General features: G+C 58.6%; 426 protein-coding genes, 8 tRNA genes, 6 pseudogenes and 2 riboswitches (2 of these 442 cut by a window edge). Of the genes and pseudogenes, 192 read left to right on the top strand and 248 right to left on the bottom strand.

All coding sequences use genetic code 11. From position 1 onward, the window contains the following. On the bottom strand, positions 1–2,122 hold the 5' portion of the coding sequence (gene recQ, locus ACZ89R_RS26045) for a DNA helicase RecQ (protein ID WP_218394144.1). 5 nt of this gene lie to the left of the window's left edge; 2,122 of the gene's 2,127 nt are visible here — the first part of the coding sequence; it begins with the start codon at positions 2,120–2,122; its stop codon lies off the left edge, out of view. A gap of 413 nt (positions 2,123–2,535) precedes the next feature. Here recQ and ACZ89R_RS26040 point away from each other — a divergent pair, with 413 nt between their 5' ends. From ACZ89R_RS26040 to ptuB, 6 genes are all read left to right on the top strand, one after another. After that, the gene (locus ACZ89R_RS26040) at positions 2,536–3,123 is read left to right on the top strand and encodes a UPF0149 family protein (RefSeq protein WP_205887150.1); all 588 of its coding nucleotides are present in this window, start codon (positions 2,536–2,538) and stop codon (positions 3,121–3,123) included. Between the two features lie 10 nt (positions 3,124–3,133). Then, positions 3,134–3,529, top strand: a complete 396-nt coding sequence (locus ACZ89R_RS26035) for a YbaN family protein (protein ID WP_429547655.1) — start codon at positions 3,134–3,136, stop codon at positions 3,527–3,529. A 251-nt stretch (positions 3,530–3,780) separates the two neighbouring features. Beyond that, positions 3,781–4,488, top strand: a complete 708-nt coding sequence (lapG, locus tag ACZ89R_RS26030) for a cysteine protease LapG (RefSeq protein WP_429547656.1) — start codon at positions 3,781–3,783, stop codon at positions 4,486–4,488. A 22-nt stretch (positions 4,489–4,510) separates the two neighbouring features. Beyond that, positions 4,511–6,451, top strand: coding sequence for a cyclic di-GMP receptor LapD (gene lapD, locus ACZ89R_RS26025; RefSeq protein WP_429547657.1), 1,941 nt, complete (start codon positions 4,511–4,513; stop codon positions 6,449–6,451). A gap of 125 nt (positions 6,452–6,576) precedes the next feature. After that, on the top strand, positions 6,577–7,980 hold the full coding sequence (locus tag ACZ89R_RS26020; RefSeq protein ID WP_429547658.1) for an AAA family ATPase: 1,404 nt from the start codon (positions 6,577–6,579) through the stop codon (positions 7,978–7,980). Between the two features lie 18 nt (positions 7,981–7,998). Beyond that, positions 7,999–8,649 (top strand): retron Ec78 anti-phage system effector HNH endonuclease PtuB, encoded by a 651-nt coding sequence (gene ptuB, locus ACZ89R_RS26015; protein WP_429547659.1) that lies wholly within the window; start codon positions 7,999–8,001, stop codon positions 8,647–8,649. 111 nt (positions 8,650–8,760) lie between these two features. Here ptuB and ACZ89R_RS26010 read toward each other — a convergent pair whose 3' ends face one another. From ACZ89R_RS26010 to ACZ89R_RS25965, 10 genes are all read right to left on the bottom strand, one after another. Next, positions 8,761–9,816 carry an AI-2E family transporter gene (locus ACZ89R_RS26010; protein ID WP_429547660.1) on the bottom strand — a complete coding sequence of 352 codons (1,056 nt, stop codon included), beginning with the start codon at positions 9,814–9,816 and terminating at the stop codon, positions 8,761–8,763. An 81-nt stretch (positions 9,817–9,897) separates the two neighbouring features. Continuing rightward, complete coding sequence (locus ACZ89R_RS26005) at positions 9,898–10,704, bottom strand: DUF4892 domain-containing protein (protein WP_429547661.1); 807 nt, start codon at positions 10,702–10,704, stop codon at positions 9,898–9,900. An 8-nt stretch (positions 10,705–10,712) separates the two neighbouring features. Continuing rightward, positions 10,713–11,372, bottom strand: coding sequence for a glutathione S-transferase family protein (locus ACZ89R_RS26000; protein WP_192345660.1), 660 nt, complete (start codon positions 11,370–11,372; stop codon positions 10,713–10,715). A gap of 50 nt (positions 11,373–11,422) precedes the next feature. Beyond that, on the bottom strand, positions 11,423–12,277 hold the full coding sequence (locus ACZ89R_RS25995) for an alpha/beta hydrolase (RefSeq protein ID WP_123495929.1): 855 nt from the start codon (positions 12,275–12,277) through the stop codon (positions 11,423–11,425). Beyond that, positions 12,274–13,080 carry an alpha/beta fold hydrolase gene (locus ACZ89R_RS25990; RefSeq protein WP_429547662.1) on the bottom strand — a complete coding sequence of 269 codons (807 nt, stop codon included), beginning with the start codon at positions 13,078–13,080 and terminating at the stop codon, positions 12,274–12,276. The genes ACZ89R_RS25995 and ACZ89R_RS25990 overlap by 4 nt, the downstream gene beginning before the upstream one ends. Before the next feature lie 206 nt (positions 13,081–13,286). Beyond that, positions 13,287–13,730 (bottom strand): hotdog fold thioesterase, encoded by a 444-nt coding sequence (locus tag ACZ89R_RS25985; protein ID WP_192345657.1) that lies wholly within the window; start codon positions 13,728–13,730, stop codon positions 13,287–13,289. A 32-nt stretch (positions 13,731–13,762) separates the two neighbouring features. After that, positions 13,763–15,430 carry an AMP-binding protein gene (locus tag ACZ89R_RS25980; RefSeq protein WP_429547663.1) on the bottom strand — a complete coding sequence of 556 codons (1,668 nt, stop codon included), beginning with the start codon at positions 15,428–15,430 and terminating at the stop codon, positions 13,763–13,765. Between the two features lie 154 nt (positions 15,431–15,584). Further along, complete coding sequence (gene sixA, locus ACZ89R_RS25975; RefSeq protein ID WP_429547664.1) at positions 15,585–16,037, bottom strand: phosphohistidine phosphatase SixA; 453 nt, start codon at positions 16,035–16,037, stop codon at positions 15,585–15,587. After that, complete coding sequence (locus ACZ89R_RS25970) at positions 16,034–16,381, bottom strand: DUF4389 domain-containing protein (protein WP_008011673.1); 348 nt, start codon at positions 16,379–16,381, stop codon at positions 16,034–16,036. Before ACZ89R_RS25970 ends, sixA begins: the two co-directional genes overlap by 4 nt. A gap of 30 nt (positions 16,382–16,411) precedes the next feature. Further along, positions 16,412–17,437, bottom strand: coding sequence for an NAD(P)H-dependent glycerol-3-phosphate dehydrogenase (locus ACZ89R_RS25965; protein ID WP_123495919.1), 1,026 nt, complete (start codon positions 17,435–17,437; stop codon positions 16,412–16,414). A gap of 196 nt (positions 17,438–17,633) precedes the next feature. Between ACZ89R_RS25965 and ACZ89R_RS25960 the strand changes: the two genes are divergently transcribed. The 6 genes from ACZ89R_RS25960 to ACZ89R_RS25935 all read left to right on the top strand — a co-directional run bounded on the left by ACZ89R_RS25960 (position 17,634) and on the right by ACZ89R_RS25935 (position 25,269). Further along, positions 17,634–19,757, top strand: coding sequence for a TonB-dependent receptor plug domain-containing protein (locus ACZ89R_RS25960; RefSeq protein WP_429547665.1), 2,124 nt, complete (start codon positions 17,634–17,636; stop codon positions 19,755–19,757). A gap of 1 nt (position 19,758) precedes the next feature. Beyond that, on the top strand, positions 19,759–20,691 hold the full coding sequence (locus tag ACZ89R_RS25955; RefSeq protein ID WP_429547666.1) for an ABC transporter substrate-binding protein: 933 nt from the start codon (positions 19,759–19,761) through the stop codon (positions 20,689–20,691). Then, complete coding sequence (locus ACZ89R_RS25950; RefSeq protein WP_429547667.1) at positions 20,688–22,589, top strand: ATP-binding protein; 1,902 nt, start codon at positions 20,688–20,690, stop codon at positions 22,587–22,589. The genes ACZ89R_RS25955 and ACZ89R_RS25950 overlap by 4 nt, the downstream gene beginning before the upstream one ends. Before the next feature lie 247 nt (positions 22,590–22,836). Next, a complete protein-coding gene (gene fabA, locus ACZ89R_RS25945; protein WP_007899046.1) occupies positions 22,837–23,352 on the top strand; it encodes a 3-hydroxyacyl-[acyl-carrier-protein] dehydratase FabA in 516 nt (171 codons plus the stop codon). 11 nt (positions 23,353–23,363) lie between these two features. Beyond that, positions 23,364–24,581, top strand: a complete 1,218-nt coding sequence (gene fabB / locus ACZ89R_RS25940; protein WP_008074958.1) for a beta-ketoacyl-ACP synthase I — start codon at positions 23,364–23,366, stop codon at positions 24,579–24,581. Positions 24,582–25,080: 499 nt separating this feature from the next. Next, positions 25,081–25,269, top strand: coding sequence for a hypothetical protein (locus ACZ89R_RS25935; RefSeq protein WP_008011665.1), 189 nt, complete (start codon positions 25,081–25,083; stop codon positions 25,267–25,269). 66 nt (positions 25,270–25,335) lie between these two features. On the opposite strand, the gene ACZ89R_RS25930 is transcribed toward ACZ89R_RS25935, so the two are convergent. The 8 genes and pseudogenes from ACZ89R_RS25930 to ACZ89R_RS25895 all read right to left on the bottom strand — a co-directional run bounded on the left by ACZ89R_RS25930 (position 25,336) and on the right by ACZ89R_RS25895 (position 34,295). Next, positions 25,336–25,878, bottom strand: coding sequence for a DUF2058 domain-containing protein (locus tag ACZ89R_RS25930; RefSeq protein WP_429547668.1), 543 nt, complete (start codon positions 25,876–25,878; stop codon positions 25,336–25,338). Positions 25,879–25,906: 28 nt separating this feature from the next. Next, positions 25,907–26,740, bottom strand: a complete 834-nt coding sequence (gene mazG / locus ACZ89R_RS25925) for a nucleoside triphosphate pyrophosphohydrolase (protein WP_429547669.1) — start codon at positions 26,738–26,740, stop codon at positions 25,907–25,909. A 138-nt stretch (positions 26,741–26,878) separates the two neighbouring features. Further along, positions 26,879–29,122, bottom strand: coding sequence for a GTP diphosphokinase (gene relA / locus ACZ89R_RS25920; protein WP_429547670.1), 2,244 nt, complete (start codon positions 29,120–29,122; stop codon positions 26,879–26,881). A gap of 128 nt (positions 29,123–29,250) precedes the next feature. Then, complete coding sequence (gene rlmD, locus ACZ89R_RS25915; RefSeq protein ID WP_429547671.1) at positions 29,251–30,603, bottom strand: 23S rRNA (uracil(1939)-C(5))-methyltransferase RlmD; 1,353 nt, start codon at positions 30,601–30,603, stop codon at positions 29,251–29,253. After that, positions 30,603–31,505, bottom strand: coding sequence for a cysteine synthase CysM (gene cysM / locus ACZ89R_RS25910; protein WP_007899067.1), 903 nt, complete (start codon positions 31,503–31,505; stop codon positions 30,603–30,605). The genes rlmD and cysM overlap by 1 nt, the downstream gene beginning before the upstream one ends. Before the next feature lie 151 nt (positions 31,506–31,656). Then, positions 31,657–31,973: pseudogene (locus tag ACZ89R_RS25905) on the bottom strand (DUF1016 N-terminal domain-containing protein); the annotation flags it as partial. A gap of 182 nt (positions 31,974–32,155) precedes the next feature. Beyond that, positions 32,156–33,586, bottom strand: coding sequence for a histidine kinase sensor domain-containing protein (locus tag ACZ89R_RS25900; RefSeq protein WP_429547672.1), 1,431 nt, complete (start codon positions 33,584–33,586; stop codon positions 32,156–32,158). Beyond that, the gene (locus ACZ89R_RS25895; RefSeq protein WP_192345645.1) at positions 33,573–34,295 is read right to left on the bottom strand and encodes a response regulator transcription factor; all 723 of its coding nucleotides are present in this window, start codon (positions 34,293–34,295) and stop codon (positions 33,573–33,575) included. The genes ACZ89R_RS25900 and ACZ89R_RS25895 overlap by 14 nt, the downstream gene beginning before the upstream one ends. A 215-nt stretch (positions 34,296–34,510) precedes the next feature. Between ACZ89R_RS25895 and ACZ89R_RS25890 the strand changes: the two genes are divergently transcribed. Continuing rightward, a complete protein-coding gene (locus tag ACZ89R_RS25890) occupies positions 34,511–37,261 on the top strand; it encodes a response regulator (RefSeq protein ID WP_192345644.1) in 2,751 nt (916 codons plus the stop codon). Positions 37,262–37,366: 105 nt separating this feature from the next. Next, positions 37,367–38,356, top strand: a complete 990-nt coding sequence (locus tag ACZ89R_RS25885; protein WP_429547673.1) for a 2-hydroxyacid dehydrogenase — start codon at positions 37,367–37,369, stop codon at positions 38,354–38,356. Positions 38,357–38,361: 5 nt separating this feature from the next. Here the strand turns inward: ACZ89R_RS25885 and ACZ89R_RS25880 are convergent, their stop codons facing one another. Beyond that, positions 38,362–38,748, bottom strand: a complete 387-nt coding sequence (locus ACZ89R_RS25880; RefSeq protein WP_429547674.1) for a hypothetical protein — start codon at positions 38,746–38,748, stop codon at positions 38,362–38,364. A 134-nt stretch (positions 38,749–38,882) separates the two neighbouring features. Here ACZ89R_RS25880 and ACZ89R_RS25875 point away from each other — a divergent pair, with 134 nt between their 5' ends. Together ACZ89R_RS25875 and ACZ89R_RS25870 are read left to right on the top strand one after the other, a co-directional pair. Beyond that, positions 38,883–39,317, top strand: a complete 435-nt coding sequence (locus ACZ89R_RS25875; RefSeq protein WP_007899088.1) for a hypothetical protein — start codon at positions 38,883–38,885, stop codon at positions 39,315–39,317. Then, on the top strand, positions 39,317–39,721 hold the full coding sequence (locus ACZ89R_RS25870) for an META domain-containing protein (RefSeq protein WP_008074973.1): 405 nt from the start codon (positions 39,317–39,319) through the stop codon (positions 39,719–39,721). The genes ACZ89R_RS25875 and ACZ89R_RS25870 overlap by 1 nt, the downstream gene beginning before the upstream one ends. A 120-nt stretch (positions 39,722–39,841) precedes the next feature. Here the strand turns inward: ACZ89R_RS25870 and ACZ89R_RS25865 are convergent, their stop codons facing one another. Continuing rightward, positions 39,842–40,309 (bottom strand): TlpA family protein disulfide reductase, encoded by a 468-nt coding sequence (locus tag ACZ89R_RS25865; protein WP_218394127.1) that lies wholly within the window; start codon positions 40,307–40,309, stop codon positions 39,842–39,844. 114 nt (positions 40,310–40,423) lie between these two features. Here ACZ89R_RS25865 and arsC point away from each other — a divergent pair, with 114 nt between their 5' ends. From arsC to ACZ89R_RS25850, 3 genes are read left to right on the top strand one after another with little or no spacing between them, the layout of a single operon-like run. Further along, entirely contained in the window at positions 40,424–40,777 is a 354-nt protein-coding gene (arsC, locus tag ACZ89R_RS25860) for an arsenate reductase (glutaredoxin) (RefSeq protein WP_429547675.1), read from the top strand. Then, positions 40,774–41,370 carry an NAD(P)H:quinone oxidoreductase gene (wrbA, locus tag ACZ89R_RS25855; protein ID WP_008011647.1) on the top strand — a complete coding sequence of 199 codons (597 nt, stop codon included), beginning with the start codon at positions 40,774–40,776 and terminating at the stop codon, positions 41,368–41,370. Before arsC ends, wrbA begins: the two co-directional genes overlap by 4 nt. Position 41,371: 1 nt before the next feature. Beyond that, positions 41,372–41,797, top strand: a complete 426-nt coding sequence (locus tag ACZ89R_RS25850) for a DUF2069 domain-containing protein (protein ID WP_429547676.1) — start codon at positions 41,372–41,374, stop codon at positions 41,795–41,797. A 91-nt stretch (positions 41,798–41,888) separates the two neighbouring features. Here the strand turns inward: ACZ89R_RS25850 and ACZ89R_RS25845 are convergent, their stop codons facing one another. Continuing rightward, on the bottom strand, positions 41,889–42,563 hold the full coding sequence (locus ACZ89R_RS25845; protein ID WP_063342855.1) for a DNA-3-methyladenine glycosylase I: 675 nt from the start codon (positions 42,561–42,563) through the stop codon (positions 41,889–41,891). A 131-nt stretch (positions 42,564–42,694) separates the two neighbouring features. Next, positions 42,695–43,519, bottom strand: a complete 825-nt coding sequence (gene ttcA, locus ACZ89R_RS25840) for a tRNA 2-thiocytidine(32) synthetase TtcA (RefSeq protein ID WP_123720620.1) — start codon at positions 43,517–43,519, stop codon at positions 42,695–42,697. Positions 43,520–43,949: 430 nt separating this feature from the next. Here ttcA and ACZ89R_RS25835 point away from each other — a divergent pair, with 430 nt between their 5' ends. Then, positions 43,950–44,552, top strand: coding sequence for a Yip1 family protein (locus ACZ89R_RS25835; protein WP_030131100.1), 603 nt, complete (start codon positions 43,950–43,952; stop codon positions 44,550–44,552). Positions 44,553–44,745: 193 nt separating this feature from the next. Then, on the top strand, positions 44,746–45,240 hold the full coding sequence (locus tag ACZ89R_RS25830) for a SprT family zinc-dependent metalloprotease (protein WP_008074985.1): 495 nt from the start codon (positions 44,746–44,748) through the stop codon (positions 45,238–45,240). Positions 45,241–45,377: 137 nt separating this feature from the next. Here ACZ89R_RS25830 and ACZ89R_RS25825 read toward each other — a convergent pair whose 3' ends face one another. After that, entirely contained in the window at positions 45,378–46,559 is a 1,182-nt protein-coding gene (locus ACZ89R_RS25825) for a CaiB/BaiF CoA transferase family protein (protein ID WP_429547677.1), read from the bottom strand. 145 nt (positions 46,560–46,704) lie between these two features. Then, complete coding sequence (locus ACZ89R_RS25820; RefSeq protein ID WP_429547678.1) at positions 46,705–48,039, bottom strand: dicarboxylate/amino acid:cation symporter; 1,335 nt, start codon at positions 48,037–48,039, stop codon at positions 46,705–46,707. 338 nt (positions 48,040–48,377) lie between these two features. On the opposite strand from ACZ89R_RS25820, the gene ACZ89R_RS25815 reads away from it, so the two are divergent. Continuing rightward, positions 48,378–49,391 (top strand): AraC family transcriptional regulator, encoded by a 1,014-nt coding sequence (locus ACZ89R_RS25815; RefSeq protein ID WP_429547679.1) that lies wholly within the window; start codon positions 48,378–48,380, stop codon positions 49,389–49,391. Positions 49,392–49,612: 221 nt separating this feature from the next. On the opposite strand, the gene ACZ89R_RS25810 is transcribed toward ACZ89R_RS25815, so the two are convergent. From ACZ89R_RS25810 to ACZ89R_RS25795, 4 genes are all read right to left on the bottom strand, one after another. Next, a complete protein-coding gene (locus tag ACZ89R_RS25810; protein ID WP_429547680.1) occupies positions 49,613–49,972 on the bottom strand; it encodes a DUF6124 family protein in 360 nt (119 codons plus the stop codon). A gap of 502 nt (positions 49,973–50,474) precedes the next feature. Then, on the bottom strand, positions 50,475–51,821 hold the full coding sequence (locus tag ACZ89R_RS25805) for an ATP-binding protein (RefSeq protein WP_429547681.1): 1,347 nt from the start codon (positions 51,819–51,821) through the stop codon (positions 50,475–50,477). Further along, a complete protein-coding gene (locus tag ACZ89R_RS25800) occupies positions 51,818–52,495 on the bottom strand; it encodes a response regulator (RefSeq protein WP_429547682.1) in 678 nt (225 codons plus the stop codon). The genes ACZ89R_RS25805 and ACZ89R_RS25800 overlap by 4 nt, the downstream gene beginning before the upstream one ends. A gap of 188 nt (positions 52,496–52,683) precedes the next feature. After that, a complete protein-coding gene (locus tag ACZ89R_RS25795; RefSeq protein ID WP_123495872.1) occupies positions 52,684–53,286 on the bottom strand; it encodes a hypothetical protein in 603 nt (200 codons plus the stop codon). 147 nt (positions 53,287–53,433) lie between these two features. Between ACZ89R_RS25795 and ACZ89R_RS25790 the strand changes: the two genes are divergently transcribed. Together ACZ89R_RS25790 and ACZ89R_RS25785 are read left to right on the top strand one after the other, a co-directional pair. Further along, entirely contained in the window at positions 53,434–54,225 is a 792-nt protein-coding gene (locus ACZ89R_RS25790) for a dienelactone hydrolase family protein (protein WP_429547683.1), read from the top strand. Between the two features lie 217 nt (positions 54,226–54,442). Further along, entirely contained in the window at positions 54,443–55,168 is a 726-nt protein-coding gene (locus ACZ89R_RS25785) for a 4'-phosphopantetheinyl transferase family protein (protein WP_429547684.1), read from the top strand. A gap of 144 nt (positions 55,169–55,312) precedes the next feature. On the opposite strand, the gene ACZ89R_RS25780 is transcribed toward ACZ89R_RS25785, so the two are convergent. Both ACZ89R_RS25780 and ACZ89R_RS25775 read right to left on the bottom strand, forming a co-directional pair. Further along, a complete protein-coding gene (locus ACZ89R_RS25780; protein WP_429547685.1) occupies positions 55,313–56,923 on the bottom strand; it encodes an ATP-binding protein in 1,611 nt (536 codons plus the stop codon). After that, positions 56,920–57,642, bottom strand: coding sequence for a response regulator (locus ACZ89R_RS25775; RefSeq protein ID WP_427625958.1), 723 nt, complete (start codon positions 57,640–57,642; stop codon positions 56,920–56,922). Before ACZ89R_RS25775 ends, ACZ89R_RS25780 begins: the two co-directional genes overlap by 4 nt. Positions 57,643–58,376: 734 nt before the next feature. On the opposite strand from ACZ89R_RS25775, the gene ACZ89R_RS25770 reads away from it, so the two are divergent. After that, positions 58,377–61,271: a ribonucleoside-diphosphate reductase subunit alpha gene (locus ACZ89R_RS25770; protein ID WP_429547686.1), complete on the top strand. Its 2,895-nt coding sequence runs from the start codon at positions 58,377–58,379 to the stop codon at positions 61,269–61,271. Between the two features lie 302 nt (positions 61,272–61,573). On the opposite strand, the gene ACZ89R_RS25765 is transcribed toward ACZ89R_RS25770, so the two are convergent. The 9 genes from ACZ89R_RS25765 to ACZ89R_RS25725 all read right to left on the bottom strand — a co-directional run bounded on the left by ACZ89R_RS25765 (position 61,574) and on the right by ACZ89R_RS25725 (position 75,089). Beyond that, positions 61,574–66,694, bottom strand: a complete 5,121-nt coding sequence (locus ACZ89R_RS25765) for a beta strand repeat-containing protein (protein WP_429547687.1) — start codon at positions 66,692–66,694, stop codon at positions 61,574–61,576. A 60-nt stretch (positions 66,695–66,754) separates the two neighbouring features. Further along, positions 66,755–68,065: an HlyD family type I secretion periplasmic adaptor subunit gene (locus ACZ89R_RS25760; RefSeq protein ID WP_429547688.1), complete on the bottom strand. Its 1,311-nt coding sequence runs from the start codon at positions 68,063–68,065 to the stop codon at positions 66,755–66,757. After that, on the bottom strand, positions 68,065–69,804 hold the full coding sequence (locus ACZ89R_RS25755) for a type I secretion system permease/ATPase (RefSeq protein ID WP_429547689.1): 1,740 nt from the start codon (positions 69,802–69,804) through the stop codon (positions 68,065–68,067). Before ACZ89R_RS25755 ends, ACZ89R_RS25760 begins: the two co-directional genes overlap by 1 nt. A 232-nt stretch (positions 69,805–70,036) precedes the next feature. Beyond that, the gene (gene flgE / locus ACZ89R_RS25750) at positions 70,037–71,353 is read right to left on the bottom strand and encodes a flagellar hook protein FlgE (RefSeq protein ID WP_429547690.1); all 1,317 of its coding nucleotides are present in this window, start codon (positions 71,351–71,353) and stop codon (positions 70,037–70,039) included. A 30-nt stretch (positions 71,354–71,383) separates the two neighbouring features. Continuing rightward, positions 71,384–72,073 (bottom strand): flagellar hook assembly protein FlgD, encoded by a 690-nt coding sequence (flgD, locus tag ACZ89R_RS25745; protein ID WP_429547691.1) that lies wholly within the window; start codon positions 72,071–72,073, stop codon positions 71,384–71,386. 15 nt (positions 72,074–72,088) lie between these two features. After that, positions 72,089–72,532: a flagellar basal body rod protein FlgC gene (gene flgC, locus ACZ89R_RS25740; RefSeq protein ID WP_008071781.1), complete on the bottom strand. Its 444-nt coding sequence runs from the start codon at positions 72,530–72,532 to the stop codon at positions 72,089–72,091. Positions 72,533–72,535: 3 nt separating this feature from the next. Next, positions 72,536–72,943, bottom strand: a complete 408-nt coding sequence (gene flgB / locus ACZ89R_RS25735) for a flagellar basal body rod protein FlgB (protein ID WP_095634357.1) — start codon at positions 72,941–72,943, stop codon at positions 72,536–72,538. Between the two features lie 339 nt (positions 72,944–73,282). Next, complete coding sequence (gene cheR / locus ACZ89R_RS25730; RefSeq protein WP_008071786.1) at positions 73,283–74,110, bottom strand: protein-glutamate O-methyltransferase CheR; 828 nt, start codon at positions 74,108–74,110, stop codon at positions 73,283–73,285. A 46-nt stretch (positions 74,111–74,156) separates the two neighbouring features. Further along, positions 74,157–75,089 (bottom strand): chemotaxis protein CheV, encoded by a 933-nt coding sequence (locus tag ACZ89R_RS25725; protein WP_123495854.1) that lies wholly within the window; start codon positions 75,087–75,089, stop codon positions 74,157–74,159. An 81-nt stretch (positions 75,090–75,170) separates the two neighbouring features. Here ACZ89R_RS25725 and flgA point away from each other — a divergent pair, with 81 nt between their 5' ends. The 4 genes from flgA to ACZ89R_RS25705 all read left to right on the top strand — a co-directional run bounded on the left by flgA (position 75,171) and on the right by ACZ89R_RS25705 (position 77,778). Next, positions 75,171–75,932, top strand: a complete 762-nt coding sequence (gene flgA / locus ACZ89R_RS25720; protein WP_032830386.1) for a flagellar basal body P-ring formation chaperone FlgA — start codon at positions 75,171–75,173, stop codon at positions 75,930–75,932. A gap of 169 nt (positions 75,933–76,101) precedes the next feature. Next, positions 76,102–76,428 carry a flagellar biosynthesis anti-sigma factor FlgM gene (flgM, locus tag ACZ89R_RS25715; RefSeq protein ID WP_429547692.1) on the top strand — a complete coding sequence of 109 codons (327 nt, stop codon included), beginning with the start codon at positions 76,102–76,104 and terminating at the stop codon, positions 76,426–76,428. Positions 76,429–76,475: 47 nt separating this feature from the next. Continuing rightward, positions 76,476–76,943 (top strand): flagella synthesis protein FlgN, encoded by a 468-nt coding sequence (locus tag ACZ89R_RS25710; protein ID WP_429547693.1) that lies wholly within the window; start codon positions 76,476–76,478, stop codon positions 76,941–76,943. An 88-nt stretch (positions 76,944–77,031) separates the two neighbouring features. Next, on the top strand, positions 77,032–77,778 hold the full coding sequence (locus ACZ89R_RS25705; RefSeq protein ID WP_008071799.1) for a flagellar brake protein: 747 nt from the start codon (positions 77,032–77,034) through the stop codon (positions 77,776–77,778). A 208-nt stretch (positions 77,779–77,986) separates the two neighbouring features. Here the strand turns inward: ACZ89R_RS25705 and ACZ89R_RS25700 are convergent, their stop codons facing one another. The 4 genes from ACZ89R_RS25700 to ACZ89R_RS25685 all read right to left on the bottom strand — a co-directional run bounded on the left by ACZ89R_RS25700 (position 77,987) and on the right by ACZ89R_RS25685 (position 83,370). Further along, entirely contained in the window at positions 77,987–79,369 is a 1,383-nt protein-coding gene (locus ACZ89R_RS25700; protein WP_123495848.1) for an MFS transporter, read from the bottom strand. 71 nt (positions 79,370–79,440) lie between these two features. Then, a complete protein-coding gene (locus ACZ89R_RS25695; RefSeq protein WP_429547945.1) occupies positions 79,441–80,682 on the bottom strand; it encodes a glutamine synthetase family protein in 1,242 nt (413 codons plus the stop codon). A gap of 394 nt (positions 80,683–81,076) precedes the next feature. Continuing rightward, positions 81,077–81,769, bottom strand: a complete 693-nt coding sequence (locus ACZ89R_RS25690; protein WP_429547694.1) for a sensor histidine kinase — start codon at positions 81,767–81,769, stop codon at positions 81,077–81,079. Continuing rightward, complete coding sequence (locus tag ACZ89R_RS25685; protein ID WP_429547695.1) at positions 81,766–83,370, bottom strand: response regulator; 1,605 nt, start codon at positions 83,368–83,370, stop codon at positions 81,766–81,768. Before ACZ89R_RS25685 ends, ACZ89R_RS25690 begins: the two co-directional genes overlap by 4 nt. 379 nt (positions 83,371–83,749) lie before the next feature. On the opposite strand from ACZ89R_RS25685, the gene ACZ89R_RS25680 reads away from it, so the two are divergent. Together ACZ89R_RS25680 and ACZ89R_RS25675 are read left to right on the top strand one after the other, a co-directional pair. Beyond that, the gene (locus ACZ89R_RS25680; RefSeq protein ID WP_429547696.1) at positions 83,750–87,886 is read left to right on the top strand and encodes a CheR family methyltransferase; all 4,137 of its coding nucleotides are present in this window, start codon (positions 83,750–83,752) and stop codon (positions 87,884–87,886) included. A gap of 739 nt (positions 87,887–88,625) precedes the next feature. Next, positions 88,626–96,869, top strand: a complete 8,244-nt coding sequence (locus ACZ89R_RS25675) for a VCBS domain-containing protein (protein WP_429547697.1) — start codon at positions 88,626–88,628, stop codon at positions 96,867–96,869. An 83-nt stretch (positions 96,870–96,952) separates the two neighbouring features. Here the strand turns inward: ACZ89R_RS25675 and ACZ89R_RS25670 are convergent. After that, positions 96,953–97,029, bottom strand: a tRNA-Arg gene (locus ACZ89R_RS25670). Positions 97,030–97,320: 291 nt separating this feature from the next. Here ACZ89R_RS25670 and ACZ89R_RS25665 point away from each other — a divergent pair. Both ACZ89R_RS25665 and ACZ89R_RS25660 read left to right on the top strand, forming a co-directional pair. Continuing rightward, entirely contained in the window at positions 97,321–97,554 is a 234-nt protein-coding gene (locus tag ACZ89R_RS25665; RefSeq protein ID WP_192344439.1) for a hypothetical protein, read from the top strand. A 23-nt stretch (positions 97,555–97,577) separates the two neighbouring features. Further along, positions 97,578–97,757 carry a PA3371 family protein gene (locus ACZ89R_RS25660; protein ID WP_063342836.1) on the top strand — a complete coding sequence of 60 codons (180 nt, stop codon included), beginning with the start codon at positions 97,578–97,580 and terminating at the stop codon, positions 97,755–97,757. On the opposite strand, the gene phnN is transcribed toward ACZ89R_RS25660, so the two are convergent. Next, positions 97,732–98,304, bottom strand: a complete 573-nt coding sequence (gene phnN, locus ACZ89R_RS25655; protein WP_429547946.1) for a phosphonate metabolism protein/1,5-bisphosphokinase (PRPP-forming) PhnN — start codon at positions 98,302–98,304, stop codon at positions 97,732–97,734. The genes ACZ89R_RS25660 and phnN overlap by 26 nt on opposite strands. Positions 98,305–98,690: 386 nt before the next feature. Between phnN and ACZ89R_RS25650 the strand changes: the two genes are divergently transcribed. Next, positions 98,691–99,017, top strand: a complete 327-nt coding sequence (locus ACZ89R_RS25650) for an Arc family DNA-binding protein (protein WP_003178899.1) — start codon at positions 98,691–98,693, stop codon at positions 99,015–99,017. A 101-nt stretch (positions 99,018–99,118) separates the two neighbouring features. Here ACZ89R_RS25650 and mgtE read toward each other — a convergent pair whose 3' ends face one another. Continuing rightward, on the bottom strand, positions 99,119–100,561 hold the full coding sequence (gene mgtE / locus ACZ89R_RS25645; RefSeq protein WP_192344437.1) for a magnesium transporter: 1,443 nt from the start codon (positions 100,559–100,561) through the stop codon (positions 99,119–99,121). A 321-nt stretch (positions 100,562–100,882) separates the two neighbouring features. Between mgtE and ACZ89R_RS25640 the strand changes: the two genes are divergently transcribed. Continuing rightward, the gene (locus ACZ89R_RS25640) at positions 100,883–101,398 is read left to right on the top strand and encodes a cell envelope protein SmpA (RefSeq protein ID WP_429547698.1); all 516 of its coding nucleotides are present in this window, start codon (positions 100,883–100,885) and stop codon (positions 101,396–101,398) included. A gap of 19 nt (positions 101,399–101,417) precedes the next feature. On the opposite strand, the gene ACZ89R_RS25635 is transcribed toward ACZ89R_RS25640, so the two are convergent. The 7 genes from ACZ89R_RS25635 to ltaE all read right to left on the bottom strand — a co-directional run bounded on the left by ACZ89R_RS25635 (position 101,418) and on the right by ltaE (position 107,383). After that, positions 101,418–101,494, bottom strand: a tRNA-Arg gene (locus ACZ89R_RS25635). A 71-nt stretch (positions 101,495–101,565) separates the two neighbouring features. After that, positions 101,566–101,642, bottom strand: a tRNA-Arg gene (locus ACZ89R_RS25630). A gap of 107 nt (positions 101,643–101,749) precedes the next feature. Continuing rightward, positions 101,750–101,840 (bottom strand) — tRNA-Ser (locus ACZ89R_RS25625). Positions 101,841–101,902: 62 nt separating this feature from the next. After that, on the bottom strand, positions 101,903–102,091 hold the full coding sequence (gene csrA, locus ACZ89R_RS25620; RefSeq protein ID WP_002554426.1) for a carbon storage regulator CsrA: 189 nt from the start codon (positions 102,089–102,091) through the stop codon (positions 101,903–101,905). 184 nt (positions 102,092–102,275) lie between these two features. Beyond that, complete coding sequence (locus ACZ89R_RS25615; RefSeq protein ID WP_038979429.1) at positions 102,276–103,517, bottom strand: aspartate kinase; 1,242 nt, start codon at positions 103,515–103,517, stop codon at positions 102,276–102,278. A 93-nt stretch (positions 103,518–103,610) separates the two neighbouring features. Then, positions 103,611–106,232: an alanine--tRNA ligase gene (gene alaS / locus ACZ89R_RS25610; RefSeq protein ID WP_429547699.1), complete on the bottom strand. Its 2,622-nt coding sequence runs from the start codon at positions 106,230–106,232 to the stop codon at positions 103,611–103,613. Between the two features lie 146 nt (positions 106,233–106,378). After that, positions 106,379–107,383: a low-specificity L-threonine aldolase gene (gene ltaE, locus ACZ89R_RS25605; protein ID WP_429547700.1), complete on the bottom strand. Its 1,005-nt coding sequence runs from the start codon at positions 107,381–107,383 to the stop codon at positions 106,379–106,381. A gap of 197 nt (positions 107,384–107,580) precedes the next feature. Beyond that, a riboswitch (FMN riboswitch) is annotated at positions 107,581–107,750 on the top strand. Between the two features lie 115 nt (positions 107,751–107,865). On the opposite strand from ltaE, the gene ACZ89R_RS25600 reads away from it, so the two are divergent. Continuing rightward, positions 107,866–108,375, top strand: a complete 510-nt coding sequence (locus ACZ89R_RS25600) for a 6,7-dimethyl-8-ribityllumazine synthase (protein WP_429547701.1) — start codon at positions 107,866–107,868, stop codon at positions 108,373–108,375. Between the two features lie 139 nt (positions 108,376–108,514). Here ACZ89R_RS25600 and astE read toward each other — a convergent pair whose 3' ends face one another. The 7 genes from astE to ACZ89R_RS25565 all read right to left on the bottom strand — a co-directional run bounded on the left by astE (position 108,515) and on the right by ACZ89R_RS25565 (position 116,405). Continuing rightward, positions 108,515–109,525 carry a succinylglutamate desuccinylase gene (gene astE, locus ACZ89R_RS25595; RefSeq protein ID WP_429547702.1) on the bottom strand — a complete coding sequence of 337 codons (1,011 nt, stop codon included), beginning with the start codon at positions 109,523–109,525 and terminating at the stop codon, positions 108,515–108,517. 12 nt (positions 109,526–109,537) lie between these two features. Further along, complete coding sequence (locus ACZ89R_RS25590) at positions 109,538–109,828, bottom strand: hypothetical protein (protein ID WP_007904718.1); 291 nt, start codon at positions 109,826–109,828, stop codon at positions 109,538–109,540. A 20-nt stretch (positions 109,829–109,848) separates the two neighbouring features. Next, the gene (gene astB, locus ACZ89R_RS25585) at positions 109,849–111,195 is read right to left on the bottom strand and encodes an N-succinylarginine dihydrolase (protein WP_429547703.1); all 1,347 of its coding nucleotides are present in this window, start codon (positions 111,193–111,195) and stop codon (positions 109,849–109,851) included. 161 nt (positions 111,196–111,356) lie between these two features. Then, positions 111,357–112,826 (bottom strand): succinylglutamate-semialdehyde dehydrogenase, encoded by a 1,470-nt coding sequence (gene astD / locus ACZ89R_RS25580; RefSeq protein WP_429547947.1) that lies wholly within the window; start codon positions 112,824–112,826, stop codon positions 111,357–111,359. Beyond that, positions 112,823–113,848 carry an arginine N-succinyltransferase gene (astA, locus tag ACZ89R_RS25575; protein WP_429547704.1) on the bottom strand — a complete coding sequence of 342 codons (1,026 nt, stop codon included), beginning with the start codon at positions 113,846–113,848 and terminating at the stop codon, positions 112,823–112,825. The genes astD and astA overlap by 4 nt, the downstream gene beginning before the upstream one ends. An 87-nt stretch (positions 113,849–113,935) precedes the next feature. Continuing rightward, positions 113,936–114,955 carry an arginine/ornithine succinyltransferase subunit alpha gene (gene aruF, locus ACZ89R_RS25570; protein WP_095634598.1) on the bottom strand — a complete coding sequence of 340 codons (1,020 nt, stop codon included), beginning with the start codon at positions 114,953–114,955 and terminating at the stop codon, positions 113,936–113,938. A 229-nt stretch (positions 114,956–115,184) separates the two neighbouring features. Continuing rightward, complete coding sequence (locus ACZ89R_RS25565) at positions 115,185–116,405, bottom strand: aspartate aminotransferase family protein (RefSeq protein WP_007904683.1); 1,221 nt, start codon at positions 116,403–116,405, stop codon at positions 115,185–115,187. A 306-nt stretch (positions 116,406–116,711) separates the two neighbouring features. Between ACZ89R_RS25565 and ACZ89R_RS25560 the strand changes: the two genes are divergently transcribed. Then, entirely contained in the window at positions 116,712–121,745 is a 5,034-nt protein-coding gene (locus tag ACZ89R_RS25560; RefSeq protein ID WP_429547705.1) for a dermonecrotic toxin domain-containing protein, read from the top strand. A gap of 34 nt (positions 121,746–121,779) precedes the next feature. Here ACZ89R_RS25560 and argR read toward each other — a convergent pair whose 3' ends face one another. The 7 genes from argR to acs form a co-directional block, all read right to left on the bottom strand. Beyond that, entirely contained in the window at positions 121,780–122,760 is a 981-nt protein-coding gene (argR, locus tag ACZ89R_RS25555; RefSeq protein WP_192344429.1) for a transcriptional regulator ArgR, read from the bottom strand. Between the two features lie 267 nt (positions 122,761–123,027). Further along, positions 123,028–123,792, bottom strand: coding sequence for an ABC transporter ATP-binding protein (locus tag ACZ89R_RS25550; RefSeq protein ID WP_007904680.1), 765 nt, complete (start codon positions 123,790–123,792; stop codon positions 123,028–123,030). 27 nt (positions 123,793–123,819) lie between these two features. After that, on the bottom strand, positions 123,820–124,932 hold the full coding sequence (locus ACZ89R_RS25545; RefSeq protein WP_429547706.1) for a M14 family metallopeptidase: 1,113 nt from the start codon (positions 124,930–124,932) through the stop codon (positions 123,820–123,822). A gap of 1 nt (position 124,933) precedes the next feature. Next, positions 124,934–125,632 carry an ABC transporter permease gene (locus tag ACZ89R_RS25540; protein WP_258699492.1) on the bottom strand — a complete coding sequence of 233 codons (699 nt, stop codon included), beginning with the start codon at positions 125,630–125,632 and terminating at the stop codon, positions 124,934–124,936. Further along, entirely contained in the window at positions 125,629–126,318 is a 690-nt protein-coding gene (locus ACZ89R_RS25535; RefSeq protein ID WP_007904805.1) for an ABC transporter permease, read from the bottom strand. Before ACZ89R_RS25535 ends, ACZ89R_RS25540 begins: the two co-directional genes overlap by 4 nt. 90 nt (positions 126,319–126,408) lie before the next feature. After that, positions 126,409–127,182, bottom strand: a complete 774-nt coding sequence (locus ACZ89R_RS25530) for an ABC transporter substrate-binding protein (RefSeq protein WP_008009943.1) — start codon at positions 127,180–127,182, stop codon at positions 126,409–126,411. Between the two features lie 640 nt (positions 127,183–127,822). Further along, entirely contained in the window at positions 127,823–129,778 is a 1,956-nt protein-coding gene (acs, locus tag ACZ89R_RS25525) for an acetate--CoA ligase (protein ID WP_123495815.1), read from the bottom strand. Positions 129,779–130,863: 1,085 nt separating this feature from the next. On the opposite strand from acs, the gene ACZ89R_RS25520 reads away from it, so the two are divergent. From ACZ89R_RS25520 to ACZ89R_RS25445, 16 genes and pseudogenes are all read left to right on the top strand, one after another. Continuing rightward, the gene (locus tag ACZ89R_RS25520) at positions 130,864–131,127 is read left to right on the top strand and encodes a DUF2790 domain-containing protein (protein WP_123495813.1); all 264 of its coding nucleotides are present in this window, start codon (positions 130,864–130,866) and stop codon (positions 131,125–131,127) included. A gap of 188 nt (positions 131,128–131,315) precedes the next feature. Continuing rightward, positions 131,316–131,588 (top strand): hypothetical protein, encoded by a 273-nt coding sequence (locus ACZ89R_RS25515; RefSeq protein WP_123495811.1) that lies wholly within the window; start codon positions 131,316–131,318, stop codon positions 131,586–131,588. A 646-nt stretch (positions 131,589–132,234) separates the two neighbouring features. Next, positions 132,235–133,485 (top strand): ribonucleotide-diphosphate reductase subunit beta, encoded by a 1,251-nt coding sequence (locus ACZ89R_RS25510; protein ID WP_007934889.1) that lies wholly within the window; start codon positions 132,235–132,237, stop codon positions 133,483–133,485. Between the two features lie 140 nt (positions 133,486–133,625). Continuing rightward, complete coding sequence (locus ACZ89R_RS25505; RefSeq protein WP_429547954.1) at positions 133,626–133,811, top strand: hypothetical protein; 186 nt, start codon at positions 133,626–133,628, stop codon at positions 133,809–133,811. 118 nt (positions 133,812–133,929) lie between these two features. After that, the gene (gene istA / locus ACZ89R_RS25500; RefSeq protein ID WP_429545484.1) at positions 133,930–135,444 is read left to right on the top strand and encodes an IS21 family transposase; all 1,515 of its coding nucleotides are present in this window, start codon (positions 133,930–133,932) and stop codon (positions 135,442–135,444) included. 20 nt (positions 135,445–135,464) lie between these two features. Continuing rightward, a complete protein-coding gene (gene istB, locus ACZ89R_RS25495) occupies positions 135,465–136,214 on the top strand; it encodes an IS21-like element ISPsy14 family helper ATPase IstB (RefSeq protein WP_429545483.1) in 750 nt (249 codons plus the stop codon). A gap of 107 nt (positions 136,215–136,321) precedes the next feature. After that, positions 136,322–137,542 (top strand): annotated as a pseudogene (locus ACZ89R_RS25490) (IS4 family transposase); the annotation flags it as partial. Positions 137,543–138,134: 592 nt separating this feature from the next. Then, entirely contained in the window at positions 138,135–138,767 is a 633-nt protein-coding gene (locus ACZ89R_RS25485; protein ID WP_429547707.1) for a hypothetical protein, read from the top strand. 232 nt (positions 138,768–138,999) lie between these two features. Beyond that, on the top strand, positions 139,000–140,601 hold the full coding sequence (locus tag ACZ89R_RS25480; RefSeq protein ID WP_429547708.1) for a DNA cytosine methyltransferase: 1,602 nt from the start codon (positions 139,000–139,002) through the stop codon (positions 140,599–140,601). An 89-nt stretch (positions 140,602–140,690) separates the two neighbouring features. Beyond that, positions 140,691–142,136, top strand: coding sequence for an ATP-binding protein (locus ACZ89R_RS25475; protein ID WP_429547709.1), 1,446 nt, complete (start codon positions 140,691–140,693; stop codon positions 142,134–142,136). A gap of 13 nt (positions 142,137–142,149) precedes the next feature. Next, complete coding sequence (locus ACZ89R_RS25470) at positions 142,150–144,993, top strand: Z1 domain-containing protein (RefSeq protein ID WP_429547710.1); 2,844 nt, start codon at positions 142,150–142,152, stop codon at positions 144,991–144,993. Then, positions 144,977–145,990: a PD-(D/E)XK motif protein gene (locus ACZ89R_RS25465; protein WP_429547711.1), complete on the top strand. Its 1,014-nt coding sequence runs from the start codon at positions 144,977–144,979 to the stop codon at positions 145,988–145,990. Before ACZ89R_RS25470 ends, ACZ89R_RS25465 begins: the two co-directional genes overlap by 17 nt. After that, complete coding sequence (locus tag ACZ89R_RS25460) at positions 145,990–147,798, top strand: AIPR family protein (RefSeq protein WP_429547712.1); 1,809 nt, start codon at positions 145,990–145,992, stop codon at positions 147,796–147,798. Before ACZ89R_RS25465 ends, ACZ89R_RS25460 begins: the two co-directional genes overlap by 1 nt. A 187-nt stretch (positions 147,799–147,985) precedes the next feature. Further along, positions 147,986–148,405, top strand: a complete 420-nt coding sequence (locus tag ACZ89R_RS25455; RefSeq protein WP_429547713.1) for a very short patch repair endonuclease — start codon at positions 147,986–147,988, stop codon at positions 148,403–148,405. A 390-nt stretch (positions 148,406–148,795) separates the two neighbouring features. Further along, on the top strand, positions 148,796–149,305 hold the full coding sequence (locus ACZ89R_RS25450) for a BRO-N domain-containing protein (RefSeq protein WP_429547714.1): 510 nt from the start codon (positions 148,796–148,798) through the stop codon (positions 149,303–149,305). 320 nt (positions 149,306–149,625) lie between these two features. Further along, positions 149,626–150,615, top strand: a complete 990-nt coding sequence (locus ACZ89R_RS25445; protein WP_429547715.1) for a hypothetical protein — start codon at positions 149,626–149,628, stop codon at positions 150,613–150,615. Between the two features lie 61 nt (positions 150,616–150,676). Here the strand turns inward: ACZ89R_RS25445 and ACZ89R_RS25440 are convergent, their stop codons facing one another. The 3 genes from ACZ89R_RS25440 to ACZ89R_RS25430 form a co-directional block, all read right to left on the bottom strand. Next, positions 150,677–150,910 carry a hypothetical protein gene (locus ACZ89R_RS25440; RefSeq protein ID WP_429377676.1) on the bottom strand — a complete coding sequence of 78 codons (234 nt, stop codon included), beginning with the start codon at positions 150,908–150,910 and terminating at the stop codon, positions 150,677–150,679. Between the two features lie 162 nt (positions 150,911–151,072). Then, on the bottom strand, positions 151,073–152,239 hold the full coding sequence (locus tag ACZ89R_RS25435) for a hypothetical protein (protein ID WP_218398072.1): 1,167 nt from the start codon (positions 152,237–152,239) through the stop codon (positions 151,073–151,075). A gap of 114 nt (positions 152,240–152,353) precedes the next feature. After that, a complete protein-coding gene (locus tag ACZ89R_RS25430; RefSeq protein WP_429547716.1) occupies positions 152,354–153,172 on the bottom strand; it encodes a sulfite exporter TauE/SafE family protein in 819 nt (272 codons plus the stop codon). Between the two features lie 112 nt (positions 153,173–153,284). Between ACZ89R_RS25430 and ACZ89R_RS25425 the strand changes: the two genes are divergently transcribed. Further along, positions 153,285–154,052 carry an AraC family transcriptional regulator gene (locus ACZ89R_RS25425; protein WP_429547717.1) on the top strand — a complete coding sequence of 256 codons (768 nt, stop codon included), beginning with the start codon at positions 153,285–153,287 and terminating at the stop codon, positions 154,050–154,052. A gap of 156 nt (positions 154,053–154,208) precedes the next feature. Here the strand turns inward: ACZ89R_RS25425 and bglX (ACZ89R_RS25420) are convergent, their stop codons facing one another. After that, positions 154,209–156,437, bottom strand: a complete 2,229-nt coding sequence (gene bglX / locus ACZ89R_RS25420; RefSeq protein ID WP_429547948.1) for a beta-glucosidase BglX — start codon at positions 156,435–156,437, stop codon at positions 154,209–154,211. A gap of 338 nt (positions 156,438–156,775) precedes the next feature. On the opposite strand from bglX (ACZ89R_RS25420), the gene ACZ89R_RS25415 reads away from it, so the two are divergent. Both ACZ89R_RS25415 and ACZ89R_RS25410 read left to right on the top strand, forming a co-directional pair. Further along, positions 156,776–157,093, top strand: coding sequence for a helix-turn-helix domain-containing protein (locus tag ACZ89R_RS25415; protein WP_123495775.1), 318 nt, complete (start codon positions 156,776–156,778; stop codon positions 157,091–157,093). A gap of 11 nt (positions 157,094–157,104) precedes the next feature. Then, entirely contained in the window at positions 157,105–157,365 is a 261-nt protein-coding gene (locus ACZ89R_RS25410) for an XRE family transcriptional regulator (protein WP_123495773.1), read from the top strand. Positions 157,366–157,417: 52 nt separating this feature from the next. Here ACZ89R_RS25410 and ACZ89R_RS25405 read toward each other — a convergent pair whose 3' ends face one another. Then, entirely contained in the window at positions 157,418–158,476 is a 1,059-nt protein-coding gene (locus tag ACZ89R_RS25405) for an MBL fold metallo-hydrolase (RefSeq protein WP_429547718.1), read from the bottom strand. A gap of 215 nt (positions 158,477–158,691) precedes the next feature. Between ACZ89R_RS25405 and ACZ89R_RS25400 the strand changes: the two genes are divergently transcribed. Next, positions 158,692–159,300: a TetR/AcrR family transcriptional regulator gene (locus tag ACZ89R_RS25400; RefSeq protein WP_429542675.1), complete on the top strand. Its 609-nt coding sequence runs from the start codon at positions 158,692–158,694 to the stop codon at positions 159,298–159,300. Between the two features lie 141 nt (positions 159,301–159,441). After that, positions 159,442–159,981, top strand: coding sequence for a DUF1003 domain-containing protein (locus ACZ89R_RS25395; protein WP_429547719.1), 540 nt, complete (start codon positions 159,442–159,444; stop codon positions 159,979–159,981). Positions 159,982–159,987: 6 nt separating this feature from the next. On the opposite strand, the gene ACZ89R_RS25390 is transcribed toward ACZ89R_RS25395, so the two are convergent. Then, positions 159,988–160,929 (bottom strand): LysR family transcriptional regulator, encoded by a 942-nt coding sequence (locus tag ACZ89R_RS25390; protein ID WP_429547720.1) that lies wholly within the window; start codon positions 160,927–160,929, stop codon positions 159,988–159,990. Positions 160,930–160,944: 15 nt separating this feature from the next. Here ACZ89R_RS25390 and ACZ89R_RS25385 point away from each other — a divergent pair, with 15 nt between their 5' ends. Both ACZ89R_RS25385 and ACZ89R_RS25380 read left to right on the top strand, forming a co-directional pair. Continuing rightward, the gene (locus ACZ89R_RS25385; RefSeq protein WP_429547949.1) at positions 160,945–161,652 is read left to right on the top strand and encodes a CTP synthase C-terminal region-related (seleno)protein; all 708 of its coding nucleotides are present in this window, start codon (positions 160,945–160,947) and stop codon (positions 161,650–161,652) included. Next, complete coding sequence (locus ACZ89R_RS25380) at positions 161,649–161,972, top strand: antibiotic biosynthesis monooxygenase family protein (RefSeq protein ID WP_429547721.1); 324 nt, start codon at positions 161,649–161,651, stop codon at positions 161,970–161,972. Before ACZ89R_RS25385 ends, ACZ89R_RS25380 begins: the two co-directional genes overlap by 4 nt. A gap of 125 nt (positions 161,973–162,097) precedes the next feature. Here the strand turns inward: ACZ89R_RS25380 and ACZ89R_RS25375 are convergent, their stop codons facing one another. Continuing rightward, positions 162,098–162,424, bottom strand: coding sequence for a DUF2025 family protein (locus ACZ89R_RS25375; RefSeq protein WP_030132586.1), 327 nt, complete (start codon positions 162,422–162,424; stop codon positions 162,098–162,100). Between the two features lie 233 nt (positions 162,425–162,657). Here ACZ89R_RS25375 and ACZ89R_RS25370 point away from each other — a divergent pair, with 233 nt between their 5' ends. Beyond that, positions 162,658–163,785, top strand: coding sequence for a glycerophosphodiester phosphodiesterase (locus ACZ89R_RS25370; protein ID WP_429547722.1), 1,128 nt, complete (start codon positions 162,658–162,660; stop codon positions 163,783–163,785). After that, a complete protein-coding gene (locus tag ACZ89R_RS25365; RefSeq protein WP_429547723.1) occupies positions 163,786–164,469 on the top strand; it encodes a helix-turn-helix transcriptional regulator in 684 nt (227 codons plus the stop codon). A 1-nt stretch (position 164,470) separates the two neighbouring features. Here the strand turns inward: ACZ89R_RS25365 and ACZ89R_RS25360 are convergent, their stop codons facing one another. Next, positions 164,471–165,358 (bottom strand): sterol desaturase family protein, encoded by an 888-nt coding sequence (locus ACZ89R_RS25360; protein ID WP_429547724.1) that lies wholly within the window; start codon positions 165,356–165,358, stop codon positions 164,471–164,473. A gap of 158 nt (positions 165,359–165,516) precedes the next feature. On the opposite strand from ACZ89R_RS25360, the gene ACZ89R_RS25355 reads away from it, so the two are divergent. Both ACZ89R_RS25355 and ACZ89R_RS25350 read left to right on the top strand, forming a co-directional pair. After that, positions 165,517–165,822 (top strand): PepSY domain-containing protein, encoded by a 306-nt coding sequence (locus ACZ89R_RS25355; protein ID WP_123495750.1) that lies wholly within the window; start codon positions 165,517–165,519, stop codon positions 165,820–165,822. A 158-nt stretch (positions 165,823–165,980) separates the two neighbouring features. Further along, a complete protein-coding gene (locus ACZ89R_RS25350) occupies positions 165,981–167,156 on the top strand; it encodes a GAF domain-containing sensor histidine kinase (RefSeq protein ID WP_429547725.1) in 1,176 nt (391 codons plus the stop codon). An 86-nt stretch (positions 167,157–167,242) separates the two neighbouring features. Here ACZ89R_RS25350 and ACZ89R_RS25345 read toward each other — a convergent pair whose 3' ends face one another. After that, positions 167,243–168,868: a methyl-accepting chemotaxis protein gene (locus ACZ89R_RS25345; RefSeq protein ID WP_429387162.1), complete on the bottom strand. Its 1,626-nt coding sequence runs from the start codon at positions 168,866–168,868 to the stop codon at positions 167,243–167,245. A 66-nt stretch (positions 168,869–168,934) separates the two neighbouring features. Further along, the gene (locus ACZ89R_RS25340; protein WP_157214947.1) at positions 168,935–169,096 is read right to left on the bottom strand and encodes a hypothetical protein; all 162 of its coding nucleotides are present in this window, start codon (positions 169,094–169,096) and stop codon (positions 168,935–168,937) included. A 47-nt stretch (positions 169,097–169,143) separates the two neighbouring features. Here ACZ89R_RS25340 and ACZ89R_RS25335 point away from each other — a divergent pair, with 47 nt between their 5' ends. After that, the gene (locus ACZ89R_RS25335; RefSeq protein ID WP_429547726.1) at positions 169,144–170,166 is read left to right on the top strand and encodes a transporter; all 1,023 of its coding nucleotides are present in this window, start codon (positions 169,144–169,146) and stop codon (positions 170,164–170,166) included. Between the two features lie 107 nt (positions 170,167–170,273). Here the strand turns inward: ACZ89R_RS25335 and ACZ89R_RS25330 are convergent, their stop codons facing one another. Beyond that, the gene (locus ACZ89R_RS25330) at positions 170,274–170,711 is read right to left on the bottom strand and encodes a multidrug/biocide efflux PACE transporter (protein WP_429547727.1); all 438 of its coding nucleotides are present in this window, start codon (positions 170,709–170,711) and stop codon (positions 170,274–170,276) included. 89 nt (positions 170,712–170,800) lie between these two features. On the opposite strand from ACZ89R_RS25330, the gene ACZ89R_RS25325 reads away from it, so the two are divergent. Continuing rightward, positions 170,801–171,655 (top strand): LysR family transcriptional regulator, encoded by an 855-nt coding sequence (locus ACZ89R_RS25325; protein WP_429547728.1) that lies wholly within the window; start codon positions 170,801–170,803, stop codon positions 171,653–171,655. A 121-nt stretch (positions 171,656–171,776) separates the two neighbouring features. On the opposite strand, the gene ACZ89R_RS25320 is transcribed toward ACZ89R_RS25325, so the two are convergent. The 3 genes from ACZ89R_RS25320 to ACZ89R_RS25310 all read right to left on the bottom strand — a co-directional run bounded on the left by ACZ89R_RS25320 (position 171,777) and on the right by ACZ89R_RS25310 (position 173,972). Beyond that, positions 171,777–173,012 carry an RNA polymerase sigma factor gene (locus ACZ89R_RS25320; protein WP_429547729.1) on the bottom strand — a complete coding sequence of 412 codons (1,236 nt, stop codon included), beginning with the start codon at positions 173,010–173,012 and terminating at the stop codon, positions 171,777–171,779. 76 nt (positions 173,013–173,088) lie between these two features. Further along, positions 173,089–173,433, bottom strand: a complete 345-nt coding sequence (locus ACZ89R_RS25315; protein WP_429547730.1) for a YciI family protein — start codon at positions 173,431–173,433, stop codon at positions 173,089–173,091. A 113-nt stretch (positions 173,434–173,546) separates the two neighbouring features. After that, positions 173,547–173,972 (bottom strand): YybH family protein, encoded by a 426-nt coding sequence (locus ACZ89R_RS25310; protein ID WP_123495731.1) that lies wholly within the window; start codon positions 173,970–173,972, stop codon positions 173,547–173,549. A 141-nt stretch (positions 173,973–174,113) separates the two neighbouring features. Here ACZ89R_RS25310 and ACZ89R_RS25305 point away from each other — a divergent pair, with 141 nt between their 5' ends. From ACZ89R_RS25305 to ACZ89R_RS25290, 4 genes are all read left to right on the top strand, one after another. Continuing rightward, a complete protein-coding gene (locus ACZ89R_RS25305) occupies positions 174,114–174,599 on the top strand; it encodes a GNAT family N-acetyltransferase (protein WP_429547731.1) in 486 nt (161 codons plus the stop codon). Between the two features lie 17 nt (positions 174,600–174,616). Then, positions 174,617–175,222: a pyridoxamine 5'-phosphate oxidase family protein gene (locus ACZ89R_RS25300; RefSeq protein ID WP_429547732.1), complete on the top strand. Its 606-nt coding sequence runs from the start codon at positions 174,617–174,619 to the stop codon at positions 175,220–175,222. 294 nt (positions 175,223–175,516) lie between these two features. Next, the gene (locus ACZ89R_RS25295) at positions 175,517–176,575 is read left to right on the top strand and encodes a hypothetical protein (RefSeq protein WP_123501132.1); all 1,059 of its coding nucleotides are present in this window, start codon (positions 175,517–175,519) and stop codon (positions 176,573–176,575) included. An 83-nt stretch (positions 176,576–176,658) separates the two neighbouring features. Then, on the top strand, positions 176,659–177,348 hold the full coding sequence (locus ACZ89R_RS25290) for a dTMP kinase (protein WP_429547733.1): 690 nt from the start codon (positions 176,659–176,661) through the stop codon (positions 177,346–177,348). Positions 177,349–177,391: 43 nt separating this feature from the next. Here the strand turns inward: ACZ89R_RS25290 and ACZ89R_RS25285 are convergent, their stop codons facing one another. From ACZ89R_RS25285 to aceK, 7 genes are all read right to left on the bottom strand, one after another. Further along, positions 177,392–178,516 carry a GNAT family N-acetyltransferase gene (locus ACZ89R_RS25285; protein WP_401174269.1) on the bottom strand — a complete coding sequence of 375 codons (1,125 nt, stop codon included), beginning with the start codon at positions 178,514–178,516 and terminating at the stop codon, positions 177,392–177,394. Positions 178,517–178,667: 151 nt separating this feature from the next. Then, positions 178,668–180,011 carry an OprO/OprP family phosphate-selective porin gene (locus ACZ89R_RS25280; RefSeq protein ID WP_123501126.1) on the bottom strand — a complete coding sequence of 448 codons (1,344 nt, stop codon included), beginning with the start codon at positions 180,009–180,011 and terminating at the stop codon, positions 178,668–178,670. A gap of 232 nt (positions 180,012–180,243) precedes the next feature. Beyond that, positions 180,244–180,480: an anti-sigma factor family protein gene (locus ACZ89R_RS25275; protein WP_123501124.1), complete on the bottom strand. Its 237-nt coding sequence runs from the start codon at positions 180,478–180,480 to the stop codon at positions 180,244–180,246. After that, positions 180,474–181,085, bottom strand: a complete 612-nt coding sequence (locus tag ACZ89R_RS25270) for an RNA polymerase sigma factor (protein WP_429547734.1) — start codon at positions 181,083–181,085, stop codon at positions 180,474–180,476. Before ACZ89R_RS25270 ends, ACZ89R_RS25275 begins: the two co-directional genes overlap by 7 nt. A 158-nt stretch (positions 181,086–181,243) precedes the next feature. After that, the gene (locus ACZ89R_RS25265) at positions 181,244–182,365 is read right to left on the bottom strand and encodes a beta-ketoacyl-ACP synthase III (RefSeq protein WP_123501120.1); all 1,122 of its coding nucleotides are present in this window, start codon (positions 182,363–182,365) and stop codon (positions 181,244–181,246) included. Between the two features lie 342 nt (positions 182,366–182,707). Then, the gene (gene hrpA, locus ACZ89R_RS25260; RefSeq protein ID WP_429547735.1) at positions 182,708–186,619 is read right to left on the bottom strand and encodes an ATP-dependent RNA helicase HrpA; all 3,912 of its coding nucleotides are present in this window, start codon (positions 186,617–186,619) and stop codon (positions 182,708–182,710) included. A 215-nt stretch (positions 186,620–186,834) separates the two neighbouring features. Beyond that, the gene (gene aceK, locus ACZ89R_RS25255; RefSeq protein WP_429547736.1) at positions 186,835–188,556 is read right to left on the bottom strand and encodes a bifunctional isocitrate dehydrogenase kinase/phosphatase; all 1,722 of its coding nucleotides are present in this window, start codon (positions 188,554–188,556) and stop codon (positions 186,835–186,837) included. Positions 188,557–188,685: 129 nt separating this feature from the next. Between aceK and ACZ89R_RS25250 the strand changes: the two genes are divergently transcribed. Next, the gene (locus ACZ89R_RS25250) at positions 188,686–189,597 is read left to right on the top strand and encodes a DMT family transporter (protein ID WP_429547737.1); all 912 of its coding nucleotides are present in this window, start codon (positions 188,686–188,688) and stop codon (positions 189,595–189,597) included. Between the two features lie 208 nt (positions 189,598–189,805). On the opposite strand, the gene ACZ89R_RS25245 is transcribed toward ACZ89R_RS25250, so the two are convergent. From ACZ89R_RS25245 to cysK, 4 genes are all read right to left on the bottom strand, one after another. Continuing rightward, complete coding sequence (locus tag ACZ89R_RS25245) at positions 189,806–190,669, bottom strand: DMT family transporter (RefSeq protein WP_123501112.1); 864 nt, start codon at positions 190,667–190,669, stop codon at positions 189,806–189,808. Between the two features lie 107 nt (positions 190,670–190,776). Next, the gene (locus ACZ89R_RS25240) at positions 190,777–190,941 is read right to left on the bottom strand and encodes a hypothetical protein (RefSeq protein WP_218398126.1); all 165 of its coding nucleotides are present in this window, start codon (positions 190,939–190,941) and stop codon (positions 190,777–190,779) included. A gap of 280 nt (positions 190,942–191,221) precedes the next feature. After that, positions 191,222–192,160, bottom strand: a complete 939-nt coding sequence (locus tag ACZ89R_RS25235; RefSeq protein ID WP_429547738.1) for an aspartyl/asparaginyl beta-hydroxylase domain-containing protein — start codon at positions 192,158–192,160, stop codon at positions 191,222–191,224. A gap of 234 nt (positions 192,161–192,394) precedes the next feature. Next, complete coding sequence (cysK, locus tag ACZ89R_RS25230) at positions 192,395–193,369, bottom strand: cysteine synthase A (protein WP_429547739.1); 975 nt, start codon at positions 193,367–193,369, stop codon at positions 192,395–192,397. A gap of 126 nt (positions 193,370–193,495) precedes the next feature. On the opposite strand from cysK, the gene ACZ89R_RS25225 reads away from it, so the two are divergent. Continuing rightward, entirely contained in the window at positions 193,496–194,572 is a 1,077-nt protein-coding gene (locus ACZ89R_RS25225; RefSeq protein WP_429547740.1) for a DUF748 domain-containing protein, read from the top strand. On the opposite strand, the gene ACZ89R_RS25220 is transcribed toward ACZ89R_RS25225, so the two are convergent. After that, positions 194,569–195,072 (bottom strand): DUF2442 domain-containing protein, encoded by a 504-nt coding sequence (locus tag ACZ89R_RS25220; RefSeq protein WP_429547741.1) that lies wholly within the window; start codon positions 195,070–195,072, stop codon positions 194,569–194,571. The genes ACZ89R_RS25225 and ACZ89R_RS25220 overlap by 4 nt on opposite strands. Beyond that, the gene (locus ACZ89R_RS25215) at positions 195,060–195,290 is read right to left on the bottom strand and encodes a DUF4160 domain-containing protein (protein WP_063342788.1); all 231 of its coding nucleotides are present in this window, start codon (positions 195,288–195,290) and stop codon (positions 195,060–195,062) included. The genes ACZ89R_RS25220 and ACZ89R_RS25215 overlap by 13 nt, the downstream gene beginning before the upstream one ends. Before the next feature lie 202 nt (positions 195,291–195,492). Between ACZ89R_RS25215 and ACZ89R_RS25210 the strand changes: the two genes are divergently transcribed. Then, on the top strand, positions 195,493–196,338 hold the full coding sequence (locus ACZ89R_RS25210; protein ID WP_038979370.1) for an AAA family ATPase: 846 nt from the start codon (positions 195,493–195,495) through the stop codon (positions 196,336–196,338). Between the two features lie 25 nt (positions 196,339–196,363). Beyond that, positions 196,364–197,542: a vWA domain-containing protein gene (locus tag ACZ89R_RS25205; protein ID WP_038979369.1), complete on the top strand. Its 1,179-nt coding sequence runs from the start codon at positions 196,364–196,366 to the stop codon at positions 197,540–197,542. 120 nt (positions 197,543–197,662) lie between these two features. Here ACZ89R_RS25205 and ACZ89R_RS25200 read toward each other — a convergent pair whose 3' ends face one another. From ACZ89R_RS25200 to ACZ89R_RS25185, 4 genes are all read right to left on the bottom strand, one after another. After that, complete coding sequence (locus ACZ89R_RS25200) at positions 197,663–198,589, bottom strand: 5-oxoprolinase subunit C family protein (protein ID WP_429547742.1); 927 nt, start codon at positions 198,587–198,589, stop codon at positions 197,663–197,665. Beyond that, positions 198,586–199,290, bottom strand: a complete 705-nt coding sequence (pxpB, locus tag ACZ89R_RS25195) for a 5-oxoprolinase subunit PxpB (RefSeq protein WP_429542650.1) — start codon at positions 199,288–199,290, stop codon at positions 198,586–198,588. Before pxpB ends, ACZ89R_RS25200 begins: the two co-directional genes overlap by 4 nt. Then, on the bottom strand, positions 199,287–200,039 hold the full coding sequence (locus ACZ89R_RS25190) for a 5-oxoprolinase subunit PxpA (protein ID WP_429547743.1): 753 nt from the start codon (positions 200,037–200,039) through the stop codon (positions 199,287–199,289). Before ACZ89R_RS25190 ends, pxpB begins: the two co-directional genes overlap by 4 nt. 78 nt (positions 200,040–200,117) lie before the next feature. Continuing rightward, positions 200,118–201,401, bottom strand: a complete 1,284-nt coding sequence (locus ACZ89R_RS25185; RefSeq protein ID WP_123501098.1) for an MFS transporter — start codon at positions 201,399–201,401, stop codon at positions 200,118–200,120. A gap of 147 nt (positions 201,402–201,548) precedes the next feature. On the opposite strand from ACZ89R_RS25185, the gene ACZ89R_RS25180 reads away from it, so the two are divergent. The 4 genes from ACZ89R_RS25180 to ACZ89R_RS25165 all read left to right on the top strand — a co-directional run bounded on the left by ACZ89R_RS25180 (position 201,549) and on the right by ACZ89R_RS25165 (position 207,838). After that, positions 201,549–202,478: a LysR family transcriptional regulator gene (locus ACZ89R_RS25180; protein WP_429547744.1), complete on the top strand. Its 930-nt coding sequence runs from the start codon at positions 201,549–201,551 to the stop codon at positions 202,476–202,478. A gap of 111 nt (positions 202,479–202,589) precedes the next feature. Then, positions 202,590–204,512 carry an IucA/IucC family protein gene (locus tag ACZ89R_RS25175; RefSeq protein ID WP_429547745.1) on the top strand — a complete coding sequence of 641 codons (1,923 nt, stop codon included), beginning with the start codon at positions 202,590–202,592 and terminating at the stop codon, positions 204,510–204,512. Next, the gene (locus ACZ89R_RS25170; protein ID WP_429547746.1) at positions 204,502–205,713 is read left to right on the top strand and encodes an MFS transporter; all 1,212 of its coding nucleotides are present in this window, start codon (positions 204,502–204,504) and stop codon (positions 205,711–205,713) included. Before ACZ89R_RS25175 ends, ACZ89R_RS25170 begins: the two co-directional genes overlap by 11 nt. 13 nt (positions 205,714–205,726) lie before the next feature. After that, positions 205,727–207,838 (top strand): TonB-dependent receptor, encoded by a 2,112-nt coding sequence (locus ACZ89R_RS25165; protein ID WP_429547747.1) that lies wholly within the window; start codon positions 205,727–205,729, stop codon positions 207,836–207,838. A gap of 111 nt (positions 207,839–207,949) precedes the next feature. Here the strand turns inward: ACZ89R_RS25165 and ACZ89R_RS25160 are convergent, their stop codons facing one another. From ACZ89R_RS25160 to ACZ89R_RS25150, 3 genes are read right to left on the bottom strand one after another with little or no spacing between them, the layout of a single operon-like run. Then, positions 207,950–208,492: a DUF2937 family protein gene (locus ACZ89R_RS25160; RefSeq protein WP_008067554.1), complete on the bottom strand. Its 543-nt coding sequence runs from the start codon at positions 208,490–208,492 to the stop codon at positions 207,950–207,952. Positions 208,493–208,505: 13 nt separating this feature from the next. Next, complete coding sequence (locus ACZ89R_RS25155) at positions 208,506–209,282, bottom strand: class II glutamine amidotransferase (RefSeq protein ID WP_123501094.1); 777 nt, start codon at positions 209,280–209,282, stop codon at positions 208,506–208,508. Between the two features lie 32 nt (positions 209,283–209,314). Further along, positions 209,315–209,812, bottom strand: a complete 498-nt coding sequence (locus ACZ89R_RS25150) for an MFS transporter (RefSeq protein ID WP_123501092.1) — start codon at positions 209,810–209,812, stop codon at positions 209,315–209,317. 302 nt (positions 209,813–210,114) lie between these two features. Between ACZ89R_RS25150 and ACZ89R_RS25145 the strand changes: the two genes are divergently transcribed. Both ACZ89R_RS25145 and ACZ89R_RS25140 read left to right on the top strand, forming a co-directional pair. Next, positions 210,115–212,169: a S9 family peptidase gene (locus ACZ89R_RS25145; RefSeq protein ID WP_429547748.1), complete on the top strand. Its 2,055-nt coding sequence runs from the start codon at positions 210,115–210,117 to the stop codon at positions 212,167–212,169. A 216-nt stretch (positions 212,170–212,385) separates the two neighbouring features. Continuing rightward, a complete protein-coding gene (locus ACZ89R_RS25140; protein WP_008067546.1) occupies positions 212,386–212,859 on the top strand; it encodes a cyclic nucleotide-binding domain-containing protein in 474 nt (157 codons plus the stop codon). Here ACZ89R_RS25140 and ACZ89R_RS25135 read toward each other — a convergent pair. Next, the gene (locus tag ACZ89R_RS25135) at positions 212,856–213,146 is read right to left on the bottom strand and encodes a hypothetical protein (protein WP_123501088.1); all 291 of its coding nucleotides are present in this window, start codon (positions 213,144–213,146) and stop codon (positions 212,856–212,858) included. The two genes, ACZ89R_RS25140 and ACZ89R_RS25135, sit on opposite strands and share 4 nt — an antisense overlap. 96 nt (positions 213,147–213,242) lie before the next feature. Here ACZ89R_RS25135 and ACZ89R_RS25130 point away from each other — a divergent pair, with 96 nt between their 5' ends. The 4 genes from ACZ89R_RS25130 (at position 213,243) to ACZ89R_RS25115 (ending at position 215,764) form a co-directional block, all read left to right on the top strand. Beyond that, the gene (locus tag ACZ89R_RS25130) at positions 213,243–213,929 is read left to right on the top strand and encodes a spermidine synthase (protein WP_007898703.1); all 687 of its coding nucleotides are present in this window, start codon (positions 213,243–213,245) and stop codon (positions 213,927–213,929) included. A gap of 315 nt (positions 213,930–214,244) precedes the next feature. Next, positions 214,245–214,616 (top strand): YajD family HNH nuclease, encoded by a 372-nt coding sequence (locus tag ACZ89R_RS25125; protein ID WP_007898702.1) that lies wholly within the window; start codon positions 214,245–214,247, stop codon positions 214,614–214,616. Between the two features lie 207 nt (positions 214,617–214,823). Next, on the top strand, positions 214,824–215,294 hold the full coding sequence (locus ACZ89R_RS25120) for an RNA methyltransferase (protein ID WP_007942196.1): 471 nt from the start codon (positions 214,824–214,826) through the stop codon (positions 215,292–215,294). A 92-nt stretch (positions 215,295–215,386) separates the two neighbouring features. Further along, complete coding sequence (locus tag ACZ89R_RS25115) at positions 215,387–215,764, top strand: YgaP family membrane protein (RefSeq protein WP_429377747.1); 378 nt, start codon at positions 215,387–215,389, stop codon at positions 215,762–215,764. 250 nt (positions 215,765–216,014) lie between these two features. On the opposite strand, the gene ACZ89R_RS25110 is transcribed toward ACZ89R_RS25115, so the two are convergent. Continuing rightward, positions 216,015–216,464, bottom strand: coding sequence for a YcgN family cysteine cluster protein (locus ACZ89R_RS25110; RefSeq protein ID WP_429438425.1), 450 nt, complete (start codon positions 216,462–216,464; stop codon positions 216,015–216,017). A gap of 277 nt (positions 216,465–216,741) precedes the next feature. Between ACZ89R_RS25110 and ACZ89R_RS25105 the strand changes: the two genes are divergently transcribed. After that, a complete protein-coding gene (locus tag ACZ89R_RS25105; protein WP_429547749.1) occupies positions 216,742–217,335 on the top strand; it encodes a nitroreductase family protein in 594 nt (197 codons plus the stop codon). Positions 217,336–217,425: 90 nt separating this feature from the next. On the opposite strand, the gene ACZ89R_RS25100 is transcribed toward ACZ89R_RS25105, so the two are convergent. The 6 genes from ACZ89R_RS25100 to ACZ89R_RS25075 form a co-directional block, all read right to left on the bottom strand. Further along, entirely contained in the window at positions 217,426–218,358 is a 933-nt protein-coding gene (locus ACZ89R_RS25100; protein WP_427627682.1) for a D-2-hydroxyacid dehydrogenase, read from the bottom strand. A gap of 118 nt (positions 218,359–218,476) precedes the next feature. Then, positions 218,477–218,770: a YcgL domain-containing protein gene (locus tag ACZ89R_RS25095; RefSeq protein WP_007898694.1), complete on the bottom strand. Its 294-nt coding sequence runs from the start codon at positions 218,768–218,770 to the stop codon at positions 218,477–218,479. Beyond that, positions 218,767–219,900, bottom strand: a complete 1,134-nt coding sequence (gene rnd / locus ACZ89R_RS25090) for a ribonuclease D (RefSeq protein ID WP_123499040.1) — start codon at positions 219,898–219,900, stop codon at positions 218,767–218,769. The genes ACZ89R_RS25095 and rnd overlap by 4 nt, the downstream gene beginning before the upstream one ends. 123 nt (positions 219,901–220,023) lie before the next feature. Beyond that, positions 220,024–220,686 (bottom strand): class I SAM-dependent methyltransferase, encoded by a 663-nt coding sequence (locus ACZ89R_RS25085; protein ID WP_429547750.1) that lies wholly within the window; start codon positions 220,684–220,686, stop codon positions 220,024–220,026. A gap of 73 nt (positions 220,687–220,759) precedes the next feature. Next, positions 220,760–222,409: a phosphoethanolamine transferase gene (locus ACZ89R_RS25080; RefSeq protein WP_192344371.1), complete on the bottom strand. Its 1,650-nt coding sequence runs from the start codon at positions 222,407–222,409 to the stop codon at positions 220,760–220,762. Between the two features lie 326 nt (positions 222,410–222,735). Beyond that, positions 222,736–224,118, bottom strand: coding sequence for a glutamine synthetase family protein (locus ACZ89R_RS25075; RefSeq protein WP_429547751.1), 1,383 nt, complete (start codon positions 224,116–224,118; stop codon positions 222,736–222,738). Between the two features lie 477 nt (positions 224,119–224,595). Here ACZ89R_RS25075 and ACZ89R_RS25070 point away from each other — a divergent pair, with 477 nt between their 5' ends. Both ACZ89R_RS25070 and ACZ89R_RS25065 read left to right on the top strand, forming a co-directional pair. Beyond that, positions 224,596–225,783: a cyanate transporter gene (locus ACZ89R_RS25070; RefSeq protein WP_429547752.1), complete on the top strand. Its 1,188-nt coding sequence runs from the start codon at positions 224,596–224,598 to the stop codon at positions 225,781–225,783. A gap of 86 nt (positions 225,784–225,869) precedes the next feature. Next, positions 225,870–226,781 (top strand): DMT family transporter, encoded by a 912-nt coding sequence (locus ACZ89R_RS25065; RefSeq protein WP_429547753.1) that lies wholly within the window; start codon positions 225,870–225,872, stop codon positions 226,779–226,781. Here the strand turns inward: ACZ89R_RS25065 and ACZ89R_RS25060 are convergent. From ACZ89R_RS25060 to ACZ89R_RS25030, 7 genes are read right to left on the bottom strand one after another with little or no spacing between them, the layout of a single operon-like run. Then, positions 226,771–228,204 carry an amidase gene (locus ACZ89R_RS25060; RefSeq protein ID WP_429547754.1) on the bottom strand — a complete coding sequence of 478 codons (1,434 nt, stop codon included), beginning with the start codon at positions 228,202–228,204 and terminating at the stop codon, positions 226,771–226,773. The two genes, ACZ89R_RS25065 and ACZ89R_RS25060, sit on opposite strands and share 11 nt — an antisense overlap. Then, positions 228,204–229,208, bottom strand: coding sequence for an aspartate aminotransferase family protein (locus ACZ89R_RS25055; protein ID WP_476241500.1), 1,005 nt, complete (start codon positions 229,206–229,208; stop codon positions 228,204–228,206). Before ACZ89R_RS25055 ends, ACZ89R_RS25060 begins: the two co-directional genes overlap by 1 nt. 19 nt (positions 229,209–229,227) lie before the next feature. Continuing rightward, positions 229,228–229,545: an aminotransferase class III-fold pyridoxal phosphate-dependent enzyme gene (locus tag ACZ89R_RS25050; protein ID WP_476241479.1), complete on the bottom strand. Its 318-nt coding sequence runs from the start codon at positions 229,543–229,545 to the stop codon at positions 229,228–229,230. Continuing rightward, positions 229,523–230,650, bottom strand: a complete 1,128-nt coding sequence (locus ACZ89R_RS25045) for an aminotransferase class III-fold pyridoxal phosphate-dependent enzyme (RefSeq protein WP_429547756.1) — start codon at positions 230,648–230,650, stop codon at positions 229,523–229,525. The genes ACZ89R_RS25050 and ACZ89R_RS25045 overlap by 23 nt, the downstream gene beginning before the upstream one ends. Positions 230,651–230,659: 9 nt before the next feature. Beyond that, positions 230,660–231,541 (bottom strand): TauD/TfdA family dioxygenase, encoded by an 882-nt coding sequence (locus ACZ89R_RS25040; RefSeq protein ID WP_401174337.1) that lies wholly within the window; start codon positions 231,539–231,541, stop codon positions 230,660–230,662. Further along, complete coding sequence (locus tag ACZ89R_RS25035) at positions 231,516–233,084, bottom strand: AMP-binding protein (protein WP_218398173.1); 1,569 nt, start codon at positions 233,082–233,084, stop codon at positions 231,516–231,518. The genes ACZ89R_RS25040 and ACZ89R_RS25035 overlap by 26 nt, the downstream gene beginning before the upstream one ends. Then, positions 233,081–233,698: a thermostable hemolysin gene (locus ACZ89R_RS25030; protein WP_429547757.1), complete on the bottom strand. Its 618-nt coding sequence runs from the start codon at positions 233,696–233,698 to the stop codon at positions 233,081–233,083. The genes ACZ89R_RS25035 and ACZ89R_RS25030 overlap by 4 nt, the downstream gene beginning before the upstream one ends. A gap of 174 nt (positions 233,699–233,872) precedes the next feature. On the opposite strand from ACZ89R_RS25030, the gene ACZ89R_RS25025 reads away from it, so the two are divergent. Both ACZ89R_RS25025 and ACZ89R_RS25020 read left to right on the top strand, forming a co-directional pair. Next, a complete protein-coding gene (locus tag ACZ89R_RS25025; protein ID WP_123499067.1) occupies positions 233,873–234,808 on the top strand; it encodes a LysR family transcriptional regulator in 936 nt (311 codons plus the stop codon). A 290-nt stretch (positions 234,809–235,098) separates the two neighbouring features. Beyond that, positions 235,099–236,055, top strand: a complete 957-nt coding sequence (locus ACZ89R_RS25020; RefSeq protein ID WP_429547950.1) for a LysR family transcriptional regulator — start codon at positions 235,099–235,101, stop codon at positions 236,053–236,055. On the opposite strand, the gene ACZ89R_RS25015 is transcribed toward ACZ89R_RS25020, so the two are convergent. The 8 genes and pseudogenes from ACZ89R_RS25015 to dapA form a co-directional block, all read right to left on the bottom strand. Continuing rightward, positions 236,028–236,393 carry a 5-carboxymethyl-2-hydroxymuconate Delta-isomerase gene (locus ACZ89R_RS25015; RefSeq protein WP_429547758.1) on the bottom strand — a complete coding sequence of 122 codons (366 nt, stop codon included), beginning with the start codon at positions 236,391–236,393 and terminating at the stop codon, positions 236,028–236,030. The genes ACZ89R_RS25020 and ACZ89R_RS25015 overlap by 28 nt on opposite strands. A gap of 86 nt (positions 236,394–236,479) precedes the next feature. Then, a pseudogene (locus ACZ89R_RS25010) lies at positions 236,480–236,620 on the bottom strand (LysR family transcriptional regulator); the annotation flags it as partial. Between the two features lie 86 nt (positions 236,621–236,706). Continuing rightward, the gene (locus ACZ89R_RS25005; protein WP_008074435.1) at positions 236,707–236,898 is read right to left on the bottom strand and encodes a YegP family protein; all 192 of its coding nucleotides are present in this window, start codon (positions 236,896–236,898) and stop codon (positions 236,707–236,709) included. A 330-nt stretch (positions 236,899–237,228) separates the two neighbouring features. Then, a tRNA-Ser gene (locus ACZ89R_RS25000) sits at positions 237,229–237,318 on the bottom strand. 83 nt (positions 237,319–237,401) lie between these two features. After that, entirely contained in the window at positions 237,402–238,115 is a 714-nt protein-coding gene (gene purC / locus ACZ89R_RS24995; protein WP_007898671.1) for a phosphoribosylaminoimidazolesuccinocarboxamide synthase, read from the bottom strand. Between the two features lie 28 nt (positions 238,116–238,143). Continuing rightward, the gene (locus tag ACZ89R_RS24990; protein WP_007898669.1) at positions 238,144–238,902 is read right to left on the bottom strand and encodes an MBL fold metallo-hydrolase; all 759 of its coding nucleotides are present in this window, start codon (positions 238,900–238,902) and stop codon (positions 238,144–238,146) included. Between the two features lie 4 nt (positions 238,903–238,906). Further along, positions 238,907–240,022: an outer membrane protein assembly factor BamC gene (gene bamC, locus ACZ89R_RS24985; RefSeq protein WP_429547759.1), complete on the bottom strand. Its 1,116-nt coding sequence runs from the start codon at positions 240,020–240,022 to the stop codon at positions 238,907–238,909. Between the two features lie 17 nt (positions 240,023–240,039). Beyond that, complete coding sequence (gene dapA / locus ACZ89R_RS24980) at positions 240,040–240,918, bottom strand: 4-hydroxy-tetrahydrodipicolinate synthase (protein WP_030132650.1); 879 nt, start codon at positions 240,916–240,918, stop codon at positions 240,040–240,042. A gap of 326 nt (positions 240,919–241,244) precedes the next feature. Between dapA and ACZ89R_RS24975 the strand changes: the two genes are divergently transcribed. Together ACZ89R_RS24975 and ACZ89R_RS24970 are read left to right on the top strand one after the other, a co-directional pair. Beyond that, the gene (locus ACZ89R_RS24975; protein ID WP_007898662.1) at positions 241,245–241,805 is read left to right on the top strand and encodes a glycine cleavage system transcriptional repressor; all 561 of its coding nucleotides are present in this window, start codon (positions 241,245–241,247) and stop codon (positions 241,803–241,805) included. A gap of 10 nt (positions 241,806–241,815) precedes the next feature. Continuing rightward, positions 241,816–242,289, top strand: a complete 474-nt coding sequence (locus ACZ89R_RS24970; RefSeq protein ID WP_429547760.1) for a peroxiredoxin — start codon at positions 241,816–241,818, stop codon at positions 242,287–242,289. Positions 242,290–242,415: 126 nt separating this feature from the next. Here ACZ89R_RS24970 and ACZ89R_RS24965 read toward each other — a convergent pair whose 3' ends face one another. Beyond that, a complete protein-coding gene (locus ACZ89R_RS24965) occupies positions 242,416–243,486 on the bottom strand; it encodes an AI-2E family transporter (protein ID WP_429547761.1) in 1,071 nt (356 codons plus the stop codon). A gap of 31 nt (positions 243,487–243,517) precedes the next feature. Beyond that, positions 243,518–243,757 carry a sulfurtransferase TusA family protein gene (locus ACZ89R_RS24960; RefSeq protein WP_007898654.1) on the bottom strand — a complete coding sequence of 80 codons (240 nt, stop codon included), beginning with the start codon at positions 243,755–243,757 and terminating at the stop codon, positions 243,518–243,520. Positions 243,758–243,854: 97 nt separating this feature from the next. Here ACZ89R_RS24960 and ACZ89R_RS24955 point away from each other — a divergent pair, with 97 nt between their 5' ends. Continuing rightward, a complete protein-coding gene (locus tag ACZ89R_RS24955) occupies positions 243,855–245,288 on the top strand; it encodes a M48 family metalloprotease (RefSeq protein WP_429547762.1) in 1,434 nt (477 codons plus the stop codon). A 77-nt stretch (positions 245,289–245,365) separates the two neighbouring features. Here the strand turns inward: ACZ89R_RS24955 and ACZ89R_RS24950 are convergent, their stop codons facing one another. After that, the gene (locus tag ACZ89R_RS24950) at positions 245,366–246,796 is read right to left on the bottom strand and encodes a DegQ family serine endoprotease (protein WP_429547763.1); all 1,431 of its coding nucleotides are present in this window, start codon (positions 246,794–246,796) and stop codon (positions 245,366–245,368) included. Between the two features lie 34 nt (positions 246,797–246,830). Here ACZ89R_RS24950 and ACZ89R_RS24945 point away from each other — a divergent pair, with 34 nt between their 5' ends. Further along, complete coding sequence (locus ACZ89R_RS24945) at positions 246,831–247,037, top strand: hypothetical protein (RefSeq protein ID WP_429547764.1); 207 nt, start codon at positions 246,831–246,833, stop codon at positions 247,035–247,037. Between the two features lie 6 nt (positions 247,038–247,043). Here the strand turns inward: ACZ89R_RS24945 and ACZ89R_RS24940 are convergent, their stop codons facing one another. Genes ACZ89R_RS24940 through rpoE form a run of 3 tightly spaced genes read right to left on the bottom strand, consistent with a single transcriptional unit; the run spans position 247,044 to position 249,214 of the window. Beyond that, positions 247,044–248,006 carry a MucB/RseB C-terminal domain-containing protein gene (locus tag ACZ89R_RS24940; protein WP_429547765.1) on the bottom strand — a complete coding sequence of 321 codons (963 nt, stop codon included), beginning with the start codon at positions 248,004–248,006 and terminating at the stop codon, positions 247,044–247,046. 8 nt (positions 248,007–248,014) lie between these two features. Then, positions 248,015–248,602: a sigma-E factor negative regulatory protein gene (locus ACZ89R_RS24935; protein WP_192344360.1), complete on the bottom strand. Its 588-nt coding sequence runs from the start codon at positions 248,600–248,602 to the stop codon at positions 248,015–248,017. 30 nt (positions 248,603–248,632) lie between these two features. Beyond that, positions 248,633–249,214, bottom strand: a complete 582-nt coding sequence (gene rpoE / locus ACZ89R_RS24930) for an RNA polymerase sigma factor RpoE/AlgU (protein WP_003172477.1) — start codon at positions 249,212–249,214, stop codon at positions 248,633–248,635. Between the two features lie 557 nt (positions 249,215–249,771). On the opposite strand from rpoE, the gene nadB reads away from it, so the two are divergent. Further along, positions 249,772–251,388, top strand: coding sequence for an L-aspartate oxidase (gene nadB / locus ACZ89R_RS24925; RefSeq protein ID WP_008074472.1), 1,617 nt, complete (start codon positions 249,772–249,774; stop codon positions 251,386–251,388). Here nadB and ACZ89R_RS24920 read toward each other — a convergent pair. Together ACZ89R_RS24920 and ACZ89R_RS24915 are read right to left on the bottom strand one after the other, a co-directional pair. After that, positions 251,357–251,809, bottom strand: coding sequence for a protein YgfX (locus ACZ89R_RS24920; RefSeq protein ID WP_429547766.1), 453 nt, complete (start codon positions 251,807–251,809; stop codon positions 251,357–251,359). The two genes, nadB and ACZ89R_RS24920, sit on opposite strands and share 32 nt — an antisense overlap. After that, on the bottom strand, positions 251,793–252,047 hold the full coding sequence (locus ACZ89R_RS24915) for an FAD assembly factor SdhE (RefSeq protein WP_007898624.1): 255 nt from the start codon (positions 252,045–252,047) through the stop codon (positions 251,793–251,795). The genes ACZ89R_RS24920 and ACZ89R_RS24915 overlap by 17 nt, the downstream gene beginning before the upstream one ends. A gap of 148 nt (positions 252,048–252,195) precedes the next feature. On the opposite strand from ACZ89R_RS24915, the gene ygfZ reads away from it, so the two are divergent. Continuing rightward, the gene (gene ygfZ, locus ACZ89R_RS24910) at positions 252,196–253,137 is read left to right on the top strand and encodes a CAF17-like 4Fe-4S cluster assembly/insertion protein YgfZ (RefSeq protein WP_429547767.1); all 942 of its coding nucleotides are present in this window, start codon (positions 252,196–252,198) and stop codon (positions 253,135–253,137) included. A gap of 35 nt (positions 253,138–253,172) precedes the next feature. Beyond that, positions 253,173–253,994, top strand: coding sequence for an HDOD domain-containing protein (locus ACZ89R_RS24905; protein WP_192344357.1), 822 nt, complete (start codon positions 253,173–253,175; stop codon positions 253,992–253,994). A 157-nt stretch (positions 253,995–254,151) separates the two neighbouring features. Here ACZ89R_RS24905 and ACZ89R_RS24900 read toward each other — a convergent pair whose 3' ends face one another. Both ACZ89R_RS24900 and ACZ89R_RS24895 read right to left on the bottom strand, forming a co-directional pair. Then, entirely contained in the window at positions 254,152–255,540 is a 1,389-nt protein-coding gene (locus ACZ89R_RS24900; RefSeq protein WP_429547768.1) for a sensor histidine kinase, read from the bottom strand. Next, the gene (locus tag ACZ89R_RS24895) at positions 255,533–256,204 is read right to left on the bottom strand and encodes a response regulator (RefSeq protein WP_007898613.1); all 672 of its coding nucleotides are present in this window, start codon (positions 256,202–256,204) and stop codon (positions 255,533–255,535) included. The genes ACZ89R_RS24900 and ACZ89R_RS24895 overlap by 8 nt, the downstream gene beginning before the upstream one ends. A gap of 234 nt (positions 256,205–256,438) precedes the next feature. Between ACZ89R_RS24895 and ACZ89R_RS24890 the strand changes: the two genes are divergently transcribed. From ACZ89R_RS24890 to ACZ89R_RS24870, 5 genes are all read left to right on the top strand, one after another. Continuing rightward, positions 256,439–257,731, top strand: a complete 1,293-nt coding sequence (locus ACZ89R_RS24890; protein ID WP_429547769.1) for an OprD family porin — start codon at positions 256,439–256,441, stop codon at positions 257,729–257,731. Positions 257,732–257,816: 85 nt separating this feature from the next. Then, positions 257,817–258,794, top strand: a complete 978-nt coding sequence (locus tag ACZ89R_RS24885) for a Bug family tripartite tricarboxylate transporter substrate binding protein (protein ID WP_429547770.1) — start codon at positions 257,817–257,819, stop codon at positions 258,792–258,794. A gap of 58 nt (positions 258,795–258,852) precedes the next feature. Continuing rightward, positions 258,853–259,311 (top strand): tripartite tricarboxylate transporter TctB family protein, encoded by a 459-nt coding sequence (locus tag ACZ89R_RS24880; RefSeq protein ID WP_429547771.1) that lies wholly within the window; start codon positions 258,853–258,855, stop codon positions 259,309–259,311. Between the two features lies 1 nt (position 259,312). Continuing rightward, positions 259,313–260,827, top strand: a complete 1,515-nt coding sequence (locus ACZ89R_RS24875) for a tripartite tricarboxylate transporter permease (protein ID WP_192344354.1) — start codon at positions 259,313–259,315, stop codon at positions 260,825–260,827. Continuing rightward, a complete protein-coding gene (locus ACZ89R_RS24870; protein WP_429547772.1) occupies positions 260,820–261,860 on the top strand; it encodes an AbrB family transcriptional regulator in 1,041 nt (346 codons plus the stop codon). The genes ACZ89R_RS24875 and ACZ89R_RS24870 overlap by 8 nt, the downstream gene beginning before the upstream one ends. 23 nt (positions 261,861–261,883) lie before the next feature. Here ACZ89R_RS24870 and ung read toward each other — a convergent pair whose 3' ends face one another. Beyond that, positions 261,884–262,576, bottom strand: coding sequence for a uracil-DNA glycosylase (gene ung, locus ACZ89R_RS24865; protein ID WP_008074486.1), 693 nt, complete (start codon positions 262,574–262,576; stop codon positions 261,884–261,886). A gap of 132 nt (positions 262,577–262,708) precedes the next feature. On the opposite strand from ung, the gene ACZ89R_RS24860 reads away from it, so the two are divergent. Continuing rightward, positions 262,709–263,821, top strand: a complete 1,113-nt coding sequence (locus tag ACZ89R_RS24860; protein WP_429547773.1) for an enoyl-CoA hydratase/isomerase family protein — start codon at positions 262,709–262,711, stop codon at positions 263,819–263,821. A 53-nt stretch (positions 263,822–263,874) separates the two neighbouring features. Here the strand turns inward: ACZ89R_RS24860 and ACZ89R_RS24855 are convergent, their stop codons facing one another. Both ACZ89R_RS24855 and ACZ89R_RS24850 read right to left on the bottom strand, forming a co-directional pair. Further along, complete coding sequence (locus ACZ89R_RS24855) at positions 263,875–264,354, bottom strand: hypothetical protein (RefSeq protein WP_429547774.1); 480 nt, start codon at positions 264,352–264,354, stop codon at positions 263,875–263,877. Positions 264,355–264,568: 214 nt separating this feature from the next. Next, on the bottom strand, positions 264,569–264,808 hold the full coding sequence (locus ACZ89R_RS24850) for a hypothetical protein (protein ID WP_429547775.1): 240 nt from the start codon (positions 264,806–264,808) through the stop codon (positions 264,569–264,571). 283 nt (positions 264,809–265,091) lie between these two features. Further along, a riboswitch (guanidine-I (ykkC/yxkD leader) is annotated at positions 265,092–265,192 on the top strand. A gap of 62 nt (positions 265,193–265,254) precedes the next feature. Here ACZ89R_RS24850 and ACZ89R_RS24845 point away from each other — a divergent pair. The 12 genes from ACZ89R_RS24845 (at position 265,255) to ACZ89R_RS24790 (ending at position 278,657) form a co-directional block, all read left to right on the top strand. Next, positions 265,255–266,322: a putative urea ABC transporter substrate-binding protein gene (locus tag ACZ89R_RS24845; RefSeq protein ID WP_429547776.1), complete on the top strand. Its 1,068-nt coding sequence runs from the start codon at positions 265,255–265,257 to the stop codon at positions 266,320–266,322. 17 nt (positions 266,323–266,339) lie between these two features. Then, entirely contained in the window at positions 266,340–267,155 is an 816-nt protein-coding gene (locus tag ACZ89R_RS24840) for an ABC transporter permease (protein WP_401173138.1), read from the top strand. Further along, positions 267,152–267,940 carry an ABC transporter ATP-binding protein gene (locus tag ACZ89R_RS24835; protein ID WP_123499112.1) on the top strand — a complete coding sequence of 263 codons (789 nt, stop codon included), beginning with the start codon at positions 267,152–267,154 and terminating at the stop codon, positions 267,938–267,940. The genes ACZ89R_RS24840 and ACZ89R_RS24835 overlap by 4 nt, the downstream gene beginning before the upstream one ends. A gap of 12 nt (positions 267,941–267,952) precedes the next feature. Further along, positions 267,953–268,678 carry an urea amidolyase associated protein UAAP1 gene (locus ACZ89R_RS24830; protein ID WP_429547777.1) on the top strand — a complete coding sequence of 242 codons (726 nt, stop codon included), beginning with the start codon at positions 267,953–267,955 and terminating at the stop codon, positions 268,676–268,678. Positions 268,679–268,689: 11 nt separating this feature from the next. Beyond that, entirely contained in the window at positions 268,690–269,343 is a 654-nt protein-coding gene (locus tag ACZ89R_RS24825) for an urea amidolyase associated protein UAAP2 (RefSeq protein WP_429547778.1), read from the top strand. 291 nt (positions 269,344–269,634) lie between these two features. Next, positions 269,635–273,291 carry an urea carboxylase gene (gene uca / locus ACZ89R_RS24820; RefSeq protein WP_429547779.1) on the top strand — a complete coding sequence of 1,219 codons (3,657 nt, stop codon included), beginning with the start codon at positions 269,635–269,637 and terminating at the stop codon, positions 273,289–273,291. 15 nt (positions 273,292–273,306) lie between these two features. Then, positions 273,307–275,085 (top strand): allophanate hydrolase, encoded by a 1,779-nt coding sequence (atzF, locus tag ACZ89R_RS24815; protein WP_429547780.1) that lies wholly within the window; start codon positions 273,307–273,309, stop codon positions 275,083–275,085. 92 nt (positions 275,086–275,177) lie between these two features. Continuing rightward, positions 275,178–275,396 carry a cysteine-rich CWC family protein gene (locus ACZ89R_RS24810; protein ID WP_429547781.1) on the top strand — a complete coding sequence of 73 codons (219 nt, stop codon included), beginning with the start codon at positions 275,178–275,180 and terminating at the stop codon, positions 275,394–275,396. Between the two features lie 44 nt (positions 275,397–275,440). Then, positions 275,441–276,133, top strand: a complete 693-nt coding sequence (locus ACZ89R_RS24805; RefSeq protein WP_429547782.1) for a pseudouridine synthase — start codon at positions 275,441–275,443, stop codon at positions 276,131–276,133. 314 nt (positions 276,134–276,447) lie between these two features. Continuing rightward, on the top strand, positions 276,448–277,332 hold the full coding sequence (locus ACZ89R_RS24800) for an alpha/beta fold hydrolase (RefSeq protein ID WP_123499126.1): 885 nt from the start codon (positions 276,448–276,450) through the stop codon (positions 277,330–277,332). A gap of 181 nt (positions 277,333–277,513) precedes the next feature. Further along, positions 277,514–277,587: transfer RNA gene (locus tag ACZ89R_RS24795), tRNA-Gly, on the top strand. A 509-nt stretch (positions 277,588–278,096) separates the two neighbouring features. Continuing rightward, positions 278,097–278,657: a magnesium transporter gene (locus ACZ89R_RS24790; RefSeq protein WP_429547783.1), complete on the top strand. Its 561-nt coding sequence runs from the start codon at positions 278,097–278,099 to the stop codon at positions 278,655–278,657. Between the two features lie 31 nt (positions 278,658–278,688). On the opposite strand, the gene ACZ89R_RS24785 is transcribed toward ACZ89R_RS24790, so the two are convergent. Genes ACZ89R_RS24785 through ACZ89R_RS24765 form a run of 5 tightly spaced genes read right to left on the bottom strand, consistent with a single transcriptional unit; the run spans position 278,689 to position 283,721 of the window. Further along, on the bottom strand, positions 278,689–279,006 hold the full coding sequence (locus tag ACZ89R_RS24785) for a cytochrome C oxidase subunit IV family protein (RefSeq protein WP_123499130.1): 318 nt from the start codon (positions 279,004–279,006) through the stop codon (positions 278,689–278,691). Positions 279,007–279,019: 13 nt separating this feature from the next. After that, positions 279,020–279,733, bottom strand: coding sequence for a heme-copper oxidase subunit III family protein (locus tag ACZ89R_RS24780; RefSeq protein WP_429547784.1), 714 nt, complete (start codon positions 279,731–279,733; stop codon positions 279,020–279,022). A gap of 6 nt (positions 279,734–279,739) precedes the next feature. After that, positions 279,740–280,432, bottom strand: a complete 693-nt coding sequence (locus ACZ89R_RS24775) for a cytochrome c oxidase subunit 3 (RefSeq protein WP_429547785.1) — start codon at positions 280,430–280,432, stop codon at positions 279,740–279,742. Continuing rightward, positions 280,429–282,204: a cytochrome c oxidase subunit I gene (gene ctaD, locus ACZ89R_RS24770; protein WP_429547786.1), complete on the bottom strand. Its 1,776-nt coding sequence runs from the start codon at positions 282,202–282,204 to the stop codon at positions 280,429–280,431. The genes ACZ89R_RS24775 and ctaD overlap by 4 nt, the downstream gene beginning before the upstream one ends. 50 nt (positions 282,205–282,254) lie before the next feature. Beyond that, positions 282,255–283,721 carry a c-type cytochrome gene (locus tag ACZ89R_RS24765; RefSeq protein ID WP_429547787.1) on the bottom strand — a complete coding sequence of 489 codons (1,467 nt, stop codon included), beginning with the start codon at positions 283,719–283,721 and terminating at the stop codon, positions 282,255–282,257. Positions 283,722–284,107: 386 nt separating this feature from the next. On the opposite strand from ACZ89R_RS24765, the gene ACZ89R_RS24760 reads away from it, so the two are divergent. The 3 genes from ACZ89R_RS24760 (at position 284,108) to ACZ89R_RS24750 (ending at position 285,439) form a co-directional block, all read left to right on the top strand. Further along, entirely contained in the window at positions 284,108–284,443 is a 336-nt protein-coding gene (locus ACZ89R_RS24760) for a hypothetical protein (RefSeq protein ID WP_192344334.1), read from the top strand. A 372-nt stretch (positions 284,444–284,815) separates the two neighbouring features. Beyond that, positions 284,816–284,995 (top strand): type II toxin-antitoxin system HicA family toxin, encoded by a 180-nt coding sequence (locus tag ACZ89R_RS24755; RefSeq protein ID WP_048394018.1) that lies wholly within the window; start codon positions 284,816–284,818, stop codon positions 284,993–284,995. A 36-nt stretch (positions 284,996–285,031) separates the two neighbouring features. Beyond that, entirely contained in the window at positions 285,032–285,439 is a 408-nt protein-coding gene (locus ACZ89R_RS24750) for a type II toxin-antitoxin system HicB family antitoxin (RefSeq protein ID WP_429547788.1), read from the top strand. A gap of 56 nt (positions 285,440–285,495) precedes the next feature. On the opposite strand, the gene tam is transcribed toward ACZ89R_RS24750, so the two are convergent. Continuing rightward, positions 285,496–286,266: a trans-aconitate 2-methyltransferase gene (gene tam / locus ACZ89R_RS24745; RefSeq protein ID WP_429547789.1), complete on the bottom strand. Its 771-nt coding sequence runs from the start codon at positions 286,264–286,266 to the stop codon at positions 285,496–285,498. 386 nt (positions 286,267–286,652) lie between these two features. Here tam and ACZ89R_RS24740 point away from each other — a divergent pair, with 386 nt between their 5' ends. Together ACZ89R_RS24740 and ACZ89R_RS24735 are read left to right on the top strand one after the other, a co-directional pair. After that, positions 286,653–287,156, top strand: coding sequence for an inclusion body family protein (locus ACZ89R_RS24740; protein WP_095630996.1), 504 nt, complete (start codon positions 286,653–286,655; stop codon positions 287,154–287,156). 125 nt (positions 287,157–287,281) lie between these two features. After that, complete coding sequence (locus ACZ89R_RS24735) at positions 287,282–287,821, top strand: AidA/PixA family protein (RefSeq protein ID WP_429547951.1); 540 nt, start codon at positions 287,282–287,284, stop codon at positions 287,819–287,821. Positions 287,822–287,886: 65 nt separating this feature from the next. On the opposite strand, the pseudogene ACZ89R_RS24730 reads toward ACZ89R_RS24735, so the two are convergent. After that, a pseudogene (locus ACZ89R_RS24730) lies at positions 287,887–288,973 on the bottom strand (type I restriction endonuclease). A 160-nt stretch (positions 288,974–289,133) separates the two neighbouring features. After that, positions 289,134–289,280, bottom strand: coding sequence for a hypothetical protein (locus tag ACZ89R_RS24725; RefSeq protein ID WP_217856632.1), 147 nt, complete (start codon positions 289,278–289,280; stop codon positions 289,134–289,136). A gap of 188 nt (positions 289,281–289,468) precedes the next feature. Here ACZ89R_RS24725 and ACZ89R_RS24720 point away from each other — a divergent pair, with 188 nt between their 5' ends. Then, on the top strand, positions 289,469–289,867 hold the full coding sequence (locus tag ACZ89R_RS24720; protein WP_218398241.1) for a low affinity iron permease family protein: 399 nt from the start codon (positions 289,469–289,471) through the stop codon (positions 289,865–289,867). Between the two features lie 56 nt (positions 289,868–289,923). On the opposite strand, the gene ACZ89R_RS24715 is transcribed toward ACZ89R_RS24720, so the two are convergent. From ACZ89R_RS24715 to yiaY, 7 genes and pseudogenes are all read right to left on the bottom strand, one after another. Then, entirely contained in the window at positions 289,924–290,427 is a 504-nt protein-coding gene (locus ACZ89R_RS24715; protein ID WP_123499151.1) for a DUF4142 domain-containing protein, read from the bottom strand. 73 nt (positions 290,428–290,500) lie between these two features. Beyond that, entirely contained in the window at positions 290,501–290,656 is a 156-nt protein-coding gene (locus ACZ89R_RS24710; RefSeq protein ID WP_008014777.1) for a KGG domain-containing protein, read from the bottom strand. A gap of 116 nt (positions 290,657–290,772) precedes the next feature. Beyond that, positions 290,773–292,122: a sensor domain-containing protein gene (locus ACZ89R_RS24705; RefSeq protein WP_429547790.1), complete on the bottom strand. Its 1,350-nt coding sequence runs from the start codon at positions 292,120–292,122 to the stop codon at positions 290,773–290,775. 102 nt (positions 292,123–292,224) lie between these two features. Next, positions 292,225–292,863 (bottom strand): LysE family translocator, encoded by a 639-nt coding sequence (locus ACZ89R_RS24700; RefSeq protein WP_007903290.1) that lies wholly within the window; start codon positions 292,861–292,863, stop codon positions 292,225–292,227. Between the two features lie 64 nt (positions 292,864–292,927). Then, positions 292,928–293,344: a fosfomycin resistance glutathione transferase gene (gene fos / locus ACZ89R_RS24695; protein WP_429438570.1), complete on the bottom strand. Its 417-nt coding sequence runs from the start codon at positions 293,342–293,344 to the stop codon at positions 292,928–292,930. Between the two features lie 211 nt (positions 293,345–293,555). Continuing rightward, positions 293,556–293,684: pseudogene (locus tag ACZ89R_RS24690) on the bottom strand (LysR family transcriptional regulator); the annotation flags it as partial. 11 nt (positions 293,685–293,695) lie between these two features. Continuing rightward, a complete protein-coding gene (gene yiaY / locus ACZ89R_RS24685) occupies positions 293,696–294,844 on the bottom strand; it encodes an L-threonine dehydrogenase (protein ID WP_429547791.1) in 1,149 nt (382 codons plus the stop codon). Positions 294,845–295,000: 156 nt separating this feature from the next. Between yiaY and ACZ89R_RS24680 the strand changes: the two genes are divergently transcribed. Beyond that, positions 295,001–296,020, top strand: a complete 1,020-nt coding sequence (locus ACZ89R_RS24680) for a DUF4917 family protein (protein ID WP_123499164.1) — start codon at positions 295,001–295,003, stop codon at positions 296,018–296,020. Between the two features lie 136 nt (positions 296,021–296,156). Here ACZ89R_RS24680 and ACZ89R_RS24675 read toward each other — a convergent pair whose 3' ends face one another. From ACZ89R_RS24675 to ACZ89R_RS24665, 3 genes are all read right to left on the bottom strand, one after another. Continuing rightward, entirely contained in the window at positions 296,157–296,501 is a 345-nt protein-coding gene (locus ACZ89R_RS24675) for a YegP family protein (RefSeq protein ID WP_095632345.1), read from the bottom strand. 200 nt (positions 296,502–296,701) lie between these two features. After that, complete coding sequence (locus ACZ89R_RS24670; protein WP_007903755.1) at positions 296,702–297,007, bottom strand: ribbon-helix-helix domain-containing protein; 306 nt, start codon at positions 297,005–297,007, stop codon at positions 296,702–296,704. A gap of 14 nt (positions 297,008–297,021) precedes the next feature. Then, positions 297,022–297,603, bottom strand: coding sequence for a DJ-1/PfpI family protein (locus tag ACZ89R_RS24665; protein ID WP_095051422.1), 582 nt, complete (start codon positions 297,601–297,603; stop codon positions 297,022–297,024). A gap of 369 nt (positions 297,604–297,972) precedes the next feature. On the opposite strand from ACZ89R_RS24665, the gene ACZ89R_RS24660 reads away from it, so the two are divergent. Beyond that, entirely contained in the window at positions 297,973–298,863 is an 891-nt protein-coding gene (locus ACZ89R_RS24660; protein WP_429547792.1) for a DMT family transporter, read from the top strand. A gap of 133 nt (positions 298,864–298,996) precedes the next feature. On the opposite strand, the gene ACZ89R_RS24655 is transcribed toward ACZ89R_RS24660, so the two are convergent. The 4 genes from ACZ89R_RS24655 to ACZ89R_RS24640 all read right to left on the bottom strand — a co-directional run bounded on the left by ACZ89R_RS24655 (position 298,997) and on the right by ACZ89R_RS24640 (position 302,541). Then, complete coding sequence (locus ACZ89R_RS24655) at positions 298,997–300,214, bottom strand: class I SAM-dependent methyltransferase (protein ID WP_429547793.1); 1,218 nt, start codon at positions 300,212–300,214, stop codon at positions 298,997–298,999. 276 nt (positions 300,215–300,490) lie between these two features. Continuing rightward, complete coding sequence (locus ACZ89R_RS24650) at positions 300,491–301,108, bottom strand: TPM domain-containing protein (RefSeq protein WP_429547794.1); 618 nt, start codon at positions 301,106–301,108, stop codon at positions 300,491–300,493. Positions 301,109–301,154: 46 nt separating this feature from the next. Then, on the bottom strand, positions 301,155–301,886 hold the full coding sequence (locus ACZ89R_RS24645) for a TPM domain-containing protein (RefSeq protein ID WP_429547795.1): 732 nt from the start codon (positions 301,884–301,886) through the stop codon (positions 301,155–301,157). A 43-nt stretch (positions 301,887–301,929) separates the two neighbouring features. After that, on the bottom strand, positions 301,930–302,541 hold the full coding sequence (locus ACZ89R_RS24640; RefSeq protein ID WP_429547796.1) for a LemA family protein: 612 nt from the start codon (positions 302,539–302,541) through the stop codon (positions 301,930–301,932). Between the two features lie 232 nt (positions 302,542–302,773). On the opposite strand from ACZ89R_RS24640, the gene bglX (ACZ89R_RS24635) reads away from it, so the two are divergent. Beyond that, complete coding sequence (gene bglX / locus ACZ89R_RS24635) at positions 302,774–305,065, top strand: beta-glucosidase BglX (RefSeq protein WP_429547797.1); 2,292 nt, start codon at positions 302,774–302,776, stop codon at positions 305,063–305,065. 106 nt (positions 305,066–305,171) lie between these two features. On the opposite strand, the gene ACZ89R_RS24630 is transcribed toward bglX (ACZ89R_RS24635), so the two are convergent. From ACZ89R_RS24630 to ACZ89R_RS24610, 5 genes are all read right to left on the bottom strand, one after another. Further along, positions 305,172–306,329: a phospholipase D-like domain-containing protein gene (locus tag ACZ89R_RS24630; RefSeq protein WP_429438603.1), complete on the bottom strand. Its 1,158-nt coding sequence runs from the start codon at positions 306,327–306,329 to the stop codon at positions 305,172–305,174. 1 nt (position 306,330) lies between these two features. Then, the gene (locus ACZ89R_RS24625) at positions 306,331–306,921 is read right to left on the bottom strand and encodes a YceI family protein (RefSeq protein WP_123499177.1); all 591 of its coding nucleotides are present in this window, start codon (positions 306,919–306,921) and stop codon (positions 306,331–306,333) included. Between the two features lie 171 nt (positions 306,922–307,092). Beyond that, positions 307,093–307,422, bottom strand: a complete 330-nt coding sequence (locus ACZ89R_RS24620; RefSeq protein WP_429547798.1) for an amidase — start codon at positions 307,420–307,422, stop codon at positions 307,093–307,095. Continuing rightward, positions 307,419–308,510, bottom strand: a complete 1,092-nt coding sequence (locus ACZ89R_RS24615) for a serine hydrolase domain-containing protein (protein ID WP_429547799.1) — start codon at positions 308,508–308,510, stop codon at positions 307,419–307,421. Before ACZ89R_RS24615 ends, ACZ89R_RS24620 begins: the two co-directional genes overlap by 4 nt. A gap of 163 nt (positions 308,511–308,673) precedes the next feature. Further along, positions 308,674–309,552, bottom strand: a complete 879-nt coding sequence (locus tag ACZ89R_RS24610; RefSeq protein ID WP_429547800.1) for an acyl-CoA dehydrogenase middle domain-containing protein — start codon at positions 309,550–309,552, stop codon at positions 308,674–308,676. 154 nt (positions 309,553–309,706) lie between these two features. Between ACZ89R_RS24610 and olsB the strand changes: the two genes are divergently transcribed. Beyond that, entirely contained in the window at positions 309,707–310,462 is a 756-nt protein-coding gene (gene olsB, locus ACZ89R_RS24605; RefSeq protein ID WP_218398268.1) for an L-ornithine N(alpha)-acyltransferase, read from the top strand. Further along, entirely contained in the window at positions 310,462–311,256 is a 795-nt protein-coding gene (locus tag ACZ89R_RS24600; protein ID WP_429547801.1) for a lysophospholipid acyltransferase family protein, read from the top strand. Before olsB ends, ACZ89R_RS24600 begins: the two co-directional genes overlap by 1 nt. Positions 311,257–311,344: 88 nt before the next feature. On the opposite strand, the gene ACZ89R_RS24595 is transcribed toward ACZ89R_RS24600, so the two are convergent. After that, positions 311,345–311,917 carry an acyl carrier protein phosphodiesterase gene (locus ACZ89R_RS24595; RefSeq protein WP_429547802.1) on the bottom strand — a complete coding sequence of 191 codons (573 nt, stop codon included), beginning with the start codon at positions 311,915–311,917 and terminating at the stop codon, positions 311,345–311,347. Between the two features lie 154 nt (positions 311,918–312,071). On the opposite strand from ACZ89R_RS24595, the gene ACZ89R_RS24590 reads away from it, so the two are divergent. From ACZ89R_RS24590 to ACZ89R_RS24580, 3 genes are read left to right on the top strand one after another with little or no spacing between them, the layout of a single operon-like run. Next, positions 312,072–312,392, top strand: coding sequence for an ArsR/SmtB family transcription factor (locus ACZ89R_RS24590; RefSeq protein WP_007903797.1), 321 nt, complete (start codon positions 312,072–312,074; stop codon positions 312,390–312,392). A gap of 2 nt (positions 312,393–312,394) precedes the next feature. Further along, positions 312,395–313,561, top strand: a complete 1,167-nt coding sequence (locus ACZ89R_RS24585; RefSeq protein ID WP_429547803.1) for an MFS transporter — start codon at positions 312,395–312,397, stop codon at positions 313,559–313,561. 22 nt (positions 313,562–313,583) lie between these two features. After that, positions 313,584–314,633: an alkene reductase gene (locus ACZ89R_RS24580; RefSeq protein ID WP_429547804.1), complete on the top strand. Its 1,050-nt coding sequence runs from the start codon at positions 313,584–313,586 to the stop codon at positions 314,631–314,633. Between the two features lie 140 nt (positions 314,634–314,773). Here ACZ89R_RS24580 and ACZ89R_RS24575 read toward each other — a convergent pair whose 3' ends face one another. Together ACZ89R_RS24575 and emhR are read right to left on the bottom strand one after the other, a co-directional pair. Further along, positions 314,774–315,658 carry a DMT family transporter gene (locus ACZ89R_RS24575; protein ID WP_429547805.1) on the bottom strand — a complete coding sequence of 295 codons (885 nt, stop codon included), beginning with the start codon at positions 315,656–315,658 and terminating at the stop codon, positions 314,774–314,776. Positions 315,659–315,820: 162 nt separating this feature from the next. After that, positions 315,821–316,453, bottom strand: a complete 633-nt coding sequence (gene emhR, locus ACZ89R_RS24570; protein ID WP_123499196.1) for an efflux system transcriptional repressor EmhR — start codon at positions 316,451–316,453, stop codon at positions 315,821–315,823. 265 nt (positions 316,454–316,718) lie between these two features. On the opposite strand from emhR, the gene emhA reads away from it, so the two are divergent. From emhA to ACZ89R_RS24550, 4 genes are all read left to right on the top strand, one after another. Further along, complete coding sequence (gene emhA, locus ACZ89R_RS24565; protein ID WP_429547806.1) at positions 316,719–317,876, top strand: efflux RND transporter periplasmic adaptor subunit EmhA; 1,158 nt, start codon at positions 316,719–316,721, stop codon at positions 317,874–317,876. Positions 317,877–317,879: 3 nt separating this feature from the next. Continuing rightward, positions 317,880–321,041, top strand: coding sequence for an efflux RND transporter permease subunit EmhB (gene emhB, locus ACZ89R_RS24560; protein WP_192344309.1), 3,162 nt, complete (start codon positions 317,880–317,882; stop codon positions 321,039–321,041). Then, entirely contained in the window at positions 321,041–322,501 is a 1,461-nt protein-coding gene (gene emhC, locus ACZ89R_RS24555; protein ID WP_123499202.1) for an efflux RND transporter outer membrane subunit EmhC, read from the top strand. Before emhB ends, emhC begins: the two co-directional genes overlap by 1 nt. Before the next feature lie 378 nt (positions 322,502–322,879). Then, positions 322,880–324,136 carry an OprD family porin gene (locus ACZ89R_RS24550; RefSeq protein ID WP_429547807.1) on the top strand — a complete coding sequence of 419 codons (1,257 nt, stop codon included), beginning with the start codon at positions 322,880–322,882 and terminating at the stop codon, positions 324,134–324,136. A 138-nt stretch (positions 324,137–324,274) separates the two neighbouring features. Here the strand turns inward: ACZ89R_RS24550 and pcaC are convergent, their stop codons facing one another. From pcaC to pcaR, 11 genes and pseudogenes are all read right to left on the bottom strand, one after another. Continuing rightward, positions 324,275–324,667, bottom strand: coding sequence for a 4-carboxymuconolactone decarboxylase (pcaC, locus tag ACZ89R_RS24545; RefSeq protein ID WP_008005892.1), 393 nt, complete (start codon positions 324,665–324,667; stop codon positions 324,275–324,277). Positions 324,668–324,677: 10 nt separating this feature from the next. After that, entirely contained in the window at positions 324,678–325,469 is a 792-nt protein-coding gene (gene pcaD, locus ACZ89R_RS24540; RefSeq protein WP_429547808.1) for a 3-oxoadipate enol-lactonase, read from the bottom strand. Between the two features lie 11 nt (positions 325,470–325,480). Further along, positions 325,481–326,845, bottom strand: coding sequence for a 3-carboxy-cis,cis-muconate cycloisomerase (locus ACZ89R_RS24535; protein WP_429547809.1), 1,365 nt, complete (start codon positions 326,843–326,845; stop codon positions 325,481–325,483). A 78-nt stretch (positions 326,846–326,923) separates the two neighbouring features. Continuing rightward, positions 326,924–327,019, bottom strand: a pseudogene (locus tag ACZ89R_RS24530) (hypothetical protein); the annotation flags it as partial. A gap of 127 nt (positions 327,020–327,146) precedes the next feature. Continuing rightward, entirely contained in the window at positions 327,147–327,713 is a 567-nt protein-coding gene (pcaG, locus tag ACZ89R_RS24525; protein WP_429547810.1) for a protocatechuate 3,4-dioxygenase subunit alpha, read from the bottom strand. A gap of 1 nt (position 327,714) precedes the next feature. After that, positions 327,715–328,419 (bottom strand): protocatechuate 3,4-dioxygenase subunit beta, encoded by a 705-nt coding sequence (gene pcaH, locus ACZ89R_RS24520; protein ID WP_063342711.1) that lies wholly within the window; start codon positions 328,417–328,419, stop codon positions 327,715–327,717. Between the two features lie 51 nt (positions 328,420–328,470). Continuing rightward, positions 328,471–329,676: a 3-oxoadipyl-CoA thiolase gene (gene pcaF / locus ACZ89R_RS24515; RefSeq protein ID WP_429547952.1), complete on the bottom strand. Its 1,206-nt coding sequence runs from the start codon at positions 329,674–329,676 to the stop codon at positions 328,471–328,473. Continuing rightward, complete coding sequence (locus ACZ89R_RS24510) at positions 329,673–330,452, bottom strand: CoA-transferase subunit beta (protein ID WP_008005876.1); 780 nt, start codon at positions 330,450–330,452, stop codon at positions 329,673–329,675. The genes pcaF and ACZ89R_RS24510 overlap by 4 nt, the downstream gene beginning before the upstream one ends. Continuing rightward, positions 330,452–331,309, bottom strand: a complete 858-nt coding sequence (locus ACZ89R_RS24505; protein WP_429547811.1) for a CoA transferase subunit A — start codon at positions 331,307–331,309, stop codon at positions 330,452–330,454. Before ACZ89R_RS24505 ends, ACZ89R_RS24510 begins: the two co-directional genes overlap by 1 nt. Before the next feature lie 287 nt (positions 331,310–331,596). Beyond that, on the bottom strand, positions 331,597–332,943 hold the full coding sequence (gene pcaK / locus ACZ89R_RS24500) for a 4-hydroxybenzoate transporter PcaK (protein ID WP_429547812.1): 1,347 nt from the start codon (positions 332,941–332,943) through the stop codon (positions 331,597–331,599). Positions 332,944–333,230: 287 nt separating this feature from the next. After that, positions 333,231–334,073 (bottom strand): pca regulon transcriptional regulator PcaR, encoded by an 843-nt coding sequence (pcaR, locus tag ACZ89R_RS24495; protein WP_008074568.1) that lies wholly within the window; start codon positions 334,071–334,073, stop codon positions 333,231–333,233. Positions 334,074–334,738: 665 nt separating this feature from the next. On the opposite strand from pcaR, the gene ACZ89R_RS24490 reads away from it, so the two are divergent. Next, on the top strand, positions 334,739–334,939 hold the full coding sequence (locus tag ACZ89R_RS24490) for a hypothetical protein (protein ID WP_007903846.1): 201 nt from the start codon (positions 334,739–334,741) through the stop codon (positions 334,937–334,939). Positions 334,940–335,316: 377 nt separating this feature from the next. Then, a complete protein-coding gene (locus ACZ89R_RS24485) occupies positions 335,317–336,792 on the top strand; it encodes an inorganic phosphate transporter (RefSeq protein WP_063342708.1) in 1,476 nt (491 codons plus the stop codon). A 266-nt stretch (positions 336,793–337,058) separates the two neighbouring features. Here the strand turns inward: ACZ89R_RS24485 and ccoM are convergent, their stop codons facing one another. From ccoM to ACZ89R_RS24465, 4 genes are all read right to left on the bottom strand, one after another. After that, a complete protein-coding gene (gene ccoM / locus ACZ89R_RS24480; RefSeq protein WP_007906619.1) occupies positions 337,059–337,175 on the bottom strand; it encodes a cytochrome c oxidase subunit CcoM in 117 nt (38 codons plus the stop codon). Between the two features lie 144 nt (positions 337,176–337,319). Further along, a complete protein-coding gene (locus ACZ89R_RS24475; protein WP_007906621.1) occupies positions 337,320–337,481 on the bottom strand; it encodes a hypothetical protein in 162 nt (53 codons plus the stop codon). Positions 337,482–337,585: 104 nt separating this feature from the next. Then, on the bottom strand, positions 337,586–337,927 hold the full coding sequence (locus ACZ89R_RS24470) for a hypothetical protein (protein ID WP_052966937.1): 342 nt from the start codon (positions 337,925–337,927) through the stop codon (positions 337,586–337,588). A 4-nt stretch (positions 337,928–337,931) separates the two neighbouring features. Then, entirely contained in the window at positions 337,932–338,087 is a 156-nt protein-coding gene (locus ACZ89R_RS24465) for a hypothetical protein (protein ID WP_429387270.1), read from the bottom strand. 69 nt (positions 338,088–338,156) lie between these two features. Here ACZ89R_RS24465 and rapA point away from each other — a divergent pair, with 69 nt between their 5' ends. Beyond that, positions 338,157–341,003, top strand: coding sequence for an RNA polymerase-associated protein RapA (rapA, locus tag ACZ89R_RS24460; protein WP_429544333.1), 2,847 nt, complete (start codon positions 338,157–338,159; stop codon positions 341,001–341,003). Between the two features lie 174 nt (positions 341,004–341,177). Here rapA and ACZ89R_RS24455 read toward each other — a convergent pair whose 3' ends face one another. Next, positions 341,178–342,530 (bottom strand): spinster family MFS transporter, encoded by a 1,353-nt coding sequence (locus ACZ89R_RS24455; RefSeq protein ID WP_429544334.1) that lies wholly within the window; start codon positions 342,528–342,530, stop codon positions 341,178–341,180. Between the two features lie 288 nt (positions 342,531–342,818). Here ACZ89R_RS24455 and ACZ89R_RS24450 point away from each other — a divergent pair, with 288 nt between their 5' ends. Beyond that, entirely contained in the window at positions 342,819–345,101 is a 2,283-nt protein-coding gene (locus ACZ89R_RS24450) for a putative bifunctional diguanylate cyclase/phosphodiesterase (protein WP_123499221.1), read from the top strand. Here the strand turns inward: ACZ89R_RS24450 and ACZ89R_RS24445 are convergent. Further along, positions 344,992–345,888: an NAD(P)-dependent oxidoreductase gene (locus ACZ89R_RS24445; RefSeq protein ID WP_123499223.1), complete on the bottom strand. Its 897-nt coding sequence runs from the start codon at positions 345,886–345,888 to the stop codon at positions 344,992–344,994. The two genes, ACZ89R_RS24450 and ACZ89R_RS24445, sit on opposite strands and share 110 nt — an antisense overlap. A gap of 197 nt (positions 345,889–346,085) precedes the next feature. Here ACZ89R_RS24445 and ACZ89R_RS24440 point away from each other — a divergent pair, with 197 nt between their 5' ends. Beyond that, positions 346,086–348,281 carry a hypothetical protein gene (locus ACZ89R_RS24440; protein ID WP_253553597.1) on the top strand — a complete coding sequence of 732 codons (2,196 nt, stop codon included), beginning with the start codon at positions 346,086–346,088 and terminating at the stop codon, positions 348,279–348,281. A gap of 299 nt (positions 348,282–348,580) precedes the next feature. On the opposite strand, the gene ACZ89R_RS24435 is transcribed toward ACZ89R_RS24440, so the two are convergent. Further along, positions 348,581–348,886, bottom strand: coding sequence for a DUF2288 domain-containing protein (locus ACZ89R_RS24435; protein ID WP_007906642.1), 306 nt, complete (start codon positions 348,884–348,886; stop codon positions 348,581–348,583). Positions 348,887–349,236: 350 nt separating this feature from the next. Here ACZ89R_RS24435 and ACZ89R_RS24430 point away from each other — a divergent pair, with 350 nt between their 5' ends. The 11 genes from ACZ89R_RS24430 (at position 349,237) to ACZ89R_RS24380 (ending at position 358,179) form a co-directional block, all read left to right on the top strand. Next, positions 349,237–350,364 carry a branched-chain amino acid ABC transporter substrate-binding protein gene (locus ACZ89R_RS24430; RefSeq protein WP_123499227.1) on the top strand — a complete coding sequence of 376 codons (1,128 nt, stop codon included), beginning with the start codon at positions 349,237–349,239 and terminating at the stop codon, positions 350,362–350,364. A gap of 233 nt (positions 350,365–350,597) precedes the next feature. Beyond that, positions 350,598–351,521: a high-affinity branched-chain amino acid ABC transporter permease LivH gene (gene livH / locus ACZ89R_RS24425; RefSeq protein ID WP_008074580.1), complete on the top strand. Its 924-nt coding sequence runs from the start codon at positions 350,598–350,600 to the stop codon at positions 351,519–351,521. Then, positions 351,518–352,774, top strand: coding sequence for a high-affinity branched-chain amino acid ABC transporter permease LivM (locus ACZ89R_RS24420; RefSeq protein ID WP_427625743.1), 1,257 nt, complete (start codon positions 351,518–351,520; stop codon positions 352,772–352,774). The genes livH and ACZ89R_RS24420 overlap by 4 nt, the downstream gene beginning before the upstream one ends. After that, on the top strand, positions 352,771–353,538 hold the full coding sequence (gene livG, locus ACZ89R_RS24415; protein WP_007906647.1) for a high-affinity branched-chain amino acid ABC transporter ATP-binding protein LivG: 768 nt from the start codon (positions 352,771–352,773) through the stop codon (positions 353,536–353,538). The genes ACZ89R_RS24420 and livG overlap by 4 nt, the downstream gene beginning before the upstream one ends. Continuing rightward, positions 353,539–354,240 (top strand): ABC transporter ATP-binding protein, encoded by a 702-nt coding sequence (locus tag ACZ89R_RS24410; protein ID WP_007906649.1) that lies wholly within the window; start codon positions 353,539–353,541, stop codon positions 354,238–354,240. A 265-nt stretch (positions 354,241–354,505) separates the two neighbouring features. Beyond that, complete coding sequence (locus ACZ89R_RS24405; RefSeq protein ID WP_429544335.1) at positions 354,506–354,910, top strand: antitoxin Xre-like helix-turn-helix domain-containing protein; 405 nt, start codon at positions 354,506–354,508, stop codon at positions 354,908–354,910. Further along, complete coding sequence (locus ACZ89R_RS24400) at positions 354,904–355,596, top strand: RES family NAD+ phosphorylase (RefSeq protein ID WP_429544336.1); 693 nt, start codon at positions 354,904–354,906, stop codon at positions 355,594–355,596. Before ACZ89R_RS24405 ends, ACZ89R_RS24400 begins: the two co-directional genes overlap by 7 nt. A 160-nt stretch (positions 355,597–355,756) precedes the next feature. After that, entirely contained in the window at positions 355,757–356,062 is a 306-nt protein-coding gene (locus ACZ89R_RS24395; RefSeq protein ID WP_429544337.1) for a BufA1 family periplasmic bufferin-type metallophore, read from the top strand. Positions 356,063–356,087: 25 nt separating this feature from the next. Then, on the top strand, positions 356,088–356,942 hold the full coding sequence (gene bufB / locus ACZ89R_RS24390; RefSeq protein ID WP_429544338.1) for an MNIO family bufferin maturase: 855 nt from the start codon (positions 356,088–356,090) through the stop codon (positions 356,940–356,942). After that, complete coding sequence (locus tag ACZ89R_RS24385) at positions 356,939–357,697, top strand: HvfC/BufC N-terminal domain-containing protein (RefSeq protein ID WP_429544339.1); 759 nt, start codon at positions 356,939–356,941, stop codon at positions 357,695–357,697. Before bufB ends, ACZ89R_RS24385 begins: the two co-directional genes overlap by 4 nt. After that, positions 357,694–358,179, top strand: a complete 486-nt coding sequence (locus ACZ89R_RS24380) for a DoxX family protein (RefSeq protein ID WP_429544340.1) — start codon at positions 357,694–357,696, stop codon at positions 358,177–358,179. Before ACZ89R_RS24385 ends, ACZ89R_RS24380 begins: the two co-directional genes overlap by 4 nt. A 200-nt stretch (positions 358,180–358,379) precedes the next feature. Here ACZ89R_RS24380 and ACZ89R_RS24375 read toward each other — a convergent pair whose 3' ends face one another. Further along, positions 358,380–359,294 (bottom strand): LysR family transcriptional regulator, encoded by a 915-nt coding sequence (locus tag ACZ89R_RS24375; RefSeq protein ID WP_429544341.1) that lies wholly within the window; start codon positions 359,292–359,294, stop codon positions 358,380–358,382. A gap of 105 nt (positions 359,295–359,399) precedes the next feature. On the opposite strand from ACZ89R_RS24375, the gene ACZ89R_RS24370 reads away from it, so the two are divergent. The 3 genes from ACZ89R_RS24370 (at position 359,400) to ACZ89R_RS24360 (ending at position 362,548) form a co-directional block, all read left to right on the top strand. Then, positions 359,400–359,999, top strand: a complete 600-nt coding sequence (locus ACZ89R_RS24370) for a short chain dehydrogenase (RefSeq protein WP_218398320.1) — start codon at positions 359,400–359,402, stop codon at positions 359,997–359,999. Positions 360,000–360,182: 183 nt separating this feature from the next. Continuing rightward, positions 360,183–360,839: a COG3650 family protein gene (locus tag ACZ89R_RS24365; RefSeq protein ID WP_429544342.1), complete on the top strand. Its 657-nt coding sequence runs from the start codon at positions 360,183–360,185 to the stop codon at positions 360,837–360,839. A 95-nt stretch (positions 360,840–360,934) separates the two neighbouring features. Then, complete coding sequence (locus tag ACZ89R_RS24360; RefSeq protein WP_429544343.1) at positions 360,935–362,548, top strand: NAD(P)/FAD-dependent oxidoreductase; 1,614 nt, start codon at positions 360,935–360,937, stop codon at positions 362,546–362,548. A 142-nt stretch (positions 362,549–362,690) separates the two neighbouring features. Here the strand turns inward: ACZ89R_RS24360 and ACZ89R_RS24355 are convergent, their stop codons facing one another. Further along, entirely contained in the window at positions 362,691–363,788 is a 1,098-nt protein-coding gene (locus tag ACZ89R_RS24355; protein ID WP_429547814.1) for a PLP-dependent cysteine synthase family protein, read from the bottom strand. Between the two features lie 246 nt (positions 363,789–364,034). Here ACZ89R_RS24355 and nhaA point away from each other — a divergent pair, with 246 nt between their 5' ends. From nhaA to ACZ89R_RS24335, 4 genes are all read left to right on the top strand, one after another. After that, complete coding sequence (nhaA, locus tag ACZ89R_RS24350) at positions 364,035–365,222, top strand: Na+/H+ antiporter NhaA (RefSeq protein ID WP_429544344.1); 1,188 nt, start codon at positions 364,035–364,037, stop codon at positions 365,220–365,222. A 121-nt stretch (positions 365,223–365,343) separates the two neighbouring features. Beyond that, positions 365,344–366,531: an S-type pyocin domain-containing protein gene (locus ACZ89R_RS24345; RefSeq protein ID WP_429544345.1), complete on the top strand. Its 1,188-nt coding sequence runs from the start codon at positions 365,344–365,346 to the stop codon at positions 366,529–366,531. An 11-nt stretch (positions 366,532–366,542) separates the two neighbouring features. Next, complete coding sequence (locus ACZ89R_RS24340) at positions 366,543–366,791, top strand: pyocin S6 family toxin immunity protein (RefSeq protein WP_429544346.1); 249 nt, start codon at positions 366,543–366,545, stop codon at positions 366,789–366,791. Beyond that, a complete protein-coding gene (locus tag ACZ89R_RS24335) occupies positions 366,788–367,111 on the top strand; it encodes a colicin E3-like toxin immunity protein (RefSeq protein WP_429544347.1) in 324 nt (107 codons plus the stop codon). The genes ACZ89R_RS24340 and ACZ89R_RS24335 overlap by 4 nt, the downstream gene beginning before the upstream one ends. 115 nt (positions 367,112–367,226) lie before the next feature. Here the strand turns inward: ACZ89R_RS24335 and ACZ89R_RS24330 are convergent, their stop codons facing one another. Next, positions 367,227–367,691 carry an outer membrane lipoprotein gene (locus ACZ89R_RS24330; protein WP_218398330.1) on the bottom strand — a complete coding sequence of 155 codons (465 nt, stop codon included), beginning with the start codon at positions 367,689–367,691 and terminating at the stop codon, positions 367,227–367,229. 169 nt (positions 367,692–367,860) lie between these two features. Here ACZ89R_RS24330 and ACZ89R_RS24325 point away from each other — a divergent pair, with 169 nt between their 5' ends. Then, positions 367,861–368,097 (top strand): hypothetical protein, encoded by a 237-nt coding sequence (locus ACZ89R_RS24325; RefSeq protein ID WP_429544348.1) that lies wholly within the window; start codon positions 367,861–367,863, stop codon positions 368,095–368,097. Positions 368,098–368,107: 10 nt separating this feature from the next. Here ACZ89R_RS24325 and pdxH read toward each other — a convergent pair whose 3' ends face one another. The 5 genes from pdxH to dinG form a co-directional block, all read right to left on the bottom strand. Beyond that, entirely contained in the window at positions 368,108–368,755 is a 648-nt protein-coding gene (gene pdxH / locus ACZ89R_RS24320; protein WP_123499266.1) for a pyridoxamine 5'-phosphate oxidase, read from the bottom strand. Between the two features lie 24 nt (positions 368,756–368,779). Beyond that, the gene (locus ACZ89R_RS24315; RefSeq protein ID WP_429544349.1) at positions 368,780–369,877 is read right to left on the bottom strand and encodes an OmpA family protein; all 1,098 of its coding nucleotides are present in this window, start codon (positions 369,875–369,877) and stop codon (positions 368,780–368,782) included. 112 nt (positions 369,878–369,989) lie between these two features. Further along, the gene (locus tag ACZ89R_RS24310; RefSeq protein ID WP_429544350.1) at positions 369,990–371,135 is read right to left on the bottom strand and encodes a serine hydrolase domain-containing protein; all 1,146 of its coding nucleotides are present in this window, start codon (positions 371,133–371,135) and stop codon (positions 369,990–369,992) included. A gap of 232 nt (positions 371,136–371,367) precedes the next feature. Further along, the gene (locus ACZ89R_RS24305) at positions 371,368–373,890 is read right to left on the bottom strand and encodes a beta-agarase (RefSeq protein WP_429544351.1); all 2,523 of its coding nucleotides are present in this window, start codon (positions 373,888–373,890) and stop codon (positions 371,368–371,370) included. A 96-nt stretch (positions 373,891–373,986) separates the two neighbouring features. Next, entirely contained in the window at positions 373,987–376,131 is a 2,145-nt protein-coding gene (gene dinG / locus ACZ89R_RS24300) for an ATP-dependent DNA helicase DinG (protein WP_218398340.1), read from the bottom strand. Between the two features lie 98 nt (positions 376,132–376,229). Between dinG and ACZ89R_RS24295 the strand changes: the two genes are divergently transcribed. Continuing rightward, positions 376,230–376,694 (top strand): CopD family protein, encoded by a 465-nt coding sequence (locus ACZ89R_RS24295; RefSeq protein WP_429544352.1) that lies wholly within the window; start codon positions 376,230–376,232, stop codon positions 376,692–376,694. 165 nt (positions 376,695–376,859) lie between these two features. Here the strand turns inward: ACZ89R_RS24295 and ACZ89R_RS24290 are convergent, their stop codons facing one another. From ACZ89R_RS24290 to ACZ89R_RS24275, 4 genes are all read right to left on the bottom strand, one after another. Continuing rightward, the gene (locus ACZ89R_RS24290) at positions 376,860–377,618 is read right to left on the bottom strand and encodes a collagen-like triple helix repeat-containing protein (RefSeq protein ID WP_123499282.1); all 759 of its coding nucleotides are present in this window, start codon (positions 377,616–377,618) and stop codon (positions 376,860–376,862) included. Next, positions 377,611–377,889: a DUF1145 domain-containing protein gene (locus ACZ89R_RS24285; protein ID WP_429424643.1), complete on the bottom strand. Its 279-nt coding sequence runs from the start codon at positions 377,887–377,889 to the stop codon at positions 377,611–377,613. The genes ACZ89R_RS24290 and ACZ89R_RS24285 overlap by 8 nt, the downstream gene beginning before the upstream one ends. A 164-nt stretch (positions 377,890–378,053) precedes the next feature. Continuing rightward, positions 378,054–378,767 (bottom strand): PA1041 family peptidoglycan-binding anchor lipoprotein, encoded by a 714-nt coding sequence (locus tag ACZ89R_RS24280; protein WP_429544353.1) that lies wholly within the window; start codon positions 378,765–378,767, stop codon positions 378,054–378,056. Positions 378,768–378,857: 90 nt separating this feature from the next. After that, positions 378,858–379,553, bottom strand: a complete 696-nt coding sequence (locus ACZ89R_RS24275; RefSeq protein WP_429544354.1) for a PA1041 family peptidoglycan-binding anchor lipoprotein — start codon at positions 379,551–379,553, stop codon at positions 378,858–378,860. Positions 379,554–379,755: 202 nt separating this feature from the next. On the opposite strand from ACZ89R_RS24275, the gene ACZ89R_RS24270 reads away from it, so the two are divergent. The 4 genes from ACZ89R_RS24270 to ACZ89R_RS24255 all read left to right on the top strand — a co-directional run bounded on the left by ACZ89R_RS24270 (position 379,756) and on the right by ACZ89R_RS24255 (position 381,549). After that, the gene (locus ACZ89R_RS24270) at positions 379,756–380,253 is read left to right on the top strand and encodes a DUF6231 family protein (RefSeq protein WP_429544355.1); all 498 of its coding nucleotides are present in this window, start codon (positions 379,756–379,758) and stop codon (positions 380,251–380,253) included. A gap of 4 nt (positions 380,254–380,257) precedes the next feature. Beyond that, entirely contained in the window at positions 380,258–380,734 is a 477-nt protein-coding gene (locus tag ACZ89R_RS24265; protein ID WP_063342680.1) for a YchJ family protein, read from the top strand. A gap of 114 nt (positions 380,735–380,848) precedes the next feature. Next, complete coding sequence (locus ACZ89R_RS24260; protein WP_429544356.1) at positions 380,849–381,334, top strand: LEA/WHy family protein; 486 nt, start codon at positions 380,849–380,851, stop codon at positions 381,332–381,334. Between the two features lie 5 nt (positions 381,335–381,339). Continuing rightward, positions 381,340–381,549, top strand: a complete 210-nt coding sequence (locus ACZ89R_RS24255) for an SEC-C metal-binding domain-containing protein (protein ID WP_007906737.1) — start codon at positions 381,340–381,342, stop codon at positions 381,547–381,549. A 202-nt stretch (positions 381,550–381,751) separates the two neighbouring features. On the opposite strand, the gene ACZ89R_RS24250 is transcribed toward ACZ89R_RS24255, so the two are convergent. Beyond that, positions 381,752–382,309: a cysteine hydrolase family protein gene (locus ACZ89R_RS24250; RefSeq protein ID WP_429544357.1), complete on the bottom strand. Its 558-nt coding sequence runs from the start codon at positions 382,307–382,309 to the stop codon at positions 381,752–381,754. A 146-nt stretch (positions 382,310–382,455) separates the two neighbouring features. Between ACZ89R_RS24250 and ACZ89R_RS24245 the strand changes: the two genes are divergently transcribed. The 9 genes from ACZ89R_RS24245 to ACZ89R_RS24205 all read left to right on the top strand — a co-directional run bounded on the left by ACZ89R_RS24245 (position 382,456) and on the right by ACZ89R_RS24205 (position 393,234). Continuing rightward, positions 382,456–383,100, top strand: a complete 645-nt coding sequence (locus ACZ89R_RS24245) for a glutathione binding-like protein (RefSeq protein WP_429544358.1) — start codon at positions 382,456–382,458, stop codon at positions 383,098–383,100. Between the two features lie 203 nt (positions 383,101–383,303). After that, a complete protein-coding gene (locus tag ACZ89R_RS24240; RefSeq protein ID WP_429544359.1) occupies positions 383,304–385,754 on the top strand; it encodes a penicillin acylase family protein in 2,451 nt (816 codons plus the stop codon). 343 nt (positions 385,755–386,097) lie between these two features. After that, positions 386,098–387,129, top strand: coding sequence for a ligase-associated DNA damage response exonuclease (locus tag ACZ89R_RS24235; protein WP_429544360.1), 1,032 nt, complete (start codon positions 386,098–386,100; stop codon positions 387,127–387,129). Continuing rightward, complete coding sequence (locus ACZ89R_RS24230; RefSeq protein ID WP_429544361.1) at positions 387,126–388,814, top strand: ATP-dependent DNA ligase; 1,689 nt, start codon at positions 387,126–387,128, stop codon at positions 388,812–388,814. Before ACZ89R_RS24235 ends, ACZ89R_RS24230 begins: the two co-directional genes overlap by 4 nt. 235 nt (positions 388,815–389,049) lie before the next feature. Further along, the gene (locus ACZ89R_RS24225) at positions 389,050–389,832 is read left to right on the top strand and encodes a transporter substrate-binding domain-containing protein (RefSeq protein WP_429544362.1); all 783 of its coding nucleotides are present in this window, start codon (positions 389,050–389,052) and stop codon (positions 389,830–389,832) included. A gap of 57 nt (positions 389,833–389,889) precedes the next feature. Then, entirely contained in the window at positions 389,890–390,618 is a 729-nt protein-coding gene (locus ACZ89R_RS24220; protein ID WP_218398364.1) for an ABC transporter permease, read from the top strand. Beyond that, positions 390,615–391,325: an ABC transporter permease gene (locus tag ACZ89R_RS24215; RefSeq protein ID WP_007904660.1), complete on the top strand. Its 711-nt coding sequence runs from the start codon at positions 390,615–390,617 to the stop codon at positions 391,323–391,325. Before ACZ89R_RS24220 ends, ACZ89R_RS24215 begins: the two co-directional genes overlap by 4 nt. 12 nt (positions 391,326–391,337) lie before the next feature. Further along, positions 391,338–392,456, top strand: a complete 1,119-nt coding sequence (locus ACZ89R_RS24210) for a succinylglutamate desuccinylase/aspartoacylase family protein (protein WP_429544363.1) — start codon at positions 391,338–391,340, stop codon at positions 392,454–392,456. 13 nt (positions 392,457–392,469) lie between these two features. Beyond that, on the top strand, positions 392,470–393,234 hold the full coding sequence (locus ACZ89R_RS24205; RefSeq protein WP_429544364.1) for an ABC transporter ATP-binding protein: 765 nt from the start codon (positions 392,470–392,472) through the stop codon (positions 393,232–393,234). Between the two features lie 126 nt (positions 393,235–393,360). Here ACZ89R_RS24205 and ACZ89R_RS24200 read toward each other — a convergent pair whose 3' ends face one another. Together ACZ89R_RS24200 and dcd are read right to left on the bottom strand one after the other, a co-directional pair. After that, positions 393,361–393,567 (bottom strand): hypothetical protein, encoded by a 207-nt coding sequence (locus ACZ89R_RS24200; protein WP_218398371.1) that lies wholly within the window; start codon positions 393,565–393,567, stop codon positions 393,361–393,363. 107 nt (positions 393,568–393,674) lie between these two features. Continuing rightward, positions 393,675–394,241: a dCTP deaminase gene (gene dcd, locus ACZ89R_RS24195; RefSeq protein WP_007904652.1), complete on the bottom strand. Its 567-nt coding sequence runs from the start codon at positions 394,239–394,241 to the stop codon at positions 393,675–393,677. Between the two features lie 354 nt (positions 394,242–394,595). Here dcd and ACZ89R_RS24190 point away from each other — a divergent pair, with 354 nt between their 5' ends. Then, positions 394,596–394,805: a cold-shock protein gene (locus ACZ89R_RS24190; RefSeq protein ID WP_002554837.1), complete on the top strand. Its 210-nt coding sequence runs from the start codon at positions 394,596–394,598 to the stop codon at positions 394,803–394,805. A 179-nt stretch (positions 394,806–394,984) separates the two neighbouring features. On the opposite strand, the gene ACZ89R_RS24185 is transcribed toward ACZ89R_RS24190, so the two are convergent. Further along, the gene (locus tag ACZ89R_RS24185; RefSeq protein WP_123499324.1) at positions 394,985–395,992 is read right to left on the bottom strand and encodes a DUF481 domain-containing protein; all 1,008 of its coding nucleotides are present in this window, start codon (positions 395,990–395,992) and stop codon (positions 394,985–394,987) included. 167 nt (positions 395,993–396,159) lie between these two features. Here ACZ89R_RS24185 and ACZ89R_RS24180 point away from each other — a divergent pair, with 167 nt between their 5' ends. The 4 genes from ACZ89R_RS24180 to ACZ89R_RS24165 all read left to right on the top strand — a co-directional run bounded on the left by ACZ89R_RS24180 (position 396,160) and on the right by ACZ89R_RS24165 (position 400,962). Then, positions 396,160–396,513 carry an MGMT family protein gene (locus ACZ89R_RS24180; RefSeq protein ID WP_007940587.1) on the top strand — a complete coding sequence of 118 codons (354 nt, stop codon included), beginning with the start codon at positions 396,160–396,162 and terminating at the stop codon, positions 396,511–396,513. 44 nt (positions 396,514–396,557) lie between these two features. Next, positions 396,558–398,117: an AmpG family muropeptide MFS transporter gene (locus tag ACZ89R_RS24175; RefSeq protein ID WP_123499326.1), complete on the top strand. Its 1,560-nt coding sequence runs from the start codon at positions 396,558–396,560 to the stop codon at positions 398,115–398,117. A 158-nt stretch (positions 398,118–398,275) separates the two neighbouring features. Further along, positions 398,276–399,991, top strand: a complete 1,716-nt coding sequence (locus tag ACZ89R_RS24170; protein WP_401175830.1) for a proline--tRNA ligase — start codon at positions 398,276–398,278, stop codon at positions 399,989–399,991. 17 nt (positions 399,992–400,008) lie between these two features. Beyond that, positions 400,009–400,962, top strand: coding sequence for a hypothetical protein (locus ACZ89R_RS24165; protein WP_123499330.1), 954 nt, complete (start codon positions 400,009–400,011; stop codon positions 400,960–400,962). An 83-nt stretch (positions 400,963–401,045) separates the two neighbouring features. Here the strand turns inward: ACZ89R_RS24165 and dinB are convergent, their stop codons facing one another. Then, the gene (gene dinB, locus ACZ89R_RS24160; protein ID WP_429544365.1) at positions 401,046–402,107 is read right to left on the bottom strand and encodes a DNA polymerase IV; all 1,062 of its coding nucleotides are present in this window, start codon (positions 402,105–402,107) and stop codon (positions 401,046–401,048) included. A gap of 299 nt (positions 402,108–402,406) precedes the next feature. Here dinB and ACZ89R_RS24155 point away from each other — a divergent pair. From ACZ89R_RS24155 to ACZ89R_RS24140, 4 genes are all read left to right on the top strand, one after another. After that, positions 402,407–402,483: transfer RNA gene (locus tag ACZ89R_RS24155), tRNA-Met, on the top strand. Positions 402,484–402,704: 221 nt separating this feature from the next. Continuing rightward, positions 402,705–402,781 (top strand) — tRNA-Met (locus ACZ89R_RS24150). Between the two features lie 278 nt (positions 402,782–403,059). Then, the gene (mprF, locus tag ACZ89R_RS24145) at positions 403,060–405,702 is read left to right on the top strand and encodes a bifunctional lysylphosphatidylglycerol flippase/synthetase MprF (RefSeq protein ID WP_429544366.1); all 2,643 of its coding nucleotides are present in this window, start codon (positions 403,060–403,062) and stop codon (positions 405,700–405,702) included. Beyond that, positions 405,702–406,997, top strand: a complete 1,296-nt coding sequence (locus ACZ89R_RS24140) for a virulence factor family protein (protein WP_429544367.1) — start codon at positions 405,702–405,704, stop codon at positions 406,995–406,997. Before mprF ends, ACZ89R_RS24140 begins: the two co-directional genes overlap by 1 nt. A 204-nt stretch (positions 406,998–407,201) precedes the next feature. Here the strand turns inward: ACZ89R_RS24140 and ACZ89R_RS24135 are convergent, their stop codons facing one another. After that, a complete protein-coding gene (locus tag ACZ89R_RS24135) occupies positions 407,202–407,489 on the bottom strand; it encodes a type II toxin-antitoxin system RelE family toxin (protein WP_123360592.1) in 288 nt (95 codons plus the stop codon). Between the two features lie 11 nt (positions 407,490–407,500). After that, complete coding sequence (locus ACZ89R_RS24130) at positions 407,501–407,791, bottom strand: Phd-YefM (protein WP_007904631.1); 291 nt, start codon at positions 407,789–407,791, stop codon at positions 407,501–407,503. A 527-nt stretch (positions 407,792–408,318) separates the two neighbouring features. Here ACZ89R_RS24130 and ACZ89R_RS24125 point away from each other — a divergent pair. Next, complete coding sequence (locus ACZ89R_RS24125) at positions 408,319–408,645, top strand: DUF3077 domain-containing protein (protein WP_429544368.1); 327 nt, start codon at positions 408,319–408,321, stop codon at positions 408,643–408,645. A gap of 194 nt (positions 408,646–408,839) precedes the next feature. On the opposite strand, the gene ACZ89R_RS24120 is transcribed toward ACZ89R_RS24125, so the two are convergent. Beyond that, positions 408,840–410,741 carry a potassium transporter Kup gene (locus ACZ89R_RS24120; RefSeq protein WP_429544369.1) on the bottom strand — a complete coding sequence of 634 codons (1,902 nt, stop codon included), beginning with the start codon at positions 410,739–410,741 and terminating at the stop codon, positions 408,840–408,842. Positions 410,742–411,031: 290 nt separating this feature from the next. Here ACZ89R_RS24120 and rimO point away from each other — a divergent pair, with 290 nt between their 5' ends. The 6 genes from rimO to tsaA all read left to right on the top strand — a co-directional run bounded on the left by rimO (position 411,032) and on the right by tsaA (position 416,315). Beyond that, on the top strand, positions 411,032–412,369 hold the full coding sequence (rimO, locus tag ACZ89R_RS24115; protein ID WP_048393845.1) for a 30S ribosomal protein S12 methylthiotransferase RimO: 1,338 nt from the start codon (positions 411,032–411,034) through the stop codon (positions 412,367–412,369). 111 nt (positions 412,370–412,480) lie between these two features. Next, complete coding sequence (locus tag ACZ89R_RS24110; RefSeq protein ID WP_429544370.1) at positions 412,481–412,954, top strand: GNAT family N-acetyltransferase; 474 nt, start codon at positions 412,481–412,483, stop codon at positions 412,952–412,954. A 191-nt stretch (positions 412,955–413,145) separates the two neighbouring features. Beyond that, on the top strand, positions 413,146–413,856 hold the full coding sequence (locus tag ACZ89R_RS24105; protein WP_008072721.1) for an rRNA pseudouridine synthase: 711 nt from the start codon (positions 413,146–413,148) through the stop codon (positions 413,854–413,856). Between the two features lie 75 nt (positions 413,857–413,931). Continuing rightward, on the top strand, positions 413,932–414,402 hold the full coding sequence (locus ACZ89R_RS24100; protein WP_008010137.1) for a YehS family protein: 471 nt from the start codon (positions 413,932–413,934) through the stop codon (positions 414,400–414,402). Between the two features lie 256 nt (positions 414,403–414,658). Next, positions 414,659–415,429, top strand: a complete 771-nt coding sequence (locus ACZ89R_RS24095) for an SDR family oxidoreductase (RefSeq protein ID WP_429544371.1) — start codon at positions 414,659–414,661, stop codon at positions 415,427–415,429. Positions 415,430–415,613: 184 nt separating this feature from the next. Next, positions 415,614–416,315 (top strand): tRNA (N6-threonylcarbamoyladenosine(37)-N6)-methyltransferase TrmO, encoded by a 702-nt coding sequence (tsaA, locus tag ACZ89R_RS24090; protein ID WP_429544372.1) that lies wholly within the window; start codon positions 415,614–415,616, stop codon positions 416,313–416,315. A gap of 213 nt (positions 416,316–416,528) precedes the next feature. On the opposite strand, the gene fpr is transcribed toward tsaA, so the two are convergent. After that, positions 416,529–417,308, bottom strand: a complete 780-nt coding sequence (gene fpr / locus ACZ89R_RS24085) for a ferredoxin-NADP reductase (protein ID WP_003443014.1) — start codon at positions 417,306–417,308, stop codon at positions 416,529–416,531. A gap of 121 nt (positions 417,309–417,429) precedes the next feature. Between fpr and ACZ89R_RS24080 the strand changes: the two genes are divergently transcribed. Beyond that, the gene (locus ACZ89R_RS24080) at positions 417,430–418,356 is read left to right on the top strand and encodes a LysR family transcriptional regulator (protein ID WP_007907288.1); all 927 of its coding nucleotides are present in this window, start codon (positions 417,430–417,432) and stop codon (positions 418,354–418,356) included. Here ACZ89R_RS24080 and ACZ89R_RS24075 read toward each other — a convergent pair. From ACZ89R_RS24075 to ACZ89R_RS24065, 3 genes are all read right to left on the bottom strand, one after another. After that, positions 418,353–418,715, bottom strand: coding sequence for a diacylglycerol kinase (locus ACZ89R_RS24075; RefSeq protein WP_007907286.1), 363 nt, complete (start codon positions 418,713–418,715; stop codon positions 418,353–418,355). The genes ACZ89R_RS24080 and ACZ89R_RS24075 overlap by 4 nt on opposite strands. A gap of 75 nt (positions 418,716–418,790) precedes the next feature. Next, entirely contained in the window at positions 418,791–419,441 is a 651-nt protein-coding gene (erdR, locus tag ACZ89R_RS24070; protein WP_007907284.1) for a response regulator transcription factor ErdR, read from the bottom strand. Positions 419,442–419,680: 239 nt separating this feature from the next. Further along, a complete protein-coding gene (locus ACZ89R_RS24065) occupies positions 419,681–420,424 on the bottom strand; it encodes a tRNA-uridine aminocarboxypropyltransferase (protein ID WP_008072711.1) in 744 nt (247 codons plus the stop codon). 189 nt (positions 420,425–420,613) lie between these two features. Between ACZ89R_RS24065 and ACZ89R_RS24060 the strand changes: the two genes are divergently transcribed. Beyond that, entirely contained in the window at positions 420,614–421,039 is a 426-nt protein-coding gene (locus ACZ89R_RS24060; RefSeq protein ID WP_123499350.1) for a PA3611 family quorum-sensing-regulated virulence factor, read from the top strand. Here the strand turns inward: ACZ89R_RS24060 and ACZ89R_RS24055 are convergent, their stop codons facing one another. After that, positions 421,040–421,234: a hypothetical protein gene (locus ACZ89R_RS24055; RefSeq protein ID WP_007907277.1), complete on the bottom strand. Its 195-nt coding sequence runs from the start codon at positions 421,232–421,234 to the stop codon at positions 421,040–421,042. It abuts the gene before it with no gap. Between the two features lie 488 nt (positions 421,235–421,722). On the opposite strand from ACZ89R_RS24055, the gene ACZ89R_RS24050 reads away from it, so the two are divergent. Further along, positions 421,723–422,841: an LOG family protein gene (locus tag ACZ89R_RS24050; RefSeq protein WP_429544373.1), complete on the top strand. Its 1,119-nt coding sequence runs from the start codon at positions 421,723–421,725 to the stop codon at positions 422,839–422,841. A gap of 43 nt (positions 422,842–422,884) precedes the next feature. On the opposite strand, the gene recX is transcribed toward ACZ89R_RS24050, so the two are convergent. The 22 genes from recX to ACZ89R_RS23940 all read right to left on the bottom strand — a co-directional run bounded on the left by recX (position 422,885) and on the right by ACZ89R_RS23940 (position 440,156). Then, positions 422,885–423,352 (bottom strand): recombination regulator RecX, encoded by a 468-nt coding sequence (gene recX, locus ACZ89R_RS24045; RefSeq protein ID WP_008010154.1) that lies wholly within the window; start codon positions 423,350–423,352, stop codon positions 422,885–422,887. Between the two features lie 8 nt (positions 423,353–423,360). After that, positions 423,361–424,413 (bottom strand): recombinase RecA, encoded by a 1,053-nt coding sequence (recA, locus tag ACZ89R_RS24040; protein ID WP_007907270.1) that lies wholly within the window; start codon positions 424,411–424,413, stop codon positions 423,361–423,363. An 83-nt stretch (positions 424,414–424,496) separates the two neighbouring features. Further along, a complete protein-coding gene (locus ACZ89R_RS24035; RefSeq protein WP_008072702.1) occupies positions 424,497–424,997 on the bottom strand; it encodes a CinA family protein in 501 nt (166 codons plus the stop codon). Positions 424,998–425,077: 80 nt separating this feature from the next. After that, positions 425,078–425,596 carry a lysis system i-spanin subunit Rz gene (locus ACZ89R_RS24030; RefSeq protein WP_429544374.1) on the bottom strand — a complete coding sequence of 173 codons (519 nt, stop codon included), beginning with the start codon at positions 425,594–425,596 and terminating at the stop codon, positions 425,078–425,080. Then, the gene (locus tag ACZ89R_RS24025; protein ID WP_429544375.1) at positions 425,578–426,141 is read right to left on the bottom strand and encodes a glycoside hydrolase family 19 protein; all 564 of its coding nucleotides are present in this window, start codon (positions 426,139–426,141) and stop codon (positions 425,578–425,580) included. The genes ACZ89R_RS24030 and ACZ89R_RS24025 overlap by 19 nt, the downstream gene beginning before the upstream one ends. A 143-nt stretch (positions 426,142–426,284) precedes the next feature. Beyond that, the gene (locus tag ACZ89R_RS24020) at positions 426,285–427,313 is read right to left on the bottom strand and encodes a phage late control D family protein (protein WP_429544376.1); all 1,029 of its coding nucleotides are present in this window, start codon (positions 427,311–427,313) and stop codon (positions 426,285–426,287) included. 9 nt (positions 427,314–427,322) lie between these two features. Continuing rightward, entirely contained in the window at positions 427,323–427,535 is a 213-nt protein-coding gene (locus tag ACZ89R_RS24015; protein ID WP_429544377.1) for a tail protein X, read from the bottom strand. Beyond that, a complete protein-coding gene (locus ACZ89R_RS24010) occupies positions 427,528–427,911 on the bottom strand; it encodes a phage tail protein (RefSeq protein WP_429544378.1) in 384 nt (127 codons plus the stop codon). The genes ACZ89R_RS24015 and ACZ89R_RS24010 overlap by 8 nt, the downstream gene beginning before the upstream one ends. Next, complete coding sequence (locus tag ACZ89R_RS24005; RefSeq protein WP_429544379.1) at positions 427,911–430,097, bottom strand: phage tail tape measure protein; 2,187 nt, start codon at positions 430,095–430,097, stop codon at positions 427,911–427,913. The genes ACZ89R_RS24010 and ACZ89R_RS24005 overlap by 1 nt, the downstream gene beginning before the upstream one ends. A gap of 128 nt (positions 430,098–430,225) precedes the next feature. Next, complete coding sequence (locus ACZ89R_RS24000) at positions 430,226–430,807, bottom strand: phage tail assembly protein (protein WP_429544380.1); 582 nt, start codon at positions 430,805–430,807, stop codon at positions 430,226–430,228. Positions 430,808–430,985: 178 nt separating this feature from the next. Then, positions 430,986–431,492 carry a phage major tail tube protein gene (locus tag ACZ89R_RS23995; protein WP_347929098.1) on the bottom strand — a complete coding sequence of 169 codons (507 nt, stop codon included), beginning with the start codon at positions 431,490–431,492 and terminating at the stop codon, positions 430,986–430,988. Then, positions 431,492–432,658 (bottom strand): phage tail sheath protein, encoded by a 1,167-nt coding sequence (locus tag ACZ89R_RS23990; protein ID WP_429544381.1) that lies wholly within the window; start codon positions 432,656–432,658, stop codon positions 431,492–431,494. Before ACZ89R_RS23990 ends, ACZ89R_RS23995 begins: the two co-directional genes overlap by 1 nt. A gap of 2 nt (positions 432,659–432,660) precedes the next feature. After that, positions 432,661–432,870, bottom strand: a complete 210-nt coding sequence (locus tag ACZ89R_RS23985; protein WP_429544382.1) for a hypothetical protein — start codon at positions 432,868–432,870, stop codon at positions 432,661–432,663. Between the two features lie 102 nt (positions 432,871–432,972). Next, the gene (locus tag ACZ89R_RS23980; RefSeq protein WP_429544383.1) at positions 432,973–433,524 is read right to left on the bottom strand and encodes a DUF4376 domain-containing protein; all 552 of its coding nucleotides are present in this window, start codon (positions 433,522–433,524) and stop codon (positions 432,973–432,975) included. A gap of 9 nt (positions 433,525–433,533) precedes the next feature. Beyond that, on the bottom strand, positions 433,534–435,399 hold the full coding sequence (locus tag ACZ89R_RS23975) for a phage tail-collar fiber domain-containing protein (protein WP_429544384.1): 1,866 nt from the start codon (positions 435,397–435,399) through the stop codon (positions 433,534–433,536). Beyond that, positions 435,400–436,035, bottom strand: coding sequence for a phage tail protein I (locus ACZ89R_RS23970; protein WP_429544385.1), 636 nt, complete (start codon positions 436,033–436,035; stop codon positions 435,400–435,402). Beyond that, positions 436,032–437,027, bottom strand: coding sequence for a baseplate J/gp47 family protein (locus ACZ89R_RS23965; RefSeq protein ID WP_429544386.1), 996 nt, complete (start codon positions 437,025–437,027; stop codon positions 436,032–436,034). Before ACZ89R_RS23965 ends, ACZ89R_RS23970 begins: the two co-directional genes overlap by 4 nt. Next, positions 437,024–437,356 (bottom strand): hypothetical protein, encoded by a 333-nt coding sequence (locus ACZ89R_RS23960; protein WP_008010194.1) that lies wholly within the window; start codon positions 437,354–437,356, stop codon positions 437,024–437,026. The genes ACZ89R_RS23965 and ACZ89R_RS23960 overlap by 4 nt, the downstream gene beginning before the upstream one ends. A gap of 10 nt (positions 437,357–437,366) precedes the next feature. Further along, on the bottom strand, positions 437,367–437,978 hold the full coding sequence (locus tag ACZ89R_RS23955; RefSeq protein ID WP_429544387.1) for a phage baseplate assembly protein V: 612 nt from the start codon (positions 437,976–437,978) through the stop codon (positions 437,367–437,369). Positions 437,979–437,981: 3 nt separating this feature from the next. Then, on the bottom strand, positions 437,982–438,500 hold the full coding sequence (locus ACZ89R_RS23950; RefSeq protein WP_429544388.1) for a hypothetical protein: 519 nt from the start codon (positions 438,498–438,500) through the stop codon (positions 437,982–437,984). Between the two features lie 47 nt (positions 438,501–438,547). Beyond that, positions 438,548–438,898, bottom strand: a complete 351-nt coding sequence (locus ACZ89R_RS23945) for a phage holin family protein (protein WP_008010200.1) — start codon at positions 438,896–438,898, stop codon at positions 438,548–438,550. A gap of 523 nt (positions 438,899–439,421) precedes the next feature. Beyond that, a complete protein-coding gene (locus tag ACZ89R_RS23940) occupies positions 439,422–440,156 on the bottom strand; it encodes an XRE family transcriptional regulator (RefSeq protein ID WP_429547815.1) in 735 nt (244 codons plus the stop codon). Positions 440,157–440,354: 198 nt separating this feature from the next. Between ACZ89R_RS23940 and mutS the strand changes: the two genes are divergently transcribed. Continuing rightward, positions 440,355–442,934 (top strand): DNA mismatch repair protein MutS, encoded by a 2,580-nt coding sequence (gene mutS / locus ACZ89R_RS23935; protein ID WP_429544389.1) that lies wholly within the window; start codon positions 440,355–440,357, stop codon positions 442,932–442,934. Positions 442,935–443,076: 142 nt separating this feature from the next. Beyond that, positions 443,077–443,400: a ferredoxin FdxA gene (gene fdxA / locus ACZ89R_RS23930; protein ID WP_003222178.1), complete on the top strand. Its 324-nt coding sequence runs from the start codon at positions 443,077–443,079 to the stop codon at positions 443,398–443,400. 617 nt (positions 443,401–444,017) lie between these two features. Here fdxA and rpoS read toward each other — a convergent pair. The 8 genes from rpoS to ACZ89R_RS23890 form a co-directional block, all read right to left on the bottom strand. Then, the gene (gene rpoS, locus ACZ89R_RS23925; protein WP_008072688.1) at positions 444,018–445,025 is read right to left on the bottom strand and encodes an RNA polymerase sigma factor RpoS; all 1,008 of its coding nucleotides are present in this window, start codon (positions 445,023–445,025) and stop codon (positions 444,018–444,020) included. Between the two features lie 106 nt (positions 445,026–445,131). After that, positions 445,132–445,989, bottom strand: a complete 858-nt coding sequence (locus ACZ89R_RS23920; RefSeq protein WP_429544390.1) for a peptidoglycan DD-metalloendopeptidase family protein — start codon at positions 445,987–445,989, stop codon at positions 445,132–445,134. A gap of 211 nt (positions 445,990–446,200) precedes the next feature. Further along, positions 446,201–446,836 carry a protein-L-isoaspartate(D-aspartate) O-methyltransferase gene (locus tag ACZ89R_RS23915; protein WP_177318845.1) on the bottom strand — a complete coding sequence of 212 codons (636 nt, stop codon included), beginning with the start codon at positions 446,834–446,836 and terminating at the stop codon, positions 446,201–446,203. Between the two features lie 41 nt (positions 446,837–446,877). Beyond that, complete coding sequence (gene surE, locus ACZ89R_RS23910) at positions 446,878–447,627, bottom strand: 5'/3'-nucleotidase SurE (protein ID WP_123501180.1); 750 nt, start codon at positions 447,625–447,627, stop codon at positions 446,878–446,880. Next, the gene (gene truD / locus ACZ89R_RS23905; protein WP_218398417.1) at positions 447,615–448,673 is read right to left on the bottom strand and encodes a tRNA pseudouridine(13) synthase TruD; all 1,059 of its coding nucleotides are present in this window, start codon (positions 448,671–448,673) and stop codon (positions 447,615–447,617) included. Before truD ends, surE begins: the two co-directional genes overlap by 13 nt. After that, entirely contained in the window at positions 448,670–449,143 is a 474-nt protein-coding gene (gene ispF / locus ACZ89R_RS23900; protein WP_007907189.1) for a 2-C-methyl-D-erythritol 2,4-cyclodiphosphate synthase, read from the bottom strand. Before ispF ends, truD begins: the two co-directional genes overlap by 4 nt. Positions 449,144–449,186: 43 nt before the next feature. Beyond that, on the bottom strand, positions 449,187–450,032 hold the full coding sequence (gene fghA / locus ACZ89R_RS23895) for an S-formylglutathione hydrolase (protein WP_192344223.1): 846 nt from the start codon (positions 450,030–450,032) through the stop codon (positions 449,187–449,189). Positions 450,033–450,040: 8 nt separating this feature from the next. Further along, complete coding sequence (locus ACZ89R_RS23890; protein WP_018927002.1) at positions 450,041–451,153, bottom strand: S-(hydroxymethyl)glutathione dehydrogenase/class III alcohol dehydrogenase; 1,113 nt, start codon at positions 451,151–451,153, stop codon at positions 450,041–450,043. Between the two features lie 106 nt (positions 451,154–451,259). Here ACZ89R_RS23890 and ACZ89R_RS23885 point away from each other — a divergent pair, with 106 nt between their 5' ends. Further along, entirely contained in the window at positions 451,260–452,156 is an 897-nt protein-coding gene (locus ACZ89R_RS23885; protein ID WP_030127975.1) for a LysR substrate-binding domain-containing protein, read from the top strand. Positions 452,157–452,234: 78 nt separating this feature from the next. Here the strand turns inward: ACZ89R_RS23885 and ispD are convergent, their stop codons facing one another. The 7 genes from ispD to ACZ89R_RS23850 form a co-directional block, all read right to left on the bottom strand. Then, positions 452,235–452,942: a 2-C-methyl-D-erythritol 4-phosphate cytidylyltransferase gene (gene ispD, locus ACZ89R_RS23880; RefSeq protein ID WP_429544391.1), complete on the bottom strand. Its 708-nt coding sequence runs from the start codon at positions 452,940–452,942 to the stop codon at positions 452,235–452,237. Then, positions 452,939–453,217: a cell division protein FtsB gene (gene ftsB / locus ACZ89R_RS23875; protein ID WP_007907178.1), complete on the bottom strand. Its 279-nt coding sequence runs from the start codon at positions 453,215–453,217 to the stop codon at positions 452,939–452,941. Before ftsB ends, ispD begins: the two co-directional genes overlap by 4 nt. Positions 453,218–453,388: 171 nt before the next feature. Then, positions 453,389–454,678 (bottom strand): phosphopyruvate hydratase, encoded by a 1,290-nt coding sequence (gene eno / locus ACZ89R_RS23870; RefSeq protein ID WP_007907175.1) that lies wholly within the window; start codon positions 454,676–454,678, stop codon positions 453,389–453,391. 155 nt (positions 454,679–454,833) lie between these two features. Continuing rightward, complete coding sequence (kdsA, locus tag ACZ89R_RS23865) at positions 454,834–455,679, bottom strand: 3-deoxy-8-phosphooctulonate synthase (RefSeq protein ID WP_008072675.1); 846 nt, start codon at positions 455,677–455,679, stop codon at positions 454,834–454,836. 5 nt (positions 455,680–455,684) lie between these two features. Next, entirely contained in the window at positions 455,685–457,316 is a 1,632-nt protein-coding gene (locus ACZ89R_RS23860) for a CTP synthase (protein ID WP_008072674.1), read from the bottom strand. Between the two features lie 274 nt (positions 457,317–457,590). Then, entirely contained in the window at positions 457,591–458,919 is a 1,329-nt protein-coding gene (tilS, locus tag ACZ89R_RS23855) for a tRNA lysidine(34) synthetase TilS (RefSeq protein WP_429544392.1), read from the bottom strand. Between the two features lie 152 nt (positions 458,920–459,071). Beyond that, a protein-coding gene (locus tag ACZ89R_RS23850) for an acetyl-CoA carboxylase carboxyltransferase subunit alpha (RefSeq protein WP_007907168.1) crosses the window boundary here: on the bottom strand, positions 459,072–459,188 show its 3' portion. The gene runs 831 nt beyond the window's last position; 117 of the gene's 948 nt are visible here — the last part of the coding sequence; its start codon lies off the right edge, out of view — the gene reads right to left on this strand; the stop codon is at positions 459,072–459,074.

Below are 459,188 nucleotides of genomic sequence, written 5' to 3'. Positions count from 1 at the left end.
CTTCGAATTCCGACTGCAGGGCGGCACGAACGCAATACAAAACGCCTTCTGGAACTCTTCCCGCGAACAGCGCGGCAATCTCTGATACCGATGGCAACTCGCCCTCGCCGTCGAGGAAAGCGTCCTGAACTTCGCCCATCAACTCTTCAGGCAGGTCCAGCGCCTGTTCCAGTGACAGCTGCTGCTTGCCGATGGCCTCGGCAAGCATTGTGTAAACGTTCTTTTCCGAGCATTGCAGCTGACCGGCGATCTGCAGCGGAGTCATGCCGGCCCGGGCCAGCGTGATCAACTCGTGACGCACATCTGCCACCACTTTCGGCGCCTCGACCTGGCCGCCGAGCACTTCGAGGAAGGCCTCGCCGTAACGTTCCAGTTTGCGCGCGCCGACACCGCTGACCGTGGCCATTTGCGCCAGCGAAGTTGGCTGGCTGCGGAGCATTTCCAGCAGCGTCGAGTCGGGGAAGATGACGTACGGCGGCACGCCATGCTCTTCGGCCAGTTTGCGACGCAGGGCACGCAAGGCTTCCCACTGTTCGCGTTCTTCACCGCGAACCAGTTGGCTGGCCTGGCTCTTGCTGCTTTTGGCGGTGGTTTGCGGCTTGAGGTCGCGGCGCAGTTCCAGGGTCACTTCGCCCTTGAGCAATGGCCGGCAGGTATCGCTCAGGCGCAGGCCGCCGTAGCCTTCGAGGTCGATGTCCGCCAGACCACGGGCAACAAGTTGTCGGAACAAGGAGCGCCATTCGCTCTCCCCCATCGCTTTGCCTACGCCGTATACCGACAAATGCTGATGACCGAAGCTGCGGACCTTTTCGTTGTCCTTGCCCAGTAGCACGTCGACCAGATGACCGACGCCATAACGCTGACCGGTGCGGTAGATCGCCGACAGCGCCTGACGGGCCGGCTCGGTGGCGTCCCAGGTCTGCACGCCGTCGACGCAGTTGTCGCAGTGGCCGCAGGGCTCGGGCATGTCTTCGTCGAAGTACGCGAGCAGGGTCTGGCGGCGGCAGCGGGTTTCTTCGCAGAGCGAAAGCATGGCGTCGAGCTTATGCTGCTCCAGACGCTTGTGGCGCTCGTCGCCTTCGGAGTTTTGCAGCATCTGCTTGAGCATCACCACGTCTTGCAGGCCGTACGCCATCCAGGCATCCGCCGGCAGGCCGTCACGACCGCCGCGACCGGTTTCCTGGTAATAGGCCTCAAGGGACTTCGGCAAATCGAGGTGCGCGACAAAACGTACGTTAGGCTTGTCGATGCCCATGCCGAACGCCACGGTGGCGACCATGATCAGCCCTTCCTCGTTGAGGAAGCGCTTCTGGTGATGGGCCCGCGTGTCGTTGGGCAGTCCGGCATGGTATGGCAGTGCCGGGAAACCTTGCTCGCTGAGGAACACCGCCACTTCATCAACCTTCTTGCGCGACAGGCAGTAAACAATGCCGGCGTCGCTGCGCCGCTCGGCGAGGAACGCCAGCAACTGCTTGCGCGGCTGTTCCTTGGGCACGATGCGATAGAAAATATTGGGGCGGTCGAAACTCGAGAGGAAACGCTCGGCATCCTGCAAATGCAGGCGATCGACGATTTCTTCGCGGGTGCGCTTGTCGGCCGTGGCGGTCAGGGCAATGCGCGGGACGCTGGGGAACAATTCCGCCAATTGGCCCAGTTGCAGGTATTCCCGACGGAAATCGTGACCCCATTGGGACACGCAGTGCGCTTCGTCGATGGCGAACAAGGCGATTTCAAGGCTTTGCAGGAAGGCCAGCATGCGTGGCTGAACCAGGCGCTCGGGCGCCAGGTAGAGCATTTTCACCTCACCGCGCTTGATCCGCGCCGCCAGATCACGCTGTTGCTCAGCGCTCAGCGTGGAGTTCAATGCCGCCGCGGCGACACCCAGCTCTTCGAGGGTCGCGACCTGATCGTCCATCAGCGCGATCAGCGGCGATACCACCACCGCCAGGCCTTCGCGCAGCAGTGCCGGCACCTGGAAGCACAAGGACTTGCCGCCCCCGGTAGGCATCAGCACCAGGGCATCGCCGCCACTGGCCACGCGCTCAATGATTGCACCCTGACGGCCACGGAAACTGTCGTAGCCGAAGATGTCCTTGAGGACGCGTTGAGCCTGTTCGAGCATAAAAACTCCAAAAATCACCGAAACATCCCTGCAAGGCTGGTTCAGAATCATGAAAGCTGCACCGACAAATCGTAAGTGCGCATTGCATGACGCTGCATATCTCAGCCGTGACGCCAGCAGGGCATCACAAAACGCGCGAGTATACCCGAGCCCTCCCCTGCAAAGGGCGCCACTGATAAGACGCGCATTGCGCAAACTGACACGCCCCCTCTGTAGGAGCTGCCGAAGGCTGCGATCTTTTGATCTTGATTTTCGGCGAGACTGAAATGGTTGAAGATCAAAAGATCGCAGCCTTCGGCAGCTCCTACACGGGCGCGCGGTGTGCCCGGGCTGCAAATACACCGCGCGGCTGGCCCAAGCGCTCAAGAAGGCCTAGAATTCCCGCATCGTATATTCCCCAAGGTAGCCCTTTAATGTCCTTCGCTGAGCAACTAACCCGCCTGCAAGTCTTCCTCGACGCCGACGAGCTGCATGACGAGGCGCTGGACTACGTGGCCGCCCACGGCTACCTCACCGCGCTGTCGATCTGTTCCGAGAGCGTTCCCGACCGTGAATGGATCGACGCGCTCTTCGCCGAAGAGCCGCATTACGCCGACGACACCGAGCGTGAAGCGATCGAATCCACCCTGCTGCTGCTCAAGGCGCACATCGCCCGCCAACTGGCGTCCGACGAAGAGTTCGAGCTGCCATGCGAGCTCGATCTGGGCGACGACCCGGACGATTCCGACCTGCGCGGCTGGTGCATCGGTTTCATGGAAGGCGTGTTCCTGCGCGAAGCGGCCTGGTTCGAAACCGCCGAAGACGAAGTCAGCGAAATGCTGCTGCCGATCATGGTCGGTTCGGGTCTGTTCGACGAACAGCCTGAATTCTCCGACATCGCGGCCGACGCCAACCTGATGGACGACATGATCGTGCAGATCCCGGAAGCCCTGACCGCGCTGTACCTGCTGTGCAACGCGCCAGACGAGAAACCGGCGATTCTCAAGCCACGTCACCACTAAGGTTTTGCCTATGGACAACCCCATAGGCAACCGCCCCCTGATGTTGCGCTACGTGCTGCTGGCCATCGGCTGGCTGAGCGTAGCGTTGGGGGTGATCGGGATTTTCCTGCCGGTGCTGCCCACCACACCGTTCCTGTTGCTGGCGGCCGCCTGTTTCGCCCGCAGCTCGCCGCGTTTCTATCAGTGGCTGGTGGAACATCCACGGCTTGGGCCGTGGGTCCGCGACTACCTGAGCGGCAATGGCATTCCCCTCAAGGGCAAGGTCTACGCCATCGGCTTGATGTGGGCGAGCATCCTGCTTTCCTGCTACCTGGTGCCCCTGCCTTGGGCGCGCGGGTTCATGCTGACCAGTGCAGTGCTGGTGACGGTTTATATCCTCAAGCAGAAAACCCTGCATAGACCCTGATCCTTCTGCAATGAAGGACTTCTGTGGCGAGGGGGCTTGCTCCCGCTGGGTTGCGAAGCGACCCCAAACCCTGCGACCCAATTTTTTCTGACACACCGCATGAGCTAGTTTTACGACTGCTGCGCAGCCGAGCGGGAGCAAGCTCCCTCGCCACAATAAGCAAACTGCTGACGTCCTTTCGTCCGACGACCTGCCCTACCCCGCCCAAATCAACGCCTAGACTTCAGACATCTGCACTCGAGCAGCCAGACATGTCCCGCAGTCCGCGTAGCCCAGGATGGTCAACGCTCCGACTTCGGTTCGGCGGATGGCTGCTGCTGATGAGTTTTCTGCTGGTCGGGTTGGGCAGTGTCCGGGCCGACCGGGATTTTGCGCAGATTCTGCAAACGGCTGAAAAACGCTACGGCCCCCTTGGCCCGGCTCGGGGGCGGATCGAGGCCTGGAGTCAATTGCTGCAAAGCGAACTGAACCAGCCTGAGCGCGAACAACTGAACGCGGTTAATCGCTTCTTCAATCAACAACTGAATTTTCAGGATGACATGCGCATTTGGCGTCAGACTGATTACTGGGCCACGCCGGTGGAATCCTTGATCAAAGCCGCTGGTGACTGTGAAGACTACGCCCTGGCGAAATATTTCAGCCTGCGTCACCTCGGAATTCCCAGCGAGAAACTGCGCATCACCTACGTCAAGGCCCTGAACCAGAATCAGGCGCACATGGTGTTGACCTTCTACGGCAGCCCCACAGCCGATCCGCTGGTGCTGGATAACCTGATCGGCGAGATCCGCCCCGCGTCCCAACGCAAAGACCTGCTGCCGGTGTATGCCTTCAACGCCGAAGGTCTGTACTTGCCGGGAGCCCATGGCGGCAAACGCAGCAGCGACTCGAAAAAACTGTCGCGCTGGCAAGACGTGCTGCAAAAGATGCAAATCGAAGGGTTCACCGTGGGCGAAGGCTAGCCGCTACAGCAAGGAGCGTTTTATGTCACTGCGCAAACAGTTGTTCCTGGCCATTTGCCTGTTCTTGCTGGTGGCTTTCAGCGGCAGTTTTTTTGTCAGCCTGGAGAGCTCTCGTGAGCAGGTGCTTAGCCAGTTACGCTCCCATGCCCAGGATGCCGCCACGGCGCTGGGCCTGTCATTGACGGCACAGATCGACGACCCGGCGATGATCGAATTGATGGTCAGCTCGATTTTCGACAGTGGTTATTTCAGCAGCATCCGGGTCATCGACATCGAAAATGAACAGGTGCTGGTGGAACGCAGCGCACCCGCGCAAATAGAAGGCGTTCCGCAGTGGTTTGTGAGCGTGGTCAATCTGCGCCCGCAAGGTGGTGACGCACTGATCACCCGTGGCTGGCAGCAGGCGGCGCGAGTCGAAGTGTTGAGCAATCCGCAATTCGCCTTGGCCAAACTCTGGGACAGCACCCTCGGCAGCCTGATCTGGCTACTGATTTGCGGACTGCTCAGCGCCGTGTTCGGTGGCTGGTTGTTGCGCCGGCAACTGCGCCCGCTCGACAACATGGTCAAACAGGCAGAAGCCATCAGCAAACGCGAATTCCGCAGTTTGCCGAAACTGCCACGCACGCCGGAACTCAAACGCGTAATGCTGGCCATGAATCAGATGGTCGAAAAGCTCAAGGCGCTGTTCGCCGAGGAGGCCGCGCGCAGTGAAAATCTGCGAGCCGAATCTTATCAGGACACCCTGACAGGCCTGGCGAACCGGCGCTTGCTGGATGAACAATTGGCCGACCAATTACTGGTTTCCGAGCAAAGCCGCGACGGTCATTTGCTGATGCTGCGGATCAATGACCTGATCGGCCTCAACCAACGCTTGGGCGGCCAGCGCACCGATGCCCTGATCAGTGCCGTCGGCGAATTGCTCAAGCGCCTGACGCAACCGCCGGAGCGTCGAACCTGGCTCGCGGCACGCAATCGCGGCGGCGAATTCAGCTTGTTGACCCCTGGCCTGGACAGCAAGGATGCTGCACGCGTGGCCAGCGAAATCAGCGCCACCCTGGAAAACCTGCGTCTTACCGGCGCCAGCGACTGTATGCCGGTGGCGCACCTGGGCGTGGTCGCCTATCACCCCGGCGAACCGGCGAGTGAGGTGCTGCTACGCCTCGATCAGGCGCTGACCCAGGCCCGGCAACATCCCGAGCGCCCCTGGGTATACCAGGCCCACGCCGATACCGCGCCGAACCATTCCCAACACGATTGGCGCAGCTGGATCGACGAGGCACTGACCGAGGGCAAGATGCAGTTGTATTTCCAACCGGTGGTGCAGTGCGCCGACACCAGCCAGGTGCTGCACCACAAAGTCCTCGCTCGCCTGCTCGATCCGCAGGGCGAGGCGATTGCCGCCGGGCATTTCCTGCCGTGGATCGAACGCCTTGGCTGGTCGGCGCGATTCGATCTGGCGATGCTCGAAACAACCCTCGAATACCTGGCCGCCAACCGTTGGCCCCTTGCGCTGAGTCTGTCCGGCAGTACCCTGCGCGATCAGGCGCAGCTGCAACATATCCTCGACCTGCTCGAATCACTGCCAGAACTCGCGCCGCTGCTGATCCTGGAAATCGACGAACGCCAACTGCCGCCCCCCGAAGAACTGCAACGCCTGAGCCACAGCCTGCTCAACACCGGTTACCGCATCGGGTTGCAGCATTTCGGCGGCAGCTTCAGCCAGATCGGCAACCTGACGCAACTGGGGCTGGCTTACCTGAAAATCGACGGAGCCTACATACGGGGTATCGATGAACAGACTGACAAGCGCCTGTTCATCGAGGCGATTTTCCGGGCGACCAACAGCATTGATTTGCCGTTGATTGCCGAGATGGTGGAAACGCAGGGCGAACTGGAGGTGATTCGGGAGCTGGGGTTGTTTGGGGTGATGGGTAGATTGATCGGGCCGCCGGAACCGATGTAGTTTTGCAACGCCCTATGTACAAGGTGTTCACCTGTTTTCATTCACAGTAGAATCCGCGCCATATATGTTCCCCGGAAACATCACCTCTGCCGCAGCCTGGCATCGGTCTACATGGAGGAAAGTCTGTGAAACTGATCAGGCTGGAGCTGGAAAACTATCGCTGCTTCCCCACACTCACTCTCGAGATCGATGAGCAACTGACTTTGTTGGTTGCCCGAAACGGCCAAGGCAAGACCAGCTTGCTGGATGCCATCAAAGTTGCATTGTGGCCCTACCTCCGTGGGTTTGACCTCGGTAGTACCACTAATGACATCACTGGCATACACCCAGACGATGTTTTTTTGCGCCCCGTCAAAGCGCATCAGATGGAACCTTCTCTCCCCTCTCGCCTGACCGCCCATGCTTTATTTCTGGAAAAGAAGTGGCAGTGGTCACGTCGCCGGGAAAGCATCCGAAAAGGTACACAAACCCGGGGGGATGCCGACGCCACCAGGCTAGAAGCCACAGCCGAAGTACTTGAAGTACAGATCTTTGACAGAGCGGTTTCCGGGCAACTGAAACCGTTCGACTTACCTGTTCTTGCTTACTACGGCACCGGACGGCTCTGGAGTCAGAAAAAACTGACGGCCGCTTTTGAAAAGGCCGAAAACGCTGAGTTTTCGAGGACCTATGGCTATCGCGATTGCCTTGACCCGGCCTCCAGCTATAAACACTTTGCCAAATGGTACACACGAATTTTCCGCAGCTATCGTGAAGAACAAATTCGTAATATTGAGCGTGGAAAGCTCAGCATTGACGTGAAGGATGAGTTCGCCCATCCGGTTCTAGCGGTGCAGAACGCAGTGAATGCTGTCCTGGCAACTCAAACAGGATGGCGAGATCTGGCCTACAGCAGTGAGTTCGCCGATCTGGTGCTAGAGCATCCAGTTCATGGAGTCCTGAAAGTCAGCCAACTCAGCGACGGGATTCGCAATATTGTCGCCCTGGCTGCCGACATTGCCTACCGCTGCGTCAAACTCAATCCTCACTTGGGTATCCTCGCCCCTCGTAAAAGTACTGGGGTCGTGTTGATTGACGAGGTCGACATGCACCTTCATCCGTCGTGGCAGCAAACCGTCATACCTGATCTGCTCGGGGCTTTCCCGTGTATCCAATTCATTGTGACGACACACAGTCCGCAGGTAATTACTTCAGTACCAGCACGCTGTATCCGAGTTCTACAAACCGTGACTGACGATGAAGGGCGTAGGGTCACCGTAAGTAATGTGGATCAACAGACTCAGGGCGTAGCCAGTTCGCAGGTGCTCGCGTACGTCATGGATATCGATCCAACGCCGGACAATGAACCGGCTCAAAAACTGAGTGAATATATGGCGCTTATCCAGCAGGAACTTCACGAGTCAGCAGAGGGTCTGGCTCTCCGAGAGTACCTGGATGAACATTTTGGCACTCAACATCCCAACATGCTTGACTGCCAACGGCTGATCAGACTGGAAATATTCAAACGTAAACAGCTGACAAAGCAGTAAGAAAAGGGAGTCAAGTACATGCGTAAGCTTGTTCGGGGTGAAGGACCACGCTGTCTTACCCGCTACAGCCATGGATTGCATAAGTGGTCGCTGGAGTCGCCGACGCCGCCGGAGCGTGAGCAGATCTGGGAGCATCTGCGAGCCATGCAAGATACTCGTTGCGCCTACTGCGAAGCCGATATCAGCAAACACACCAATGCGCACATCGAGCACTTTCGACAGCGACAAAGATATCGCCAAGGTACTTTCGATTGGAGCAATCTGTTTGGTTCATGTAAACGGGAGGAATCGTGTGGGAATTTCAAGGACCGGTGTCATCTCTACGATCACTCCGTCCTGATAAAGCCCGATGAAGACAACCCTGACGACTATTTCATTTTCGTCAGCGACGGAACAATTACACCACGTGCAGATCTAGATGCCCGGTTGCGCCATAGAGCAATCGAAACTTTACGCATCTTCAATCTGGATGCTGAAAACGGTGCGCTTCGTGAAATGAGGCGAGAAGCTGCGCGCCGCTACCGTGATACAGCCGAAGTACTTCAACAACTGTTTCTGGAGAACCCGGACAGCGAGGGCTTTCAGCAATTTCTTGAAGAGGAAATTCTGGAAACCGCCCAACTGCCCTTTGCAACGACGATTCGACATACGTTATCGATGAGCCTTTGACCGACAAACTTGCCGAATCCGTAATCAGGGCAAAAATACACCGACCTTTACAGACTCAGCGGGCTTGCAAAACGGTTCTGCTGTCAAGCTGACATCCTGAAACACAGCCGCTCAGGGCCGACGATCCTCGACCCGAACCTGACTCTTGCTCCAATCGGTCAGCAGGCTGTAAGCCACGGCCAGCAATGTCGGGCCGATGAACAAGCCGATAAATCCAAACGCGATCAACCCGCCAAACACCCCGAGCAGCACAATCACCAATGGCAAATTCCCGCCCCGGCTGATCAGGTACGGCTTAAGTACGTTGTCGACCCCGCTGATAATGAACGTCCCCCAACAGCCAAGGAACACCGCCATCCCGTACTCCCCTTTCCAGGCCAACCACGCCGTGGCTGGAATCCATACCAACGGCGGCCCCATCGGAATCAGGCTGAGCAGGAAGGTCACGATCCCCAGCACCAACGCCCCGGGTACACCGGCAATCAGGAAGCCGATCAACGCCAGAATAGCCTGAGCCGCCGCGGTGCCGATCACCCCATTGACCACTCGCTGCACGGTACCCGCCACCAGTTCGATGTAATAGCTGGCACGGTCACCGATCAGCCGCTCCAGCAGCCCATGAACAAACACCGCCAACCGTGGCCCGTCGCGGTAGAAAAAGAACACGAACACAATACTCAGCGTCAGCTCGAGAATCCCGCCGCCAATCTGCGCACTGCGCGCCAGCAACCAGTTACCGACCTGCCCCAGATAAGGCTTGATCGCCAGCATCATCGCCGCGCCTTGCTGATCGATGCTGTTCCAGATACCCACCAACCGCTCGCCGACCAAGGGAATACCGCCCAGCCAGGTCGGCGCCTCAGGCAGGCCATCGACCTGTATATCCTTGATGAGCGCCGTGGCATCGCGCACATGATCCGCCAGATTGAATCCCAGCCACACCAACGGCACCGCCACCAGCACCATCCAGCCGAGTGTCAGTAGCAGCGCCGCCAGGGATTCACGGCCATTGAGCCAACGGGTCAACAAACGCATCAGCGGCCAACTGGCAAACGCCAGCACCGCGCCCCAGAACAGCGCCGACCAGAACGGCGCCATCACCCAAAAGCTCGCGCCAAACAGCACCAGGAGCAGAATTTGCACCAACAGCCGATCGTTATTGAGCATGTAAGATCCTGAAAAAGTCAGCCGAAAAAATCAGTCAACAAAGAGTAGGCGAACGCTCGGCACGCGCTCGCTGAATGAAGCTTATCGCAACAGCTCGAAGTGCAGACCAGAGCCTTCGACGTTGCCGGTTTCCATCCGTGCCGCCCGTACGCCCTGGCCGATCAGCGCCTGACGCCAGGTTTCGGCATTGGGCCCCGAAACATTAACGCGCAGTGTGGTGTCCAGGTTCAGGCCTCGGGAAATCAGACGCAGCCAGGTTTCGTCCGGGTCGCCGCCGAGTTTGGGGAAATCGAGTTTTCCAGTGCTTTTTAGCTGTCGCAGCAAGGTCGCGGAAGTGGGCACCAAATCGCCCAATGGCGCAGCAGCGTCGAACTGCTCGACGTGCAGATAGGCTTTGCGATTGCCGCGAGTGATGCTGTAAAGCGCAACCAGTGTGTTGTCTTGAGGGGCCGCCAGACGCAGCAGTAGATAAGCCTGCTGATTATCGGCTCCATACAGCTTGGCGTTGCCGAAGACTTCATTGGCCCACAGGCTGCTTTCGCCACAATCCCGGGCCTGGCACCAGAACAGCAACTCGGCGCCCTGTTTCTGCAAGGCTTCGCGAGCGGTGGTGAAGGCATCGGTCGAGGAATGCTCCGGTGGCAACTCGTAAGTCACCGAGGTAGTTTGACCCCGGGCGGTGACTTGGCCGTCAAAGCGCAGCTGGCCACTGATCTTGCGGATAGAACCCAGCGGGTAGATCCGCTCAAGCTCGACAGCCGGGCGATAGTCGACGATCTGCGCATCGGCTATACGCGGCACGATCGGTAAGTCCTGACTGCCAGGGATATCAGCGGCAAACAACAGAGGACTGAAACAACACAGCGCCAGAAGACTGAGAGAACGCATGGATAGACTCATCGAATCAGCATGGCCTGGGCACCCTTGATGACACTGTCGTCATCGATGCGCTCGGGCACCAGTAGACCGCGTTGTACCGCAGGGCGTGCGTCCATGGTCGCCATCCAGCGCTGCAAGGCTGACAAGCCATCCACCGCGACACCGGACCATTCATGGCCACGTACCCACGGAAAAGTCGCGATGTCGGCAATGCTGTACTCACCCGCCAGAAACTCTACGGCTTGCAAACGCGTGTCGAGCACCTCATACAAGCGCCGGGTTTCATGTTGATAGCGGTCGATGGCGCCCTGGAGCTTTTCCGGAAAATAGCGGAAAAACACATTGGCCTGACCCTGCATCGGACCGATTCCGCCCATCTGGAACATCAGCCACTGCAGCACCACCGAGCGCCCTTTCGGGTCCTGGGGCAGCAGTTTGCCGGTCATCTCAGCGAGGTAAATCAGGATCGCACCGGACTCGAACACGGCGAAATCGCCATTGGCTCGGTCGACAATCGCCGGAATCCGCCCATTGGGATTGATCTTGAGAAAGTCCGGGGACTTCTGTTCCTTTTTGTCGAAACTCAAGGCATGCACCGTGTAGGGCAGGCCGAGTTCCTCGAGCACGATAGAGACCTTGTGGCCATTCGGGGTCGCAGCGGTGTACAGATCTATCATGGTTGTCTCCCATTTCAACCCGCCCAGCCTCGACAGTTGCCCGACGCAAGTCAAGGAATGGCGAAGAACCGATTGAAACAGTCTGCGACAAGGTCTGCACCGGATTCGTCATTCAGGTGCAAATGATGGCCGCCAGGCAACTGTTCCCGGCTAAAGGGTAGACGCTCCAGCAACTCTGGATGTTTGGCGAGCATTCCGTCAGCTGCAACCACCAGGTGTGCGGGACAACCGACACGCTGGACGAAGGCCATCGCCTGTTCCGTGGTCAGACGTAGCGGCGATGGCAGGGTCAGGCGGTTATCGGTGCGCCAGGTATAACCGCCCGGCACCGGCATCAAGCCGCGCTGGGCCAGCAGTTCGGCGGCTTCGCGACTGACCGCCACCAAGCCTTTCATTCGTGCTTCGATGGCGCGGTCGAGGGTGTTGTAGACCGGCTTGCGTTTTTCCCGCAGATCCAGCTGGGCTTGCAGGGCCATGCCCATGCGCTCGGCGGCGTTTTCGCCTTTGTCTGTAGGAGGAATGACGCCATCGATCAAGGCCAGATGCGTGACCCGCTCCGGCAACGACCCGGCCAGCACCAGCGAGACGATCGCCCCCAGGGAATGCCCCAGCAGCGCAAAACGCTTCCATCCCAATTGCTCGGCCACTTGCAGCACATCGTGAGCGTAGTCCCACAACGCATAACCGGCGCCGTTCGGCCGATGCCCCGAGTGACCATGCCCGGCCATGTCCAGCGCGATGATGCGCAAGCCTTTGAGCTTGGGCGCCAGCCGGGCAAAGCTGTTGGCGTTGTCCAGCCAGCCGTGCAAGGCGATCACCGGCAAGCCGTCCTCGGGACCGAACAGGTGCGCCGCCAATTCGATATGCGGCAGGCTCAGGCGAACTTCTTCGACGACGCTGTTCATGCGCAATCCTGTTGGCGGCGACCTTCCCAGCGACTGAACAGATTCTTCAGCAGCGTGGCCGTGTCTTGTGGACGTTCGAGGGGAAACATATGGCCACCGGGCATGGTCAAGGACTCACCCAGGGGCATGCGCCCGACGGAACGGGCGTGATGACGCATCACCACGCGGCTCTTGTGCCCGCGAACCACCGCCAGTGGCACCTTCAACTGCCGTGCACGGCCGGGGCTGGTGTGGGGCACACCGCGGTAGATGCTGATTTCCGTGGCCGGGTCAAAACGCAGCCGCAGCTTGCCGCCGACAGTGTGCAAACCATGTTGAAGATAGGCCTCGAAGCATTCCGGATCGAAGCCACGAAACAGGGTTTTACCGGCGAAATACAATCGGGCTGCGTCCAGATCGGCAAACTCTTCCCGTCGTCCCAACGTACGGCCGGCGGGGGTCAGGCGATCGATGAAACCGAAGCGCTTGGCGGCACGGATCACCCATTGATCGGTGCGGGTCAGCACCGGCGAATCGAGCATCACCACGCCGCGATACAGCTCGGGGCAACGCAAGGCTGCGTGCAGGTGCAGGACGCCGCCAAAGGAGTGACCGACGCCCCAGACCGGTTCCGGTTGCTGCTTGAGGTGATGAATCAGTTCGTCCACCAGATTGTTCCAGTTGTCGTCCGCCGGAAAACGCGGGTCATGGGCGTGCTGCTCCAGATGCGTCACCTGATACTCGGGCGCCAGCGCCGCGAACAACTTGCCGTAGGTCCCCGAAGGAAAGCCATTGGCGTGGGCGAAAAATATCTGTTGCGACATACCTGCAAATCCATGAGCGAGAACGGGGGTTGATTGTCCGTAAGACGGAGTCCTGCAGCAATGACCATAACTGCCAGGAATGGTGGTAGGAGATGTCGCCGCCAAAATTAAAAGATCAATAGATCGCAGGCTTCGCCAGCTCCTACAGGGTGTACGCCATCCAGTGTAGGAGTTGCCGAAGGCTGCGATCTTTTGATCTTGCTGCTTCAACGCGCCGGCGGGTTCTCACCCAATGGCACCACCGCCATGGTCAGCCGCGATACGCAACTGGCCTTGCCCTCATCGCTGGTCAGGCGAATATCCCAGACATGCGTCGTGCGCCCGATGTGAATCGCCTTGGCCACCGCCGTCACTCGCCCACTGCGCAGGCCGCGCAAATGGTTGGCGTTGATTTCCAGGCCCACGCAATAAAACTTGCTGGCGTCGATGCACAGGTAACTGGCCATCGAGCCGACGGTTTCGGCCAACACCACCGAGGCGCCGCCGTGCAGCAAACCAAAGGGCTGATGCGTGCGATGGTCGATGACCATACTGGCAGTCAGGGACTCGTCATCGAAGGCTTCAAAGCGAATATCCAGCACTTCGCTGATGGTATTTTTCCCGATTGCGTTCAACTGCTCGACGTTGGGAATGGTGCGCCACAGACTCATCGTTACGTTCCTTTGCTGGAGTTGTTCGTGGCTCAATCCTGCCATAGCACCGCCTCACTACGCTCGCTCCATTCTTCAAAGCGCGCACCGTAAGCCGCTTCGATCATGTTGCGCTTGATCTTCAGGGTCGGTGTCAGGAAGCCGTTTTCCACCGCCCAACTGTCCTTGACCACCACCAATCGACGCAAGCGCTCATGCTTGTCGAGGACGCCGTTGACTTCCTCCAGCAATTTTTCCAGGCTTGAATGCAAGCCCGCCCGGGTCGATCCCTTCGCGTCCTGCTGACCGACCGCCGACAACACGCACAACCCCAGCGGTGCGCTCAGCCCATCGCCAACCACACACACCTGTTCGATCCGCGCATGCACCGCCAGGCGATTTTCAATCGGTGCGGGGGCGACGTATTTGCCTTTGCTGGTTTTGAAAATTTCCTTCAGGCGCCCGGTCAGGCGCAGGTTGCCTTCGGCGTCTTCCTCGCCCTTGTCGCCGGTGCGCAGGTAACCGTCCTCAGTGATGGCTTCGGCGGTTTTCCCAGGTTCCTTGAAATAGCCGAGCATGGTCGCGCCGCTGCGCACCAGAACTTCGCCAGACGGTTCGATGCGCACTTCGACTTCCGGGCATGGCTTGCCGATCCAGCCAGATTTGTTCTGACCCGGCTGGCCGATGTGGGAATAACCGCAGCTTTCGGTCATGCCGTACACCTCCAGCACATCCAGCCCCAGTTTTCGATACCAGAGCAGCAAGGTCTGCGGCACGGGCGCCGCACCGGACAAGGCGATGCGCAAGGCGTCCAGCCCCAGCCCGGCAAGGACTTTGTGCCCTACCCGTTTGCCAATGAAGGGCAAATCGAGCAGGAAGTCGAGGCGTTTAGCCGGGATCTTGCTGTAGACGCCCATCTGGAATTTGGTCCAGATTCGCGGCACGCCGAACAGCGCGGTCGGCCGGGCACGTTTTAGATCAGTGAGAAAGGTATCGAGGCTCTCGGCAAAAAATACCGTTTGCCCGGTATAAATCGACGCCAACTCGACAAACATCCGTTCGGCGACATGGCACAGCGGCAGGTAGGACAGCAGACGATCCGACTCATTCAAGCCGAACAACTGAGTGCCACGAGTGGTGGCAAAGCCCAAGTTGCCGAAATTGTGCATCACGCCTTTGGGTTGGCCCGTGGTGCCAGAGGTGTAAATGATGGTCGCCAGCTGATCGGCGGCGGGTTTTGGGTCGTCCTGAATCGGCGAACTGCGCTGCAGATCGGTCCAGCTGAAATCGAAGGTGCCGGCCGGGCACAGCGGCAGGCTGATGGTTGGCAGATCGGACCTGACCCCGGCGGACATGCCCGGCCAGTCATCCAGCTTGCCAATGAACACCAGTGCTGCTTCGGAATGATCGAGCACTTGGGCCACGGAATCGGCGGTCAGATTGGGATACAGCGGCACCGAGACATGCCCGGCCATCCAGATCGCCAAGTCGGCGATGATCCAGTGGGCGCAGTTTTTCGAGATCAGTGCGATGTGGCTGCCTTGCGGCAATTCGCGAGCCCGCAGCCAGTGGGCGGCACAGCGCGCCTGATGGCCGACGTCGGCCCAGGTCAGCGTCTCGACCTGACCGCCCCCCGTCGGCTGCACCAGAAAGCGTTGGCGGGGATGACGGGCTTCACGCTCGTAGAAGGCGTCCAATGGCAAACGGGAAGCAGCAGACATGCGACTTGCTCCTTTATTTTTTGTCTGGAGCAAGCGTAGTCAACCAAGCAAGTGCTTGGTTAAATTATTTGAGGTAAAGCAAGATCAAAAGATCGCAGCCTTCGGCAGCTCCTACGCGCCTGTGGGCGCTGCCGCAGGCTGCGATCTTTTGACGTTAAGGGTGCTTGATGCCGTTGAGCTTCATCGACCCGATCAGCAGTTCATTGTTCTCAAGCTCGGCCAGGCCGGCGGTGCTGACTTTTTCCGATGGATGGCCGGCACCGTGCTGCAGATAGCTCAGCAAGTTGCCCACCAGCGGATTGTGACTGACCAACAGGACTTCACTCACCGATACGAGCTGCTCCGCCACCTTGTCCGGATCGGTATCCGGGGTCAGCCAGTCGACGGTGCGGATCTCCGGTGCGAAATTGAGCGCCGCACGCACAATTTCTGCCGTCTCCTGCGCTCGCTGATAAGGACTGGCATAAATGGCGGTGAGTGGCTTGCCCATCAAATAGGCGGCAGCACGCAACACCTCTTCACGGCCATGGGCGGTCAATTTCCGCTCGGAGTCGGGGCGAGTACCGTGAGGTTCGGCTTCACCATGACGCAATACCCAGAGTTTCATAGCTTCGGTTCCTCATCTCGGGCCGGGTGCGGTGCTGGCGCCACAACGTGCGGAGCTTCACCTTCCGGTGTACGCGGCGTCGGCCAATCGGCGAACGGCCAGGGCTTCTGGTCGCTGTGAAAGCTGCCGAAACGACCGATCTGCGCCAGAAACTGGCTCAGACTGTCGCCGAAATTCATCAAGCTGGCGCTCGGGGCGCCATAAATCAAACGATAGATCAGCTGCACAAACACCACCGCACCGAGGATCAATTGCGCCACTTGCCAGACCAGCACATAGACAATCATCCACAGCACCCGCAACAGGATGGATTCGTACTTGGCTTCTACCTTCGGATCATTCATGTTTCGCTCCCTGCCCTGTAGATGGGGTATTTAGTTGAAACCGCTGGTGGAGATAAAATCGACGTCGGTTTTAGGCTCGGCACGCATCAGTAGACCGATGACCTGCTCCAGCGTGCGCCCTTCGAAGAGGATGGCATGCAATCCGGCGACCAGCGGCATATACACGCCGGCTTCCTGCGCCTTGGCCTTGAGTACCTTCAGGGTGTTCACGCCTTCGGCGACTTCGCCAAGACGCGTCACCGCATCCTCAAGGCTCAAACCCTGGCCGAGGGCAAACCCGACCTGATAATTCCGGCTTTTGGGCGACGAGCACGTCACGATCAAGTCGCCCACGCCCGCCAGCCCAAGGAACGTCATCGGGTTGGCACCCTGATTCACCGCGAAGCGGGTCATTTCCGCCAATGCCCGGGTGATCAGCATGCTCTTGGTGTTTTCACCCATGCCCAACGCCACCGCCATGCCGGCGATGATCGCGTAAACGTTTTTCAACGCCCCGCCCAACTCCACGCCATAGCGGTCGGCGCTGGCGTACACACGAAAGGTCTTGCCGTGCAGCGCTTCCTGGACCCGTTGGCAAAGCGCTTCGTCTTCGCTGGCGACCACAGTGGCGGTCAGCGCGTGTTCGGCGATTTCACGGGCCAGATTCGGGCCCGACAGCACGCCGATGCGCGCTTGCGGGGCGATTTCTTCAAGGATCTCGCTCATCAGCTTGAACGTATGGGCTTCGATGCCTTTGGTCAGGCTCACCAGCAGTTTGCCGCTCAAACGTTCGGCGTGAGGGACCAGCACCGAGCGCAGCGCGCTGGACGGCAGCGCGACGAAGCACAGGTCGCAGGCCTCCAGGGTGGCTTGCAGGTCTGTGACCGCTTCCACTGCCGGAAGAATCTTGATGCCTTTGAGGTAACGCGGGTTCTCACGATTGACCCGAATGGCCTCGGCCTGTTCCGGGTCGCGCATCCAAAGCCGGACCTGATGCCCATTCTCGGCCAACAGATTAGCCACGGCGGTACCAAAACTTCCGCCTCCCAGGACCGCAATTGGGCGCTGTTCAGTCATATGCAATCCGTTAATCCATACCAGTGGCGATGCCGGCATTATACGGAGCGGCCCGGTTGCGGCCAGCCCCAGCATCAATTACCGACACTTGTAGGAAGAAGACCAAGAAAACCGAGGAAAATGCCCATAACGTGACTGGAAAAGTCTTTGCGCTCGGTTAACATGCGCGCCAACTAACCGCTATCAAGGCCGTGCCGTGTCTTTTGGCTTTCCCCGTGCTCGCTCGCCGCTGGTATTGGCGCTGATCTTCAGCTCGCCATTGCTGGCCGACGATCTGTTCCTCGACAATGATCCGCTGCCGCAAGTGCTGACCGCGACGCGCCTGAAGCAATCGCCTGCGGCCGTGCCAGGAAGCATGACGGTGATCGACAGTGAACTGATCAATGCCAGCGGCGCGCGGGACATCAGCGAGCTGCTGCGGCTGGTGCCGGGGATGATGGTCGGTAATATCAACGGCAATCAGGCGGCGGTGAACTATCACGGCACCAATGCCAGCGAAGCGCGGCGCATGCAGGTGTTGATCGACGGCCGCTCGGTGTACCGCGCCGGCCTGGCCACGGTGGACTGGAGTGATATTCCGGTGGCCATGGAAGACATCGAGCGCATCGAGGTTTTCCGTGGCCCGAACACCGTCAGCTACGGCGCCAACGCGCTGATGGCGGTGGTCAATATCATCACCCGTAAACCGGCCGACAGCCACGGCACGCGGCTGAAAGTCACCCGTGGCCAGCGCGGTATCAATGATTTCTACGCCAGCCAGGGCATGGGTTGGGACAGCGGCGACTTGCGTCTGTCGTTGTCCGGCCAACAAGATGACGGCTTCGACTCGGATCGCACCGGCGCCAATTACCGCGACAGCCGTCGCTTGAACCGCTTCAGCCTCGCCGTCAGCCAGACGCTCAATGACAACCAGAGCATCGACTGGCAACTGAATGCCAAGGACGGGACCAACCAGCGGCCCTATACCTACCGTCCGGTGTTCTCAGGGATTACCGCCGCGGGGAACAATTCCGACGTCATCGCCAAGGATTATGCTGGCTCGCTGCGCTGGAATCTGGACATCAATCCCGATCACAGCCTTTATATTCAAGGCTCCGCGCAACACTGGGACCGCCAGCAAACCTGGCGTGCCTGTGATGCCGAGGTCTCGTTCAGCCCGGAACTGACCCAACTTTGGCAGCTCAATCCCAATTACACCGAACGTCTGGCGCGCAACATGGACCGCTACACCGCTTCGGGCGCACCGGCAGGAACTGCGGCTGAACGTGCGCTGGGCAATCAGGTACTGAGGCAATGGCAAAACGGCGCCCGGCAAACTCTCTGCGGCGACATTGACCAGAGCGCCAGGGAATCGCGCTACGACCTCGAGCTGCAAGACACGCTCAGCCTGTCCGACAGTCTGCGGCTGGTCAGCGGCATGAACTATCGTTACGACCGGGCCAACTCCGAGACCTACTTCAATGGCACGCTCGACGACACCACCTGGCGGGCGTTCGGCCAACTCGAGTGGCGCGCCACCGAACACTGGTTGTTGCAGGGCGGTGCGATGTACGAAGACACGCACTTGACCGGCAACTCGCTGACCCCGCGGGTGGCGGTCAATTACCTGATCAACCCGCGCCACGGCTTGCGCGCGGTGTATTCGGAAGCCATCCGTTCGCCGGACATGTTCGAGAACAACGTCAACTGGAGCTACCAGGTCACCAACCTGAAACCCAGTGCCTACGGCCAGTCCAGCGCCCGTTATTTCGTCAAGACCCGTGGCCCGGGCGACCTCGAACAGGAACGCATGCGCTCCCGGGAATTGGGTTACAACGGCTACTTCGCAGAGTGGGGGCTGGCGGTCGATGTGAAGCTGTTCTACGACGAAATCACCGGCATGATCAGCGAACCGCTGCGCAACAACCAATACATCGCCAGCAACTCGAACAGCTCGCGCTTCAGCGGGACTGAAACCCAACTGGATTGGCGCGTCAGCAGCACCGATCGTCTGCGCCTGACCTATGCCTACGTCGATGCCGAGGCCAGCAACCCGCTGGATGCACAACAGACTGCGCGCAACAGCGGCTCCGCCGGTTGGCTTCGCAACTGGGGCCTGGGCTGGAACAGCGCGCTCTTCTACTATGGTGCCGACGCCCTCAATGGCTATCGCTTCGAACGGGTCGACACCCGCATCGCCAAACGCATCGGTTTGGGCAAAGCCAATCTGGAGCTGGCCGGGGTCCTCCAGCAACGCCTCGACAATCAGCCCACCACCTTCGTCGACAACAACTACGACGATCGCCGGGTGCTCTACTTCAGCGCGGAGCTGGAGTTCTAAGATGCAACATCGCCCGCCACCGAAGACGCCAACCCTTGGCCGCCTGCTGGCGGGGTTGTGCCTGGTGTTTATCGGGCTGCTGTGCAATCTGCCGGCACGGGCCGCCGACATTCTGCTGACTGGCGCCGAGGACAATCCCGGCGTGCAGTCTTTCGTTCAAGCCCTCAGCGAGTTGCGCCCCACCGACAATGTGCGCTTCCAGCCTGTCGCCAGCCTGCCGGCGCCAAGCCAACTGCCCGTCGGCATCCGCCTGGTTCTACTCGACTTGCCCAGCCTCGACTGGCGCTTGCAAGACGCCCAAGGCCCGGCGACGCTGGTGTTGCGCATCAGTCGTTTGCAAGCCCATCAACGCTTGGGCAATGTCCTGCCATCGCACCTGAGCCTGCTCTGGAGCGATCCGCCGCTGGAGCGACAGTTGCGCCTGACCCGACTGCTCCTGCCTGAGGCCCGCCGGGTCGGTGTGCTTTTCGACAGCCACAGCGAATTCCTTTTGAAAGAACTGCGTCAGGCTGCCCTGCCCCTGGGCCTTGAAGTGGTCACCGAGCGTTGGGATAACACCCATGACAGCCGCCCCTTACAGGCCCTGCTGAAAAACAGTGACGTGCTGTTGGGCCTGGACGACCCTGATCTGTACAACCCGAAAACCGTGAAAAACTTGCTGCTCAGCAGCTATGCCCGGCAACTGGCGTTGATCGGTCCCAACGCAGCCTTTGTCAGGGCCGGTAGCCTGGCCAGTACTTACAGCGACCAGAACGATTGGCTGAAGATTCTCGACGAACTGCTCGACCGCCCCTCGAGCACCTGGCCACGCGCACTTTATCCGCAACACTTCAAGGTCTTAAGCAACCCGCAAGTGGCTCGTTCACTGAGTATTGAACCGATGAATGAAGCCTCTGTCGCAACACAGCTGGCCGAAGGAGAACGCCGCCCATGACCTTCCGTCGCGGTTGGGACATCAATACCCGCACCCAGATCATCAGCCTCGGCCCGGCCCTGTTGCTGACCTTGCTGCTGATCAGTTTTTTTACCTTCGTGCGAATCCAGGACCTGCGTCAGGAACTCAATCACACCGGTCAGCTGATCGCCAATCAACTGGCGCCGGCCACCGAATACGGGGTGATTTCAGGCAACAACGAGGTGCTCGAAAGTTTGCTCAAGGCAACCCTGGCCACGCCCAACGTACGCTTTCTGGAAGTACAGGACAGCGCCAACCGGATTCTGGTGTATGTCGAGCAACCGTCGGAAGCGCACAACCGCTCGCATCAAGTCGAAGTGTTCCAGGCGCCGGTGCGCCTGCAACGCATCGCGCTCAACAATGACTTTTTCCAAAACAGTCGTACCGTTGCCAGTGCACCGGGCGAGGATTATCTGGGCCGGGTGATCGTCGGCCTGTCCAATGACGCGTTCAACCAGCGCCAGCAGGAAATCCTCTTCAAGGCCGGGATCCTGGCCTTGTTCGCTCTGCTGTTTACATTTCTGCTGGCTCGGCGCCTGGCCAGCAGCCTGTCTCAACCGATCCACGACATCGGCAATGCGGTCAAGGCGATCCAGGAAGGCGACTACAAAACGCCCCTGCCGATTGTCGACGACACCGAACTGGGCGCCCTGTCGCAACACATCAACAACCTTGCCCAGGGCCTTGAGCAAGCCAGTCGCGAACAGCATCAGGCCATGGCGCAATTGATCCAGACCCGCGAAGAAGCGGAAAAGGCCAACAACGCCAAATCCGATTTCCTGGCGATGATGAGTCACGAGTTGCGCACGCCGATGAATGGCGTGCTGGGCATGCTGCAACTGCTGGAAACCACCGAGATGACCGAGGAGCAGATCGAGTACGCGGCGCTGGCCTCGGAATCCACCGAACACCTGCTCAAAGTGATCAACGACATTCTCGATTTCTCGCGCATCGAGCGCTCGGAACTGGAGCTGGAACATATTCCGTTTAACCTCGCAGACCTGATCAGCAGCTGCGCCCAGTCGTTCCAGCACAGCGCGGTGCAACGCGGGCTAGACATGCAACTGCGGATCCCCGAAGACATGCGCGCCCTTCAGGTTCAGGGCGATCCAACGCGAATCCGGCAGATTCTGGTCAATCTGGTCGGCAACGCGCTGAAGTTCACCGAACGGGGCCGCGTCACGATCGAACCGCAGTGGCAGTCCCTGGATCATGAACTGCTGTGGTTCACCTGCACCGTACGCGACAGCGGAATCGGCATTCCGCCCGCTAGCCTGGAGTTGATGTTCAACGCGTTCCAGCAGGCCGACAGTTCTATTTCAAGACGTTACGGCGGAACCGGGCTGGGGCTGCCGATTGCCCGCACCCTGGCTGAGCGGATGGGTGGCACCTTGCGCGCGCAGAGCGAAGAAGGCGTTGGCTCGGTGTTCACCCTGGAAATCCCTTTGGCGCTGTATAAGCAGCCACTACCGGTGCTAACCCCGCGAGGGCATACCGGCGATGACCACGGCGAAGGTCGCAATGTGCTGCTGGTGGAGGACAACCCGGTCAACCGCACCGTTGTCGAAGCAATGTTGCGCAGTCTGGGCTTTACTGTCAGCGTCGTCACCGATGGTGCACAGGCAGTGCGCAGTGCCAAGAGTCTGACTTTCGAAGCAATTCTGATGGACTGCCGATTGCCGGTCATCGACGGCTACGAGGCCACCCGACAGATTCGTCGATTGCCCGGCTGTGCTGACGTGCCGATCATCGCCCTGACGGCCAATGCCTTGCAGGGCGACCGCGAAGCCTGTTTATCAGCGGGAATGAACGATTACCTGGCCAAGCCCTTCAAACGCACTGATCTGCAGCAAATTCTGCAGCGATGGGTGCAGTAGAACAGGCCATTCGGCTATCTGCGACTGGCGTGAACGACGAAAGTGCGGCAGTCTTAGGCACCCGAACAGGCCCGAAAAGGGGCTTGAATAATAATTTCAGTGCACAAGTGTACATTCATGTCCTTGGTGCTGTGACTTTCACCACAACGCAATAGTCTATGAGTAGGCTGCTGACTCGAGGCATGAACGCTTCGATCGGCCGGGAAGATTCGCCCCACCCTGCCGCATGGACTATTGAGGAGCTTGCATGACCAAACAAAACGCCTTTACTCGGGAAGACCTGCTGCGCTGCAGTCGTGGTGAGCTGTTCGGCCCAGGTAACGCGCAATTGCCCGCCCCGAACATGCTGATGGTCGATCGCATCACCCATATCAGCGAAGAGGGTGGCAAGTACGGCAAAGGTGAATTGGTCGCCGAGCTGGATATCACTCCGGACCTGTGGTTTTTCGCCTGCCACTTCGAAGGTGATCCGGTGATGCCGGGCTGCCTGGGTCTCGACGCCATGTGGCAACTGGTTGGCTTCTTCCTCGGCTGGCAAGGTCTGCCGGGCCGCGGTCGCGCCCTGGGTTCCGGCGAAGTGAAATTCTTTGGCCAAGTACTGCCGACCGCCAAGAAAGTCACCTATAACATCCATATCAAACGTGTCCTGAAGGGCAAGCTGAACATGGCTATCGCCGATGGTTCGGTGACCGTTGACGGCCGCGAAATCTACACCGCCGAAGGCCTTCGGGTCGGCGTTTTCACCTCCACTGACAACTTCTAAGGGTTATTCGCATGCGCCGCGTCGTTATCACTGGTCTGGGCATCGTTTCGTGCCTGGGCAATGACAAAGAGACCGTCTCCGCTAACCTGCGTGCAAGCCGCCCTGGCATCCGGTTCAACCCGGAATATGCTGAAATGGGTCTGCGTAGCCAGGTTTCCGGCTCCATTGACCTTCCCCTCGAAGAGCTGATCGATCGCAAGATCTATCGCTTCGTCGGCCATGCGGCGGCTTACGCCTACCTGGCCATGAAAGATGCCATCGCAGACTCCGGCCTGACCGAAGAGCAGGTTTCCAACGTGCGTACCGGCCTGATCGCCGGTTCCGGTGGCGCGTCGACCTTGAACCAGATGGAAGCGCTGGACATCCTGCGCGAAAAAGGCGTCAAACGCGTAGGCCCGTACCGAGTCACGCGGACCATGGGCAGCACCGTTTCGGCTTGCCTGGCGACGCCGTTCAAGATCAAGGGTGTGAATTACTCGATCTCCTCCGCGTGCGCCACCAGTGCTCACTGCATCGGTAACGCTGTGGAGCAGATCCAGTTGGGCAAGCAGGACATCGTGTTCGCCGGCGGCGGTGAAGAAGAACACTGGAGCCAATCGTTCCTGTTCGACGCCATGGGCGCCCTGTCCAGCCAGTACAACGAGACCCCGGAAAAAGCTTCCCGTGCCTACGACGCCAAGCGTGACGGTTTCGTCATCGCCGGCGGTGGCGGCATGGTCGTGGTCGAAGAGCTGGAACACGCTCTGGCCCGCGGCGCGAAGATCTACGCGGAAATCGTTGGCTACGGCGCGACCTCCGACGGCTACGACATGGTCGCCCCAAGCGGCGAAGGCGCCATCCGCTGCATGCAGATGGCCATGGCCACCGTCGACACTCCGATCGACTACCTGAACACCCACGGCACCTCGACTCCGGTCGGCGACGTCATGGAAATGAAAGGTGTGCGTGAAGTGTTCGGCGACAAGGCTCCAGCCATCAGCTCCACCAAGAGCTTGTCGGGTCACTCCCTGGGCGCCGCCGGCGTTCACGAAGCGATCTACTGCCTGCTGATGATGGAAGGCAACTTCATGGCGGGTTCCGCCAACATCGACGAACTGGACCCGGAAGTGGCAGACATGCCAATCCTGACCAAGACTCGCGAAGACGCCACCATCAACACCGTAATGAGCAACAGCTTCGGCTTCGGTGGCACCAATGCCACGCTGGTACTGAAGCGCTGGCAGGCGTAGGAGCTGCCGCAGGCTGCGATCTTTTGATCTTTAGCGCCCGTTAAGACGCTGAAAAGATCGCAGGCTTCGCCAGCTCCTACAGGTTTCGCATAAACCTGATAGAGCCCCACACAAAAACGCCCCGACTGGTTCGGGGCGTTTTTTTTGCGCCTGAAACATGGGGGAAACATCACGATCCTTGTGGGAGCGGGCTTGCTCGCGAAGAGGCAGTGTCATCCGACACATCTTGCCTGACACACCGCTTTCGCGAGCAAGCCCGCTCCCACAAAGATTACAGCGATCAACAAAAAACGCGGTTTTCTGCCTTGTGAACATGAAACATTTGTCATGAAACTCAATGGCCTGCGACTGAATGTCGCGTATTTCGCGGGCTGCAGGACTTTTGCCGATTCTGCAAGAATGGGTTGCCGAACTCTGCCGTTTACTTAGCCAGCTAACAAAACATATAACGGAGGCCTGCACACACCTTGCTGCAGATAACAGAGATTGGAGCTAGCAGATGACTGTAAAAGTAACTGAACGCGACGATTCACATATGTCCCATGAAGGCATCGCCGCCGGTATCCGCATCTGGGATGTACATCAACAAGACCTGTTGGTCGGGATGTTTCATTCCGAGACCGAAGCCCACAAATACAAGGCCGAACTTGAAACACTGGAACAGCAGCGCGAAGCGCGTTCTGCATAATGACCGCATTGAAAACGACAAACCCCGCCATGAGCGGGGTTTGTCGTTGTTGCAGTCTCTAACGGCTTACCACATCAGATCGTCAGGAATCTGATAGGCCGCGTATGGATCGTCTTCGGCGCTGACTTCTTCTGTCTTCACATTCAGCTGCACGATGCGCTGTGGATCGCGCTCCTGAATCTTCAGGGCCGCTTCACGAGGGATCACTTCGTAACCGCCAGCATGATGCACGATCGCCAGCGAACCGCTGCTGAGCTTATTGCGCATCAGCGTGTTGACGGAGATGCGCTTGACCTTCTTGTCGTCGACGAAGTTGTAGTAGTCCTCGGTGGTCAACCTGGGCAGGCGCGAGACTTCGATCAATTGCTTGACCTGGGCGGCGCGGGCCTTCGTTTCGGCTTTCTCCTGCTGCTGACGGTTCAGCTCCTGGTCGCGCTTGACCTTCTCGGCCATGGCTTCCTGAGCGGCACGCTGCTGGGAGTCATCGAGTTCAATCTGACCTTTGTGGGCCAGACGTTGCTGCTTCTGCTTCTCTTTGCCGACCTGTTTGGCCTGCTTTTGGTTGACCAGCCCTGCTTTGAGCAACTGGTCGCGAAGGGATAGGCTCATGGTGCTTATTTCTCACTTAGGCAACTGCTCAACCGCAGCTGGGCAAATTCTTTTCCTGACGTTTGGCTTCGCCCCACAAGGCGTCCAACTCTTCGAGGGTGCAATCTTCTATGGGACGGTGGGTGTCGCGCAATGCCTGTTCGATAAATCGGAAGCGTCTTTCAAACTTTGAGTTCGCGCTGCGCAGTGCGGTTTCCGGATCGACCTTGAGGTGTCGCGCCAGATTGACCACGGAAAACAGCAGGTCGCCGACTTCATCGGCAATCGCTGCCGAGTCATTGTCGGCCATGGCTTCGAGCACTTCATCGAGCTCTTCGCGCACCTTGTCGAGTACCGGCAAGGCGTCCGGCCAGTCGAAACCGACCTGCCCTGCGCGCTTCTGCAGTTTTGCCGAACGGGACAGCGCCGGCAACGCAGCAGGCACATCGTCGAGCAAGGACAACTGCTGCGGCGCCGAAGACTTCTCGGCGCGCTCTTCAGCCTTGATCTCTTCCCAGCGTTGCTTGACCTGCTCTTCATTCAGGCGCGGGATGTCCAGCGGTGCATACAAATCACCGGTAGGAAACACGTGAGGATGACGGCGGATCAGTTTGCGCGTGATGCTGTCGACTACGCCATCGAACTCGAAACGCCCTTCTTCCCGGGCCAGCTGGCTGTAATAAACCACCTGGAACAACAAGTCGCCCAACTCACCCTGTAAATGATCGAAGTCCCCGCGCTCGATCGCATCGGCGACTTCGTAGGCTTCTTCCAGGGTATGCGGGACGATGGTCGCGTAGGTTTGCTTGATGTCCCACGGGCAGCCGTATTGCGGGTCGCGCAGACGGTTCATCAGGTGCAGCAAGTCTTCAAGTGAATACATCTGTCATCTCGTTCAACGGTGTATCTGACAAATCAAATCCCTGTAGGAGCTGCCGAAGGCAGCGATCTTTTGATGTTCAAGATCAAGATCAAAAGATCGCAGCCTTCGGCAGCTCCTACACGGGAGACCGATCACCGCTTAGGGCGTGCGGTTACGGCGGGTTTCGATGATGTTCGGCAACTGGGAAATCCGCCCCAGCAACCGCCCCAGCGCATCCAGCCCCGGAATCTCGATGGTCAGGGACATCAACGCCGTGTTGTCCTCTTTGTTCGAACGGGTGTTGACCGCCAGCACATTGATCCGCTCATTGAGCAGCACCTGCGACACATCACGCAGCAGACCGGAACGGTCGTAGGCGCGAATGATGATGTCCACCGGATAGGTGAGCACCGGCACCGGGCCCCAGCTGACCTGGATGATCCGCTCCGGCTCACGCCCGGCCAGTTGCAGCACCGAGGCGCAGTCCTGACGGTGAATGCTCACGCCACGGCCTTGGGTGATGTAACCGACGATCGCATCCCCCGGCAGCGGCTGGCAGCAGCCGGCCATCTGGGTCATCAGGTTGCCGACGCCCTGGATCTGAATGTCGCCACGCTTGCCCGGTTTGTAGCCGGTGGCTTTGCGCGGGATCAGTTCCAGCTGTTCGTTGCCGCGTTCCGGCTCGACCAGTTGCTGCGCCAGATTCACCAATTGCGCCAGGCGCAAATCGCCTGCGCCCAATGCAGCGAACATGTCCTCGGCGGTCTTCATGTTGGCCTTCTCGGCCAGCTTGTCGAAGTCCACTTGCGGCAGGCCGAGGCGATTGAGTTCGCGCTCGAGCAAGGTTTTACCGGCCGCGACGTTCTGATCGCGGGCCTGCAATTTGAACCAGTGAACGATCTTCGCCCGCGCCCGCGAGGTGGTGATGTAACCCAGGTTCGGGTTCAGCCAGTCGCGGCTCGGCGTGCCGTGCTTGCTGGTGATGATCTCGACCTGTTCACCGGTTTGCAGGCTGTAGTTGAGCGGTACGATCCGCCCGTTGATCTTGGCGCCGCGGCAGTTGTGACCGATTTCGGTGTGTACGCGGTAGGCGAAGTCCAGCGGTGTCGCGCCCTTCGGCAAGTCGATGGCGTGACCGTCCGGGGTGAAGATATAGACCCGGTCCGGCTCGATATCGACCCGCAGTTGTTCGGCAAGGCCACCAATATCACCCAGCTCTTCGTGCCACTCGAGCACCTGACGCAGCCAGGAGATTTTCTCTTCATAGTGGTTCGAGCCGGACTTGACGTCGGTGCCCTTGTACTTCCAGTGCGCGCAAACCCCCAACTCGGCTTCTTCGTGCATGGCATGGGTGCGGATCTGCACTTCCAGCACTTTGCCTTCAGGGCCGATCACCGCAGTGTGCAGCGAGCGGTAGCCATTCTCCTTCGGGTTGGCGATGTAGTCGTCGAACTCTTTCGGGATATGCCGCCACAGGGTGTGGACGATGCCGAGCGCTGTGTAGCAGTCGCGCATTTCCGGCACCAGCACGCGAACCGCGCGCACGTCGTAGATCTGGCTGAACTCCAGCCCCTTGCGCTGCATTTTGCGCCAGATTGAATAGATATGTTTGGCCCGACCGCTGATGTCCGCATCGACGCCGGTGGCCTGCAACTCGTCTTTGAGTTGGGTCATCACGTCAGCGATAAAGCGCTCGCGATCCAGCCGTCGCTCGTGGAGCAACTTGGCGATCTGCTTGTACTGGTCAGGCTCAAGATAGCGGAAGGACAAGTCCTCCAGCTCCCACTTGATGTGACCGATACCGAGGCGGTGGGCGAGCGGCGCGTAAATGTCGAACACTTCACGGGCTACGCGGTTGCGCTTCTCGTTGTCGGCGGTTTTCACCGCGCGGATCGCGCAGGTGCGTTCAGCCAGTTTGATCAGCGCGACGCGCACGTCGTCGACCATGGCCACGAGCATTTTGCGCAGGTTCTCGACCTGGCCCTGAGTACCCAGCACCAGGGATTGACGGGGGCTCAGGCTGGCGCTGATCGCCGCCATGCGCAACACGCCGTCGATGAGTTTGGCGACCACCGGACCGAAGCGCTGGCTGACCGCCGGCAACTGGATCTGGCCTTCGCGCACGCCGCGGTACAAGACTGCCGCGACCAACGAATCCTGATCGAGTTTGAGGTCGGCGAGAATCTCGGCGATCTCAAGGCCCGTACGGAAACTCGAGGTCCCTTCGGACCACAGATTCTTCGCCGCATTGGCTTGTTGTTCGGCCTCGCGAGCGAACTCGCAGGCTTCCTTCAAGGCTTCGCGATCCAGTGCCAGATCGACACTGACCGCATGATCGAGCCAAGCCTCGAGGTTGATACTGCCGTCAGTATTGATCGGCTGGTGTGCTCTCACCTGTACCATCTTGCTTTACCTTCCCTACGACGCAGATTCAATGCGTCAAATCGCTGACCTTCGCTGCCCGTGTGCACTCGCGGGGCTAAGACGAATGCGCTTTGCACGAGCGGGTCAGTCGGACCAGACGAGCCGTCCTAGCTCGCTTCAAATAACGCCATGGCCTCGACATGTGCCGTCTGAGGAAACATATCGAGAATCCCGGCACGTTTTAACCGGTAGCCCTGCTTGATCAATTCGACTGTGTCGCGCGCCAGCGTTGCAGGGTTGCACGACACATACACCAATCGTTTGGCGCCCAAAGACGCCAGCTTGCGCACCACCTCAAAAGCACCGTCGCGAGGTGGGTCCAAGAGTACCGCACAAAAGCCTTCATCGGCCCATTCGGCATCGGCCAAAGGCTGGGATAAATCGGTCTGAAAAAACTTCGCGTTATGCAGATTATTGCTGACAGCATTCGCGGCGGCACGCTCGACCATCGCCTGCACCCCCTCCACCGCCACCACTTCACGAACCGCTTTGGCCAGCGGCAAGGCAAAGTTGCCCAACCCACAAAACAGATCCAGAACCCGCTCATCAGATTTCGGTGCCAACCACGCCAACGCCTGGGCCACCATCGCTTCGTTGACCCCGGCGTTGACCTGAATGAAATCTCCCGGCCGATACGCCAGGTTCAAGTCCCACTGCTCAAGGCGATAGCCCAGCGACTGATCGGCCTCGACCGGTTGCGGCTCGCCGTCACCATGCAGCCACAACTGGGCTTCATGGAACGCGCAGAAGTCCTTGAGGATGGTCATGTCGGCTTCGGACAACGGCGCCATGTGCCGCAGCAATACCGCCAATGACGAACCGCTGAACAACTCCACATGCCCCAGCGCCTGAGGTTTGCTCAAGCGCCGCAGCATCTCCGGCAAGCGGGTCATGATCGGTTGCAAGGGCTGTACCAGCACCGGACATTCGTTGATGGCGACGATGTCCTGACTGCCGGCAGCACGGAAGCCGACTTCGAGTTTTTTCGCTTTCATGTCCCAACGCACCGCCACTCGGGCGCGACGACGGTAGCCGAATTCCGGACCGCTCAACGGCGCTGCCCACTCTTCAGGTTCGACACCGGCAACCCGCGACAATTGCTCGGCGAGCATGCGCTGTTTCAGGGCGAGCTGTTCGTTGTGGGGCAAATGCTGCACGCTGCAACCGCCGCAGCGAGCGGCATGAGCGCACGGTGCCGGGCGGCGCAATTCACTGGCCTGGAACACGCGCTCGGTGCGCGCCTCGACCACTTTGCCGTGGGCACCCAAGACCCGCGCCTCGACGTCTTCACCGGCCAATGCGCCGATGACGAACCAGGTGCGACCTTCGAAAAACGCGATACCGCGACCGTCATTGGCCAGGCGCTCAATCGTCAAGCGCTGCTTTTTGCCGGTCGGGATTTGCGGGGCCTTGCTGCCGCCCGTGGGCTGGAAGCGCAGGCCTCTCTCTTGCCTGGCCATCAGTTGGGCGCGTCGAAAATGCCGGTCGACAAGTAACGGTCGCCACGGTCGCAGATGATCGCGACGATCACCGCGTTTTCAACTTCTTTGGACAGGCGCAGCATCGCCGCCACGGCACCGCCCGAAGACACACCGCAAAAGATGCCTTCTTCGCGTGCCAGACGACGGGTCACGTCTTCGGCTTCGCTTTGTGCCATGTCGACGATCCGGTCCACGCGCTCGGCCTGGTAGATCTTCGGCAGGTATTCCTGCGGCCAGCGACGGATGCCCGGAATCGCCGAGCCTTCCATCGGTTGCAGCCCGATGATCTGCACGTTGTCGTTCTGTTCTTTCAAGTAGCGTGAAACGCCCATGATGGTGCCGGTGGTGCCCATCGAGCTGACGAAATGAGTAATGGTGCCTTCGGTCTGACGCCAGATTTCCGGACCGGTGGTGGTGTAGTGCGCTTCAGGATTGTCACCGTTGGCGAACTGATCCAGCACCTTGCCACGGCCTTCGGCTTCCATTCGCTGGGCGAGGTCGCGAGCGCCTTCCATGCCTTCTTCCTGGCTGACCAGAATCAGCTCGGCGCCATAAGCCGTCATGGCGGCTTTACGCTCGGCGCTGGAGTTGTCCGGCATGATCAGGATCATCTTGTAACCCTTGATCGCCGCAGCCATGGCCAAGGCAATCCCGGTATTGCCCGAGGTTGCTTCGATCAGCGTATCGCCGGCGTGGATCTGCCCGCGCAACTCGGCGCGGGTGATCATCGACAGCGCCGGACGGTCCTTGACCGAACCCGCCGGGTTATTCCCTTCGAGCTTGAGCAAAAGGGTATTGCTGGTGGCGCCAGGCAGGCGCTGCAAACGGACCAGCGGAGTGTTGCCGACGCAATCGGCGATGGTTGGGTACTGCAAGGTCATGGCGTATTCGCAATCCAGACTGCGGGGGCGCCTATCATACCGGCAAACGGGCGCAGGCCATATCACGCAAAGTGAGGGGCTTATGGCTAATGGGAATAAGGGGCTGGATCAGTACTCTTCGCCTTGCGCGACATTCAATGCATAGAACTCACAATTGTCGCACCAGTGGTGAGACTTTCTCGTCACCCCGGTAAGTCTCGTAGAACTGACGCATGCGGAACAGATTGGGGCGAGTAAAACCACGTAACCCGAGTCTGGGCCAGATGCTCGGCCAGTTGGCTGACCACCGAATCGCCCCATTCGGCCTTTTCCAGCTTGCGACTGATATAGGCCACCCACCTGCCAATACAGCTCAATCAGCTGGGTATTCACCGCCTGCATGGCTTGCTGTTTGGCACTTTGAATCAACGCAAGCACTTCATTGAAACGGTCGTCGGTTGCGTTGTCGGGGACGCTGGATGCATTCATGCCGAACTCCTTGAGGACGAGGAAAAACGCGAGTCTATTCCGTCGAATCAGGCATAAGGTGTCGGCAATCCCCTTTAGGAAAGGTCGTACAAATAAACGGGAACGCTCCGGCAAAAGCTGAACGGCGGTGGCTGGAAGAGCCGCATCGCGAGCAGGCTCGCTCCCACAGGAGTCGAGGTTGATCACACAATGTGTGGCAGACACACATCAACGGAGGGAGCGGGCTTGCCCGCGATGGCGTCATCACTAACACCGTCATCATCCGCCAATAACCGCATATTCAACCGCAACCCTGCCCCGCTGTTTTCCGCCCATAGATGCCCACCCTGCCGCAGCACCGCATTCCTCGCAATGCTCAACCCCAACCCGAATCCACCATCCCCCGGTCGCGATCCATCAAGCCGGATGAACGGCGAGAAGATCCGTTCAAGATCCTCGTCCGCCACTCCACCACCCTCGTCCTCTAGCCACAGGTGCCAGAAGTCGCCATCGCGCCGACCAGCGAGCGTCACGACACCTCCCGCAGGTGAATGACGAATGGCGTTGCGCAGTATGTTTTCCAGCGCTTGGGCCAGCGTATTGAGATGGCCGCGCACCCAGCAGGATGCATCCACGGCACAGTGCAACTGACCCGCCGGCCAGCCACTTTCATAGCAGGCGTTTTCCGTGAGCATTTCCCACAAGGCCTGGACCTGGATCGCTTCATCGGGTAACGGCGCGCGCTCGGTGTCGAGCCAGGCGAGTTGCAGGGCGTCCTCGACCAGACGTTGCATGCCGTCGACTTCCCGGCCAATGCGTTCGCGCAATTGCCCCAGGTCTTGCTCGCTTTCGCTGGCGACCCGCAGTCGGCTCAGTGGCGTACGCAATTCGTGAGACAGGTCACGCAGCAATTGTTGTTGCAGAGCCACCGTGCTTTGCAGGCGCTCGGCCATATGATCGAAGGCCCTGCCCAGTTCACCCAATTCATCCATGCGGTTGGTGGTGCGACTCGATAAACGCACAGTCAGTTGGTCGGCGCGCCAGGCGTTGGCCTGCTCGCGCAGGCTGTTCAGTGGGACGACCAGCAATCGATACAGCCCCACGCACAGCAGCAGCGTGAACAGCCCGGGAATCACCCCATTGGTGATCACCCGCCAAAACATCCGGTAGCGTCCGGGCATAAAACGCTGAGGCAACTCGATCACCAGGCCGCCGGCAGACGGGTCATTGGGAAACGGGATCTTCAGCCACGGCCGGCCCTGGTGGCGCCGACTCACCGGCCAATCCAGACCGCGCAAAAAGGTCAGGCGCTGGATTTCCTGATGGGTCAGCGGGTAGTTGCTCAGGGATTGCAAGTCGCCACCGATGACACCGACCCAAGTCGACTCGCGCTCGCCGACACGCTGCAACCAGGCATCAATGCCTGCACTCTGCTGTTCGTTCCACGCCCGCTCCGCCTCGGCGGCGTAGCGCGTCAGGGTGCCCCGGGCCTCGTCGGACAGGAACAGGTTTTTCTTTTCCATGTAGCGGCCCCAGGACCAGCTCAACCAGATCATCAGCAGACAGAACGCTACTAACAGGCAAGCCAGTTTCCAGAACAGTGAATGCTTGCCCGGCACGTCAGACCATTTCATCGGCCGCACTCAATACATACCCCTTGCCCCAGACAGTACGCACTTCACGCTCGGTGTAACCGATGGCCTTGAGCTTGCGGCGAATCTGGCTGATGTGCATGTCGAGGCTGCGGTCATGGGGCGCATAACCGCGCTGCAGTACCTGCTGATAAAGGAACGCCTTGCTCAGTACTTCATCACCGTTGCGATTCAATGTATCCAGCAACCGATATTCGCTGCGAGTCAGGCCGGCCGCGTGTTCGCCCAAAAAGACCTCGCAGCGTTCATCGTCGAAATGCAGGTTGTCCATCGCAGGGGCAATCGATGCCGGCGCTGGCCGCCGATCGAGCGCCACCCGCCGCAGGATCGCCTCGATGCGTACCCGCAGCTCGGCCATGCTGAAAGGTTTGGGCAGGTAATCGTCGGCGCCGAGGCGAAAGCCACTGATGCGATCCGCCTCCGCCCCCAGCGCCGACATCAGCACCACTGGCGTGGAGTGGCTCTGGCGCAGTTGGGTCAGCACCGCCAGGCCATCCAGCCCCGGCAACAGAATATCCATCAACACCACATCGAAGGCTTGCCGGCGCGCAATGGCCAACCCTTCCTGGCCGTTCTGACACCAGGTCACCTGAAATCCACAGCGCCCCAGATGCTCATGGACATAAGCACCGAGCACCAGATCGTCTTCGATGGAGAGGACGCGGGGGGGAACGACGGAGATGGGAGTCATGAGTATCTGCAAATAATTCTCAGTTGCCGATTATTCAAGATCGCCTCGCCAGGGGCAACCCATGGTTTGCTCCCCAAGACCAAAGCGCGGAACTGGCCGACGAATGACGACATCAATTTTACGAGGATTGCCTGCATGCAAATCGCTACACTGCGCAAGTGGCGCGTGCCGGACGCATGTGCAGGTCAATAAACAGCTGGATGCGGGAGAGATGCGTGCTCAAGAAACTGGGAATTAAAGGCCGCGTGCTGTTGCTGACCCTGTTACCGACCACCCTGATGGCGCTGGTTCTGGGCGGCTATTTCACCTGGATGCAGCAATCGGACCTGCAATCGCAACTCATGCAGCGCGGCGAAATGATTGCCGAACAGCTGGCACCGCTGGTGGCCCCGGCCATGGGTCGCAAAGACAACGACCTGCTGGAACGCATCGCCACCCAGTTCCTGGAACAAACCGACGTGCGCGCGGTGACTTTCCTCGCCCCCGACCGCACTCAGCTGGCCCATGCCGGCCCGACCATGCTCAATTCGGCGCCTTTGGGCAACGGTTCACAGCTGCTGCGCCGCAGTGGCAATGACGCCACGCGTTACCTGCTGCCAGTGTTCGGCAAGCACCGCAACCTGGCCGGCGACCTGATCCCCGATGAAGCCGACCGTCTGCTGGGCTGGGTCGAACTCGAGCTGTCGCACAGTGGCATGTTGCTGCGCGGTTACCGCAGTCTGTTCGCCAGCCTGCTGCTGATCGGCGGTGGCCTGGTCGGTGCGGCGCTGTTGGCGTTGCGCATGGGGCGGACCATCAACCGGCCATTGAGCCAGATCAAACAAGCCGTGGCACAGCTCAAGGACGGTCACCTGGAAACCCGCCTGCCGCCCCTCGGCAGCCAGGAGCTGGATGAACTGGCGTCCGGCATCAACCGAATGGCCGGAACCCTGCAGAACGCTCAGGAAGAATTGCAAAACAGCGTCGACCAAGCTACCGAAGACGTGCGTCAGAACCTGGAAACCATCGAGATCCAGAACATCGAGCTGGACCTTGCGCGCAAGGAAGCCCTGGAGGCGAGCCGGATCAAGTCCGAGTTCCTGGCCAACATGAGCCATGAAATCCGCACGCCGCTCAACGGCATTCTCGGCTTCACCCATTTGCTGCAAAAAAGTGAATTGACCCCGCGCCAGCTCGATTACCTGGGCACCATCGAAAAATCCGCGGACAGCCTGCTGGGGATCATCAACGAGATTCTCGACTTCTCGAAAATCGAGGCCGGCAAACTGGTGCTCGACCATATTCCGTTCAACCTGCGCGACCTGCTGCAAGACACCTTGAACATCCTTGCCCCGGCTGCCCACGCCAAAGAGCTTGAGCTGGTGAGCCTGGTTTATCGCGATACGCCATTGTCGCTGGTGGGCGATCCGCTGCGACTCAAGCAGATCCTCACCAACCTTGTGAGCAACGCGATCAAGTTCACCCGCGAAGGCACCATCGTCGCCCGGGCCATGCTCGAAGAAGAGTATGAAGACAGCGTGCAACTGCGCATCAGCATTCAGGACACCGGCATTGGTCTGTCGAACCAGGACGTGCGCGCCTTGTTCCAGGCCTTCAGCCAGGCCGATAACTCGCTGTCCCGACAACCTGGCGGCACCGGCCTGGGACTGGTGATTTCCAAACGCCTGATTGAACAAATGGGCGGCGAGATCGGCGTCGACAGCACACCGGGCGAAGGCTCGGAATTCTGGATCAGCCTGAGCTTGCCCAAAGCCCGCGACGACGCCGAGGACCTGCCCGGCCCACCCTTGCTCGGACAGCGGGTGGCGGTTCTGGAAAACCATGAGCTGGCCCGTCAGGCCTTGCAGCATCAACTGGAAGACTGCGGCCTGGCAGTCACGCCGTTCAACACCCTCGAAAGCCTGGCCAATGGCGTGACCGGTGCCCATCAGACCGATCAGGCCATCGGCCTGGCAGTGCTCGGTATCACCAGCAACGACATGCCGCCGGAGCGCCTCAACCAGCATATCTGGGACCTCGAACACCTGGGCTGCCGAGTGTTGGTGTTGTGCCCGACCACCGAACTGACGCTGTTCCACCTCTCGGTGCCCAACCCCCACAGTCAGTTGCAGTCCAAACCGGCCTGCACGCGCAAACTGCGTCGGGCCCTGTCCGATATGGTCAACCCTCGCCAGCAGCGCAGCGACCCCGGCGAGCCGCTTTCGAGTCGCGCACCGAAGGTCCTTTGCGTCGATGACAACCCGGCCAATCTGCTGCTGGTGCAAACCCTGCTCGAAGACATGGGCGCCAAGGTGCTCGCGGTGGAAAGCGGTTACGCCGCGGTCAAGGCCGTACAGAACGAGACCTTTGACCTGGTGCTGATGGACGTGCAGATGCCCGGCATGGATGGCCGCCAAAGCACCGAAGCCATTCGTCAGTGGGAAAGCGAACGGCATTGCACACCACTGCCGATCGTCGCCCTCACGGCCCACGCGATGGCCAACGAAAAACGCGCATTGCTGCAAAGCGGCATGGATGACTACCTGACCAAACCCATCAGCGAACGGCAACTGGCGCAGGTGGTGTTGAAATGGACCGGCCTGGCGTTGCGCAATCTGGGGCCGGAGCGCTCCAGCGAAAGCAACAACGATAATGACTTGCAGGTGCTTGATCACGACGAAGGCCTACGCTTGGCGGCGGGCAAGGCCGATCTGGCGGCGGACATGCTGGCAATGCTGCTGGCCTCCCTGGAGGCCGACCGCGAGGCCATCCGCGTCGCTCGTGAAGCCAATGACCAGAACGCGCTGATTGAGCGAGTCCATCGCCTGCATGGGGCGACACGTTATTGCGGCGTCCCGCAATTGCGCGCCGCCTGCCAGCGCAGTGAAACCCTGCTCAAGCAACAGGACCCGAAAGCCCCCGGCGCGCTGGAAGAACTCGAACGAGCCATCAATCGCCTGGCGGCCCATGCGCGTATCAATGCCTGATGCAGCGCAATAACGCTGGGCGCCTTGAAAGCTAAGCTCAAGGCCTGTAGCAACTGCCGAACGCAGGCTTCGCCAGCTGCTACAGGCAAACTCCAGGAGGACAGCATGCGCACGATTCTTTTCAGCAGCCAGACCTACGACCGCGACAGTTTTCTGAGCGCAGACCTGCCCGCCGGCATCGAGCTGTATTTCCAGCCAGCACGACTGAGCCTCGACACGGCGGCGCTGGCGGAGCATCACGAAGTGGTTTGTGCCTTCATCAATGATGACCTCAGTGCTCCGGTACTCGAACGCCTGGCCGCGGGTGGCACACACCTGATCGCCCTGCGCTCGGCCGGTTACAACCATGTCGATCTGGCGGTAGCGAAGCGTCTGGGGTTGGCGATTGTGCGGGTTCCGGCCTACTCGCCTCACGCAGTGGCCGAACACGCGGTGGCGCTGGTTCTGGCGCTCAACCGCCGACTGAACCGTGCCTACAACCGTACCCGCGAGGGCGATTTCAGCTTGCACGGGCTGACCGGTTTCGACCTCGTGGGCAAAACCGTCGGCGTGGTCGGCACCGGTCAGATCGGCGCGACCTTCGCGAAAATCATGAACGGCTTCGGCTGCCGGTTGCTGGCCTGTGATCCTTACCCGAACCCACAGGTCGAAGCGCTCGGCGCGCGCTACCTCAGCTTGCCGCAATTGCTGGCCGAGTCGCAGATCATCAGCCTGCATTGCCCGCTCAACGAACAGAGCAAACACTTGATCAACAGTGAATCACTGGCGCACATGCAGCCCGGCACGATGTTGATCAATACCGGGCGTGGCGGTCTGGTGGACACCCCGGCGCTGATCGACGCGTTGAAGGACGGCCAATTGGGCTATCTGGGGCTGGATGTTTATGAAGAGGAGGCGCAGCTGTTCTTCGAGGATCGCTCCGACTTGCCGCTGCAGGACGATGTGCTGGCGCGCCTGCTGACCTTTCCAAATGTAATCATCACCGCGCACCAAGCCTTCCTCACGCGCGAAGCCCTGGGCGCGATTGCCGCAACCACCCTGCAGAACATCGCGGCCTGGGCGGCCGGTTCGCCACAGAATCAGGTCGAGAGCTGATCGGCTCAGGCCTTGGACAAAAGGATCATCAGGGCCAGCCAGCCGAAGCCCAGCAAGCGCTGCCCCAGCGAATGCCCGCGACGCAGCAGGAACCAGACAAAAAACGGCGGCAGTAAGAAAATCATCAGTTTCAGCCAGAGTTCCACCGGACGCGGCCCGCCGGGTGCCGGCGCCGGGATCTCGGCCTCGACTTCAGCTTTACGTTTGCGCCCGAAAGCGGCCGGGGTCACCCTGGGTACGTTCTCATTGGCCGGTAAACGCCCGAAAGAAAGAGGCGCCTGCGTTGCCGTCGATGTAGCCGCTTCTGCTACAGCAGGTGCACCGCAATGGATACAAGCAGGCGCCGTGGAGCTGATGCGTTGCTTGCACTCAAAACATTCGATCAACGCCATTTCCATTCCTTAGAGATGCAAAAGCGGCATTGTGCCATGACTCGGCAGGTCATTTGAACCAGATCGAAGGTTACATGCCCGCGCCATGCTGAGTTCATGCCCGTGCTAGCATATCGCGCATATTTGGAGGACCCATGGTCGAACACGATTTCCGCTACAGCCTGATGAACCCGCAACACACCCTCACCGAATGCCGCGCCCTTGTGCCGGGGCGTTATCAAGTCACCGGCAACGGCGGCTCGATTCGTAATAACGACGTGTTGGTAGTGACCCTTAAAGGCAGCAAGGACTTGTCCATGCGCCTGACCGTCGAAACGGTTCGCCATCTGATCAACCCGCCGGGCCAATGGGTCGCGGTGGCCAGTGGTCCGGTGTTCGGCGAATTGGCGATCCACACCTGGAAAGTCAACTGCGACAGCTGCGCCAAAGAGCTGAGCTTTGAGTTCGCGGTCGACGCCAAACTGGGCAACAAGGCGGAAAAACCGGCGGCCACTGCACGGATTGCCGAGCTGGGCTGGGCCACCGTTGCCGATAAGCACCTGTGCAAGAAGTGCCAGGAGCCTGCGTGATGAAACGCCTTGCTCTGACCGCCATGGCCGGCGCCAGCCTGTTGGGCTGTGCCGCCGAACCGGTGCAACTGCAACACAACCGCAGCTACATTCTGGAATGGATCGGCGAGCGTCCGCTGATGGACTACAGCCATCTGACCATCACCCTCGATGAAGATGGTCGGGCCTACGGTAATGGCGGCTGCAATCACTGGTTCGCGCCGTATACCCTGCAAGGCGACAAGCTGAGCTTCGGCAAGATCGGCAGCACCCGCAAAATGTGTGCGCCAGCGTTGATGGAGCAGGAAAAACGCTTCCTGCAGGCACTGGAAAACGTCCAGCGCTGGGACGTTTCACCGATCGACCAGATGCGCTTCTGGCCGGCGCAAGGCAAACCGTTGCGTTGGTGGCTTGAAGAGGGTTGATCATCAGCCCCGAAAAGATCGCAGCCTCGCCAAGGCTCGACAGCTCCTACATGGATTGCCGAACATCTTGTAGGAGCTGTCGAGCCTTGGCGAGGCTGCGATCTTTTTCTCAACAACAACTCAATTTTTAGCCTGCAACGCCTCAAGCCTCGCCATCACCCCCGCCGCCGTCTGCTCGCCCATCAACTGTTCCCGCACCTTGCCCTTGTCATCGATGATGTAAGTCACCGGCAACGCTTCACTGCGCGGTAATTCGAAAAGGTCGGCCGGGTCCTGGGCCAGCACGGTGAAGGCGATCCCCAGTTTCTCGCTGGCACTTTTCAGCTCTTCGCCCTGCACATTGTCGAAGTTGACCCCGAACACCCCAATCTTCTTGCCCTTGAGCTGCTCGGCCAGCACGTTCAACTCGGGAATCTCGGTACGGCACGGGCCACACCATTCGGCCCAGTAATTGAGCACCAGCCATTGTTTGTCCAGACGTTCGGCGGCAACTTTATGGCCATTTTGGTCGGTGCCATAGTCGTTGCCGCAGCCCCCCAACAATAACGCCCCCATGATCGCCAATGCCGCTGCCAGTCGCCTTGTCATGTCTCGATCCTTGTCAAAAATGGAATGCACCTGCGACCCATCGCCTCCCAAGGTTCTGGATTACGCGCCGCCCAGTTAGAATAGCCGCCACCTTACGCAAGATGCGACCCGCACATGACCGATCTGACGCTTTATCACAACCCGCGCTGCTCGAAATCCCGCGGTGCGCTCGAACTGCTTGAAGCCCGTGGCCTGGCCCCGACCGTGGTCCGCTACCTGGAAACCCCGCTGGATGCCGCGCAAATCCAGAGCCTGCTGAGCAAGATTGGTATCAGCGCCCGGCAATTGCTGCGCACCGGCGAGGACGAGTACAAAACCCTCAACCTGGCCGACAGCACCCTCGGCGAGGCGCAATTGATCGCTGCTATCGCCGCGCACCCGAAACTCATGGAGCGGCCGATTCTCGAAGTCGGCGACAAAGCCATCATCGGCCGTCCGCCGGAAAATGTGCTGGAGTTGCTGCCGTGAGTGCCCCGTACATTCTGGTGCTGTATTACAGCCGCAGCGGCTCGACCAATGAAATGGCCCGGCAGATTGCCCGGGGTGTCGAGCAGTCCGGTATGGAAGCGCGCCTGCGCACCGTGCCGGCGATCTCCACCGAATGCGAAGCCGTGTCACCGGATATTCCCGATGAAGGCGCGCTGTACGCCAGCCTCGACGACCTGAAAAACTGCGCCGGCCTGGCCCTCGGCAGCCCGACCCGGTTCGGCAACATGGCCGCACCGTTGAAATACTTTCTCGATGGCACCAGCAATCTGTGGCTGACCGGCGCCCTGGTAGGCAAACCGGCCGGGGTCTTCACCTCCACCGCGAGCCTGCACGGCGGCCAGGAAACCACGCTGCTGTCGATGATGTTGCCATTGCTGCACCACGGCATGCTGATCACCGGCCTGCCTTACAGCGAGTCGGCGCTGCTGGAAACCCGCGGTGGCGGCACGCCTTATGGCGCCAGCCATCACGCCGGGGCCGATGGCAAAAGCGGTTTGAATGAACACGAAGTTGCGCTGTGCCGCGCCTTGGGCCTGCGGTTGGCGAAGACTGCGCAAAAGTTGGTGAGCTGAAATGGCCAAAAAGCCGAAGATTCTGCCTTCCATCGAATGGCTCGAACCGCGAGTACGGGCGATGCGTATCATCAGCCTGCTGTGCTTTTTCGGCCTGGTGGGACTGCTCTGCGCCTACTATCTGGTATTCGCCGACCTGCATGGCGCGCGGCCGTGGGTGATTCTGCTGATCGAACTGGTGCCACTATTGTTGCTGGCGCCGGGGATGATCGTTGGCAGCGCCCGCGGGCATTCGTGGATGTGTTTTGTGGTGAACCTGTATTTCATGAAGGGCGCATTGGCCGCGTATGACCCGAACCGCCAGCTGTTCGGTTTACTGGAGATGGGCGCGAGCCTGGCGGTGTTCTGCTCGGCAATGCTGTATGTGCGGTGGCGGTTTCAGTTGAACCGCAAGTTGGCGGGTGAAGGCGAGACCAGCGTCGCCTGAACTGACGCCTTCGCGGGCAAGCCTCGCTCCTACAAGGGCACCACCATTCCCCGTAGGAGCGAGGCTTGCCCGCGAAGGCCGCGACTCGGTCTCAATGATTCACTGTGTAAGCCAGCATCATCGAAATCTGGCTCATCGGCCGCCCACCGCTCTCTTCGTGCCACTGGTTGAACGCATTCTGCACCGTGGCCATGTCCCGCAGGCTGGTTGGCACCTTGTCGACGATCTTCTGCGCACTCAGCGCTGCCACCACGTCATAGCTCGGCACGAACGTGTCCTTGCCGACCATGCGCAAGAATCTCGGTGCCGATAACCCGCCCAACTGATGCCCGTGTTTTTTCAGGTAGGTCCACAAGCCGACAATATCGGTCACCGGCCATTCGGCGATCAACGCGCCAAAACTGCCCTTCTCATGGGCCACGTCCAGAATGAACTGTGCATTGCGCGGCACGCTCTTGAGCTTGCCCAGGTGGCGGATGATCCGCGCGTCCTGCATCAGGCGTTCCAGGTGTTCGGCGCTCATCAGCACGACTTTTTCCGGGTCGAACTTGAAGAACACTTCTTCGAACGCCGGCCACTTGGCGTCCACCAGGCTGTGCTTGAGCCCGGCGCGGAATACCCGCAGCGCCATGGTCGAGAGGTAGCGGTCGTCGCTGATCTTGCGCAATTGCGCCGGGGTCTTGGGAACGGGCAGATGGGCTTCCAGTTCAGCCGCCGAACCGAAGCGGTTCAAGCAGTATTCGTGCAGCCACTTGTAATCGCGCATGCCCTTTCCTGATGAGTAAGTGAATAGACTCATGTGGGAGCCAGCCTGCTGGCGATAGCGGAGGGTCAGTCAACAATGATGTGTCTGACCCACCGCTATCGCCAGCAGGCTGGCTCCCACAGTGATTGTGTTTAGAGGTTTACAACGTTGACGAAGCGCGAAGCGGCGGTTTCGTCAATCTTGAGGTTGGTGAAATCGAACAGGTTGCGGTCCGCCAGTTGCGACGGGATCACGTTCTGCAAGCTGCGGAAAATGCTTTCGGTACGGCCCGGGGTCTTGCGTTCCCACTCCTGCAGCATCTCTTTAACCACCTGGCGTTGCAGGTTTTCCTGGGAGCCGCAGAGGTTGCAAGGGATGATCGGGAATTGCTTGAAGTCCGAGTAAGCCTGAATGTCCTTTTCGTTGCAGTAAGCCAGCGGGCGGATCACCACGTTGCGCCCGTCATCGGCGCGCAGCTTCGGCGGCATGGCCTTGAGCGAACCGTTGAAGAACATGTTGAGGAAGAACGTCTCGACGATGTCGTCACGGTGGTGACCGAGGGCCATTTTGGTCGCGCCGATTTCATCGGCAAAGGTGTAGAGCGTGCCGCGACGCAGGCGCGAGCACAGCGAGCAGGTGGTCTTGCCTTCCGGGATCAGCTCCTTGACCACCGAATAGGTGTCTTTCTCGACGATGTGGTACTCGATGCCCAGTTCCTTGAGGTAAGCCGGCAGCACGTGCTCGGGAAAGCCTGGCTGCTTCTGGTCCATGTTCACGGCCACGATCTCGAACTTGATCGGGGCGACCTTCTGCAAATGCATCAGCACGTCAAGCATGGTGTAGCTGTCCTTGCCACCGGACAGGCAGACCATGACCTTGTCGCCGTCTTCAATCATGTTGAAATCGGCGACAGCCTCACCCGCCTGGCGGCGAAGGCGCTTTTGCAGTTTGTTCTGGTTGACCGTAAGAGTGCCCATGACGCGAAATCCGTGAGGTGTGACGAAAGGCCGGCATTTTACGCAAAAACCCTTCAAGGGCGAAGAGCCCGGCGTATAGCAATCCCCGTAGGAGCTGCCGAAGGCTGCGATCTTTTGATTGGCTATTTCAGCAAGATCAAGATCAAGATCAAAAGATCGCAGCCTTCGGCAGCTCCTACAAGATCCCGGGACCATATCCAGGACTTTCAGCCAATTCAGCACTGCGAAAATCAACTTCCCAATGCATTTGCGCGATTAATAATAGTGTTTACAGCGCGATTTGCTCTAAGCCTCTCGCACTATTGCCAGTAACTCCTTTCTATACTGCGGCATAAGGTCGCACACATATTCAGACCTGTACTTACCTGGCCACTTTGGCCCGTAAGCGCTCCGCTGGGGGGCGATGGCAACAACAAGAGGAGTGACTGGCATGATCCATCACGTAGTGGGGCTCTTCACCCACCCTGACCAGGAATGGAAAGAAATCCGTGGCGACCAGGAGGAAAGCATCAGCCACATGTACCTCACGCACACCCTGATTCTGGCGGCGATCCCTGCCGTGTCGGCGTTTATCGGCACCACGCAGGTCGGCTGGGTCATTGGTAATCGGGCGCCGGTGATGCTGACCATGGAAAGCGCGCTGTGGATGACCATCATGTCGTACCTGGCGATGCTCGGCGGTGTCGCGGTGATGGGCGCGTTCATCCACTGGATGGCTCGCACCTATGACGCCAACCCGAGTCTGGCACGCTGCGTTGCATTTGCGACCTACACCGCGACACCGCTATTTATCGGCGGTCTGGCGGCGTTGTACCCACACATGTGGCTGGGAATGATCGTCGGCACCGCCGCCATCTGCTACACGGTGTACCTGCTGTATGTGGGCCTGCCAACCTTCATGAACATTCCGTCGGACGAGGGATTCCTGTTTTCAAGCTCGGTGCTCGCCGTAGGACTGGTGGTACTGGTAGCCATCATGGCGTTCACCGTGATTGTCTGGGGCCTGGGCGTGGGTCCCGTCTATACCAACTGACAACCGACCGCCCACATAACAATCAAGATCTGCCAATACAAGGCCGCCGCAAGGCGGCCTTCTAATGCTCAGCATAAAGAGCTCCGGGATAGAGGGCTCGACGATAGGAAGCGGTGACGACCATTCGGCGCCTCGACGATTCGCAAGCCCCGAAGGTTGCGGCATACTCGACGTCTCTGGAGATCCATCAAGCATGCCCGAGCAACTCAATACCCGCGTCGAAGACTGTTTTCAACAAGCCGAATCCTTTTTCAAACGACCTTTCAAACGCCCCGTGGTGAGCCTCAAGCTGCGCGGGCAAAAAGCCGGTGTCGCGCATTTGCACGAGAACCTGCTGCGTTTCAATCCGCAGCTGTACCGGGAAAACACCGAAGACTTTCTCAAGCAGACCGTGGCGCATGAAGTCGCGCACCTGATCGCCCATCAACTGTTCGGCGACCGCATCCAGCCTCATGGCGAAGAGTGGCAACTGATCATGCGCGGTGTTTACGAACTGCCGCCCAACCGCTGCCACACCTACGACGTCAAACGCCGTAGCGTGACCCGCTACATCTACAAATGCCCGTGCCCCGACAGCGATTTCCCGTTTTCGGCGCAGCGACATGGTTTGGTGAGACAGGGGCGGCGGTATTTGTGTCGGCGGTGCAGGAGCACATTGGTGTTCAGTGGCGAGATGCGGGTTGAGTAGCGGGATTTGTGGTATGCGTGCCGACGCCATCGCGAGCAGGCTCGCTCCCACATTTGATCTGCGGCCTTCACAAATAATGTGTTCACAACAAATCCCCTGTGGGAGCGAGCCTGCTCGCGATGGCGCCTGATCAGGCGCTACACAACCACCCTGGCACGCCGCAATTTCTCGATCCGTTCAACACTGAACCCCAACTCCCCCAACACCTGATCGGTATGCTCACCCAGCCCCGCCCCGATATGCCGCGGCTCAGGCAGCCCTGCTGAAAACTTCAACGGGCAAGCCATCTGCGCCTGAGTCGTTCCATCGCCCCTCGGCACCTCCGTCACCAATTCCCGCGCTTTCAACTGCGGATGCCGCACCGCTTCGCCCAGGCTTAATACCGGCTCGACGCACGCATCGACCCCGGCGAACAGCTCACACAACTGGGCAAAGTCGTATTTTTCGAATTCAACTTTCAACACCTCCTTGAGCGCCTGTTGCCGGGCCGGTTCGGGTGACAGCCCTTGGGCCGCCAGTTCCGGCCGGCCCAGCGCCGCGCAGAGTTGCTGCATGAACACCGGCTCCAGACTGCCCACCGACAACCAGCGTCCATCGCGCGAGCGGTAGTAATCGTAGAAGCTGCCACCATTGAGCATCTGATCTTCCCTGCCCGGCTCCACGCCACAGGCCAGGTACCCGGCACCGGCCATGGCATTCAGGCTGAAGGCGCTGTCGGTCATGCTCACATCCAGATACTGCCCCTGCCCGGTCTGCTGTCGCGCGATCACCGCCGCCAACAGGCCGATCACCCCATGCAGCGAGCCGCCCGCGACATCCGCCACCTGCATGCCCAACGGCACCGGGCCGCTGTCGGCGCGACCGGTGTAGCTCGAAAGCCCCGCCAGCGCCAGGTAGTTGATGTCGTGGCCGGCGCGATCCTTGTAGGGGCCGGTCTGGCCATAACCGGTGATCGACACATAAATCAGCTTCGGGTTGATCGCTTTCAAGGCTTCATACCCCAAACCGAGCCGGTCCATCACGCCGGGACGAAACTGCTCCAGCACGATGTCGTGGTCCTGCAGCAATTGCTTGATCACCTCCAGCGCCTCGGGCTGCTTGAGGTCCAGCGCCAGGCTGCGCTTGTTGCGATTGAGGTAGGCGTGGCTGGCCGAGACGCCTTGATCATGCGGCGGCAGCACCCGCAGCAGGTCCATGCGGGTCGGCGATTCGATGCGCAGCACCTCGGCGCCCATGTCTGCCAGCAGCAACGAGGCGAACGGCCCCGGCAGCAGTGTCGAGAAATCCAGAACCTTGAGTGATGCCAGTGGACCGAGCATAAGTGTTCTCCAGTGCAATCCCCCAAGCCTAGGCAGCCGAGGACATTGCAGCAATCACCTTATGTGTCAGCGGCGGTGACCGTTGTGCTCAAATCGCAGGTAAGAAAAAACCCGCCGAAGCGGGTTTTTCATGCAGCCAGAGTACTTACTTGACGCTGGCTGGGGTTGGGCCTTCAGCCACACCCAGGTCGTCTACTTCACGCTCGTCGGAGATACCGCGACCGCCGGAAGCCAGCTCGACTTGCAGCTTGTCTTCATCCAGCTCGTTGACCCACTTGGCGACCACGAGGGTGGCCACGGCGTTACCCACAAGGTTGGTCAGCGCACGGGCTTCAGACATGAAGCGGTCGATACCGAGGATCAACGCCAGGCCGGCCACCGGCAGAGTACCCACGGCCGACAGAGTGGCTGCCAGCACGATGAAGCCACTACCGGTCACACCCGCCGCACCTTTGGAGGACAACAGCAGCACCAGCAGCAAGGTGATCTGGTGAGTCAGGTCCATCGGGGTATCAGTCGCCTGAGCGATGAACACAGCCGCCATGGTCAGGTAGATCGACGTACCGTCGAGGTTGAACGAGTAGCCAGTCGGGATCACCAGACCCACAACCGATTTCTGCGCACCCAGGCGTTCCATCTTGATCAGCATGCGTGGCAGCGCGGATTCCGAAGAGGAAGTGCCCAGCACGATCAGCAGTTCTTCACGGATGTAGCGAATCAGTTTGATAACGCTGAAACCGTGCGCGCGGCAGATGGCGCCCAGAACCAGAACCACGAACAGGATGCAGGTGATGTAGAAGCAGATCATCAGCTGACCGAGTTGCACCAGCGAACCGACACCGTAGGCACCGATGGTGAAGGCCATCGCACCGAACGCGCCGACTGGAGCGAGCTTCATGATCATGTTGATGATGTTGAACATCACGTGAGCAAAGCGATCGATGAAGTCCAGCACCGGTTTGCCGTAGGCACCCAGGCGATGCAGGGCGAAACCGAAGATCACCGAGAACATCAGCACTTGCAGGATGTCGCCGTTGGCGAAGGCGCCGACGATGGTGTTCGGGATCACGTTGAGGACGAAAGCAATGATGCTCTGGTCTTTACCGGCCGAGATGAAGCCAGCGATTTTGCTGGTGTCCAGGGTCGTCACGTCGATGTGCATGCCGGCGCCCGGTTGCACGACGTTGACCACGACCAGACCGATCAGCAAGGCAATGGTGGAGACGATTTCGAAGTACAGCAGCGCATAGCCGCCGGTCTTGCCGACCGACTTCATGTTCTGCATGCCGGCGATACCACTGACGACGGTACAGAAGATGATTGGCGCGATGACCATTTTGATCAGTTTGATGAACCCGTCACCCAGCGGCTTGAGGGCTACACCGGTCTGCGGGTAGAAGTGACCGAGCAGGATGCCGATAGCGATGGCAACGATCACCTGGAAGTACAGGGATTTATACAGTGGCTGACGAGTCGTCATTGTAAGTTCCTCAAGAGTGCCTCAGTAACAACATCCATCTGTTGCCCCTGACACCTCAATTGCGAACCCTCCTGCACTGGAGGGATTTGTTTTGTCGAGCTGCACGCCGGCAGACCTCTGCGGCTTGTATCGCAAGCGCCGTGCCACCTTCGAAAAAAACCCCGCCAGCCTTGTGACATCAAGGGTTACAGGTTTTTTGGGGCACTAACCCGTCACAACGATGTGGCGGATTTCCGCCCATCAGCCAAACCTCGTCCTGCAATTTGGCGGATATCCGCCTTGTTCATTCTCGACAGGCACCGCTACCATCCATTGCTCAGTGGACGGACCTGCCCCCTATGCGCGAACGCACCATCGCCAGCCATTTCGCCCGCGCCGCCCTCGGTGGTGCGCGTCGGCATGGCTACGACTATTGGAGTCTGTTGCAGCAACTGGGGATCAGCCCCGAGCTGCTCGAGGAGCCGCGCGCCCGAATCGCGCCCGAGCAGTTCGCTCGATTGATCCAGGGGCTGTGGCTGGCCCTGGACGACGAATACCTGGGCTTCGGGCAGGCCCCGAGCAAACCCGGCAGCTTCGCGATGATGTGCCATGCGGTGATCCACTGCCGCACGCTGGAGAAAGCGCTCAATCGCGGTTTATTGTTTTACAGCCTGTTCCCCGGCGCGCCGCGTCTGACACTGAGCCACGAAGGCGACAGGGTTCGCCTGAGCCTGGACGATTCGTCGCTGTGGGACCCGGACCACTTCCTCAGCGAAAGCCTGTTGGTGATCTGGCATCGGTTCGGCAGTTGGCTGATCGGCCAGCGCATTCGCCTGGAGCAGGCCACGTTCAGCTACCCGAGGCCCGAACACGGGGCCGAATACGACTTGCTGTTTTCCTGCCCGCTGAGCTTTTCCACCGTAAAGAGCGCGACGGCGCAAAGCAGTCTGCTGTTTCACAGTCGCTACCTGAACATGCCGCTGTTGCAGGACGAACGAACCCTCAAGCACTTTCTCGAGCGCTCCCCCGCCGACCTGCTATCGCGCCCCGACGAAGGCGACAGCCTGAGCAGCCAGTTGCGGCGCTTGCTCAGCCGCGACAGCGCGCGCTGGCCAGACCTGGAAGCCGTGGCCGCGCACCTGCACATCAGCCCGCAAACCTTGCGGCGGCATTTGCGCGAAGAAGGCACGAGTTTTCAGGAATTGAAGGACCAGTTGCGGCGGGACATTGCGATTTATCACCTGGGGCGCGCGGATCTGTCGTTGCAACAGATAGCCGAGCAGTTGGGGTTTTCCGAGCCGTCGGCGTTTCACCGGGCGTTCAAGAAGTGGACTGGCCTTACGCCTGGGGCTTATCGAGCCCAGGAGAACTGATTTTTGGGTTGAACTGACTGACCTCATCGCGGGCAAGCCCGCTCCCAAGCCCCATTGCCATCGAGCTTCAAGATCAAAAGATCGCAGCCTTCGGCAGCTCCTACAGGTTCGATGTTCGCCACCATACTGGGTCGAACACAATAGATTCTCGCCGCCCTATCGCGGTCGAACACAATTCCATGTAGGAGCTGCCGAAGGCTGCGATCTTTTGCTTTTTCTGGCTAGCCTCGCGGGTCGAAATTATCCAGCACCCGGTTCACCGCCAGCTCGTCGAGCATGACCACCGATTGAATCCCCAGCATCATGTTGCGATGTGGCATGTCCATCAATCCGGCGAATTCACTGAGCATCATGCTCGCTGACGCCAGGGATTCGCAGGCGTTGACCAGCAGGGTTTCGTTATCGACCTCGGCACCGACATGGTAAATGGTGCTGGGCTTGCGCTTGGTGTCTTTGGGAATGTCCGGTTTGAGGTAGTAATCGAGGGCGCGGTCGGCGGCTTCGTTGAGTTTTTTCGAATCGAGGGATTCGTAGGGGGATGTCGGATCGGTTTCCGGAGGATTTGGCGTTGGTTTGAACATGGATGAAACTCCTAAAGCACTTTAAAGGAGCCATCACTCTCGCTACCAAACGAAGGGTGGTGGCCAGACGCAGGTTGGTAGACCGGGCTCTAGGAAAACGGCGCGCCCGAAGGCGCCCTGCGCATGACCACCATAAAGACGAGACGAAACATCTCAGCAAAAGGTAGTGCTTTGCGAATAGAGACCCGGGCTACCAAACCCGATCGCTGTTTTTCAGCGACAGGGAAACGATATAGCCCACGCCCCAGGCGCACTAGCCGGCGGATTCTGGCGTAGTCGTAGGCAGCGGCGCAAGAATGTGTAGCCTGGGAGAGTATCTGGAAGTGTCGTTTAAACAGTGCTTGTTTATCAGTCTGACACCAAGACTTGTGGTGGCTGTATCGGCCTCATCGCGAGCAGGCTCGCTCCCACATTGGATCTTTGGCGTTCACAAATACCGTATTCACAGCCAATCCCCCTGTGGGAGCGAGCCTGCTCGCGATGAGGCCAGCCCAGCCAATCGTTAAACCACCGGAAAATGAATCCGGAACGCCGCCCCGCCCATTGGCGAATCCCCCAGCGTCAGCTTGGCGCTGTAGCTTTCGATGATGTCCTTGACCACCGCCAACCCGATCCCCTGCCCCGGATGCTGACGATCAAGCCGTTCACCCCGCTGCAAAATCCGCGCACGCTGGTCCGGTGGCACGCCGGGGCCGTCGTCTTCGACGCACAACTCAATCCCGCTGAGGGTTTCGCGCACGCTGATGCGCACTTCGCCGAGGCACAGGCGATAGGCGTTTTCCAGCAGGTTGCCCATCATTTCCAGCAAGGCGCCTTGTTCGATCGGCACATAACACTGATCGGGCAGATCGAAAGCGACCCGCACCTGTTTGTCGCGGTAGACCTTGTCCAGGGTGTCGCAGAGGCTTTGCAGCACCGGGCGCAGGCGTACCTGATGACGCACCAGGCCGCTTTTGCGCAGGCTCGCACGTTGCAGTTGATAGCCGATCTGCTGGCTCATGCGTTCGATCTGGGTTTGCAGCACCCAGGCCTGCTCGCGCTCTTGCGGCTTCTGGGCCATGTCTTCGCTGACCCCTTGCAACACCGTCAGCGGGGTTTTCAGGCTGTGGGCCAGGTCGTCGAGGGAATCGCGATAACGGCTGCGCTGCTCGCGTTCGCTGTGCAATAAACGGTTGAGCGAGCCGGTCAGGCGCAGCAATTCACGCGGGTGTTGTTCGCTGAGGCTTTCCCGGGTGCCGCTTTCGATCTGGTCCAGCTCCTGGCTCAGCCGGCGCAACGCCTGCAAGCCCCAGGTCAGGCCGATCCACAGCAAGGCGAGCAACACCAGCAAGGCTGCGCCAAAGCCCAGATAGAGGTTTTCCCGCAGGCCTTCGAGGGTGATTTCGTATTCACGCACCGGTTGCAACGCGACAATGCTGAACGCCGCGCTTTGGCCGCCCAGCAGTTTGACCTCGACGTCATAGACGAAGAACTCTTCACCATTGGCTTCGAGAATCCTTGCGAACTCGTTACCGCGTCCGTCGTAACGCGGTTTGTAGTTGATCTTCTCTTCCTGGGTAGCTTTCGAGCGCCAGACCAGATGACCTTCGCGGTCATAGATGTAGCCGAGCAAACGGCTGTCGGTGAGGTTGAAGCGCTCATCGGGCAGCTGCGTCGGCATCTGTAGGGTGTTGTTTTCCACCCGGGCGGCGGAGATCAGCGTGGTGACGTCCGACGCCAGGCGCTGCTCGATGGAATCCTGCAACGCCAGGCTGAACGCGCCCTGCATCGCCGGCAGCAACGCCAGCATGAACAACACCGCCAGGAGGGTGGCGGCGAGCATCAACCGGACGCGAAGGGAACGAATCAAGTGCAGCGCTCATTAAACAGGTAGCCAAGGCCACGCACGGTATCGATCGGCTTGAAGCCGGCCGGGCCTTCGAGTTTGCGGCGCAAGCGGCCGACCAGCACTTCGATCACATTCGGATCGCGCTCGCCGTCATCCGGATAGAGCTGCTCCATCAAGCGGTCCTTGGCCACCACTTGCTGATGATGGCGCATCAGGCACTCGAGGATCCGGTACTCGTAGGCGGTCAGCGCCAGCGGTTGTTCATCGAGGGACGCCTGTTTGCGATTGAGATCGAGCAGCAAGGGGCCAGCGACGATGGTCGACTGGGTGAAACCGCTGGAGCGGCGCAGCAAGGCATTGAGCCGGGCGTCCAGCTCTTCGAACTGGAATGGCTTGACCACGTAATCGTCGGCGCCGGCGGCGAGGCCTTCGACTTTGTCCTGCCAGTTGCCGCGCGCGGTGAGGATCAGGATCGGAAATGTCTTGCCCCGGGAGCGCAATTGACGAATCAGATCGAGCCCGCCCATGCCCGGCAGACCGAGGTCGATCACCGCCAGGTCATGGTTGAACTGCTCGGCCTGGTACAACGCTTCCTCCGCGTTGGCCACGGATTCGACCACATGGCCGCTATCCGTCAGGCGGGTTTGCAGGTGATGGCGCAATAGCGCTTCATCTTCGACGACCAGCAATTTCATAACGCTCTCCTGGGCAAATCAACATCTCCAAAAACAAACTTCAATGGCTGACAGGGCGACCTGTGGGAGCGAGCCTGCTCGCGATAGCGGTGGGTCAGCCAATATTAATGCTGAAGGTACCGCCGTCATCGCGAGCAGGCTCGCTCCCACAGGTTGCGCGGCTTAACCGACTGGCTGCGAAACGCTTTTTAGAAAGCGTAGTTGGCGGACAGGTAGGTCTGGGCGCTGCTGGTCAAGTCCAGCGAACCCTGTTTGCTGCCGCCGCGCTCGCTCATCTCGGTGCTGGCGTTGCTGCGCAGGTAACGGTAACCCAGCTCGACCGAGGTGTTTTGCGAAACTTGCTGCAATACACCGACCTGGCCGCCAATGGCGTAACCGATGTCGCTGTCGCGGCTGAAGCCTGGCGAATCCTGGGTCAGTTTGGTCAAACCAGCCGTGGCACCGCCGAACAGTTTGGTGCTGCCACCCACCGGGTAGAACAGATCGTAGCTGCCCAGCAGGTTTTCCTGACGCAGTTTAATGCCATTGTGCGAGCCCGATACGTTGTCGTAAGTGGCGTAGTAGCGACCCTTGCTGTCTTGCTGGCCCAGACGCACGCCCCAGGTGTTGTCCTTGCCGATCACACCGTCGGCGTTCGGGTGGTTGAGGTTGTCGTTCAGGGCGCTGGATTTTTTAACCTTGTCGCTGGTCTGGCCAAAGGTCAGGCCGGCGAAATTGGTGGTGTCGGCGTGGGCCGCCACACTGGCGCCCATCACGGTGAAAGCCAGAAGCAGTTTTTTAAAAGTAGTCATTGGGGAGTTTCCTCATGCGCTATGTGCTTTTTGGGTACGGGGCAAGGTTACTGCCCCCTCCCTGTACTGCCCCTGAACGCACTCTGAACCTGAGCTGAATCAAATCGACTACGCTGTTCTCACGATTCTTAATATGGAGATTTGATCATGCGTGTGTTCCTCGCCCTCGTGTTACTGGCTCTGAGCGGGGTCAGCCAGGCCGCCATCCAGACCCAGGAAATTCCCTACCAGAGTGCCGACGGCACCAAGCTGATCGGCTATTACGCCTACGACGACGCCATCAAAGGCCCGCGCCCGGGCGTGGTGGTGGTGCATGAGTGGTGGGGCCTCAACGACTACGCCAAGCGCCGCGCCCGTGATCTGGCCGGTCTGGGCTACAGCGCGCTGGCGATCGACATGTTTGGCGACGGCAAGAACACCGAACACGCCAAGGACGCCATGGCCTTCATGCAAGCAGCGTTGAAGGACAGCGCAGCAGCCAGCGCGCGGTTTCAGGCCGGGCTCGACTTGCTGAAGAAACAACCGCAAACCGATCCGGACAAACTGGCGGCCATCGGCTATTGCTTCGGCGGCAAGGTGGTGCTGGATGCAGCACGCCAGGGCTTGCCGCTGGCAGGCGTGGTGAGTTTCCACGGCGCGCTGGTGACCAATACGCCAGCGACGCCTGGCAGTGTGAAGGCGAAAGTCTTGGTGGAGCATGGCGCTCTGGACAGCATGGTCACGGCGGAAAACGTGGCGGCGTTCAAGACGGAAATGGACAAGGCCAAAGCCGACTACACGTTCGTCACCCTCGAAGGCGCCAAGCATGGGTTCAGCAATCCCGAGGCGGACCGTCTGAGCCATGGCGACCACGGCGGGCCGGACATTGGTTACAGCAAGACCGCGGATGAGAAGTCTTGGGCGGACATGCAGGCGTTTTTCAAGAAGATATTTAGCTGACACACCGACAGCACTGAGCCGAGCATTGCTCCCTGTGGCGAGGGAGCTTGCTCCCGCTGGGCTGCGAAGCGGCCCCAAATCCGGCAATCACGTTTTTTCAGACACACCGCATTCACCGGTTTACGACTGCTTCGCAGCCGAGCGGGAGCAAGCTCCCTCGCCACAAAAGCCGTGCTGCCACTACCCAGCAATCGCGCCAGACTGCAAAATGCCGGTCATGAATCCCGTCCCCGCCCTACCCGCCTGCTGCACCCCACTCGACGCCCATTGGCCGCTGCCGTTTGTGCTGGCCGATACAGTCCTGCTGGGCACCCACTTCGATACCAAACAACTGGCCAGTGATGACTTCCAGCGCAGCGCCATCGAGCCGCCCGCGAGCATCCAGCGTTCGGTGGCCAAGCGCCAGGCCGAGTTTCTCGCCGGGCGAGTCTGCGCTCGGGCGGCGTTGCAACAACTGGAAGGGCTGAGTTTCATCCCGGCCATCGGCGAAGACCGCGCACCGGTATGGCCGACGCACATCACCGGCTCGATCACCCACAGCACTGGCCGGGCCGCAGCAATAGTCGCGAACAAAGCCCATTGGCGTGGCTTGGGAATGGACCTGGAAAACCTGCTCGACGCAGAGCGCGCCGAACGCCTGGCCGGGGAAATTCTCACCGGGCCTGAGTTGCAGCGCATGGCTGCCGGGGCTGGCGATCAATTGGCAATGCTGGTGACGTTGACGTTTTCGGTGAAGGAAAGCCTGTTCAAGGCGCTCTACCCGATTGTCCAGAAGCGCTTCTATTTCGAACACGCCGAAGTGCTGGAGTGGAGCGCGGGCGGTGAAGTGCGGTTGCGGTTGCTGACTGACCTGTCCGGTGAATGGCGTAGCGGCACTGAGCTGGATGCGCAATTTGCAGTGATGGATGGGCAGTTGTTGAGTCTGGTCAGTATCAAGGCCTGAGGATGTGTAGCGGTCATTCTGGCCTCATCGCGAGCAGGCTCGCTCCCACAGTTGATCTCTGTTGTTCACAAATTGTGTGTTCACAGGCGATCCAATGTGGGAGCGAGCCTGCTCGCGATGAGGCCCTCAAATACACTTACAATCTCAACGCCGCTCCTGATTCCTCGGCCAGCTCAAACTGAAACAGGCCCCGCCCAGGCTTTTGCTTTTGCCGATCAATGCTCGCCCGTCATGCCAATGGATGATTCGCCGCACAATCGATAACCCCAACCCATGCCCGCCCGAAGCGCGAGTGCGGCTGTCATCGAGGCGCAGGAAGGGCGTGAAGATTTTCTCCCAGGCCGTTTCCGGCACGCCCGGCCCATCATCCTCGACATCGACCCGACAGCGCTGCTGTCCGACCTGATAACTGACGGTCACCCGTGAATGGGCGTGGCGCATGGCGTTGCTCACCAGGTTCTGCAACGCCCGGTGCAGGTAGCGTGGCTCGGCCTCGACCCAGGCGTCGTCGCAATCGGCGGCCGACAGGCACAAACCACGCTGCACCGTGATCTCGGCGCGCAACGGCGCCAGTTCTTCGATCACCTGATTGACCAATGCATCCAGATCGATCCGCTGAAAATTCAGCGCTGGCGAACCCTGCTCCAGCCGCGCATAGGTGAGCATCTCGTCGACCAGCCGATCGAGGTCCTCGATGTCGTGGTCCATCCCTTCGCGGTATTTTTCCAGCGCCTCAGGCGTGGTGGCCGAGCCGATCATCTCCAGGCCAAAACGCAAACGCGCGACCGGCGTGCGCAGTTCATGGGACACGGCACGCACCAGTTCTCGCTGAATCGCCAACAATTGCTGCAAGTGCTCGGCCATGCCGTTGAACGCCGAGGCCAGGCGCCCCACCGAGTCCGCGCCGCGTGCCGGTACGCGGGTTTCCAGGCTGCCCTTGGCGATGCGCGTGGCAGCGGCTTCCAGCCCGCGCAAACGGCGCTCCAGTTGACGCACCAACAGATAGACAATCAAACCAATCAGGCTCAGGCCGAGGGCCGCGATCAGCACCAGCCACTCGGGCGGATAAGGATTCATCTGATACAGCGGGCCGATTTCCAGTACCCACGGCGTACCGACCATGCCGGCAAACACCCGGATGGAATCGCCGCCCTTGCCCAGCGCCATCACCGTGTCGCCTTCGGATACGCGGCGGCTCTGATCTTCGTCCATGTCGGCCTGATCGATCGTGACCAGCCGCAGATCAAAGCCGAAACCCTTCTCTTCCTTTAACTGCGCCAGACGCTTGGGCTGCTCGGCCACCGGGTAGCGCACCAGTTCATCGGCCAACAGGTAAATGGTCGCTCGCGCCAGTTGCTCGCTGATCTGCTGGACTTCCCCGGTGAGCACCAGTTGTTCCTTGTCGCTGACCAAGCGGTAAACCTTTGCCGCGTGCGGGCCGGTCTGTTCCACCAGTGCCTGACCGCGCAGCACGCGGGTGCGCTGGGTCAGGTCGAGGTCGGTCTGGGGGAATGTCTTCAGCGCCAACGGAATCCCGAGCAAGCGCTCCCATACCAGCAAGGCCCGGTGACGCTCGGTTTCGTTCATCGGATGCAGGTTATCGGCCATCAACGAGAACGTGCCGTGGGCCAGACGCTCGCGGTATTGCTCGCTGCGCACCTGGTTAAGCAGGTGCAAGGCCAGCACGCCGAGCACGGCCACCAGAATCAGCGCCGCGCACATGCCGCCATAAATGCGCAGGAAGATCGAGTTCACAGCGACAAGTCTGCGCAGGCTTCGGGAACGAACAGATAGCCTTTGCTGCGGATGGTTTTGATCAGCCGCGGATGCTCCGGGTCATCGCCGATCTTCGGGCGGATGCGTGAGATGCGCACGTCGATGGAGCGGTCCTGGCCGTCATAACCGATACCGCGCAGCGCGGTGAAAATTTCTTCGCGAGACAGAATACGCCCGGCGTTGGCCACCAGCAGCCAGAGCAAATCGAACTCGGCGCTGGTCAACTCGATGCCTTTGTCATGCAGCCAGGCCTCGCGCAACGCGTTGTCCACCACCAACGGGCCGAACTGCAGACGCCGCTGTTTTTCCGGGGCTGCTTCAGGCGCTTCGCTACGCCGCAACAAGGCCTGGATGCGCGCCAGCAGCAGGCGTGGGCGAACCGGTTTGCAGACGTAGTCATCCGCGCCGAGGTCGAGGCCGAGGATTTGATCGGTGTCATCGGTGCGTGCGGTGAGCATCAGAATCGGGCCGTCATACTTGTCGCGAACCTTGCGGCAAATGCTCAGGCCATCTTCGCCAGGAAGCATCAGGTCGAGGATCACCAGGTCCGGTTTCTCCTTGATGATGCGTGCCGCGGCAAGGGCGCCGTTGCCCTCGATCGAGACGCGCAGGCCATTCGCTTCGAGGTAGTCGCGAGTCAGTTCGGCCAGACGCTGGTCGTCCTCGACAATCAATACCTGCCAGACTTCTTGCTCCACGGTGACCTCTGCTTGCCAACATCACTTTAAGAAAGGATCCGCCCGTCTTTTTGTAATGATTGGGGAGGATAAGAATGCATCTGCATTGGCCGATTGTATAAACGGCGCACGTCTGGAACACAAGCGGGTAAATGCGTTCGGACACAGCGGTTTTTTGTGATAGGGTTCGCGCCCTTAAAAATCCGAACGACTGTTTTCAATCGCTGAAAATCAGTGAAAAACGGTCCGCTCCAGCTAGGTCGCGGCCTACACGCTCGTTCCACCTTTCACACACAATTTACGCACAGGTTTATCCACAGGTAGTACGTTGCAACACCCTCAAAAACGCATTATCTTGTACCTCGGCGCTAAAAAAACCCTACATGTAGGGTTTTAGCTTAAAAGCCCAACCACATTTCAGACCAGAAACTCAAGTGCTTTATTGCCTGTTTATGGTTGAACCAAGCACGATTTTACAAGCCCAAACCGCATGCGCGGATGGCAGCGTTTTTTCAGGCCAGAACAGCCAGAACGGTACGGGTGTTGCAGTCAAAACTGGCACCCCAGAAAGGAATCCGGTTTCGAGCCCCGGCTCGCGGCCAAAGACTTCGGCAAGGAAGCGGCATCATTAGCCTTTTTCCTACTGTCCCGAAGTTGTTATGCCCGACGCCACGTCGGTTGTAGTGCTTCAGGACAGAACGGTGGGCACCGTGATGGTGCCCAAACAAACATAGAGAATGTGGAGACAACCCCCCATGCAAACCGACACAACTCGCGAGAACCCGCAGGGCACCTTGCCGCAGGCCGCCGATTCGAATTCGGATCTGTCCGCCACCGCGCCTGGCCAGCTGCGCGTGATCAAGCGAAACGGGACTGTCGTTCCTTACACCGATGACAAAATCACCGTCGCCATCACCAAAGCGTTTCTTGCAGTTGAAGGCGGCACCGCTGCCGCTTCGTCGCGCATCCACGACACCGTTGCCCGCCTGACCGAACAAGTCACCGCCACCTTCAAGCGTCGCATGCCATCGGGCGGCACCATCCACATCGAAGAAATCCAGGACCAGGTCGAACTGGCCCTGATGCGTGCCGGCGAGCAGAAAGTTGCCCGCGACTACGTGATCTACCGCGACGCCCGTTCCAAGGAACGCGCTGTACGCGCCCCTGCCGAGGACGCGGTACAGGCTCACCCGTCGATCCGCATCACCCGCGCCGATGGCAGCCTTGCACCTCTGGACATGGGTCGTCTGAACACCATCGTCACTGAAGCGTGCGAAGGTCTGGAAGAAGTCGACGGCGACCTGATCCAGCGCGAAACCCTGAAGAACCTGTACGACGGCGTGGCCCTGACCGACGTCAACACTGCTCTGGTGATGACCGCCCGTACGCTGGTCGAGCGTGAGCCGAACTACTCGTTCGTGACTGCCCGCCTGCTGATGGACACCCTGCGTGCCGAAGGCCTGAATTTCCTGGGCGTCGCCGAGAGCGCGACTCACCACGAAATGGTCGATCTGTACGCCAAGGCGCTGCCGGCGTACATCGCCAAAGGTATCGAATTCGAATTGCTGAACCCGGTTCTGGCGTCCTTCGACCTGGAAAAACTCGGCAAGGCAATCAACCACGAGCGCGATCAGCAGTTCACGTACCTGGGCCTGCAAACCCTGTACGACCGTTACTTCATCCACAAGGATGGCGTGCGTTTCGAACTGCCGCAGATTTTCTTCATGCGCGTGGCCATGGGCCTGGCAATCGAAGAGAAGAACAAAGAAGACCGTGCGATCGAGTTCTACAACCTGTTGTCGTCCTTCGACTACATGTCCTCGACCCCGACCCTGTTCAACGCCGGTACCCTGCGTCCACAGCTGTCGAGCTGCTACCTGACCACCGTGCCGGATGACCTGTCGGGCATCTACCACGCGATTCATGACAACGCCATGCTGTCGAAATTCGCTGGCGGCCTGGGCAACGACTGGACGCCGGTTCGTGCACTGGGCTCGTACATCAAGGGCACCAACGGCAAATCCCAGGGCGTTGTACCGTTCCTGAAAGTGGTGAACGACACCGCCGTCGCCGTTAACCAGGGTGGCAAGCGCAAAGGCGCTGTGTGTGCCTACCTGGAAACCTGGCACATGGACATCGAAGAGTTCATCGAGCTGCGCAAGAACACCGGTGATGACCGTCGTCGTACCCACGACATGAACACCGCCAACTGGATCCCTGACCTGTTCATGAAGCGCGTCTTCGATGACGGCAAGTGGACCCTGTTCTCGCCGTCCGAAGTGCCGGACCTGCACGACCTGACCGGCAAGGCCTTCGAAGAGCGCTACGAGTACTACGAAGCCCTGTCCGAGTACCCAGGCAAGATCAAGCTGTTCAAGACCATCCAGGCCAAAGACCTGTGGCGCAAAATGCTGTCCATGCTGTTTGAAACCGGCCACCCATGGCTGACCTTCAAAGACCCGTGCAACCTGCGCAGCCCGCAGCAGCACGTGGGCGTGGTTCACAGCTCGAACCTGTGCACCGAGATCACCTTGAACACCAACAAGGACGAGATCGCCGTTTGCAACCTGGGCTCGATCAACCTGCCGAACCACATCACCAACGGCAAGCTGGACACCGCCAAGCTGGAACGCACCGTGAACACCGCCGTTCGCATGCTCGATAACGTTATCGACATCAACTACTACTCGGTGCCACAAGCGAAGAACTCCAACTTCAAGCACCGTCCGGTCGGTCTGGGCATCATGGGCTTCCAGGACGCTTTGTACCTGCAGCACATCCCTTACGGTTCCGACGCTGCCGTCGAGTTCGCCGACAAGTCGATGGAAGCAGTCAGCTACTACGCGATCCAGGCGTCCTGCGACTTGGCCGACGAGCGCGGCGCCTACGAGACGTTCCAGGGTTCGCTGTGGTCCAAAGGCATCCTGCCGCTGGATTCGCAACAGATCCTGATTGAACAGCGTGGCCAGCAGTACATCGACGTTGACCTGAACGAAACCCTGGACTGGGCACCGGTTCGTGCCCGTGTGCAGAAAGGTATTCGTAACTCCAACATCATGGCCATCGCACCGACCGCGACCATCGCCAACATCACTGGCGTATCGCAGTCGATCGAACCGACCTACCAGAACCTCTACGTGAAATCGAACCTGTCGGGCGAATTCACCGTGATCAACCCGTACCTGGTTCGCGACCTCAAGGCTCGCGGTCTGTGGGACTCGGTCATGATCAACGACCTGAAGTACTACGACGGTTCGGTGCAGCAGATCGAGCGCATCCCGCAAGAACTCAAAGAGCTCTACGCGACTGCGTTCGAAGTGGACACCAAGTGGATCGTTGACGCGGCCAGCCGTCGTCAGAAGTGGATCGACCAGGCCCAATCGCTGAACCTGTACATCGCCGGCGCTTCGGGCAAGAAGCTGGACGTGACCTACCGCATGGCCTGGTACCGTGGTCTGAAAACCACTTATTACCTCCGTGCCCTGGCCGCGACCAGCACCGAGAAGTCGACCATCAACACCGGTAAGCTGAACGCTGTTTCCAGCGGCGGCAACCACGGTGACGACTCGGTCCTGGCAGCCCCTGCCGGCCCTGCTCCAGTGCCGAAGGCGTGCGCCATCGACGAGCCGGATTGCGAAGCCTGCCAATAAGCTGAGCCGGTGAGCGCTGAGAGGCGCTTACCTCGATAACCCCCGATCAGTCCTCTGGATTGGTCGGGGGTTTTCTTTTGCCTGCTTTAAGTCAAAAGATCGCAGCCTCGCTTCGCTCGACAGCTCCTACAGGTACGCAATACCTGGGTAGGAGCTGCCGAAGGGCTGCGATCTTTTGATCTACCTTGTCTGGAGAAAAACCCAGCAAAAAAAACGGCAAAACCTGAAGCGCAGGTTTTACCGTTTTGTGTTTTACAACCGCAGCCACCAGGTGTCAGTGGCAGCCGCGGTAATTTCCAGGCTCAGACAGGGACTGTGAACACATCTCCGTTGGCAGTCTGGAAGGACTCAATGGTATTGGAGCCTGCATACCAGTCGGCAAGAATCACCGCATTGTTCTGGTTGCCGGCATTCCATTCCACGGCATTGAAGATGTAAGCATTGGTGCCGTCGGTCTTGATCATCACATCCGCATAGGACTGGATGTTCTGGAGCTGGACGACATCACCGCTCGAACTGCCATCGTCCTTAATCATCACACTGGTGGACGATTGCACTTTGTAGGTATCACTGCCTTCACCACCGAAGGCATAGCCACCGCCGACCAGAATCAACGTGTCCGAACCGGCACCGCCATGCAGTTGGTATTCAGGCCCCATGCCCACCAGCGAGTCACTACCATCGTCACCGTAAGCGATGCCGGCGTAAACCGTGATGGTGTCGTTACCGGCATCACCGTGCAGGATGCTGCCGGTATCGTTGTTGGCGCCGAACATACTGTCGTTGCCATTGCCGCCAAACAACTGATCTGCTTCGGCAGGGCCGCTGCGGTCTGGGCCATTGAAGGCATAGGGCTCGTACTTGCCACCATAAATGGAGTCATTACCGTCGCCGCCATAGACCAGGTCATTGCCCTCACCGCCATAGAGCTCGTTTTGAACGGCGTTGCCAGTCAAGGTGTCATCGAAAGCCGAACCATGCAGGCCTTCGATGTTGACCAGCACATCACCGGTCGCATCGCCGCCAGCCACCGTGCCTGCCAGCATGTCGATTTGTACCGCCGCCGTGCTGCCGGTGTACCAGGCCGCGTCGGAAGTCCCCGCTCCGCCATCGATAAAGTCCGCCCCCTTGCCACCGATAAACGTCTCGACACCGGCACCACCGATCAACGTGTCGTTGAACGCAGTCCCCTCCCAGTTCTCGATGTTGGTGTAGGTGTCCCCTGCCGCTGCCCCGGTCAAAGGCTGGGTAAGGTCCAACGTGATGGCCGAATTTTCAAAGGCAAAACTGACGGTATCTCTGCCAAGAGCACCATCGAAGTTATTGGCCTGCTCGTTACCCATAAAGGTATCGTCCCTGCCCGAACCGACGATCTTCTCGATGCTGTCGAACGTATCGCCCTTGGCAATAGCCGTATGTTCGCCTGTCTTGAGGTTGACCGTCACGCCGACCGGCCCGATGTCGTTGTAGCTGACAGTATCAATGCCATCCCCACCGATGAAGGTGTCACCGCCATCGCCGCCCATCAAGATATCGTTGCCGGCCCCACCGGTGATGACGTTATCCAGCGCATTACCCCGCGCCTGGAAACTGCCGGTGCCGGTATAAGTCAAATTCTCGACTCCAGCATTGAGCAGGTAGTAACCTTGGTTGGTGCGCACTTCGTCATTGCCGCCACCTGCCAGTTCGACAATAGCCCCATAGTTGGCGTTGTTGACAACGTAGAGGTCATCACCCGAGCCACCCTGCACGGTGAAGCCCACCGAGTTGCTATTGGTAATGAAGACGTCATTATTGGACGAACCGACGATTTTCTCGATACCCGAAAAGCTGTCGCCCTCAGCATCGCCACCGCTCCCGATGCCCGTTCCAACACCGGAGGCACCCAGTGTCAGGGTCACACCTTGACCGGATTGCGAGTAATCCGCCACGTCGATTGCAGTGCCTGCGCCGCCGTCGAATTTGTCCGCCGCGGCACCGCTCATGAACGTATCGCCGTACTGCGAGCCGCGAATCACTTCGATGTCGGTGTAGATATCGCCCGCTGCGATACCGCTGTGCGCACCGGTCTTGAAGTTGAGCGTCACGCCGACGGTACTGTCGTCATAGCTGACAGTGTCAGTGCCGCTGCCGCCGAAGAAACTGTCGGCACCTCCACCACCCAGCAGGGTGTCGTTGCCCACACCACCAGTGATGATGTTGTCCGTGGCGTTGCCGCGACCGGTGAAGTTGCCGGTACCGGTATAGGTCAGGCGTTCGACGTTGTTGTACAGGCCCAGGCTGGCCTGATTGGTGCGCACTTCATCGTCACCGCCACCGACCGCTTCGGTGATTACCGCCGTAGCGCTGTTGTTGACGATGTAGAGATCATTGCCGGCTCCACCCTGCAGGTTGAAATTGCCGATGGTTGTGGAGTTGAACACGTCGTCATAGGCAGAACCGATGACTTTCTCGATGCCCGAGAAACTGTCGCCCTCGGCATCGCCGCCGATCCCGGTGCCCGCCCCGGAACTCAAGGTCAGGTTGATGGCCGTAGAGGACGAGGAGTAGTCAACAACGTCCATGTTGTCGGCGCTGACATTGCCACCTTCGAACTTGTCGACGTTAGCACTGGCAACAAAGGTATCGCTGTATTTGGAACCACGAATGACCTCAATACCGTCAAAGGTATCGCCAGCGGCTATGCCCGTGTGAACACCGGTTGTAAGGTTAACGGTGACACCTGCAGTGGCGTCGTCATAGCTGACGATGTCGGTCCCTGCGCCACCGATGAAGACATCTGCTCCGGCGCCCCCCAAAAGCAGGTCATTGCCGGCACCAGCAGTGATGATGTTGTTACTGGCATTGCCGGTACCGGTGAAGTTGCCAGTGCCGGTGTAGGTCAGGCGCTCGACCTCGGCACTCAACGTCATACTGGCCAGGGAGGTACGGACCTCATCGTCACCGCCACCGGCGGTCTCGATCACTGTTTGATAGGCCGGGCCGTTGATGACATAAAGATCATTGCCCGCCCCACCCTGCAACGTGAATGTACCGGCGCCGGTGATAAAGACATCGTCCTGGGCCGAGCCGACGATTTTCTCTATGTTGATGTAGGTATCACCCTGAGCGTCACCGCCCTGCCCACTGCCCACGCCAGTGGTGGTCAGGGTGATGTTGATGGCCTGTGCCGACAACGAGTAATCGACCGTGTCGATACCTCCCCCGATCGTCCCGCCATCGAAACTGTTAGCCTCGACACCACTGAAGAACGTATCGCCATTCTGACTGCCGCGGATGACTTCAATGCTGGAGAAAGTATCGCCTGTGGCAACACCAGTGTGCACTCCGGTTTTCAGATTGACCGTGACACCGGAGGTAATGCTGTCCTCATAACTAACGGTGTCGGTCCCGGCACCGCCTATGAACTGATCGGCACCCGCACCACCGACGAACAGATCGTTGCCCGCGCCACCGGTTATGATGTTGTCCCCGGCGTTGCCACGACCGGTGAAACTAGCCGTACCTGTGTAGGTCAGGCGCTCGACTTCGGCACTCATCCCCATGTTGGCCAGACTGGTACGAATCTCGTCGTCACCGCCGCCGGCCAACTCAACGATTCCCAACGATCCGGTGCTGTTGATGATGTAGACGTCGTTGCCGGCACCGCCATTGAAGGTGATGTTGCCGGCGGTCAGGGTAAAGACGTCATCGTAGGCCGAGCCGGTGATCACTTCCATGTTGCTGAACACGTCACCTTGGGCATCTCCGCCTGTACCAGTGCCTGCGCCATTTGCCATCGTCACGTTGATCGCTTGGGCAGAGCTGGCGTAGCTCACGGTGTCGTAGCCATTGGCACCATCAAAGGTATCAGCGGCGGTGCCACCGACAAAAGTATCGCTGTAGCTCGAACCACGGATCACTTCGATGCCACTGAAGGTATCGCCAGCGGCACTACCGGTGTGAACGCCGGTTTTCAGGTTGACCGTCACACCTACACCCGAGACGATATCCTCATAACTGACGGTGTCGATGCCTGCGCCACCAATCAGTTGGTCGGCTCCAGCGCCACCGATCAGCAGGTCATTGCCCGCACCGCCGGTGATGATGTTGTCCCCGGTGTTGCCACGACCGGTGAAGTTGGCCGTACCGGTGTAGGTCAGGCGCTCGACTTCGGCGCTCATGCCCATGCTGGCCTGATTGGTACGAATCTCGTCGTCACCGCCGCCGGCCAACTCACCAGCCCCCATCGACCCGGTACCGTTGATGATGTAGACGTCGTTTCCGGCACCACCGTTAAAGGTCACGTTACCAGTGGTCAGGGTGAAGACATCATCGTAGGCCGAGCCGGTGATCACTTCGATGTTGCTGAACGCATCACCTTGAGCATCGCCGCCCAAGCCGGTGCCCGCGGTGCCAGCCACAGTCAGGTTGACCGCTTGGGCGGAGGTGGCATAGCTCAGGGAGTCGTAGCCATTGGCACCGTCAAAGGTATCGGCAGCGGTGCCAGCGACAAAGTTGTCGCTGTAGGTTGTGCCACGGATCACTTCGATACCGTTGAAGGTGTCGCCCTTGGCCAGACCGGTGTGGACACCGGTTTTCAGGTTGACCGTCACACCTACACCCGAGTTGTCATCTTCGTAACTGGCGGTGTCGATGCCTGCGCCACCAATCAGTTGGTCAGCACCTGCACCACCGATCAGCAGGTCATTGCCCGCACCACCAGTGATGATGTTGTCCCCGGCGTTGCCACGACCGGTGAAGTTGGCCGTACCGGTGTAGGTCAGGCGCTCTACTTCGGCGCTCACCCCCATGTTGGCCAGGCTGGTACGAATCTCGTCGTCGCCACCGCCTGCCAACTCAACGACGCCCAACGACCCGGTGCTGTTGATGATGTAGACGTCGTTGCCGGCGCCTCCATTGAAGGTGATGTTGCCGGCGGTCACAGTAAAGACGTCATCGTAGGCCGAGCCGGTGATCACCTCCATGTTGCTGAACACGTCACCTTGGGCATCGCCGCCTGTACCGGTGCCTACGCCATTTGTCATCGTCACGTTGATCGCCTGGGCAGAGCTGGCGTAGCTCACGGCGTCGTAGCCATTGGCGCCATCAAAGGTATCGGCCGCGGCGCCACTGACAAAGTTGTCGCTGTAGGTCGTGCCACGGATCACTTCGATGCCATTGAATGTGTCGCCCATGGCCAGGCCGGTATGGACACCGGTTTTCAGGTTGACGGTGACACCCGCACCCGAGTTGTCGTCTTCGTAACTGGCGGTGTCGATGCCCGCGCCACCCACCAGCTGGTCGGCCCCGGCACCGCCGATGAGGAGATCGTTACCATCCCCACCGTCTAAGATATCGTCGCCTGCCAAACCGCGTATTTGATCATCGCCAGCAGTACCCAACAGCGTATCTGCAGCATTGGTCCCGTAAATTACCGCCATTACATCTTCCTTGTGTGTGTTGGAAAACTACTCTGAAAAACGCCAGGTAATTCGGGGGCCTTACCCCTCTCTGAACGCACGCTGGGCATGATCACTGATCGGTTTGAGCAAATAAGAAATGACACTTCTGGAACCGGTCTTGATCATCGACTCCACCGGCATGCCCGGCACCAGGGCCAGCCCTTGAAGCTTTGTCAGTTCGCTCTGAGGAATTCTGATGCCCGCGCGGTAGAAGCCAACACCCGTGCGTTCGTCCTGGATCAGATCCGCCGACAGGCGAACCACGGTGCCGCTCAATTCGGGAGTGATGCTGCGATTGAAAGCACTCAGGCGCAACGTAGCGTCCTGACCGAGAGACACCTGGTCAATGTCCTGCGCACTGATCTTCGCCTCCACCAACAACTCATCATCAGCCGGCACGATCTGCATCAAGCCTTCAGCCGGGGAAATCACCCCGCCCACGGTGTGCACGGCCAATTGCTGTACCCGCCCGGCAATGGGCGAGATGATGTCGATTCGCTTGAGCTGATCATTGGCGCTGATTTCACGCTCGATCAGCTCGCCCTGGCGTGCGAGCAAGTCGCGTAGCTCCTCCGAGACTTCGCTGCGAAAGGTCTGATCGACTTGAAGCCGCTGCAACTCGGTTTCGGCGATTTTGCCCCGCGCTTCTGCAATGGAGGCCATCAGTTGTCCGCGTTCACCGCGCAGTCGGGCGATGCCACGAGCCAGGGCGTTGACTCGATCCAGAGTCATCAAACCTTTGTCGAAGAGCTTTTTGACCGCCTGATATTCCTTGTCGATCAGTTCGATTTCTTCGGTCTTGGTTTTCTGCTGAATATCGTGGCCGACGATGGTTTCCTTGAGTTGCTGCACCCGCTCGCGCAGTTGCTTCTTCTGCCCTTCGCGGGACGCACGCCGGTCCAGGAACAATTGCTGTTCGCTGGCCATGACCACGTGTGCCTGATCGGCACTCATGCGTGCGAGCAATTCTTTCGGCACTGCCACTTCACCGGCATTGTCGCGTTCAGCCTCTAGCCGTGCCTGCCGTGCCCACGCTTGATTCAATGACTTGCTCACAATCGACTGACTGGCCGCTGACAACGTCGCATCAAGGCGCAGCAAGACATCCCCCGCCGCAACCTGTTGGCCTTCCTTGACCAGTAACTCGGCGACCACGCCGCCGGTGGGGTGCTGGATTTTTTTGACGCTGCCTTCCACTGCGAGGGTGCCGGTGGCAATTACCGCACCGGAGAGGTTGGTGCAGATTGCCCAGGTCAGACCGCCGCCGAGCAACACCACCAGCGAAATCGCGCCGAGCCGCAAGTGACGGGACAGCGAATGGGTCAGGGTACTTTCTTGATCGTTATGCATCAGTTGGACGCTCCCATTTCCACGACATTGCTCGCAGGCCGGGAGGCCGGTGGCGCGGGTTTCCTCAGCACGGATTCTTTAGGGCCGAAGGCAACCTGAAGGCCGTTTTCCAGAATCAGCACCTGATCGATCACCGACAAAATATTGGTTCGGTGGGCGATGACCACAACAATGCAGCCGCGCGCCTTGACCGCCAGGATCGCCCTGGCCAGCGCATGCTCGCCTTCGGCATCAAGGTTGGAATTGGGTTCGTCCAGCACCACCAGGAACGGGTCGCCGAACAAGGCTCGGGCCAGGGCAACGCGTTGGCGCTGGCCCGCGGATAAATTGACACCGCCCTCGCCGACTTGGGTTTCGTAGCCTTGGGGCAGTTGCAAAATCAGCTCATGAACACCGGCCAATTGCGCGGCGGCAACAATCGCACCGTCTGCCGCCGAAGGGTCAAGTCGTGCGATGTTCTGAGCCACTGTGCCGGTGAATAACCCCACGCTCTGTGGCAGGTAGCCGATCAACTTGCCGCGAGCCTGATCCGTCAACAGATCAAGCGGCGCGCCGTCGAGCCGCACATGTCCACGGGCCGGGCGCCAGGCGTTGACCAGAACACGGGCTAATGACGACTTGCCCGACGCGCTCGGCCCCACCACGCCGACAGCGGTGCCAGCCGCCACGTTGAAATTGACGTTTTGCAGCGTCAAGCGCTGGCCGCCAGGAGGCGCGGCGAAAATCCCTTCCACCTGCAAACTACGGTGAGCCGCCGGCAATTCGGTCTTGCTTTGCTGATCGGGAAACAGGCTGAAGACTTCCAGCAGTTTCTTCCAGGCGATGTGCGCGCCCAGCAAGCTGCGCCAGGTGGCGATGACTTGCTCGGCAGGCGCCAGCGTACGGGCGACGATGATTGACGCGGCGACCATCGTGCCGCCGCTCAGGTCACCTTTGATCACCAGATAAGCACCGAGCGCCAACGATCCCGACTGCACGGCCAAGCGCAGGTTTTTCGAAATACCGCCGAAGAAACTGCCGATATCCACCGAACGACGTTGCAACCTGGTGTAGGTGCTGTGGTGGTGTTGCCAGATGCTCGAAGCATTTTCGACCATGCCCATGGCCGCCAGCGCTTCGGCGTTCTGGTGGGACTGTTGACCGTGATGATTGCGCTTGTTCAACGCCTCGGCCGAGGCTTGCATCAACTTGCGGGTTTGTTGGTCGGTCATGATCGTCAATGCAATCAGGACGATCATCAGTGCCGTGGTCAACCAGCCGAACGACGGGTGAATATAGAAACAGACCGCCAGATAGACCGGCATCCACGGCAGATCGAAGAAGGCCACCAGTCCTGGCCCACCGATGAAACCACGGATCTGATCCAGCTCCTGCGCCGGTTTCAAGGCATCCCCAGTAATCGGTGTTTTCAATGAGGCGCCGGAAATGACGCTGAAGACTCTGGAAGACAACGCCAGATCGAGGGACGAAGCAATTCTGACCATGACCCGGGAACGTACGATGTCCAACAGACCGGACAACGCGTAGACACCAAGCACCAGCAGCCCCAGGGCGACCAGCGTCGGTATGCTTTGGCTGGGAATGACCCGGTCATAGACTTCCAGCATGAACACCGGGCCGATCAGCGCCAGAATATTGATCACCCCGGAAAACACCGCCGCACCGATCAACCCCTGACGCAATACCGATTTCAGTTGCAGCGCCACGACAGGCGCACTGACGGCTTTATGACTTTTCACTGGTGTTCCATCCCTAGGTTTTGCATGGCTTCCATGTCGCCGAACGCGTGTTCTGGCTATATGACGCAGGCCGAAAGAAAACTTGACGCGTATCGACCCCGCGCCACCCGGGAGTGCAAGTTTCGCACCAGACAGACCCGACGAACGGTAGAAATTCACTCAGCCACTTTTCCATCGGGAACAAAAAAACCGATGCCTTGCGGCATCGGTTTTTTAGAACTAGCAAATTACATCAGGTCATCTGAATGATGGTCTGCATGATGGTGCTCTGGGTGGAGATGGTCTTGGCGTTTGCCTGGTAGTTGCTCTGAGCTTTGATCAGCTCGACCAATTCGTTGGTCAGGTTGACGTTGGACTCTTCCAGGGAGTTGGACACGACCGAACCCAGAGTGCCGGTTGTCGGCGCATCGACGCCCGCCACGCCCGAAGCGAAGGTTTCTTTCCAACGGGTACCACCGATCGGTTGCAAGCCTTGCTCGTTAGCGAAGCTCGCCACCGCCACCTGGCCGATGGCCTTGGTTTGCTGGTTGCTGAAGTTCGCGGTCATGACGCCGGTGGAATCGATGGTCAGGCTGGAGATCTGGCCGGTGGCGTAGCCGTCCTGGTATTGGGCGGTACGGGCGGTTGGCGAAGCATAGGAGGTGGTCAACGACATGTTAAACGCAATACCCGAGGCTGCAGCATCAGCACCATTAAGCGCCCAGGTTGGCGGGTTGGCACTGGCGTTGGTCATCACGCCAGGCTTCCAGCCGGTCATGGTCAAAGTATTGCCGGTCTGGGTCCACCCCGTACCGCCTACCAGTGTCTTAATGCTGCCGTCAGCATTGAACGTAAGGTCCGCTGTGATCGCTACCGGCGGCTCTGTAACCGGGTTAGTCGGACTGCGACCGTCCATATAGGTGTAAACCTTCCACGTGTTGGTACCCGCGGTTTTCACGTAGTACTGGTCCATGGTGTGCTCGTTGCCCTGAGTGTCATAGACCTTGGTGGAAATAGTTTTGTTATAGCTGTTGGTGTCGGTCGGACTGAACGTGGCTACTGTCGGCACCGCATCAGACGAATTCAGATTCATCGTCTGATCAACCTTGGTAGTCGGATTCGGCTTGAGGCTCGACGTATCAATCTTCAAATCCGTCAACACACCGTTGATGATCTTGCCATTGGCATCAACGCCATAACCCTGCAAACGGTTGCCGTTGTTATCAACCACATAGTTTTCAGCATCAGTCTTGAACGCACCGGCACGAGTGTAGCTCAGGGAGCCGTTGTCGCTGAGGATGAAGAAGCCGTTGCCCTGGATGCCCATGTCCAGCACGTTGCCGGTGTTGTTCACGTCGCCCTGGCCGAACTGCTGGGAAACGTTGGCCAGGCGCACGCCGTTGCCGACGGTCTTGCTGCCGGTACCCAGGCGAGTGGCCGAGTACACGTCTTCGAATTCTGCACGGGAGGATTTGAAACCGGTGGTCGCGACGTTGGCGATGTTGTTGCCCGTCACGTCCAGTTGTTTGTTGGCTGCATAGAGACCGCTAAGGCCGATATTGAAAGACATATTCCACTCCTTGTGCCGTGTTAGTCGGCTCTATATACCAATGGTTTGTACTTTGGACAGGGCAACGCTGCCCATGCCTGCCAGGTTCAGCATCAACTCACCGCCGGTCTGGCTGATGGTCACGCTGTTAACGGTCGCTGGCAGATAAGTAATCAGCGATGTCGCCTTGCTGTCGATGGTGGCCGTTGCGCCGAAGGTGTAAGTACCCGCCGGTGCCACCGCGCCTGCATCGTCCTTGCCGTCCCAGATGAAACTGGCGTTACCGGCACTTTGACTGCCCAACTCGAGCGTACGGATGGTCTTGCCTTCCGAGCTGGTGATCTTGACGGTGGCGGCGGAAACCGAGGTGGGCACCACGACGGTACCGTTGAGGCTCTTGGAAGTGTCGACCATGGTTTTGTCGGTCTGCGCAATGACGGAGCGCCCCACCAGCGAAGAAGCCTGCAAGGCTTGCGAGGAGCTGTAGCTGCTGGCAAGGCCGCTGACCGTATCGTTCAGCGTGGTGATACCTTCCAGGCTACTGAACTGCGCCAGTTGTGCCACGAACTCGCTGTTGTCCTGAGGATCGAGCGGGTTCTGGTTTTTCAGCTGAGTCACCAACAGTTGCAGGAACGCGTCCTTGCCCAGCGCCTGGCCGCCGGTAGCGGCCGAGGTCAGGCTGTCTTTGTTGGTCGGGGTCTGGACCGAGGAGTTGGCCAGAACATCGCTGATAACGCTCATATGAATCGCCCCTTATCACTGACCGAGGGTCAGGACCTTCTGCATCATGGTTTTGGCGGTGTTCATCATTTCGGCGTTGGTCTGGAACGAACGGCTCGCGGAAATCATGTCGGCCATTTCTTCGACGACGTTGACGTTCGGGTAGTAGACGTAGCCCTTGCCATCGGCAGCCGGATGGTTCGGCTCGTAGCGCGCTTCAAGGTTGCTCTGGTCTTCGACCACGCCCAGCACTTGCACGCCTTGACCGGCAGCGTCCTGGTTCTGGAACAGCGAATCGCTGCCGCCGCTCTGGCCGCCCTGGAACATGGTGGCGAATACCGGGTGGCGGGCACGGTAGGTCTGGTCGATGCTCGACGAGACGGTTTCGGCGTTGGCGATGTTCGAGGCGACGGTGTTCAGACGAGTGGTCTGGGCACTCATGCCGCTACCGGCAATGTTGAAAACACTGGCAAGGGACATGACTTACTCTCCGCGCAGGGCTGATACCAGCCCTTTGAATTTACTGTTGAGCAGGGTGAAGCTGGCCTGGAAGTTGACCGCGTTTTCGGCGTAGTTCGACTGTTCCAGTTGGGCGTCTACGGTGTTCTGGTCGATCGACGGTTGCATCGGCGTGCGATACATCAGCGACTCGTCGCCATTGCCCATGCCTTCAGCTTCGATGTGACGGCTGTTGGTCATGTTCAAGGCGAACTTGCCGTTTTTGGTTTTCTCGTTCTGCTCGGCGAGCACTTTCGAGAAGTCCAGATCCCGAGCCTTGTAGTTCGGGGTGTCGGCGTTGGCGATGTTGTTGGCCAGGACTTCGGCACGCTGAGCGCGGAAGCCCAGGGCTTGTTCATGGATACCGAGCGCTTTATCGAAGCTGATGCTCATGTCGGGAAACCTTCGGGTGACCTGATTTTTCGTAACAGGGACATAGCAAGCGCCGTGCCAATTCAAAAAAGCCCGTAAACCGGGGCTTTGCGCGCGGTGGCAAGCCGGCAATGCCAGAAAAGCGGCAACCGATTTCCGCCGCCTGCCGCTTTTCTGCCGCTTCTACGCCGGCAAACGCATACCTGTAGGAGCTGCCGAAGGCTGCGATCTTTTGATCTTGATCTTAAAAAACAAAATCAAAAGATCGCAGCCTTCGGCAGCTCCTACGTGATGCAAAAGCGACAGGCATAAAAAAGGGAGCCCTTTGGGACTCCCGTTTTTATGCCTGTCGCTTTTGCATCACTTCGCCTGATAAATGATCCCCGGACTGCACTGGACCATCTGGTAATGGTCCGGCAAACCGTTCAGCGCCTCGGACGCACCAAGGAACAGATAACCGCCCGGCTTCAGCGTGCTGTGGATGCGCAACAGGATGTCTTTCTTCACCTCGGCGGAGAAGTAGATCAGCACGTTGCGGCAGAACACGATGTCGAACTTGCCCAGGCTCGCGTAGCTGTCCAGCAGGTTGAACGAGCGAAATTCCACCCGACTCTTGATCGGCGCCTTGATCGCCCAACGTCCCGGCCCTTTCGGGTCGAAGTAACGCTGAAGGCGCTCGGGCGACAGACCGCGGCCGATGGCCAGGCTGTCGTACTCGCCGGTCTTGCAGTTGGTCAGCATGGTGCCGGACAGGTCAGTGGCAACGATCTGCACGCCCATCTTCAACTGCCCCATGTTGACCCGTTCGAACTCATCGATGGACATCGACAGCGAATACGGTTCTTGCCCCGACGAACACGCCGCCGACCAGATCCGCAGGCGCTGGCCGGGGCTTGCCTTGATCGCTGCAGGCAAGACCTTGTTCTTCAAGACTTCAAACGGATAGGTGTCACGAAACCACAGGGTTTCGTTGGTGGTCATGGCATCCACCACCATCTCGCGCAAACCACTGCGCGGCTGGGTCTGGATGCGCTGAACCAGCTCACCCAATGATTTGATGCCCTGCTGCTCCATCAGTTTGTTGAGACGGCTCGAGACCAGGTATTGCTTGTTTTCACCGAGCAAAATGCCACAGGCTTTTTCCAGGAAGACCCGGAACTGTTCGAAATCCAAATTACCCGTAGACAAAGATGCCGCCTCTTAAATCGTGTTGACCGCCAAGGGCAGAAGGCCCCTAGCTGTTATCTGCTGCTTTGATCCGGTCGACTACCCGGGATGCCAGGTCATCAGGACGGAATTTGGCCAGGAAGTCATCGGCCCCGACCTTCTTGACCATCGCCTGATTGAACACACCCGACAACGAAGTATGCAGGATGATATGCAGCTTTTGCATGCGTGGGTCGTTGCGGATCTCGGCCGTCAGGGTGTACCCGTCCATCTCCGGCATCTCGATGTCGGAGATCATCATCAGGAACTCTTCTTCCGGCTTCTTGCCCTCGTCGACCAGCTTGCGCAGGTAATCCAGCGCTTGCCGGCCGTCGTTCAACGCCACCACTTCGACGCCGACGGTTTGCAGGCAACGGGTCACCTGCTTGCGCGCCACCGATGAGTCATCAACCGTCAGTACGCGCAAGGACAACGCCTTGTGCTGAGTCTCGACATCCACCACGCCCACCGAAATCGCTTCCGGTGTCGGTGACACTTCCGCCAGCACCTTCTCGACGTCGATGATTTCGACCAACTGATTGTCGACCCGAGTCACCGCCGTCAGGTAGTGATCGCGCCCGGTGCCCTTGGGTGGCGGATGAATCTCCTCCCAGTTCATGTTGACGATGCGCTCTACCGACCGAACCAGGAAACCCTGAGTCTTGGTGTTGTACTCCGTGATGATCACGAAGGGATTGCTTTGATCTTTCAGCGCTCCGGAACCGGTCGCCATCGCCAGATCCAGGATCGGAATGGTCGCCCCCCGAATATTCGCCACACCGCACACGACAGGACTGGACTTGGGCATCAGGGTCAGTTTGGGGCATTGCAGCACCTCACGAACCTTGAACACGTTGATCCCATACAGCTGCTGACCGTCGAGACGGAACAACAACAGCTCAAGGCGATTCTGCCCTACCAGTTGCGTGCGCTGGTTCACCGAATCCATTACACCAGCCATGCCCAGACTCCTACACCAACGCTAAGTGTGTTGCGACGCACATTCTTCACTAAACGGCACGGCGCTTGCTTTTTAACTCTTATGAACACAGAACCGACATTTTTTCGACACCTGACATCAGCCTGCCGCAGATTACTCTGTGCGATGTCGGCCGTTTGCCTGTTCAACGCTGGCAGCCCTGCCCTTGCTGACGCGGTTACCTTGCCTGACATGCTTATCGGCGTCACTCAGGGCTTTCTTGAATTCACCGTAGAAGACTATCTGGCCACCAGTCAAACGCAAGGACGCTACGAAATCGAGGTCAACCAGCTCGATCCGCGCCTGCGCATGCCTATGTGTGACAAGGAATTGACAGCCACCCTCGAGAGCCCCGCGAGGCCTCTGGGCCGGGTTACGGTCAAGGTTCGCTGCGACGGTGCCTCCCCCTGGACAGTCTTCGTACCCGCTCAAGTACGGCTGTTTCGCGACATCGTGACCACCACTCGTCCGCTCAAGCGCACAGGGATTATCGAACCTCAGGACGTGACCCTTCGCGAACGCGATATCAGCCTGATAAATCAGGGTTTTCTGACTTCCGTCGATCAAGCGATCGGACAGAAACTGACCCGACCAATGGTCGCTGATCAGGTCATTACCCTAGTGCATCTCGAACAGGCGGAAGTCATTCGCAAGGGCGATCAGGTGGTGATTACCGCCCGCAGTGGTACGCTCAGTGTGCGTATGCCGGGTGAAGCGCTGTCCAATGGCGGCATGAGCGAACAGATTCGGGTGAAAAACCTCAACTCCCAGCGGGTCATCAAGGCGCAAGTCACCGCGCCCGGCCAGGTGGAAGTTTCCATGTAAGCGGCCATGTAGTTTGTGAAGAGATGGCGCGCCACTGGGCTGTTGCCTAAACTGTGCCGCATGCAGGACACACGCTGGCGCATGCAAGCTCATTGATAAATGGGCCTAAAGTTTTCACAAGAAGAGCCGAAAACATGGCAAGCGTCCAAATACCCAGAGGTTTTTTGTCATGGTCATCGATTTCAGTCGTTTAAACAGCTCCTCGTCACTTACGGGCAGTACACGTACCAGCGCCGCGAAGGAAACCGCCGAAGCCGGCCAATCCGCGCCGCTGACTACCCCGGCCGAGCAGGCCAGTACCACCAAAAGCGGGGAATCGGTACACCTCAGCAATGAGGCTCAACAGTTGCAGAAGGTCACTGACAAGCTGCGCGATCAGCCTGCCGTCGACAACGCCCGCGTGGCCGAGTTGAAAGCAGCGATTGCCGATGGCAGCTATAAAGTCGACAGCAACCGTGTAGCCAGCAAACTGCTCAACTTCGAAGCCCAGCGCTAGGCCACGGCCGCGCCAGGCTTTTGGACGCTTAAAACCCAAGGCCAGCCATGCACGACACTAATTTACTGCAACTGATCATCGACGACTTTGCCCCGGCGCAACACTTGCTGGAGCTGCTGCAAACCGAGTCCCTGGCCCTGCACGGTCGCGACATGCCACTGCTCGAAGAGATTCTGGCGCAGAAACAGGCATTGATCATTTTGCTTGAGCAGCATGGCCGCAAGCGCAGTGAAATCCTCGCCAATCTCAACCTGCCGACCAATCGCCAGGGCCTGGAGCAACTTGCCAGCCATTCGAGCATTGGCGATCAGTTGCTGGCACAAAGCGATGTGCTAACCGACCTCCTGGCCCAGTGCCAGGCCGCCAACGTTAACAATGGCCAGTCGATTCTGGTGCAGCAGGCCGCCACGGCCAACCAGCTGAAAATCCTCACCGGCGGCGAGCCGCCAGCGCTCTACGATGCCCGCGGTTCAACCTCCAAACTCGCAAAACCACGCCCGCTCAGTCAGGCTTGAGCCTTTCAATGAGCACGCTCTATCAAGACGCGAAACATGCTGGCAGAATGCTAGCCAGTAGTCATATTTGTCTGGAGATTGATGCCCCGTGTTCAATGCCTTAAACGCGGAAGATGCTCCGCAGCCACCCAAGGTGCTCACTACGCCCCTGGAAATCTCCGGCAATCTGCGTCAGCTGCAAGACAGCCATGACCCGCTGATCATCACGTTCCATGAGCGCAGCCAGCGCTTCCAGAGTTATCTGGTGGACATCGACCGTGACAGCAACATGATCGCCCTGGACGAAATGATTCCGCGTGATGGCGAACGTTTTCTGCTGGCCGGCGAACCGTTCAAGGTCGAAGGCTTCCACGACGGCGTGCGCATCGCCTGGGAAAGCAATGGCCCGCTGACCATCGACGACTCCGGCGATGGCCGCTGCTACCGTGGCGCGCTGCCCGATGAGGTGGTTTATCACCAGCGCCGCAATGCTTTCCGCGCCGCGTTGAAGCTGGCGCAACTGGTCAACGTCGATCTGGGTGGCGACAAACTCAAATCGGCCATCAGCGGCAAACTGCTGGACATCTCCGCCACCGGCTGCAAATTGCGCTTCGAGGGCGACATCACCGCCAGCCTGCAACTGGGCCAGGTCTATGACCGCTTCGTCGCTGCCCTGCCCTTCGGCAGCATGACGGCACCGGTCGAACTGCGTTACCTGCATTTCGAAGAAAAGATCAACACCACCTTCGCCGGCGTGCGTTTTCACAACATGAGCGGCCTGGTGCAGCGCCAGGTCGAGCGGTTCGTCTATCAGCTTCAGCGCGAAGCGCGGCGTTTCGATAAAGACGACTTCTGATACGCCACGCCCATAAAAAACGGGCAGTCCCTTGCGGTGACTGCCCGTTTTTTTGGGTACTGCAAACTGCTTTTGTAGGAGCTGCCGCAGGCTGCGATCTTTTGATCTTAAAAGATCGCAGCCTGCGGCAGCTCCTACAGGGAGATCAGTGTCCGGCCATAAAAAAGCGCCCTCGCTCGTGAGAGCAGGGGCATTTTCTATGCCTTGGTCAAGGCCGCGCTTCGGTAAAGCTTTGCTCGCGACCTGTGTCAGGGTCTTCGGGTTCCGAATCTGTTTCAGCTTCGGTTTCCGGCTCGGCATCCGGATTGAAATCAGCCTCCGGGTTGACCGGGTTCTGCATCTGATCCTGCACTACCTGTTCATCGACTCGCGGGTCCAGGCAAGCGACCAATGGCGAGCTCGACATGCTGTCCGGCATAGCCACGTGATGCAGCGGAGCATCGTCCACCTGATGCAGGTTGGTGACCGCTTTGGGGCGAATTCGCCACACCAGCACCAGCGCAAAGAAGCTGAAGAAGGCATAGAGCATCTGACTGCCGAACAGCTTCATCAACACCCCGGCTACCAACGGTCCGATACTCGCGCCGACACCATAAGTCACCAGCAGCATCGCCGTCAGCGACACCCGGCGATCACCCTCGACGTGGTCGTTGGAGAACGCCACCGCCAACGGGTACAGGCAGAACTGCACCAACGAGCAGAGGAACCCGGCAATGAACAGCACCTCCAGCGGCACCTGCTGCATGATTGCCAGCGGCAACGCGGCCAACGCCAGGCTGAACGCGAAACAGCGGATCAACAGCGCCCGGTCATAGCGGTCCGACAGCCAACCCAACGGCCACTGCACCACCAGGCCTGCAAAAATGCAGCTACCCATGAACAGACCGACCTGTTCGGTGGACAGCCCTTGCTGCGAGGCATACAGCGGCGCCAGACCGTAGAACGAACCGACGATCAAACCCGACCCCAACACCGTGCTCAACGACTGCGGCACACGCTTGATGAAGAAGCGTGGTTCCATCGGCGCCGGGTGCAAAGGCGCCGGGTGAATCCGCCGCGTCAGGGCCACCGGTACCAGGCACAGGGCGAAACACAGTGCGACCAGCATCAGCAGTTCCAGGCCCAGGCCCGGGTGCATGACCAGAATCAGCTGACCCAGCACCAGCCCCAGGTACGAAGCGATCATGTAGCCGCTGAACACCACCCCACGCTTATTGGCTTCTGCCTGCTCATTGAGCCAGCTTTCGATCACCATGTACTGGCACATCATGCCCAGGCCGACGATCACCCGCAGGAACAGCCACGCGGGCAACCAGTCCACCAAGCCATGGCCCAGCACTGCCGCGCCGACGATCCCGGCGCAGGCTGAATAAGCTCGAATATGCCCGACCCGGGCAATCAGCCGATGGCCGATCTTGCCGCCCAGCACCAGGCCGAAATAGTTGGCCGCCATCAACGCACCGACCCACAGGCTATCGACTTTATCGGCCGCCAGGCGCAGGGCAAGGTAAGTACTCAACAGGCCCGAGCCGATCAACATCATCAGCGAGGCGAAATACAGCCCCCGAAAAGATTTCAAGATTTGGCGCATCGGCGTTCCGAGCGGCTCCTTGCAGTGAGTATCGGGCTATCGACAAACGATAGCCCGACGGCGACGGGTCGTCAGGCCTGGGCTGCTAGAACACGCCGTTCCCAGGGAGTAATTTCATCAAAGAAGCTGGTCAACTCCATGGTCTTCGAAGCGATGTAGCCTTCGATGAACTCCTTGCCGAACAGTTCCTTCGCCAATTGGCTACGTTTCAGACGTTCGAGAGCGGCATGCAAGGTACACGGCAACGAAAGATTATCCGGCACAACGAACTCACCCTGGATCGGCTCGCTCGGCTCCAGTTTGTTCTCGATGCCATACAACCCTGACGCCAGGCTCGCGGCGATCGCCAGATACGGATTGGCATCGGCCCCCGGCAAGCGATTTTCGACCCGACGAGCGACCGGTGAACTGGCCGGAATGCGCAGTCCGGCCGCGCGATTGTCGTGGGACCAGCAGGCATTGTTCGGCGATGCGAAAGGATGGCACAGGCGCTGATAGGAGTTCACGTTCGGCGCAAACAGCGCAGTGAAATCCGCCAGACCGGCCTGCTGGCCACCGATGAAATGACGGAAGGTCGCGGTCGGCTCGCCGGCCTTGTCGCTGAACACGTTACGCCCGGTGCCGATCTCGACGATGCTCTGATGAATATGCATCGAACTGCCCGGTGTGTGCGCCAACGGCTTGGCCATGCAGACCACGGTCAGGCCATGCTTGAGCGCCACTTCTTTGAGCAGATGCTTGAACAGTAAAGTCTGGTCGGCCAACAGTAGCGGATCGCCGTGCAGCAGGTTGATCTCGAACTGGCTGACGCCCATCTCGTGCATGAAGGTATCGCGCGGCAAGCCCAACGCCGCCATGCATTCATAGACTTCATTGAAGAACGGCCGCAAGCCGTTATTGGAACTGACACTGAACGCCGAATGACCGTCCTCGCGACGACCGTCCAGGCCCAGTGGTGGCTGGAAGGGATGCGTCGGGTCAGGGTTGGGCGCAAAGACGAAGAACTCCAGCTCGGTCGCCACCACCGGCGCCAGACCGAGGGCGGCATATCGAGCGATCACAGCCTTGAGTTGGCCGCGGGTCGACAATGGCGAGCTCTCGCCAGTCAGTTCGTCCGCATCACAAATGGCCAGCGCCCGAGGCTGCGGGCTCCAGGGCAAACGGTGGATCTGCGCGGGATCAGGCACCAGCGCCAGGTCGCCATCATCACTGCCGTAAAAGCGCGCCGGCGGATAACCGCCCATGATGCATTGCAGCAGCACTCCCCGCGCCATCTGCAAACGCCGCCCTTCAAGAAATCCTTCGGCAGTCATCACCTTGCCGCGTGGTACGCCGTTCAGGTCCGGCGTGACACATTCAATCTCATCAATGCCCGTCAATCGCTGCGCGAGTGAACGATGGCCATCGGTTGTCATGACGCAATCCTTGTTGTTGTACGAGCCGCGAACGGCGACCCGTACAAAATAGGCTTCGGCTGTTCGGAATATCAAGCAGCGTCAAACAAAAAGGTGCAGGAACCGCCGAAGGCTGCGATCCTGGCCTGAACAACATGGTCCCCGTAATCACGCCCTGACAGCACCACCGTTTCCTGCCCTGACCACACCGTACCTGTAGGAGCTGCCGAAGGCTGCGATCTTTTGACTTTGCTTTTTAAAGGCAAGATCAAAAGATCGCAGCCTTCGGCAGCTTCTACGGGGATTGTGTCTGTCAGGGGAGATACAGGCTGAACACGCCACCGCCCAAGGGGCCGCCATTGCTGATTTCGGTGCGTCCGCCCACGCCGTTGCGCTGATGCAAGGCGGCAATCCGTCCGGCAAAGTACAGGCCCAGGCCGGTGCTGCCACTGCTGTGGTTGATGCCCTGCACGTAATCGGCCTGACGCTCGATCATCGAGGGCGGATAACCCTCACCATCGTCGTTGATGGTCAGCACCAGTTGCCCGGCCTCATCGCTGACGCTGATCAACAAGGCATGGCGGGCGTAACGAATGGCATTGTTGATGCAGTTGGCGAGTACCGAGGCAATCAGTTCCCGGTCGAAGAAACCCAGCGGGCTCAACGGGTCCACTTCATAGCTCGCGATAATGCCGCGGCTGGTGAACACTTCCTGGTGAGCCGCCAGTTGCGCCTCAATGAAATCATCCAGCTCATGGTAAGCCGGCTGCAACGGCATCTGGTTTACGCCGAGTTTGTACAGCCCCAGCAATTGCACCAGCATGCCATTGAGGTGGGCGAACTCGAAGTCGATCACGCCCTGCTCCGGGGTGTGTTGCTCGGGATCGGGCAAGCGCGCCAGCCATTGGCTGTGCGCCTGCATCAGCATGGCCAGGGAGTTCTTCATGTCATGCACGGTAGAAGCAATCACCGTGGAGAAGTCGAGTGACGGTTCGCTGTCGATCATTCGCCGAACGCCTTGATTTTCAGTTTCTGGTAGCGCGGATAACGCGCGTCGGTATCGGGCATCAGGCCGACGGTTTTCAGGCAGGCCCGGCATTCTTCCAGTTCGGCCGACAGCACGCTGGTGTCAGTGCCGTGCAGCAATGACTGCGCCATGTTCAGGGCAATACTGATGTTTTTCGGCTGCAACGCCAGGGCTTTGCGGAATACATCCCGGGCCTCCACCAGGTTGCCGGTCTTGTACACCCGCACGCCCTGACGATTGAGGTCGGCGGCCGCGTTGCCGGAGTTGAGGATGGTCGGGTCGTCAGTCAGTTTGGCGATGCCTTTCATCACAGTCGGATCGTCGCCGTAGATTTCCGCACAGTTTTTCAGCATCGAAGCGCCGGCACTCGCCTGCCCCAACATTTGCAGCTGCTTGGCCACCAGCAACGCCGCTTCGGCGCTCATGAACTGCTCCATGCCATCGAGGCGCATCATCGCCTGCTCGGTGAGCTTCTCGGCGGTTTCGGCATCGTTGAGCAACAGGCTGGTGGCTTTCATCAGGCGCGCACGAATCTGCAGGCCGGGGTCGGAAGGGTTCTCCTTCGCCACCGCACTCAGCGTGGTGTTGATTTCGAGGCGGGTCCGGGTGTCCAGGCCCTTCTCGCTGCCCTTGCTGATCAAGGCATGGGCCAGGCCGAGGTTGCTTTCCGCATCCTTGAAACGTGACTGCGCCCCTTGGGCCACCGCCTGGCGATAGGCTTTGGAAGCGGTATCGAAATCCTCGTTGGCCATTGCCAGCTTGCCCAGTAACGCTTGTCGGCGCACCGCCAGCGGCGACAGGCGAATAGCCTCTTCCAGGACTCTCTGCGCCCCCTTGGTGTCGCCTTCGGCGACTAGCACATCGGCCATGCCGTCGTAGAGAGCCGGCATCATCGAAAAAACTTTCAGAGCCTTTTCATAAATGCCTTTGGCTTGGCTGACCTGGCCGCGCTTGAACAGCAACTGGCCCAACCCGGCAAATGCCCATGGCAAAGGCCGATCAGCAATGATGCTGTCATAGAGACGCTCCAGCGCTTCGTTCTGGTTCAAATCGCGCAACGCATCGGCGCGGTAACGCAGGCACAGCGGCGAATACCGAATGTCCTGTTTGCACAGGGCAATGCAGGCATTGAGCACTTCAACCGGTTTGCCCCGGTCAAGGGCTTGCAGGATCGGTTTGAGCAACGTTTTGCGCTGCTCCAGCCGTTCCAGGCGCTGGGCCAGGCCGGAACGGTTGAACGGCTTGGTCAGGTAAGCATCAGGCTCATGCTCCAGTGCGCTGAGGACCATGGCCTGGCTGGTTTCGGCAGTGACCATGACAAACACGCTTTCATGGCTGATCAGTTTCTCGATCATCAGGTCTTCGAGTACCTGCTGACCGTTCTTCTTGCCGTCGCCCAGATGGAAGTCCTGCAGGATGAAATCGTAAGACTTCTGCGAGCACATGCGCAGCGCCTGTTCACCGGTATCGGCGGTGTCGACGTCCTTGACGCCCAGCTCCCGCAGCATGGACCTGACGGAACTGCGGAAATCCGAGAAATCATCGACGATCAGGAAGCTTTTTTGGTGATACGACAGCATCGAAGATTTCCAGGCAATTTAAGAAGAACAACCTAAAGGCAGTTACACGGATGAACTCAGCGTCGCGGCCGTTTTTCGGGCGCGCAGATGATAGCGGGAGGCCATAGGCTATCAAGCGATTTCGCACAATTCCGTGATCACACGTGCCGGCCGTCAGCGACGAAACTCACACGGCCGATCGGGTTATCGGCCAGTAGTCGCGTTCCCTTGAAGCGACGGGAATGCAATCGTGCGTTTGGTGGTCAAAAACTTATATAACCCCACAAATGCGCGCTAAATAATTGAAGGCCTTATTGAAAAACGGGATTATTCTGAATTGACGCGCGTTTATACCCGCTTGAACTCAATACGCTTTACATCGCCAGCAAAGGCAGAAGAAATGACCACCAACCCCAAGCACTCGGCCACGGCTCCTGAGCGAAAGGCCCTGAGCCCCAGCACCCTGGACTTTCCGGTGGTGGGTATTGGCGCGTCAGCGGGCGGGCTGCAAGCCATTAAATTGTTCTTCGAGAACATGCCTCACGATAACGGCATGGCGTTTGTGATCATTCTTCACCTGTCGCCCGACCATCAGAGCATCGCAGACAAGATCATCCAGGAATCGACCCGGATGCCGGTTCTGCAGGTCACCGAAACCGTGCCGATCGAAAAAAACCGGGTGTACGTCATCTCACCCGCGCAGCGGCTGACGATGAATGACGGCAACCTTGAGGTCAGTGAAAACGATCCACAGTTGGGACGCCACGCCTCGATCGATCTGTTCTTTCGTGATCTGGCCGAAGTACACCAGGAACGTGCCTTTTGCCTGGTACTTTCCGGCAGTGGTTCCGATGGTGCGGTTGGCTTGTCACGTATCAAGGAACACGGCGGCATCACCATGGCCCAAGTGCCGGAAGACGCCGAATTTGACGGTATGCCACGCGCAGCCATCGAGACAGGCATGGTCGATATCGTATTGCCCGTGGTCGAAATGCCGCAAAAACTGCTGGATCTATGGCATAACTCCCAGGAAATCAGCTTGCCAATCGCCAACGACCCGGAACTGCAAACCATCGCCTCAGTGTCCGAGCGTGATGCAGCGCTCGCCGAACAAATGCTGCATGACGTGCTGATCCAGTTGCGCACCGGCACTGGTCATGACTTCAAGCACTATAAACGCGCGACGGTATTACGGCGGATCGAGCGCCGGATGCAGGTCACGGCCCAGCCGGACCTGGTGGCTTACTACCGCTACCTGCAAAGCAATCCCGAAGAAACCAAGGCGCTGCTGGGGGACATGCTGATCGGCGTGACCAACTTCTTCCGCGATCGCGAAGCCTTCGAAGCGCTGGAGCGCGATATCGTGCCGCAACTGGTCAGCGCCGCGGTCTCGGCGCAGCCTGAGAAAGAAGAAATTCGAGTGTGGTCGGCTGGCTGCTCCACCGGCGAAGAAGCCTACAGCCTGGCGATGCTGGTCAACGATCAGCTGCAACTGGAATCCAGCCAAGCCTCGTTGCAAATTTTTGCCACCGACATCGACGAACGCGCCATCAGCATCGGCCGGGCCGGCCTGTACCCGCAAGCGATCGTCACGGATGTGCCGCCGACGCGGCTGCGGCATTACTTTATCAAGGAGGATGACCACTATCGGATTCGCAAGGAAATCCGCGAGAAGGTGCTGTTCGCCAAACACAGCCTGTTATCCGACCCGCCTTTCTCGCAAATCGACCTGATCGTTTGCCGCAACCTGCTGATCTATCTGGATCGCGAAGTACAGCGCGAAATCCTTCAGATGTTCCACTTTGCATTGCGCCCTGGCGGCTTCCTGTTCCTGGGGTCTTCAGAAAGCGCAGACGCTTGCCATGATCTGTTCACGCCGGTAGACAAACGCAACCGGATCTTCCGCGCCAAGACCGGCACCGCCAATAGCCGACGCACGCCGACCGTGCCGCGCGGTGGTTATGTGCGCAGCAACGTTTCCCGCCAGACACCGCAAAACGCAGTGCCGCGCAAGCTGTCCTTCGCCGACATCCACCAGCGCGCCCTCGAACGCGCCGCCCCGCCGAGCATGATCGTCGACGCCAACGCCGACATCTTGCACATGAGCGAAAGTGCCGGGCGTTTCCTGCGGCATGTGGGCGGTGAGCTGTCACGCAACCTGCTGACGCTGATCCTTCCGGAGCTGCGCCTGGAGATCCGCACCACACTGTTTCAGGTCCAGCAGAGTGGCCTGGCCGTCAAATCCCGCGAGGTGCCGATCAAGCGCGAAGATCGGCGTTATAAGGTCAATCTGGAGGCGCAGCCTTACAAGGACGAAGAGTCGGACGGCGAGTTCGTCCTGGTGATTTTCGAGGAGGTCGAAGTCGATCCTTCGCAAGTGACGACCACGACCCTGCTGCAAACCGAGAGCCAGGTACTGTCCAACCTGGAGCGTGAACTGCAGCGCACCAAGCTGCACTTGCAGGACACCATTGAACAATCGGAAATCTCAAGTGAAGAACTGAAAGCCTCCAACGAAGAAATGCAGGCAATCAACGAAGAATTGCGCTCGGCCACCGAAGAGCTGGAAACCAGCAAGGAAGAGCTGCAATCGATCAACGAAGAGTTGCTGACGGTCAACTACGAGCTGAAAACCAAAGTCGAAGAAACCGACAAGATCAACGACTACCTGACCAACCTGATCGCCTCCACCGACATTGCCACGGTCTTTGTCGACCGCAGCATGCGGATCAAATGGTTCACCCCGCGCGCCACGGACATTTTCAGCATGTTGCCGATGGATACCGGCCGTTCACTGCTCGACATCACCCATCGCCTGCACTACGAAGAGCTGGCGAGTGATGCCGCCCAGGTATTCGAATCATTGAACATGATCGAGCGTGAAGTCAGCAGCACCGATAAGCGCTGGTACATCGCCCGCCTGCTACCCTACCGCTCCAGCGAAGACCATATTGACGGCACGGTGTTGACCTTCATCGACATCACCAAACGCCGCGCGGCCGAAGAAGAACTGCGCCTGGGCGAAGAACGCATGCGCCTGGTGGCCGAAAGCACCCGCGACTACGCGATCATCACCCTCGATGAACAAGGCGTGATCACCAGCTGGAACAAAGGCGCCGAGCTGATCTTCGGCTACAGCAAGGCCGAAGCCGAAGGCGCTTACTACGACTTCATTTTTTCTGCCGAAGACCGCGCCTCCGGCGTGCCCGAAACCGAGCTGCAAGGGGCTCGTACCCATGGCCGTTCCGAGGATGAACGCTGGCACCTGCGCAAGGACGGCAGCCGTTTCTATTGCAGCGGCGAGGTGACCCTGCTCAGCGGTGACAACCTGCGAGGCTATGTGAAAATCGCCCGTGACCTGACCGGCCACAAACGCCAGCATGAAGAGCAGAGTCAACAACTGGCCGAGACGCTTAACACCAATTACCTCAAGGATGAGTTCTTCGCGGTCATGTCCCACGAACTCAAGCATCCGCTGAACCTGATCCAGCTCAACGCCGAACTGCTGCGGCGCTTGCCGGTGACCAAATCTGTGGCGCCGGCCGCCAAAGCCGTCAGCACCATCTGCGATGCCGTCAGCAGCCAGGCACGGATCATCGATGACCTGCTGGACGTTGCCCGTGTGCGAACCGGCAAGCTCAAGCTAAAACCGGTGGCCGTGGACCTGACCAGTGTGCTGCACGATATCCACACTGTCGTGCTCAATGATCGGCACAGCACCACCGTCGAATTGCAAGTACCGTCGGAGCCGTTGATGGTGTGCGCCGATCCGACGCGCCTGGAGCAGATCATCTGGAACCTGGTGAACAATGCACTGAAATTCACCCCACCCAACGGCCACGTGCAATTGATCGCCCGGCAGGCCGGAAATATGGCTCGCCTGGACGTCAAGGATGATGGCATCGGTATCGCGGCCGAGCACCTCGAACACGTATTCGACCTGTTTGGCCAGGCAGAAACACAGCACGCCAACCACCAACGTGAGGGGCTGGGCATCGGTTTGTCGCTGGTCCGCCAGTTGACCGAGGCCCAACGGGGTACGGTAGAGGTGAGTTCCCCGGGCGTCGGGGAAGGCTGTACCTTCAGTGTCTACTTGCCACTGGCCAGCACCGAAGGCGAAACCCGAACCGAGGCTCAAATCGACGATGTGTCAGGAAGACTGAGCGGCTTGACGATTCTGCTGGTCGACGACTCTGCCGAGGTACTGGAAACCCTGAAAATGCTGCTGGAAATGGAAGACGCCGAAGTCATTGCCTTCGATCGTCCGGTGGCCGCCCTCGACGCGGCGAAAAACACCCGTTTCGATCTGATCATTTCGGATTTGGGCATGCCGGTCATGAACGGCCATGAGCTGATGAATGCATTGCGTCAGTTGCCGCTTGCCAAGGATGTGCCGGCCATTGCCCTGACCGGCTATGGCGCCAGCAGCGACATTAAAAAGGCCCGCCAATCGGGTTTTAACCAGCACATTGGAAAACCGGTTTCCTACGATGACCTGATCACAACCATCGAGTCCCTGCGGCAATCCCAGGCCTGAGGACCCGGCAATGGCTTAGCGCGATCCCTGTCGTGAAACTCCTCACGCAGCATGATCCCATGGTCATCAGCTGGTTCGAGCGTAAAAACCGCCAGAGCAAATGCGCTGGCGGAGGTTTTCTAACAAGTGAGCACTGACATTTAATCGGTAGCCCAATACCTTATGACGCAGCCGGCCCAGGCCCCACTGGGGTTTCAGCTCATTCGGGCAAAGTCACTATTGAGTGCCCATGGCCTCTTCGCCAAAAACAAATCGACATAATATTGACACCGAAAATACCCGCCCGTCGGAATATTGGCACGTCGTACTGTTAGCTGCGGTTAACACCTTTACAAAGCCTGCCCCCACAACTAAACACACATCAAACTGATATCAGGAAAGGCCGTACTCCTGAGTCGGTGCTCTCTCAAAATACGGCCTCATCCAGCCATTATTTCAGGAGTCCCTGCCACATGGGTGCTCTCAGTCTATTGCGTGCCATGTGCAGCGCAGCCCCAGCCTCGGGCTCACATTCGCCCGACCTGCCCTGCGATCCGCTCCTCAAGCGCGGCGAACTTTTCCATCTTCGCAATACCCGCGCGCCTCTGCCGGCAGCGCCTGGCCCGTCAGGCCGGCGATGTCCGGCGGCCGCCTCGCACCACTCCTGAACTACCAGAGCGGTGCAAGAACGGGACTTCTTCCTGCTAGCAGTCCCTAGCGATTCTAAAAACAAAAAAAATGGCATTTCCGGGAGAAAGACATGGCAACCACCACAACGACTAGCGACGGCACCGTTACTTCGCTTTCCAACACTCCGCAGGCGCAGGACGACATTTTCACTGCTGGAGTTATTGGCACGAGCACCGCGGCCATCACCGAAGACCTGCTGGGCGTCGTGTACCTGGACGTCATGTCCAATGACCTCGGCGGCAGCGCAAAGACACTGTGGTCACTCGATGACGCGACCAGTCTTTCTACCGCCACCAAGATTTATGCGCCGGCCGACCTCCTGATCCAGGACACGGGCAGAATTGAGGCGACAAGTACTGACACCAGTTTCAACGGAGCAAAGATCTGGATTACCTCGGATGGCAAAGTCGGCTACGACGCCGCTACGTTGTCGACTGCTTTCAAGGCACAACTTCAGTCGCTGGCGGGTGGAGGGACTCTGACGGACACCTTTACCTATGCGATTCGTCTCGGCAACGGCACGCTCAGTTGGGCCACTGCGCAGGTGCAGTTCGCAGGTGCGAATGACAGCGTGACGATGAGCATAGGTGTGCAGGCCGGCACAGTAACCGAAGATGCGACCACGACATCGAGCCCGACCGATTCGCTGAGTGCGACAGGCACTATTGCCTTTAGCGATGTTGACCTGAGCGACACGCATACCACTTCTTTCGTGGCTGCGGGAGACAACGCCACCGCGCTGGGCAATTTCACCCTTGCATCAGTAACTGAAGCGGCCAACGCAGCCGACGGCACGGTTAACTGGACTTACACCCTGAATAATGCGGCAGCCCAATCCCTGGCCCAGGGGCAGGCAGTTACTGAAACCTATGTGGTCACCATCAATGACGGGCATGGTTCGTCGACCACGCAGAATGTGACTATCACCATCACCGGCACCAACGACCAGGTGCAGATCACCAGCGGCGTACAAGCCGGCGATGCCGGGGAAGACAGCGGCGACTACGCAGCCAGCGGCAACATCACCTTCACCGACGTCGACCTGATCGATACCCACAGCGTCACCGTCACGCCGGGCGCTTCCGGCTATCTTGGCAGTTTCACCACTAATCCACTGAGCGACAGCACCGGCACGGGCAGTGGTTCGCTGGGTTGGAACTTCGCGGTGAACAACACCGACCTGCAGTTCCTCGGCGAAGGCCAGAGCGTCACGCAAACCTATAACGTGGCGATTGGCGACGGCGCGGTGCAGACCGTGACCATTACTATCACCGGTACTAACGATCGGCCGACGCTGACGATCGCCGACAGCAGCGGCGCAATGAACGAAGGTAATGGCACCGCCACGCTGAGCGACAGCGGTGCACTGAGTTTTGCCGATGTGGACAACATCGACGTGGTGACTGTGTCGCACAGCTCCAACGGCAACATCGCCTGGAGCGGCGGCACGCTCAATGCGGGCGTGGCTTCGGCACTGGTGGCCGGTTTCTCGGTCGATCAGAACAGCTGGGACTACAGCAGCAACCAGAACCTCGACTTCCTCGGTGCGGGTGAAACCATCACCTTCTCGTACACGGTGGTTGCCACCGACAACAGTGGCGCGGCTAATGCTGCTTCGGCGACGCAGACTGTGACCATCACCCTCACTGGCACCAATGACGCACCCGTGCTCAGTTTCGCGACCGGCAACGATATCGGCGCGGTAAAGGAAGACACCACGCTCAGCGTCAGTGGCCAGTTCAGCTCGGCCGACATCGATCACGACGCCACGACCAGTTGGACCATCAATGGCTCGGCTACGGGAACCTACGGCTCGATCGCCGTCGACAGCACCGGCCAGTGGACGTACACCCTGGCCAATGGCACCGATGGTGTCGCCAGTGCCGTGCAATCGTTGAAGGCTGGCGAAAGTCATAATGAAGTGTTCAGCGTGCAGGTCAGCGATGGCCTCGGCGGCATCGATACTCAGCTGGTGACCGTTACCGTCAGCGGCACTAACGATGCGCCCGTACTCAGCTTCGTGACGGGCAACGATGCCGGCGCGGTAAAGGAAGACACCACGCTCAGCGTGAGTGGCCAGTTCAGCTCGGCCGACATCGATCACGACGCCACGACCAGTTGGACCATCAATGGCTCGGCTACGGGAACCTACGGCTCGATCGCCGTCGACAGCACTGGCCAGTGGACGTACACCCTGGCCAACGGCACCGACGGTGTCGCCAGTGCCGTGCAATCGTTGAAGGCTGGCGAAAGTCATAATGAAGTGTTCAGCGTGCAGGTCAGCGATGGCCTCGGCGGCGTCGACACCCAGCTGGTGACCGTCACTGTCACCGGCAGCAACGACGCACCCGTGCTCAGCTTCGCGACCGGCAATGATGCCGGCGCGGTAAAGGAAGACAGCACCCTCAGCGTCAGCGGCCAGTTCAGTTCGGCCGACATCGATCACGATGCCACGACCAGCTGGAGCATCAATGGCTCGGCTTCGGGAACCTACGGCTCGATCGCCGTCGACAGCACTGGCCAGTGGACGTACACCCTGGCCAACGGCACCGACGGTGTCGCCAGTGCCGTGCAATCGTTGAAGGCTGGCGAAAGTCATAATGAAGTGTTCAGCGTGCAGGTCAGCGATGGCCTCGGCGGCGTCGACACCCAGCTGGTGACCGTCACTGTCACCGGCAGCAACGACGCACCCGTGCTCAGCTTCGCGACCGGCAATGATGCCGGCGCGGTAAAGGAAGACAGCACCCTCAGCGTCAGCGGCCAGTTCAGTTCGGCCGACATCGATCACGATGCCACGACCAGCTGGAGCATCAATGGCTCGGCTTCGGGAACCTACGGCTCGATCGCCGTCGACAGCACCGGCCAGTGGACGTACACCCTGGCCAATGGCACCGACGGTGTCGCCAGTGCCGTGCAATCGTTGAAGGCTGGCGAGAGTCATAATGAAATGTTCAGCGTGCAGGTCAGCGATGGCCTCGGTGGCGTCGACACCCAGCTGGTGACCGTCACCGTCAGCGGCACTAACGATGTGCCCGTACTCAGCTTCGTGACCGGCAACGATGCCGGCGCGGTAAAGGAAGACACCACGCTCAGCGTCAGTGGCCAGTTCAGCTCGGCCGACATCGATCACGACGCCACGACCAGTTGGACCATCAACGGCTCGCCAACTGGAACCTACGGTTCGATCGCCGTGGACAGCACCGGCCAGTGGACGTACACCCTGGCCAATGGCACCGATGGTGTCGCCAGTGCCGTGCAATCGTTGAAGGCTGGCGAAAGTCACGATGAAGTGTTCAGCGTGCAGGTCAGCGATGGCCTAGGCGGCATCGATACTCAGCTGGTGACCGTTACCGTCAGCGGCACTAACGATGCGCCCGTACTCAGCTTCGTGACGGGCAACGATGCCGGCGCGGTAAAGGAAGACACCACGCTCAGCGTGAGTGGCCAGTTCAGCTCGGCCGACATCGATCACACTGCTACGGCCACTTGGAGCATCGCGGGTACGAATACCGGCACCTATGGTTCGATCGCGGTGGATAGCACTGGCAAATGGACTTACACCCTCGCCAATGGCACCGACGGTGTCGCCAGTGCCGTGCAATCGTTGAAGGCTGGCGAAAGTCACGATGAAGTGTTCACCGTGCAGGTCAGCGATGGCCTCGGCGGCGTGGACACTCAGCTGGTGACCGTTACTGTCACCGGTACTAACGATGCCGCCGTGTTGTCCGCCGACATCGCCAACCTGACCGAGACCAATGCCCCGCTGACCACCAACGGCACGCTGACCATCAGCGATGTCGACAGCGCCGCGACCTTCGTCGCCCAACCCAACACCGCCGGCAGTTACGGCCAGTTCTCCATCGGCACTAATGGTGCCTGGAGCTATGTCGCCAATAACGCCCACAACGAGTTCGTCGCCGGCACCACCTACACCGACACCTTCGTCGTGAGCAGTGCCGATGGCACCCTCACTTCGGTCACCGTGCATATCCTCGGCACCAACGATGCCGCCGTGTTGTCCGCCGACATCGCTAACCTCACCGAGACCAATGCCCCGCTGACCACCAACGGCACGCTGACCATCAGCGATGTCGACAGCGCCGCGACCTTCGTCGCCCAACCCAACACCTCCGGCAGTTACGGCCAGTTCTCCATCGGCACTAATGGTGCCTGGAGCTATGTCGCCAATAGCGCCCACAACGAGTTCGTCGCCGGCACCACCTACACCGACACCTTCGTCGTGAGCAGTGCCGATGGCACCCTCACTTCGGTCACCGTGCATATCCTCGGCACCAACGATGCCGCCGTGTTGTCCGCCGACATCGCTAACCTGACCGAAAACAATTCCCCGCTGACCACCAACGGCACGCTGACCATCAGCGACATCGACAGCGCCGCGACCTTCGTCGCCCAACCCAACACCGCCGGCAGTTACGGCCAGTTCTCCATCGGCACTAATGGTGCCTGGAGTTATGTCGCCAATAGCGCCCACAACGAGTTCGTCGCCGGCACCACCTACACCGACACCTTCGTCGTGAGCAGTGCCGATGGCACCCTCACCACGGTCACAGTCCGCATCACCGGCAGTAACGACGCCGCCGTGTTGTCCTCGGCCAACATCGTGCTGACCGAAACCAATGCCCCACTCACCACCGGCGGCAGTCTCACCGTTAGCGACATCGACAGCCCGGAAACCTTCCAGGCCCAATCCGGTACCGCCGGCGCCAACGGAACCTTCGCCATCGATGCCGCGGGTAACTGGAGCTATACCGCCAACTCGGCCTTCGACGCACTCAATGTCGGCGACAACCTGAACGACACCTTCACGGTACTCAGTGCCGACGGCACCGCGACCTCGGTGACCGTCACCATCAAAGGCAGTAACGACGCCGCAGTGCTGTCCTCAGCCAGCGTCACGCTGACCGAAACCAATGCCCCACTCACCACCGGTGGCAGTCTCACCGTTAGCGACATCGACAGCCCGGGAACCTTCCAGGCCCAATCCGGTACCGCCGGCGCCAACGGGACCTTCGCCATCGATGCCGCGGGCAACTGGAGCTATACCGCCAACTCGGCCTTCGACGCACTTAATGTCGGCGACAGCCTGACCGACACCTTCACGGTACTCAGTGCCGACGGCACCGCGACTGCGGTGACGGTGACCATCGACGGCAGCAACGACTTGCCAACAATCACCTCCAACGGCGGTGGTACGACGGCTTCGGTCAGCGTGGCGGAGAACACCACAGCAGTTACAACGGTGGTAGCAACCGACGTTGATCTTCCGGCACAAACACTGAGCTACAGCATCGTCGGCGGAGCGGATGCCGCGAAGTTCTCGATCGTTTCAGGCACAGGCGTGCTGAGCTTTGTCTCTGCGCCCAACTTTGAAGCGCCGACTGACTCGGGAACCAACAACGTCTATGACGTGATTGTTCGGGCGTCGGACGGCACGTTGTTTGACGACCAGGCGATCGCGGTGACCGTGACGGGGGTCAACGATAACTCCCCGGTGATCACCTCCAACGGTGGTGGTGCGACGGCTTCGGTCAACATGGCGGAGAACACCACGGCGGTCACGACAGTGGCGGCGACTGATGCCGATCTGCCAGCGCAAACCCTGAGCTACAGCATCGTTGGCGGAGCGGATGCCACGAAGTTCTCGATCGTTTCAGGCACAGGCGCGCTGAGCTTTATCTCTGCGCCCAACTTTGAGGCACCGACTGATTCGGGAACGAACAACGTCTATGACGTGATTGTGCGGGCATCGGACGGCACGCTGTTTGACGACCAGGCGATCGCGGTGACCGTGACGGGGGTCAACGATAACTCCCCGGTGATCACCTCCAACGGTGGTGGTGCGACGGCTTCGGTCAGCGTGGCGGAGAACACCACGGCGGTCACGACAGTGACGGCGACCGATGCTGATCTTCCGGCGCAAACCCTGAGCTACTCGATCCTGAATACGGCCGGGACGGACTTCAGCAAGTTCTCGATCAGTTCAAGCGGGGTGCTGACGTTCAATTCGGCGCCGGATTACGAGAATGCCCAGGATGTCGGTGGTGTTGACGGTGACAATGCCTATGTTGTGGACGTTCTGGTGGCGGACGGTAATGGCGGAACCGACACGCAGACAATTACGGTAAACGTGCAAAACGTAGTTGAGACTCCGGTTGATACCGTGGCGCCGACTGTGACTTCCATAACCGCGACCACAACGTCAGGGACACCGTTAGGGAACACCGGTAGCGGCAAAATAACCATCACGTTCAGTGAAGCTGTGAGTAACTTCGATATCGATGATTTAAGTATCACCGCAGACCGCGGAACCCTCAGCAACTTCTCCGGTAGTGGCAATACTTATACGGTGGACTTCACAAGAACCAACAATGGATCTGTAAAAGTCAGTGTTGCAAACACCTATACGGACTTGGCTGGCAATGCGGGCGTTGCGTTCGGCCCTAGTACAAACCTCCCGGCAGGTGTGGCTGGCGAACCCATCAATCTAGCCCTCAACATTCCGTTGGCCGAAATTAACGGCCCGATAATGGTGACGATCAGCGGTGTTCCCTCGGGATGGATATTCAATGCAGGAACCGATAACGGCGACGGCACCTGGACCGTGCAGACCAGCGATCCCGGCTCACTGACCGTGACAACCCCGGCCGACTTCGCCGGTGCGCTGGTGCTTGATGTCAACATGACCTGGACCAATACCGATGGCAGCATTAGCAACGCCTTCATCTCCGACAACGTCGAAGCCTACGCAACCGGCTCACCGATCTTCGCCCTGTCAGCGGACGACAACCTCACCGGCTCCAGCGGCGCCGACTTGTTCGTCTTCGCCCAGCCGATCGGCAACAACGTCATTCACAGCTTCGATGCGGCAGCGGACAAAATCGATTTGATCGGCTTCCCGGGCATCAACAGCTTTGCTGACTTGAGCATCACTAACGACGCCAACGGCAATGCGCTGGTCAGCATCGGATCCGGCCAGTCGGTCACCCTGAAAGGTGTCGATGCGGCGGACGTGAGCGAAGCGAACTTCCAGTTCGATGTGGATCCGGTCATGACCAATACCGGTACCCTTACCATTGCCGACGGCGCGATCATGCCGTTCGGTGGCAGCATTCATAACAGCGGCACCGTCGAACTCGGCTCCACCGGAAGCGAAACCGAGCTGGAAATTCTTTTCCGCGGTGCGACCTTGACCGGTGGCGGCCAGGTACTGCTATCCGACAGCGCGCAAAACGTGATTTTCGGTGGCAGCGCCGACACGGTCCTGACCAACGTCGACAACCGCATTTCCGGCGCCGGCCAGTTGGGCGCCGGGCAGTTGGTATTGGTCAATGCAGGCCTGATCCTGGCCAGCGGACTGAACAGCCTGGTGCTCGACACCGGCACCCACACCATCACCAACAGCGGCGTGCTGGAATCCACGGGTGAAGGCGGCATGACGGTCGCCAGTGCGGTCGACAACTCCGGCCACTTGTGGGCCAACGGCGGCGACATGCGCCTGCTGGCCGACGTGATGGGCAACGGCAGCGCCACCATCGACGGCGACGCGACACTGACCTTTTCCGGCGCAGCACACGGGTCCGTCGCCTTCCACGGCGAAGGCGCGGGCACGCTGGTAATCGCACAGGCCGAAGCGGCGGGTTCCTTGGTCGGCATCCTCGGCCTGGAAAGCGATGACATGCTGACCTTCGGCGATCTCGCCTTCGGCGCCAACACCCAGCTCAGCTACAGTGCCAACGCCTCTGGCAGCGGCGGCCTGCTGACGGTGGACGACGGCATGCACCGGGCCGAGGTGAACCTGCTAGGGCACTACACAGTGGAGGATTTCCAGGTCACCGACGGCGAGGCCGGTACCCAAGTCAGTTACAACGGAGCATCCAGTGGCACACTCGTGGGCAGCATGGCGGCAGACGTACTCAGTGGCGGCGACGGCAACGACATCCTGGCGGGTCGTGGTGGGGAGGACACGCTCAGCGGTGGCGCGGGAGCCGATATGTTCGCCTATCTCAACGCGGCGGAAGGCGGGGACACCATCCTCGACTACAACTTCGCCGAAGGCGACGCACTCGACCTCTCTGCACTGCTCAGCGCCAACTTCGTTAGCAGTATCAGCCAGGCGTCCGACTTCGTCCAACTGACGCAATCAGGCAGCGACATCACCGTGAAGGTGGATGCCGACGGTGCAGCCAATGGTACGAACTTCGCCGATGTGGCGGTTCTTGCCAACACTGGCACGAGCGGTACCGATCTGGTGCGCACCTGGTTTGGGGAGGCTGACCATACGCTGACGGCTTGATGTTGGGCTGGAGTTGAATCCACCGCTGCAGACAGCCACAAAAAAGCCCCACCAGATCACTCTGCGTGGGGCTTTCAAATAGGTGGTGTCCCAGGGCAGGTTCGAACTGCCAACCTTCCCCTTAGGAGGGGGATGCTCTATCCAATTGAGCTACTGAGACACAAGTCGCCCGCAAAGGAATGCAGAGCGATGGACGGCGTGCATGTTAACGGGCAGGCCCGCTTTTGTCATGTCGTCCGTAGGGCTTTTTAAGTGTAGGCAGACGCCTCACGAGAGCGTGGCTTTGTTTACCGTGCAATTTGCATCACCGCAAAATGCCATCATTGCAAAATGCAATGCAGATCCTTTGCAAAAATATCTTAATTCATTGTTTTTAAAGGATTTAATAGTCGTTAAACTTTTGGCATGCGGGCTGCTTCGACTGTTTCAACAAACACAGGAGATCAGCCCCATGAACAGCGCGCTTTTAATCGCGAACGCGGTCGCTTTGGCGGTTCTGTTGGGTTTTCATTTCTTCCCTGAAAACGACGCTACGACAATTGCTCAACGCATACCTCATTACCTGCAGCTGCAAAAAACGCCTCAATTGGCCGTCACGAACGATCAACGCAGTGTTGTCGGCCAAGAGGTGAGCCAAGAGACTATTCAGTTGCGCACACAGTCTTTCGAACGCTTGGTATTTTGAAATCACCCCATCAGGAGCACAGCATGTCTAAATCAGCCGCAGGATTTTTCGTCCTCGCCTTACTGAGTGGCATCCTTCATTTGTCATTGGTCGGGGACACGGTCGTCACCCTGCCCCTGATTGCTTGCGCCGTGTTCGGTGCGCTGTTTGTGCTGGCGTTGATCGCCGGGCGCAAGATCAAGTTCGATCCGGTTTTGCGCTGAGGTTCAGCAGCTCCAGAAGATTGGCGACAGTTACAGTAAGGTCGCCGGAGTTATCGAGTCGACAGATCTGCATACCATCGATTGACTCATCAGCCGTAAACAGCGCATTACGGCGCAGTCTTGCTTCAATTTCTGCCGGGCTCTCACGCCCCCGCCGTAAAAGGCGCTCGCGCAGGGCTTCATCCTTGACCGTCAATAGCACCGGCAATAGCTTGGGATAGCGCTGTTGCGCTTCTGCCAAGTGCCCGCGCGAACCGTTGATCAACACATCGCGACCGTCCGCGAGCCATTGGTCTACGCGCACAGGAATACCGTAATTGAGCCCATTGGCCTGCCACGACAGCGCAAAATCCCCTTCGGCCCTGCGTTGTTCGAACTCTTCGCGGGACACCTCGATGGCGTCTTCACCCAACGATTCCGCCGAACGTGTGATAACGCGACGCACGACTTCACAATTGCGTGCGCGCAGCGGTTCGCGAGCGGCTTCGATAAGGCTGTCCTTGCCGGATCCCGAAGGCCCCATTAAATAAATTAGCCTGCCACCCATCCTGAAATCATCCCGCGCCATACGCCCAGACTAGTAAATCGGCCATTTGCCACTATCCTGTATAAGGTAAGGAACAAGGATCGAATCCGCATAGCATGCACCTTCAGGCGTCTTCGGGCATCACCTGTCGGGCAAGAGGACGCGGTCAGTCATTCGGACTCATGGATTATTTTCAAACCAGTCCGCATTTCTGGTAATAGGTGCTGGCATTAAGCCTTTACCCAGATCAATATTTGTCACAGAATTGACGCCAATGATCTGGCTAATTTGAGGCATGATGCGCGCCTCTATCAATTCAGGTTGAACATTTGGCCGGAGTGCTTGTCCTATCTGACATCCTGCGGCCTATCCCGAGAACCGCTCCCCTGAACTAACCGGTTAAATATATGCGCCCATTGAAACAGGCAATTTATTCCAGCCGTACGGCTGACAAGTTCGTCGTACGTCTGCCAGACGGAATGCGTGAACGCATTGCCGAGGTGGCTCGCAATCATCATCGCAGCATGAACTCCGAAATCATCGCGCGCCTTGAGCAAAGCCTTATTCAGGAAGGCGCGTTGGGTGAAGAGTTGAGCATGCGCCTGGACAGCCCCGAACTGTCTTTGCACGAACGCGAACTGCTGCAGCGCTTCCGCCAGCTCTCCCACCGCCAGCAAAACGCTCTGGTTTCGCTGATCGCCCATGACGCCGAAATGGCCGCAGACGCTTCCTGATTCATCCCGAAAGCTCAAGCCAGCGTAATTGCTGGCTTTTTTTTGCCTGAAATCTGGCTAAAAAAAACCCGCCGATTGGCGGGTTCTTTTAAAACAGGACATCAAAGCAGGAAAATCGTCGCCAGCCCGAGGAAGATGAAAAAGCCACCGCTGTCGGTCATGGCAGTGATCATCACACTGGCACCCATTGCCGGGTCGCGCCCGAGCCGCGCCAGGGTCATCGGAATCAAAACCCCCATCAATGCCGCAAGCAGCAGATTAAGCGTCATGGCGGCGGTCATCACCACGCCCAGGGACCAACTGCCATAAAGCAGATAGGCCACCACACCAATCACGCCGCCCCAGACCAGACCATTGATCAGGCCAACCGCCAACTCCTTGCGCATCAGCCGCGACGTATTGCCGGTACTGACCTGGTCCAGCGCCATAGCCCGAACGATCATGGTGATCGTCTGGTTACCCGAGTTGCCACCGATACCGGCGACGATCGGCATCAATGCCGCGAGTGCTACCAGTTTCTCGATCGAGCCTTCGAACAGGCCGATCACCCGCGATGCAATGAACGCGGTGATCAGGTTTATCGCCAGCCAGGCCCAACGGTTGCGCAGGGACTTCCAGACTGATGCGAAAATATCTTCTTCTTCACGCAGACCCGCCATGTTGAGAACTTCGTTTTCGCTCTCTTCACGAATCAGGTCGACCATTTCATCGATGGTCAGACGACCGATCAGCTTGCCGTTCTTGTCGACTACGGGGGCCGAGATCAAGTCGTAACGCTCGAATGCTTGCGCTGCCTCGTAAGCATCTTCATCCGGATGAAAACTCACCGGGTCGCTGGCCATGACTTCCGACACCTGCTTTTCCGGGTCGTTGACCAGCAGACGCTTGATTGGCAACACACCCTTGAGCACGCCGTCGTAATCGACCACGAACAGTTTGTCGGTGTGGCTTGGCAGTTCTTTGAGACGACGCAGGTAACGCAAAACCACTTCGAGACTGACATCCTCACGGATAGTCACCATCTCGAAGTCCATCAGCGCGCCGACCTGTTCCTCGTCATAGGACAACGCGGAGCGGACGCGCTCACGCTGTTGATTATCGAGGGTTTCCATCAGCTCGTGGACGACGTCTCGCGGCAGCTCGGAGGCCAGGTCAGCGAGTTCGTCGGCATCCATGTCCTTGGCCGCCGCCAAGAGCTCGTGATCGTCCATGTCGGCGATCAGGGTTTCACGAACCGAATCGGATACTTCGAGCAGAATGTCGCCGTCGCGATCAGCCTTGACCAGTTGCCAGACCGTCAGGCGATCGTCCAGCGGCAAGGCTTCAAGGATGTAGGCAACGTCGGCGGAGTGCAGATCATCGAGCTTGCGTTGCAACTCGACGAGGTTTTGCCGGTGAACCAGGTTCTCGACCCGGTCGTGATGCGGACCTTCCTGGCGATGAGTCAGGTCTTCGACCACTCGCTGGCGCTGCAGCAGCTCAACGACTTGAGCGAGGCGGTCCTGCAAGCTTTCCTGCGTTTTCTTTACTTCAACTTCAGACATAGGCGAACTCCACTCCCAGCAGCGGGGCACGCCGGAAGGATCAATCAGTCAATTCATGATTGTAAAAACGTGGTAACGAGTAACTACTGGGTAAGTCCATGGAGGTATTCCACAAGCCCCGGCGGGGCTGACGGGCGCAATGATAACACCGCCTGACGGTTTTAAACGTTAAAAAATAGCGGCTGAAACAAGTGCTTGCGAGATAAACCTGAGCGCCATCCTGATCCATGAAACTGCGACGACTCATCCTGAAAAGAAAACACACCGCCGCCTGAAAATGTAATGACTACCCTTGATGAAGACCGTCATGGAGGACGTCGAATGCCATCGATTGCTCAATATTTGCTAGCCGCCCTGCTCTGCCTGCCGCCCCAGGTGCTCGCCACGACCGTTCACCGGTGCGAAGCCGCCAATGGGCACATCACCTTCACAACCTTGAGCTGTACGGCAGGAGAAAGCCTCTCAGCACACGACGTACGCACGTTCCTGCCAGGCAGCGTGACGCCCCTGATGCCTGAGGCCGAGTCTCGCGAAACATCAGGTACAAAATTGCAAAGGAGAGAGCCGACGGTCGCTGGTCAATCCGAAGGCAGATGTGGAGATCTGCTCAGCGCGAAGGAACGCCGCATAGCGATCATCAATCAGCGGGTCGTTGCCGGCATGAGTCAGCAGGACGTCGAAAGCGCCCTCGGCAAACCCGACAAAATCACCACCCGCAATTCAGCCATAAGCTATCGCTACGACAACAAGCGAGGGCGCAGTGCTCATGTCGAGTTCGACGAGAAAGGTTGTACTAAAGGAAAAGCCAAATCGCAGACGGCAAAAATCCCGCGTTAAACGCGGGCTTTTTGGTGTTTGGTGCACTCGACAGGATTCGAACCTGTGACCGCTCGGTTCGTAGCCGAGTACTCTATCCAGCTGAGCTACGAGTGCATTTGTGTTTTTATACCAGATCACAACTGGTTGAAGCCAAGTTATTCACATTACTGCAAACAACTCTTAAATGGTGCACTCGACAGGATTCGAACCTGTGACCGCTCGGTTCGTAGCCGAGTACTCTATCCAGCTGAGCTACGAGTGCATTTGTTGCCGCGCATTATAGGCCGTTAAATCTTTTTGTAAAGCACTTTTTCTAGTAATTTCAACAACTTACCGAAGAAGCCAGATTACAACGTACTACGCAAATAATGGCGGAGAACGGGGGATTCGAACCCCCGACACCCTTTTGAGGTGTACTCCCTTAGCAGGGGAGCGCCTTCGGCCACTCGGCCAGCTCTCCGCAACACGGGGCGTATCTTAACCAACCTTTTCCCCGTTTGCAAACATAAAAAACGATAAAAATTAATGGCTTGGTTCTTCGTCCTTCTCTTTCTTTATACGCAGGTAAATTTCTTCACGGTGCACAGCAACCTCTTTCGGGGCATTCACACCGATACGCACTTGATTTCCTTTTACGCCGAGCACGGTCACAGTGATTTCGCCATCACCAATAATCAGGCTTTCTGCGCACCGACGAGTCAGAATCAGCATACCTTTCTCCTCACGCATTTCATTTCAGGGACAACAGTCTGCAAAAAAAAGGCATTCGACCTACAACCAGAACGATCGCAGCCCTACATGCCTGAGTATTGACTAGCGCGAGCAAAAGAACAGTTTTGGTACGCGCCATTCAAAAAACGAAGGGCGCGGTCAGACCGCGCCCTTGGGGAACGTATTACTCGCCCTGTCGGGCTGGCGCATCCAGTTCGAAAGCCGTGTGCAGAGCGCGCACAGCCAGCTCCAGGTACTTCTCTTCGATCACCACGGACACCTTGATTTCCGAGGTCGAGATCATCTGGATGTTGATGCTCTCTTTCGCCAGGGATTCGAACATACGGCTGGCCACACCTGCGTGGGAGCGCATGCCGACGCCGACGATCGAGACCTTGGCGATCTTGGTGTCGCCAATGACTTCACGGGCACCGATCTCGCGAGCAGTGTTTTCCAGCACGGTTTGCGCCGCCTGGAAGTCATTGCGGTGCACGGTGAAGGTGAAATCGGTGGTGTTATCGTGCGCAACGTTCTGCACGATCATGTCGACTTCGATGTTCGCGGCACTGATCGGGCCGAGAATCTTGAACGCCACGCCCGGGGTGTCTGGCACGCCACGGATGGTCAGCTTGGCTTCATCGCGGTTGAAAGCGATGCCGGAAATGATCGGCTGTTCCATGGTTTCCTCTTCATCAATAGTAATGAGGGTGCCCGGACCCTCCTTGAAGCTGTGCAGTACGCGCAGCGGAACGTTGTACTTGCCGGCGAATTCCACCGCACGGATCTGCAACACCTTGGAACCGAGGCTGGCCATTTCCAGCATCTCTTCGAAGGTGATCTTGTCCAGGCGCTGAGCCACGGACACCACACGCGGATCGGTGGTGTAGACGCCGTCGACGTCGGTGTAGATCTGGCATTCGTCAGCCTTCAGGGCTGCCGCCAGCGCCACGCCGGTGGTGTCGGAACCGCCACGACCGAGGGTGGTGATATTGCCGTGCTCGTCGACGCCCTGGAAACCGGCGACAACCACCACACGACCGGCCTTCAGGTCACCGCGAATCTTCTGGTCATCAATCTGCAAGATACGCGCTTTATTGTGCGCGCTATCCGTCAGAATCCGTACCTGATTGCCGGTGTACGACACCGCTGGCACGCCACGCTTGATCAGCGCCATGGCCAACAGTGCAATCGTCACCTGCTCACCGGTGGATACGATCACATCCAGCTCACGAGGAACCGGCTGGCCGTCGCCACTGATTTGCTTGGCCAGATCGATCAGACGGTTGGTCTCGCCGCTCATTGCGGACAGCACAACCACCAGGTCATCGCCCGCCTCGCGGAATTTCTTAACCTTGTCGGCGACCTGCTCGATTCTCTCGACAGTGCCGACTGAGGTGCCTCCAAATTTCTGTACGATCAAAGCCATTTCAAAGCCGCCTCTGCCGCCCATGAAGGGCGCCCAATAATCACTCAAACAGCGTTCTGGCCCGCCACTAGACCGCGGGCCAGGCACACTGCCTTATAAACCCTGCTCTACAAATGGAACGGTCAGGGCCAATGCGGCATCCAGTGCGCCAGCGTCAATACCACCGCCCTGCGCCATGTCTGGACGACCACCGCCCTTCCCGCCCACTGCCGCAGCAGCCTGTTTCATCAAATCACCGGCTTTGAGTTGGCCAGTCAGGTCTTTGGTCACCCCTGCAACCAGAACGACCTTTTCCTCATGGACACTGCCGAGCAGGATCACTGCGCGGCCGAGTTTGTTTTTCAATTGATCGACCAGCGCCAACAGCGCCTTGCCGTCCTGACCGTCCAGACGCACGGCCAGCACTTTCACGCCTTTGACGTCCAGGGCAGAAGCCGACAGATCGTCGCCCGCCGCGCTGGCCGCCTTGGCCTGCAGCTGCTCGAGTTGCTTCTCCAGCAGACGGTTGCGCTCCAGCACAGCCGACAGCTTGTCGATCAGGTTATCGCGGCTGCCCTTGACCAGGTTGGCCGCTTCCTTGAGTTGTTCTTCAGCCGCGTTCAAGTAGGCCAGCGCTGCTGCGCCGGTCAATGCCTCGATACGACGCACACCGGAGGCTACACCGCCTTCGCTGATGATTTTCAGCAGACCGATGTCGCCGGTACGGGTGGCGTGAATACCGCCGCACAACTCGACAGAGAAATCGCCCATGCTCAGCACGCGCACGCTGTCGCCGTACTTCTCGCCGAACAGCGCCATGGCGCCTTTTTGCTTGGCGGTTTCGATGTCGGTTTCTTCGGTTTCAACTTCGGAGTTCTTGCGAATCTCGGCGTTGACGATGTCTTCCAGCGCCTTCAACTGCTCAGGCTTGATCGCCTCGAAGTGGCTGAAGTCAAAGCGTAGACGCTGACTGTCGACCAACGAGCCCTTCTGCTGAACGTGCTCGCCCAGTACCTGACGCAATGCAGCGTGCAGCAAGTGAGTGGCGGAGTGGTTCAGCGACGTCGCGTGACGCACGTCGGCATCGACATGAGTCTCGACCGGAGCGCCAACGATCAGGCTGCCCGAATCCAGCACACCGTGGTGCAGGAACGCGCCGCCGGTCTTGGTGGTGTCGCGCACGTCGAAACGCGCAGCGCCAGCCTGGAGGAAGCCGCAATCACCAATCTGACCACCGGATTCGGCATAGAACGGGGTCTGATTGAGAACGACCACACCCTCTTCGCCTTCGCTCAGCACGTCAACCGATTGCCCGTCTTTATAGAGAGCAACGATTTTGGCGGAACCGCTGTGAGCGGTGTAACCGGTGAACTCGGTGGCCACATCAACCTTGACCAGGCTGTTGTAGTCCATGCCAAAGGAGCTGGCGGAGCGAGCACGGACGCGCTGGGCTTCCATTTCGCGCTCGAAACCTTCTTCGTCGATGGTCAGGCTGCGCTCGCGAGCGATGTCGCCGGTCAGGTCCATCGGGAAGCCGTAAGTGTCGTAAAGCTTGAACACTACATCGCCCGGCACCACGTCGCCTTTGAGTTCGGCCAGATCCTGCTCGAGGATCTTCAGGCCCTGCTCCAGGGTTTTGGCGAATTGCTCTTCTTCGGCTTTCAGGACGCGCTCGATGTGCGCCTGTTGGGATTTCAGCTCAGGGAACGCTTCGCCCATCTCGGCGACCAGGGCCGCAACGATCTGATAGAAGAAGCTGCCCTTGGCGCCCAGTTTGTTGCCGTGACGGCAAGCGCGACGAATGATCCGGCGCAGCACATAACCGCGACCTTCGTTGGATGGCAGCACGCCGTCGGCAATCAGGAAGCCGCACGAACGGATGTGGTCAGCCACGACTTTCAGCGAAGCCTGAGCATCGTTGGTGCAACCGATGGCTTTGGCCGATGCGCTCAGCAGGCTCTGGAACAGGTCGATTTCATAGTTCGAGTGAACGTGCTGCAGCACGGCACTGATCCGCTCCAGGCCCATGCCGGTGTCCACCGACGGCGCTGGCAACGGGTGCAACACGCCATCGGCGGTGCGGTTGAACTGCATGAACACGTTGTTCCAGATTTCGATGTAACGGTCGCCGTCTTCTTCCGGCGAGCCCGGTGGGCCACCCCAGATGTCGGCGCCGTGATCGTAGAAAATCTCGGTGCAAGGACCGCATGGGCCGGTATCGCCCATGGTCCAGAAGTTGTCGGACGCGTACGGCGCGCCCTTGTTGTCGCCGATACGAACCATGCGCTCGGCCGGCACGCCGATGTCTTTGGTCCAGATGTCGTACGCCTCGTCATCGCTGGCGTAGACGGTGACCCAAAGCTTTTCTTTGGGCAGGTTCAGCCACTTTTCGGAGGTCAGGAAGTTCCAGGCGTAGGTGATGGCGTCACGCTTGAAATAATCACCGAAGCTGAAGTTACCCAGCATTTCGAAGAAGGTGTGGTGACGGGCGGTGTAACCGACGTTTTCCAGGTCGTTGTGCTTGCCGCCGGCGCGCACGCATTTCTGGCTGCTTACAGCGCGGGTGTACGCGCGCTTTTCCTGGCCCAGAAAGCAGTCCTTGAACTGGTTCATCCCCGCGTTAGTGAACAGCAGGGTTGGGTCGTTGCCCGGAATCAAAGAGCTGGAGGCTACACGGGTGTGGCCTTGCTCTTCGAAGAAGCGAAGGAAGGCTTCACGGATTTCTGCGCTTTTCATTAGGTTCTTCCACGGAGGCTGCGGCCAAAGGCCTGTGCGAAACGTCAACAGACGAAGCGACGGCAAAGGGCCGCATTATATCGGCGTTAGTGACTAGGTACAGTGTGTTTGTACGATACAAACAGTCAATTGGACGGCTAACACGGTCAGTTGTGAGAAAAGTCGGCAAATGTGGCGACGACTTGCTCGATTTGCGCACGACTGACGTCCATGTGCGTGACCATTCGCAGACGACCGGCAGCGCTGAGCTTGATCCCGCGTGTCGCGGCAAAAGCCTTGATCGCTTCGGCCTTGTCGCCCATTTGCACGTAAACCATGTTGGTCTGCACCGGCTCGACCTCATAGCCCGCGGCTCGCAGGCCGTCGGCCAAAAAATGCGCATTGGCATGGTCATCCGCCAGGCGCTGAACGTTGTTGTCCAGCGCATAAAGCCCCGCCGCGGCGAGAATCCCGGCCTGGCGCATGCCGCCGCCGACCATTTTGCGCAGACGCCGCGCCTTGGCGATCAACTCGACCGAGCCGCACAGCACCGAACCGATCGGCGCCCCCAGACCTTTGGACAGGCAAACCGAAACCGAATCGAAATACTGAGTGATCTCTCGGGCATCGACACCCAGCTTGACTGCCGCGTTGTAGAGCCGCGCGCCATCCAGGTGCAGCGCCAGGCCATTTTCATGAGTTAAACGGCGTGCCCGGGCCAGATACTCCAGCGGCAGAACCTTGCCCTGCATGGTGTTTTCCAGAGCCAGCAAACGAGTGCGGGCGAAGTGGAAGTCATCCGGTTTAATTGCCGCGGCGACCTGCGTCAGGTCCAGCGAACCATCGGCCTGCACTTCCAGCGGCTGCGGCTGGATCGAACCGAGCACTGCCGCGCCACCACCTTCGTACTTATAGGTGTGAGCCTGTTGTCCGACAATGTATTCGTCACCGCGATCGCAGTGGGCCATCAGGCCGAGCAAGTTGCTCATGGTGCCCGTCGGGACAAACAGGGCCTGGGCAAAACCCAGTCGTTTTGCCAGTTCGGCTTCCAGACGGTTGACCGTCGGATCTTCGCCATAAACGTCGTCACCGGTGGCTGCATTCGCCATCGCGTCGAGCATCCCTGCGGTCGGTTGGGTGACGGTGTCGCTGCGAAGATCGATAACGCTCATGAATCTGGCCTCGGTAAGCAGGGGGAAATCCCTTTCAGGAAGGAATTACTGCGGTCATGCCGATGATTAATCAACCCTTCGGCTAGGAAAAGGTGGTTCAAGCCAACGAAAAAGTCGATAACAATCATCAGATAGCAGCAATGCACAGGTGAGAAATATGTGTTAAAAACGCTTCGCCGCCAAACAATCTGGCGGCAAAACGTTCTCAGGGCGGGGTGCGACTCCCCACCGGCGGTAATTGCGCGCAATGCGCATAGCCCGCGAGCGCTTGGCGGCAGCACGGCAATGGCTGTGATGGCGGCAAGGTCAGCAGACCCGGTGTGATCCCGGGGCCGACGGTCATAGTCCGGATGAAGAGAGAACGGGATTGGCGCCGCCCAGGTTCTGTACCAAAGCGCCGTCCGCAGGCACTTGTGTCTGCGTACCCTTAAATCCCATTCGATTCATAACGCCCTGTTTTTCACACAAACAGGAGTCAGAACATGCAACCCACCGCAATCGATAGCAAAAGCAAAAACCATCAGGGCGAGCGCGTCGCGTTCATCCAGGCCTGCTGGCACAAGGAAATCGTCGATCAGAGCCGTAAAGGCTTCGTCGCCGAAATGATTGCTCAGGGTTATCAGGAATCGGACATCGATTTCTTCGAAGTCGGCGGCGCCTTTGAAATCCCGCTGCACGCCAAACTGCTGGCCAAGTCGGGTCGTTATGCCGGCATCGTCGCGGCGGGCCTGGTGGTCGACGGCGGCATCTATCGCCATGAATTCGTCGCCCAGTCAGTGATCAGCGGCCTGATGCAGGTACAGCTGGAAACCGAAGTGCCGGTGTTCTCGGTGGTTTTGACCCCGCATCACTTCCATGCAGGCGAAGAACATCAGAAGTTCTTCTTCGAGCATTTCGTGCATAAAGGTCAGGAAGCGGCGAAGACGTGCGCGGATACGCTGCACAAGATGCGGGCGTTGCGTCGTACTGAGCCGCGTGCGGTAGCCGTCTGATTCACCCTTGAACCTGTAGGAGCTGTCGAGTGAAACGAGGCTGCGATCTTTTGATTCTTAAACAACAAGATCAAAAGATCGCAGCCTCGTTTCACTCGACAGCTCCTACAGGGATCCAAGTCGGGTCCGATATTTGGAATCAGGCGAGGTTTTCGTCGGTGGTCGGCACGATCAGAATGCCGGCGCGCAGGCCGTTCTTGACCTTGGGGTTGGGGAAGATGATCCGGGCACCCTGCTCTTCAATGACCCAGCGGGTATTGGCGATATCCTCGGCCAGTACATACCCCACCTTCAACTCTGAAAAGTTCTCGATATCCGCCGGCAGGTTCAGGCGGAAGCTATCGCTGTGCTTGATGACTTCCCGCGCAACGCTGAACAACTGCAAACCATCCAGCCCGTCGTCGGTCATTGGCGGCTCGGTACCTTCGATGATCTGCTTCAGGCGGGTTTCAAGAAGATCGACGTTGACCCCGTCGTTCTGCCCGAACGGCCGGGCCTTGCCCAACTCCAGGGTGAAGGACTCGGCATCGAGCTTGTCGTAGGTATAGGAGCTGAAGACGATGGAGGGTTTGTTCTGCAACAGCACCGCTTCCATGCCGGCGGCACGCAGGCGAGCCAGTTCCTGACGTGAATGCTGACGACCTTCTTTCCAGGGGTACAGGGCGAACTGCTCGATTTTCGAGCCACGGATCGCCGTGTGCAGATCGTAATGCAGGCGATTGCGGTCCGGCAGGCTGAAGAAAGTCGCCGCCAGCCGCTCCAGCTCACAAGCGCGCAAGGCCTCGGAACCACTGGTTTGTTCGTGCCGACCGTTGAACAGCCGATTGACATCCTGCTCGATGAAACGCTCGCCTTTGCGAATCGCTTCCGGGTTCCCGAACAGGAACAGAATACGTGCGCGCGGCTTCAAGTCACCGCGGGCGATGTCATGCAACAGGCGATCGAGCAGCTCGATCGGCGCTGTTTCGTTGCCATGGATGCCGGCCGATAGCAGCAGGTCCAGGCTATTGTCGCGGGCTTCAGGTGGCCGGACTTCCAGCGCACCTTCGCTCAACCAGCGCATGCGCACGCCTTCGACAGTCAGTTGAGTCTTCTCCGCCGGTTCGCGGCCGGCGAGGGTCAGTTCAAGCAGTTTGCCGAGGGCGAGCATAGAGCGGTTTCCTTAGTGGTCGTGATTGCAATCCGGGCCGTGTACGTGGTCCTCATCATCACCGACGTCGGCCGGTTCCATCTCCAGTTGCAAACTTACCAGATTAGTCGCCAATGGGCGCAGCAGCAGGTTGGCGTATTCAGCGTCACCTTCTTCGACGTCCACGCCGATCAACAACTGACCGCGGCCGTCCTGCTGGATCCACAGCTCTTTGCCTTGCCACATGACCGCGACGCGGGTGCAGGAAGTTTCCAGTTGCGTGCCGTCGGTGTCTTCAAGGATCAGCTGCAGGGTATCGCTCATGTGTTTTACGCTCTCGACGTTCAATTGATCTGGAATGGATAAACCGCGCCCAGTTTAAGGATTTGCGTCAGTTCATCCAGTGCCGTCCGGCACTCAAGCAGCAATTGCGGGTCCGCCAGATCGTTTTCGGTCATGCGGTCGCGGTAGTGCTTGTCGACCCATTCGGTCAATGTGCCGTACAACGGTGCCGTCATGATAACCCCTTGGTTGACGGCCGCCAGTTCGGTTTCGTTAAGTGCGACGCGCAACCGCAGGCAAGCCGGGCCCCCGCCGTTCTGCATGCTCTGCTTGAGATCGAAAACTTTCACTTCGCGGATCAGGCCGCCAGAGCTGGTCAGGCCTTGCAGGTACTGCCAGACACGCTCGTTGCCACGGCATTCTTCCGGCACGATCAATAGCATGGAGCCGTCAGGACGCGACAGCAGCTGGCTATTGAACAGGTAGGAACGTACCGCGTCTTCCACGGTGACCGCGGAACGCGGTACGCAGATCGACTGAAATTTCCCACCGACTTTTGCGAGTTTGCCTTGCAGTTCAGCCAGCATCTGCTCGGTGTCGAGGAAGGCGTCCTCGTGATAGAACAGCACCTCGCCGTTACCCACTGCGATCACGTCGTTGTGGAACACGCCCTGATCGATCACCGAAGGGTTCTGCTGGGCATAGACCACGCCGTCATCACTCAGGCCGTGCAGACGCGCGACGGCCTGGGACGCTTCGAGCGTCTGGCGTGCCGGGTACTTCTGCGGATTCGGGTAACGGGTGTCGAACGCGCTGCGACCGAACACGAAAAACTCGACGCCGGCTTCACCGTAGTCACGGCAGAAACGGGTGTGGTTGGCCGCGCCTTCGTCACCGAACTGCGCCACGGCTGGCAAAGCGGCGTGGTGAGCAAAGTGCTTCTGATCGGCGAACATCGCCCCCAGTACGCGGCTGGTGGTCGGGTGTTCGATGCTGCGGTGGTATTTGCAGTTCAGGTTGGCGGCGGTGAAATGCACGCGGCCATCCGCGGTGTCGGCGCTCGGGCTGACCGTGGCGGCGTTCGCCACCCACATGCTCGACGCCGAGCAACTGGCAACCAGCAGCGGCATGGCATCTTTGGCGGCGCGCTCGATCACCTGAGCATCGGTACCGCTGAAACCCAGCCGGCGCAGTGCGGCTACGTCCGGACGTTCTTGTGGCGCCAAAACGCCTTGTTGAAAGCCCATTTCCATCAGCGCTTTCATCTTCGCCAGGCCCTGTAGCGCGGCTTCCTTAGGGTTCGAAGACTGCTGGCTGTTGCTCTGGGACGCGACGTTGCCGTAGGACAGGCCGCCGTAGTTATGGGTCGGCCCCACTAGACCGTCAAAATTGACTTCATAGGATTTCATCAGCGAGGCTCCACGAGAATCTGTTGTTATGGCTTCAGTAACTATTCAGTAAGACCGCGGCGCGGCCATCGCCAGCAGGCTGGCTCCCACAGGTTCGGTGGTGTTCACACATTTTGTGTGCGACCCAATCACTGTGGGAGCCAGCCTGCTGGCGATGGGCATCACGCCATTTTCACGCCAGGCGTGAGAGCCGCTGGCATGGTCAGGCTCGGGGTTTCCAGCGAGGCCACCGGGTACGCGCAGTAATCTGCAGCGTAGTAGGCACTGGCGCGATGGTTGCCCGATGCGCCGACACCGCCGAATGGCGCGCTGCTCGCCGCACCGGTCAGCTGCTTGTTCCAGTTGACGATACCGGCCCGGCTTTCCAGCCAGAACTGCTGATAACGCGCTTCGGAATCCGACAGCAAACCAGCCGCCAAGCCATAGTCGGTGTCGTTGGCTTCAGCGATCGCCGCTTCAAAATCAGCGTAGCGGATCACTTGCAGCAGCGGACCGAACAGCTCTTCGTCCGGGCGATCGGCAACCGCCGTTACGTCCAGAATGCCCGGGGTCAGCAAGGCTGCCTGGGCCTGGGGCTGAGTCATTTCCAACAGCGCCACGGCGCCGTTGGCCAACAGATGTTCTTGCGCATCCATCAGCGCTTTTGCAGCGCCGAGGGAAATCACCGAGCCCATGAACGGCGCCGGTTGCTGATCGAACGCACCGACTTCAATCGTCGAGCTGACCGCCACCAGACGCGCCAGCAGCGTATCGCCCCAGGCGCCTTGCGGCACCAGCAAGCGACGGGCACAGGTGCAACGCTGACCGGCAGAAATGAAGGCCGACTGAATAATGGTGTAAACAGCGGCATCGAGGTCCGCGACTTGATCCACCACCAGCGGGTTGTTACCGCCCATTTCCAGCGCAAGGATCTTGTCTGGGCGACCGGAAAACTGCTTATGCAGGTGATTGCCGGTACGGCTGGAACCGGTGAAGAACAGACCGTCGATGCCCGGGTTCGCCGCCAGGGCGATACCGGTTTCGCGGGCGCCTTGCAGCAGGTTCAACACACCGGCCGGCAGACCGGCTTCGATCCAGCACTTGACCGTCAGCTCGGCCACTTTCGGGGTCAGCTCACTCGGCTTGAACAGCACGCTGTTCCCGGCCAGCAGCGCCGGCACGATGTGACCGTTCGGCAAGTGGCCGGGGAAGTTATAAGGACCAAACACCGCCACCACACCGTGCGGCTTGTGGCGCAACACTGCAGTGGCGTCGCCCAACGGGCCGCTCTTCTCGCCGGTACGTTCGCGATAGCTCTGCACCGAGATGGCAATCTTGTTGACCATGCTGGTGACTTCAGTCGCCGCTTCCCACAGGGGTTTACCGGTTTCTTCACCGATGGTGCGAGCCAGCTCGTCAGCGTGATTCTTCAACGCTGCGGCAAAGGCTTCCAGCACGCTGATGCGCTCTTCCAGGGTACGACGGGCCCAACCCGGGAACGCTTGACGCGCAGCCTGCACAGCCGACTCGACCTGACCGGCCGTGGCGCCTTCGCCGGCCCACAGCACTTGCTGGGTCACCGGGTTTACCGATTGAAAGCTTTCACCCTGACCAGCCAGCCATTCACCGGCGATGTATAGCGAATTCATTATTTCGACTCCCGAGCAGCGGACAACGGAACGGCGCGTACTTGATCGCCGGCGTTGAGTTGAAGACGTTTGGCGGTCAACGGATCGACCACCAAAGTGCCGGCGGCGAAGCGTGCTGGTGCGGCAGTGATCCGGCAGTCTTCGCGCTTGCGGTTATGAATCAGGAACGGCGTGGCGTCGTCACCCGGAGTGCCGATGGCCAGCACCAGCGCCTGACTGTCGCGCACTGCGCGGATCTTGGTGGTTTCGCATTCCACCGCAGGGCCGGCATCAAAGATGTCGACGTAACCTTGATAGCTGAAACCTTCGCTCTTGAGCATCGACAGCGCCGGCTCGGTGTCCGGGTGAACCTGGCCGATCACGTTGCGCGCATCTGGCGACAGGAAGCAGGTGTACAGCGGGAATTTCGGCATCAGTTCGGCGATGAACGCCTTGTTGCCCACGCCGGTAAGGTAATCGGCCTGGCTGAATTCCATCTTGAAGAAATGCCGACCCAGGCTTTCCCAGAACGGCGAACGCCCGGCCTCATCAGACACCCCGCGCATTTCGGCGATGATCTTGTTGCCAAACAGTTGCGGAAACTCGGCGATGAACAGCATCCGCGCCTTGGCCAACATGCGGCCGTTGAGGCCAGTGCGGAAATCGGCGTGCAGGAACAACGAACACAACTCGGAATTGCCGGTCAGGTCGTTGGCCAGGAACAGCGTCGGAATTTCGCGGTAGATGTTCAGCTCTTGCGAGGCGCTGACCGTCAGGCCGACCCGGAAGTTGTACCAGGGCTCACGCAGGCCGACGGCGCCGGCAATGGCGGAAATGCCCACCACGCGGCCATTGTCGTCTTCGAGTACGAACAGGTAGTCCGCATCACCGCGCCCTGCTTCGCCGCGGAAGGTCTTCTCGGCCCAGCCGACCCGATGGGCCAGACGTTCTTCGTTGGCCGGCAAGGTGGTCAGGCCGGTACCGGTGCTGCGGGCCAGGTCGATCAGAGCGGGTAAATCGCTGCTGCGTACGGGACGAACAATCATGCTATCTCCTCAAACGGGCCGCTGACGCCACCCGTGAAACTCGCTGCTTTACTCAGCATTCACTCTTTATAGGCATAGCAGCAGGCGTTAAACCGCCACCAGGCGCACGCTGGCACCTTCACCGACGCCCAGGGCTTCGGCCGCTTCAAGATCCAGGGTGACGGGTTTGCCCGGCGCGTAATCGAGCTCAAGCAAAACGGCGCGGTAATCCTGCAATTGGGCATTGGCCACCAGATATTGACGACCCGCGCCTTTGACCGGCTCGCCGATTTTCACCGGCACGACACGGCTCTGGGCGATCGAACGGATCCCCGAGACGCGGGCATGCAGCGTCGGGCCACCGTCGAAAATGTCGATGTAGTGATCCGTCTCGAAGCCTTCGCGCATCAGAATGTCGAAGGTGATCTGTGCACGTGGGTGCACCTGGCCCATCGCCTCTTGAGCGGAATCCGGCAACAACGGCACGTAGATCGGGTAATGCGGCATCAGCTCGGCCAGGAACGTGCGGCTTTTCAGGCCACACAGACGCTCGGCTTCGGCGTAGTTGAGGTCGAAGAAGTTGCGACCGATGGCATCCCAGAACGGCGAGTCGCCATTTTCGTCGCTGTAACCGACGATCTCGGTCACCACCGAATCGGCAAAGCGCTCCGGATGGCTGGCCACGAACAACAGGCGACCACGGGAGTTGAGCTCAGCCCAAGGCGAACCCACCAACTCCGGCTTGACGTAGAAACTGGTCAGCAAGCTGTTACCGGTCAGGTCGTGGCACTGGGAGAGCACGTGGATCTTGTTGTGAATCTTCAGCTCGCGGGAGGCGTGGACGAAGGTTTCATTACGGAAACTGTAGAACGGCTCGGAATAACCGGCCGAGGCAACGATGGCCGAACAGCCCACCAGTTTGCCGGTGGCCGTGTCTTCGAGGACGAAGAAATAGCTCTCTTCGCCGTTGAAGCTGACTTCAGCGGCGAACGAAGCTTCGCTTGCGGCGATCTTGTCGCTCAGGCGTTCAACGTCATCCGGCAAGGAAGTGACACCAATCGGGCTGTCCGCAGCCAGACGCTGTACCTCGCCCAGATCAGCCATTTGCGCGGGGCGCATCACCAGCATGGTGTCACTCCTTAATCTCAGAACTTACAGAAGAAAAAAACCCCGGGCCATCCCTGAAACAACTCAGAGTCAACTGTGGGAGCTAGCCTGCTAGCGATATCGTCCTGTCAGGCAACAATGATGTTGGCTATCAGGCCCTCATCGCTAGCAGGCTAGCTCCCACACTTTTGATCCAGCCCGAAACAAATATTTGGATCGACGCCTGAACAGTCAGGCGTCGAAAGGTCTATCAGGCTTGCGTCAGCTTCGCCGCGGCACGCTCGAAACGGTCCAGACCGGCATCGATATCGGCGTCTTCAACCACCAGGCTTGGGGCGAAACGAATCACGTCCGGGCCGGCTTGCAGAATCATCAGGCCTTCACGCTCGGCGGCATTGAAGATGTCTTTGGCCTTGCCTTTCCAGGCATCGCTCAGCACGCAACCGAGCAGCAGGCCCAGACCGCGGACTTCAGTGAACAGGCCATACTTCTCGCCGATCTGCTCAAGACGGGTCTTGAACTTGTCGTGCTTGGCATTGACGCCGTTCAGCACTTCAGGCGTGTTGATCACATCGATCACCGCTTCAGCGACAGCGCACGCCAGCGGGTTGCCGCCATATGTGGTGCCGTGGGTGCCGACGACCAGGTGTTTGGCCAGGTCTTCGGTGGTCAGCATCGCTGCGATCGGGAAACCGCCGCCCAGGCTCTTGGCGCTGGTCAGGATGTCCGGGGTCACGCCGTAATGCTGGTAAGCGAACAGCTTGCCGCTGCGGCCCATGCCGGTCTGAACTTCGTCGAACACCAGCAGCGCGTTATGCGCATCGCACAGCTCACGGGCGCCTTGCAGGTAAGACAGCTCAGCCGGCAGTACGCCGCCTTCGCCCTGGATCGGCTCCAGAACCACCGCGCAGGTCTTGTCGGAAACAGCAGCTTTGAGCGCGGCCAGATCGTTGTAAGGCACGTGGGTGATGCCGGTGATCTTCGGACCGAAGCCGTCGGAGTACTTCGACTGGCCACCGACGTTCACGGTGAACAGGGTACGGCCGTGGAAGCTGTTGAGCGCGGCAACGATTTCGTACTTCTCGGTACCAAAACGGTCGTGGGCCACGCGACGGGCCAGCTTGAAGGCAGCCTCGTTGGCTTCAGCGCCAGAGTTGCAGAAGAACACGCGCTCGGCAAAAGTGGCGTCGACCAGCTTATGGGCCAGACGCAAGGCCGGCTCATTGGTGAACACGTTGGACACGTGCCACAGCTTGTTCGCTTGCTCGGTCAATGCAGCGACCAGCGCCGGGTGCGCATGGCCCAATACATTAACGGCAATCCCGCCGGCGAAGTCGATCAGCTCGCGGCCAGACTGGTCCCAAACACGGGAACCGGCACCACGCACAGGAATGAAAGCGGCTGGCGCGTAGTTGGGAACCATTACCTGGTCGAAATCGGCGCGTTCTACCGCAGCGTGCTCAACGGACATCGGAGTCTCCTGAAAAGGAACACTCGCCTGAAACTGGCGAGCGATGGGGGGATTGTAAGGACAGTTTTCAGCCCGGCCTTGCCGCCAAGCGACAACTTCTTATAGCGCAAACACAGGTTTTGCCCGGGTTTACGGCAATGCGACAAATAGCGTCGCAAAGGCGCAGTTTAAACTGCTGGCGGGGTTTGCGGCAGGCGTGCTCAGTTCTATCTGATGCGGTGTTGCCGATGGCGGTAAATATGTACCGCACGCCGTTCAGGTTGATGGGTTTTGCTAGAGGCCTTTCGAACCCAGACGACCTCTTCCATGAACATGAACACCGAACACCCAGACGCTTCGATGCTACCTTTCAGGCCGGATGCGCACTATCAGCACCTGATGAGCGTCATTCCTTCCTGGCTGATGCAGGCGAACGCACAAAAGCGCGAAGCCTTGCTGAAGGTAAAACCGCAGCTACCGGCTGAACTCAAGGCAGCCTCCAGGGCACAGCACGTCGAACTGGGCAAACTCAATGCACGGCATTGGGAGGCGCAAAACCGTGTCGATCGGGCGTTGGCGCGCCTACAAAACGCCAGCACCTTTGCCGAGCCAATACTTGCAGCCGAGATCAAGAAACGCTTCGGGCTGGAACTGGATGTCAGCCATACCTTTTTGCGTCTTTATATTCCTGCCCGCATTCCCTGGCTGCGATTGAAATCCGGGGCAACACGCATCTGGACCGTGTCGCTGCTGGATGCCGCGCTACATAATTTTGAAAGCAGCGAGACGACAGACCAGGCTTTCGAGTCCGCGTCCACCTATATCACCCCGCCTTCTTCCACCGGGCAATTCAAACAACTGCCGCATATCCTGCAAAAAATGCCCATCGCTGCATTTACCCGATTGTGCCGGGAACTGGATATTGGCGAGCGCTACAAAGAGCACCTCGAAGAAAACCTGGGCCTGCGCAATCCGGTGGCGACGGCGGTCCTGCAATCCAAAGTTCGCAACAGCCAGAAAGCGGCACTCACCGCCGCCCTGCAAATGGCGTACATGCAAAACAAGCTTGGCGGTGCTGTTCATCAACTGATCCTTGGCTTATTGGATGGCCTGCAACACTTGCGCCTGCGCGGCCAGGAATGGGGCTGCCATGAACTGACAATCATGAACGCCAACCTGACCGGTATCGTGCTGTTTGCCCCGGATCTGGAGCGTTCGCACGAAACGGTTCGGGCAGTGGCCTATATTCCCGACGACCCCGAACACCCGATCAAGGAGTATTCCTCCACCGGCGCATTCGCCCAGGAACTGATCCAGCGCTTGCGCAATCATGACTATCAACAATTCTTCAGTCGCTTTATCGACCATGAGGATCGCGGGCACTTTTTCGCTCAGTTGAACAACCGCCTCACCCCCATCACCTGGCAACCGCTTCAACCTGGCGATTCGCGCCCCACGTGGAGAGAAAATCCAGACCAGCGCGTCAACCTGCAAATGGCGGCAGTGCCGATCCAGGGCGATCTGTGGACTCATCTCTACCAGCGCAAACTGGACAAGATCCTCAACGATGCGCGGGTCATCGCAGTATCCACTGCCCTGGTCGACCAAAAAGCCCGATGGGCGTTATGGGACTCCTTCACAGAAATTGCCTCGGCGCTGGTGAACATCGCAGCCTTTGTCGCCCTGCCGTTCGTGCCGTTCCTCGGCGAACTGATGCTGGGCTACATGGCATATCAATTGCTCGACGAGACCTTCGAAGGCATCGTCGACTGGGCAGAAGGCCTGACAGATGAAGCGCTCGAACATTTCATGGAGACGGTTCAGTCTGCGGTACAGCTGGGCACCTTTGCGGTAGGAGGCACCCTCGTCGTGGGGGAGTTTCGTTCAGTCCTGCCTCGAGAAGTCGTTGAGTTCATTGACCGTTTCAAACCGGTCAAGACACCGAATGGCGAAACCCGCTACTGGAAGCCCGATCTGGCGCCATTCGAACAACGCGCAGAACTGCCCAAGGGTTCGCCAACCGACGAACGCGGGCTGCACAACCATCAGGGCAAATCCCTGTTGAGGCTGGAAGACAAACTCTATGCCGTGATCGAGGACCCGCAAACCGGCCAGCACCGCATCGACCACCCGGCTCGCCCCGACGCCTATAAACCAGTGCTCAAACACAATGGTGAAGGTGCCTGGCAGACTGAGCTGGAGCAACCGCTGGAATGGGATCAGGCCACGCTGTTGCGCCGTATCGGTCCCGACATGGAACGTTTTTCCGCCATCGAGCGTGAGCGCATGCTCACGATCAGCGGCGACGATGAAAACACGCTGCGCAAGATGCACACGGATGTCGAACGGCTGCCACCCATGCTTGCCGACACCCTCAAACGGTTCAGGATCGAACAGGACATTCAAACCTTTATCGAACAGATGAACAGCGACCGGCCTGAAGACTTCCTCAAGGCCGATCCCGTGACACAACTGGAGTTACTCTACGAAAACGGCTACTGGCCCGAGCGCAAAGGCCTGCGCCTGATTGATGAAAAGGCTCAAACCATCTGGCAAAGCCCCGGCTCCGCGGTGCCGGACCTGCAAATCGATGTCACACAACTGAACGACGGCGACTTGCTCAAAACGTTTCTTCTGACACTGGATGAAGCCGAAATAAAAACGCTGATGGGCGAGGAGTTCGGTGCCTCCGTCACCCGTCTCGACACCCGCACTCGCACACTGCGTCGCACGCTGGCTGAGATTGTCGAACGCAAAAGAGCCGCCTTGTTCGACTATCGCTACCGCACACTCGAACGCGGCGCTCGCGCACCAGCACACACCATCATCAACGCCGAACCCGGCCTGCCGACGAGCCTCGCAGAAGCGGTGCTCGACACGGCGAGCGATCAGGAACTGCAACAGCTCAAACAGGGAATATTGCCCGAACGACTGGCGGACCTGAGCCGTGAGGCCGCGTTGCAAACACGGGTGACACGCGCCTACGAAGGCCTTGAACTTAAGTCGACCGCCGATAACCTCGACACACAGCGACTGGCCCTGCACTCGCTCGAACGTTTACCGGGCTGGTCGGGGCAACTGCGCATCGAACTGCGGCAGTACAGCTATGAGGGACAACTGATCGATAGCGTCGGCAAAACGGATGCGCCGCTGCACAAGGTCCTGGTCATGACTGAAGAGGGTTCGTTTCAAGCCTATGACGAGACAGGCCAGGCACTCAATTCCGCCAGCGATCTGTATGCCAGCCTGCTGCAGGCATTCCCCGACATCGAGCGTAGCGCGTTGAAGATCCATATCGGCGAAGATGAAAAACTCAAACAATCGATCCGCGAACATGCCTTGAGTCGCGACGAGTTGCGCGCACTGCTATCGCATCACCCCATCTTCAAACCCACTTACGACCCATCAGTGATGCGTCTGCTGGGCGGCTCCGACGGCTATCGGCGTATGCCGAACCAGCCACTGACGTTACAAGCCAGAGCCCATAGTCTGTTCCCCCATCTTTCGGCCGAAGAACTGCAAGCGTACGTCGAACGGCTACAGCTGCATCCGAGCGGACCGCGAGCAGAATTGACACGACTGATCGGCGAACACGAAAGGCTCGTCGATGAACTGCAACTCTGGACCGGCGATATCCCGCTGTATATCCCGGATACCGATGTCAGAATCGTCGCCAACCAGTTCTCCACACAACAACGCAATCGCAGGCAGTTCATGAACCAACTGCTCGACTGCTGGCGTCGGCAGGCTTCCCATCCCTTGACCGACACCTGGCACGTCGATTTTATTTTTTCCCGGCCGATTTTGGGCGAGCTCCCGGTGCTGAGCACCGATTTCACTCACGTGAGCAACCTCTCATTGACCGGCCATCGAGCCACTGGGGGCGTGAATGGATTCTTGAAGCGCTTCTCCGGGCTGCATCGTTTGGCCCTGCGCAATTTCAACCTTGGCAATCTCCCGGACGCCATCACCCAATGGCCGCACCTCAACGAACTGATTATCAGCGACTGTGCGCTCACCCTCACCCCGCAGAGCCAGGCGACACTCGCTGCACTGAGCGAGCTGACAACACTGGAGCTGTATCACAATCCGCTGGGGTTACTCCCCAACGTCGAAAACATGCCCGATCTGGATTACATCGATGTGGCAGGGACTGGCATCTCCAGCATGCCCACCGGTTTGCTGACGCGCCCCCACCTTCGAACCGCCCTGCTCAATGACAATCGAATACTGGAACTGCCTGCCGCCCTCTTCGAATTGCCACCGGACATACAGAATGGCTTTGACCTGGGCGGCAACCCGATTTGCGCAGCAGACCGCGAACGCATCAAACGCTACTTCGTCAAGACCGGCCTTGACTTCGGTGTCTTTGCTGAACAGGCGGATATCCAACGATTACAACGACTCTATCCACGACTGGATCAAGAGCGAGCCAGCGATTTCATTTATCGCCTGCCTGGCACACTGCAAGAGGGCCAAACAGAGCTGACACGCCTGGAAGGCGAGTTCGAAACGCTGAGGACCACCCTGGAAATCTGGACCCAGGACATTCCCACCCACCACCCGGTTTCTGGCCAAGCCCTGACGGACGTGGAGCGGGTACTCGAAGAGTTGAACCGAATTGAAACCAAACGGATTCTGGAGCGTTGCTGGCGCCATGAAACCAATGTGGATGGCTTCAACGCGACACTGACGCCCACCTATGATTTGACGCTGACCATCAACATCACTGGCAACCTGCCGGTGCTGAGCGCCGACTTCAGTCACGTCACACTGCTCTATTTGCACAGTAATGCCGGCATGACCTCAGGGGCCGGGCGTTTTCTGGAATGCTTCCCCCGCCTCAAAAGCCTGACCATCCGCGAATACACACTGAACGAAATCCCCGACGCCGTTTTCAGGATGGGCGATCTGACAGCATTGGCCCTGACCCGGTGTCAACTCACCCTGACCACGCAAACCCTGCTCGAACTGGCGCAAATGGAGCGCCTTGACTATCTGGAGCTGAGCAACAACCCATTGGGGCTGACACCCGACGTCAGTCAGATGCCCGAGCTTGCCGTACTGCTGTTAAACAACACCGGCATCACTGAGTTTCCCCCAGGGCTGCTGCAACTCGAGTTTCTGGACGTGGTTGATCTGAGCGCAAACGCGATCATTGAGATACCCAGCGACATTCTGGAGCTGCCGATGGAAATTGGCGAAAGCCTCAACCTGAGAGGGAATCCGTTGTCCGAAGACAGCCTTCGACGACTCTTTGATTATTTCAGGTTGAACAACGTTGACTTCGGGCTTGATGAAATCATCGATAACGCGCAAATGGAGGTGTCGTCCTCTGGAAACTCAGAGGTTGACGAATAATCAACGCCTGATTCGAGTGCAGCCTGGCGCAGATTCAACCGCGCTCGGACGGCACCGATGACAACTCGAACGGGCTGCTGCTGCGCCGCTGGTTGCGATCTTCCCGCGGCGTGGCGCCGAAGAAGTTGCGGTAGGCGCTGGAGAAGTGCGGCCCCGAAGAAAAGCCACACGACAGGCCGATCTGGATGATCGACTTGCTGGTTTGCATCAACATTTGCCGGGCCTTGTTCAGGCGCAATTCCAGGTAGTACTGGCTCGGCACACGGTTGAGGTACTGCTTGAAGATCCGCTCCAGCTGCCGACGTGATACGCACACATGCTGGGCGATTTCGTCGGTAGTCAGCGGCTCCTCAATGTTGGCTTCCATCAGCAACACCGCCTGGGTGAGCTTCGGATGACTGGAACCGAGGCGGTTCTGCAGCGGAATGCGTTGGCGCTCGCCGCCCTCACGGATGCGTTCGACCACCAGTTCTTCCGACACCGCACCGGCCAGTTCGGCGCCGTGATCGCGGGCCAGCACCGCCAGCAGCAAATCGAGCACCGACATCCCGCCGCACGCGGTCAAGCGATCGCGATCCCAGTCGAACAGGTGACTGGTGGCAATCACCTTCGGGAATCGCTCGGCGAAATCGTCCTGCCAACGCCAATGCACGGCCGCGCGGTAACCGTCGAGCAAACCCAACTGCGCCAACGGGTAAACACCGGCCGACAACCCGCCGATTACACACCCGGCGCGCACCAGTTGTTTCAACCCACTGCTGAGCGCCGGCGCAAGCGAGGTCGGCGGCTCGTCGGCGAGCAGGAACAGTTTCTGGAAGTTTTCGAGCTTGCCGGCCCAGGGTTCGCCCGGCAATTGCCAGGCGCCTTCGGTCGATGGTTCGGCCTGCAAAAACGACAGTTCGTAAACAACGTCCGGATGCACACGCTGGGCAACACGCAAGGCCTCCTCAGCCAGCGCAAGCGTCAGAGCTTTAGTGCTGGGCCAAATCAGGAAACCAATTCGATGGGCAGTCATGGCGGGCAATCCGAAGCAAAGAACAGAATGAAGGCATGGGCCAAGGCTAGCCCGTAAATGAACACAAATCTTGAAACCGGCAAAGATCAAATGTGGGAGCTGGCTTGTAGCCCCCTGTAGGAGCTGTCGAGTGAAACGAGGCTGCGATCTTTTGATTTGAAAAATCAAGGTCAAAAGATCGCAGCCTTCGGCAGCTCCTACAAGAGATCCGGGCCAGCCTTTAGGCTGCGAAGCATGCACTATCGCGGTGCGCAACGGCAGTCCTGATTATTTCAAGCTGCCGGACAAAAATTGCTGCAAACGCTCAGACTGCGGATTGACCAACACTTCGCGCGGGTTGCCGCTTTCTTCGACGACGCCTTTGTGCAGGAACACCAACTGGTTCGACACTTCACGGGCAAAGCCCATTTCGTGCGTCACCACCACCATGGTCCGGCCTTCCTGCGCCAGGGCCTGCATGACTTTCAGCACATCACCGACCAACTCAGGGTCGAGGGCCGAAGTCGGTTCGTCGAACAGCATCACCTCAGGCTCCATCGCCAGCGCACGGGCAATCGCCACACGCTGCTGCTCGCCGCCGGACATGTGCCCAGGGTAAGCATCTTTGCGATGAGCAACACCGACCTTGTTCAGGTAGTGTTCGGCCTTCTCGCGGGCTTCGGTCTTGGACATGCCGAGCACGTGGACCGGCGCTTCCATGATGTTTTCCATCGCGGTCATGTGCGACCACAGGTTGAAATGCTGGAACACCATCGACAGGCGCGAACGCATGCGTTGCAGCTGTTTCGGGTCGGCGGCTTTCAGCGCGCCGTCCTTGTTGGCGACCAGTTTCAGCTCTTCGTTGTTGAGCAGAATCTTGCCGGCGTGCGGTTGCTCGAGCAGGTTGATGCAGCGCAGGAAAGTACTTTTGCCGGAGCCACTGGAGCCGATGATGCTGATCACATCGCCAGCCGCCGCTTTCAGGGACACGCCCTTGAGCACTTCGTGACTGCCATAGCGTTTATGCAGGTCTTGGACTTCAAGTTTGTACATGCGGTCGGTTCTCACAAAAACAGTCAGTCAGTCGTTGAGCAAGCGCCCGTGACGCAGCGCTTCGCGCCCCGCCACCTTGGCCAGCCAGAAACCGGGTTGGGCATAACGCAGCCGTTCAATGGCAAACAGCACCCCGGACGTACCAGCACACACCGTGCTGACCCGATCCGATAACGGATCGATCACTTCAAAAATCTCGTCACCCGCTTCAACCCACTCACCGGGTTTACGCAGAAAACTCACCACGCCCGGATGCGGCGCGAACAGCAATTCAGTGCCTTCGAACGGCATGCCTTCGCAAGCGTCTTGCGCAGGTTTTGGCCATTCGCCGCTGATCAACCCTTGTTCAGCGAGGAACGCCAGAATGCCTTCGGCGTAAGCCTCCGCCTCTGGGCGACCGGTATCGGATTGGCCGCCCAACTCGATGGTCGTTGCCAGGCAGGCCAGCGGAATCTGGGCATCCGGAAACAGACGCGACAGACGCAGCCAAGGCAGCGAACACGCTTCATCAAAGGAGCTGCCACCGGAATCTTCCGCCAGCAGACCGACCTTGACGTTCAAGTGTGCAGCCAGCGAACGCCAATGCGGCCAGTGTTGCGGCAAGGCGTACATGTGCAGCGCCGCTTCGCAATCGCAATGCAAATCCAGCACCACGTCGGCGTTGCAGGCATGGCTGAGCAAGATGCGCTGCATGCCTTGCAACTGACTCGCGGCAGGTGGCAAGGCAGCCAGCACATCGCTCATGGTTTCACGGATCAAACGGACATTGGCGTGAGGATCGTCACCCAGATGCCCTTGCAGTTCAGCGGCCAAGGGTTCGCTCAGCTCGACGAAATCGCGGTTGAAATTCTTGCCACTGCCGGCCTCGAAACGCCCCTGATGGTTACCCTGAAGCAGTTGACCCAGGCCCAGTGGATTGGCCACCGGCACCAGTTCGATCACTCCGTTGAGCAAGCCTTGGGTTTCGAGTTCGGTCAGGCGCTTTTTCAGCTCCCAGGCCGTGCGCATCCCCGGCAGTTCATCGGCGTGCAGACTGGCCTGGATGTAGGCCTTGCGCTCGCCAGCGCCGAAGCAGAACACCGAAATCCGGCGTTCGCTGCCCAAGTGGCTCCACGGCAATGCATGATCGATGCGTTCCATATCAGTGCTTCCGCGGGGCCAGATAGCCCAGCCAGCGGTGCTCGGCCATTTTGAACAGGCGCACCAGAATGAACGTCAGGCACAGGTAGAACACGCCGGCGGTGATGTAGGCTTCGAACGGCAAGTAGAACTGAGCGTTGACCGTGCGCGCGGCACCGGTGATGTCGATCAGGGTCACGATGGACGCCAGACTGGTGGTCTGCAGCATCATGATCACTTCGTTGCTGTACTGCGGCAGTGCCCGGCGCAGGGCCGATGGCAGCAGAATCCGCTTGTACATTTTGATCCGCGACATGCCCATGGCCTTGGCCGCTTCGATCTCGCCGTTCGGCGTGGCGCGCAGGCTGCCGGCGATGATTTCAGCGGTGTAGGCGCTGGTGTTGATGGCGAAGGCGAGGCACGCACAGAACGTGGCGCTGGACAGCCATGGCCAGAGGAAGCTTTCACGCACCGCTTCGAACTGCGCCAGGCCGTAGTAGATCAAAAACAGCTGCACCAGCATTGGCGTGCCGCGGATCACGTAGGTGAACAGCCAGGCACTCATGTTCACGATCGGCTGCTTGGAGACGCGCATCAGCCCCAGCGGCAGTGCCGCCAGCAGACCGAAGAACAGCGACAGCGCGAGCAGTTTGAGGGTGGTCACCAGGCCGCCGAAGTACAGCGGCAAGGCCTCCCAAATGACGTTGTAGTCGAAGATCATAGATCAGCCGCCCTTACGCCTACCGAGTAGCGCTTCTCAAGGTGACGCAATGCCAGCAACGAGACGCTGGTGATCACCAGGTACATCGCCGCCACTGCGAGGAAGAAGGTGAAAGGCTCGCGGGTAGCGTCTGCCGCCTGCTTGGCCTTGAACATCATGTCTTGCAGACCGACCACCGAAATCAGCGCGGTCGCCTTGGTCAATACCAGCCAGTTGTTGGTGAAACCCGGAATCGCCAGACGAATCATCTGCGGCACCAACACCCGGAAGAACACCTGAAAACTGCTCATGCCGTATGCCATGCCGGCTTCTGCCTGCCCCTTCGGGATTGCCATGAAGGCACCACGGAAAGTTTCCGACAGGTACGCACCGAAGATGAAACCCAGGGTGCCGATACCGGCGGCCAACGGGTTCAGGTCGATGTAGTCGTCATAACCGAGCATCGGCGCCACGCGGTTGAGCAGGTCCTGGCCGCCGTAGAAAATCAGCAAGATCAGCACCAGATCGGGAATACCGCGGATCACCGTGGAATACAGATCGCCCAGCCAGGCCAGCCAGCGTATCGGGGACAGACGCAGCGCAACGCCGATCAGACCCAGAACAATGGCCAAGACCATGGACGACAAGGCGAGCTGAAGCGTCAGCCATGCGCCATCGAGGATGACAGCCCCGTAGCCTTTCAACATGATTCAGGTCCTCGAAAGTTGGGATGAAAAAATGGCGCAAACCTCAGAGATTCTGTTGCTTGCGCCATTTCGGACTTGTTGCGGGGACGATTACTTACCGTAGATATCGAAGGCGAAGTACTTGTCCTGGATTTGCTTGTACTTGCCGTTCTCGCGAATGGCCGCGATCGCAGTGTTGATCTTGTCTTTCAGCGCGTCGCCCTTGCGAACTGCGATACCCACGCCGTCGCCGAAGTATTTGACGTCGGTGAAGGCCGGGCCAACGAAGGCGAAACCTTTGCCGGCGTCGGTTTTCAGGAAACCGTCATCCAGCAGGGTAGCGTCTGCCACGGTGCCGTCGAGGCGGCCAGCAGCCACGTCGAGGTAGATTTCGTTCTGCGAACCGTAAGGCTTGATCTCGGCACCCAGCGGGGCCAGGACTTCGCGGGCGAAACGCTCGTGGATCGAACCACGTTGCACGCCGATGTTCTTGCCCTTCAACTCAGCCAGGTTTTCGCTGACCTGAGTGCCAGCCTTCATGACCAGGCGGGCCGGGGTGTTGTAGTACTTGTTGGTGAAGTCCACGGACTTCTTGCGGTCTTCGGTGATAGACATGGACGACAGGATCGCGTCGATCTTGCGCACTTTGAGTGCCGGGATCAGGCCGTCGAACTCTTGCTCGACCCACACGCACTTGACCTTCATCTCTTCACACAGGGCGTTGCCGATGTCGTAGTCAAAACCCACGATGCTGCCGTCCGGCGCTTTGGAGGCGAACGGAGGGTACGCTGCTTCGATACCGATTTTTACGGGCTTGTCATCGGCGAAGGTCGGCAGGGACAGCACGGACAGTGCCAGGGCGCCAAGCAGCACAAGTTTCTTCATCTTGGGACTCCATCGGTAAAGGGCAAAAACGGCAGAGTGAGCAACAGCCCAATATGCGAATGAGTGGAACCGGAAAGCGTTGCTGCGTCCTACATCACGTGTGCGAAATTTCAACACAGGCAACGACGAGCGAGTGATCGGCATTCTAACGACAGGCCCGAAGCCGATATTTCTTCAATGCGACAACAAATTACAGATGCACTGAGAAAGCCGCTTGAACGCGTTGACAGCCTTGCAATTTCATGCAAGAGCAAAAGACAGTGAACCGATCTATATTGCAAATTGCGGGCCTATTATTGGCAAACCCTTCTAATCCGGCAAGCGCAGCGTGGTGTCTTATTTTTCATGGCGGGTTTAGAGGCCCTGTGACGGGGCTTTGCGTTTCCCATCGCCTCGTTATCGGGCGGGCGGTTACACTTTTAGTAACTTGAAGGGTGATGGGTAACAGTGGGAATGGACCTACAGAGGAAGCCGATAATTATTGGTTGAAGATCAAAAGATCGCAGCCTTCGGCAGTTCCTACAGCTGGAATGCGATCTCTGTAGGAGCTGCCGAAGGCTGCGATCTTTTGATCTTCAACAACAAAAAGCCCCACCAGGCTCAACACCTGGAGGGGCTTCGATGACTCAGGAATCGGCGCTTACGCGACGTTCATGGTCTTGTGCGTATCAATCAGATGCTGCACCACACCCGGATCAGCCAGGGTCGAAATATCCCCCAACCCATCGTATTCGGCCGTCGCAATCTTGCGCAGAATCCGGCGCATGATCTTGCCCGAACGGGTTTTCGGCAGCCCCGGCGCCCACTGAATCACATCCGGCGAAGCAATCGGACCGATCTCCTTACGCACCCAGTTTTTCAGCTCCAGGCGCAATTGCTCGCTCGGCTCTTCGCCAGCATTCAACGTGACGTAGACATAAATGCCTTGGCCCTTGATGTCATGCGGCACACCAACTACCGCCGCTTCGGCGACTTTCGGGTGAGCGACCATCGCGCTTTCGATCTCGGCGGTGCCCATGCGGTGGCCGGATACGTTAAGCACGTCATCCACGCGACCGGTGATCCAGTAGTAACCGTCTGCGTCACGACGCGCACCGTCACCGGTGAAATACATGCCACGGAAGGTCTTGAAGTAGGTGTCGACGAAGCGATCATGGTCGCGATACAGCGTACGCGCCTGGCCTGGCCACGAATCGAGAATCACCAGGTTGCCCTCGGCAACGCCTTCGATGATGTTGCCCAGGTTGTCCACCAGCGCCGGCACCACGCCGAAGAACGGCCGTGCCGCAGAGCCAGGTTTCAGGCCATGAGCGCCCGGCAACGGGCTCATCAGGGTCGCGCCGGTTTCGGTCTGCCACCAGGTATCGACGATCGGGCAACGGGATTGACCGACATTCTTGTAGTACCAATCCCACGCTTCCGGGTTAATCGGCTCACCGACCGAACCCAACAGACGCAGGCTGCTGCCATCGGCGCCTTCTACAGCGGCGGTGCCCGACGCCATCATCGCGCGGATCGCGGTCGGTGCGGTGTAGAGGATGTTGACCTTGTGCTTGTCGACGATCTTCGCCACCCGGGTGATGTCCGGGTAGTTCGGCACGCCTTCGAACAGCAGCGTAGTCGCGCCGTTGGCCAGCGGGCCATAGACGATATAAGTGTGGCCGGTGACCCAGCCGACGTCGGCGGTACACCAGTAGATTTCGCCCGGACGGTAATCGAACACGCGCTCGTGGGTCATCGCCGCATACAGCAGGTAACCGCCAGTGGTGTGCTGCACGCCCTTCGGCTTGCCGGTGGAACCGGAGGTATAAAGGATGAACAGCGCTTCTTCAGCGCCCATCTCTTTCGGCGCGCACACACTGCCTGCCACTTTCATCAGGTCTTCGTACCAGATGTCGCGATGCTGGTTCCATTTGATGTTGCCACCGGTGCGCTTGCACACGATGACTTTCTGGATGCTGCTGGTTTCCGGATTGGTCAGCGCGTCGTCGACGTTGGTCTTCAGCGGAATTTTCTTGCCGGCACGAATGCCTTCGTCAGCGGTGATCACCACTTTCGAGCGGCAGTCGATGATGCGACCCGCCAGGGCTTCCGGCGAGAAACCACCGAACACCACCGAGTGAATCGCGCCGATCCGGGTGCAGGCCAGCATGGCGACCACGGCTTCGGGGATCATCGGCATATAGATCGTCACCACGTCGCCGCGATGCACATCCTGGCCGCGCAAGGCGTTGGCGAACTTGCAGACTTGTTCGTGCAGCTCGCGGTAGGTGATGTTGCGGCTTTCGGCCGGGTCATCCCCTTCCCAAATGATCGCGATTTGATCGCCGCGCTCGGCCAGATGACGGTCGAGGCAATTGTAGGAAACGTTCAGCGTGCCGTCGGCGAACCATTTGATGTCGACGTGGTGATCATCGAAGGACGTTTGCTTCACCGTGGTGAAAGGCTTGATCCAGTCGAGGCGCTTGGCTTGTTCACGCCAGAAGCCGTCCGGGTTGACGACCGACTGCTGGTACATGGCCTTATAGGTGGCCTCGTCAGTCAGCGTGTTGGCTAGAACCTCGGGACGAACGGGATACAAAGAAGCCGCACTCATCTTTCTTACCTCGGTGGAATAGTTGTTTTTGTATGGCTCCAGTTGTAGCCGGGCCGGGCCTATAGAACCATTCGACGATGGTAGTAACAAGCCCCTACAAAATGTGGCTATACCGCGACGAGGCGCTCAAACCCGGTTATCTACGGTCAACGTAGGAGCTGGCGAAGCCTGCGATCTTTTGATCTGCGCTGTTTTTAAAGTCAAAAGATCGCAGCCTTCGGCAGCTCCTACCAAGACCGAGTACACCCGTGATCGCGCGGATCTACGCAATCCCGTAGGAGCTGGCGAAGCCTGCGATCTTTTGACCTGCGCTCTTTTTAAAGTCAAAAGATCGCAGCCTCCGGCAGCTCCTACCAAGACCGAGTACACCTGTGATCGCGCGGATCTACGCAATCCCGTAGGAGCTGGCGAAGCCTGCGATCTTTTGACCTGCGCTCTTTTTAAAGTCAAAAGATCGCAGCCTTCGGCAGCTCCTACCAAGACCGAGTACACCTGTGATCGCGCGGATCTACACAATCCCGTAGGAGCTGGCGAAGCCTGCGATCTTTTGACCTGCGCTCTTTTTAAAGTCAAAAGATCGCAGCCTTCGGCAGCTCCTACCAAGACCGAGTACACCTGTGATCGCGCGGATCTACACAATCCCGTAGGAGCTGGCGAAGCCTGCGATCTTTTGACCTGCGCTCTTTTTAAAGTCAAAAGATCGCAGCCTCCGGCAGCTCCTACCAAGACCGAGTACACCTGTGATCGCGCGGATCTACGCAATCCCGTAGGAGCTGGCGAAGGCTGTGATCTTTTGATCTGCGCTCTTTTTAAAGTCAAAAGATCGCAGCCTTCGGCAGCCCTACACGGGAAGATAAGGGCGAGTTTTCGGGGATTGTTACCAAATCTGCCAAAAGTGTTTATCAAAAGCACGGCTATATGCACGCCACCCCTAGGCCTAAAATCAGCCTCGCCAACAAGGCAACGTGATTAACCCAGTTGCAGCCCCCACGAAGGCAGTTAATCCAAGACTCTTTATTAAAGCTCCACACGCAATCCAAAAAATGATTGCGCGACCCCATTCGACCTCAGAAAGGTAATTTGAAATGAAAGCTTTATGGGTTCTGGTCCTCAGCAGTCTGTGCGTAACCGCCATGGCGGATGAGGTCCCGACTGATGTCGCACAGCAACAACCCGCTATTGAGGAATACACCTACTCCACCCACCTGGACATCGCCAAAGTCATATCGATGAGCGAAATCCCGAATGTCTGCGAAGTGGTTCCAGCCAAAATGGAATACGACGATTCCAAAGGTCAGCGGCACATTCTGCGCTACAGCGTCATGGGCAACGGCTGCTCTAACGGCTGATCCGCCCCCCCTCTTATTTATCAAGGCTCGACCCATCCGCCCGCTTTAAAGGCAGATGAAGCGCCGAGCATTACATCGATAAATACGATTGTTTTCAGCGTTTATTTGCGCTTTTTAATCAAAATAGTTGGCGTAGGATGAATTCCACACCCAAGGCACACAACGCCAACGAACCTGGAGATACCACCATGAAAACCAAACTGATCCTCGCTCTGACCCTTTCCGTCCTGGCCGCCAACACCTTCGCCGCCGATGGTTACGACCACACTGGTTCGGCTGCTTTCACTGAAGCGGCTGTCGCTTCTGACGGTTACGACCACACTGGTTCGGCCTCTTTCGCTTCCGATGGTTTTGATCACACCGGCGCTGCCAAAGTCGCTGCTGACGGCTTTGATCACACCGGCGCTGCCAAGGTCGCTGCCGATGGTTCTGATCACGTAGGTGCTGGTCGCCTCAGCTGAAAACCGAAAGCGACATTACAGCCCGACTTCGGTCGGGCTTAGTTGTGTCTGAAGTGGTCAAAAATCGACCAAAACCACTACATGTAGTAAAAAACGCTGTTTTTGGTTGTTTTTTGAGCAATCCATTTCAAGAACATTTTCAGCCAAAAACTACCCCCACAAAAACGGCTCATCTCCCCCGAAAGCCCCGCCCCACCTGGCTTGCAACACAACAGCAGACCATAACCACGCGAACACCCAGCCCTCACCGTCAAAAACCAGCCAAAACAGACGAAAAAAAAACTTCCTCCGCCAAAGCCCTGTAAACCCTCGCTCCAACCTGAAAACGCCCCTCGCCGACCGCTCCGAGTGCCATTTCGCCGCACCACGGGGCCGAAAATTTCCTTATAATGCGCACTTAAACGGGCCTGCAATATTCCCTTACAGGGGTGAAAAGCCAGTCTGAAGCCCACGCAGAGCGGTTCACGTTTTCTGCGCCCATCAGCGGCTTCGGAACACCCGTACAAAATTCTGTTTATTGCCTGCGTTGTACTGCTGCAAAAAACGATTTCCTTTAGATCCAACGCGGCCAGAAACGGCTGTGTGAAAAACCAACCTATCAGTTTTCACACGGGCAATCTGGCCCTCACGCAGGAGACGACACGTCATGCTGAGCTGGGACGAATTCGACAAAGAAGATGACGGCGAAGTCGCTGTAAAAGGCGCCAATGCCGGCCACGCTTCTGAAGCCAACATGGACCGCCTCGACAGCGCCGGTGGTGCCGCCGCTCAAGAGGCCCGCGCCGTGACCGCGACGGACTCCGCCGCGATCGCCCGCGCGAAGGCTGCCCTGGATTCCCTCGACGTCGCCGAAGGCCTCGCCGAACTGGAAGGCGCCTCCGCCCGTGTAGCTGTCGATGAAAAGCGCATGATCAACTGCCGCGCCGACCTCAACCAGCTCGTCCCGTTCAAATACGACTGGGCATGGCAGAAGTACCTGGACGGCTGCGCAAACCACTGGATGCCGCAAGAAGTCAACATGACCGCCGACATCGCCCTCTGGAAAAACCCGGAAGGCCTGACCGACGACGAGCGCCGCATCGTGATGCGCAACCTCGGCTTCTTCTCCACCGCCGACTCCCTGGTTGCCAACAATCTGGTCCTGGCCGTATACCGCCTGATCACCAACCCGGAATGCCGCCAGTACATCCTGCGCCAGGCCTTCGAAGAGGCGATCCACACCCACGCCTACCAGTACTGCATCGAATCGTTGGCCATGGATGAAGGCGAGATCTTCAACATGTACCACGAGATCCCATCGGTCGCGAAAAAAGCCACCTGGGGCCTGAAATACACCCGCTCGATCTCCGATCCGAAGTTCGAAACCGGCACCGTCGAAACCGACAAAGAGCTGCTGCGCAACCTGATCGCCTACTACTGCGTTCTGGAAGGCATCTTCTTCTACTGCGGCTTCACCCAGATCCTCTCCATGGGCCGCCGCAACAAAATGACCGGCGTCGCCGAGCAGTTCCAGTACATCCTGCGCGACGAATCCATGCACCTGAATTTCGGCATCGACGTGATCAACCAGATCAAAATCGAAAACCCGCATTTGTGGGATGCTGAAATGAAGGAAGAAGCGAGCCAGATGATTCTGCAAGGGACTCAGCTGGAGATCGAATACGCTCGTGACACCATGCCTCGTGGGGTGTTGGGCATGAATGCGGCGATGATGGAGGATTACCTGAAGTTTATTGCTAACCGTCGTTTGAGCCAGATTGGTTTGAAGGAAGAGTATCCGGGGACGACTAACCCGTTCCCTTGGATGAGCGAGATTATGGACTTGAAGAAAGAGAAGAATTTCTTTGAGACTCGGGTTATTGAGTATCAGACTGGTGGGGCGTTGAGCTGGGATTGATTCGAGCTACGATTTGACGATTGCTCTCTGAGCAAATCAAAAAAGCCTCGACTTCGTCGTAATGCTGTTCACTTAAGCATTTGAGTCTCAGCAGGGCTTACTCGAAAATCCGATGCCAGACCTCTGGCATCGGATTTTTTATGTCTGTTCAACAAGACCTGCTCGACCTTGGCGATCTTTTCAACTTCTGCGATCTGAGTACCTTTACCCAACATATTCCGGTTGAATGGGTAGCGCCTGCACTGGATCTTTCCAGCCAGGCGTGCGGATTCCACGGCCATCCGGCCACCTATTCCATGAACATCCGGCCACTGATTCCACGGTGATCCGGCCACCCATTCCACGCTCATCCGGCCACCCTTAAGGCAGGCAGCAACGCAGGATTAATTCACTACCATCGACCTCTTTTATCGAAGCAGAGAGGTCGTCGTGGAGCGGTTATCCATGCGTAAGATTCGAGAAGTGCTACGTCTCAAATTCGAGGTCGGCCTATCTGCCCGCCAGGTCGCTATCAGCTTGCAAGTAGGTCGAGCTAGCGTCGGTGAGTACCTCAATCGCTTTGCTGCCAGCGGCCTGACCTGGCCCTCTGCGCTGACTGACGCCGAGTTGCAACGGCATCTTTTTCCGCCGCCGCCCGCTGTCCCCAGTGATCAACGTCCGGTACCAGACTGGGCTCATGTCCACGCCGAGTTGCGCCGCCCCGGCGTAACGCTGGCTTTGCTTTGGCAGGAATATCGACTCGCTCACCCGCAAGGCTTCCAGTACAGCTGGTTCTGCGAGCACTACCGCCTCTGGGCCGCCAAGGTCGACGTGGTCATGCGCCAGGAACATCGAGCTGGCGAGAAGCTGTTCGTCGATTACGCCGGACAGACCGCGCCGGTCATCGACCGGCGAACCGGAGAGATCCGTCAGGCCCAGATCTTCGTCGCCGTGCTGGGGGCATCGAGCTACACCTTTGCCGAAGCCACCTGGTCGCAGAAACTGCCCGACTGGCTGGGCTCACACGTCCGATGTTTTGCCTTTCTCGGCGGTACGTCGCAGATCCTGGTGCCCGATAATCTGCGCAGCGGCGTCACCAAAGCGCACCGTTACGAGCCGGATATCAACCCCAGCTACCGCGACTTGGCCGAGCATTACGGCATCGCCGTATTACCTGCTCGCTCACGAAAACCCAAGGACAAAGCCAAGGTAGAAGTCGGCGTGCAAGTGGTCGAGCGCTGGATATTGGCGGTCTTGCGCAACCGCCAGTTCTTCTCGCTGGGCGAACTCAACACGGCGATCGGCGTGCTGCTGGAGCGGCTCAACAACAAGCCCTTCAAAAAGCTGCCCGGCTCACGCCGATCAGCCTTCGAAAGCATCGACCAACCGGCACTGCAAGCGCTGCCGGAACGCCCATACATCTACGCGGAATGGAAAAAAGTGCGAGTCCATATCGACTACCACGTCGAGGTCGATGGCCACTTTTACTCGGTACCGTACCAGTTGGTGAAGCACCAACTCGAAGTGCGGCTGACCGAGAAGACCGTCGAGTGCTTCCACGCCAACCAGCGCGTGGCCAGCCATCTGCGCTCGCAGCACAAAGGTCGCCACACCACCCAAACCGAGCACATGCCCAAGAGCCACCGAGAACATGCAGAGTGGACGCCGCAACGGTTGATCCGCTGGGCGGAGCAAACTGGGCCCAACACTGCTGGCGTCATCGCCTACATCCTCGAACGCCGAATCCACCCGCAGCAGGGCTTCCGCGCCTGCCTGGGCATCCTGCGCCTGAGCAAACAGCACGGCGAAGAGCGGCTGGAAGCCGCTTGTCAGCGTGCGCTGGCACTGGGCGCGTGCAGTTACAAAAGCCTCGAATCGATCCTGCGCCAAGGGCTGGAACGGCTGCCGCTGGCCCAGCAAAACCTGCCGCTGTTGCCCGACGAACACATCAACCTGCGCGGCCCCGGCTACTACCACTGACCTGAAAAAGGAGCTTCGAAATGCTACCGAATCCGACCTTGGACAAGCTGCAAACCCTTCGCCTGCACGGCATGATCAAGGCGCTTGGCGAACAACATGCGACACCGGACATCAACGATCTCAGCTTCGATGAACGCCTGGGCTTGATGGTCGACCGGGAGCTAACCGAGCGTGAAAATGCGCGCCTGAGCACTCGTCTCAAAGCCGCCCGACTGCGCCACAACGCTTGCCTGGAAGACATCGATTACCGCAGCCCGCGTGGCCTGGACAAGTCCATGATCCTGCAACTGGGCAGCGGCCAGTGGCTGCGCGATGGCTTGAACCTGATCATCGGCGGCCCGACCGGTGTAGGCAAAACCTGGCTCGCCTGCGCGCTGGCCCACAAGGCCTGCCGGGACGGCTACAGCGTGCGCTACTTGCGTCTGCCGCGCCTGATGGAGGAACTGGGCCTGGCCCACGGAGACGGTCGCTTCGCCAAATTAATGGCCGGCTATGCCAAGACCGACCTGCTGATCTTGGACGACTGGGGCCTAGCGCCGTTTACCGCTGCACAAAGGCGCGACATGCTTGAACTGCTGGACGACCGTTACGGCAACCGCTCGACGCTGGTGACAAGCCAGATGCCGGTGGACAAATGGCACGCGCTGATCGGCGATCCGACCTTGGGCGATGCGATCCTCGACAGGCTGGTGCACAACGCTTATCGGATCGAACTGAAGGGTGAATCGATGCGCAGGCGCGCAACGAAATTGACGGCGGCAGGGGCTTAAGACTAACAATGCAAACCTGCGTCGCTGCGCTCCGACTGCCTGGCCGGATGAGCGTGGAACAGGTGGCCGGATGTTGGTGGGCTGGGTGGCCGGATGGCATGGAATGCGCAAGCCAGGCGACCATTCGCCGACGTCGCTTGCCCGCCGATCAAGTACTTTGGCTGGTACTCGGCATGGCGCTGTTTCGTGACGAGCCGGTTCACGAAGTGGCCAGACGTTTGAACATTTGTGCCCAAGGCCTGGCCTCTGACCAGCTATTGGCCCGAAGCGGTGTAACCGAAGCGCGTAAGCGGCTCGGTGCCGATCCTGTTGAATGGTTATTCCGCAAGACAGGTCATCAATGGGGCGCGGAGCGTTATACCGATGACGCCTGGCAGGGCCTGCAAGTGTTTGCGGTGGACGGTGCGCTTTTGCGTACCCCGGATACGCCCGAGCTTCGAGATCATTTCGGGTCGGGAAATACCCGGACCGATCGCCAGACTCCGTTCCCCATGCTGCGCTTGGTGGTGTTGATGAATGTGCGTTCGCACGTAATCCTGGATGCCCAATTGAGTCCTTACCGACGCAGTGAAATGCGCTTGGCCGACGAGTTTCTGCAGCAGATTCCCGATCACTCGGTGACGTTATTCGATAAAGGGTTCTGGGGCGCCGAACTACTGTCGAGCCTGAATAAAGCCGGCACCTATCGGCACTGGTTGATTCCGGCCAAAAAAGGCACGGTTTGTGAGGAAGTGGCTCGCTACAACCCGCACGATCGTCTGGTGCGCATGAAGGTCTCACCGCGAGCCAGAGCCCGAAATCCGGCCCTTTCAACGCATTGGGAGGCCCGCGAAGTCAGCTATGAAATTCAAGGCAAACTCAAGACAGTCATGACCTCGCTGCCGGCGAACACCTACAGCACCAAAGCCGTTGCCCAGCTTTATCAGGAGCGCTGGGAGATCGAGTTAGGCTTCAGAGACATCAAAAGCTCAATGCAACAGAACGCAGTGACCTTGCGTAGCAAAAAAGTCGACTTGATCTATCAGGAGGTCTGGGGGCTGTTGCTGGCTTACAACGTGGTTCGTCGGGAAGCCAGTCAGGCGGCAGTGACGTTTGGCCGGGCTCCCTCGGACATCCGCTTCAAGCCAGCCTGTCAGTACATCGCTGTCCAGCTGATCGTGATGGCAGCAGCCAATCCGATTTCAGCGACAGGGAGGCGGTTATCAGAGTTAAGGGCAGGTATTGGAGGATTGTTTCTGGATCACCGCCCAAGGCCTTCGAGGCCCAGGACGGTGAAGATTTCAAAGACCCGGTTTCCAGTGGATCGTAAGGCTGCTCCACTTAAGTGAACAGCATTACGACTTCGTCGGGGCTTTTTTGCGAAAAACACTCCAATTGCAATCTGCACAAGAGCTGCCTCTAAACGCAAGGCTGATCAGCCCCCGTGAGACCCAGCTTATGCTGACGAAAATTGCTTCGATCCAAAATTTTCTGATCAACAGTACTTGGATAAGCGCCTTCTGCTAGGCATCATCTGGCATCTAGCCAGCACCTAGGCGAAGGGGCAGCTATTGGGATGAGCAGGCGGAAGGGATATGGAAGTAAAAGTAAAAGTCATGCACCGCGGAAGGGAAGTAGACCACATAACACGCCCTTTAAGATCGAGCGGAGGCCAGCCAGCAGTCACATACAAAAAGCTGCTCTATCCGGTAATCGACGGCTGTATCCATATCGAGTCCGAATTCACCTCGGTATCCACCCCTCAAATCATAGACACGAGCGAATGGGCAACACTCGTCGCTCGTCTGCTACCAACGAAGCTTCCGACCCAGCGCATCGAGTGCTCAGAACTGCTTCAAAATTGTTTTAGGAAAATCCTGCCTAACGGTGTGGTACGAGCCGTGTCCTCACTCACTTGCACCGGCCTGGAACAGGAAGCTCGTGAACTATTTGCGAGAAAAACACGATTCGGAAAAACTGTTACAGGAGCTACGAGGGCAGCCACATTTTAACGAGAGTCCCGATGCGTCTACTCATAACGCAGCCTCCCACCCCGCCCCCGGAAATATAGAACCAGATTTCAGTACCGAAGCAGTCATTGACGACGAACACTCTGATTGGGACTGGATTCCAGCACAGGAAACAAGTGTCCCTAGAGTTGATGACTTAGGTCTCAGAAAAGAAGCGGAGCGAGTTCAGAAAACCATCGGGATTTTTCGATCTTCAGAGCAGGGAACTGTAATACCGGACCTCAATATGCCTGAAGGCGAGCTTACCTTGATGCAAGAAAGCTCCCCCACCCCTCAATATGGCATCGCGACACGGAGGGAAAATGCGCTTGTAGAGCGAACCGCAAAACTCGGCAATATAGCTATGGATCTACTGAGATATTTTGCCGACAACCCCGGAGATAGAGCCCTCCATGCGGAGTTGGTGTTGGGGTACGCTACCACTGATATCAATAAGTTTCTCTCAGGCTCCCTCAGTAGCTACTTGAAAAGAAGCGAATCAGGGGGCTGGGAATGCCAACCTTGGACACATGATGTCCTAGCCGCAATAGATGAAGCCGGATGAACAGATTCTCAAGGAAGAAAAGCAATTCGCCACCCTCAGTCGGACAGTACAATATCCGCACCTACTGACGACTCCATACGACGAGTGAAAAATGCGGTGACCATGCGCACGCTGGGAGCATCGCACACACTTTTCCAGCTCTAAGCTCTTTCCTCTGATGTAGTTTGTCACCAGGATTCTGTTGGCAGTCAACGAGAATCCATTTCGTAATCCCTCAACAAAGCGTGGTTTCATGAGTCCTAGCTATCCTATTCAGATCGTGGATCTCTTTGCCGGACCGGGAGGCCTTGGAGAAGGCTTCTCTTCTCATGCAGACAGTAACGGCGAAACCTTTGAAATCAAGGTTTCTGCCGAGATGGAGGTTTCTGCACGCTCTACCCTGAGACTCAGAGCGTTCTATCGCCTACTGAAAAGCAGCCAACCTGAGGCTCTAGAGGACTACTACAACTTTTGCGAGACGGCAGATGTGCCGGAGCCTTACACAAGCAGAAGCTTGGAAGCATGGAAGCATGCCGATCAAGAAGCCCAGCTTCTGGAGCTAGGCACAGATGAAGGCAACGCACGACTAGACAAAATTCTGGATAGCCGCTTGGACGAAACCAAGCCATGGGTGCTAATCGGTGGACCACCATGCCAAGCCTACTCAGTCGTCGGTCGAGCCCGAAATCGCGGCAAGCAAGATTATCGGGCCGAGAACGATCACCGACATTTTTTGTACCGCGAATACTTAAGGATCATTCAGAAAAAGAGACCCGCAGTCTTCGTGATGGAAAACGTTAAGGGCATTCTCTCAGCGCGTGTAGCAGGAGAGCTGATGTTTCCGCAAATTTTGCAGGACCTCGCTGACCCGGATGCAGCATTAGGAGAAAGCACCAACGGACCAAAGTATAAAATCTGTTCGCTTGCAGCGGATGATATGTATGAAAGCGATGCAGAATCAGAGAGCATCGAGCCTAGTAACTACATCATTCGGGCGGAGGAATATGGAATTCCTCAGGCAAGACATCGCGTAATACTGCTCGGAGTTTCAGAGGAGTACTGGGGAGTACTAGGTGATCACAGACTCACTCCGACTCCGAGCCCCACAATAGATCAGGTAATCGATCGGCTTCCGCAACTGCGGAGCACCCTTACTCGCGTGAAGGACTCCGCCGATCTGTGGTCACAGGTGATACGGCAGCATCTAGTCGAACTCAGCCAAGAATCTCTGCGTCAGGTCGCTGAAGCGCCAAAAAGCGTTGCCCTAGCAGCAAAACTAGGCATCCTCGCAAGCAGCTTTAACAGTACCGATATGAACTACGGAGGGCTACGTGTACTTAAAACAAGATCTGGAGATGGAGTGACTGGCACTCATTTGGATGAGTGGCTGCCAGATCCACGACTCAAATACTGGCTCAACCATGAAGCCAGAGGCCATATGAGCTCCGATCTTCGTAGATACGTTTATGCAGCAGCATTTGCTGAGACGAACAAAAGCTCACCTAAAGGGCATCAAGATTTCAACCTTTCCGGGCTCGAACCAGACCACAAGAACTGGAAAACCGGAAAGTTCAATGACCGCTTCCGAGTACAACGGTCCGGCATTACCTCAACTACAATAACGAGTCATATCGCCAAAGACGGGCACTATTTTATTCACTACGATCCCAGACAGTGCCGCAGTCTGACCGTTCGAGAGGCTGCTCGCCTGCAGACCTTCCCTGACAACTATTTCTTCTTGGGCAACAGAACTCAACAATTTCACCAAGTAGGTAATGCTGTACCGCCGCTACTGGCAAGACAAATTGCAGACGTTGTCGCACGCATTATTAGAAGCGGAAAAAACACGAAATAGCGCCAACAGTAATGCGGCATGCTCAACAAGGGAGAGTTAGCTTGTCATCTACATTCAAAAGTCGAAGTGCCCCCCCAAAAGCCAGCGCAATGGTTGAGGCACTGCGCGGTCTTGGCTACAACACACAGACTGCGCTGGCAGACATCATTGATAACAGTATTGCAGCTGGGGCAAATGAGGTTCGTATCGACCTAAACTGGGCAGGGATAGATAGCCGCATTCTCTGTCTTGACAATGGTAGTGGGATGTCCGAAAACGGGCTGGATCGAGCAATGAGGTTAGGTGAACGCAACCCATTGGAGGAACGTTCTGCTGCTGATCTGGGGCGTTTTGGGCTTGGCCTCAAGACCGCATCCTTTTCGCAATGTCGTAGGCTTACGGTAGCAACTGCTGGTAGCGACGGAACGCACGCTCTTCGCTGGGATCTAGACTATCTGGCGAACAGTACTGACGATGGCTGGCATCTTTTGGAAGGTACGCACCCGGGCTCGGAAGGATTTTTGCGAAGCCTTTGCGATACACGTCGAGGGACGCTTGTACTTTGGGAAGAGTTGGATCGAATTGTCACCCTAGGAAGCACTGTTCAAGACTTTCTCAATCTCGCCGATAAAATCGAGCAGCATCTAGGAATGGTCTTCCACAGATATCTAGAAGGAAGCAAACCTCGCCTCCGGATTCTGATCAATGATCACCCTGTAAGACCTTGGGACCCCTTCATGACGGATCACCCGGGGAAGTCCTTCAACCCTCCTGTGTTCAAGCATCCCAATCGCAAAGGTATTGAGGCTGAATGTCATGTTCTACCTCACAAGGATATGCTCTCACCCGAAGACTTTGAACGACTGGGTGGTCCTGAAGGGTGGACTGCGCAACAGGGATTCTACGTCTATCGCAACGAACGCCTTTTAGTTGCTGGTAGCTGGCTTGGCTTAGGAACTGGTAGATCATGGACGAAGGATGAAGCGCACCGACTAGCAAGAATTCGACTTGATATTCCCAACTCGGCCGATGCCGATTGGAAAATTGATATTCGAAAATCGACCGCTAGACCTCCTGTTTACCTACGTGATTGGTTGACCACTCTTGCTGAAGCCACTCGTTCACGTGCCAGGAGAGCCTTTGCCCATAGAGGTAGACCTTCTCTACTAGGGAATAGACAGGTTATCGAGGCTTGGAAAATTGAGCGCTTGGCAAGCGGAGTACGCTACAGAATTGACAGCGACCATCCTGCCGTAAGAGGAGTATTGGATGAAGCCGGCGCATTGCTCCCACAGATCAAGGTGATGCTGCGCGTTATCGAGGAGACCGTCCCAGTCCAAAGAATATGGATCGATACGGCAGAGAATAAGGACACCCCATGCACGGGGTTCGAAAAAACATCATCTGAAGAAGTAAATGAGATTCTGATGATCATGTATCGCAGCATGATTGAAAAGAAGGGTTATTCACCTTCCTCTGCCAAGGAACAACTTAGGGCAACAGAGCCTTTCCACGCTTTCCCCTCACTAGTGAATGCCTTGCCTGACAATATTTAAGGAGTAATGACGGATGTCTGAAGACAACAAATGGAGTGTGGTCAAGATAGTCCAAGAAATGCTTGCAGACGAACAAGACAAGTCCGTCATTACACCAGCACTCATTTCGCAGAAAATCGATATGGTCCTGAATATCATGCCAAAAAAGGCAGAGGGGCTCGACCGTAACGCGGTCACCGACGAACTCATAAGACGTTTTAGCATCTGGGTGGGAGATGACTCATCACTTGTCGATATGGCGGGACACATACCCTGGTTAACAACTGAGCAGAAGAAGGAGTGGCGCTACTGGCGAAGGTATCGAGAATGGCAAGAGGGGAAATTGTCTTGGAGTGCGGTGGAAGCACTCGACAAAACAACCGACAACATTCTTTCGATGCTAGAAGACCCAAAACGAGAAGATTCTTGGGATCGTCGGGGCATGGTGGTAGGCCACGTACAGTCAGGCAAAACGGGCAACTATACTGGTCTTATCTGCAAATCAGCAGATGCCGGTTATAAAATCATCATCGTACTAGCAGGACTTCATAACAACTTACGCGCTCAAACACAAATGAGATTGGATGAAGGCTTCCTTGGTTATGAAACCAGTCCCATCGAAGGAGAAGGGAACGTCGCAATCGGTGTAGGAAAGATTGACCCATCCCCAGCATTGCGCCCCCAGTATGTAACTAACAGAACAGAAACCGGTGACTTCAATACAAGGTTTGTGAGAAACCTTGGTGTCTCTCCAGAACAAAAACCATGGCTTTTCGTCGTCAAGAAAAACAAGACTGTCTTACAGCGCCTGCTGAAATGGATTCATAAGCATGTAGCAGAAACGACAGATCAGGAATCAGGTCGTCCTCTAGTAACTCATCTACCACTTCTTATTGTGGACGACGAGGCTGATCATGCGTCGGTAGATACGGGTGAAAAGGTAGTCGATGAAAATGGTTCTCCAGATCTCGAACATGAACCAACAGCTATCAACAGTCTCATTCGCCAGATACTGCATTCTTTTTCTAGAAAGGCTTATGTGGGTTACACAGCAACGCCATTTGCGAATATATATATTCATGAACACGGCGAAACTACAAAGGAAGGACCTGACCTGTTCCCTGCGGCCTTCATCACGAATCTCGCCGCCCCCTCAAGTTATGTAGGCCCGTCACGAGTTTTCGGCCTTGCCAGTGAGGATGGAAGAACTGGAGCTCTCGATTTGATTCGACTGATATCCGATCAATGTTCGCCAGATGGAAAGAGCGGATGGATGCCAGTCAGCCACAAAAGCAACTACGTACCTGCCATCAATGGCGAGGACGCAATGCCTCCTTCGCTGATAGAAGCAGTCAATTCTTTCATTCTGGCATGCGTCATCCGTCAACTTCGCGGACAGGGTGCTGAACACTGTTCGATGCTTGTCCATGTCACGCGCTTTAATCTCGTCCAGCAGCATGTGCATAGACAAGTCCAAAATTATGTAATGTACGTAAAGCAAAGACTTAGAAGACAGATAGACCATAAAGTATTTTTGGCCGAGCTACGTGCTCTTTGGGACCGTGACTTTTTAACAACTAGTCAGAGCATTGGTGAACAGACTTCGGATGCTCTCTATCAATCAACTAGCAGTTGGGAGGAAATTGAACAGGCTCTCCCTGACTTACTGGACCAGATTGATGTACGCATGATAAATGGTACGGCAAAGGATGCACTAGACTATGCCGATAGTGCGACAGGGCTTAAGGTCATCGCTATTGGTGGGGACAAATTGGCCCGAGGCCTGACCCTTGAAGGACTGTGTGTCAGCTACTTCCTTCGCGCCTCTAAAATGTACGACACCTTGATGCAGATGGGCCGTTGGTTCGGCTATCGACCGGGATACCTAGATGTTTGTCGCCTCTATACCACAGAAGATTTGACTGAGTGGTTTGAGCACATTGCCGACGCGGCCGAAGAACTCAGATCCGAATTTGACTTCATGATGGAAAGCGGTCTGACTCCCCGTGACTATGGCCTTAAAGTCAAATCCCATTCCGTCCTGATGGTCACATCACCTCTAAAAATGAGGACTGCAAAAACCCTGTATCTTTCTTTTAGCGGTGACATCGTCGAAACCGTTAGCTTTTTCAAAGACAAAGCAAAAATAGAACAAAACCAAACTGCATTCAATAGCCTTGTTGCCAGTATGGGACCTGCCTCTGCTATTCCTTCACAGCAGCGAAACGAGCAACAAGACAATTGGAGTGGCGCAAATTGGATCGACGTCCCCGCACAACCGATCATTGACTTCCTAAGAGCTTATAAGACTCACCCAGATTCTCGAAAGGTGCGGAGCGATCTATTGGCCGACTTTATCGAGGAAATGACCCGCTCAAGTGAATTAACATCATGGACAGTCGCAGTTATCGGTGGTGGCGTTGAAAGAACAGAAGATGTAGCAGGTTGTAAAGTAAAACGAATGAAACGCCAGAATAAGTCGCTGGAGTCTGATGACAAGTATTCCATCGGGCGTCTACTCTCCCCACAAGATGAAGCAATCGATCTTGATGAGCAGTCATGGAATGCAGCACTCAAACTCACACAGAGGGGCTGGAAACCCGACCCCGGGCGCTCAAAGGGCCGAGAACTACCTGTAGTACCGAGCGGACCTAGTATCAGGCATATCCGGGGATTGGGTGGAGAAAATATCGCACCGCATCCTGAAAGAGGACTTTTACTGATATCTCTTCTCGACCCGGAAAAATCTAACGTTACGGGAATTGAAACACCGATAGTTGCTTTCGCTATCAGCTTCCCTGGAAGTAAAGCAGGAAAATCTGTGCCATACATAGTCACTAACCTTCTATGGGAGCAACAGTATGGCGGAACTGAGTAGCACCGAGATTCTCGGAATCTGGCGAGCTCTTCCCGGTAACGCGTCAACACCAGGCTGGAGAGCGATTGATCTATTCCATGCTGGTACCTACCGAATCAAAGCTGCCAGACATGCTCCTGGTAATGAGGAAGCAGTACTGATTGGTTTTTCCAGTGCCAAAATAGCACCAACCTCACAGTTTCCGTCGGGTCAAGGATTTCGCATGGAACGAGCGTCTCTTGGTGAGGCTTCAGGTGGTTTACAGTGGCTCGCAATCGTCTGCCAACCTTCAGGAAATCTTGAATTATTTGCTGCAGTTGTCATCGATATATGCGGATTACTACACTCTACGAGCCATTGCCCTGAAGACGTTGTTTATCAGCGGCTTCTAGGGCGAGTTCGCGGATGGCAGGAATTCATGCGGAATGGGCGGGAGGGTTTGAACTCCGAAACTGAACTGGGGCTGGTCGGGGAACTTTGCCTGCTTCAACATCTTCTTGATGAGGGAATGCTACTTTTCTCGGCGGTTGACGGCTGGAAGGGGCCACTTGACGGGTTGCATGATTTTCAGTTGGGTGCTGGCGCCATAGAGGTCAAGTCCACTATGGCAACAGAGGGCTTTCCTGTTCGAATCGCATCTTTGGACCAGTTGGACGAATCTCAACGCTCCCCCCTCTTCCTAGCTGCTCTTCGCTTTGTGACGAGTGAATTGGGAGCGGCTCTGCCCGAGCTCATCACCGACATGCGCATACGCTTGGAACCAGATACGGCAGCAACTCGACTTTTCGAACAGGCTTTAATACATGTCGGATATTTGGACATGCACGCAAAACTTTATAGTCGGCGTTTCTCATTAAGTGAACTCAGAATCCATCTCATAGATTCAGAATTTCCTAGATTAACTCCCTTCAACGTCCCAACAGCAATACGTCGAGCACAGTACGAGCTAGATTTGTCATTACTTTCGATCACCAATCATCCTCTCGCGGATGCGCTTGAACAACTTGGAGTCGCTTGATGGAACTTGTGGACTTTCTTCGTGAAATGCACTCATCGATCAGGGAAGAAGTAGAGAAAGATATTGCACCCGGTGAGATCCCGGTTCCAGCGGAAGCAGTGTTCACAGAACATGTAATGACACATATGTCTGACGAAGGTATTACCTTCGAGCCAATTGTCTGTCACTACGGGGCAAAAATTGGAAGTCACAAGGTAAAAATCAGTGGTTACTCTGTCTCAGATACGACTGACGACCAAGGAAACCCTGATCGACTAGACTTGTTTGTGAGCCTTTATAAAGGATTAGAAGAGATTGAGACCATACCTGACGTAGAGATAGGGAGGGCAGCAAAGCAAGGCCTGCATTTTCTGAAGTTCTGTGCAACTGGCAAGCTTTCTCAAGAACTTGATGAAACAAATGAAGTGTACCCTCTAGTTAAAGAGGTAGAACGTGTCTACAAGAGTTTAGACAGTATCCGAATTTTCGTTATTACCGACGGACAGGCTAAAACTAGGGATTATGCAGCGCAAGATGTCGAAACCAAGCAGATTCGCCTTGAGGTCATGGACATCCAGCGCTTGTATAACCACTGGCAAGAAGGTCGACCACGAGACGAGCTGGTGGTCAATTTTCAAGAGCTTTGCGGTACTGCCCTACCCAGCGTTTGGGTACCAGGCGTAGAAAAAGACGAGTACGACTATGCACTGACTGCAGTACCCGGTGAAGCTCTGCGCTTTCTCTACGAAAAATATGGACCACGCATTCTTGAAGCAAACGTTCGTTCTTTCCTAGGAGTAAGCAGCAAAGGCGTCAACAAGGGAATCCGCGACAGCCTCAGGGACCATCCCGATCGGTTCATGGCTTATAACAATGGCATTGTCATAGTGGCCGATGACGCCAAACTGGATCGTGCATCAGACGGCTCGACAGGCATCCTATGGCTGCAAGGCATGCAAATCGTTAATGGAGGGCAGACGACTGCCTCTATCTACTTCGCTAAGAAAAAAAATCCCGATATTGACCTGAGCCGCGTTCGAGTGCCTGCCAAAATAATAGTGCTTCGAAAAGGTCAGGAAGAAGATGAGGAGCTAATTTCCAAAATCTCCAGATACGCCAACAGTCAGAACGTCGTCAAACAGTCGGATCTCTCTGCCAACAAGCCGTACCATCGAGAGTTGGAAAAACTCTCGATGCGCTCCTTCTGCCCCGATGGAGTAGGACGCTGGTTCTACGAGCGTTCTGCCGGCAGCTACAAGGTAATGCTTGAGAAGGAGGCGTCTACTCCCACCCAGAGGAAAAAGCTGCAGGCGGCCATCCCGTCACATCGAAGGCTTACTAAACCGGATCTGGCGAAGTTCCTGCTCGCTTGGGATCAACAACCTCATGTGGTCAGCCTAGGCAGTCAAAAGAACTTCCAAGCGTTTATGGATGAGCTTTCCGAGCGCGAGCTTGCGGGAAAAAATGTGATCCCGGATCAGAATCAATACAAGCAAATGATTGCCAAGGCAATCATCTTCAAGTCAGCACACAAGATAGTCCGGCCGCTGTTCCCCGCATTTCAAGCCAACATCACCGCCTATACGGTCTCCATTGTCGCGCTTAGGCTCGGCTCGACCTTCGATTTCCAACGAATTTGGCAGGAGCAGGCTATCTCTCCACAATTGCAAAAACAGATAGCCACGTGGGCTCACGAAGTTAGTGACGCGCTTCATCAAGGAGCGGGAGGGAAAATGGTTTCCGAGTGGGCCAAGAAGGTGGAGTGTTGGTGGAAAGTAAGGGATTACGACTACTCGCGAGTTCAAAACACAATACCCGAGGCTTCTTGATGTCGAGTTAGTGTTGAAATTTAGAACGAGCGGACATTCTCTGCATTGGAATGCTCTCATGTTATGAGGGCTTTAAGCGCCATGGAATAAGAGGTCAGTATTAGTAGTGCTGTCCTCAATACAGATTGACAGCAGTTAAGATATGCTGAAATGACTGAGAGTTAGCTCCCATTGAGTAATGGCTTGAATGAGTGCAGATATAGTCACCCGAGAACATAGGTCCAAGATCATGTCGATGATCAAGGGCAAAAACACGAAGCCTGAAATGCTCGTGCGATCGGTGTGTCATGAGTTGGGGCTTCGCTATCGTCTGCATCGGAAGGATCTGCCAGGAAAACCGGACTTGGTGTTCCCCAAGCATCGATTATGCGTATTCGTCCATGGCTGCTTTTGGCACAGGCACCCTGGATGCAAGTATGCGTATACGCCCAAGAGCAGGCTGGATTTTTGGCTGCCAAAACTGGCAAAGAACGTCGAGCGAGATCTTGATGCACAGCAGGCGCTCATCGCGCGAGGATGGAGAGTAGTGATCATTTGGGAATGCCACACAAAAAACAGAGAAGTCCTACGTATTGAAATACAGAAAGCATTCGGCTTGAATGCTTAAGCCCTACACGTTTTCGACGGACAGATGATGAACAATTTTGAAGGGTTGACCGCCAGGCATTGACCCCCTAGGCTCTCAATTCGGCGCCTAAGAAACGCCTCAACCAGAGCGGTCCTCCGCACCCGACAGTCATGCGGCTTTTTTTCGTCTGCGGTTTTCCTACGCCTGCGAGAAAATCCCCGTTATGTCGGGAGTGGGCGAATACAAGACCCGAAAGGGGAATATGTCCGGCCCGTCTCTGGTGGGTTTCTTAGCTCCCGACACCCATAACGAATGCCCTAAGAAAGCAGCCAGAGGTAATGGAAATGCGTAAATTCCCATCCTTCATGATGAAGGTGAATTGCCGTACCCGCAGATCGAATCCCGTGCTTCTGTTTCAGGAGGTACGCCATGTCTGAACCGCTCATATCAACCCTTTTCACCCGTCACAACATCCATCTTCACGCCCTTCTCGTGGAGAACCAGGCTTGGTTCTGCGCTCATGACCTGGGGCGTTTGATGGGCAAATTCCTCGATGAGCGCATGTCGCGCAAGCTCGATGCTGATCAGCGGCAGATGATGTTTGTCTACGCCCACGGCGCTGCGGAAGAACGCTTGATGGTGAGCGAGTCCGGTGTGTATGCGTTGTTGGTTTATCACTATTGCCCGGAGTATCGATTGCTGCGCGAGTGGCTGACGCATCAGGTGGTGCCGGCGCTGCGTGATGCCCGACCATCGCGGGCGGTCGAGCGTCCGACGTTAAGCGTGCTGGATTGGCCTCAGATGTCGCTCAGCATGCTGCACTGGCAGGATGAGCCCTGGATTCGGTTGCGGGATATGCCTTGTGTGTTGACTGATGGTCCGTTCAATCGGCGTGAATCCTGGTGGCGGAAGGCTTCCCGGGTGTGGCGCGGGTTCTGATTGTTCGTCGCGGCATAACAAAATCCGCTGCTTGAGGTTCAAGCAGCGGATTTTGTTATGTGGCATCTTCATTGGCGCTTCGGCCTGACCGGTCGCGTTTGCCGGTTTTGGGGCTGCTGCGCAGCCCAGCGGGAGCAAGCTCCCTCGCCACAGGTTGGTGGTCGGCTTGATGGCTGTGGTGGTTTTGGAAATCGCGGGCAAGCCCGCTCCCACAGGTTTGGCGTGTTGCCATCGATTTGCGGTGTGTTGAAAACAGTCAGTGCAACCCGCCCCACCTCCCGCTATTAATACCCTTCCCCACTCAAGGACCCGAGCCCGCCATGAAATTCGACCTCGCCTACTGCCTCAGCCTCGACGACAAGCTGTCGATCTATGACGTGCGCGATTTGAATTTCGACGAAACCATGGAGTTCGACTCCGCCAAGGAGCACTTCCAGTGCCCCAACGATGCTTGCCGTTTGGCGTTCGATGCGGCCAACGTGTTGGGGACGTTCAACGCCAAGAACGTGAATTACGTGCGCACGCCGCACTTCAAGAACATACCCAGCACGCGACATGTTGAGGGTTGTCCTTATGTCAGCCTGAAGACGCCGGCGTCGGGGCTGGAGGCGGATGGGGCGGAATCGGATGACAGTCGCGAGGAGCATTTTCCGTCGGAGTTGTTGCTGACTCGGCGTGAGTATGTGCGTAAGCCTGCGAGCCCGGCGGTGGCGGCGGATGTCATGCGGGATGACCCAAAAACAACTTCAACGGCCAGTAACGTCGAGCATCCGAGCCGGGAGTCGGCGCCGGACAAGACCAGTGTCTTCGCCCATCCGGTGGAGTGTTTTGTGTCGAACTTCGAGGACAAGGAGCTGCTCAAGCGCATGCCGCTGAAGATTGGCGAGCACTCGGCGCCTTATGGGTCGTTCTTCAAGAAGATCGAATATCTGCAGGACAACAAGGGGCTGATTTACTGGGGCAAGATCAAGGAGATCAAGGATTACACCCAGAGCTTTCGCATCGATTTCGAGCAGAAGGTCTGGTTCAAGCAACCGGACGAGGCGAAGAAGAAGCCTTATTCGGTGAACGTTTACTTGAGCAAGAAGCTGATCGACAACTACCGCAAGCGCAAGGCGTTTCTGGAGGAGATCAAGCACGCGGTCGACAGTGACGCCGAGTTGTATTGCTTCTTTTATGGCGTGACGCCGGAGTTGAAGCAAGTGCCGAGCAAGAAAAACCCCGAACAGACGTTCGGGGTGTTCAGTGCCAATATCGAAAACCTGGATCACTTCATCATTCGTGAAGCACCGGGGTTGGCGGGTAACTAATCGGTGTCACAGCGTTATTGCTGTGGCTGATATCGCGTCGGGACGGCGGCCATCGTGTCGTTCAAACACGTGCTCTGCGCAGATAACGCCGATACAAAACAACCCCCATAACAATCGAAAGCATCCCAACCCCCGCATTACCCAAAAGCCAAATTGCAAAGTTCCGACGTTGGTCCGCTTCACTTTCGTAGAACGGCCCAAAGTAGTCAGACACTGCCACGAATAACAAATTAAATGCCCCAATGGCCAAGGTAACCATAAGGATGACGAACAATGCCCCTTTAACAATTTTCATATGACCTTCCAAAACCATATTTCCTTCGACTCGTGGTAGTCGGAGAAACTGCCCTCAATGGAAAACCCCAACTGAATACGAGGGTAGCTCAGCCAGTCCGTTAGAACCTGGATCACTTCATAATTCGTGAAGCACCGGGATTGGCGGAGAAGTAAATTCGCCTCAGGGCAGTTGCAGCGCTACCCCGCCTGGGTGTTGTTTTATGAGGTTGTAGGGCAGGACGCTCCATTCAACATACCCACACGAAGCGGCTACATGAGGAAATGATGGCTCTAGCTTGATGCCGTTTTCGGCGAAATGCCAAGACAGGAAACGCCACGGATCTACATCACTGTAGGCACATTCCTCATCACTGGTCATTTGATCGGGATAAAGCTTACTGAGCTGGGCCACCAACCATGGCGCGAATTCGTTGGAGCGGTACGCAGAAAACGCGGTGAACGTGTCAGGTGACTGATCGCTTTCACCGTAGAGTTCTTCGTAATGCAGTGGTTTCCCCTCTCCCACCCAAAGAATATCTTCAAGTACTAAAGGCTTGCCGGTCTTGGCATCCAGGTTGAGCGGCACATCGTTCTGATCCGGGTAAGCGCCGCCACAGCTGTACTCAGTACCGATGTTCACGCTGATGACCGAAGGCGTCATCAACAACGGTTTGATCGTTTGGTGATAGAAATTCACGCCACCGCCGGCGAGACATCCGTAATAACCCACTACTTCCAGCCACAAGCGCCCCATCAACTGTTGATTGATCCGCTGACGCTCTTCGGCGGTGTAGCCCGAAACGACTTCAAACAGCGTCGTCTTTGTTTGCGGTTCGCTCCACCATTGCAGTGAGTAGCCATTGAACGTTTCTGTCTTTCCTTGTTTGAGCTTCATACCTTGAAGGCGCAGATATTCGTACGGCTCAGTTTCATGGAGTTTGGCGAGGTAAGGCAGAGTACCGGCAGGCATTACCGGCAGTTTGGCTTCCACCAATTCTATCTTCAGAGTTTTTCCTTCGTCGTTGCTCCAATCCCCCCAAAATCTATTGGGCTCGATATTCAGATGAATTTGAGGCCTTGGGGTTTTCTCTCCATAGCGCTGTTCACCCTCATCGAGTACCAGCATCTCTCCATTCTTGATGCCGCTGAGCACCAGGTCCTTGCGGTATTTCTGATAGAAATAGCGACCACTTATGTTTTCAGCGTTAGAAGTATTCAGTTCCAGCACGATCGGCATCTTGCCCAGCGTGCCGGTGAACACTCGTCTTCCGTCCTCGGCATGAGCAGTGGAACACAACATGAGTAGCAACGCGGCGACTGGCGCCAGGCGTAACAATCCTTTGAGCATTGATCGATCCCTGAATGAGTCGGAAGCAGCGCCGGGCAGATTGAAGGCGGCGCAGGTTGAACGAGGACGGATTATGGCGAGGTTGCAGGAGGGAATCGAGCCTCATTGCACGTCTCACTTCATCGCCATGCTGAGCATCACCACCACCAGCAAACCAATATAAACACGAGCATGCACCCGATCCGGTATCCGCCCGATCCACGGCGTCGCCAGGCGAATCCCCACCAGCGATCCAGCCGTCAACACCGCAAACACCAGCACATCCACATAACCGACAAACCACGCCCCCAGATCAAACCCGGCAAACCCCGCCATCGCCATGTAAGTCAGTGTTCCAGCCAGCGCAACCGGCAGACTCAACGGATTGGCCATGGACGTCGACTGGGACATGCTCAGCCCACAACGCCGCAACAACGGCACGGTCATGACGCTGCCGCCCACGCCGAGAAAGGTGGCGATGGTGCCGATGCCTACACCGCCGCCCGACACTTCTGCCCTGCCCAATCGCCGTGGGATTACAGCGTCGGACTGTGTGAGAAATCCGCGTCGGAACAGGCAGTCCAGAATCGTCACGCCGAGGTAGGCGATGAAGGCAAAACGAATCAACTCGCCACTCGCCCACATCGCTGCAACGGCGCCGATGATCGCGCCCAAACCGATGAACCCGCCCAACGGCCACAGGTAATGGCGAATGAGATTACCGGCGCGGCGGTGTTTTGCGGTGGCGATCAGGGCGTTGACGATCATTACGCAGGTCGAGGTGGCTACGGCGATGTGCATTGCCGATTGGCTGATGGGATCGTCGGCGCCGTGACTGGCCGTGAGCATGCGGTACAGCAGGGGCACGACGACGAAGCCGCCGCCGAAGCCGAACAGCACGGCGGTGACGCCGGTCATGCAGCCGAAGAGTGCCAGCAAGAGGTAGAAGAACATCGCGCATTGTCCGTTGGTTGAGAGGGGCCGACGATAGAGCGATGGGGCTTGGCCTGCTTCAGCAAGTCAGCCAATAATGTTTGCGTTTACGCCAACGACTGGGTACCGCTCGATGCGCAATGTTTCGATTGATCTGCTGGACGACACGCCACGCTCGGTGGTGGCCCTCGGCACGGATTACCGTGATGGGCAGCTGTTGCCGCGCCATACCCACCGGCGGGCGCAGTTGTTGTACGGCGCCACCGGGGTGATGCAGGTGAGTACGCACGACGGCAATTGGGTGGTGCCGCCGCAGCGGGCGGTGTGGATTCCGCCGGGGGTGGCGCATGAGGTGTTGATGCTGGGGGTGAGCACTCGCAGCTTGTACATCGAACCGGGGGCGGTTGATTTGGGTAATCGCTGTCAGGTGATCAGTGTTTCGCCGTTGATGCGGCATTTGCTGATGGAGGCGGTGGAGGTTGCGCTGGAGTACGACGAGGCTGGGCGCGATGGTGCGCTGATCGACTTGCTATTGCACGAACTGGCCCGTAGCGCTCACTTGCCGTTGCACATTCCGCTGCCCCTGGATGCGCGGCTGCTTGGGTTGTGTCAGATGTTTCTCCAGCAACCGGACGCTCACCAATCGCCGCAACAATGGGCTGATCAGTTGCATATCAGTTTGCGTACTTTTAATCGTCTGTTCCGCCTACAGACCGGGCTGAGTTTCAGCCAATGGCGGCAGCGGGCCTGTGTAGTGCTGGCTTTGGCGCGGCTGGCGGTGGGCACGCCGGTGACGCGGATTGCCCTGGATTTTGGCTATGACAGCCCGGCGGCGTTCTCGACGATGTTTCGCCGCGTGCTGGGGCAGGCACCGTCCGTTTGGTTGGAGGGGGCGAAATAGCGAGGCCGCTACAGTCAGTAAAGCGCAATCCATGTGGGAGCGAGCCTGCTCGCGATAGCGGCGGGTCAGCCAACATTGATGCTGAATGTACCGCCATCATCGCGAGCAGGCTCGCTCCCACAAGGGATTGTGGTGTTCAGCCTTAACTTACCGGCCTTAACCACTGCCTTGTTCTGACAGCAACTCAAAACTCTGCTCCTTCACATCCTGGGAATCCAGGCCGATTTGCACCCGGAACTCACCCGGCTCGGCGGCGTATTCCAATTGGGTGTTGAAGAACTTCAAGTCGTTCTCATTAATGCTGAAATGGACCGCTTTCTCTTCTCCGGCCTTGAGCATGATTTTTTGAAAGTTCTTCAGTTCTTTGACCGGACGGCTGACGGATCCCACGACATCGCGGATGTACAGCTGAACCACCGTTTCGCCGTCGCGCTGGCCGGTGTTCTTCACCATGACGCTGGCGACGAGGTTGTCGGTCTTGCTCAGCGTGGTCGACGACAGGGCCATGTCGGTCAGGCTGAAGTCGGTATAGCTCAGCCCATAGCCGAAGGGATAAAGCGGACCGTGGGATTGATCGAAATATTGAGACGTGTAGTTGCGAAGCGCACCCGCTATGTAGGGGCGACCGGTGTTCAAGTGGCTGTAGTAATTGGGGATCTGCCCCACGGAGCGTGGAAAGGTGATGGGTAATTTGCCGGACGGGTTGTAGTCTCCGAACAACACATCGGCAACGGCGTTGCCTCCCTCGGAGCCGCTGTACCAGGTTTCCAGAATCGCATCGGCCTGTTTCTGCTCCTTGCCGATGGACAGTGGCCGGCCGTTCATCAAGACCAGTACCAACGGCTTGCCGGTGGCTTTCAGGGCGGTGATCAATTCACTCTGGCGCCCAGGCAGGTCGAGGCTGGTTCGACTGGCCGCTTCATGAGACATGCTGCGGGGCTCGCCCACCACCGCAATCACAACATCGGCTTGCTGTGCAGACTTGACCGCTTCATCAATCATTTCTGCCGCCGGGCGAGGGTCGTTCGCGATTTCGGACACTCCCTGGTATTCCAGGTATTTAACGACCTCCTGATCCTCCTCGAGATTGGCGCCTCGGGCATAGATCAGCGAACCCTGGGTCATTGCGTTTTTCAGGCCGTCGTAGATCGTCACCGATTGCGCGGGCACGCCGCTGGCGGACCAACTGCCCATGATGTCGACGGTACTTTTTGCCAACGGGCCTATGAGTGCGATCACGCCCTCTTTTTTCAGCGGCAAGAGGCCGTTTTCATTCTTGAGCAGCACCAATGTCTTGCGTGCCACCTCACGGGCCTGGGCTCTGTGCAGACGGTATTCGGCATTGTTGTCAGCGGGGTCTTCACTGGCAATGCCGATGCGCCGGTAAGGGTCTTCGAACAGCCCCATGTCGTACTTGGCCCCAAGGACCTCCCGCACCGCGTTATCGATATTGCTTTGGGAAATAGCGCCCGACTCAAGCAGCCCCTGTAGCTCCGGACCGTAGGAAAAGTCGTTCATGCTCATATCAACGCCGGCCTTGATCGCGAGCCTGGCCGCTTCTCGGTGATTCTTCGCCACGCCATGCTGAACCAGATCGTTTATGCCGTTATGGTCGCTGATGACCAGCCCCTTGAAGCCCCATGCTTTGCGCAGCAGGTCTTGCATCAACCAGGCGTTGGAAGCGGCTGGCACGCCATTTATCGAGTTAAGCGCCACCATCATCGCCCCCGCGCCACCTTCAATCGCCGAACGATAAGGTGGCAGGTAATCCTGGTACATCCTGGCCAGGCCCATGTCGACACTGTTGTAGTCGCGCCCACCCTCGACAGCCCCATACAACGCAAAATGTTTGGCGCTGGCCATGATGCTGTCGGGTGCATTCGGGCTTGCGCCCTGGTAGGCCTGAACCATCGCTTTGGCAATGCGCGAAACGAGGTAGGTGTCTTCGCCAAAGCCTTCGGAGGTGCGTCCCCAGCGAGGATCTCGGGCGATATCTATCATCGGGGCGAAGGTCAGGTCGATACCGTCCGCACTGGCTTCTTTTGCCGCTATCCGACCGCTTAGCTCAATAGCGCCAATGTCCCAACTGGAGGCCAATGCCAGACCAATGGGGAAAATGGTTCGATGGCCGTGTATCACGTCCCAGCCGAAAAACATCGGGATTTTCAGGCGGCTTTGTTGAGACGCGTCCTGCATGGGGCGGTTTACGAAACGGCTTACAGAGCCGTAGGTACCACCGATTCGCCCGGCGGCGATCTCTTCACGTATTTTTTCGGGCGTCATCTTTTCATCAATGGCGATCAGCCGCAGTTGGCCGATTTTTTCCTCCAGGGTCATTTGATTTATCAGGTCGCTGACAAAGGCCTCTTTGCTCAACGATGCCATATCAGCCGCGACGGGCAAGCTTGTAAAACCGATCAGGGCACATAACAGACGTAGTCTTTTCATGATTCCCTTCCCTGCATAACGCTGTGACGCACTGCGTCATAAACGCCACCTTCCCTGAATTGAAAATCAGAAAGCTGACGTTCAATCATTACTGCTCACGGGCGTTGAAAGCCTTGAGCTTTCAGGTGCCCGCATAGAAACAGCGTAGTCGCTCCCAAGCGCCTGCCGGAGCGAAAAACAGAATCGATCAAAAAAATGAGTTTGATCCGGGATCAAAACAACTGTACAAAAACACAGTACATTTTGAATCAGCACTCTCGAGCCCGGAGAACACCATGGCCACTCTTGCGATGAAAATCACCCTGGAACGTATCGCCCTCTTCCAGTTCACCCCCGCCCACTGTGCCCAGGCCCGAGCGATGCTGGGCTGGAGTGTTGAAGAGTTGTCCGAGGAATCCGGGGTTTCCGTTGACGCCATTCAGCGCTTCGAGGCAGAACGCGAGGTGCTCGATGTCACCCGGCTGGCGTTGGCGTATCGGTTTGAGTCGCAAGGCCTGGTGTTCTTCCCGGGATTTGCACCGGGCAGAGGGATGAATGTGAGAGGGTCGACACCGGATCCGGTGGGGCGGGCGGATTATGCAATGGTTGAGTGAGGTGTCAGCAAATGAATGAAATCGATGGAAGCAACCGCTGCGTTCATGAGGCGCCGGGCTACCCCGAGGCGGGTGAGATGCGAGCCAAAGCCGAACACGTCATGAAGATTGGCCTGCTCCTCCAAAACGGTCGGCTGAGCAAGACTGAGGCCGCGCAAAGGCTCGGACTGTCCCAGGAAGAACTGGACGAATTACTGAGTGGAAAATTTCGCGATTTGACCGTGGCAAAAATCTCGGAATATCCAAACCTGTTACTGGATGAACGTAGATAGATCGATCCAGAACTCGGGCCGCCCCCACGGCAAGCGGCCCGGCAGCACAACATCAAGCGTTCTGAGGCGCCGCCTGATCGCTTTCACCTTCCACCTCAAACCACCACGCACTGCCCCGTTGCGGGAACATCACGTTGAATGCTTCGCCCATCTGCGGCGTGGTGATCGACACGCTCCGCTCCCAGGCCAACGCCAGAATACGATCGAAGGGTTCGTACCAGGCGTGCATCGACAGGTCGAAGGTGCCGTTGTGGATCGGCAGCAACCAGCGCCCTTTAAGGTCGATGTGCGCTTGCAGGGTTTGCTCGGGCTGCATGTGAACATGCGGCCACTCGACGTTGTAGGCGCCGGTTTCCATGAGCGTGAGGTCGAACGGGCCGTACTGTTCGCCAATGCGTTTGAAGCCGTCGAAGTAGCCGCTGTCGCCACTGAAGAAGAGCCGCGTGTCGCCGTCGATCATTACCCACGATGCCCAAAGGCTGCGGTTACCGTCGAACAGACCACGGCCGGAAAAGTGCTGCGAAGGGGTGGCGACGAATTGAAGGCCATCGACCTCGGTGCTCTGCCACCAATCCAGTTGGCGCACTTTGCTGGCATCGATGCCCCATTTGATCAGGGTGTCGCCCACACCCAGCGGGGTAAGGAAGTATTGGGTCTTGTCCGCCAGTTTGAGCACGGCCTGATAGTCGAGGTGGTCATAGTGGTCGTGAGACAGGATCACCGCTTCAATCGACGGCAGGTCTTCGAGGCTGATCGGTGGCTGATGGAAACGCTTCGGGCCGGCCCATTGCACTGGCGAGGCGCGCTCGGCGAAGACCGGGTCGGTGATCCAGAATTTATCTCGCAGTTTCAGCAGTACAGTGGAATGACCAAGGCGATAGACGCTGTGGTTGGGCGCGGCGATCAACGCTGCCTGGGTCAGGGTTTGCACCGGGACGGGAGCAGACGGACGGGTGTCGCGCGGTTTGTGGAAGATAAAGTCCCACAGAATGCGCAAGGTTTTGCGAAAGCCTTGACGCTTCACCGGTACATGATTTCGATATTGCCCTTGCGCCTGTCGTGAAGCTTCAGGCGTTGCGGCGTTATCCGCTGGAGAAGTTAAAGTGGCCATGACTGAATGACTCCAGGAAAACCGCAGATTCGCGATTTCCCCCTTGGGGACGATAGATGGCCAAAGCACGCACGCATCAGCCGCAGATTCTATTTTTTACTGGGCAGGATTAACAAAACATTACACTGCACAGTGTAGTTTCAAGGTTGCATCAAAGCCGTTCGCAAGTAAACTGCCAAGTGTAGTTCTCCCCTTATTTTTGCCTAAGCGTATTTATGACAGCTCCACAACGTCTCACCGATCGTAAACGCGAAGCCATTATTCAGGCGGCGATTGCCGAATTCCGTGCCAACGGTTTCGACATCACCAGCATGGACAAGATCGCCGCCACCGCTGGCGTGTCGAAGCGCACCGTGTACAACCACTTCCCGAGCAAGGAAGAGTTGTTCGCCGAAATCCTCAATCAATTGTGGGCGCGGGTAACGGCCGAACAGGAAACCGCCTACCGCCCTGACCTGCCCCTGCGCGACCAGTTGCGTCTTATGTTGCAGGCGAAATTGCAGATGCTGGCCGATGACAATTTTCTCGACCTGGCACGAGTGGCGATCGCCGCCACCATCCATTCTCCCGAGCGCGCGCAGAACATGGTCACCCGAATGGGCGAGCGCGAAGAAGGCGTGACTGTATGGATTCGAGCTGCTCAGGCCGATGGCCGATTGAAACCGGTCGCACCCGAATTCGCCGCACAACAGGTCCAGGGATTGCTCAAGTCCTTTGCGTTCTGGCCGCAGATCTCCATGGGCCAGCCAGGCTTGTCGCCCGAGATGCAGCACACCGTTGTGGAGTCGGCCCTGGACATGTTTCTGGCCTGTTATCAGCGCTGAATCGGGTTGCAAAAAATGACAATGTCCGCAGCGTTATCGCTGACAGGTCGCTCTGAGTAGAAACACCGAAATGTGTTTCAGAATGAAACTGGCGCTGGGTCTATAGTGAGCCTCAGTCCCAGCAGCCATGCAGAGAGCACCATGAGCACCCCGAGCCGCGAAACCGAAATCCCCGGTTCCATCGATCACCTGCGCTTCCATCGCCCTCACGCTCATCTGGCGCCCACTTTCGGCACTGACCGTTTTGCCCTGCGCGCCGAGGCCTTTGCACGGTTCTTCGGCACGCCGACTTTTCTCGGTGCCCAAACCCTGATTGTGGTGGTCTGGATTTGCCTGAACTTGTCCGGCGTGACCGATTTCGATGTGTACCCGTTCATCCTGCTTAACCTGGCGTTCAGCCTGCAAGCGGCCTATGCCGCGCCGCTGATTCTGCTGGCCCAGACGCGTCAGGCGGCACGGGACAAAGCCCACTCAGACGCCGATGCGCGACATCGTGAAGCCTTGGCCGTCGCCAACAGTGAACGTCAGGCCCAGGCCGCGCGACACACCGCGCAACTGTTGGAACTGCTGGAGCAAAACACCCGACTTACCGAAATCACCAAAACCCTGACCGAGCGTATCGAAAGTCTGACGTCGGAAATGCATCAACACTTCGTAGGCAAAGAGCCACCGAAGGCGTGATCCGACTCAAGAAAACTTCAGCGCGCGCCCCAATTCATCGAACAACGTCACCACCGAGCGCAATGCGCGGCAGTCCGGGCGTGTGAGCAACCACAGTGCCGTGTCGTAACCGTGCAAGGGCTCGGTCAACGGTTGCAGTCCATCACCGATCAAAAAGTCCGGCAACGCCGCGACACCCAGCCCGGCCCGCACTAACTCTGTCACTGACAACATGCTGTTACAGCGATAACCAGGCGTCACGCCAGGCAACTGCTGACGCCGCCATGCGACGGTGGGGTGATCGGGCAGGAAGTCGTCCGGGGCGATCCAGGTCAATGCAGCCAGGTCGTGGGAATCGACTGATTGCAGATAGGCCGCGCTGGCACAGACCCGGTAGGAAATATCCGCCAACCGCCGACCCACCAAATGTTCGGGCGGTGTGCGGGTCAAGCGCAAGGCGATGTCGGCGTCGCGACGGCTGAGATTGGCGAAGTTGTTGGAGGTGCAGAGTTCAATGGTCAGCGCCGGGTAAGACGGCATGAACCGCGCCAGCGCCGGCAACAACAAACTTTGCAGGACCGAATCGGTGCACGTCAGGCGCACCGTGCCGCTGATGATTTCACCGCCCTGCTCCACGCCAATGCGCGCCGCCTCCAGCGCTTGTTCGGCGCGTTCAGCCTGCTCGGCCAGGGTCTGCGCCAGCGTGGTCGGCAGGTAACCGGCGCGACTCTTTTCAAACAGTTGCTGACCCAACGCGGCTTCCAGTCGGCGGACGGCGCGAAACACCGTCGACACGTCGACCTTCAACAACGCCGACGCCCGGGCCAGAGAGCCGCCGCGCACGAGGGCGAGGATAAGGGACAGGTCCGGGTAGTCCAGTCGATAGTGCATCGGTGCATTGATCACTTGGGATAACGCCAATATTGATTGCGTGAACGCCAATCTATAGTGGGTGCCAGGAATCAACAAGTGTCGAGATCACTCATGGAAACCAGCGCCATCCGCATCGCCCTGATCGGCGATTACGACCCACAGGTCACCGCCCACCAAGCCATTCCCGTCGCCCTCGGCATGGCCGCCGAACACTCAGGCCAAGACATACAGCTCCAATGGTTGGCCACCGACCGCATCAACGCCGCTACGCCGCTGAATGACTTCGATGGTTTCTGGTGCGTGCCCGCCAGCCCTTATCGCGACATGGACGGCGCATTGCGGGCGATCCGTTTTGCCCGCGAGCAGCAGCGACCTTTCCTCGGCACTTGCGGTGGTTTTCAGCACGCGGTGCTCGAATTCGCCCGCAACGTTCTGGGCTGGAGCGATGCCGAACACGGCGAGACCTCGCCCGATGCGACACGGGCGTTACTCACGCCGCTGACCTGTTCGCTGGTGGAAGCCGTCGACAGCATTCATTTGGTTGAAGGCTCGTTGATCGCCAAGGCGTACGAAAACGCTGAAATTCGCGAGGGATATCGCTGCCGTTATGGCGTGAATCCCGAGTTTGAACAGGAGCTACTGAAACAACAATTGCACGCGGTGGGCCACGATTCAACGGGAGGGCTGCGGGCGGTGGAGCTAAAAGATCACCCGTTCTTTGTCGCAACGCTGTTCCAACCGGAACGCACCGCGCTTAAGGGTGTTCTGCCGCCGTTGGTCCGGGCGTTGATCGAGGCCTGTGCGAGGCCACAATCATGAGCGCCCAAACGCCTGCCGCGCCTTACTACGCGGTGATTTTCACCTCACTGCGCACCGACGGCGATCACGGTTACGAACAGGCCGCCGAACGCATGGTGCAACTGGCCCGGGAGCAACCCGGCTTCCTTGGCGTGGAATCGGCCCGAGGTGCGGATGGGCTTAGAATAACAATGTCCTACTGGGATAGCGAAGCGGCGATCCTGGCCTGGAAACATCATCCCGAGCACAGCGCGATTCGCGAGCGCGGGCGTTCGACCTGGTATTCGGCGTGTCATACGCGGGTGGGCAGGGTTGAGCGGGCGTATCTGTTTGAGCAGTAATAATTGCGGTGTGCTTTAGACCGCCATCGCGAGCAGGCTCGCTCCCACATTGGTTTTGTGATCGACACCTAATCAATGTGGGAGCGAGCCTGCTCGCGATAGGGCCAGCCAAGTCATCGCAATATTCACCCCCGCACCAAACTCCTCACCGCCGTAATCTGCGGCACTTCCCGCCGATTCATATACACCCGCAACGGTTCGGTGATGTTGATCCGGTCGTCGATGTTCTGGTCCAGCAGCAACTGGATCAGTTCGCGCTTGAGCGTCATGGTCTGCTCGGGGCCAGGAGCCCAGACGAATTCACTGGTGGGGATGATGCCGTCATCAGCCACGTCCATGCCGAACGAGTCTTCGCTAAAACGAACGATGTACTGGCCGGTCTTGCGATTGAGGCCGACGAAGCCTTTGAGTTGGTCGGCGGCCTGGCAAATGAGCTGGGAAGTGATGCGCATGATAAACCTCACAAAAGGTCGAAGGACCGGTGATCGATGGTTTACACGCAGGGCAAGCGAACGGGTTTCCCTCTGCCGGGGAAATTGCCGGAGCCAAGAGTACTGCAAAGAAGCGCACAAATGCGCTGAAAAAACTCCTTTAAACACGTTTATGTCGGTCTGGCGATAGCGCAAGCGGCGCTCAGTTGTTAAAAGATACGTCTTTGAAAACCCATCGCAAAAGGACTTCGAGCATGCCTGTCAACTTCACCAAGAGCGCCTTGCTGCTGAGCCTGATGCTCGGCCTCGGCCAGGCACAGGCCACCAACGAGCCAAGCCCCACCGCACTGGCGACCCGTCTGGGCATTCCGCACCCGGCGGTGATCGCTCACCGTGGCGCGTCTTTCGATGCACCGGAATCCACCGCTGCGGCCTACAAACTGGCCCGTGATCTGGGTGCCGATTACCTGGAATTGGACCTGCAACGCAGCAAGGACGGCGTGCTGTTCGCCCTGCACGACAACAACCTGCAACGCACCACGGATGTCGCCACCAAGTTCCCTGAGCGCAAGGACAGCCAGGCCAACGAATTCACTATCGCCGAACTCAAAACCCTGGATGCCGGCAGCTGGTTCAACCGCGCTTACCCGGATCGCGCACGCCCGGGCTACGCGGGTCTGAAGATCCTGACCCTGGACGAAATCATCGACATTGCCCAAGGTAATCCGCTGCACAAGCCGGGCCTGTACATCGAAACCAAAGAGCCGAAGCAGTTTCCCGGCATCGAGCGCGACCTCAAGGATAAATTGCAGGACCGCGGCTGGCTAAGCCCTGCCGGCTCGAAACTGGCGAAGAGCAATCTGGCGGTCGGTCAGGGCAAAGGTAAAGTGGTGTTGCAAACCTTCGAGAAGAGCAGCCTCGAACTGCTTGAGAAGGAAATGCCGAAAGTGCCGAAAATCCTGCTGTTGTGGGTGGGCGAAGGCAGCATCGAGCCGAAATCCAAAGTGACGTTCGCCGAATCCGGTGACAAGGATAAAGCCACCTACTACGCCAAACAGGAGCCAAAAGACAAAGCCGAATTCCAGCAATGGGTCGAGTACGCCAAGGCCCAAGGCGCTATCGGTACCGGCCCTTCGGCCGCACTGACCAAGGGTGGCGATCAGAGCTACTCGGACCTGGTGAAACCGTGGATGAACCAGTACACCCACGATCAGGGCCTGTTGGTGCACGTCTACACCATCGACGATGCGGTGGATTATCAGAAAGTGGCGGATGCCGGGGTCGATGGCATCTTCACCAACCGCGCCAGCGAACTGCTGAAGTTCTATAAGCGTCCGGCGGCGGCGAGTGTTGCGCAGTTATTGCAGAACAACGGGTACTGAGTGACGCAAAATACCGAGTGGACAGGCCACCTGTGGTTAGGGCGTGATTATGGTCTGATCCACGGAAAGCTGGGGCGCACTGCGCCCCATGCCCATTACGCCCATCAACTGATCCTGGCCCCTGATCGACCGGTCACCGTCAATCTCGACGGCGTGTACCAAACGGCCCATCGCCTGTTCATCCCCTCTCAAATCTGCCACTCCATTGTCGAGGCGCCGGATGTGGTGTTCACGGTCTATGCAGAGCCACTCATGTTCGACAACCAGGTGCTGAACAACGTCGTCTTCAAGGCCGCATTGTCCCTTGAAAGCCTCGACCACGCCGTTCGTCATTGCCCACGCCGATCCCTTGGCGATCCTCGGATCGAGCGCGCCTTGTCCACCCTCGACGGGTTGCTGACGACCAAGGTGCCGGCAAGCGCATTGGCTGCCGAGGCACACCTGTCCTTAAGTCAATTGCAACGGCTGTTCGCCAGTCACCTCGGCCTGCCTGTGCGCAGGCTGGTGCTATGGCGGCGACTGCGGCTGTCGATGGTGCTGATCCTGGCCGGCAGCGCCGTGACTGACGCCGCGCACGAGGCCGGGTTTGCCGATTCTGCGCACTTCTCCCGGAGTCTGAAAAAGCTCTTCGGCGTGACCGCTCGCCAAGCGTTGCAACACATCGATCTGCGTCTACTGGCTTGATTCAGCGCCGCAACGGCTCAGGTACCGCGGGTTCTTTGCTCAACGACACCGGCCCGAACGGGTCCAGCAGTTGCGCTACGTAGCCCCGAGGGAAGTCTGGTCGGCTGCCGATGCCCAGGTCGCCCTGACGGATTTCATAATCCGCCGTGTAAAACCCGGTCCCCAGAAGCCAGTCCCACAGGTTGCAGAACAAGGCGAAATTCACGTCGCCGGCCCGTCCATATTTCATGTGATGAAAGCGATGCACCGGCGCCCAGGCGAATATCCAGCGCAAGTACCCCAGCTGCATATCGACATTGGAATGTTGCAGCAGCAACTGGATGGCGATGGCAAATGCCAGCAGTGCCGCCACGTCCAGCGGGATGCCCAGCAGCAACAACGGCAACAGCCCCGCAGAGGCTTCCAGCAGTTGATGCAACGGATGTTTCATCAAGCCATTGAAGCCGTATAGCCGTTGAACGCTGTGATGCACCGCATGCAGACGCCACAACCACTGCACGCGGTGGCTGGCGTAGTGCATCAGGCTGAGACCGGCGTCGGCGATGAAAATCGCCAGCGCCAGTTGCAACCACAGCGGCCACCCCCTTGGCCATGCCCCGTCGAACGACAGCAGCGCCACCAGGCCCGGTAACGCCAGCAAACCGAGAGCATTCAACGCCTCGTTGACCAACCCGTGAACGATGTCACGAGCGCGATCACCGACCGAGCGATTCCAGCACACCTCATAGGGTAAAGCCCATTCGGCCAGAAACGACAGGGCCAGGGCTGCGAGAAACAGCGGCAACAGCCACCCCTCTCTTAACCCGGCAACTCCCGTTAGCCAAAGGCTGGCCCCAATAAATCCGCCCCAGAACGCTGGGGCATAGATCCGCGCAAAGATGTATTTCATCACCACCTCCATTGATCGAGGTCGCAGCATGAAAGATTGTCGGGATGACGGAATTGAACAAACGGCGCAATCGAAGCCCGAAACGTTTCTTAAGGGTGAATTAAGTTGCGCGAGCTAACCTGATTCCACTTAAACAGTTCACCCAAGGAAAGAACTTCATGAAAACTTTAACTGCCCTGTTCACCGCTGCTGCCCTGACCCTCACCGCTGGCCTGGCCCAGGCTGACGTTCGCGTCGACCAGATCCCCGAGTTGGTCAAGAGTGGCAAGATCAAACCCCTGGAAGAACTGAACCAGGCTGCCTTGAAGTTGCACCCGGGTGCCACGATTACCGACACCGACCTGGATAACCACTTCAACGGTTACGAATATGAAGTTGAACTGCGCTTGGCTGACGGCACCGAGTGGGATGTGGACTTCGATGCCACTACCGGCAAGGTTCTGAGCAACAAACAAGACACGTGATTTATCTGCAAAAAGCCGCACGATCCTCGGGTCGTGCGGCTTTTTTGCGTTCAGCGTCAGGCCGTTCGCTGAAGCGACGAACGAAGCCGCGACAATTCGCGCAAGCCCGCTAGAATCCCTCAAAACCATTCGGCATGTTGAAGTAGAGAACCAAGGATATGGGGCAAACAGCGGCAGCAGACATCGCCACAATCGGCCGGATCAGCGCGGTGCCGGCAATTCTTCAGGTGATCAGTGAGCTGACCGGCTTGCGGTTCGCCGCGGTGGCCCGTGTTACCGAAGACTCCTGGACTGCCTGCGCGGTGCTTGATCGACTGGATTTCGGTTTGAAGGTGGGCGACAAACTGGACCTGGTTTCCACCCTGTGCCACGAAATCCGCCAGGGCCACTCGGTGGTCATCGACAAGGCCAGTGAAGACCCGCTCTACCGCGATAACCCCACGCCCCGCACCTATCAATTCGAAAGCTACATTGCCGTCCCGATTTTCCGCACCGACGGGCGCTTTTTCGGCACCATCTGCGCCCTTGATCCCAACCCTGCGCCGCTCAAGTCCAGCACGATCCTGAGTACCATGGAATCGTTCGCCCGAATGCTCGCGCTGCAAATAGAAGCAGAAGAAACCCTGCAACAGACCGAAGCGGCGCTGGTCAAGGAACGCCAAACCGCCGAACTGCGCGAACAATTCATCGCCGTGCTTGGTCATGATCTGCGCAACCCCTTGTTCGCCATCAGCGCCGGTGCCGAAATGCTCCTGCGTAAACTTTCCGACCCCGCGAATGAGCAACGCGCCCGACACATCCTCACCAGCGCCCGACGGGCAACCAAACTGGTGGACGATGTGCTGGACTTCGCGCGGGGTTCACTGGGCCGAGGCATCCCCGTAAATATCGAGCCGTGCCCGGATCTGGCGGATGCATTGCGGCATGTGATTTCCGAGATCCAGAGCATTCACCCCAGACGCATCATTCAGTCGTCGATTGGCGACCTGAGCAACGTTCATTGCGATCGCGAACGGGTCGCACAGTTGCTCTCCAATCTGCTGGCGAACGCCGTTGTCCACGGAACTCCCGATGACCCGGTCGAGGTCAGTGCGCAGGTCGACGATGGACACTTTGTGTTGAGCGTGAAGAACCAGGGGCTGATTGCCGAAGATGCGCTGCCGCATCTGTTCCTGCCCTACTCGAAACCAGCCGGCGGCACACCGCAGGTCGGCCTCGGGTTGGGGTTGTACATTGCCAGTCAGATTGCGCAGTCCCATGGCGGGAAACTGGAGGTGCTATCGACCGAGCAACAGGGCACGACGTTCACCTTCAGCTTGCCCTCACGGGCTTAAGCAAATCCGTGATCGACGGGCGCGGCACGAACTTGAGAGCGACTGTGTACCGATTCGGTAACCAAACCGGTACACAGCCCGTTTCACTAGGCGCTCAACCGCGCCGTGACTTCATTCAACTGCCCCGACAAGCCATGCAGATTGTGGCTGGCCGCTTCGGTGCGCTGCACGTTGTCCAAGTTAGTACTGGCGATGCTGGTGATTTCGGTGAGGTTGCGCGAGATGTCTTCGGCCACTGAAGTCTGTTCTTCAGCGGCGGTGGCGATCTGGCGGTTCATGTCGCGAATGGCCTCCACGGCATGGGTGATGCGCTCGAGCATGGCGCCGGCCTGGGTCACTTGCTCGACGCTTTCTTCGCTGCGCGACTGACCGCTTTCGATCGCCTGGGCCGCGTCCACTGCGCCCGTTTGCACGGTTTGAATGATCTGGTTGATCTCGATGATCGACGCTGCCGTGCGTTGGGCCAGGCTGCGCACTTCATCGGCGACCACCGCAAAACCACGCCCGGCTTCACCGGCACGGGCCGCTTCGATGGCGGCGTTGAGCGCCAGCAGGTTGGTCTGTTCGGCGATGCCGCGAATCACTTCCAGCACTTTACCGATGCGCCCGCTGTCGGCTTCCAGACGACGGATGACCGTGGCGGTGTTGGCGATTTCGCCGCGCATTTGGGTGATGGTGTGGATGGTGCCCTGCATGACTTTTTCGCCCTGCTGGGCGGACTGGTCGGCGTCATCGGCCGCACGTGCCGCGTCGGCTGCGTGACGCGCGACTTCTTGCGCGGTGGCGGACATTTCGTTCATCGCCGTGGCCACCTGATCGGTGCGGTTGAATTGCTCGTTGGTGCCGCTGGCCATGAGGCCGGCAATCGAGTTCAGTTCGCCGCTGGCGCTGTCCAGATCCGTCGCGCTGCGCTGCAAACGGCTGAAGGTTTCGGCGAGGAAATCGCGCAAGGTGTTGGCGGCCTTGGCCAGGTTGCCCAACTCGTCCTGACGGGTGCTGGCCACGCGCTCGGCGAAGCGCCCTTGGCTGAGCTGCGCCACGTAGTCGATCAGTTTACGGATCGGTTCCACCAGGTTGCGGTTGACCAGCCACAGGCTCAACAGGCCAATCAGCAGGCCCGACACCAGCATCACGATGATCCCCAACCACACCGTCTGATCGGCGCTGGCGCTGATCAGCTTCGATTGCTCGGTGCCCTGCTTGCGCAACTCACTGACCAACTCGCTCATCTGCTCACTGGCTGCACGGTCCACGCCTTTGACCGCGTTGTCGCCGGCTGTTGGGTCGGCACCGGCCGCCACGTAGGCATCACGGCCCTTCTGATAGGCCGCACCTAATACACGATGCTCTTCACGCAGGCGTTCGATGCGGGTCTTGAGTTGCGGCTCGATGCCTTTCTGCCCGGCCAGTTCACCGAGGATGCCCTGCACGTCGCGCTGGCGGTCCTCGAACTGCTTCCAGTATTTGTCCAGGTTCGCAGGTTCCTTGCCGCGCAGTAGAACGTTCTTCCACTCCTGAACCTGCACCTTGAATTGCAGGTTGGCTTCATCGATCAATTGCGAGGTGTGCAACGGACCTTCAATCAGGTTCGCGTAGTTCTGAACGCCATTGGACAGGAAGTGAAAGCAGGACAAAGCGATCAGCAACATCGCCAACAGGCTGCCGCTCAACAGGGCGAGGATTTGCGCTCTCAGGGATTTTTGCAAAAACATCGAGTGATATCTCATGACAGGGATAAGGCACGCCCAAGGGGTATGCAAGATGTCTGGACATCCCTGTCAGCGACGCTGGTTCACCACCAGAATCGGAAGATCGACATCAGCCTCATCGGCGCGCCAGAGCCTTTCTTGAGCGCTCTCCGACGACCGGTAGAAGGTAGATTTGCGGCGCTGTCCAACCGTCACAAAACCTTCAAGTTGCGTTGCGATGATGAGGCTCAAGTGAACCTGTGAAACCCGCGACAGGCGCTTCCTCGCAGCGAGACCTCATGAACCACAGCATTGACCAGCGCCATCGCGATTCCGACCTGTTCGGCCTGCTTTACGGTTTCAGTTTTCGCCCTGGTGAGCGCGGCCGGGAGATCGACTCGGCCAAGGCGCTGCACCGCCTGCACCAACCTGAGGACAGCGACGAATTCCTCTGGCTGCACCTGAATCTGGCCCATGCCGCCTGCGAGCGCTGGATGAAAAGTCATCTGGCATTGCCCGATGAATTTTTCGAAGCACTGCACGAAGGTTCTCGCTCGACGCGCATCGAGCATGTCGATTCGGCGTTGCTGGCGGTGGTCAACGACGTGGTGTTCAACCTCAGCAGCATGGTCTCCTCGGATGTCTCGACGCTGTGGGTCTGCGCTCGCAGTCGGCTGATCATCAGCGCACGCCTGCAACCGCTGCACTCGGTGGACAAGCTGCGTTCTTCGGTGAAGGCCGGTGAATGCTTTCGCTCGCCGCTGGAGCTGCTGGTGCATTTGTTGCGCGATCAGGGCGAAGTGCTGACGCAGATCGTGCGCAAAACCAGCCTCAGCGTCGATCAGATCGAAGATGAGCTGCTGTCTTCGCGCCTGTCCACCAACCGCGCTGAACTGGGCGCCAACCGCCGGGTGCTGGTGCGCCTGCAACGGTTGCTGGCGCTGGAGCCAGGGTCGTTGCTGCGCCTGCTCAATCGCCCGCCGCAATGGTTGCAGAAGGAGGACGTCAAGGAGCTGCGCAAGTCCACCGAGGAGTTTGCGCTGATCATCAACGACCTCACGGCCCTCGGTGAACGGATCAAGCTGTTGCAAGAAGAGATCGCCGCCAACCTCAACGAACAGAGCAACCGCACCCTGTTCACCCTGACCGTGGTCACGGTGCTGGCGCTGCCGATCAACATCATCGCCGGCTTCTTCGGCATGAACGTCGGCGGCGTGCCGCTTTCCGGTGATCCGGAGGGGTTCTGGATTCTGGTGGCACTGGTCGCGACGTTTACCCTGATTGCCGGGCGCTGGGCGTTTCGCAAGCGGCAGGATTATTAAGATCAAAAGATCGCAGCCTTCGGCAGCTCCTACGCCGATCGGGTACATCCGTGATTATGGTTGTACTCAATCAATGTAGGAGCTGCCGCAGGCTGCGATCTTTGTTTTTAAACCTCGCAAGCCCTGCGCACCAACAGCCGCTCACGCACCACGTCGTAGCCCCAGTGATAGACGTAGGTGTAGGGCAGGAAAAACAGCAGCACACCGATATCCAGCAGGAACGCCTGCCACAGGCTGACCTTCAGCCACCAGGCAATCAACGGCACGCCGAACGCGACCAGGCCGCCTTCGAACAACAGCGCATGGACCACACGCATCCAAGCGTTACGCACAATCGCAAAGCGTTTGAGCAGCCGGTCGAACAGGCCGTTGAAGACCACGTTCCAGGCCAGCGCAAGGGCTGCAATGGCCATGGTGACCGCGCCCATTTCCAGCATGGGTTTGTCCATGACCCAGGCCAGCAGCGGGGTACAGATCAATATCGCCAGCAGTTCGAAACCGATGGCCTGGAAAATTCGTTCAGTGATGGATTTGTTGGCGTTCATGGCCAGACTCCCTGAGTGAGTATGGTTGCCATGATCCGTTATCACACCGATACTTCATAACCAATAACCATCGATCAAGGCGATAGCTCATGGCTTCCCACGAAGTGCTGCTGGCGTTTGTCCAGGCGGCGACTCAAGGCTCGTTTTCCGCCGCGGCGCGCAAGCTCGGTCGCAGTCAGTCGACCATCAGCGCCGCAGTAGCCAGCCTGGAAATCGACCTGAACCTTGTCCTCTTCGACCGCAGCAGCCGCAAGCCGAGCCTGACCCCGGCCGGGCACGTCATGTTGCAGCGGGCCGAGGAGATTCTGGCCGCCACCAGCCGCCTGGAAATGACCGCCAGCCAACTGTCCCAAGGCGTCGAGCCGAAGCTGACCGTGGCGATTTCCGACACTTACCAGTCCGACCGTTTTGAAGCGGCGCTCAGTGCTTTCGAGCAGCGTTATCCGGACCTGGAATTGGAATGCCTGATCGCCGAATGCGATGACCTGGTGGCACTGGTGCAACGCGGTCGAGCGCATGTCGCCTTCGCCGAGATGCAGGACAGCTATCCACCGGATCTGGTCAGTTCGACGGTGGACGAACGCACGGAAATCGCTCTGTTCGTGTCCCATGCGCACCCGTTGGCGAAGCAGAACGCAATCGATCAGGACGTGCTGCAACAGCACCGCGAGCTGCGTCTGGCGACAATCGTCAATCCGTACGAAAGCCGGGCAAAGGGGCGCGTCTGGTCGGCACCGAGTTATCTGATGTTGCTGGAAATGGCCCAGGGCGGGTTCGGCTGGGCGCCGCTGCCCCGCTGGTTGGTGGGGCGGTTCGGGGCCGGGTCATTGATGGAACTGAATGTGCGCGGCTGGCCGAAAGCGGTGTACGTCGATGCGCTGTGGTCACGCCTGCATCCGCCGGGGCCGGCGGGGAGTTGGTTATTGAGCAAGATGCTGGAATAGCGGTGCAGCCATCGCGAGCAGGCTCGCTCCCACATGGGTGCTGTGCCGGACACAAACTTTGCATACATCATCGATCCACTGTGGGAGCGAGCCTGCTCGCGATGGGGCCGGTGAAATCACATCACTCCAACGCCCGCAGCCGCCCCTCGATAAACCGCCGTTCCGGCACCTGCTGCGTCAATTCCAGCGCCCGCTCATACGCCGCTCGCGCCTCTTCCACCCTCCCCAACTGCCGGTAAAACTCTGCCCGCGCCGAATGCGCCAGGTGGTAATCCAGCAATTCGCCCCGCGCCAGAATCCCTTCGATCAGCATCAACCCCGCCAATGGCCCATCGCGCTTGGCCAGCGCCGCCGCGCGGTTGAGTTCGACCACCGGTGACGGAACGGCCCGCAGCAGCACGTCATACAGACCGACAATCTGCGGCCAGTCCGTCTGCGCGGCCATCGGTGCTTCGGCATGCACCGCCGCAATCGCCGCTTGCAGACAATAAGGTCCGAAGCGCCGCGTTGTCAGCGCCCGTTCCACCAATGCACAGCCTTCGGCAATCAGCTCGGCGTCCCACAACGAGCGATCCTGTTCATCCAGCACAATCAGTTCACCGCTCGATGAGGTCCTGGCCGGGCGCCGGGACTCATGCAACAGCATCAGCGCCAGCAACCCCATCACCTCCGGTTCGGGTAGCAATTCCATCAACAACCGACCGAGACGAATCGCTTCACGCGTCAGGTCTTCGCGGGTCAATTCGTTGCCGATAGACGCCGAGTACCCTTCGTTGAACACCAGGTAAATCACCCGCAGCACACTGTCGAGACGCTCGGGCAGTTCCGTCAGGGTGGGCACCTGATAAGGGATTTTCGCGTCACGAATCTTCGCCTTGGCCCGCACGATGCGTTGGGCGATAGTGGCCGGCGCCGAGAGAAAGGCCCGGGCGATTTCTTCGGTGGTCAGGTCGCAGACTTCGCGCAGGGTCAACGGCACTTGAGCATCCGCCGCCAGTGCCGGGTGACAACAGGTGAAGATCAGCCGCAGGCGATCGTCTTCCACATCTTCATCACTCCAGTCAGCCTGCTCCAGCGCTTCCAGTTGAGCGATCAACATCGGCCGGGACGCGTTAAAACGCGCACGCCGGCGCAATACATCGATGGCCTTGAAGCGCCCGGTGGATACCAGCCAGGTGCGCGGGTTGTCCGGCACACCGTCACGCTGCCAGCGTTCGACCGCGACGAAGAACGCCTCGTGCAGCGCTTCTTCGGCGAGGTCGAAATCGCCGAGCAGACGGATCAGGGTCGCCAGAATCCGCCGCGAATCTTGGCGGTAGACCTGCTCGACTCGCGCCCGTACCGACTCGCCGGGCATCAGTGCGGCATGCCTTCGGCGGGCATTCGTTGCAGGGGTGGCAGACTCATGAAAGAACTCCTGTTGTGATTGTTATTCAGGGATTCAACTGGCGAACGGGCCGCACCTCGACACAGCCGACCCGGGCCGCCGGAATATTGCCGGCGACCTGGAGGGCTTCATTGAGGTCCTTGGCATCGATCAAATAGAAGCCAGCCAATTGCTCCTTGGTTTCAGCGAACGGGCCATCGGTGATCGACATCTTGCCGTTGCGCATGCGCACGGTGGTCGCGGTCTGCACCGACTCCAGCGCTTCGGCGGCGAGCATCCGCCCACTGCCCTGGATCGACTCAGCGTAGGCCATGCACTCAGCGTCCTTGGGGCTTTCGGGCAGCGAGTGCAACTCGTGCTCGTTGCTGTAGACCAGGCATAAATACTTCATGGGGGCTCTCCATTTCTTGGGGGCTGTGCCCTGATCGAACGGATCAACTATGGCTGCAGATGGGCGCTTTGGCGCTGCTTTCCGATAAACAGCCCGGCAAATCAGACCGACCATCAGGGTTCCAGATTGAACAGCACCGCGCCGCTTGTCATGTCGAACGGCGCCGACCAGTGTTCGTGAACGATCTGCCATAGCCCCGCTTCCTGGCGGTAGCACGCGGTGACGCGCATCCAGCAGGCCTGGGTTTCACCCTTTTCATTGGTGCCGCCGCAATGCGCCAGCCAGTGCGCGAAAGCGATCTCCTGCGACGGCACGATGTCGATCTCGTGGAACTCGAAAATGTGCGGGCCGGGGCACATCTCCATGCATTCCTGCCAATGCGCACGGTAGGCCGCCTTGCCCTTGAATTGCAGGGCTTTGACCGCGTCGAAGGAGACGATGTCGTCGGCGTACAGGGCCATGACCTTTTCCACGTCCTTGGCCATGACTGCCTGGCGATAGTTCTCGATCAGGTTATGAATTTGTGTCCGAGCATTCATGATGGTTCTCCGTGGTTTTTTTGTTGAAGACACCCTTAGTCGTCTGGCGAACAGCCAAATCGACAACCGAAATAAAAATAATCCATGGGAGCAAATTCGCTAGAATCCGAAGCTCATTTCCGTTGGAAAAAGGACACTCCAGTGACAGCCCGACTCGTGCCTTACGAAAGCCTGAACGCCCTGCAGCGCCAACAGGTCGAGGCGATCGAAATCCACGCCGAACAAATCCGATTCTCCGGCGACATCCATGGTGCATTACACACCTTGCTCTCCAAGCCAGCCCCTGGGGTCAAAGGCTTCGCGCTGCTGGTGGAGGATGCTCCGGTTGCCTTCCTGCTGCTCAAGCGCCCGCCGGTGCTGCCGGCCTGGGCCGACGAACACAGCGCCACCTTGCACGCCCTGCAAGTCGATCGTCGCGCCCAAGGCAAAGGCTATGGCAAAGCCTGCCTGCAAGCCCTGCCCGAAGCTGCGCGCCAGGCCTGGCCGGAAATCAAAGGGCTGGAGTTGTCGGTGGATGCGGACAATGAGTCGGCCATCGCGCTGTATGCCAAATATGGCTTTGTCGACAGCGGCGAAGCGTACAAAGGCCGGATTGGTTATGAACGGCGGATGGGGCTGGTTTTCTGATTCGAGAGGGATGAACGATGTTGAATTCAATCCAAGCGCTGGAAGCGATCTACGGCCAGCCCCATGACCGCGCGGTGCGCAAGCAGATCCCGTTTCTGAACGAGGACTATCAGGCGATGGTCCGCGCCTCGCCACTGGTAATTATCAGCTCGGTAGGCCCCGACGGCCTGGACGGCTCGCCGCGTGGCGATACGCCGGGTTTCGTGCGGATTATCGATGAGCGCACGCTGGCGATCCCGGATCGACCGGGCAACAACCGCATCGACACGCTGCGCAATGTCGTGCTCGATTCGCGGGTATCGCTGCTGTTCATCATCCCCGGGATCGGCGAGACACTGCGGGTCAACGGCACAGCGCAGATCAGCGCCGAGCCCGAGTTGCTGGAGAGTTTTGCAGTCAATGGCAAACCGGCGCGCACGGTGATGCTGGTGACGGTGCAAGCGGCGTATTTCCACTGCTCGAAAGCGATTGTGCGTTCGGATTTGTGGAACCCGCACAAACACCTCGAACGCTCTGCCCTGCCGACCGCCGGGGCGTTTCACAAGCGCCTGAACGATGGGCAGTTCGATGCCGAAGCGTATGACCGGGAAGCACCGGTGAGAGTGCGGGATAGTCTCTACTGACACGACGCCCCCAACTTTACTCCTACAGCCTCTCGGGCTATGAACTGTAGGAGTAATCTTTCAAAGAAAAACAAAGTTGCTTTCCTAGATTGAATACCTGGGCATCAATCCCTGTAAGACACTTCTGATTTTTTTATAAGTATTGACGACCTGCGCATATCGACACTAGGGTTCTGTACATGAGTGCTATTACCTCTGAGCGGTGAGACGAGCCCAGTAAAATACTTGCCACCTATTCCTTTGGAGTGAAGCCTCTCACAACTTACAAAACCATTGCACAGGGAGCAATAGGCAATGACCGCGCTCATAAAAACTTCGCAATCGAAAATATTTGACAATGAAATCTCCATATTAGATGGAAAAATCTCAATCCCAAAAAAATATCTACGCGAAAGAGCTTTTTTAGAAAGCACAAGCATTCTCGTTATTTCAGGTTCTTTAATCGAGGGGATTGGGACCATTCATTCCGATATCGACTGCATTATTCTATGCGATCAACGACCTAAAGCTAACAACATCAAAAACAGCCAACACGCCTTGGTTACAGATATAAACTACCACTACATCACCCAAGATGAAGAGGTTCATAACACAACAGATTTTTACGGTAACACCAGCATCCACATTGATGCTGACTATATAACATTTTCCGAGCTGGAAGATATTATTAAGAAGATCGAGAAAGCATTTGATGAGATCACTTATGATCAGCGCTTCCTCTATGGCCCAGTGTTGTCAAACACTGAAAACAACGTCATTCATAGATCATTAATTGGGCATGCATTGGAGAACGAGGAGAAATTCAATCAATTGAAGTCCGAGATACCTCTGGAGAAACACATTTATGTAGCTCATCGTGAAAAACTTCCCGTATTTTATGCATTCCAGGATGTTCAAGGCTGTTGGCAGTCGGGAAACCTTTGGATGGGTTGTGAGATAGCCCGGGATATGATGCTAAAGACAACAATGAGCTTTACCTACTTAACAGGCACAACAAACAAGCACTACAAGTGGGTTTATTCAAACATGTTCAGAGTTAATGGGTTTGATGAAATTAAAAATAGATTCTTTACCTTGTCCAGACAGGGGGCGGTCACAGAGGCTGAATGCCGATCATACATTCAAGAAACGCTGGAATATATGGACCTGGTATTTCTAGCAATCGAAGAACTGCTAAAAAAATCCAAAATTTACCCATCAACACAAAAGTCTCTTTCCGCACTGGATAAAGAATTCAACAAACGAAAACAAACAAAACACAAAATATCGATGTGCGAGTACTACTTCAGGAAAAAATATTTTGCTGCGGAAGGAACCCCCTCTTTAATTAGCCTACTCAAAGAATGGGATTGAGAAGAGCGACTTGCAAATACGGCTAACATTGAGGGGAGCGGTAGAAACTCGTTAGATACCGAAGCCTATTTGGGAGGATTTTTATGAATTTTCCAGCTGCGAGGAAAGCTATATTTATCGCATTTGAAGGCACTGACGGCGCAGAAAAATCTACAGTTGCAAGGGCAACATATGACAAGGTTTTTGAGTCCTATCCCGAATTGAATTATATAGATAAAAATCGACCGCCTGTATCATCAGGGTATACGGAGTTTCATATGTCCCGCATACGTGAAATCCTTTGGGATTACCCGGACAATGCCCCTCTGGACCAATTAGGCGACAGGCACTGGATAAGTTTAATCGCCGCTTGGTTTCAGGCCACAGATTATGCCGCCATAAGGCCGTTGATGAACGCTGGTGTTAGTTGCATCGCAGATGGTTGGCACTACAAGTACCTAGCACGCTTTTTACTTAAAGACACATACTTGGCTGAAGAGGCATTAGCAATATTCTCAACCATTAGAAAACCTGACGCCGTCATTTTCCTGGATGTCGACCCAGTTCTTGCAGCGAAAAGAAAAGGATCTTTTCGTCTTAGCGAGAGCGGGGCCTATGATGGCGGCAATGAAGATCGACTTAAAAGTTTCATCGCGTATCAAAATCGAGTTCGATCCAGTTATGAACAATGTGGTTTGGCAAATTGGGTAAGGATCGATACGACCGACCTTAGTGAGGAGGCCGTACTCGATAGAGCGGTGAGTGCAGTAAAAAATATATTCAGCAAAACATAGAGCACAGCAGATGAAGGCTGCAATCTTCAGTCATGTGCGAAGATCAGCCTTGCCGGTAAGGCAAAGCTGTCTTCGCCTCTTCCGCATACCCCATCACCCCGACCCGCTCACGTTCAAGGAAGTCTTTCACCGCTGCCTTCAAGCCCGGATGGCGCAGGTAATGCCAGGAATGGGTGATCACCGGCTCAAAGCCGCGAATCAACTTGTGCTCGCCCTGAGCGCCGGCGTCAAAACGCTGAAAGCCGTTGGCAATCGCGTAATCCATGCCTTGATAGAAACAAGTCTCGAAATGCAGACGATCGAACTCTGCCAGGCAGCCCCAGTAACGGCCATAGAAGCTGTCGCCACCGACCAGACTGAAGGCCATGGCCACCGGTCGTGAGCCTTGTTTAGCCAACACCACACGGATCGATTCCGGCATGCGCTCGGCCAATAGACTGAAAAATTCCCGGGTCAGATACGGCGTTTGCCGACGCACCGCGTAGGTATTGGCGTAGCAGGCATACACAAAGTCCCACTGCGCCTGATCCAGTTGCCGTCCTTCCAGCCATTCGAAGTCGATACCCTGCCCCGCCACTTGCTCACGCTCCTTGCGCATTTGCTTGCGCTTGCGCGAACTGAGGGCGTCGAGGAAGTCCTGAAAATCCCGATAGCCGCGATTCTGCCAGTGGTACTGACAGCCAATGCGCTGCAACCAGCCTGGCTGTTCGGCCAATGCCGCGTCGGTGAATGGATCGGTGAAGTTGATATGGGCGCTGGAGAGTCCTTCGATTTCCAGATAACCCGGCAGGCTCTGCAGGAGTTCGAAACCGTCCTCGATCGTCGCCGCCAGCAAGCGCGGCCCGCTGACCGGGCTGAACGGCACCGCCGTCAACAGTTTGGGGTAGTAGTCGATGCCGGCACGCTCACAGGCTTCGGCCCATGCATGGTCGAACACGTACTCGCCGTAGGAATGCCATTTGCGGTAACTGGGCAGTGCGGCGATCAGGCGATCGCCTTCGACATGCAGCAGATGCTCGGGCTGCCAACCGGAATGCGGGCCTAGGCTGGCGCTGTCTTCCAGCGCGCTCAGAAAGGCATGACGCAGAAACGGCTGAGTTTCCGGTACCAGCGCGTCCCAGGTGTGCGGCGCGATTTCGGACAGACTTTCCAGACGTTGCAGCGGCATCAGTATCCCCGACCATCATTTTTCTACAGATGGGAGGAGTATCGCTTATCTGATTGCCTAACCCGAAACAAAAAAAACCCCGCCAAGGCGGGGTTAAAACGAGAGGAGCTTTAACGGATGAAGAAAGAGCTCTTACAGCGTTTACTGCAATTTAGAACACGTATTGAGCGCGGACCACGAAGCCGTCACCGCTGTCATCACCGGTGCGACGGGCAGGCGTCGTGCCGCTGGCCGCTGTGGCATTGGTCACGTTGTCCGTCTTGGCCTTGAGGTAGGCGCCAGTGATTTTCACCGCTTCGTTGGCGTACCAGTTGACGCCAAGGGTGTGCACTTGGGCTTCGGCATCGCCGACATCGCGGGTCAGGCTGGCGGTGGTGATGTTGTCGTCTTCGACGGTCAGGCTGTCGTAACGATAAAACAGCTCCCAGGCACCGATGGACTTGTTGGCCGGTTTGATCGCGTCGAACTTGCCGACTTTATAGCCACGGGCTTCGCCGGTGAGGGTGTAGGCACCCTGAACGTAGAAACCGTGGCCTTTGATGTCTTCACGGCTGCTGTCATCGGCCTTGGTTTTGCGGGCGATGTATTCACCCTGGATCGAGGCCGGGCCCATGGCGAATGCGGCTTCCAGGCCGTAAGCATCGTCCCGGTCATAGGAGCCGGCCGGTGACGAGGAACTGCCGCCCAGCACTGGTCGGTTACCGTTGGTGCCGGCATCGTTGCCGCCGAGGGTTTCAACGCCACGCATGCCCATGCGGGTGCGATAACGCGAATCGAAAGCCGTGTCGGAGACATCACGGGAAGCCACGTTCACACCGAAGTGCAGCACGTTGCCGGCGTCATGCATCGGCGCGAAGACAAAACGGCCGTTGGCCTGTTTAACGCTGTTGCCATCGGTATCGTCGGTGTCTTTGCTGAACACGCCGGCGGAAGCGTAGAACGAATCAGCGAAGGTGCTGGAGGCTTGCAGGCCCAGACCATTCTGGTGGCTGTTCGCCCAATCGACCATGTCGTACGCCATGTTGCGTTCTGGCGCGGTGACCCACTTGGAGCTGGTGGCTTTTTCCAGGCCGAAGTCCGGGTCGAAACGACCGACTTTGATCGAGACCGGTTTGAAGCCGTTGTAGGCCAGCGACGCTTCGTCGAAGTAACCGTTATCGGAATCACCGCTGTTGTGGGAGAAGTCGTAGTTGATGGTGTAAGCCCAATCGGTGTACAGCACACCAGACAGTTCCAGGAAGCCACGACGGATGTAGGCCGCGTCAGCGGTATCGCCGTTTCGGGTGTAGACACCATCGAACTGGCTGTAGTCAGCCTGCAAGCGACCGCCGAGTTTGAAGCTGAATTCTTTATCGGTGGTGGCGACTTCGAGGCCGCCCTTGGTTTTGACTACGATATCGGCGCCGTCAGTGGTGACGGTGCCAGCGAAAGCCTGGGCGGTTACTGCCATGGCCAATGCGCTGGCGGCAAAACCGGCGAAGTGCTTACGGATCATCGAAGAGTTCCCCTAATTGGTGGTCTGTAGCTTGGAAACACGCGGGTCTGGCCCGCTTGTGTTGGGAGGGAATCTTGGAGGCGGGGTATTTCAGCCGGGTTGCTGATAGATAAAGATTTTATGACAGGGGAACTTTTTTACTTCGAATCGAAATAACAGAAAAGCAGCGCCAAGGGATGAGCTGCAAGCCGCAAGCTAGAGCGGCTGAAGGGGTGTGTTACGGACGGGGAAACTACGGTTTGTTCTTCAGATGTTCGTTGGCAAGCCGTTCAGCCAGCGCATCCAGATCAGGTACAGGCGGCTCGGGCATCACTTTCAAGGTGGCCTGCATCAACCGCATCTGCCGAATGAACCGTCGGCAATTGGGGCAAAACATCAAATGATGTCGCATCATCAGTCGTTCTCGAAAACTCAGTTGGCCATCGAGATAATCACTGGAGCGCGCCACTTGTTCCTTGCAGGTCAACATTCGCCGGTTTCCTCAAAATGCTCCACGGTCGCAAAGACCTTCAACCGTGCCCGATGCAGCAGCACACGAACATTGGAGAGCGAGATCTCCAGAAGATTACAGATCTCCTCCAACTCCAGCCCCTGTCGCTCACGCAACAGCAAAACACTGCTTTGCAGTTCCGACAGGCTGAGCAGCGTGTGCTCCAGACATTCGCGCAACTCGTTTTCGGTCAACAGGGCCTCTGGCGTGTCCTGATGCCAAGCGTACGGCGCCACCAGCCAGTGACCATCAGTCGATGAAAAACGATCGTCATCGAGGGTGCCGTGAGGCGACGGCAGGTCATCGAGCAGCACTTCCCGGCGGTTTTGCTTGTAGCGGCTCTTGGCCGTGTTGGCGGTGATGGTCAGCAGCCAGGTCTTGAGGCTCGAACGCCCCTCGAACCCGCCGAGATTGCGCACCACCGACAGCCAGGCATCCTGAACCACTTCGTCGACGTGTCGGTTGCCGACGATGGCATAGGCCACCGCGCGCATGGCGCTCTGGTAGGTGCTGACCAGTTCCTTGAAAGCCCTCTGCTCGCCCGCCAGCAGGCGTTCGAGTAGTAGAGCGTCGTCAGCAGCCATTGATGCCTCTTATCCGAATGAGTGGGACACAAGAAAAAGATCGCAGCCTTCGGCAGCTCCTACATGTCGATCGTATCCAACCACGATAGCGGGTTGAAATCCAATCCTGTAGGAGCTGCCGCAGGCTGCGATCTGTTCAGGCGTCTTTTCAGGCAAGTTCAGCGCTTGCGCAGAATCACGCTACCGATCGAGTAGCCGGCGCCGAATGAGCTGAGTACCGCCAGCGAACCGCTGACCAGATCGTCCTGATTCTTGTGAAACGAAATCACCGAACCGGCAGAGCTGGTGTTGGCATAGGTGTCGAGAATCACCGGGGCTTCTTCTTCGGTGGCTTCGCGGCCCAGCAGCTTCTTGACGATCAGGTGGTTCATGCTGAGGTTGGCCTGGTGCAGCCAGAAGCGCTTCACGTCGCTGACGTTGAGCTGGTTTTCTTGCAGGTGCGTGGCGATCAGCTCGGCGACCATCGGGCAGACATCGCGGAACACCTTGCGGCCTTCCTGGACGAACAGTTTGTCGGGGGCACCGATGCCCTCTTCCGCAGCGCGGTTGAGGAAGCCGAAGTTGTTGCGGATGTTGTTGGAGAACTTGGTCAGCAGTTTGGTGCTGACCACGTCGAACTGGTACTTGGACGTCGCCAGATCCGCACGTTCGATGATCACTGCGGTGGCGGCGTCGCCGAAGATGAAGTGGCTGTCGCGGTCGCGGAAATTCAGGTGACCGGTACAGACTTCAGGGTTGACCATCAGGATCGCCCGGGCCTGGCCCAGTTGCACGCTGTTGGCCGCTGCCTGGATGCCGAAGGTCGCCGAGGAACAGGCGACGTTCATGTCGAAACCGAAACCCTGGATGCCCAGCGCTTCCTGGACTTCGATGGCGATGGCCGGGTAGGCACGTTGCAGGTTGGAGCAGGCGACGATCACACCGTCGATGTCAGCGGCGGTCTTGCCGGCACGCTGCAAGGCTTGTTCGGCCGCACCGATGGCCATCTGGCAAAGCACCGACCACTCATCGTTGGAACGTTCTGGCAAGCGTGGCGCCATGCGCTGCGGATCGAGTATGCCGTCCTTGTCCATGACAAAGCGGCTTTTGATGCCGGACGCTTTTTCGATAAACGCCGCGTTGGATTCGGTCAATGCCTCGACTTCGCCGCGCGCGATGGCGTCGGCGTTGTCGGCGTTGAACTGCGCGACGTAAGCGTTGAAAGACTGCACCAGCTCTTCATTGGAAATGCTGTTGGCCGGGGTGTACAGGCCGGTGCCGCTGATGACGACGTTATGCATGGTCGTTTCTCTAATCCGTTCAGGCAGAAAGCGCTGGCACCGACGTACCAACACACAAAGGGTCTATTCCAGGCTCCGGACGCAAACCTGGCATCGCTTTATTCCGATCCGCCCGGGCCCGTGGAGGCTCAAAACCGCGGGGCTGGCGTTTATAGGCGCGAAGTTTGCCATAAACGCTGGCTTTTGGCGCCTTTTGCGAAGGCGCGATGTAATGCGATACCGGGTAAGAGCTGCCGAAGGCTGCGATCTTTTGATCTTTCTTTGTCGCGACACCAGAAGATCAAAAGATCGCAGCCTTCGGCAGCTCCTACAATAGACCGCAGGCGATCAAGGGGGTCGTGTTTACGGTTCGACCTGGCTCCATTGCTTGTTCAGGCGCTTGTCGGAGATCGGCACCTTGGTCCCCAATTGCTGCGCGAACAGCGAGACCCGGTATTCCTCCAGCCACCATCGATAGAGCTCCAGCTGCGGATCGCGTTTGCCTTCCTGAGCGTGTTTGTTGGCGCGGGTCTGGTATTGGGCCCAGAGGCCGGACAATTCGCCGCTCCAGACCCGGTCTTTCTGCACCTGAGCGCCGAGTTTTTCGAAACGTTGCTCGACGGCCTTGAGGTAACGCGGCAGTTCCTTGAGCCACGGCATCGGCGTTTCGCGCACGAACCCCGGATACACCAGATGGCTGAGCTGCTGCTTGATGTCGTTCAAGGCCACGGCTTGCGCCAGATCGATCTTGCCCTTGAAGCGTTTTTGCAGGCCGTGCCACAGCTTGAGAATCTCCAGCGTCAGCTTAGCCAACCGTTCGGCGTGCTCGGTCCAGCCACCACGTTTGCGCTCGGCCAGCGACGCCAGCCCGGCGCCATCGCGTGGCAATGGGTCTTCGCCCTCGAGAATGCAGCTGTCGAGACTGGCCAGCAGAATGTCTTCCACCAGGCTGTCGACTCGCCCCATGTCGCGGTACATCAGGCCCAACTCGGTCAGCCCCGGCAACTTGCCGCGCAGGAACTTCGCCGGTTCCGCCAGTTGCTGCATCAGCAAACGCTGCAAGGCCCGGCGATGCTGGAACTCGGCTTCGGCCGGGGTCGAGAATCGACCTTCCTTGACTGTGCCGCCCTCTTCCACCAGCGCCGGATACACCGTCATCGATAGCCCGGCGATTTTCTGCTGGGTTTTTTCGGCCACGGCGGCAAAGACTTTCGGCTCCACCGGTTGTTGGCTCTTCGCCGTTTGCGGCACCGCCAACGCAGCCTGGCTCGCCTCGGCAAAGCGTGCGGTCAGCTCGGCCAGGTCACGGCCTTCGCCGAGGAACTTGCCCTGACCGTCGACGATTTCCAGATTCATCCGCAAATGACTGTCGACCTGTTGCGAGGCTTCGGCCCAGGCTTCATCGCTGACCCGCGCACCGGTCATGCGCAACAGTTCACGGCCCAGCGCTTGAGGCAACGAGCCCTCGGCGAAAGTCATGCGCTGCAATGCGGCTTTGACGAAGTCCGGCACCGGCACGAAATTCTTGCGCAACGCTTTAGGCAGGTTGCGCACCAGCGCAATGCACTTGGCCTCGATCACGCCCGGCACCAGCCATTCCAGTCGTTCCGGCGGCAGCATCGGCAACAGCGGCGCCGGCACGCGCAAGGTCACGCCGTCGCGAGGATGGTTGGGTTCAAAGTGATAACTCAGCGCCAGTTCCAGATCACCGATGTGCAGGGTGTCCGGGTAATGCGCAGCGGTGACTTCGCTGGCTTCGCGGGCCAGCACGTCTTCTTCGCGCATGATCAGCAGCTGCGGGTCTTTCTGGCTGTTGACCCGGTACCAGCTGTCGAAAGTCGCGGTCTGGTGAATTTCTGCTGGCAGTCGCGCATCGTAGAAGGCGAACAAAGTTTCTTCGTCGGCGAGGATGTCGCGGCGGCGCGCCTTGGCTTCCAGTTCGTCGAGCTGTTCCAACAACTGTGCATTGGCAGACAAACACTTGGCCTTGGATTGAATCTCGCCGCGCACCAGACCTTCGCGAATAAAAAACTCACGAGACACCACCGGATCGATCGGCCCGTAATGCACCGGCCGGCGCCCGACCACGATCAGCCCGAACAGGGTGATTTGCTCGAAGGCCACAACCTGACCACGCTTCTTCTCCCAATGGGGTTCGAAGTGATTTTTCTTGATCAGGTGCCCGGCCAGCGGCTCGATCCAGTCAGCGTCGACCTTGGCGACCATCCGCGCGTAGAGTTTGGTGGTTTCCACCAGTTCGGCGGTCATCAGCCATTGCGGACGCTTCTTGCCCAGGCCCGACGACGGGTGAATCCAGAAGCGCCGCTGACGGGCACCGAGGTAATCGCCGTCTTCGGTTTTCTGGCCGATCTGGCTGAGCAATCCGCAGAGCACGGCTTTGTGCAGTTTCGGGTAATCCGCCGGCTCTTTGTTGAGGCTCAACTGCATGTCGCGGCAGATCAGACTCAACTGCCGATGGGAGTCGCGCCACTCACGCAGACGCAGGTAATTCAGGAAGTTCTTGCGGCACCAATTGCGCAGCGGGCTGGCGGTCAAGGCCTGGCGTTGCTCTTCAAAACCACGCCACAGATTAACCAGCCCGGCGAAGTCCGAGTCCACGTCTTTCCACTGCGCGTGGGCCTGATCGGCGGCTTGCTGACGCTCCGGCGGACGCTCGCGCGGGTCCTGAATCGACATGGCACTGGCGACGATTAGCACTTCCTGCAAGCTGCCAAGTTTCGCCGCTTCCAGCAGCATGCGGCCCATGCGCGGGTCCACCGGCAACCGCGCCAGTTGGCGACCGAGCGGCGTCAGCTGACTGTTGCGGTCCACTGCCGAGAGTTCTTGAAGCAGGTTGAAACCGTCGCTGATGGCCTTGCCATCTGGCGGCTCGATAAACGGGAAATCGGTGATCTCGCCGAGGCGCAGATGGAGCATCTGCAGAATGACTGCTGCGAGGTTGGTCCGCAGGATTTCCGGGTCGGTAAATTCCGGGCGACCGATGAAATCTTCTTCGCTGTAGAGGCGGATGCAAATGCCCGGCTCGACCCGCCCGCAACGGCCTTTACGCTGGTTGGCGCTGGCCTGGGAAATCGCTTCGATGGGCAGGCGCTGCACCTTCGCGCGGTAGCTGTAACGACTGATGCGCGCGGTGCCGCTGTCGATCACGTAACGGATGCCCGGTACCGTCAGCGAGGTTTCGGCGACGTTGGTCGCCAGTACCACGCGACGCCCAGGGTGGGACTGGAAAATCCGCTGTTGCTCGGCCGGCGACAGCCGCGCGTACAACGGCAGAATCTCGGTGTGTTTGAGCTGGGCCTTGCGCAGCATGTCCGCCGCATCGCGAATCTCGCGCTCGCCGGGCAGGAACACCAGCACATCGCCCGGGCTCTTGCGCTCGCTGCGTTCGAACGCGGCAATCTCGTCGAGGGTGGCGAGAATCGCCTGATCCACGGTCAGGTCATCCTCGACGCGGTTGCCCTCCTCATCCTGCTCCAGGGTCAGCGGGCGGTACCAGGTTTCCACCGGGAAGGTACGACCGGAGACCTCGACGATTGGTGCATCATCGAAATGCTTGGAGAAACGCTCCAGGTCGATGGTGGCCGAGGTGATGATGACTTTCAGGTCTGGACGACGTGGCAGCAGGGTTTTCAGGTAACCGAGCAGGAAGTCGATGTTCAGGCTGCGTTCGTGGGCTTCGTCGACGATGATCGTGTCGTAGCGTTCGAGGTAGCGGTCGTTCTGGGTTTCCGCCAACAGAATGCCGTCGGTCATCAGTTTGATCAGGGTGTTGGCATCGCTCTGATCCTCGAACCGCACCTGATAACCGACCAGCGCGCCCAACGGCGTCGCCAACTCTTCAGCGACCCGGCTCGCCACACTGCGGGCGGCGATTCGACGGGGCTGGGTGTGGCCGATCAGGCCGTGCTGGCCGCGACCGATTTCCAGGCAGATTTTCGGCAACTGGGTGGTTTTACCCGACCCGGTTTCGCCGGCAATGATCAGCACCTGATGCTTGAGCAGCGCTTCCTTGATTTCGTCGCGCTTGGCGGCGATTGGCAGGCTGTCATCGTAACGAATCACCGGCAGGCTGGCGCGCCGCGCCAACACCTGATCGCAGGACGCCTGCGTGCGCGTCACCCACTGGGCCAGTTTGGCCTCGTCAGGTTTCTTGCGCAGCTCCAGCAACTGCCGCCGCAGCCGGTGGCGGTCGGCGAGCATGGCGTGATCGAGGTTTTTCAGCAGTTTGTCGATTGAAGGCGATTCGTCAGTCATCAGGTACGCAAAAGTCGTCTAGTGGCGCAGGGGGCGGATTGTCGCAGATTTGGCAGCGATTGCGGGTGGTTCTACTGTAGGAGCTGTGTAGAGGAGCTGTGTAGGAGCTGTCGAGTGCAACGAGGCTGCGATCTTTTGATTTTGATTTTGATTTTTAAAGACAAAATCAAAAGATCGCAGCCTCGTTGCACTCGACAGCTCCTACAGGGGTGGTGTTATTCGTTATCCAGGCCCTTGCGGCGGTACGGGAACACGTCGATCACTTTGCCGGCGCGAATCGCCTCCTGCAAACTCTTCCAGTAATCGGCGTTGTACAACTCGCCATGCAACTGATCGAACAACTTTCGTTGCCCCGAATCGGCAAACAGGAACGGTGGAAATTCCTCGGGGAATACATCCAGCGGCCCGATCGAGTACCACGGTTCGGAGGCCATTTCGTCTTCCGGTGTGCGCGGTTGCGGGATGTGGCGGAAGTTGGCTTCGGTCAGGAAACAGATCTCGTCGTAGTCATAAAACACCACACGACCGTGACGGGTGACGCCAAAATTCTTCAGCAACATGTCGCCGGGGAAAATGTTCGCCGCCGCCAGTTGCTTGATCGCCAGACCGTAATCCTCCAGCGCCTCGCGAACCTGCGCCTCGTTGGCGTGTTCCAGATAAAGGTTCAATGGCGTCATCCGGCGTTCGGTCCAGCAGTGACGAATCAGCACCGTATCGTCCTCCACCGAGACCGTGGACGCGGCCACTTCGAGCAACTCTTCCAGGCATGCCGGTTCGAACTTGCTCAAGGGGAAACGGAAGTCGGCGAACTCCTGGGTGTCGGCCATCCGCCCGACCCGGTCGACGCTTTTCACCAGGCGATACTTTTCGATCACCGTGGCGCGGTCGACGTTTTTCGACGGCGAGAAGCGGTCCTTGATGATCTTGAAGACGGTGTTGAAGCCCGACAGGGTAAACACGCTCATGACCATGCCGCGCACGCCGGGGGCCATGATGAACTGGTCGTCAGTGTTGGCCAGGTGATTGATCAGCGCGCGATAAAACTCGGACTTGCCATGCTTGTAGAAGCCGATCGAGGTGTACAGCTCGGCGATGTGCTTGCCCGGCAGGATGCGTTTGAGAAAACCGATGAATTCCGCCGGCACTGGCACATCGACCATGAAGTACGAACGGGTGAAGGAGAAGATGATCGACACCTCGGCCTCATCGGTGATCAGCGCATCGATCTGGATTCCCCGGCCTTCGCGGTGCAGCAGCGGAATCACCAGTGGCCATTGCTCGTCGGGGGTGTAAATGCGCCCCACCAGATAGGCGCCCTTGTTGCGGTAAAGCACCGAGGAAAACAGTTCGACGCTCAGCTCTGGGTCCTTGCAGACCCAGTCCGGCAGGTTCTCGCGCAACTGCGCTTCGAGGCGACGCAGGTCGCCGGCCAGATCGGCGTAATCTTCGCTGAAGCGGTAGTCGGCAAAGATGCTCGTGAGCATGCCGGACAACTGCCCCTGCGGCTTGTAGGTGCGGGTTTGCGCGGCCCGGGCGCGGCGCAGGCTCGGCCGCGTAGTGTGAATGAACATGCAGCCATCGCTGATCAGGTCGTGGCTGAACAGGCCGCAGAAAATCGAGTTGTACCAGGTCTCGGACAGTTCATCGTCGAAGCGCAGGTCGATCAGGCTGATGTAAGCGCTTTTGACCAGCGGCCAGTTGCTGACGTCCATCAGCACCTCGGTCGCGAACGACGCATGCAAGCGCCCTACCGTTTCGCCGACCTTTTCTTCGTAGAGGTTGATCCGCGCCGCCGACGCGACTTGCGTCTCTTGCCATTGGGCCTGCTCAAAACGGGCTCGGGCGCCGTCGGTGATCTGACGGAAATGCTCGCGGTAATCGTCAAAGCCATCGAGGATCATTCGGGCGATGTCGGCGGCTGGCCATTGCTGCGGCATAGGTAAAACCTCGGCGGCTGTTCTTGTCGTTGGAGCCTGAGCTTAGTGGCCCTGTGTGACGCAACGCAACCATTGCCTTGCGCCCTGACTGGCGCGACACTTACGCGCCAATCAAGGAAGGAAAGCGCTGTGAACCCCGTCGATATCCTGCGTATGTTGTCGCTTGCCGCCATTTGGGGGGCGAGCTTTCTGTTCATGCGCGTTATTGCCCCAGTGATTGGCACAATCCCCACTGCTTTTTTTCGCGTGTCGATTGCCGCCGTCGGGCTGCTGGTGATCCTTGGGCTGATGCGCATCAGCTGGGATTTCAAAGGCAAATTCAAGACGGTGATGCTGCTGGGGATGATTAACTCCGGGATTCCAGCGACCCTCTATTCCGTGGCCGCCCAGGTGCTGCCGGCCGGTTACTCGGCGATTTTCAACGCCACCACGCCGCTGATGGGTGTGCTGATCGGCGGATTGTTCTTCCATGAAAAACTCACTGCAGCCAAGCTCGGCGGGGTGTTTCTCGGACTGTTCGGCGTGGGCATCCTCACCCGCGCCGGGCCGGTGGCGTTCAACATGGAACTGCTGATGGGCGCACTCGCGTGCCTGATGGCCACCACCTGCTATGGCTTTGCCGGGTTCCTCGCCCGGCGCTGGCTCGACCATGCCGGTGGCCTCGACAGTCGCCTTTCGGCGCTGGGCAGCATGCTCGGCGCGACGTTGTTGTTGCTGCCGTTGTTTGGCTACAGCGTGATCAGCCAGCCACCGGTGAGCTGGGGTGGCTGGAGTGTCTGGCTGTCATTGCTGGGGTTGGGTTTGGTCTGCACAGCCTTTGCCTACATTATTTACTTCCGTTTGCTGACGTCGGTTGGCCCGGTGAAATCGATGACCGTGACCTTCATGATCCCGCCGTTCGGCGTGTTGTGGGGGGCGCTGTTGCTGGATGAGCCGCTGTCGATGGCGCACCTTTATGGCGGGGTGTTGATTGCGCTGGCGTTGTGGCTGGTGTTGAAGCCGGCGGTGGTGAAGGCGCGTGAGGTGGTTGCCCGGTCGTGATGTGGTGTTGCTGATGACGCCTTCGCGGGCAAGCCTCGCTCCTACACTGGAAATGCATTTCCCCTATTGGAGCTGCCGAAGGCTGAGATCTTTTGATCTTGCTCTGCGGCGGCCCCGAAAAGATCGCAGGCTACGCCAGCTCCTACACTGGATCGGTGTTGCGACGAAGATCCAGTGCAGGAGCTGTGCCTGGAGCGGCCTTTCGGTTTCAAGCGTTCTTACGGAACACAAACACCAGGCCGACGATGATCAGCCCCATTCCCAGCAGGCTCAACGCCGCCAGTCGGTTGCCGAAAAACAGGTAATCCATCACCGCCGTCACCGCCGGCACCAGGTAAAACAGACTGGTGACATTCACCAGATTGCCCCGGGCGATCAGCCGATACAGCAGCAGCGTCGCCAGCACTGATACCACCAACCCCATCCACAACACCGGCACGATGAACCCGGTGCCGTGTTCGAAATGAAACGGCTGGAACGGCACGAATATCCCGCAGAGCAACAGCCCGGCAAGGTACTGCACCGGCAGCGTTCCGAGGGGATTGTCGGTGATGCGTTTCTGCATGATCGAGCCGAAGGTCATGCTCGCCAGCGCCAACAGACCGAAGAGCATGCCAGCCAATGACATGCCGGCCAGACCGATGCCTTGGTAAACCACCATGATCAACCCGGCCAGGCCCAGCGCCAGACCGAAGATCCTGCTTATTGACCGGTGCCGTTCCATGATCACTACGGTGAGAATCGGTTGCACGCCCATGATGGTTGCCATCATGCCGGGGGTGACCTTCAGGTCCAGGGCCAGCAGATAGAAAATCTGATAAGCCCCCAGCAATACCACGCCCGTGGCCATCGCATACAACATCGGCTTGCCGCCCTTGGGTAGTTTCAGCTTGAGCAACGGCATCAACAGCACCAGCCCGCACAAGGCAATGGCGAAACGAATCAGCAAAAAGGCGAAGGGTGATGCGTGCGCCAACCCCCATTTGGAGAAGATCGCGCCGCTGCTCCACAGCAAAACGAACAGGCTCGTGGACGCCGCCGCGAGCGCGGATTTTTTCGAAAGGACAAACATGAATACCACCTGTAGTCAGGCAAAAAGCCAACTCAGCCGAAGCTGAAATTCAGTAGTTTTTTCAGGCGCTTTTTCAGATGGGCACAGGAACAGCAGAAAAAAGCTGATCAGCCCGAGAAGCCAACGCCTGGCGGTGATACGACTGCGCACACCGGCGTGCTACTGACAGGTGGGGGGTAATGACTGATCTGCGCAGGCTGCTGATTCCCGCACGGCACGACGCCAGCGTTGACCGCTGAATCGACTACCGCGTTGATGGGGGAAGCTGGCATGGGCTGATCTTTTTTGATGGGTGAAAGGGTGGTTCGGGAAACCACCGAGGGCCGACTATAACCAGCGTGTGACATGGATTGCAATGAGTTAACGTCAGAGCCGAGAAACAGGAGCCTGACACGATCCCTGTGGCGAGGGGGCTCGCCCCCGTTCGACTGCGAAGCAGTCGTAAACCAGGCACTGCATTCGTTCTGAAAGAAATGGGATCACTGATTTTGGGGTCGCTTCGCGACCCAACGGGGGCAAGCCCCCTCGCCACAGGTCACTCAGCAATCGGTCTCACCCAAACAACCAATATCCCAACAACGTCAACACCACCACCGCCAGCACCGGCCGCAGTACGCGGTAGGCCTTGGGGTTACGACGTTTCCACTGTTTGACCATACCGCTGAATTTGTCGCTGAAGTTCTTGCTCCAGGCATAGGCCTGGTTGATCCCGCCAACGCGTTCATCATCAAGGTTCTGGGGTGCAGTGGCGCGCCCCAGCCAGCCGCTGATCGAGCGGTTGATGCGGGTCATCAGACGATTGCTCAGCGGCCGTTCGATGTCGCAGAACAGAATGACTCGAGTTTGCTCGGTTTCATTCTTGACCCAATGCACGTAGGTTTCGTCGAACATCACGTCTTCGCCATCACGCCAGGCATAGACCTGACCGTCAACGAAGATCCGGCAATCGTCGGAGTTCGGCGTCGACAGCCCCAAGTGATAACGCAGGGAGCCGGCGAATGGGTCGCGATGCGGGTTGAGGTGACTGCCGCCCGGCAGCAACGCGAACATGGCGCCTTTGATGTTGGGAATTCTGCTGAGCAGTGCCACGGTTTTCGGGCATAGGGCTTCGGCTGATGGCAGTGGTTTGTCGTACCACTTGAGGTAAAAGCGCTTCCAGCCTTTCTTGAAGAACGAACCGAACCCGGCGTCGTTGTTCCTTTCTGCGGCGCGAATGTAGCCCTCGTCAAACAAATGCATCGCTTCGTCGCGAATAACTTCCCAATTGTCCCTGAGCACATCCAGTTCGGGGAACTTGCTGCGGTCCAGGTAGGGTTTGGATGGCACGCTGGAGAACAGGTACATCAGGGCGTTATAAGGTGCGAACAGGGCCGAGTGATTGACGAACTGACGCAGAACCGGCAAACGCGCCTTGCCACGCAAGTGCACATAGAGCGTGCTACCGAGAAACAGCAACAACACCGACGCCTTCGCGACAAAGGAAAAGTTCATCTACAACTCCTTGATAGTAGGTAACTTTGCCACGTCATTTACCCGACGTGGCAATCAGCCATGATAAACACTACCGGCCTCGGGAAATACCCGCATCATTCAACATTCAGTGTTAAGGATTACGCAACAAACACTTATTAACACAAGGTTCCTGAACGGGGGCTGACCTGAATCACCCCCCAAAAAAGCAAGATCAAAAGATCGTCCGAACGCGGCCCGAACCTTCGGCAGCTCCTACTGCTGATTCTCCTGTTCGGTAAACAGATCGCTGAACAGCATGCTCGACAGGTAGCGCTCGCCAGAGTCGGGCAGAATCACCACGATGGTCTTGCCCTGCATTTCCGGGGTTTCGGCCAGCCGCACAGCCACCGCCATGGCGGCGCCGCACGAGATACCGCTCAAAATTCCTTCTTCCTGCATCAGGCGCAGGGCCATCGCCTTGGACTCTTCGTCGCTGACCAGTTCGACCCGGTCGACCATCGACAGGTCCAGGTTCTTCGGCACAAAACCAGCGCCGATACCCTGGATTTTGTGGGGGCTCGGTTTGATCTCCTCTCCAGCCATCGCCTGGGTGATCACTGGAGACACCACCGGCTCCACCGCCACTGAGATAATCGGTTTGCCCCGGGTATTCTTGATATACCGCGAAACCCCGGTAATGGTTCCACCTGTCCCGACACCCGCCACCAGTACGTCGACCGCACCGTCGGTGTCGTTCCAGATTTCCGGCCCGGTGGTCTTTTCGTGGATGGCCGGGTTGGCCGGGTTTTCGAACTGCGCCGGCATGAAGTAGATCGATGGATCACTGGCGAGGATTTCGGCAGCTTTCTCGATCGCGCCTTTCATGCCTTTGGCCGGTTCCGTCAACACCAGTTCGGCGCCAAGGGCTTTGAGCACCTTGCGCCGCTCGATGCTCATGGACGCGGGCATGGTCAATACCAGTCGGTAACCGCGGGCAGCGGCGACGAACGCCAGGCCGATGCCGGTATTGCCCGAAGTCGGTTCGATGATGGTCATGCCGGGCTTGAGTTTACCGCTGCTTTCGCCCTCCCAGATCATGTTCGCGCCGATCCGGCACTTGACCGAATAGCCGGGGTTACGCCCTTCGATCTTGGCCAGGATGGTGACACCGCGCGGGGCGATACGGTTGATCTGAACCAGCGGCGTATTGCCAATGGAATGGGCGTTGTCAGCATAAATACGGCTCATGGCTGGGTCCTTATACAGCGTTGAATTAGCTGTCCAAGGTATGCCTGTTACCCGTGGTCGTCCAGTCAGTCGAACGTCCGCTTACCCCCGCAGTCAATCGCTTTATACCGCCAGAGATTTGCCGCCATGAAGCGTCGATACAGTTGGCCCCTGTGGACCCTCGCTGGCCTCGTTCTGCTGCTGGTTGCCCTGCACATCGCGCTTCCCTATCTGGTGCGCGATTACCTCAACGAGCAACTGGCGGACATGGGTGACTATAGCGGGCAGATTACCGACGTAGACCTGGCCCTGTGGCGCGGCGCCTACAAAATCAATGGACTGAAAATCGTCAAGGTCAATGGTAAGGTTCCCGTGCCTTTCGTCAACGCGCCATTGATTGACCTCTCCGTCAGCTGGCACTCGCTCTGGTATGACCACGCGGTGGTGGCCGAGGCGCAGTTCGACAACCCCGAGGTGAACTTCGTCGACGGCGGTGCCAACAAGAAAAACTCCCAGACCGGTGAGGGCACCGACTGGCGGGCACAGTTGGAAAAATTGTTGCCGATTACCCTGAACGAAGTGCGGATCAACGACGGGCGGGTCACCTTCCGAAACTTCAATTCAAAACCGCCCGTGAACATGAATGCCACTCAGGTCAATGCCAGCATTTACAACCTGACCAACGTGGTCGACACCAAAGGCAAGCGCGATGCCCGCTTCGACGGCAAGGCGCTGTTGCTGGGGCATGCACCGCTGGAAACCACGGCGACCTTCGATCCGCTGAGCGACTTCCAGGACTTCGAATTTCGCCTGCGCGCCAGGAACCTTGAACTCAAACGCATGAACGACTTCGCCTCGGCCTACGGCAAGTTCGACTTCAATGCCGGCCATGGCGACGTGGTCATCGAAGCCGAAGCCAACAAGGGCCAACTCACCGGCTACATCAAGCCGCTATTGCGCGACGTCGATGTGTTCAATTGGCAACAGGATGTGGAGAACAAGAACAAAGGGATATTCCGTTCCATCTGGGAAGCACTCATCGGTGGCACCGAGAACGTGCTGAAGAACCAGCCGAAAAACCAGTTCGCCACTCGCGTCCAGCTCAGAGGCAGCGTGCATCAGAAAGATATCAGCGCATTCGAGGCGTTTTTGCAGATTTTACGTAATGGTTTCATCGAGGCGTTCAATGCCCAGTACGAGCGGCCCAAGCCGGATGCGGGCTAAGACTTGCGTGTGACGGTGTAACGACCGGTTTCTTCCGCTGCCCGCGCCGGGTTTGATTGCTGTTGCAGAAAGTCCCAGCCCAGACAGGCCAGCGCCAACGACCGCGGCACAGCTTCACGACCACTGCTGTAGCGACTGATACTGCGGGCACTAACTCCCAGCGCCTCGGCCGCCTGATTCAGCGGCAACCCGGTGCGAGCACGCCAATCAATGAAAATACGGGTATTTTCATCTGCCGCATTTTGCGCCAGAGCATCCAGATACAGCGTGTCTGCGCCTATCTGGATATCCAGTTCGGGCCACTCAACACACCAGCCATCGTCACCCAAAGCGGCGCCTTCAAAAGCATGCCCCTCCAGCAATGGTTGCAACCCCGGGTACGAACGCAGATCACGACTTAAATCCAGGCTCAGTTGCTGCCCATCGATGAAAGTCAGCGCCAGCCTGTAATCCGGCAGCACTTGCACGGCCGACAGCCGTGGTCGTTTCATGGGTAACATCGTTTCCAATCCTCCAGCAATTGCACCTGATGGGCCCTGACCCACTCCAGCGCTTCCTTGATAATCAGCGGCGGTGCCTTGCCCATCATCACTTCGAGGGTTTGCAGGCTGAGCATCACGTCCAGGCCGCCACCGGTCAGGTGGACATGGGGCGGCGGATGATCCTTCTCGCGCAACTGAATGCGGTACGTATCGCGAAATCGGTATTTAGTAGACATGCCCCGCAAGCTATCGCCAAAATGGCGATAGCTCAATACTGGCTAGCAGCCGAGACTGAGTCAAGATGTGACGCCCCATTCAGAGACTGAATAAGCCGTCTGCGTTCACAGTCGACCGGGCAGCGCGTTATAGTCGGGTACTACAATTATTGCGCCCCGCCCTGCCTCGTTCAGGTCGGCGTTACCGTTCGAGGATTAGCAGATGAAGTTCGAAGGCACCCAGGCCTACGTCGCCACCGATGACCTGAAGCTAGCGGTCAACGCCGCCATCACCCTGGAACGGCCACTGCTGGTCAAGGGCGAGCCAGGCACCGGCAAGACCATGCTCGCCGAGCAACTGGCCGAGTCCTTCGGCGCCAAGTTGATCACATGGCACATCAAATCCACCACCAAGGCGCATCAAGGCCTGTATGAGTACGACGCGGTCAGCCGCCTGCGGGACTCGCAGCTGGGCACAGAGAAGGTTCACGACGTTCGCAACTACCTGAAAAAGGGCAAGCTCTGGGAGGCTTTCGAATCCGAAGAGCGGGTGATTCTGCTGATCGACGAAATCGACAAGGCCGACATCGAGTTCCCCAACGACTTGCTGCAAGAACTCGACAAGATGGAGTTCTACGTTTACGAGATCGACGAGACCATCAAGGCCAAGAAGCGCCCGATCATCATCATTACCTCCAACAATGAGAAAGAGCTGCCGGACGCCTTCCTGCGCCGCTGCTTCTTCCACTACATCGCCTTCCCGGATCGCGTCACGATGCAGCGGATCGTCGACGTGCATTACCCGAACATCAAGAAAGATCTGGTCAGCGAAGCGCTGGACGTGTTCTTCGACGTGCGCAAGGTGCCGGGCCTGAAGAAGAAGCCATCGACCTCGGAATTGGTGGACTGGCTGAAATTACTGATGGCCGACAACATCGGCGAAGCGGTACTGCGCGAGCGCGATCCGACCAAGGCCATTCCGCCACTGGCCGGCGCCTTGGTGAAAAACGAACAGGACGTGCAATTGCTTGAGCGTCTGGCGTTCATGAGCCGTCGCGGTTCTCGCTAAGCCCCGATAGAGAGAGGCGATCGCCATGCTGCTCAACCTGTTCAATGAAATGCGTGCCGCCAAGGTGCCAGTCTCGGTACGTGAGCTGCTGGACCTGATCAACGCGCTGAAACAGCGCGTGACCTTCGCCGACATGGACGAGTTCTATTACTTGTCGCGGGCGATTCTGGTGAAGGACGAAAAGCATTTCGACAAGTTCGACCGGGCCTTCGGTGCCTACTTCAACGGCCTGGAAAAGCTCGACGATCACCTCCAGGCGTTGATTCCGGAAGACTGGCTGCGCAAGGAATTCGAGCGTTCCCTGACCGATGAAGAGCGGGCCGCGATCCAGTCCCTGGGTGGCCTGGACAAGCTGATCGAAGAGTTCAAGAAACGCCTGGAAGAACAGAAAGAACGCCATGCCGGCGGCAACAAGTGGATCGGCACCGGCGGCACCAGCCCGTTCGGCTCCGGTGGCTTCAACCCGGAAGGCATTCGGGTCGGCGATGCCGGCAAGCGTCAGGGCAAAGCGGTCAAGGTCTGGGATCAGCGCGAATACAAGAACCTCGACGATTCGGTCGAACTGGGCACGCGCAACATCAAAGTCGCCCTGCGGCGCCTGCGTAAATTCGCCCGTCAGGGTGCGGCCGAAGAGCTGGACATCGACGGCACCATCGACCACACAGCTCGCGATGCCGGGCTGCTGAACATCCAGATGCGTCCGGAACGCCGTAACACCGTCAAGTTGCTGTTGCTGTTCGACATCGGCGGCTCGATGGACGCCCACGTGAAGATCTGCGAAGAACTGTTCTCGGCCTGCAAGACCGAGTTCAAGCATCTGGAGTACTTCTACTTCCACAACTTCATTTATGAATCGGTGTGGAAGAACAACATGCGTCGCACCTCTGAGCGCACCGCCACCCAGGACCTGCTGCACAAGTACGGCGCCGACTACAAAGTGATCTTCATCGGCGATGCCGCCATGGCGCCCTATGAAATCACTCAGGCCGGCGGCAGCGTCGAGCACTGGAATGAAGAAGCCGGGTACGTGTGGATGCAGCGCTTCAAGGAAAAGTACAAGAAGCTCATCTGGATCAACCCGTACCCGAAAGACACCTGGGGCTATACCTCATCGACCAACATCGTGCGGGATTTGATTGATGACCAGATGTTCCCGCTGACGTTGCGGGGGTTGGAGGAAGGGATGCGGTTTCTTTCCAAATAATCTTCGTTGTCTGTTCGGACGCTATCGCGAGCAGGCTCGCTCCCACAGTTGATCTCCAGCGAACACATTATTTGTGTACGACCAAAATCCAATGTGGGAGCGAGCCTGCTCGCGATGCTTTTAGCTGTTCAGAAAGCGGCGTAAATATTCGACCTGTTCGCGATGAGCGACGTCTTGCACCACCGGCCTCAACCGCACCTTCGCCCCCGGCAAACACTGCGCCAGTCGCGCCAAGGCCAATGGCGTCAACGCCCCCAGGCGCGGATAACCGCCAATGGTCTGCCGATCATTGAGCAGCACAATCGGCTGCCCGTCCGGCGGCACCTGGACCGCGCCCAGCGGGATGCCCTCCGAGATCATCGGCTTGCCCTGATACTGCAACGCCGTTCCCAACAGGCGAATGCCCATGCGGTCGGCGCGGCTGTCGAGGGTCCAGACACTGTTGAACGCGTCGAACAAACTCTGTCCACTGAACTCGCCGATCTGTGCACCGAGCACCAGGTCCAGCGGCGCATTGAGTTTGAAATCCGGCACTTGCTCGGGCACCAACTCCCGCAGCAGTAGCAGCGAGCTCCCCGAGTAGCTCAACTGCGTTTCTTTGGCCAACGCCCGCCCCATGCCATCCAGCCCACCGAGCTCCTCACGGACCACCGTTGCGCTACTGCCCAACACCTTTGGCGCATCAAATCCGCCCGGGGCCGCCAAATAAGCCCGAGCGCCAAGCAGTGGCTGGGTGAATTGCAATTGCTGACCTTTGTTCAGCCTGAAACTGCGCCACGGCGCCAATGTCTCGCCATCCACTTGCGCCCCCAGATCCGCCCCGGCCAATGCCAGCACGCAATCCTCCTGAGCAACGACCGTAAACCCGCCGAGGGTGATTTCGATCACCGATGCATCCAGCCCATTACCCAGCAGCCAATTGGCCCACGACATCGACCGCCAATCCGCCGCCCCGCCCTGGGTCACGCCCAGATGCCGCACGCCAAATCGGCCGGCGTCCTGCAACAGGCACAGCGGTGTACTTGCTTCAATCGTCAGTCGGCTCATGCCAGGGCCTCCAACGGCGTGTCATCACCGCCAAGGTTGATGAACTCGGCATGGCTGACCGCTTCGAAGCGCACGGTGTCGCCCGGTTGCAACAGGCTGTAGCCGTCGCGCTCGCGGTCGAACAATTTGGCCGGGGTGCGGCCGATCAGGTTCCAGCCGCCGGGGGATACCACCGGATAAGCTGCGGTCTGGCGTTCGGCGATGCCAACACTACCGGCAGCCACTTTTTTGCGCGGAGTATTCATACGCGGTGCAGCCAACACTTCCTCCACCAATCCCATAAAGGCAAACCCCGGTGCGAAGCCCAATGCGAACACTTGATACTCGCGCTCGCTGTGACGACGGATGACCTCTTCCACCGCTAATCCGCTGCGCTGAGACAGTAACGTCAGTTCCGGACCAACACTCAGGTCGTACCAGACCGGCAACACATGGCATTTACCCCTGGCCCGAGCGTTGGGCGACAGATCGATCAAGGCTTCAGTAATCAATTCCCGCGCCTGAGCCGGGTTCAGCGCCATCAAATCGTAATGCACCATCAGTGTCGTGTAGGACGGCACCAGATCGATCAAATGGTTGCCGAACGCCTCCCGCAGACGCTCGCTGGCGGCGAGCATCCACGGCATGTTGGCTTCGCTGATTTCATCGAACAGACGCACCATCAGGCAATCCAGCGCCACCACTTCTACCCGTGGTTTCATGACGCGCTCTGCTGATTCAAGGCTTGGCGAATGCGCTGCACGGCAGCCACCGAACTGGCGTTGTCGCCGTGTACGCACAAGGTATTGGCTTGCAAGTGCAAGGCGCTGCCATCGCTGGCCGTGAGGTTGTCACCGCGAGCAATGATCAGCGCCTGTTCGATAATTTTCTCGGGATCGTGATGCACGGCTCCCGGCAGTTGCCGCGAGACCAGCCTGCCGGCGCTGTCGTAAGCGCGATCGGCGAAGGCTTCGAACCACAGTGTCACGCCATATTCATCGCCGAGTTGCTGCGCGGCACTGTAGTCGCGGGTGGCCATCAACATCAATGGCAGCGTCCGGTCGTAGGCCGCCACGGCCTGAATCACCGCGCGCAATTGCGCCGGGTTGGCCATCATGTCGTTGTACATCGCGCCGTGGGTTTTGACGTAACTCACCCGCCCGCCCTGTGCCCGGCAGATGCCGTCGAGGGCGCCGATCTGGTAATGCAACAGGTCCTGCAGTTCCTGGGCGGTGTAAGCCATGGATCGGCGACCGAACCCCACCAGATCCTGATAGGCCGGATGAGCGCCAATCTGCACCCCGTGGCTCAGGGCCAGGCTGACGGTTTTGCGCATGATGCTCGGGTCGCCGGCGTGGAAGCCACAAGCGATGTTGGCGCAGTCGATGAAGGGCATGACCTCGGCGTCCAGACCCATGGTCCAGTTACCGAAACTCTCGCCGATGTCGCAGTTCAATAGCAGGCGGTTCACGGTGAACACTCCTGTAGGCTTTTATCTTCTTAGCTGAAGGACATATGCCCCTCAGATTATCAGTTACCGGATATTCGGTTATTGAGCGTCGAGTTGCTTGCCACGGGTTTCCGGCAGGCTGAGGGCCGCCAGGATCACTACCCCGTAGGACACTGCCGCAAAGGCGCCGATTCCCACGCTCAGCGGCACCTTCTGGCTGAGCAAGCCGATCAACAGCGGGAACAACGCCGCCAATGCCCGACCGATGTTGTAGCAAAAACCCTGGCCCGAGCCGCGAATCCTCGTCGGAAACAGCTCAGTCAAAAACGCACCCATGCCGCTGAAGATCCCCGAAGCGAAGAAGCCCAAAGGGAAACCCAGCCAGAGCATCACACCGTTGCTGACCGGCAATTGGGTGTACAGCAGAACAATGGTGAACGAGCCGACCGCGAACAGAATGAAGTTCTTTTTACGACCGAGGATGTCAGTCAAATACGCGCTGATCACATACCCGACGTAGGACCCGACGATCACCATCGCCAGATAACCACCGGTGCCGAGTACGCTCAAGCCCCGTTCGTTTTTCAGAAAGGTCGGCAGCCAGGAAGTGATCGCGTAGTAACCGCCGAGGGCGCCGGTGGTCAGGATCGAAGCGCGAATCGTGGTGAACAGGATGCCCGGGGCGAAGATCTCGTAGAACTTGGCCGGGTTGCTTGGCTCTTGCTTGGCTTTGGCTTCGCGGTAGATTTCCGGATCCTTGACCAAACGACGGACGAAAATCACGAAAATCGCCGGCACGATGCCAAGGAGGAACAGAGCGCGCCAGGCGTCTTCCGGCGGCAGCACCGAGAACAGCAGCGCATACAGAATCGCCGTCAGGCCCCAACCCAGCGCCCAGCCCGATTGCACCATGCCGACGGCTTTGCCGCGGTCCTTGGCGCGAATCACTTCACCCATCAGCACCGCGCCAGCGGTCCATTCACCGCCGAAACCGAAGCCCATCAACGTGCGGCTGATCAACAGCTGCTCGTAGTTCTGGGCGAAGCCGCAGAGGAAGGTGAAAAAGGCGAACCAGAGCACCGTCAGTTGCAGGGTGCGTACCCGACCGATGCGGTCAGAGAGAATCCCCGCCACCCAACCACCAATGGCCGAGGCGATCAGGGTGCTGGTGTGAATCAGCCCGGCTTCGCCAGTGGTAATGCCCCACATGGCAATCAGGGTCGGCACCACGAAGCTGAGCATCTGGGTGTCCATGCCGTCCAGGCCATAGCCGATCTTGCAACTCCAGAACGTACGACGTTCCTGCTTGTTGATGTTGTGGTACCAATCGAAGGGTCCCGGGCGAGCCGTGGCTTTTGAAACGAGGGTGTCGGGCGCACTCATGGCAAGTCTCCGTGCAAATTTTATTGGTATTGTTCTGAGCCCCGACGACGCCTATCGTGGGAACCGGATGCGTCGATTTTTGGACGCTTGGCCCTGCTGCGTCCAACTAATAAAAACCCGGCCAAGGCATAAGAAAAAGTTGATCCCATGAACCTGAAGTTTCTCGAGACCTTTGTCTGGGTCGCCCGACTCAAGAGTTTTCGCCTGACGGCAGACAAACTCTTCACCACCCAGGCATCGATTTCCAGCCGTATCGCCGTGCTCGAAGGCGAGCTCGGGGTGAAGCTGTTCCTGCGCGATTCTCGCGGCGTGAGCCTGACGCCCGAAGGCTTGAAAGTGCTCGAATATGCAGAGCAGATGATGGACACGATGCAGGCGCTCAAGCATTCGATCGAGACTCGCTCAAGCAAGGTCGGGCGGGTCCGGCTCGGTGTCATGGACACCGTCATCCACACCTGGCTCAGCCCGTTGGTGGCGCAGATGATGGATCATTACCCGCTGGTGGAAATCGAGCTGGTGGCCGATACGGCGCTCAACCTCTGCGATCAGCTGCAAAAAGGCTTTCTCGATCTGATCCTGCAAACCGACCTGTTGCGTCAGGAGAGCGTGCGCAGCCTGGAGCTGGCCAGTCATCCGATAGGCTGGATCGTGGCCAGCAACTCCATCTACAACCGCGAGTATTCGGGTGTCGCCGATCTGGCGCGGGAGCGGATCATCACCTATTCGAAAAATTCCCAGCCACACCAAGAGATTCTTGCCCTGATGCAGGCCAACGGGGTCATGGCGCCCCGGCTCAACTGCGTGAATTCGGTGTCGGCGATTACCCGGTTGCTGCGGGACGGCTTTGGCATTGGGGCGTTACCGCCAGTGTTGGTCGCAGAGGAACTGGCGCGGGGGGAATTGACCTTGCTGGCCATCGATCAACGACCGCCGAATTTGCAGGTAGTGGTGTCGTGGCGGGTGGGCGTGGAATGGGTCGAAGAGATTGTGGCGCTGTGTCAGCAAGTCGTGGAGCGCTATGCGCATAAAGTGGGCGAGCAGTACATCGTCCTGAGCAAACCACAGGCCAAAATCTGAAGGACATTTTTCAAACTCTAAATCCGAACCACTATCATTTGCATTATTTTTTCAAGGAGGTATTCTCTGCGCGCTTTCAGCTAAACCATTGTTCAGAAGGAATCGGACCTGATGCGCGGCTACACGCAAAAACAGCAACAATTGCTCGCTCACTGGAGCGAAGCGCTTGGCACTCAGGCTTTCCAGTCCCACCGCATTACTCTCGATCATTTGAGCAATGCGCTGGAGCCCGCCGCCCAACGCTGTTTCCAACGCCTGATCCAGGCGCTATTTCGTGAAGAACTGATCAACCCCGCCACCTGCGAATACGACGACTCGAGCCGTTGCTGGCTGCCACTTGGCGATGGAGCGCATCTTTGCTTCGAGCACTTGTCCGGCGGCAGAATGAACAGCTGGGACGTACGCGGCAGCATCGTCCTGCACACCCCCGACAGACTGCCCCAAAAAATCCAGTTGCCCAGCGAACTGCTCGCTCATCTCAGCACTCAGCTCAACCCGCCAGCCTCCCCGCAGGTACTGGAACGTCTGGCCCGGGAGCTGGATGACAGCTTCAGCAACGACACCCTGTGCCTGGCGTTTCACCATGGATGGACCGAGCGCCTGAGAGAGCAGATCGATACCGAATACGACGACAATCTGCTCGCGTGGCTCAAAACCGGCCCGAGCCACCAGAACCCTACGTCATTGCTCGAACAGTGGGGCACTCTCGGCCATCCGTGGCACCCGAACTACAAGACCAAACTGGGCTTGAGCGCCGCTCAGGTCATCGCTTTCTCGCCAGAATTCGAAGCGAGCTTTCCGATTGTCCTGTGCGCCCTGCACCGCCAGTACGCACACGTCGAAGCGCTGGCCGGTACCACCGATTACTGGGACTGGTGGCAAGGTCACTTCCCACAGGCCGCCGAACAATTGCAACGCCATTTGCAGCAGCTGGGCCTGGACGCAAAGGACTACCTCCCGCTCCCGTCGCACCCATGGCAAGCCCATGAAGAACTGCCACATTCGTTCGCCAACGAGATCGCCGACAACCTGCTGATCGTCACTGACATTGTTGCTTTTACCGGCCACCCGACCATGTCCTTCCGCACGGTCCTGCCGCAGGCCAGTCGCACGGCACCGATGGTCAAACTGCCCGTGGCTCTGCGACTGACCAGTGTGCAGCGCACCGTGTCGCCACGCTCCGCGCGAATGGGGCCGCGCATCAGCCAACTGATATTGAACATTCTCGATCAGGAACCGCAGATTCATCGTCTGCTGAACATCGTTCCTGAGCGCATTGGTGTGCACTACGCCCCCCTGCCGGCCGATGACGAGCGCTCCCGGCACGCTGCCGTGCTGTATCGCGACAACCCGCTTACCCTCCTGCAAGAAGGCGAGTTGGCGGTGCCGGTCGGCAGTCTGTTCGCCGTCAACGAATTCGAACAACCGCTGCTGCGTGATTGGGTAAAGCTGGCAAAGGGCAGTGACGACAGCGAGGCCATGTTGGCGTTCTTCGAGGATTACCTCTCGATTGCCGTACCGAGCCTGCTGGGCATTTACCTGATGTACGGCGTGGCGTTCGAAGCGCATCAGCAAAACAGTTTCATGGTGATGGGCGCTGACGGGCAGTTGAATCGGCTGCTGTTGCGTGATTTCGGCGACGTTCGTATCGATCGCAAAACCCTGCACGCCAAGGGCCTGGATATCCAGTTGCACGATCCGAAAATGACCCTGTATGACGACTCAGGTTTTGTCCGTGACAAACTCCTGCATACCACCTTCATGTGCCACCTCGGTGAGCTGACGTTGCTTTGTGCCCGTCACTGGAATGTGCCGGAAAGTAGCCTTTGGGAGCGGTTGGCATCGCACGTTGCACAGTGCTTCGAGACCTTGCGCGAGCGCGTTGAACCGGCACGTTGGGAAAGCGAGCGCCGGGCCTTGCTGGAACAGGATTGGCCCGCCAAATCGTTCATGCGCATGCGCTTGCTCGACAGTCATGCCGACATCGTCGGACGCCTGAGTAACCCGCTGCGACCCAACACCCATGCTCACTGACGGTCGCGCCTTGCGACTGCTGATCGTCATCCAGTTTGTCTCCATGGGCGCAATGGAAATGAGCGGCCCGTTCTGGCCCTTGCAGATCCAGCATCTGCTCGGACCGGAGGGCGCCGGCTACACCGCGCTGTTATCGGCGATGGTCTATGCCGGTCCGATGCTGGCGGCCATGCTCCTGACGCCCATGTGGGGCCGGTTGGGGGATCGCACCGGACACAAACCGATGATTGTCCGGGCGTTGCTGGCCCTCGCGCTGTGCCAAGGGTTGGCGGCCATCACTCTCGATCCGTGGCTGCTGGTGGGTATTCGCGTGATGCAAGGCGCATTGGCCGGTTTTCTCGCTGCCGCGCAAGCCTATGCCCTGGCCTGCTGCGACAGTGCCAGACGGGGTCACACCTTGGCGCGCCTGCAATCGGCCACCGCCGTCGGCTCGTTGATCGGCCCAGTGCTGGGTGGCTGGCTGATGGACGTCTCGGGGTTTGCCCTGCTCTGTTATGGCGCGACGGCGATTTGCTTGCTGTGCGCACTGGGGAGTTTTTTCCTGCCGGCCGACAAGGCCAGGACTTCGAAGAAAAAAACCGTTGAAGCGGTCGCCCTGCCCAAAGGCTGGCTCGGTGGAATCCTGTTGGTGATCGTGTTGATTCAGGCCGCGAAGATGATGCCGCAGTCGTTTTACGCGCTGTATGTCGCGAACATTCTGCATGCCCCAAGCTGGCTGATTGGCGCCACCTACGCGGCAAGTGCCGCGACCCTGGCCATTTCAGCTCCGCTGTGGGGACGCCTGTTCGACCGCTGGCAGCCGGCCTACACCTTGCGCGTTATCGAAGGGGTGGCCTGGCTGTGTGCGCTGACGCTGGCAGCCACGGCATTGGCCAACGAATGGCTGGGGTTTCTCGTCAGTCGACTCGTCTGGGGCATCTGGCAAGGCGCCCTGTTGCCCGTCGCCTATGCCCTGATCGCCAACACCATTTCCATCACCCAGCAGGGCTTCGCGCTCGGCCTCGGCAACAGTGCGGCAAAGGCTGGCGCTCTGCTCGGTGTCGTCCTTGGCGGGATCGGCATGGGCCTGGTTGGCCTGGCTCACAGTTTCTGGCTGGTGGCGCTGACCTACGCCATAGCCGCCATCGGGATCCGCTGGGTGCGCTCGTTCAACTCTGCGCCCGACCGCTCGACCTTATCGCCCCACACTTATCACAACTAAAAAAGACCACGTCATGATCCGAACCAAACTCTCTCTGTTGATCCCGCTGCTCGGTACCTTCAGCGCCCAGACCTGGGCTGAGGATACCGAGCAGCAACCCGGCACCTTGAACATGCAACCCACCGTCGTCTCCGCTACTCGCAGTGAAGCGAGCATTGCTTCGATTCCGGGCTCGGTCCAGGTTATCGACGAACAGCAGGTCCGTGAGCAGAGCGGCGCGGGTCGCCGGGTCTCCGACATTCTCGGACAATTGGTCCCAGGTCTTGCGCCGTCCAGCGGCGGGATGAGCAACTTCGGTCAGACCCTGCGCGGGCGCAACATGCTGGTGTTGATCGACGGCGTATCGCAGAACGCCACGCGCGACAACTACCGCCAGCTCAACAGCATCGCCCCGGCCAGCATCGAACGCATCGAAGTGATCTCCGGCGCCAGCAGCATCTACGGTGCCGGCGCTTCAGGCGGCATCATCAACATCATCACCAAGCGCAATCAGGGCCAGGACATTGCCTACAGCAGCAAACTGGGCCTGACCAGCGGCAACAACCTCAACCGCAAAGGCTTCGCCTACGAAGCCTTTCAGAGTGCGACGGGGCGCAAGGATGCTCTTGACTGGTACGTCTCCGCCGACCTGACTCAGCGTAACGATCAGTACGATGGCAACGGTAACCGCATCCCTCAGGACACCTCCCAGGGCAGCAACATGGATACCGAAACCTATGACCTGCAAGGTCGTTTCGGTTACGAACTGGATGCCGACAAAAAACTCAGCCTGTCGCTGCAGGACTACAAGGACCAGCAGGACACTGGCTACACAAAAGACCCGACAAACCGGCAGGAAGCCGTGGCAGTCAAAGGGCTGAAACTCGACGACCAGCCCTATACCCATAACCAGGCGGTCAACCTCAACTACACCGACAAGGACTTCTACGGTCAGGGCCTGCAACTGGAAAGCTACTGGCGCCGCGCCGATGCACTGTTCTTTCCAGACCTGTCGCGAGGCAGGGCCGGGATCTCCGACAACAACAGTGTGCAAGATGTCTACGGCCTGCGCGCGGCCATCGACACGCCGCTGCCGGCGATCGGGAGTGCCACGGGTAATCTGGTCTGGGGCGCCGACTATGATAATGAGCGCTCCCGCCAACGAGGTGATCAATACAGGCTCAATGGCCTGACCTACACCAAGACCGGCACCACCTACGAGCTGGGCCCGGACATCGAAACCACCACCAAGTCGCTGTTCGGGCAGATGTCCTGGGACATCGGTGACTGGACCTTGCGTGGCGGTGTGCGCCGTGAATGGATCGAAAGCGACGTCTCCGACAGCATCGCTTATGGTCAGATCGTCCAGACCGGCATACGCGCAACGCTGCCTGGCGACACCCTCAAATACGATGCCACCCTGTACAACCTGGGGGCGGTCTACCACCTGAGTGAAAACCAGGACGTGTTCGCCAATTACAGCCAGGGGTTTTCGCTACCGGATATCCAGCGCTTCATGCGTGATGTCAGCAGCACCTTCGACATTCAGACCCTCAACGCCCAAGCCATCAAGGTCGACAGTTATGAACTGGGCTGGCGCGGTAACTGGGATCAGTGGCAGGCCGATGTCACCGTGTACGAAAACACCTCGGACGTGACCCAGTTCTACGATGCCAATGATCGCGTATTGCGCCTGATCAACCAGAAAGAGCGAGTTCGCGGCATCGAAAACAGCCTGACCTACCGCGCGACCGATCACTGGTCGGTGGGTGGCACTTATGCCTGGGCCAAAGGCGAGACCGAGCAGAACGGCAAATGGATCGATCTGCCAGCTACGCGCATCTCACCAGCCAAGACCACACTGTTCGTCGGCTACACCGAAGACGACTACACCCTGCGCCTGCAAGGCATGCATTTGTCCAGTTACGACGCCGCCGCCAAGGACAACAACGGGCGCGAGATCGAAGGTTATACGCTGGTGGACCTGCTCGGCTCCGTGCAACTGCCGGTCGGTCGTCTTGAAGGCGGCGTGTACAACCTGACCAACCGCACGTACCAGAACCTGTTCACCCAGGCCAATGCCAGAGCGCCGTACGCCAACGCCGAAGGCCGCACGCTGAGCATGAGCTACTCGGTGGATTGGTAAAAACAGGAGCCGGCTTGCCAGCGATGCGATCTGCCAGGCATTCGTGTCGCGGCAATCGCCGGCAAGCTGGCTGTAGGAGCTGCCGAAGGCTGCGATCTTTTGATCTTTTTCTTACAACCCGCGCACATCCCGGTCTTCAATCGGCCGGCTCTGGCGCAAACGCTTGCCGCCCAGCACCACCCAGTCGATCAGCCGGAACAGGCATTCAATGCCGAACGACAGCAGCAACGCGCCGCTCATGCCCCAAATCATCGCTTCCGGCGTCAGCAGGATCTGGTAGCTGTAGCCGTTCCAGGTTTCCTTGCGAATATCCGGGTCGGCGGCCAGTGCAACTTGCAGGACGCGTATGTACCACGGCCCCTGCATGGCCTGGAATTGCTTGTCCAGGGCCAGTTGACGGGTGAGCAAGGTGCTCAGGCTGTCGGCATCGCTGCGAAAGATCGGGTCTTCACTGGCACGGTAATGGGCCACGAGCGCTTGCATATCGCCCTTGAAAAACTGATTGGCGGTGCCCTGAAAACCGCTCAAACCGGTCTGCGCCTCGATCAGATGCGCCTCGACCCGCTTGGCATAATCACTGATGAACCCAGGCACCTGGACACCAATCAACAGGCCTGCCGCGAACAACACCAGCCGAAGATAACTGAGCAACATGGGGGAGAGATCCTTATTCGGTCTTGCCCTGGCTGACGCATTCACCGCGTCGCCAGAGGCTCCATTGGCCCGGTTCGTAGCGGGTCCAGGTTTCGTTTTCGGTCAAGGGTTCGGTGGCGATCACCGTGACGACGTCGTTGGGCGTGGTTTCGGCCTGGAAGTCGACGATCACGTCGACGTCCTTCAACCGCGCCGGCCCGAAGGGTGCACGGCGGGTGATTTGCGCCAATTTGCTCGAGCAGTAGCAGAACAGCCAGTCGCCATCGCTGAGCAAGCAGTTGAACACGCCTTTGCTGCGGTACTCGGCGCAGGCGGCCACCAGGTCCGGCAACAGCGCTTCGATGTCTACCGGTTCGGGGAACGCAGCGCGTACCCGATTGAGCAAATCGCAAAACGCCGCTTCGCTGTCGGTATCGCCAACGGGGCGGTAAAAACTGGCGGTCGGGTTGAAATCGGCCAACTGGCCGTTGTGGGCGAAACACCAGTTGCGCCCCCACAACTCGCGCACGAACGGGTGGGTGTTGGACAGGCAGACCTTGCCGACATTGGCCTGGCGGATGTGCCCGATCACCACTTCGCTTTTGATCGGATAGCGCTGCACCAGGTTCGCCACTTCCGACTCGCTGCTCGCCGCCGGGTCCTGGAACAGCCGCAGGCCACGGCCTTCATAAAAAGCGATGCCCCAGCCGTCACGGTGCGGCCCGGTACGGCCGCCACGCTGCATCAGCCCGGTGAAGCTGAACACGATATCGGTCGGGACATTGGCGCTCATGCCCAATAACTCACACATGCTCGGACTCTCGATTCAGTACTGGGGCACGGTTACAGGCGCGGTTCGACCCGCGAACGCTGAGGATTGCTCGGCACCGGTGGCCGGCCGTAACGATCATCGCCGGCGCCGCCGAAAGGCTGATCGTCGTCAGGCTCGTCGGCCCGCGCGGCTGCTTTGGCGGCAGCCGCCTGTTCCTTGCGAGCGTTGGAGGCGCGCTCGATGGGAAAACGGATGGCCACGAACACCAGGTAAATGCCGAAGACAATCATGCCGTACATGAACAGATCGGAAACCGCCCGCCAGGCGTTGTTGCCGACCTTGAACAGCAAGTCGAGGGCCGTAATGGCGATGGCCGGGGCAACCTTCTCTTTCACCGGGTCGATGATGGTCGGGCTGAACAGCAACACCGCCACCAGCAGCCGCAGCGGCTCACGCAGCCAACGCCACATCCAGCGGGTGATGCGCATCCACACCAACAGGCAGCCTAAAGCGGCAAAGGCGTAGAGGCCCCAAGCGATCAGATAGTCGTTCTCGGTCATGGTGTCCATGGCAAGGCAGGCAAAGAGACGCTTATAGTAACGACTTTTCGCACGTCAGGCTTGTCCCAATACCAGTCGGGCAAGACACAGACCCTGTGGGAGCAAGCTTGTGTGGGGAAGGGGCTTTTGTGGCGCGGGAGCTTTTGTGGCGAGGGAGCTTGCTCCCGTTGGGCTGCGAAGCGGCCCCAAAAAAGGAACTGCTGCGCAGTTCAACGGGAGCAAGCTCCCGCGCCACAGGTAAACTCCCTCACCATAAGCCCGCTCCCACAGGTTGCGAAGCCCTTATTCCGTACATTGTTCGAGAGCCATTCATGCCCCTATCCGCCAACGTCACCAGCGCTCCAATTGCCCACAAGGCCGACGGTTGCGACCCGTATGCCTGGCTGCAGGAGCGCGACACCGACGCGGTGCTCGATTACCTGAAAGCTGAAAACCGCTATCAAGAGGCGCAAACCGCCGATCAGGCCGGCCTGCGTGAAACCCTGTTCGAAGAGATCAAGGGACGGATTCTCGAAACCGACCTGTCGCTGCCCTCGCCCTGGGGCCCGTACCTGTATTACACCCGCACCACCGCTGGCGACGAATACGCCCGCCACTACCGCTGCCCGCGTCCGGCCGATGGCAGCCTGCAGATCGACGAAAGCCAGGAACTGCTGCTGCTTGATCCGAACGTGCTGGCCAAGGGTGGCTTCTTTTCCCTGGGCGCGTTCAGTATCAGCCCGGACCACCAGCGTCTGGCCTACAGCATCGACTCCAGCGGCGAAGAGATTTACACGCTGTTCGTGAAGGAATTATCCAGCGGCCGCGTCAGCGAGCTGGAGTTCCAGAACTGCGACGGCAGCATGACCTGGGCCAACGACAGCCTCACGCTGTTCTTCGGCGAACTCGACGACACCCATCGCCCGCACAAACTGTTGCGCTATCGGCTGGACGGCACCGCGGCCGAAGAAGTGTTCCATGAGCCGGACGGCCGATTCTTCCTGCATTGCTATCGCTCAAGCTCCGAACGGCAACTGCTGTTGTCGCTGGGCAGCAAGACCACCAGCGAAGTCTGGGTACTCGACGCCTCGCTGCCGCATCAGGCCTTTACCTGCCTCGCGCCGAGGGTCGAAGATCATGAGTACGATGTCGACCACGGCAAACTCGATGGCGAGTGGACGTGGCTGATCCGCACCAACCGCGACGGCATCAACTTCGCCCTGTACCAGGCCGCCGATACCGGCGTCGCGCCGACCGAAGCCGACTGGCAGAACCTGACTCCCCACAGCGACACGGTGATGCTCGAAGGCATGAGCCTGAACGCCGAGGCCATGACCCTGAGCCTGCGCGAAGGTGGCCTGCCGATCATCGAAGTGCGCCCACGGGACTTGGTGCCCTATCGCGTGCAATTGCCGGATGCGGCCTACAGCCTGCATGTGCAGAACAGCCTGGAATTTGTCAGCGACAGGATTCGTCTGCGCTACGAAGCCTTGAACCGTCCGGCGCAGATCCGCCAACTGATACTGACCACCGGCGAGCAGACAGTCCTCAAGGAAACCCCGGTGCTCGGCCCGTTCGACGCCGATGCGTATGTCAGCCAGCGGCTTTGGGCGACGGCACCGGACGGTACGCAAGTGCCGATCAGCCTTGTGGTCAAACGCGAGTTCCTCGGCAAGCCGACGCCGCTTTATCTATACGGCTACGGCGCCTACGGCGAAAGCCTCGACCCGTGGTTCTCCCACGCGCGCCTGAGCCTGCTGGATCGCGGCATGGCGTTTGCCATCGCCCATGTACGCGGTGGCGGTGAGCTGGGCGAAGCCTGGTACCGCGCCGGCAAGCAGGAACACAAACACAACACTTTCAGCGATTTCATCGCGTGCGCCGAACACCTGATCGCCAACGGCTTCACCACCCCATCGCAGCTGGCGATCAGCGGTGGCAGCGCCGGTGGTTTGCTGATCGGCGCGGTACTCAATCAACGGCCGGAGCTGTTCGCTGCTGCGATTGCCGAAGTGCCGTTCGTCGACGTGCTCAACACCATGCTCGACCCGGAGCTGCCGCTGACCGTCACGGAATACGACGAGTGGGGCAACCCGCAAGAGCCGGACGTCTATGATCGGATCAAGGCCTATGCCCCGTACGAAAACGTCACCGCGCAAGCCTATCCGGCAACGCTGGTGATCGCCGGTTACAACGACAGTCGCGTGCAGTACTGGGAAGCAGCCAAGTGGGTGGCGAAATTGCGCGCGACCAAAACCGACACCAATCCCCTGCTGCTCAAGACTGAACTGGGCGCCGGGCATGGCGGCATGAGCGGTCGTTATCAGGGATTACGTGACGTAGCCCTCGAATACGCATTTGTTTTCAAGGTTTTGGGCATCGCCTGAGGAACTTGGCCCGGTGTGCCGGTCTTAACACCAGACACCGAGGCCCGAGACAACACACATTTCCTGTGGGAGCGGGCTTGCCCGCGATGAGGTCATCACATTCAATGTCAACATTGGCTGTGACATTGTCATCGCGGGCAAGCCCGCTCCCACAGGGGATGATGGGTGACTGAAGGCCCGGAACAGACACAGACACAAGAAAAAGACCGTGACGACATGTCAGAACCGACCTTACTGAACAACGAAATTCGCGACTGGCTGATGGACTGCGGCCTGTTCGATCAACTGTTGCCGGCAGACTTTGTGGCGGCTTCGGGTTACTTCAGCATCAGCACCATCGCCGAAGGTGAAGAGATTTTCCATGAGGGCGATGCCGGCAGTTTCATGTGCATCATCCACACCGGCCAGGTCGCGGTGCAGAAGACCAATAGCGACGGGCAACGAGTGACCATGGCCACCTTGCGCAGCGGTCGGGCGTTCGGCGAAATGGCTGTGCTCGACGGTGAACGACGCTCAGCCAGTTGCGTGGCCGCGAGCAATTGCCAGTTGCTCAACCTGGGCAAGGACTCCCTGGAAAAGATGCTCAACGACGCGCCGAAAATCGCCGCCAAGATCATCCGCGCCCTCGCCGTCTCCCTCTCCAAACGCTTGCGCATGGCCGATGGGCAACTGCTCTCGCAACAGGTCTAGCCTCCCGGTGTTTTGATTTTCGTCGTGTTCGGTTCAAGGCCCGGCAAGGTCTGGTCCTTGGGTGGATTGGGCATTTCGATCGGCGGCAACAGCGGTGGCCCGCCACTGCCGGAACCGGCCTTGGGCACGCTGGTCGGGGTGATCTGCGGATACGGTGTCGGAGTGGCGGTGCCGGGTGAACCGGGTATCGGCGCGGGACTGGTGGGGATGGTTTGCAGCTCTTGGGCCTGCACTGCAGTTATCGAGAGCGCGGCCAGGGCAATGACCGTTAGAATGGTGCGCTTCATCAATGGCTCCGTTGGCCTTGTGGTCTTTTTGCAGGCTACTCCCAACTGCGCGTGTTTGCCTTCCTCCATCTGTCAATTTCTCCTCAAGAGCGCCCCATGAAACGTTTCGTTCTGCTCGACACCACCCCCATCCCTGAAAACGGCGGTGCCCTGTGCCTGTTCGAATACGGCGAGGACTTCGTCATCAAGATTCAGGGTGGCGACGGCGGGCAGTTGATGAATACTCGCATGCACGGCTCCGAAGATGCCCTGGCCGAAATTCCCTGCCGCAAGGTCGCCGGCCGGCCGAATTCGCGAGTATTGATCGGTGGCCTGGGCATGGGCTTCACCCTCGCCTCGGCGCTCAAGCATTTGGGCAAAACGGCTGAAGTGGTGGTCGCCGAATTGGTGCCCGGCGTGGTGGAGTGGAATCGCGGGCCGCTGGGCGAAAAAGCCGGCAACCCGCTGCTCGACCCGCGCACGGTGATCCGTATGGAAGACGTGGCCAAGGTGCTGCAAGCCGAGCCACAAGGTTTCGATGCGATCATGCTCGACGTCGACAACGGCCCCGAAGGTCTGACCCAGAAGGCCAACAGCTGGCTCTACTCCGCCGGTGGCCTAAGCGCGTGTGCCAAGGCCTTGCGGCCAAAAGGCGTGCTGGCGGTGTGGTCGGCCAGCGCCGACCGGCAGTTTTCCGACAAGCTGAAAAAGGCCGGCTTCAAGGCCGAGGAAGTGCAAGTCTTCGCCCATGGCAACAAGGGCACCCGCCACACCATCTGGATTGCCGAGAAGCTCAAGGGCTGAGCGTGGGCCTGTCATCACTTATTTACTAGGCCGCGTTGCGCCTGAAAACGAGCCAGGCAAGGCGCAGTCCGCTGGTAATGGTCGCTCCCTTGCCAAGGACTGCAACGCAGCCTGGCTCGTTTTCAGGCACAACCCGAAGGGCCGGTCTGCTGTGGCGCAGGGCTGCGTTGCTCGGAGCTCGTTTGGAATGACCAAACCACGCTCCTCGCGCCTTGCCCTGCGTCACAGCAGACCCGGCGCGGCCTAGTAAATAAGTGATGACAGGCCCTACACTCACGTCATAACCGCCATTAGTCTTTTTACAAAGGTGAACCCATGAGTTCGTCCACCCCAACCAACACATCGAAGCTGGACCGCATCCTCGCCGATAACCAGCGCGACAAGGAAATGGGTTACCGCGACAAGGCCCTGAAGATGTACCCGCACGTGTGCGGCCGCTGCGCCCGTGAATTCTCCGGCAAGCGCCTGAGCGAACTGACCGTGCATCACCGCGACCACAACCACGACAACAACCCTCAGGATGGTTCGAACTGGGAACTGTTGTGCCTGTATTGCCACGATAACGAGCACTCGCGCTATACCGATCAGCAGTATTTCGACGAAGGCTCGCTGAGTACGCCGAAGATTGCCAAGGCGACGCACAACCCGTTTGCGGCGTTGGCGGGGTTGATGAAGAAAGAAGACTGAGACCTTCAGCGCCTGAACCGGCCCCATCGCGGGCAAGCCCGCTCCACAGTGATTGGCGGTGAGCACAGATGTTGTGTACACCGCGGCCCTCTGTGGGAGCGGGCTTGCCCGCGATAGCACTTGTCCGGGCACCACCAATCTCCAAACTGAACACCCCTCCCCCAATCCCCGTATAATCGCCGTTTTTTCCCCGAAGGCACCCCGCTCGTGGCAGACAAACGGTACAGCTGCATTGGTTTGTACAACCCCAAATCACCGGAGAATGTCGGTTCGGTCATGCGTGCCGCCGGTTGCTATGGCGTGGCGTCGGTGTTTTACACTGGCAAACGCTATGAACGCGCTGCCGATTTCGTCACCGACACCAAGAAAGTCCACTACGACATTCCGCTGATCGGCATCGACGACCTGAAGAAAATCCTGCCTCTTGGCTGTGTGCCGGTCGCGGTCGAACTGGTCGACGGTGCCCGCTCGCTGCCGGAATACACGCACCCGGATCGCGCCCTCTACATCTTCGGCCCCGAAGACGGTTCGCTGGATAAAGAGATCCGCGACTGGTGCGAAGACGTGGTCTACATCCCGACCACCGGCTGCATGAATCTGGCGGCCACCGTCAACGTTGTGCTGTACGACCGCATGGCCAAGGGCAACAACACCCGCTCCGGGCCAAAATTCCGCTGAATTGCCACATATTCGATGGAACAAGCCGCTCGCCCAGGCAGTCAGCTAAATATCTATTGCTGAAGCAACCCTTCCCTGCCTGGAGACCGATCATGCGCGAGTTCAATCCTGTAGAACGTATCGAAACCACCCCGTTCCAGAGCCCTTCCGAACAGAACGTTCATGGTTGGGAACGCGCCGGCTCCCTGGCGGGTGGTGTGGTCATGCTAAGCAAAGGTCTGCGACGCGGCGGCGTGTTCGGATTGATTGAAATAGCCATTGGCGGCATGGCCCTGGCGCGGGGAATCACCGGGCATTGCTCGGCGAAAAGACTGTTGGAAAAGAACCGTCAGGACATGGAAAACGCACGCGCGAGGATCGAACGCGCCGGGGATGAGCTGGCCCGCATGAAAGCCAATGCCGAAGCGGCGACCAGCACGGCGACCGTGACGGGAAATGATTCGTTGAGCTCGCCGAAGGCTGGAGTCTGATCCGAACGTTGCGATGGGGCTCAGGGCCTCTTCGCGGGCAAGCCCGCTCCCACAGTAAATGGGTGGTGGTCACACCTGTTGTGTACGCCACAAATCCTGTGGGGCTTGCCTGCGATGGCGGTGCTACTGAAGCAACCCGGTATCGAGCCCCCAGGAAGACTCGCCAGTTCCTGTAGCGTAGGTCAGGCTGGCCTTGTCAGCGGCCGGGCTCCAGACACCACGGGCCTGTTTGCCATTTAAACGGTGACGCTTAACCCGCGCGAAAAATCAGATGGTCTTCCCAATCCTCTTCAGCCACGCTGCCCTCGGCGAGCATGCGCCCGGACTGGGAAATACGTTCGTGATGCACCGCCTCGCGATCACCGCACACCAGATGATGCCAGAGCGGCAAATCCTTGCCTTCGCTGACCAGTCGATAACCGCAGGTCGGCGGCAGCCATTTGAACTCATCGGCCTTGCCCGGCGTGAGCTGGATGCAATCGGGCACAAAGTCGCGACGGTTAGGATAATCGGTGCACTGACAGGTTTTGAGGTCGAGCAATTTGCAGGCGATACGCGTGTAGTAGACGGAGTTGTCGTCTTCGTCCTCGAGTTTTTGCAGGCAGCACAGGCCACAGCCATCGCACAGCGATTCCCATTCCTCTTGATCGAGTTGATCGAGGGTTTTGCGTATCCAGAACGGTTCGACTTTGGCGGCCATGGCTCAAGCATCAACATCAGGTGGTGAAAAGGCCGCCAGTCTAGTGCCAAGGCACCGGCGGGCCAAGCATTGGCGACTGCCGGTACAACGGAACTTGTCAGTTATAGCGTCGCCAAGCAGCTTTGCCGTCGCAAAGAGCCATGCTCAAATGCCATTAACGCTCAACCGCGTTGCATTCAGGTGAACTACCCAGGCTCTCGAAAAACCTCATCGCTCAGCTCAACTGCGCCCGCAGGTTTCAGACGCCCCTCACTTTCAAACGTAAAGGAATCTCTTGATGAGTGCTAACCCACGCGTTGCCGACTACGCCATTCACCCTCAGTTCACTGATCGCTGGTCGCCCCGCGCGTTCACCGGCGAAACCATTCCCGTCGAGACTCTGCTGAGCTTCTTCGAAGCCGCGCGCTGGGCGCCATCGGCGTACAACTCGCAGCCTTGGCGGTTTCTGTATGCGCGTCGCGACACGCCGAACTGGGAGCGTTATCTGGGTCTGCTGAACGAGTTCAACCGCAGCTGGGCGCAGCACGCCTCGGCGCTGGTGATCGTGATTTCGAAAACCACCTTTGCGATACCTGGCGCCACCGAAGAAACACCGGCGCTGTGGCACACCTTCGACACCGGTTCGGCCTGGGGCCACCTGGCGTTGCAAGCGAGCATCAGCGGCTGGCACACCCACGGCATGGCCGGTTTCGATCAGGAGCTGACCCGCAAAGAGCTGAATATTCCTGAGGGCTATGCGCTGCACGCGGCGGTGGCGATCGGCAAGCTGGGCGACAAGGCGACATTGGCCGAGTACCTGCAAGCGCGCGAAGAGCCAAGCCCGCGTCGTCCGTTGAGCGAGTTGGCGACTGAAGGTGATTTCACCCTCTAAAAGCAAAAGATCGCAGCCTTCGGCAGCTCCTACAGGTGTTCACAAAACCCTGTAGGAGCTGCCGAAGGCTGCGATCTTTTCGGCTACGCCTCAATACCCGCGATTGAAATCCACTTCCCCACGCAACGCTTCGCCCGCCTGATACGCCCGCAGGTTTTCGACGAACAACTTCACCATCATGGGTGGCGAAGTCGGTGCCGAACTGTGACCCGTCAGCAGCAGGCCCCACGCGGTCCAGAACGGATGGCGTTGTGGCAGCGGTTCCTGACGGCAGACGTCGATCACGGCCCCGGCCAGATGCCCTTCCTTCAGGGCTTCCACCAGATCCGCATCGACCACCGCCACGCCGCGCCCGACGTTGATGAACAACCCGGTCGGCTTGAACTGCTTGAACAGCGCGGCGTCGTACAGGTCGTGAGTATTCGGGGTGTTCGGCAGCAGATTGATCACGTAATCCACTTCGCCGACCAGTCGCGGCAAGTCGCTCAGCGCGCCGACTTCGACAAAGGGCGCCTGCTCGCGGGCTTCGCTGGCGATGCCGTACAACTCGACGCCAAATGGCACAAGGAACTGCGCCACGGTCTGGCCGATGTCACCGGTGCCGACGATCAACACCTTGCGTCCAGCCAGGCTTTGCCCCTGGCGACTGTCCCACTTTCGCTCGACCTGGCTCACCAACCGCGGCAGTACTTCGCGCTCGTGGCCGAGCATGTAAGTCAGTACGTATTCGGCCATGACCTGACCGAAAATCCCTACCGCGCGAGTCAGGCGATAGTGCCGAGGCAGGCCGTCGGCCAGCAACGGCGTAATGCCGGCCCAGGTCGACTGCAGCCATGCCGGCGTGTGGCCCTGACGCAACAGCGTCGCCAGCAGGTCCGGCTGGCCGAGCCAGACCTGGCACTCGGCGGCCTGACGGGCCAGTTCGGCGGAGTCGCCGCTGGTCAGTACTTCCAGATCAGGCGCGGCCTGACGCAACAGTTGGGCATACACAGGGTGGTCGTGTTCAGCAATCAGAACGCGCATGGTTCAAACCTTTCAAAAACAGTGCAGACGGCCGCCGACGGAGTATCACTCCATCGCCCTGGCCATCGCCAAAATCATTCCAGTGTTTCATAAAGGCTCTGAACAGAGCCTGTCTCGATTACATCGGATCGTTGCGTCGCAGCAATTCTTCCGGAAGGTGTTCGATGTATTCGTCTTCGGCCGGCGGCATTTGCAGGTGGTAGCCCTGCTTCTCGAGGTTTTCCAGCACCACAGTGATGTCTTCGCGCGACAGCTTGCGCTCGGGCGTCAGCACCAGATCGAAAGCGTGGTGCGGTTTGCCGAAGGCCGCCATCAGACTTTCCGGAACGCGCTCCAGTGCATCGCTTTTGAGCACATAGAGGTACATCTCGTTTTTCTTCAGGCTTCGATAGATGGAGCAAATACGTTTCAAGGCTGTTCTCCGGCGGTGGCCAGGCTGTCGAGCAGCGCCTGGCCCATCAATTCGCGGCGCCAGCCACGCAGCGAATCAGGCAATTGGTAAGGACCATTGGGGAAACCGCTCTTGAGCAGCGCTTCCAGGGTTTTCTTGCGCAGCATCAGTTCTGGGGCGATGTTCAGTCGCTCGGCTTCGGCCTGGCCGATGGCGCGCAGCTGTTTGACCAGCGCGGCGGCTTCCACCGGCAACGGCTCCGGCACTGCTGGCGGCCATTGATCAGGCGACACACTGCCAGAGCGCTTGATCAGATCAAGCAGAAATTCGCCGTCCTGACGCACGGTACGCGGGTGCATGTCTTCGATTTTCGCCAGCGCGCCGAGGTTGTCCGGTTGCGTGCGCGCCAACGGCCACAGGGAATGTTCACGGATGATGCGGTTGCGCGGCAGATCACGGGCGCGGGCTTCGCGCTCGCGCCAGGCACAGAGCTCACGCAATACGGCGAGTTGGGCGCGGGACAGCTTCCAGGCCAGTTTGGCATCGCGATAGACCTCATACGGGTCGACCTCGCGACGCAGGTTGGCCACCAGCTCGGCACCGTCTTCCAGGACCCAGGCGTATTTATCGTCAGAAAGCTTCGGACGCAGCTGTACGAAAACTTCCGCCAGATGCAAGGCATCTTCGGCGGCGTAGCTGATCTGGGTGTCGGATAGTGGACGTTGCAGCCAGTCGGAACGGGTCTCGCCCTTGGGCAGATCGATGCCGAGCACTTCCTGCACCAGCCGCGAATAGCCCATGGAAAAACCCAGGTTCAGGTAAGCGGCGGCCAGTTGGGTATCGAACAACGGCGCCGGCAGGCTGCCGGTCAGGCGCAACAGGACTTCGAGGTCTTCGCTGCACGCATGCACGACTTTGACCACGGCCGGGTTTTCCAGCAACGCGGCCAACGGCTGCCAATTGTCGATAGTCAGCGGGTCAATCAGGTAAGCGCGTACGCCATCGCCGATCTGCAGCAGGCCTGCAATCGGGTAAAAGGTGTCGACCCGCATGAATTCGGTGTCGAGGGCAACGAATGGCAGCTGCTGCCACTCGGCGCAAAACTGACCGAGGCTATCGTTGTCGCGAATCCAGTGAATATCGATGGCCACACGGCTCTCCCTTGAAGAATGGCGCGCAGTATATATCGCCCCCGGCAATTTCCGCGCCTCCACTGAACAAGAGCTTTAGCGAAAATACCTGCTGGATCGCAAGAATTGTCTGACAGGTGGGAACTAACTAGCCTTACGCAGCACGTAGACCCGCATCCGCGCGCAACCCGGCAAGAAGTCCTGATGGCTGAGCAAGCGGAAACCCGCCTGCCTGAACTCGGCCTCAAGCTCGGCCTTGCTCGCCTGTGGCTGGACGTGTGCACCTTCCACACCCGATCGGCGCAGCGTGAAATGCGCATCGACCCGCACCGCCACAATCACCGTATCGCGACTGACCCGATGGAACTCGCCCAGCAGGGCCAACCGATGCTCAGGACTGGCGATATGTTGAAACAATTGCATGCAAAAAATGCAGTCCACCGCGTTCGCCGACAAACCGATGGTGAAGGCCGAACTCTGAAAGGTCTTGACCCGTTCCAGCAGGGGTTGCGGATGGTGGGTACGGGCATGATCGAGCATGTCCTGAGACGGATCGGTCGCAAGAATCACCCGATTCGCATGCTCGGCCAGTATCGACCAGAAGCGCCCGACACCGCAGGCTACATCAAGAATCAATCCCGGTTCGCCAGCAACCTGAAGCGCGTTACGCACCAGTTGCTCGTCGCGCCAGAACGTCAAACGCCCCGCCAGGCCACGCGGTCGCGACTGAAGACAGACGCGGGCGTGTTCCTGATCATAGCGCCGGGCGAACTCAAGTTCGATGGCGGATGGGGGCAACGCGGACATGTGCAAGGGCTCTTGTTGGAATATCGACTGGCGGCAGGTTAACGACTGGCGCGTGAAAAAAAGGTCGACGGACTCATTTTTTGGCCAGCACACCGTCAATCACTGCGCCGCGGCAGCCGGCAAACATGTCCAGCCCCGGGTCGTAGACCTTGCTGTTGACCTCCAGCAGGCCAAGCATGGAATGGAACAGGTTATCCTGGCTCAAGGGCTTTTCCCGACTCAATTGCAGGCAATGAGTGTCCACCGAGAACGATTTTTGATAGCTGTCGGAGAACCACGCCAGCATCGCTACATGCTTCTGTTGTTCCGGCGCCAGCATGTAAGGCGTGCCATGAAGGAACAGGTTGTATTCGCCCAGGGATTCGCCGTGGTCCGACAGATAAAGCATGGCGGTATCGACTTTGTCCTGATTGCTGCGCAACAGGTCGATCAGGGTCGACAGCACATGGTCGGTGTACACCAACGTGTTGTCGTAGCCATTGACGATACTTTCGCGGCTGCAATTGTTCAGTGCATTGCTTTCACACACCGGGGTGAAGTGTTCGTACTCTTTGGGGTAGCGCTTGAAGTATTCCGGACCGTGACTGCCCATTTGATGCAGTACCAGCACAGTGTCTTTATCCAGGGTGTCGATGAAGTGCTGCAAACCTTGCAGGAGAATTTCATCGCGGCACTCGCTATTGGCACACAACGCCGGGTCTTTCAGGTTACTCACGTCGTCGACAGTGACCCGATCGCAAGTACCTTTGCAGCCCGACTGATTATCCCGCCAGATCACCTCGAGACCGGCGTGCTTGAGCACATCCAGCAGACCTTCCTCGTTCTTCGCCTTGCTGGCGTTGTAATCCTTGCGACCCATGTTGGAGAACATGCAGGGCACCGACACGGCCGTTTCCGTGCCGCAAGAATGCACATCGGTGAAGGCAATCAGGCCGGTTTCCTTATCCAGTTGGGGGGTGGTGTCGCGGTTATAACCCAGGATGCCGAAGTTCTCGGCCCGCGCACTTTCACCCACCACCAGTACCGTCAGGGATTTACGGCCATGGGTTTGCCAGACCGGGTTTTTCTCGGCATCTTCACCGAGTTTGACAAAGGGTTGCCGGGCAGAAACGACTTGCTCGCGCAGGTAACCGAGCGAGGCACCGATGTAGTTGCTTGGCACCACCATCAGGCGCAATTCATGGTGATTGCGAAACAACGACGACAAGCCTTGATAGTTGACCAGGGCGACACCGCCGATCACCGCAACCGATGCGACACTCACCAGCACTTTACTTAATAACTCACGGTGCCAACGGCGGTAATTAACCGGCGTCTTCCACAACAACCACGACGGTAGAACTCCGAGAAACACAATATAAACAAACAACTTCACGGACAGTAAGTCACGCACTTCTGTGGCATTGGTTTCTGCGAAGTTACGAAACATACCGGCGTCGATCAACACACCGTATTGGCTCATGAAATAGGCCACGCCGGCACTGACCAAAAAGATCAGCGTCAACACGGGTTTCATCACAGATCGAAACGCCAGCAAGGTCAGCACAATGTTGAAGGCCGCCAGGATCATTACCCCGAATGCAACACGCATGACGATGCCTTGACCGTCTGCCACGGTGATAACGAACAAGTGTTGCCAGAGCACTGAATTGAACCCAGCCAATAAAAAGGCACTGGCAATCAACGTCACCCACTCGGGGCGTACGGCTTTTAACTTCAACATGATGATCGGCTGTTCCTGAAAGAAGTGCCCGCGGTAAATGTGAAAGTTTCATTTACCGCGACAACACAAATCTTAAGCAGCCAACCATCAATTTTTCGTGAAAAAGAAGCCAACGATTAGTTGGCTCATGGCATTAGGCCCAAACTTTCAACAATGGAGGCTGGTGTCCTGTCTCACCAATACGTTCCTCTTTTGACGAGTGGCTGTTGCCGTCAGGCAAGGCGCCGCGACGAGTCATAGCCCGCTATGGCGAGGAGCGGCAACGCAGCATGACGGCAACAGACGCCGTCAAAAAGGAACAGTATTGGCGAGACAGGACACTAAATTCAGGCCTGATGCAGATACCAGCGCCAGTCCTGCTCACCGACTTCGCCCATGAACTGCCGGTATTCGGCACGTTTCACCGCCAGATACACGCCAAGAAACTCACTGCCAAATGCTTCCCGCGCCCAGTTCGATGCCTCCAGCGCTCGCAACGTGGTCAACCAGTCGGTGGGCAGCAATTCCGTAGCCTGGGCGTACCCATTGCCCTCGACCGGTGCACCAGAATCCATCTGCTCGCGGATGCCGCGATGAATCCCGGCCAGGATCGCCGCAGCCGCCAGGTACGGGTTGGCGTCGGCACCACAGATGCGGTGCTCGATATGCCGGGAGAATGCCGGCCCGCCGGGCACTCGCAAACTCACGGTGCGGTTGTCCACCCCCCAAGTGGCCGCCAGTGGTGCGTAGCTGTTGGTCTGGAAACGACGGTACGAGTTGGCGTTCGGACAGAACAGCAGCAATGAATCGAGCAACGTGCTGAGCATTCCGCCGACCGCTTGTTTAAGCAGCGGCGTGCCGTCCGGGGCTTCGCTGGCGAACAGGTTATTGCCCTCCTTGTCCGCCAGGCTGACGTGCATGTGCATGCCGGTGCCGGCCAGATCATCAAAAGGCTTGGCCATGAAGCAGGCCGTCATCCCATGCTTGTGGGCCACGCCCTTGACCAATCGTTTGTAGCGCACCGCTTCGTCCATCGCCTGCAAAGCATCGGTGCGGTGTTCGAGGGTGATTTCCACCTGCCCCGGCGCGTATTCGGAAATCGCCGTGCGCGCCGGAATGCCCTGCAGCTTGCAGGCGCTGTAGAGGTCGGCCAGAAACGGCTCGATCTGCTCCAGCTCACGTAAGCCATAGACCTGCGTGGAGCGTGGCCGCCCACCATCGACATCCCGCGCCGGCTGCGGCCGACCGTTGCTGTCGCGCTGCTGATCCAGCAAATAGAACTCCAGCTCCGCCGCCATCACCGGGTAATAACCGTCGGCCTGCAAGCCTTCGATGACCTTGGCTAGCAGGTGCCGTGGATCGGCGATGGTCGCGGGCATGCCCTCTTTTGGATGCATGCTGACCTGCACCGCCGCCGTGGGAATCAATCGCCACGGCATGCGCTGCAAACTGCCGCTGATCGGGTAGGCGCGGCAATCGATATCACCGACGTCCCAGACCAGACCGGAGTTTTCCACATCGTCGCCATTGATGGTCAGGCCCAGAATGGTACTCGGCAGCGGCCGCCCGTTCTCGTACACCGCCAGCAGTTCATCGCGATGCAGCAACTTGCCCCGTGGCACACCGTTGTTGTCGAGGATGAACAGCTCGAACATCTCGATATCCGGATTGTGTTCCAGGAAGGACAGGGCTTCTTCTTTCGTGGCGAAGGATGTCGTGGCACAGCTCATGGGAATTCTCGTCTATCCGCGTCAGGCAAACGCACAGGCGCCGCCGGTTTGATCCCGACGCACAGCGCGGGACCTGTCAGAACAATCAGCGGGACAGGCAGGAATCCGGCGGGCGGGCGTGGCGGCAGTGCCACAATGCCCAGAAGGCCAGTTCGGAAGGGAGTGCAGACAGGCTTGGCGCGCTGGCAGGCCTGAATGGACGACGTGGCTGAAGGCTTGAAGTGGCACCAGACGCCCCCTCGTGTTTGATGCTGATCAGCCAGACGTCCATGGAAAAGACCGCAGTAAACAGATGCAAAGCAGCGTCACACGGGCAGATAAGCCGTTAAATCCAGACTTGATGAACCTTGGTTGCAGATTGGCTAAACATTCCTCCCGGTAACCAACCTAATTTCTCGATAGTGCCAGCGACTTTTCAGTTTGCCCCTGCAGGCTTGGAGCGGCCTAATCACAACCTTGTAAATTTGGGGTTCCGTTATGGAAAACGTTCGTACTACAAGCGCCTATGCCGGATGGCTGATGGTCAGCGTGGTATTGGTGGCACTGAACCTGAGGCCTTCGATGGCCGCTGTCGGGCCGTTGTTGTCGGCCATTCGCGGGGATGTTCCATTAAGTTTCAGTACCGCGTCGCTGCTGACCATGCTGCCCGTCATGGCGATGGGCCTGGCGATGTTCCTGGGAATGCGCATTGCGCAACGGGTTGGCGAACACCGCACCATCATCCTGTCCTTGTTGATCATCGGTGTGGCCACGGTCTCGCGGCTGTATCTGGACAGCCCCCTTGAGTTGATCCTGAGCGCAGTATTGGCCGGGCTGGGGATCGCCCTCATTCAGGCGGTGATGCCTGCGCTGATCAAGTCACGCTTCAGCGACAACGTTTCGCTGTTCATGGGTTTGTATGTCACTTCGATCATGGGCGGCGCAGCGATTGCGGCATCGTTCTCGCCTTTCGTCCTGGCGCAAACCGGTAGTTGGCGGATGGGCCTGGCCATCTGGGCGCTACTGACGCTGGTCGCCCTGGCCTTCTGGCTTGCCCAGCGTTCGGCAATCGCGCCATTGCCGGCGGCGCCGATGGGACGCCAGGAGTCCTTCGTCGGTAACTCTCGGGCCTGGCTGCTGGCGATTTTCTTCGGTTTGGGCACGGCCTCCTACACCTGTGTGCTGGCCTGGCTAGCCCCGTATTACATGGAAAAAGGCTGGAGTGAACAGAATGCCGGCTTATTGCTGGGGTTTCTCACGGCCATGGAAGTCGTGTCCGGGCTGATAACACCCGCGATTGCCAACCGCAGCCAGGACAAACGCCTGGTACTGGTCGTTCTGCTGGCCTTGATCATGGCTGGCTTCTGCGGCCTGATCCTCAGCCCGGAAGGCTTTAGCCTGCTATGGCCGTGCCTGTTGGGCCTGGGCATTGGCGGTCTGTTCCCGATGAGCCTGATCGTGTCCCTTGATCACCTGGATAACCCGCGTCGTGCCGGCGGCCTGACGGCCTTTGTGCAAGGCATCGGTTACCTGATCGCGGGCCTCTCACCGCTGATTGCCGGGATGATTCGCGACCAATTGGGTAGCTTCGAATGGGCCTGGTGGTCACTCACAGCGGTGATGGCGGTGATGATTGTAATGGTACTGCGCTTCAACCCAAGGCAATACGCGCAGCATATTCAATAGTCTTCGAAGGTTCTGCTTTTCGTAGGAGCCAGCGGTGCGGCACCGTTGGCTCTTACAGGTTCGATCAAGCGCAGGAAAAGGAACTCATGAAACAAGTCGGTTTTGCAGAAGCTCATTGGGGCATGCTGATCTGGGCAATGCTGATCTCATCGTCGTTCTTTGCGGCGGCAGAGGTCAGCCAATCGATAGATCCAATATTGTTGACCGGGCTGCGTTTGCTGTTTTCAGCCTTGATGTTCTTGCCACTGCTGTTATTGAAAAATACGTCACCGATCTCGGCCAGAGGCTTGCTGGCGCATGCGGTTCTTGGGCTGCTGCTGGCAACGTATTTCGGTTCGCTGTTTGAAGCGCTACGCCATACCACCGCTGTCAATACCGCGACGCTGTACACGCTGGTGCCACTGATGACGTTATTTTTTGAGGTATTGCTGCTGCCGAGCCCAAGCCTGAAGAGCCGCTTGTTGCCGATGTCGATTGCAGCGATCGGTGCCCTGCTGCTGACGCTCAAAGGGGCAGCTCCAGGCGAACTGCCTGCACTGTATCCGGTACTGGTCTTCGGCGTTGGCTGCCTGGCGATGGCGCTTTATTCGCCTCTGAGCCAGCGATTCAAGGTCAATACCTTGAAGGGGCGTGACCCGGTGGCGATGACCTTCTGGAACATGCTTTTCGGTTCGCTGTTTCTGTTTGTGTTCTGTCTGTTTAACGGCGGTTGGCGCAGCGGCGCGCAGTTGTCGTCGAGCGATATGTTCTGGCTTGTATACCTGGCGCTGTTTGGCACCCTCGGGACATTCTGGCTGCTGCATCGGGCAATCGGGGTGATTTCACCGTCAACGGTGGTTTCCTACGTCTACCTGAACACCTTGTTTGTCACATTGTTTCACTGGTTCTGGCTCAGACAGCAACCGGTGCTGATAGAAGTCACCGGTGCCGTGCTGGTGGGTGTCGGCATGCTGGCATTGGTGATCACCAGCCGTACCGCCAAAACCGTTACAGCTTGAGATCCTTCAAAGAAGTGACTGTGTCCAACGGGGCCACCGGACTCCAGCGCTCCAGTTCGCGCTCCAGGAAATTGGCCACGGCCAACAGCCGCTCTTCCTGCCAGTGCGGGCCGACAATCTGGATGCCGATCGGCATCCCGCTGACCGGATCATGCCCGGCGCGAATGACCACCGCCGGTGAACCGGAGAGGCTGAACGGAAACACAAAGGCATAGCGATCACGATCCTGCAAAGACTCGCCATGAGCGAACGCCACGTCCGGGAATACCGGGCAGATGAACAGATCGTGCTGATTGAAAAACTTCGCCAGGTGATAGCGAAACGTATCGATCAGAATCCAGTCGCGCTTCATTTCATCCACGCTCAATTCGACCTCTTCGCTCAAGCGAATCAACCCTGAGGTGGCGGACGTACAGGTCTGTTTGTTCATGGACTGGAACAGACGCTTCCAGCCACGCCCGGCATCCGCGCCCGTGATGAAAATCCGCCAGAGCACATCGCAGGCCTCGTCGAGCATCAGCGGAGCCGTCGGTGTAACCTGCGCCACCACATTGCTCAGGCAACTCTCGACCCGTTGCAGAACCTGCTTCACCGCCGGGCTCACCCGGGTCCTGGTGGACTCCCAGGACAGTGCGACACGCAATTGGGCCAGCGGCTGGCTGGCTGCGAACGGCACATCGACGGTGTCCGGATCGTGACCGTCAGCGCCGCTGATCAGTTGCCCGAGTAACGCCAGATCGTCGACATAACGCCCCATCACACCAAACGCCGACGTCAGATGAAACAGCCCGGAGCGATCAGAGGGAAACTGGCCGGTCAATGGCACACGCCCCTGGGTCAGTTTCATGCCGCAGATACCGTTGAAATGCGCCGGGATCCGCACACTGCCGCAAGCATCCGAGGCCAGCCCGGCCGGCGAGCAACCGGCCGCGATGGCCGCTGCTTCACCGCCGCTGCTACCGCCAGCGGAGCGCCGCCCGTCATAAGGATTGAGTGTGCGGCCATACAGCAGATTGTCGGTTTCAAACGCCATGCACAGCTCGGGAACATTGCTGATCCCAAGGATGATCGCACCCGCCTGGCGAAGCCGGGCAACGACCGTGGCATCCTCCTGACTGGCCTCGCCCAGCAACTCCTTCAGGCCTCGCGACATTCGGAAGCCGCGCACATGGCAGACGTCCTTGATGGTCAGGGGGATGCCATGTAAGGGGCCACGGATCTTTCCGATGCGGGCCATATCATCGGCCTCCCGGGCCTGTCGACGCAGTTCGTCGACAGGCTCCAGTTGAATCAGGGCGTTGATCTGCGGATTGCGTTCATCGATACGCTGCAGGTAGAACTCCAGCAAGTTGAGACTGGTCAGCACACCGCGGCGCAGCAGACCGGCCATTTCGCGCAGAGTCAGAGTATCGGGATTGAACATCAGCGCTTCCCTTTGCTGCGCAGTAGCTTGTTGGGGATGTGGTACATGTTTCTGACCACCACAGAAAACGCCTTGACCGCCAGCTTCGGACGCCGGGCGATCGCCTCAAGGGCTTCCTCGGTCATCGTCAGGACATGCCGAAGCGCTTCGGGCGTGATGTTCAGCGGCGGGTAAAACCGCAGAACCGGGTGCGCGGCTTTTTCATTCATTGAATGCCCGGCATGCACGCCACGCTTGCCCAACTCCATGCTCATCAGCGCTTCGTAGACCGAACCGCGCAAGCGCAGGCCGGTCATCAGGCCGACACCGGGCACATCCTCGACAATCTGCGGATAACACTGAGCCAGCCGTTGCAGGCCATGGCGCAGCAAACCGCCGTTGATCCGTGATTGCTCAACCAGGTTGTGCTGCTCGATGTAATCGATAGCGGCCAGTGCCGCGGCGCATGCCACCGGATGCCCGCCATTGGTCCGCTGGTCAGGCTCGATCTCGCTCAGCGGGTATTGCGTGGCCAGTCGCTGGCTGTACATCGCGCAGGCAAACGAGGTGTAACCGCCCGTCAGGCCTTTGGAGAGAATCATGATGTCCGGCACGACGTCGTCATACTGCACGGCGAACCACTTGCCACAGCGGCCGAAACCGGTCTGGATTTCGTCGGCCACCAGCAAGGTCTCAGTGGCATCGCACAGGGCGCGGATGTTCGCCATGTAACCCACAGGCGGAACCTGTAAGTGGGCGCCCCCCAGAATCGGCTCGACATACACCGCACGCACCCCCTCACCAACCGCTTTCTGCAAGGCGGCGAAGTCACCGTACGGCACATAAGTCACTTCTGAGGCCGCGGTGCCGTAGCTGCGATGGTGCTGTTTCTGCCCAAGAATGCTCATCGCCGCTAGCGTCTTGCCATGATAGGAATCACTCATTACCACGATTCCACGCCGGTGCTGCTGCACCTTGAGCACATAACGCATGCTCTGTTCGATGGCTTCAGCACCCGAGACCATAAACTGCACATCCCCCCAATCACCCGGTACCAGATTCCGGAGGCGCTCGGACAATGCGCCTTGCAGCGGATGCACCCGCCCCCTCCGGAGTCCAGGCCATCTGGTTCAACTGGGTCTGCACCTGCTCACGCACCATCGGATTACGATGGCCGACGATGAACACCCCATAGCTGCAGGCGCAATCGATAAAGCGCTTGCCGGCATGGTCGGTGACATAGATGCCATCGGCGTCCTTTTCGACGCTGGTTTTACCCAGACGATAGAGCTTGGCCGCCGAGGCACTCCAATGCCGCTGGCAATCATCCAGCAGTTGTTCATGCGATAGGGTTAAGGACATGGCTTAAAGTCTCCTTGAGGATCCGGGATGTGCGCTGGATGTGTTCGGCTCGTGCGGTGATCGGGCAACGCAGAATCAACTCGCGGCCACGGGGTGCACTGACATAGATGCCACGCTGATAAAGCTCCTCGCACAATTCGGCGGGATTGAGGTCGGCTGACAGCGGCAGGCTGACCCAGGAACCGCAGGCGACAGCACCGAACGAGGCGAGCGCCTGCGCCAGAATCTTGCCGTTAGTGAGGCACTGTGTGGGCAAGTCGTGTGCCTGCACGTAATCCAGTGCCGCCATGGCGGCCACACAGGCCATCGGGTTGCCGGCGGTGGTGCTGCCATGTTTCGCCGGGCTGCTGCGACCATAGACCTGATAGGCCATCTGTTCGCTGCAGGTATAGGTGCCTATAGGAATCGCGCTGCCGCCCAGCGGCCCGCCCAACACCACGATGTCCGGGGTATTGCGAAAACGCTGGAAACCGAACAGCGTGCCGAGGCTCCCCAGACAACTTTGCACATCGACCGCGATGACCGGCGCCGACTCCTTGGCCGCTGCGGCATACAAGTGATCGAGTAGCACCTGCTCTATCAGGCGCAAGCGACCGTTTTCATCAATCACGGTGCTGGTGTGGCAAACCGCGAAGCAATCGTTCCAGGCCACTTTATCCAGGTCGCGCACATGCCTGATCGCCACGAGCTCGAACCCCAGGAAACGCTGCATCTGCAGATAGTCTTGCGGCGCGCTGAGGCAACGTCCGTAACTCAACGAGCCATAGTCGCCGCCCTCGACAACGACAATGGTGTTGCCCTTGGGCTTGAGACCTTTGCACAGTTTCAAGGCGCCTTCGAATGCTTCATCGCCGGAGCTGCACACATAAGAGCTGACCAGCGGTTGCGGTAGCAGCTCGGCCAGGCGTCGGCACAAAGCGATCAATGGGTCGGACATCAGCACTCGATTGGACAGCCCCATGTTCTGCGCCTGAAGGCTGACCGCGTCGATTACCGCCGGTACCTGAAAGCCAAACCCGCCGGCCAGATCGACTATCTGGCGACCGTCACCGTCGATATACGTCTCGTACTGACCTGAAATGATTTGCCTGTTATTGGTCTTCATGAATAGGTCTCAGCGGTAGCTTAGGGCGTTGAAGATACGGCGGCGCTCATCAACGATGGCCTCACGACCGTGCATTACCCGACGGTTGTCGATCATCACCATGTCGTGGTCACGCCAGCCGACCGGGTAGGTGTATTGCGCGGAAACCTCGGCGATTTCGTGCAGGAATTCGCCGGGAATGGGCAGCCCGGACGAGGTATCGATCACTGGCACTTCATAGTTGAAGGACGGCCCGAGAATGCTGTTGGCAAACGCCGGACGCTGGCTGAATTCGGAGACCAGAATCGCCGGGGTACTGAAGGCGTAATGAATCGAATCATCAAACGGATCGAAGGATATCTGTGTCTGCGGATCGTCGCCGATGATCTGCATCAGATCTTCGATCCTGACCGCCGCCGGGTCCGAGAGCGCTGGCGAATAATGGCAAACCAGCCGACGCCATTTGTCGCCGGCAACGGTGCGGCTGTAGCGAATCGGGTTGTCCTCGAAAAATGTGCGGCAGGCGGATGACAGCTTCGCCAGTACTTTCTCACCGTCGCACAAGGTGGTTTGCGAACCGGTGCGCGGCGCTTCCTGGCAATAGAACCAGGTGATGTCCGGCCAGAACGGTGAGTTACCATTTTCGCAATGCAGACCGATCGCCTGGCGGCCCGCATCCACCAACTGCGCGGCTCCACCGACCATGACACGAGCCGGGTCTAGGCTCAGTCGCGAGCTGTTCTGCTTCACATAGGCGCTGAAATCCTCGGGGTTGTGGATGCAGTTACGTAACAGGACGACGCCGTAATGCCCCAGCAAGTCGTACAGCTCGGCCTTGCCCAGGCTTGCAAAATGGCGCGGCTCAATAATGGATACATCGGGGCTTTCACAATGATAGGCAGGCGTGTTCATCAGATGCATTCCCTTGCAGATTGGCGAAAACAGTAGCGATATCGGCGCGTTTTGGACGGCCGGTGACGGTGTAGAGTTGCTCGAGCAATGGATCGTCCTTGGTCAGCAACCACAGGCGGCTCGGTCGCTCGATGTCGGAAAAGCGCCGGGCTGACCAGCTAGCCAGCTCATCGCGATCCGGTACCGACTCAACACACAACAGCGCCACCAACCCATGGGTTTCATCGAAAAACACAGCGGCATCGCGCACACCGGGGTATTCGCGGTATTCCAGCTCGACCTGTTCCGGGCTGACGTTGCGGCCATTGGGCAGGCAGATCACATTTTTCTTGCGGCCGCGAACATAAAGAAAGCCATCAGCATCCAGCTCCCCCAGATCCCCGGTGTCCATCCAGCCATCGTCGGACATCGAACAGGCGCTGGGATCTTTGCCCGAGTAGCCGCTGAACAACGAACTGCTCTTGACCTCAATGGTCTGGTCGGCGCCGATGCGCACCTGAACATGCGGCAACGGCCTGCCCACACTGCCCAGACGTTGGTGCTGCAAGGTATTCATACTGACGACCGAGGCGTTTTCGGAGAGCCCGTAACCCTGGAACACCGCAATGCCATCCTCGGCGAGGGCATGCAGGATATCGATGCTGACGGCCGCGCCGCCGCACGTGATATGCACCCCCGCATGCAGGTAACGAGACAGGCGTTCACCCTGCACGCCGCCTTCGGTCAATAACTCATGAAAGTGATTGAGCATCACCGGTGGTACCGTCAAGGCCGTCGGTTCGACCCGCAGGATCCATTCGATCAAACGCTGCGGTGACGTTCCTGGCTCCCCTAGCAGCGCCTGGCCTTCAGGCAGGAAATACACGGTCCCGCCGGCCAGCAGCGGTAAATACGCGGCGGTCACTTGTTCCAGCAGCAGGCTCAATGGCACCAGTGACAGATAGCTGCGATGGGCATCGACCGGCATCCACTGGCGCAGGGAAGTCAATACCGCCCCCACCGCCGCCGTGCTCAGGCGCACACCCTTGGGCCGACTGGTAGTCCCCGAGGTATGAATGATTTTGCAGATCCATGCACTATCGCCGTCCGGTTCTCGCAACAACGGCTGCTCCAGGGCAGGTTCACTGATACGCCTGAGACGGCTGTCGGGAAAGTCCAGCCTCCACCGCTCAGCCAGCGTCCGCTCGCCTGCGGCATCCACCAGAAACCCGTCACAACGCTCGGCAAGGTGTTCGGCCTGGGACTGACTGAATGCCAGCGGCAAAGGCAATGCGGTAATGCCGGCAAACAGGCAAGCCAGATCGGCAATCAACCAGTCACTGCTATTACGCGTCGCAATCCCCAGCACAACGTGATCGCCATGAGCGGCCGAGTCGAAGCGCCGCTGCAGTTCTGCCGCCAGATTCAGCGCCCGGGATTCCAGCTCGCCATAGGTCATGACAGCGGCGTGTTCCAGGCCGGTCGGAGCACAATCGATAGCGCAGACCTTCTGACGATTGACCTGCAATGCAAGCCGCAAGTCAGCAATGAAATGACCGCTCATGGCTGCGCCCTCGCCGGCAAATCGGTCGACAGCTGGGTAAACAGGGTACCGAGGGTCATGGCTGCAAAGCGCGAGCGTTTCGGGTCCACTCGAATGAAACCGGTGACGGGCACTTTCGAGTAGTAGCTTCCCCAGTTCTTGCCACCATCATTGGCCAGGCGCTGAGGGTCCGCTGTGAGCAGCGGTTCGAAATCGATCTGACAGCTCTCCATCATTTGCCGGACCCGAGGTGTGACGGTGCAAAGCAAATATTGAGCCCCCATGCACCAGGCCAACAACGGAACCATGTTGACCATGATCATCCCGGCTGTCAGATGATGAGAAATCAAACTCCCTATTTCAGCAATAACTGATCGATCGATCATTTTTTCATAACGCTGGGACAGAATCGCTTCTATCGGTTGCGACAGGTATTGCTCCGAAAACAGTGTGCGATGATCCGCAAAAGTTATACCGGCGCAAGAAAGAATGCGCTCCTCACTGTCTTGGGTGACCGCAAAATACTGCGGGCTCGGCTCTACGGATGCCTTATAAGAGCTGCGAAACTTTTCTTTCACAACTTCAGTCGCCTGCATCCATAACGGCGTTTGACTTTCCGTGACGCGTACCAACACTTCGCCCTCCTATCCCTGGTCAGGGTTCTCTCTAAGTGGAACGAGAATATATTGAGGAAATCTCCTACAGACTATTTAAAAAACCAATTGCTTCCACTAATATATAAATAAACAACCTTGTCACAAAACACGACGTAACGTGACACACATGGATTTTCACCGAGATGGACCTTTATGCTTAATAGCAATCTGCTACGAAAACTGGATATGCAGGACCTTATGGTTTTCGTGGCTGTGTATGAACAAAGAAGCGTCACCGAGGTCTCCGAAACCCTCTGCGTCAGCCAGTCCACGGTAAGCTACTGCTTGAAAAAGCTTCGCACGAGTTTCGAGGACGAGCTCTTCATCAATACCCGCAATGGCATGTGGCCAACACACAAAGCCGCCACAATGTACAGCCATGTTCTCAAAATTCTGAAGAGCATAAATATATGCCATTCCGGACTACACTCATTCGACCCGGCGCAAAAAGAGATCACTTTTAATATTTGCGCACCTGAATATTTTGAACTTCTTATACTTCCAAACTTATTGAAACGCTTTATCGGCAGTAGTTTTCCGGTCATAGTAAATATCCAGAAACTCCACATAGACATCCCTAACGACGAACTTATGGATGGCCGTTTCGATCTGGCAATTTGTTTCGGGCCCAACTTTCATCACAGTGCTAAAAATTTGAAATCACAAGTGCTGCTGGAAGATGACCTGGTCTGCGTCGTCGATAAAGACTATGCGCCTCCAGAGGGCGAGTTCAGCCTGGACACCTTTGTCGCACGCCAGCATATCTTCCCGACTCCTTGGACTTCAGACACCAACATGGTGGATGGCTGGCTCAGCAAATTGGGCTACACCCGCCAAATTGTCGCACGAGCTAATAGTTACGTTGCGGCACTCAACATGATCCCCGGAACCGATTTTGTTCTCACTCTACCTCGACGCATCCAGATGCTGATCAGCAATGAAGCCAGATTCAGCCATTGCAAACCACCGACGGGTTTACCGAACTTCACACTGGACATGTTGTGGAACGAGAAACCAGGTCAAGACAGCGCCAATAACTGGTTTCGCGAACAAATTGTCAGCGTGTGTGCGCAGGACGGATTACTGTAATAAGACTTCACTTTACTGACCGACCGCAGCCAAGTGTCTGGGCGTAACTTCAGCGCTTGGCCGGTGAGATACAGCACCTGGCACTCGATACAGGTCACCTTCGAGCAATCTGCGCTGATCCAGAAAATCCCGCCCCCCTCAGGCCAGTGATGTGTAGGTCGTGTTACCTACACGTTGTGTCCCACATCTGACAATGAAGCTTCCTACAAGCCATTCTCTTGGCACTATCGTTCCGTTATCCTGTTGAATCGCATTCAAAACAGGACAGGGAGTTCATAGAAATGGGCCAGATGCTTAACAGCAATTTACTTAGAAAGCTCGATATGCAGGACCTCATGGTGTTCGTCGCCGTGTATGCACAAAGCAGCGTCACCGCCGTCTCCGAAACCCTTGGGGTCAGCCAGTCCACCGTCAGCTATTCGCTGAAAAAGCTGCGCACCGGCTTCGAAGATGATTTGTTCATCAACACCCGATCAGGAATGCGTCCAACCTACAAAGCCACCACTATGCACGAGCATGTGCTGAAGATTCTGGAAGGCATCAACTTCTGCCATTCCGGGGCTCAAGCCTTTGATCCGACTCTAAAAGCCGTCACCTTCAATATTTGCGCGCCGGAATACTTCGAACTGCTGGTACTGCCGCGCCTGTTGAGGAACTTCGACTTCGCCAACCTGCCGGTGATCGTCAATGTGCAAAAACTCGATACCGCTCCGCCCATCGATGAACGGCGTGACGACAGTCTCGATCTGGTGATCTGCTTCGGCCACGACTTTCAACACAGCCACACTGCCTTCAAATCCCGGAGGCTGGTTGAAGACGAGCTGGTTTACGTCTTCGATAAACGCGTAACTCCGCCGCAAGTACGCCCAAATTTGCGATCCATTGAACATCGTCACGTGCTCTCTCTACACAAGACCTTCGACACCCACAGTGTCGATCACAAACGACAGCTTATCGCGCAACCCGCCAGCTACAGGGCAGCCCTCAAGATGATCACCGGCACCGAGCTCATCCTGACGCTACCGCGGCGCATTCAAACGCTGCTGGCCAATGACGCGGTATTCAGTCATTGCGAAGCATCAAAGGGCTTGCCAGGATTTATCCTCGACATGCAATGGAGCGAAGCCAGCGATCAGGACAGCGCCAATACGTGGCTTCGCGAGCAAGTGGTCAAAGCCTGCGCAGAACAGGGTTTGCTCTGCACCCCTGACCTGATCTGTCAGAGCCCGATGGCCGTCTTGGTGTAGGACTCGCGATCAATATCCAGAATTTCCGCACACAACTGCACTTCTACGTTGGCCGGCCATTCGCACAAGTCCTGCAACACTGCCAACAGGCTTTGTGACAACTGCTTCTTGATCTCCGCCGAACGCCCGCTCAACAGTGCCAGCTTGATATGCACAAAAGCCCGCTCGCCCAGTGCGGTGCCAACCTTGAAGCTCTCGACCTTTACTGCACGGCTCTTGATATCGAACTCGGCCGCAAACTGACCGGAAGCCATCAACGCATTGTTGAGTCGCATCAACGCCACGTCGGTATTCAGTTCGGGCAAGTTAGCGGTGTATTCCATGTGCAGGTGAGGCATAACGGGGCTCCTGTGAAGATTGGTAGAAAGTTCGTACATATAACACAGCGCCGCCCTGCTCAATGGCACAGCGGATGGATCGCTTTGGCGGTGTGAGACACCAGCATCTGCGACCGCACGCAATATTCATCAAGGGTCAGCGGTGTGTCCGAGGCGTCTGCACGCAAAATACCGGGCTGGATGTGTCGCGGCAATTTGCGCTTGGCATTGACTGGCAGGCCGCGGGCCCCCGATCCCTGAAAATCCGGGACTTATACGAGCGTTCGGAAAATAAAGAAGCTGCTCTGACTGAGCAGCTTCACCGCCCTGGAGTCTATATCTCCTTGACCGGGGTCTGATCATGAGTCCCTTTGATCAAACTGATGGCATGCACGCAATCAGACTTGTTGACGTAAGCCTCCCCACTGGCAATCGTTTCATGGTTCCCCGCCCGCAAACGCCAGCGCCATTGGCCCTTGCCAGTTTGTGCGATACCACGGGTTTGCCTGTAAATCTCAAAATACATTGATCGCTCCTTGCGACTGCTGATTACGACAGGTCAATGACCTGCAGAACCAGAGTAGATGAGGAATTTTTGCGGCAATGTCTTTCAATGTGAGGGGATATTTCGAAGATAACCCATTGATTCACGAAACGATCAACAAATACAGGGGGTGGTAATTAAAGCGACTCAGTGGAGGTACTTTTCTCTGGAACAGGCATATTTTTCTTACGCCGTTGAGCTGATTTATCCGACGCGGAAAACCTGAGGCAAATGCAGTGACAGTGGCCGGTCGGAAAAATCCGCGTAAACGAAAAAGCCCCGTAGATTTTCATCTACGGGGCTTTTTATGTATGGCGGAGAGATAGGGATTCGAACCCTAGGTACCGGTGAAGGTACAACGGATTTCGAATCCGTCCCATTCGGCCACTCTGGCATCTCTCCAACGGCGCGCATCATAACAACACTTTTGCCGGAAGCGAACCCCCTAAGCGAAATTTTTCCGTGCTATCAGATGCTTGCGTCGATTAAAGCGGTACGCCCAGACGATTGGCGACTTCTTCATAAGCTTCGATGACGTCGCCGAGGCCCTGACGGAAGCGGTCCTTGTCCATTTTCTTGCCGGTGGCCTTGTCCCACAGACGGCAGCCGTCCGGGCTGAACTCGTCGCCCAGGACGATGGAGCCGTCGGAGAACACGCCGAATTCCAGTTTGAAGTCGACCAGCAGCAGGCCGGCGTCGTCGAACAGTTTGCTCAGGACTTCGTTGACCTTGAGCGACAGTTCTTTCATGCGAACCAGTTGCTCGGCGGTGCCCCAACCGAATGCCACGACGTGGGATTCGTTGATGAACGGGTCGCCCTTGGCGTCGTCCTTCAGGAACAGTTCGAAGGTGTAAGGGTTGAGCTTCATGCCCTCTTCAACGCCCAGGCGCTTGACCAGGCTGCCGGCGGCATAGTTACGCACGACGCACTCGACCGGGATCATGTCGAGCTTCTTCACCAGGCATTCGTTGTCGCCCAGCAGTTTGTCGAATTGAGTCGGCACGCCGGCTGCTTCGAGTTTCTGCATGATGAAGGCGTTGAACTTGTTGTTCACCATGCCTTTGCGGTCGAGCTGCTCGATGCGCTTGCCGTCGAACGCCGAGGTGTCGTTGCGAAACAGCAGGATCAAGCGGTCAGCGTCATCGGTCTTGTAAACCGATTTGGCTTTGCCGCGGTAGAGTTCTTCACGTTTTTCCATGATGGGCTCCGCTTGCTAAGTAGGTGGGCTAGGCGATATGTCGCCAGTCGAGCCCTGAATCTTGATCGGCCAGTTGCAGCCAGTCCGGGTCGCACCCGAGGGTGTCGACAAAACATTGCCGGGCCAGCTGCGGCAGGTTGTTCTTGCTGCTCAGATGGGCCAGGACCAGGTGTTGCAGGCCTTGCCAGCCCAACTCGGCCACCAGGAATGCCGCCTGATGGTTGTTCAAATGTCCCAATTCACCGCCCACCCGTTGCTTGAGAAAGTACGGGTAGTGACCGCGAGCCAGCATGTCACGGCAATGATTGGACTCGATCATCAATGCATCGAGGTCCCGGTAGCCGTCCAGCACCTTGTTGCAATATGAGCCCAGGTCGGTCAACAAGCCAAAACGCCGCTGACCGTCGCTGAAGACATACTGCGTCGGCTCCTGTGCATCATGGGCCACGGCAATGACGCCGATGCTCAGGTTACCGATTTGCAATTGCTCGCCGCCAGCCAGAAAGCCTGCGGGTTCAATCGGTTTGCGCATCCCGCGCAGGGTCCCGCGACTGAGGTAGACAGGCAGATTGTAACGCCGAGACAGCAAACCCACGCCATGCACGTGGTCGGCATGTTCGTGGGTCACGAGTATCGCGCTCAGCTGCGAAGGGTTCACACCCAGTCGCAGCAGGCGTTTTTCGGTTTCTCGCAGGGAGAAACCACAATCCACCAGTACATACGTGTCATCGCTGGCTATCAGCGTGCCGTTCCCTTGGCTACCGCTGCCGAGAACGGCAAAACGCATGTGATCAGCCCAGGTTGTCCTGAATCACGCTCAACACTTTGCGCGCCACGTCTGCTGGCGCCACGGTGTTGATGTTTTTCTCGACGGTGACTTGGACGTTCTCGCCAACCTTGCTCAGGCGAACCTGATAACGCTCGGCACGGGCTTCAACTTCTTCCTTGTCCGGTTTGCTGCCGAACAGACCGCTGAAGAAACCTGGCTTCTCGTCCTTTTTCTCGGCTTTTTCGGCGAGGTTGATGTAGTACAGGCCCAGGCTGCGGTTGATGTCTTCAACACGCCATTCGCCCTGTTCCAGCGCACGACCGACACTCGACCAGGCACGATCCAGGTCGGAACCGACGTTGAGCACCGGGTTGCCGCTGCCATCTTCGGTCAGGCTGACACGACTTGGCGTATCGAAATCACGAGAGGCCAGCATGGAGACCGAACCGCCCTTCTCCGAGGTGCGGCTCATGCTTGCCAGCATGTCGTCGACCAGTGCTGCGTCCAGGCCGGTGTTGACCGACCGATTGGTGAAATCCACATTGGCGGTGCTGCCGGCAGGACGCTCGGCGCTGACCACGTAGACTTCACTGGTGTTGCGCTGCACGCCTGGCTCGATACGCACCCGCACACGGCTTTCACTGTCGGCGCCGACACCGGCTGCGCTCAGGCGCTTGGCCATTGCTGCGGACAGTTCGTCGGAATGCTGCCAGGTGGTGGTGAATTCGCCGGTTTGCGGGCGTTGCTCGTCCAGACGGAAACCATTGTCCTGGAAGAACTGCACGGCCACAGGCCAGACTTCGGCCGGTGGGTGCTGGGCCATGACCCAACGCGAATCGCCGCTCTTCTGCAGGGTGTAGTCGCTGGCATCAGCCGCGGCCGATAGCGGCTGCGGACGAGGCACGATGTATTCGCCCTTGGCGGTGTCGTCAGCCACGTTGCGCGGGATCGGCAACAGCGGATCCAGACGCTTGGCGGTGCTGACGTCCGGTGGCAGTTGCATCGGTGCAGTCTGTTGCGCTTCCAGGTAGTCGCTACCACGGTCACGGAAATAACCTTCCGGGCCCCAGATCCATCCGCAGCCACTGGTGCTGGAGATAATCAAGGCAAGTGCGGAAAGTCCGGCCAATCGCTTCATGCGTAGTACTTCCTCAATTAAACCAGGACGCCGGACTGGCGCATGGCCTGCCGCAGCGGTTCGTGACAGGCAGCGCTGAGCCAGGTGAGCGGCAGACGGATACCGTCCGGCATCAAGCCCATTTCATGCAGTGCCCATTTCACGGGGATAGGGTTGGATTCGATAAACAGGGTTTTATTGAGCGGCATTAGCTTTTCATGGATCGCCCGGGCCTTGACGGCATCACCGGCCATGGCCGCGGCACACAACTCGCTCATGGCGCGCGGTGCGACGTTGGCGGTCACCGAAATATTGCCCTTGCCGCCGAGCAGCATCAGCTCGACCGCGGTCGCGTCGTCACCGGAATACACCAGGAAGTCGCTGCTCACGCCGGCCAGGATGTCCTTGGCGCGCTGCAGGTCGCCCGTGGCTTCCTTGATGCCGATGATGTTCTTCACGGTCGACAGGCGGATCACCGTCTCGGCCTGCATGTCGCATGCGGTACGGCCCGGCACGTTGTAAAGGATCTGCGGGATGTCGACGGCTTCGGCGATGGCTTTGAAGTGCAAGTACAGGCCTTCTTGCGTCGGCTTGTTGTAATAAGGGGTTACCAGCAGGCACGCGTCGGCGCCGGCGTTCTTTGCGTTGGTGGTCAGTTCGATCGCTTCGCGCGTCGAATTGGCGCCCGTACCGGCGATCACCGGAATACGCCCTGCAACCTGGGCAACCACGCGACGAATCACTTCGATGTGTTCGTTCACGTCAAGCGTGGCCGACTCACCTGTAGTGCCGACCGCCACGATGGCGTTGGTGCCCTCTTGCAGGTGGAAGTCCACCAGTTTGCTCAGGCTGTCCCAGTCGAGACGACCCTGTGCATCCATGGGTGTGACCAGTGCCACCATACTGCCCGCAATCATGCAACCGCTCCTGCCGGAAAAAGAGAGCGGTAATGGTACTGGCGCCAAGATGCTTGTACAAGCGAAGTACTGCGCTGCTGCCATTCCCCTTGGCGCTGCTTTTCGCTACCCTTCAGACTTTGATCGGTACTGATAAGCTCGTACGCCGTGTTCCAGCCTCCATTTTCGGCATCACAAGCCCCGATCCAGCGTTGCCACCCCTCGCTCTCGCCACTCTGGAGCACGTCGCAACCTTCGGCCGGGTTTTCTGAATTCGCATCCGCAGGCTCGTCCCGGTAAAAAAAGCCCTTAAAAGTATCGACCGCTCATCGCTTTAGGAATGCTGCATGTCCACCCCCACAGTTCGCGAACAATTCCTTGTCATCAGTGCCCTCGGCGCCAACCCCATGGAGCTGACTAACGTCCTGTGCCGTGCCAGCCATGAAAACCGCTGCGCCGTGGTCACCTCTCGTCTGACCCGCCATGGCGAATGCAGTGCGCTGATCCTCGAGATCTCCGGCAGTTGGGACGCCCTGGCGCGCCTCGAGGGCAGCCTGCCTGTACTGGCCAAAAGGCACGCCTTCACCGTTAACGTGGTTCGCAGCGCGGCCCTGGAAAACCGTCCCCAGGCCCTGCCATACGTTGCCTACGTCAGCTCGGCCTACCGCCCGGACATTATCAACGAGCTGTGCCAGTTCTTCATGGATCACAACGTCGAACTGGAGAACCTGACCTGCGACACCTATCAGGCTCCGCAGACCGGCGGCACCATGCTTAACGCCACGTTCACCGTGACTTTGCCGGCCGGCACCCAGATCAGCTGGTTGCGTGACCAGTTCCTGGATTTCGCCGACGCCATGAATCTTGACGCACTGATTGAGCCGTGGCGCCCACAAAACCCAATGTAAGGAAGCTTTCATGGCCGTAACCATCGACCAACCGGTTGCCGACTTCGAAGCACCCGCCACCAGCGGGCAATCCGTCAGCCTCGCGGGCCTCAAAGGCAAGCAAGTGGTGATTTACTTCTATCCGAAGGACAGCACGCCAGGCTGCACCACCCAGGGTCAGGGTTTTCGTGATCAGCTTGACGCCTTTAAAGCCGCCAATACTGAAGTCTTCGGCGTGTCTCGCGATAGCCTGAAATCCCATGAGAACTTCAAAGCCAAACAGGCTTTCACCTTCGAGCTGATCAGTGACAAGGAAGAAGCGCTATGCCAGCAATTCGACGTGATCAAGCTGAAAAAGCTCTACGGCAAGGAATACATGGGCGTTGATCGCAGCACGTTCCTGATCGACAAGAACGGCGTGCTGCGTCAGGAATGGCGCGGCGTGAAGGTACCGGGGCATGTGGATGCGGTTTTGGCTGCTGCTCAGGCGCTGAACAAGGCCTGATTCATCTAGTGCCCGTTCGGACGTCATCGCGAGCAGGCTCGCTCCCACAGGATTTGCGCAAACTTTGTGGGACCGAGCCTGCTCGGGATGGGGCCATCAGCCTCACCGCATAACCAGTACTGACCGTTAAAGCAGCGGCGCCACCATCGGTTCTTTGCGCGGCCAGGCATCCAGCACAGCCTTGAACAGCGTCGCCAGGGGAATCGCAAAGAACACACCCCAAAAGCCCCACAACCCACCAAACAACAGCACCGCGCAAATGATCGCCACCGGGTGCAGGTTGACTGCTTCCGAGAACAGCAGCGGCACCAGCACGTTGCCGTCCAGTGTCTGGATGATCCCGTAGACCGCCATCAAATAGATGAATTGATCGCTCCAGCCCCACTGGAACAGTGCAATCAGCAGCACTGGCACGGTCACCACCACCGCCCCGACGTAAGGCACCACCACCGACACACCCACCAGCAACGCCAGCAGCGCCGAATAGTTGAGCCCCAGCGCCACGAACGCGATGTAGGTCACGCCACCGCAAATGAAGATTTCGATGACCTTGCCGCGAATGTAATTGGCGATCTGCCGGTTCATTTCCTGGGCGACCCGGGTGATCAGCGCCCGCTCGCGCGGCAGATAACCGCGGACCCACTGGCCGATCATCTCCCGGTCCTTGAGAAAGAAGAACACCAGGATCGGCACCAGCACCAGGTAGATCATGATGTTCACCAGCAGCGGCAGGCTCGACAGCGAAAATGTCAGCGCCCACTGGCCGAACTTGCCGATCTCGCCCCTCGCCACGTCGATCGCCTGCAGTACTTGCTCATCCGACACCAGATGCGGATAGCGCTCGGGCAGCAGCAACAGCAGCGACTGCCACTTGGCGAGCATGCCGGGCAATTCGTTGAACAACGTGATCAGTTGGTGCCAGAGCAGTGGCACCACGATGATGATAAAAACCAGCAACAACCCCATGAATAACGCGAAAACCAGCCCCACCGCCACGCCACCCGGCACGCGCAGGCGTTCGAGGGTCACTACCAGCCCCTGCATCAGATACGCCAGCACCATACCAGCCAGTACGGGCGCGAGCATTCCACCCAGGGTGAGCACCGCGGTAAATGCCAGAAACAGCAACACCGCCAGCACCACGGCTTCTTCATCCGAGAAGTAGCGCTGAATCCAGTCGCGTAACACCTTGAACATCAATAATCCTTAGAAACGAACGCAGCAGGTTTCAGGCTTTTTTCAACCAATAGCGGTAAACGCCCGCCTCATCTTCTTCACGAAGCAGCGTATGACCGGCCAATCGGGCAAAGGTGCGAAAGTCGCGCTGGGAACCTGCATCGGTGGCGATCACCTTGAGTACCGCACCGCTGGCCAGTCGGTTGAGCTCCAGTTTGGCTTTGAGCAACGGCAACGGACAATTCAGACCGCTGGCGTCCAGTTCGGCGTCGTGGGTTACTGCGTCAGTCATTGAATCACTCCGGGGCGGGGGTTAAGCCGCTTAGAATATCTGGTCCCAAGCGTAGTGTCCGGCTACAGTAAGGTCTTTGTCGACTAAGGCTTTGTGCATGACTTTTTTGCGCCCTACCCTGCTGACGCTCGCTTGCCTGCTCGCCTCACCGGGCTTCGCCGACGACTTGCCGTCACTTGGTGACGCCAGTTCTGCCATCGTCTCGCCGCAACAGGAACACCAATTGGGCCGTGCCTGGCTGGCGCTGTTGCGCAGTCAGGTGTCGCAGCTCAGTGATCCGCAGCTCAAGGATTACGTCGAATCCAGCGTCTACCGTTTGGTAGAAACCAGCCAGGTCAATGACCGGCGTCTGGAGTTCATCCTGATCAACAGCCCGCAGCTCAACGCTTTTGCCGCGCCGGGCGGAATCGTCGGCGTCAACGGTGGCTTGTTCCTCAATGCCCAGACCGAGGGTGAATATGCTTCGGTAATGGCCCACGAACTGGCTCACTTGTCGCAGCGTCACTTCGCCCGCGGTGTCGAAGCGTCGCAACGCATGCAAGTGCCCATGATGGCTGCGCTGCTGGCTGGCATCGTGATTGCTGCGGCCGGTGCAGGCGATGCAGGGATCGCGGCCATTGCCGGTACCCAGGCAGCGGCGATTCAGGAACAACGACGCTTCTCGCGCCAGAACGAACAGGAAGCCGACCGTATCGGCATCATGAATCTGGAAAAGGCCGGCTACGACCCGCGCTCGATGCCGACCATGTTCGAACGGCTGATGCGCCAATACCGCTTCGACGCCAAGCCACCAGAATTCCTGCTGACGCACCCGGTAACCGAATCGCGGATCGCCGACACCCGCAACCGCGCCGAACAGGCCAAACCGGGTGGTATCGAAGACAGCATGCGTTATCAGCTGATTCGCGCACGTGTGCAACTGATCTATGAAGAAACCCCAGGCCTGGGCGCCAAGCGCTTCCGGGCCCAACTCGATGAAAACCCGAAAAACGATGTCGCGCGCTATGGCTTGGCAATCGCCCAGATCAAGGGTGGCCAGCTGAATGAGGCTCGGGAGAACCTCAAGCTGCTGCTGGCCAAATCGCCGAACGAGATCATCTACAACCTGGCGCAGGTCGATCTGGACATCACCAATAATCGTCTGCCCGATGCTCAATCTCGGGTCGACCGGATGCTCACTCAATACCCCGGCAACTACCCGCTGAATCAGGTGCGCGTCGACCTGCTGCTCAAGCAAAATCGAGCGGCCGATGCGGAAAAAGCACTGGAGACCCTGCTCAAGAGCCGACCCGATGATCCGGACGTCTGGTACATGGTGGCCGAGACTCGTGGCCTGTCGGGCAACATCATCGGCCTGCATCAGGCTCGTGCGGAGTACTTTGCGCTGGTCGGCGACTATCGCCAGGCAATCCAGCAACTGGACTTCGCCAAGCGCAAGGCTGGTAGCAACTTCCCGCTGTCATCGCGCATCGACGCACGCCAACGTGAGTTGATGGAGCAGGAACGCATGGTCAAGGACATGATGGGCTGACCGCTTCAGAAACAAAAAATCCAGGTACAAAAAAACCGCCTCTTTCGAGGCGGTTTTTTATTCAGCCGACAACCGGTTTATTCAGCCAGTTTGAAGGTGATGAAGCTGGCGCGTCCTTGACGCAGAACCCGCATCGACACCGAGCGGTTCTTCGGCAGCGCCTTGGCAATGTCCGTGAACTCCTTGGAGGAGCCAATCGCCTGGTTGTTCAGGTGAGTGATCACGTCGCCCGGCTGCAAACCGATCAGGGCAGCAGGACCGTCCTGAACTTCCTTGATCACCACACCACCCTTGAGGTCGAGGGTTTTCTTCTGCTCTTCAGTCAACTCGGCCACGGAAACACCCAGGCGATTGCTACTGCGCTCGACGCTGGATTTAGGCAGGGCTTCCAGCTCTTTGCCTTCCTCAGGGATAGCGCCGACGGTCAGCTCGACGTTCTTGCGCTTGCCTTCGCGGATCACTTCAAGATCAGCTTTCGAGCCAGCCTTCAGCGCGCCCACCAGATGCGGAAGATCGGCAGACATGACGATCGGTTGACCATTCATGCTGAGGATCACGTCGCCCACTTGCAGACCACCCTTGGCAGCCGGACCGTCATCCTGGATCTGAGCCACCAGCGCACCGGCCGGCTTCTCGAGACCGAACGACTCGGCCAGATCCTTGTTCACTTCCTGGATCACTACACCCAACCAGCCACGACTGACTTTACCGCCGCTTTTCAGCTGATTGGAAACGTCCATTGCCACATCGATAGGGATCGCGAACGACACGCCCATGAAGCCGCCGGAACGGGTGTAGATCTGCGAGTTGATGCCGACCACTTCACCGGCCAGGTTGAACAGCGGACCACCGGAGTTACCCGGGTTGATCGGCACGTCGGTCTGGATGAACGGCACATAGTTTTCGTTCGGCAGGCTACGGCCGATGGCGCTGACGATACCTTGGGTTACCGTGTGATCAAAGCCAAACGGCGAACCGATGGCCACGACCCACTGACCGGCTTTCAGGTCCTGCGACTTGCCAAGCTTCAGAACCGGCAGGTCCTTGCCTTCGATTTTCAGTAAAGCGACATCGGAGCGCGGATCGGTACCGATCAGCTTGGCTTTCAACTCACTGCGATCGGCGAGGCGCACGAGGATCTCGTCGGCATCGGCAATCACATGGTTGTTGGTCAGGATGTAACCGTCGGACGAAATGATAAAGCCCGAGCCCAGGGATTGCGCTTCACGCTGACGATCGCCACGGGGGGAACGCGGCTGCTGCGGCATGCCCCGTTCAAAGAACTCGCGCAGCATCGGCGGCAAGCCTTCAAGGTCAGGCATTTGCTCGCTGGACACCTTACGGTCCGGCAGCTTCTGGGTAGTACTGATGTTAACCACCGCGGGCGAGGCTTGCTCGACCAACTGCGTGAAGTCAGGCAACTCGACCGCTTGCACAGCGACCGCCTGACCGAGCACCAGCACGGTGGCAAAAATGGAGAGATAAGACTTCAAGCGTGGTATCGACATACGGCTCCCGTTACGACGAGCATGGTTAAGCGATATGGAGCAAGGAACACCGGAAACGATACGCCGGTATTTTTGTTCCGGGAACAACAAACAAGGCCAGAGCCGAGGGGTTCTGACCTATAAAAAAAATTTGGGATATTTGCAAATGAAAATGCTCGGCAAAACATTTCGAGACATTAATGGCGCGACGGCCATTACCGATCCCCGCTCCAACCAGCCCCAGATAGGCGAGCACGGCTGACTCAACTCACTGCTTGCTGGTAGCCGCGGCATCGTTGCGCATGGACAGCGCAATCCGTTCGGCGGTGCCAATCGGTATTTCACCGACAACGGTCACCATCATCTCGCCTTGCGGTGTAGTCAATCGCCGGGAGACAGCAACGGTTGGCCCCAGCTGGGTGCGCGTATCAGTGACTGTTGCGCCATTCAACGGCTCAAGGAATACCGAGAATCGGGCCAGACCGTCGTCGAACATCAGACTGTTGACCTGGGCTTTGGTCTCCGGGTCCTTGTGAGAGGTACTGCTGGTCAGCTCGAAACCTGGCGGTAACCAGTCCGAATGCCAGACCTGCGCAGTTTTGACGGCGGAAGCCTTGTCACTGTCGAGGGTAATGGTTTTGCAATCAGAACCTGCCTGCAAATCGCTGTCGGAAGGCACCTCGGCAGTGTCCAGTCGGGTGAACTGGAACCGCTCCAGCAGTTGCCCTTTATCATTGAGCAGCAATGACTTCAACGGCAAACCGGTTTCCTTGTCCAGATGCAACTCAAAACCGTAACGATGCTGATCGCGAGGCTTTAACGACACGATCACCGCCGCACGCCCGGCCACACGCGACTTGCCAATGACGGCAAGGTCATACCAATTCTTTAGCTTTTGTGGATCGAGTGCACGAGCGGTGGAGTTGGGTGTGTCCCCCAGCCCTGCTATCAGGGTGCCGCTCACGCATTGAGTATGCCCATCAATGCGCACGACTTCCTGTGCGGAGCCGTCGAGCTGGAGTAAACGCTCGCGGACCTTGCCATCCTGGACGCGATGCCAGATGTTATGGGTAGAGAAACTACCGTTACGCTCGTAGACGAAAGTACCGTGGAAGCTCTGCGTTTGCTCCGCCTGCCCCAGACGCTTCAGCCAGTCCTGGGCTTCATCGGCGTGGGCTGGAACAACAAACCAGCCGCTGAGCAGAAGCGTAAGTAGAGGTATGGCGCGCATGATCCTCCTTAACGGTTTTCCAGACTTGCTGCACGAGCGTAAGGCAGAGCGCTCTCAGTACCTTTCAATGCAGCCTGTTGAGCATGTTGGCGCAAGTAACCTGGCAGACGCTGATCGTGCCAGCCTGGCTGACCTTGCAATACGCCGTTGGCCATAGGGCCAGTGGTTTCCGAACTCTCATTGTAGCCTGCCAATACAGCGGGGCCCTTGACCTGAGGAGCGGTCAGACCCGGTTGACTGGATTGCTGGGCCAACTCGACACCGGCGATCTCGTCCTGGTTGTACAGACGAACACCCGCCAGCACGGCAACCGTCACCGAAGCAGCGACTGCCAGACGACCCAGGCTGCGCCATGGACCGCGAGAGGCTTTTGCCGGTACGGCTTCGTCAGCCAGCGCAGCAGAGACTGCCGCAGCGATGTCCAGACGAGGAAGCAACAAATCCTTGTGCATAACTGCCCGAGCGATCTGGTAACGAGCCCAGGTATCGCGGGTTTCAACATCGTCGAAGGCATTCAACACCCGACGCAATTCCAATTCGTCCGCTTCGTTATCCATCACTGCGGACAGCGATTCCTGCAGGGCTTCACGACTCATGGCGTTCCTCTCTTGGCTGTCGCCGCTGTCTCAGTTTTCCTGCAACAACGGCTGCAGGGCTTTATCGATGGCCTCCCGGGCGCGGAAAATCCGGGAGCGCACGGTACCCACCGGACACTGCATGACGCTGGCAATGTCCTCGTAACTCAGACCATCGAATTCACGTAAAGTTAAAGCCGTACGCAAATCTTCTGGCAGTTGCTGAATGGTTCGATGGACGGTGCCTTCGATCTCATCCCGCAGCAATGCACGTTCTGGCGACTCGAGATCCTTGAGGCCATGATCGCCGTCGTAGAACTCTGCATCCTCGGAACTGACATCGCTATCCGGCGGCCGGCGGCCGCGTGAAACCAGATAGTTTTTCGCCGTGTTGATGGCGATGCGGTAAAGCCACGTATAAAACGCGCTGTCTCCGCGAAAATTACCAAGTGCACGGTATGCCTTGATAAAGGCTTCCTGTGCGACATCCTGGGCTTCATGGGTGTCGTGCACGAACCGCACGATCAACCCGAGAATTTTGTGCTGGTATTTCAGCACTAGCAGATCGAAAGCTCGCTTGTCGCCGCGTTGAACGCGCTCGACCAGCTGCTGATCCTCTTCCTGGGTTAGCATGAACACTCCTCGATAAGCTCGAAGGAGGCTTGCATTACTGAACGACCAGACTTGCAAACATAGACTCGGGCTTTTCGCAAAAGTTCTCCCCCTCCAAGCAAGTTTCCTGCGGGCTCTGATTTGGCACGCACGAAAAGCGCAGCGCGGGATAACCCGGCTGCGCGAATAATCTTGTCATCGGATTCATCAGCAAGGACCCAATCGCAAGTCCTGCACCGAAGCCGACGCTGTCCCTTGTTTCAGGCAACCGTCTATTGATCTTGGGCCTTTGGCAAAAGTTCCATATTTATAGCTGCCCTAAACCGACATTGTGCAACCGTGAAGAGAAAAAGACTGTTAAATCCGCGATACAGTCCTCTTGTCGCCGAAGCCATCAAAAAAACTTCCGACGAAGTGTCCAGCCTTTTCCGTCACAGTAGTTTCACAATGCCATGCTGGCCCGGCTATTGTGCCGCTCCCCCCCTCTATATACTAGTGGGCTGTGTGGCTGTCTTGACTCGCCGATCCAGCTGTCTTGCGCCAACCCCGTCCCGGGTCGCTTTGAGCGGAATCCTGAAATGAGCCAACAGTTTCAACACGATGTTCTGGTAATTGGCAGCGGTGCTGCCGGCTTGAGCCTTGCGCTGACCTTGCCCGGTCATTTGCGCATCGCCGTATTGAGCAAAGGCGACCTCGCCAATGGCTCAACCTTCTGGGCCCAGGGTGGTGTCGCTGCCGTTCTGGATGACACCGACACTGTCGAGTCCCATGTCGATGACACCCTCAACGCCGGTGGTGGCCTGTGCCATGAAGATGCCGTGCGCTTTACGGTCGAGCACAGCAGAGAGGCGATTCAATGGCTGATCGACCAAGGCGTGCCCTTTACCCGCGATGAACAGTCCGGCACCGAAGATGGTGGTTTCGAGTTTCACCTGACCCGCGAAGGCGGTCACAGCCATCGGCGCATCATCCACGCAGCTGACGCAACGGGCGCAGCGATCTTCAGAACCCTGCTCGATCAGGCCAAGCAGCGCCCCAACATCGAACTGCTGGAGCAGCGGGTCGCGGTCGACCTGATTACCGAAAAGCGCCTGGGCCTTGAAGGCGACCGTTGCCTCGGCGCCTATGTGCTTAACCGCGGCACCGGTGAAGTCGACACCTACGGCGCACGCTTCGTGATCCTTGCCTCGGGCGGCGCGGCAAAAGTCTACCTCTATACCAGCAACCCCGACGGTGCTTGCGGTGATGGCATCGCCATGGCCTGGCGTTCGGGCTGTCGGGTGGCGAACCTGGAATTCAACCAGTTCCACCCCACCTGCCTTTATCATCCACAAGCCAAGAGTTTCCTGATCACCGAAGCCCTGCGCGGCGAAGGCGGCCATCTGAAGCTGCCCAATGGCGAACGCTTCATGCAGCGTTTCGACCCACGGGCCGAGCTGGCACCAAGGGACATCGTCGCCCGCGCAATCGACCATGAGATGAAGCGCTTGGGTATCGACTGCGTCTATCTGGATATCAGCCACAAACCCGAAGATTTCATCAAGACGCATTTCCCGACGGTTTATGAACGCTGCCTGGAATTTTCCATCGACATCACCAAGCAACCGATCCCGGTGGTACCGGCGGCGCACTACACCTGCGGCGGCGTGATGGTCGATCAGCGGGGCCGCACCGATGTGCCGGGCCTGTATGCGATTGGCGAAACCAGCTTCACCGGCCTGCATGGCGCCAACCGCATGGCCAGCAACTCGCTGCTGGAGTGTTTCGTTTACGCTCGTTCGGCGGCGGCGGATATTCTTGAGCAGTTGCCAGAAGTATCGATTCCAACCGCCCTGCCCGTTTGGGATGCGAGCCAGGTCACCGATTCGGACGAAGACGTGATCATTGCGCACAACTGGGATGAACTGCGGCGATTCATGTGGGACTACGTCGGTATCGTGCGCACCAACAAGCGCCTGCAACGGGCCCAGCACCGGGTGCAACTGTTGCTGGACGAAATCGACGAGTTCTACAGCAACTATAAGGTCAGCCGGGATTTGATCGAGCTGCGCAACCTTGCTCAAGTAGCAGACCTGATGATCCGGTCAGCCATGGAGCGCAAGGAAAGTCGCGGCCTGCATTACACCCTCGACTATCCGAACATGTTGCCGGTCGCCCTGGACACTATTCTGGTGCCGCCCACCTACGCCGACTGAACTTGAGCCGAACCCGCAGGCGTCGGTGCACATCCGCCGCCTGCGAATCGCGCGGCACACAGATCGCCCTGATCCGTCGCTCATCGCGCAGACGAAAACGCAGCACCACAATCAATGGCAACGCCAGACTGTCCGGCCGCAGCTGCACGGGCTGCCAACCTACCGCCTGATTCCACAACTGCCAACCATCGGCATTGCGACGCAAGCCGCGAAACGCCTGAGGGTGTGTCAGCAAAATCTGTCGCGGCAATGCCCAAACGCCATGAGCCAGGCAGCAAAAAACGCCGAGCAAACTGGCCCAGACCGGCATGGAAAGAAGAAACAACGAACCCAGCGCGAAAAGCTGGGCCAGAAGATACGCCGCCAGCAACTGCCGTGAGGCATGCCAGCGGCATTCGAACGCGTTACTTGGGCTGGACACGATCCAGGATCATGCGAACCATGCGCTGAAGCTCCGGATCTTCCGATTCGGCACGTTCCATGAACCAGCCGAACATGTCCTGATCTTCGCATTCGAGCAGCCTGACGTAGCAGGCGCGATCGACCTCGTTGAGGTGCGGGTAAACTTCCTTCACAAACGGCACCAGCAACACGTCAAGCTCAAGCATGCCACGGCGGCTGTGCCAGTAGAGGCGATTCAGTTCAACATCTTCGACCATGGAGCGCTCCTCAAATAGGCGGCAAGTATACAGCCCCGGGCCCGCTCGAACAGTCGGCGTTGGTCGCCCCCATCGATCCTTTGTGAACTACCCATTTCATGGGCGCCCCCTTATGATGTCCCTCGGACTCTTTACCCTGCGATGACCCATGGCCGATTCTGCTTTTTTCTGCACCCTGTCTCACGAAGGCGTTCTCGCGGTACGCGGCGCGGATGCCGGCAAATTCCTGCAAGGCCAATTGACTTGCAACCTTAATTACCTGAGTGACACCCAGGCCAGCCTTGGCGCGCGCTGCACGCAGAAAGGCCGGATGCAGTCGAGTTTCCGCATTCTGCTCGAAGGCGACGGTGTGCTCATGGCGATGGCCAGCGAACTGCTGGAGCCGCAACTGGCGGACCTGAAAAAGTACGCGGTGTTCTCCAAATCGAAACTGACTGATGAAAGCGCCCTTTGGGTTCGCTTTGGCCTTGAGCATGGCGATGCAGCATTGGCCAGCCTGGGCCTGGAACTACCGGCAGAAACCGACAGCGTTGTGCGCAATGACGGCCTGATCGCCCTTCGCGTCTCGCCGGATCGCGCTGAACTCTGGGTTCGCGCCGATCAGGCCGACGCCATCAAGGGCAAGCTGTCCGCTCTGTTGGCCGAAGGTGAATTGAACCAATGGCTGCTGGGCCAGATCCGCGCCGGGATCGGCCAGGTCATGCCGAGCACCCGTGAGCTGTTCATCCCGCAGATGCTCAATCTGCAAGCCGTCGGTGGTGTGAGCTTCAAGAAAGGCTGCTACACCGGCCAGGAAATCGTCGCGCGCATGCAATACCTGGGCAAACTCAAGCGCCGTCTGTATCGCCTGCAGCTGGAAGCCAGCGAATTGCCGCAGCCCGGTACCCAACTGTTCTCCCCGACCCACGGCAGTTCGATCGGTGAAGTGGTACTGGCCGCCCGCGCCGGGCAAAACATTGAACTCCTTGCCGTGCTGCAAGCCGAAGCGGCAGAAGATGGCAACCTGCACCTTGGCGCACTCGAAGGTCCGGGCCTGCATCTGCTCGACCTGCCTTACCACCTGGATCGCGATCGCGAAATCCAGCGTTAATAGCAGCACTTGTCGCAATACCCTAGAGAAAAGAAATGAGCGAGCTGGCGGATAAGGTCCAACAGGATTTGGTTGAGGCCATCGATAACGATGACCTGGTTCTGCCAACGTTACCGGAAGTGGCCCTGCAGATTCGCAAGGCCGCCGAAGACCCGGAAATCAGTGTCAGCACATTGAGCAAAGTGATTGGCCGCGATACCGCGCTGTCGGCGCGCCTGATCAAAGTGGTCAATAGCCCGTTGCTGCGCGCGACCCAGGAAGTGACTGATCTGCACACGGCCATCACCCGGCTGGGCGTCAATTACAGCAGCAACCTGGCCATCGGCCTGGTGATGGAACAGATCTTCAATGCCCGTTCCGAAGTGGTGGAACAGAAAATGCGCGAAGTCTGGCGCAAGAGCCTGGAGATCGCCGGCGTCAGCTATGCGCTGTGCCGCAATTACACCCAGCTGAAGCCTGATCAGGCCGCGCTCGGCGGGCTCGTGCATCAGATTGGTGTACTGCCGATCCTGACCTACGCCGAAGATCACTATGAATTGCTGTCTGACCCGGTCAGCCTCAACCATGTGATCGACCGGATTCATCCGCTGCTCGGCGATAAATTGCTCAGGGTCTGGGAGTTTCCGGAAATGCTGGTGCAATTGCCGGGGCTGTATCTGGATTTCAAGCGGCAATCGGAGCGGGTCGACTATGTCGATCTGGTGCAAGTGGCCAGCCTGTATTGCCACAAGGACACCGATCATCCACTGGCCCGTATCGACCCCTTCAGCGTGCCAGCCTTCAAGAAGCTGGGGATCGATCCGGAGAACGAGGCGATGTGCAGGGATCTGGAAGAGTCGCGGTCGATGTTTTATTGATTGTGAACGAGTAACTGTGGCGAGGGAGCTTGCTCCCGCTCGGCTGCGCAGCAGTCGTAATCCAGACAACACGGTTTAACTGAAATACTGTGGCGTATGGTTTTGGGACTGCTTCGCAGCCCAGCGGGAGCAAGCTCCCTCGCCACAGGTCCTGTGTTCACTCTCCCGCGATAAAACTCACCCGCACCTTCAACCCCGCCTGCTCGCCATCGTGCAGGCTGATCTGCGCCAGGTGGGCGCGGCAGATCTCGCCGACGATGGCCAATCCAAGTCCCGATCCGGCCACCTGCTCGTTACGCCGATAAAAACGCTCGAACACCCGATCCCGCTCTTCAAGGGGAATTCCCGGGCCATCGTCCTCAACCTCCAGCACCGCCGGTGCCATGACCCGCAAGATCACATTGCCGCCCGGTGGCGTGTGGGCCAGTGCGTTGTCCACCAGGTTGCTCAACAATTCATTCAACAGCGTCGGCTCGCCGCGCAGCCACACCGGCTCGTCGGCTTCCAGCGCCAGCGCCACGCCACGTGCATGGGCCAACGGCGCCATGGCCATGCCCAGCTCACGGGCCAACTGACTGAGGTCGAGCAACTGCGCACCGCCCTCGGCGATTGCCCGGGCGCCATTCTCGACCCGAGCCAGCGAGAGTAATTGATTGGCCAGATGGGTCAGGCGATCCGTGCCCTGGGCGGCGGTTTCCAGGGTGCTGCGCCAGGTTTCGGGTTCGTTCGACCGCAAGCCCAGTTCGAGCCGTGCCTTGAGCGCCGCCAACGGGGTACGCAATTCATGAGCGGCATCGGCGATGAACTGCGCCTGACGCTCGAACTGTCCGCGCAAACGTTCGGTAAAGTGATTGAGCGCACGCACCAGCGGCCCCAGCTCGTGCTGCACTTCCACCAACGGCAAGGGCCGCAAGTCATCGGGCTGACGCTCTTCCACCGCCGTGCGCAAGCGCTCCAGCGGGCGTAGCGCCGCACTGACCGCAAACCACACCATCAGCAATGCACCGATCGCCAACATACCCAGACGCAACAACGTATCGGCCATCAGGCTGCGAGCCATGCGGACCCGCGCTTCATCGGTTTCCGCCACGCGAATTTCCGCCATGCCGTTCATGTTCGGCTCGCTGACCGCTTTGAGCAGGCTGACGACTCGCACGTTCTGCCCTTGATAAGTGGCGTTATAGAAACGCGCCAGCGCCGGATAATCATCGGTACGCGGCGTTCCCGGTGGCGGCGGTGGCAGGTTTTCGTAGCCCGAGATCAGCTTCTGGTTGATGTCGTTGACCAGGTAAAAAATTCGCCCGGCGCTGTCGTAGGCGAACGTATCGAGGGCCACGTAAGGCACGTTGGCGCTGAGGCTGCCATCGCGCTGGGACAGGCCGGCGGCGATGGTCCGCGCCGAGGCCAGCAAGGTCCGGTCATAAGCGGTGTCGGCGGCTTCGCGACCATTCCAGTACGCGCTCAAACCACTGGCGAGCATCAACACCACCAACAGCAGCGCGAGGTTCCACAGCAGCCGCCAGCGCAGGCTGCTGAGCTTATGCATCGCGGCTTTCCAGCAGGTAGCCAAGGCCGCGGAAGGTCACGATAGCTACCGGCTGACCGTCGAGTTTCTTGCGCAAGCGGTGAACGTAGATTTCGATGGCATCGGGACTGGCCTCCTCGTCCAGACCGAAGACCTGGGCGGCCAGTTGCTCCTTGCTCATCACCCGACCGGGACGGGCGATCAGGGCCTCGAGCACCGCCTGCTCGCGGGAGGTCAAGGTCAGCAATTCTTCGCCGAGGGTGAAGCGCCGGGTGTCCAGATCATAGGCCAGCACGCCACAACGCTGCTGACGTTCACCGCCGAGCACACTGCGGCGCAGCAAGGCTTTGACCCGGGCTTCGAGCTCTGTCAGCTCGAAGGGTTTGGCCAGGTAATCGTCAGCCCCAAGGTTCAGGCCGTGAACCCGATCCTTGACGTCGCTGCGGGCGGTCAGCATCAGCACCGGCAGGTTCTTGCCCCGGGCCCGCAAGCGCGCCAGCACTTCAAAGCCATCCATGCGCGGCAGGCCGACATCGAGGATCGCCACCGCGTATTCCTCGCTGCTCAAGGCCAGGTCGGCCGCCACACCGTCGTGCAACACATCCACGGTCAACCCGGTGCTCTTGAGCGCCTGAGCGACACTTTCGGCAAGCTGCAGATGGTCTTCAACGAGCAGAACACGCATGGATCTTTACCTCATTCAGGGATGGTCGACGCCATTCTTTGGCGCGGAGTTTACAGCCGCATCCGTCGCTGTGAAGCCCGAAAACCGTGAAAGTCAGCTGAAAGGTTAGCGAAAGGTTGGCCGGTTAGAGTCCAGCCACGGACAGTTTCGACTGCCGTTGCTAGTGCCCATAGCAGTACGAGAAACGCCTCGAAGCGTTTTCGCCAATAAGAACAATAAACGGAGTACGTCACCATGCTGTCCATGCAGCTTCAGGCTCGCCCGCCTGTTCGTTTTTCCCGCCTCAGCCACACCGCCCTTGCCAGTGCCGCCGCCCTCGCCGGCTTTTCGCCGTTGAGCCAGGCTGCCTTCTTCGAAGACAGTACGGCAACCTTCGAAACCCGCAACATGTATTTCAACCGCGACTTTCGCGACGGCACCAGCGCCCAGCAATCCAAGCGGGACGAATGGGCTCAGGGGTTCATGCTCAATCTGCAATCGGGTTACACCGACGGCACCGTGGGGTTCGGTGTCGATGCGCTGGGCATGCTGGGGGTAAAACTCGATTCAAGTCCGGATCGCACTGGAACCGGTCTGTTGCCGACCCATGACGACGGGCGCGCGGCGGATGAATATTCCAAGCTCGGCCTGACCGGCAAAATGAAAATCTCCGCCACGGAACTGAAAATCGGCAGCCTGATTCCAGAATTGCCGATTCTCAAAGCCAACGACGGGCGCATTCTGCCGCAGACCTTTGAAGGCGGCCTGTTGACCTCCAAAGAGATCAAGAACCTGACCTTCAGCGGCGGGCGTCTGGAGAAAGCCAAGGACCGCGACAGCACCGATTTCGAGGACATCGCCCTCAACAACAAGAACAGCCGTTTCGCCGGCACCGTGGCCGGCAAGCACTTTGATTTTGGCGGCGTGGATTACAAGTTCACGGACAAGATCACCGGCAGCTACCACTTCGCCCAACTCGATGAAGTCTACAATCAGCACTTCCTCGGCGTGGTCGCCTCGCAACCGTTCGGCCCCGGCACGTTCGGCACTGATCTGCGATTGGCCATCAGTGACGACGAGGGCGCGGCCCGGGGCGGCAAGATCGACAACCAATCCCTGAACGGTCTGGTGAGCTATGCCTTGAGCGGGCATAAATTCAGCGCCGGTTATCAGCACATGTCCGGTGACAGTGCCTTCCCCTACGTCGATGGCAGCGATCCGTACCTGGTCAACTTCGTGCAGATCAATGATTTTGCCGGCGCCGAAGAACGTTCCTGGCAGGCACGTTACGACTATGACTTCGCCAAACTCGGCATTCCCGGCCTGAGCTTCATGAGCCGTTACCTGAGCGGCGACAACATCAAGCTCAAGAACGGTGACGAAGGCAAAGAGTGGGAGCGCAACACCGAGATCAAATACGTCGTACAAAGCGGCGCTTTGAAAGATGTTGCCGTCCGTCTGCGCAATGCCACTTACCGCTCCAACTACTCCGCTCGCGATGCCGACGAAGTGCGTCTGCTGGTGAGCTATAGCGTTGCCCTTTGGTAATTGATTGAAACGCCGAAGCCAAAAAAGATCGCAGCCTTCGGCAGCTCCTACACATCCATACAACAAAAAATCTGTGGAGAATCCAATGAATTTGTCACTGCGTAAAGTTGCTCTGGCCGCTGGCGCCATGTTGTTCGCCGGCCAATTGATGGCGGAACCCAAACGCCCGGAATGCATCGCCCCGGCATCGCCAGGCGGCGGTTTCGACCTGACCTGTAAACTGGCGCAAAGCGCGCTGGTGAATGAAAAACTGCTGACCAAACCGATGCGCGTGACCTACATGCCCGGCGGTGTCGGCGCGGTGGCGTACAACGCGGTGGTCGCTCAGCGTCCCGCCGATGCCGGCACGCTGGTGGCGTGGTCCAGCGGTTCGCTGCTGAACCTGGCACAAGGCAAGTTCGGTCGTTTCGATGAAACCAACGTTCGTTGGCTGGCCGCTGTTGGCACAAGCTATGGCGCCATCGCGGTGAAAAGCGATTCGCCTTACAAGACCCTGGACGATCTGGTTCAGGCGCTGAAGAAAGATCCGGGCAAAGTGGTAATCGGTTCCGGCGGCACCGTCGGCAGCCAGGACTGGATGCAAACCGCACTGATCGCCAAGGCCGCCGGAATCAACCCGCGCGACCTGCGTTACGTCGCCCTCGAAGGCGGTGGTGAAATCGCCACCGCCCTGCTCGGTGGCCACATCCAGGTCGGCAGCACCGACATCTCCGACTCCATGCCACACATTCAGAGCGGCGACATGCGTCTGCTCGCGGTGTTCTCCGAGAAGCGTCTGGACGAGCCGGAAATGAAAGACATTCCGACCGCTAAAGAGCAGGGCTACGACATCGTCTGGCCGGTGGTTCGCGGCTTCTACCTCGGGCCAAAAGTCAGCGACGAAGACTACGCCTGGTGGAAAGACGCCTTCGACAAACTGCTGGCCTCCGAGGACTTCGCCAAGCTGCGCGATCAGCGTGAACTGTTCCCGTTCGCCATGACCGGCCCGGAGCTGGACACCTACGTGAAGAAGCAGGTCGCGGACTACAAAGTGCTGGCCAAAGAGTTCGGCCTGATCCAGTGATCGCCTCTGTCTAGCGGTCACGACCCCGGATCTCGGGGTCGTGACCCAGGAGTTCCTCATGCTCATACAACGCATTTTCGCTTCGGTGCTGTTGCTGGCCTGTATCGGCCTGGCCCTGATGGCGTGGCCGTATCAAGCGGCTTTTTCCTACGAACCGGTCGGGCCTCGGGCCTTCCCTCTGTTGATGCTCGGCCTGATGGGCCTGGCTTTGCTGTACATGGTGTTTCGACCGGCGCCGATCGTGCACAGCGACGATGACCCGAAACTGGACCGCGAAACCCTGATCAAAATCGGCATTTGCGTGCTGCTGTTGCTGGTGTTCGCCGGGACCTTCGAACCTCTTGGTTTCATCGCCGCCAGCATTCTGATCGGGATCCCGATGGCACGCCTGTATGGCGGCCGCTGGCTGCCCAGTGCGGTGATCATCAGCCTGATGGCCATCGGTCTTTATCTGCTGTTCGACAAGTTGATGGACGTGCCACTGCCGCTGGGCGTGCTCGACGTTCTGGAGAACTGATATGGATACTCTAGGCTATTTGGGTCAGGGCTTCGGCGTCGCGCTGACCCCATACAATCTCGTGACCGCGCTGTGCGGCACCCTGATCGGTACCGTCGTCGGTCTGTTGCCGGGGCTGGGCCCAATCAATGGCGTGGCGTTGCTGATTCCGATCGCATTCGCCCTCGGCCTGCCACCGGAGTCGGCGTTGATCCTGTTGGCGGCGGTGTACCTGGGTTGCGAGTATGGCGGCCGGATCAGCTCGATCCTGCTGAACATTCCGGGCGAAGCCTCCACCGTGATGACCACCCTCGACGGTTATCCGATGGCCCGCAAAGGCCTGGCCGGTGTAGCGCTGTCGCTGTCGGCGTGGAGCTCGTTCATCGGTGCATTCATTGCGACGTGCGGCATGGTGCTGTTCGCCCCGCTGCTGGCGAAATGGGCGATTGCCTTCGGACCGGCGGAGTATTTCGTGCTGATGGTGTTTGCGATTGTCTGTCTCGGCGGCATGGCCGGCGACCGACCGCTCAAGACCTTCATTGCAGCGCTGATCGGTCTGTTTCTGTCCAGCGTCGGGATCGACGCCAACAGCGGCGTATACCGTTTCACCGGGGATAACATTCACCTGACGGACGGCATTCAGTTTGTCGTGCTGGTATTGGGCCTGTTCTCCATCAGCGAAATCCTCCTGCTGCTGGAAAAAACCCACCGCGGCCAGGAAGCGGTGAAAGCCACCGGGCGCATGATGTTCAACTTCAAGGAAGCCTCGGCGGTGTTCGTGGTGAACATCCGTTGCGGTTTGCTAGGCTTCATCATGGGTGTGTTGCCGGGTGCCGGTGCGACATTGGCCAGCGCTGTGGCCTACATGACCGAGAAACGTATTGCCGGCGCCAAGGGCACGTTCGGACAAGGCGATATGCGTGGCCTCGCGGCCCCGGAAACCGCCATCGGCGGCGCCGCCTGCGGTGCACTGGTGCCGATGCTGACCCTCGGCGTTCCGGGTTCGGGCACCACGGCGGTGATGATCGGCGCGCTGTCGCTGTACAACATCACCCCTGGCCCGCTGTTGTTCCAGCAGCAACCGGACATCGTCTGGGGGCTGATCGCGTCGTTGTTCGTCGCCAACGTGATGCTGGTGATCCTCAACATTCCGATGATCCGCATCTTTACCCGCATTCTCGCCGTGCCAAACTGGGCGCTGGTGCCGGTGATCGCGATCATCACCGGGATCGGTGTCTACGCGGTGCATGCCACCACGTTCGACCTGTTCCTGATGATCGGCATCGGCATCTTCGGCTACATCCTGCGCAAGCTGGACTTCCCGTTGTCGCCGGTACTGCTGGGTTTCATCCTTGGAGGTCTGATGGAGCAAAACCTGCGTCGCGCCCTGTCGATTTCCAACGGTGCGCTGGAAATCCTCTGGTCGAGCCCGATCACATTCGGTTGCTGGGTGTTGACTGCAATCATGTTGCTGATGCCGCTGCTGCGTATCTGGCGCAAACGTTCGGTCGCCCGGCGCGCTATCGCCGATGTCTGATCGCACCCCGTTCAAAAGCTGGTGGGGAACACCGCTAGTCGGTCTGCTGGGCGGTTACCTCGCCAGCCAGATCGGCTGGCCGCTTCCGTGGATGGTCGGCTCGTTGCTGGCGATCATCCTGGTGCGCTGCCTGACTCCCTGGCAATTGGCGGAAATCCCGGGCGGGCGCAAGTGCGGCCAGTGGATCGTCGGCATCGGCATCGGCCTGCACTTCACCCCGGTGGTGATGGAGCAGGTGTTGAGCCACTTTGGTCTGATCTTCTTCGGTGCGTTGGTCACCAGCCTGTCCGCGGTGGTCGGGGTCTGGTTGATGCGGCGTACCGGGGAAGATCGCGCCACCGCATTCTTTTCCAGCATGCCCGGTGGCTCCGGCGAAATGGTCAACCTCGGCGCCCGCAATGGCGCGGTGCTCAGTCGGGTTGCGGCGGGGCAGAGTTTGCGGGTGTTGGTGGTGGTGCTGTGTGTGCCGGCGGCCTTCAAGTATCTGTTGGGCGACGGTGCGCCGGTCTTGCATCCAACGACCGTCAACGGGTGGTGGCTGGCCATTCTGTTTCCGGCGGGCGCCCTTGCCGCCTGGATCTGGGAGCGGCTGCGACAACCCAATCCCTGGCTGTTCGGACCGTTGCTGGTGACTGCGACGGTGAGCATTGCCTGGGACCTGCACATCGGTCTGCCCAATGGCGGCAGTCAGATTGGCCAGTGGCTGATTGGCAGCGGGTTGGGGTGTCACTTCAATCGGCAGTTCTTCCGGCGGGCACCGTCGTTCATGGGCCGAACCCTGCTTGGCACGGTGTTGACCATGTTGATCGCAACTCTGGCGGCATTGGGTTTGAGTGCGCTGACTCAGCTGGATCTGCGTTCGCTGACCTTGGGCATGATGCCTGGTGGAATTGCCGAAATGAGCCTGACGGCGGAGACACTGCAATTGTCGGTACCGTTGGTGACGGCGATGCAGGTGATGCGGCTGTTGTTTGTATTGTTTCTGGCGGAGCCGTTGTTTCGGTATTGGAACCGGGAACCGGATTCTCCCTGACATGAGCCCCCTCGCCACAATCTTCAGACCGACGGCAATCGCCACTCGATCGGCGTCTCGCCATTCTGTTCCAGAAACTTGTTCGCCCGGCTGAAGTGCCCGCAGCCAAGGAAGCCGCGATAGGCGGACAGCGGCGACGGATGGACCGAGGTCAGCACCAGGTGTTTGGTGGCGTCGATGAGCTTCTGCTTGCTCTGGGCATGCGCGCCCCACAGCAGGAATACCAGATGTGGCTGATGCTCGCTGACCACTTCAATAATCCGGTCGGTAAAATATTGCCAGCCCTTGCCCGCATGGGCGTTGGCATTCGCGCGCTCCACGGTCATGGTGGTGTTGAGCATCAACACGCCCTGCTCTGCCCAACTCTGCAGGTAGCCATGATTGGGAATGTCGATGTTCAGGTCGCGCTTCAATTCTTTATAGATGTTCACCAGCGATGGCGGCGCCGGTACGCCCGGTTGCACCGAGAAGCACAACCCATGGGCCTGGCCCGGGCCGTGGTAAGGGTCTTGGCCGAGAATGACCACTTTGACCTTGTCCAGCGGCGTGGAATTGAGCGCGTTGAAGATCATTGGTCCGGGAGGATAGATCTCTTTGCCCGCCGCGCGCTCCTGTTGCAGGAAGGTGCGCAACTCTGCCATGTAAGGCTGGTCGAATTCGGCACGCAGTGCCTCCTTCCAGCTCGGTTCGAGTTTGATACGGTCGTCAGCAGTCATGGTTACATCCGGCAAAAACAATGGGGCGAACCCTAGGAAAGCCCATCACGCTTGTCAATTGATCTGATGCAGATCCGGCACTTTCCTATAGAGCGATCATACTAAACGCTCAATTTACCGATCGAGGTCACGATGAATCTGCACTTCGAAGAACTCACCGGCACCGACGGCGCACGCATCGGCATCGCCAGCCTGGATGCCGAAAAGTCCCTCAACGCCCTCTCCTTGCCGATGATCAACGCCCTGCGCGATCAACTGGACGCCTGGGCCAAGGAGCCACAGATCGTTTGCGTGCTGCTGCGCGGCAATGGCACCAAAGCTTTTTGCGCCGGCGGGGAAGTACGCAGCCTGGTGGAGGCATGTCGCGCCCTTCCCGGCGAAGTGCCGCCCTTGGCTGCACACTTCTTTGCGGCAGAATATCGCCTCGACTTCAACCTGCACACCTACCCGAAACCGCTGATCTGCTGGGGTCATGGTTACGTGCTGGGCGGTGGCATGGGGCTGCTGCAAGGGGCGAGCATTCGGATCGTCACGCCAAGCAGCCGGCTGGCGATGCCGGAGATCGGCATCGGCTTGTACCCGGACGTCGGCGCCAGTTGGTTTCTGTCACGGTTGCCCGGCAAGCTCGGATTGTTTCTCGGCCTGACCGGCGCCCAGATAAACGGTCGCGATGCGATCGATCTGGACCTCGCTGACCGCTTCCTGCGCGATGATCAACAGCATGAGTTGATCGAAGGTTTGCTGCAATTGAACTGGCAGGAACAGACAGCCATGCAGCTCAACAGCCTGCTCAAGGCCTTGCAGCAGGAAGCGATCACGCAGCTGCCCGAGGCGCAGTGGTTGCCTCGACGCGAGCTGATCGACGAACTGCTGGATGTCAGCGACGTTCGTTGTGCCTGGAAAGCCATCAGTGCGCTGCGCGATCATTCCGACCCGCTGCTCGGTCGTGCCGCCAAAACCATGACTGAAGGCTCACCCCTGACCGCTCATCTGGTGTGGGAACAGATCGTTCGCGCCCGGCATCTATCGTTGGCTCAAGTCTTTCAGATGGAATACACCATGAGCCTCAACTGCTGCCGTCATCCGGAGTTCAGCGAAGGCGTACGAGCGCGGTTGATCGACAAGGACCAGAAACCTCGCTGGCACTGGCCGGATATCAATACTGTGCCGGAGGCGGCGGTGGAGGCGCATTTCCATAAGGTCTGGGAAGGCCGGCATCCTCTGGCTGACTTGTCGGAGTACTGAATTTCGAGCACAAAAAAAAGCGGCGCTTCATGCGCCGCTTTTTTATTGAGTGTTTACCAGCGATTGCTTCGGCCATCGTGATCGCCACCACGGTGATCGCTCCTATGGCCCCTTTCGCCACGATGATCCGACCTGCTGTGGCCTCGATAGTCATCACCCCGACCGCTGCGGTGACGGCCATCCCAGCCCCTACGGTCATGACGGTCCCATCCACGATTCTGATAGACCCGGTAGTCTGCTCGTGGCGCCGGCTGGTAATAGCGCGGGGCCGGTTGATAAACCCGCGGCTGGTGATAGTAACGCGGCGATGGCTGGTAATACCGTGCAGGCGGTGAGTAATACCTGCGCGGGGCCGAGTAGTAACGGCCGTCGGAGTAATAAGACCCGCCACCGGAGTAATACGGCGCTGGGGACGTGTAAACCTCGGAATGGTAGTAGCTGTCTCCTCCGTCGGAATAGGGTACGCACGCACCAAGAAACAATCCCAATAGAGCAATCAGCAGAATTTGGTGGAGCTTTTTTTGACAGAGCATGGCGGCCTCCTGGACCGCGAGTGAGCCTCACCAGCGACGCTGGCAGGCGACAGTCAATTGTTCACAACTGTCGAAAGATCAGACAGTGAATTCGGAATCTGGTGCGTTCCTGTAACACGTTGAAACAAGTAGCCGATGAAAGGTTTTTCATCTTTCCCATAAGAAAAACGGCGCATCCGGGAACCCAGACGCGCCGCTGCATTCATGATGCTGATCAACGGTGCCCGCGATAGTGTCCGCCGCGATGGTAATGACGGGGACCACTGAAATAATAGTAACGATAGCCGCCGTAAAAACGCGGGCCGCCGTAGTAGTAAGGTGAGTAGTAATAGCCAGGATAGTAATAGGGTGTCGGATAAATATCGGCGCCACCTGCATAGTAGTAACAGCCGGACAGGCCCAAACCAAAAAACATGCTGAGCAACATTTGGCGGAGCTTTTTTTGACAAAACATGGAGGCCTCCTGAAAGACCTGCTACAGCAGTCGACTGACACCTGTTTTGACTTTCAAACCTGCACCGAGTGCCAAACGGTATCGGCCTTCAGATCAGCGGCCAGCCCGTCCATCTACGGTGCACGGTTGCGCGCCAACGCACCATGACAAGGCAAGGCGCACGCCCCCTTTATCCGCCCTCTTCCCTGCATGCCCCAACCCAGAGGGCTCAAGCCGACTTGGCACGGCTCTCGCTTAACCAAAGGCGTGCAGGAGTCATCACAGGTTCGCGGCACCACAATTTGCAATGGCTGACTAGGGTTCCGGCTCGCTTAGGCGAGTGGCTGGTCCGAGAGTTGGCGACCTCCAGTTGAGGTTACACGGCGGGACAAAAGCCCGGGAGACAAGCCACCGTTCGCGGTGCCGCTGCCTTCCTGTCCGCCCTTGATCAACTGGAGAACCATCCCATGTCCCGACTTCGTTTACCCGCCCTGTTCGCCGCGGCCTTTGCAGCCCTCGTGAGCGTCTCGTCCCAAGCCGCACAGAAAGACCATTTCAGCGTCTGCTGGACTATTTATGCCGGCTGGATGCCCTGGGAATATGCAGGCAGCCAAGGCATCGTCGACAAATGGGCGAAAAAGTACGGCATCAAAATCGATGTGGTGCAGCTCAACGATTACGTCGAATCCATCAACCAATACACCGCCGGCCAGTTTGACGGCTGCACCATGACCAACATGGATGCGCTGACCATTCCGGCTGCCGGTGGCGTCGACAGCACGGCGCTGATCGTCAGCGACTTCTCCAATGGCAACGACGGTATCGTGCTCAAAGGCGAAGGCAAGAAAGTCGCCGACCTCAAGGGTATGGACGTCAATCTGGTGGAACTCTCGGTGTCCCACTACCTATTGGCCCGGGCACTCGATTCGGTGGACCTCACCGAGAAAGACCTGAAAGTGGTCAACACCTCCGATGCCGACATCTCGGCCGCCTTCAACACCGCCCAGGTCAACGCCGTCACCACCTGGAACCCGATGCTCTCGGACATCAAGGCCAAGCCCGGCGTGACTGAAGTCTTCAACTCCAGCCAGGTTCCCGGCGAAATCATGGACATGATGGTGGTCAACAGCGCCACCCTCAAAGACAACCCGGCCTTGGGCAAAGCGCTGACCGGCGCCTGGTTTGAAGTGGTGGAATTGATGAACGCCAAAAACGCCGCCAGCAAAGCCGCTCTCGAACACATGGCCAAAGCCTCGGGCACCGACCTGGCCGGTTTCCAGGCGCAACTCGACACCACCAAACTGTTCGCCACACCAAAAGAAGCGTTGGAATTCGCCACCAGCAAGCAACTGCCCGACACCATGCGCAAGGTCGCCGAGTTCTCCTTTCAGCACGGCTTGCTGGGTGAAGGCGCCAAGGACACCAGTGCCATCGGCATGGCCTTCGCCAATGGCGTGACCAGCGGCGACAAGACCAACCTCAAGCTGCGCTTCGACCCGAGCTACGTGCAGATGGCTGCCGACTCCACGTTGTAACAACGGAGGTCTAGGCCATGCGCCTGATCAATCGCCACCCGGATCGCCCGAGTCGCCTGCTGTTGGTGATCCTGCCGTTCGCCCTGGTGTTGTTTGCCTACTTCATGGGCTCGGCCGATCGGCTGATGGACAACCCCAACGACAAACTGCTGCCCAGTGCCGTGCAGATGACCGACGCCGTGAAACGCCTGGCCTTCACCGCCGACACCCGCACCGGTGAATACCTGCTCTGGCAAGACAGCGCCGCCAGCCTGCGACGGCTGGCCATCGGCCTCGGCATCAGTGCATTGGCCGGGCTGTGCCTGGGCATCGCCGCCGGAACCCTGCCGCTGTTCGGCGCACCTTTGTCGCCGGTACTCACCGTGCTGTCGATGGTGCCGCCACTGGCGATCCTGCCGATTCTGTTCATCGTGTTCGGGCTGGGGGAGTTGTCGAAAGTGATGCTGATCGTGATCGGTATCACCCCGTGCCTGGCCCGGGACCTGGAACAGCGCGCCCGGGAAATTCCCGTCGAGTTGCTGATCAAGGCGCAGACGCTTGGCGCTTCGACCTGGACCTTGATGCTGCGCGTGGTGCTGCCGCAATTGTTGCCGCGCCTGTTGATCTCGCTGCGACTGATGCTGGGTTCGGCGTGGTTGTTCCTGATCGCTGCCGAAGCCATCGCCTCCACCGATGGTCTCGGCTACCGGATTTTCCTGGTGCGCCGCTACCTGGCGATGGACGTGATCCTGCCTTATGTCGTGTGGATTACCCTGCTTGCCTGGCTGATGGACTGGGGCCTGAAACGCCTGACCCAGCGTGCTTTTCCTTGGTATGAAGGAGCGCGGGTATGAGCTTCATCACGGTGAAAAACGTCTGGCAGCAATACGCCGATCAGGTAGTGCTCGAAGGTCTGAACCTCAACGTCAACGAGGGCGAGTTCTGCACCTTGGTCGGTGCGTCAGGTTGCGGTAAGTCGACTTTCCTGCGGCTATTGCTGGGCCAGGAACGGGCCAGTCGCGGCGAAATTCTGCTCGACGGCCAGGCCCTGGCCAGCGAACCGGATGCCAGCCGCGGCGTGGTATTCCAGCGCTACTCGGTGTTCCCGCACTTGAGCGTGCTGGACAACGTCGCCATTGGCCTCGAACTGCCGCGCTCGCCCCTGCTGGGGCGGTTGTTCGGCAGCGCCAAACGCGAGGCGCGGGAACAGGCTTCGGTGCTGCTGCACAAAGTCGGCCTCGGTCACTCGCTGGACAAATATCCGGCGCAGCTCTCCGGCGGTATGCAGCAACGGCTGGCAATCGCCCAGGCGCTGATCATGAAGCCGCGCGTGCTGTTGCTCGACGAACCCTTCGGCGCGCTCGATCCGGGCATCCGCAAGGACATGCACGGCTTGCTGCTGGAACTGTGGCGCGAGACCCAGCTGACAGTGTTCATGGTCACCCATGACCTGTCCGAAGGTTTCAGCCTCGGCACCCGTTTGCTGGTGTTCGACAAGGTCCGCATCGATCCGCACGCCCCCGGCGCCTATGGTGCACGCATCACCTACGACATCCCTTTGAACAGCGACCGCCGCGCCAATCGCGCCGCCGTCGACGCCCTGCCGGCTCCGTTGGCAGGTTCGCTTCGCATCGCTTAGAGGAATCTACACATGACTGATTCGACCCAGCTGTTCCCGCCCTTCGCCGAAGAAATGCTCCCTGGCGGCGGCCATCGTTCCTTCGTTCTGAAACGCGGCCAATTGCTGCGCCTGACCGACCTGCGCGGCGGTGCCAATGTCAGCCTGACGCTACTCAACGCCAACGAAAAAACCGAACGCCTGAACTTGCCCGACAGCCTCAAATGCCAACACACCGCCAAGCTCACCACTGGCCATTGCCTGTACTCGGACATGGGCCGCGTATTGGCGGCAATCACTGCCGACACCTGCGGCTGGAGCGACAGCCTCGGCGGCGTGCTGTGCGCTGAAGAGGTCGCGCAAAAGTACGGCGCGGGCCGCTATCAGGAACTGCGCAATGGCTTCTTCCGCAACGGCACCGACAACCTGTTGGTGGAACTGGGCAAGTGGGGTTTGGGCCTGTCCGATCTGTTGATGACCCTCAACCTGTTCAGCCGTGTGAACGTCGATGAGGCCGGGCATTTCCACTTCGTCGAAGGCCATTCCAAGGCCGGTGATTACATCGAATTGTACGCGCCGATGGACACCCTGGTGGTGCTCACCGCGCTGCAACATCCGATGGATCCGGCGCCTGAGTACGCACCCAAACCGCTGAAGCTCAGCTGGATGAACGCCGATGCGAGTGTCGCCGAACACTGCCGCACCTCGCGCCCGGAAAACGAGCGCGGCTTCATCAACACCGACCGTCTGTTCGCCTGAGGATCGCTGCCATGTCACTTGCTATCGCCACCGCTGCCGTTACTACAAACAGGCAACCAGAAACCGCGATCTACCGCGCCACCATCCCCGCCGGCGAACCCTGGCTGATGGAGGTCAAGGCCGGCCAGACCTTGCGCATCCTCGACCTGGAAGGCAATCAGGCCGTCGACACGTTGTTCTACAGCCTCGCCAATCCCAAGGAGCGCTATGACGTACAGCGCACGTTGTGTCGGCAGAACAGCGTCTACCTGAGCACCGGCAGCGTGCTCTATTCCAACCTCGGCAAACCGATGCTGACCATCGTCGCCGACACTTGCGGGCGTCACGACACCCTCGGCGGTGCCTGCGCCCAAGAGAGTAACACCGTGCGTTACGCACTGGAGAAACGCTACATGCACAGTTGCCGCGACAACTACCTGCGCGCCTGTGCCCACGATGGTCGGCTGGGCAAGGGAGACATCGGGCCGAACATCAACTTCTTCATGAACGTGCCGGTGACGGCCGACGGTGGCCTGACCTTCGAAGACGGGATTTCGGCGCCGGGCAAATACGTCGATCTGCGGGCCGAGATGGACGTGATCGTGCTGATCTCCAACTGCCCGCAACTGAACAACCCATGCAACGCCTACAACCCGACGCCTGCGGAGCTATTGGTATGGAACTGAAAATTTCGCGCTTGCGGCGGTGGTTGTTTGCCCTCTGCCAGAGCCGTTCCGGGCAGTGCATTAAATGAGCAACCCTGTAGGAGCTGCCGAAGGCTGCGATCTTTTGATCTTGCTTGTGATCTTCATCGATGCCCAAAAAATCAAGATCAAAAGATCGCAGCCTTCGGCAGCTCCTACAGGGATCGAGTGAACCTCAGCCATCCGGGACGGCCCGGGTGCATCTCGAAAAACTGCGGGACGGCCCGCATCCCAGGTCGAGGCTGATGCTTTATCGCCTCCGGGGGTTATGCCATGTTCGAAAAAGTCCTCATTGCCAACCGCGGCGCCATTGCCTGTCGCATCTTGCGTACCTTGGGTGAATTGCAGGTCAAGGGCGTTGCCGTTTACTCCGAAGCCGATGCCGCCAGCCTGCACATCCTGCAAGCCTTTGAATCCCACAGCCTCGGTGAAGGCGCTGCCGCTGGCACTTATCTGGCAGTCGACAAAATCCTCGCCATCGCTAAATCCAGTGGCGCCACCGCGATCCATCCCGGCTACGGCTTTCTCTCGGAAAACGCTGCATTCGCCCAAGCCTGCGAAGCGGCCGACATCGCCTTCATCGGCCCCACACCGGAGCAATTGCGGGTGTTCGGCCTCAAGCACACCGCCCGCGCACTGGCCAAGCAACACGGCGTGCCAATGCTCGAAGGCACCGAGCTGCTCGATAGCCTCGATGCAGCGTTGATAGCGGGCGAACAGGTCGGCTACCCGGTGATGCTCAAAAGCACCGCCGGCGGTGGCGGGATCGGTATGCGCGTGTGCCGCAGCGCTGCTGAATTGAGCGAATCATTCGAAGCCGTCAAACGCCTTGGTCAGAACAATTTCAGCGACGCCGGCGTGTTCATCGAGAAGTACATCCAGCGCGCCCGGCACTTGGAGGTGCAGGTGTTCGGCGACGGCCAGGGCGAGGTGCTTGCCCTCGGCGTGCGCGACTGCTCGGTGCAGCGGCGCAACCAGAAAGTCCTCGAAGAAACCCCGGCGCCGAATCTGCGCGAGGGCATGGCCGAGGAACTCTGTGCAGCGGCCATCAAACTGGCCAAAGCGGTGAATTACCGCAGCGCCGGCACTGTGGAGTTCGTCTTCGACAGCGATGCCCAGCGTTTCTATTTTCTTGAAGTGAATACCCGCTTGCAGGTGGAGCACGGCGTCACCGAACAAGTGTGGGGCGTGGATCTGGTGCGCTGGATGGTGGAACTGGCGGCCGGTGATTTGCCGCCGCTGCGCGAGTTGAGTCAGGGATTGAAAGCCGACGGTCATGCGATTCAGGCACGACTCTATGCCGAAGATCCGGGCCGGGATTTCCAGCCGAGTCCCGGTCTGCTCACTGCCGTCAATTTCCCGGTTACCGATGGCAAACACCTGCGCATCGACACGTGGGTCGAGGTCGGTTGCGAGATCCCGCCGTACTTCGATCCGATGATCGCCAAGGTCATCAGCTGGGCACCGACTCGCGAAGCAGCGCGCGTCGATCTGCATCAGGCTCTGGGCGACAGCCTGCTGTACGGGGTGGAAACCAACCGCGATTACTTGCGGCAGATTCTGCTCGATACACCCTTTGCCAGCGGCCAGCCGTGGACCCGTTGCCTGGAAGGCCTGGTCTATCAAGCCAACACCTTTGAAGTGCTCAGCGCCGGCACGCAGACCAGCGTTCAGGACTATCCGGGACGCCTCGGTTACTGGGCGGTGGGCGTGCCGCCGTCGGGGCCGATGGACAGCCGGGCACTGCGCCTGGGCAATCGCTTGCTGGGTAACGATGAAGGTGCAGCAGCACTGGAAATCACCATGAGCGGGCCGCTGCTGCGTTTCAATTGTGAGGCGGTGGTGGCCGTTACGGGTGCGGTGATTCCGTTGATGCTGAACGGTGAAGTGGTGCCGATGAATACTGCACTGTTGATTCCCGCCGGTGCCACTTTGAGCTTCGGCACCATTGGCGGTGCAGGCGCGCGCAGCTATCTGTGCCTGCGCGGCGGCGTGCAAGTGCCGGATTATCTGGGTAGCAAGAGTACCTTCACCCTCGGCCAGTTTGGTGGCCATGCCGGTCGTGCATTGCGTGCTGGGGACGTATTGCATATTCCGGCCTTGAGCGACCACAGCGCCGGGCAAAACCTGGCGATCCAGCACGTTATCGAGTTGCCTGCCGTGCGGCAGATTCGGGTGATTTACGGCCCGCACGGCGCCCCGGAATATTTCACCGAAAACTACATCGGCACCTTCTTCGCCACGCAGTGGGAAGTGCACTTCAATTCCAGCCGCACCGGTGTGCGGCTGATCGGGCCGAAGCCTGAGTGGGTGCGGGCCGACGGTGGCGAGGCCGGGCTGCATCCGTCGAACATTCACGACAATCCGTACGCCATTGGCGCGGTGGATTTCACGGGGGACATGCCAGTGATTCTGGGGCCGGATGGCCCGAGCCTCGGCGGCTTTGTCTGCCCGGTGACGGTGATCGAGGCGGACCTTTGGCAGCTGGGGCAGCTCAAGGCTGGGGACAAGGTTCAGTTTTTACCGGTCGATCTCAGGACCGCCCGACAACTCGCCCTGAAATGGGATTCCCCCTGTGGGAGCGAGCCTGCTCGCGATAGCGGTGTGTCAGTCACCTCGATGCCGGATGCTCTGCCGCCATCGCGAGCAGACTCGCTCCCACAGGGGACTGTGTCGCCTGTGGTGTTGGATTTGGGTCAGGGGGATACGCTGCTGGTTGCCAGATTGTCAGGCGACACGCATCTGCTACTTGAGATCGGTGCCCCCGAACTGGACCTGGTCCTGCGCTTTCGCGCCCACGCGCTGATGCAGGCGCTGGAAAGCAAAAACCTGCACGGCGTGATCGACCTGACGCCGGGCATTCGCTCACTGCAGGTGCATTACCAACCGGAGCAACTGCCGCTGGCCGATCTGCTGGGCATTGTCGCCGGTGAATGGGACGCGGTGTGTGCCGCCAAGGACCTGCAGGTGCCCTCGCGCATCGTCCATCTGCCACTGTCCTGGGATGACCCGGCCTGCCAATTGGCGATCGAGAAGTACATGACCACCGTACGCAAGGACGCGCCCTGGTGCCCGAGCAATCTGGAGTTCATCCGCCGCATCAACGACCTGCCGAACCTCGACGAAGTGCAACGCACAGTGTTCGACGCCAGTTATCTGGTGATGGGCCTGGGCGATGTCTACCTCGGCGCACCGGTCGCCACCCCGCTCGATCCTCGGCATCGTCTGGTGACGACCAAGTACAACCCGGCCCGCACCTGGACCGCGGAAAATTCGGTAGGCATCGGCGGCGCCTACATGTGCGTGTACGGCATGGAAGGCCCGGGTGGTTATCAGTTCGTCGGCCGTACGCTGCAGATGTGGAATCGCTATCGCGAAGTCTCCGCGTTCGATGGCAAGCCGTGGCTGCTGCGCTTCTTCGACCAGATCCGGTTCTACCCTGTGAGCGCCGATGAACTGTTGCGCATTCGTCGGGATTTCCCGCTTGGGCGATTTGATCTGAACATCGAACACAGTCAGTTGAATCTGGCGGATTACCAGGCGTTTTTGGCGAAAGAAGCCCAGAGCATCGCGGCATTTCGGGATCAGCAAAAAAGCGCGTTCAACGCCGAGCGCGAACGCTGGATCAGCAGCGGCCAGGCGCACTTCGACAGCGAAGAGTTGGCCCATGAAGTGACCGATGATGCACCGCTGGCCGACGGTCAACAGAGCGTCGATAGCCACATCGCCGGCAACCTCTGGCAAGTTCAGGTGCAGGCAGGCAGCCGGGTCGCGGCGGGGGATGTGCTGGTGATTCTGGAGTCGATGAAGATGGAAATCCCGCTGCTCGCGCCCATGGCGGGTGTGGTACGGGAGATTCGCGCGCAACCGGGTTCGGCGGTGCGCGCCGGGCAGCGTGTGGTGGTGCTGGAACTCGACTCAAGCCATTAAAAAAGGATTAACGCCATGAACATCAATCTGCAACTCGACGCCCTGCGCAACGCTTACCATGACGGCAGCACTACGCCTCGGCAACTGCTGCTGAGCCTACGGGAAAAAGCCGCGGCACTGAACCCGGACTATCACCTGTTCATCCATTTGCTCAGTGTCGAGGAACTGGAACCGTACCTCGCCGCACTCGACGGTCGTGACCCAGGCAGCCTGCCGCTGTACGGCGTACCGTTCGCGATCAAGGACAACATCGACCTGGCGGGCATTCCCACCACGGCAGCGTGCCCGGCGTTTGCTTATGTGCCGGAACGTTCGGCAACCATCGTCGAGCAACTGCTGGCGCTGGGTGCGATTCCGTTGGGCAAGACCAATCTCGATCAGTTCGCTACCGGCCTCAATGGTAGCCGCTCGCCGTATGGCGCTTGCCCGAACAGCGTGTTGCCGGAGTATCCGTCGGGCGGTTCCAGCGCCGGATCTTCATTGGCGGTGGCACTCGGCGTGGCGAGTTTTTCCCTGGGCACAGACACGGCAGGTTCCGGTCGCGTGCCGGCGGCATTGAATAATCTGGTCGGTTTGAAAGCCAGCAAAGGGCTGATCTCCACGGCCGGTGTGGTTGCGGCCTGTCGAACGCTCGATTGCGTCACGACCTTCACGGCCACGGCCCGGGAAGCCAGTCAGTTGCTCGCGCTCACCGCTCATCTCGATCCACGGGACGAATACAGCCGCAGTAATCCGCTGTGGAATGATGGTTCGGCCTTCGGCACACCGCGTCCATTCCTTTTCGGCGTGCCCCGTGCGCAGGATCTGGCGTTCTTCGGCTGCCCTGAAGGCCCGTTGCTGTTCGGCGACGCCATCGACCAGCTCAAAGCCTTGGGCGGCGAAGCGGTCGAACTGGATTTGTCGCCGTTTCTCGAAGCGGCGCGGTTGCTCTATGAAGGGCCGTGGGTGGCGGAACGTTACAGCGTGGCCGGCGAGTTGATGGAGCAACATCCTCAAGCCGTGCTGCCGGTGATTCGCGCCGTATTGGCCAAGGCTCCAGCGGTGACTGGCGTGCAAACCTTCCGCGCCCAATACCGTCTGCAGGCCTTGAAAGCGCTGTGCGACAAAGCTCTGGAAGGCCTTGATTGCGTGGTCACGCCAACCATCGGTCGCCCGGTGACATTGGCGGAGCTTGCGGCCGAACCGGTGCTGCGTAACTCGGAACTGGGCTACTACACCAACTTCATGAACCTGCTCGATTACGCCGCCGTCGCCGTGCCCAGCGGATTCATGGGCAATGGTTTGCCATGGGGCGTGACGTTGTTCGGACGGACGTTTACCGATCAGTATCTGTTGAGCGTGGCGGATGCCCTGCAACGTCAGCAAGGCTTGGCCGCGTCTGCGCCGACGAACATTGCACGCAATGATCGCGCACGGCTGGTGGTCTGCGGCGCGCACCTGGATGGGCTGGCGCTGAACTGGCAACTCAAGCAGCGTGGAGCCCGGTTGCTCGAAGCCACTCACAGTTCCCCCGACTATCGGCTGTATGCCCTGGCCGGCGGCCCACCCTATCGCCCGGGCATGGTCCGAGTGAAGGAAGGTGGCGCGGCGATTGCGGTGGAAGTGTGGGAGTTGCCGAGCAGTGAGTTGGGCTCGTTCCTGACCGCTATTCCGGCACCGCTGGGGTTGGGCAAGGTACAACTGGCGGATGGGCGTTGGGAGAGCGGGTTTATCTGTGAGCCCTATGGCTTGGAGAGGGCGGTGGATATCAGTCATTTGGGCGGGTGGCGTGCGTATCTGAACGATCGGCGTTGATTTCCAGGATCGCCGGCTTGCGCAGGAGTGCTTGCCGGCCGATCATGCGCGGTCTCGGGCTAAACAAAACGGCCGTAATCGAATACCCCTTCATGAATAAACCTGACCTCTGCCCAGCCTGCGGCGCCTCCAACGACTGCAGCCTGGCTGACCCGCGAACCGTCGATCATGCCTGCTGGTGCTACGGCGTCAGCATCGATCCGGCGGTGCTTCAGGCGCTGCCCACCGAATTGCGCGACAAGTCCTGCCTGTGCCCGTCTTGCGCCCAGGTCGAGATGCAGTTGCAAGCAGCCGCCGAGCCGATCACGTAAGATGCGCGGCGCTCTCCCACCGAATCCCCCACCGAACCCTAGCCATGCGCGTTGACCGCTTCCTCAGCAACCTGCCCCGCTTCAACCGTAAGCAGGTACGCCTGTTGCTGGTGGAAAAGCGCGTCAGGGTCGACGGAGAAGTCGTCAGCGACCCCCACGCCGAGGTGCTCGAGTTCAGCCGCGTAGAGGTCGACGAAGAGGTGCTGCAAGTTGGCAAGCCGGCCCGCTACTTCATGCTGCACAAACCACCCGGTTGCGTCAGTGCCACACGCGACCCGCAACACCCGACCGTACTCGACCTGATCGATGAATCGGACAAGGAGGACCTGCACATCGCCGGTCGCCTGGACTTCAACACCACCGGCCTGATGCTGATCACCAACGATGGCAGCTGGTCGCGACGCCTGACCCAACCGCAGACCAAACTGCCCAAGGTCTACTACGTCGAGACCGAGCAGGACATCACTGCCGAATACGCGATCACCTTCGCCAAAGGCCTGTATTTCGCCTTCGAAGACCTCACCACACAACCGGCCGAACTGGTCGTACTCGGGCCAAAATCTGCGCGCCTGAGCATCGTCGAGGGCCGCTATCATCAGGTTAAACGGATGTTCGGCCACTTCGACAACAAGGTGTTGCGCCTGCACCGCGAACGCATGGGTCCGCTGGTGCTCGATGACATGTTGAAGCCCGGCGAATACCGGCCGTTGAGCAGCGATGAGATCCGAATGATCTAAGCAGGCGACCGCTCAGCAGAAGCCGCTGAAAATTTTGCGAAAGATACTTGCGCGATGACGTGACCCCTGCTTGAATCAGGACGTCGGCGCGAAACGTGACCGACGAGTCACAAAACTACTCTAAGAAACTTTTTGCCGGCAGAGAACCCTCAGGTTCCGCCTTCCCCCGGCAAACTGCCCGCTTATAACAATACCCGTCGACCAGCGTGCAATGGATCGACATGGGCCTTCAAAATTCCAGGCGTATGCCTACCTGTCACAAAGCTCGTGCAATCTGATTTGCGCGCATACCCGCTTGCCAGGAGTCTTATGTCATGAGGCCAGAAATCGCTGTGCTGGATATACAAGGTCAGTATCGGGTTTACACGGAGTTCTATCGCGCAGACGCCGCAGAGAAGACCATTATTCTGGTCAACGGATCGATGTCCACGACTGCGTCGTTTGCACAGACCGTGAAAAACCTTTACCCAGAGTTCAATGTGGTGTGCTACGACCAGCCCTACGCGGGCAAGTCAAAAGCCCACAACCTGCATGAGAAAATGCTCACCAAGGAAATCGAAGGGCAGATCCTCCTTGAGCTGATCGACCACTTCGCCGCCGAACACGTGCTGTCGTTTTCCTTTGGTGGCGCCGCCACTCTGGTCGCCCTCGCCCAACAGCCACGGCGCATCGAAAAGGCCGTGATCAGCTCGTTCTCGCCGGTGGTCAACGCGCACATGCTCGACTACCTTGAGCGCGGTGTCGATTATCTCGGCAGCCGGGACGGTAACCGGGTCGGTGACCTGGTGAACAGCACCATCGGCAAACACCTGCCCTCGCTGTTCAAGCGCTTCAACTACCGTCACGTCAGTTCGTTGGCCGAGCATGAATACGGGCAGATGCATTTTCACATCAGCGACGTGCTCAACAGCGACCGCCAGTGCTACCTGAACGCGGCGAAGAAAATTAATGTGCCGGTGCTGTTCATGAACGGCGAATGGGACGAGTACACCGCCGCCGCCGATGCAAAGCTGTTCGCCGGTCACGTGCAGCACAGCACCTTCAGCACCCTGCAGGCCACCGGCCACTTTCTCGACATGGAGCACAAAGCCGCCTGCCGAGACAGCCGCAACGCACTGCTGGGCTTTCTGAAACCGACGCAACAAGAAAGCCGACCGCGTTACCACTACGTCCAGGACCACCATGCATTGGCAATCTGAAACAGAGTCATCGCGAGCAAGCTCAGCCCTGCAGCGTTAAGCGCATTCCTGCAGGAGCGAGGCTTGCCCGCGAATGACCGCTACGCGATCGATGCTTTCGTTTCACCCGTGCTAAAGCCATCGCGCGCAAAGAAAAACTTCATTTTCACGCGCACATCTGGTACAAAGTCAGCCGCTCTGAGCGGGTGTCGTATAATGGCATTACTCCAGCTTCCCAAGCTGATAACGAGGGTTCGATTCCCTTCACCCGCTCCAATCGAATTTTTGTCTCACGTCGGTTTTTTTGGCGAGGGATGCAGGTAAAGAAAAACCGGCCTTGATGGCCGGTTTTTTGTGTCTGGGGTTTGGTGGAATCGGGCTCTGAGTCATCTCCTCGTTTTCGCCTGTTGTCCGCTGATCGATGAGCGCGACTACCCAAGTCTGTTAGCGTTTTTTTCGAAAAACACGGATTTATTATCAAATTTCATCAAGCGTTAATGTTTTCATATCTACGGAAATTAGCGTTTTGGATTCCTCTACGAATGGCTGACAGGGGAACGTCTGGATGTGGCGCCGCAATGCAGAACTCGTCGGCGCACGCCCAGCCCCAACACCGCCTTCCAGACCTTGACGCCTCCCGCCCCGCATGCTGGCGAATGCTATACTTCCTACGAATTGCATCAAGTGTGCAACGTTCCCCACGTGCACAGACATCGACTGCAAATCTCAGTTAACGGCTGCAGGACAAGGGAGGTCTACAGCCAACACGAGATGGGAGGTGTGGCATGAATCGGCACTATTACATCAGTGACAATCTCGATGATCTCGAGGCCGTTGAAAATGAACTGGAAGCCAACGGCATCAATACCGAACAAATTCATGTGCTCAGTGAACAAGTGGCTGATGTTGAAGAACATCACCTCCACGAGGTTAACTCGCTGATGAAACAGGATGTTGTTCACTCTGGCGAGATTGGTGCGTTGGTCGGCTTTCCACTCGCGGCGCTGGTCCTTGGCGGCGCCTATTGGATGGGCTGGACCGAATCCGCCGCAGGCTGGGTGCCTTTTATCTTCTTGGCCATTGTTATATTTGGCTTCTGCATCTGGGAAGGCGGCTTCTTTGGTATCCAGGTGCCTAATGCTCACTTCCGCAATTTCAAACAGATGGTAGAAGAGGGAAAACACATCTTCTTTGTGGATGTTGAACCGAATCAGGAACCGGTATTGGATCGAGTAATTGAACATCATCCAAAGCTGACGATCGCCGGCACGGGAACGGCAGCCCCCCACTGGACAGTGGCCTGGCAGCACAAATGGCATCAGTTCAAGCGAGTGATATCGGGTTAGCCCTGGAGACTCATGGCCATTCGGAAGCTGTTTATTGGCCGAAGGAAATGACTCGGCTGAGGAAAACATAGTCTGCCTCGGTGGCCATCAGTCCGACGAGCACCAGTAAACATAAAGGTGGCAACAGTATGGCGTAGACCATGGCCAACCGTTCCCAGGCCATATGCATGAAGATGGAGACAATCAAACCTGCCTTCAACAACATGAAAGTGATAATCAGGGACCACCGAAGGTAGCCATGGAAGTGGAAATAGTCGACAAGGTACGACAGCGTGCTGAGGACGAATAACAGCCCCCAGATTTTAAGGTACAAACTGATTGGATGTTGCTGACCCTGAGCATGTGCCATCACCCGTGCTCCTCTACCATAAATAGAAGAATGCAAAAATAAACACCCACACCAAATCCACGAAGTGCCAATAGAGCCCGGCTATCTCGACGTTCTGATAGTTTCCGGAGCGCTCATAATCTCCCCGCAATACTTTCATCGCCACAATGCTGAGGTAGATGGCGCCGATTGACACATGCAGTCCGTGGAAACCGGTAATCATGAAAAAGCTGGCACCAAATTGCGCCGCCCCCATGGGGTTCCCCCAGGGACGCACCCCTTCTGCGATGAGCTTGCTCCATTCAAATGCCTGCATGCCGACGAAGGTCACCCCCAAGGCAGCGGTCGCCAGCATCAGGGCAGTGGTTTTCGCGCGATCACGGCGATAGGCGAAATTAACGGCCATGGCCATGGTGCCGCTGCTACTGATCAGCACAAAGGTCATGATGGCGATCAGAATAAGCGGGATTTCTCTGCCGCCGATCGTCAATGCGAACACTTCGCTGGGGTTCGGCCAGGCAGTGGTGATGGTCATGCGTACCGACATATAGCCGGTTAAAAAACAGGTGAATATAAACGTATCGCTGAGCAGGAATATCCACATCATCGCCTTGCCCCAAGGGACCTGCTTGAAGACCTCTCTATCCGAGGACCAGTCGCTGGCGATGCCCTGCCATCCCGGAGCAGGCGGTGAGTCTGGTGGATTGGATGAACTGGATTCGACTGGGGCAAGTGGGGGCGATGCCATGGCTTTTCACCTCAGGCCACAGAATCTGGCGATGGCTTCATAGGTTTGCGGCGTGCTGGCCAGCAAAGCGAATAGCACGAACCAAAGACCCAGTAAGTAGTGCCAATAGATGGTACAGAGCTCTACGCTGACGCTGAGTTGCGCCAACGGCACGCGACGCAGGAATTTAGCGACGATTATGCTCCAGGCTATCAGCCCGCCCAGCAGGTGGAGCCCGTGCAGGCCGGTCAACAGGTAGAAGAAACTGTTGGCCGGATTGCTGGCGACAAAGTAGCCCCAGGCCACAAACTGCTGCCAGACCCAGAGTTGCCCCACCAGAAAGGCAATGGCAAATACGCCCCCCAATGCAAAACCAATGACCGTAGCGTCCAGCCGAGCCTGCCGGGCGGCCATACGCGACCACTGCAGTGCGATGCAACTGAATACCAGAAAAGCCGAATTCAGCCATAGCTGCCAGAGATTGGCTAACGGCGCCAAGGGGTCTGTCAGGGGGAGCCAGTCGGCCATTTGTGAACGGGCAATAAAGGCGAAAAGGAAGAGAAAGAATAACGAACTCACCACGACCAGAAACAAGCGCAGGCCCACTCTTGCGATTTGGCCTCTATCGGCACCCTCGGGGGCCTGAATACCCCCAGGGTCGCGACTCCAACTGCCGCCGGGGTCAGCGCCGTCGGCGTTTCTCAATAGCAGCCTTTTCATGTTTTAACGTCCGCTATCTTGGCTTCGGCACTGAGTTGCCGCATCTGCTCCAGCTCCTCGGCGGAGACCGTTTGCGGAACGAAATCCTGTTCTATCCCCGGCACACTGTAGTCATAGGCCCAGCGATGCACGACCGGCAGCTTCGCTCCCCAGTTACCGTGTATCGGCGGGGTGTTCGGCGTTTGCCATTCCAGACTGGCCGCACCCCAGGGATTACTGCCTGCGGGCTTGCCCTTGAATGCACTCCAGGCCAGGTTGAACAAGAACAGCAACTGGGAAACGCCGACGATCAATGCGATCACCGTAATGAAGGCATTCAACTCTTGCGCTGACTGCGGGATGAACGCGTAGTTTTCATAGGCGTAGTAGCGGCGAGGCATGCCCTGGAAACCGAGGTAGTGCATGGGGAAGAAGATGGCGTAGGTGCCCAGAAAGGTAATCCAGAAATGCAGCTTGCCCAGGGTGTCGTTCAACATGCGCCCGGTGACTTTCGGGAACCAATGATAAATGCCGCCGAACACCACCAATACCGGTGCGACCCCCATGACCATATGAAAATGGGCGACGACGAAATAGGTGTCCGAGAGCGGAATATCCACGATCACATTGCCGAGAAACAACCCGGTCAGACCGCCGACCAGGAAGGTGACGATAAAGGCCAGGGCAAACAGCATCGGCACGGTCAGATGAATGTCGCCGCGCCACAGGGTCAGCACCCAGTTGTAGACTTTCAGTGCGGTCGGCACCGCGATGATCAAGGTGGTGACGGCGAAGAAAAAGCCAAAATACGGGTTCATTCCGCTGACATACATATGGTGCGCCCAGACCACAAAGCTCAGTACGCCAATCGCAATAATGGCCCACACCATCATCCGGTAGCCGAAGATATTTTTCCGCGCATGCGTGCTGATCAAGTCGGAGACCAGACCAAACGCAGGGAGAGCCACGATGTAGACTTCCGGGTGGCCGAAGAACCAGAACAGGTGCTGGAATAATATTGGGCTACCACCCTGGTGATCGATCTGCTGCCCCAGCGAGATCATCGACGGCATAAAGAAGCTGGTGCCCAACAACTTGTCGAACAGCATCATGACCGCACTGACGAACAACGCCGGGAAAGCCAGCAAGGCCATGATCGAGGCCATGAAGATGCCCCATACGGAGAGCGGCATGCGAAACAATGTCATGCCGTGCGTGCGCGCCTGCAACACCGTGGTGACGTAGTTCAACCCGCCCATGGTGGCTGCAACAATAAAAATCGCCAGTGAGACGAGCATCAGGACGATGCCCCACTCGACCCCAGGTGTCCCCTGAGAAATGGACTGCGGCGGATAGAGCGTCCAGCCCGAACCGGTGGGACCGCCAGGAACAAAGAAACTGGAGAGCAGCACCACTACCGCTAGCAGGTAGAACCAGTAACTCAGCATGTTGACGTAGGGGAAGACCATGTCGCGGGCGCCGACCATCAGCGGGATCAGATAGTTACCGAAGCCACCCAGAAACAAGGCCGTCAGCAAGTAAATGACCATGATCATGCCGTGCATGGTCATCGCCTGATAGTAAGCACTGGCGTCCATGAACTCCAAAGTGCCGGGAAAGCCAAGCTGTATGCGCATCAAGCCAGACAACACCACGGCGATAACGCCCACGAATATAGCCGTCAAGGAATATTGAATGGCTATGACCTTGTGGTCCTGACTCCAGATATATTTGGTCAGGAAGCTTTTGGGTTCGTGTAGCGCTTCTGTTTCGGCTTGCTCCGCATAGGCCATCACGTCATCCTCCTGTTCGAAGTTTCGGTGCATTCCTGGCTGCTTTACGGCTACTTCCCTGGCTCCGCCTTGCTCGCATCAGCGTCGGCATTCGCTTTGGATTTGATAAAAGCGATCAGTGCGTTCAACTCCTGATCACTCGGGGTAAAGGCCGGCATGACGGCTGCATAGCCTTTGACGATTTTGGCGCCGGGATTAAGAATCGAATCCTTTATATAGCCCTCATCGGCCTTGATACTCGTACCGTCGGCAAGGGTTACGGTCTTGCCATACAGGCCCTGCCAGCTGGGGCCGACGCCCTTGTTGCCATCGACACTGTGGCAGGCCAGACAGCCGAGCGACTCGGCCAGCCGCTGCCCCTGCGTCGCCAAGTCGTCACCTCTGTCCAACTTTTCGCTAGCAGAAGGCTCTTGCTGCGCGGCACCCAGCGACTTGATCAGGGCGACGACAGCGTCCAGTTCATCTTCAGTGAGAGTATAGGCCACCATGACTGGCGGGTAGCCCTGTACCAGCCGGGCCTTCGGATCGAGAATCGACTCTTTCAGGTAGGCCTCATCAACCAGCGCACGGGTGCCATCGGCAAACTGTTCAGTGCGGCCGTACAGCCCCTTCCATCCCGGGCCGAGACGGGTACTGCCATCCTGGCTATGGCAGGCACCGCAGCCGTATTGTTCGACCAATAAGCGACCTTTTTCCAGCACGCTGTCCTGACTGGGTTTGGCTGCTGTCGTTAATGTCTGCGCAAAAGTCGGTTGGCTGTTCAGCCATTGATCGAAGGCGCCCTGCTCTTCCACGATCATCTGGCCGCGCATGTTGTAATGACCTACACCACAATATTCAGCACAAAGGATTTCATATTTCCCGGTTTTAGTTGGTGTAAACCAAAAGTACGACACCATCCCCGGCACCATGTCCATCTTGCTGCGAATTTGCGGGATATAAAAATTGTGCAGCACATCTTTAGAGCGCAGTAAAACCTTCACAGGCTGATCGAGCGGAAGGCGAACTTCATTATTTTTTATAAGCACATCGTCCTGCCCGACAGGATCCTTGGGATCAAGGCCGAGGGGATTGGTAAAATCAACAAACTTGATATCCGATTTACCCAGTTTCCCGTCCTGGCCGGCAAAACGAAAGGCCCACTGCCACTGCTGGGCGACCACTTCAAGTTCATAAGCATTTTTCGGCACCCGGATGAAATCACTGTAAACCACCAGGCCTGGCGCCAACATTGCGGCAATCCCTACCGAGGTCACGATAATCAACCATGTTTCCAGTTTTTTACTTTCTGGCTGATAGTGCGCCCTGGCACCCTCCTTGTGACGATAACGCATCACGGCTACCGCCATAAATACCGTGATAGCAATGAAAAATATTCCACTGATGATCATTGTGATGAACAGGGTGGTGTCTATAGATCCCCAGTTGGAAGCTGCCGGTGTCGCCTGCCAAGGCGCTAGTAGATGGAACAACACGGATGCAATAACGATTAATATCAAGATAATTGCTATTGCCATTTTCTGTTCATCCTATTCCTGTTGTTCACTGGTTATGCAAACGCATCGCCACTGACGTCCAAGCAGGGCAGAAAATACCGTCCCATTCGGCGGTAAAGTCAGCAAGAAGTATAGTGCACGGACGGAACAAGTGCTTTTTTGAAAAACCTGATGCAGGGATATTCCAACGAATATTAAGCTAATCGTTTAAAGCGATTCGCTACATACAACTATGGATATTCAGCATTACGTTTCTATGGACTAAACGGGCGTAGCGCACAGCAAGCGAGACCAGGTTGCCAGCTATACTCAATCCTGATGACGGGATGGCAGAACTGGCCAGAAGCGGATGGCTTGAGAAGACACGAGAGCTACAAAGTCCAGCAGTCCACGACGGAGGTTTCGTCATGAGTAACCTGACAATCGAAGGCTGGTGCAAACCCAGCGGCGCCCCAAAGTCCACCCCGGTGGGTGAGATCAGCTTTGATGTCGATGGCCCCCTCCATCTGAGTCTAGAGCAAGCTGAAGAACGCCTACAGAAGACTCATGAGCCTGAAGCCATGGTTGATGTCGACATGAGCTCAATGGATTTGGTCTTGCCAGAGGGATACGGCCCCTTGTCCGACTGCCAAATGCGCGTCTACTTGCAGCACGGACGAGGTCAGTTCCATTTGGTCGGGCATCGAGCGAGCGATGGAAGCTTGATCTATACCAACGCGGTTTTGATTGATCAGCTGATTTAGAAGCTACTACTCAATCTCAGTCAGTTAAGCGAGCAACCCCTTTTCGTAGGAGCCAGGCTTGCCGGCGAAAGCGCTCTTAAGGACGCCTTCGCCGGCAAGCCTGGCTCCTACATGTCCGATTCGCCCAACTCACTGACATTGATCCGAAGTGGCCGGTTTTTTATGCATGAAATTTGATCTCCCACGCTCTCCAGCGCCTCGGCAAAACCCTGCAATACAGAAAGCAGACCTCCCCCAAGCCATCGCCAAATGCCCTCCTAGACTCATTTCATACCGCTAGCACATCAGTGCTGAGGACGCATTGGTGGTTATAGTGTTGATTAGTGAATTTCAGTAGGTATAGTAACCACAAGCACACCACAGGGAGGTGATGTGAATAGCCGTTTTTTGATAAGCCAAATCGTTGCAGATGGCTGGTATCTGGTACGAATCAAGGGAAGCCATCACCATTTCAAGCATCCGACCAAGCCTGGACTGGTAACGGTTCCTCATCCGAAAAAGGATCTGCTCAAAAAAACGGCCATCAGTATTTTGCAACAGGCGCTGCTCTGACGAGTCGATGGACAGCGCCTTCGGAGAATGACAAACATGCTTTACCCAATTGCGATTTCCATGGGCGATGACGAACACGCCTGGGGCGTGGAAGTACCGGATATTCCGGGTTGTTTCTCCGCTGGGGAGGATCTGGATGACGCCATGGCCATGGCGCGCGAAGCCATCGAAGGCCATTTCGAAATATTGGCCGAAGACGGATCACCGATTCCGCCCGCCAACAAAGTGACCTTGCATGCAACCAATCCACAGTACGCAGGGTGTACGTGGGCCGTGGTGGACATCGATGTCACTAAATACCTGGGCAAGGCTCAGAAACTCAACATCACCCTGCCCGGCTACTTGCTCAACCGCATCGACGAATACGTACTGCATCATCCGGAAGAGAAAAGTCGCTCCGGATTTCTGGCTTCGGCCGCACTCAAAGTTTTGCAGCAGGGCTGATGGTTCGAAGGTTGGTCAACCAAAGGGACAAACGGCCACGCATGTCCCTTTGTACGTCAGCGTGTTGCCACTATGAACAAACGCGGAAACGGCAACAGCACAGAACCATCACTCAGCGTCGGATAGGCCTTCTCGATTGCCGTCAGATACTGCTCGAGATACTGCACTCGCTCCGCTTCATTCAGCGGCTCAAGAAAAGGCCGCAAACCGCTGCCCTTGAACCACTCGACAACGCCCGATGCGCCATCCGAGAGGGGATGATAGTAAGTGGTGCGCCATACATCGACCCGAGTGCAGTGGGCACGCAGCATCGAATAGTAACCACCCGCATCCTCCATTTCCGTTCGCAGCCCAGCGACTCCCGCCAGTTTGTCAGCCCAAGGGCCGTTCGCTGCGACTTCGCGCATCAACCTGTGTGACGGTTCGTTGAGGTTGTCGGGCATCTGAATCGCCAGGCTACCGCCGGGAGCAAGCCTGGTCACCAATGACGGCAGCAACCGGTCGTGATCGGGCAGCCACTGCAATACCGCATTGGCGAAAATCACGTCGAACGGGCCGGCATCGTTCCAGACATCGATGTCTGCGGTGTCGAATTGCACCTGAGGCAAGCGCTGGCGGGCGGCCTCGATCATATCGGGCGAACTGTCCACCCCTCGCACCGCGGCATTGGGAAAGCGCTGCACCAGCAACTCGGTGGAATTACCCGGGCCGCAACCGATGTCGATTGCCGATTGGACGTCCATTGTGGGGATGGCGGCCAGCAAGTCACGCGCCGGGCGCGTGCGCTCATCTTCAAACGCTACGTATTGTTTGGCGGACCAACTCATATCGTTCTCCTGTCGGTGCAGGTTGTAGCCAGAGGCAGACAACCGGTTCGCTACGATACATCGACCGATGTGCTCTGCCCTATCCCGACTTTTGGAGGGCGTAGGATCTGAGTGAGCCTTTTCTTATCGCCAAATCATTGAAAGTCATAACCGAAAGGACCGTTCGTCGACCGATGGCAAAAGCGATTTTGACAGTATAAAAATGACATCTATAGTCCTACTCGCGGCCTGTTGGAAGGAACCCAACCCGTCATTTCAAGGCAAGGAGCAAGGCCAGCTCGCCCCCGTGATCGAGTGGGTTCCCCAGTAGTGTGTTCGCAACGGCCGCAAGGCAAAGCGTTGTGCCTGGTAGGTAGCCAGGTAATCACTATCAAAGGAGCTTTACTATGTCTCGAGTCACGGATGTACTTGTTTCGATCGACACCGAAACCATTCTGAAAAACTACCCGAACATCAGCAAAAACCCTGCTGCACCGACGATGATCGACGTCAACCATGTATACATGGTGACCAATCAGAACAACGTGGTGAGTGGCCAGGCCGGTGGCGAGCTCAACTTGAAAGCACAGGTAGGCGATCTGATTCGCTGGCGTGAAACCAGCCTGTCGCTAGGCTTCGAGCAAGCAGTGATTTTCTACAAGTTCGTCGGTAACGCAGGCAACGAGTTGATCTCTACGCCCACGCCACGCAAGGCTACCGCCTCCTTTGCAGTCCCTAACACCAGCAATCCGTCGGTGCCCAGCTGCCAGAAGGTCGATAACCATTACTGGTCTTCGGAAACCCTTGCTTGCGGCAGCGTGACCTATCACTTCCAGTTTCTGATCGTGAATCGCGACTGCCAGATCATCGGCTGCTGCACATGGGATCCGTTCATTACCATCCATAACTGATGTTGGGCCGGGCCCCTTGGCAACGAGGGGCCTACCGAGCTCGTTGCCGCCTCGGCTGGAACAGGATGTCTCGCTTGAACCGAAGCGGTTACCGTTTTGCGTCAACATCATGAAAGGAATCCATGATGACTTCCGAACCGATTACCTCCCCTTCGGCGAGCGTCGTGAGAGCCAGTAGTGTGCTGCTGATCGTCGATGCCGAATCGCTGCTTTCCCGTTATCCGCAACCCAGTCTTGAAGCGCAAAAACCGACGGTGATTGAAGACGGCTTCATCTTCGCCATCAGCGGTACAGAAACAACAAAAAAAACCAAAAATGACAGCAAAGTGACGCTAACAGCCAGTAACGGCCAAGTCTTCCATCTCCGCGGCAGAACCGTCAGCCTGCTGGCCGAACACAGCGTTGTCTTTCACAACATTTCGGTGAGCGATGCCGGGATCCTTTCGCCACCCAAACTGGTCGTCAACGGCGAGCAGACAGTCCCCGCGCCCGACCCGGCCAACCCGACCCAACCGGGCAGTCACAAAGCCGATGATCATTACTGGGAGTGCTCGCAATTGACCCCAGGCGTGGTGGCCTGCGAACTGAGCTTTATGCTGATCAACCAGCGCTGTGAAGTGTTGGGGTATTTCAGCTGGAAGACTGAGGTGACGTTGTCGGCGTGAATAGATATGTAAAAAGAAACCGGCCTCAAGGGGCCGGTTCTTTGTATGCCGTTTACCCAACACGGTCAGTCGTAGTACCCAACTGTCTTCTTCAAGTGATCCGAATAATCGTAAATCTCATCAACCGAGCCAATCGGATGCCGCGTTTCATTTTTTTCTTCGTCAAAAATCCCAATGTACTTTTGTGAACGATTGAAGTGAAGGCGACAAATCGGCTTGCGATTATTGTCATCGAGCAAGATCCCAAAATAGCTTTGCGTATCGCGTTGCACTATCCGTTTAGCGTCTACAACCGAACGAACCACCGCACGGACAATGTGATAACCCTCCAATTCTTCCAGGGTCGTCAGCACTTTATCCTCTGATTCGTCACGCTGATCTGTCGGATCACTGCCGCCGGCAGGAACCGATCTCGATGCCAGCGCAGGCTGAATGGCACCACTCATCGCTGATTTGAGTCGGTCATTGATCTGATCATTGAGAAACTGCACGACTGCTTTTCTCGTCAGCTCGTGGAACTGCTCACGGACTTTCTGAGTTATGACCCCGTCGTACACTCGGGAGGCGAAGACTTTTACAAAGTCGTCATCAGGTTTGATGACCTGCGAGGCGATGACCTTTTTGATCTGACTGACGTATTTCAGCTCACCTGCAGCATTGATGATCGAATCCACATCGAATGCAGACTTGGTGAGCTTGATCAATTCGGGGACGGAGTACTCATCGATATCCAGAAGATCGAGTTCAAGAAACGGTTTCTCATCCATCTTGTTGGGCGCATCCAGGTCGGTGAAGAATTTATAGACTTGGCCGTTGGTGAGGATAGAGATTCGAGCGCTGGTGACATGGAAATAACGAAACAGCTGGGAGGCGTGATTGATGTGCAGCGACTCGCCTATTTTTTTGCACTCGATGAGGATCTGTACCTCTCCTTCCTTCATGATTGCGTAGTCAATTTTTTCTCCTTTGTTTCGTTCCGATATCGCAAACGAATTCTGGAGTCACCTCACTCGGATCAAAGACATCGTAGCCCAGCACCGTACTGATGAAGGGCATGACGAAAGCATTCTTGGTCGCCTCCTCCGTCTGAATTGCAGCGCTTTGCAAACGAACCTTGGCGGCTAGGCTTGCTAACTTCTCAAAGAATTCCATGAGTGACCTCTTACTTGGTTTCGATCCGTGTGTTTGCATGCTGGCAAATTGACTGCCATTTGATACTAGACACAAACCGGCACAAAGAAAGATTCCAATCAAAGATTCCAGACGCAACAAATCCTTAGGCGCAAACCAATTCACAAACTAGCGTCAATCCTCACTGCTTATCACTACCCTTCTCCTGCATCTGCACCGAAGACTTGGTGCCATCAGTATTGTCTTTGGTCTCGTTATCCGAGTTATCGAAGCAGCCTTGCAACGCAAGCAGGCAGCAGCAAAGGTAAAACGTGCGAGCGAGGTTCATGCTGGTCTCCAGTTTCACAGGCTTGAAGTAGTGACCCCATGTCGGTGGAAATGGTTGCGACTTTTTCGGCCCCGACGATCAGCCTCTGACAGAGGGTTCACGCATCCATGCGCAGGCACTATTCAGCAGAATTTTCGTTATGCCCGTGCTGTCTGAAAATCAGGCGCATCCCTATAAGGAGCACGGCAATGAAATTCGCAAAAATTGCACAGAAACTCTCTCTGTGGGCCGGCCTGCCCCGGACATTTCTGGGGGCGATCGTTCTGATTATCCTGTGGGGTTTGAGCGGGCCGATTTTTCATTTCAACGATACCTGGCAATTGATCATCAACACCTCGACCACCATCATCACTTTCCTGATGGTGTTCCTGATCCAGAACACCCAGAACCGCGACACGGACATTTTGCACTTGAAGATCGATGAGTTATTGCGAGTAACGAAAGAAGCGCAGAACGCGATGCTGGGTCTCGAATCGCTGGATCTCAATCAGCTGGAAGAATTGAGAAAGAAATATCGCAACCTCGGCGAGGGCGAAACGATTCCTCTGGACGGCACTGTCGTCCCGGAAACAAAGAAACAGGATTGAATGAATGTTGACCCATGCCCCGCGGATGACCGGTGACGTCACCCGCGCCATTGGTGCTAACGACTGGCTTGCAGCTCTCTGGCCATTTGCAGGTGGTTTTGCAGTTTGGGCAAGGTTTCTTCGGCGAACGCTTTGATTTGCGGCACGTCCGTGGTCTGCGCTTGTTGTTGAAGCTGCTCGATGGTCTCTTGGGTGGTTTTCACCTGACTGGCGGCGTACGCCTGATCGAAGGACGCATCGTCCTTCACCTCCGGAATCAGGGTTTTGGCCTTGTCCATCACCTCTTCGCGTGGTGCGACCGGTAAATCAAGTTGCTTGGCAATTTTCGCCAGATGCTGGTTCGCGGTGGTGAGATCATTGATCACCACAATGGTGTAATCCTTGACCTCTTTGGATTCGGTTTTCTGGTGCGCCAGACGGCTGGCTTCGATGTCGGCCATGCCTTTGGCCGACGCTTCGTTGATGAATTCAGCGGCTGACTGGGCAAAGGCACTGTTGGCAAACAGCCCCAGTAACGTGACAAAACTGGCATTGCGTAAACGGGTGGCCATCCGGCTCATGGTCGCGCCCTCCTTCTTTGAAAATTCAAACGGGAGCTTACGCCCCCGTCTTTTAATAAAACCACCGTCACTATTACCGGGATTTCTGACCACCTTTGCGGCCCATGCCGCCTTTCGCGGAGTCTTTATCAACGGTCGTCGTGGTGGTTTTCCCACCTTTGCGACCGGCTTCAGACGCCTTCGTTCGATCATGGGCACTACCCGGACTCGGATTTTTTGAAGTAGGCATGGTTTTCATCCTCTTGATGATGAGAGCAGCGAGCAGCCGCCCGCATAGAATAAGAATTTCCATAGTCAAAAAGGTTTAGAAAAACTGGCAACGCTGCGACGAACGGTGACGGGCTTTCAGGCCCCGAGACGCAGGTGATGCTGGCGCTTGGCGCTGTACATCGCCTCGTCGGCATGCCTGAACAACTGATTTTCTTCAGTCCCGTGTTCGGGGTAGTGCGCAACGCCAATGCTCGGCTGGATGCTCAGGTTATGCCCGTCCAGGCGCAGGGGCTGAACCAGCACCTGGCGGATTTTTCCCGCCACACGCTCGGCATCCTCTGCGGCATGGATGCTGTGCAACAACACCACAAATTCATCACCGCCGATGCGCGCCACGGTATCGGTTTCACGCACGCAGCCCTTGAGCCGATTGGCGACCGCTTGCAACAGCATGTCGCCGACCGTATGACCGTGGGTGTCGTTGACATGCTTGAAGCGGTCGAGGTCGACGTAGAGCAAAGCCATTCGACCGGAGTCTGTTCGGGCCAGCTCCAGCGAGGCTTTGAGGCGTTCGCGCAGCAACTCGCGATTGGGCAACTGAGTCAGTTGGTCGTACTGGGCCATGCGCTGGAGCCGGGCATGCAATTGCTTGCGCTCGATAGCGGTCGCGACCTGGGCGCAAACATACTGCAGCAGCTCTTTGTCTTGCTCGGTGTAACGCTCGCCGCCCGGTACGCTTTTAACGATCAATGCGCCAATGGTGCCGTTCTTCGAACTCAATGGCACGCCCAGCCAGCAGGGCGAATCCTGGCCGGCGACCAGTGCCGCAAACCCCGCCGGCGGATTGTCCTGATCCGGAGTCAGCAGGATCGGCAAGCCGCTGCGAATCACTTCGCTGCAAAGACGCCCGGTCACAGTCCCGGGCTCCTCGGGTTGCGGTTCACGGTCGTCGACGTGATAGGGAAAATTCAGCTGCGCGCAGTGCTCGTCATACAGCGCCACGGAGAAATTCAACGCCGGGAGCCATTCGCCGATGATCAAATGGACGCGTTTGAACAGCGCCAGCAGATCTTCCGCCGCATGGGCCGCCTCGGAGATTGCGTACAGCGCCGCTTGTCGGGACTCGGCCTGTTTGCGCTCAGTGATATCGTGGGCCACGGCAATGCGCAATTGGTCGGCTTCCGACCAGCGCGCAGACCAGAGAATGTGCGCCACCCGGCCATCCTTGCGCAGGTAACGATTTTCAAAATTGAGCTTGGGTTCGCCGCCCATGATCTCCCGCGCGGCGTCGAGGGTGCGCTGTCGGTCGGCGGGATGTACCAGATCGATCATCGGCTGGCCGATCAGCTCGTCGGGGGTGTAACCGAAAATGCGCTCGCAGGCCGCGCTGACAAATACGAAGCGACCTTGTTTATCCACCGCACAGACGGCGTCCAGCAAGAGGTCGATGTAGCTCGCCAGTGGGGCGGAATTTCTGGTTTCCATAATGCCGAGAGCGTGTCCGGACAATGCAACATTGAACAACCCTCCCTGACCGGTCATACGCCCGAGCGATGACTGTACGCTGACGCTTCCCTGCGATCAGCCTCAAGCCTTGTTCGTCACCAACCCAGGCAGCGCATGCACCAAGGCATTGATGGCAAAACCGATGAACATTACCCCGCACAACCGGGTGATCGCCAGTTCATGACGCTGATACAACGTGCGCACCTGACGCGCCCCGACGATGCCTATGAGAATAGCGTAGGCCAAAAGGCCACCAACGAAGCTCAGGATGATCAACCAGGGCAACATCGACCAATGCAGCAATTCTGCACGGCTGGACAACAGCGCAGTAAAGGTCGCCACTGCCACCGGATAAGCCTTGGGATTGGTCAAACCGAACAGGATGCCGTGCCAGAATGGCTGCCGCGCCGGCCCCTGAGGCGCCTCGGCGCTGCCGCGACGAGCCCGCACCGCGCGCAGGCCCAGCCAGAACAGGTAGAGCCCGCTGAGTACGCCCAACACATCGAACGCGGTGCTGCCGATTTCCCGCGCACCGACAATCGCGATCAGCGCCGTGCTGCACCAGACCACGTCGCCCAGCAAATGCCCGCACAGAAACCCCGCTCCGGCCCGCCGCCCGCGCGCCGCACCGATGCCGAACACCGCCAGCACACCCGGCCCCGGCGTGATGCCATAAATGAAGCCCGAGGCGAGAACGGCCATTAGCAGCGATGGAGTCATGGGAATTCCTGTTGAAACGCCGGATGAATGGACGCAAGTCTATCTCAGGACCCCGAGTATCGACTTACTGATCGTCGAAGAACTTCATCCCCGCATATGGCCGTTGCCGACAAGCCATCAGCCGCGACGCCAGATCCCCGACATGTGCTTCAAGCTTGTGCCCGTCCGGGTCGAGAAAATAGAACGACGCCCCTTCGCTGCGGTTGTCCCGCCACTCCTGCACGTTGGCCGATCGCAGGCGTTCGACGAACAACGGGAAATGCGCAAAATCAATGCTGAAGGCGTAGTGGGTATAGTCAGCTGCGGGCGCGGATTGGCGTAGCGGATCGCGAGAAAGGCACAACCACAAACCGGGCAATGAGAGATAGGCGCCGGCGTCCCATGTGGCTTCCAGCTGGAATTGCAGCAGATCGCGATAGAACGCCACGCTGCGGTTCAGGTCGGTGACGGCGAGGGTCAGGTGGTTGAGGCCGGTTAGCATGGGTTTAGTAACCTATAGGCTGGGTCCGACCGGAGCGTACAACTTAAACGTCCTTGAGCGTATAGCCGCTGGGGGGTTGTTGGCTGTGAGTCAGGCATCGCGAGCAGGCTCGCTCCCACATTGATTGCGTCGGGCACAGGATTTGTGTCCGACGCCAACCCCTTGTGGGAGCGAGCCTGCTCGCGATGAGGCCGGCCCAAATAGAGAACTGTCAGGCCTGACCGCGCAATTGCTCAAACAACATCCGCCTCACCGGCGACAGGGTCGCTTCATCGCGCACCACCAGAATCAATGCGCGATCCAACCAGTCATCCGTCAGCGGTACCGCGTGCAAACCGAACCGTGCCCTGGTCAAAACGCGCTGCGGAAAATCTCCTCGATCTGCCGCTGATCCGCCTTCCGTGGATTGGTCAGTCCACAGGCGTCTTTCAAGGCGTTGCTGGCCAGTACCGGGATGTCGTTGAGCCTGGCACCGAGCTGGCGTAAACCGGCGGGGATTTCCACGTCCCTGGCCAGGTTGCGAATGGCCGCGATCGCTGCCTGAGCGCCCTCTTCGGGGCTGAACCCGCGAACGTCGGCGCCCATCGCGCGGGCGACATCGGTCAGGCGGTCGGCGCAGACCAGCGCGTTGAAACTCTGCACGTGAGGTAGCAGCACCGCATTGCACACACCGTGGGGCAAGTCGTAGAAACCGCCCAACTGGTGAGCCATCGCGTGAACGTAACCGAGGGACGCATTGTTGAATGCCATACCGGCCAGGAATTGCGCGTAAGCCATGTTTTCCCGCGCGATCATGTCACTGCCGTCGCGTACGGCCAGGCGCAGATTATTGCTGATCAAGGTGATGGCTTTCAGCGCACAGGCATCGGTAATCGGGTTGGCCGCCGTGGAGACGTAGGCTTCGATGGCGTGGGTCAGTGCGTCCATGCCAGTGGCGGCAGTCAGGCCCTTGGGCATGGCGACCATCAGCGCCGGGTCGTTGACCGACAGCAGCGGCGTGACGTTGCGATCGACAATGGCCATTTTCACGTGACGGGATTCGTCGGTGATGATGCAAAAACGGGTCATCTCGCTGGCGGTGCCGGCGGTGGTGTTGATCGCGATCAGCGGCAGTTGCGGTTTGGTTGACTGATCGACGCCTTCGTAATCACGAATCATCCCACCGTTTGTGGCGCACAAGGCGATGCCCTTGGCGCAGTCGTGAGGCGAACCGCCGCCCAGAGACACCACGAAATCACAACGACTTTCCTTGAGCAGGCCCAGGCCAAGTTCGACGTTGGCGATGCTCGGATTCGGCTTCGCGCCGTCGAAGATCACCGAGTCGATGTCCTGGATCGCCAGTTTCTCGGCAATCATCGTCGCCACGCCAGCCTTGGCCAACCCGGTGTCGGTGACGATCAGCGCCTTGCGAAACCCATACTTGCGAATGGCGTCCATGGCTTCGTCGAGGCAACCGGTGCCCATGATGTTCACAGCGGGGATGAAAAACGTACTGCTCATGCGCGAGTCTCCTGGCTGAAGCCGAATCAACAGCACCGATCCGGCGGGTGCGCACAGGATCGACCCATTAGTCGTGCGGTAACTTGATCTGGCTCAAGTCCGGGTCGTGATAAAGTCGCCGTCCATCAGACCTTTTGCTTTGAGACAACGAACGCAATGACCGATTTCCAGGATGTCGATGCCCAACTTGAAGACTGGAATGCCTTGCGCACCACCGCCTCTTTCGGCGGCCTGCTGGTGGGTAACGGTGCCAGTCGTGCGGTATGGGACGACTTCGGCTACGACTCGCTGTTCGAAAACGCCCGCACCGTCGAAGAGAAGCCGCTGAGCCAATCCGAATTGAGCGTGTTCGAGGCGATGCAGACGCGCAGTTTCGAACAGGTGCTTGGGGCGCTGAAAACCACCAGCCGGGTCAACAAGGCCTTGGCCGTCAGCTCAGCGGCACCGCGCAATCGTTATTACGCGATCAAGGAAGCGCTGATCAATACCGTGCATGCGGTGCACATCCCTTGGCGGTTGGTGGTGCCCTCGACGCTGGCGACGATCAATCAGGAGTTGGGCAGCTATCGAACGGTGTTCACCACCAATTACGATTTGCTCAACTACTGGGCGATCCAGCACCGGCCTGAGGCTATTACCGATCTGTTCCAGGGCACCGAGCCGCGTTTTGACCTGAGCCTCACCACGACAGACAAAACCCGGCTGTTGTACCTGCACGGCGGCCTGCATCTGGTGCGCAATCAGGACGGCACCGCGCGTAAATTGATGTCGACCGAAGGTACGTTGCTGGGCAGTTTCGCCATCAACAATACGATCAAGACCCTCGACGACGTGCCACTGTTCGTCAACGAAGGCCCGACCCAGGACAAGCTCAAAACCATTCGCAGTTCCGATTACCTGTCGTTTTGCTACGACCAATTACTGGGCCATGGCGATGGGCTGTGCATCTTCGGGCATGCCCTTGGCGAGCAGGACAGTCACATCATTCATGCATTGCGTCAGGCGAAGCCGAAGACAGCGGCGATCTCGATTTACCCGCGCAGCAAGGCGTTCATCCAGCATCAGAAGCGGCATTACACGAAGGTGTTTGAAGGGACGGGAGTGGAGCTGCGTTTTTTTGATTCGAAGACGCACGCGCTTGGTAGCCCCAAGCTGACCGTACCGGTCGAGGTTTAGGTCAAGATCAAAAGATCGCAGCCTTCGGCAGCTCCTACATGGATCGGCGCAGGAGCTGCCGAAGGCTGCGATCTTTTGAATCCCCACCTGCCTTTTGTGAATGAACACTGCTGAAAACCAATTGAGGGCCTTGTGATCAGAGCACCGGCAAGGTCTTGTCCTTGATCACCGTGGTCGGGCCGTTGGCCTTGACGCTGGCGATGCCTTTATCCCGCGCGGCGTCGGATGAGTAGGACTCGCTGCTGCCGATGATTTCGTGATTACCGGCCTTCAGGTTGAAATAAGGGTGACCGTCCTTGGTGGTTTTTTTCTCGTAGCGTTCGTCCAGTGGACTGTTGGCCTGAACCGAGGCGATACCGCCATCGGCCGCACCGCGAGAGGTATACAGCTCACTGGTCAGAATGGTTTCGGCATTGGCCGCTTTCAATACAAACTTGAATTGACCGTTGACGGTTTTGCTCACTTCGTACCATCCAGACATGCTTCTACTCCTTGGCGATTGAGAGGTTTGGCGCTTCAGAGTAAAGACCAAGTCAGGATTTCTGTCGCCTGTACCGGCCCCATCGCGGGCAAGCCTCGCTCCTACAGGTTTTGGGTCGGACGCAAAAATTCGCGGTCAACCGAATCCTGTGGGAGCGAGGCTTGCCCGCGAAGGCGTCCTCAAAATCGACACAAACCGCTCTATTTCACCGCAGCCCGCACCACTGATAACTCAGGTGTCTGCACCCGTCGCTGGCTCAAGTAGCGCATGCAGCTAACCCGCAAGAACGAGGCGAAATTCACCACTTCGCCGCGGTAGTCCATCACCTCTTCATACAGCTTGGCGATCAACTGATTGGTGGTCATGCCGTCGACCTCGGCGATTTCGCTGAGGATGTCCCAGAACTGATTCTCCAGCCGCAGGGTGGTCACCACCCCGCAGATGCGCAGCGAGCGGGAGCGCGACTCGTAGAGAATCGGATCGGCCTTGACGTAGAGCTCGCACATGGAAACGTCCCTCGTTACAGCGTGATTTTGGTGCCCAGCAACCCAAGGAAACCGGCCAGCCAGCTCGGGTGCGCCGGCCAGGCCGGTGCAGTGGCCAGATTGCCTTGAACGTGACCTTCCGTCACCGGGATATCGATGAATGTGCCGCCAGCCAGGCGTACTTCCGGAGCGCACGCCGGGTAGGCGCTGCACTCGCGGCCTTCAAGAATGCCTGCCGCGGCCAACAGTTGCGCACCGTGACACACGGCGGCGATCGGTTTGCCAGCCTTGTCGAACGCTCGCACCAGGTCCAAGACTTTTTCGTTCAGGCGCAGGTACTCCGGCGCACGACCACCCGGCACCAGCAGCGCGTCGTAGTCCGCTGCATCTACCTTGGCGAAATCGAAGTTCAGGGCAAACAGGTGACCGGGTTTTTCGCTGTAGGTCTGGTCGCCTTCGAAGTCATGGATTGCCGTGCGCACGGTCTGGCCGGCGGTTTTGTCCGGGCAAACGGCGTGTACCGTGTGGCCGACCATCAGCAGCGCCTGGAAGGGCACCATCACTTCGTAGTCTTCGACGTAATCGCCGACCAGCATCAGAATTTTTTTAGCCGCCATGGGAAGGACTCCTCTGGAAAATGCATGGGCATGCAGGAGTATTCAAGGTAGTCCTTATCCGGCGGGGTGGGTAATAACCTGCTACTACGCCGATCACCCAGGGTTGATCATTTGATTTGCGGATGTGCACGGCCGATGTAGGAGCTGGCGAAGCCTGCGATCTTTTGACCTTGATCTTTGGGGGCATTGGGTGAAGCGATTAGATAGGTGGCGCGGTCGATAAAAAGATCGCAGGCTTCGGCAGCTCCTACGTTGGGGGCATTACCCCCAACTGTACGGATAACTCTGCGCCTATCTGTAACAGAGCAGCGCCTGAGGTTTATGGCTAGATAAAGAAACTTCCCGCCATTCTTAATTCTGGTTGCCATCATGTCCTCGCGCGAAAACACCGGCATGGCCCTCGGCCTGCTCGGCGTCGTTATCTTCAGCCTGACCCTGCCCTTCACCCGGATCGTCGTGCAGGAACTTCATCCGCTGCTCAACGGCCTGGGCCGTGCGTTGTTCGCGGCGATTCCGGCAGCGCTGTTATTACTGTGGCACCGGGAGAAGTGGCCCACCTGGAAACAAGTCAAAGGCCTGACGCTGGTGATCGCGGGGGTCATCCTTGGTTTCCCGGTGCTGTCGGCCTGGGCCATGCAGACCTTGCCCGCCTCCCATGGGGCACTGGTCAACGGCCTGCAACCGCTGTGCGTGGCGCTGTATGCCGCGTGGCTGTCCCATGAACGTCCGTCGAAAGCCTTCTGGGCCTGCGCCGCGTTGGGCAGTGCGTTGGTGCTCGGTTATGCGCTGATCAGCGGCGCGGGCAGTATTCAGGCCGGTGATTTGCTGATGCTCGGCGCGATTGCCGTGGGTGGGTTGGGTTATGCCGAAGGCGGCCGGTTGGCCAGGGAGATGGGTGGCTGGCAGGTGATCTGCTGGGCGCTGGTGCTGTCGACGCCGCTGCTGATCGGGCCGGTACTGTACCTGTCGCTGCAACATCAGGGCGAGATTTCAGCCAAAACCTGGTGGGCGTTTGGTTACGTCTCGCTGTTTTCGCAGTTCATCGGGTTCTTTGCCTGGTACGCCGGGCTGGCCATGGGCGGCATTGCCCGGGTCAGCCAGATCCAGTTGCTGCAGATCTTCTTCACCATCGCGTTTTCGGCGCTGTTCTTCGGTGAACACGTCGAGCCGATTACCTGGCTGTTTGCCGCCGGGGTGATCGTGACGGTGATGTTGGGGCGCAAGACGGCGGTGCAACCCGCGCGTGTTGCCACGGCGTAAGGCAAGATTAACGCTGGATTGCGGATCAATGCGATCGGTGTAGGAGCTGGCGAAGTCTGCGATCTTTTGGCGGTTCTGGAAATGCAAAAGATCAAAAGATCGCAGCCTGCGGCAGCTCCTACAGGGGCTGCGATCAGCTTAGGTAACCATCAGCCCGCAGCAATGTTTCCAGGCAATGTTCGCTGATGTGGTAGAAATCCTTCAATTCCTGGATCTTCACCAACAGCTGAGCCGGGTCCACCGGCTCGGCGCGTTTGACCGCCAGGATCATCTTGTTCTTGTTGGTGTGGTCCAGAGAAATGAACTCAAAGACCTTGGTCTCGTAGCCGCACGCTTCCAGAAACAACGCACGCAAACTGTCGGTGACCATTTCCGCCTGCTGGCCCAGGTGCAGGCCGTATTGCAACATCGGCTTGAGCAGCGCCGGGCTCTGGATTTGCAGGCGGATCTGCTTGTGGCAGCACGGCGAGCACATGATGATCGAAGCGCCGGAACGAATACCGGTGTGAATCGCGTAGTCGGTGGCGATGTCGCAGGCATGCAGCGCGATCATCACGTCCAGCTCGCTCGGCGCGACGCTGCGCACGTCACCGCATTTGAACACCAGCCCCGGATGCTCCAGCTTCGCAGCCGCGGTGTTGCACAGGTTGACCATGTCTTCGCGCAGCTCGACGCCGGTCACCTCGCCCTCGGCCTTCAGGGTGTTGCGCAGGTAGTCGTGGATCGCGAACGTCAAGTAGCCCTTGCCCGAGCCGAAATCCGCCACCCGCACCGGTTTGTCCAGCGCCAGCGGCGACGAAGTCAGCGCATGGCTGAAGACTTCGATGAACTTGTTGATCTGCTTCCACTTGCGCGACATCGCCGGGATCAGCTCATGCTGCGCATTGGTCACGCCGAGGTCTTTGAGGAACGGTCGGCTCAGGTCGAGGAAACGGTTCTTCTCGCGGTTGTGCTCGGCGGACGGCACTTCGCGCAATTGCTGAGGTTTGCTCTTGAACAGCGAAGATTTGCCCTTCTTGCTGTATTCGAGCTGGGCTTCGTCGGTCAATGACAGTAAATGCGCATTTTTGAACGATGCGGGCAACAGCGCAGCAATGGTCGCCACGCCTTCGGCCAGCGGCAGGTTTTTGGTGATGTCGCGGGTCTTGTAGCGATAGACGAAGGACAGGCATGGCTGATCCTTGACCGTCAGTTGCTTGATGATCAGTCGCTGCAAGTCCGCTTCGCCACCGACGTACTTGGCCAACACCAGTTTGATGAAGGCGTTCTGATCGAGGCTGGTTTGCAGCAGGTCGATGAACTGGGCGTGGTGATCCGGCGCGAGGCTGGCGGGAGTGGCGGTGACAGACATGGGGAAAAACGGCCTCGGGCGGTGCGAATCGGGGAATGGCGGGTATTTTAGGGGGGATGGAGTTCAGGAACACGCTGTTATTTGCCAAACGGCAAAGATTCTGTGGCGAGGGAGCTTGCTCCCGCTCGGCTGCGCAGCAGTCGCAAAGCAGACAACGAGGTGTGTCTGACAGAGTGTGTTTGCCGGTTTTGGGGCCGCTTCGCAGCCCAGCGGGAGCAAGCTCCCTCGCCACAAAAGCTGCCGAAGGTTCGGGCCGCGTTCGGACGATCTTTTGATTTAGCTCAACACCACCAACCGATTCGGCAACTCATTGCGCATATGGGTCACCGGCACATGCACCTTGAGCAACTCGCCGCATGCCTCGATGCATGTCACAAACCCCTGCAACGTCTGCCCCTGTTTCACCTGTTGCGTAAACGCCGCCACAATCGCGTCCCAGTTTTTGTTGTCCAGCCGTTTGGAAATGCCTTCATCCACCAGAATCTCCACATAGCGCTCGGCCTCGGAGACGAAAATCAGCATGCCGGTGCTGCCGACGGTATGGTGCAGGTTTTGCTCCAGGAACTGCCGACGCGCCAGGTTCGACGCCCGCCAGTGACGCACCGAGCGCGGGATCAGGCGCGTGGTGACTTTCGGAATACGGAACACCAGGCACAACACGATGAAACTGAACCATTGCACCAGCAACAGGCTGTGCATGGTCAGCCAGCCCGTCAGGTAATGCACGATACCCGGCACCACCAGCGCCAGCAGACTGGCCCAGAGCAGCGGGATGTACGCGTAATCGTCGGCGCGGGCCGCAAGCACCGTGACCAGTTCGGCATCGGTATCGCGCTCGACCCGGGCAATTGCCTCGGCGACTTTGCGTTGTTCGTGTTCAGTCAGTAATGCCATGTTTATGAATGCCTGCTCGCTATTGTTGTTTTTACCTGCAGTATTATCACCAGCCGCCCGACGAGCCGCCGCCCCCGAAACTGCCCCCGCCGCCGCTGAAGCCCCCGCCTCCGCCGCCGAAACCGCCTCCCGAGCCGCCACGGCCGCCGCCGCTTGGCAGAATACCGAACATCTGGCCGACGAAGATCGTCAGGATGAACAGCAACACCAGGAACACGAACAACCCCGGCGGCCGCTCAACGGAATCACTCTCCTGATCACCGCGCGATTCATACACTGTCGACGGTTCGTCCAGCGGATTGCCGCCCAGCACCACCAGCATCGCCGCGACCCCGTCGCTGATGCCTTTGCTGAAGTTGCCGGCCTTGAACGCGGGCGTGATCACCTGATGGATGATCACCGAACTCTGCGCATCGGTCAGGCGCCCTTCCAGGCCATAACCGACTTCAATCCGCAGCTTGCGCTCGTCACGCGCGACGATCAGCAGCGCGCCGTTGTTCTTGTCCTTCTGGCCTATGCCCCAATAGCGTCCCAGCTGATAACCGAAATCCGCGATGTCGGTGCCCTGCAAGTCCGGCAACGTGACCACCACCAACTGCTCGCCGGTGGTTTTTTCGTGGGCGTTGAGCTGTTGCGTCAGTTGCTCGCGCACCGCAGGCTCGATCATCTGGGCGTTGTCCACCACCCGACCGGTCAATTCCGGGAACTTCAACTCGGCCTGGGCCGTCAGGGCAAACACCCAGAACACCAGCACCAGGCCTACTTTCAACACGCGCATTGGCAACCTCATCCTTGGTGACGTTTCAAGCCCGTTCCGGCGCTTACTGGAACTTCACTTCAGGCGCTTTCTCGGCACCGGGGCTGGTAGCCTCGAACGTTTCGCGGATTGGCAGATCGCTATACAACACGGTGTGCCACAGGCGACCGGGAAAGGTGCGGATCTCGGTATTGTATTTCTGCACCGCCAGGATGAAGTCGCGACGAGCCACGGCGATGCGGTTCTCGGTGCCTTCAAGTTGCGATTGCAGCGCCAGGAAGTTCTGGTTGGCCTTGAGGTCCGGGTAGCGTTCGGACACCACCATCAACCGACTCAGCGCGCCAGTCAGCTGATTCTGCGCCTGCTCGTACTGTTTCAGCTTTTCCGGATTGTCCAGCGTGCTGGCATCCACCTGAATCGAGGTGGCCTTGGCGCGGGCTTCGATCACCGCGGTCAGGGTTTCTTGCTCATGCCGGGCATAACCCTTGACGGTTTCCACAAGATTGGGAATCAGGTCGGCGCGACGCTGGTACTGGTTCTGCACCTGGCCCCAGGTGCCCTTGGCTTGTTCGTCGAGGGTCGGGATATTGTTGATGCCGCAGCCGGTCAACAGTGTTGTCAGCCACATCAAGGCTGCAACCTGCAGGCTCGACCGATAGTGAAGTCGTACATTCATCTGGTTGATGCTCCCTTGCATATTCCGTTGATGAAACAACCTGCGAACTTTGAACCCGGCTCTTGGGGCATAATCTGCGCCGCTACTGGATTGCATCAAGCCAATGGGCTAAAAGATGCCCCGGCGCTAACACATAAGTGTGCTGCATTCACCTGAACAACAATAGTCGCTCCCAAAATTTTGGCTGACCGGCGTGTATTCACTGCCGTTTAGGCTTTTGAGAAAACCATTCATGAAGAAGCTGTGTTTGCTGGGCCTGTTCGTCAGCCTGGCCAGTCATACCGTATTGGCCGCCACGACGCCCGCACCTATAGAGAACAAGGACGCCTTCATCAGCCACCTGATGAAGCAAATGACCCTCGATGAAAAGATCGGCCAGTTGCGCCTGATCAGCATCGGCCCGGAAATGCCGCGGGAGATGATCCGTAAGGAGATCGCCGCCGGCAATATCGGCGGCACGTTCAACTCGATCACCCGCGCCGAAAACCGTCCGATGCAGGACGCGGCCATGCGCAGCCGGTTGAAGATCCCGATGTTCTTCGCCTATGACGTGATCCACGGCCACCGCACCATTTTCCCGATTCCACTGGCCCTGGCCTCGAGCTGGGACATGGACGCCATCGGTCGCTCCGGGCGCATCGCCGCCAAGGAAGCGGCGGCTGACAGCCTCGACATCACCTTCGCGCCAATGGTCGATATCTCCCGCGACCCACGCTGGGGCCGCACGTCCGAAGGCTTCGGCGAAGACACCTACCTGGTTTCGCGAATCGCCGGCGTCATGGTCAAGGCATTCCAGGGTACCGGGGCGAACGCGGCCGACAGCATCATGGCCAGCGTCAAGCATTTTGCCTTGTACGGCGCGGTCGAGGGCGGTCGCGACTACAACGTCGTCGACATGAGCCCGGTCAAGATGTACCAGGATTACCTGCCACCGTACCGCGCGGCAATTGACGCCGGTGCCGGCGGGGTGATGGTTGCGCTGAACTCGATCAACGGCGTGCCGGCCACCGCCAACACCTGGCTGATGAACGACCTGTTGCGCAAGGAATGGGGCTTCAAGGGCCTGGCGGTCAGCGACCACGGGGCGATTTTCGAGCTGATCAAGCACGGCGTCGCCGCTGACGGTCGCGAAGCCGCGAAGCTGGCGATCAAGGCCGGCATCGACATGAGCATGAACGACACCCTCTATGGCAAGGAATTGCCAGGGCTGCTGAAGGCCGGTGAGATCGAACAGAAGGACATCGACAACGCCGTGCGTGAAGTGCTCGCCGCCAAGTATGACATGGGCCTGTTCAAGGACCCGTACCTGCGCATCGGCAAGGCCGAGGATGACCCGGCCGACACCTACGCCGAAAGCCGTCTGCACCGCGCCGAAGCCCGTGATGTGGCGCGTCGCAGCCTGGTGTTGTTGAAGAACCAGGGCGACACCCTGCCGCTGAAGAAAACCGCGAAAATCGCGCTGGTCGGCCCACTGGCCAAGGCGCCGATCGATATGATGGGCAGTTGGGCCGCTGCTGGCCGTCCCGAGCAATCGGTGACCTTGTTCGACGGCATGACCAATGCGCTTGGCGCGCAGTCGACGCTGATCTACGCCCGTGGCGCGAACATCACCAGCGACAAGAAAATCCTCGATTATCTGAACTTCCTCAACTTCGATGCGCCGGAAGTGGTGGATGATCCGCGTTCGGCCAATGTGTTGATCGATGAAGCGGTCAAGGCTGCCAAGCAAGCTGATGTGGTGGTCGCAGCGGTGGGCGAATCCCGTGGCATGTCCCACGAGTCGTCGAGCCGCACCGACCTGAACATCCCGGCCGCCCAGCGCGAGCTGATCAAGGCATTGAAAGCCACCGGCAAACCGCTGGTGCTGGTGTTGATGAACGGCCGGCCGCTGTCGATTCTCGAAGAGAACGAGCAGGCGGACGCGATTCTGGAAACCTGGTTCAGCGGCACCGAAGGCGGCAACGCCATCGCTGACGTGCTGTTCGGCGACTACAACCCGTCGGGCAAACTGCCGATCACCATTCCCCGCTCGGTGGGTCAGATTCCGACCTACTACAACCACCTGAGCATTGGGCGGCCGTTCACTCCGGGCAAACCGGGCAACTACACCTCGCAGTATTTCGAAGACACCACCGGGCCGCTGTTCCCATTCGGCTTCGGCCTGAGCTACACCCGGTTCAGCCTGACCGACATGGCCCTGTCTTCGACCACACTGAACAAGACCGGCAAGCTCGACGCCAGCGTCGTGGTGAAGAACACCGGCAAGCGTGACGGCGAAACCGTGGTGCAGCTGTATATCCAGGACGTGACCGGTTCGATGATCCGCCCGGTCAAGGAACTGAAGAACTTCCAGAAAGTCATGGTCAAGGCCGGCGAACAGAAAGTCGTGCACTTCACCATCACCGAGGATGACCTGAAGTTCTACAACGCCCAGCTCAAGTACGCCGCGGAGCCGGGCAAGTTCAACGTGCAGATCGGCCTGGATTCCCAGGACGTGACGCAGCAGAGCTTTGAGTTGTTGTAATACCACTTAAAAGCAAAAGATCGCAGCCTTCGGCAGCTCCTACAGGGTGTACACAAAACCTGTGTAGGAGCTGCCGAAGGCTGCGATCTTTTGATCTTGAAAAAACCTACCCCCGCCGATCCAGCAGATTCACCACCAGCCGATCCACCCATCCCCACACCCTTTGCTTGACCCGCCGCCACAACGGTCGGCGCTTCCATGCTTCGAGGCTGACTTCCTGGCTCAGGGCAAAGTCATTTTCGAAACTCGCCGCCACCGCCAGGGTCAGCCCGGGGTCCAGGGCTTCGAGGTTGGCTTCCAGATTGAAACGCAGATTCCAGTGATCGAAGTTGCACGAGCCGATGCTCACCCAGTCATCGATCAACACCATTTTCAGGTGCAGGAAACACGGCTGGTATTCGAATATCTTCACCCCGGCCCTGAGCAGACGCGGGTAATAGCGATGCCCAGCGTAGCGCACCGACGGATGATCGGTGCGTGGCCCGGTCAGCAGCAGCCGCACATCGACGCCCCGAGCCGCCGCCCGACGCAGTGAGCGGCGGACTTTCCAGGTCGGCAGGAAATACGGCGTGGCCAGCCAGATTCGGCGCTGGCCACTGTTCAGCGCGCGAGTCAGTGATTGCAGAATATCGCGGTGTTGGCGGGCGTCGGCATAAGCGACCCGGCCCATGCCCTCACCCATGACTGGCACTCGCGGCAAGCGCGGCAAACCGAAGTGTGCAGTGGGTTTCCAGGCGCGCCGATAACGGTTGGCGATCCATTGGCGGTCGAACAGCAACTGCCAGTCGATGACCAAGGGACCGTTGATTTCCACCATCACTTCGTGCCATTCGCTGGTGTCTTCGCCCGGGGTCCAGAACTCATCGGTGACCCCGGTGCCGCCGACCACCGCCAGGCATTGATCCACTAGCAGCAGCTTGCGGTGATCGCGATAAAAGTTGCCCACCCAACGGCGCCAGCTCAGGCGATTGTAGAAACGCAACTCGACACCGGCGGCCATCAGGCGCTGACGCAAGGTCAAGGTGAATGCCAGGCTGCCATAGTCATCGAACAGGCAGCGCACCCGCACGCCGCGTTCGGCAGCCTGGACCAGCGCCTGAACCATCGCCTCGGCGCAGGCCCCCGCCTCCACCAGGTACAGTTCCAGTTCAACTTGTTCTTCGGCGCGGGCAATCGCCACCAGCATTCGCGGAAAAAACTGCGGGCCATCAATCAGCAGTTCAAAGCGGTTGCCTTCACGCCACGGGAAAATTGCGCCGCGCATCTTAGCGCGCCGTGAAAATCAGCACCGCACCCACCGGCACCGACAGACTGATGGCCGACAAACCGGCAACCTTGCGCAAGCTTTCCAGGCCCGGGGCCAGGTCGAAATCTTCAGCGCTGATCACCAAAGGTTCAAGAGTCACCACTTGAAAGCGCCGGTCATCGAGACGGGTCGCCAGCAGTTCGGCGTTGTATTGGTGTTGTTTACCATGCAGGTTGACGGTCAGCGGCAAGCGCAACTCCAGTTGCGCACCGGGCGCCAGGTCGTTGATCGGCCGTAGATCGATTTGCGTGGTGATCAGCGCTTCAGGGAACGTCTGGATATCGAACAGCTCCTTGCGCATGCGTTCGTCGCGCAACGGAATGCCGCTGTTGACCGATTCCAGCTCGACCTCCACCTGCGCCAGGCCCTTGGGATCGACTTTACCGTGCAGCACCAGAAAGCGCTGCACTTCGGAAATGTTGGCGTTTTTAGTGCTGATGAACGACAGCCGCGAGGACTCGCCATCCAGATACCAATTGGCCTGGGCCGACACGGTGACACCGGCCAGCAGCAGGGAGGCGAGGGTTTTGCAGACAAAGCGGTTGAACATAGAGACTCATGAGCAGAAAAACCTGAGCGAACCTTAACTGGCCGTGGGCGTATTGCAAACCGCAAAGATCAAAAGATCGCAGCCTTCGGCAGCTCCTACGGGGGTTGGGTCCACCCGCTACTTCATGGTTGCACGCGGTCAATGTAGGAGCTGCCGAAGGCTGCGATCTTTTCAGGGCATCAACCGACAGCCTTGGCGTTCACCAACCCAAACAGCGCTAGTGCTGCGCCCCATACCACCCACCGTCACGCGCTTGTTCGCGGCGTCATCGACGAACCCGCTGGTGGGCAAATACTGCTTCACATAGCCCTGGCAATACTCGGCCGGATTGTTCATCACATAGCGGCACGAGCAGTATTCCTTGGCGGTGTAGGCGCTGATGATGTCCGGGAAAGCCCATAGCGCCACCCGCTCCTGCCAGATCCAGCCAAGCAAGGCGATCAGCAGCACCAGCAACAGCGTGCTGAACGGCCGACGGCGAATAAAACCGCGGCGGCTCATGGCTGCACCTTCATGGCAAACGCCTTGAGCGCGAGTTTGAGCAATTCGTTGTGCTGATAACTCCCATCGCGATCATCGCCGTAGCGCACGATCACCAGCTTTTCGCTGGGAATCACGTACATCGCCTGACCCCAATGGCCCAGTGCGGCGAAGGTGTCGACAGGGGCGTCGGGCCAGGGTTGCGTCGCGCCATCCACGGCGCGATTGAGCCACCAGTGACCGCCGGGCACGGCTTCATCCTGGTTGGCCTGATAGCGGGCGAAAGGCTCACGACTGAAGTCGACCCAATCCTTGGGCAGCAATTGCCGCTCACGCCAACGACCGTCGCGCGCCATCAACAGGCCGACCCGCGCCAGGTCCCGGGCAGTGAGATAGGCGTAGGACGATGCGACAAACGTGCCCGTGGCATCCGCTTCCCACACCGCACTGCGAATCCCCAAGGGTTCGAACAGCGCAGTCCATGGATAATCCGGATAACGGGCCGGGCCGACGATGGTTCTCAGCGCGGCGGACAGTAGGTTGCTGTCGCCACTGGAGTAGCGGAATGCCTGACCGGGTTTGGCGTACTCGTCGTGGTCGGCAGTGAACGCGGCCATGTCGCGGTGTCCACGGGTGTAGAGCATGGCCACCACCGAGGACTTCAACGGTGCGTATTCGTAGTCTTCCTGCCAGTCCAGGCCCGAGGCCCAGTGCAGAAGGTCGGCCATGGTCATGGCGGGGTGTTTTTCCAGGGCTGGATAAAACTTCTGTGCCGGGTCCTGGAGTTTGAACAGGCCTTCGCCATAGGCCACCCCGAGCACCGCGGCCATGAGGCTTTTGCTGATCGACCAGGTCAGGTGCGGCGTTTGCGCAGTGGTCGGGCCGGCGTAGCGTTCGTAGATCAGTTGGCCGTCGCGGATCACCAGCAAGGCATCGGTGCGAATGCCTTGGTGAGTGGCATCGTCGCGGGGTGGGAAAGCGTAGTTTTCCAGAACCTGAAGTGCCGGGCCGGTGACTTTCGGGCCGGGCGACCATTGCTCGGCCGGCCAGTTTTCGGCCTGGGCTGTGAGGCTGAGCAGCATGAGAACCAGGGACAAACCTTTGAACATGAGGGGCGCTCGGAGGAATGAACCTGCAGAGCCTAGTCGAGATAAATGACAGTCTCACGCTACATCCGGTCCCTGTAGGAGCTGCCGAAGGCTGCGATCTTTTGATCTTGATCTTTTCTGAAGATCAAAAGATCGCAGCCTTCGGCAGCTCCTACAGGGGAAATCAGAATCCCGCCAACGCCTTGGCCAACCGCTTGCCCCGCGCCCCTGCCGCCAAATCCATCACGGTCTGATCGCGCTGCCACATCTGCGCCCATTGTGGCGGTCCATCGGCCAGGGCCTGGTTCACTTCAGCCTTGAGCCCATCGAACTGCGCAAACAACCCGCCCAGCAACACATGCCCGGCCGGATTGTTCGGCGCCTGGCGGCTGACTTCCGCGCACCCGGCCAGCAGCGCCAGCAAGCGCAGTTGCAAGGTTTGCGGCCAGTCGCTGTCCTGGCCAACGCCGAACAGCCACGCAATCATGGCGCTCAGCACATAGATGTCTTCCAGGGTTCGGAACGGTTTGACGTAAGCGTCCCAGCCATCCCCTGCGAGCAATTCACACAGCGCGTTGTCGAGAAACAACCGGCCGTGGCTGATGTCCGGCATCAGCGGCATGGGCGCGAGCTTTTCCAGACGCACACCCGGTTCGCCGGGGTAAACCACCGCAAGGTTCAAGCGCGGCACTTCGCCGGGTTCTTCACTGCGAGCAGCGACCAATAGCCAGTCGGCGGCATCGCCAGCGGTGACGAAATCCTTGCGCCCGCTCAGACGTAAATCGCGCAGCCGGGTCTGCATGTCCGCCACCCGCAAACTGCGCTGTTCAGTCGCGCACAACGCGCCGAGGCTCAGCGGCGCGCTCGGCCAGAGCATGCGCAACGCCGCCTGATAGCCCACCAGAAACGCCAGCCCCGGCGTCGCCATCAGCCGTCCGCCGGCCACCGCCAATTCGAACGGCGACACCGCGCCCAACTGTTGCAACAAGGTTGCAAAGCCTTCACCCAGGTCAGGGTCGGCGGGCAGGCGATCGCGGCGTTTCAACAGGGTTTGCCAGGGCATAAGAGGCTCCTTGTGGGCTGTCATATAAGCATCACCAAAGCTTCATGGCGATGACACCGGGGCTACATAGCCTGACTTTGCACAACACGGCTGCATAAAGAAAGTCGATCGGCTGTAACCCAAGACGGGTGGCCAGCCCGTACGGAGACTCACAATGACTCAGATCGCCCGCATCAGCGACACCGGCAATGAACGCCGCCTGCAAGCCGAACGCCTGGTGGGCGCCGAGGCGTTGCAGGAAGCCCAGGCCTTGCGCTTCAACGTATTCAGTGGCGAATTCAACGCCAAGCTGAAAGGCGCGGAGCTGGGTCTGGACATGGATGATTATGATGTTCACTGCGCCCACATCGGCGTGCGTGACTTGAACACCGGGCGCCTGGTGGCGACCACCCGTTTGCTCGATCACACAGCGGCCAGCAGCCTGGGCAAGTTCTACAGCGAAGAAGAATTCCGCCTGCACGGTCTGGTTCATTTGAAAGGCCCGATCCTGGAAATCGGTCGCACCTGCGTCGACCCGGCCTACCGCAACGGCGGCACTATCGCCGTGCTCTGGGGTGAACTGGCCGAAGTGCTGAACCAGGGCGGCTACAGCTATTTGATGGGTTGCGCGAGCATTCCAATGCAGGACGGTGGCATCCAGGCCCACGCGATCATGCAGCGTCTGCGCGAACGCTACCTATGCACCGAACACCTGCGGGCCGAACCGAAGAAGCCACTGCCAACGCTGGATATTCCGTCCAACGTCATCGCCGAAATGCCGCCGCTGCTCAAGGCCTACATGCGCCTGGGCGCGAAAATCTGCGGCGAGCCGTGCTGGGACGAAGACTTCCAGGTGGCCGACGTGTTCATCCTGCTCAAGCGCGACGAGCTCTGCCCGCGCTACGCCAAGCACTTCAAGGCGGCTGTGTAATGAGCCGCTTGCGGGTGTACGCGCGAATTGCGCGAGTGCTTTTGGTGGTGGCGCTGGGTTTGAGCATGGCCAGTGTGTTCGGATTGTTCGAGCGACTGGGAATGGCCCATTCGATGGTCCGTCGCCAGCGCTGGTCGCGGTTTTTCATGGCACGGCTGAGCAATGCCCTGCCCTTTCGCGTCACCGTCCATGGTGAGTTGCCCAAGCAACCGATGCTCTGGGTCAGCAATCACGTGTCCTGGACTGACATTCCGTTGCTGGGCATGCTCACGCCGCTGTCGTTCCTGTCCAAGGCCGAAGTGCGCACCTGGCCGGTGGCGGGTTGGCTGGCAGCCAAGGCCGGCAGCCTGTTCATTCGCCGTGGGTCGGGCGACAGTCAGTTGATCCGCAAACAGATGACCCGTCATCTGGAGCAGGAACATCCGCTACTGATGTTCCCCGAAGGCACCACCACCGATGGCCGCTCGCTGCGTACGTTTCATGGTCGTTTGCTGTCCGCGGCGATCGATTCTGAAGTGGCGCTGCAACCGGTGGCGATTCGTTATCTGCGCAATGGCGAGCTCGATACCCTGGCACCGTTCATTGGCGATGATGATTTGCTCTCGCACCTGATGCGCTTGTTCGCCAATGATCGGGGTGAGGTGGAGATTCATCTGCTCAAACCGATCGAGTGCCAGGACCGGGAACGTGCGGCGCTGGCGTTCGAGGCGCAGCAGGCGGTGCAGAGGGCGTTGTTCGGTGAAGTCGCAAAACCTGCCGAGCCACGGCGTGCCGGCGAACTGATCGCTGCCTGAAAGCAAAAGATCGCAGCCTTCGGCAGCTCCTACATGGAATGATGTCCCCCTGTAGGAGCTGCCGAAGGCTGCGATCTTTTGATCCTGGCTATGCTCGTCGCGCTACAAAATCCTGCAACTGTGGATAGAACAACCGGAAGTCTTCACTCAACGGCTCATACAACCCCCGTAACTCCTGCATCGCCCCGGCCAACTCCTCCGGCCGGGTCAACCTGCGCGAAATTCCCCGTAATACCTGCTCAAGCACTTCGAACTCCTGATAAGCACCCAACCAATCATTGGCCACCATGTGCGGTGCAATCCGCGCCAAGCGCTCCGGCAGCTGCGGTTCGGCGGACAGCACCCGATAAACGTCCGAAGTGAACTGCTCCAGTGGCTGATCCGAGTAAAGCCCCCAGTCCCGCGCCAGACAGTGGTCGAAAAACACATCGAGCACGATCCCGGCGTAACGCCGGCGCGTGAGGGAAAACCGCGACAGGGCGATGTCCACCCGCGGATGGCGATCGGTAAACACGTCGATGCTGCGGTGCAACTGGATGGCCGCTTCGATTTCCGGATCGAACTGCCCTTGCAGCCGTCCTTTGACGAAATCGCCATACAGACTGCCGAGCATTTGACCGGGGCGCTGGCCACCGAGGTGCAGATGTGCGAGATAGTTCATGCGCGCAGCTTAGCACTGCGTCGTCCATATCGTTATAACCCGATATACCGATTCATGCGGTCATCAGACCAAAATCATATTGGTATATCGCGAAGTACCGATTTAAAGTTCGCCTCATCGCGATATAGCGTTTTACTCATCACGAGCCCACACCATGACCATCGACCTCGACGAAATAATAAAAGCGCTGGCACACCCAGTACGCCGAGACATCCTCATCTGGCTGAAAGACCCCAAGGTCCAGTTCCCGGAACAACTCCACAATCATGAGTACGGCATTTGCGCCGGACAGATCGATCAACGCTGCGGCCTGTCGCAGTCGACCGTGTCCGCTCATTTGGCGACCTTGCAACGGGCGGGACTGATCAGCAGCCAGAAAGCCGGTCAATGGCACTTCTTCAAACGCAACGAGGACGTGATTCAGGCGTTCCTCGACGCCATCGACAAGGAGCTCCGCGCTCCGACAAGGAACTGACAATGCCCCTATCGCTACTCATTCTGGCCTTGAGCGCCTTCGCCATCGGCACCACCGAGTTCGTCATCATGGGCCTGTTGCCCGAGGTGGCGGCCGACCTGGGTGTGTCGATCCCCGGCGCCGGCTGGCTGGTGACCGGTTATGCCCTGGGCGTGGCCATTGGTGCACCGTTCATGGCACTGGCCACCGCCAGGCTGCCGCGCAAGGCCGCTTTGGTAGCGTTGATGGGCATCTTCATCATCGGCAACCTGCTCTGCGCCTTGGCCAGTGACTACAACGTTTTGATGTTTGCCCGTGTGGTCACCGCGCTGTGTCACGGCGCCTTCTTCGGCATCGGTTCGGTGGTGGCGGCCGGTCTGGTGCCGGCCAACAAACGTGCATCGGCCGTGGCGCTGATGTTCACCGGCCTGACGCTGGCCAACGTGCTCGGCGTGCCGCTGGGCACTGCGCTCGGTCAGGAAGCCGGCTGGCGTTCGACCTTCTGGGCGGTGACCGTGATCGGTGTGATTGCGCTGATCGGCCTGATCCGCTTCCTGCCGGCCAAGCGCGATGAAGAGCAACTCGACATGCGCGCCGAACTGCGTGCCCTCAAGGGCGCCGGTATCTGGCTGTCGTTGAGCATGACCGCATTGTTCGCCGCTTCGGTCTTCACCTTGTTCACCTATGTCGCCCCGCTGTTGGGCGAGGTCACCGGAGTCTCGCCACGCGGCGTGACCTGGACCTTGATGCTCATCGGCCTGGGCCTGACGGTCGGCAACATCATCGGCGGCAAGCTGGCAGACAAAAGCCTGGCCGCGACGCTGATCGGGGTGTTCGTCGCCATGGCGGTCGTATCCACCGTGTTGACCTGGACCAGCATTGCCCTGATCCCGACCGAAATCACCCTGTTCCTCTGGGCCACCGCGTGCTTCGCCGCCGTGCCTGCCCTGCAAGTGAACGTCGTGACCTACGGCAAGGCGGCACCGAATCTGGTGTCGACCCTCAACATCGGCGCTTTCAACGTCGGCAACGCGCTCGGTGCCTGGGTCGGCGGCAGCGTCATCGCCCATGGCTTCGGTCTCACCCGCGTGCCGCTCGCGGCAGCCGCATTGGCGGTACTCGCACTGCTGGTGACCTTGATCACTTTCCGTCAGAGCGGCAATGCCGAGCTGGCCCCTGTTACTCACTGATCTTTAACGAGGGTTGTATTAAATGACGACTATTTTCGATCCGATCAAACTGGGCGACCTCGAGTTGGCCAACCGCATCATCATGGCACCGCTGACTCGCTGCCGCGCCGATGAAGGCCGTGTGCCAAACGCGCTGATGGCCGAGTACTACGTACAACGCGCCTCTGCCGGCCTGATCCTCAGCGAAGCGACTTCAGTGACGCCAATCGGCGTGGGCTACCCGGACACTCCCGGTATCTGGTCCAACGACCAGGTGCGCGGCTGGAGTAACGTGACCAAAGCCATCCACGGCGCGGGCGGCAAAATCTTCCTGCAACTGTGGCACGTGGGCCGGATTTCCCACCCCTTGTACCTGAACGGCGAAGCACCGGTTGCGCCGAGTGCCATCCAGCCTAAGGGTCATGTCAGCCTGGTGCGTCCATTGGCCGACTTCCCGACCCCGCGCGCCTTGGAAACCGCTGAAATCGCCGACATCATCGACGCTTACCGCGTGGGTGCCGAGAACGCCAAGGCTGCCGGTTTCGACGGTGTGGAAATCCACGGCGCCAACGGTTACCTGCTCGACCAGTTCCTGCAAAGCAGCACCAACCAGCGCACCGACAACTATGGCGGCACCCTGGAAAACCGTGCGCGCCTGTTGCTGGAAGTGACCGATGCCGCCATCGAAATCTGGGGCGCGGGCCGCGTGGGTGTGCACCTGTCGCCACGTGCCGATCTGCATGACATGGGCGATGACAACCTGTCCGAGACCTTCACTTATGTCGCTCGCGAACTGGGCAAGCGTGGCATCGCCTTCATTTGCTCGCGCGAAAAAGAAGCCGGCGACAGCCTCGGCCCACAACTGAAGGAAGCCTTCGGCGGCCCGTATATCGCCAACGAACGCTTCACCAAGGACAGCGCCAACGAGTGGCTGGCCAGTGGCAAGGCTGACGCAGTGGCATTCGGGGTACCGTTCATTGCCAACCCAGACTTGCCGGCGCGTTTGAAGGCCGATGCGCCATTGAATGAAGCACGTCCGGAACTGTTTTATGCGAAGGGTCCGGTCGGTTATATCGACTACCCGGTGCTGTAAACATCTGCCGTTGAAATGCGAAAGCCCCGACTCGAAAAGTCGGGGCTTTTGCGTATGGAAGATCAAAAGATCGCAGCCTTCGGCAGCTCCTACAGGTGTATGCCATTCCAATCCAGGAGCTGCCGAAGGCTGCGATTTTGTCAGCGCTTGCGCTGTCCCCAGGCGACCGCAAGACCGCTGAGGCAAATCACCGTGATCCCGATCACGCCGAAGCTGTCCGGGGTATGGTCGAAGATCAGATACCCGTACATTCCCGCAAACAGGATCTGTCCATAACTGAACGGTGCCAGCATCGCCGGCGCTGCATGGCGGAAGGCCTGGGTCAACAACATGTGACCGAGCATGCCGCAAGTGCCCAGCCCGATCATGAACAGGCCGTGCAGCAACGTTGGCGTGCTCCAGAAAAACGGCAACAACGCAGTCATGATCAGGCTGTTGAGAATACCGGTCAGAAAGTTACTGGTGGTCGGGCTGTCGATACCGCTGAGCAGGCGGGTGAGCAACTGATAGAAGCCAAAACACAGCGCCGAACACAGCGGCAGCAGAATCGCCGGGGTGAACAGCGCACCGCCAGGCCGCACGACGATCAGCACGCCAACAAACCCACCCAGCACCGCCAGCCATTGGTTACGCGTCACCCGCTCATGCAGCAATGGCACCGACAGCGCCGTCACTAATAGCGGTGCAAGGAAGTTAACGGCCGTGGCTTCGGCCAAGGGGATGTAACGCAGGCCGGTGGTAAAAAACAGACTGGTGCCGATCAGGCACAGGGCCCGCAGTAACTGCAACCCGGGCCGTTTGGTGCGCACCACCGCTGAAAAACCAGTGCGCGGCACGAAAATCACCAGCATCAACAAGGTGTGCACCACATAACGTGCCCACACCACCATCACAATCGGGTAAAACCCAGACAGGTATTTGGACAACGTGTCGTGACTGGCGAATAACAACACCGCCAGGCAAATCAGTGCAATGCCCTTGATCGGCTGCTCGGCGCCCTTGTAGCCCGGGTTGTTAACATTCATTCACAGACTCGACACAAAATTCCTACAAAATACGTAGCTCGCTACCTATCAACTCGGCGAACGTACCTATATAAAAGCACCCCATTACCAAAAGGCGAGTGAAGCGAGGACATCTTCTCGCTTCAAGTCTTGACACAAATGGATCCAATTACGCATTTTGTTTCATTTGCGCAGGCTGGGACTCAAGCGCAGCATATCCAACGCTGTATCGACACAGCGCTCGGCTTCGGTGTGCAGTTGAAAACTGTCGGGAGCCAATAGCCACTGATACAGGATGCCATCGACGTACGCATGCAGGCTGATGGCCGCACGGGCAGTGTCGAGGTTTTCCGGCAATTGCCCGCGATTCACCGCATTACTCAGGGCCAGCGCGATTCGCACATTGCAATCGAGACTGACCGTTCGGCGCTGCTGGCGCAGGTCGCACATTTCATCAGTGAATTCGCACTTATGAAACAGAATCTCATTGATGCGTCGGGTTTTCGGGTCCAGCGCAACTTGATGGAACAGATGAATCAGCAGCTTGCGCATACAGCCCAGCGGATCGAGTTCATCTTCGCTTTCACTGGCCTTGGCCATTTCATCCAGCGGCTCATGCAAGGTATCGAGCATCGCCTGCACCAGATCCGCCTTGTTACTGAAATGCCAATAGATAGCCCCGCGAGTCACGCCGGCCAGGGTAGCGATATCCGCCAGCGTCGTGCGGGCCACGCCCCGCTCGTAGAAGGCTTTTTCTGCCGCTTCGAGTATCTGGCTTCGGGTTTCTTGAGCTTCCTCTTTGGTACGACGGACCATGGCAGTAAAACCTCAATCAGGGGTGCTTCAGCGATGTCTGAATATCAGCTGAAGAAAAGTGGGGCGAGCGCTCTCAGGCTTCGTCTGCGGCCTGCAATTCAAACCTTTGGATGGCTTTTGTAACCGTGTGGATACATCGCCAAGGCCTTTACAAACAACCATGAACGTAAGTATATTCCTTAGCAAGCTACTTATCCACCCGGCAAAAATTTTTTAACCTTCCACATTTCTTGTGCGCAATTGCGCGCCTGACCCGAGGATCTTCATGCAATTCAAGCCAGCTGTTACCGCTCTGGTTACTGCCGTCGCCCTGGCATCGCTGCTCAGCGGATGTAAAAAGGAAGAGGCGGCACCTGCCGCACCAGCCCCTCAGGTCGGCGTCGTAACCCTGCAACCTCAAGCCTTCACCCTGACGTCCGAACTTCCGGGGCGCACCAGCGCGTTCCGCATCGCCGAAGTTCGCCCACAGGTCAACGGCATCATTCTCAAACGACTGTTCAAGGAAGGCGGCGACGTCAAGGCCGGTCAGCAGCTTTATCAGATCGACCCATCGGTCTATGAAGCGACCCTGAAAAGCGCCGAAGCCAACCTGCGTTCGACCAAGTCGATCTCCGACCGCTACAAGCAACTGGTCGACGAACAGGCTGTCAGCCGTCAGGAATACGACACCGCGCTGGCCAACCGCCTGCAATCGGAAGCGTCCCTGCAAAGCGCCCAGATCAACGTGCGCTACACCAAGGTTTACGCACCGATCTCCGGCCGCATCGGCCGTTCGTCGGTGACTGAAGGCGCGCTGGTCAGCAATGGCCAAACCGACGCCATGGCCGTCATCCAGCAACTGGACCCGATCTATGTCGACGTCACCCAGTCTTCGGTGGAGCTGCTTGAGCTGCGTCGCGAACTGGAAAGTGGTCGTCTGCAAAAGGCTGGCGATAATGCCGCCGCGGTCAAGCTGACGCTCGAAGACGGCAGCCAGTACCCGCTGGACGGCAAGCTCGAGTTCTCCGAAGTGTCGGTTGACCAGACCACCGGCTCCGTAACCCTGCGTGCCGTGTTCCCGAACCCTGATCACACCCTGCTGCCGGGCATGTTCGTTCACGCTCAGTTGCAGGCCGGTGTGGACAGCGCGGCGATCCTGGCCCCGCAACAAGGCGTGACCCGCGACCTCAAAGGCTCCCCGACCGCGCTGGTCGTCGGTCCGGACAACAAGGTCGAACTGCGTCAGCTCAAAGCCAGCCGCACCGTCGGTAACCAATGGCTGATTGAAGACGGGCTGAAGGCAGGCGATCGCGTGATCACCGAAGGGCTGCAATTCGTCAGACCTGGCGTTGAAGTGAAAGCCACTGAAGCCACTAACGTTGCCGCAAAGAGCCCGGCCACCGCACAGGCAGCTAACACTGCTGCCGGCGGCAAAGGGGAGTAAACCATGTCGAAATTTTTTATCGACCGTCCGATTTTCGCCTGGGTAATTGCCCTGGTGATTATGCTGGTCGGGGCTCTATCGATTCTCAAACTGCCGATCAACCAATACCCGAGCATTGCGCCTCCAGCTATTGCGATCTCGGTGACCTACCCGGGCGCGTCCGCACAAACCGTGCAAGACACCGTGGTGCAAGTGATCGAGCAACAGCTCAACGGTATCGATAACCTGCGTTATGTCTCGTCGGAAAGTAACTCCGACGGCAACATGACCATTACCGCGACCTTCGAGCAGGGCACCAACTCCGATACCGCGCAGGTTCAGGTCCAGAACAAGCTGAACCTGGCCACCCCGCTGCTGCCGCAAGAAGTGCAGCAACAGGGCATCCGCGTGACCAAGTCGGTGAAAAACTTCCTGATGGTCATCGGCGTGGTATCGCGCGACGGCAGCATGACCAAGGACGACCTGTCCAACTACATCGTGTCGAACATGCAAGACCCGATTTCGCGCACCGCCGGTGTCGGTGACTTCCAGGTCTTCGGTGCCCAGTACGCGATGCGGATCTGGCTGGACCCGGCCAAGTTGAACAACTACAACCTGACCCCGGTGGACGTGAAAACCGCCATCGCGGCGCAGAACGTCCAGGTCTCGTCCGGTCAACTCGGCGGCTTGCCTGCCCTGCCCGGCCAACAGCTGAACGCGACGATCATCGGAAAGACCCGTCTGCAGACCGCCGAGCAGTTCAAGGCGATCCTGCTGAAGGTCAACAAGGACGGCTCGCAAGTGCGTGTCGGCGACGTTGCGGAAGTCGGTCTGGGTGGCGAAAACTACTCGATCAGCGCCCAGTTCAACGGCGCCCCGGCCTCCGGCCTGGCGGTGAAACTGGCCAACGGCGCCAACGCCCTCGACACCGCAAAAGCCCTGCGCAATACCATCGACACCCTCAAGCCTTTCTTCCCGGAAGGGATGGAAGTGGTGTTCCCGTACGACACCACCCCGGTGGTGACCGAGTCGATCAAAGGCGTGGTTGAAACCCTGGTCGAAGCGATCGTGCTGGTGTTCCTGGTGATGTTCCTGTTCCTGCAAAACTTCCGCGCCACCGTCATCACCACGATGACCGTGCCGGTGGTATTGCTGGGTACGTTCGGGATCCTCGCGGCGTTCGGCTTCAGCATCAACACCCTGACCATGTTCGGTATGGTATTGGCCATCGGCTTGCTGGTGGACGATGCCATCGTCGTGGTGGAAAACGTCGAACGGGTCATGAGCGAAGAAGGCCTGTCACCCAAGGAGGCCACCAAGAAATCCATGGGGCAGATTCAGGGTGCCCTGGTCGGTATCGCCCTGGTGCTGTCGGCGGTACTGCTGCCGATGGCGTTCTTCAGTGGCTCCACCGGTGTGATCTACAAGCAGTTCTCGATCACCATCGTTTCGGCCATGGCCTTGTCGGTATTGGTGGCGTTGATCTTCACCCCGGCGCTGTGCGCAACCATGCTCAAGGCGATTCCGAAAGGTGAGCACGGTACGCCGAAACGCGGCTTCTTCGGCTGGTTCAACCGCAGCTTCGACCGTGGCGTCAAAAGCTACGAGCGCGGCGTGGGCAATATGCTCGCGCACAAGGCTCCGTACCTGCTGGCGTACCTGATCATTGTGGTCGGCATGATCTGGCTGTTCACCCGTATTCCAACGGCGTTCCTGCCGGAAGAAGACCAGGGCGTACTGTTTGCGCAAGTGCAGACACCGGCCGGTTCCAGCTCCCAGCGTACGCAAGTGGTCGTGGACGAAATGCGCGAATTCCTGCTGCGTCCGAGCTCGGAGGGCGGTGAAGGCGATGCAGTGGCCTCGGTGTTTACCGTGACCGGCTTCAACTTCGCCGGCCGTGGTCAGAGTTCGGGTATGGCGTTCATCATGCTCAAACCGTGGGAAGAACGTAACGCCGACAACAGCGTGTTCAAACTCGCGGCCCGTGCCCAACAGCACTTCTTTACCTTCCGCGACGCCATGGTGTTTGCCTTCGCACCACCGGCTGTACTGGAACTGGGTAACGCCACCGGTTTCGACGTGTTCCTTCAGGACCGCGCCGGTATCGGTCACGAAAAGCTGATGGAAGCCCGTAACCAGTTCCTCGGCATGGCGGCGCAAAGCAAGGTCCTGTCGCAAGTCCGTCCTAACGGCCTGAACGACGAGCCGCAATATCAGCTGGAAATCGACGATGAGAAGGCCAGCGCCCTGGGCGTGACCCTCACCGACATCAACAACACCCTGTCGATTGCCCTGGGCAGTAGCTATGTGAACGACTTCATCGACCGCGGTCGCGTGAAAAAGGTTTACATCCAAGGCCTGCCTGGTGCTCGCATGAGCCCCGAAGACCTGAAGAAGTGGTACGTGCGCAACAGCGCCGGCACCATGGTTCCGTTCTCGTCGTTCGCCAAAGGTGAGTGGATCTACGGTTCGCCGAAACTGGCCCGTTACAACGGCGTAGAAGCGATGGAAATCCTCGGTGCCCCGGCGCCAGGCCATTCCACTGGTGAAGCGATGGCCGAAGTCGAAGCCCTGGCCAAGAAACTGCCGGCCGGTGTCGGTATTTCCTGGACGGGCCTGTCGTACGAGGAACGTCTGTCCGGCTCGCAAGCGCCAGCGTTGTACGCCTTGTCGCTGCTGATGGTGTTCCTGTGTCTGGCGGCGCTGTATGAAAGCTGGTCGATCCCGATCGCGGTGATGCTGGTGGTACCGCTGGGGATTATCGGTGCGCTGATGGCGACCAGCATGCGTGGCCTGTCCAACGACGTGTACTTCCAGGTGGGGCTGTTGACCACGATCGGCCTGGCGGCAAAAAACGCCATTCTGATCGTCGAGTTCGCCAAGGAACTGCATGAGCAAGGACGTAGCCTGCGCGATGCCGCGATCGAAGCCTGCCGGATGCGTCTGCGACCGATCATCATGACCTCGCTCGCGTTCGTGCTCGGTGTGGTTCCGCTGGCCATTTCCACGGGCGCAGGTTCGGGTAGCCAGCATGCGATCGGTACCGGGGTGATTGGCGGTATGATCACAGCCACTGTGCTGGCGATCTTCTGGGTCCCCTTGTTCTTTGTCACCGTGTCGTCCATGGGCCAGCGCAAAGTCGCCGACCAGGATGACGCCATTGAACCATCTAAAGAGGCTGGCTAATGAGCAAGTCGCTACTCTCCATCGCAGTCGCCGCCTTCGTGCTGAGCGGCTGCTCGCTGATACCCGATTATCAGCAGCCTGAAGCTCCGGTGGCGGGCCAATACCCGCAAGGCCCGGCCTATTCGCCGGCCCAGGCGCCTAACCAGGCCGCAGCCGAACAAGGCTGGAAGCAGTTTTTCCACGACCCGGCGCTGCAACAGCTGATTCAAACCGCGCTGGAGAACAACCGTGACCTGCGCGTCGCGGCGCTGAACATCGACGCTTATGCAGCTCAGTACCGCATTCAGCGTGCCGATCTGTTCCCGGCGGTTTCGGCCACCGGCAGCGGCAGCCGTCAGCGAGTTCCGGCACGGGCCTCGCAGACCGGTGAAGCAGCCATCTCCAGTTCCTACTCGGCCACTGTCGGCATCAGCGCTTATGAACTCGACCTGTTCGGTCGGGTTCGCAGCCTGAGCGAAGAAGCCCTGCAGAAATACTTCGCCACTGAAGAAGCACGCCGCAGCACGCAGATCAGCCTGGTGGCCAGTGTGGCCAATGCCTACCTGACCTGGCAGGCTGATAAAGAGCTGCTGAAACTGACCCAGGAAACCCTCGGCGCCTACGAGGAGAGTTACAAGCTCACCTCGCGCAGCAACGAAGTGGGTGTCGCCTCGGCACTGGATCTGGCCCAGTCGCGTACCTCGGTGGAAAACGCCCGGGCGCAACTGGCCAAATACACCCGTCAGGTCGCCCAGGATGAAAACAGCCTGGTGCTGCTGCTCGGCACCGGTATTCCGGCCAATCTGCAAGCGGCCAAGCCACTGTCGGACGACGTGCTGAGCGAAGTGCCGGCCGGCCTGCCATCGGACTTGCTGCAACGTCGTCCGGACATCCTTCAGGCCGAGTACAACCTCAAAGCTGCCAACGCCAACATCGGCGCGGCACGGGCTGCGTTCTTCCCGAGCATCAGCCTGACCGCCAATGCCGGCTCCCTGAGCCCGGATCTGTCCGGTCTGTTCAAGGGCGGTTCGGGCACCTGGTTGTTCCAGCCGCAGATAAACTTGCCGATCTTCAACGCCGGCTCCCTGCGCGCCAGTCTGGATTACTCCAAAATCCAGAAAGACATCGGCGTGGCGAACTACGAGAAGTCCATTCAAACGGCCTTCCAGGAAGTCGCCGATGGCCTGGCCGCACGCCAGACCTACACCGAGCAGTTGCAGGCTCAGCGTGATTTCGTCAGCGCCAACCAGGACTACTACCGTCTGGCCGAGCGTCGCTACCGCATCGGTGTCGACAGCAACCTGACCTTCCTCGACGCCCAGCGCCAGTTGTTCAGTGCCCAACAGGCGCTGATCACCGACCGTCTGGCGCAGCTGACCAGCGCGGTCAATCTGTACAAGGCATTGGGTGGTGGCTGGAATGAACAGACGGCAAAGAACGAGCCGTTGAAAGAAGAAGCGCCGAAGATGAAGTTGTTCTGATAGCGCGGTAAAAACACGAAGCCCACCGATCGGTGGGCTTTTTGTTGACGGCGGGAAAAGCCAGATCAAAAGATCGCAGCCTTCGGCAGCTCATGAAATCGCGCACCTGCGTAGGAGCTGCCGAAGGCTGCGATCTTTTGATCTTTTGCCGTTCGATAATCGCCCAGAACCCGCCCTCGCCGATTGAACCGTTTAGTCCCTTTCCCTCACCATCTGTCGCACAAAACCAATAACAACAGGTTCGACACCATGTCCTCGCGCCCTGCCCTGTCCGGCTGACTTCGCCCCCGCTTTTCTGAATTCGACATCTTATGTCTGCAACCCAAACGTTGCGGCACCACCCTGTTTCACCTCCAAGAATTAGAGAGACCCGAGCCCATGACGCCTTCCACGCAGTATTTCTTTCCCAGCCTGATCGCCATCGCACTGGCCGGTGCGGCCCTGCCCGCCATGGCCGAGGAAGCCGGTTTTGTCGAAGGCGCCAAGGTCAACCTGAACCTGCGCAATTTCTACATCAATCGTAACTTCACCAACCCGACCAAAAGCCAGGGCAAGGCTGAAGAGTGGACGCAAAGCTTCATCCTCGACGCCAAGTCCGGGTTCACCCAGGGCACCGTCGGGTTTGGCATGGACGTGCTGGGTTTGTACTCGGTCAAGCTCGACGGCGGCAAAGGCACCGGCGGTACACAGTTGTTGCCGCTGGATCACGATGGTCGCCCGGCAGACAATTTCGGTCGAACCAACGTGGCGTTCAAGGCCAAGCTGTCCCAGACCGAGGTGAAGGTCGGCGAGTGGATGCCGGTGCTGCCGATCCTGCGTTCGGACGACGGTCGCTCGCTGCCGCAAACCTTCCGTGGCGGCCAGATCACCTCGAAGGAAATCGACGGCCTGACGCTCTACGGTGGCCAGTTCCGCGCCAACAGCCCGCGCGATGACAGCAGCATGAATGACATGTCGATGACCGGCAAAACGGCGTTCACCTCAGACCGCTTCAACTTCCAGGGCGGTGAATATGCCTTCAACGGCAAACGCACTCAGATCGGCCTGTGGAACGCTGAACTCAAGGACATCTACAGCCAGCAATACGTCAACCTGATCCACACCCAACCGCTAGGGGACTGGACGCTGGGCGCCAATCTTGGGTTTTTCTATGGCAAGGATGACGGCAGCGCCCGGGCCGGCGAGCTGGACAACAAAACCTGGTCGGGCCTGTTCTCGGCCAAATATGGCGGCAACACCTTCTACGTCGGCCTGCAAAAACTGAGCGGTGACAGCGCCTGGATGCGGGTCAACGGCACCAGCGGCGGTACCTTGGCCAACGACAGCTACAACGCCAGCTATGACAATGCGAAGGAAAGATCCTGGCAATTGCGCCACGACTACAACTTCGCCGCCCTTGGCGTGCCAGGCCTGACCCTGATGAACCGCTACATCAGCGGCGACAACGTACACACTGCAACCACCAGCGACGGCAAGGAATGGGGCCGTGAAAGCGAACTGGGCTATACGGTGCAGAGCGGTACGCTGAAAAACCTCAACGTCAAATGGCGCAACTCGACCATCCGCCGCGACTTCAGCAACAACGAGTTCGACGAGAGCCGGTTGATCGTCAGCTATCCGATCAGTTTGTTGTAAACCCCACTCCCGCCATCGCGAGCAGGCTCGCTCCCACAGGAATCCTCGGTGAACACAAAGCTTGCGGTCACGCCGGACAACTGTAGGAGCGAGGCTTGCCCGCGAAGGCGTCAGCTCAGACAACACAACTTTCGCGAATCACTCCCGCGATTCAACCCCCAACTCATCCCACACCGATTCAGCCAGGTGGAAGGTCGCATTGGCCGCCGGGATGCCGCAGTAGATCGCGCTCTGCATGATCACTTCCTTGATTTCGCCGCGGGTCACGCCGTTGTTGGCGGCGGCGCGCAGGTGCAGTTTGAGTTCTTCGTTGCGGTTCATGCCGATCAGCATCGCGATGGTGATCAGGCTACGGGTGTGGCGCGGCAGGCCCGGGCGGGTCCAGATGTCGCCCCAGGCGTGGCGGGTGATCATCTCCTGGAACTCCGAGTTGAACTCGGTCAGCGCATTCAGGCTGCGGTCGACATGGGCGTCGCCCAGTACTGCACGGCGAACGTTCAGGCCCTCGTCGTAACGTTGTTTCTCGTCCACAACAATCCCCTCAATGAGCTGACAAAAACGCCAGTACTCGGTCGCTGAATACAGCGCCGGCCTGGACGTTGGACAGGTGCGCGGCGTAGAACTCGGCGTACTCCGCGCCACGCACTTGTTCCTGAATGAAATGCCCGCCGGACGGCGGCGTCACCGCATCTTCGGTGCCGGAAATCACCAGCAACGGCACCTGAATCGACGACAGCTGATCACGGAAATCGGCATCGCGCACCGCCGCGCAATTGGCCGCGTAACCTTCAGGAGACGTGGCCGCAAGCATGTCGGTAATCCGCTTAACCGCTGCCGGATTGGCCTCGGCAAAATCCGCGGTGAACCACCGCGCAATCGACGCATCACGCAGGGCAACCATCGCCGCCGAGCCGTCACGCAGCACGGTTTCGATCCGTGGATTCCACACCGATGGGTCGCCGATTTTCGCCGCGGTGTTGCACACGATCAGTTTGTTCAATCGCTGACTGGCATTGATCCCCAGCCATTGACCGATCAACCCGCCCATGGACAGCCCACAGAAATGCGCGCGGTCGATGTGCAGCGCATCCAGCAGCGCCAGCACGTCGCGGCCCAGTTGCTCGATGCTGTACGGCCCCGGCGTCACCAACGATTTGCCGTGACCACGGGTATCAAAACGCAACACCCGAAAATGCTCGGTGAACGCAGGGATTTGCGCGTCCCACATGTGCAGGTCGGTGCCCAGCGAGTTGGACAGCACCAACACCGGCGCCTCGTTAGGGCCCTCGATTTGGTAATGCAGTTCGCCCTCGGCGAGTTGTACGAATGCCACGGCAGTCTCCTTCAAGCTATCAACGCAAAATGTTCAGCCACCGCTCGCTCGACCCAGGTATGGGCCTGACCGAGGTAATGGGCAGGGTCCAGCAGATGATCGAGTTCAGCGTCCGACAGTTCGGCAGTCACCTGCGGTTCGTCGCCGAGCACCGCGCGCAAATGACGTTGCTCGGCCACTGCGCGTTTGCAGCACTGCTCCAACAGATGGTGCGCAGTGTCGCGACCAACCCGTTGTGCCAGCACAATGCTCACGGCTTCGGCCAGCACCAGGCCCTGGGTCAGGTCGAGGTTGCGTGTCATGCGGTCGGCCTCCACTTCCAGTCCGTCGGCCACCAACAGCGCTTGCTGCAGGCTGCCTGACACCAAACAGCAAATCTCCGGCAGGGTTTCCCATTCGGCATGCCACAGGCCCAGGCTGCGTTCGTGCTCCTGCGGCATCGCGCTGAACAAGGTCGAGAGCAAACCCGGCACCCGCGTCGCCGCACCGATCAGCACCGCCGCGCCCACCGGGTTGCGTTTGTGCGGCATGGTCGAAGAACCGCCCTTGCCCGGCGCCGACGGTTCAAACACTTCGCCGGCCTCGGTCTGCATCAACAGGCTGATGTCACGACCGAGTTTGCCGAGGCTGCCAGCGATCAGTCCGAGCACCGCGCCAAACTCCACCAGACGATCACGCTGGGTGTGCCACGGTTGTTCCGGCAAGGTCAGTTGCAGGTCTGCGGCCAAGGCTTCGGCAATCGGCATCGCCTGCTCGCCGAGGGCCGCGAGGGTGCCGGAGGCACCACCGAATTGCAGCACCAACAGGCGCGGTTTGAGTTCCCGCAGACGCTGACGGCTGCGCGTCACCGCCCCCAGCCAACCGGCGATTTTCATGCCGAGGGTGACCGGCGTCGCATGCTGCAGCCAAGTGCGTCCGGCCATTGGCGTGGCGACGTAACGCCAAGCCTGGGTCGCGAGGGTTTCCCCCAAGTGCGCCAGATCAGCTTCGATCAATTCCAGCGCGCGGCGCAGTTGCAGCACCAGGCCGGTGTCCATTACATCCTGGCTGGTCGCGCCCAGATGCACGTAACGCTCGGCTTCGGCATCGTTCTTCGCGATCTGTTTGCCCAACGCCTTGACCAGCGGAATCGCCGAATTGCCCGCCGTGGCAATCGCCTCACCCAACGCGGCGAAGTCGTAATGTTCGGCCCGACATGCCGCTTCGATAGACGCGATAGCCGTTTGCGGAATCAGCCCAACCCGCGCCTCGGCCCGAGCCAGTGCCGCTTCGAAATCAAGCATGGCCTGAACCCGGCCCTGATCGCAGAACACCTCACGCATGTCGCGTGCCGTGAAGTAGGCATCGAACAATTGATTGCCCGGTCGCTGGTTCATAAACAGTCCTTGCAGGCGTGGGGCCGGTCAGGCCGACGCGTAAAGATCAAAGGTCGTGGTGCAAATACTTCGCCTGTTCCCCACGGCGTTAAGGCTCAGCGCTACATATTCCGCCGAACCGCCGAAGATTGCATTGGCCACCTCATATGCCAGGCCGATGCCGAGGATGCGCAAACGCAATCTCTTGTGGCGAGGGAGCTTGCTCCCGCTGGCTTGCGAAGCAAGCCCAAATCCAACCGTTTTTACGACTGCTTCGCAGCCGAGCGGGAGCAAGCTCCCTCGCCACAAGAGCAACAATCACTCAATAATCGAAGAACACCGTCTCGGCATCCGTCCCCTGCAGAACCACATTCCACTGATAAACACCCGCAGCATCCCGCTTCGCCAGCAAGGTAGCGCGGCGTTCGGCTGGCACGCACTCCAGCAACGGGTCCGCCACGTTGGCCGGTTCGCCATCAAAGTAAATCCGCGTCAGCAAGTGCTTTACCAACCCGCGAGCAAACACCAGTACCACCAAATGCGGCGCCTGGGTCGTGCCCTTCAGGCCTTCCACGGTGCCCGGTTTGATCGTGGTAAATCGAAAGCGCCCTTCTGCATCCACCGGCACCCGGCCAAACCCTTCGAAGTTCGGGTCCAGGGGTTTGTCCTGATCGTCTTCGGGGTGGTCGTACTTGCCGGCGGCATTGGCCTGCCAGACTTCGAGCATGGCGTCGTTGACGAAGTCGCCATTGCCATCGACGACTTGCCCGGTGATCGCCACGCGCTCGCCGAGGGTTTGTGCAACGGTCAGGTCTTCACGGTTCAGCCAGGTCAGGCCGATGTGGTAATACGGCCCGACGGTGTGGGACGTGGTCGCGTTCAGCGTCATCTTATTTCTCCATCGGCGTGGCTTCGCGGCCGCGCAAGACGATGTCCCAGCGATAACCGAGGGCGTAGGAAGGGATGGTTTTTTCCAGGTCGAAACGGGCGATCAGGCGCTCTTTGGCACTCGTATCAGGCACGCAGTTATAGATCGGGTCGTAAGCCAGCAACGGGTCGCCCGGGAAATACATCTGGGTCACCAGACGCGTCAGGATGCTCGGTCCAAACAGTGAGAAATGGATGTGCGCCGGGCGCCAGGCGTTGTGATGGTTACCCCACGGATAGGCGCCAGGCTTGATGGTCTGGAACTGATACCAGCCATCGGCGTCAGTCACGGTGCGGCCGGTGCCAGTGAAGTTCGGGTCCAGCGGCGCGTCGTGCAGGTCGCGCGCATGGTTGTAGCGACCGGCGGCGTTGGCCTGCCAGATCTCCACCAGAATGCCTGGCACCGGCAGACCGTTTTCATCCAGCACGCGGCCGTGAATTATGATGCGCTCGCCGAGCGGTTCGCCCTCGTGCTGCGCGGTCAGGTCGTTGTCCTGCTCCTGGATGCGCTCGGCGCCGATGGTCGGCCCGGTGATTTCCGACAGCGAATGAGGCAAAAACACCAACGGTTTGGAGGGCGAGCGAAGGTTGGTGGATTGATAAGGAGGGTGCAGGTATTCCGGCTGAGTGCCCGCCTGCGGGCGACGGTAACCAGGCTTGTCAGTCATTACGCTTTCCTCAATTCTTATTAGTCGACGCTTTATTCACAGCCAAGCGTGTCAGACCCGTTCGATCGCCAAGGCCAGACCCTGGCCGACACCGACGCACATGGTCGCCAGAGCTTTTTTGCCACCGGTTTTTTCCAGCTGATGCAGCGCGGTCAGCACCAGACGCGCGCCGCTCATGCCCAGCGGATGGCCCAAGGCAATGGCGCCACCGTTCGGGTTGACCTGGGCGGCGTCATCCGCCAGCCCCAGTTCACGCAACACCGCCAAGCCTTGGCTGGCGAACGCTTCGTTGAGCTCGATCACGTCGAAATCGCTGACCGCCAGGCCCAGGCGCTCAGTCAATTTACGCACCGCCGGCACCGGGCCAATGCCCATCACCCTGGGTGCGACACCGGCACTCGACATGCCCAGCACCTTGGCGCGAGCAGTCAGGCCATGTTTCTTCACCGCGTCGCCGGAGGCCAGAATCAACGCCGCCGCACCATCGTTCACCCCGGAGGCATTGCCAGCGGTGACGGTTTTGTCCGGGCCATTGACCGGTTTGAGTTTGGCCAGGGTTTCCAGTGTCGTGTCAGCACGGGGATGCTCATCCTGCGTGACCACGCTTTCACCCTTCTTGTGGGCAATGCGCACTTCGACGATTTCTTCAGCGAAAAATCCTGCGGCTTGCGCGGCGGCCGTGCGTTGCTGACTGCGCAGGGCGAACGCATCCTGATCGGCGCGGGAAATCCGGTAATCGTCGGCCACGTTATCGGCGGTCTGCGGCATCGCATCCACACCGTATTGGGCTTTCATCAACGGATTGATGAAACGCCAGCCAATGGTGGTGTCTTCCAGTTTCATGTTGCGCGAGAACGCCGCATCGGCCTTGGCCATCACGAACGGTGCGCGAGACATCGACTCGACGCCGCCGGCAATCGCCAGCTCCATCTCGCCGCTGGCGATGGCCCGAAACGCCGTACCGATCGCATCCATGCCCGAAGCGCACAGGCGATTGAGGGTGACCCCGGGAATGGTTTCCGGCAGGCCCGCCAACAACAACGCCATGCGTGCCACGTTGCGGTTGTCTTCGCCGGCCTGGTTGGCGCAACCGAGGAACACCTCGTCCACCGCGCTCCAGTCCACCGAGGGGTTGCGCGCCATCAGTGCCTTGATCGGCACGGCGGCCAGATCATCGGCGCGAACCGTCGACAGGCCGCCGCCGAAACGGCCGATGGGGGTGCGAATGGCATCGCAGATATAAACGTCACGCATCAGGCTTCTCCGGGTGCTTGGCCGTGGGCGGCAGCGGTGCGGGCTTCCAGATCGCGCAGCGCCGTCAACTCGACATCGGTTGGCTCGGCGGTGTTTTCCACCTGATCGGCAAAACGAATCGCCCAGCCGGTGGCGGCAATCACTTGCTCGCGGGTCACGCCTGGGTGCAGCGCGGTCACCACGAATTCATGAGTATCCGCTTCGGGTTCCATGATGCACAGGTCGGTAATAATGCCGACAGGACCGGCGCCCGGCAGGCCGAGACGCTTGCGTGAATCACCGCCCTCGCCATGGCCGACCGAGGTGATGAAGTCAAGCTTGTCGACAAAGGAGCGCGCCGACTGCTTGAGGATGATCAGTACGCTTTTGGCGGAACCGGCGATCTCCGGCGCGCCACCGGCACCTGGCAGGCGAACTTTCGGCTGATGGTAGTCACCCACCACCGTGGTGTTGATGTTACCGAAACGGTCGACTTGCGCAGCACCGAGGAAACCGACATCGATACGTCCGCCCTGCAACCAGTAGCGAAAAATCTCACCGGTCGGGACGACAGTGTCGGCAGTTTCCGCCAGTTCACCGTCACCGATCGACAACGGCAGTACGCTGGGCTTGGCACCAATCGGACCCGATTCATAGATCAGGACGACATCTGGCGAGGAAGTCAGACGTGCCAGGTTGGCGGCTTTCGACGGCAGGCCGATGCCGACGAAGCATACCGAACCGTTTTTCAGACGGCGGGCGGCGGCGACGGTCATCATTTCATTGGTGGTGTAAGTCATTACTTGGCCTCCGAAGCAGCGGCCAGCTTGGCCTGGAACTCACTGAAGTCAGCGCAACCGTGGATGTACTCGTTGATCCACGCGGTGAAGGTTTCACGGTCGCGGGCAATCGGGTCCCAGGCTTGATAGAAGCGGTTGTCGCGTTCGGTGTAACCGTGGGCGTAGGACGGATGCGCGCCCCCCGGTACATGGCAGACCGCGCTCAAGGCCCAGGTCGGCAGCACGCAAGCGTTCATCGGTGCGTTGAGGTCGTCGACGATTTCTTCAACAGTGACGATGCAGCGCTTGGCGGCCAGCGCCGCTTCTTTCTGCACGCCGAGAATGCCCCAGAGCAGCACGTTGCCTTTGCGATCGGCTTTTTGCGCGTGAATCACGGTGATGTCCGGGCGCACCGACGGCACCGCCGCCAGCACTTCGCCGGTGAACGGGCATGTAACGGTTTTAATCAACGGATTGACCTTTGGCAGGTCGGAGCCAGCGTAGGCGCGCAGCACCGCGAACGGTAAGCCCGAAGCGCCCGCGACGTAGGCATTGGCCAGGTCGGCGTGGCTGTGCTCTTCGATTTCCAGCGCATGCGGCCACTGCCTTTCGACCGCGTCACGCAGACGGTGCAGCGAGCCCACACCTGGGTTACCGCCCCAGGAGAAAATCAGCTTGCGAGCACAACCGGCACCGATCAGCTGGTCGTAGATCAAGTCGGGCGTCATCCGCACTAGGGTCAGATCTTTCTTGCCCTGACGGATGATTTCGTGACCCGCCGCCGTAGGAATCAGGTGAGTAAAGCCTTCGAGCGCGACGGTATCGCCATTGTTGACGAACTGCTTTATCGCGTCATGCAGCGAAAGGATTTCAGCCATGGGGCAGGCTCCCGTTTTCTTATGAACCGACAGTGGTAGAAAAAGGCGCGAGGTTCGGCGCCGGAATGACTGAAGGTTAAGCCCCTGAAAAACGCTAAACAATCCGATAATCGACTGAGTGTTCGTTTATCGAACAGATTGTTGTCTCGCTACCGATCCCTACAAGCTTCGCGGGCAAGCCTCGCTCCTACGGGATGCGCGAGATATCCGCGACCATACATATCCGTAGGAGCGAGGCTTGCCCGCGAAGAGGCCATCAGACTCGCTGAAGAATCTGAAACTTGCCCTCAGGTTGCATCCGCATGGCTGACCATGCCCTTGATCACCACCGCCGTGGTCGCCAACGCGGCCGGAATCACCAGCGCCGTCAGCACCTGTTCGAAGTTCCAGCCCAGGCCCAGCAACGTTGCGCCCATCCACGCACCGAGGATCGCGCCGAAGCGGCCAATCCCGAGCATCCACGACACACCGGTTGCCCGCCCTTGAGTCGGGTAAAACCGCGCCGCCAGCGACGGCATCGCCGATTGCGCGCCGTTGACACACATCCCGGCCACCAGCACCAGGGTCGCCAGCAATGTGATGCTGCCCAGGCTCTGCCCTACCGCGTAGGCAAATACCCCGGCGAATAAGTAGAAAATGCCGATGACCTTGTGCGGATTGAACCGGTCCATCGCCCAGCCCACACCCACTGCGCTCAACACCCCACCGAACTGGAACAGCGCACCAATAAACGCCGCCTGCTCCATGCTCGCGCCGCTGTCGCGCATCAGTGTCGGCAACCAACTGGTCAGCAGGTAAACGATCACCAGGCCCATGAAGTACGTCAGCCACAGCAACAACGTGCCAGTGCTGTAAGTCCCGGAGAAGATCACCGCAAACACATTGCGCGCCTTCACGGTTTTCTGTTCCGGCACGCTGAAGCTCGAAGCCTGAGCCACCACCGCCGGGTCGATCGGCGCCAAGGCCTTGCGCACTTTGTCCGTGCCACGATTGCGCACCACCAGGTAACGCGCCGATTCCGGCAACCAGAACAGCAAGACGACAGCGAGGATCAACGGCAGAATCCCGCCGATCATCAACAGACTGTGCCAGCCGAAGGCCGGGATCAGTTTGGCCGAGATGAACCCGCCCCCGGCCATGCCAAGGTTGAAGCCGCAGAACATGCTGGTCACCAGCAGGGATTTTTTGCGCTCCGGGGTGTATTCGGACAGCAGCGTGGTGGCGTTCGGCATACCGGCGCCCAGGCCCAGACCGGTGAGGAATCGCAGTACCAGCAGTTGATCAACATTGGTGCTATAGGCCGACGCCAGGCTGAAAGCGCCGAACACCAACACCGCGCCCACCAGTACGACTTTTCGCCCGAAGCGGTCAGCCAATGGGCCGGAACCCAAAGCGCCGAAGACCATCCCGATCAACGCCGCACTCATCACCGGGCCGAGACTGGCGCGATCGATGCCCCAGTCCTGGGACAGTGCCGGCGCGATAAACCCCATGGCCGCGGTGTCGAGGCCATCGAGGAAAACAATCAGGAAACATAAAATCACCACCCGCCATTGATAGCGCGAAATGGGTTGAGTGTTGATGAAGGACTGTACGTCGAGGCAGTTTCCTACAGCAGACTGAGGCTGGTTCATTATTTTTATTCCACGCAAAGAACGCAGTCGAACAGGTGCCAGCCGGGGCTGACGCTATGACAAGAAAGGAGGTCGGAATCAGGCAATCCGGTTTCGGCAGCTAAACCGATGGGGACAGCGACAGTCGGGTAACGTGCGCATGACGATGCCTCTTCTCATTATTATTGGGGCGTGATCCGGCGGCTGACTGAAGCCCCGTAGTACCGGATGACGCTGCCGCGACATTAATGATCCAAGGGAAAGAGCGTCAATTCGATAAACGCGACTCTGTGCGTTTATCGAACAGCTTAGGCAAAGAGTTGCGCGCTCAGGTCACGACTGGCACTTAGCAGGCCTGGCAAGAAACGTTGCTCCAACTCGTTGCGACTGACCCGGCCGGCGTGGGTGCTGACGTTTAAGGCCGCCACCACTTGGCCAGAAGCGTCGTACACCGGCACGGCAATTGAGCGCAGGCCCTGCTCCAATTCCTGATCAACGATGCACCAGCCTTGCTGCCGTACCTCTTGCAGGCATTCGAGCAACGCCTCGGGGGTATGCAACGTGCGACTGGTCTTGGCTTGCAGCTCTGCATGGTCGAGGTATTCGCGCAGTGACGTGTCGTCCAGCGCGGCGAGAAGAATCCTGCCCATGGACGTGCAATAGGCCGGCAATCGCCCGCCCACCGAAAGGTCGACGGAAATCAGCCGCTGGGTGGTCGCCGAGCGTGCAATGTACAAAATGTCATCGCCCTCCAGCGTGGCCATGTTGCAGGCCTCATGCAGTTGCTCGCTCATGCGGTCCAGATACGGCTGGGCAGAAACCGCCAATGGCGTCGACGACAAATAGGCATGGCCCAGGGTCAGTACTTTGGGCAACAGCGAATAGGTGCGTCCGTCGGTGGTGGCGTAGCCAAGCTTGATCAGGGTATGCAGGCAACGTCGCACAGCGGCGCGGGGAATTTCCGTGCGATGGCTGATCTGCGCAATGGTCAGGTGCCGCTTGCGCTCCTGGAACGCTTGCACCACCGCCAAGCCACGGGCCAGGGAGGTCATGAAATCCGGGTCACCGGTCAGCGCCTGGATTCGCTTGGCGGGCGAGGCAACGATCGGCGGTGCCACTGAAGCGAAGGAATTGCGCATTTGATCGTTCATATCGGTTGTTTCCCACACGGTCAGCGACTATTACAAGCGGCTCCCGGTCTGACACACAAGCCACCGGCCACCAAGATTGGGCGATTATCGAACCATAGGCCGATAATCGCAATCAGCGGTTGCTTATAGTGAGCCCTACTGCTTTCATCCCCCTGCAATATGCTTGTTATTTTCGGTCACGCTTTAAAGAAGCACCGGTGTACTAATTCGTTCGGCTTAATGGCGCCAGAAAGTCACCGCTGTAACTGGCATCACGGCACCGTAGTTACCGGTAAAAGTTTGCGAGTAACAAAACAATCACACACGAGGAACTACTTTTAACTCTCAAGAGATAGTGTTCTTCGGATCGACCGCTATAATGCATCTCAGTGGCGACCGGTTTTTTACCTGCCGATTTCGCCAACCGGCAGCGCAATATCCATTGCCGCTGTCCGCAGCAAGCGCCTGACGCTCATTTCATATGCTCCGCCAACGCGCTCGCTGAAACAGGAGACTGATGCTACGTCAGCTGTTTTTCTCTGGTGCCGTGGCCGCCTGCAACAAGGACGAATTGATTGCTCCGAGGGAACGATGCCGTGTCAGGCATTGTCCCTTCAACGAGCGTGGTCAATAAATCGATGCAGCGCGTTTCACCAGAATTAATCTCAACTCAATCAGGTAGCACTGTGACGAAAGACGAACTGCGCGCGGAACTTGAGCGCCAGGAACAACGTTACAAGGAAGTTTACGGCGGGGAAGTCACCACCTACGCCGCTCAGCCCGAACCCGAACGCAAACCCTGGCGTAAACGCGCCACCGTTCAGGATCAGGCCTTCTCCCAGGAATTGCAGAAGATGGAAAAGGAACTCAAAGCCGAAGAGCCATGACTGCCTCGGTTTGAATTCTTTCAAGAGCCTGCATCTACACCTGTTAAAAGCGGGCTGTATCGATGATGCTTTTCGCGCCCGCTACAAGCGGGCGGCGGTCCCCTCATCCATTGGATGAGGTAAATGGCTCCTGTCCGACCTTCTTCTCAGATATTTCATACACGCGTTCAAGCCTCTCGCCCTGTCGGGAGAAACCCTTGTGGCTACGGCCTTTGCAAGTAAATTCAATAACTTGTAAAACCCCGAAAAAACCTGGGGCCTGGGGGATTGCCACAAAATAATTCGTTGAAGAATGTAACCGATGAGCAGCTAGTGCATCGATTACCCATCTTTTCTGGCATAATCGCGCCCCCTTACGACCGGGTCAGAAAACCTTCATGATCGATTTATTCAGCGGACTGGATGCTTGGGTGCTTGTGAGCCTCTTGCTCGCCCTGGCCTTTGTCCTCGCCTTCGAGTTCATCAACGGCTTTCATGACACCGCAAACGCGGTGGCCACTGTTATCTACACCAAAGCCATGCCGCCTCATCTGGCGGTGTTCTTTTCCGGTGTGTTCAACTTCCTCGGCGTGCTGCTGGGCGGTGTGGGCGTGGCGTATGCCATCGTCCATTTGCTGCCGGTAGAACTGCTGATCAATGTGAACACCGGTCACGGACTGGCCATGGTGTTCTCGTTGCTCGCTGCCGCCATCACCTGGAACCTGGGCACCTGGTACTTCGGTATCCCCGCCTCCAGCTCTCATACGCTGATCGGTTCGATCCTCGGTGTCGGCCTGGCCAACGCCCTGATCAACGATATTCCGTTGGCCGATGGCGTGAACTGGCAGAAAGCGATTGATATCGGTGCCTCCCTGGTGTTCTCGCCAATGGCCGGTTTCCTGATCGCAGCCCTGGTGCTGATCAGTCTTAAATGGTGGCGTCCGCTGTCCAAGATGCACAAGACACCGGAACAGCGCCGCAAGATCGACGACAAAAAACACCCGCCATTCTGGAACCGTCTGGTGCTGGTGATTTCGGCGATGGCTGTCAGCTTCGTACACGGCTCGAACGATGGCCAGAAAGGTATCGGCCTGATCATGCTGGTGCTGATCGGCATCGTGCCGGCGCAGTTCGTTCTCGACCTGAACAGCACCACCTACCAGATCGAACGTACTCGCGATGCGACCCTGCACCTGAGCCAGTTCTACGAGCGCAACCGCGAATCCCTGGGTGAGTTCCTGGCACTGGGCAAAAGCGTGAAAGGCGATCTGCCGGAGAAATTCCGTTGCAACCCGCAACAGACCGAACCGACCATTTCAGCGCTGCTTGGCACCCTTAAAGGTGTAGCCGACTACCATTCGTTGCCGTCGGAAAGCCGCATCGAAGTACGTCGCTACCTGCTCTGCCTGGACGACACCGCGAAGAAAGTCGCCAAGCTGCCAGGCCTCGCTGCCCGTGAAAAGGCTGACCTGGACAAACTGCGCAAGGACCTGACCACCACCACCGAATATGCCCCGTTCTGGGTGATTCTGGCGGTCGCACTGGCCCTCGGCCTGGGTACCATGGTCGGTTGGAAACGCGTGGTCCTGACCATCGGCGAGAAAATCGGCAAGCAAGGCATGACCTATGCCCAAGGCATGTCAGCGCAGATCACCACAGCGTGCATGATCGGCGCGGCGAACATCTTCAGCCTGCCGGTTTCCACCACCCACGTCCTGTCTTCAGGCGTAGCCGGTACCATGGTCGCGAACAAAAGCGGCCTGCAAGGCGGCACCGTCAGGACCATCCTGCTGGCCTGGGTCCTGACCCTGCCAGCCACCGTGGCCCTGTCGGCCGGCCTGTTCTGGCTAGCGTCGAAAGCACTGGGTAGCTGATACGCAGTGGCACAAAAAAGGCGCGTTCCGTGAGGTTCGCGCCTTTTTTATTGCTGCAATCCTCGACACCACCGATCAACTGTGGGAACGAGCCTGTTCGCGATAGCGGCTAATCAGGCGACATTTTCATCGCGCCGGACACTGTCATCGCGAGCAGGCTCGCTCCCACAGTTGGTCTGTGTATTCCGATAGAAAACTGCGCACAAAAAAAAAGGGCGACCGAAGTCGCCCAAAATGCCTTGCGTGCTCATTGCTCCAGAAAGACCCTACGGTTTTTTCCGCTTATGCGAATCCTTCCAGATAAAAAATCCAAACCCTGCAAAAAACAGAACCATGAGGCCGACAGTCAGCACTCCGGCGATCACCACGTTGTCAAAAAACATGACTGGCCTCCTGCACTTGCCCTGTTGCGATGGGGCTAAGTTAACCAATTGGGCAGGAGAGAAAATTGACCGGGATCAATGCCGCCCTATACGGGCGTAAAAGGAAGGGAAATAACTGACCTGCATCAACCGATGCAGGGTGTTTCAACGCTTTTTCGGTTTGTTCTTCGGCTTTTTCTTCGCTTTGCCCAACGGCATCGCCTGCTCGAACGCCTGGCGTACTTCATTCAGGCGCTTTTCATTAAGGTCATGAACCCGCTTGGCGCGTTCGGTGTTGAGGTCGATCAGCTTGTCATCTTGGCTCATGGCGTTCAGTGCATCGCTTGGAAATGAATTCAACTGCCGGTAAAGGCGACAGGATTACGCCAATAATGCGGTCTGGCGCGGGCGCTGACCAGTGATCCGGCACTTCAGATCTCGATATCGACCCACAACCCCTGACGCGGCTGATCCTCCATCAACGGCACCACCGGTACGGTGTTGTCGGCATTGAGCTCATTGCCGGGAATCGCCAGGTGCTCTTCAGGATCTTCATCGGCCTCACGACGGCGGCGCTCGCGCTCCTGTTGCCGACGCTGTTCCTCGCGCAGCTGCAGGCCTGCCTCTTCCGGATCGCGTTTTTGCAGGTCGATGGTGCTTTCGTTGGAGCTTTCCTGCACCGGCACCACAGGCGGAATATCCGGGCGCTGGCGAATCGGATCCTGCTGTGACGTGATCGGTACGGCGCTCAAGGGGAGCATCGGTGGCAGCATATTGTTAGTCTCCTGTCAGCAGGCTGTCGGCTGCGGGAATGGCGACTTGAGCCATCGGTCGCAAACTTGTGACCCGCCTGGCACCGTAGGAGCTGGTGCAGCCTGCGATCTTTTGATCTTCATCTCCCGAAAAGTTCGCATCCTCCATCAGCGCGCGCATGTAATCCTTTGGTCCTGAAGGCTCATTCCGTTAAGATAGCCCGCTTTTTCAGGGTGGGAGTCAGGCAGCATGGCGCAGCAGTATCAACCGGGGCAACGCTGGATCAGTGACAGCGAAGCCGAGCTGGGTTTGGGCACCGTTCTGGCACAGGACGGCCGCTTGTTGACCGTGCTCTATCCGGCCACTGGCGAGACTCGCCAGTACGCGCTACGGAATGCGCCCCTCACCCGCGTGCGGTTTTCGCCGGGTGACAGCATCACTCACTTCGAAGGCTGGAAGCTGACCGTCCAGGAGGTCGACGACGTCGATGGCCTGCTGGTCTACCACGGCCTCAACGCGCAGAACGAAGTGGTCACCCTGCCGGAAACCCAGCTATCGAACTTCATTCAGTTCCGTCTGGCCAGCGACCGTCTGTTCGCCGGACAGATCGATCCGCTGGCCTGGTTCTCCCTGCGATACAACACCCTGGAACACACCAGCCGCCAATTGCAATCCTCGCTCTGGGGCCTGGGCGGCGTGCGTGCGCAACCGATCGCGCACCAGTTGCACATTGCCCGTGAAGTCGCCGACCGCATCGCGCCGCGGGTTCTGCTGGCAGACGAAGTGGGCCTGGGCAAGACCATCGAGGCCGGTCTGGTGATCCATCGCCAACTGCTTTCGGGCCGCGCCAGTCGCGTATTGATCCTGGTGCCGGAAAACCTCCAGCACCAGTGGCTGGTGGAGATGCGCCGCCGCTTCAACCTGCAAGTCGCGCTGTTCGATGAAGAACGCTTCATCGAAAGCGATGCCGCCAACCCGTTCGAAGATACCCAGCTTGCACTGGTTGCACTCGAATGGCTGGTAGATGACGAGAAGGCCCAGGACGCGTTGTTCGCGGCCGGCTGGGATTTGCTGGTGGTCGACGAAGCGCACCACCTGGTGTGGCACGAAGATCAGGTCAGCCCTCAGTATTCGCTGGTGGAGCAACTCGCCGAAGTCATTCCCGGCGTCTTGCTGCTGACCGCGACTCCGGAACAACTGGGTCAGGACAGTCACTTCGCGCGTCTGCGCCTGCTCGACCCGAACCGTTTCCATGACCTGCACGCCTTCCGCGCCGAGAGCGAAAACTATCGCCCGGTGGCCGAAGCCGTTCAGGAGCTGCTGGACAAAGGGCGTCTGTCACCTGAAGCGCACAAGACTATCCACGGTTTCCTCGGCAACGAAGGCGAAGCCCTGCTGGCTGCCGTCAATGATGGCGACACCGAAGCCAGCGCCCGTCTGGTCCGCGAACTGCTGGACCGACATGGCACCGGCCGCGTGCTGTTCCGTAATACCCGCGCCGCCGTGCAGGGTTTCCCGGAGCGCAAACTGCACCCGTACCCGCTGCCGTGCCCGGCCGAATACCTCGAACTGCCATTGGGCGATCACGCCGAGCTGTACCCGGAAGTCAGCTTCCAGGCCCAGCCGGACGCCAACGAAGAAGAGCGCTGGTGGAAATTTGACCCGCGTGTCGAGTGGCTGATCGACACCCTGAAAATGCTCAAGCGCACCAAAGTGCTGGTGATCTGCGCCCACGCCGAAACCGCCATGGACCTGGAAGACGCCCTGCGCGTGCGTTCCGGCATTCCGGCCACGGTCTTCCACGAAGGCATGAACATCCTCGAGCGCGACCGCGCCGCCGCCTACTTCGCCGACGAAGAATTTGGTGCTCAGGTGCTGATCTGCTCGGAAATCGGCAGTGAAGGTCGCAACTTCCAGTTCTCGCACCATTTGGTGCTGTTCGATCTGCCGTCGCACCCGGACCTGCTGGAGCAGCGTATCGGTCGTCTCGACCGGATCGGTCAGAAGCACATCATCGAGCTGCACGTGCCGTACCTGGAAACCAGCCCGCAAGAGCGGCTGTACCAGTGGTACCACGAAGCGCTGAACGCGTTCCTCAACACCTGCCCGACCGGCAACGCCTTGCAGCATCAGTTCGGCCCGCGCCTGCTGCCGCTGCTGGAAAACGCCGACGATGGCGAGTGGCAGGCGCTGATCGACGAAGCCCGCGCCGAACGTGAGCGTCTGGAAGCCGAACTGCACACCGGTCGCGACCGCTTGCTGGAACTCAACTCCGGCGGCGCTGGCGAAGGTGATGCGCTGGTCAAGGACATCCTCGAACAAGACGATCAGTTCGCCCTGCCGATCTACATGGAAACCCTGTTTGACGCCTTTGGCATCGACAGTGAAGACCATTCGGAAAACGCGCTGATCCTCAAGCCAAGCGAAAAAATGCTCGACGCCAGCTTCCCGCTGGGCGACGACGAAGGCGTGACCATCACCTACGACCGCAACCAGGCGCTGTCTCGCGAAGACATGCAGTTCATCACCTGGGAACACCCGATGGTTCAAGGCGGCATGGACCTGGTTCTGTCCGGCTCGATGGGCAACACCGCCGTGGCGCTGATCAAGAACAAGGCGCTGAAACCGGGCACCGTGTTGCTGGAACTGCTCTACGTCAGCGAAGTGGTTGCCCCGCGTTCGCTGCAGTTGGGCCGTTACCTGCCGCCGGCCGCCCTGCGTTGCCTGCTCGACGCCAACGGCAACGACCTGTCGACCCGGGTGTCGTTCGAAACCCTGAACGATCAACTGGAAAGCGTACCCCGCGCCAGCGCCAACAAGTTCATCCAGGCCCAGCGCGACCAGCTGACGCCACGGATCAACGCCGGCGAAGAGAAAATCACCCCGCGTCACGCCGAACGCGTGGCCGAGGCGCAACGTCGTCTGGCGGCGGATACCGACGAAGAACTGGCACGCCTGACCGCGTTGCAAGCGGTCAACCCGACCGTGCGTGACAGCGAACTGGTTGCCCTGCGCAAACAGCGCGAGCAAGGCCTGGCCATGCTCGACAAAGCGGCGCTGCGACTGGAAGCGATTCGGGTGTTGGTGGCGGGTTAATCCCCCTACTCCGCCGCTGAAACCAGAAGGCCCGCAGCGATGCGGGCCTTTTTGCTTTCTGAAGATCTGTGGTGAAACAACCGCCGCCAAGATCGCAGCCTTCGGCAGCTCCTACAGGGTCCCGCTGATCACGATGCCCCTGTAGGAGCTGCCGAAGGCTGCGATCTTTTGATCTTAAACCGCGGGCGCCGCTGCAATTCCAGGCTCAACCACCGCCACCAACCCCTCCTTCATCCGCTTGGCATCCCTTACAAAACACCGCGAGGCCAAAAACAGAAACACCATGGTAAAGAACAACGCCACCGGGATCAGGTACATCGCGTCATGCAGGCCGACCGCCTTGAACGCTTCAGTCATCTGCTCGGCGCCGGCCGACAGCATGGCCGTTTGCGCAAAGTGATCCGACAATCCGCCGACCACCACCGGCCCCAATCCGCCGCCCAGCAAATACAGACCGGCAAAGAACAACGCCATGGCCGTGGCCCGCAGGCGCGGTTCGACCACGTCCTGAATCGCCGTGTACACGCAGGTATAGAAGTTGTAAGCAAACAACCAACCCAGGCTGAACACCGCGACAAACACCCCGATCTCGATGCGTCCGGCGTGCAGGGCCCAAGCGGTACACACGGTCGAAATGATCAGGCTGAACGCCGCGAACAGCAGCCGCCCATTGGCCACGCGTTGGTGAATCTTGTCGGCGATCCAGCCGCCGAGCGTCAGGCCGAACAGCCCGGTCACCCCGACGATCACCCCGGTCGCCACTGCTGCCTCCTGCAATGGCATCAGGAAATATCGCTGCAACATCGGCACCAGAAACGAGTTGCAGGCGTAAGTCGCGAAGTTGAAACACAGCCCCGCCATGACCAGCCACAGGAAAGTCGGCACCGCCAGCACTCGACGGATCGGCCGGTCCACGCGTTCCTGAGACACTTGCACGCTTTCCGCCGCGCCGCGTTTCGGCTCTTTGATGAAGAACATGAACACCGCCAGGATCAACCCCGGCACCGCCGCGATAAAGAACGGCGCGCGCCAGCTGTCGAACGTCTTGACCATCCAGCCGATGGTGAAGAACGCCAGCAGTAACCCCAGCGGAAGACCCAGCATGAAAATGCCCATGGCCCGAGCCCGACGATGAGCCGGGAACAAATCGCCGATCAGCGAGTTGGCGGCCGGCGCGTAACTGGCTTCACCGATGCCGATGCCCATGCGCACGATCAGGAAACTCCAGAAACTGCCCACCAGCCCGTTGACCGCAGTCAGCCCGCTCCATGTTGCCAGGCCCCAGCCCATCAACTTGCTGCGCGAACCGGTATCCGCCAATCGCCCAAGGGGCAGGCCGGCAATGGCGTAAACGATGGTGAAAGCGGTGCCGATGATCCCCAGTTGAAAGTCGCTGAGGTGCCATTCCATGCGGATCGGCTCGATGATGATGGCCGGGATGGTGCGATCGAAGAAGTTGAACAGGTTGGCCAGGAACAGCAGGAACAGAATGCGCCAGGCATTCGCCGCTTGGGTCGAGTTCTGCATGGGTCCGTCTCTTTTATTGTTATTGGGGCTTCACTGCCAACGCATTCGAGCCCGGAACCGTCAATCTAGTCAGGCGGACCCGCGCTGTCTGTAATTATTCGTAATGCTGATACCCGTCCATGACAGCCAATGCGAGCCATGAAACAATTTATTTCCAATCGTTCTAAACGCCATTCCAAAAACATTGGCATTACTGTGCCATCACCTCTTGCGCTCCTTGCAAGGCCTCTATACTGCAAGCATTCGCCAGCGTACATGGCGCAGGATGATTCAGAGATGGGGCATGCTATGGAGTGGCTTGGTTTGCATTTCATGACCGGGCTGCCAGAGAGCGGACAGGTCATACTCGATTGCACCCATAACCCGTTTTTGGTGTTGCTGGCCTATCTAGTGGCTTGCGCGACCGGTTTCGCCACGCTGGGCATGACCGAGCGAGTCGGCCATGTGGAAAAACCTGCCTCCCAACGACTCTGGCGCTGGGTCGGTGCCGGGTGCTTGGCAGGTGGTATCTGGGCCATGCATTTCATCAGCATGCTGGCGTTCCAGGCGCCGATCGAAATCCATTACCACTTGCCCACTACCCTGCTCTCGCTGTTGTTCGCCCTGACCGCCTCGTGGCTGGCCATGCACACCCTCAGTCATCCTCAGCTGAATTTCTGGCAATACCTGCGGGCCGCAGTGTGGATCGGCCTGGGCATCGCAACCATGCATTACGTGGGCATGGCCGCCCTGCGATCGAATGCGATGGCCTACTACCAACCCGTACTGTTCGTGCTTTCCATTGTGATCGCCATCGGTGCCAGCCTGGCCGCCCTGCTGATTTCCAGTCACCTGCGCGATGGTGCCGGCGTGTTTCATCAATTGCTCAAATACACCGCCAGCCTGGTGCTCGGAGCCGGCATCGTGAGCATGCATTTCACCGGCATGGCGGCGTTCAGCCTGGTGCTGCCCGTTGGCAGCCTTGAGCCCCTGCCCAGCGACAACAATCACCTGCAACTGGGGCTGACGGTAGCGGTAATGACGCTGCTGATCATCGGCAGCGGCATCAGCGCTGCATGGGCGGACAAGAAACTGCAACATAAAGAGCATGACCTGCAACGGGTCAACGCCCTGCTCAGTCAATTGGATCAGGCACGCATGTCGCTGCAACAGGTGGCGCATTACGACCCCTTGACCAACCTGATCAACCGACGAGGCTTCAACCAGATCTTCGCCGAGAAACTCATCGAGAAAACCAATGAAGGCGGCATGCTGGCGGTGATGTTCCTCGACATCGACCATTTCAAGCGGATCAATGACAGCCTCGGCCATGACGCCGGTGACGAATTGCTCAAAGTCCTGGCCGGCCACATCAAGGCTGCAGTGCGCAGCCATGAAGACGTGGTGGCGCGCTTCGGAGGCGACGAATTCTGCATCCTGATCACCCTGTATGACCGTGAAGAAGCGCGGCAAATGGCCCAGCGCATCATGCTGAAAATGAAGGAGCCCATCGAGTTGTCCGGACGGCGCATGGTCATGACCACCAGCATCGGCATCAGCCTGTTTCCGGAAGATGGCAAGACCTGTGAAGAACTGCTGAAAAACGCTGACCTGGCGCTGTATCAGTCCAAGGATTGCGGTCGTAACGCCCTGCATTTTTTCAGTGCAAACCTGAAAACCCGCGCCACCCTGGAGTTGCAACTCGAAGAGGAACTGCGTCACGCCCTGCGCGAAAACACCGGGTTGATGCTGCATTACCAACCGATCTATGACCTGAGAACCGGCCAGGTCACCAAACTTGAAGCGCTGATTCGCTGGCAACATCCGGTTCACGGCTTGCTCACGCCGGATCGATTCATCGCCATTGCCGAAGCCAACGGCCTGATTGCCGAGCTGGACAACTGGGTGCTGCGCAAGGCCTGCGAGGACTTGGGCGAGCTGTCCCGGCACGATTGCGAAGAACTCAAAATCGCGGTGAATTGCTCGCCCCTGAACCTGGCGCGAGAAGAACTGGCCAATGAAATCGAACACGCCCTGCACGCCTTCGGGGTGGCACCACACCGGCTGGAACTGGAAGTCACCGAGAATGCGCTGATGGGCAATATCAGCAACACCCTGGTGTTGCTGCGCCAGATTCGCGCTCTCGGGGTCTCGTTGTCGATCGATGACTTCGGCACCGGCTATTCATCCCTGGCCTACCTCAGGCGCCTGCCATTAAACACGTTGAAGATCGACCGCTCGTTCATTCAAGACATCCCCAAGGCCACCCAGGACATGGAAATCGTCCAGGCCATTATCGTCATGGCTCATACCCTGCATTTGCAGGTCGTCACCGAAGGCGTCGAAACCTTCGAACAGTACGACTTTCTCGAACGCCACGGCTGCGACTTCGTTCAGGGCTACCTGCTCAGCCGTCCGGTGCCGCTGGCTGAGTTGCGTCCGGTGCTGGCCGAAATCAATCAGCGCAAGCACGTGCACACCTTCAATCCTTTGAGTCTGGCGCGCGGTACAACTGCACTAACGTCGACGGATCCTTTTTCAGGAACCCCTGCCCCCCATGGAGGCGCATCAGTTGTGCGGCCAATCCGCTGATCGGTGTGGCCGAACCCTGTTCGCGGGAAAATTTCACGGCGGTGTCCAGATCCTTGAGCAGCGTGCGTACGTGCCACTTCACCGGTTCGAAACGGCTGTCAGCCATTTGCGGCGCAAGAATCTGCAGCGGTTTTGAATCGGCGAAGCCACCGGCGAGCGCCTCGGCGATCACGCGGGCGTCGACCCCGGAACGCTCGGCCAAGGCCACCACTTCGGCAATCACCAAGGCATTGCACGCCACGATCATCTGATTGCAGGCCTTGGTCACCTGCCCCGCACCGACGGCGCCCATGTGGGTCACGCGCTGGCCAAGGGTCAACAACACCGGCCGCACGCGCTCAAGGTCTGCCGCCTCGCCGCCGACCATGATCGCCAGGCTGCCGGCCTCGGCGCCGACCACCCCGCCGGAGACCGGCGCATCGAGCCAACTCATACCGGTTTTACTGGCCAATGAGTTCGCCATTTCCCGCGTCGCGGTGGGTTCCAGGCTGGAAAAATCCACCAGTAGCTGGCCGCTTTTCGCCCCCTCGGCAACGCCTGCCGCGCCAAACACCACCTCACGTACAACAGCTGTGTCGGCCAAGCACAGCATCACCAGGCCCGCGTGTTGGCACAGTTCGGCCGGTGTCGCCACTTGCCGCGCGCCGGCCTCCACCAGCGCTGCGCACTTGTCGGGGTTGCGGTTCCACACCGTCAGCGGATAACCCGCCGCCAACAGACGTCGGCACATTGGCAAGCCCATCAAACCGATTCCGGCAAACCCCAGCGCTGGCAACGTTGCCATCATTTAGCCTCCCTTTGATTAAAGATCATCGAATATTGGCCGATTCATCATGATTAAGGAAAGGATTCCCCCGAGCGACGCACAGGCCAAGGCCCTGACGCTTGGGCCACATTCGCGCTGCAAAAAGACGCGAGATCTCATTCCGTGATGACTCGATGACACTTGTCGCCGAGCCGACCAGTCCAGGTATATGGCGCACAATGACTTCTAAAAATAATCCGGCCACCGCGGTATCCGACCTGACCCTGAGCCCCGCGGCGAACAGCCCCTCATCGTCGAAGCCATTGACCCCGTCGCGTCCGCTGGCGACTCAGCAATACCTGTACTTCACCGAAACCAATACCGACCGCATCCTCGACAACCTCGACGGCCTGCGCGACATGGTGTTCCCGCGCCCGCCCCATCTGGAAGGCGACAACGAACAACACAGCGATCAGGAATTCCCTTCGGTGTGCCTGATCGGCCTGGGCCGCTGTGGTTCGAACATCGCACTGGACGTCGCGGAGCTGGTGTACAACGCCCGCAAGTTCTACCTCAACGAATTCAACAACGAAGACCGTCTGTCGCCAGACAAACGCTACGCCGAAAAGGGCTACAGCCCGGCGCAGTGGATTCGCAACAACCTGCGCCTGGGGCCGAACAAGGCCAGCAAACCGGTGTTTCTGGTCGAGCCGCTGGTGATGCTCGGCGACCTGGACAAGGACATCGCCGGTCGCATCCGTTTCTCGCGCAAGGGCGAAAAAAGCGGCTTTTTGCGCGACTACAGCAAAATGAAAATCATGGACTTGTCGGAAGTCCACGCCGGTGGCGCCGGTAACGCGCCGATCCTCGGCCAATACCTGGCCAAGATCATCCTGAACAAGGATACCCAGCGGTTCTCCAGCCCTGACTGGAAGATGATTCACTCGTACCTGATCGACAGCTGCGGGATCAAGGCTAACCAGTCGCGCCTGTATTTCTCGATCTTCAGTGCCGGCGGCGGTACCGGTTCGGGCATGGCCTCGGAGTTCGGCCTGGCCCAGCAGCACTCGTACATGAACAAGACATTCGACACCAAGCCGATGGACGAGCACGACAGCAAGAGCGGTCATTCCTTCGTCTTCGAACCGATCTTCACCAGCGGCATTTGCGTACTGCCCAATATTTCCGATCACCGCAGCGAAATGTCCGAGGCGCTGCACATCAACGCCGGTCGCCTGTTGTGCAAATACCTGTCGGAAGAGTGGGACTTCTCCTACAACTTCGCCAACGAAGACAGCAGCGAAGCCAGCGTCATGGGCCGTATCCGCCCATGGAACGCGATGATGCTGATCTCCAACGACATCATGCGTTACGCCGAAGAAAGCGATGACGGCAACATCCAGAACATTGATGTCAATGCCATGGAAAAGCACGCCAACCAGTACATCTCACAGCAGATCTTCAACATTCTGACCGCGCAGGCGGTGACCACCGACTACGACCAGAACTATTTCCGTCGCGCCGGCATCGACATCGGCGAAACCATTCGCCTGGACGCCAACGACCTGTTCATGAGCCTGGCCGGCCCCGTGGCGATTGCCTACGCCGAGTCCGTCGTACCGGAAACCCCGCCGCCGAGCAGCGACAAGTTCAAGGTGTTCGAAAAAGAGCCGCAACGCCTGAACATCGACGACCTGTTCTTCCGCTCGATCGACCTGCCGCACTTCAACAAGGTCACGCAGGCAATCGAAGGCATCAGCCTGTTGCCGATCGAGTCCAAGCGCTATCGCGCCTCGCTTGAGCAGTACAAGAATTCGGGCTATGACGCGGCCGCGTTGCACGACCTGCACTTCTTCAAGAATTGTTCGTCAGTGGTGTCGATTGTGTCCTTGCCCAAGGACTACAAGCTGTCCTACATGGACCTGAACCGGCTGAAGACCCACCTCAACAGCTTGTTCCCCAACACCACGCTCAAGCGTTATGCGCTGGTAATCGGCGCCTCGGCCAACTTGTCGCTGACCACCCTCATCGCCAAGAGCCCGTGCCTGTCGGACGACTTTTTGACCCTGATCGTGGCCTTCATCAAGCGCTGCTTCGCGAAAAACCCGTATCGCTTCGACGAGACGCTGGACAACTCGATCCTGGACTTCATCATCAACGAAGACTTCGACGAAGACCGGATCGATGAACTGCTCAACGAATTCGAAAACCCGGCGAAAATCCTCGATACCAACTGGTACGCGATCAAACCGATGTACGAGAAAAAGTACCGTGAGCTGATCAACGACAAGGACAAGTTTGTCTCGATCAATGACATTCGTTTGTCTCGGGATTGCGTGAAGAAGTCGATCAAGTATTTGCGCGAGATTTACCGTCACCGGATTGGCAAGACCAAGGTTATTTCGCTGAATAACCATACCGGCAAGACGGCTTGAGCTAAGCCCGAAAAGATCGCAGCCTTCGGCAGCTCCTACGGGCTGCGGTTCACATGACATCGCAGCGCGCCTTTGTAGGAGCTGCCGAAGGCTGCGATCTTTTGATCTGATCCTGATCTTTTTTCCAACATCCAGAAACAATTAAGCAGTCCATCGGCTGCTCAATAAACTGTTCCCGTTACGTTTACGTCACCCTCGCCAAGACCCTTCTGTGGCCTTTCTCTACGGCAACATGCCATCACGCTACTCGGCTACACACTTTTAACCGGCAGTGCAGCGCACCAATTAAGTGCAAGCGTTCAGCTCGTCGCCCTTTCCTGGATCAGAATCCACGGTGAAACCACCACGGCCCACAGCTCGGGATCGCGCTCGAAAAGATCCAGCGCCCGCGTTTCAGACAGCTTGGCGACCTTGTCGGCGGCCAGCCAGGCAGCGACTTTCTCGCCTTCATCGGTTGCCACCGCTTCTGCCGCAGCGATCAAATCCAGGCCTGGATCGACCCACAATAGGGCACCCCTGGCAAAGAACGGCTCCAACTCTTTCCAGGTAATAGATGCGGTCTCACCAAGCAGCTTGGCATAGAGGGTGCTAGGTTCTTGAGTCATGGGTTTCTGTCCGCAAAGAAAATCGACGTGAATGATAACGTCGGTATTGCGCCAGAAAAACCCGGATGCAATTGCGTTACCGATTGAAAAACGCAGGAAAGCCAAGGAATGCTGCTGAATCAAGTATTAGCCAGCTAACATCCCGCCGTGATTCTGTCTTTTTCTTTCAATAAAGCGACACCCTCAGGTTTTGCCCCCCGGCGCTGCCTTCCCAGGCTAACAATCGGCGCTCTACACTGTACCGGTACAGTTGCCGGGGGCATTTTCCGGAGGATATCAACGATATCTGACCCGGTTCTGCTGCTACGGCGCCAGGACTATAAAAACTACAACAGTAAGAGTGGAGCACTATGACTAAGGCTACTAAGCAGATTTCAAAACTGTTTGCCGCTATGGTTCTGGCCGGGGTTGCCAGCCATTCGTTCGCCGCTGACACCATCAAGATCGGCATCGCCGGCCCTAAAACCGGCCCTGTAGCCCAATACGGCGACATGCAGTTCAGTGGCTCGAAAATGGCCATCGAACAAATCAACGCCAAGGGCGGCGTCGACGGCAAGAAGCTCGAAGCCGTTGAATACGATGACGCCTGCGATCCAAAACAAGCGGTTGCTGTTGCGAACAAAGTCGTCAACGACGGCGTCAAGTTCGTGGTGGGTCACCTGTGCTCCAGCTCCACTCAACCGGCTTCGGACATTTACGAAGACGAAGGCGTGATCATGATCACTCCGGCTGCCACCAGCCCGGACATCACCACTCGCGGCTACAAAATGATCTTCCGTACTATCGGTCTGGACAGCGCCCAGGGCCCTGCCGCCGGTAACTACATTGCCGATCACGTCAAACCGAAAATCGTTGCTGTGCTGCACGACAAACAGCAATACGGTGAAGGCATCGCCAGCGCCGTTAAAACCACCCTCGAGAAGAAAGGCGTCAAGGTTGCCGTGTTCGAAGGCATCAACGCTGGCGACAAAGACTTCTCTTCGATGGTCTCCAAGCTCAAACAAGCCAACGTCGACTTCGTCTACTACGGCGGCTACCACCCGGAGCTGGGTCTGCTCCTGCGTCAATCCCAGGAAAAAGGCCTGAAAGCCAAGTTCATGGGGCCGGAAGGCGTGGGTAACGACTCCATTTCGCAGATCGCCAAGGAAGCTTCCGAAGGCCTGCTGGTGACCCTGCCGAAATCCTTCGACCAGGATCCGGCCAACATCGCCCTGGCTGACGCGTTCAAAGCCAAGAAAGAAGACCCGAGCGGTCCGTTCGTGTTCCCGTCCTACTCGGCTGTGCAAGTCATCGCCGAAGGCATCAAGGCCGCCAAGAGCGAAGACACCGCAAAAGTGGCTGAAGCTATCCACAAGGGCACGTTCAAAACCCCGACCGGCGACCTGTCTTTCGACGAAAAGGGCGACCTGAAGGACTTCAAATTCGTGGTTTACCAGTGGCACTTCGGCAAACCTAAAACTGAAGTTTCGCCTCAGTAAGGCCTTGGCCTGACTGACTGCCAATAAAGCCCACGGCGTGCCGTGGGCTTTGTTTTACGAACGTATTGGGCCGCGCTGGCGTGATCCGCCAGTCTCCCCACCTGAAAATCTCAAAACCGTCATCAGCGGTTCGCTGGCAAACCTCGAATTCGAAGTGGATGCAGATCCACGGGGCTCGAGCGGGAAAATGACTCCACCAGTGAAATGCGTATCAGGTTTTTAGGAGCGCTGTAATGCCTGACATCTATCACTTCTTCCAACAGCTGGTTAATGGTCTGACCATTGGCAGCACGTATGCCCTGATCGCCATCGGCTATACGATGGTTTACGGCATCATTGGAATGATCAACTTCGCCCACGGCGAGGTGTACATGATCGGCTCTTACGTGGCGTTCATCGCCATCGCCGGGCTGGCCATGCTGGGACTCGACAGTGTCCCTCTCTTGATGACCGCGGCTTTCCTCGCGACCATCGTCGTGACCAGTGCCTACGGTTACAGCATCGAACGGATCGCCTACCGCCCCCTGCGCGGCAGCAACCGTCTGATCCCGCTGATTTCCGCCATCGGCATGTCGATCTTCCTGCAGAACACGGTTCTGCTGGCGCAAGACTCCAAGGACAAATCCATCTCCAACCTGATCCCTGGCAACTTCGCCATCGGGCCAGGTGGCGCACATGAAGTGCTGATTTCCTACATGCAAATCGTGGTGTTCGTGGTGACCCTGGTCGCCATGCTCGGCCTGACGCTGTTCATCTCCCGTTCTCGCCTGGGTCGCGCCTGCCGCGCCTGTGCCGAAGACATCAAGATGGCCAACCTCTTGGGTATCAACACCAACAACATCATCGCCCTGACCTTCGTCATCGGTGCGGCACTGGCGGCCATCGCGGCCGTGCTGCTGAGCATGCAATACGGCGTGATCAACCCGAACGCCGGTTTCCTGGTCGGCCTCAAGGCCTTCACCGCAGCAGTATTGGGCGGTATCGGCAGCATCCCCGGCGCGATGCTCGGCGGGCTGGTGCTTGGGGTGGCGGAAGCCTTTGGTGCCGATATCTTCGGCGACCAGTACAAGGACGTCGTGGCGTTCGGTCTACTGGTTCTGGTGTTGTTGTTCCGGCCAACCGGCCTGTTGGGCCGTCCGGAGGTTGAGAAAGTATGACTAGGAATCTTAAACAGGCGTTGTTCAGCGCCTTGCTGGTGTGGGCGGTTGCCTACCCGGTACTCGGTCTGAAACTGACCATTGTCGGCATCAACCTCGAAGTCCATGGCACCAGCACTGCAACGCTGATCACCATCGCCGTGTGCTCGGTGCTGATGTTCCTGCGGGTGCTGTTCGACCAGCAGATCAGCTCGGCCTGGAAAGCCTCGCCCAACCTGCCGGTGATCCCGGCCAAGGCCAGTACCTTCCTGACCCTGCCAACCACCCAGCGCTGGATCATCATCGCGTTGATCATCGGTTCTCTGGTCTGGCCGTTCTTCGGCTCTCGCGGTGCGGTGGACATCGCCACGCTGGTGCTGATCTACGTGATGCTCGGCCTGGGCTTGAACATCGTGGTCGGCCTGGCTGGCCTGCTCGATCTCGGTTATGTCGGCTTCTACGCCGTGGGCGCCTACAGCTACGCGCTGCTGTCGCACTACTACGGCCTGAGCTTCTGGATCTGCCTGCCGATAGCCGGGATGATGGCGGCCACGTTTGGCTTCCTGCTCGGTTTCCCGGTACTGCGTTTGCGCGGTGACTACCTGGCAATCGTGACCTTGGGTTTCGGTGAAATCATCCGTCTGTTCCTGCGTAACCTGACCGACCTCACCGGCGGCCCGAACGGCATCAGCAACATTCCCAAGCCCACGCTTTTCGGGCTGAGCTTTGATAGAACTGCCGCAGAAGGTCTGCAGACCTTCCACGAGTACTTCGGCCTGGAATACAACTCGATCAACAAGGTGATATTCCTTTACCTGATCGCGGTGTTGTTGTCGTTGTTCGCGCTGTTCGTCATCAACCGCTTGCTGCGCATGCCCCTGGGCCGTGCCTGGGAAGCGCTGCGTGAAGACGAAATTGCCTGCCGTGCACTGGGTCTCAATCCTACGGTCATCAAGCTGTCGGCCTTCACCCTCGGTGCCTGCTTCGCCGGTTTCGCCGGTAGCTTCTTCGCCGCGCGCCAAGGCCTGGTGACACCGGAGTCCTTCACCTTCATCGAATCGGCGACCATCCTCGCCATCGTGGTGCTGGGCGGCATGGGCTCGCAACTGGGCGTCGTACTCGCCGCCACGGTGATGATCCTGTTGCCGGAAATGATGCGTGAGTTCAGTGAATACCGCATGTTGATGTTCGGCGCCTTGATGGTGCTGATGATGATCTGGCGTCCACAAGGTCTGCTGCCGATGCAACGCCCCCACATGGAGCTGCGCAAATGAGCCGTGAGATCCTGAAAGTCACTGACCTGAGCATGCGCTTCGGCGGCCTGTTGGCGGTCAACAGCGTGGCCCTGACTGTCAAAGAGAAACAAGTGGTATCGATGATCGGCCCCAACGGCGCCGGCAAGACCACCGTGTTCAACTGCCTGACCGGTTTCTACCAGCCCACCGCCGGCAGCATCGTGCTGGACGGCGAGCAGATCCAAGGGTTGCCGGGCCACAAGATTGCCCTCAAAGGCGTGGTGCGCACCTTCCAGAACGTGCGGCTGTTCAAGGACATGACAGCGGTCGAGAACCTCTTGATCGCGCAACACCGTCACCTGAACACCAATTTCCTGGCCGGTCTGTTCAAGACCCCCGCGTTCCGCAGAAGCGAACGCGAGGCCATGGAATACGCCGAGTACTGGCTGGAAAAGGTCAACCTCAAGGAGTTCGCCAACCGTCCGGCCGGCACCCTGGCCTACGGTCAGCAACGTCGCCTGGAAATCGCTCGCTGCATGATGACCCGCCCGCGGATCCTCATGCTCGACGAACCGGCTGCCGGCCTCAACCCGCGGGAAACCGAAGACCTCAAGGCACTGATCGGCATCCTGCGTGAAGAGCATGATGTGACCGTGCTGCTGATCGAACACGACATGAAACTGGTCATGAGCATTTCCGACCACATCTTCGTGATCAACCAGGGCACGCCTCTGGCCGACGGTACGCCGGAACAGATCCGCGACAATCCTGAAGTGATCAAAGCCTACCTGGGGGAAGCGTAAATGCTGCAGTTCGAAAACGTTTCCACCTTCTACGGCAAGATCCAGGCGCTGCACAGCGTCAACGTCGAAGTCCGCCAGGGCGAGATCGTGACGCTGATCGGCGCCAACGGTGCCGGCAAGTCGACCCTGTTGATGACCCTCTGCGGTTCGCCGCAGGCCCACAGCGGCAGCATCCGCTACATGGGTGAAGAGCTCGTCGGCCAGGACTCGTCGCACATCATGCGTAAAAGCATCGCCGTGGTCCCGGAAGGTCGTCGGGTGTTTGCCCGCCTGACCGTGGAAGAGAACCTCGCCATGGGCGGATTCTTCACCGACAAGGGCGATTATCAGGAACAGATGGACAAGGTCCTCGGACTTTTCCCACGCCTGAAAGAGCGCTTCGCCCAACGCGGCGGCACCATGTCTGGCGGCGAACAGCAAATGCTCGCCATCGGCCGTGCGCTGATGAGCAAGCCCAAGCTGTTGCTGCTCGACGAGCCATCGCTGGGCCTGGCACCGATCATCATCCAGCAGATCTTCGACATCATCGAACAACTGCGCAAGGACGGTGTGACGGTGTTCCTGGTGGAGCAAAACGCCAACCAGGCGTTGAAAATCGCTGACCGTGCCTATGTGCTGGAAAACGGCCGGGTGGTGATGACAGGGACAGGTGAAGCGCTGCTGACCGACCCGAAAGTGCGCGAAGCGTACCTCGGTGGTTGAGCGATCGCGGTAAACAAAAAACGGCCTTCGCAGGCCGTTTTTTTATGCCTGCCACAATCCCCACAACAATGAAGATCCCCCGTAGGAGCTGCCGAAGGCTGCGATCTTTTGACTTTGATCCTTTCTGAATTACTGAAGATCAAGATCAAAAGATCGCAGCCTTCGGCAGCTCCTACGGGGTCTGCGTATTCACAACACGAACAAACTTGCTCCATGGATACATATTTCATATATTTGTATCTATAGACAACACAAAGTGATCGCCATGACAGCAACCTCCCAGGCCCAAGCATTCAGCAAAGACCAGTGCGTGACTGGTTTGCGAGCGGCTGTAGGCATACTCGAAAAGTGGCAAGCGTCGAGCGATCAGGCCTGTCGTATCTTGCGCATTTCCCGCAGTACGTATTCCCGGGCAAAGCAGCGCGATCCCGAATGGTCCGTCAGCCTGGATTCAGACCAGATGCAGCGCATCAGTTTTATTCTCAACATCCATGCCACCCTGCGCCTTGTCTTTGATAACCCTGAAAATGTCTATGGTTTTGCTGCGATGGCGAACGAGAACGAGTTCTTCAACGGGCGTAGCCCGCTCGAAATCATGTCTCAAGGGGATATGATTTCCCTGTACGAGACGTTTCGGCGGATCGACATGCTGCGAGGCGCACAATGGTAACGGTGAGCCAGTTGGCTGTATTGGCCGGGGAACAGTTGCAGGCCTACCGATTGATCAATTCAAAATTTCCGCCCATTGCGCTGTTTGACGACGTGGCAAACGCGGACGAATTTGATGTGCTGTATCAGATCCAGGCCCTCACCAATCCGAGGCTGCAAAATGAAGTCGGCCGGCTTGAGCTGATACCGCGTGCGCAGATTCCCTTCGGCATCCCTGGGTGCTCTTACGCAATCGCTCCTTTCACCCACATCAATCCAGCGGGTTCGCGCTTCAGCGATGGCAGTTTCGGCGTGTTGTACCTGGCTGCCACGATGGAAACCGCACTGGCCGAGGTGCAGCATCATCAGAACCAATATTGGTCGAAAGTCCAGGGGCTCAATTACGAGAGGTTTGTTTTCCGCGGGTTATCCTGCACTTTCGTTGACGAAGCCATGAGGGATGCGGTGTCCATTGCGATGGACGATCCTGTCTACGATCCTGTCGATTACACGCACTCCCATCGATTGGGAAAGGCCATCAAGGATGCCGGAATCCCTGGTCTGCGGTACAACTCCGTGCGCATGCAGGGGAGCCACTGCTGGGCACTGATGACTCCCAACCCCCTCTCATCGATCACTCAAACAGCCCACTACGAGATGGTCTGGAACGGTCAGATCACCAGCGTCAGTAAAATCAGCATTGCCTGAGGATCTTATCGGCCTCCTCTGCCAGAGGGGATTGATGGTGTTTTCGAGGATTTCTGAAAAAAATTCCGGGCAGGCTGTAACACATCACCCTATGGTTTCTCTAGAGCAGTAAGCAAGCACAAACGCTTGCCAACCAAAGCTCAATTCCGGAGAAAACACCATGACTGCTACCACTCGCACCCTGTCCGCCACCGCCCTGGTTCTGGCTCTCGGGTCTGCCCTGAATATCGCCGCTGTGTCCACTGCCCATGCCGCTGACGACAACATGGAAAAATGCTTCGGCGTGGCCATGAAAGGCAAAAACGATTGCGCCGCAGGCGCTGGTACTACTTGCGCAGGTACGGCAAAAACCGACTATCAGGCCAATGCCTGGAAATACGTTCCTAAGGGCACTTGCGTCTCCACGATGAGCAAAACCTCGCCAACCGGTTTCGGCCAATTGGAAGCCTACAAACCCAAGTCGTAATCCGCACCCAGCCTGAGTGTCGACCATGAACCCTATACTTTCCGGGCTCCCGCCCCGCTCCGGGCTGGGGCTCAAGACCGAGCACTTTCGTGAAGTGCTCGGTACTCAACCGGACATCGGTTTCTTCGAAGTCCACGCCGAAAACTATATGGTGGCCGGCGGCCCGTTTCATCATTTTCTGGGGTTGATTCGCGAGCAGTATCCGCTATCGCTACACGGCGTTGGCCTGTCCATTGGAGCCGAAGGTCCGCTGGATCTTCAGCACCTGCAAAGGCTTGCCACGCTGATCGAACGCTATCAACCCCAATCCATTTCCGAACACCTGGCCTGGTCCAGCCATGGCCCGGTGTTTCTCAATGACCTGCTGCCCCTGGCCTACGATGCGCCGACGTTGAACCGCGTCTGCGAGCATATCGATCAGGTGCAGAGCACCCTCAAACGCCCGATGCTGCTGGAGAATCCAGCGACGTATCTGGCGTTCCAGCGCTCGACAATCGATGAAGCCGACTTCATCAGTGAGGTCATTCGCCGCACCGGTTGCGGCCTGCTGCTGGACGTCAACAACGTCTACGTCTCCTGCATCAATCACCAAAGGGATCCGCTGGCCTACATCGACGCGCTGCCGCTGCAGGCGGTGGGAGAGATTCATCTGGCCGGGTTTGCCGAAGACACCGACAGCCTCGGCGACCGTATGCTGATCGACGATCACGGTGCGCCCATCGATAACGCGGTGTGGGCGCTGTACAGGCAGGTACTGGAGCGAGTTGGCCCGATCGCCACGTTGATCGAGCGCGACAACCAATTGCCGGCCTTCAGCGTGCTGCATGCCGAAGCCCGTCAGGCTGATGAGTTGCTGCATTGCGCGGGGGGCCGATCATGAGCACTCAAGCTGCGTTTGCCGCCGCTCTGCTCGATCCGCAACGCCCCTGCCCCGACGGCTTGTTCAGTGCCAATGGCGCCGATCCCGCCCGCCGTTTCGCGGTGTATCGCAACAATGTGCAGAGCTCGCTGATCAACGCCCTGGCCGACAGTTACCCCGTGGTTCTGCAGTTGGTGGGCGATGAGTTCTTTCGGGCGATGGCGGGGCTGTATGTGCAGAGTTACCCGCCTCAAGGCCCACTCATCAACGACTACGGTAAGGACTTTTCCGAGTTCATCGACAGCTTTGAACCGGCAGCCAGCGTGCCTTATCTGGCCGACATGGCGCGGCTGGAGCGGTTGCGCGTTCAGGCCTATCACGCCGCCGATGCGCAGCCCTTGCGCCATGAACAGATTGCCGCAGCGCTGTCGGACCCGCAGGCGCTGAGCGAGCTGACGGTCGGGTTTCATCCCTCCCTGAGTCTGCTGACTTCAGCTTTTGCCGTGGTTGCGATCTGGGCGGCGCATCAACAAGACGCGACGCTGGCCGGGATCGACCTCGGCCACGGGCAAAACGCGCTGGTGTTGCGCAATGGTCTGGAGGTTGAGGTCTTTGCCATCGACCACGGCGCCTGCACCTTCATTCAGAACCTGCGAAACGGCCAATCCCTGACCCAAGCGTTAGAGACAGCGCCCGACTTCGACCTCAGCCAAACCCTGGCGCTGCTGATCAGCCACAACGTCATTACCCATTTACACCACAAGGTATCGCCATGAACACCCACCAGAACCCCATCGCCCGCGCCATCAAGTGGCTGGAAAAAATCCCTCACAGCCTGATCGCCTTTATCGCGCGTTTTTCGATTGCCGCGGTGTTCTGGAAATCTGGGCAGACCAAGGTGGAAGGCCTGGCCATCGATTTGATCGAGGGCACGTTTCAACTCGGCGTACCAAGGCTGGCGGACTCGACCATCCCGTTGTTCCAGAGCGAATATCACCTGCCGCTGCTCTCCCCGGAACTGGCGGCGCACCTGGCGGCCTTTGCCGAGCATTTCTTTCCGATGCTGATTCTGATCGGCTTTGCCACCCGCTTTTCGGCTCTGGCGCTGTTGGGTATGACCCTGACCATTCAGCTGTTCGTGTACCCCGATGCCTATCCGACCCACGGCACCTGGGCTGCGGTGTTGCTGTACTTGATGGCGACCGGGCCGGGCAAGTTGTCGATTGATCATCTGATTGCCAAGCGGTATGCCCACTAACGACGAACCATCGACGGATAGGGATCCCCTGTAGGAGCTGCCGAAGGCTGCGATCTTTTGATCTTGATTTTCAGCGGCTCCGAAAAGAGCAAGATCAAAAGATCGCAGCCTTCGGCAGCTCCTACGCCGATCGTCATAAGCCGATCCAATTACCCCCATCACCATTACCGCTACAGCCGATCCAGTTACACCAGTTCCCGTTATCGTTGAAGCCGATCCAACGCCTCGCCACTGCGTTTGAACCAACCCATCAAATAATCCGCCAGCACTTGGGTACGTTTCGGCAAACCGCCCTGATACGGGTGCACCAGGTACATCGGCATGCTGCGGGTCTGATAATCGCGCAGGAGCCAGCGCAAACGCCCGTCAGCCAATTCCTCTTGCAGCAAATACGACGGCAAACGCGCAATGCCCGCATCCGCCAGCGCGGCTTTCTTCAAGAGATTGTAATGGTTGCTGGCGAACGGCCCCGACACTCGTACCCGCAGTAACTCGTGCTGTTGGTGATAGAGCCATTCTTCGCGACCGCTGTAATGGCTGTTGAGCAGGCAGCGGTGTTCGGCCAGTGCCTGAGGCGTCAGTGGTTCACCGAATCGCTCAAGGTACGCGGGGCTGGCGCAGGTCATCTCGTGCCAGGCCAGCAGTGGGCGGGCGACCAGGCGTTCGTCGTTGGCCACTTCCGAGCGGATTGCCAAATCGAAACCGTCCCGGGACAGGTCGCGGTAGTTATTGTTGAGCTCCAGCTCGATCTGCACCTCGGGGTATTGCCGGGAAAACTCCAGCAGCGCGCCGTCAAAGAAGGTTTCCCCCAATGAAACCGGAACCGTCATCCGCACAGGGCCGGCCATGTCGTCTTTCAACCGCGCCAAGGCCTGACGTGCTCGCTCGACTTGAACCACCAGCGCCTGGGCTTGCGGCAACAACGCCGCGCCCGCCGCCGTCAGGCTCAAGCGGCGCGTAGTGCGTTGTAGCAACACCACGGCAAACCGCGCTTCCAGCAGGCTGATGCGCTTGGAGAGTTGCCCTTTACTGCAGCCCAGTTGCTGGGCAGCCGAGGTGAAACTGCCCGCCTCGATCAACACCGCGAATGCCGCCAGGTCGTCCATTTCGCTCATGGATTGTTTCCATTTGAAAACCAAAGGTTGCCTATTAGCCCGCTTATTTATGGAAAAAACCACTCTAAACTTAAATATAAATCCAACCCATTCAGGTACATCACGATGAAAATTCTTTTGATCGGCGCCTCTGGCACCGTCGGTTCGGCCATTGACCATGAACTGTCCCAGCGCCACGAAGTCATCCGTATCGGCCGCAAGAGCGGTGAGTTTCAGGTCGACATCAGTGACAGCGCCTCGATCCGCAAATTGTTCCAACAGACCGGCAACTTCGATGCGCTGATCTGCGCCGCTGGCAGCGTCAACTTCGTGCCACTGGCGACCATGACCGAACAAGACTTCGAGCTCGGCTTGCGGGACAAGCTGATGGGTCAGGTCAACCTGCTGCTGATCGGCCGGGAATTCGCCAATGACGGTGCATCCTTCACCTTCACCACCGGCATCCTCAGCCACGATCCGATTCGTACCGGCAGCTCGGCCTCCATGGTCAACGGCGCCCTGGACAGCTTCGTCCGTGCAGCAGCGATCGAACTGCCGCGCGGTTTGCGCATCAATTCGGTCAGCCCGAACGTGCTGGTCGAAGCCATGGGCAGTTATGCCCCGTACTTCCGTGGCTTCAAACCGGTTCCCGCCGCCGAAGTGGCGCTGGCCTACGCCAAAAGCGTGGAAGGCTTGCAGACCGGCCAGACCTACCGCGTCGGCTAAACCACTGCCAAAATCAAAAGATCGCAGGCTTCGCCAGCTCCTACAAAAGGCTCGGCGTACATCCCGTAGGAGCTGCCGCAGGCTGCGATCTTTTGACTTTATTCTGGGAAAGCGAGGACATTGCAGGGTTGTGATGAACGGTCAGGCTGAGTAACGTGGCGACACTTGTCAGGAGACTCAAAGATGCGTGTTGCCCGTTCGTTGGTACTTGTTGCCCTGCTTCCGCTGTTCGCCGCCTGTCAGTTGCTTGATGGCCCGCGCGAAAGTGCTTCCCATGTGGGCCAGACCCGCCTGCAGGGCCAGTTGACAGCGGCCGACGGCAAGTTGCTGTTCCAACCGTGCAATGAGCAGCGCAGTTATGTGGTCAACGACACCGGCGGCACCAGCGTCCTGCAAGAAGCCGCAAGCCTGGCCGATGATCAGGGCAAGCTGTTCGCAGACGTGCGCGGCCGGATCACCGCCAGCGGCCAGCTGGATCTGGAGCAGTTGTACCGCGTCGAACGCTCGGGCACGGCGTGCGATGACCCCGATTTCAAGCAGCTGACGCTGCGCGCCGCCGGCCATGGCCCGGAATGGAACGTCAGAGTCAGCGGCAAAGGCATGGTCATCGACCGCGCCGGTCAGCCGCCCCTGGCCCTGCCGTACGTTGAAGAGCAACTGGGCGATGGCCGTTTCAACCTGAGCACCGAAGCCAATAACCAGCGCATCGAGCTCTGGGTCGCGCCGCAACGTTGCGTCGACGGCAGCACCGGCAGCGTGCAGCACATGAGCGCCGAACTGCGCATCGATGGCCAGGTGCAACGCGGCTGCGGGTATTTTGGCGGTTCGCGTAACGACTGATCGTTTTTGCCTCACGGGAATCATTCTTTGAGGCTTATAATCGCGGGCTTCAAACGCCTTGGCGCAGTTGTGCGCCCCGCGAACCGGATCCCGTCATGTTACGAATCACCGAACTCAAGCTGCCGATCGACCATCCCGAAGAAGACCTGCGCCCTGCCATCGTGCAGCGCCTGGGCATCGCCAGTGATGACCTGCTCGATTTCACCTTGTTCAAGCGCAGCTACGATGCGCGCAAAAAGTCCTCCGAACTGTGCTTCATCTACACCATCGACCTCAACGTTCGCGATGAAGCGTCGGTGCTGCACAGGTTCGCCGATGACCGTAACGTCAACGTGGCGCCGGATGTCAGCTACAAAATGGTCGGCCAGGCACCGGCTGACCTGAGCCAGCGCCCGATCGTGGTCGGGTTCGGCCCGTGCGGAATCTTCGCCGGGCTGCTGCTGGCGCAAATGGGCTTCAAACCGATCATCCTCGAACGTGGCACCGAAGTGCGTCAGCGCACCAAGGACACCTGGGGCCTGTGGCGCAAAAGCGTGCTCAACCCCGAATCCAACGTGCAGTTCGGTGAAGGCGGCGCAGGTACGTTCTCCGATGGCAAGCTCTACAGCCAGATCAAAGACCCGAAATTCATCGGTCGCAAAGTCTTGCACGAGTTCGTCAAAGCCGGCGCGCCGGAAGAAATCCTCTACGTCAGCAAACCGCACATCGGTACGTTCCGTCTGACCGGTGTCGTGGAAAACATGCGTGAGCAGATTCGCGCCATGGGCGGCGAAGTGCGCTTCCAGCAGCGCGTCACTGACGTCTTGATCGAAGACGGCCAACTGGTCGGTGTCGAGCTCAATGGCGGCGAGCAGATCCATTCGAAACACGTGATTCTGGCCCTCGGCCACAGCGCCCGGGATACCTTCCGCATGCTGCACGGCCGCGGCGTGTACATGGAAGCCAAGCCGTTCTCGGTGGGTTTCCGCATCGAGCACCCACAATCGCTGATCGACCGCGCGCGCCTGGGCAAGTACGCCGGGCACCCGAAACTCGGCGCTGCCGACTACAAACTGGTGCACCACGCCAGCAACGGCCGTTCGGTCTACAGCTTCTGCATGTGCCCGGGCGGCACCGTGGTGGCGGCGACCTCCGAGCCGAACCGCGTGGTCACCAACGGCATGAGCCAGTACTCGCGTAACGAGCGCAACGCCAACTCCGGGATCGTTGTCGGGATCACCCCGGAAGTCGATTACCCGGGTGGCCCACTGGCTGGCATCGAGTTGCAGGAACGCCTGGAATCCCACGCCTTTGTGTTGGGCGGCAGCAATTACGAAGCGCCAGCGCAATTGGTCGGAGACTTCATTGCAGGCAAACCGTCGACCGAATTGGGCAGCGTCGAGCCGTCCTACAAACCGGGCGTTGCCTTGGGCGATTTGGCCCTGGCGTTGCCGGCGTTCGCCATCGAAGCCATTCGCGAAGCCTTGCCGGCGTTCGAGAAGCAGATTCGTGGCTACTCGCTGCACGACGCCGTGTTGACCGGGATCGAGACGCGCACGTCATCGCCGCTGCGCATTACCCGTAACGAGTCGATGCAAAGCCTGAACGTGAAGGGCTTGTTCCCGGCGGGTGAAGGCGCGGGTTATGCGGGCGGGATTCTGTCGGCGGGTGTCGACGGGATTCGGATTGCCGAAGCGGTGGCCCGAGACATACTTGGCCTCGAGGCCTGACCGGCATTTCCTGACAAAATGCAAAACCCTGTGGGAGCGAGCCTGCTCGCGATAGCGGATTAACATTCAACAGAGATGTTGACTGATCTACCGCTATCGCGAGCAGGCTCGCTCCCACATTGATTTCAGCGTCCGACCAATATCAAATATTGGCGCGCAACACGCTGGCCGGCAACGGCTCGCCACGCTCGACACTCGCCGCCACGGCATCCATCAAACCACTCAACTCATACCCTTGGGCCTTGAGCCAGGCCCGATCGTAATAGGTGGTGGCATAGCGCTCGCCGCCATCGCACAGAATCGCCACGATCGACCCCGACTCCCCCGCCGCCTTCATCTGTTGCGCCGCCATCAGCGCGCCAATCAGGTTGGTGCCGCTTGATCCACCTACATGCCGACCCAAACGCTGCGCCAGATAGTGCATCGCCGCCAGCGACAACGCATCCGGCACTTTGACCATCGCATCGATCACCTTGGGCAAAAATGACGCTTCCACCCGCGGCCGACCAATGCCTTCAATCCGTGATCCGCAATCCAGGCGCAAGCTGGCATCGCCGGTCTGGTAATAGTCGAAGAACACCGAACGCTCGGCATCGGCGCACAACACGCGGGTGCAGTGCTGGCGATAGCGCACGTAACGGCCGAGCGTCGCGGTAGTGCCTCCGGTGCCGGGGCTGGAAATCAGCCAGCTCGGTTCCGGATGTTGCTCGAAGCGCATCTGCTGGAAGATCGATTCGGCGATGTTGTTGTTCGCCCGCCAGTCGGTGGCGCGTTCGGCGTAGGTGAACTGATCGATGAAGTGCCCGTCATGCTCGCGAGCCAGGCGTTCGGACTCGGCGTAGATCTGCGTCGGATCGTCCACCAGATGGCTCTTGCCACCGTAGAAAGCGATCTGCGCGATCTTTTCCTTGGACGTGGTCGCGGGCATCACCGCAATGAACGGCAACCCCAACAAGCGGGCGAAGTACGCCTCGGAAATAGCCGTCGAACCGCTGGAGGCTTCGATCACCGGCGCACCGGGTTTGAGCCAGCCATTACACAGGGCGTAAAGAAACAACGAGCGCGCCAGCCGATGTTTCAGGCTACCGGTGGGATGGCTCGACTCATCCTTGAAATACAACTCGATACCCGGCAATCCCGGTAGCGGCAAGGGAATCAGGTGGGTATCGGCGCTACGCTGGAAGTCGGCTTCGATGATCCGGATGGCTTCGCGGGCCCACTGTCGGTTGTCGCTCATGATGGTTTTCTCGTTGAATCAGGCAAAGAGTCGGCCTTGTCGCAAGGCTCAGCCCACAAGCTTAGGAAAGAACCTACATCATGCACAGATACAGCTGAGGTCCAATACGTCCGGCAACTGCTAGGCTCGCCTTTGCTGACCGTCCGTGTTGTAACGGCATATAACAAAAAAGAATATAACTTTTGTTTTAACAACTAACGGTACGGGTTAGGGTGTGCCACCTTTTGAATTCATCGATGGAGAGCGACCTTGCCTCTGCGTAGCACGTTCACGCGTTTCTTTCAGTTGGAAGCTGCCAGCGGTCTGTTATTGATCGCCGCGGCCGCTCTCGCCCTGATCATCAACAATTCATCGCTGTCGTGGCTCTATAGCGGGCTGCTGGACACCCCCGTGGTGGCTCAGATCGGCGCGCTGAAAATCGCTAAGCCACTGCTGTTATGGATCAACGACGGCTTGATGGCCCTGTTTTTCCTGCTGATCGGCCTGGAAGTTAAACGCGAAGTCCTCGACGGCCAGCTGTCTAGACCCTCGCAAATCGTCCTGCCCGGCGCGGCGGCAATTGGCGGCATGGTGGTGCCGGCGCTGATCTACTGGTTCCTCAACCGCGACAACCCGTCCGCCCTGAGTGGCTGGGCCATTCCAACCGCCACCGACATCGCCTTCGCCCTCGGTGTATTGGCCCTGCTGGGCAAACGCGTACCGGTGTCGCTGAAACTGTTCCTGATGACCTTGGCGATCATCGACGACCTGGGCGCGATCATCATCATTGCGATCTTCTATTCCGGCGCACTGTCGACCTTGTCCCTGGCATTGGCCGCAGCCTGCATCGCGGCCTTGATCGGGATGAACCGACTCGGCGTGGTCAAGCTCGGGCCGTACATGATCATCGGGCTGATCCTCTGGGTCTGCGTACTCAAGAGCGGCGTGCACGCCACGCTGGCCGGCGTGACCCTGGCCTTCTGCATTCCACTGCGCACGAAAAACGCCGAGCCTTCGCCGCTGCTGACCCTGGAGCATGCCCTGCATCCGTGGGTGGCCTACGGCATCCTGCCGCTGTTCGCCTTCGCCAACGCCGGCCTGTCCCTGAGCGGCGTGACGGTCGAAAGCTTCACCCACGACGTGCCAATGGGCATCGCCATCGGCCTGCTGCTGGGCAAGACCATCGGTGTCTACGGCCTGACCTGGCTGGCGGTAAAAATCGGCATTGCCACCCTGCCCCAGGGCGCCAACTGGGGTCAGGTGCTGGGTGTGGCGATCCTCTGCGGCATCGGTTTCACCATGAGCCTGTTCGTCGGCTCCCTGGCCTTCGTGCCCGGCACCAGTGAATACGCCGGGATGGATCGAATGGGGATTCTGACCGGCTCGATACTGGCGGCATTGATCGGTTATGCGGTGACGGCGGCTGCGAGTCGCAAGAACCCCGCACTGCCTTCCTGAGCGATAGAGAACACTCTTAGCGACATTCAGGATTCGTCCTACAGCCACGATTAACCACGTTCGTTAACGTCGTGCAGCCCCTCTTTCAGGGGTTGCCGATGGACGAGCGAAAGGACAATCAGTGGCTGGCAACAAGGACATCCCCCGGGTTAAAAACCCACCGTCAGGCGATGGGCATCACGTCACCCACCGCTACATGACTGCCACTGAATTGGCCGAGCGGGACGCCAGGCAAAACGCCTACGACGCCATGCTCGCCAGGCAGCAGATCTTCGAAGACAGCCTTCAAGTCGCTGCGAAAAAAGACAACGTTGTCCGCGCGGGCTGCGTATTCGCCAAGTCCTGCAAACTGCCCGATGCAATCATCGACTACACGAATCCCTCTGGCGTTGTTCCGACTGACAGCCTGAAGGATTACGGCGAACTGATCCTGCTCGGTGCTCGCGAGGCCGATGAAAGCGGTGTTGTACCGCTCAAGAAAATCAGTGGCACTGCGATTCCGGCAGGTTTCGGCAGTTTTGCTTTGACCGGCTCAGCGTTCGCCGCACTGCCCGCCGTCGCCGCCAGCACCGCTGCGGCTACCTTGGCAGGCCTGGTGGCCCTGGTCATACCGTCGAGCCTTGGCGACAGCTCGCTCTACACCGAAGACCAACTGCGCGCCCTTAAACAGGCCCGCACCCGCGTGCGCCTGCGGGTCGAGCAACAGGCTGACGGCAGTCTCAAGGGATACGGTTTCTACACCGGCAAGAATCGCGATTGGGAAATGGTCGATGTCGCGCAATTCACCTTGCGCGGCAGTCAGCACGTGGCTGAACTTGGGGATGGTATAGAGCTGATCTGGACGCCGGTCGAAGACGGTTCAAACATTCTCGGAATCCCCGCCCTGGAAGCCGCACCGCAAGCACCACACATCTGGGTTTACCCGCCGACGAAGGCGGCTGACAGCATCATCGTGAACCCGGTGTATCCGCCGGAGTACAAGGATTTCATTCTGGTGTTTCCGGCAGATTCGGGGGTGTTGCCGGTTTATATTGTTGTCAGTCAGAACGGGGATCATGCGTACACCGGCGCTCCTAAAACACTACCCGCATTCCCTGATGCAACTCGAGTGAAGTCGAAAGCCTCTGTTCAAGGTGGGGGGAAGGAGCGAACCCGTTGGCTAGATCGTAAGGGGCGAATTTATGAATGGGACTACAAGAGTAACGCAGTGGAAAAATACACCAAGTTGGGAGTCCATCTGGGTGAATACAACCATATTACAGGCGAACAAACAAAACCCGCCAAACCTGGCAGAAGAACTTCAAAATAAAGGATGAAAACATGCGTTACCTTTCAATCAGCGGTTTTTTTCCTGACGAAAAGCAGGACGACTCTTTACAATTCGAGCTGGACATTGACGGCATCGAACTCAACGAAAAGATTGCTCAACTGATTGAAGCAAAACAACTTCATGAGCTTGAACCTGGAGAATTGCGATTAAACGAGGAACAGGTAATGAAACTTGCAGATCTCCTGAACATCAAGTTCCCCGAGGGACTAGAGTATTTCATGGGTACGTACGCTAGGTGACGGAAGCTGCAAACTCAAGCATCTACTACGATTTAAAACAGTATAACTTTTTAACACGGGATCACATGGGACTAAAGCTAAAGCTGGAATGGTATGACAAAAATACCGAACTTTGCGAAGGGGAAGCGCTTTCAAATGACTTTGGTGAGGATGGCTCTATCATTGAGGCTCTGGGTATCCCTATCGAAAATAATATCAACAATGGTGGATTTGATGTTTTACCTATATGGGTATGTAAGCTTCAGCCTCTATTCGAGCATCCGATAAATATTGCTGCCTTTGATTACCAGGTTTCGTTTCGACACCGACAGACATGGTGAAATTTTCAGGCTTGGAGCAATTAATCGGTGCCCACACCAGCACATAAAAAATCTTCAACAAAAGAAAACCCCGACCAGTCACCTGATCGGGGTTTTCTTTTACCCGTATTCCCGCTTAGTGCGCAACGCGGCTGGTGCCATCAACCGTGGCAATCCGCACTCGCTCACCCACGCGGAACACTTCGTTTGGCTGAACTTCCTGCACGTAGGCGCGCATGCTGCCATCGTCTTCTCGCACGGTAATTTCAACACCTTGCGTACGGGTCAGGCCTTCTTCGGCGGCCGAGCCTATCAGGCCGCCGGCGACAGCGCCGATGACCGCTGCGACGATGCTGCCGCGACCGCCGCCAATGGCGCTACCGCCGACACCACCCACGGCTGCGCCCGCGACGCTGCCGATCGGGGTTTTGGTGCCTTCGATTTTCACCGGACGCAGGGCTTCAATGGTACCCATGCGAATCGTCTGCACACGACGCGCTTCGTCACGGGAGTAGGAGTCACCGGTCAGGCTCGATTGGCAACCGGAGAGCAACATCGCCATCGTGGAAAAGGAAGCAACCAGCAGAACAGACTTACGCATAGCATCAAACTCCATAGGACAGGTATCCATTAAACTCCGCAGCTTGACGCCTGTCACGGCATTGCCCGGATAAAATTGGTTTCATTCAGGCCCGATACAGGCGTTTTTTCGAACTCGGCACACAGTAGCGCCAAATTACAAAATCTGCGCCGCAGACCCAAGGACTTTCATGGATTACTTCATCATTGTCGTCACGACCGTTGCCGGCTTGTACTTCCATTGGTGGCTGTACGTGCGGATCAAACGCTGGATGGACTGCGATCTGGCGTTGTCACTGGCGGGTAAAGACGAACAGAAAAGAGCCTTTATGCTCCAGCAACTGGCGAACGCTCAAGCGCAGAAGATCAAGCGGCGGGACCTGCCTCAGTGGCTGGCGGCCGCTGCGGCAGGGTACTCCGATCGGTAGGCTATTTACGTTACGGTGCCAGGCGCTCACGAACCCAGTCGGTGCCTTCCAAGCGATAGTTGAGGCGATCGTGCAGACGGCTCGGACGACCCTGCCAGAATTCGATGCGCTCGGGTAGCAAACGATAACCGCCCCAGTGTTCGGGGCAGTGAGGCTGAGTATCGCTGAAACGTTGCTCGGTATTCTTGAGCAGCGCTTCCAGTTCGCCGCGATCGGCGATGACCCGGCTCTGGGGCGAAGCCCAGGCACCGAGACGGCTGCCCAGAGGACGAACCTGATAATAAGCGTCGGACTCTTCAGGCGTGACCTTCACCACCCGCCCTTCGATGCGCACCTGGCGCTCCAGGGCCGGCCAGAAGAACGTCATGGCCGCAAATGGATTGGCTGCCAGTTGTTGCCCCTTGTCGCTATCGTAGTTGGTGAAAAAGGTGAAGCCCTGCTCGTCCAACCCCTTGAGCAGCAGGATGCGGCAATGCGGCCGACCGTCCTGATCGACGGTGGCCAGCGTCATGGCATTCGCCTCCACCGGCACCTGCTCGGTTTTCACCGCATCGGCAAACCACTGATGGAACAGCGCGAACGGCTCGGCCGGGGCTTGCGCCTCGGTCAGGCCATCTCGGGTGTAATCGCGACGCATATCTGCCAAGGGCCGGGTCATGGCGCATTCCTTTTGGTTAACGAATCACTTCTTTGTGTCATCGGCGACAGCGACTTTCTTGGTGTCGACAGCGGCTTTGGCCGGCGCAGTCTTTTTCACCACGGCTTTTTTGGCTGGCGCCTTGGCAGCCGCTTTCTTGGCCGGGGCCTTTTTCGTCGCCGGCACAGCCGCTTTCTTCGCAGCAGGCGCCGGGGTCACAGGCTTGGCCACTGGCTTGATGTCTTGCGCAGCGACCATGGTTTTCACGGGTGCCGGAGCCGGCATGTTGTACTTGCTCAGCAGCGCGACCATCGTGTTTGCCGGTGTCACCAACAGTTCGACGCGACGGTTCAGGGCACGCCCTTCAGAACTGTCGTTGGCGGCACGTGGAGCCTCACCGCCCATGCCGCGCAGCATCAAACGATCACGCTGCAGACCGCTGAGACGGAAGATCGCCGCCACCGCTTGGGCACGCTCCTGGCTCAGCTTCACGTTGGCCGGTGCGGCGCCAGTCGTATCACTGTGACCGAGTACCAGCACGGCAGTTTTTGGATCGACTTCGAGGATTTTCGCGACACGGGTGAACGGGCCGAGGGTCACCGGCAGCAGCATGGACGGACGGTCAGGGTTGAACGAGCCTTCTACCGGTGCCGTGACGACCAGCACGTTTTCGCGGCGCTCGAGTTTCAGGTTGCTGTCCTTGATCGCCTCGCGCAGACGCGGTTCGTAGTCGTCGAGCCAGGCCTGGGTGACTTTCGGGTCGGGCATCGGCACGGCCTTGGCGGTGCTCTGCTCCTTACCGCCGAACGGCCACCACCAGTTGCCACCGGCATCGGCTTCAGCCTTGGCCACAGCGACCGGTTTGGCTTCAGGTTTAACGTCCGGTTTCACGTCCGGTTTGGCCACTTTGTCGGCAGCGTCATCTGAACCGAACGGCCAGTACCAAGGGGATGCACTGTCAGCCTTGGCGACGGGGGCTGTTGCAGCAGGTTTCAACGGGGCCGGGGCCGGTTCTTTGGTCGCAACCTTGTCGGAAGAGCCGAACGGCCACCAGCTGCCGCCGTCTGCGTCATTTTGTGGGGTTTGTGCGCAACCGGTGATAGCGAAGCACAGGGCCAGGGCGAGAGTTTTATTGGATGACATTGGATATCCACAAAATGAAGTAATGAAAAATCAGACCGGGTTAGCCCGGATAAACAGCGCTTTGAAACCACAAAGGCTTTCGGGTTCCGGCCCTGGCCCCCTTAAGCGTGATTTACAGACAAGTGGCCAGTACTCGCACAAGCTGTTGGGCTCGTGGATCCATCAAGACGTACGGCCCCAGGGTATTTGTCACAAAGCCGAAGGCCACATCGTATTGCGGGTCAGCAAAACCGATGGAACCGCCGGCGCCCGGGTGACCGAACGCCCGTGGGCCGAGGCCGTAGGTGGCGTTGGGTACGTCCGGTTGATCGAGCATGCAACCCAGGCCGAAGCGGGTCCGGGTCAATAAAGTCTTGTCTTCGCCAACGCTGTGTTCGCGGGTCAGCTCCTCGAGCATGTCGCTTTCCAGCAGGCTGCCGTCGAGCAAACCGGCGTAGAACCCGGCCAGGCTGCGGGCATTGCCGTGGCCATTGGCGGCCGGCTGCTGCATGCGCCGCCATTCCGGTTTGTTGGTGCTAGTCATTATAGACGGCGGGTTGGTGAAGGCCCGCGTGCTCATGGCCGTCGGCTCGCGCATGGTCACTTGCAGCAAGCGCTGGGCCGCGGCGTCGCCGAGGTTGCCCTTGCTACGGGCAATGTGCGCCACGCGATGAAACTCTTTGTCGGCGAGGCCAACGTGGAAGTCCAGCCCCAAAGGCTTCGCGACCCGTGCCACGATGGACTCGCCCGGCCCACGACCGTCGGCGCGACGCAGCAATTCACCGACCAGCCAACCATAGGTGATCGCCGCATAACCGTGACCTTGACCCGGCGTCCACCATGGTGCTTCGGCTGCCAGGGCATCGACCATGGTCTGCCAGTCGTAAAGTGCTTCTGGCGCCAGTAATTCGCGCAGCGCAGGCAGGCCGGCCTGATGGCAGAGCAAGTGGCGCAGGGTCACGGATTCTTTGCCGGCGGCGGCGAACTCGGGCCAGTAGCGAGCGACTGGAGCATCCAGTTGCAGCTTGCCTTCGGCCACCAGTTGCAGCGCGGTCACGGCGGTGAAGGTCTTGGTGCAGGAAAACAGGTTGGCAATGGTGTCGCTGTGCCAGGCTTCGGTGCCGTCCTTGTCAGCGGTACCGCCCCAGAGGTCGAGGACAGTTTCACCGCCAATGCGAATGCACAACGCCGCGCCACGCTCCTGAGGATCGTCGAACAACGCCGCAAAAGCTTCGCGCACCGCTTCGAACTTAAGCTCGTAATGACCCTGAATCTGCACCCACAACGCTCCCGGATAAACGCTCTATAAAGTGGTCCGCATTGTTCCAGCCCTTGAGGGTTTTGGGAACAGGGCCGGGCCGGGCGGTCGCCCATGGAATTAATCAGTAACCTTTGTGGCGAGGGAGCTTGCTCCCGTTGGGGCGCGGAGCGGCCCCCTTATCCCCATAAAGAATGGGACTGCTGCGCAGTCCAACGGGAGCAAGCTCCCTCGCCACAGGGGATCTCAGTGCTTAATGACCATTGCCCGAATGCCCACCCGCATGGCCGGCGCCCTGCTCCGCACCTTTGCCGGCAGCGCCTTGCTTGCCGCCCTCGCCTTCATGGTTCCCGGCGGCTTTTTCCGCCTCGGCCCTGGCCTTCTCGGCCTCTTTGCCGAGTTGATCGACAGTCTGCACATTGCTTTTACGTACCGTGTCGACAAAGCCCTGGAACGGCAGGTCAGTAATACCCACCAGCCCGAAGTGACCGTTCTCGCCATCCAGCAGGCGACCGGTCACCGGTTGATCGAGGTACTGGAACCAATGCACCCCGACAATCGACGGTTCGCTCATCGCCTGTTTGAGGAAATTGGCGTAGGCCGGGCCACGATCTTCTTCTTTCGCCAGTTGCGTCACGCCTCCCCAGAACGGGCCGCGATCCGTCGAACCGAAGTTGAATTCGGTGATCAGTACCGGCTTGTCCAGGCTGCGCAGTCTGGCGAAGTCGTAACCGTCCTGGGGTTGCAGGGTGTACATATTGAAGCTCAGCACGTCGCAGTATTGCGCGCAGGACTCGACGGCTTCCGGGGTGCTGACGGCAAAACGGCCACCCAGCAACAACTGGTTCGGCGCATGCCACTTGAGGGAGTCGGAGACGGTTTTGAAGTACGTGTCGGCGAACACTTTCTGGAAGTATTTGAAGTCGGCTTCAATTTCCGGGTACTCGGCGCTCGGCTGCGGCGGCACGAAGCCCGGGTCTTCCATCAATTCCCAGGCCGGCAGATCAATGCCCCATGCCTTGGAAAGGCCCGCCTGATTGCGGTACTTGTCACGCAGCTGTTTGAGGAAGGCACGTTTGGCCGGCACATCGGTGGTCATTTTCAAGGTCCCGTAGGCCAGCGCGTAACGGGCTTTCGGGTCATCGCCGGGACCGGCCCAGGCCAGTTCGTTATCGGCGAAGTAACCGATCAGCCAAGGATCGTCGCGATGGTCGCGGGCGGCGATGGCTACGGCGCGCTCGGTGGCCATGGCGAAACGTGGATCGAACGGATCGGGCATGCCGCCCCACCAATCGGTGCCGGTGCTGATGCTGGCGTAATCGCCGACGATCGACAGCGGCAGGGTGTATGGCACTCGGTCAGCGTTGCCAAACACCGGTGCGCTCCAGTTGCCGAGGGTGTTGAAACCCCAGGCTTGCAGGCGATCGAGGGTGTGACTGGCCCAACGCTTTTCGTCGAAAACCACTTTGCAAGGTTCGACGGTTGTTTGCTCGGCCGCTTTTTCGACTGACGCTTCAACGGCGCCGGTCTTGGCCGCTTCAGCGACGCCGGCCGCGGATTCGGTTGCCACAGGATCGGCTGCTGGTGCGGCGGACTTATCGGCCGTCGCCTCGACCGCATCGGCCTTGGCCGCTTCGGCGACACCGGCCTTGGTGTCGCTGCCCGGTGTGCAAGGCTCGCCATACAGGCGCTGCAGGTTGGCGCCATAGAAATCGTACCAGCGCCCGGCATTGTAGGCTCGGCCCTGATCGGCGCCATTGCCGCCACGGTTGTCGCCTTCGCCATAGTAGCTGGCAAGGGGCTCGTCGGGTTTGGGCAGGGACTCGAACATCCACTCGCGACCGGCGACGTAGGTCTGGTTTGCGCTCGGGGTCACGCTGTTGACGCCGAGGGAATAGAACGGATGCCCTTCCGGGGTTACCAGGTACCAGCGGCCGTCACGTTTTTCTGTGCGGAAAAAGCCGCTGGCCTTGAACGCAGGGCCTTTGGTCCAGCCGCCGAACTTGTCCAGGGACTGCTTCTCGCGCTCGGCCAGCCAGCTTTTCAGTTGTTGCTGTTCTTTGGCCGCGGCGGATTTCAGTTGCTCGTCGCTGCTGACCTTCTCCGCCCATTTGGCCCGGGTCGATTGGCCGTAGGCGTCCACCAGACCGCCATAAGCGGCCTTGGTGACAGCCTCGCCATCCTGCACGCCGAAGCGCTCGAGCAGGATGCTTTGGGCGACTTTGGGCTGGTCCATCGACAAGGTCACCGACACCACCTGGCTGCGGTCCAGCTCACCGGTGCTGCTGGCCAGCAATACACGCTGGCCTTCGAAGTTGATCGGCATCGGCGGACCGGCTTTCATGCCCTGGCTCAAAGGTGTACTCGGCTGCAGTGGCACCAGCAGGGTTTGCGCCGGGCCGGCCGGCAGATCGACGCGGCTGACCAGGGTCTTGCCGTCGTTGCTCTGGATTTTTACGTACAGAGTCACGGCCCAGTTCATCGCGCTCTGGATCCGCAGGCTCATGACGCCCGACTGCGACCAGTCCCAGGCACCGGTCTGCGGCGTCAGACGCAAGGTCGGCTGGGCGACCGGGTTGAAGGTCACGCGGCGCAGCACTTCGCCTTCGGCCGTTTGCTCCGCGTTGGATTGCGGCAGGCTGGCGTCCTGGGTCGCCACCTGAACCACATCGGCGGGACGCACAAAGTTGAACAGCGTCTGCTGGCTGGCAGGGGCCGCCAACAAAGGGGCTGCGAACATCAAGGCAAAAACAGCAGGCAACGAACGGCGAATCATAGGAACGTGGATCTCCCAAGCGACCATCAATGGGCCAGTGGAAAAGCGGTGGCAGTGAGGTAGACAACGCGGTGGGCTTATTTGCCCACCGGTGCATCAGGAAATTTCACGACGAAATGGCGGCAATGCATTGAGAATAGCTTTGCCGTAGCGCTGCGTGACCAGACGACGGTCGAGCAAGGTGATGGTGCCGCGGTCTTCTTCGGTCCGCAGCAAGCGACCGCAGGCCTGGACCAGTTTCAGCGAGGCGTCCGGCACGGAGATTTCCATGAACGGATTGCCGCCACGGGCCTCGATCCATTCCGCCAGCGCCGCTTCGACCGGATCGTCGGGCACCGAGAACGGAATCTTGGCGATCACCACGTGCTCGCAGTACGCACCGGGCAAATCCACGCCTTCGGCGAAACTCGCCAGACCGAACAGCACGCTGGAATCCCCGCCATCGACCCGCGCCTTGTGCTTGTTCAGGGTTTCCTGCTTCGACAGGTTGCCTTGAATGAACACTTGCTTTCGCCAGTCGCGATCCAGGCCGTCGAACACGTCCTGCATCTGTTTGCGTGAGGAGAACAGCACCAGGGTGCCGCGTGAACCTTCTACCAGTTGCGGCAGGTCGCGAATGATCGCCGCGGTGTGAGCCGGCGCGTCACGCGGGTCGGCTTTCAGGTCCGGCACCCGCAGCACACCGGCGTCAGCGTGATGAAACGGGCTCGGAACCACGGCGGTCACGGCTGTTTTAGGCAGGCCGGCACGCATGCGGAAGCGGTCGAAAGTGCCCAGAGCGGTCAGGGTCGCCGATGTCACCAGCGCCCCGTAAGCCACGTTCCACAGGTTGCGCCGGAGCATGTCCGCCGCGAGGATCGGGCTGGCATTGACCTCGATGTCGAACAGCGAACCGCTTTCGGCCAGGGTCAGCCAACGAGCCATGGGCGGGTTGTCTTCCGGGTCTTCGACGGTGAAGGCGGTCCACAACTCCCAGTTGCCCGAAGAGCGCGACAACAGGCTACCGAACAGCGGATACCACTCTTCGGCCTGGTTGCTGGCGATGCCGATGTTGACCTCGCCGTCCATACCTTCCTTGAGCAGTTCGGTGAGCCGGGTAAACAAATCGGTCAGGCGGGCAAAGCCCTTCTTCAACTCAATGCCCATTTCGCGCATGTGCTCGGGAATCACCCCTCCGACAAAACGGTGACGTGGCCGCTCGCGGCCTTCGACGTCTTCGCCGGGTTTGAAGTCGGCGGCTTGCTCGCAGGCGCTGAACATAAACTGCTGCTGGGTCTTGATCTCCCGGGCCAGCTCCGGCACCTGCTCGATCAACTTGCCCAGATCGCCCGGCAGCGGGTGCTGGGCCAGCAATTTGGTGAGGTTCTTGGCGGTGGTTTCCAGCCAGTCGGCGGTGGAACGCAAACGGGTGTAATGCGCGAAGTGGCCGATGGCCTTGTCCGGCAGGTGGTGGCCTTCGTCGAACACGTAGATGGTGTCACGCGGGTCCGGCAGAACCGCACCGCCGCCCAGGGCTAGGTCGGCCAGGACCATGTCGTGGTTGGTGACAATCACGTCAACTTTGCCCATGCCTTCGCGGGCCTTGTAGAAGGCGCACTGGCCGAAGTTCGGGCAATGACGGTTGGTGCACTGACTGTGATCGGTCGTCAGGCGCGCCCAGTCGGCGTCTTCCAGCGCCGTCGACCAACTGTCGCGGTCGCCGTCCCACTTATTGCCGGCGAGCTTCTCGATCATGCTGGTGAACAGCTTCTGGCTGGCCTCATCGACCTCGATCTTGAAGCCTTCTTCTTCGAATAGCTGCGCGGTGGCAGTCTGCGCGTGACCTTCCTGGAGCAACATATCCAGCTTGGACAGGCACATGTAGCGCCCCCGGCCCTTGGCCAGGGCGAAGCTGAAATTCAGCCCGCTGTTGCGCATCAGGTCGGGCAAATCCTTGTAGACGATCTGCTCTTGCAGGGCCACGGTAGCCGTGGCGATCACCAGACGCTTGCCGGCGGCCTTCGCGGCGGGGATGGCCGCCAGGCTGTAGGCCACGGTTTTGCCGGTACCGGTGCCGGCTTCCACCGCGACAATCGCGGGGTCGCCACTGCGCCGGCCTTCGTCGTCGGTGTCGATGTCACCGAGGACTTTGGCAATTTCGGCGATCATCAGGCGTTGGCCGTAGCGTGGCTTGAGGCTCTTGGCTTCGAGAAAACGCGAATAGGCGCCCTGGATCGTGGTTTTGAGTTCGGTGCTGATCATGGATTGTCGGGCGCAAAAAGGCTGGATAAATTTTCAGTACTTCGGATCGGCCGCTATCATACCCCGCTATTTAATCCCGCGCAGAACGGAGTACCTCAATGACACCTTTTGGCATCGTTTATACCCTGCATGTCATCGCTGCCCTGGTGTGGGTCGGCGGCATGTTTTTCGCCTGGATGATCTTGCGCCCCGCGGCGATGAAGGCGCTGGAAGGCCCTGCCCGATTGAAGCTGTGGGTGGAAGTGTTTCAAGGTTTTTTCCGCTGGGTCTGGATCGCGGTGGTGCTTTTGCCGATCAGCGGTGTGGGCATGATTCATCTGCAGTTCGCGGGGTTTGAAGCGGCGCCGCGGTATGTGCAGGTGATGATGGGATTGTATGTGGTGATGACGGCGCTGTTTATCCGGATTCAGGCGTTGTTGCTGCCGGAACTGCGCACGGCGGTGGCGGCTCAGGATTGGCCGACGGGTGCGGCGGTGCTGGGGAAGATTCGTCGGTTGGTGGGGATCAATCTGATAGTCGGATTGGTGCTGGTGGCGATTGCGGCGGCTCGGCCGATGTTCTGAGAAGTGTAAGTCTCTGTGGCGAGGGAGCTTGCTCCCGCTCGGCTGCGCAGCAGTCGTAAACCAGTCACCGCGTTCATTCTGAAAGAACTGGGTCGCCGGTTTTGGGGGGCCGCTTCGCGCCCCAGCGGGAGCAAGCTCCCTCGCCACAGGGGATCTCGGTCGTTATTACATCCGCTGAATGCTCACCGAACCCGCCACTCCCGCAGGCCCCGGCTGACCGTCGGCACCGGGGCGGCCGCTCTTGCCGCCATCGGCTTTATAGACGAAACAGCCCTTGGCCTTGCCGCCCGCCCCTGGTTTTCCACCGGGCCCAGCCAAACCACCTTCCCCGCCCGCAATCTCGACCTTGATCTGCTGCGCAGGGTAATCACGCGGCACTTCCAGCCGAACCAGCGCTCCTGGCGCTCCCGGCTGGCCATCACTGCCATTACTGCCATCGGCGCCGCGACCGGCCTGGCCCCAGGTACAACCCGGTGCTTGACCATTAGCCCCATCAAGGCCGACAAAACCTGGAGCACCCGCGCCACCGCGAGCGTCTACCGACAATTGCGGCGCGTTCAACGCTTTGATCTGCAAATCCAGATTGCGTCCGGAGCGAGCGGCCTTGAGGTAAGTCCCCGGCGCGCCACGTGCAGTGATCTGACTGCCTTCGGCCAATTCGGCACGATTGACCTTCATCGCCAGAGCTTGTTCGCTCGGCACAATGGCGATCCGCGCGTCACGTCCCAGGTGCAACTCACCGACCGTCACTTCGGTCACGTTCGAAGGAATCAGCAAGGTGCCGTAATCGGCGACTTCCAGCCGTTCCAGTTGCAAGGTACTGGTGGTGTTGGGCAAGCGCATCAGCGAGTTGGTTTCGACGCTCACCACCTGTGCGCAGGCCAATGGGCTGATAAATGCAGCGAGCAGACAGAGTTTACGCATGGGAGGCCTTCGAAGCGGCCGGGGCCGGAATGGTTTGCAGGTGGAAAACGCCGAAAAAGACAATCTTCAGGCGATCACGCCAAGGATGGGCTCGACCTTTGAGGCTGCGATTGCAGAACACCAGCTCCAGAAGATGGAGCCCTGCCAACACAGTGCCTGCAAAATTGATCAGCAGGTGAAACGGATGAATAAATGGTATGAGCAGATTGACCAGCGCTACCAACCAGAACAGCAAGGTCAATAACTTTCCCAGCCCCCAAAACACCTTCATACGCTGCCCCGTTGAGAATTATTCTTTGCGCGCACAGTAACGGCTTACACGCGGGATAAGCCAGAGGGCAACAAAAAATTCTTCCCGAAGGTCGCGAATTGGCCGTCGGATCAACCTGAATCGGTGTCCGACGGCTCTATCACGCGGTTTATTAGTCATAGAGCTTAGCGATTGATGTGCAATTCCACGCGACGGTTTTGCGCCCGCCCTTCTTCCGTGTCGTTATCGGCCACCGGCTGGCTTTCGCCCCGGCCTTCGCTGGTGAGCTTGTTCGGCGCGACTCCCTGGCTCAACAGGTAGGCCGCGACGCTGCTGGCACGACGTTCCGACAGTTTCTGGTTATAGGCGTCCGAACCCTGGCTGTCGGTATGACCGATGACTTTAATGCTCGCCACATCGGTGTTCTGCAATTTAGCCATCAGCGAATCCAGCTCACTGCGCGCTTCGGGCATCAGCTCGGATTGGTTGTACGCGAACAACACGTTGCCGTTCAGGGTGATGACTTCGGAGACCGGAGGTTCAACAGGCTTCACGCTGGCCGGGTATTGCGGCAGCGGGCAACCGTGATGTTCGACAGGGGTATCGGCAGGCGTATCGGGGCAACGATCACGTCGATCGAAGACGCCATCATCGTCTTCATCGCCATCCTGGGCGTAACAGATCAGGCCACCGGTCAAGATCCCGAGCGCCGCTCCACCCGCTGCCCAGGCACTACTTTCTATTGCACCCAAACCACCGCCGACCAGTCCACCCAGGACGCTGCAGATCGGCCAGGTACGTTGATTGAGGGGGGCGGTGCCATCGCTGTGAGTCGCACAACCGGTCAGAAGACTGCCAAGCAGCAGAACCGGCAAGACGGTCCTTGTGAGAACGCTCATTGTGAATGCTCCTGTGTCACCGGCCCATACCGGTCACACAGGAGTAAAGACCCGCATCCGCGACTGTACAAGCCGCGGAACGGGAGAGGCCTAGCGGTTGATTTTGATTTCCGTGCGCCGATTCATCGCACGGCCGTCAGCGGTTTTGTTATCGGCCACCGGCTGGCTTTCACCGGCACCGGTCACAGACACGAAACTGCTGCGTGGCACGCCTTGGGAAATCAGGTATTCCACCACTGAATGGGCGCGTCTATCCGACAGTTTCTGGTTGTAGGTATCACTGCCGACACTGTCGGTATGACCGGTGACGGTCAGTTGGGCGGTGGAGGATTCCTGTTTCAGGCGCGTGGCAATGGTGCTGAGTACGTCCTTATCGGCAGGGGTGAGCTTGGCCGAGTCGAACTGGAAGTGCACATCACGGATAACGATGACTTCTTCCTTGACCACCGCGGCCTCCTCGACCACCGGCGCAGGCGCGGGTGGAGGGCAGCCGTTGGCATCGACCTGCACGCCTCTAGGTGTGCCCGGGCACTTGTCGCGGCTGTCCGGTACGCCATCGCCGTCTTCGTCGCCGTCGCCATGCACCCAGCAATAAGCGGCTGCCGTGCCGCCGACCAACAGCGCGCCATACCCCGCCCATGCCGAGCTTTCGGTCGCGCCGAGCCCCGCACCGATGACGCCACCGACCGCCGCACAGGACGGCCAGTCGGTTTTCTGCAAACCTGCGCAACCAGTCAACACACTGGTTAGCAGAACCAAGGGTAATGCTGTCCGAATTATGCTCATCTAGTTCTTCTCCTGAGGGATCGGCTTAAAACCGATTCTAGGGAGTAAAGACCCGACTTTTAATCTCCGCCAGCAATAGGCCACTGCTGTTTTGCCCCATGTTCATGGAGGATCGCCGCTTTTTGGTTAATTGCGCGAGACAGGAACACTAGGCCCGGACGTTGGGGCAGGCTAGTCTTGGCGTTCTGATTGAGGATCTTCGATGATTGCAGGTATTTCTTCGCGCACGCCCCAGCAGGCGTTGGCCGCTTTGCTTGATCGTTACGCCCCGGCGCGTCTGTTGCTGATTGGCGCCAGCGAATTCCCCGCGCTTGAGGCATTCAAGCTCGCGCACCCGGACAGCATCGTCGCCTTTGCTGCACCCGGACCACTGCCCGCCGAACTGGCGGCGCAACGGTTTGATCTGGCGCTGGTGGTCGATTGCCTCGAACATTTGCCCAAGCGCGACGGCCTGAATCTGCTCGGCGGAATACGCAACCTCAATGCCAGTCGCATTGCGGTGCTGGCTGACTTGCCGGCATGCGGTTGGCTGGAGACGGACTTTTTCTCCCTGGCGCTGCAAGCCAGTGAACGCTTCCAGCGCGATGATCAAGTACTGACCCTGTTCACCTATGATCTGCTTGACTATAAACAGGTGCCCGACTGGCTTAACTCGCGCTTCTGGGCCAATCCGGAAAACTTCGGGAAATATTGGTGGTAACGCAATGAGTACATCCATTTGCCCTTGCGGCAGCGGCACGCTGCTCGATGCCTGCTGTGGCCATTACCACGCCGGCCACCCCGCCCCCAGCGCCGAAGTCTTGATGCGGTCGCGCTACAGCGCCTATGTACTGGGGTTGATTGACTATCTGGTAGCGACCACCCTGCCCGCACAACAGGCCGGCCTGGATCGCCAGTCGATCAGCGACTGGAGCGCCCAAAGCACCTGGCTGGGCCTGGAGGTGGAAAGCGCCGAAGTCTTCGGCGGTCAGCCGGAGCACGCTTTCGTCACCTTCACCGCTCGCTGGCACGACAGCAGCGGCGAACACAGTCACCGCGAACGTTCGTCATTCGTACAGAACGCCGGCCACTGGTATTTCATCGACCCCACCGTGTCACTCAAGGCCGGACGCAACGATGCGTGCCCGTGCGCCAGCGGGCAGAAGTTCAAGAAGTGCTGCGCGAGTTATTTCAGCGCTTGAGTTGACCAACAGCAAAAAGATCGCAGCCTTCGGCGGCGCCCACAGGCGCGTAGGAGCTGCCGAAGGCTGCGATCTTTTGGGGGCTTGACTTGGGGGCAAGAGAGAAACACGACCATGAACACCCGGCGGCGCACATTACAGCTGCTCACCCTGCTCATGTTTCTGGGGCTCGGCGGCTGTGCGTCGTGGTTCGGCGACGACTTGCCGGAGCCGCAGGTGCATCTGGTCAAGGTCGAGGTGATCCGTGCCAAACTACTGGAGCAGAAATTCCTGCTGCATTTTCGCGTCGACAATCCCAATGACCAAGACCTGACGGTGCGTGCCCTGGAATATCGCATTCACTTGGGGGACATACTGCTGACCGAAGGCGAGTACGAACACTGGTTCACGGTCGGCCCCAAACGCAGTGCTTATTTTAAAGTACCGATCCGCACCAACCTGTGGCCGAAAGTCCGGGATCTGGTAAAACTGCTGAAAAAAGCCGACCAACCAATCCCCTATCGCCTGGAAGGTGAGATGGAAACCGGTTTATTCATCGCGCACTACGTGCACCTGGCGCGCAATGGCGTGATAATCGCCGCCGATTTAATTCCGGAGTGACCCCGATGACCCAGCAACCTCATGTCCATGGCCCTGACTGCAACCACGATCATGACCATCACGATCACCATGATCACGACCATGGCCATGTCCACGGCCCGAACTGCGGCCACGCCCACCAGGAACCGGTGCGCAATGCCTTGAAAGACGTCGGCCGCAACGACCCTTGCCCTTGCGGCAATGGCAAGAAATTCAAGAAGTGCCACGGCGCTTGATGCTTCGGGCGAAGATAATCTTCGCCTGTTGAATCGCTATCGCGGGCAAGCCTCGCTCCCACTGGGATCTTTTGTGAACCACAAAATTGTGAACACCGCCGATCAACTGTGGGAGCGAGCCTGCTCGCGATGACGGCAGCACATTCACTATCAATTTGGCCGTTAGACCGCTATCGCGAGCAGGCTCGCTCCCACAGGTTTTTTAGTCGGCCTGCAGAATTTTCGCGGTACTGACGACCGTCGCATATTCCCCATGCAAATTACCCAGCGACATCGCATGTACCTCCTCGGCTGAATGAGCATTGCCAAAATAATCCGTCTTATCGAAGGTAAAGCACGCATCCTCAGCAACCCACGCGTCAAACCCCAGATTCCCGGCCGTTCGCGCCGTGGACTGCACCGAGTTGTGGGTCGCCACGCCAACGATGATCAACTGATCGATCCCCGCCTCGCGCAAACGTGCTTCCAGCCCCGTCGAACAAAAAGCATCCGGCACCTGCTTCTGAATCAGCCACTCACCCATCGATGGTTGAAAACGCTCCTGAAATTCCACCCCCGATTGCTGCGGCCAGAGCACAGAATCCTCTGAACGGGACAGGTGCTGCACGTGAATCACCGGCCGCCCGGTTCGACGCCAATGCCCCAGCAATTCCAGGATGCGCTCTTCGGCCTGAGGGTTGTTTCGACGACCCAGTTTGGGATGCAGAATGCCTTTTTGTTGATCGATGATGATCAGCGCCGCGTTTGTCTTGAGCTCCATGCCGACTTTTCTCCTGCTGGGGCATTGAATTTACCGCACTTCAGCATCACCTCCTCCTACTGGCAAGCCATCCAACGCAAACAGGACGACCTGATGCCGGCGGTCGCTGTCCGTACCTGACGATATCTCTTGATTTGGAGTACTTCATGATCGACTTGTATTACTGGACCACCCCCAACGGCCACAAGATTTCGATATTCCTGGAAGAAGCCGGCCTGCACTACAACGTTTACCCGATCAACATCAGCCAGAACGACCAGTTCAAACCCGATTTCCTGAAGATCTCGCCGAACAACAAAATCCCGGCCATCGTCGATCATGAGCCGGCCGATGGCGGTGAACCGTTGGCACTGTTCGAGTCGGGGGCGATTCTGCTGTACCTGGCGGAAAAAACCGGCAAGTTCCTGCCCAAGGATCTGCGCGGACGCCAGCAAGCGTTGCAATGGTTGTTCTGGCAGATGGGTGGCCTGGGGCCGATGGCCGGGCAAAATCATCACTTCAGCCAATTCGCACCGGAGAAAATCCCTTACGCGATCAAGCGCTACATCGACGAAACCGCCCGCCTCTATGGAGTGCTCGACAAGCAACTGACCAACAATGAATTTGTCGCCGGCAGCGAATACAGCATTGCCGACATGGCGATCTACCCGTGGATCGTTTCTCACAAGTGGCAAAGCCAGAACCTGGAAGACTTCCCCAACGTATTGCGTTGGTTCACCCACATCCAGAACCGCCCGGCGACGGTGAAAGCGTATGCGCTGGTGGCCAAGGTCAATCCACCTAAATCCTGATCCTGATTCAAAGAGCAAAAGATCGCAGCCTTCGGCAGCTCCTACAGGGGATCGGAGTACACCCGTAGGAGCTGCCGAAGGCTGCGATCTTTTGGGTTTAACAATTAAATCCCGAAATAAGATCTGTACCCCGCTTGCGCGGCCACCTCCTGCTCACTAACGTAGCGCCTTTATTGCGCCTCTACCCCCGCAGGAGCTTTGCCATGGCCTCGCCAGCCCTTACACATTTTCTTCCCAGGTTCGGCGTTGCCGCAGCAGTGGCCGGTGTTTTAAGCCTGACCGGTTGTCAGACCTGGAACACTCAAGACACCCTCCCGCCGACCTCAGGCGTGCAACCGCTCAAGGGCCTGGCGCAGAACGTTTCGATTCGGCGCAATGCCATGGGCATGCCGCTGATCGAGAGCAACAGCTTCCACGATGCGCTGTTCACCCTCGGTTACGTGCACGCCAGCGACCGCATCAGCCAAATGGTCACTCTGCGCCTGCTGGCCCAGGGCCGTCTGGCGGAGATGTCCGGTTCGGACTTGCTCGACGCCGACCGCTACATGCGTGCGGTCAACCTGAAGAAAAGCGCGGGTGAGCTGTACAAGGCTTCTTCGCCGCGCCTCAAGCGTTTCTTCGAAGTCTATGCCCGTGGGGTCAACGCCTACCTGTTCCGCTACCGCGACAAACTGCCTGCCGACCTCGCGGCCACTGGCTATAAGCCGGAATACTGGAAACCGGAAGATTCGGCGCTGATTTTCTGCCTGCTGAATTTCAGTCAATCGGCGAACCTGCCGGAAGAAATTTCCTCATTGATGCTGGCTCAGACGGTCAGCACCGACAAACTGGCGTGGCTGACGCCGTCCGCTCCCGACGAAAAATTGCCGGTCGCAGAAGCGGAAAAACTTCAAGGCCTCAAACTCAACGGGCAAATCCCGGGGCTGAGTGAAATCAGCAAAGCCACCACTCAATTGTCGAATCTGAACCTGCTGGGCGCCACGTCTTCGAACAACTGGGCGATCGCCCCGCAACGCAGTCGCAGTGGCAAAAGCCTGTTGGCCAGCGACAGCCATGGGCCGCTGGGCGTGCCGTCGCTGTTCAGCTACGTGCAGATTCGCGCGCCGAAATACCAGGCCTCCGGCGTGACCATTGCCGGGTTACCGATGGTGCTCGGTGGTTTCAACGGCAAAGTGGCGTGGAGCATGACCACGGTCATGGGCGACAACCAGGACCTGTTCCTGGAAAAAATCAAACGCCAGGGCAACGGCCTTTCTTACGAAGTCAGCGGCAAATGGCAGCCGGCGATCGTGCGCAACGAAACCTACTTCGTCAAAGGCCAGCGGCCGATTCGCGAAGCGGTGTACGAAACCCGCCACGGACCGCTGCTCAACAGCGCCCAAGGCACCGCGTTGGCGAATGGTTTCGGCCTGGCCTTGCAGACGCCGAACTTCACCGACGACAAAACCCTGGACGCGTTTTTCGACCTGTCCCGAGCGCAGAGCGTCGAGAAAGCCTCGGACGCCAGCCGTGAGATCCGCGCCATCGCCCTGAATCTGGTGTTTGCCGATGCCAGCAATATCGGCTGGCAAGTTACCGGGCGTTACCCGAACCGTCGCGAAGGCGAAGGCTTGCTGCCGTCGCCGGGCTGGGAAGGTCGCTACGACTGGGACGGTTACGCCGACCCGATGCTCCATCCCTATGACCAGGACCCGGCTCAAGGCTGGCTCGGCACCGCCAACCAGCGGGTCATTCCCCATGGCTACGGCATGCAACTGTCCAATTCCTGGTCGGCGCCGGAGCGCGGTGAACGCATGGCCGAACTGGCGGGCGTGGGCAAACACGACACGCGTAGCCTGATCGCCATGCAATACGACCAGACCACCACCTTCGCTGCCAAGCTGAAGAAGATGTTTGGAGCACCGGGCATGGCTCAGCCCCTCAAACAAGCCATCGAAGCGTTGCCGGTGGCTGATCGCGGCAAGGCTCGCGAGGCTTATACGCGCTTGATGGCTTTCGACGGCAAACTCAGCCCGACCTCCGCCGACGCGGCGATTTACGAGCTGTTCCTGCAGGAAAGCACCAAGCAGATTTTCCTCGACGAACTGGGCCCGGAAAGCACCCCGGCGTGGAAAGCCTTTATCGCCAACGGCAAGTTGTCTTACGCGGCGCAGGCCGATCATCTGCTGAGCCGTGAGGACAGTCCGTTCTGGGACGACCTGCGCACCTCGCAGAAAGAAGACAAACCGGCGATCCTCGCCCGTAGCCTGGCGGCCGCGATCAGTGCGGGGGACAGCCAGTTAGGTGGCGATCACAAAGCCTGGCAGTGGGGCAAACTGCATCGCTACGAATGGAAGAACGCCAGTGGCCAGACTGTACGTGGTCCGCTGGCAGCCGGCGGCGACCACACCACGCTCAACACCGCCGCGTTCACCTGGGGTCAGGACTTCAACACCACGCTGGCGCCGGCCATGCGCTTTATCGTCGATTTCGGCCAGGCCGAACCACTGATGGGCCAGAACGGTAGCGGCCAGTCCGGCAACCCGGCCAGCGCGCACTATCTCGACAGCGTCGAGCCATGGCTCAAGGGGCAATACATGAGCCTGCCGATGCAGCCACAGAACTTTGACAAGGTGTATGGCAAGACGCGGTTGACGCTGACGCCTGGCAAGTAACCTGGAGTGGGACCGGGTCGGCTCGCGAAAGCATGCTGCCGGTCCCATTGGTGCTGAAAATCCATTGTGGCGAGGGAGCTTGCTCCCGCTCGACTGCGCAGCAGTCGCAATACAGACGCCTGTGTTCTAACGGGATCTGCGCGGTGGTAGATTCGGGGCCGCTGCGCGCCCCAGCGGGAGCAAGCTCCCTCGCCACAAGTGCGATAATTTCTCTCTAAAAAACCTTAACTGGCTTGCTCGCGAAAGCGGCCTGTTTAACGCCTCCATTCTTCCCCAAAATAAATAGAACTTCTCGTCTCGCGCAAACCTCCTAGCTAACAGGCCTCTCCATTTGGGTAACAACATGGACCTTGTTATCGCTCGTCCTGAAGGTTTGTACTGCCCGCCCGGTGATTTCTATATCGACCCATGGCAGCCGGTCGAACGCTCGATCATCACCCACGCCCACAGCGACCATGCTCGCCATGGCAATCAACATTATCTGGCCGCGGCGCCGGGTGCAGGCATCCTGCGTGCGCGTCTGGGCCAGAACATCAACCTGCAAACCTTGCCTTATGGCGAGCCATTGCTGCACCGCGGTGTAAAACTGAGTTTTCACCCCGCGGGCCACGTACTCGGCTCCGCCCAGGTACGTCTGGAATATGGCGGGGAAGTCTGGGTCGCCTCGGGGGATTACAAGACCGAGCCCGATGGCACCTGTGCGCCATTCGAACCGGTGCGTTGCCACACGTTCATCACGGAATCGACGTTCGGCCTGCCGATTTACCGCTGGCAACCCCAGGCGCAGATCTTTGCCGAGATCAATCAGTGGTGGCGGGCCAATGCGGCGGCCGACAAGACCAGCGTGCTGCTCTGCTATGCCTTCGGCAAGGCTCAACGGATTCTTCACGGCATCGATGCCAGCCTCGGCCCCATTCTGGTCCACGGCGCGGTTGAACCCATCAATCGGATTTATCGCCAGAGCGGCATTTATTTACCGCCAACGATCTATGCCGGCGACGTTAAAAAGCATGACCCGATGATGCGCAAGGCTTTGGTCCTCGCCCCTCCTTCGGCGGGTGCCAGCCCTTGGGTACGGCGTTTCGGTGATTACAGCGATGGCTTCGCCAGCGGTTGGATGCGCTTGCGCGGTACACGGCGCCGGCGCAGTGTGGACCGCGGTTTTGTGCTATCGGATCACGCCGACTGGCCCGGCCTGCTTTGGGCCATCGAACAAACCGGAGCCGAACGCGTGATCGTCACCCATGGTTCGATCGGGGTATTGGTGCGCTATCTGCGCGAACAAGGCCTCGATGCCATGAGTTTCAGCACCGAATATGGCGATGATGAAGAAACCACAGTCCTCGAACCCGAGAGCGCCGAGGTGCTGGCATGAAAGCCTTCGCCGACTTGTATGCCGAACTCGACGCCACCACCTCGAGCAACGCCAAACTGGCGGCGATGCAGAGCTATTTCGCCCAGGCCGCGCCCGAAGATGCCGCCTGGGCGGTGTACTTTCTGTCCGGTGGGCGCCCTCGACAATTGGTGCCGGTACGAATGCTGCGGGAAATGGCCACAGCGTTTTCCGGGCTCCCACCCTGGTTGTTCGAAGAGAGTTATCAGGCCGTCGGTGATCTGGCGGAAACCATCTCGCTGGTGCTACCCGAAACGCACCACACCTCTACCGATGGGCTGGCGGTGTGGATTGAAGACAAACTGCTGCCGCTGCGTAACGCGCCCCCGCTGACCCTCGCCGAATGCTTGCCCGCCTTGTGGGCGCAACTGGATCGCCAGAGTCTGATGCTGTGCATCAAACTGATCACTGGCAGTTTCCGTGTCGGGGTCTCCAAATTGCTGGTCACCCGCGCCTTGGCGGCGATGGCCGGGCTCGACAGCAAACGCGTGGCCCAGCGGCTGGTGGGTTACACCGATTTGTCTAACCGACCAAGCGCCGCCAGTTACCTGAAGCTGATCGCCCCCGAATCACCCAATGAGCATGCCCAACGGGGTGGTCAGCCCTACCCGTTTTTCCTCGCCCATGCGTTGTCGCACCCGGTCGAGCAGTTCGACGCCCTGCTCGGCCCCGTCAATCAGTGGCAAGTGGAATGGAAGTGGGACGGCATCCGCGCTCAAGTGGTCAAGCGCGATGGGCGCTTGTGGATCTGGTCGCGAGGTGAAGAGCTGGTAAGCGAGCGCTTCCCCGAACTGGAAAGCCTGGTTCACGGTTTGCCCGATGGCACGGTGATCGACGGTGAAATCGTCGCCTGGAAAGCTGCACAATCGGGCATCAACGACGCCTTCGACCCGCATTCGCCGTCGCCACCCGCTGTGCAGCCCTTCGCCCTGTTGCAACAGCGGATCGGCCGTAGAACGCTAAGCAAGAAAATCCTCGATGAAGTACCCGTGGTCATCCTGGCCTATGACCTGCTGGAATGGCAGGGCGAGGATTGGCGTAACCAGACCCAAGCCACGCGCCGCACTCAGCTGGAGCAACTCATCCTCACTTGCGCAAACCCGGTATTAATGAGCTCGCCGGTGCTGACCGGCGAAGACTGGTTCGACCTTGGCCGTCAACGGGAAGCCTCCCGCAGACTGGGCGTCGAAGGCATGATGCTCAAGGCCCGCGATGCGTTGTATGGCGTCGGGCGGACCAAGGACATGGGTGTGTGGTGGAAATGGAAAGTCGACCCGTTCAGTGTCGATGCGGTGCTGATCTATGCCCAGCAGGGCCATGGCCGCCGGGCCAGCCTCTACACTGATTACACGTTCGCGGTGTGGGACGGTCCTCCCTCTGCCCGCGAGCGAACGCTGGTACCTTTCGCCAAGGCTTACTCCGGGTTGACTGACGATGAAATGCGTCAGGTCGACAGCATCGTACGCAAGACCACGGTGGAAAAATTCGGACCGGTGAGTAGTGTGAAACCGACTTTGGTGTTTGAGCTGGGATTCGAGGGTATTGCCCTGTCGAAGCGGCATAAGAGCGGGATTGCGGTGCGGTTTCCGAGAATGCTGCGTTGGCGGAAGGACAAATCGGTGGAGGAAGCTGACAACTTGGCGATGTTGCAGGATTTGCTCGCCTGACCTGATTTCTGTGAGCTGCTACAGGCCCCTCACCGTTCTGCGCACCATCCAGGCGCAGGGATCTGGCGATGCCCGTTTTTGTGCATAAAATCCCGCTTTGCCGCTTCTTGTATTACCTTTTAAACGCTTGTTCGGGACTCTGGTTCGGAAATTGCTACTTTTAATAGGTCTTACGCTTTTCAGTAACAGTACTTCTGCGCCACAAGCGCTCATATTGGTTCTTAGGGATTGAATAATGAAAAAAGCATTGCTGACCCTTTCTGCACTGGCGTTGTGCATGGCTGCCGGCTCCGCGCTGGCCAAGGAATACAAAGAATTGCGTTTTGGCGTTGACCCTTCTTACGCGCCGTTCGAGTCCAAAGCAGCCGACGGTAGCCTGGTAGGCTTCGACATCGACCTGGGCAATGCAATTTGCGCCGAGCTGAAGGTCAAGTGCAAATGGGTCGAAAGCGATTTCGACGGCATGATTCCGGGCTTGAAAGCCAATAAATTCGACGGTGTGATCTCTTCGATGACCGTCACCCCGGCCCGCGAAAAAGTCATCGACTTCTCCGACGAGTTGTTCTCCGGCCCAACCGCTTACGTGTTCAAGAAAGGTTCCGGCCTGACCGAAGACGTCGCTTCGCTGAAGGGTAAAACCGTCGGTTACGAGCAAGGCACCATCCAGGAAGCGTACGCCAAAGCGGTGCTGGACAAGGCTGGCGTAAAAACCCAGGCCTATCAGAACCAGGATCAGGTGTATTCCGACCTGACTTCCGGCCGTCTCGATGCAGCGATCCAGGACATGCTGCAAGCCGAACTGGGCTTCTTGAAGTCACCAAAAGGCGAAGGTTACGAAGTCAGCAAGCCAGTCGACAGCGAATTGCTGCCGTCGAAAACAGCGATCGGTATCTCTAAAGGTAACAAAGACCTCAAAGAGCTTTTGAATAAAGGTATCAAAGCGTTACACGACGATGGCACCTACGCCACCATTCAGAAGAAACACTTTGGCGATCTGAATCTGTACAGCGGCAAATAATGCCCGGCGCCCATCTCGCGATGGGCGCTTTTTTCACCCCGATCAGGTTGCTGATTTATGTTCGAAAACCTATTACAAAACCTGGGGCTCTCAGCCTTCAGCCTCCAGGGCTTCGGTCCGTTGCTGATGGAAGGCACCTGGATGACCATCAAATTATCGGTGTTGTCGCTGTTGGTGGCCGTTTTGCTCGGCTTGCTGGGCGCCAGTGCCAAGCTGTCAAAAGTCAAGCTGGTGCGGGTACCGGCCCAGCTCTACACCACGCTGATTCGTGGGGTGCCCGACCTGGTGCTGATGCTGCTGATCTTCTACAGCCTGCAAACCTGGCTGACCTCGTTTACCGACTTCATGGAATGGGAATACATCGAGATCAACCCGTTCAGCGCCGGGGTCATCACCCTGGGCTTCATTTATGGTGCGTACTTCACCGAAACGTTTCGCGGGGCGATCCTCGCCGTGCCACGGGGCCAAGTCGAAGCCGCCACCGCCTACGGCCTCAAACGCGGCCAGCGTTTTCGTTTCGTGGTGTTCCCGCAAATGATGCGCTTCGCCCTGCCGGGTATCGGCAACAACTGGATGGTGATGCTCAAGGCCACCGCGCTTGTCTCGATCATCGGCCTGGCCGACTTGGTCAAAGCCGCGCAGGACGCCGGTAAAAGCACCTATCAACTGTTCTATTTCCTGGTGCTGGCTGCGCTGATTTACCTGCTGATCACCAGCGCCTCCAACGTCGTCCTGCGCTGGCTCGAACGCCGCTACGCCGCCGGCTCCCGGGAGGCCGTACGATGATCGAACTCTTGCAGGAATACTGGAAACCCTTCCTTTATACCGACGGTTACAACATCACCGGCCTGGCCATGACCATGTGGCTGCTCAGCGCTTCGATCTTCATCGGCTTTCTGGCATCGATCCCGCTGTCCATCGCCAGGGTTTCGCCCAAGATCTACATCCGCTGGCCAGTGCAGTTTTACGTCTACCTGTTCCGGGGTACGCCGCTGTATATCCAGCTGCTGATTTGCTACACCGGTATCTACAGCCTGGCGGCCGTGCGCGCCCAGCCGGTCCTCGATGCGTTCTTTCGCGATGCGATGAACTGCACGATCCTGGCCTTCGCCCTGAACACCTGCGCCTACACCACGGAGATCTTCGCCGGGGCGATTCGCAGCCTGCCTCACGGAGAAATCGAAGCGGCCAAGGCTTATGGTCTGTCAGGCTGGAAGCTCTACGCCTACGTGATCATGCCGTCAGCCCTGCGTCGCTCGTTGCCTTATTACAGCAACGAAGTGATTCTGATGCTGCACTCGACCACCGTGGCGTTCACCGCGACCATCCCGGATGTATTGAAAGTCGCTCGCGATGCGAACTCTGCAACCTTCCTGACATTCCAGTCGTTCGGCATCGCCGCACTGATCTACCTGACCGTTACCTTTGCGCTGGTCGGCCTGTTCCGCCTCGCCGAACGCCGATGGCTGGCCTTCCTCGGGCCGACTCACTAGGACAACTCGTACATGCGCCACCAGATTCATGACCTGCTGGCCCCGCTGCCGGGGACCGTGCGACAGATTCACAGTTTCCACTTCGGCCCGTCGTCGGCCAAAGGCAAGATTTACATTCAGTCCTCCCTGCATGCCGATGAATTGCCCGGCATGCTGGTGGCCTGGCACCTCAAGCGACGTCTGGCGGAGCTGGAAGCCGCCGGCCGACTGCGCAGCGAGATCGTGCTGGTGCCCGTGGCCAATCCGGTCGGCCTGGAACAAGTGTTGATGGACGTTCCACTGGGCCGCTACGAGCTGGAAAGCGGGCAGAACTTCAATCGCTGGTTCGTCGACTTGAGTGAAGAAGTCGGCAACGAGATCGAAGGCCTGCTCGGCGACGATCCGCAACGTAACCTCGAACTGATCCGCGACAGCCTGCGCAAAGCGTTGGCGCGACAGACCGCAGGCACTCAACTGCAATCCCAGCGCCTGACCCTGCAACGGCTGGCCTGTGATGCAGACATGGTGCTGGACCTGCATTGCGATTTCGAAGCCGTGGCGCACCTTTACACCACGCCCGAGGCCTGGCCCAGGGTCGAGCCACTGGCGCGCTACATCGGTTCCGAAGCCAGTCTGCTGGCTACCGATTCGGGTGGCCAATCGTTCGATGAATGCTTCACCCTGCTCTGGTGGCAGTTGAAAGAGCGCTTCGGCGAGCAGTTCGAGATTCCGCTGGGCAGTTTTTCAGTTACTGTCGAATTACGCGGCCAGGGTGACGTCAATCACCCGCTGGCCAGCCTCGACTGTCAGGCGTTGATCGATTATCTGATTCATTTCGGCGCGATTGCCGGTGAGCCGGCACCACTACCGGAGCTGCCCTACCCGGCCACGCCACTGGCCGGCGTCGAACCGGTAGCGACACCCGTGGGCGGACTGCTAGTGTTCACGGCCCTGCCCGGGGAATACCTGGAAGCCGGACAACTGATCGCCGAAGTCATCGACCCGATCAATGATCGCGTCACCCCTGTTCATTGCACCGCCGCCGGGCTGATGTACGCCCGTTCGCTGCGACGCATGGCCACTGCCGGCATGGTGATCGCCCACGTCGCGGGCACCGAAGCCTATCGCAGTGGCTACCTACTTTCGCCTTAAGGATGCATGCCCCATGTACAAACTGACCATTGAAGGCCTGCATAAAAGCTATGGCGATCATCAGGTGCTCAAAGGCGTTTCGCTCAAGGCCAAAACCGGCGACGTCATCAGCCTGATCGGCGCCAGCGGCTCGGGTAAAAGCACCTTTTTGCGCTGCATCAACTTTCTCGAACAACCCAACGACGGTGCCATGAGCCTGGATGGCCAGGCGATCCGCATGATCCACGACCGTCACGGCATGCGCGTGGCCGATGCCGATGAACTGCAGCGGATTCGCACCCGCCTGGCCATGGTGTTCCAGCACTTCAACCTGTGGAGCCACATGACGGTGCTGGAAAACATCACCATGGCCCCGCGCCGGGTCCTGGGTTGCAGCAAGCAAGAGGCCGAAGACCGTGCCCGACGTTACCTCGACAAGGTTGGCCTGGCGGCGCGCGTAGCGGATCAGTACCCGGCGTTCCTGTCAGGCGGCCAGCAACAACGGGTAGCCATTGCCCGCGCACTGGCCATGGAACCGGAGGTCATGCTGTTCGACGAACCGACCTCGGCGCTCGACCCGGAACTGGTAGGCGAAGTGCTCAAGGTCATCCAGGGCCTGGCCGAAGAAGGCCGGACCATGATCATGGTCACCCACGAAATGAGCTTCGCCCGTAAGGTATCGAGCCAGGTGCTGTTCCTGCACCAGGGGCTGGTGGAAGAAGAAGGCGCGCCGGAAGACGTGCTGGGCAACCCGAAGAGTGAGCGGTTGAAGCAGTTCCTCAGCGGCAACCTTAAGTAACTTCCGCCCTAATGTAGGAGCGAGGCTTGCCCGCGAAGGCGTCGGCACATTGCGCATTGATATGACTGGAAGGACGCCTTCGCGGGCAAGCCTCGCTCCTACAGAAATCAGGTTGTCCCACAGGTATCAGACAACAGGCGCGGGAGGCGGCTCATCCGGCAGGGTGGGCTCTCCGGGTTCTGTCGGATCTTCATTGGGTGTGTCGGGATCAGGCTGATGGGGGATGCCCCCTGCCATGACGGGCGGATGTGCCAACAAGGACCAGGCCAGCACGCCAACCTGATTGGGCTCAAGCCTTGCCAGTTCGGCACTTATTCGCGGATCGATCTTCATGAAGCACTCCTGAGCGATGGCCCGATCCGCCTTGCGCGAATCGGAGCAGTACATTCCATAGAGTGTACGCCCGCTCAGGAATTCCAACGGCTTGTCAGACGGCTGACTCAGGTACGCGGCAGGGTCACGCCACGCTGCCCCTGATACTTGCCGCCACGGTCCTTGTAGGAGACTTCGCACTCTTCGTCCGACTCAAGGAACAACATCTGCGCCACGCCTTCGTTCGCGTAGATTTTCGCCGGCAGATTGGTGGTGTTGGAGAACTCCAGGGTCACGTGACCTTCCCACTCAGGCTCGAGCGGCGTGACGTTGACGATGATGCCGCAACGCGCGTAGGTGCTTTTACCCAGGCAAATGGTCAATACGTTACGCGGGATGCGGAAGTATTCGACGGTGCTGGCCAGAGCGAAGGAGTTCGGCGGAATGATGCACACGTCGCTGTGGATGTCGACGAAGCTGCCAGCATCGAAGTTTTTCGGGTCGACGATCGCCGAATTGATGTTGGTAAACACCTTGAAGTGATTGGTGCAACGCACATCGTAGCCGTAGCTGGACACGCCGTAGGAGATCACACGGCTATCGTCGCTGCCGCGCACCTGGCGCTCGACGAAGGGCTCGATCATGCCGTGCTCTTGCGCCATGCGGCGAATCCACTTGTCCGATTTGATGCTCATGGCGGGTGTCCTGAATAGCGAGGTGGAAAAATTCTGTCCGGCATCTTACCGGGCAGGCGCGCCGGGTTCAAAGTCCGGGAGACAATTCTCGACGATCCCCCGTGAATTTCGGGCCTTCACCGCTATTCAATGCACCGTCAGTCATGAAAACAGAGAAACCTTCGCAAGAAACATTGGCACGTTCCGGAAAAAGGGTTAAGGTGGCGCCACTGTGCTGCTTGTGTCACTGAGAATCTCTACACGATATGTTGAATTTCGATCCAACCATCTACAAGAATTTTTCCTGCTCTTTGCACTCAGTCTCGGCCAGGGTTCTTCCTGCGTCGCAGTTATCTTTGTTCAAGGAGTTACACCATGTCTAATCGCCAAACCGGTACCGTTAAGTGGTTCAACGATGAAAAAGGCTTCGGCTTCATCACTCCACAATCCGGTGACGACCTGTTCGTTCACTTCAAAGCTATCCAATCCGACGGCTTCAAAAGCCTGAAAGAAGGCCAACAGGTTTCTTTCATCGCTACCCGCGGTCAGAAAGGCATGCAAGCTGAAGAAGTACAAGTTATCTAACTTGTACTTGCTTTAGTAAAAAGCCCCGCCCTCAAAAGCGGGGCTTTTTTGTGCCTGTGTGTTTTGCATGGCAAAAAAGATCGCAGCCTCGCTTCGCTCGACAGCTCCTACATTGATATGCGATCTCTGTAGGAGCTGTCGAGCGAAGCGAGGCTGCGATCTTTTGATCTTTCAGCGTGTTACCAGGTCACGCCAAACCCCGCCGTGTATCGAGTCTTGCTCAGGTCGGCCTCTTCGCTACCGCTGATGATGTCTTTCTCGGCCTTCAGGTTCAGCGACGCCCAATCGGTGACTTTGTAGCGCAGGCCGACCTCGGCATCGAGGGCGTAATCCGCCACGCCCGACAGCGGCTTGCCGACCTCGCCATTGGTGAAGAACTCGACCTTCTTGCCGACCAGATAACGGTTGTAGTCCCACTTCATCGCCAGGGAGTAGAAGTTTTCCTTGTTGCCGTTTGAATATTCATAGTCCGTGTTGTTCAGCAGCGAGCCCAAGGAGAAAGCGCCCAGCTCGTTATCCCAGAATTGATAACCGGGGCCGGTACCGATGGTGCGCTGACGGGCGAGCTCTTCGACCTTGTCGCGCTTATAGTTCAAACGACCTTGCCAGAACCATTTCTCGGTAAGAAAACGGTCGAGGGCGTACTCACCCCGCCAATTATCCGTGGTGACCACGTCATCCTGGAATTCGCGGTTGTACTCGCCTTCTGCCGTGTGTCGCCATCTGCCATGGCGCGCACTGGTCTTGAAGTCGACGTCATAATCATCCGTGTCTTTTTCGGCACGCTGGTAATCCAGCGCCATATCGACATGCCCCTTCCAGACCAGATCCTCAACCACCGGTTTGGGCTTGAGCATCTGCTGGATACTGGCCAGTTCCACGGTCTTGGGGCCATCGCCGTTGGCCAGGGTGACTTTGCCGTCCTCTGCCGCATGCAGCGACTTGGCCTTCTCACCGGTGTAGGCATCCTGTTTGACCAGCAGTTGCTGATCGCTTTCCAGGGTTTTGACCTGATTCCAGTCGATCGGAACCGCGCCCGCGTACTCGGTCTGAATCAGCAGCTTGCCACCATCGAATACGGTGATTTTGCCGCTCAGTTTGTCACCGTTCTTCAACCAGACGGTATCGGCGAGCAAGGGAGTGGAAGCACTGACGACAGCGAGGCACAGCAAGGTTCTGGACAACATAAGCGAATCGAAGGCTCAACTTTGCGAAAAAAAGTCGGCATTATCCTTACGAATAAGGCCATGACAAGGACTGACCCGACTTTTTCTATTGAGTTCATTTCTCAATCGGCGATCCTGGATTTACTCTACAGACGGTCAATTGCGCATTTTTTCAGGAAGCCCGGGACGTGACCGATTCAACCGCTGAAACCGAAAGCGCAGCGCAAATCCGACGCACGGCGCTCTACCTGACCCTGGCGCAAGTGCCCGAGGGCAAAGTCGTGAGTTACGGCCAGCTCGCCGAGCTAGCCGGACTGGGTCGTGCTGCCCGCTGGGTCGGGCGAACACTGAGCCAATTGCCCGGTGACACCAAACTTCCCTGGCACCGGGTACTGGGTGCCGGCGGTCGGATCAGCCTGCCCGTGGGCAGCCCTTCGGGGGACGAACAACGGGCCCGATTGCGCATGGAAGGCATCAGTGTCCTGAACAATCGTGTTGATATTCAGCGCCATGGGTGGCGCCCGGTAGAGCACAGCGGTTAGAGTGCGCGCTTTGTTTCCGTAATCCTTGAGGCAGACTCCAGCCCATGCCCCGTAAAACCTGGCGCGCCGCGCTCGCCGCCTATGCCAGCCCCTCGACGCTCGTGCTGTTGCTGCTTGGTTTCGCCGCCGGCTTGCCCTACATGCTGGTGTTTTCGACGCTTTCAGTCTGGCTGCGCGAGGCCGGTGTGGCCCGCGAAACCATCGGCTATGCAAGCCTGATCGGCCTGGCCTACGCCTTTAAATGGGTCTGGTCCCCGCTGCTCGACCAATGGCGCCTGCCATTTCTTGGCAAGCTTGGTCGACGACGCTCCTGGCTGGTACTGGCCCAGGCACTCGTCATCCTTGGCCTGATCGGCATGGGATTCTGCGACCCGCAAAAGCACCTGTCCTGGTTGATCGCGATCGCCGTGGTCGTGGCCTTCGCCTCGGCGACGCAAGACATCGCCGTCGACGCTTATCGCCTGGAAATCGCCGACGAAACCCGCCAAGCCGCGCTGGCGGCCAGTTACATGGCCGGTTATCGGGTCGCGGCCCTGCTGGCGACGGCCGGCGCACTGTTCTTCGCCGAAGGCTTCGGCTCCACTGGCTTCAACTATAAGCATGCGGCGTGGACCGGCACCTACGTGCTGTTCGGCGTCTTGATGATCCCGGCGCTGCTGACCACCCTGTTCATGCGCGAACCACCGGTGCCTCTGCGTACTCAATTACAGGCCGGACGCTACAGCTTTGTGCACCAATTGGCGTCGGTGTTCGTGCTGATCGTGCTGCTGGTGTCCGTACCGGCCATGTTCACCCAGCTCTACAACACTGACTTCGCCAGCGTACTGTTCAACGGCGTCAGCGTACTGGACCTGCTGCTCGAAGACCGTGCGTTCCTGCGGGCGATTCTCTATATCACGCTTACCGGCCTGTGCCTGTCGGCCATGGGCCGCCGTGGCTTGGCCCCGGTGCTGACACCGGTCAACGACTTCATCCTGCGTTACCGCTGGCAAGCCCTGCTGCTGCTCGGGCTGATCGCCACCTACCGGATGTCCGATACGGTCATGGGCGTGATGGCCAACGTGTTCTACATCGACCAGGGGTTCACCAAGGATCAGATTGCCAGCGTCAGCAAGATTTTCGGCCTGATCATGACACTGGTCGGCGCCGGCATGGGCGGCCTGCTGATCGTGCGCTTCGGCATCCTGCCTATCCTGTTCATTGGCGGCGTTGCATCGGCCGGTACCAACCTGCTGTTCCTGGTGCTTACGGATATGGGGGCCGATCTGCAGATGCTGATCGCCACCATCTCTCTGGATAACTTCAGCTCGGGGCTGGCGACTTCAGCATTTGTCGCTTACCTGTCGAGCCTGACCAATCTCAAGTTCTCCGCCACCCAGTACGCCCTGCTCAGCTCGATCATGCTCCTGCTGCCCCGCCTGATCGGCGGCTACTCCGGGGTCATGGTGGAAAAATTCGGCTATCACAACTTCTTCCTGATCACTGCCCTGCTGGGTGTTCCGACCTTGGTGCTGATCGCCCTGCACTGGTTCCAGGAAAACCGCCGAGCGGGCCCGACACCGACGCCGGAGCCGGTACAGTCCCAGGTCGCGGAAGAATCGTAGGCATTTGAAAAATAGTAGGCACTTGATGCCAGAAGCATCGCAGAGGGGGCAGATTCTCGCCCTCTGCGACACTGCCGGCCGCACGCCTGTACGCCAGCGGATCTCGCCCGTACAATGTTCCGTCATTTCTCGTCATCAGCAACCGACAACGGCCAACCATGCGCACCAGTCAATTTTTGCTCGCCACACAGAAAGAAACGCCTTCCGACGCGGTCGTCATCAGCCATCAGCTGATGCTGCGCGCCGGCATGATCCGCAAACTCGCCTCGGGCCTGTACACCTGGCTGCCCATGGGCTTGCGAGTGATGCGCAAGGTTGAAGCCATCGTGCGTGAAGAAATGAACGCCGCTGGCTCTCTCGAAGTGTTGATGCCGAGCACTCAACCGGCTGAACTGTGGCAGGAATCCGGTCGCTGGGAAGAATACGGCCCGGAATTGCTGCGCTTCAAGGATCGCCACGGTCGCGACTTCTGTGCCGGCCCGACTCACGAAGAAGTCATCACCGACCTGATGCGCAACGAGCTGAGCAGCTATAAACAGCTGCCGATCAACCTGTATCAAATCCAGACCAAATTCCGTGACGAAATCCGCCCACGCTTCGGTTTGATGCGCGGCCGCGAATTCATCATGAAGGACGCCTATTCGTTCCACGCTGATCAGCCTTCGCTGCAGATCACCTACGACCGCATGCATCAGGCGTACTGCAACGTGTTCACTCGCTTGGGCCTGAAGTTCCGCCCGGTTGAAGCCGACAACGGCTCGATCGGTGGTGCCGGCTCCCACGAGTTCCACGTGCTGGCCGAATCCGGCGAAGACGACATCGTCTTCAGCAACGGTTCCGACTACGCAGCGAACATCGAAAAGGCCGAAGCCGTACCGCGCGAAACCTCTCGTGCCGCGCCTACCGAGGAGCTGCGCCTGGTCGACACGCCGAACGCCAAGACCATTGCGCAACTGGTCGAAGGCTTCAATCTGCCGATCGAAAAAACCATCAAGACCCTGGTGGTGCACGCTGAAGAGAAAGGCAAACTGATTGCCCTGATCATCCGTGGCGATCACGAGCTGAACGAAATCAAGGCCGCCAACCAGCCTGGCGTTGCCAGCCCGCTGGTCATGGCTTCCGAAGCCGAACTGCGCGACGCCATTGGCGCCGGCGCCGGTTCTCTTGGCCCGTTGAACCTGCCACTGCCGATCATCATCGACCGTTCCGTCGAGCTGATGAGCGACTTCGGCATCGGTGCCAACATCGACGACAAGCACTACTTCGGCGTGAACTGGGAACGTGATCTGCCGGTTCCGACCGTTGCCGACCTGCGCAATGTCGTGGCCGGTGATCCGAGCCCTGACGGCAAAGGCACCCTGGAAATCAAGCGCGGCATCGAAGTCGGGCACATCTTCCAGCTGGGCAACAAGTACAGCAAAGCAATGAAGTGCGAAGTGCTGGGCGAGAACGGCAAGCCGGTCACCCTGGAAATGGGCTGCTATGGCATTGGCGTATCTCGTGTAGTGGCGGCTGCCATCGAACAGAACAACGACGAGAACGGGATTATCTGGAGCGACGCTCTGGCTCCGTTCCAGGTTGCCCTGGTTCCGCTGCGCTACGAAACCGAACAGGTTCGCGAAGCCACCGACAAGCTTTACGCAGAACTGACTGCCGCCGGCTTCGACGTGCTGCTGGACGACCGCGACAAGAAAACCAGCCCGGGCATCAAGTTCGCGGACATGGAGCTGATCGGCATTCCACACCGGATCGTGGTCAGTGACCGCGGCCTCGCCGACGGCAATCTGGAATACAAGAGCCGCACAGAGGCCGAGGCGCAAGCGCTGCCGGTCGCTGACGTGCTGTCTTTCCTCCAGGCCCGTATCCGCCGCTGACACCAGATAGAGACGTCATGTTCAAGCGAAACACCTTAGGCCTCGGTGGCGCCGCCTTGTGCGGCGCCCTGCTGGTCAGCGGCTGTGCCAATCAGATGTCACAACGCAACGAGCACGAGGAGCGGGTCGAGCGCAAATTGCTCGATCACAGCCTGCAGATCGATGTCGGCGAGCCCAAGGTGCTTGAGCTGCCACAACGTCGGGTGAAAATCCACGAGCAGAAGACTTTCGAAGTCACCGAGTTCGAAGTCACGCGTCACTACGATCGCTATACGCCTTACCAACCCTGGAGGGAGGTCTATGAGATCCCGCTGGGCGCGGTGGCCGTGGTGGCCGGTGTCGGTGCGAACGTGGTCAACGTGTTCGCCCTCGGCAATCTGCCGGACAGCGTGACGAAGGACTGGCTCAGCTATGGTTTCGCCGGGCTCAACCCGTTCATGAACGCGCAGTCCCATGGTCGGGCGCAACAGAACCTGGCGGGTATCGACGAAGTCCAGCGCGACAAGCGCACGGAATACTCGAGCCTGCCGTGGAGCGAGCGCCCGGTGCAGGTCAAGGCGGGCAAGAACACCTTCGAACTGACCACCGACCGTAACGGCGTGTTGCGCCTGAACCTGCTGGACAGCCCGTTCGCCGAACATGAGCTCAATCATCTGGGCAAGCTGCAGATCAGTGTCGAGGACAACAAGGACGATGTGCACACCGACTCGTCCCTGGCGATCAGCAGCAACTTGCGCGGCAAGCTGCTCGAAGCGCATGGGTTGATTTACGACGACCTCGAAGACGACGAAGTGAGCCAGTGGGTACACCGGGTCAAACGCCTGTCGGAACTGGGTCTGGAAGAAGAAGCCAGCGAGCTGGAACAGAGCCTGATCGAACTGACCCGCAACGATCCCGAGTTGCAGACCGAATTCCTCAAGTCATTGACCAAGGATGCCGGACGACTGGTGGCGGATCCGGGACCCAATTAAATCCTCTTAAAAGATCGCAGCCTTCGGCGGCGCCCACAGGCGCGTAGGAGCTGCCGCAGGCTGCGATCTTTTGATCTTAAATCTCAACGCTCAAACAACTCCATCTGCTCAAACCCGCCCCGCAAATCCTCCAGCCTCACCCCAACCCCCAACAACCGCACCGGTTTCCCACCACGGTTAAAGGCTTGGGTCAGCAGCAACTGATAACTCCCCAGATCCCGCCCTGCCCCGGACTGCTCCAAAGTAGTCTGGGTAAAGTCATGGAATTTCACTTTGACGAACGGCTTGCCCGGTCGATAGCTGCTATCGATCCGCGCCATGCGGCCATTCAGGGATTCCAGCAACTCGGGCAATTTATCCAGACAACTCACCAGATCCGGCAGATCCGTGTCGTAGGTATTTTCGACGCTGATTGATTGCCGCCGACTGTCGTTATGCACCAACCGCTCATCGATCCCCCGGGCCAGGCTCCAGAGCCGCTCGCCAAAGCTGCCGAATTCGCGCACCAGCGCCAACTTGTCCCATTCGCGCAAATGCGAGCAATCGACGATGCCAAGCCTGCCGAGTTTGTCGGCGGTCACTTTGCCGACACCGTGCAGCTTGCTCACTGGCAAACCACTGACAAAGTCTTCCACCTGATCCGGCGTGATCACGAACAAGCCGTTAGGCTTCTTCCAGTCACTAGCGATCTTGGCGAGAAACTTGTTCGGCGCCACGCCGGCCGACACGGTGATGTGCAACTGATTGGAGACCCGGCGGCGAATGTCCTGGGCGATTCGCGTGGCGCTGCCGCCAAAATGCGCGCTGTCCGACACGTCGAGGTAGGCCTCATCCAGGGAAAGCGGCTCGATCAGGTCGGTGTAATCGCGAAAGATCGTATGAATTTCCTTCGATGCTTCTCGATAGGCCTCCATGCGCGGCTTGACGATGGTCAGGTCCGGACAGAGTTTCAAGGCATGTCCGGAAGACATGGCCGAGCGAACGCCATAAGCCCGCGCTTCATAGTTACAGGTGGCAATCACCCCACGCCGATCCGCCGAGCCGCCCACCGCCAATGGCTTACCGGCCAGGCGCGGGTCGTCACGCATCTCGATAGCGGCGTAGAAACAGTCACAATCGACGTGGATGATTTTTCGCTGCGTCATATAAAAGCAGTGTTCATGGCGAAGAAATGAGGTGTGGGTGAGTCATATCGGCAGTATCTCACTGACACCTGTATATAGCACCAGTACTCTGAATGTTCTTTTTCCTTTGTAGGAAAAGTACCGGAGATTTATTTTCTCAATCGAAAGAGCCATCTCGATAGAGCCAAAACCCTTGCCCTGCCTGCCTTTCAGGCCGATCAGCCGCTCCTTGTTTCACCTAAGCGCTTGAACAGGAACAGGTTTTATCGAGATTGAAGGTTGACAGGCCTGCGATCCTCTGTAGAATGCCGACACACAGACGCGGGATGGAGCAGTCTGGTAGCTCGTCGGGCTCATAACCCGAAGGTCGTCGGTTCAAATCCGGCTCCCGCAACCAAACATCAAAAAAGGCTACTCGAAAGAGTGGCCTTTTTTGTGCGTGTCTGTTTTATAAAAAATCAGCGGTCTATGCCTTACCGCACAGAAACAAGAAATCGTTCTGATTCCGAAACTTAGGTCTTCCCTTCGACCATTCGCCGTCGTTTTAAACTTATTTGAGCCATACTGGGATTAACGGTTGACACTCCGGCGTTCGCCTGTAGAATGCCGCCACACAGACGCGGGATGGAGCAGTCTGGTAGCTCGTCGGGCTCATAACCCGAAGGTCGTCGGTTCAAATCCGGCTCCCGCAACCAAACATCAAAAAAGGCTACTCGAAAGAGTGGCCTTTTTTGTATCTGCTGAAAAAGTCCTTTCGCAACAATGATCTGTCACTGTGCAGTGAGCCGTTCGGAATCGCCGGACTGTGAGTTCAGTCCAGGCTGATCCGCAGACAGAACCCTCTACGACTGATAACGCGCCCATCGCCCACATCCGGTGAGAGGCGTTAATATTTGTGATTATTTTTTTCCACAGGGATTGGTAACTTGGCTGGATACCTCCATCCTGTCGCGCACAATCCAAGAGGTGATTGATGCGCGCCAACTCGTCTGATTCACAAGACACCGTCACAGCGACACAACCGATCAAAGCCGAACGTTTACGCTTGCTTGATCGAATCAGCAAATACCGTCAGCCCATCGGGCTGGCAGTCACTTTGCTCTTGTTCGCCATCGCGCTGATTGCCTGTCGTCACCTGCTGAGCGAACTCGATCTGTACGCGCTGCACGACTCGATTCTGGAAGTGCCGAAACCGGCCTTGCTGGGTGCGCTCGGCGCGACCGTCATCGGCTTCATCATTCTGCTGGGTTACGAATGGTCGGCCAGCCGTTATGCCGGCGTGACGCTGGCGCCGCGAATATTGGCATTGGGCGGCTTCACTGCATTTGCCATTGGCAATGCTATCGGCCTGTCGCTGCTGTCAGGCGGCTCGGTTCGCTACCGTTTATATGCACGTCATGGTGTGGGGGCGTCGGAAGTCGCGCACATGACCTTGTTTGCCAGCCTCTCGCTTGGCTGCGCCCTTCCGCCCCTGGCCGCCCTCGCCACCCTCAGCAACCTGTCTGCCGCCTCCGTGGCCCTGGGTTTCTCCGAGACATTGCTGGGTGCGATTGCGGTGGCCGTGCTGCTGCTTTCAACAGTGCTGGCCATCGGCATCTATCGCCGCCGCTTGCCGGAACAGCCTTATCCCGACAACCTGCTGGTCAAGGTCGGTCGCCGCACCTTGCGCCTGCCGGGTCGTCGCCTGACGCTCCTGCAATTGGTCATCACCGCTCTGGACGTGGCCGCCGCCGCGACCGTGCTTTATCTGTTGCTGCCGGAAGCGCCGCCCTTCGGTGCGTTCCTGCTGGTTTATCTATTGGCCTTGGCCGCTGGCGTGCTCAGCCATGTACCGGGTGGTGTCGGGGTGTTCGAAGCGATTTTGCTGGCCGCCTTCGCCGACAAGCTCGGCGCCGCGCCACTGGCTGCTGCGCTGCTGCTCTACCGCCTGATCTACGTGGTGTTGCCGCTGCTGGTGGCGTGCGTACTGCTGCTGGTCAATGAAGGTCAGCGCCTGTTTCAGACTCGCCAGTCCCTGCGTGCAGCATCTGGTTTGGCCGCGCCGATTCTGGCGGTGCTGGTGTTTTTGTCCGGCGTTGTGCTGCTGTTTTCCGGCGTGACGCCGGAGATCGATACCCGCCTTGAACACATCGGTTTTCTGATACCACATCGACTGGTCGACGCCTCGCACTTTGGCGCCAGCCTTGTAGGCGTGCTTTGCCTGCTGCTGGCTCAAGGGCTGCGTCGCCGCCTGTCAGCCGCATGGATGCTGACCACCATTCTGTTGTTGGTCGGCGCCCTGCTCTCTCTGCTTAAAGGGTTCGACTGGGAAGAGGCTTGCCTGATGACCCTCACGGCGAGTTTGCTGGGGGTTTTCCGGCGCTCGTTCTATCGCCCCAGTCGCCTGACCGAAGTGCCGTTTTCGCCGCTGTACCTGGTGGCCAGCCTCTGCGTACTCGGCGCATCGATCTGGTTGCTGCTGTTCGCCTATCAGGACGTTCCCTACAGCCATCAACTCTGGTGGCAGTTCACCCTCGACGCCGATGCCCCGCGAGGCCTGCGCTCGCTGCTCGGCGCCGCGGTCCTGCTGGTGGTGGTGTCCCTGACCTGGCTGCTGCGCACCGCACGCCCGGTGATCCATCTGCCAACGCCCGATGAACTGGACCGCGCGGTAAAGATTCTCATGGCCTCGGCCCAACCGGATGGCGGCCTGGCCCTGACCGGTGACAAGGCGCTGCTGTTTCACCCCAACGACGAGGCGTTTCTGATGTACGCCCGCCGTGGCCGCAGCCTGGTCGCGTTGTATGACCCGATCGGCCCGAGCCAGCAACGGGCGGAAATGATCTGGCAGTTCCGCGACCTCTGCGATATCCACCACGCCCGCCCCGTGTTCTATCAAGTGCGCGCGGAGAATCTGCCGTATTACATGGACATCGGCCTGACCGCGATCAAGCTCGGCGAAGAAGCCCGGGTCGATCTGCACCGCTTTGATCTCGAAGCCAAAGGCAAAGAGATGAAGGACCTGCGCTACACCTGGAACCGCGGCACCCGTGACGGTCTGTCGCTGGAGATCCATGAGCCGGGGCAAGCGCCGATGGATGAGCTCAAGGCTATTTCGGACGCCTGGCTGACCGGCAAGAACGTGCGCGAGAAAGGCTTCTCGCTCGGGCGTTTCAGTGATGATTACCTCAAGCACTTCCGTGTCGCGGTGATTCGTTTCGAAGGGCGCCCGGTGGCGTTCGCCAACCTGCTCGAGACCTACGGCCATGATCTGGCCAGCCTCGACCTGATGCGCGCGCACCCCGACGCCCCCAAGCTGACCATGGAGTTCATGATGGTCGGCCTTATTCAACATTATAAAAATCATGGATACGCGCGCTTCAGCCTGGGCATGGTGCCGTTGTCGGGGTTACAACCCCGGCGCGGCGCACCACTGACCCAACGCCTGGGCTCGATGGTATTCCGCCGTGGTGAGCAGCTGTACAACTTCCAAGGTTTGCGCCGCTTCAAAGACAAGTTCCAGCCCGACTGGGAACCCCGTTATATGGCCGTGCCCGCCGGACTCGATCCGCTGGTTGCCCTGGCCGACACTGCCGCCCTGATTGCAGGCGGCTTGACTGGATTGGTGAAACGCTGATGATTCAACGCTCCCTGCGGTACGTACTGGCCACACTGGTAGTGCTGGCCCTGATGGTCGGTGGCGGTTACTGGTACCTGAAACGCCCGGCGCCAGAACCGACCCTCGAACTGCTGACGCCAGCCGATGGCGCCGCGATGACCCGCGTCATCCCCGGCAACACACCGCGCGCCCAGGTGCTGGTGGCGGTCAATGAAGAGCAGAAGCTCAGCGACAAACAATTGCTGACCCTGAGCCGCAGCGGCTCGGCGCAGATCGTCCAGGTGATCCTGCCCAAGGACTGCATCCAGCAAGGTCGCGCCCTGCAAGCAGGTCTCAAGCAACTCAAAGGCCCGGCTACCCTGGTCAGCGGAATCGGCCCTGGCGCCGTGCTGGCGTGGCGCTGGCTGGCCGAGCAGAAGGACGACAAGGCCCAGGCTATATCGGTTGATCTGGCGCTGGAAAAACCCGGCTGCACGCACCTGCTACCAAAAACCGCCGCCCACGGCCACTGGCTGGTGGCCTGGAACGACAACCCCGACGACACCAGCGCCGGCTTCGTGCGCGACCAGCCCAACGCCGAAACCAGCATCAGCGACTACGACATCAACCTGCCGCAAGTGCTGAACAACGAACTGCGCAAAATCCTCGTCGGCGGCGATAAAGCCGCCGGTGGCCTGCAGATCCCGGTGGTCGAAGTCCCGGCCGGTCAAGCCAAGGACACCGTTACCCTGTTCCTTTCCGGCGACGGCGGCTGGCGCGACCTGGACCGTGATGTAGCCGGCGAGATGGCCAAGATCGGCTACCCGGTGGTCGGCATCGACACCCTGCGCTACTACTGGCAGCACAAGAGCCCGGAGCAAAGCGCGCTGGACCTGACCGAACTGATGCAGCACTACCGACAGAAATGGGGCACCAAGCGCTTCATCCTGACTGGCTACTCGTTCGGCGCCGACGTACTGCCCGCCATCTACAACCGCCTGCCGGAAGCCGAACAACAGCGCGTCGACGCAATCATCCTGCTGGCCTTCGCCCGCACCGGCAGCTTTGAAATCGAAGTCGAAGGCTGGCTCGGCAACGCCGGCAAAGAAGCCGTCACCGGCCCGGAAATGGCCAAGCTGCCCCCCGCAAAAGTGGTGTGCATCTACGGTGAAGAAGAAGTCGACGAGAGCGGCTGCACCGACAAAACCGCCGTGGGCGAAGCGATGAAACTGCCTGGCGGCCATCACTTCGACGAGAACTACCCGGCTTTGGCACAGCGGTTGGTGGATGCCATCGAGAAGCGTCAAGCCAAAGAGACGGCCGCTCAAGAGTGATCTGAGCCGCGCTCACAAAAAAGCCCCCGCAGCCTTATGGTTGCGGGGGCTTTTTTCATTCTCACAGACGTTACAGATCCCTTGTGGGAGCGAGCCTGCTCGCGATGCGGCCGTCACCTTCAACATGTGCGTTGGCTGACGCTCCCCAATCGCGAGCAGGCTCGCTCCCACAGGGGATAACCTCTAACTGCAAGAATTTCGTCGTTAGAGACGGCGCTCTGCAGCGTCGTAAACCTCTTCATCACGTCGCGCACCGACGGCGACGATCAAAACCTGGATCGCCTGTCCATCGACTCGATAAACAATCCGAGTGTCACCTGTGCGGATCCGTCTGCAACCTGCAAGACTGGCTCTTAGGGGCTTACCGCTCTTGTCCGGCTCGCCGTTGATAATCCGCTCTTCGATAACATCAAGAATGCGATTCGCCGCCACAGCTCCCAGCAGATCCAGATCCTTCTGGACCTCCGGATGATAGATAACGCCCCAAACCATCCACAGCTCCTTCAGTCTTTCCTGGCGTACCGCGCCCGCATATCGTCGTGGCTGACGGCTTTGGCCTGATCAAAACCGATCAATCGCTCCCGAGCCGCTGCTTCAACCCGAAGGTCCTCAAGCTCGTCGAGCATTTCCTGATACGCATCGACATTGATAATGACCGCTGCCGGCTGATTGTCTTTGAAAATGACCAGCCGCTCAGTGGCTCGGCTGGAAATCTCTTTTAGCCTCGCGCTGAACCCCCTGACCATTGCCGTCACAGAAATCGCTTGGTCAGCACGCTCCAGTAATGCCGTCATACTCACCTCTCTACACACTCATGCAAATTTGAACACACAGTTCTACGCAGAGTATCGCGTCGAATTAGACATACAGCAAGCTGCAAAAAAAACGCGAATCTACCAACCTGCGTTTTTCCATGCCTACAAAAAATGAGCCGAACGACTTGTGAATTCTTTCGCTACGTTTAATTTTGTTTACTTAAGGTTTCGCAATATCAGATGACGTCCGCAGACCTTGTAGGCAAACTCCGAATCGTCCTTTTTGGGCACTTTGCCGCCTTGTTGCGTTTTTCTTCGACGGGATACTCTCCGGACGTCACTGACCATTCAGTGATCGGGCTTGGAAACCCGTCGAACCAAAGCGCACCAGCGCCCTATCATGACTGCAGAGTTTTTTACGACTGCAATCCTGAGTTATGGCGGCTGTGCGTGGGACGCCTTCGGGTGTGCCGGTTCCTTGGTTCCCGGTTTTCCAACCTGCGTACAGCCGCCACCTATTCGCTTGGAAACGAAAGTGTCGGCTCCTCGAACCTTGGAGTAAGAGCATGACGAAAACAGATACTTCCGCGATTTCAGAACTAAAAACCATCGGCTTCACGCCACTCATCTACTGCTCCGATCAGGCATTATTCAACGTCCGCGCCGGCGTCCCCATCGTTGATGCATTGTCACAAGCCTCCGACCTGCTGTTCCTCGCCAAATCATTTACCGAGGATGCGGCCTATATAAAAGACACCGACCGCCATGCCTGGGCCGCGCATTACCTGACGGCGATGAGTAAGGCAGTGATTGATGATGTGGTGAAGGTACTGACACCTCGGCCTGCCCGGACAAAGACCGAATCCGAAGAAGAGCTGCCTGGAAGCAAGTAAAGGTGCCAACACCGCAGATCCCTTGTGGGAGCGAGCCTGCTCGCGATGAGGCCATTACATTCAACATCTGTGTTGGCTGACAGATCCCCACCGCGAGCAGGCTCGCTCCCACAGGGGATTGTCCGTGGATTCAAGTCATCGGACACAAAAAAGCCCCCGCTACCTTCATGACAACGGGGGCTTTTTCATGTGGCTTACATCTCGACTTGTGTACCCAACTCAATCACCCGATTCAACGGCAAATTGAAGAACCGCAGGTTGCCGTTGGCATTCTTCAACATGAAGGCGAACAACGTCTCGCGCCAGCGGGCCATGCCTTCGAGTTTGGAGGCGATGACCGTCTCGCGGCTGAGGAAGTAGGTAGTGCGCATCGGGCTGAAATTCAGGTCATCCAGATGGCACAGTTTCAAGGCCTCAGGCACGTCCGGCTCGTCGGTGAAGCCGAAGTGCAGGATCACCCGGAAGAACCCTTCGCCGTAGGAATCGACCGCGAAACGCCGTTGCGGCGGGACGCGCGGGATGTCTTCGTACACCACTGTCAGCAACACTACTTGTTCGTGCAGCACCTGGTTATGCAGCAGGTTGTGCAACAGCGCGTGAGGCACGGCGTCCGGGCGGGCGGAGAGGAACACCGCCGTGCCCTGGACCCGATGCGGCGGTTGCACGCGGATGCTGCTGATGAAGATCGGCAGCGGCAACCCGCCCTCGTCCATTCGCTCCACCAGCAGTTGCTTGCCGCGTTTCCAAGTGGTCATCAACACGAACAGCGCGATACCGGCAATCACCGGGAACGCACCGCCCTGAATGATTTTCGGCACGTTGGCGGCGAAGTACAGACCGTCTACCAACAGGAAACCCAGCAACACCGGAACAGCGAGGATCGGTGGCCACTTCCACAACAGCAACATCACCGCCGATACCAGGATGGTGGTCATCAGCATTGTGCCCGTCACCGCCACGCCGTAGGCCGAAGCCAACGCGCCGGAGGACTCGAAGCCCAGCACCAGCAGGATCACGCCAACCATTAGCGCCCAGTTCACCGCGCCAATATAGATCTGGCCTTGCTCGGCACTGGACGTGTGCTGGATGTGCATACGCGGGATGTAGCCGAGCTGAATCGCCTGACGAGTCAGGGAGAACGCCCCAGAAATCACCGCCTGAGAGGCGATTACCGTGGCCAGGGTCGACAACCCCACCAACGGAATCAGCGCCCAGCTCGGTGCCAACAAGTAGAACGGGTTACGGGCGGCTTCCGGATCACCGAGCAGCAACGCGCCCTGACCGAAGTAGTTCAGCACCAGGGCCGGCAGCACCAGAATGAACCAGGCTCGGGCGATCGGCTTGCGGCCGAAGTGGCCCATGTCGGCGTACAACGCCTCGGCACCGGTCAAGGCCAGCACCACGGCGCCAAGAATCGCGATCCCCATGCCCGGGTGGACCATGAAGAAGCGTACGCCCCACACCGGATTCATCGCCTGCAACACTTCCGGATGCTGACTGATGCCATACACGCCCAGCGCGCCCAGCACCAGAAACCAGGTGACCATGATCGGCCCGAACAGAATGCCGATCCGCGCCGTACCGTGACGCTGAATCAAGAACAGCGCCACCAGCACGATCAACGACAGCGGCACCACCCAATGGTCGATGCCCTCAAATGCCAGCCCAAGGCCTTCAATCGCCGAGAGAACGGAAATCGCCGGGGTGATCATGCTGTCGCCATAGAACAGCGCCGCGCCGATCAGCCCGCAGACCACCAGCAAGGTACGCAACTTAGCATGCCCCGCCGCTGCCCGTCGCGCCAGCGCGGTCAAGGCCATGATTCCACCCTCGCCCTGGTTGTCGGCACGCAGCACGAACATCATGTATTTGATCGAGACGACCCAGATCAGCGACCAGAAGATCAGCGCCAGAATGCCCAGCACGCCGTCATGGTTGACCGGCACGCCATAGCCACCGGAAAACACTTCTTTGAGGGTGTACAGCGGGCTCGTGCCGATATCGCCATAAACCACCCCGACTGCTGCGACCAGCATGCCGATCGGCTTCGCCGCCGAATGCTCGCTGACCGCCACCTGACTACTTGCCTGCCCCATCCAAAAACTCCTACTGCTCAGACTCGGACTTCTTATAAGAAGCACTATGCTTTGTGGCGCAGCATGCGCTGTTTTACGTGTTGTTACAGACGTTTTATTGACTGTAGAAAATCGGTAAAGCGTAAAGGCGCGAAGCATAGCGCAGCACTCGTCGCATTTCCCTGCATAAAGCTGGTCAAGTGCGCCTCTCATCGCTAGAATTGCGCACTTTTTGACCAGAGACGCAACATAGCGTCCGTCTGTCGCCTTGCCGACTTCGGCTGGAGGCGTCCCAAATACCGAGGTTAGACATGTCCACCACTCCTGCGCCGGCCAATCCAAAGGTTGGCTTCGTATCCCTGGGTTGCCCGAAAGCACTGGTCGACTCCGAGCGCATCCTTACCCAGCTGCGCATGGAAGGCTATGACGTTGTGTCCACCTATCAGGACGCCGACGTCGTGGTGGTCAACACCTGCGGCTTCATCGATTCGGCCAAGGCGGAGTCCCTGGAAGTGATCGGCGAAGCCATCAAGGAAAACGGCAAGGTCATCGTGACCGGCTGCATGGGCGTCGAAGAAGGCAACATTCGCAACGTGCACCCAAGCGTGCTGGCCGTGACCGGTCCGCAGCAGTACGAGCAAGTGGTCAACGCCGTGCATGACGCCGTGCCGCCGCGTCAGGATCACAACCCGCTGATCGACCTGGTGCCGCCGCAAGGGATCAAACTGACCCCGCGCCACTACGCCTATCTGAAGATTTCCGAAGGCTGCAACCACAGTTGCAGCTTCTGCATCATCCCGTCGATGCGCGGCAAACTGGTCAGCCGCCCGGTCGGTGACGTGCTCGACGAGGCCCAACGCCTGGTCAAAGCCGGCGTCAAAGAGCTGTTGGTGATTTCCCAGGACACCAGCGCCTACGGCGTCGATGTGAAGTACCGCACCGGCTTCTGGAACGGCGCGCCGGTGAAAACCCGCATGACCGAACTCTGCGAAGCCCTCAGCACCCTCGGTGTCTGGGTGCGCCTGCACTACGTTTACCCGTACCCACACGTCGACGAACTGATCCCGCTGATGGCCGCCGGGAAAATCCTGCCGTACCTGGACATCCCGTTCCAGCACGCCAGCCCGAAAGTCCTCAAAGCCATGAAACGCCCGGCCTTCGAAGACAAGACCCTGGCGCGGATCAAGAACTGGCGCGAAATCTGCCCGGACCTGATCATCCGTTCGACCTTCATCGTCGGCTTCCCTGGCGAAACCGAAGAAGACTTCCAGTACCTGCTGAACTGGCTGACCGAAGCGCAGCTGGACCGCGTTGGCTGCTTCCAATACTCGCCAGTCGAAGGCGCACCGGCCAACCTGCTGGACGCGGCCATCGTGCCGGACGACGTCAAGCAAGACCGCTGGGATCGCTTCATGGCGCACCAACAGGCCATCAGCTCGGCCCGTCTGCAAATGCGCGTCGGCCGTGAAATCGAAGTGCTGGTCGATGAAGTCGACGAGCAAGGCGCGGTCGGCCGTTGCTTCTTCGATGCCCCGGAAATCGACGGCAACGTGTTCATCGACAACGGCAGCAACTTGAAGCCAGGCGACAAAGTCTGGTGCAAAGTGACCGATGCCGACGAGTACGACCTGTGGGCTGAACAGATCTAAACGCAAAAATATAAAAAGCCCCGCTCTCTTGACGAGATGCGGGGCTTTTTTACGTCTATCGTTTTGTGAGAGAAAGAACTCGCGTCATCCACGCAACAGAGGCCAGCGGGCATGCGCCAACACTCGGTCATTCACACACCGAAACAGAGCGACTACGAAGAACTCACCCAAGTGTGGGAAGCCTCGGTGCGCGCCACCCATGACTTTCTGCCCGACAGCTACATCGACCTGCTGAAGAATCTGGTGCTGACCCGCTACCTCGACGCGGTGATGCTGATCTGCACCAAAGACTCGCGCCAACGCATCACCGGGTTCGCCGGTGTGGCGGCGGGCAAGATCGAAATGCTCTTCATCGACCCGGCGCATCGCGGCAAAGGCCTGGGCAAGCAATTGCTGCGCTATGCCCTGGAACACCTGAACGCCGATGAGCTGGACGTCAATGAGCAGAATCCGCAGGCCTTGGGGTTTTACTTCAAACAGGGCTTTGAGGTGATCGGTCGCTCCGAGCACGACGGTATGGGTCAGCCCTATCCGTTGTTGCACATGCGTTTGCGCCAGACGCAACAAAAGACACGCAATGGCTGACACAACATGAAACCCTTGTGGGAGCGAGCCTGCTCGCGAAAGCGGCCTATCAATCGACATTGATGTTGAAGCTGATGACGCTTTCGCGAGCAGGCTCGCTCCCACATTAAAAGCACATGCGGCAAATGGAGCCGGGATTAACCGGCGCCCAGCAGGTACAATGCCCACCCCTTTTTTGTTACGGCCCTGTCATGACTGACCCGATTCGTCTCTCCAAACGCCTCATCGAACTCGTCGGCTGTTCCCGTCGGGAGGCTGAGCTGTTCATCGAGGGCGGCTGGGTCACCGTGGACGGCGAGGTCATCGACGAGCCGCAGTTCAAGGTCGACACCCAAAAAGTCGAGCTCGATCCCGAAGCCAAGGCCACTGCGCCGGAGCCCGTGACCATCCTGTTCAACGTCCCTGCGGGCATGGACGCGGAAACGGCCATGGCGACCATCAGCGCCGAAACCCTGAGCGAAGAACACCGCTACGGCAAACGCCCGCTCAAGGGCCACTTCCTGCGCCTGACCGCCAGCACCGATCTGCAGGCCAATGCCAGCGGTCTGCTGGTGTTCACCCAGGACTGGAAGATCCTGCGCAAACTCACCGCAGACTCCGCCAAAATCGAGCAAGAGTATGTGGTCGAGGTTGAAGGCGACATGGTGGCTCACGGCCTCAACCGCCTGAACCATGGCCTGACCTACAAGGGCAAGGAATTGCCGCCGGTCAAAGCCAGCTGGCAGAACGAAAACCGCCTGCGTTTTGCGATGAAGAACCCACAACCGGGCGTGATCGCCCTGTTCTGCCAGGCCGTCGGCCTGAAGGTCGTCGCCATCCGCCGCATCCGCATTGGCGGCGTGTCCATCGGCAAAGTGCCTTTGGGGCAATGGCGATACCTGTCCGGCAAAGAGAAGTTCTAAGACTTTTCACGCCGCCCTACATTTCGGCGCCGCGGCTTATGCGACGCCCACTGCTGAATATCAGGATTGCACACCATGATTCATAACGACGTACTGCGCAGCGTGCGCTACATGCTCGACATCAGCGACAAGAAAGTCATCGAGATCATCAAGCTCGGCGGCATGGACGTGTCCATGGAAGACCTGCTGACGTACCTCGACAAGAAAGAGGAAGACGAGGAAGGTTTCGTACGCTGCCCGGACGAAGTCATGGCGCATTTCCTCGATGGCTTGGTGATCTTCAAGCGCGGCAAGGACGAAAGCCGTCCACCGCAGCCGATCGAAGTGCCGGTGACCAACAACATCATCCTGAAAAAACTGCGTGTGGCCTTCGAACTGAAGGAAGACGACATGCACGCGATCCTCAAGGCGGCCGAATTCCCGGTGTCCAAGCCTGAGCTGAGCGCGCTGTTCCGCAAGTTCGGCCACACTAACTACCGCACCTGCGGCGACCAGTTGCTGCGCAATTTCCTCAAGGGCCTGACCCTGCGCGTTCGCCCGCAGTAACGTGTGGGACGGATCTGATCTGTGAACGCTGTGTAGGAGCTGTCGAGTGAAACGAGGCTGCGATCTTTTCTTGTCCACTTGAGTTCCAAGCGAAAGATCAAAAGATCGCAGCCTCGTTTCACTCGACAGCTCCTACACAGCTCCTACACAGCTCCTACAGGGCTATATGGCCCCCCATTCCTCGCAAAAATAGTGGCTCCGCTTCTGGCGGCTGACGACTAGGGTGTACTGACCCTTTGCCCTCAGGACTCGCCCTATGCACCCGTATTTTTCTCTCGCAGGCCGCACCGCTCTGGTAACCGGCGGCACCCGCGGTATCGGCAAAATGATCGCCAAGGCTTATGTCGAGGCTGGCGCCGCTGTGTACGTGTGTGCCCGCGATGCCGACGCCTGTCAGCAAACTGCCAACGAACTGAGTGCCTTCGGGATTTGTCACGCGGTAGCTGCCAACCTGGCCCACGAAGAAGGCGTCCAGCAATTGGCTGCGCACCTGAGTGAGCAGATCGGTCAGCTGGATATTCTGGTGAACAACGCCGGTACCACGTGGGGCGCGCCGCTGGAGAGTTACCCGGTCAAGGGCTGGGAAAAGGTCATGCAGCTGAACGTGACCTCGGTGTTCAACTGCATCCAGCAATTTCTGCCGCTGCTGCGCAAGGCCGGTTCGGCGGCGAATCCGGCACGGATCATCAACATTGGTTCGGTCGCCGGGATTTCGTCCTTCGGCGAACAGGCATATGCCTACGGCCCGAGCAAGGCTGCCCTGCATCAACTGTCGCGGATTCTGGCGCGGGAGCTGGTGAGCCAACACATCAACGTTAATGTGATCGCACCGGGACGGTTCCCGAGCAAGATGACGCAGCACATTGGCAATGATGAGCAGGCGTTGGCGGAGGATACGGCGCTGATTCCGATGAAGCGCTGGGGCCGGGAGGAAGAGATGGCTGCCTTGGCGATCAGTTTGGCGAGTACGGCAGGCGCGTATATGACTGGGAACATTATTCCTTTGGATGGTGGGTTCAGTCTCTGAGATTGGTGGTGCGGCCATCGCGAGCAGGCTCGCCCACAGGGGCCTGCTGTGACCACAACATTTGTGCCCGCCGCAAATCAAATGTGGGAGCGAGCCTGCTCGCGATGACGGACTAACAGTCGCCACCGATCTCGCGACCGCTCGGGTTATCATGCCCGCCTCAACTCCGCTTCGACCCCAAACCATGACCTACAGCGTTTCCCCCATCGGCTTCGTGCGCTCCTGTTTCAAAGAGAAGTTCGCCATTCCGCGCCAGCCGCAGCTGGCCCCGGCCGCTCGCGGCGTGCTGGAACTGGTGGCGCCGTTCGATCAGGGTGATGCGGTGCAGGGGCTGGAACAGGTCAGTCATGTTTGGCTGCTGTTCCTGTTCCATCAGGCCCTGGAAGAAAAGCCACGCCTGAAAGTCCGCCCTCCCCGCCTGGGCGGCAACAAATCCATGGGCGTATTTGCCACTCGGGCGACGCATCGACCCAATGGCATCGGTCAATCGGTGGTCAAACTGGACAAAGTCGAAGCCAATCGGCTGTGGATCTCCGGCATCGACCTACTCGACGGGACGCCGATTCTCGACATCAAACCCTACGTGCCTTACGCCGACATCATCGACACGGCATCCAACAGCATCGCCAGCGCCCCGCCATCGCTGATTCCCGTGCAGTGGACAGACTCAGCACTGCAACAGGCTCACAGCCACGCTCAGCGGCTTGATGAGCCCTTGGTCGAGCTGATCGAACAATGCCTGGCACAAGACCCACGCCCGGCGTACCAGATTCCTACGCCAGAAAGGGAGTATGGCGCGCTGTTCTGGGATGTGGATGTGCGCTGGCATTACCCGACGCCCGACCTGATCCGCGTGCTCGAAGTCATTCCCGTATCCAACCTGTAGGAGCTGTCGAGTGAAACGAGGCTGCGATCTTTTGATGTAGCTTTAAAAAACAAGATCAAAAGATCGCAGCCTCGTTTCACTCGACAGCTCCTACAAGGTTTGTGTCAGGCATAAAAAAAGCCCCCATTGCCTGCACAGGCAATGGGGGCTGATCGTTCCCACGCTCCGCGTGGGAATGCATCCAGTGACGCTCTGCGTCACCCAAACAACGTCTTACTTCTCGACGAACGCACGCTCGATCAGGTAATCACCCGGCTCGCGCATCCGCGGCGAAACTTTCAGGCCGAAGCTGTTCAACACTTCGCTGGTCTCGTCGAGCATGCTCGGGCTGCCGCACAGCATGGCGCGGTCGTCCTGCGGGTTGATCGGTGGCAGACCGATGTCGCTGAACAGCTTGCCGCTGCGCATCAGGTCGGTCAGGCGGCCTTCATTCTCGAACGGCTCGCGGGTCACGGTCGGGTAGTAAATCAACTTGTCACGCAGGGCTTCACCGAAGAACTCGTTCTGCGGCAGGTGCTCGGTGATGAACTCGCGGTAAGCGACTTCATTGACGTAACGCACGCCGTGGCACAGGATCACTTTTTCGAAACGCTCGTAGGTTTCCGGGTCCTGGATGACGCTCATGAACGGTGCCAGACCGGTACCGGTGCTGAGCAGGTACAAATGTTTGCCCGGCTTCAAGTCATCCAGCACCAGGGTGCCGGTAGGCTTCTTGCTGATGATGATCTCGTCGCCTTCCTTCAGATGCTGCAACTGGGAAGTCAGCGGGCCATCAGGCACTTTGATGCTGAAGAACTCGAGATGCTCTTCCCAGTTCGGGCTGGCAATCGAGTAAGCGCGCATAAGCGGGCGGCCGTTGGGCTGTTGCAGGCCGATCATCACGAACTGACCGTTCTCGAAGCGCAGGCCCGGATCGCGGGTGCACTTGAAGCTGAACAGAGTGTCGTTCCAGTGGTGAACACTGAGGACACGCTCGTGGTTCATGTTGCTCATGTACGTGGGACTCCTGGAGATTTGCCTGCGCCGATGATGTGCGCAATTGCAGCGCATTCTAATGGCAGCGACAATATCTGTTAACTGGATTATTAAGATAAGGGTTATCGGTTATATCGATATGCGATTTACTCTCCGTCAACTTCAAGTATTCGTCGCCGTCGCCCAGCAGGAAAGCGTATCCCGTGCTGCATTGACGCTCAACCTCTCACAATCGGCGGCGAGCACTTCAATCACCGAGCTGGAGCGTCAGTGCAGCTGCCAACTGTTTGATCGCGCCGGCAAACGGCTGAGCCTCAACGCCCTCGGCAAACAACTGTTGCCGCAGGCGGTGGCCCTGCTCGATCAGGCCAAGGAGATCGAAGACTTGCTCAACGGCAAGTCCGGTTTCGGCTCTTTGGCGGTCGGCGCGACCCTGACCATCGGCAATTACCTCGCCACTCTACTGATCGGCAGCTTCATGCAGCGTCATCCGGAAAGCCAGGTGAAGCTGCATGTGCAGAACACCGCCAACATCGTGCAACAGGTTGCGCATTATGAAATTGATCTGGGTCTAATCGAAGGCGACTGCAGCCATCCGGACATTGAAGTGCAGAGTTGGGTCGAAGATGAACTCGTGGTGTTCTGCGCGCCCCAGCATCCGCTGGCCAAACGTGGCATCGCGACCATGGAGGAGCTGAGTCATGAGGCGTGGATTCTCCGCGAACAAGGCTCGGGCACACGGCTGACGTTCGACCAGGCCATGCGACACCATCGCAGCGCGCTGAACATTCGCCTGGAACTGGAACACACCGAAGCGATCAAGCGCGCGGTGGAATCAGGTTTGGGGATTGGCTGCATTTCGCGCCTGGCGCTGCGCGATGCGTTCCGCCGCGGCAGCCTGGTGCCCGTGGAAACACCGGATCTGGATCTGGCGCGGCAGTTCTATTTCATCTGGCACAAACAGAAATATCAGACATCGGCGATGCGCGAATTCCTCGAACTGTGCCGCGCGTTCACCGCCGGGGTTCAGCGCAGCGACGAGATCGTCCTGCCCACCATCGCTTAAAGCAGAATCACCGCCCACACCAGCGCGATCATGCTCAACGCCACGAATTGAGCAGCGCTGCCCATGTCCTTGGCGTTCTTGGACAGTGGATGCAACTCCAGGGAAATGCGGTCGATGGCCGCTTCCACCGCCGAATTGAGCAACTCGACGATCAAGGCCAACAGGCAGACCGCAATCAGCAGCGCCTGCTCGACACGGCTGACGTTGAGGAAGAATGACAACGGAATCAGGATGGCATTAAGCAACACCAGTTGCCGGAAGGCTGCTTCACCGGTGAAGGCCGCGCGCAGGCCGTCCAGGGAGTAACCAGAGGCGTTGAGGATGCGTTTGAGGCCGGTCTGGCCTTTGAAAGGTGACATAAAGTAGGCAACTGACCAAAAAGGAGTGGGAAAGCTAGATGAAGCAAAGTCAAAAAAGCGTGAACACGTAGCGCCTTAGTTGCTCGAAATTGACTCAAGTTGTTGCAAGAGCAGCGCTGCCTGAGTCCGGGTCCGCACATTCAGCTTACGGAAAATGGCCGTGACGTGGGCCTTGATCGTCGCTTCGGAAACGCTCAACTCGTAAGCAATCTGCTTGTTCAGCAAACCTTCACAGACCATGGTCAATACACGGAACTGCTGGGGTGTCAGGCTGGCGAGGCCTTCGCTGGCAGCCTTGGCTTCGGCGGACACGCTGACCGCTTCGAAGGCCTGGGGCGGCCAGAAAACGTCGCCATCCAGCACCGCGCGTACGGCTTTCTGAATGACGCTCAAATCACTGGACTTGGGAATGAAACCGCTGGCGCCGAATTCACGGGATTTCACCATGATCGACGCTTCTTCCTGAGCCGAGACCATCACCACCGGAATCTGCGGGTACTGCCCACGCAACAGCACCAACCCGGAAAAACCGTAAGCCCCCGGCATGTTCAGGTCCAGCAATACCAGATCCCAATCGGCCTTTTCGTCCAGACGGGTTTCCAGCTCGGCAATGCTCGCCACTTCCACCAGACGGACATCCGGGCCCAGGCCCAGGGTCAACGCTTGATGCAGGGCGCTACGAAAAAGAGGATGGTCATCGGCAATCAGGATTTCGTATGTGGCCATTTTTCAAATGATCCTGTTTTTTTATGGGATGCCTGATGCATTCAGGCCTCGCCAAAACAACTCGAGGTGCAGCCACGCAGCGGCACCAACAGGGCACGTTCAACGCCAATTACGTAAAAAAAGCAGCGTTTCAAACCTTGGCCGCGCCCTAATCGGCGCCAAGCATGCCCAGCGAAGCCGGGGTGGTCAAGTTGCATGGCCCTGCCAGCGAGCCTGGTTCTTTGCAGTATGGGCGATGCTCAGCAGATGACAGGGGCTGCGTGCTGCACAAAGGGCATCAGCTCGGCGTGGGCCGGTGTTGCAACATTCATATCCAGCTGATGTTTAGCGTCCAGGTAATGCTGGCTGAACACATCAAAATAAGCGTCCAGCGCCGAGGCAGCGTCTGTATCACCGGCAAGATCGAGGCACAGCGCCGCCACTTCGGCCGTGCACAGGTGCTCGCTGCGAGTGGATCTGCGTAACCGGTACCGCGAAAGTTTCTCAGGAAGCAGGCTCAGAATCGGGAACGCATCAAAATAGGGGCTTTTACGGAAAATCTTCCGGGCTTCGGTCCAGGTGGCGTCCAGCAGAATGAACAATGGGCGCTTGGTGCTATCGACCTCGACGCTGTGGGTAACTCGCTCGGGCTCGACGTATTCGCCAGGAAACACCAGATAGGGTTGCCATTGCGGGTCGGCCAACAGCGCCAGCAGTTGTTCATCGATTTCCGTGCGCGACCAGATGAATGCGTGGTTGTCGCGCACCACATCGGCAATCAGCCAACCGGTATTGCTCGGTTTGAACACTTCTTTATTGGTCATGATCAGGCACACGCCGCTACGGGTGTCGACCTGCGGGCGCCAGGCACACAGGCAGTGACTCTCGATCACACGGCAGGCACGGCAACGGGTTGCTCGCCAACCACGGGCCTGAATCGGCTTGATACCCTCTTCCTCTCGCTGATCGCGCAAGCGGGCTACGGCGTTGGGGGCGTGGTTCATCGTTGGCAACACCGGCAGACAGGAAAACTCGACACAAACGGCACTCGGCAAGGCAATAAAGGCCAGCAGTTTATCAGAGCGGCCGGCGCAAGCCTGTACCGTCCAGGCCGCCTCCCCTATAATTCGCCGCCACTGAACGCACAGTCACGTGACGGGTCGAACCACCAGTCACTGAACCAGGAGAGTTTCATGCTGCGCCTTATCGTTCCCACCGCTGCCATTCTGCTGGCGTCGTCCTTCAATGCTCAGGCTGCTTCCTTGAGTGAGCAGAATCTGAACAGAGAGCTGCGAAACGTCGCCGTACAAAGCAGTGTCGGCACGCCACGGGCGATCAACGAAGACCTGCTGGATCAGGGTTATACCGTCGAAGGCAATCAGCTGATCAATCATCTGAGCGTTCAGAGCAGCCACGCTGACAAGATGCGCGCCGATCCGAAAGCCGTGTACTTCCAGCTTGGCGCCTCCGTCTGCCGAAACGAGGGGTTCCGCAAGCTGATGGCCAAGGGGGCGGTCATGCGTTATGACTTCACCGAAGTGAAAACCAACCGCCCAGTCGGCTCCGCAAGCTTCCAGGAATCGGATTGCCCGAAAGCCACACCGGCCAAGAAAAAGTAATCAACGGGAATTGGCGCGCCGCTGTTCATCCTCGGCGCGCAATTCTGCCAACAACGCCTGCAAGTAGCGCGAACGTCGCTCCCCGCCCTCCAGACGCCGGCAGCACTCCTCTTCGAGACTCAAATGATTGGTCTCGGCTGACAACTTCAGCAATCGATACAGTTGCGCATCGATTTCCAGAGTGACTCTGGGCATGGTTTCCCGCCTCCGTGCACGCATTGATCGTCGTTGATCACGCGAAAAATCCCTGAATTGCTTGAACGTTGCGTCCTGCCATTGACGCAAAGTTGTCGTGTCACGCCTGTAACTTAGTAAATCAGAGCGCAGGACAAACGGCTTGCGTTCAGACGAGCGGTGAAAGCACCTTGCAAATCGTCAATAAGCGATTGCCAGGAAAGACTTTGCGGCGCAATGATCAAGCAGCAAAAATCGTCGCGAGGGTCTAAATTCAAAGTGTTCATGTGGTTTTTTTCAGGGCAGAAAAGGGGCTGCCCATTGCGTGTCTTATTGTGCGAACGTTTCTTTCATTCAAGGGATAAGCAGAGCCCGTATGGATGGCTCGATTGCAAACGAGTCATGTGGAGCGCCCAGGCAAGGGCTTGGGCAGACAGCGACACAAGGGGTGTCGCGGCGCCGACGATTGTTTTGTCGGGCCAAGGGTTCTGTGCAGAAGGAGAAGTTGAATGCCTTACCAACCGAATGACCTCCTGAGCCGTCATTTTCAAGAAAGCGGCCACGACCTCACCAGCAAGGTCGAAGAACAACTCAACCTGGTTTCACCCAACAGCCCCAACATCCCGATTTACCGCGACATGATCCTGACTGTGCTGCGCATGGCCCAGGAAGATCATAACCGCTGGAATGCCAAGATCACCCTGCAAGCCCTGCGCGAACTCGAACATGCCTTTCGTGTGATGGAGCAGTTCAAGGGACGACGCAAAGTCACCGTTTTCGGCTCGGCCCGCACGCCGATAGAACACCCACTGTATGGTTTGGCCCGAGAGCTTGGCGCCGCTCTGGCGCGCTCGGACATGATGGTCATCACCGGTGCCGGCGGCGGCATCATGGCGGCGGCCCATGAAGGTGCCGGCCTGGAACACAGCTTGGGATTCAATATCACCCTGCCCTTCGAGCAGCATGCCAATCCCACGGTCAATGGCACCGGGAATCTACTGCCCTTCCACTTTTTCTTTACCCGCAAGCTGTTCTTCGTCAAGGAAGCCGATGCGCTGGTCCTGTGCCCAGGCGGTTTTGGTACGCTGGATGAAGCGCTGGAAGTGCTGACCCTGATTCAGACGGGCAAAAGCCCATTGGTGCCCGTGGTGCTACTGGATGCGCCGGGCGGCAAGTTCTGGCAAGGCGCGCTGGACTTCATTTATCATCAACTGGAGGAAAACCGCTACATCCTGCCAACCGACATGAAGCTGTTGAGTCTGGTCTACAGTGCCGAAGAGGCAGTGGAGCAGATCAATCAGTTCTACAGCAACTTCCACTCCAGCCGCTGGCTCAAGCATCAGTTCGTGATTCGCATGAACCACAAACTCAGCGACCGGGCGCTCGAACACATACAGGAGGCATTCGCCGACCTGTGCCTGAGCGACCATTTCCATCAGCACGCCTACAGCGGTGAGGAGCACGACGAAGCACAGTTCAGCCATCTGGCGCGACTTTCCTTCACCTTCAACGCCCGTGATCATGGCCGTCTGCGGGAGCTAGTGGACTACATCAACCTGCCGGAAAACTGGGCCCAGTCCAAACCCCAGGCGCAACAACGCACACGGGAACCGTCCAAGGTAACGTGAGGCAAAAAAAAACGGCCCGCTATCGAAATAGCGAGCCGTTCATTCAATCGTCCATCCCTCGGCCGCTGAACAAGCGGCTGATCATTTCCATGGAATATCCCCGATAACTCAGGAACCTGCCCTGTTTGGCACGTTCCCGGGCGTCTATCGGTAAGTGTCCGGAGAATTTTCGCCGCCAGGTGTCTTCCAGTTGTTCCTGCCAGTTGATACCGCTCTCGCGCAAGGCGAGTTCGATATCGGTACGTTGCAGACCGCGCTGGCTCAACTCTTCGCGAATTCGCAAAGGGCCATAACCGGAACGGGCACGATAGGAAACGAAGCTCTCGAGGTAACGGGACTCGGACAACAGGCCCTCTTCCGTCAAACGGTCGAGTGCTGTGTCGATCATTTCAGGGAGGGCGCCGCGCTGACGCAGTTTACGCGTCAGCTCGACTCGACCATGCTCGCGTCGCGCGAGCAGGTCCATTGCGGTTCGCCGCACCGCGACGAGTGTATCGAGTACGGCGGTCATCGGATCAATCAGATATCAGCGTCAGCCAGGTCATCAGCCGTCTCTTTGACCGGCGATGCTTTGACGTCCGGCGCTGGGGTCAGCAACTTGTCACGCAGTTGCTTCTCAAGTTTCGCGGCGATTTCCGGGTTGTCCGCCAGGAACTTGGCCGAGTTGGCCTTGCCCTGACCGATCTTGGTGCCTTCGTAGGCATACCATGCACCGGATTTCTCGACGAAACCATGCAGCACGCCCAGGTCGATCATCTCACCGTTGAGGTAGATGCCCTTGCCGTAAAGAATCTGGAACTCTGCTTGACGGAACGGCGAAGCCACCTTGTTCTTCACGACTTTGACGCGGGTTTCGCTACCGACGACTTCATCACCTTCTTTCACCGCGCCAGTACGGCGGATGTCCAGACGAACCGAGGCGTAGAACTTCAGCGCGTTACCACCAGTAGTGGTTTCCGGGCTGCCGAACATCACGCCGATTTTCATACGGATCTGGTTGATGAAGATCACCAGGCAGTTGGCGTTCTTGATGTTACCGGTGATTTTACGCAGCGCCTGGGACATCAGACGGGCTTGCAGGCCCACGTGCATGTCACCCATTTCGCCTTCGATTTCAGCCTTCGGCACCAGAGCAGCCACGGAGTCGACGATGATCACGTCTACTGCGTTGGAACGCACCAGCATGTCGGTGATTTCCAGGGCCTGCTCGCCGGTGTCCGGCTGGGAAACCAGCAGGTCGTCGACGTTGACGCCCAGTTTGCCGGCGTACTCAGGGTCGAGGGCGTGTTCGGCGTCGACGAATGCGCAGGTCGCGCCGGCTTTTTGAGCCTGGGCGATCACCGACAGTGTCAGGGTGGTTTTACCGGAGGATTCAGGACCGTAGATCTCAACGATACGGCCTTTTGGCAGACCGCCAATGCCGAGCGCGATGTCCAGACCCAGAGAGCCAGTGGAAATAGCCGGGATCGCCTGACGGTCCTGATCGCCCATACGCATTACGGCACCCTTGCCGAATTGACGTTCGATCTGACCCAGGGCCGCAGCCAAGGCTTTCTTCTTGTTGTCGTCCATTAAAGTCCTCACGTAATCAATAAGGCCTGACGGCCAACACCTGTATAAGTAGCCAGTATTATTCCACAGCGTTTCAGGATCGCCTACCCCTGATTTGAGATTTCTCCAGCGGCATGGCGCAGCAGCCCCTCTAGCGCGGCCTTCACCGTTTGTCGGCGGACCTCGTCACGGTTACCGGCAAAGTACTGCACCTCGCTGAACACCTGCTCACCCACGCCCCAGGCCAGCCACACCGTGCCCACGGGCTTGCTCGGCGAACCGCCATCCGGCCCGGCCACACCGCTGACCGCCACGGCAAAACGCGCCCGGCTTTTTTCCTGCGCGCCGCGGACCATGGCCTCGACCACCTCGCGACTGACCGCCCCGACAGTTGGAAACAACTCAGCCGGGACATCCAGTTGCTGGGTTTTCTGACGGTTGGAGTAGGTGACATAACCGGCCTCAAACCACGCCGAACTCCCCGGAATACGGGTGATCGCCTCGGCAATCCCGCCACCGGTACAGGATTCGGCCGTGGTGACGTGGGCATTGAGAACCTGCAAGCGTCTGCCAAGTTCAGCGGCCAGCTGAGTGATATCTTTCACGGCTCTCTCCTGATCGAGCGGAATGAGGCCTACCGTACACGAGCCGATCACGCTTGCAAGGTTCAGGATCGATCAAAATGTTAGCGAACGAGGGCTCTGACATAGGCCTGACACGCCTGCAGGGCAATCAGCCCGCTATCGCCCGCGTCGGTGATGGCGATAATTCGTTGAGCATGCGCCGGGTCAAGTCGGGCTCGCGGGGGGCCATGATCCACGTCGCCGGCGCTGGAGGCGGCTGGCACTGCACAGGTTGAGGTAGCGTCATGGGCATCAAGGAGGACTGACAAGCGCACATCAGCAGTGGCAAGACGATCGCGCAAGCGACCTTGATCACGTTCGGCATCGCTAAGCGCTCGAGAATGGGTTTGCTCACTGGCCGAAAGCCGCTGTTCCAGGGCCAGATGCTTGTTCTGCTCGGCCTGTTGCTGGGTAGCGGCGGCCAGAGTCAGTTGATTGAGGGTCTCGGCGTGCAGCCTGGCCTGCTCCGCCAGTTGCCAGCCGTAGCGCCAATCCTGAAACTGCCAGGCCAATGCCGCCGAACAACCGGCCAGCACCAGCAGACCGATCAGTCGCCAGCCGATCAGACCGAAGGCTGGCATAACACCGCCCTCGCCCGCGCCCAGATTTCCAGACGATCCTGCAAGCCGTTCAACCCATCGTTGATACGGCGGGTGATGCTGTTGAACTGATCGCGGTCGGCCAATTCATTCAAGCCGTTCTGTTCCCAGAACCATGCTGCTGATTCGGCCGCCCATTGGGGCTGTTCCAGTAGTTCAGGTTGGGACAGCAGACGCTCATCGCCAAACAGGCCAAGGCTGCATTGCCGGTAGTTGTGGCGACCGGTGATCTGGATCAGGCCTCGGCCACGGTACTTTTGACCGTCGCCGTCGGGTTCCGGGGTGTTGCCCAAACGGATGGCCAGGGTAGCGGTGTCGTATTTGCTCAGGTATTGAGTGCTGCCCAGCTCACGTACGTACTGTAATTGCCCCGATTCGTGACCGACTTGCGCGAGGAACGCGGCGATGCGTTTGGGGGTGTTGATGTTGCGGCGGGCCATGGCGGTGTTCAGGACGGAAATGAAAACGCCCGCTTGGTGGCGGGCGTTGGGGAAAATGTTGAGCAACTGTTGATCGGTGACCCGCATCACTCGCTCCTGTGTTTAATGATGACACTCTCAAAAATCAGTTGAGGATCGGGGTGATCTTCATGAGGGCGCTCCAGTTGTATGGAAGGCGCAGTCAGAAACCTGTGGGAGCAAGCCCGCACAGGGTTCTTTGGGAGGGAAGATCAGGCGACGTCGTCAGCGCTTGGATCAAGGCAAGTCGCCTCGATCATGCAGCGATAGCTATTGGTGCGATCGCCGCTGGCCGTGACTTTGTCGATCGACCAGCGACCACGCATGAAGTCCGGCCAGGTGGCATCAAGGAGTAGCAGGCCTTCAGCCGAAAAATCGGGATTGCCCGGACAGCTGATTTTCACCTTGAGCTTTTCACGGCCCATTTTGCGCACTTCACCTTCGCCGACCGCCTGCGCTTCTTCCGCGCTTTGGCAGCTCTGGCGCAAGGTCTTGAACGGCGCGAACCCGGTTTCAACCACCCGCATTAAACCAGCTGCGGCGTCCCACCAACTGATCTTGCAGCCCTGGCTTTTGCCCCGGGCAGAGTCATCAAGGGTGGCGGAGATAAACGCATGATCGCCGGGGCGATTGTTGCTAGTGACCGACAGTTTCACGTCCGGCAATACTTTTCCCGACAATGACTTGACCTGACCTGGCCGAGCCAGCACATACAGCTCATTCACCGGTTTGGCGATGGCGCCGTACTTATTCGCCAAACGCGTAACGAAGCCCATGTCGGTTTCATTCGACTGGTCGATGTGTTCGATCTTTTTCAGCGACAATGCCGGGTCCACCCTCGGCGAAAAGCCGTGCCTGGCTGTCAGTTCGCGAAACAATGCCCCGAGGGTAGTCGGGCCATGACTGGCCGAGCGGCGCTGCTGGAATCCACTCTCGTCCGCCGCACTGAACGGGGCGGCGGTAGCCACCAGCGACACGCGAAACGGGAACAGCGTCGGCGTACGTCGAGTGACCAAAAACTGGCCCTTATCCACCATCCCGGATTCCAGATAACCCACGCGCAAGCCGACCTTTCCACCCAGGCTTGGCAGTCCTTCAAGGCCTTCAAGATCGAGCACCAGGGTCAGTTGATCGGACTCGATACCGGCGGCATCGATATGTTGCCAACTGATCAGACGCTGATTGATCAGGGCCGCGTTGGCGCCGTAGATTTCTACCGCGGGCGTGAACCCAAGTGCCATGTAACCTCCTTAATCCCACGCCGTTACAGGTGTGGTCGCTACGGGTCTGGATTCAAGTTCCGGGAGCACCACCCAAATGCCTGCTGGCAGCACCGGAGCTTGCTCGGTCAGCGTCGGGTTGAGGAGCCACAGCGCCTCTTCGGCCACATCGTCACAACGCCCAAGCTCGCGGTAGAGCAATAGATTCACCGAGTCACCGGCCACCGTTCGTACCTTACGCATTGACGAATTCCTCCAGTGCAATCGACCAACTGATCAACATCGCCGTGCCGTCATCAATCACCTCGCTTTGGGTTTCCGTCACGTCGTTGATCCGCCATAAACCCCAGTTGCGACCAATACCATCGACCAACGGCAGCGGTACCCGCAGCGCTTGCAAGGCGCGCAATTCATCGAGGCGGTCCATGGCCACCGCGTACATCGCCTTGCCGGTTATCGTCAGGCTTTGCAAGCCTTGACCGGTCTGGCTGGCCTTGGGCTTGCTGGTCAGGATGTCCACCTTCACCCAGCCACCGTCCGACTTGCGCACCAGACCGCTATAGGCGAAGTTGCGCGACAAGCCGAAAATGAACGTGCCGAGTGCCATTTGCTGCCTCATCAAGCCACCCCATCGGTCAGGGCCGTGTCACGTCGAACGGCGAGTTGATTGGTCGTTGTCATCAGTCCGAATTGCCCGGAAATATGCTGCACCACCAGGTTTGCCAGTTGAGTGGCGCTGGCTTGATCCTGACCGTTGATGTAGATGTTCGCGGTCAGTGCGTTTTGCTGACTGGTTGTCTGGGTATTGGTCAGATCTTTGGCAGCCTGATCCGGAGGGGGGAGCTTGTCGGCGGGCGTGGCGAGTTTCTCACCCAGCCAGGAACCCGACTCTCTACCTATCCAGCCTCCTGCCAGTCCGCCGACGACCGCGCCGACCGCCCCGCCAATGGCGGTGCCGATGACCGGTGCGAAAAAGGTACCCACAGTGGCGCCCATGGCAGCCCCCGCCGAAGCCCCCACCCAGCCACCGCCAGCGGTTCCCAGGCCGGCGCCTATCATCCGGACGTCGCCGCTCATCGCGCCTTCAATCACTTCGGGGGCAGCACTTAACGCGAGTGCTCCAGGTATATAACGGGTAAACGGGCGCAATGAAGCACTCATGCCTCGCAGGGAACGGCTAGCACTTCCCCCGGCCTCGGCTTTCGCAGCGGTCACGGGCTCAAGTCGGCTCGTATCGTTGATATTCAGCTTGGCCGTACGATCAGTTTTTCTGAAGTCTTCAGAAATCACCTCACCCAAACGGCCGGGGAGACGAGGAGCCACGCCCCCCAATACTCGCTTGGCTACCTGATTGGTCATCTCATCCGTTAAGGCTTTGAATAGCGTACTCACCAGCGGTTTGATGGCTGCTGCAACAATTACGACTGCCGCTGTGGTTTTCGGAGAGGTTTCAGCCAATTCGCTCAGGCCATCAATCAACGAACCGAGGGAACCAAGCGCGCTGTCCGTCGTTGGAGCCAGCGCACTACCCGTGGCCGTGGACAGGCGATCGTTGCGCGCATTCAAGACATTCCACTGGCCTTGCTGGGTTTTCGACTGCGCGAGTGCGTCTTGCCTCACCGAGCCCTTGTCACCCAACTCTGACGTGGCGTACTGGGCTTTGTCTTTTACCTGCCAGAAGGCTCCATTCACATCGGCAAGGTTTTGCGCCATGCGCAGCGCCGCCTCATCACCATTGCCAAATAGCGTGGAGGCAAGCGTCGAGCGTTTCTCGGCAGGTTGCGCGTTCAACGCCGCAAGCACCGACATTACCGTGCCAGGCGCCGCGTCCTTGTCACGCAAGCCGCTCGCCACCGCTTTCGGCTCCAGCCCCAGTTGCTTCCAGGCCGCTCGCTCGGCTGCGGAGGCCTGATCCCCCTTGCCCATGACAGTGGTGATGTTTTTCAGCGCTACGCCGGCATCAGCCTTTTGCGTACCGGTATTGAGCAATGCCGCCGTCAACGCTGCGGCTTGCGCAGGGGACAGACCTGCCGCCGTAGCAGCAGCACCGTCACGCTGCAAGACGGCACCGATGTCAGCCGCTTTCGCACCACCGGAGATCTTGCCCAGATGGTTGGTTGCATCCGCCAGGTCAAAGGCTTGAGCACCGTTGAGCCTCATGGAGGTGCGCCAGCCGAGCATCATCTCAGCGACATCCAAGGCCGGCATTTTGAACGCCGACGCGGCGACGCCAGCGTCGCTGGCGAAGCGCAGCAGCTCAAACTGTCGGTCCGAGGCATTGGGCAGATCGCTAGCGATCCCTGCCTTGGCAGCCAGACTTTCAATCTTCACCAGATCAACCGCGTTGGTCCCCCCGGCCGCCACTAGCGGAGCGCTGGCGATGTGTTGGGTTGACAGCGCCATCTCTTCGCTCTGGCGCGGGGTCAATTGGGCTGCCTGCTTCAGATCGGCCCTCGCCGAATCCATCGTTATCGCGGGTTTAAGCAGGTCCGGCGGTTCGATACTGCGACCCGGCTTGCCCGAACTCTTTTGCTCGCTGGCCGGCTCACTCCGTGCACCGGCTCCCGTTGTCCGGGATAACGAAAGTTTCAAGGTCAACGACTCAATAGCCGTCGTCAGCAGACCGAGCTTGAGCCCGAGATCCTTCAGCACCAGACCGAGGCCAGGCATCTGATCCCTGGCGGACGTGCCCGTACCTTGTGCTGACACAACGCTCGTGGTTGCTGTGGTCAGGCTGGTATTACCGAACGCCAACCCACTGTCGTTGAAGGCTGCGTATTTGAGCGAATATCTATCGTCCGCCATCCCGCTCTACTCCTGTTTCACGCCAAGGCGAGTGATCGCGATGTCGTAGCGGCGCAAGGCCTTGCCGGCGTCCCACTCCAGAATTTCCGCCTCACTTACCGAGTAAATGAGCGGCACCACATCGAGGATTACTTCGATGTCGCGTTCCGAAAGAAGTCCGCCGGTTTGTTTAAAAAATCGTCGATGCGTACCTGAAGCTGTGTCCAGTCGGGCACGGTCAGCAGGTCCAGGTCGGGAAGCATCAGTCCGGTGCAATGGGCGGTGATGAATTCGGCGCGTTCCCTGGCGGTTTTCAGTATCTTCATCGCTTTGGTGGCGCGCAGCACCGGCATTTCCAGGGTTAGCGAGGTCATGCTGCGGCCCACTGCGTTGAGCGGTTGCAGCAGTTGCACCTGATCGGGGTCTACCGATTGTTCGCCCTGCGCTTGCTGTTCAAGAAAGTACGAAGCAGAGCGAGTCGACATCTCATGCACGTACTGCGCAATGCTCACGTAGTCCGGCCGTTTGAGCTGGTCCAGTTCCTTGACCGACAACCCAGTGGCCAATTTGGCCAGCTCGAAGAACTGATCGTCCTCATCATCACCGGCGCGAGCCAGGGCCTCTTTCTGCGCGGCGTAGAACAGTGGTTTGAGCTGAATCTGCTCGATCGTCGACTGATCGTCAGCGATGATCGGCGACAACAAGACGTGAACAGGAGGCGTCCAGGACATGAAATGAATTCCTTGGTGAATCATGGAAGAGTGCTGTGCAGGGAACGGTTCGCCACAATCCTTGTGGGAGCGAGCCTGCTCGCGATAGCGTCGGGACAGTCAACAATGATGCTGAATGTGATTCCCTCATCGCGAGCAGGCTCGCTCCCACAGTTTGTATGCCCTGCTGACCTTGGTGTTACGGCAGCAACACAGCGCGGCGGGCGTCACCGAGAATGTCGACGCCGTTGAGCACGAACTTCTGGGTGCGCACGTCGATGTCGATCACCGGGATGCCATTCTCCAGACGGTTGTAGGTGCGGCAGGACAGCTCGAGGGTGGTCTTGGGCTTCTCGTTCATTTTGAGAACGGCTTCCTCAAGGGATTTCAGCTTGCCGCCGACGGTGTGGTAGGTGAACCAGGTGTTGCCGTCCTGATCCTGTCCGGCCTCACGCACGTTCAGCAGAATGTCGTCGCCCAGTTTCACACCCAGGGCGAGCATGATTTCTGGACCAGCGCCTTGAAGAATCAGCTTGGAGGTCAGCGCCTTGCCGCTTTTGGCCATTTCCTCGCCGATGAAGCGGCCGCCAACCATGTTTTCCATCTCGAATTCGATCTTCGGCGGGGTGAATTCTTCCACGGTCGCCGACAACGGCAGGCCTTGCAGGGTGGCCGCGATGGCCTGTCTTACGCGGTTGGTAAACATTAGAGAACGTCCTCCAGGAACTGCTCGATGATTTCATCGCGGGCGTTGAGTTGATAAATCATGTGTTCATTCGGTGCGTAGCGGCCGTAGTCGATGACCACGTACCAGGTACCGTTTTTGTACTTCTCGACGCTGTTCAATTCCGGGTGCAGGTACACGCTGCCGCCCGGGATGGTTTCGTCGGCGACCAGGGTTTGCAGCCAGTCGTTGATGCGCTTGACCTCCTGATCCATGAACGACTTGGTCAGGTTCTTGGCCATGGCCTTCTGACCGGCCTTCACCAGTTTGCGGCTGATCGCATCTTCGAGGCCGACGTAGCTGATGAACTTGCCGGTGATGGAGCGGTTACCCAGCAGCGAGAAGCCGCCAAGGATGGTCCGGGCGTAGTAGCTGACGCCGTAGCGGTTGAGCAGATCGCCTTCGGTGGAGGTGTCGAGGATGTTGTATTCCACCGTGCGCGACACATCTTCGGCATAGGTGACCTGGTTGCCCGGGCTCTCCCATTGCTTGACCTTGGCGAGCGCGGCAATGGCCAGGCTCGATGGCGCCAGGAAGACGTTTTTCTTCGCTGCCTTGGAGTAAACGGCCGGCATGTTGTGCACCACCAGGCAGCGGTCGAAACCGAGGTCCGCACCGCCCAGTTCCTGGCTGTAAGTCACTTGATCGGCGACCGCGGCGTCCTTGCCGTCGAGTACCACACGAGCCTTGATGCGTTTGCCGAACGAAGCGAATTCGCTGGCCACCGCCTTGGTGCCGGTGAAGCCTGGGGCACCGATGATGGTCAGGTCTTCCGCGACACCGCTCAACGCGGCCAGACCCAGCTTGCGACCGGTCTGAGCCTCAACGCCGCCGATGACATTGTTCAGCGTGTCGGCCGCAGTAGCGCCCTCTTCGACAATGACGACGTAGACCGGAACCTTGACCACTTTGAGGATCTGGTAGACCGCCTGAAACAGCGTGCCCGCCTCGGCACCGGTCGGGTCCAGCTGGGCCTGAGTGGTGAAGCTATTGATGCGGAACGGGGTATTTTTCGGAATCAGCAGGTTGGCATTCGGCGCGGTGCCGACCAGACCGATGACGTTGTCCCCCAGGCCACCCATGGCCTCGGGAGATTCAGTGGCATTGACGGTAATGCCGTTGTGCTCGAAGTTCAAAACCTCAGCCATGGTTATTCAGCCTTCTTGGCAGCGGCCTTTTTGGCCGGGATGGATGTAGAGGCCGATTCGGCAGCCTCGGTTTTTTTCAGCTCCAGACGACCAGCGCTGCGCAACGCACTGGCCTCCACATCGAGCAGGTCGAGTTCTTGGCCGACGCTCGACCAGTGGCCACCCCCGGTGGGGAATGGGAGGAGCACGGTGTAGGTTTGGCGTTGTGCCATTTGGGTTTCTCCAGATACGAAAAAGCCCCTTTTTTTAGAAGGGGCTTTCGGGTGTTGTTGGGTGTTTGGTGGATAAGAAAACGCCCCGGCTGTGCGGGGCGTTTATTGGGGCTCTACGAGCTCAGGCTCAGGCGGTGATAGTGAGTCCGGCCAACCCTCCGCGAGCATTTCGTCGCTGTACTCGCCCGCCTCAATCGCGAGCAACAGCTCCCGCTCACGATCGAAACAAGCTTGGACATGCGCCCGAATAGCCTTTGCGATAGCGATAATTTGCGCGGCACCGATCTCGACGAACCCGACCACCGTCTTGAAGTTGCAGCGATACTCAGGATCGAGGACGGCAGACAACCCTGTACTGGCGATAAGCGCCTGGCTGTCGCGCGTCGTCTCGATCAGCAAACCGTCAACATTGACGCCGGTCGCCTCACGCTTGTAGCGCTCAATGGCAACCAACTGCGCATAGTCCGGAACAACATCAGGCAACGCCTGCTTGACCACCTCGCCTGAAATCAAAGCCCAAACCCCGTCCCTTTCTTGGGTGAGTCGTAAAAATAGACTGTCGTCGATTTCAATGGCTGAATCTGGAATTTGATGCACCCCACCAACAAGACAAGTCTTCAGGGTCGAGTCATCGTTAAACACTGCGTATTTCATAGATTTACCTCAGATGCCAACGGCTAACCAATTGAAACTTGTGAGTCCCCCAAAGGTGTGCTTGGCCTGAAAGTTTGCCGTGTTCGAGAGACTGGAAACGTCGACATACCCATTCACTGCTGACCCCACCGTGTAATTGAGGGTTGCAACGGTCACAAGCAACGCGTTGGGGAAAGCAATTGGATAGGTAACGGTAATGTCGGTACCGCCCGTGCCACTGGCCCGTCCCCATTGGATAACAAAGCCGCCCAGCCAACTCGGAAAAACGATGTAACCGTTCAAGGCCTTCAGCATTGAAAAGCCCCAGCGCATTTTCTTCGGAGTGACAATAGTCATGTCGTCAACGCCTGCATCGACAAGCGCCTGCGTTGCCACCTTGGCCGTGCCTTGATTCAGTTCAGTCGCTTGAGCGGCAAGGGCGGCCAGCGCGGCGATATCAATATTTCCCTGATTGATCGGCGCGTTCCAGGCCTTGATGCACCACATGACCGCCAAGTTGCGTGGTCGCGCCTCAGTTCCGCCGGAACTGTTGATACCACCGCCAAATTGCAGATTCGGCGCGGTAGTGCCATTGTCGATGGCGACACTGCTCGCCTGAGTACCTGCCGCATTACCAAAGGCTGGCATGCGCGTGGTGGTGTGGGTGTGCGCCTTGTTGTCATCAGCCTGCCAACTGCCGATTGCACGACCGGCATCGACGCCGCGCCCATGATCCCAACCGCGCAAAAATTCGCCGCGAGACTCCGGTAGACGGAAGTTACCGGCTCCCTCATCTCCCTTATTGAAGGCTGTACCCAAAAAAGCCGCCAGATCCGGATAGACCGCAATGCTCTTCACACTGCCATCAATTTCAAGAAACCCCGGCGGGATCTTATCCAAAGGAAACGGCACCATCGCACCGACCGGCAGCGCCGAAGCCTCGGCAATCATCGCCTCGATTTGCGCCTTGGTGTACGAGTCCTTGATACCGAACCCGGCCAGCGTTTCAGGGTTCGAACCGCCGGTTGCCCGACCGTACTTATCCACAGTCAGACTCTTATAAGTCCCCGGCTGAATCCCCGTCCGCCCCGCCAACATCTCAAACGTCAGCGCCGTCGTGCCCAGGGTTATCGGCCCATTGGTGGTCAGATGCCATAGCGAATCACCATTCACCGTGCCCTCTTCGACCATCACAGTCAGGGCTGGAGTAACTTTCGCACTGGTGTTGGCATCGCTCACCCGCATCCAGTCGCCATTGGTAACCACCCACAGGCCGTTGTCCTTGGCCAGCGTCTGGTTCGGCAACAACGCCCGATCCCCCGCCACCACTGCAATACCATCAATCTGCTGAGCCCCGCTCAACACCACGTTAGCGGTGGCGGCGACCCGCACCGATTGCTTGCCATCGAGTTTGCCGAGTTCTTCGGCGAGGTAACTCATCACCCACGCCCGCGTTGCCTTAACCACGGTGTCATCGATCAACAACGTCACCAACGCCGCATTACTGGTCTCGAAAATCGAACGAATGTAGAACTCTTTCCCCGACCCCGAAGTCGCCAACACCGGTTTGAAGGACTCCGGATACTTGACGATGGCATACAGAATGCCGGTATCAGTCCAGATTCCAGCCTCACGCACATACCAGCCACCGACGTCAGGCGGGATGGTCACCTCGGCCAGCAACCAGCTCGGGTTTTTCTCATCCTGGAACAGCGCATTGAGTGGCCCGCGCCACACTTCACGTTTGAGCGCCGTGGCAGTGGCGGCCGGGTTGTAAACCGCGCCGCCGCCATCACCGACGGAAATCTGCGACAGTTTGATCGGCACGCCCGCCGCCTTGCAGGCAGTTTCGTAGGCGATCCCCGCATTGGTGAGCAGGGTGTAATAGTCGGCCATTTAGGACCCCTGTGGATAAATAGTGGAGGTTTCGACGGTGTAGAGCCCGGCGGCCATGAAGGCCTGGCCCGAGGCTTCAAGCCCTTCGATGACAATCGGATAAACCGTGGTCAGCTCGCCGCACACAGTGACGGCGCCGATGACGTGATTGCCGAACGCACTCAAGCCGACGGACACCGACAAGGTGTCCCGTTCGCTTTTGGCATCGGCCAGGCGACGGTCGAGACGGGCGTCGATTTCTTCGCTGTAAGGCTGTTCGGTAAAGGCCCTGACGGAAAAGCTGTAAGGCTGGCCTGGCGGTGTTTGCTCATACCAGGCGCGCACCTCAGGCATCAATTGCAAACCTTTGGCCGCGTTCTCCAGCGCTTTTCGAGTCCCGGCCTGCCGTGCGGTGGGCCAGGCGAGTTCTACCGTCAAACGCTTTTCAGCCTCGGCCGCCTCGGAGCTCCACTCACTGACCCCACGATCCGCGGCGAGATACGGCAAGAACGCCAAGGGCGTTGCAGTCGGGTTCATCAGTTCGGGGAACGGCGGTGCGATGCGATCGAGCAACGTGCCGAAACCGAGATCCAAGGCTTTTTCCAAGGGTGAGCTGTTGGCGGGTAGCAGACTTGGGCGAGGCGTTTGTTCACTCATAACGTGTCCACCTCCACCTCGACGCCCGTGCAATACGGGGCCTCAAAGGCCGTCGTAACAATCGGATCGACCGGCTCAAGAATCTCCAACTGAACCGCACCAGCACTGTGCAACGTGTAGTCGATCCAGCTCGGGTCCACCCGCCCTTCCAGTCGGTGACAAGAATCGGCATACGCCTGCAAGTGCTGTTGCGCGGCAACCTTGGTCAGCCCCGAATCGGGACCTGCGTTGATCTTGGCCACGACCCGGATTTTGTAGTTCTTGATTCGCGCGGCCTGCACGATGACGAGATCCGTTTCCGGTCGTACATCAGGCCGGGCGAAATGCTGGCGAACACCGTCGAGCAGCGCTTCGGGTGGTGTGCCATCGCCCTCCCGGGAAAGCACCGTGACCGTGACTTCGCCGGGCGCGGTCCGGCGACCGTTGCCGTCCTTGACCTGCGCGGCATAGCCGTCCGGGTCGAAGGTGTAAGTGACCGTCACCACACCCGCCGCGGCGGTTTCCACCTTCACGGCAGGCCGTTCGCCAAGGGTGAAGATCTCGCGTCGATACTGCATGCGAGAGCCCGCCGCCGGGGCATGCGGCGCCAGGTAATAACGCAACCGGGCGTCGTCATCGCTCTCGTAAACCGGATTGATCGGCGGGAACGCCGCCGGGTCGCCCGGATCGAGCATCTGACGTTCTAGCCCCATGTCCGCGAGGCGCGCATCGAGATTGGTCCCGGTGGCCCACCACGCCAGCATCTGCTTGATACGGGCGTTGTATTTACGCTCGTGGATTTGCAGCCGTACACAGAACGCCTCAAGGGCCATGGTCAACAACTCGCTTTCGTTTTCCAGGCTGACCATAAGCTTGGCCGCACTCTCGGGGGAACGGGCGCCGACGTACTCGACGACGAAGGTTTTGAACTCTGCGAGCAAATCCTCGAACGCTTCGATCGTGACGATTGCCGGTTCAGCCAACTGGTTCTGGCCGGGGATCAACATGCTCATGCCATTACCTCGAAAGTCTGTTGGCGATTTTTCCAGGTGCCGGCGAAACGCAGCAGCAGCCCGGCACCGCGGCGACTGGCGACAATGACTTGTGGCTCGAAATCGTCGATGCCGTTGTACTGGTTGTAAAACGCTTGGGCCGCATGGCTTTGGGCAAGAATCAGCAAGTCGTCGCCGAGGTTCTGCCCCAGCAACTCAGTGAGTGCGCAGCCATATAAAGGACGCTTCTGGCGAGTGCCCAAAGGCGTAGTCAGTGCCCGGGTGGCGCGCTGCACAAACTGCAGCCAGTCGTCGACCGTCGCGCCGGTGTTTCTATCGATTCCGATCATGGGAAGCTCTTTATGCAGTACTGATGACGCGGCCCTGGTGATCCACCAACGGGCCGCTCAGATGCACACCGGAAGCGTCGAGCCGCAGGCCGACGGCGCCCAGTTGCAATTCGATGGCCTCAAGCGTCATCGCCAGCCTCGCCGGGCCGATGCTCAATTCAAGCGTTTCGCGAGAACCGGTAAACGCCGCCGGGCCGTTTTTCCAGTGCAGAACATGACTGGCGTCGTCGTAACCGTTTTCCGTGCCGTCCTGATAGAGGCGCCGCGTCAGCGAGGCCCGTGTCGAGACGGGCGGGAACTGACCGCCGTTGAGGCCGAACAACGCGACCGACTGCCCGCCGCCCTCACCGCCGCCATGGTTCAGCAACAGACACTGCTCGCCCACGGAGGGGATCCGCGACTCGCTCTGTGCGCCGGCACTCGGATTGAAAAACCTGATTGCCGGAGTAAGCAGCTCCCCATGACTGACCTTGCAGGTGTTGCTGGTCGCATCGACCTCCTGACAAACGCCGATGCGACAGAAACTCTCGGCACGTCGGTGAAGGTCTTCAAGCTCGGCTTCCATCTCGGCCAGACGCTCGATGATCGGGCCCAGTTGCATACGTAAAAGCGCATCAAACATGGGTCAGGCCTCGAGTGCGGTGTATTGATCCGGGTCGTCGATGTTCGACACCTCCCAGGTGCGGGCGAATTTCGGAATGCCCAGCGGGTCGTCGAGCAGCGTCTGGCCGAAGTACAGCGATTGGGTAAATGAAACGGTCCAGGCGGTGTACTCCCGTGTCTCGCTCGTGAACGTGGATGGGATGCCATCAATGTTCATGGGCAAATCACATTGGTCGCCCGACAGATTCCAGCGGTTGTCAGCGACCAGGTTTTTCAATTCGCTGGCCAGGTCGCAAGCCGCCAATCCTGTGCCTGTGCCGGGCAATACGACTTGCAAGGAAATCGTCAGGACATGAGCGATACGTCCGTCGTTGGCACGATTGCCCGGCGCATCACGCTCGATGGCGATCAGCACCCAGGGTTGATCGCCGGTGCCGTCGAAGTCTTGATGACTCCCGACATTCAAGCCGGCAATGGTGATGCGCAACGTCTCGGCAATGGCGGAAAACAGCTGCGACGGTCTTTCGATGACGGCGGGCATTAATGGCCTCCTGTTCCTATAGCAACGCGAAGATCAGCGATGCTGGTTCACTGCTGATCGGGGCGAGAATCACGCGGTGGCACTTCGCAAACGCCAATCCGCTTGGCGGCCCAGCGTTCGTAAAGCCCGATGGCCACGTCCGCCCCGGCCATCGCCGTCAGGCAGCCAAAGGCACCAGCAGCCCAGATCGATACACCGGCGGCGTACAGCAGCATGATGGCCGAGACCCCGCAGATCATGCAGGCCCCGGAGCGCAGCGCCAGGCGCCGCAGCAGCGACCAGCCACGGGCGCCCTCTTTGTCGGCGCGCCACATTTCGCCGGACACCCCGCCCACCAGGGCGAGAACGATGACCAGCCAGATCGGCATGTCCAGCAACGCTTGTTGCTCGTTTGTCATGTCACGCCTCCTGGGGGTGATTGATGAGTGATGTGTGTTGGGATCAAGCGATGCCTCTTGAGGTAGGCATTCCAAAAAGCCCGGCATGGCCAGGCTTTTCAGTAATGCGGTCCTTCGCCTTCCTTTAATCCTGTGTTCAAAAAAGGAAGCTGACCTTTCGGCGCTACTGGCGCGGTACGAGTCCATTCAAATTGTTTTTCCGACCGCGGTCCCTGCCCGCCGGATAACTGCTTCTGGTGCTTTACGCTGCACACCCGGGTCAGTTGCCAACCCTCTGAACCGTTGAGGCCGGTTCATCGCTGCCTTTGTGATGGAACTAAAGAGCTTCGTTTCGAGCCGCCTTGTCGGGCGGCTTGAGACAAAGAATATGCATGGATGCATATACAGTCAATGCATGAATGCATTTATTTATGCACTAGAAATGCACAGGCGCATGGAAGCCCCGCAAGCAAAGGCGTTGGCGGTTTTTTGATAGGCGAAAAAAAACCCGCCGGGCAGCGGGTTTTATCTGACAGCGGTGAGGTTAACGGGCGTACATGCCCCACCAGAAGACGTGACCGAGGATGACGATCTGCTCTTCCTGGATTTCCTGGAAGCTGTAGTCCTCGTCCGGATGCTCATCGCGGTTGAAGCTGCGCAGGCGAATCCCTGTCGGCAGGCGATAAAGCTGTTTCACCCGCAACTGGCCGTTGTGGTTGATGGCGTACAGGTCACCGTCGACGATGTCGCCAATCCCGCATTTACCGGCATTCACCCCGACCGTGGCGCCATCGCGCAGCACCGGCAACATACTGTTGCCGCGCACGGTCACGCATTTGGCCTGATCGAACTGCACGCCGTTATGGCGCAGGCTGCGCTTGCCGAAGCGCAGGCTAGAGCGCTCGCTCTCTTCGATGACGAATCTTCCTGATCCAGCAGCCAATTCAACCTCGCGAAGAAAGGGGACTGACACCTCGTCGTCATCGACGGGCGTATCGTCGTCCCACAGGCTTATGTCCTTGAGTTCCGAATGCGACTCATCGCGCCCCGCGTTGGCGGCGGACGAGACATCCGCACGGCCACGCAACTGATCGGTGCTCACGGCGAAGTATTCGGCAATCTTCGAAATATGTTTATCCGAAGGATCGACGATCTTCCCGCTGAGGATCCGCGAGAGAGTGGATTGAGGCACGCCGGTGCGACGGTGAAGCTCCGTGGGGGAGATCCCGTGCTGATCGAGCAGTGCTCTTAAGACGGTAGAAACGTTGCGTTTTTGCATAACGCGCATAGTGCTTGATCTTTTTTCGGAAGACAAATGCTGATTTGCATAGATCATGCATAGCCAGCAGAAATGCGCCTTGGTGCTTTCATGCCTGCGTAGGTCGGACCGCCCATGTTAACCTTGCGCCCATCGCGGAAAAGCCGGGCCGATGCCCTCCTTTTGCCCCACACCTTTCAACGAATTTGCCTATATCCGATGAATAAAGCCCTCTCCGATCTGTCCTCCCACACGCCGATGATGCAGCAGTACTGGCGCCTGAAAAACCAGCACCCCGACCAGCTGATGTTCTACCGCATGGGTGACTTCTACGAGATCTTCTATGAAGACGCGAAGAAGGCCGCCAAGTTGCTGGACATCACTTTGACGGCTCGTGGGCAATCGGCGGGGCAGGCGATTCCGATGTGCGGGATTCCTTACCACGCCGCGGAAGGTTACCTGGCGAAACTGGTGAAGCTCGGCGAGTCGGTGGTGATTTGTGAGCAGGTCGGCGACCCGGCCACCAGCAAAGGCCCGGTGGATCGTCAGGTGGTGCGGATCATCACCCCAGGCACAGTCAGCGATGAAGCGCTGCTGGATGAGCGCCGGGACAACCTGATCGCAGCGGTGCTGGGCGACGAGCGTCTGTTCGGGCTGGCGGTGCTGGACATCACCAGCGGCAACTTCACCGTGCTGGAGATCAAGGGCTGGGAAAACCTGCTGGCGGAACTGGAGCGGGTCAACCCGGTAGAGCTGATGATCCCGGACGACTGGCCGAAAGACCTGCCGGCGGAAAAACGTCGTGGGGTTCGTCGCCGTGCGCCGTGGGATTTTGAACGTGACTCGGCACTGAAAAGTCTTTGCCAGCAGTTTTCCACCCAGGACCTGAAAGGTTTCGGCTGCGAGAACCTGACCCTGGCGATCGGCGCCGCCGGTTGCCTGCTCAGCTACGCCAAGGAAACCCAGCGCACCGCCCTGCCGCATTTGCGCAGCCTGCGTCATGAACGCCTGGACGACACCGTGGTGCTGGACGGCGCGAGCCGTCGCAACCTGGAACTGGACACCAACCTGGCCGGCGGTCGCGACAACACCTTGCAATCAGTGGTCGACCGTTGCCAGACCGCCATGGGCAGCCGCTTGCTGACTCGCTGGCTGAACCGCCCGCTGCGGGATCTGACCGTATTGCTGGCACGTCAGAGCTCGATCACCTGCCTGCTCGACGGTTACCGTTTCGAAAAGCTGCAACCGCAGCTCAAGGAAATCGGTGACATCGAGCGGATTCTGGCGCGGATCGGCCTGCGCAATGCCCGTCCTCGTGACTTGGCGCGCCTTCGCGACGCCCTCGGTGCACTGCCAGAGTTGCAAGTGGCGATGGCCGAGCTTGAAGCCCCGCACATCATTCAATTGGCGGCGACCACCAGCACCTATCCGGAACTGGCGGCATTGCTGGAAAAAGCCATTATCGATAACCCGCCCGCCGTCATCCGTGACGGCGGCGTGTTGAAAACCGGTTACGACAGCGAACTCGACGAACTGCAATCGCTCAGCGAAAACGCCGGGCAGTTCCTGATCGATCTCGAAGCGCGTGAAAAGGCCCGCACCGGCCTGTCGCACCTTAAGGTCGGCTACAACCGGATTCACGGATACTTCATCGAGTTGCCGAGCAAGCAGGCCGAATCGGCGCCCGCGGACTATATTCGCCGGCAGACCCTCAAAGGTGCCGAGCGCTTCATCACACCGGAACTGAAGGCCTTCGAAGACAAGGCGCTGTCCGCCAAGAGTCGTGCCCTGGCTCGCGAAAAGATGCTCTACGAAGCGTTGCTCGAAGACCTGATCGCCCAGTTGCCGCCCTTGCAAGACACGGCCGCTGCCTTGGCCGAGCTGGATGTGCTGAGCAACCTCGCCGAGCGCGCACTGAATCTGGACCTGAACTGCCCACGCTTCGTCAGCGAGCCGTGCATGCGCATCACCCAGGGTCGTCACCCGGTGGTCGAGCAAGTACTCACTACGCCGTTCGTGGCCAATGACCTGAGCCTTGACGACAATACCCGCATGCTGGTGATCACCGGTCCGAACATGGGCGGTAAATCCACCTACATGCGTCAGACCGCATTGATCGTGCTACTGGCGCATATCGGCAGTTTCGTGCCGGCGGCCAGTTGCGAATTGTCCTTGGTAGACCGAATCTTCACCCGAATCGGTTCCAGCGATGACTTGGCGGGCGGGCGTTCGACCTTCATGGTTGAAATGAGCGAAACCGCAAACATCCTGCACAACGCCACCGAACGCAGCCTGGTGCTGATGGACGAAGTCGGTCGCGGCACCAGCACCTTCGACGGTCTGTCCTTGGCCTGGGCGGCGGCTGAGCGTCTCGCGCACCTGCGGGCCTACACCCTGTTCGCCACCCACTATTTCGAGCTGACAGTGCTGCCGGAAGCCCAGCCACTGGTGGCCAACGTGCACCTCAATGCCACCGAACACAACGAACGCATCGTGTTCCTGCACCACGTGCTGCCTGGGCCTGCCAGCCAGAGCTATGGCCTGGCGGTTGCGCAGTTGGCCGGTGTACCAAGCGAAGTGATCGTGCGGGCTCGCGAGCATCTGAGCCGACTGGAATCCACAGCGCTGCCTCATGAGGTTGCGAAGCCGGCCAAAGGCAAACCGGTCACGCCGCAGCAGAGCGACATGTTCGCCAGCTTGCCGCACCCGGTGCTGGACGAACTGGCCAAACTTGATCTGGACGACATATCACCGCGTCGTGCGCTCGAAATGCTCTATACACTAAAGACACGGATCTAACGCACTTGCCTGCAAGCTGTTAGAATCTCGCGCGGTTTGGGATGCTGCAGGCCAATAGCCTGACCTGCAGACTATCGCTCCCAAACCTGGCGACCCCAACGTGAAGGGGCTCCGCTGCCGCCGCCTGAGGAGAAAATTAGAAATGACCTTCGTCGTCACCGACAACTGCATCAAGTGCAAGTACACCGACTGCGTAGAAGTCTGTCCGGTGGACTGCTTTTACGAAGGCCCGAACTTCCTGGTGATTCACCCGGATGAGTGCATCGACTGCGCACTGTGCGAACCAGAATGCCCTGCCGTGGCCATCTTCTCCGAAGATGAAGTTCCGGAAGATATGCAGGAGTTCATTCAGCTGAACGTTGAGCTGGCGGAAATCTGGCCCAACATCACCGAGAAGAAAGAATCGTTGCCCGATGCCGAAGAGTGGGATGGCGTCAAAGGCAAGATCAAAGACCTCGAACGCTGATTACCCCGTGTTCTCGAAAAGGCCCCTTGTGGGCCTTTTTGCTTTTCCAAAGATCAAAAGATCGCAGCCTTCGGCGGCTCCTACAGAGATTGCGCATGCTCGTGAAATCACGGGTGTACGTGGTTTGTGTAGGAGCTGCCGAAGGCTGCGATCTTTTGATCTTGATGTTTTGCTTTTCTGCAGACAAAAAAAAGGGGCGGTATGACCCGCCCACATTTTTTCCCTATTCCTTGTGTTCCTTTTCATCGTCCTGATGAATCGCTTCCTGCGATGTCCGTTCCCCTCTTCCTTGAAGGGCGTGTCTATCCGTCGACACAGTTCAGATACTAGAGAATTCCCCATTAAGAGCAATCGGCCTCTGTCGCTGAAATCACCTGTCACACGCTGTTAATCTAAAAAAATAATCATATAAATCAATAATATAAACGAATACCGCAAGTTAAATAGACAACTGCCAGGGTGTAAAAATAACGAACACTTACGAAAGAGTAAGCAAAGACTTACAAAACAAGACTACAAACCTGAGGTGGTGCAAAAGAACAACGCAATTCTTAAATTCCGGACAACAAAAAGCCCCAAACCAGTCGGGGCTATTCGTTACCGGTTGAGCGAATTGCTTATTGGAACAGCGACTCACTCGACAGGCCGTTTTTCTCGAGAATCTCCCGAAGACGCTTGAGGCCTTCAACCTGAATTTGCCTGACCCGCTCCCGGGTCAAGCCGATTTCCAGGCCTACGTCTTCAAGCGTGCTGCTCTCGTGACCTCGCAAGCCGAAGCGGCGAATGACCACCTCGCGTTGCTTGTCGGTCAGCTCCGAGAGCCACTGATCGATGCTCTGTGACAGGTCGTCGTCCTGCAACAGTTCGCACGGATCGGTCGGGCGGTCATCGGTAAGGGTGTCCAGCAGGGTTTTATCCGAATCCGGACCCAGCGAGACGTCGACCGAAGAAACCCGCTCGTTCAGGCCTAGCATGCGCTTGACCTCGCCTACCGGTTTCTCCAGCAGGTTGGCGATTTCTTCGGGTGAGGGTTCATGATCGAGCTTTTGAGTCAGCTCCCGTGCAGCCCGCAAGTACACATTGAGCTCTTTGACCACATGGATCGGCAACCGGATGGTCCGGGTCTGATTCATGATCGCGCGCTCGATGGTCTGACGAATCCACCAGGTGGCGTAGGTCGAAAAGCGGAAACCGCGTTCGGGATCGAACTTTTCTACTGCCCGGATCAAGCCGAGGTTGCCCTCTTCGATCAGGTCCAGCAGCGACAGCCCACGATTGACGTAACGACGGGCGATTTTCACCACCAGCCGCAGGTTACTTTCAATCATGCGCTTGCGCCCGGCCGGATCGCCACTTTGCGACAAGCGCGCAAAATGAACTTCTTCCTCCGGGGAGAGCAATGGGGAAAAGCCGATTTCGTTGAGGTACAGCTGAGTGGCATCGAGTGCCCGTGTGTAATCGATGTACTTGTGTTGCTTAAGCGAAGCGGAGTGTTTGGATTTGGCACGAACGGAAGGTGGTGCATCCCCTTCATCATTCGACATCGAATCCGTGGCGATGCCGGTCTCCATCAGGAGAACCTCATCGTCGATGTCAAACTCCGGCACTTCTTTACTGAGAGCCATTGTTATAGTCCTTTGGTGAGTTCGACCTCAAGCTCAAGCGGCGCCTTGATCCCTGGCAACGCTGGAGCCTGTTCCCTCTACGTGACGGAACAGGCTGGCTAACAAATCAACGACGTGGCAGGAATTGCAGCGGATCTACAGGTTTACCTTGTCGGCGAATCTCAAAATGCAGTTTCACCCGGTCTGTACCCGTTGACCCCATTTCGGCAATTGTCTGTCCGACTTTGACCTGCTGCCCCTCCCGAACCAACAGCCTGCGGTTATGTCCGTAGGCACTGACGTAGGTATCGCTGTGTTTGATGATGACTAATTCGCCGTAGCCCCTTAAGCCACTCCCGGCGTATACCACCGTCCCATCAGACGCAGCTAAAACAGGCTGTCCCAAATCTCCGGCGATATCAATTCCTTTATTCAAACTACCGTTTGAAGAGAATTTACCAATCAGAATGCCATTAGAAGGCCACCCCCAGCCCGTCGGGGCCGGACCGGCAGGAGGCAGTGGAGCGGGTGCCGGCTTGTTGGCGACGGACGGTGCAAGCACTGTTGTAGTGCTTGTAGCGCCATTTGCCTGGCGCCGAATTACGGTGGTTTTACTCGACGACGAAGGCGAGGAACTGGACGAACTCACGACCGCCGTCGGCGTTGAACCGCTGCGACCGTCGAAGCGAATTGTCTGACCCGGATGGATCGTATAAGGCGTAGGAATGTTGTTCCGTGCTGCGAGGGCTTTGTAGTCCCAGCCGTAGCGAAAAGCGATGGAGAACAAAGTGTCCTTGGGTCGGACAACATATTGGCCGGTGGTCACGGCCGGACGCTGGGCGACCGCGTTGTTGCGATCGACGACGCTCGCACTACCTGATTTGGTGCTGGAACATCCGACCAGCAAGGTACTCAAGACAAGGCCAGTCACCAGACGCTGAAAGCTCGTTATACCCATTCGCTGCGCAATGACTGTGAGACTCACCCGCCGCTCCCTTTGTGGTGGCTGAAAATATGGATTGCCGTGCTCCGGCACGAAATGTCGCAAGTATAACGGGCCGAACAGGCTTTAACTTTAATGAAGCGGATTCGCTTCGCGCACACGTTTGCTGCCTGAAGATGAATTGCGTTTAACCAATCGATGCCGCTGTAAGACCCGGGCATTCGAAGAGAATTCAGCGCGCTGAAACAAATGCTCAGGCCAACGGCCCGTTGAGCAATGGGACAAAGCGCACCGCCCCCAGAACACGTCTGGAAAAGCCCTGTTCCTCACGGATGATCAACATCAATTGTTGAACTTCACCGGAGCCGACCGGAATTACCAGTCGCCCACCCGGTGCCAACTGATCGAGCAGTGCCTGAGGCACATCGGTGGCCACGGCGGTGACGATGATGCCGTTGTAAGGCGCCAATGCCGGCCAGCCTTCCCAACCATCGCCCCAGCGAAATACCACGTTGCGCAGGTTCAGTTCCACCAGGCGCTCCTTGGCCCGGTCCTGCAGAACCTTGATGCGCTCCACGGAAAAAACCCGCTCGACCAATTGCGACAGCACGGCCGTCTGGTAACCCGAACCGGTGCCGATTTCCATCACCTTGTCCAACGGACCGGCCTCCAGCAGCAGCTCGCTCATGCGCGCCACCATATAAGGCTGGGAGATGGTCTGGTTATGCCCGATCGGCAGCGCCGTATCTTCATAGGCGCGATGAGCCAGCGCCTCATCGACGAACAGGTGACGCGGGGTGCGGCGGATGACTTCCAGCACCTTGGCGTTGGAGATTCCTTCTTCATAGAGGCGCTGAATCAGACGCTCACGGGTCCGTTGCGAGGTCATCCCGATACCGCGATGCAGAATATGATCTTGTTCACGAGCCATTAACGCAGACCCTCCAGCCAGCCATCGAGACTTCTGAAGGCATCATTAAAGGTGCGATCCAGTTGCAGTGGCGTGATTGAAACATAGCCTTGCATCACCGCATGGAAATCGGTACCCGGGCCGCCATCTTCAGCGTCCCCCGCCGCGGCGATCCAGTAACCGGATTTACCCCGCGGGTCGACCACTTTCATCGGTGCCGCAGCGCGGGCGCGATGGCCGAGGCGGGTCAGCTGGATACCGCGGATGTGCTCCAGCGGCAAGTTGGGAATGTTCACGTTCAGTACCGTGCGCGGTGGCAGATCAAGGTCCGCGTGAGCCTCTACCAGTTTGCGCGCAAAGTAAGCGGCTGTGGGAAGGTTCTCTACTTGCCGTGAGACGAACGAAAAGGCAAACGAAGGACGCCCAAGGAAGCGCCCTTCGAGGGCCGCCGCCACAGTGCCGGAATACAGCACGTCATCCCCCAGGTTGGCCCCCAGGTTGATGCCGGAAACCACCATGTCCGGCTCAAGCTCCAGCAAGCCGTTAAGGCCCAGGTGCACGCAGTCGGTGGGTGTGCCGTTAAGGCTGATAAAGCCGTTGGCCAGGGTTTGCGGGTGCAACGGACGGTCGAGCGTCAGCGAGCTGCTGGCGCCGCTTTTGTCCTGGTCCGGGGCGATAACCACGCATTCGGTGTAATCCGCCAGCGCAGCATAAAGCGCGGCGAGACCGGGTGCGGTTACCCCATCGTCGTTAGAAATCAGAATACGCATGGGCTGTCCGTCTGCCCCACCGGCACCAGATCGACGAGTTCACGCACCAATACGGTGGCGAAGCATCCGGCCGGCAGGACGAATTCCAGTTGCAGAATGTCAGGCTCGGGATAATGCCACGTCAACCCGCCAATGGGCAGCCGCAGGATGCGACGTTCGTGGCTCATTCCGGCGTTAATCAACCAATCGCGCAGATCCGCTTCGCGCGCGGCGATTGCCTGCTCCAGTTCATGGACTGCGCCTGACGTCGGCGAGTCACCTTTGCCCCACTGCGGGCCGGTCGGGTGCAGGTCGAGAATCGCCAGACGAGGATCGCTGCATTCGGCTTCACCCGCCGGGAAGAAACTGCGGCTGTCGGTGAACGCCAGCAGATCGCCCACCTGCGCGCGCTGCCAGGTGCCATCGGCGACGCGCGCCGCCAACACTTGATTGAACAGAAAACTACGCGCGGTGGAGAGCAAACGCGAACGGACGTTGCGCTGCTCCGGCAGGGCCTTGCGCGCCGCCCAGGCACGAGCATCGACCACGTTACCGCCGTCAAAGCCGAAACGCTGGGCGCCGAAATAATTGGGAATACCTTGCTTGGCGATCAGTTGCAGACGCGCTTCGATGGCCGCCTTGTCACCGGCGAACTGGGTCAAGCGCAAGGTGAAGCCGTTGGCCGAGTGGGCACCGCGTTGCAGTTTGCGTTTATGCCGACCGGTCTTGAGGATTTTCAACGTGTCGTTTTCCGCCGCCGACAGATCAGGATCAGCCTTGCCCGGCAGTTGCACGCTGAACCACTGGCGAGTCAGCGCCTGACGGTCCTTGAGGCCGGCATAGCTGACGGTGCGCAACGGCACACCCGCCGCCTTGGCGATGCGCCGTGCCGCTTCTTCAGTATTCAGACCGCGCTTTTCCACCCAGATCCACAGGTGTTCGCCATCGCCGCTCAGGGGAATATCAAGGACTTCGTCGACCTGGAAATCTTCAGCCGTGGCTTTCAGTACCGCGCTGCCCAGGGATTCACCATAGGCCCGGGGGCCAAGCAATTGCGCCTCGTTCATGCGCGCAGCAACAAGGCAACGGAGTGCACGGCAATGCCTTCTTCGCGACCGACAAAGCCAAGCTTTTCGGTGGTGGTAGCTTTCACGTTCACTTGATCCAACTCAACTTGAAGATCCGCGGCAATCAGCGCGCGCATCGATTCGATATGCGGGGCCATTTTCGGGGCCTGGGCGACGATGGTGTTATCGACGTTGCCGACTTTCCAGCCCTTGGCGTGGATCAGCGCGACAACGTGACGCAACAGCACACGGCTGTCGGCGCCCTTGAATTGCGGGTCGGTGTCCGGAAAATGCTTGCCGATATCACCCAGCGCGGCAGCGCCGAGCAACGCGTCGCTCAAGGCGTGCAGCAGGACGTCACCGTCGGAGTGAGCGAGCAGCCCGAAGCCGTGTGCAATGCGCACGCCGCCCAGAGTGATGAAATCGCCTTCAGCGAAACGGTGCACATCATAGCCGTGGCCAATACGCATAAAAAAACGCCCCGATTGTTGTCAGGGCGTGATTCTACCTGCATTAGAGGCCTAGAGCGCGTCCGTGATGCTGCAAGTGGTCATCAATGAAGCTGGCGATGAAGAAATAACTGTGGTCGTAGCCCGGCTGCAGACGCAACGTCAGCGGATGCCCCGCCAGTTTGGCGGCCTGTTGCAAGGCTTCAGGCTTGAGCTGAGTGGCCAGGAAATCATCGCGATCCCCCTGATCGACCAGCAGCGGCAGCTTCTCGTCAGCCTCGGCAATCAATGCACAGGCATCCCATTCGCGCCACTTCGAACGATCCTCTCCCAAGTAACGGGAAAAGGCTTTTTGGCCCCAAGGGCAATCCATCGGATTGTTGATCGGCGAGAACGCCGACACCGACAGATAGCGCCCCGGATTGCGCAACGCACAGACCAACGCGCCGTGGCCGCCCATGGAGTGACCGCTGATGCCACGCTTGTCCGATGTCGGGAAATGCGCTTCGACCAATGCCGGCAATTCCTGCACGACATAGTCATGCATCCGATAGTGGCGGGACCACGGTTCCTGCGTGGCATTCAGATAAAACCCGGCACCGAGACCGAAGTCCCAGGCGCCATCCGGATCACCCGGAACATCAGGACCGCGCGGGCTGGTGTCCGGCGCGACGATGATCAGCCCCAGCTCGGCGGCCATGCGCATGGCGCCGGCCTTTTGCATGAAGTTCTCGTCGGTGCAGGTCAGGCCGGACAACCAGTACAGCACCGGCAGCTTACCGCCCTGCTCCGCTTGCGGCGGCAGATACACGGCAAACACCATGTCGCAACCGAGCACGTCGGAGCGGTGCCGATAGCGCTTGTGCCAGCCACCGAAGCTTTTCTGGCAGGAGATATTTTCCAGGCTCATGACCGACCTCAGAAATGGATGACGCTACGGATGCTTTTGCCTTCATGCATCAGGTCAAACGCCTTGTTGATATCTTCCAGGCCCATGGTGTGGGTGATAAAGGTATCCAGCGGGATCTCGCCGGTCTGGGCCATTTCGACATAGCTCGGCAACTCGGTACGCCCACGCACACCACCGAATGCCGAACCGCGCCAGACGCGACCGGTCACCAGTTGGAATGGACGGGTGGAGATTTCCTGACCGGCACCGGCCACGCCGATGATCACCGACTCACCCCAACCCTTGTGGCAGCACTCAAGTGCAGCACGCATCAACTGGACGTTTCCGATGCATTCGAAGGAAAAGTCGACACCGCCATCGGTCATGTCAACGATCACTTCCTGAATCGGACGATCGAAGTCTTTCGGGTTTACACAATCGGTAGCGCCCAATTGCCTGGCGATCTCGAACTTGGCCGGGTTGATATCGATGGCGATGATCCGCCCTGCCTTGGCTTTGACCGCGCCAATCACCGCCGACAGACCGATGCCGCCCAAGCCGAAGATGGCGACGGTGTCACCCGGCTTGACCTTGGCGGTGTTGATCACCGCGCCGATGCCGGTGGTGACGCCACAACCCAGCAGGCAGACTTTTTCCAAGGGTGCTTCTTTAGGAATTTTGGCGACGGAGATTTCCGGCAGCACGGTGTACTCGGAGAAAGTCGAGGTGCCCATGTAGTGGAAAATCGTTTCGCCCTTGTAGGAAAAACGAGAAGTGCCATCCGGCATCAGGCCTTTACCCTGAGTCGCACGAATTGCCTGGCAGAGGTTGGTTTTGCCCGACAGACAGAATTTGCACTTGCCGCATTCCGGGGTGTACAGCGGGATCACATGGTCGCCGACCGCGACCGAAGTCACGCCCTCGCCGATCGCTTCGACCACCGCGCCACCTTCATGACCCAGGATCGACGGGAAGATACCTTCCGGGTCAGCGCCCGAGAGGGTGTAGGCATCGGTATGGCAAACACCGGAGGCGACGACGCGCAGCAGAACTTCCCCAGCCTTGGGCATGGCGACATCGACTTCAACGATCTCGAGGGGTTTCTTGGCCTCGAAGGCAACGGCGGCGCGCGACTTGATCATGCTGACTCTCCAGTGAATAAAAACAAGACAACGAGTGTAATACAGCGGCTTACGATGAATAATCGGGACAAAAGCAAAACATTATTGCCACACAGGGATAATCCTGATGTCCGAAAACCGCTGGGAAGGCATCGATGAGTTCGTTGCCGTGGCCGAGTGCAGCCAATTCACTGCCGCGGCCGAACGCCTTGGGGTGTCTTCTTCTCATATCAGTCGCCAAATCGTACGGCTGGAAGAGCGCCTGCAAACCCGTTTGCTCTATCGCAGCACCCGCCGGGTCACCTTGACCGAGGCCGGGCAAACCTTTTTGCAACATTGCCAGCGTTTGCAGGACGGTCGCGAAGAAGCCTTGCGCGCTGTCGGCGACCTGACCAGCGAACCCAAGGGCATGCTGCGCATGACCTGTGCCGTGGCCTACGGCGAACGATTCATCGTGCCGCTGGTGACTCGCTTCATGGGGCTGTATCCACAACTGCGCGTCGACATCGAGCTGAGCAACCGCCCGCTCGATCTGGTGCATGAAGGGCTGGACCTGGCCATCCGCCTCGGCCGCTTGCAGGATTCCAGACTGGTCGCGACGCGCCTGGCACCACGGCGCATGTACCTGTGCGCCTCACCGTCCTACCTGGAACGGTATGGTCGCCCACACAGCTTGTCGGAATTGAGTCGCCATAACTGCCTCATCGGTAGCTCGGACATCTGGCAACTGGAACAGAACGGGCGGGAATTTTCCCAGCGAGTACAGGGAAACTGGCGCTGCAACAGTGGGCAGGCGGTGCTGGATGCCGCGCTACAAGGGGTTGGGTTATGTCAGTTGCCGGATTACTACGTGCTGGAATACCTGAAAAACGGCGAATTGATTTCGCTGCTGGAAGCCCATCAGCCGCCGAACACAGCGGTTTGGGCGCTTTACCCACAGCAACGGCATCTGTCGCCGAAAGTGCGCAAGTTGGTGGATTACTTGAAGGAGGGGTTGGCCGAACGGCCGGAGTATCGAACTTAAGATCAAAAGATCGCAGCCTTCGGCAGCTCCTACAAGGTTATGTGTACGCCCGTAGGAGCTGCCGAAGGCTGCGATCTTTTAGCGGCGGTTAGCCCAACGCTGACGCAACCATTCAAGGTCTTCGGGGCGAGTGACCTTGATGTTATCGGATCGACCTTCAATCAGGCGCGGCGCCTGGCCCGACCATTCCATGGCCGAGGCTTCATCGGTGATGACAACGTCGGCCACCAGACTATCGGCCAATGCCCGATGCAACGCGCCAAGGCGAAACATTTGCGGCGTATAGGCCTGCCAGATCACGCTGCGATCCACCGTTTCCAGCACGCGCCCATGCTTGTCGACCCGCTTGAGGGTATCGCGCGCAGGCACCGCCAATAGACCGCCAACCGGATCGTCAGCCAGTTCACTGAGCAATTTATCGAGATCATCGCGTGCCAGATTCGGGCGCGCGGCATCGTGCACCAACACCCAATCCTCATCGTCAGCGCCTTGGGCATGCAGATGCAGCAAGGCATTGAGTACCGACCCGGAGCGCTCGGCGCCACCTTCGACCCGCTGAATACGCGGATCGGCAGCACATGCCAGGTTCGGCCAGTAAGGATCGTCGACTGCAAGACTGACCACCAACCCCTTCAGGGCAGGATGATCGAGGAAACAGCCGAGGCTGTGTTCGAGAATAGTGCGCCCGCCCAGCTGCAAGTATTGCTTGGGACGGTCCGCGGCCATACGGGCACCGACGCCCGCGGCAGGAATCACGGCCCAGAAGGCCGGTAGCGAATTAATCATTGGGCCAACTGGTAAAGGGTTTCACCGTCCTTGACCATGCCCAACTCATGACGAGCCCGTTCTTCAACGGTCTCCATGCCCTTTTTCAATTCGCTGACTTCGGCGTCCATCACCCGATTGCGTTCCAGCAACGCCTCGTTCTCGGCGTGTTGATCCGCAATCTGCTGCTTCAGCTCGGCCACTTGCGCCAGACTGCCATTACCCACCCACAGGCGGTACTGCAGGCCGGCCAGCAGCAAGAGCAAGACGAGAAACAACCAATTGGGACTGCGCATCGAATATCAGGTATCCAGTGAAAAAAGACAGCCATGCCATAACTTTGAAGCTTCTGATAGCACGAAGCCTGGAAGAACCAGGCTTGTGCTCTTAAGGCATCAGATTAGTGGCAAATCCGTCGCTGCTGCGATTTTTCCGACACAATCCGGTGTCTTTTTATCATCTACCGATCAGCCGCGAAATTCGCTACGGCCGTTGTACTTGGCTTTGCCATTCAACTGCTCTTCGATACGCAGCAGTTGGTTGTACTTGGAAACACGGTCGGAACGGCACAGGGAGCCGGTCTTGATCTGGCCTGCCGCAGTGCCCACAGCCAGGTCGGCAATGGTCGAATCTTCGGTTTCGCCGGAGCGGTGCGAGATGACGGCGGTGTAACCAGCGGCCTTGGCCATCTGGATCGCTTCCAGGGTTTCGGTCAGGGTGCCGATCTGGTTGAACTTGATCAGGATCGAGTTGGCGATCTTTTTATCGATGCCTTCTTTCAGGATCTTGGTGTTGGTTACGAACAGGTCGTCGCCCACCAGCTGAGTCTTCTCGCCGATTTTGTCGGTGAGGATTTTCCAGCCCGCCCAGTCGGACTCGTCCAGACCGTCTTCGATGGAGATGATCGGGTAACGCTCGGTCAGACCTTTCAGGTAATCGGCGAAACCTTCAGCGGTGAACACCTGGCCTTCGCCGGACAGGTTGTACTTGCCGTCTTCGTAGAATTCGCTGGCTGCGCAGTCCAGGGCCAGGGTCACGTCGGTGCCCAGCTTGTAACCAGCGTTGGCCACGGCTTCGGAGATCACTTTCAAAGCGTCTTCGTTGGAGGCCAGGTTCGGCGCGAAACCACCTTCATCACCAACGGCAGTGCTCAGGCCACGAGCCTTCAGCACAGCTTTGAGGTGATGGAAAATCTCGGTTCCCATGCGCAGACCTTCCGAGAAAGACTTGGCGCCAACTGGCTGAACCATGAATTCCTGGATGTCGACGTTGTTATCGGCGTGCTCGCCACCGTTGATGATGTTCATCATCGGAACCGGCATCGAGTAAACACCCGGGGTGCCGTTCAGGTTGGCGATGTGAGCGTACAGCGGCAGGTCCTGGTCCTGAGCGGCTGCCTTGGCCGCGGCCAGGGAAACGGCGAGGATCGCGTTGGCGCCCAGGGTCGCTTTGTTTTCGGTGCCGTCCAGCTTGATCATCGCGTGATCCAGCGCTTTCTGGTCGCTTGGGTCTGCACCCAGCAACAGGTCGCGGATCGGGCCATTGATGTTGGCGACGGCTTTCAGAACGCCTTTGCCCAGGTAACGGCTCTTGTCGCCATCACGCAGCTCGAGTGCTTCACGCGAGCCAGTGGAAGCACCGGATGGCGCGCAAGCGCTGCCGATGATGCCGTTATCGAGAAGCACATCTGCTTCCACAGTGGGATTGCCACGGGAGTCGAGAACTTCACGACCTTTGATGTCGACGATTTTTGCCATTGTTGTGAACACTCCAAAGTTGACGAAAACGACGCAGCTGAAGGAAATCTTTATCGTCGGCAAGTGACAGACAGGGGGCAGGCTTGCGGACGACAAGGCTCAAGCCCGAGGGCTTGAGCGTTAAACCGTGCAGTACTTTACCGGAGAATCGGGGGTTACGCGGTTTCTACTGTCGGAAAACTTTTAACCAATTCGTCCAGTGCCTTGAGCTGGGCCAGGAACGGTTCCAGTTTGTCCAGACGCAAGGCGCAAGGGCCGTCGCATTTGGCGTTGTCCGGGTCCGGGTGCGCTTCGAGGAACAGACCGGCCAGCGACTGGCTCATGCCGGCCTTGGCCAGGTCGGTGACCTGGGCACGACGACCGCCGGCTGAATCGGAGCGACCGCCAGGCATTTGCAGCGCGTGGGTCACGTCGAAGAACACCGGGTATTCGAACTGCTTCATGATGCCGAAGCCAAGCATGTCGACGACCAGGTTGTTGTAGCCGAAGCTCGAACCACGCTCGCAGAGGATCAACTGATCGTTACCGGCTTCCACGCATTTGTTCAGGATGTGTTTCATTTCCTGAGGCGCAAGGAACTGGGCTTTCTTGATGTTGATCACCGCGCCGGTCTTGGCCATCGCGACCACGAGGTCGGTCTGGCGCGACAGGAAGGCCGGCAACTGGATGATGTCGCAGACTTCAGCGACGACCGCGGCCTGATCTGGCTCGTGGACGTCGGTGATGACCGGCACACCAAAGGCTTGCTTGATGTCCTGGAAAATCCGCATGCCCTCTTCCAGGCCGGGGCCACGGTAAGAAGTCACAGAAGAACGGTTCGCCTTGTCGAAACTGGCCTTGAACACGTAAGGGATACCGAGTTTTTCGGTGACCTTTACGTACTCTTCGCAGACCTGCATCGCCATGTCGCGGCTTTCCAGCACGTTCATGCCACCGAACAGCACCATTGGCTTGTCGTTGGCAATTTCGATGTTGCCTACGCGGATGATCTTCTGTGCCATCTGGTTTACGCCTTCTTCTGGTGTTGGGCCAAAGCGGCTTTGACGAAGCCGCTGAACAACGGGTGACCGTCGCGCGGTGTCGAGGTGAACTCAGGGTGGAACTGGCAAGCGACGAACCATGGATGATCCGGTGCTTCGACCACTTCAACCAGCGCGCCATCACCGGAACGACCGGAGATTTTCAGACCGGCCTCGATGATTTGCGGCAGCAGGTTGTTGTTCACTTCGTAGCGATGACGGTGACGTTCGACGATCACGTCCTTTGCATAGCAATCGTGCACCAGGGAACCTGGCTCAAGCAGGCAATCCTGAGCGCCGAGGCGCATGGTGCCACCCAGATCGGAGGTTTCGGTACGGGTTTCGACTGCGCCAGTGGCATCTTCCCACTCGGTGATCAGACCCACCACCGGGTGACCGCTGGTGCGATCGAACTCGGTGGAGTTGGCGTCTTTCCAGCCCATGACGTTACGAGCGAACTCGATAACGGCCACTTGCATGCCCAGGCAGATACCCAGGTACGGAATCTTGTTTTCACGAGCGTATTGAACGGCAGTGATCTTGCCTTCAACGCCACGCAGACCAAAGCCACCCGGTACCAGAATCGCGTCGACGCCTTCCAGCAGCGCGGTGCCCTGGTTTTCGATGTCTTCGGAATCGATGTAACGCAGGTTGACCTTGGTGCGGTTGCTGATGCCGGCGTGACTCATCGCTTCGATCAGCGACTTGTAGGCGTCCAGCAGTTCCATGTACTTGCCGACCATCGCGATGGTGACTTCGTGCTCCGGGTTCAGCTTGGCATCCACCACCGCTTCCCACTCGGACAGATCGGCGCTGTCGCATTGCAGGCCGAAACGCTCGACGACGAAATCATCCAGGCCCTGGGAGTGCAGAATGCCCGGGATCTTGTAGATGGTGTCGGCGTCTTCCAGCGCGATCACCGCACGTTCTTCAACGTTGGTGAACTGCGCGATCTTGCGACGCGAAGAGATATCGATCGGGTGATCGGAACGGCACACCAGCACGTCTGGCTGCAGGCCAATGGAACGCAGTTCCTTGACCGAGTGCTGAGTCGGCTTGGTTTTGGTTTCGCCGGCAGTGGCGATGTACGGCACCAGCGTCAGGTGCATCAGCATCGCGCGCTTGGCGCCGACTTCGAAACGCAATTGACGGATCGCTTCGAGGAACGGTTGCGATTCGATGTCACCCACGGTGCCACCGATCTCGACCATGGCCACGTCGGCATCGCCGGCGCCCTTGATGATCCGGCGCTTGATTTCGTCGGTGATGTGCGGGATCACCTGAATGGTTGCGCCCAGGTAATCACCACGGCGCTCTTTGCGCAGGACGTGTTCGTAGACACGGCCGGTGGTGAAGTTGTTGTTCTGGGTCATGGTCGTGCGGATGAACCGCTCATAGTGACCCAGGTCCAGGTCGGTCTCGGCGCCGTCGTGGGTGACGAACACTTCACCGTGCTGGAACGGGCTCATGGTGCCCGGGTCAACGTTGATGTACGGGTCCAGCTTCAGCATGGTGACCTTAAGTCCCCGCGCCTCCAGGATGGCCGCCAATGAAGCCGAGGCAATGCCTTTCCCCAATGAAGAAACAACACCGCCCGTGACGAATATGTAGCGCGTCATGAAAAACCCTAGAAGTCTGCGTTAAAGCGGTCCGAGCCGCCGGGGAAAGCGAAGGAAGGCCGAAGCCCCCGATCACCTGCATTAATCACAGTGCATCTTTCAAAAAAACCGCCGCGTTGGGACAGACCGGCAGGTGAAACACCGGTAGGTTGCTCGCTACACATTTTTTGGAATCGCCCAGCAAAGACTGCTTGGTAATCGGCAACTCCTGCGATTCAGGCGAATCCACAGAAGTTGTATCAAGAAGGGAGCGTAGTCTACCGGAAAGCCCCTTTCAGCTCAAACCTTGATCTTCGATCTGCGGCTGCCAATGCAAATACCAGCCATCTTGCTCACCGCCATTTAGCCCCCGCAGGTTCGCCACCGCCAGCAATTGCTGGTCTCTGTAGACCAGCGGCAATCTGCCACGGGCGAAGCCCGGCACACCGCTTTCGTTGAGTAAACGCTTCAAGTCACGGTGGCCGCGATCGGGCAGGTTCATCACCTCGCCTCCCTCACGATAGCGGATCTGCAGCGGGCCAACGGGGATCTGACCGGTGAACGTAAGTACACCGTTATCCGGCAACGCCAGTGATACCGAGGGCTCAGCCCAAGACACCGGGGATGGCGGAGTGCGCAGCCAGCCACCCGACAACCACCAGACACGCCTACCCGCGCGATGCAATTCACCCGCCGCCAGCCGCCAGACCGGACGCGCATCGCCGGTCGCATCACGCAAATTTTCCCAACCCGACCAATGGTCACTGTCCGGCAAAGTCGTCAGCGGTTTGAGCCAGTGACTTAGCGCGTTGCGCTGGCGAGCATCAGACAGTTTTTCCAGTGGCGCCAGTTCCAGCGACGGCAAACCCAGCCAATCGAAATCACTGACCGTGGTGGCATGGGCCAGATCGATTTGCGCCAATTCGTCGAGCAGCCCCTGCGCTTCGCTCAGATGCGCAGCGCTGCGCGCCATGGTCGCCACCGCTTGCGGCCAGCGCGCGGTCAACACCGGGAACACCTGATGACGCAGATAATTGCGCGAGAACTGACGGTCCTGGTTCGACGGATCCTCGATCCAGCCCAACTGATATTCAGTCGCGTAGGCCTCAAGCTCGGCACGCGTTACGTCGAGCAACGGCCGCAACAGATGCCCCCGACCCAAAGGACGCTCGCTCGGCATTCCCGACAACCCCCTCACCCCTGCCCCACGCATCAGCCGAAACAACAGGGTTTCCGCCTGATCGTCGCGGTGTTGGCCCGTGAGCAGCACGTCACCGACGTGAGTCGCCGCGATGAAGGCGCCATAACGCGCATCCCGCGCCGCACGCTCAAGGCTGGCGCCCGATTCAACTTGAACGCGCACGACCTCTAGCGGCACTCCCAGCGCATCACAGACCGACTGACAATGTTCCGGCCACGCATCAGCCGCAGCCTGGAGGCCGTGGTGGACATGGATGGCGGTCAGCGCCGGCAGGGATTGGGTTTTCGCAAGGTGCGCGAGAAGGTGCAGCAGGACGGTGGAGTCGAGACCACCGGAGAACGCGATGCGCCAGGTTGTGGCGTTGCACCAGGGTTTTAGATTCAGCAGGAGTCTGGTGGGCAAATCAATCTTCGAAGGATTCATAGACGTCGGTCACTTCACATAGACCCAATGTGGGAGCGAGCCTGCTCGCGAAGGCTGCTTAACATTCAACAAATTTGTTGTCTGTTATACCGCTATCGCGAGCAGGCTCGCTCCCACATTGGTTTTGCGTCGTTTGCCCAAGCAGCGTCAGATCAGAGACCGTAGCTCATCAGACGCTCGTAACGACGGGCCAACAGCGCCTTGTTATCGAACTTCTTCAACATCGCCAGTTGCGAGCTCAGCTCGGCGCGGATCGAGGCAGCCGCAGC

Source organism: Pseudomonas sp. TE3728, assembly GCF_056279145.1.
This window is presented reverse-complemented; position numbering and strand designations above follow the sequence as displayed.

Coding starts and splice junctions, on each gene's coding strand:
- ACZ89R_RS26040 (WP_205887150.1), top strand. CDS start 2,536: ATGTCCTTCGCTGAGCAACTAACCCGCCTGCAAGTCTTCCTCGACGCC.
- ACZ89R_RS26035 (WP_429547655.1), top strand. CDS start 3,134: ATGGACAACCCCATAGGCAACCGCCCCCTGATGTTGCGCTACGTGCTG.
- lapG (WP_429547656.1), top strand. CDS start 3,781: ATGTCCCGCAGTCCGCGTAGCCCAGGATGGTCAACGCTCCGACTTCGG.
- lapD (WP_429547657.1), top strand. CDS start 4,511: ATGTCACTGCGCAAACAGTTGTTCCTGGCCATTTGCCTGTTCTTGCTG.
- ptuB (WP_429547659.1), top strand. CDS start 7,999: ATGCGTAAGCTTGTTCGGGGTGAAGGACCACGCTGTCTTACCCGCTAC.
- ACZ89R_RS26010 (WP_429547660.1), bottom strand. CDS start 9,816: ATGCTCAATAACGATCGGCTGTTGGTGCAAATTCTGCTCCTGGTGCTG.
- ACZ89R_RS26005 (WP_429547661.1), bottom strand. CDS start 10,704: ATGCGTTCTCTCAGTCTTCTGGCGCTGTGTTGTTTCAGTCCTCTGTTG.
- ACZ89R_RS26000 (WP_192345660.1), bottom strand. CDS start 11,372: ATGATAGATCTGTACACCGCTGCGACCCCGAATGGCCACAAGGTCTCT.
- ACZ89R_RS25995 (WP_123495929.1), bottom strand. CDS start 12,277: ATGAACAGCGTCGTCGAAGAAGTTCGCCTGAGCCTGCCGCATATCGAA.
- ACZ89R_RS25990 (WP_429547662.1), bottom strand. CDS start 13,080: ATGTCGCAACAGATATTTTTCGCCCACGCCAATGGCTTTCCTTCGGGG.
- ACZ89R_RS25985 (WP_192345657.1), bottom strand. CDS start 13,730: ATGAGTCTGTGGCGCACCATTCCCAACGTCGAGCAGTTGAACGCAATC.
- ACZ89R_RS25980 (WP_429547663.1), bottom strand. CDS start 15,430: ATGTCTGCTGCTTCCCGTTTGCCATTGGACGCCTTCTACGAGCGTGAA.
- sixA (WP_429547664.1), bottom strand. CDS start 16,037: ATGAAACTCTGGGTATTGCGTCATGGTGAAGCCGAACCTCACGGTACT.
- ACZ89R_RS25970 (WP_008011673.1), bottom strand. CDS start 16,381: ATGAATGATCCGAAGGTAGAAGCCAAGTACGAATCCATCCTGTTGCGG.
- ACZ89R_RS25965 (WP_123495919.1), bottom strand. CDS start 17,437: ATGACTGAACAGCGCCCAATTGCGGTCCTGGGAGGCGGAAGTTTTGGT.
- ACZ89R_RS25955 (WP_429547666.1), top strand. CDS start 19,759: ATGCAACATCGCCCGCCACCGAAGACGCCAACCCTTGGCCGCCTGCTG.
- ACZ89R_RS25950 (WP_429547667.1), top strand. CDS start 20,688: ATGACCTTCCGTCGCGGTTGGGACATCAATACCCGCACCCAGATCATC.
- fabA (WP_007899046.1), top strand. CDS start 22,837: ATGACCAAACAAAACGCCTTTACTCGGGAAGACCTGCTGCGCTGCAGT.
- fabB (WP_008074958.1), top strand. CDS start 23,364: ATGCGCCGCGTCGTTATCACTGGTCTGGGCATCGTTTCGTGCCTGGGC.
- ACZ89R_RS25935 (WP_008011665.1), top strand. CDS start 25,081: ATGACTGTAAAAGTAACTGAACGCGACGATTCACATATGTCCCATGAA.
- ACZ89R_RS25930 (WP_429547668.1), bottom strand. CDS start 25,878: ATGAGCCTATCCCTTCGCGACCAGTTGCTCAAAGCAGGGCTGGTCAAC.
- mazG (WP_429547669.1), bottom strand. CDS start 26,740: ATGTATTCACTTGAAGACTTGCTGCACCTGATGAACCGTCTGCGCGAC.
- relA (WP_429547670.1), bottom strand. CDS start 29,122: ATGGTACAGGTGAGAGCACACCAGCCGATCAATACTGACGGCAGTATC.
- rlmD (WP_429547671.1), bottom strand. CDS start 30,603: ATGGCCAGGCAAGAGAGAGGCCTGCGCTTCCAGCCCACGGGCGGCAGC.
- cysM (WP_007899067.1), bottom strand. CDS start 31,505: ATGACCTTGCAGTACCCAACCATCGCCGATTGCGTCGGCAACACTCCG.
- ACZ89R_RS25900 (WP_429547672.1), bottom strand. CDS start 33,586: ATGAAATGGTCTGACGTGCCGGGCAAGCATTCACTGTTCTGGAAACTG.
- ACZ89R_RS25895 (WP_192345645.1), bottom strand. CDS start 34,295: ATGACTCCCATCTCCGTCGTTCCCCCCCGCGTCCTCTCCATCGAAGAC.
- ACZ89R_RS25885 (WP_429547673.1), top strand. CDS start 37,367: ATGCGCACGATTCTTTTCAGCAGCCAGACCTACGACCGCGACAGTTTT.
- ACZ89R_RS25880 (WP_429547674.1), bottom strand. CDS start 38,748: ATGGCGTTGATCGAATGTTTTGAGTGCAAGCAACGCATCAGCTCCACG.
- ACZ89R_RS25875 (WP_007899088.1), top strand. CDS start 38,883: ATGGTCGAACACGATTTCCGCTACAGCCTGATGAACCCGCAACACACC.
- ACZ89R_RS25870 (WP_008074973.1), top strand. CDS start 39,317: ATGAAACGCCTTGCTCTGACCGCCATGGCCGGCGCCAGCCTGTTGGGC.
- ACZ89R_RS25865 (WP_218394127.1), bottom strand. CDS start 40,309: ATGACAAGGCGACTGGCAGCGGCATTGGCGATCATGGGGGCGTTATTG.
- arsC (WP_429547675.1), top strand. CDS start 40,424: ATGACCGATCTGACGCTTTATCACAACCCGCGCTGCTCGAAATCCCGC.
- ACZ89R_RS25850 (WP_429547676.1), top strand. CDS start 41,372: ATGGCCAAAAAGCCGAAGATTCTGCCTTCCATCGAATGGCTCGAACCG.
- ACZ89R_RS25845 (WP_063342855.1), bottom strand. CDS start 42,563: ATGCGCGATTACAAGTGGCTGCACGAATACTGCTTGAACCGCTTCGGT.
- ttcA (WP_123720620.1), bottom strand. CDS start 43,519: ATGGGCACTCTTACGGTCAACCAGAACAAACTGCAAAAGCGCCTTCGC.
- ACZ89R_RS25835 (WP_030131100.1), top strand. CDS start 43,950: ATGATCCATCACGTAGTGGGGCTCTTCACCCACCCTGACCAGGAATGG.
- ACZ89R_RS25830 (WP_008074985.1), top strand. CDS start 44,746: ATGCCCGAGCAACTCAATACCCGCGTCGAAGACTGTTTTCAACAAGCC.
- ACZ89R_RS25825 (WP_429547677.1), bottom strand. CDS start 46,559: ATGCTCGGTCCACTGGCATCACTCAAGGTTCTGGATTTCTCGACACTG.
- ACZ89R_RS25820 (WP_429547678.1), bottom strand. CDS start 48,039: ATGACGACTCGTCAGCCACTGTATAAATCCCTGTACTTCCAGGTGATC.
- ACZ89R_RS25815 (WP_429547679.1), top strand. CDS start 48,378: ATGCGCGAACGCACCATCGCCAGCCATTTCGCCCGCGCCGCCCTCGGT.
- ACZ89R_RS25810 (WP_429547680.1), bottom strand. CDS start 49,972: ATGTTCAAACCAACGCCAAATCCTCCGGAAACCGATCCGACATCCCCC.
- ACZ89R_RS25800 (WP_429547682.1), bottom strand. CDS start 52,495: ATGAAATTGCTGGTCGTCGAAGATGAAGCGCTATTGCGCCATCACCTG.
- ACZ89R_RS25795 (WP_123495872.1), bottom strand. CDS start 53,286: ATGACTACTTTTAAAAAACTGCTTCTGGCTTTCACCGTGATGGGCGCC.
- ACZ89R_RS25790 (WP_429547683.1), top strand. CDS start 53,434: ATGCGTGTGTTCCTCGCCCTCGTGTTACTGGCTCTGAGCGGGGTCAGC.
- ACZ89R_RS25785 (WP_429547684.1), top strand. CDS start 54,443: ATGAATCCCGTCCCCGCCCTACCCGCCTGCTGCACCCCACTCGACGCC.
- ACZ89R_RS25770 (WP_429547686.1), top strand. CDS start 58,377: ATGCAAACCGACACAACTCGCGAGAACCCGCAGGGCACCTTGCCGCAG.
- ACZ89R_RS25765 (WP_429547687.1), bottom strand. CDS start 66,694: ATGGCGGTAATTTACGGGACCAATGCTGCAGATACGCTGTTGGGTACT.
- ACZ89R_RS25760 (WP_429547688.1), bottom strand. CDS start 68,065: ATGCATAACGATCAAGAAAGTACCCTGACCCATTCGCTGTCCCGTCAC.
- flgE (WP_429547690.1), bottom strand. CDS start 71,353: ATGTCTTTCAATATCGGCCTTAGCGGTCTCTATGCAGCCAACAAACAA.
- flgD (WP_429547691.1), bottom strand. CDS start 72,073: ATGAGCGTTATCAGCGATGTTCTGGCCAACTCCTCGGTCCAGACCCCG.
- flgC (WP_008071781.1), bottom strand. CDS start 72,532: ATGTCCCTTGCCAGTGTTTTCAACATTGCCGGTAGCGGCATGAGTGCC.
- flgB (WP_095634357.1), bottom strand. CDS start 72,943: ATGAGCATCAGCTTCGATAAAGCGCTCGGTATCCATGAACAAGCCCTG.
- ACZ89R_RS25725 (WP_123495854.1), bottom strand. CDS start 75,089: ATGGCTGGTGTAATGGATTCGGTGAACCAGCGCACGCAACTGGTAGGG.
- flgA (WP_032830386.1), top strand. CDS start 75,171: ATGAACACAGAACCGACATTTTTTCGACACCTGACATCAGCCTGCCGC.
- flgM (WP_429547692.1), top strand. CDS start 76,102: ATGGTCATCGATTTCAGTCGTTTAAACAGCTCCTCGTCACTTACGGGC.
- ACZ89R_RS25710 (WP_429547693.1), top strand. CDS start 76,476: ATGCACGACACTAATTTACTGCAACTGATCATCGACGACTTTGCCCCG.
- ACZ89R_RS25700 (WP_123495848.1), bottom strand. CDS start 79,369: ATGCGCCAAATCTTGAAATCTTTTCGGGGGCTGTATTTCGCCTCGCTG.
- ACZ89R_RS25695 (WP_429547945.1), bottom strand. CDS start 80,682: ATGACTGCCGAAGGATTTCTTGAAGGGCGGCGTTTGCAGATGGCGCGG.
- ACZ89R_RS25690 (WP_429547694.1), bottom strand. CDS start 81,769: ATGATCGACAGCGAACCGTCACTCGACTTCTCCACGGTGATTGCTTCT.
- ACZ89R_RS25685 (WP_429547695.1), bottom strand. CDS start 83,370: ATGCTGTCGTATCACCAAAAAAGCTTCCTGATCGTCGATGATTTCTCG.
- ACZ89R_RS25680 (WP_429547696.1), top strand. CDS start 83,750: ATGACCACCAACCCCAAGCACTCGGCCACGGCTCCTGAGCGAAAGGCC.
- ACZ89R_RS25675 (WP_429547697.1), top strand. CDS start 88,626: ATGGCAACCACCACAACGACTAGCGACGGCACCGTTACTTCGCTTTCC.
- ACZ89R_RS25665 (WP_192344439.1), top strand. CDS start 97,321: ATGAACAGCGCGCTTTTAATCGCGAACGCGGTCGCTTTGGCGGTTCTG.
- ACZ89R_RS25660 (WP_063342836.1), top strand. CDS start 97,578: ATGTCTAAATCAGCCGCAGGATTTTTCGTCCTCGCCTTACTGAGTGGC.
- phnN (WP_429547946.1), bottom strand. CDS start 98,304: ATGGGTGGCAGGCTAATTTATTTAATGGGGCCTTCGGGATCCGGCAAG.
- ACZ89R_RS25650 (WP_003178899.1), top strand. CDS start 98,691: ATGCGCCCATTGAAACAGGCAATTTATTCCAGCCGTACGGCTGACAAG.
- mgtE (WP_192344437.1), bottom strand. CDS start 100,561: ATGTCTGAAGTTGAAGTAAAGAAAACGCAGGAAAGCTTGCAGGACCGC.
- ACZ89R_RS25640 (WP_429547698.1), top strand. CDS start 100,883: ATGCCATCGATTGCTCAATATTTGCTAGCCGCCCTGCTCTGCCTGCCG.
- csrA (WP_002554426.1), bottom strand. CDS start 102,091: ATGCTGATTCTGACTCGTCGGTGCGCAGAAAGCCTGATTATTGGTGAT.
- ACZ89R_RS25615 (WP_038979429.1), bottom strand. CDS start 103,517: ATGGCTTTGATCGTACAGAAATTTGGAGGCACCTCAGTCGGCACTGTC.
- alaS (WP_429547699.1), bottom strand. CDS start 106,232: ATGAAAAGCGCAGAAATCCGTGAAGCCTTCCTTCGCTTCTTCGAAGAG.
- ltaE (WP_429547700.1), bottom strand. CDS start 107,383: ATGAGCGTTATCGATCTTCGCAGCGACACCGTCACCCAACCGACCGCA.
- ACZ89R_RS25600 (WP_429547701.1), top strand. CDS start 107,866: ATGCAACCCACCGCAATCGATAGCAAAAGCAAAAACCATCAGGGCGAG.
- astE (WP_429547702.1), bottom strand. CDS start 109,525: ATGCTCGCCCTCGGCAAACTGCTTGAACTGACCCTCGCCGGCCGCGAA.
- ACZ89R_RS25590 (WP_007904718.1), bottom strand. CDS start 109,828: ATGAGCGATACCCTGCAGCTGATCCTTGAAGACACCGACGGCACGCAA.
- astB (WP_429547703.1), bottom strand. CDS start 111,195: ATGAAATCCTATGAAGTCAATTTTGACGGTCTAGTGGGGCCGACCCAT.
- astA (WP_429547704.1), bottom strand. CDS start 113,848: ATGATTGTTCGTCCCGTACGCAGCAGCGATTTACCCGCTCTGATCGAC.
- aruF (WP_095634598.1), bottom strand. CDS start 114,955: ATGCTGGTGATGCGCCCCGCGCAAATGGCTGATCTGGGCGAGGTACAG.
- ACZ89R_RS25565 (WP_007904683.1), bottom strand. CDS start 116,405: ATGTCCGTTGAGCACGCTGCGGTAGAACGCGCCGATTTCGACCAGGTA.
- ACZ89R_RS25560 (WP_429547705.1), top strand. CDS start 116,712: ATGAACATGAACACCGAACACCCAGACGCTTCGATGCTACCTTTCAGG.
- argR (WP_192344429.1), bottom strand. CDS start 122,760: ATGACTGCCCATCGAATTGGTTTCCTGATTTGGCCCAGCACTAAAGCT.
- ACZ89R_RS25550 (WP_007904680.1), bottom strand. CDS start 123,792: ATGTACAAACTTGAAGTCCAAGACCTGCATAAACGCTATGGCAGTCAC.
- ACZ89R_RS25545 (WP_429547706.1), bottom strand. CDS start 124,932: ATGGAACGCATCGATCATGCATTGCCGTGGAGCCACTTGGGCAGCGAA.
- ACZ89R_RS25540 (WP_258699492.1), bottom strand. CDS start 125,632: ATGATCTTCGACTACAACGTCATTTGGGAGGCCTTGCCGCTGTACTTC.
- ACZ89R_RS25535 (WP_007904805.1), bottom strand. CDS start 126,318: ATGTTGAAAGGCTACGGGGCTGTCATCCTCGATGGCGCATGGCTGACG.
- ACZ89R_RS25530 (WP_008009943.1), bottom strand. CDS start 127,182: ATGAAGAAACTTGTGCTGCTTGGCGCCCTGGCACTGTCCGTGCTGTCC.
- acs (WP_123495815.1), bottom strand. CDS start 129,778: ATGAGTGCGGCTTCTTTGTATCCCGTTCGTCCCGAGGTTCTAGCCAAC.
- ACZ89R_RS25520 (WP_123495813.1), top strand. CDS start 130,864: ATGAAAGCTTTATGGGTTCTGGTCCTCAGCAGTCTGTGCGTAACCGCC.
- ACZ89R_RS25515 (WP_123495811.1), top strand. CDS start 131,316: ATGAAAACCAAACTGATCCTCGCTCTGACCCTTTCCGTCCTGGCCGCC.
- ACZ89R_RS25510 (WP_007934889.1), top strand. CDS start 132,235: ATGCTGAGCTGGGACGAATTCGACAAAGAAGATGACGGCGAAGTCGCT.
- ACZ89R_RS25505 (WP_429547954.1), top strand. CDS start 133,626: ATGTCTGTTCAACAAGACCTGCTCGACCTTGGCGATCTTTTCAACTTC.
- istA (WP_429545484.1), top strand. CDS start 133,930: ATGCGTAAGATTCGAGAAGTGCTACGTCTCAAATTCGAGGTCGGCCTA.
- istB (WP_429545483.1), top strand. CDS start 135,465: ATGCTACCGAATCCGACCTTGGACAAGCTGCAAACCCTTCGCCTGCAC.
- ACZ89R_RS25480 (WP_429547708.1), top strand. CDS start 139,000: ATGAGTCCTAGCTATCCTATTCAGATCGTGGATCTCTTTGCCGGACCG.
- ACZ89R_RS25475 (WP_429547709.1), top strand. CDS start 140,691: ATGGTTGAGGCACTGCGCGGTCTTGGCTACAACACACAGACTGCGCTG.
- ACZ89R_RS25470 (WP_429547710.1), top strand. CDS start 142,150: ATGTCTGAAGACAACAAATGGAGTGTGGTCAAGATAGTCCAAGAAATG.
- ACZ89R_RS25465 (WP_429547711.1), top strand. CDS start 144,977: ATGGCGGAACTGAGTAGCACCGAGATTCTCGGAATCTGGCGAGCTCTT.
- ACZ89R_RS25460 (WP_429547712.1), top strand. CDS start 145,990: ATGGAACTTGTGGACTTTCTTCGTGAAATGCACTCATCGATCAGGGAA.
- ACZ89R_RS25455 (WP_429547713.1), top strand. CDS start 147,986: ATGAGTGCAGATATAGTCACCCGAGAACATAGGTCCAAGATCATGTCG.
- ACZ89R_RS25450 (WP_429547714.1), top strand. CDS start 148,796: ATGTCTGAACCGCTCATATCAACCCTTTTCACCCGTCACAACATCCAT.
- ACZ89R_RS25445 (WP_429547715.1), top strand. CDS start 149,626: ATGAAATTCGACCTCGCCTACTGCCTCAGCCTCGACGACAAGCTGTCG.
- ACZ89R_RS25440 (WP_429377676.1), bottom strand. CDS start 150,910: ATGAAAATTGTTAAAGGGGCATTGTTCGTCATCCTTATGGTTACCTTG.
- ACZ89R_RS25435 (WP_218398072.1), bottom strand. CDS start 152,239: ATGCTCAAAGGATTGTTACGCCTGGCGCCAGTCGCCGCGTTGCTACTC.
- ACZ89R_RS25430 (WP_429547716.1), bottom strand. CDS start 153,172: ATGTTCTTCTACCTCTTGCTGGCACTCTTCGGCTGCATGACCGGCGTC.
- ACZ89R_RS25425 (WP_429547717.1), top strand. CDS start 153,285: ATGCGCAATGTTTCGATTGATCTGCTGGACGACACGCCACGCTCGGTG.
- bglX (WP_429547948.1), bottom strand. CDS start 156,437: ATGGCATCGTTGAGCAAAGAGGCCTTTGTCAGCGACCTGATAAATCAA.
- ACZ89R_RS25415 (WP_123495775.1), top strand. CDS start 156,776: ATGGCCACTCTTGCGATGAAAATCACCCTGGAACGTATCGCCCTCTTC.
- ACZ89R_RS25410 (WP_123495773.1), top strand. CDS start 157,105: ATGAATGAAATCGATGGAAGCAACCGCTGCGTTCATGAGGCGCCGGGC.
- ACZ89R_RS25405 (WP_429547718.1), bottom strand. CDS start 158,476: ATGGCCACTTTAACTTCTCCAGCGGATAACGCCGCAACGCCTGAAGCT.
- ACZ89R_RS25400 (WP_429542675.1), top strand. CDS start 158,692: ATGACAGCTCCACAACGTCTCACCGATCGTAAACGCGAAGCCATTATT.
- ACZ89R_RS25395 (WP_429547719.1), top strand. CDS start 159,442: ATGAGCACCCCGAGCCGCGAAACCGAAATCCCCGGTTCCATCGATCAC.
- ACZ89R_RS25385 (WP_429547949.1), top strand. CDS start 160,945: ATGGAAACCAGCGCCATCCGCATCGCCCTGATCGGCGATTACGACCCA.
- ACZ89R_RS25380 (WP_429547721.1), top strand. CDS start 161,649: ATGAGCGCCCAAACGCCTGCCGCGCCTTACTACGCGGTGATTTTCACC.
- ACZ89R_RS25375 (WP_030132586.1), bottom strand. CDS start 162,424: ATGCGCATCACTTCCCAGCTCATTTGCCAGGCCGCCGACCAACTCAAA.
- ACZ89R_RS25370 (WP_429547722.1), top strand. CDS start 162,658: ATGCCTGTCAACTTCACCAAGAGCGCCTTGCTGCTGAGCCTGATGCTC.
- ACZ89R_RS25360 (WP_429547724.1), bottom strand. CDS start 165,358: ATGAAATACATCTTTGCGCGGATCTATGCCCCAGCGTTCTGGGGCGGA.
- ACZ89R_RS25355 (WP_123495750.1), top strand. CDS start 165,517: ATGAAAACTTTAACTGCCCTGTTCACCGCTGCTGCCCTGACCCTCACC.
- ACZ89R_RS25350 (WP_429547725.1), top strand. CDS start 165,981: ATGGGGCAAACAGCGGCAGCAGACATCGCCACAATCGGCCGGATCAGC.
- ACZ89R_RS25345 (WP_429387162.1), bottom strand. CDS start 168,868: ATGTTTTTGCAAAAATCCCTGAGAGCGCAAATCCTCGCCCTGTTGAGC.
- ACZ89R_RS25335 (WP_429547726.1), top strand. CDS start 169,144: ATGAACCACAGCATTGACCAGCGCCATCGCGATTCCGACCTGTTCGGC.
- ACZ89R_RS25330 (WP_429547727.1), bottom strand. CDS start 170,711: ATGAACGCCAACAAATCCATCACTGAACGAATTTTCCAGGCCATCGGT.
- ACZ89R_RS25325 (WP_429547728.1), top strand. CDS start 170,801: ATGGCTTCCCACGAAGTGCTGCTGGCGTTTGTCCAGGCGGCGACTCAA.
- ACZ89R_RS25320 (WP_429547729.1), bottom strand. CDS start 173,012: ATGCCCGGCGAGTCGGTACGGGCGCGAGTCGAGCAGGTCTACCGCCAA.
- ACZ89R_RS25315 (WP_429547730.1), bottom strand. CDS start 173,433: ATGAAGTATTTATGCCTGGTCTACAGCAACGAGCACGAGTTGCACTCG.
- ACZ89R_RS25310 (WP_123495731.1), bottom strand. CDS start 173,972: ATGAATGCTCGGACACAAATTCATAACCTGATCGAGAACTATCGCCAG.
- ACZ89R_RS25300 (WP_429547732.1), top strand. CDS start 174,617: ATGTTGAATTCAATCCAAGCGCTGGAAGCGATCTACGGCCAGCCCCAT.
- ACZ89R_RS25295 (WP_123501132.1), top strand. CDS start 175,517: ATGACCGCGCTCATAAAAACTTCGCAATCGAAAATATTTGACAATGAA.
- ACZ89R_RS25290 (WP_429547733.1), top strand. CDS start 176,659: ATGAATTTTCCAGCTGCGAGGAAAGCTATATTTATCGCATTTGAAGGC.
- ACZ89R_RS25285 (WP_401174269.1), bottom strand. CDS start 178,516: ATGCCGCTGCAACGTCTGGAAAGTCTGTCCGAAATCGCGCCGCACACC.
- ACZ89R_RS25280 (WP_123501126.1), bottom strand. CDS start 180,011: ATGATCCGTAAGCACTTCGCCGGTTTTGCCGCCAGCGCATTGGCCATG.
- ACZ89R_RS25275 (WP_123501124.1), bottom strand. CDS start 180,480: ATGTTGACCTGCAAGGAACAAGTGGCGCGCTCCAGTGATTATCTCGAT.
- ACZ89R_RS25270 (WP_429547734.1), bottom strand. CDS start 181,085: ATGGCTGCTGACGACGCTCTACTACTCGAACGCCTGCTGGCGGGCGAG.
- ACZ89R_RS25265 (WP_123501120.1), bottom strand. CDS start 182,365: ATGCATAACGTCGTCATCAGCGGCACCGGCCTGTACACCCCGGCCAAC.
- hrpA (WP_429547735.1), bottom strand. CDS start 186,619: ATGACTGACGAATCGCCTTCAATCGACAAACTGCTGAAAAACCTCGAT.
- aceK (WP_429547736.1), bottom strand. CDS start 188,556: ATGCCGCAGCAATGGCCAGCCGCCGACATCGCCCGAATGATCCTCGAT.
- ACZ89R_RS25245 (WP_123501112.1), bottom strand. CDS start 190,669: ATGTTTGTCCTTTCGAAAAAATCCGCGCTCGCGGCGGCGTCCACGAGC.
- ACZ89R_RS25240 (WP_218398126.1), bottom strand. CDS start 190,941: ATGCCAGCTTCCCCCATCAACGCGGTAGTCGATTCAGCGGTCAACGCT.
- ACZ89R_RS25235 (WP_429547738.1), bottom strand. CDS start 192,160: ATGAACTTTTCCTTTGTCGCGAAGGCGTCGGTGTTGTTGCTGTTTCTC.
- cysK (WP_429547739.1), bottom strand. CDS start 193,369: ATGAGCCGTATTTATGCTGACAACGCCCATTCCATTGGCAATACGCCG.
- ACZ89R_RS25225 (WP_429547740.1), top strand. CDS start 193,496: ATGAAGCGTCGATACAGTTGGCCCCTGTGGACCCTCGCTGGCCTCGTT.
- ACZ89R_RS25220 (WP_429547741.1), bottom strand. CDS start 195,072: ATGTTACCCATGAAACGACCACGGCTGTCGGCCGTGCAAGTGCTGCCG.
- ACZ89R_RS25215 (WP_063342788.1), bottom strand. CDS start 195,290: ATGTCTACTAAATACCGATTTCGCGATACGTACCGCATTCAGTTGCGC.
- ACZ89R_RS25210 (WP_038979370.1), top strand. CDS start 195,493: ATGAAGTTCGAAGGCACCCAGGCCTACGTCGCCACCGATGACCTGAAG.
- ACZ89R_RS25205 (WP_038979369.1), top strand. CDS start 196,364: ATGCTGCTCAACCTGTTCAATGAAATGCGTGCCGCCAAGGTGCCAGTC.
- ACZ89R_RS25200 (WP_429547742.1), bottom strand. CDS start 198,589: ATGAGCCGACTGACGATTGAAGCAAGTACACCGCTGTGCCTGTTGCAG.
- pxpB (WP_429542650.1), bottom strand. CDS start 199,290: ATGAAACCACGGGTAGAAGTGGTGGCGCTGGATTGCCTGATGGTGCGT.
- ACZ89R_RS25185 (WP_123501098.1), bottom strand. CDS start 201,401: ATGAGTGCGCCCGACACCCTCGTTTCAAAAGCCACGGCTCGCCCGGGA.
- ACZ89R_RS25180 (WP_429547744.1), top strand. CDS start 201,549: ATGAACCTGAAGTTTCTCGAGACCTTTGTCTGGGTCGCCCGACTCAAG.
- ACZ89R_RS25175 (WP_429547745.1), top strand. CDS start 202,590: ATGCGCGGCTACACGCAAAAACAGCAACAATTGCTCGCTCACTGGAGC.
- ACZ89R_RS25170 (WP_429547746.1), top strand. CDS start 204,502: ATGCTCACTGACGGTCGCGCCTTGCGACTGCTGATCGTCATCCAGTTT.
- ACZ89R_RS25165 (WP_429547747.1), top strand. CDS start 205,727: ATGATCCGAACCAAACTCTCTCTGTTGATCCCGCTGCTCGGTACCTTC.
- ACZ89R_RS25160 (WP_008067554.1), bottom strand. CDS start 208,492: ATGTTGCTCAGTTATCTTCGGCTGGTGTTGTTCGCGGCAGGCCTGTTG.
- ACZ89R_RS25155 (WP_123501094.1), bottom strand. CDS start 209,282: ATGTGTGAGTTATTGGGCATGAGCGCCAATGTCCCGACCGATATCGTG.
- ACZ89R_RS25150 (WP_123501092.1), bottom strand. CDS start 209,812: ATGGACACCATGACCGAGAACGACTATCTGATCGCTTGGGGCCTCTAC.
- ACZ89R_RS25145 (WP_429547748.1), top strand. CDS start 210,115: ATGCCCCTATCCGCCAACGTCACCAGCGCTCCAATTGCCCACAAGGCC.
- ACZ89R_RS25140 (WP_008067546.1), top strand. CDS start 212,386: ATGTCAGAACCGACCTTACTGAACAACGAAATTCGCGACTGGCTGATG.
- ACZ89R_RS25135 (WP_123501088.1), bottom strand. CDS start 213,146: ATGAAGCGCACCATTCTAACGGTCATTGCCCTGGCCGCGCTCTCGATA.
- ACZ89R_RS25130 (WP_007898703.1), top strand. CDS start 213,243: ATGAAACGTTTCGTTCTGCTCGACACCACCCCCATCCCTGAAAACGGC.
- ACZ89R_RS25125 (WP_007898702.1), top strand. CDS start 214,245: ATGAGTTCGTCCACCCCAACCAACACATCGAAGCTGGACCGCATCCTC.
- ACZ89R_RS25115 (WP_429377747.1), top strand. CDS start 215,387: ATGCGCGAGTTCAATCCTGTAGAACGTATCGAAACCACCCCGTTCCAG.
- ACZ89R_RS25110 (WP_429438425.1), bottom strand. CDS start 216,464: ATGGCCGCCAAAGTCGAACCGTTCTGGATACGCAAAACCCTCGATCAA.
- ACZ89R_RS25105 (WP_429547749.1), top strand. CDS start 216,742: ATGAGTGCTAACCCACGCGTTGCCGACTACGCCATTCACCCTCAGTTC.
- ACZ89R_RS25100 (WP_427627682.1), bottom strand. CDS start 218,358: ATGCGCGTTCTGATTGCTGAACACGACCACCCTGTGTATGCCCAACTG.
- ACZ89R_RS25085 (WP_429547750.1), bottom strand. CDS start 220,686: ATGTCCGCGTTGCCCCCATCCGCCATCGAACTTGAGTTCGCCCGGCGC.
- ACZ89R_RS25080 (WP_192344371.1), bottom strand. CDS start 222,409: ATGTTGAAGTTAAAAGCCGTACGCCCCGAGTGGGTGACGTTGATTGCC.
- ACZ89R_RS25075 (WP_429547751.1), bottom strand. CDS start 224,118: ATGAGCTGTGCCACGACATCCTTCGCCACGAAAGAAGAAGCCCTGTCC.
- ACZ89R_RS25070 (WP_429547752.1), top strand. CDS start 224,596: ATGGAAAACGTTCGTACTACAAGCGCCTATGCCGGATGGCTGATGGTC.
- ACZ89R_RS25065 (WP_429547753.1), top strand. CDS start 225,870: ATGAAACAAGTCGGTTTTGCAGAAGCTCATTGGGGCATGCTGATCTGG.
- ACZ89R_RS25060 (WP_429547754.1), bottom strand. CDS start 228,204: ATGTTCAATCCCGATACTCTGACTCTGCGCGAAATGGCCGGTCTGCTG.
- ACZ89R_RS25055 (WP_476241500.1), bottom strand. CDS start 229,208: ATGGTCTCGGGTGCTGAAGCCATCGAACAGAGCATGCGTTATGTGCTC.
- ACZ89R_RS25050 (WP_476241479.1), bottom strand. CDS start 229,545: ATGTCCTTAACCCTATCGCATGAACAACTGCTGGATGATTGCCAGCGG.
- ACZ89R_RS25045 (WP_429547756.1), bottom strand. CDS start 230,650: ATGAAGACCAATAACAGGCAAATCATTTCAGGTCAGTACGAGACGTAT.
- ACZ89R_RS25040 (WP_401174337.1), bottom strand. CDS start 231,541: ATGAACACGCCTGCCTATCATTGTGAAAGCCCCGATGTATCCATTATT.
- ACZ89R_RS25035 (WP_218398173.1), bottom strand. CDS start 233,084: ATGAGCGGTCATTTCATTGCTGACTTGCGGCTTGCATTGCAGGTCAAT.
- ACZ89R_RS25025 (WP_123499067.1), top strand. CDS start 233,873: ATGCTTAATAGCAATCTGCTACGAAAACTGGATATGCAGGACCTTATG.
- ACZ89R_RS25020 (WP_429547950.1), top strand. CDS start 235,099: ATGCTTAACAGCAATTTACTTAGAAAGCTCGATATGCAGGACCTCATG.
- ACZ89R_RS25015 (WP_429547758.1), bottom strand. CDS start 236,393: ATGCCTCACCTGCACATGGAATACACCGCTAACTTGCCCGAACTGAAT.
- ACZ89R_RS25005 (WP_008074435.1), bottom strand. CDS start 236,898: ATGTATTTTGAGATTTACAGGCAAACCCGTGGTATCGCACAAACTGGC.
- purC (WP_007898671.1), bottom strand. CDS start 238,115: ATGGAAAAACGTGAAGAACTCTACCGCGGCAAAGCCAAATCGGTTTAC.
- ACZ89R_RS24990 (WP_007898669.1), bottom strand. CDS start 238,902: ATGCGTTTTGCCGTTCTCGGCAGCGGTAGCCAAGGGAACGGCACGCTG.
- bamC (WP_429547759.1), bottom strand. CDS start 240,022: ATGAAGCGATTGGCCGGACTTTCCGCACTTGCCTTGATTATCTCCAGC.
- dapA (WP_030132650.1), bottom strand. CDS start 240,918: ATGATTGCGGGCAGTATGGTGGCACTGGTCACACCCATGGATGCACAG.
- ACZ89R_RS24975 (WP_007898662.1), top strand. CDS start 241,245: ATGTCCACCCCCACAGTTCGCGAACAATTCCTTGTCATCAGTGCCCTC.
- ACZ89R_RS24970 (WP_429547760.1), top strand. CDS start 241,816: ATGGCCGTAACCATCGACCAACCGGTTGCCGACTTCGAAGCACCCGCC.
- ACZ89R_RS24965 (WP_429547761.1), bottom strand. CDS start 243,486: ATGTTCAAGGTGTTACGCGACTGGATTCAGCGCTACTTCTCGGATGAA.
- ACZ89R_RS24960 (WP_007898654.1), bottom strand. CDS start 243,757: ATGACTGACGCAGTAACCCACGACGCCGAACTGGACGCCAGCGGTCTG.
- ACZ89R_RS24955 (WP_429547762.1), top strand. CDS start 243,855: ATGACTTTTTTGCGCCCTACCCTGCTGACGCTCGCTTGCCTGCTCGCC.
- ACZ89R_RS24950 (WP_429547763.1), bottom strand. CDS start 246,796: ATGTCGATACCACGCTTGAAGTCTTATCTCTCCATTTTTGCCACCGTG.
- ACZ89R_RS24945 (WP_429547764.1), top strand. CDS start 246,831: ATGGAGCAAGGAACACCGGAAACGATACGCCGGTATTTTTGTTCCGGG.
- ACZ89R_RS24940 (WP_429547765.1), bottom strand. CDS start 248,006: ATGCGCGCCATACCTCTACTTACGCTTCTGCTCAGCGGCTGGTTTGTT.
- ACZ89R_RS24935 (WP_192344360.1), bottom strand. CDS start 248,602: ATGAGTCGTGAAGCCCTGCAGGAATCGCTGTCCGCAGTGATGGATAAC.
- rpoE (WP_003172477.1), bottom strand. CDS start 249,214: ATGCTAACCCAGGAAGAGGATCAGCAGCTGGTCGAGCGCGTTCAACGC.
- nadB (WP_008074472.1), top strand. CDS start 249,772: ATGAGCCAACAGTTTCAACACGATGTTCTGGTAATTGGCAGCGGTGCT.
- ACZ89R_RS24915 (WP_007898624.1), bottom strand. CDS start 252,047: ATGGTCGAAGATGTTGAACTGAATCGCCTCTACTGGCACAGCCGCCGT.
- ygfZ (WP_429547767.1), top strand. CDS start 252,196: ATGGCCGATTCTGCTTTTTTCTGCACCCTGTCTCACGAAGGCGTTCTC.
- ACZ89R_RS24905 (WP_192344357.1), top strand. CDS start 253,173: ATGAGCGAGCTGGCGGATAAGGTCCAACAGGATTTGGTTGAGGCCATC.
- ACZ89R_RS24900 (WP_429547768.1), bottom strand. CDS start 255,540: ATGCATAAGCTCAGCAGCCTGCGCTGGCGGCTGCTGTGGAACCTCGCG.
- ACZ89R_RS24895 (WP_007898613.1), bottom strand. CDS start 256,204: ATGCGTGTTCTGCTCGTTGAAGACCATCTGCAGCTTGCCGAAAGTGTC.
- ACZ89R_RS24890 (WP_429547769.1), top strand. CDS start 256,439: ATGCTGTCCATGCAGCTTCAGGCTCGCCCGCCTGTTCGTTTTTCCCGC.
- ACZ89R_RS24885 (WP_429547770.1), top strand. CDS start 257,817: ATGAATTTGTCACTGCGTAAAGTTGCTCTGGCCGCTGGCGCCATGTTG.
- ACZ89R_RS24880 (WP_429547771.1), top strand. CDS start 258,853: ATGCTCATACAACGCATTTTCGCTTCGGTGCTGTTGCTGGCCTGTATC.
- ACZ89R_RS24875 (WP_192344354.1), top strand. CDS start 259,313: ATGGATACTCTAGGCTATTTGGGTCAGGGCTTCGGCGTCGCGCTGACC.
- ACZ89R_RS24870 (WP_429547772.1), top strand. CDS start 260,820: ATGTCTGATCGCACCCCGTTCAAAAGCTGGTGGGGAACACCGCTAGTC.
- ung (WP_008074486.1), bottom strand. CDS start 262,576: ATGACTGCTGACGACCGTATCAAACTCGAACCGAGCTGGAAGGAGGCA.
- ACZ89R_RS24860 (WP_429547773.1), top strand. CDS start 262,709: ATGAATCTGCACTTCGAAGAACTCACCGGCACCGACGGCGCACGCATC.
- ACZ89R_RS24855 (WP_429547774.1), bottom strand. CDS start 264,354: ATGCTCTGTCAAAAAAAGCTCCACCAAATTCTGCTGATTGCTCTATTG.
- ACZ89R_RS24850 (WP_429547775.1), bottom strand. CDS start 264,808: ATGTTTTGTCAAAAAAAGCTCCGCCAAATGTTGCTCAGCATGTTTTTT.
- ACZ89R_RS24845 (WP_429547776.1), top strand. CDS start 265,255: ATGTCCCGACTTCGTTTACCCGCCCTGTTCGCCGCGGCCTTTGCAGCC.
- ACZ89R_RS24840 (WP_401173138.1), top strand. CDS start 266,340: ATGCGCCTGATCAATCGCCACCCGGATCGCCCGAGTCGCCTGCTGTTG.
- ACZ89R_RS24835 (WP_123499112.1), top strand. CDS start 267,152: ATGAGCTTCATCACGGTGAAAAACGTCTGGCAGCAATACGCCGATCAG.
- ACZ89R_RS24830 (WP_429547777.1), top strand. CDS start 267,953: ATGACTGATTCGACCCAGCTGTTCCCGCCCTTCGCCGAAGAAATGCTC.
- ACZ89R_RS24825 (WP_429547778.1), top strand. CDS start 268,690: ATGTCACTTGCTATCGCCACCGCTGCCGTTACTACAAACAGGCAACCA.
- uca (WP_429547779.1), top strand. CDS start 269,635: ATGTTCGAAAAAGTCCTCATTGCCAACCGCGGCGCCATTGCCTGTCGC.
- atzF (WP_429547780.1), top strand. CDS start 273,307: ATGAACATCAATCTGCAACTCGACGCCCTGCGCAACGCTTACCATGAC.
- ACZ89R_RS24810 (WP_429547781.1), top strand. CDS start 275,178: ATGAATAAACCTGACCTCTGCCCAGCCTGCGGCGCCTCCAACGACTGC.
- ACZ89R_RS24805 (WP_429547782.1), top strand. CDS start 275,441: ATGCGCGTTGACCGCTTCCTCAGCAACCTGCCCCGCTTCAACCGTAAG.
- ACZ89R_RS24800 (WP_123499126.1), top strand. CDS start 276,448: ATGAGGCCAGAAATCGCTGTGCTGGATATACAAGGTCAGTATCGGGTT.
- ACZ89R_RS24790 (WP_429547783.1), top strand. CDS start 278,097: ATGAATCGGCACTATTACATCAGTGACAATCTCGATGATCTCGAGGCC.
- ACZ89R_RS24785 (WP_123499130.1), bottom strand. CDS start 279,006: ATGGCACATGCTCAGGGTCAGCAACATCCAATCAGTTTGTACCTTAAA.
- ACZ89R_RS24780 (WP_429547784.1), bottom strand. CDS start 279,733: ATGGCATCGCCCCCACTTGCCCCAGTCGAATCCAGTTCATCCAATCCA.
- ACZ89R_RS24775 (WP_429547785.1), bottom strand. CDS start 280,432: ATGAAAAGGCTGCTATTGAGAAACGCCGACGGCGCTGACCCCGGCGGC.
- ctaD (WP_429547786.1), bottom strand. CDS start 282,204: ATGGCCTATGCGGAGCAAGCCGAAACAGAAGCGCTACACGAACCCAAA.
- ACZ89R_RS24765 (WP_429547787.1), bottom strand. CDS start 283,721: ATGGCAATAGCAATTATCTTGATATTAATCGTTATTGCATCCGTGTTG.
- ACZ89R_RS24760 (WP_192344334.1), top strand. CDS start 284,108: ATGAGTAACCTGACAATCGAAGGCTGGTGCAAACCCAGCGGCGCCCCA.
- ACZ89R_RS24750 (WP_429547788.1), top strand. CDS start 285,032: ATGCTTTACCCAATTGCGATTTCCATGGGCGATGACGAACACGCCTGG.
- tam (WP_429547789.1), bottom strand. CDS start 286,266: ATGAGTTGGTCCGCCAAACAATACGTAGCGTTTGAAGATGAGCGCACG.
- ACZ89R_RS24740 (WP_095630996.1), top strand. CDS start 286,653: ATGTCTCGAGTCACGGATGTACTTGTTTCGATCGACACCGAAACCATT.
- ACZ89R_RS24735 (WP_429547951.1), top strand. CDS start 287,282: ATGACTTCCGAACCGATTACCTCCCCTTCGGCGAGCGTCGTGAGAGCC.
- ACZ89R_RS24725 (WP_217856632.1), bottom strand. CDS start 289,280: ATGAACCTCGCTCGCACGTTTTACCTTTGCTGCTGCCTGCTTGCGTTG.
- ACZ89R_RS24720 (WP_218398241.1), top strand. CDS start 289,469: ATGAAATTCGCAAAAATTGCACAGAAACTCTCTCTGTGGGCCGGCCTG.
- ACZ89R_RS24715 (WP_123499151.1), bottom strand. CDS start 290,427: ATGAGCCGGATGGCCACCCGTTTACGCAATGCCAGTTTTGTCACGTTA.
- ACZ89R_RS24710 (WP_008014777.1), bottom strand. CDS start 290,656: ATGCCTACTTCAAAAAATCCGAGTCCGGGTAGTGCCCATGATCGAACG.
- ACZ89R_RS24705 (WP_429547790.1), bottom strand. CDS start 292,122: ATGGAAACCAGAAATTCCGCCCCACTGGCGAGCTACATCGACCTCTTG.
- ACZ89R_RS24700 (WP_007903290.1), bottom strand. CDS start 292,863: ATGACTCCATCGCTGCTAATGGCCGTTCTCGCCTCGGGCTTCATTTAT.
- fos (WP_429438570.1), bottom strand. CDS start 293,344: ATGCTAACCGGCCTCAACCACCTGACCCTCGCCGTCACCGACCTGAAC.
- yiaY (WP_429547791.1), bottom strand. CDS start 294,844: ATGAGCAGTACGTTTTTCATCCCCGCTGTGAACATCATGGGCACCGGT.
- ACZ89R_RS24680 (WP_123499164.1), top strand. CDS start 295,001: ATGACCGATTTCCAGGATGTCGATGCCCAACTTGAAGACTGGAATGCC.
- ACZ89R_RS24675 (WP_095632345.1), bottom strand. CDS start 296,501: ATGTCTGGATGGTACGAAGTGAGCAAAACCGTCAACGGTCAATTCAAG.
- ACZ89R_RS24670 (WP_007903755.1), bottom strand. CDS start 297,007: ATGTGCGAGCTCTACGTCAAGGCCGATCCGATTCTCTACGAGTCGCGC.
- ACZ89R_RS24665 (WP_095051422.1), bottom strand. CDS start 297,603: ATGGCGGCTAAAAAAATTCTGATGCTGGTCGGCGATTACGTCGAAGAC.
- ACZ89R_RS24660 (WP_429547792.1), top strand. CDS start 297,973: ATGTCCTCGCGCGAAAACACCGGCATGGCCCTCGGCCTGCTCGGCGTC.
- ACZ89R_RS24655 (WP_429547793.1), bottom strand. CDS start 300,214: ATGTCTGTCACCGCCACTCCCGCCAGCCTCGCGCCGGATCACCACGCC.
- ACZ89R_RS24650 (WP_429547794.1), bottom strand. CDS start 301,108: ATGGCATTACTGACTGAACACGAACAACGCAAAGTCGCCGAGGCAATT.
- ACZ89R_RS24645 (WP_429547795.1), bottom strand. CDS start 301,886: ATGCGCGTGTTGAAAGTAGGCCTGGTGCTGGTGTTCTGGGTGTTTGCC.
- ACZ89R_RS24640 (WP_429547796.1), bottom strand. CDS start 302,541: ATGAATGTACGACTTCACTATCGGTCGAGCCTGCAGGTTGCAGCCTTG.
- bglX (WP_429547797.1), top strand. CDS start 302,774: ATGAAGAAGCTGTGTTTGCTGGGCCTGTTCGTCAGCCTGGCCAGTCAT.
- ACZ89R_RS24630 (WP_429438603.1), bottom strand. CDS start 306,329: ATGCGCGGCGCAATTTTCCCGTGGCGTGAAGGCAACCGCTTTGAACTG.
- ACZ89R_RS24625 (WP_123499177.1), bottom strand. CDS start 306,921: ATGTTCAACCGCTTTGTCTGCAAAACCCTCGCCTCCCTGCTGCTGGCC.
- ACZ89R_RS24620 (WP_429547798.1), bottom strand. CDS start 307,422: ATGAGCCGCCGCGGTTTTATTCGCCGTCGGCCGTTCAGCACGCTGTTG.
- ACZ89R_RS24615 (WP_429547799.1), bottom strand. CDS start 308,510: ATGTTCAAAGGTTTGTCCCTGGTTCTCATGCTGCTCAGCCTCACAGCC.
- ACZ89R_RS24610 (WP_429547800.1), bottom strand. CDS start 309,552: ATGCCCTGGCAAACCCTGTTGAAACGCCGCGATCGCCTGCCCGCCGAC.
- olsB (WP_218398268.1), top strand. CDS start 309,707: ATGACTCAGATCGCCCGCATCAGCGACACCGGCAATGAACGCCGCCTG.
- ACZ89R_RS24600 (WP_429547801.1), top strand. CDS start 310,462: ATGAGCCGCTTGCGGGTGTACGCGCGAATTGCGCGAGTGCTTTTGGTG.
- ACZ89R_RS24595 (WP_429547802.1), bottom strand. CDS start 311,917: ATGAACTATCTCGCACATCTGCACCTCGGTGGCCAGCGCCCCGGTCAA.
- ACZ89R_RS24590 (WP_007903797.1), top strand. CDS start 312,072: ATGACCATCGACCTCGACGAAATAATAAAAGCGCTGGCACACCCAGTA.
- ACZ89R_RS24585 (WP_429547803.1), top strand. CDS start 312,395: ATGCCCCTATCGCTACTCATTCTGGCCTTGAGCGCCTTCGCCATCGGC.
- ACZ89R_RS24580 (WP_429547804.1), top strand. CDS start 313,584: ATGACGACTATTTTCGATCCGATCAAACTGGGCGACCTCGAGTTGGCC.
- ACZ89R_RS24575 (WP_429547805.1), bottom strand. CDS start 315,658: ATGAATGTTAACAACCCGGGCTACAAGGGCGCCGAGCAGCCGATCAAG.
- emhR (WP_123499196.1), bottom strand. CDS start 316,453: ATGGTCCGTCGTACCAAAGAGGAAGCTCAAGAAACCCGAAGCCAGATA.
- emhA (WP_429547806.1), top strand. CDS start 316,719: ATGCAATTCAAGCCAGCTGTTACCGCTCTGGTTACTGCCGTCGCCCTG.
- emhB (WP_192344309.1), top strand. CDS start 317,880: ATGTCGAAATTTTTTATCGACCGTCCGATTTTCGCCTGGGTAATTGCC.
- emhC (WP_123499202.1), top strand. CDS start 321,041: ATGAGCAAGTCGCTACTCTCCATCGCAGTCGCCGCCTTCGTGCTGAGC.
- ACZ89R_RS24550 (WP_429547807.1), top strand. CDS start 322,880: ATGACGCCTTCCACGCAGTATTTCTTTCCCAGCCTGATCGCCATCGCA.
- ACZ89R_RS24535 (WP_429547809.1), bottom strand. CDS start 326,845: ATGAACCAGCGACCGGGCAATCAATTGTTCGATGCCTACTTCACGGCA.
- pcaG (WP_429547810.1), bottom strand. CDS start 327,713: ATGACGCTGAACGCGACCACGTCCCACACCGTCGGGCCGTATTACCAC.
- pcaH (WP_063342711.1), bottom strand. CDS start 328,419: ATGACTGACAAGCCTGGTTACCGTCGCCCGCAGGCGGGCACTCAGCCG.
- ACZ89R_RS24510 (WP_008005876.1), bottom strand. CDS start 330,452: ATGACTTACACCACCAATGAAATGATGACCGTCGCCGCCGCCCGCCGT.
- ACZ89R_RS24505 (WP_429547811.1), bottom strand. CDS start 331,309: ATGGCTGAAATCCTTTCGCTGCATGACGCGATAAAGCAGTTCGTCAAC.
- pcaK (WP_429547812.1), bottom strand. CDS start 332,943: ATGAACCAGCCTCAGTCTGCTGTAGGAAACTGCCTCGACGTACAGTCC.
- pcaR (WP_008074568.1), bottom strand. CDS start 334,073: ATGAACGATCAAATGCGCAATTCCTTCGCTTCAGTGGCACCGCCGATC.
- ACZ89R_RS24485 (WP_063342708.1), top strand. CDS start 335,317: ATGATCGATTTATTCAGCGGACTGGATGCTTGGGTGCTTGTGAGCCTC.
- ccoM (WP_007906619.1), bottom strand. CDS start 337,175: ATGTTTTTTGACAACGTGGTGATCGCCGGAGTGCTGACTGTCGGCCTC.
- ACZ89R_RS24475 (WP_007906621.1), bottom strand. CDS start 337,481: ATGAGCCAAGATGACAAGCTGATCGACCTCAACACCGAACGCGCCAAG.
- ACZ89R_RS24470 (WP_052966937.1), bottom strand. CDS start 337,927: ATGCTGCCACCGATGCTCCCCTTGAGCGCCGTACCGATCACGTCACAG.
- ACZ89R_RS24465 (WP_429387270.1), bottom strand. CDS start 338,087: ATGCGCGCGCTGATGGAGGATGCGAACTTTTCGGGAGATGAAGATCAA.
- rapA (WP_429544333.1), top strand. CDS start 338,157: ATGGCGCAGCAGTATCAACCGGGGCAACGCTGGATCAGTGACAGCGAA.
- ACZ89R_RS24455 (WP_429544334.1), bottom strand. CDS start 342,530: ATGCAGAACTCGACCCAAGCGGCGAATGCCTGGCGCATTCTGTTCCTG.
- ACZ89R_RS24450 (WP_123499221.1), top strand. CDS start 342,819: ATGGAGTGGCTTGGTTTGCATTTCATGACCGGGCTGCCAGAGAGCGGA.
- ACZ89R_RS24445 (WP_123499223.1), bottom strand. CDS start 345,888: ATGATGGCAACGTTGCCAGCGCTGGGGTTTGCCGGAATCGGTTTGATG.
- ACZ89R_RS24440 (WP_253553597.1), top strand. CDS start 346,086: ATGACTTCTAAAAATAATCCGGCCACCGCGGTATCCGACCTGACCCTG.
- ACZ89R_RS24435 (WP_007906642.1), bottom strand. CDS start 348,886: ATGACTCAAGAACCTAGCACCCTCTATGCCAAGCTGCTTGGTGAGACC.
- ACZ89R_RS24430 (WP_123499227.1), top strand. CDS start 349,237: ATGACTAAGGCTACTAAGCAGATTTCAAAACTGTTTGCCGCTATGGTT.
- livH (WP_008074580.1), top strand. CDS start 350,598: ATGCCTGACATCTATCACTTCTTCCAACAGCTGGTTAATGGTCTGACC.
- ACZ89R_RS24420 (WP_427625743.1), top strand. CDS start 351,518: ATGACTAGGAATCTTAAACAGGCGTTGTTCAGCGCCTTGCTGGTGTGG.
- livG (WP_007906647.1), top strand. CDS start 352,771: ATGAGCCGTGAGATCCTGAAAGTCACTGACCTGAGCATGCGCTTCGGC.
- ACZ89R_RS24410 (WP_007906649.1), top strand. CDS start 353,539: ATGCTGCAGTTCGAAAACGTTTCCACCTTCTACGGCAAGATCCAGGCG.
- ACZ89R_RS24405 (WP_429544335.1), top strand. CDS start 354,506: ATGACAGCAACCTCCCAGGCCCAAGCATTCAGCAAAGACCAGTGCGTG.
- ACZ89R_RS24400 (WP_429544336.1), top strand. CDS start 354,904: ATGGTAACGGTGAGCCAGTTGGCTGTATTGGCCGGGGAACAGTTGCAG.
- ACZ89R_RS24395 (WP_429544337.1), top strand. CDS start 355,757: ATGACTGCTACCACTCGCACCCTGTCCGCCACCGCCCTGGTTCTGGCT.
- bufB (WP_429544338.1), top strand. CDS start 356,088: ATGAACCCTATACTTTCCGGGCTCCCGCCCCGCTCCGGGCTGGGGCTC.
- ACZ89R_RS24385 (WP_429544339.1), top strand. CDS start 356,939: ATGAGCACTCAAGCTGCGTTTGCCGCCGCTCTGCTCGATCCGCAACGC.
- ACZ89R_RS24380 (WP_429544340.1), top strand. CDS start 357,694: ATGAACACCCACCAGAACCCCATCGCCCGCGCCATCAAGTGGCTGGAA.
- ACZ89R_RS24375 (WP_429544341.1), bottom strand. CDS start 359,294: ATGAGCGAAATGGACGACCTGGCGGCATTCGCGGTGTTGATCGAGGCG.
- ACZ89R_RS24370 (WP_218398320.1), top strand. CDS start 359,400: ATGAAAATTCTTTTGATCGGCGCCTCTGGCACCGTCGGTTCGGCCATT.
- ACZ89R_RS24365 (WP_429544342.1), top strand. CDS start 360,183: ATGCGTGTTGCCCGTTCGTTGGTACTTGTTGCCCTGCTTCCGCTGTTC.
- ACZ89R_RS24360 (WP_429544343.1), top strand. CDS start 360,935: ATGTTACGAATCACCGAACTCAAGCTGCCGATCGACCATCCCGAAGAA.
- ACZ89R_RS24340 (WP_429544346.1), top strand. CDS start 366,543: ATGCGTTACCTTTCAATCAGCGGTTTTTTTCCTGACGAAAAGCAGGAC.
- ACZ89R_RS24330 (WP_218398330.1), bottom strand. CDS start 367,691: ATGCGTAAGTCTGTTCTGCTGGTTGCTTCCTTTTCCACGATGGCGATG.
- ACZ89R_RS24325 (WP_429544348.1), top strand. CDS start 367,861: ATGGATTACTTCATCATTGTCGTCACGACCGTTGCCGGCTTGTACTTC.
- pdxH (WP_123499266.1), bottom strand. CDS start 368,755: ATGACCCGGCCCTTGGCAGATATGCGTCGCGATTACACCCGAGATGGC.
- ACZ89R_RS24315 (WP_429544349.1), bottom strand. CDS start 369,877: ATGTCATCCAATAAAACTCTCGCCCTGGCCCTGTGCTTCGCTATCACC.
- ACZ89R_RS24305 (WP_429544351.1), bottom strand. CDS start 373,890: ATGATTCGCCGTTCGTTGCCTGCTGTTTTTGCCTTGATGTTCGCAGCC.
- dinG (WP_218398340.1), bottom strand. CDS start 376,131: ATGATCAGCACCGAACTCAAAACCACGATCCAGGGCGCCTATTCGCGT.
- ACZ89R_RS24295 (WP_429544352.1), top strand. CDS start 376,230: ATGACACCTTTTGGCATCGTTTATACCCTGCATGTCATCGCTGCCCTG.
- ACZ89R_RS24290 (WP_123499282.1), bottom strand. CDS start 377,618: ATGCGTAAACTCTGTCTGCTCGCTGCATTTATCAGCCCATTGGCCTGC.
- ACZ89R_RS24285 (WP_429424643.1), bottom strand. CDS start 377,889: ATGAAGGTGTTTTGGGGGCTGGGAAAGTTATTGACCTTGCTGTTCTGG.
- ACZ89R_RS24280 (WP_429544353.1), bottom strand. CDS start 378,767: ATGAGCGTTCTCACAAGGACCGTCTTGCCGGTTCTGCTGCTTGGCAGT.
- ACZ89R_RS24275 (WP_429544354.1), bottom strand. CDS start 379,553: ATGAGCATAATTCGGACAGCATTACCCTTGGTTCTGCTAACCAGTGTG.
- ACZ89R_RS24270 (WP_429544355.1), top strand. CDS start 379,756: ATGATTGCAGGTATTTCTTCGCGCACGCCCCAGCAGGCGTTGGCCGCT.
- ACZ89R_RS24265 (WP_063342680.1), top strand. CDS start 380,258: ATGAGTACATCCATTTGCCCTTGCGGCAGCGGCACGCTGCTCGATGCC.
- ACZ89R_RS24260 (WP_429544356.1), top strand. CDS start 380,849: ATGAACACCCGGCGGCGCACATTACAGCTGCTCACCCTGCTCATGTTT.
- ACZ89R_RS24255 (WP_007906737.1), top strand. CDS start 381,340: ATGACCCAGCAACCTCATGTCCATGGCCCTGACTGCAACCACGATCAT.
- ACZ89R_RS24250 (WP_429544357.1), bottom strand. CDS start 382,309: ATGGAGCTCAAGACAAACGCGGCGCTGATCATCATCGATCAACAAAAA.
- ACZ89R_RS24245 (WP_429544358.1), top strand. CDS start 382,456: ATGATCGACTTGTATTACTGGACCACCCCCAACGGCCACAAGATTTCG.
- ACZ89R_RS24240 (WP_429544359.1), top strand. CDS start 383,304: ATGGCCTCGCCAGCCCTTACACATTTTCTTCCCAGGTTCGGCGTTGCC.
- ACZ89R_RS24235 (WP_429544360.1), top strand. CDS start 386,098: ATGGACCTTGTTATCGCTCGTCCTGAAGGTTTGTACTGCCCGCCCGGT.
- ACZ89R_RS24230 (WP_429544361.1), top strand. CDS start 387,126: ATGAAAGCCTTCGCCGACTTGTATGCCGAACTCGACGCCACCACCTCG.
- ACZ89R_RS24225 (WP_429544362.1), top strand. CDS start 389,050: ATGAAAAAAGCATTGCTGACCCTTTCTGCACTGGCGTTGTGCATGGCT.
- ACZ89R_RS24220 (WP_218398364.1), top strand. CDS start 389,890: ATGTTCGAAAACCTATTACAAAACCTGGGGCTCTCAGCCTTCAGCCTC.
- ACZ89R_RS24215 (WP_007904660.1), top strand. CDS start 390,615: ATGATCGAACTCTTGCAGGAATACTGGAAACCCTTCCTTTATACCGAC.
- ACZ89R_RS24210 (WP_429544363.1), top strand. CDS start 391,338: ATGCGCCACCAGATTCATGACCTGCTGGCCCCGCTGCCGGGGACCGTG.
- ACZ89R_RS24205 (WP_429544364.1), top strand. CDS start 392,470: ATGTACAAACTGACCATTGAAGGCCTGCATAAAAGCTATGGCGATCAT.
- ACZ89R_RS24200 (WP_218398371.1), bottom strand. CDS start 393,567: ATGAAGATCGATCCGCGAATAAGTGCCGAACTGGCAAGGCTTGAGCCC.
- dcd (WP_007904652.1), bottom strand. CDS start 394,241: ATGAGCATCAAATCGGACAAGTGGATTCGCCGCATGGCGCAAGAGCAC.
- ACZ89R_RS24190 (WP_002554837.1), top strand. CDS start 394,596: ATGTCTAATCGCCAAACCGGTACCGTTAAGTGGTTCAACGATGAAAAA.
- ACZ89R_RS24185 (WP_123499324.1), bottom strand. CDS start 395,992: ATGTTGTCCAGAACCTTGCTGTGCCTCGCTGTCGTCAGTGCTTCCACT.
- ACZ89R_RS24175 (WP_123499326.1), top strand. CDS start 396,558: ATGCCCCGTAAAACCTGGCGCGCCGCGCTCGCCGCCTATGCCAGCCCC.
- ACZ89R_RS24170 (WP_401175830.1), top strand. CDS start 398,276: ATGCGCACCAGTCAATTTTTGCTCGCCACACAGAAAGAAACGCCTTCC.
- ACZ89R_RS24165 (WP_123499330.1), top strand. CDS start 400,009: ATGTTCAAGCGAAACACCTTAGGCCTCGGTGGCGCCGCCTTGTGCGGC.
- dinB (WP_429544365.1), bottom strand. CDS start 402,107: ATGACGCAGCGAAAAATCATCCACGTCGATTGTGACTGTTTCTACGCC.
- mprF (WP_429544366.1), top strand. CDS start 403,060: ATGCGCGCCAACTCGTCTGATTCACAAGACACCGTCACAGCGACACAA.
- ACZ89R_RS24140 (WP_429544367.1), top strand. CDS start 405,702: ATGATTCAACGCTCCCTGCGGTACGTACTGGCCACACTGGTAGTGCTG.
- ACZ89R_RS24135 (WP_123360592.1), bottom strand. CDS start 407,489: ATGGTTTGGGGCGTTATCTATCATCCGGAGGTCCAGAAGGATCTGGAT.
- ACZ89R_RS24130 (WP_007904631.1), bottom strand. CDS start 407,791: ATGACGGCATTACTGGAGCGTGCTGACCAAGCGATTTCTGTGACGGCA.
- ACZ89R_RS24125 (WP_429544368.1), top strand. CDS start 408,319: ATGACGAAAACAGATACTTCCGCGATTTCAGAACTAAAAACCATCGGC.
- ACZ89R_RS24120 (WP_429544369.1), bottom strand. CDS start 410,741: ATGGGGCAGGCAAGTAGTCAGGTGGCGGTCAGCGAGCATTCGGCGGCG.
- rimO (WP_048393845.1), top strand. CDS start 411,032: ATGTCCACCACTCCTGCGCCGGCCAATCCAAAGGTTGGCTTCGTATCC.
- ACZ89R_RS24110 (WP_429544370.1), top strand. CDS start 412,481: ATGCGCCAACACTCGGTCATTCACACACCGAAACAGAGCGACTACGAA.
- ACZ89R_RS24105 (WP_008072721.1), top strand. CDS start 413,146: ATGACTGACCCGATTCGTCTCTCCAAACGCCTCATCGAACTCGTCGGC.
- ACZ89R_RS24100 (WP_008010137.1), top strand. CDS start 413,932: ATGATTCATAACGACGTACTGCGCAGCGTGCGCTACATGCTCGACATC.
- ACZ89R_RS24095 (WP_429544371.1), top strand. CDS start 414,659: ATGCACCCGTATTTTTCTCTCGCAGGCCGCACCGCTCTGGTAACCGGC.
- tsaA (WP_429544372.1), top strand. CDS start 415,614: ATGACCTACAGCGTTTCCCCCATCGGCTTCGTGCGCTCCTGTTTCAAA.
- fpr (WP_003443014.1), bottom strand. CDS start 417,308: ATGAGCAACATGAACCACGAGCGTGTCCTCAGTGTTCACCACTGGAAC.
- ACZ89R_RS24080 (WP_007907288.1), top strand. CDS start 417,430: ATGCGATTTACTCTCCGTCAACTTCAAGTATTCGTCGCCGTCGCCCAG.
- ACZ89R_RS24075 (WP_007907286.1), bottom strand. CDS start 418,715: ATGTCACCTTTCAAAGGCCAGACCGGCCTCAAACGCATCCTCAACGCC.
- erdR (WP_007907284.1), bottom strand. CDS start 419,441: ATGGCCACATACGAAATCCTGATTGCCGATGACCATCCTCTTTTTCGT.
- ACZ89R_RS24065 (WP_008072711.1), bottom strand. CDS start 420,424: ATGAACCACGCCCCCAACGCCGTAGCCCGCTTGCGCGATCAGCGAGAG.
- ACZ89R_RS24060 (WP_123499350.1), top strand. CDS start 420,614: ATGCTGCGCCTTATCGTTCCCACCGCTGCCATTCTGCTGGCGTCGTCC.
- ACZ89R_RS24055 (WP_007907277.1), bottom strand. CDS start 421,234: ATGCCCAGAGTCACTCTGGAAATCGATGCGCAACTGTATCGATTGCTG.
- ACZ89R_RS24050 (WP_429544373.1), top strand. CDS start 421,723: ATGCCTTACCAACCGAATGACCTCCTGAGCCGTCATTTTCAAGAAAGC.
- recX (WP_008010154.1), bottom strand. CDS start 423,352: ATGACCGCCGTACTCGATACACTCGTCGCGGTGCGGCGAACCGCAATG.
- recA (WP_007907270.1), bottom strand. CDS start 424,413: ATGGACGACAACAAGAAGAAAGCCTTGGCTGCGGCCCTGGGTCAGATC.
- ACZ89R_RS24030 (WP_429544374.1), bottom strand. CDS start 425,596: ATGCCAGCCTTCGGTCTGATCGGCTGGCGACTGATCGGTCTGCTGGTG.
- ACZ89R_RS24025 (WP_429544375.1), bottom strand. CDS start 426,141: ATGCGGGTCACCGATCAACAGTTGCTCAACATTTTCCCCAACGCCCGC.
- ACZ89R_RS24020 (WP_429544376.1), bottom strand. CDS start 427,313: ATGGCACTTGGGTTCACGCCCGCGGTAGAAATCTACGGCGCCAACGCG.
- ACZ89R_RS24015 (WP_429544377.1), bottom strand. CDS start 427,535: ATGCGTAAGGTACGAACGGTGGCCGGTGACTCGGTGAATCTATTGCTC.
- ACZ89R_RS24010 (WP_429544378.1), bottom strand. CDS start 427,911: ATGAGGCAGCAAATGGCACTCGGCACGTTCATTTTCGGCTTGTCGCGC.
- ACZ89R_RS24005 (WP_429544379.1), bottom strand. CDS start 430,097: ATGGCGGACGATAGATATTCGCTCAAATACGCAGCCTTCAACGACAGT.
- ACZ89R_RS24000 (WP_429544380.1), bottom strand. CDS start 430,807: ATGTCCTGGACGCCTCCTGTTCACGTCTTGTTGTCGCCGATCATCGCT.
- ACZ89R_RS23995 (WP_347929098.1), bottom strand. CDS start 431,492: ATGTTTACCAACCGCGTAAGACAGGCCATCGCGGCCACCCTGCAAGGC.
- ACZ89R_RS23990 (WP_429544381.1), bottom strand. CDS start 432,658: ATGGCTGAGGTTTTGAACTTCGAGCACAACGGCATTACCGTCAATGCC.
- ACZ89R_RS23985 (WP_429544382.1), bottom strand. CDS start 432,870: ATGGCACAACGCCAAACCTACACCGTGCTCCTCCCATTCCCCACCGGG.
- ACZ89R_RS23980 (WP_429544383.1), bottom strand. CDS start 433,524: ATGAAATACGCAGTGTTTAACGATGACTCGACCCTGAAGACTTGTCTT.
- ACZ89R_RS23975 (WP_429544384.1), bottom strand. CDS start 435,399: ATGGCCGACTATTACACCCTGCTCACCAATGCGGGGATCGCCTACGAA.
- ACZ89R_RS23970 (WP_429544385.1), bottom strand. CDS start 436,035: ATGAGTGAACAAACGCCTCGCCCAAGTCTGCTACCCGCCAACAGCTCA.
- ACZ89R_RS23965 (WP_429544386.1), bottom strand. CDS start 437,027: ATGAGCATGTTGATCCCCGGCCAGAACCAGTTGGCTGAACCGGCAATC.
- ACZ89R_RS23960 (WP_008010194.1), bottom strand. CDS start 437,356: ATGATCGGAATCGATAGAAACACCGGCGCGACGGTCGACGACTGGCTG.
- ACZ89R_RS23955 (WP_429544387.1), bottom strand. CDS start 437,978: ATGTTTGATGCGCTTTTACGTATGCAACTGGGCCCGATCATCGAGCGT.
- ACZ89R_RS23950 (WP_429544388.1), bottom strand. CDS start 438,500: ATGCCCGCCGTCATCGAAAGACCGTCGCAGCTGTTTTCCGCCATTGCC.
- ACZ89R_RS23945 (WP_008010200.1), bottom strand. CDS start 438,898: ATGACAAACGAGCAACAAGCGTTGCTGGACATGCCGATCTGGCTGGTC.
- ACZ89R_RS23940 (WP_429547815.1), bottom strand. CDS start 440,156: ATGCAAAAACGCAACGTTTCTACCGTCTTAAGAGCACTGCTCGATCAG.
- mutS (WP_429544389.1), top strand. CDS start 440,355: ATGAATAAAGCCCTCTCCGATCTGTCCTCCCACACGCCGATGATGCAG.
- fdxA (WP_003222178.1), top strand. CDS start 443,077: ATGACCTTCGTCGTCACCGACAACTGCATCAAGTGCAAGTACACCGAC.
- rpoS (WP_008072688.1), bottom strand. CDS start 445,025: ATGGCTCTCAGTAAAGAAGTGCCGGAGTTTGACATCGACGATGAGGTT.
- ACZ89R_RS23915 (WP_177318845.1), bottom strand. CDS start 446,836: ATGACCTCGCAACGGACCCGTGAGCGTCTGATTCAGCGCCTCTATGAA.
- surE (WP_123501180.1), bottom strand. CDS start 447,627: ATGCGTATTCTGATTTCTAACGACGATGGGGTAACCGCACCCGGTCTC.
- truD (WP_218398417.1), bottom strand. CDS start 448,673: ATGAACGAGGCGCAATTGCTTGGCCCCCGGGCCTATGGTGAATCCCTG.
- ispF (WP_007907189.1), bottom strand. CDS start 449,143: ATGCGTATTGGCCACGGCTATGATGTGCACCGTTTCGCTGAAGGCGAT.
- fghA (WP_192344223.1), bottom strand. CDS start 450,032: ATGAGCCTGGAAAATATCTCCTGCCAGAAAAGCTTCGGTGGCTGGCAC.
- ACZ89R_RS23890 (WP_018927002.1), bottom strand. CDS start 451,153: ATGATCAAGTCGCGCGCCGCCGTTGCCTTCGAGGCCAAGAAACCCCTC.
- ACZ89R_RS23885 (WP_030127975.1), top strand. CDS start 451,260: ATGTCCGAAAACCGCTGGGAAGGCATCGATGAGTTCGTTGCCGTGGCC.
- ispD (WP_429544391.1), bottom strand. CDS start 452,942: ATGATTAATTCGCTACCGGCCTTCTGGGCCGTGATTCCTGCCGCGGGC.
- ftsB (WP_007907178.1), bottom strand. CDS start 453,217: ATGCGCAGTCCCAATTGGTTGTTTCTCGTCTTGCTCTTGCTGCTGGCC.
- eno (WP_007907175.1), bottom strand. CDS start 454,678: ATGGCAAAAATCGTCGACATCAAAGGTCGTGAAGTTCTCGACTCCCGT.
- kdsA (WP_008072675.1), bottom strand. CDS start 455,679: ATGGCACAGAAGATCATCCGCGTAGGCAACATCGAAATTGCCAACGAC.
- ACZ89R_RS23860 (WP_008072674.1), bottom strand. CDS start 457,316: ATGACGCGCTACATATTCGTCACGGGCGGTGTTGTTTCTTCATTGGGG.
- tilS (WP_429544392.1), bottom strand. CDS start 458,919: ATGAATCCTTCGAAGATTGATTTGCCCACCAGACTCCTGCTGAATCTA.